The sequence below is a fragment of the Herbaspirillum sp. alder98 genome (assembly GCF_020179755.1).
Taxonomy (GTDB): domain Bacteria; phylum Pseudomonadota; class Gammaproteobacteria; order Burkholderiales; family Burkholderiaceae_D; genus Herbaspirillum.
The window spans coordinates 1-460166 of sequence record NZ_JAIUCY010000001.1 but is presented as its reverse complement, the minus strand read 5'-3'; the positions used below and the strand labels follow the sequence as shown (position 1 = coordinate 460166).

At 61.4% G+C, this 460166-nt stretch carries 425 protein-coding genes, 15 tRNA genes, 1 other RNA gene and 1 riboswitch (1 of these 442 running past the window's edge); of the genes, 281 read left to right on the top strand and 160 right to left on the bottom strand.

Annotated features, from left to right (window positions below; translation table 11 throughout):
• Positions 1-296: the 5' portion of a methionine--tRNA ligase gene (metG, locus tag LBW87_RS02205; protein WP_225199785.1), read on the bottom strand. It extends 1774 nt beyond the left edge of the window; the window shows 296 of its 2070 coding nt (coding positions 1-296); its start codon is at positions 294-296; the stop codon falls past the left edge of the window.
• A 139-nt stretch (positions 297-435) separates the two neighbouring features.
• Here metG and apbC point away from each other — a divergent pair, with 139 nt between their 5' ends.
• The 9 genes from apbC to LBW87_RS02160 all read left to right on the top strand — a co-directional run bounded on the left by apbC (position 436) and on the right by LBW87_RS02160 (position 5632).
• On the top strand, positions 436-1524 hold the full coding sequence (gene apbC / locus LBW87_RS02200; RefSeq protein WP_225199784.1) for an iron-sulfur cluster carrier protein ApbC: 1089 nt from the start codon (positions 436-438) through the stop codon (positions 1522-1524).
• Between the two features lie 64 nt (positions 1525-1588).
• On the top strand, positions 1589-2014 hold the full coding sequence (locus LBW87_RS02195) for a DUF4399 domain-containing protein (RefSeq protein WP_225199783.1): 426 nt from the start codon (positions 1589-1591) through the stop codon (positions 2012-2014).
• A gap of 149 nt (positions 2015-2163) precedes the next feature.
• Entirely contained in the window at positions 2164-3579 is a 1416-nt protein-coding gene (gene gltX, locus LBW87_RS02190) for a glutamate--tRNA ligase (protein ID WP_225199782.1), read from the top strand.
• A gap of 72 nt (positions 3580-3651) precedes the next feature.
• A tRNA-Ala gene (locus LBW87_RS02185) sits at positions 3652-3727 on the top strand.
• Positions 3728-3798: 71 nt separating this feature from the next.
• Positions 3799-3874, top strand: a tRNA-Glu gene (locus LBW87_RS02180).
• A 66-nt stretch (positions 3875-3940) separates the two neighbouring features.
• Positions 3941-4016, top strand: a tRNA-Glu gene (locus LBW87_RS02175).
• 41 nt (positions 4017-4057) lie between these two features.
• Positions 4058-4133: transfer RNA gene (locus LBW87_RS02170), tRNA-Ala, on the top strand.
• 45 nt (positions 4134-4178) lie between these two features.
• A tRNA-Glu gene (locus tag LBW87_RS02165) sits at positions 4179-4254 on the top strand.
• 586 nt (positions 4255-4840) lie between these two features.
• A complete protein-coding gene (locus LBW87_RS02160) occupies positions 4841-5632 on the top strand; it encodes an enoyl-CoA hydratase-related protein (RefSeq protein ID WP_225199781.1) in 792 nt (263 codons plus the stop codon).
• A gap of 18 nt (positions 5633-5650) precedes the next feature.
• Here the strand turns inward: LBW87_RS02160 and LBW87_RS02155 are convergent, their stop codons facing one another.
• The 3 genes from LBW87_RS02155 to LBW87_RS02145 form a co-directional block, all read right to left on the bottom strand.
• Complete coding sequence (locus LBW87_RS02155; RefSeq protein WP_413927602.1) at positions 5651-6013, bottom strand: hypothetical protein; 363 nt, start codon at positions 6011-6013, stop codon at positions 5651-5653.
• Positions 6013-6600 carry an RNA polymerase sigma factor gene (locus tag LBW87_RS02150; RefSeq protein WP_413927601.1) on the bottom strand — a complete coding sequence of 196 codons (588 nt, stop codon included), beginning with the start codon at positions 6598-6600 and terminating at the stop codon, positions 6013-6015. The genes LBW87_RS02155 and LBW87_RS02150 overlap by 1 nt, the downstream gene beginning before the upstream one ends.
• A 121-nt stretch (positions 6601-6721) precedes the next feature.
• Entirely contained in the window at positions 6722-7582 is an 861-nt protein-coding gene (locus tag LBW87_RS02145; RefSeq protein WP_225199779.1) for an alpha/beta fold hydrolase, read from the bottom strand.
• Positions 7583-7800: 218 nt separating this feature from the next.
• On the opposite strand from LBW87_RS02145, the gene LBW87_RS02140 reads away from it, so the two are divergent.
• Positions 7801-8400, top strand: a complete 600-nt coding sequence (locus tag LBW87_RS02140) for a CGNR zinc finger domain-containing protein (protein ID WP_225199778.1) — start codon at positions 7801-7803, stop codon at positions 8398-8400.
• On the opposite strand, the gene LBW87_RS02135 is transcribed toward LBW87_RS02140, so the two are convergent.
• Positions 8392-9309 carry a LysR family transcriptional regulator gene (locus tag LBW87_RS02135; RefSeq protein ID WP_225199777.1) on the bottom strand — a complete coding sequence of 306 codons (918 nt, stop codon included), beginning with the start codon at positions 9307-9309 and terminating at the stop codon, positions 8392-8394. The genes LBW87_RS02140 and LBW87_RS02135 overlap by 9 nt on opposite strands.
• Positions 9310-9466: 157 nt before the next feature.
• Here LBW87_RS02135 and LBW87_RS02130 point away from each other — a divergent pair, with 157 nt between their 5' ends.
• From LBW87_RS02130 to mmsB, 3 genes are all read left to right on the top strand, one after another.
• Entirely contained in the window at positions 9467-10693 is a 1227-nt protein-coding gene (locus LBW87_RS02130; RefSeq protein WP_225199776.1) for an ABC transporter substrate-binding protein, read from the top strand.
• 67 nt (positions 10694-10760) lie between these two features.
• On the top strand, positions 10761-12269 hold the full coding sequence (locus LBW87_RS02125) for a CoA-acylating methylmalonate-semialdehyde dehydrogenase (protein ID WP_225199775.1): 1509 nt from the start codon (positions 10761-10763) through the stop codon (positions 12267-12269).
• Positions 12179-13177: a 3-hydroxyisobutyrate dehydrogenase gene (gene mmsB, locus LBW87_RS02120; RefSeq protein ID WP_413927613.1), complete on the top strand. Its 999-nt coding sequence runs from the start codon at positions 12179-12181 to the stop codon at positions 13175-13177. Before LBW87_RS02125 ends, mmsB begins: the two co-directional genes overlap by 91 nt.
• Before the next feature lie 188 nt (positions 13178-13365).
• Here the strand turns inward: mmsB and denD are convergent, their stop codons facing one another.
• Positions 13366-14340, bottom strand: coding sequence for a D-erythronate dehydrogenase (gene denD, locus LBW87_RS02115; RefSeq protein ID WP_225199774.1), 975 nt, complete (start codon positions 14338-14340; stop codon positions 13366-13368).
• A gap of 160 nt (positions 14341-14500) precedes the next feature.
• On the opposite strand from denD, the gene LBW87_RS02110 reads away from it, so the two are divergent.
• Positions 14501-15316: a FadR/GntR family transcriptional regulator gene (locus LBW87_RS02110; protein ID WP_225199773.1), complete on the top strand. Its 816-nt coding sequence runs from the start codon at positions 14501-14503 to the stop codon at positions 15314-15316.
• 72 nt (positions 15317-15388) lie between these two features.
• Here the strand turns inward: LBW87_RS02110 and LBW87_RS02105 are convergent, their stop codons facing one another.
• Positions 15389-15964 carry an elongation factor P gene (locus tag LBW87_RS02105; protein WP_008112841.1) on the bottom strand — a complete coding sequence of 192 codons (576 nt, stop codon included), beginning with the start codon at positions 15962-15964 and terminating at the stop codon, positions 15389-15391.
• A 136-nt stretch (positions 15965-16100) separates the two neighbouring features.
• Complete coding sequence (gene earP, locus LBW87_RS02100) at positions 16101-17279, bottom strand: elongation factor P maturation arginine rhamnosyltransferase EarP (RefSeq protein ID WP_225199772.1); 1179 nt, start codon at positions 17277-17279, stop codon at positions 16101-16103.
• A gap of 483 nt (positions 17280-17762) precedes the next feature.
• Here earP and LBW87_RS02095 point away from each other — a divergent pair, with 483 nt between their 5' ends.
• Positions 17763-18191 carry an organic hydroperoxide resistance protein gene (locus tag LBW87_RS02095; RefSeq protein ID WP_225199771.1) on the top strand — a complete coding sequence of 143 codons (429 nt, stop codon included), beginning with the start codon at positions 17763-17765 and terminating at the stop codon, positions 18189-18191.
• A 103-nt stretch (positions 18192-18294) separates the two neighbouring features.
• Here the strand turns inward: LBW87_RS02095 and LBW87_RS02090 are convergent, their stop codons facing one another.
• Positions 18295-19359, bottom strand: a complete 1065-nt coding sequence (locus tag LBW87_RS02090) for an SMP-30/gluconolactonase/LRE family protein (protein WP_225199770.1) — start codon at positions 19357-19359, stop codon at positions 18295-18297.
• A gap of 296 nt (positions 19360-19655) precedes the next feature.
• Here LBW87_RS02090 and LBW87_RS02085 point away from each other — a divergent pair, with 296 nt between their 5' ends.
• On the top strand, positions 19656-20810 hold the full coding sequence (locus LBW87_RS02085) for an AI-2E family transporter (protein ID WP_225199769.1): 1155 nt from the start codon (positions 19656-19658) through the stop codon (positions 20808-20810).
• Positions 20811-20826: 16 nt separating this feature from the next.
• On the opposite strand, the gene LBW87_RS02080 is transcribed toward LBW87_RS02085, so the two are convergent.
• Positions 20827-22254 carry a heavy metal sensor histidine kinase gene (locus LBW87_RS02080; RefSeq protein ID WP_225199768.1) on the bottom strand — a complete coding sequence of 476 codons (1428 nt, stop codon included), beginning with the start codon at positions 22252-22254 and terminating at the stop codon, positions 20827-20829.
• Positions 22251-22922, bottom strand: coding sequence for a heavy metal response regulator transcription factor (locus tag LBW87_RS02075; RefSeq protein WP_225199767.1), 672 nt, complete (start codon positions 22920-22922; stop codon positions 22251-22253). The genes LBW87_RS02080 and LBW87_RS02075 overlap by 4 nt, the downstream gene beginning before the upstream one ends.
• Before the next feature lie 188 nt (positions 22923-23110).
• Here LBW87_RS02075 and msrP point away from each other — a divergent pair, with 188 nt between their 5' ends.
• Genes msrP through LBW87_RS02060 form a run of 3 tightly spaced genes read left to right on the top strand, consistent with a single transcriptional unit; the run spans position 23111 to position 26510 of the window.
• Positions 23111-24085, top strand: a complete 975-nt coding sequence (gene msrP, locus LBW87_RS02070; protein WP_225199766.1) for a protein-methionine-sulfoxide reductase catalytic subunit MsrP — start codon at positions 23111-23113, stop codon at positions 24083-24085.
• 12 nt (positions 24086-24097) lie between these two features.
• Positions 24098-24733, top strand: a complete 636-nt coding sequence (locus tag LBW87_RS02065; RefSeq protein WP_225199765.1) for a sulfite oxidase heme-binding subunit YedZ — start codon at positions 24098-24100, stop codon at positions 24731-24733.
• A gap of 34 nt (positions 24734-24767) precedes the next feature.
• Positions 24768-26510 carry a tetratricopeptide repeat protein gene (locus tag LBW87_RS02060; protein ID WP_225199764.1) on the top strand — a complete coding sequence of 581 codons (1743 nt, stop codon included), beginning with the start codon at positions 24768-24770 and terminating at the stop codon, positions 26508-26510.
• Here the strand turns inward: LBW87_RS02060 and LBW87_RS02055 are convergent.
• Complete coding sequence (locus LBW87_RS02055) at positions 26497-26964, bottom strand: GDP-mannose mannosyl hydrolase (RefSeq protein WP_225199763.1); 468 nt, start codon at positions 26962-26964, stop codon at positions 26497-26499. The genes LBW87_RS02060 and LBW87_RS02055 overlap by 14 nt on opposite strands.
• Positions 26965-27111: 147 nt before the next feature.
• On the opposite strand from LBW87_RS02055, the gene LBW87_RS02050 reads away from it, so the two are divergent.
• On the top strand, positions 27112-27315 hold the full coding sequence (locus LBW87_RS02050; RefSeq protein WP_225199762.1) for a hypothetical protein: 204 nt from the start codon (positions 27112-27114) through the stop codon (positions 27313-27315).
• A gap of 125 nt (positions 27316-27440) precedes the next feature.
• A complete protein-coding gene (locus LBW87_RS02045; protein ID WP_225199761.1) occupies positions 27441-28133 on the top strand; it encodes a Crp/Fnr family transcriptional regulator in 693 nt (230 codons plus the stop codon).
• A 62-nt stretch (positions 28134-28195) separates the two neighbouring features.
• On the opposite strand, the gene LBW87_RS02040 is transcribed toward LBW87_RS02045, so the two are convergent.
• A complete protein-coding gene (locus LBW87_RS02040) occupies positions 28196-29851 on the bottom strand; it encodes an AMP-binding protein (protein ID WP_225199760.1) in 1656 nt (551 codons plus the stop codon).
• Positions 29852-30127: 276 nt separating this feature from the next.
• Here LBW87_RS02040 and LBW87_RS02035 point away from each other — a divergent pair, with 276 nt between their 5' ends.
• From LBW87_RS02035 to LBW87_RS02025, 3 genes are all read left to right on the top strand, one after another.
• Complete coding sequence (locus LBW87_RS02035; protein ID WP_225199759.1) at positions 30128-30850, top strand: nitroreductase; 723 nt, start codon at positions 30128-30130, stop codon at positions 30848-30850.
• A gap of 26 nt (positions 30851-30876) precedes the next feature.
• Positions 30877-32226: an MFS transporter gene (locus tag LBW87_RS02030; protein ID WP_225199758.1), complete on the top strand. Its 1350-nt coding sequence runs from the start codon at positions 30877-30879 to the stop codon at positions 32224-32226.
• A gap of 183 nt (positions 32227-32409) precedes the next feature.
• Complete coding sequence (locus LBW87_RS02025) at positions 32410-33153, top strand: SDR family NAD(P)-dependent oxidoreductase (RefSeq protein ID WP_225199757.1); 744 nt, start codon at positions 32410-32412, stop codon at positions 33151-33153.
• Positions 33154-33189: 36 nt separating this feature from the next.
• Here the strand turns inward: LBW87_RS02025 and LBW87_RS02020 are convergent, their stop codons facing one another.
• Entirely contained in the window at positions 33190-34197 is a 1008-nt protein-coding gene (locus tag LBW87_RS02020) for an AraC family transcriptional regulator (RefSeq protein ID WP_225199756.1), read from the bottom strand.
• A gap of 174 nt (positions 34198-34371) precedes the next feature.
• Between LBW87_RS02020 and LBW87_RS02015 the strand changes: the two genes are divergently transcribed.
• The 5 genes from LBW87_RS02015 (at position 34372) to LBW87_RS01990 (ending at position 39188) form a co-directional block, all read left to right on the top strand.
• Positions 34372-35136 (top strand): SDR family NAD(P)-dependent oxidoreductase, encoded by a 765-nt coding sequence (locus LBW87_RS02015; RefSeq protein ID WP_225200327.1) that lies wholly within the window; start codon positions 34372-34374, stop codon positions 35134-35136.
• Positions 35137-35181: 45 nt separating this feature from the next.
• On the top strand, positions 35182-36375 hold the full coding sequence (locus LBW87_RS02010; RefSeq protein WP_225199755.1) for an acetyl-CoA C-acyltransferase: 1194 nt from the start codon (positions 35182-35184) through the stop codon (positions 36373-36375).
• Entirely contained in the window at positions 36372-37160 is a 789-nt protein-coding gene (locus LBW87_RS02005) for an enoyl-CoA hydratase-related protein (RefSeq protein WP_225199754.1), read from the top strand. The genes LBW87_RS02010 and LBW87_RS02005 overlap by 4 nt, the downstream gene beginning before the upstream one ends.
• A 466-nt stretch (positions 37161-37626) precedes the next feature.
• Positions 37627-38694, top strand: a complete 1068-nt coding sequence (locus tag LBW87_RS01995; RefSeq protein ID WP_225199753.1) for an acyltransferase family protein — start codon at positions 37627-37629, stop codon at positions 38692-38694.
• Between the two features lie 86 nt (positions 38695-38780).
• The gene (locus LBW87_RS01990; protein ID WP_225199752.1) at positions 38781-39188 is read left to right on the top strand and encodes a hypothetical protein; all 408 of its coding nucleotides are present in this window, start codon (positions 38781-38783) and stop codon (positions 39186-39188) included.
• A 1-nt stretch (position 39189) separates the two neighbouring features.
• Here the strand turns inward: LBW87_RS01990 and LBW87_RS01985 are convergent, their stop codons facing one another.
• Positions 39190-40506, bottom strand: a complete 1317-nt coding sequence (locus tag LBW87_RS01985; RefSeq protein WP_225199751.1) for a hypothetical protein — start codon at positions 40504-40506, stop codon at positions 39190-39192.
• Between the two features lie 632 nt (positions 40507-41138).
• Here LBW87_RS01985 and LBW87_RS01980 point away from each other — a divergent pair.
• A complete protein-coding gene (locus LBW87_RS01980; RefSeq protein ID WP_225199750.1) occupies positions 41139-42974 on the top strand; it encodes an ATP-dependent nuclease in 1836 nt (611 codons plus the stop codon).
• A 143-nt stretch (positions 42975-43117) separates the two neighbouring features.
• Here LBW87_RS01980 and LBW87_RS01975 read toward each other — a convergent pair whose 3' ends face one another.
• Positions 43118-43885: a hypothetical protein gene (locus LBW87_RS01975; protein WP_225199749.1), complete on the bottom strand. Its 768-nt coding sequence runs from the start codon at positions 43883-43885 to the stop codon at positions 43118-43120.
• A gap of 131 nt (positions 43886-44016) precedes the next feature.
• Here LBW87_RS01975 and LBW87_RS01970 point away from each other — a divergent pair, with 131 nt between their 5' ends.
• The 3 genes from LBW87_RS01970 to LBW87_RS01960 all read left to right on the top strand — a co-directional run bounded on the left by LBW87_RS01970 (position 44017) and on the right by LBW87_RS01960 (position 47178).
• Positions 44017-44322 (top strand): hypothetical protein, encoded by a 306-nt coding sequence (locus LBW87_RS01970; protein WP_225199748.1) that lies wholly within the window; start codon positions 44017-44019, stop codon positions 44320-44322.
• A 226-nt stretch (positions 44323-44548) separates the two neighbouring features.
• Positions 44549-44941 (top strand): hypothetical protein, encoded by a 393-nt coding sequence (locus tag LBW87_RS01965; RefSeq protein WP_225199747.1) that lies wholly within the window; start codon positions 44549-44551, stop codon positions 44939-44941.
• Positions 44938-47178 carry a DotA/TraY family protein gene (locus LBW87_RS01960; RefSeq protein WP_225199746.1) on the top strand — a complete coding sequence of 747 codons (2241 nt, stop codon included), beginning with the start codon at positions 44938-44940 and terminating at the stop codon, positions 47176-47178. Before LBW87_RS01965 ends, LBW87_RS01960 begins: the two co-directional genes overlap by 4 nt.
• Positions 47179-47199: 21 nt before the next feature.
• Here LBW87_RS01960 and LBW87_RS01955 read toward each other — a convergent pair whose 3' ends face one another.
• Positions 47200-47553, bottom strand: coding sequence for a hypothetical protein (locus tag LBW87_RS01955; protein WP_225199745.1), 354 nt, complete (start codon positions 47551-47553; stop codon positions 47200-47202).
• A 266-nt stretch (positions 47554-47819) separates the two neighbouring features.
• On the opposite strand from LBW87_RS01955, the gene LBW87_RS01950 reads away from it, so the two are divergent.
• Complete coding sequence (locus tag LBW87_RS01950) at positions 47820-48890, top strand: hypothetical protein (RefSeq protein WP_225199744.1); 1071 nt, start codon at positions 47820-47822, stop codon at positions 48888-48890.
• A 592-nt stretch (positions 48891-49482) separates the two neighbouring features.
• Positions 49483-49809, top strand: a complete 327-nt coding sequence (locus LBW87_RS01945) for a hypothetical protein (RefSeq protein ID WP_225199743.1) — start codon at positions 49483-49485, stop codon at positions 49807-49809.
• 123 nt (positions 49810-49932) lie between these two features.
• Here LBW87_RS01945 and LBW87_RS01940 read toward each other — a convergent pair whose 3' ends face one another.
• From LBW87_RS01940 to LBW87_RS01905, 8 genes are all read right to left on the bottom strand, one after another.
• Positions 49933-52062 (bottom strand): S8 family peptidase, encoded by a 2130-nt coding sequence (locus LBW87_RS01940; RefSeq protein ID WP_225199742.1) that lies wholly within the window; start codon positions 52060-52062, stop codon positions 49933-49935.
• Between the two features lie 214 nt (positions 52063-52276).
• The gene (locus LBW87_RS01935; protein ID WP_225199741.1) at positions 52277-53248 is read right to left on the bottom strand and encodes an AAA family ATPase; all 972 of its coding nucleotides are present in this window, start codon (positions 53246-53248) and stop codon (positions 52277-52279) included.
• A gap of 150 nt (positions 53249-53398) precedes the next feature.
• On the bottom strand, positions 53399-54163 hold the full coding sequence (locus tag LBW87_RS01930; RefSeq protein WP_225199740.1) for a hypothetical protein: 765 nt from the start codon (positions 54161-54163) through the stop codon (positions 53399-53401).
• A gap of 19 nt (positions 54164-54182) precedes the next feature.
• Complete coding sequence (locus tag LBW87_RS01925; RefSeq protein WP_225199739.1) at positions 54183-54659, bottom strand: 3'-5' exoribonuclease; 477 nt, start codon at positions 54657-54659, stop codon at positions 54183-54185.
• A gap of 925 nt (positions 54660-55584) precedes the next feature.
• Positions 55585-55854 (bottom strand): hypothetical protein, encoded by a 270-nt coding sequence (locus LBW87_RS01920; protein WP_225199738.1) that lies wholly within the window; start codon positions 55852-55854, stop codon positions 55585-55587.
• A gap of 42 nt (positions 55855-55896) precedes the next feature.
• The gene (locus tag LBW87_RS01915; RefSeq protein ID WP_225199737.1) at positions 55897-56922 is read right to left on the bottom strand and encodes a site-specific integrase; all 1026 of its coding nucleotides are present in this window, start codon (positions 56920-56922) and stop codon (positions 55897-55899) included.
• 160 nt (positions 56923-57082) lie between these two features.
• A tRNA-Lys gene (locus LBW87_RS01910) sits at positions 57083-57158 on the bottom strand.
• Positions 57159-57598: 440 nt separating this feature from the next.
• The gene (locus LBW87_RS01905; protein ID WP_225199736.1) at positions 57599-57865 is read right to left on the bottom strand and encodes a hypothetical protein; all 267 of its coding nucleotides are present in this window, start codon (positions 57863-57865) and stop codon (positions 57599-57601) included.
• A gap of 303 nt (positions 57866-58168) precedes the next feature.
• On the opposite strand from LBW87_RS01905, the gene LBW87_RS01900 reads away from it, so the two are divergent.
• A complete protein-coding gene (locus tag LBW87_RS01900; protein ID WP_225199735.1) occupies positions 58169-58477 on the top strand; it encodes a hypothetical protein in 309 nt (102 codons plus the stop codon).
• A gap of 26 nt (positions 58478-58503) precedes the next feature.
• Here LBW87_RS01900 and LBW87_RS01895 read toward each other — a convergent pair whose 3' ends face one another.
• The 5 genes from LBW87_RS01895 to LBW87_RS01875 form a co-directional block, all read right to left on the bottom strand.
• Entirely contained in the window at positions 58504-58773 is a 270-nt protein-coding gene (locus LBW87_RS01895; protein ID WP_225199734.1) for a hypothetical protein, read from the bottom strand.
• A 287-nt stretch (positions 58774-59060) separates the two neighbouring features.
• Positions 59061-59395: a transfer-messenger RNA gene (gene ssrA / locus LBW87_RS01890) on the bottom strand.
• Between the two features lie 147 nt (positions 59396-59542).
• On the bottom strand, positions 59543-59902 hold the full coding sequence (locus LBW87_RS01885; protein WP_225199733.1) for a hypothetical protein: 360 nt from the start codon (positions 59900-59902) through the stop codon (positions 59543-59545).
• A 107-nt stretch (positions 59903-60009) separates the two neighbouring features.
• On the bottom strand, positions 60010-60342 hold the full coding sequence (locus LBW87_RS01880; RefSeq protein WP_225199732.1) for a hypothetical protein: 333 nt from the start codon (positions 60340-60342) through the stop codon (positions 60010-60012).
• 193 nt (positions 60343-60535) lie between these two features.
• Positions 60536-62059 carry a sensor domain-containing diguanylate cyclase gene (locus tag LBW87_RS01875; RefSeq protein WP_320442706.1) on the bottom strand — a complete coding sequence of 508 codons (1524 nt, stop codon included), beginning with the start codon at positions 62057-62059 and terminating at the stop codon, positions 60536-60538.
• A 421-nt stretch (positions 62060-62480) separates the two neighbouring features.
• Here LBW87_RS01875 and LBW87_RS01870 point away from each other — a divergent pair, with 421 nt between their 5' ends.
• Complete coding sequence (locus tag LBW87_RS01870; protein WP_225199730.1) at positions 62481-64718, top strand: SLC26A/SulP transporter family protein; 2238 nt, start codon at positions 62481-62483, stop codon at positions 64716-64718.
• Between the two features lie 15 nt (positions 64719-64733).
• On the opposite strand, the gene LBW87_RS01865 is transcribed toward LBW87_RS01870, so the two are convergent.
• Positions 64734-65552 carry a spermidine synthase gene (locus LBW87_RS01865; protein WP_225199729.1) on the bottom strand — a complete coding sequence of 273 codons (819 nt, stop codon included), beginning with the start codon at positions 65550-65552 and terminating at the stop codon, positions 64734-64736.
• 161 nt (positions 65553-65713) lie between these two features.
• On the opposite strand from LBW87_RS01865, the gene LBW87_RS01860 reads away from it, so the two are divergent.
• The 5 genes from LBW87_RS01860 to LBW87_RS01840 all read left to right on the top strand — a co-directional run bounded on the left by LBW87_RS01860 (position 65714) and on the right by LBW87_RS01840 (position 68397).
• Positions 65714-66526, top strand: a complete 813-nt coding sequence (locus tag LBW87_RS01860) for a MetQ/NlpA family ABC transporter substrate-binding protein (RefSeq protein WP_225199728.1) — start codon at positions 65714-65716, stop codon at positions 66524-66526.
• 200 nt (positions 66527-66726) lie between these two features.
• Entirely contained in the window at positions 66727-66867 is a 141-nt protein-coding gene (locus tag LBW87_RS01855) for a hypothetical protein (protein WP_008112802.1), read from the top strand.
• Between the two features lie 113 nt (positions 66868-66980).
• Complete coding sequence (locus LBW87_RS01850) at positions 66981-67676, top strand: mobilization protein (protein ID WP_225199727.1); 696 nt, start codon at positions 66981-66983, stop codon at positions 67674-67676.
• Between the two features lie 165 nt (positions 67677-67841).
• Positions 67842-68099, top strand: coding sequence for a type II toxin-antitoxin system Phd/YefM family antitoxin (locus LBW87_RS01845; protein ID WP_225199726.1), 258 nt, complete (start codon positions 67842-67844; stop codon positions 68097-68099).
• A 31-nt stretch (positions 68100-68130) separates the two neighbouring features.
• Complete coding sequence (locus LBW87_RS01840) at positions 68131-68397, top strand: Txe/YoeB family addiction module toxin (RefSeq protein ID WP_225199725.1); 267 nt, start codon at positions 68131-68133, stop codon at positions 68395-68397.
• A 13-nt stretch (positions 68398-68410) separates the two neighbouring features.
• On the opposite strand, the gene LBW87_RS01835 is transcribed toward LBW87_RS01840, so the two are convergent.
• Positions 68411-68971: a cysteine hydrolase family protein gene (locus LBW87_RS01835; protein ID WP_225199724.1), complete on the bottom strand. Its 561-nt coding sequence runs from the start codon at positions 68969-68971 to the stop codon at positions 68411-68413.
• A 107-nt stretch (positions 68972-69078) separates the two neighbouring features.
• Positions 69079-70473, bottom strand: coding sequence for a PLP-dependent aminotransferase family protein (locus tag LBW87_RS01830; RefSeq protein ID WP_225199723.1), 1395 nt, complete (start codon positions 70471-70473; stop codon positions 69079-69081).
• A 115-nt stretch (positions 70474-70588) separates the two neighbouring features.
• On the opposite strand from LBW87_RS01830, the gene LBW87_RS01825 reads away from it, so the two are divergent.
• From LBW87_RS01825 to LBW87_RS01795, 7 genes are all read left to right on the top strand, one after another.
• Positions 70589-71875 carry a hydroxymethylglutaryl-CoA reductase, degradative gene (locus LBW87_RS01825; protein ID WP_225199722.1) on the top strand — a complete coding sequence of 429 codons (1287 nt, stop codon included), beginning with the start codon at positions 70589-70591 and terminating at the stop codon, positions 71873-71875.
• On the top strand, positions 71872-72789 hold the full coding sequence (locus LBW87_RS01820; RefSeq protein WP_225199721.1) for a hydroxymethylglutaryl-CoA lyase: 918 nt from the start codon (positions 71872-71874) through the stop codon (positions 72787-72789). Before LBW87_RS01825 ends, LBW87_RS01820 begins: the two co-directional genes overlap by 4 nt.
• A 20-nt stretch (positions 72790-72809) precedes the next feature.
• Positions 72810-74042 (top strand): CaiB/BaiF CoA transferase family protein, encoded by a 1233-nt coding sequence (locus LBW87_RS01815; protein ID WP_225199720.1) that lies wholly within the window; start codon positions 72810-72812, stop codon positions 74040-74042.
• A gap of 15 nt (positions 74043-74057) precedes the next feature.
• Positions 74058-74513 (top strand): MaoC family dehydratase N-terminal domain-containing protein, encoded by a 456-nt coding sequence (locus LBW87_RS01810; RefSeq protein ID WP_225199719.1) that lies wholly within the window; start codon positions 74058-74060, stop codon positions 74511-74513.
• Entirely contained in the window at positions 74510-74926 is a 417-nt protein-coding gene (locus tag LBW87_RS01805) for a hypothetical protein (protein ID WP_225199718.1), read from the top strand. Before LBW87_RS01810 ends, LBW87_RS01805 begins: the two co-directional genes overlap by 4 nt.
• 115 nt (positions 74927-75041) lie before the next feature.
• Complete coding sequence (locus LBW87_RS01800) at positions 75042-75566, top strand: hypothetical protein (RefSeq protein ID WP_225199717.1); 525 nt, start codon at positions 75042-75044, stop codon at positions 75564-75566.
• A 1-nt stretch (position 75567) separates the two neighbouring features.
• Positions 75568-76950 carry a tripartite tricarboxylate transporter permease gene (locus LBW87_RS01795; protein WP_225199716.1) on the top strand — a complete coding sequence of 461 codons (1383 nt, stop codon included), beginning with the start codon at positions 75568-75570 and terminating at the stop codon, positions 76948-76950.
• A 65-nt stretch (positions 76951-77015) separates the two neighbouring features.
• Here LBW87_RS01795 and LBW87_RS01790 read toward each other — a convergent pair whose 3' ends face one another.
• Positions 77016-77576: a DNA-deoxyinosine glycosylase gene (locus tag LBW87_RS01790; RefSeq protein ID WP_225199715.1), complete on the bottom strand. Its 561-nt coding sequence runs from the start codon at positions 77574-77576 to the stop codon at positions 77016-77018.
• A gap of 155 nt (positions 77577-77731) precedes the next feature.
• Between LBW87_RS01790 and LBW87_RS01785 the strand changes: the two genes are divergently transcribed.
• The gene (locus LBW87_RS01785) at positions 77732-78481 is read left to right on the top strand and encodes an SDR family oxidoreductase (protein WP_225199714.1); all 750 of its coding nucleotides are present in this window, start codon (positions 77732-77734) and stop codon (positions 78479-78481) included.
• 104 nt (positions 78482-78585) lie between these two features.
• A complete protein-coding gene (locus LBW87_RS01780) occupies positions 78586-79038 on the top strand; it encodes a hypothetical protein (RefSeq protein ID WP_225199713.1) in 453 nt (150 codons plus the stop codon).
• 69 nt (positions 79039-79107) lie between these two features.
• Here LBW87_RS01780 and LBW87_RS01775 read toward each other — a convergent pair whose 3' ends face one another.
• The 3 genes from LBW87_RS01775 to htpG form a co-directional block, all read right to left on the bottom strand.
• The gene (locus LBW87_RS01775) at positions 79108-79647 is read right to left on the bottom strand and encodes an FUSC family protein (RefSeq protein ID WP_225199712.1); all 540 of its coding nucleotides are present in this window, start codon (positions 79645-79647) and stop codon (positions 79108-79110) included.
• A gap of 8 nt (positions 79648-79655) precedes the next feature.
• Entirely contained in the window at positions 79656-80042 is a 387-nt protein-coding gene (locus LBW87_RS01770; protein WP_225199711.1) for a DUF1090 domain-containing protein, read from the bottom strand.
• Between the two features lie 105 nt (positions 80043-80147).
• Positions 80148-82058, bottom strand: a complete 1911-nt coding sequence (gene htpG / locus LBW87_RS01765; RefSeq protein WP_225199710.1) for a molecular chaperone HtpG — start codon at positions 82056-82058, stop codon at positions 80148-80150.
• Between the two features lie 511 nt (positions 82059-82569).
• Between htpG and LBW87_RS01760 the strand changes: the two genes are divergently transcribed.
• The 6 genes from LBW87_RS01760 to LBW87_RS01735 all read left to right on the top strand — a co-directional run bounded on the left by LBW87_RS01760 (position 82570) and on the right by LBW87_RS01735 (position 96800).
• Positions 82570-84186, top strand: coding sequence for a TolC family protein (locus tag LBW87_RS01760; RefSeq protein WP_225199709.1), 1617 nt, complete (start codon positions 82570-82572; stop codon positions 84184-84186).
• A 15-nt stretch (positions 84187-84201) separates the two neighbouring features.
• The gene (locus LBW87_RS01755) at positions 84202-84975 is read left to right on the top strand and encodes a cell envelope biogenesis protein OmpA (protein WP_225199708.1); all 774 of its coding nucleotides are present in this window, start codon (positions 84202-84204) and stop codon (positions 84973-84975) included.
• Positions 84972-86336 carry an HlyD family type I secretion periplasmic adaptor subunit gene (locus LBW87_RS01750; protein WP_225199707.1) on the top strand — a complete coding sequence of 455 codons (1365 nt, stop codon included), beginning with the start codon at positions 84972-84974 and terminating at the stop codon, positions 86334-86336. Before LBW87_RS01755 ends, LBW87_RS01750 begins: the two co-directional genes overlap by 4 nt.
• 127 nt (positions 86337-86463) lie before the next feature.
• Positions 86464-88128 carry a biopolymer transporter ExbB gene (locus LBW87_RS01745; protein ID WP_225199706.1) on the top strand — a complete coding sequence of 555 codons (1665 nt, stop codon included), beginning with the start codon at positions 86464-86466 and terminating at the stop codon, positions 88126-88128.
• 21 nt (positions 88129-88149) lie between these two features.
• The gene (locus LBW87_RS01740; RefSeq protein WP_225199705.1) at positions 88150-89859 is read left to right on the top strand and encodes a peptidase domain-containing ABC transporter; all 1710 of its coding nucleotides are present in this window, start codon (positions 88150-88152) and stop codon (positions 89857-89859) included.
• 89 nt (positions 89860-89948) lie between these two features.
• Complete coding sequence (locus tag LBW87_RS01735) at positions 89949-96800, top strand: calcium-binding protein (RefSeq protein ID WP_225199704.1); 6852 nt, start codon at positions 89949-89951, stop codon at positions 96798-96800.
• A gap of 45 nt (positions 96801-96845) precedes the next feature.
• Here the strand turns inward: LBW87_RS01735 and LBW87_RS01730 are convergent, their stop codons facing one another.
• Positions 96846-98354 carry a PLP-dependent aminotransferase family protein gene (locus tag LBW87_RS01730; RefSeq protein WP_225199703.1) on the bottom strand — a complete coding sequence of 503 codons (1509 nt, stop codon included), beginning with the start codon at positions 98352-98354 and terminating at the stop codon, positions 96846-96848.
• Between the two features lie 117 nt (positions 98355-98471).
• On the opposite strand from LBW87_RS01730, the gene LBW87_RS01725 reads away from it, so the two are divergent.
• From LBW87_RS01725 to LBW87_RS01700, 6 genes are all read left to right on the top strand, one after another.
• Entirely contained in the window at positions 98472-99533 is a 1062-nt protein-coding gene (locus LBW87_RS01725; RefSeq protein WP_225199702.1) for a threonine dehydratase, read from the top strand.
• 1 nt (position 99534) lies between these two features.
• On the top strand, positions 99535-100131 hold the full coding sequence (locus LBW87_RS01720; RefSeq protein ID WP_225199701.1) for a LysE family translocator: 597 nt from the start codon (positions 99535-99537) through the stop codon (positions 100129-100131).
• A gap of 29 nt (positions 100132-100160) precedes the next feature.
• Positions 100161-101078 (top strand): DMT family transporter, encoded by a 918-nt coding sequence (locus LBW87_RS01715; RefSeq protein ID WP_225199700.1) that lies wholly within the window; start codon positions 100161-100163, stop codon positions 101076-101078.
• Positions 101079-101251: 173 nt separating this feature from the next.
• Positions 101252-101710: a RidA family protein gene (locus tag LBW87_RS01710; protein ID WP_225199699.1), complete on the top strand. Its 459-nt coding sequence runs from the start codon at positions 101252-101254 to the stop codon at positions 101708-101710.
• 127 nt (positions 101711-101837) lie between these two features.
• Entirely contained in the window at positions 101838-103034 is a 1197-nt protein-coding gene (locus tag LBW87_RS01705; RefSeq protein ID WP_225199698.1) for a PLP-dependent aminotransferase family protein, read from the top strand.
• A gap of 10 nt (positions 103035-103044) precedes the next feature.
• Complete coding sequence (locus LBW87_RS01700; protein WP_225199697.1) at positions 103045-103374, top strand: DHCW motif cupin fold protein; 330 nt, start codon at positions 103045-103047, stop codon at positions 103372-103374.
• 87 nt (positions 103375-103461) lie between these two features.
• Here the strand turns inward: LBW87_RS01700 and LBW87_RS01695 are convergent, their stop codons facing one another.
• On the bottom strand, positions 103462-104601 hold the full coding sequence (locus LBW87_RS01695) for an MBL fold metallo-hydrolase (protein WP_413927600.1): 1140 nt from the start codon (positions 104599-104601) through the stop codon (positions 103462-103464).
• A gap of 96 nt (positions 104602-104697) precedes the next feature.
• Positions 104698-105084 carry a tautomerase family protein gene (locus LBW87_RS01690; RefSeq protein ID WP_225199696.1) on the bottom strand — a complete coding sequence of 129 codons (387 nt, stop codon included), beginning with the start codon at positions 105082-105084 and terminating at the stop codon, positions 104698-104700.
• 116 nt (positions 105085-105200) lie between these two features.
• Between LBW87_RS01690 and LBW87_RS01685 the strand changes: the two genes are divergently transcribed.
• Entirely contained in the window at positions 105201-106046 is an 846-nt protein-coding gene (locus tag LBW87_RS01685) for a LysR substrate-binding domain-containing protein (RefSeq protein ID WP_225199695.1), read from the top strand.
• 10 nt (positions 106047-106056) lie between these two features.
• On the opposite strand, the gene LBW87_RS01680 is transcribed toward LBW87_RS01685, so the two are convergent.
• Together LBW87_RS01680 and LBW87_RS01675 are read right to left on the bottom strand one after the other, a co-directional pair.
• Entirely contained in the window at positions 106057-106509 is a 453-nt protein-coding gene (locus LBW87_RS01680) for a carboxymuconolactone decarboxylase family protein (protein ID WP_225199694.1), read from the bottom strand.
• Between the two features lie 101 nt (positions 106510-106610).
• Positions 106611-108059, bottom strand: coding sequence for a PLP-dependent aminotransferase family protein (locus tag LBW87_RS01675; protein WP_225199693.1), 1449 nt, complete (start codon positions 108057-108059; stop codon positions 106611-106613).
• Positions 108060-108150: 91 nt separating this feature from the next.
• Between LBW87_RS01675 and LBW87_RS01670 the strand changes: the two genes are divergently transcribed.
• The 5 genes from LBW87_RS01670 (at position 108151) to LBW87_RS01650 (ending at position 111859) form a co-directional block, all read left to right on the top strand.
• Positions 108151-108636, top strand: a complete 486-nt coding sequence (locus LBW87_RS01670) for a GNAT family N-acetyltransferase (RefSeq protein ID WP_225199692.1) — start codon at positions 108151-108153, stop codon at positions 108634-108636.
• On the top strand, positions 108633-109232 hold the full coding sequence (locus tag LBW87_RS01665; protein ID WP_225199691.1) for an FMN-dependent NADH-azoreductase: 600 nt from the start codon (positions 108633-108635) through the stop codon (positions 109230-109232). The genes LBW87_RS01670 and LBW87_RS01665 overlap by 4 nt, the downstream gene beginning before the upstream one ends.
• Before the next feature lie 110 nt (positions 109233-109342).
• Positions 109343-109798, top strand: a complete 456-nt coding sequence (locus LBW87_RS01660) for an Hsp20 family protein (protein WP_225199690.1) — start codon at positions 109343-109345, stop codon at positions 109796-109798.
• A gap of 364 nt (positions 109799-110162) precedes the next feature.
• The gene (locus tag LBW87_RS01655) at positions 110163-111344 is read left to right on the top strand and encodes an MFS transporter (RefSeq protein ID WP_225199689.1); all 1182 of its coding nucleotides are present in this window, start codon (positions 110163-110165) and stop codon (positions 111342-111344) included.
• Between the two features lie 167 nt (positions 111345-111511).
• Positions 111512-111859: an Hpt domain-containing protein gene (locus LBW87_RS01650; RefSeq protein ID WP_225199688.1), complete on the top strand. Its 348-nt coding sequence runs from the start codon at positions 111512-111514 to the stop codon at positions 111857-111859.
• 114 nt (positions 111860-111973) lie between these two features.
• Here the strand turns inward: LBW87_RS01650 and parC are convergent, their stop codons facing one another.
• The 7 genes from parC to LBW87_RS01615 all read right to left on the bottom strand — a co-directional run bounded on the left by parC (position 111974) and on the right by LBW87_RS01615 (position 122284).
• Positions 111974-114292 carry a DNA topoisomerase IV subunit A gene (gene parC, locus LBW87_RS01645; RefSeq protein ID WP_225199687.1) on the bottom strand — a complete coding sequence of 773 codons (2319 nt, stop codon included), beginning with the start codon at positions 114290-114292 and terminating at the stop codon, positions 111974-111976.
• 34 nt (positions 114293-114326) lie between these two features.
• Positions 114327-115226, bottom strand: coding sequence for a lytic transglycosylase domain-containing protein (locus LBW87_RS01640; RefSeq protein WP_225199686.1), 900 nt, complete (start codon positions 115224-115226; stop codon positions 114327-114329).
• 1 nt (position 115227) lies between these two features.
• Entirely contained in the window at positions 115228-117228 is a 2001-nt protein-coding gene (locus tag LBW87_RS01635) for a DNA topoisomerase IV subunit B (RefSeq protein WP_225199685.1), read from the bottom strand.
• 242 nt (positions 117229-117470) lie between these two features.
• The gene (locus LBW87_RS01630) at positions 117471-118823 is read right to left on the bottom strand and encodes an amidase (RefSeq protein WP_225199684.1); all 1353 of its coding nucleotides are present in this window, start codon (positions 118821-118823) and stop codon (positions 117471-117473) included.
• 212 nt (positions 118824-119035) lie between these two features.
• Positions 119036-119713, bottom strand: a complete 678-nt coding sequence (locus tag LBW87_RS01625) for a DUF2848 domain-containing protein (protein WP_225199683.1) — start codon at positions 119711-119713, stop codon at positions 119036-119038.
• Positions 119714-119755: 42 nt separating this feature from the next.
• Entirely contained in the window at positions 119756-121057 is a 1302-nt protein-coding gene (locus LBW87_RS01620; protein WP_225199682.1) for an MFS transporter, read from the bottom strand.
• A 264-nt stretch (positions 121058-121321) separates the two neighbouring features.
• A complete protein-coding gene (locus LBW87_RS01615; protein WP_225199681.1) occupies positions 121322-122284 on the bottom strand; it encodes a LysR family transcriptional regulator in 963 nt (320 codons plus the stop codon).
• A 255-nt stretch (positions 122285-122539) separates the two neighbouring features.
• On the opposite strand from LBW87_RS01615, the gene LBW87_RS01610 reads away from it, so the two are divergent.
• From LBW87_RS01610 to LBW87_RS01575, 8 genes are all read left to right on the top strand, one after another.
• A complete protein-coding gene (locus LBW87_RS01610; RefSeq protein ID WP_225199680.1) occupies positions 122540-123520 on the top strand; it encodes a MurR/RpiR family transcriptional regulator in 981 nt (326 codons plus the stop codon).
• Positions 123517-124488 (top strand): isoaspartyl peptidase/L-asparaginase family protein, encoded by a 972-nt coding sequence (locus LBW87_RS01605; RefSeq protein WP_225199679.1) that lies wholly within the window; start codon positions 123517-123519, stop codon positions 124486-124488. Before LBW87_RS01610 ends, LBW87_RS01605 begins: the two co-directional genes overlap by 4 nt.
• A 31-nt stretch (positions 124489-124519) precedes the next feature.
• Positions 124520-126373 (top strand): dipeptide ABC transporter ATP-binding protein, encoded by a 1854-nt coding sequence (locus LBW87_RS01600; protein ID WP_225199678.1) that lies wholly within the window; start codon positions 124520-124522, stop codon positions 126371-126373.
• 55 nt (positions 126374-126428) lie between these two features.
• A complete protein-coding gene (gene gsiB, locus LBW87_RS01595; protein ID WP_225199677.1) occupies positions 126429-127997 on the top strand; it encodes a glutathione ABC transporter substrate-binding protein GsiB in 1569 nt (522 codons plus the stop codon).
• A gap of 118 nt (positions 127998-128115) precedes the next feature.
• Positions 128116-129036, top strand: coding sequence for a glutathione ABC transporter permease GsiC (gene gsiC / locus LBW87_RS01590; protein WP_225199676.1), 921 nt, complete (start codon positions 128116-128118; stop codon positions 129034-129036).
• Positions 129037-129043: 7 nt separating this feature from the next.
• Positions 129044-129976, top strand: coding sequence for a glutathione ABC transporter permease GsiD (gene gsiD, locus LBW87_RS01585; protein ID WP_225199675.1), 933 nt, complete (start codon positions 129044-129046; stop codon positions 129974-129976).
• A complete protein-coding gene (locus LBW87_RS01580; protein ID WP_225199674.1) occupies positions 129976-130965 on the top strand; it encodes a P1 family peptidase in 990 nt (329 codons plus the stop codon). The genes gsiD and LBW87_RS01580 overlap by 1 nt, the downstream gene beginning before the upstream one ends.
• Complete coding sequence (locus LBW87_RS01575) at positions 130962-131792, top strand: M55 family metallopeptidase (RefSeq protein WP_225199673.1); 831 nt, start codon at positions 130962-130964, stop codon at positions 131790-131792. Before LBW87_RS01580 ends, LBW87_RS01575 begins: the two co-directional genes overlap by 4 nt.
• An 18-nt stretch (positions 131793-131810) precedes the next feature.
• Here LBW87_RS01575 and LBW87_RS01570 read toward each other — a convergent pair whose 3' ends face one another.
• The 9 genes from LBW87_RS01570 to LBW87_RS01530 form a co-directional block, all read right to left on the bottom strand.
• The gene (locus LBW87_RS01570) at positions 131811-132710 is read right to left on the bottom strand and encodes a ketopantoate reductase family protein (protein ID WP_225199672.1); all 900 of its coding nucleotides are present in this window, start codon (positions 132708-132710) and stop codon (positions 131811-131813) included.
• A gap of 49 nt (positions 132711-132759) precedes the next feature.
• The gene (locus tag LBW87_RS01565) at positions 132760-133545 is read right to left on the bottom strand and encodes a GntR family transcriptional regulator (RefSeq protein WP_225199671.1); all 786 of its coding nucleotides are present in this window, start codon (positions 133543-133545) and stop codon (positions 132760-132762) included.
• A 13-nt stretch (positions 133546-133558) separates the two neighbouring features.
• On the bottom strand, positions 133559-135178 hold the full coding sequence (locus LBW87_RS01560; protein WP_225199670.1) for a gamma-glutamyltransferase family protein: 1620 nt from the start codon (positions 135176-135178) through the stop codon (positions 133559-133561).
• A 33-nt stretch (positions 135179-135211) separates the two neighbouring features.
• Positions 135212-136168 carry an ABC transporter ATP-binding protein gene (locus LBW87_RS01555; RefSeq protein WP_225199669.1) on the bottom strand — a complete coding sequence of 319 codons (957 nt, stop codon included), beginning with the start codon at positions 136166-136168 and terminating at the stop codon, positions 135212-135214.
• Between the two features lie 7 nt (positions 136169-136175).
• On the bottom strand, positions 136176-137135 hold the full coding sequence (locus LBW87_RS01550; protein ID WP_225199668.1) for an ABC transporter ATP-binding protein: 960 nt from the start codon (positions 137133-137135) through the stop codon (positions 136176-136178).
• 10 nt (positions 137136-137145) lie between these two features.
• Positions 137146-138024 carry an ABC transporter permease gene (locus tag LBW87_RS01545; RefSeq protein WP_225199667.1) on the bottom strand — a complete coding sequence of 293 codons (879 nt, stop codon included), beginning with the start codon at positions 138022-138024 and terminating at the stop codon, positions 137146-137148.
• Positions 138025-138040: 16 nt separating this feature from the next.
• A complete protein-coding gene (locus tag LBW87_RS01540; RefSeq protein WP_225199666.1) occupies positions 138041-138988 on the bottom strand; it encodes an ABC transporter permease in 948 nt (315 codons plus the stop codon).
• Positions 138989-139058: 70 nt separating this feature from the next.
• The gene (locus LBW87_RS01535) at positions 139059-140555 is read right to left on the bottom strand and encodes an ABC transporter substrate-binding protein (RefSeq protein ID WP_225199665.1); all 1497 of its coding nucleotides are present in this window, start codon (positions 140553-140555) and stop codon (positions 139059-139061) included.
• Positions 140556-140828: 273 nt separating this feature from the next.
• On the bottom strand, positions 140829-142928 hold the full coding sequence (locus LBW87_RS01530; protein WP_225199664.1) for a TonB-dependent receptor family protein: 2100 nt from the start codon (positions 142926-142928) through the stop codon (positions 140829-140831).
• A gap of 301 nt (positions 142929-143229) precedes the next feature.
• Between LBW87_RS01530 and LBW87_RS01525 the strand changes: the two genes are divergently transcribed.
• Both LBW87_RS01525 and LBW87_RS01520 read left to right on the top strand, forming a co-directional pair.
• On the top strand, positions 143230-143691 hold the full coding sequence (locus LBW87_RS01525) for a MarR family winged helix-turn-helix transcriptional regulator (RefSeq protein ID WP_225199663.1): 462 nt from the start codon (positions 143230-143232) through the stop codon (positions 143689-143691).
• A 213-nt stretch (positions 143692-143904) separates the two neighbouring features.
• Entirely contained in the window at positions 143905-144924 is a 1020-nt protein-coding gene (locus tag LBW87_RS01520) for an alpha/beta hydrolase (protein WP_225199662.1), read from the top strand.
• A gap of 227 nt (positions 144925-145151) precedes the next feature.
• Here LBW87_RS01520 and LBW87_RS01515 read toward each other — a convergent pair whose 3' ends face one another.
• Positions 145152-145820: an alpha/beta hydrolase gene (locus LBW87_RS01515; protein ID WP_225199661.1), complete on the bottom strand. Its 669-nt coding sequence runs from the start codon at positions 145818-145820 to the stop codon at positions 145152-145154.
• 145 nt (positions 145821-145965) lie between these two features.
• Between LBW87_RS01515 and LBW87_RS01510 the strand changes: the two genes are divergently transcribed.
• Positions 145966-146619, top strand: a complete 654-nt coding sequence (locus tag LBW87_RS01510; protein WP_225199660.1) for a hypothetical protein — start codon at positions 145966-145968, stop codon at positions 146617-146619.
• Between the two features lie 12 nt (positions 146620-146631).
• Here LBW87_RS01510 and mog read toward each other — a convergent pair whose 3' ends face one another.
• Both mog and yjgA read right to left on the bottom strand, forming a co-directional pair.
• Entirely contained in the window at positions 146632-147243 is a 612-nt protein-coding gene (mog, locus tag LBW87_RS01505; RefSeq protein WP_225199659.1) for a molybdopterin adenylyltransferase, read from the bottom strand.
• Positions 147233-147838, bottom strand: a complete 606-nt coding sequence (gene yjgA / locus LBW87_RS01500; protein WP_225199658.1) for a ribosome biogenesis factor YjgA — start codon at positions 147836-147838, stop codon at positions 147233-147235. Before yjgA ends, mog begins: the two co-directional genes overlap by 11 nt.
• Positions 147839-147917: 79 nt before the next feature.
• Between yjgA and pmbA the strand changes: the two genes are divergently transcribed.
• The 3 genes from pmbA to LBW87_RS01485 all read left to right on the top strand — a co-directional run bounded on the left by pmbA (position 147918) and on the right by LBW87_RS01485 (position 151889).
• The gene (gene pmbA, locus LBW87_RS01495) at positions 147918-149282 is read left to right on the top strand and encodes a metalloprotease PmbA (protein ID WP_225199657.1); all 1365 of its coding nucleotides are present in this window, start codon (positions 147918-147920) and stop codon (positions 149280-149282) included.
• A 187-nt stretch (positions 149283-149469) separates the two neighbouring features.
• Positions 149470-150195: a carbonic anhydrase family protein gene (locus tag LBW87_RS01490; RefSeq protein WP_225199656.1), complete on the top strand. Its 726-nt coding sequence runs from the start codon at positions 149470-149472 to the stop codon at positions 150193-150195.
• 95 nt (positions 150196-150290) lie between these two features.
• On the top strand, positions 150291-151889 hold the full coding sequence (locus LBW87_RS01485) for an MDR family MFS transporter (RefSeq protein ID WP_225199655.1): 1599 nt from the start codon (positions 150291-150293) through the stop codon (positions 151887-151889).
• Positions 151890-151896: 7 nt separating this feature from the next.
• Here the strand turns inward: LBW87_RS01485 and LBW87_RS01480 are convergent, their stop codons facing one another.
• Positions 151897-153390: a cryptochrome/photolyase family protein gene (locus LBW87_RS01480; RefSeq protein WP_225199654.1), complete on the bottom strand. Its 1494-nt coding sequence runs from the start codon at positions 153388-153390 to the stop codon at positions 151897-151899.
• Positions 153391-153687: 297 nt separating this feature from the next.
• Between LBW87_RS01480 and LBW87_RS01475 the strand changes: the two genes are divergently transcribed.
• Positions 153688-155223 (top strand): methyl-accepting chemotaxis protein, encoded by a 1536-nt coding sequence (locus LBW87_RS01475; protein ID WP_225199653.1) that lies wholly within the window; start codon positions 153688-153690, stop codon positions 155221-155223.
• Between the two features lie 90 nt (positions 155224-155313).
• Here the strand turns inward: LBW87_RS01475 and LBW87_RS01470 are convergent.
• Positions 155314-155398: transfer RNA gene (locus LBW87_RS01470), tRNA-Leu, on the bottom strand.
• A gap of 249 nt (positions 155399-155647) precedes the next feature.
• On the opposite strand from LBW87_RS01470, the gene rnr reads away from it, so the two are divergent.
• From rnr to cysE, 3 genes are all read left to right on the top strand, one after another.
• Positions 155648-158134 carry a ribonuclease R gene (gene rnr, locus LBW87_RS01465; RefSeq protein ID WP_225199652.1) on the top strand — a complete coding sequence of 829 codons (2487 nt, stop codon included), beginning with the start codon at positions 155648-155650 and terminating at the stop codon, positions 158132-158134.
• A 48-nt stretch (positions 158135-158182) separates the two neighbouring features.
• Positions 158183-158920, top strand: a complete 738-nt coding sequence (gene rlmB / locus LBW87_RS01460) for a 23S rRNA (guanosine(2251)-2'-O)-methyltransferase RlmB (protein ID WP_225199651.1) — start codon at positions 158183-158185, stop codon at positions 158918-158920.
• Positions 158921-158999: 79 nt separating this feature from the next.
• Positions 159000-159752, top strand: a complete 753-nt coding sequence (gene cysE, locus LBW87_RS01455; protein ID WP_225199650.1) for a serine O-acetyltransferase — start codon at positions 159000-159002, stop codon at positions 159750-159752.
• 396 nt (positions 159753-160148) lie between these two features.
• On the opposite strand, the gene LBW87_RS01450 is transcribed toward cysE, so the two are convergent.
• From LBW87_RS01450 to LBW87_RS01430, 5 genes are all read right to left on the bottom strand, one after another.
• Positions 160149-160928 carry a UDP-2,3-diacylglucosamine diphosphatase gene (locus tag LBW87_RS01450; RefSeq protein WP_225200325.1) on the bottom strand — a complete coding sequence of 260 codons (780 nt, stop codon included), beginning with the start codon at positions 160926-160928 and terminating at the stop codon, positions 160149-160151.
• 21 nt (positions 160929-160949) lie between these two features.
• On the bottom strand, positions 160950-161438 hold the full coding sequence (locus tag LBW87_RS01445) for a peptidylprolyl isomerase (RefSeq protein ID WP_225199649.1): 489 nt from the start codon (positions 161436-161438) through the stop codon (positions 160950-160952).
• Between the two features lie 73 nt (positions 161439-161511).
• Entirely contained in the window at positions 161512-162081 is a 570-nt protein-coding gene (locus LBW87_RS01440; RefSeq protein ID WP_320442705.1) for a peptidylprolyl isomerase, read from the bottom strand.
• Entirely contained in the window at positions 162078-163328 is a 1251-nt protein-coding gene (locus tag LBW87_RS01435) for a L,D-transpeptidase family protein (protein ID WP_225199648.1), read from the bottom strand. Before LBW87_RS01435 ends, LBW87_RS01440 begins: the two co-directional genes overlap by 4 nt.
• A complete protein-coding gene (locus LBW87_RS01430) occupies positions 163328-164833 on the bottom strand; it encodes a YybH family protein (RefSeq protein ID WP_225199647.1) in 1506 nt (501 codons plus the stop codon). The genes LBW87_RS01435 and LBW87_RS01430 overlap by 1 nt, the downstream gene beginning before the upstream one ends.
• Positions 164834-165056: 223 nt before the next feature.
• Between LBW87_RS01430 and cysS the strand changes: the two genes are divergently transcribed.
• The 4 genes from cysS (at position 165057) to tilS (ending at position 169781) form a co-directional block, all read left to right on the top strand.
• A complete protein-coding gene (gene cysS / locus LBW87_RS01425; protein WP_225199646.1) occupies positions 165057-166451 on the top strand; it encodes a cysteine--tRNA ligase in 1395 nt (464 codons plus the stop codon).
• Positions 166452-166470: 19 nt separating this feature from the next.
• A complete protein-coding gene (locus LBW87_RS01420) occupies positions 166471-167112 on the top strand; it encodes a DNA-3-methyladenine glycosylase family protein (RefSeq protein ID WP_413927612.1) in 642 nt (213 codons plus the stop codon).
• Positions 167113-167259: 147 nt separating this feature from the next.
• Positions 167260-168240, top strand: a complete 981-nt coding sequence (locus tag LBW87_RS01415) for an acetyl-CoA carboxylase carboxyltransferase subunit alpha (RefSeq protein WP_225199644.1) — start codon at positions 167260-167262, stop codon at positions 168238-168240.
• 164 nt (positions 168241-168404) lie between these two features.
• Positions 168405-169781 carry a tRNA lysidine(34) synthetase TilS gene (tilS, locus tag LBW87_RS01410; RefSeq protein ID WP_225199643.1) on the top strand — a complete coding sequence of 459 codons (1377 nt, stop codon included), beginning with the start codon at positions 168405-168407 and terminating at the stop codon, positions 169779-169781.
• Positions 169782-169873: 92 nt separating this feature from the next.
• Here tilS and LBW87_RS01405 read toward each other — a convergent pair whose 3' ends face one another.
• Both LBW87_RS01405 and LBW87_RS01400 read right to left on the bottom strand, forming a co-directional pair.
• A complete protein-coding gene (locus tag LBW87_RS01405) occupies positions 169874-170140 on the bottom strand; it encodes a hypothetical protein (protein ID WP_225199642.1) in 267 nt (88 codons plus the stop codon).
• 182 nt (positions 170141-170322) lie between these two features.
• Positions 170323-170457, bottom strand: a complete 135-nt coding sequence (locus LBW87_RS01400) for a DUF3096 domain-containing protein (protein ID WP_225199641.1) — start codon at positions 170455-170457, stop codon at positions 170323-170325.
• A gap of 131 nt (positions 170458-170588) precedes the next feature.
• Here LBW87_RS01400 and LBW87_RS01395 point away from each other — a divergent pair, with 131 nt between their 5' ends.
• A complete protein-coding gene (locus LBW87_RS01395; RefSeq protein WP_225199640.1) occupies positions 170589-171242 on the top strand; it encodes a LysE family transporter in 654 nt (217 codons plus the stop codon).
• A gap of 94 nt (positions 171243-171336) precedes the next feature.
• Here LBW87_RS01395 and LBW87_RS01390 read toward each other — a convergent pair whose 3' ends face one another.
• On the bottom strand, positions 171337-171636 hold the full coding sequence (locus LBW87_RS01390) for a PsiF family protein (protein ID WP_225199639.1): 300 nt from the start codon (positions 171634-171636) through the stop codon (positions 171337-171339).
• Between the two features lie 247 nt (positions 171637-171883).
• Between LBW87_RS01390 and LBW87_RS01385 the strand changes: the two genes are divergently transcribed.
• The 5 genes from LBW87_RS01385 to rmuC all read left to right on the top strand — a co-directional run bounded on the left by LBW87_RS01385 (position 171884) and on the right by rmuC (position 177951).
• Entirely contained in the window at positions 171884-172237 is a 354-nt protein-coding gene (locus tag LBW87_RS01385; protein WP_225199638.1) for a hypothetical protein, read from the top strand.
• A 105-nt stretch (positions 172238-172342) separates the two neighbouring features.
• On the top strand, positions 172343-173395 hold the full coding sequence (locus LBW87_RS01380; protein WP_225199637.1) for an NAD(P)-dependent alcohol dehydrogenase: 1053 nt from the start codon (positions 172343-172345) through the stop codon (positions 173393-173395).
• An 87-nt stretch (positions 173396-173482) separates the two neighbouring features.
• The gene (locus tag LBW87_RS01375) at positions 173483-175978 is read left to right on the top strand and encodes an ABC transporter permease (RefSeq protein WP_225199636.1); all 2496 of its coding nucleotides are present in this window, start codon (positions 173483-173485) and stop codon (positions 175976-175978) included.
• A gap of 53 nt (positions 175979-176031) precedes the next feature.
• Positions 176032-176433 (top strand): group II truncated hemoglobin, encoded by a 402-nt coding sequence (locus LBW87_RS01370; RefSeq protein ID WP_225199635.1) that lies wholly within the window; start codon positions 176032-176034, stop codon positions 176431-176433.
• A 42-nt stretch (positions 176434-176475) separates the two neighbouring features.
• Entirely contained in the window at positions 176476-177951 is a 1476-nt protein-coding gene (gene rmuC / locus LBW87_RS01365) for a DNA recombination protein RmuC (RefSeq protein WP_225199634.1), read from the top strand.
• A gap of 182 nt (positions 177952-178133) precedes the next feature.
• On the opposite strand, the gene glp (LBW87_RS01360) is transcribed toward rmuC, so the two are convergent.
• The 4 genes from glp (LBW87_RS01360) to LBW87_RS01345 form a co-directional block, all read right to left on the bottom strand.
• Positions 178134-179360, bottom strand: coding sequence for a gephyrin-like molybdotransferase Glp (gene glp / locus LBW87_RS01360; RefSeq protein WP_265112856.1), 1227 nt, complete (start codon positions 179358-179360; stop codon positions 178134-178136).
• 59 nt (positions 179361-179419) lie between these two features.
• Positions 179420-180049 (bottom strand): molybdenum cofactor guanylyltransferase MobA, encoded by a 630-nt coding sequence (mobA, locus tag LBW87_RS01355; protein ID WP_225199632.1) that lies wholly within the window; start codon positions 180047-180049, stop codon positions 179420-179422.
• Positions 180050-180075: 26 nt separating this feature from the next.
• Positions 180076-181185 (bottom strand): GTP 3',8-cyclase MoaA, encoded by a 1110-nt coding sequence (gene moaA / locus LBW87_RS01350; protein WP_225199631.1) that lies wholly within the window; start codon positions 181183-181185, stop codon positions 180076-180078.
• A 173-nt stretch (positions 181186-181358) separates the two neighbouring features.
• Positions 181359-184562: an Rne/Rng family ribonuclease gene (locus tag LBW87_RS01345; RefSeq protein WP_225199630.1), complete on the bottom strand. Its 3204-nt coding sequence runs from the start codon at positions 184560-184562 to the stop codon at positions 181359-181361.
• A gap of 802 nt (positions 184563-185364) precedes the next feature.
• Here LBW87_RS01345 and rluC point away from each other — a divergent pair.
• The 4 genes from rluC to LBW87_RS01325 all read left to right on the top strand — a co-directional run bounded on the left by rluC (position 185365) and on the right by LBW87_RS01325 (position 188676).
• Entirely contained in the window at positions 185365-186411 is a 1047-nt protein-coding gene (rluC, locus tag LBW87_RS01340) for a 23S rRNA pseudouridine(955/2504/2580) synthase RluC (RefSeq protein ID WP_225199629.1), read from the top strand.
• A gap of 122 nt (positions 186412-186533) precedes the next feature.
• Entirely contained in the window at positions 186534-187193 is a 660-nt protein-coding gene (locus LBW87_RS01335; RefSeq protein ID WP_225199628.1) for an HAD-IIIA family hydrolase, read from the top strand.
• A 13-nt stretch (positions 187194-187206) separates the two neighbouring features.
• The gene (locus LBW87_RS01330) at positions 187207-187581 is read left to right on the top strand and encodes a Rieske (2Fe-2S) protein (protein ID WP_225199627.1); all 375 of its coding nucleotides are present in this window, start codon (positions 187207-187209) and stop codon (positions 187579-187581) included.
• 54 nt (positions 187582-187635) lie between these two features.
• On the top strand, positions 187636-188676 hold the full coding sequence (locus tag LBW87_RS01325; RefSeq protein ID WP_225199626.1) for a S49 family peptidase: 1041 nt from the start codon (positions 187636-187638) through the stop codon (positions 188674-188676).
• A gap of 364 nt (positions 188677-189040) precedes the next feature.
• On the opposite strand, the gene LBW87_RS01320 is transcribed toward LBW87_RS01325, so the two are convergent.
• Positions 189041-189811: an SAM-dependent methyltransferase gene (locus tag LBW87_RS01320; RefSeq protein WP_225199625.1), complete on the bottom strand. Its 771-nt coding sequence runs from the start codon at positions 189809-189811 to the stop codon at positions 189041-189043.
• A gap of 214 nt (positions 189812-190025) precedes the next feature.
• Between LBW87_RS01320 and LBW87_RS01315 the strand changes: the two genes are divergently transcribed.
• From LBW87_RS01315 to LBW87_RS01300, 4 genes are all read left to right on the top strand, one after another.
• Positions 190026-191483, top strand: coding sequence for a Ppx/GppA phosphatase family protein (locus LBW87_RS01315; RefSeq protein WP_225199624.1), 1458 nt, complete (start codon positions 190026-190028; stop codon positions 191481-191483).
• A 209-nt stretch (positions 191484-191692) separates the two neighbouring features.
• On the top strand, positions 191693-192727 hold the full coding sequence (locus tag LBW87_RS01310; protein ID WP_225199623.1) for an extracellular solute-binding protein: 1035 nt from the start codon (positions 191693-191695) through the stop codon (positions 192725-192727).
• A 249-nt stretch (positions 192728-192976) separates the two neighbouring features.
• Positions 192977-193261 (top strand): helix-turn-helix domain-containing protein, encoded by a 285-nt coding sequence (locus tag LBW87_RS01305; RefSeq protein ID WP_225199622.1) that lies wholly within the window; start codon positions 192977-192979, stop codon positions 193259-193261.
• Positions 193262-194572 carry a type II toxin-antitoxin system HipA family toxin gene (locus LBW87_RS01300; RefSeq protein WP_225199621.1) on the top strand — a complete coding sequence of 437 codons (1311 nt, stop codon included), beginning with the start codon at positions 193262-193264 and terminating at the stop codon, positions 194570-194572.
• 13 nt (positions 194573-194585) lie between these two features.
• Here LBW87_RS01300 and LBW87_RS01295 read toward each other — a convergent pair whose 3' ends face one another.
• Entirely contained in the window at positions 194586-195734 is a 1149-nt protein-coding gene (locus LBW87_RS01295) for a GNAT family N-acetyltransferase (RefSeq protein ID WP_225199620.1), read from the bottom strand.
• Between the two features lie 140 nt (positions 195735-195874).
• Here LBW87_RS01295 and LBW87_RS01290 point away from each other — a divergent pair, with 140 nt between their 5' ends.
• The 5 genes from LBW87_RS01290 to LBW87_RS01270 all read left to right on the top strand — a co-directional run bounded on the left by LBW87_RS01290 (position 195875) and on the right by LBW87_RS01270 (position 202056).
• A complete protein-coding gene (locus tag LBW87_RS01290) occupies positions 195875-197947 on the top strand; it encodes an NAD(+) synthase (protein WP_225199619.1) in 2073 nt (690 codons plus the stop codon).
• Positions 197948-198026: 79 nt separating this feature from the next.
• Entirely contained in the window at positions 198027-198365 is a 339-nt protein-coding gene (locus LBW87_RS01285) for a P-II family nitrogen regulator (protein WP_225199618.1), read from the top strand.
• A 122-nt stretch (positions 198366-198487) separates the two neighbouring features.
• A complete protein-coding gene (locus LBW87_RS01280) occupies positions 198488-199726 on the top strand; it encodes an ABC transporter substrate-binding protein (protein ID WP_225199617.1) in 1239 nt (412 codons plus the stop codon).
• A gap of 363 nt (positions 199727-200089) precedes the next feature.
• Positions 200090-201610, top strand: a complete 1521-nt coding sequence (adh, locus tag LBW87_RS01275) for an aldehyde dehydrogenase (protein ID WP_225199616.1) — start codon at positions 200090-200092, stop codon at positions 201608-201610.
• A gap of 71 nt (positions 201611-201681) precedes the next feature.
• Positions 201682-202056 carry a DUF779 domain-containing protein gene (locus tag LBW87_RS01270; protein WP_225199615.1) on the top strand — a complete coding sequence of 125 codons (375 nt, stop codon included), beginning with the start codon at positions 201682-201684 and terminating at the stop codon, positions 202054-202056.
• Here the strand turns inward: LBW87_RS01270 and LBW87_RS01265 are convergent.
• Positions 202050-204014 carry a sigma-54-dependent Fis family transcriptional regulator gene (locus LBW87_RS01265; RefSeq protein ID WP_225199614.1) on the bottom strand — a complete coding sequence of 655 codons (1965 nt, stop codon included), beginning with the start codon at positions 204012-204014 and terminating at the stop codon, positions 202050-202052. The genes LBW87_RS01270 and LBW87_RS01265 overlap by 7 nt on opposite strands.
• A gap of 222 nt (positions 204015-204236) precedes the next feature.
• Between LBW87_RS01265 and LBW87_RS01260 the strand changes: the two genes are divergently transcribed.
• Positions 204237-205505: a PA0069 family radical SAM protein gene (locus LBW87_RS01260; protein WP_225199613.1), complete on the top strand. Its 1269-nt coding sequence runs from the start codon at positions 204237-204239 to the stop codon at positions 205503-205505.
• 39 nt (positions 205506-205544) lie between these two features.
• Here the strand turns inward: LBW87_RS01260 and LBW87_RS01255 are convergent, their stop codons facing one another.
• From LBW87_RS01255 to trxB, 4 genes are all read right to left on the bottom strand, one after another.
• A complete protein-coding gene (locus tag LBW87_RS01255) occupies positions 205545-206159 on the bottom strand; it encodes a DUF2846 domain-containing protein (protein ID WP_225199612.1) in 615 nt (204 codons plus the stop codon).
• Positions 206160-206438: 279 nt separating this feature from the next.
• Complete coding sequence (locus LBW87_RS01250; protein ID WP_225199611.1) at positions 206439-207098, bottom strand: Smr/MutS family protein; 660 nt, start codon at positions 207096-207098, stop codon at positions 206439-206441.
• Between the two features lie 131 nt (positions 207099-207229).
• Positions 207230-207541, bottom strand: a complete 312-nt coding sequence (locus LBW87_RS01245; protein ID WP_225199610.1) for an I78 family peptidase inhibitor — start codon at positions 207539-207541, stop codon at positions 207230-207232.
• 116 nt (positions 207542-207657) lie between these two features.
• On the bottom strand, positions 207658-208611 hold the full coding sequence (gene trxB / locus LBW87_RS01240) for a thioredoxin-disulfide reductase (protein ID WP_225199609.1): 954 nt from the start codon (positions 208609-208611) through the stop codon (positions 207658-207660).
• Positions 208612-208979: 368 nt separating this feature from the next.
• Between trxB and LBW87_RS01235 the strand changes: the two genes are divergently transcribed.
• Positions 208980-211319 (top strand): DNA translocase FtsK, encoded by a 2340-nt coding sequence (locus LBW87_RS01235; protein ID WP_225199608.1) that lies wholly within the window; start codon positions 208980-208982, stop codon positions 211317-211319.
• A gap of 122 nt (positions 211320-211441) precedes the next feature.
• Positions 211442-212077, top strand: a complete 636-nt coding sequence (lolA, locus tag LBW87_RS01230) for an outer membrane lipoprotein chaperone LolA (protein WP_225200323.1) — start codon at positions 211442-211444, stop codon at positions 212075-212077.
• Positions 212078-212138: 61 nt separating this feature from the next.
• Here lolA and fdxA read toward each other — a convergent pair whose 3' ends face one another.
• A complete protein-coding gene (gene fdxA, locus LBW87_RS01225) occupies positions 212139-212483 on the bottom strand; it encodes a ferredoxin FdxA (RefSeq protein WP_225199607.1) in 345 nt (114 codons plus the stop codon).
• Between the two features lie 144 nt (positions 212484-212627).
• On the opposite strand from fdxA, the gene LBW87_RS01220 reads away from it, so the two are divergent.
• Positions 212628-213941, top strand: coding sequence for a replication-associated recombination protein A (locus LBW87_RS01220; protein ID WP_225199606.1), 1314 nt, complete (start codon positions 212628-212630; stop codon positions 213939-213941).
• A gap of 48 nt (positions 213942-213989) precedes the next feature.
• On the opposite strand, the gene LBW87_RS01215 is transcribed toward LBW87_RS01220, so the two are convergent.
• Positions 213990-214610 (bottom strand): anaphase-promoting protein, encoded by a 621-nt coding sequence (locus LBW87_RS01215; RefSeq protein WP_225199605.1) that lies wholly within the window; start codon positions 214608-214610, stop codon positions 213990-213992.
• 131 nt (positions 214611-214741) lie between these two features.
• Between LBW87_RS01215 and serS the strand changes: the two genes are divergently transcribed.
• Positions 214742-216043, top strand: coding sequence for a serine--tRNA ligase (serS, locus tag LBW87_RS01210; RefSeq protein WP_225199604.1), 1302 nt, complete (start codon positions 214742-214744; stop codon positions 216041-216043).
• Between the two features lie 81 nt (positions 216044-216124).
• On the opposite strand, the gene LBW87_RS01205 is transcribed toward serS, so the two are convergent.
• Positions 216125-218005, bottom strand: coding sequence for a GGDEF domain-containing protein (locus tag LBW87_RS01205; protein WP_225199603.1), 1881 nt, complete (start codon positions 218003-218005; stop codon positions 216125-216127).
• A 227-nt stretch (positions 218006-218232) separates the two neighbouring features.
• On the opposite strand from LBW87_RS01205, the gene LBW87_RS01200 reads away from it, so the two are divergent.
• From LBW87_RS01200 to LBW87_RS01180, 5 genes are all read left to right on the top strand, one after another.
• Positions 218233-218322 (top strand) — tRNA-Ser (locus tag LBW87_RS01200).
• Positions 218323-218549: 227 nt separating this feature from the next.
• Positions 218550-220277 carry a diguanylate cyclase gene (locus LBW87_RS01195; RefSeq protein ID WP_225199602.1) on the top strand — a complete coding sequence of 576 codons (1728 nt, stop codon included), beginning with the start codon at positions 218550-218552 and terminating at the stop codon, positions 220275-220277.
• 137 nt (positions 220278-220414) lie between these two features.
• A complete protein-coding gene (locus LBW87_RS01190; RefSeq protein WP_225199601.1) occupies positions 220415-221308 on the top strand; it encodes a phytanoyl-CoA dioxygenase family protein in 894 nt (297 codons plus the stop codon).
• 72 nt (positions 221309-221380) lie between these two features.
• Complete coding sequence (locus tag LBW87_RS01185) at positions 221381-222259, top strand: sugar phosphate isomerase/epimerase family protein (protein WP_225199600.1); 879 nt, start codon at positions 221381-221383, stop codon at positions 222257-222259.
• Between the two features lie 96 nt (positions 222260-222355).
• Positions 222356-223747 (top strand): MFS transporter, encoded by a 1392-nt coding sequence (locus LBW87_RS01180; protein WP_225199599.1) that lies wholly within the window; start codon positions 222356-222358, stop codon positions 223745-223747.
• A gap of 20 nt (positions 223748-223767) precedes the next feature.
• Here LBW87_RS01180 and LBW87_RS01175 read toward each other — a convergent pair whose 3' ends face one another.
• Both LBW87_RS01175 and LBW87_RS01170 read right to left on the bottom strand, forming a co-directional pair.
• Positions 223768-224802 carry a LacI family DNA-binding transcriptional regulator gene (locus tag LBW87_RS01175; protein WP_225199598.1) on the bottom strand — a complete coding sequence of 345 codons (1035 nt, stop codon included), beginning with the start codon at positions 224800-224802 and terminating at the stop codon, positions 223768-223770.
• 71 nt (positions 224803-224873) lie between these two features.
• The gene (locus tag LBW87_RS01170) at positions 224874-225296 is read right to left on the bottom strand and encodes a MarR family winged helix-turn-helix transcriptional regulator (protein WP_225199597.1); all 423 of its coding nucleotides are present in this window, start codon (positions 225294-225296) and stop codon (positions 224874-224876) included.
• A gap of 190 nt (positions 225297-225486) precedes the next feature.
• Here LBW87_RS01170 and LBW87_RS01165 point away from each other — a divergent pair, with 190 nt between their 5' ends.
• From LBW87_RS01165 to LBW87_RS01160, 3 genes are all read left to right on the top strand, one after another.
• Entirely contained in the window at positions 225487-226677 is a 1191-nt protein-coding gene (locus tag LBW87_RS01165; protein WP_225199596.1) for an HPP family protein, read from the top strand.
• 67 nt (positions 226678-226744) lie between these two features.
• Positions 226745-226879 carry a hypothetical protein gene (locus LBW87_RS23830; protein WP_265112832.1) on the top strand — a complete coding sequence of 45 codons (135 nt, stop codon included), beginning with the start codon at positions 226745-226747 and terminating at the stop codon, positions 226877-226879.
• A gap of 279 nt (positions 226880-227158) precedes the next feature.
• A complete protein-coding gene (locus LBW87_RS01160; RefSeq protein WP_225199595.1) occupies positions 227159-227374 on the top strand; it encodes a DUF1289 domain-containing protein in 216 nt (71 codons plus the stop codon).
• Position 227375: 1 nt separating this feature from the next.
• On the opposite strand, the gene LBW87_RS01155 is transcribed toward LBW87_RS01160, so the two are convergent.
• On the bottom strand, positions 227376-228008 hold the full coding sequence (locus LBW87_RS01155) for a Maf family nucleotide pyrophosphatase (RefSeq protein ID WP_225199594.1): 633 nt from the start codon (positions 228006-228008) through the stop codon (positions 227376-227378).
• 162 nt (positions 228009-228170) lie between these two features.
• Between LBW87_RS01155 and LBW87_RS01150 the strand changes: the two genes are divergently transcribed.
• Both LBW87_RS01150 and rpmF read left to right on the top strand, forming a co-directional pair.
• Positions 228171-228668 carry a YceD family protein gene (locus tag LBW87_RS01150; protein WP_225199593.1) on the top strand — a complete coding sequence of 166 codons (498 nt, stop codon included), beginning with the start codon at positions 228171-228173 and terminating at the stop codon, positions 228666-228668.
• Positions 228669-228769: 101 nt separating this feature from the next.
• Complete coding sequence (gene rpmF, locus LBW87_RS01145; protein WP_006463510.1) at positions 228770-228952, top strand: 50S ribosomal protein L32; 183 nt, start codon at positions 228770-228772, stop codon at positions 228950-228952.
• A gap of 2 nt (positions 228953-228954) precedes the next feature.
• Here rpmF and LBW87_RS01140 read toward each other — a convergent pair whose 3' ends face one another.
• Positions 228955-229230: a hypothetical protein gene (locus tag LBW87_RS01140; protein WP_225200345.1), complete on the bottom strand. Its 276-nt coding sequence runs from the start codon at positions 229228-229230 to the stop codon at positions 228955-228957.
• On the opposite strand from LBW87_RS01140, the gene plsX reads away from it, so the two are divergent.
• The 29 genes from plsX to LBW87_RS00995 all read left to right on the top strand — a co-directional run bounded on the left by plsX (position 229189) and on the right by LBW87_RS00995 (position 254219).
• A complete protein-coding gene (gene plsX / locus LBW87_RS01135; RefSeq protein WP_225199592.1) occupies positions 229189-230277 on the top strand; it encodes a phosphate acyltransferase PlsX in 1089 nt (362 codons plus the stop codon). The two genes, LBW87_RS01140 and plsX, sit on opposite strands and share 42 nt — an antisense overlap.
• 15 nt (positions 230278-230292) lie before the next feature.
• On the top strand, positions 230293-231279 hold the full coding sequence (locus LBW87_RS01130) for a beta-ketoacyl-ACP synthase III (protein WP_225199591.1): 987 nt from the start codon (positions 230293-230295) through the stop codon (positions 231277-231279).
• 64 nt (positions 231280-231343) lie between these two features.
• Positions 231344-232276 (top strand): ACP S-malonyltransferase, encoded by a 933-nt coding sequence (gene fabD, locus LBW87_RS01125; RefSeq protein WP_225199590.1) that lies wholly within the window; start codon positions 231344-231346, stop codon positions 232274-232276.
• The gene (fabG, locus tag LBW87_RS01120) at positions 232273-233028 is read left to right on the top strand and encodes a 3-oxoacyl-ACP reductase FabG (RefSeq protein WP_225199589.1); all 756 of its coding nucleotides are present in this window, start codon (positions 232273-232275) and stop codon (positions 233026-233028) included. Before fabD ends, fabG begins: the two co-directional genes overlap by 4 nt.
• A 154-nt stretch (positions 233029-233182) precedes the next feature.
• Entirely contained in the window at positions 233183-233422 is a 240-nt protein-coding gene (acpP, locus tag LBW87_RS01115) for an acyl carrier protein (protein WP_008114284.1), read from the top strand.
• A 34-nt stretch (positions 233423-233456) separates the two neighbouring features.
• Entirely contained in the window at positions 233457-234716 is a 1260-nt protein-coding gene (gene fabF, locus LBW87_RS01110; protein WP_225199588.1) for a beta-ketoacyl-ACP synthase II, read from the top strand.
• 53 nt (positions 234717-234769) lie between these two features.
• Positions 234770-235270: a protein YgfX gene (locus tag LBW87_RS01105; protein WP_225199587.1), complete on the top strand. Its 501-nt coding sequence runs from the start codon at positions 234770-234772 to the stop codon at positions 235268-235270.
• 86 nt (positions 235271-235356) lie between these two features.
• Positions 235357-235959, top strand: a complete 603-nt coding sequence (gene rpoE, locus LBW87_RS01100; protein ID WP_225199586.1) for an RNA polymerase sigma factor RpoE — start codon at positions 235357-235359, stop codon at positions 235957-235959.
• Between the two features lie 65 nt (positions 235960-236024).
• Positions 236025-236690, top strand: coding sequence for a sigma-E factor negative regulatory protein (locus tag LBW87_RS01095; protein ID WP_225199585.1), 666 nt, complete (start codon positions 236025-236027; stop codon positions 236688-236690).
• A gap of 406 nt (positions 236691-237096) precedes the next feature.
• Positions 237097-238593: a DegQ family serine endoprotease gene (locus LBW87_RS01090; RefSeq protein ID WP_225199584.1), complete on the top strand. Its 1497-nt coding sequence runs from the start codon at positions 237097-237099 to the stop codon at positions 238591-238593.
• Positions 238594-238662: 69 nt separating this feature from the next.
• The gene (locus LBW87_RS01085; RefSeq protein ID WP_225199583.1) at positions 238663-238950 is read left to right on the top strand and encodes a glutaredoxin family protein; all 288 of its coding nucleotides are present in this window, start codon (positions 238663-238665) and stop codon (positions 238948-238950) included.
• A 206-nt stretch (positions 238951-239156) separates the two neighbouring features.
• Entirely contained in the window at positions 239157-240950 is a 1794-nt protein-coding gene (gene lepA, locus LBW87_RS01080) for a translation elongation factor 4 (protein WP_225199582.1), read from the top strand.
• Position 240951: 1 nt separating this feature from the next.
• The gene (gene lepB, locus LBW87_RS01075; RefSeq protein ID WP_225199581.1) at positions 240952-241866 is read left to right on the top strand and encodes a signal peptidase I; all 915 of its coding nucleotides are present in this window, start codon (positions 240952-240954) and stop codon (positions 241864-241866) included.
• Positions 241867-242013: 147 nt separating this feature from the next.
• On the top strand, positions 242014-243138 hold the full coding sequence (rnc, locus tag LBW87_RS01070; protein ID WP_225199580.1) for a ribonuclease III: 1125 nt from the start codon (positions 242014-242016) through the stop codon (positions 243136-243138).
• Complete coding sequence (gene era, locus LBW87_RS01065) at positions 243135-244061, top strand: GTPase Era (RefSeq protein ID WP_225199579.1); 927 nt, start codon at positions 243135-243137, stop codon at positions 244059-244061. Before rnc ends, era begins: the two co-directional genes overlap by 4 nt.
• Positions 244062-244106: 45 nt before the next feature.
• Positions 244107-244958 (top strand): DNA repair protein RecO, encoded by an 852-nt coding sequence (recO, locus tag LBW87_RS01060; protein WP_225199578.1) that lies wholly within the window; start codon positions 244107-244109, stop codon positions 244956-244958.
• Between the two features lie 76 nt (positions 244959-245034).
• The gene (pdxJ, locus tag LBW87_RS01055) at positions 245035-245820 is read left to right on the top strand and encodes a pyridoxine 5'-phosphate synthase (protein WP_225199577.1); all 786 of its coding nucleotides are present in this window, start codon (positions 245035-245037) and stop codon (positions 245818-245820) included.
• A complete protein-coding gene (gene acpS, locus LBW87_RS01050) occupies positions 245817-246209 on the top strand; it encodes a holo-ACP synthase (protein WP_225199576.1) in 393 nt (130 codons plus the stop codon). The genes pdxJ and acpS overlap by 4 nt, the downstream gene beginning before the upstream one ends.
• Positions 246206-247222, top strand: a complete 1017-nt coding sequence (gene nagZ / locus LBW87_RS01045; RefSeq protein ID WP_225199575.1) for a beta-N-acetylhexosaminidase — start codon at positions 246206-246208, stop codon at positions 247220-247222. Before acpS ends, nagZ begins: the two co-directional genes overlap by 4 nt.
• Positions 247223-247247: 25 nt before the next feature.
• Positions 247248-249113: an excinuclease ABC subunit UvrC gene (gene uvrC, locus LBW87_RS01040; RefSeq protein WP_225199574.1), complete on the top strand. Its 1866-nt coding sequence runs from the start codon at positions 247248-247250 to the stop codon at positions 249111-249113.
• A 130-nt stretch (positions 249114-249243) separates the two neighbouring features.
• A complete protein-coding gene (pgsA, locus tag LBW87_RS01035) occupies positions 249244-249828 on the top strand; it encodes a CDP-diacylglycerol--glycerol-3-phosphate 3-phosphatidyltransferase (protein WP_225199573.1) in 585 nt (194 codons plus the stop codon).
• 47 nt (positions 249829-249875) lie between these two features.
• A tRNA-Gly gene (locus LBW87_RS01030) sits at positions 249876-249951 on the top strand.
• 152 nt (positions 249952-250103) lie between these two features.
• Positions 250104-250177: transfer RNA gene (locus LBW87_RS01025), tRNA-Cys, on the top strand.
• 14 nt (positions 250178-250191) lie between these two features.
• Positions 250192-250267: transfer RNA gene (locus LBW87_RS01020), tRNA-Gly, on the top strand.
• A gap of 51 nt (positions 250268-250318) precedes the next feature.
• Positions 250319-250394 (top strand) — tRNA-Gly (locus tag LBW87_RS01015).
• 232 nt (positions 250395-250626) lie between these two features.
• Positions 250627-251610, top strand: a complete 984-nt coding sequence (locus tag LBW87_RS01010) for a chemotaxis protein (RefSeq protein ID WP_225200322.1) — start codon at positions 250627-250629, stop codon at positions 251608-251610.
• A 108-nt stretch (positions 251611-251718) separates the two neighbouring features.
• The gene (gene cobT / locus LBW87_RS01005) at positions 251719-252753 is read left to right on the top strand and encodes a nicotinate-nucleotide--dimethylbenzimidazole phosphoribosyltransferase (protein ID WP_225199572.1); all 1035 of its coding nucleotides are present in this window, start codon (positions 251719-251721) and stop codon (positions 252751-252753) included.
• Positions 252746-253573, top strand: coding sequence for an adenosylcobinamide-GDP ribazoletransferase (locus LBW87_RS01000; protein WP_225199571.1), 828 nt, complete (start codon positions 252746-252748; stop codon positions 253571-253573). Before cobT ends, LBW87_RS01000 begins: the two co-directional genes overlap by 8 nt.
• Positions 253574-253577: 4 nt before the next feature.
• Positions 253578-254219 carry a histidine phosphatase family protein gene (locus tag LBW87_RS00995; protein ID WP_225199570.1) on the top strand — a complete coding sequence of 214 codons (642 nt, stop codon included), beginning with the start codon at positions 253578-253580 and terminating at the stop codon, positions 254217-254219.
• On the opposite strand, the gene LBW87_RS00990 is transcribed toward LBW87_RS00995, so the two are convergent.
• A complete protein-coding gene (locus LBW87_RS00990) occupies positions 254216-254875 on the bottom strand; it encodes a response regulator transcription factor (protein ID WP_225199569.1) in 660 nt (219 codons plus the stop codon). The two genes, LBW87_RS00995 and LBW87_RS00990, sit on opposite strands and share 4 nt — an antisense overlap.
• Positions 254868-256256 carry a cache domain-containing protein gene (locus LBW87_RS00985; RefSeq protein WP_225199568.1) on the bottom strand — a complete coding sequence of 463 codons (1389 nt, stop codon included), beginning with the start codon at positions 256254-256256 and terminating at the stop codon, positions 254868-254870. Before LBW87_RS00985 ends, LBW87_RS00990 begins: the two co-directional genes overlap by 8 nt.
• Before the next feature lie 428 nt (positions 256257-256684).
• On the opposite strand from LBW87_RS00985, the gene LBW87_RS00980 reads away from it, so the two are divergent.
• The 8 genes from LBW87_RS00980 (at position 256685) to LBW87_RS00945 (ending at position 263405) form a co-directional block, all read left to right on the top strand.
• Positions 256685-257068 carry a response regulator gene (locus LBW87_RS00980; protein WP_225199567.1) on the top strand — a complete coding sequence of 128 codons (384 nt, stop codon included), beginning with the start codon at positions 256685-256687 and terminating at the stop codon, positions 257066-257068.
• A complete protein-coding gene (locus tag LBW87_RS00975) occupies positions 257065-257682 on the top strand; it encodes a chemotaxis protein CheX (protein WP_225199566.1) in 618 nt (205 codons plus the stop codon). Before LBW87_RS00980 ends, LBW87_RS00975 begins: the two co-directional genes overlap by 4 nt.
• Complete coding sequence (locus tag LBW87_RS00970; protein WP_225199565.1) at positions 257679-258647, top strand: sensor domain-containing diguanylate cyclase; 969 nt, start codon at positions 257679-257681, stop codon at positions 258645-258647. Before LBW87_RS00975 ends, LBW87_RS00970 begins: the two co-directional genes overlap by 4 nt.
• A gap of 245 nt (positions 258648-258892) precedes the next feature.
• Positions 258893-259285 carry a hypothetical protein gene (locus LBW87_RS00965; protein WP_225199564.1) on the top strand — a complete coding sequence of 131 codons (393 nt, stop codon included), beginning with the start codon at positions 258893-258895 and terminating at the stop codon, positions 259283-259285.
• A 139-nt stretch (positions 259286-259424) separates the two neighbouring features.
• On the top strand, positions 259425-260300 hold the full coding sequence (gene htpX / locus LBW87_RS00960) for a protease HtpX (RefSeq protein WP_225199563.1): 876 nt from the start codon (positions 259425-259427) through the stop codon (positions 260298-260300).
• A gap of 127 nt (positions 260301-260427) precedes the next feature.
• Positions 260428-262077, top strand: coding sequence for a YbaL family putative K(+) efflux transporter (gene ybaL, locus LBW87_RS00955; RefSeq protein ID WP_225199562.1), 1650 nt, complete (start codon positions 260428-260430; stop codon positions 262075-262077).
• Positions 262078-262159: 82 nt separating this feature from the next.
• Positions 262160-262322, top strand: a riboswitch (FMN riboswitch).
• 80 nt (positions 262323-262402) lie between these two features.
• The gene (locus LBW87_RS00950; protein ID WP_225199561.1) at positions 262403-262918 is read left to right on the top strand and encodes a 6,7-dimethyl-8-ribityllumazine synthase; all 516 of its coding nucleotides are present in this window, start codon (positions 262403-262405) and stop codon (positions 262916-262918) included.
• 166 nt (positions 262919-263084) lie between these two features.
• Positions 263085-263405, top strand: a complete 321-nt coding sequence (locus LBW87_RS00945) for a hypothetical protein (protein WP_225199560.1) — start codon at positions 263085-263087, stop codon at positions 263403-263405.
• Between the two features lie 92 nt (positions 263406-263497).
• On the opposite strand, the gene LBW87_RS00940 is transcribed toward LBW87_RS00945, so the two are convergent.
• Positions 263498-264061, bottom strand: a complete 564-nt coding sequence (locus tag LBW87_RS00940) for a DUF2242 domain-containing protein (protein WP_225199559.1) — start codon at positions 264059-264061, stop codon at positions 263498-263500.
• A gap of 159 nt (positions 264062-264220) precedes the next feature.
• On the opposite strand from LBW87_RS00940, the gene LBW87_RS00935 reads away from it, so the two are divergent.
• From LBW87_RS00935 to LBW87_RS00880, 12 genes are all read left to right on the top strand, one after another.
• On the top strand, positions 264221-265273 hold the full coding sequence (locus LBW87_RS00935; protein WP_225199558.1) for an NAD(P)H-dependent flavin oxidoreductase: 1053 nt from the start codon (positions 264221-264223) through the stop codon (positions 265271-265273).
• 196 nt (positions 265274-265469) lie between these two features.
• Positions 265470-265691: a hypothetical protein gene (locus LBW87_RS00930; RefSeq protein WP_040501777.1), complete on the top strand. Its 222-nt coding sequence runs from the start codon at positions 265470-265472 to the stop codon at positions 265689-265691.
• 120 nt (positions 265692-265811) lie between these two features.
• On the top strand, positions 265812-267080 hold the full coding sequence (locus tag LBW87_RS00925; RefSeq protein WP_225199557.1) for a SpoIIE family protein phosphatase: 1269 nt from the start codon (positions 265812-265814) through the stop codon (positions 267078-267080).
• The gene (locus LBW87_RS00920) at positions 267077-267637 is read left to right on the top strand and encodes a SiaB family protein kinase (RefSeq protein WP_225199556.1); all 561 of its coding nucleotides are present in this window, start codon (positions 267077-267079) and stop codon (positions 267635-267637) included. The genes LBW87_RS00925 and LBW87_RS00920 overlap by 4 nt, the downstream gene beginning before the upstream one ends.
• 47 nt (positions 267638-267684) lie before the next feature.
• Positions 267685-268074, top strand: a complete 390-nt coding sequence (locus tag LBW87_RS00915; RefSeq protein WP_225199555.1) for a DUF1987 domain-containing protein — start codon at positions 267685-267687, stop codon at positions 268072-268074.
• Positions 268074-268784, top strand: a complete 711-nt coding sequence (locus LBW87_RS00910) for a GGDEF domain-containing protein (RefSeq protein ID WP_225199554.1) — start codon at positions 268074-268076, stop codon at positions 268782-268784. Before LBW87_RS00915 ends, LBW87_RS00910 begins: the two co-directional genes overlap by 1 nt.
• A 113-nt stretch (positions 268785-268897) precedes the next feature.
• Positions 268898-268990 (top strand) — tRNA-Leu (locus LBW87_RS00905).
• A 160-nt stretch (positions 268991-269150) separates the two neighbouring features.
• Positions 269151-270017: an alpha/beta fold hydrolase gene (locus LBW87_RS00900; RefSeq protein WP_225199553.1), complete on the top strand. Its 867-nt coding sequence runs from the start codon at positions 269151-269153 to the stop codon at positions 270015-270017.
• Between the two features lie 61 nt (positions 270018-270078).
• Positions 270079-270429 carry a RidA family protein gene (locus tag LBW87_RS00895; protein WP_225199552.1) on the top strand — a complete coding sequence of 117 codons (351 nt, stop codon included), beginning with the start codon at positions 270079-270081 and terminating at the stop codon, positions 270427-270429.
• A gap of 4 nt (positions 270430-270433) precedes the next feature.
• Positions 270434-272686, top strand: a complete 2253-nt coding sequence (locus LBW87_RS00890; protein WP_225199551.1) for a RelA/SpoT family protein — start codon at positions 270434-270436, stop codon at positions 272684-272686.
• A 76-nt stretch (positions 272687-272762) separates the two neighbouring features.
• A tRNA-Val gene (locus LBW87_RS00885) sits at positions 272763-272839 on the top strand.
• Positions 272840-273115: 276 nt separating this feature from the next.
• Entirely contained in the window at positions 273116-273529 is a 414-nt protein-coding gene (locus tag LBW87_RS00880) for a response regulator (protein WP_225199550.1), read from the top strand.
• 90 nt (positions 273530-273619) lie between these two features.
• On the opposite strand, the gene LBW87_RS00875 is transcribed toward LBW87_RS00880, so the two are convergent.
• Positions 273620-273811 carry a hypothetical protein gene (locus LBW87_RS00875; protein ID WP_225199549.1) on the bottom strand — a complete coding sequence of 64 codons (192 nt, stop codon included), beginning with the start codon at positions 273809-273811 and terminating at the stop codon, positions 273620-273622.
• 392 nt (positions 273812-274203) lie between these two features.
• Here LBW87_RS00875 and thrS point away from each other — a divergent pair, with 392 nt between their 5' ends.
• The 10 genes from thrS to LBW87_RS00825 all read left to right on the top strand — a co-directional run bounded on the left by thrS (position 274204) and on the right by LBW87_RS00825 (position 284084).
• Positions 274204-276111: a threonine--tRNA ligase gene (thrS, locus tag LBW87_RS00870; protein ID WP_225199548.1), complete on the top strand. Its 1908-nt coding sequence runs from the start codon at positions 274204-274206 to the stop codon at positions 276109-276111.
• Between the two features lie 71 nt (positions 276112-276182).
• Positions 276183-276704 carry a translation initiation factor IF-3 gene (infC, locus tag LBW87_RS00865; RefSeq protein ID WP_225200321.1) on the top strand — a complete coding sequence of 174 codons (522 nt, stop codon included), beginning with the start codon at positions 276183-276185 and terminating at the stop codon, positions 276702-276704.
• A 249-nt stretch (positions 276705-276953) separates the two neighbouring features.
• The gene (gene rpmI / locus LBW87_RS00860) at positions 276954-277151 is read left to right on the top strand and encodes a 50S ribosomal protein L35 (protein WP_008113577.1); all 198 of its coding nucleotides are present in this window, start codon (positions 276954-276956) and stop codon (positions 277149-277151) included.
• Positions 277152-277178: 27 nt separating this feature from the next.
• Positions 277179-277541 carry a 50S ribosomal protein L20 gene (gene rplT / locus LBW87_RS00855; RefSeq protein WP_008113576.1) on the top strand — a complete coding sequence of 121 codons (363 nt, stop codon included), beginning with the start codon at positions 277179-277181 and terminating at the stop codon, positions 277539-277541.
• Between the two features lie 190 nt (positions 277542-277731).
• Positions 277732-278748 carry a phenylalanine--tRNA ligase subunit alpha gene (pheS, locus tag LBW87_RS00850; RefSeq protein WP_225199547.1) on the top strand — a complete coding sequence of 339 codons (1017 nt, stop codon included), beginning with the start codon at positions 277732-277734 and terminating at the stop codon, positions 278746-278748.
• Positions 278749-278813: 65 nt separating this feature from the next.
• Positions 278814-281240, top strand: coding sequence for a phenylalanine--tRNA ligase subunit beta (gene pheT, locus LBW87_RS00845; RefSeq protein ID WP_225199546.1), 2427 nt, complete (start codon positions 278814-278816; stop codon positions 281238-281240).
• 53 nt (positions 281241-281293) lie between these two features.
• Positions 281294-281707: an integration host factor subunit alpha gene (locus LBW87_RS00840; protein ID WP_081496423.1), complete on the top strand. Its 414-nt coding sequence runs from the start codon at positions 281294-281296 to the stop codon at positions 281705-281707.
• A 3-nt stretch (positions 281708-281710) separates the two neighbouring features.
• Positions 281711-282112, top strand: coding sequence for a MerR family transcriptional regulator (locus LBW87_RS00835; RefSeq protein WP_225199545.1), 402 nt, complete (start codon positions 281711-281713; stop codon positions 282110-282112).
• Between the two features lie 102 nt (positions 282113-282214).
• A complete protein-coding gene (locus tag LBW87_RS00830) occupies positions 282215-282736 on the top strand; it encodes a GNAT family N-acetyltransferase (RefSeq protein WP_225199544.1) in 522 nt (173 codons plus the stop codon).
• A gap of 289 nt (positions 282737-283025) precedes the next feature.
• Complete coding sequence (locus LBW87_RS00825) at positions 283026-284084, top strand: choice-of-anchor A family protein (RefSeq protein WP_225199543.1); 1059 nt, start codon at positions 283026-283028, stop codon at positions 284082-284084.
• Between the two features lie 57 nt (positions 284085-284141).
• On the opposite strand, the gene LBW87_RS00820 is transcribed toward LBW87_RS00825, so the two are convergent.
• Positions 284142-284822, bottom strand: coding sequence for a phosphatase PAP2 family protein (locus tag LBW87_RS00820; RefSeq protein WP_225199542.1), 681 nt, complete (start codon positions 284820-284822; stop codon positions 284142-284144).
• 161 nt (positions 284823-284983) lie between these two features.
• Here LBW87_RS00820 and epsL point away from each other — a divergent pair, with 161 nt between their 5' ends.
• The 28 genes from epsL (at position 284984) to LBW87_RS00680 (ending at position 319916) form a co-directional block, all read left to right on the top strand.
• Positions 284984-286237, top strand: a complete 1254-nt coding sequence (epsL, locus tag LBW87_RS00815; protein ID WP_225199541.1) for an XrtB/PEP-CTERM-associated polysaccharide biosynthesis outer membrane protein EpsL — start codon at positions 284984-284986, stop codon at positions 286235-286237.
• Between the two features lie 8 nt (positions 286238-286245).
• Positions 286246-287658 (top strand): undecaprenyl-phosphate glucose phosphotransferase, encoded by a 1413-nt coding sequence (locus LBW87_RS00810; RefSeq protein WP_225199540.1) that lies wholly within the window; start codon positions 286246-286248, stop codon positions 287656-287658.
• Positions 287659-287794: 136 nt separating this feature from the next.
• Entirely contained in the window at positions 287795-288700 is a 906-nt protein-coding gene (locus LBW87_RS00805) for an EpsD family peptidyl-prolyl cis-trans isomerase (RefSeq protein ID WP_225199539.1), read from the top strand.
• A 110-nt stretch (positions 288701-288810) separates the two neighbouring features.
• Positions 288811-289563, top strand: a complete 753-nt coding sequence (gene epsE, locus LBW87_RS00800) for a polysaccharide export protein EpsE (protein WP_320442704.1) — start codon at positions 288811-288813, stop codon at positions 289561-289563.
• A 60-nt stretch (positions 289564-289623) separates the two neighbouring features.
• Complete coding sequence (gene epsF, locus LBW87_RS00795) at positions 289624-291033, top strand: chain length determinant protein EpsF (protein WP_225199537.1); 1410 nt, start codon at positions 289624-289626, stop codon at positions 291031-291033.
• A gap of 48 nt (positions 291034-291081) precedes the next feature.
• A complete protein-coding gene (gene epsG, locus LBW87_RS00790) occupies positions 291082-291966 on the top strand; it encodes a chain length determinant protein tyrosine kinase EpsG (RefSeq protein ID WP_225199536.1) in 885 nt (294 codons plus the stop codon).
• A gap of 182 nt (positions 291967-292148) precedes the next feature.
• Entirely contained in the window at positions 292149-293852 is a 1704-nt protein-coding gene (gene xrtB / locus LBW87_RS00785) for an exosortase B (RefSeq protein ID WP_320442703.1), read from the top strand.
• Entirely contained in the window at positions 293849-295030 is a 1182-nt protein-coding gene (locus LBW87_RS00780; protein ID WP_225199534.1) for a glycosyltransferase, read from the top strand. Before xrtB ends, LBW87_RS00780 begins: the two co-directional genes overlap by 4 nt.
• A 13-nt stretch (positions 295031-295043) precedes the next feature.
• On the top strand, positions 295044-296225 hold the full coding sequence (locus LBW87_RS00775) for a glycosyltransferase (protein ID WP_225199533.1): 1182 nt from the start codon (positions 295044-295046) through the stop codon (positions 296223-296225).
• 10 nt (positions 296226-296235) lie between these two features.
• A complete protein-coding gene (locus LBW87_RS00770) occupies positions 296236-298167 on the top strand; it encodes an acyltransferase family protein (protein WP_225199532.1) in 1932 nt (643 codons plus the stop codon).
• A 49-nt stretch (positions 298168-298216) separates the two neighbouring features.
• Entirely contained in the window at positions 298217-299134 is a 918-nt protein-coding gene (locus LBW87_RS00765; protein ID WP_225199531.1) for a DUF6492 family protein, read from the top strand.
• Positions 299131-299802: an acyltransferase gene (locus tag LBW87_RS00760; RefSeq protein ID WP_225199530.1), complete on the top strand. Its 672-nt coding sequence runs from the start codon at positions 299131-299133 to the stop codon at positions 299800-299802. The genes LBW87_RS00765 and LBW87_RS00760 overlap by 4 nt, the downstream gene beginning before the upstream one ends.
• A gap of 2 nt (positions 299803-299804) precedes the next feature.
• A complete protein-coding gene (locus LBW87_RS00755) occupies positions 299805-301829 on the top strand; it encodes an acyltransferase family protein (protein WP_225200320.1) in 2025 nt (674 codons plus the stop codon).
• Entirely contained in the window at positions 301826-302980 is a 1155-nt protein-coding gene (locus tag LBW87_RS00750; protein WP_225199529.1) for an acyltransferase family protein, read from the top strand. Before LBW87_RS00755 ends, LBW87_RS00750 begins: the two co-directional genes overlap by 4 nt.
• Positions 302981-303035: 55 nt before the next feature.
• Complete coding sequence (locus LBW87_RS00745) at positions 303036-304115, top strand: acyltransferase family protein (RefSeq protein WP_225199528.1); 1080 nt, start codon at positions 303036-303038, stop codon at positions 304113-304115.
• Positions 304116-304148: 33 nt separating this feature from the next.
• Positions 304149-305165 (top strand): family 16 glycosylhydrolase, encoded by a 1017-nt coding sequence (locus tag LBW87_RS00740; protein ID WP_225199527.1) that lies wholly within the window; start codon positions 304149-304151, stop codon positions 305163-305165.
• A 14-nt stretch (positions 305166-305179) separates the two neighbouring features.
• Positions 305180-306466: an O-antigen ligase family protein gene (locus LBW87_RS00735; RefSeq protein WP_225199526.1), complete on the top strand. Its 1287-nt coding sequence runs from the start codon at positions 305180-305182 to the stop codon at positions 306464-306466.
• Positions 306467-306482: 16 nt separating this feature from the next.
• Positions 306483-307448: a glycosyltransferase family 2 protein gene (locus LBW87_RS00730; protein WP_225199525.1), complete on the top strand. Its 966-nt coding sequence runs from the start codon at positions 306483-306485 to the stop codon at positions 307446-307448.
• On the top strand, positions 307445-308407 hold the full coding sequence (locus tag LBW87_RS00725) for a glycosyltransferase family 2 protein (RefSeq protein WP_225199524.1): 963 nt from the start codon (positions 307445-307447) through the stop codon (positions 308405-308407). The genes LBW87_RS00730 and LBW87_RS00725 overlap by 4 nt, the downstream gene beginning before the upstream one ends.
• 45 nt (positions 308408-308452) lie before the next feature.
• Positions 308453-309736 (top strand): lipopolysaccharide biosynthesis protein, encoded by a 1284-nt coding sequence (locus LBW87_RS00720; RefSeq protein WP_225199523.1) that lies wholly within the window; start codon positions 308453-308455, stop codon positions 309734-309736.
• A 79-nt stretch (positions 309737-309815) separates the two neighbouring features.
• Positions 309816-311138, top strand: a complete 1323-nt coding sequence (locus LBW87_RS00715) for a UDP-glucose dehydrogenase family protein (RefSeq protein ID WP_225199522.1) — start codon at positions 309816-309818, stop codon at positions 311136-311138.
• Positions 311139-311220: 82 nt separating this feature from the next.
• On the top strand, positions 311221-312342 hold the full coding sequence (locus LBW87_RS00710) for a sugar phosphate nucleotidyltransferase (RefSeq protein WP_225200319.1): 1122 nt from the start codon (positions 311221-311223) through the stop codon (positions 312340-312342).
• A 21-nt stretch (positions 312343-312363) separates the two neighbouring features.
• Positions 312364-313782 (top strand): mannose-1-phosphate guanylyltransferase/mannose-6-phosphate isomerase, encoded by a 1419-nt coding sequence (locus LBW87_RS00705; RefSeq protein WP_225199521.1) that lies wholly within the window; start codon positions 312364-312366, stop codon positions 313780-313782.
• A 564-nt stretch (positions 313783-314346) separates the two neighbouring features.
• Complete coding sequence (locus LBW87_RS00700) at positions 314347-315372, top strand: glycosyltransferase family 2 protein (protein ID WP_225199520.1); 1026 nt, start codon at positions 314347-314349, stop codon at positions 315370-315372.
• Positions 315369-317189: a hypothetical protein gene (locus LBW87_RS00695; RefSeq protein WP_225199519.1), complete on the top strand. Its 1821-nt coding sequence runs from the start codon at positions 315369-315371 to the stop codon at positions 317187-317189. Before LBW87_RS00700 ends, LBW87_RS00695 begins: the two co-directional genes overlap by 4 nt.
• Before the next feature lie 21 nt (positions 317190-317210).
• Entirely contained in the window at positions 317211-317591 is a 381-nt protein-coding gene (locus LBW87_RS00690; RefSeq protein WP_225199518.1) for a GtrA family protein, read from the top strand.
• Between the two features lie 222 nt (positions 317592-317813).
• Positions 317814-318767 (top strand): acyltransferase family protein, encoded by a 954-nt coding sequence (locus LBW87_RS00685; RefSeq protein WP_225199517.1) that lies wholly within the window; start codon positions 317814-317816, stop codon positions 318765-318767.
• 147 nt (positions 318768-318914) lie between these two features.
• Positions 318915-319916, top strand: coding sequence for an LLM class flavin-dependent oxidoreductase (locus tag LBW87_RS00680; RefSeq protein WP_225199516.1), 1002 nt, complete (start codon positions 318915-318917; stop codon positions 319914-319916).
• Here the strand turns inward: LBW87_RS00680 and LBW87_RS00675 are convergent.
• Positions 319880-321898, bottom strand: a complete 2019-nt coding sequence (locus LBW87_RS00675; RefSeq protein ID WP_225199515.1) for an acyltransferase family protein — start codon at positions 321896-321898, stop codon at positions 319880-319882. The two genes, LBW87_RS00680 and LBW87_RS00675, sit on opposite strands and share 37 nt — an antisense overlap.
• Positions 321899-322360: 462 nt before the next feature.
• Positions 322361-323509: a glycerate kinase gene (locus LBW87_RS00670; RefSeq protein ID WP_225199514.1), complete on the bottom strand. Its 1149-nt coding sequence runs from the start codon at positions 323507-323509 to the stop codon at positions 322361-322363.
• A 226-nt stretch (positions 323510-323735) separates the two neighbouring features.
• On the opposite strand from LBW87_RS00670, the gene LBW87_RS00665 reads away from it, so the two are divergent.
• The 5 genes from LBW87_RS00665 to LBW87_RS00645 all read left to right on the top strand — a co-directional run bounded on the left by LBW87_RS00665 (position 323736) and on the right by LBW87_RS00645 (position 328160).
• Positions 323736-323987: a hypothetical protein gene (locus LBW87_RS00665; RefSeq protein ID WP_225199513.1), complete on the top strand. Its 252-nt coding sequence runs from the start codon at positions 323736-323738 to the stop codon at positions 323985-323987.
• A 218-nt stretch (positions 323988-324205) separates the two neighbouring features.
• Complete coding sequence (locus LBW87_RS00660) at positions 324206-324985, top strand: hypothetical protein (RefSeq protein WP_225199512.1); 780 nt, start codon at positions 324206-324208, stop codon at positions 324983-324985.
• 191 nt (positions 324986-325176) lie between these two features.
• Positions 325177-325446: a hypothetical protein gene (locus LBW87_RS00655; RefSeq protein WP_225199511.1), complete on the top strand. Its 270-nt coding sequence runs from the start codon at positions 325177-325179 to the stop codon at positions 325444-325446.
• 297 nt (positions 325447-325743) lie between these two features.
• Positions 325744-327879 carry a leukocidin family pore-forming toxin gene (locus tag LBW87_RS00650; protein ID WP_225199510.1) on the top strand — a complete coding sequence of 712 codons (2136 nt, stop codon included), beginning with the start codon at positions 325744-325746 and terminating at the stop codon, positions 327877-327879.
• Positions 327880-328083: 204 nt separating this feature from the next.
• Positions 328084-328160: transfer RNA gene (locus LBW87_RS00645), tRNA-Pro, on the top strand.
• A 398-nt stretch (positions 328161-328558) separates the two neighbouring features.
• On the opposite strand, the gene LBW87_RS00640 is transcribed toward LBW87_RS00645, so the two are convergent.
• The gene (locus tag LBW87_RS00640) at positions 328559-328702 is read right to left on the bottom strand and encodes a hypothetical protein (RefSeq protein WP_225199509.1); all 144 of its coding nucleotides are present in this window, start codon (positions 328700-328702) and stop codon (positions 328559-328561) included.
• Between the two features lie 274 nt (positions 328703-328976).
• Complete coding sequence (locus LBW87_RS00635) at positions 328977-329525, bottom strand: thermonuclease family protein (protein ID WP_225199508.1); 549 nt, start codon at positions 329523-329525, stop codon at positions 328977-328979.
• A gap of 503 nt (positions 329526-330028) precedes the next feature.
• Here LBW87_RS00635 and LBW87_RS00630 point away from each other — a divergent pair.
• Positions 330029-330256: a hypothetical protein gene (locus LBW87_RS00630; protein WP_225199507.1), complete on the top strand. Its 228-nt coding sequence runs from the start codon at positions 330029-330031 to the stop codon at positions 330254-330256.
• A 96-nt stretch (positions 330257-330352) separates the two neighbouring features.
• Here the strand turns inward: LBW87_RS00630 and LBW87_RS00625 are convergent, their stop codons facing one another.
• Complete coding sequence (locus LBW87_RS00625) at positions 330353-330640, bottom strand: hypothetical protein (RefSeq protein ID WP_225199506.1); 288 nt, start codon at positions 330638-330640, stop codon at positions 330353-330355.
• A gap of 219 nt (positions 330641-330859) precedes the next feature.
• On the opposite strand from LBW87_RS00625, the gene LBW87_RS00620 reads away from it, so the two are divergent.
• From LBW87_RS00620 to LBW87_RS00570, 11 genes are all read left to right on the top strand, one after another.
• Complete coding sequence (locus LBW87_RS00620; protein ID WP_225200318.1) at positions 330860-332530, top strand: methyl-accepting chemotaxis protein; 1671 nt, start codon at positions 330860-330862, stop codon at positions 332528-332530.
• A 208-nt stretch (positions 332531-332738) separates the two neighbouring features.
• Positions 332739-333608 (top strand): CheR family methyltransferase, encoded by an 870-nt coding sequence (locus tag LBW87_RS00615; RefSeq protein WP_225199505.1) that lies wholly within the window; start codon positions 332739-332741, stop codon positions 333606-333608.
• The gene (cheD, locus tag LBW87_RS00610; protein ID WP_225199504.1) at positions 333605-334213 is read left to right on the top strand and encodes a chemoreceptor glutamine deamidase CheD; all 609 of its coding nucleotides are present in this window, start codon (positions 333605-333607) and stop codon (positions 334211-334213) included. Before LBW87_RS00615 ends, cheD begins: the two co-directional genes overlap by 4 nt.
• 59 nt (positions 334214-334272) lie before the next feature.
• Complete coding sequence (locus LBW87_RS00605) at positions 334273-335349, top strand: protein-glutamate methylesterase/protein-glutamine glutaminase (RefSeq protein WP_225199503.1); 1077 nt, start codon at positions 334273-334275, stop codon at positions 335347-335349.
• Between the two features lie 182 nt (positions 335350-335531).
• On the top strand, positions 335532-335921 hold the full coding sequence (gene cheY, locus LBW87_RS00600; protein ID WP_225199502.1) for a chemotaxis response regulator CheY: 390 nt from the start codon (positions 335532-335534) through the stop codon (positions 335919-335921).
• Positions 335922-335934: 13 nt separating this feature from the next.
• A complete protein-coding gene (cheZ, locus tag LBW87_RS00595; protein ID WP_225199501.1) occupies positions 335935-336579 on the top strand; it encodes a protein phosphatase CheZ in 645 nt (214 codons plus the stop codon).
• Positions 336580-336905: 326 nt separating this feature from the next.
• The gene (gene flhB, locus LBW87_RS00590) at positions 336906-338078 is read left to right on the top strand and encodes a flagellar biosynthesis protein FlhB (RefSeq protein ID WP_225199500.1); all 1173 of its coding nucleotides are present in this window, start codon (positions 336906-336908) and stop codon (positions 338076-338078) included.
• Between the two features lie 2 nt (positions 338079-338080).
• The gene (gene flhA, locus LBW87_RS00585) at positions 338081-340210 is read left to right on the top strand and encodes a flagellar biosynthesis protein FlhA (RefSeq protein ID WP_225199499.1); all 2130 of its coding nucleotides are present in this window, start codon (positions 338081-338083) and stop codon (positions 340208-340210) included.
• Complete coding sequence (gene flhF / locus LBW87_RS00580) at positions 340207-341691, top strand: flagellar biosynthesis protein FlhF (RefSeq protein WP_225199498.1); 1485 nt, start codon at positions 340207-340209, stop codon at positions 341689-341691. Before flhA ends, flhF begins: the two co-directional genes overlap by 4 nt.
• A 34-nt stretch (positions 341692-341725) precedes the next feature.
• Complete coding sequence (locus LBW87_RS00575) at positions 341726-342526, top strand: MinD/ParA family protein (RefSeq protein ID WP_225200317.1); 801 nt, start codon at positions 341726-341728, stop codon at positions 342524-342526.
• A 5-nt stretch (positions 342527-342531) separates the two neighbouring features.
• On the top strand, positions 342532-343266 hold the full coding sequence (locus LBW87_RS00570) for an RNA polymerase sigma factor FliA (protein WP_225199497.1): 735 nt from the start codon (positions 342532-342534) through the stop codon (positions 343264-343266).
• 203 nt (positions 343267-343469) lie between these two features.
• Here the strand turns inward: LBW87_RS00570 and LBW87_RS00565 are convergent, their stop codons facing one another.
• The 3 genes from LBW87_RS00565 to flgA all read right to left on the bottom strand — a co-directional run bounded on the left by LBW87_RS00565 (position 343470) and on the right by flgA (position 345149).
• Positions 343470-343931 (bottom strand): flagella synthesis protein FlgN, encoded by a 462-nt coding sequence (locus tag LBW87_RS00565; RefSeq protein ID WP_225199496.1) that lies wholly within the window; start codon positions 343929-343931, stop codon positions 343470-343472.
• A 26-nt stretch (positions 343932-343957) separates the two neighbouring features.
• A complete protein-coding gene (gene flgM / locus LBW87_RS00560) occupies positions 343958-344272 on the bottom strand; it encodes a flagellar biosynthesis anti-sigma factor FlgM (protein ID WP_225199495.1) in 315 nt (104 codons plus the stop codon).
• A 142-nt stretch (positions 344273-344414) separates the two neighbouring features.
• Positions 344415-345149 (bottom strand): flagellar basal body P-ring formation chaperone FlgA, encoded by a 735-nt coding sequence (flgA, locus tag LBW87_RS00555; RefSeq protein ID WP_225199494.1) that lies wholly within the window; start codon positions 345147-345149, stop codon positions 344415-344417.
• A gap of 212 nt (positions 345150-345361) precedes the next feature.
• On the opposite strand from flgA, the gene flgB reads away from it, so the two are divergent.
• From flgB to flgL, 11 genes are all read left to right on the top strand, one after another.
• Complete coding sequence (gene flgB, locus LBW87_RS00550; protein WP_225199493.1) at positions 345362-345787, top strand: flagellar basal body rod protein FlgB; 426 nt, start codon at positions 345362-345364, stop codon at positions 345785-345787.
• Between the two features lie 4 nt (positions 345788-345791).
• Complete coding sequence (flgC, locus tag LBW87_RS00545) at positions 345792-346196, top strand: flagellar basal body rod protein FlgC (RefSeq protein WP_225199492.1); 405 nt, start codon at positions 345792-345794, stop codon at positions 346194-346196.
• 11 nt (positions 346197-346207) lie between these two features.
• Entirely contained in the window at positions 346208-346930 is a 723-nt protein-coding gene (locus LBW87_RS00540; RefSeq protein WP_225199491.1) for a flagellar hook assembly protein FlgD, read from the top strand.
• A 39-nt stretch (positions 346931-346969) separates the two neighbouring features.
• On the top strand, positions 346970-348250 hold the full coding sequence (gene flgE, locus LBW87_RS00535; RefSeq protein WP_225199490.1) for a flagellar hook protein FlgE: 1281 nt from the start codon (positions 346970-346972) through the stop codon (positions 348248-348250).
• A gap of 107 nt (positions 348251-348357) precedes the next feature.
• Positions 348358-349095, top strand: coding sequence for a flagellar basal-body rod protein FlgF (gene flgF, locus LBW87_RS00530; protein WP_225199489.1), 738 nt, complete (start codon positions 348358-348360; stop codon positions 349093-349095).
• A gap of 42 nt (positions 349096-349137) precedes the next feature.
• Positions 349138-349920, top strand: coding sequence for a flagellar basal-body rod protein FlgG (flgG, locus tag LBW87_RS00525; protein WP_008113304.1), 783 nt, complete (start codon positions 349138-349140; stop codon positions 349918-349920).
• 59 nt (positions 349921-349979) lie between these two features.
• Positions 349980-350639: a flagellar basal body L-ring protein FlgH gene (locus LBW87_RS00520; protein WP_225199488.1), complete on the top strand. Its 660-nt coding sequence runs from the start codon at positions 349980-349982 to the stop codon at positions 350637-350639.
• Between the two features lie 41 nt (positions 350640-350680).
• The gene (locus LBW87_RS00515) at positions 350681-351802 is read left to right on the top strand and encodes a flagellar basal body P-ring protein FlgI (protein WP_225199487.1); all 1122 of its coding nucleotides are present in this window, start codon (positions 350681-350683) and stop codon (positions 351800-351802) included.
• Positions 351803-351839: 37 nt separating this feature from the next.
• On the top strand, positions 351840-352811 hold the full coding sequence (gene flgJ / locus LBW87_RS00510; protein WP_225199486.1) for a flagellar assembly peptidoglycan hydrolase FlgJ: 972 nt from the start codon (positions 351840-351842) through the stop codon (positions 352809-352811).
• A gap of 149 nt (positions 352812-352960) precedes the next feature.
• A complete protein-coding gene (flgK, locus tag LBW87_RS00505) occupies positions 352961-355264 on the top strand; it encodes a flagellar hook-associated protein FlgK (protein ID WP_225199485.1) in 2304 nt (767 codons plus the stop codon).
• Positions 355265-355294: 30 nt separating this feature from the next.
• Positions 355295-356428 (top strand): flagellar hook-associated protein FlgL, encoded by a 1134-nt coding sequence (gene flgL / locus LBW87_RS00500; protein ID WP_225199484.1) that lies wholly within the window; start codon positions 355295-355297, stop codon positions 356426-356428.
• Between the two features lie 67 nt (positions 356429-356495).
• Here flgL and LBW87_RS00495 read toward each other — a convergent pair whose 3' ends face one another.
• The 16 genes from LBW87_RS00495 to fliF all read right to left on the bottom strand — a co-directional run bounded on the left by LBW87_RS00495 (position 356496) and on the right by fliF (position 372712).
• Complete coding sequence (locus tag LBW87_RS00495; RefSeq protein WP_225199483.1) at positions 356496-357941, bottom strand: efflux transporter outer membrane subunit; 1446 nt, start codon at positions 357939-357941, stop codon at positions 356496-356498.
• A gap of 14 nt (positions 357942-357955) precedes the next feature.
• Positions 357956-359953 (bottom strand): MacB family efflux pump subunit, encoded by a 1998-nt coding sequence (locus LBW87_RS00490; protein WP_225199482.1) that lies wholly within the window; start codon positions 359951-359953, stop codon positions 357956-357958.
• A 9-nt stretch (positions 359954-359962) separates the two neighbouring features.
• Positions 359963-361171, bottom strand: a complete 1209-nt coding sequence (locus LBW87_RS00485; protein WP_225199481.1) for an efflux RND transporter periplasmic adaptor subunit — start codon at positions 361169-361171, stop codon at positions 359963-359965.
• A gap of 111 nt (positions 361172-361282) precedes the next feature.
• The gene (fliR, locus tag LBW87_RS00480) at positions 361283-362086 is read right to left on the bottom strand and encodes a flagellar biosynthetic protein FliR (protein WP_225199480.1); all 804 of its coding nucleotides are present in this window, start codon (positions 362084-362086) and stop codon (positions 361283-361285) included.
• A gap of 54 nt (positions 362087-362140) precedes the next feature.
• Positions 362141-362410, bottom strand: a complete 270-nt coding sequence (fliQ, locus tag LBW87_RS00475) for a flagellar biosynthesis protein FliQ (RefSeq protein WP_225199479.1) — start codon at positions 362408-362410, stop codon at positions 362141-362143.
• Positions 362411-362421: 11 nt separating this feature from the next.
• Positions 362422-363228 carry a flagellar type III secretion system pore protein FliP gene (gene fliP, locus LBW87_RS00470; protein ID WP_225200316.1) on the bottom strand — a complete coding sequence of 269 codons (807 nt, stop codon included), beginning with the start codon at positions 363226-363228 and terminating at the stop codon, positions 362422-362424.
• Positions 363212-363775 (bottom strand): flagellar biosynthetic protein FliO, encoded by a 564-nt coding sequence (gene fliO, locus LBW87_RS00465; protein ID WP_225199478.1) that lies wholly within the window; start codon positions 363773-363775, stop codon positions 363212-363214. The genes fliP and fliO overlap by 17 nt, the downstream gene beginning before the upstream one ends.
• Positions 363776-363794: 19 nt before the next feature.
• On the bottom strand, positions 363795-364250 hold the full coding sequence (gene fliN, locus LBW87_RS00460; RefSeq protein ID WP_225199477.1) for a flagellar motor switch protein FliN: 456 nt from the start codon (positions 364248-364250) through the stop codon (positions 363795-363797).
• Between the two features lie 2 nt (positions 364251-364252).
• Positions 364253-365257 carry a flagellar motor switch protein FliM gene (fliM, locus tag LBW87_RS00455; RefSeq protein WP_225199476.1) on the bottom strand — a complete coding sequence of 335 codons (1005 nt, stop codon included), beginning with the start codon at positions 365255-365257 and terminating at the stop codon, positions 364253-364255.
• Positions 365258-365279: 22 nt separating this feature from the next.
• Positions 365280-365795, bottom strand: coding sequence for a flagellar basal body-associated protein FliL (gene fliL / locus LBW87_RS00450; RefSeq protein ID WP_225199475.1), 516 nt, complete (start codon positions 365793-365795; stop codon positions 365280-365282).
• Between the two features lie 151 nt (positions 365796-365946).
• Positions 365947-367200, bottom strand: a complete 1254-nt coding sequence (locus LBW87_RS00445; protein WP_225199474.1) for a flagellar hook-length control protein FliK — start codon at positions 367198-367200, stop codon at positions 365947-365949.
• 66 nt (positions 367201-367266) lie between these two features.
• Positions 367267-367707: a flagellar export protein FliJ gene (gene fliJ / locus LBW87_RS00440; protein WP_225199473.1), complete on the bottom strand. Its 441-nt coding sequence runs from the start codon at positions 367705-367707 to the stop codon at positions 367267-367269.
• A 36-nt stretch (positions 367708-367743) separates the two neighbouring features.
• Entirely contained in the window at positions 367744-369150 is a 1407-nt protein-coding gene (gene fliI, locus LBW87_RS00435) for a flagellar protein export ATPase FliI (protein ID WP_320442702.1), read from the bottom strand.
• Positions 369151-369201: 51 nt separating this feature from the next.
• Positions 369202-369903: a flagellar assembly protein FliH gene (gene fliH, locus LBW87_RS00430; protein ID WP_225199472.1), complete on the bottom strand. Its 702-nt coding sequence runs from the start codon at positions 369901-369903 to the stop codon at positions 369202-369204.
• 66 nt (positions 369904-369969) lie between these two features.
• Positions 369970-370965, bottom strand: a complete 996-nt coding sequence (gene fliG / locus LBW87_RS00425) for a flagellar motor switch protein FliG (RefSeq protein WP_008113336.1) — start codon at positions 370963-370965, stop codon at positions 369970-369972.
• Positions 370958-372712, bottom strand: a complete 1755-nt coding sequence (fliF, locus tag LBW87_RS00420) for a flagellar basal-body MS-ring/collar protein FliF (protein ID WP_225199471.1) — start codon at positions 372710-372712, stop codon at positions 370958-370960. Before fliF ends, fliG begins: the two co-directional genes overlap by 8 nt.
• Before the next feature lie 256 nt (positions 372713-372968).
• On the opposite strand from fliF, the gene fliE reads away from it, so the two are divergent.
• Entirely contained in the window at positions 372969-373328 is a 360-nt protein-coding gene (gene fliE, locus LBW87_RS00415) for a flagellar hook-basal body complex protein FliE (RefSeq protein ID WP_225199470.1), read from the top strand.
• A 220-nt stretch (positions 373329-373548) separates the two neighbouring features.
• Here the strand turns inward: fliE and LBW87_RS00410 are convergent, their stop codons facing one another.
• From LBW87_RS00410 to lexA, 10 genes are all read right to left on the bottom strand, one after another.
• Complete coding sequence (locus LBW87_RS00410; RefSeq protein WP_225199469.1) at positions 373549-374304, bottom strand: flagellar brake protein; 756 nt, start codon at positions 374302-374304, stop codon at positions 373549-373551.
• A 21-nt stretch (positions 374305-374325) separates the two neighbouring features.
• The gene (locus tag LBW87_RS00405; protein WP_225199468.1) at positions 374326-374670 is read right to left on the bottom strand and encodes an EscU/YscU/HrcU family type III secretion system export apparatus switch protein; all 345 of its coding nucleotides are present in this window, start codon (positions 374668-374670) and stop codon (positions 374326-374328) included.
• Complete coding sequence (locus LBW87_RS00400) at positions 374657-375829, bottom strand: flagellar hook-length control protein FliK (protein WP_225200314.1); 1173 nt, start codon at positions 375827-375829, stop codon at positions 374657-374659. The genes LBW87_RS00405 and LBW87_RS00400 overlap by 14 nt, the downstream gene beginning before the upstream one ends.
• 2 nt (positions 375830-375831) lie before the next feature.
• Complete coding sequence (locus LBW87_RS00395; protein ID WP_225199467.1) at positions 375832-376161, bottom strand: flagellar protein FliT; 330 nt, start codon at positions 376159-376161, stop codon at positions 375832-375834.
• Positions 376162-376163: 2 nt separating this feature from the next.
• Positions 376164-376619 carry a flagellar export chaperone FliS gene (fliS, locus tag LBW87_RS00390; RefSeq protein ID WP_225199466.1) on the bottom strand — a complete coding sequence of 152 codons (456 nt, stop codon included), beginning with the start codon at positions 376617-376619 and terminating at the stop codon, positions 376164-376166.
• A gap of 37 nt (positions 376620-376656) precedes the next feature.
• Positions 376657-378693, bottom strand: coding sequence for a flagellar filament capping protein FliD (fliD, locus tag LBW87_RS00385; RefSeq protein WP_225199465.1), 2037 nt, complete (start codon positions 378691-378693; stop codon positions 376657-376659).
• 248 nt (positions 378694-378941) lie between these two features.
• Positions 378942-379313 (bottom strand): flagellar protein FlaG, encoded by a 372-nt coding sequence (locus LBW87_RS00380; RefSeq protein WP_225199464.1) that lies wholly within the window; start codon positions 379311-379313, stop codon positions 378942-378944.
• Positions 379314-379392: 79 nt separating this feature from the next.
• Entirely contained in the window at positions 379393-380484 is a 1092-nt protein-coding gene (locus LBW87_RS00375) for a flagellin (RefSeq protein WP_225199463.1), read from the bottom strand.
• Between the two features lie 362 nt (positions 380485-380846).
• Complete coding sequence (locus LBW87_RS00370; RefSeq protein ID WP_225199462.1) at positions 380847-382820, bottom strand: tetratricopeptide repeat protein; 1974 nt, start codon at positions 382818-382820, stop codon at positions 380847-380849.
• Positions 382821-383010: 190 nt separating this feature from the next.
• Positions 383011-383664 (bottom strand): transcriptional repressor LexA, encoded by a 654-nt coding sequence (gene lexA, locus LBW87_RS00365; RefSeq protein ID WP_225199461.1) that lies wholly within the window; start codon positions 383662-383664, stop codon positions 383011-383013.
• A gap of 294 nt (positions 383665-383958) precedes the next feature.
• Between lexA and rpsF the strand changes: the two genes are divergently transcribed.
• The 9 genes from rpsF to LBW87_RS00320 all read left to right on the top strand — a co-directional run bounded on the left by rpsF (position 383959) and on the right by LBW87_RS00320 (position 389753).
• Positions 383959-384324: a 30S ribosomal protein S6 gene (rpsF, locus tag LBW87_RS00360; protein WP_008113362.1), complete on the top strand. Its 366-nt coding sequence runs from the start codon at positions 383959-383961 to the stop codon at positions 384322-384324.
• Between the two features lie 39 nt (positions 384325-384363).
• On the top strand, positions 384364-384657 hold the full coding sequence (gene priB / locus LBW87_RS00355) for a primosomal replication protein N (RefSeq protein ID WP_225199460.1): 294 nt from the start codon (positions 384364-384366) through the stop codon (positions 384655-384657).
• 42 nt (positions 384658-384699) lie between these two features.
• Positions 384700-384984 carry a 30S ribosomal protein S18 gene (gene rpsR / locus LBW87_RS00350; protein ID WP_008113365.1) on the top strand — a complete coding sequence of 95 codons (285 nt, stop codon included), beginning with the start codon at positions 384700-384702 and terminating at the stop codon, positions 384982-384984.
• Positions 384985-385008: 24 nt separating this feature from the next.
• A complete protein-coding gene (rplI, locus tag LBW87_RS00345; RefSeq protein WP_225199459.1) occupies positions 385009-385461 on the top strand; it encodes a 50S ribosomal protein L9 in 453 nt (150 codons plus the stop codon).
• Between the two features lie 205 nt (positions 385462-385666).
• Positions 385667-387112 carry a replicative DNA helicase gene (locus LBW87_RS00340; protein ID WP_225199458.1) on the top strand — a complete coding sequence of 482 codons (1446 nt, stop codon included), beginning with the start codon at positions 385667-385669 and terminating at the stop codon, positions 387110-387112.
• Between the two features lie 138 nt (positions 387113-387250).
• On the top strand, positions 387251-387877 hold the full coding sequence (locus tag LBW87_RS00335; protein ID WP_225199457.1) for a DUF47 domain-containing protein: 627 nt from the start codon (positions 387251-387253) through the stop codon (positions 387875-387877).
• An 87-nt stretch (positions 387878-387964) separates the two neighbouring features.
• Complete coding sequence (locus LBW87_RS00330) at positions 387965-388972, top strand: inorganic phosphate transporter (RefSeq protein ID WP_225199456.1); 1008 nt, start codon at positions 387965-387967, stop codon at positions 388970-388972.
• A 113-nt stretch (positions 388973-389085) separates the two neighbouring features.
• Positions 389086-389382, top strand: a complete 297-nt coding sequence (locus LBW87_RS00325) for a DUF6516 family protein (protein ID WP_225199455.1) — start codon at positions 389086-389088, stop codon at positions 389380-389382.
• The gene (locus LBW87_RS00320; protein WP_225199454.1) at positions 389379-389753 is read left to right on the top strand and encodes a helix-turn-helix domain-containing protein; all 375 of its coding nucleotides are present in this window, start codon (positions 389379-389381) and stop codon (positions 389751-389753) included. The genes LBW87_RS00325 and LBW87_RS00320 overlap by 4 nt, the downstream gene beginning before the upstream one ends.
• A gap of 81 nt (positions 389754-389834) precedes the next feature.
• Here LBW87_RS00320 and LBW87_RS00315 read toward each other — a convergent pair whose 3' ends face one another.
• From LBW87_RS00315 to LBW87_RS00270, 10 genes are all read right to left on the bottom strand, one after another.
• A complete protein-coding gene (locus LBW87_RS00315; RefSeq protein WP_225199453.1) occupies positions 389835-391526 on the bottom strand; it encodes a PhoH family protein in 1692 nt (563 codons plus the stop codon).
• Positions 391527-391834: 308 nt separating this feature from the next.
• Positions 391835-392311, bottom strand: coding sequence for a peroxiredoxin (locus tag LBW87_RS00310; RefSeq protein WP_225199452.1), 477 nt, complete (start codon positions 392309-392311; stop codon positions 391835-391837).
• A 43-nt stretch (positions 392312-392354) separates the two neighbouring features.
• A complete protein-coding gene (locus LBW87_RS00305; protein ID WP_225199451.1) occupies positions 392355-393296 on the bottom strand; it encodes a xylanase in 942 nt (313 codons plus the stop codon).
• A gap of 116 nt (positions 393297-393412) precedes the next feature.
• A complete protein-coding gene (locus LBW87_RS00300; protein ID WP_225199450.1) occupies positions 393413-394468 on the bottom strand; it encodes a bifunctional UDP-4-keto-pentose/UDP-xylose synthase in 1056 nt (351 codons plus the stop codon).
• Between the two features lie 36 nt (positions 394469-394504).
• Positions 394505-395422: a formyltransferase gene (locus tag LBW87_RS00295; protein WP_225199449.1), complete on the bottom strand. Its 918-nt coding sequence runs from the start codon at positions 395420-395422 to the stop codon at positions 394505-394507.
• Positions 395419-396375, bottom strand: coding sequence for a glycosyltransferase (locus LBW87_RS00290; protein ID WP_225199448.1), 957 nt, complete (start codon positions 396373-396375; stop codon positions 395419-395421). Before LBW87_RS00290 ends, LBW87_RS00295 begins: the two co-directional genes overlap by 4 nt.
• A 121-nt stretch (positions 396376-396496) precedes the next feature.
• Positions 396497-397618 carry a DegT/DnrJ/EryC1/StrS family aminotransferase gene (locus LBW87_RS00285; RefSeq protein ID WP_225199447.1) on the bottom strand — a complete coding sequence of 374 codons (1122 nt, stop codon included), beginning with the start codon at positions 397616-397618 and terminating at the stop codon, positions 396497-396499.
• Positions 397619-397731: 113 nt separating this feature from the next.
• The gene (locus LBW87_RS00280) at positions 397732-398103 is read right to left on the bottom strand and encodes a DMT family transporter (RefSeq protein WP_225199446.1); all 372 of its coding nucleotides are present in this window, start codon (positions 398101-398103) and stop codon (positions 397732-397734) included.
• Positions 398100-399824 (bottom strand): glycosyltransferase family 39 protein, encoded by a 1725-nt coding sequence (locus tag LBW87_RS00275; RefSeq protein WP_225199445.1) that lies wholly within the window; start codon positions 399822-399824, stop codon positions 398100-398102. Before LBW87_RS00275 ends, LBW87_RS00280 begins: the two co-directional genes overlap by 4 nt.
• A 56-nt stretch (positions 399825-399880) precedes the next feature.
• Complete coding sequence (locus LBW87_RS00270; RefSeq protein ID WP_225199444.1) at positions 399881-400261, bottom strand: Mth938-like domain-containing protein; 381 nt, start codon at positions 400259-400261, stop codon at positions 399881-399883.
• A 373-nt stretch (positions 400262-400634) separates the two neighbouring features.
• Between LBW87_RS00270 and LBW87_RS00265 the strand changes: the two genes are divergently transcribed.
• A complete protein-coding gene (locus LBW87_RS00265) occupies positions 400635-401864 on the top strand; it encodes a pyridoxal phosphate-dependent aminotransferase (RefSeq protein ID WP_225200313.1) in 1230 nt (409 codons plus the stop codon).
• 80 nt (positions 401865-401944) lie between these two features.
• Entirely contained in the window at positions 401945-403255 is a 1311-nt protein-coding gene (locus LBW87_RS00260; protein ID WP_225199443.1) for a homoserine dehydrogenase, read from the top strand.
• A gap of 96 nt (positions 403256-403351) precedes the next feature.
• On the opposite strand, the gene LBW87_RS00255 is transcribed toward LBW87_RS00260, so the two are convergent.
• The gene (locus tag LBW87_RS00255; RefSeq protein ID WP_225199442.1) at positions 403352-403789 is read right to left on the bottom strand and encodes a surface-adhesin E family protein; all 438 of its coding nucleotides are present in this window, start codon (positions 403787-403789) and stop codon (positions 403352-403354) included.
• 237 nt (positions 403790-404026) lie between these two features.
• Between LBW87_RS00255 and thrC the strand changes: the two genes are divergently transcribed.
• The 6 genes from thrC to LBW87_RS00225 all read left to right on the top strand — a co-directional run bounded on the left by thrC (position 404027) and on the right by LBW87_RS00225 (position 410729).
• On the top strand, positions 404027-405487 hold the full coding sequence (thrC, locus tag LBW87_RS00250) for a threonine synthase (protein ID WP_225200312.1): 1461 nt from the start codon (positions 404027-404029) through the stop codon (positions 405485-405487).
• Positions 405488-405640: 153 nt separating this feature from the next.
• A complete protein-coding gene (gene glp, locus LBW87_RS00245) occupies positions 405641-406903 on the top strand; it encodes a gephyrin-like molybdotransferase Glp (RefSeq protein WP_225199441.1) in 1263 nt (420 codons plus the stop codon).
• A 45-nt stretch (positions 406904-406948) separates the two neighbouring features.
• A complete protein-coding gene (moaD, locus tag LBW87_RS00240; protein WP_225199440.1) occupies positions 406949-407206 on the top strand; it encodes a molybdopterin converting factor subunit 1 in 258 nt (85 codons plus the stop codon).
• A gap of 212 nt (positions 407207-407418) precedes the next feature.
• Positions 407419-408789 carry a gluconate:H+ symporter gene (locus LBW87_RS00235; protein ID WP_225199439.1) on the top strand — a complete coding sequence of 457 codons (1371 nt, stop codon included), beginning with the start codon at positions 407419-407421 and terminating at the stop codon, positions 408787-408789.
• 88 nt (positions 408790-408877) lie between these two features.
• Entirely contained in the window at positions 408878-409348 is a 471-nt protein-coding gene (moaE, locus tag LBW87_RS00230) for a molybdopterin synthase catalytic subunit MoaE (RefSeq protein WP_225199438.1), read from the top strand.
• Positions 409349-409382: 34 nt separating this feature from the next.
• A complete protein-coding gene (locus LBW87_RS00225; protein WP_225199437.1) occupies positions 409383-410729 on the top strand; it encodes an Nramp family divalent metal transporter in 1347 nt (448 codons plus the stop codon).
• Between the two features lie 25 nt (positions 410730-410754).
• Here LBW87_RS00225 and LBW87_RS00220 read toward each other — a convergent pair whose 3' ends face one another.
• The 5 genes from LBW87_RS00220 to LBW87_RS00200 form a co-directional block, all read right to left on the bottom strand.
• On the bottom strand, positions 410755-411393 hold the full coding sequence (locus LBW87_RS00220) for a DUF1120 domain-containing protein (protein WP_225199436.1): 639 nt from the start codon (positions 411391-411393) through the stop codon (positions 410755-410757).
• Positions 411394-411570: 177 nt separating this feature from the next.
• Positions 411571-412551, bottom strand: coding sequence for an HlyD family secretion protein (locus tag LBW87_RS00215; RefSeq protein ID WP_225199435.1), 981 nt, complete (start codon positions 412549-412551; stop codon positions 411571-411573).
• A 71-nt stretch (positions 412552-412622) separates the two neighbouring features.
• On the bottom strand, positions 412623-412823 hold the full coding sequence (locus LBW87_RS00210) for a DUF1656 domain-containing protein (protein ID WP_225199434.1): 201 nt from the start codon (positions 412821-412823) through the stop codon (positions 412623-412625).
• The gene (locus LBW87_RS00205) at positions 412813-415026 is read right to left on the bottom strand and encodes an FUSC family protein (RefSeq protein WP_225199433.1); all 2214 of its coding nucleotides are present in this window, start codon (positions 415024-415026) and stop codon (positions 412813-412815) included. The genes LBW87_RS00210 and LBW87_RS00205 overlap by 11 nt, the downstream gene beginning before the upstream one ends.
• Positions 415023-416498, bottom strand: a complete 1476-nt coding sequence (locus tag LBW87_RS00200) for an efflux transporter outer membrane subunit (protein WP_225199432.1) — start codon at positions 416496-416498, stop codon at positions 415023-415025. Before LBW87_RS00200 ends, LBW87_RS00205 begins: the two co-directional genes overlap by 4 nt.
• 220 nt (positions 416499-416718) lie before the next feature.
• Here LBW87_RS00200 and LBW87_RS00195 point away from each other — a divergent pair, with 220 nt between their 5' ends.
• The 3 genes from LBW87_RS00195 (at position 416719) to LBW87_RS00185 (ending at position 422515) form a co-directional block, all read left to right on the top strand.
• The gene (locus LBW87_RS00195; RefSeq protein WP_225199431.1) at positions 416719-417699 is read left to right on the top strand and encodes a LysR family transcriptional regulator; all 981 of its coding nucleotides are present in this window, start codon (positions 416719-416721) and stop codon (positions 417697-417699) included.
• A gap of 112 nt (positions 417700-417811) precedes the next feature.
• Complete coding sequence (gene clpB / locus LBW87_RS00190; protein ID WP_225199430.1) at positions 417812-420403, top strand: ATP-dependent chaperone ClpB; 2592 nt, start codon at positions 417812-417814, stop codon at positions 420401-420403.
• A gap of 429 nt (positions 420404-420832) precedes the next feature.
• Positions 420833-422515, top strand: a complete 1683-nt coding sequence (locus LBW87_RS00185) for a sensor domain-containing diguanylate cyclase (protein WP_225200311.1) — start codon at positions 420833-420835, stop codon at positions 422513-422515.
• A gap of 25 nt (positions 422516-422540) precedes the next feature.
• On the opposite strand, the gene LBW87_RS00180 is transcribed toward LBW87_RS00185, so the two are convergent.
• From LBW87_RS00180 to LBW87_RS00165, 4 genes are all read right to left on the bottom strand, one after another.
• Complete coding sequence (locus LBW87_RS00180; protein WP_225199429.1) at positions 422541-422870, bottom strand: helix-turn-helix domain-containing protein; 330 nt, start codon at positions 422868-422870, stop codon at positions 422541-422543.
• Complete coding sequence (locus tag LBW87_RS00175) at positions 422854-423108, bottom strand: type II toxin-antitoxin system RelE family toxin (RefSeq protein WP_225199428.1); 255 nt, start codon at positions 423106-423108, stop codon at positions 422854-422856. Before LBW87_RS00175 ends, LBW87_RS00180 begins: the two co-directional genes overlap by 17 nt.
• A 110-nt stretch (positions 423109-423218) precedes the next feature.
• The gene (locus tag LBW87_RS00170; RefSeq protein WP_225199427.1) at positions 423219-425435 is read right to left on the bottom strand and encodes an FUSC family membrane protein; all 2217 of its coding nucleotides are present in this window, start codon (positions 425433-425435) and stop codon (positions 423219-423221) included.
• Between the two features lie 140 nt (positions 425436-425575).
• Positions 425576-426106: a PaaI family thioesterase gene (locus LBW87_RS00165; RefSeq protein ID WP_225199426.1), complete on the bottom strand. Its 531-nt coding sequence runs from the start codon at positions 426104-426106 to the stop codon at positions 425576-425578.
• A 319-nt stretch (positions 426107-426425) separates the two neighbouring features.
• Between LBW87_RS00165 and aceA the strand changes: the two genes are divergently transcribed.
• Positions 426426-427730, top strand: a complete 1305-nt coding sequence (gene aceA / locus LBW87_RS00160) for an isocitrate lyase (protein WP_225199425.1) — start codon at positions 426426-426428, stop codon at positions 427728-427730.
• Between the two features lie 123 nt (positions 427731-427853).
• Here the strand turns inward: aceA and LBW87_RS00155 are convergent, their stop codons facing one another.
• From LBW87_RS00155 to modA, 3 genes are read right to left on the bottom strand one after another with little or no spacing between them, the layout of a single operon-like run.
• The gene (locus tag LBW87_RS00155; protein WP_225199424.1) at positions 427854-428525 is read right to left on the bottom strand and encodes an ATP-binding cassette domain-containing protein; all 672 of its coding nucleotides are present in this window, start codon (positions 428523-428525) and stop codon (positions 427854-427856) included.
• Between the two features lie 6 nt (positions 428526-428531).
• Positions 428532-429206, bottom strand: a complete 675-nt coding sequence (gene modB / locus LBW87_RS00150) for a molybdate ABC transporter permease subunit (protein WP_225199423.1) — start codon at positions 429204-429206, stop codon at positions 428532-428534.
• Between the two features lie 10 nt (positions 429207-429216).
• Complete coding sequence (gene modA, locus LBW87_RS00145) at positions 429217-429975, bottom strand: molybdate ABC transporter substrate-binding protein (RefSeq protein WP_225199422.1); 759 nt, start codon at positions 429973-429975, stop codon at positions 429217-429219.
• A 180-nt stretch (positions 429976-430155) separates the two neighbouring features.
• On the opposite strand from modA, the gene LBW87_RS00140 reads away from it, so the two are divergent.
• The 4 genes from LBW87_RS00140 to LBW87_RS00125 all read left to right on the top strand — a co-directional run bounded on the left by LBW87_RS00140 (position 430156) and on the right by LBW87_RS00125 (position 434824).
• Entirely contained in the window at positions 430156-430545 is a 390-nt protein-coding gene (locus LBW87_RS00140) for a winged helix-turn-helix domain-containing protein (protein ID WP_225199421.1), read from the top strand.
• Positions 430538-432274 carry a ClcB-like voltage-gated chloride channel protein gene (locus LBW87_RS00135; RefSeq protein ID WP_225199420.1) on the top strand — a complete coding sequence of 579 codons (1737 nt, stop codon included), beginning with the start codon at positions 430538-430540 and terminating at the stop codon, positions 432272-432274. Before LBW87_RS00140 ends, LBW87_RS00135 begins: the two co-directional genes overlap by 8 nt.
• 167 nt (positions 432275-432441) lie before the next feature.
• Entirely contained in the window at positions 432442-433329 is an 888-nt protein-coding gene (locus LBW87_RS00130) for a 23S rRNA (adenine(2030)-N(6))-methyltransferase RlmJ (protein WP_225199419.1), read from the top strand.
• A 154-nt stretch (positions 433330-433483) separates the two neighbouring features.
• Entirely contained in the window at positions 433484-434824 is a 1341-nt protein-coding gene (locus LBW87_RS00125; protein ID WP_225199418.1) for an EAL and HDOD domain-containing protein, read from the top strand.
• Between the two features lie 56 nt (positions 434825-434880).
• On the opposite strand, the gene LBW87_RS00120 is transcribed toward LBW87_RS00125, so the two are convergent.
• Both LBW87_RS00120 and LBW87_RS00115 read right to left on the bottom strand, forming a co-directional pair.
• Positions 434881-435498, bottom strand: coding sequence for a hypothetical protein (locus LBW87_RS00120; protein ID WP_225199417.1), 618 nt, complete (start codon positions 435496-435498; stop codon positions 434881-434883).
• Entirely contained in the window at positions 435495-436391 is an 897-nt protein-coding gene (locus LBW87_RS00115; protein ID WP_225199416.1) for a methylglyoxal synthase, read from the bottom strand. The genes LBW87_RS00120 and LBW87_RS00115 overlap by 4 nt, the downstream gene beginning before the upstream one ends.
• A 203-nt stretch (positions 436392-436594) precedes the next feature.
• Between LBW87_RS00115 and greB the strand changes: the two genes are divergently transcribed.
• Both greB and LBW87_RS00105 read left to right on the top strand, forming a co-directional pair.
• A complete protein-coding gene (gene greB / locus LBW87_RS00110) occupies positions 436595-437149 on the top strand; it encodes a transcription elongation factor GreB (RefSeq protein ID WP_225199415.1) in 555 nt (184 codons plus the stop codon).
• Positions 437150-437254: 105 nt separating this feature from the next.
• Entirely contained in the window at positions 437255-438595 is a 1341-nt protein-coding gene (locus tag LBW87_RS00105; protein ID WP_225199414.1) for a DUF3422 family protein, read from the top strand.
• Between the two features lie 75 nt (positions 438596-438670).
• Here LBW87_RS00105 and LBW87_RS00100 read toward each other — a convergent pair whose 3' ends face one another.
• On the bottom strand, positions 438671-439279 hold the full coding sequence (locus LBW87_RS00100) for an FMN-dependent NADH-azoreductase (protein WP_225199413.1): 609 nt from the start codon (positions 439277-439279) through the stop codon (positions 438671-438673).
• Positions 439280-439430: 151 nt separating this feature from the next.
• On the opposite strand from LBW87_RS00100, the gene LBW87_RS00095 reads away from it, so the two are divergent.
• Entirely contained in the window at positions 439431-440438 is a 1008-nt protein-coding gene (locus tag LBW87_RS00095; RefSeq protein WP_225199412.1) for a LysR family transcriptional regulator, read from the top strand.
• Between the two features lie 42 nt (positions 440439-440480).
• On the opposite strand, the gene LBW87_RS00090 is transcribed toward LBW87_RS00095, so the two are convergent.
• From LBW87_RS00090 to LBW87_RS00075, 4 genes are all read right to left on the bottom strand, one after another.
• Entirely contained in the window at positions 440481-442754 is a 2274-nt protein-coding gene (locus tag LBW87_RS00090) for a RelA/SpoT family protein (RefSeq protein WP_225199411.1), read from the bottom strand.
• 35 nt (positions 442755-442789) lie between these two features.
• The gene (gene rpoZ, locus LBW87_RS00085; protein ID WP_008112385.1) at positions 442790-442993 is read right to left on the bottom strand and encodes a DNA-directed RNA polymerase subunit omega; all 204 of its coding nucleotides are present in this window, start codon (positions 442991-442993) and stop codon (positions 442790-442792) included.
• Positions 442994-443073: 80 nt separating this feature from the next.
• Positions 443074-443715 carry a guanylate kinase gene (gene gmk / locus LBW87_RS00080; protein ID WP_225199410.1) on the bottom strand — a complete coding sequence of 214 codons (642 nt, stop codon included), beginning with the start codon at positions 443713-443715 and terminating at the stop codon, positions 443074-443076.
• A gap of 52 nt (positions 443716-443767) precedes the next feature.
• Positions 443768-444682 (bottom strand): YicC/YloC family endoribonuclease, encoded by a 915-nt coding sequence (locus LBW87_RS00075; RefSeq protein ID WP_225200310.1) that lies wholly within the window; start codon positions 444680-444682, stop codon positions 443768-443770.
• Between the two features lie 263 nt (positions 444683-444945).
• On the opposite strand from LBW87_RS00075, the gene rph reads away from it, so the two are divergent.
• The 12 genes from rph to LBW87_RS00015 all read left to right on the top strand — a co-directional run bounded on the left by rph (position 444946) and on the right by LBW87_RS00015 (position 459347).
• The gene (gene rph, locus LBW87_RS00070) at positions 444946-445674 is read left to right on the top strand and encodes a ribonuclease PH (protein WP_225199409.1); all 729 of its coding nucleotides are present in this window, start codon (positions 444946-444948) and stop codon (positions 445672-445674) included.
• A gap of 44 nt (positions 445675-445718) precedes the next feature.
• Positions 445719-446309, top strand: coding sequence for an RdgB/HAM1 family non-canonical purine NTP pyrophosphatase (gene rdgB, locus LBW87_RS00065; protein ID WP_225199408.1), 591 nt, complete (start codon positions 445719-445721; stop codon positions 446307-446309).
• The gene (gene hemW, locus LBW87_RS00060) at positions 446306-447550 is read left to right on the top strand and encodes a radical SAM family heme chaperone HemW (RefSeq protein ID WP_225199407.1); all 1245 of its coding nucleotides are present in this window, start codon (positions 446306-446308) and stop codon (positions 447548-447550) included. The genes rdgB and hemW overlap by 4 nt, the downstream gene beginning before the upstream one ends.
• Before the next feature lie 142 nt (positions 447551-447692).
• Complete coding sequence (locus tag LBW87_RS00055) at positions 447693-448892, top strand: EAL and HDOD domain-containing protein (protein WP_225199406.1); 1200 nt, start codon at positions 447693-447695, stop codon at positions 448890-448892.
• 5 nt (positions 448893-448897) lie between these two features.
• Entirely contained in the window at positions 448898-450967 is a 2070-nt protein-coding gene (locus LBW87_RS00050; protein WP_225199405.1) for a putative bifunctional diguanylate cyclase/phosphodiesterase, read from the top strand.
• Positions 450968-451321: 354 nt separating this feature from the next.
• Positions 451322-452224, top strand: a complete 903-nt coding sequence (locus LBW87_RS00045) for a helix-turn-helix domain-containing protein (protein ID WP_225199404.1) — start codon at positions 451322-451324, stop codon at positions 452222-452224.
• A gap of 170 nt (positions 452225-452394) precedes the next feature.
• Positions 452395-453396: a substrate-binding domain-containing protein gene (locus LBW87_RS00040; RefSeq protein WP_225199403.1), complete on the top strand. Its 1002-nt coding sequence runs from the start codon at positions 452395-452397 to the stop codon at positions 453394-453396.
• Between the two features lie 309 nt (positions 453397-453705).
• On the top strand, positions 453706-454800 hold the full coding sequence (locus LBW87_RS00035) for a substrate-binding domain-containing protein (protein WP_225199402.1): 1095 nt from the start codon (positions 453706-453708) through the stop codon (positions 454798-454800).
• Positions 454801-454870: 70 nt separating this feature from the next.
• Positions 454871-455704, top strand: coding sequence for an ATP-binding cassette domain-containing protein (locus LBW87_RS00030; RefSeq protein WP_225199401.1), 834 nt, complete (start codon positions 454871-454873; stop codon positions 455702-455704).
• The gene (locus tag LBW87_RS00025; RefSeq protein ID WP_225199400.1) at positions 455701-456957 is read left to right on the top strand and encodes a sugar ABC transporter permease; all 1257 of its coding nucleotides are present in this window, start codon (positions 455701-455703) and stop codon (positions 456955-456957) included. The genes LBW87_RS00030 and LBW87_RS00025 overlap by 4 nt, the downstream gene beginning before the upstream one ends.
• Positions 456958-456996: 39 nt before the next feature.
• A complete protein-coding gene (locus LBW87_RS00020; RefSeq protein WP_225199399.1) occupies positions 456997-457725 on the top strand; it encodes an SDR family oxidoreductase in 729 nt (242 codons plus the stop codon).
• A 20-nt stretch (positions 457726-457745) separates the two neighbouring features.
• Entirely contained in the window at positions 457746-459347 is a 1602-nt protein-coding gene (locus LBW87_RS00015) for an FGGY-family carbohydrate kinase (RefSeq protein ID WP_225199398.1), read from the top strand.
• An 80-nt stretch (positions 459348-459427) separates the two neighbouring features.
• Here LBW87_RS00015 and LBW87_RS00010 read toward each other — a convergent pair whose 3' ends face one another.
• A complete protein-coding gene (locus tag LBW87_RS00010) occupies positions 459428-459526 on the bottom strand; it encodes an integrase core domain-containing protein (RefSeq protein ID WP_320442710.1) in 99 nt (32 codons plus the stop codon).
• Between the two features lie 406 nt (positions 459527-459932).
• Positions 459933-460166 (bottom strand): hypothetical protein (locus tag LBW87_RS00005; RefSeq protein WP_225199397.1); only part of this gene is annotated, 234 nt, incomplete at its 5' end.

Here is a 460166-nt window from a genome sequence, read left to right as displayed (position 1 = left end):
GTCGAGCTCCAGTTGTCGAAGGCGATGTTGAAGCCATCGAGATACTGCTTGCGACCGGCCGCGATGTTGGCCACGAACTGCTGCGGCGTGACGTTGGCCTTTTCGGCCGCGATCATGATCGGCGCACCGTGCGCATCGTCAGCTCCCACGAAGTGCACCTCATTGCCCTGCATTCGCTGGAAACGGACCCAGATGTCGGCCTGGATGTACTCCATGATGTGGCCGATGTGGAAAGCGCCGTTGGCGTAGGGCAGTGCGGTAGTGACGAAGAGTTGGCGAGGGGCTGGGGTGCTCATTGGCGTTGCGGACGATGCGACGTGGTGGAAAGAAGAGGCATTCTATCAGCGACCACCGCATCGGCGCAGTAGTTGTCGTTTTGATCACAACGGGCTCGGCCTGATTGGTTTAGACTGGCGCCCTTGGCGAGGAGAAATAATGAGCATTACCGTAGAGCAAATCAAGGCAGCGCTGGCGCTGGTGATCGATCCCAATACCGGGCGCGACCTGGTGAGTGGACGCGAAGCCCGCAATATCCGGGTCGAAGGCGCGCGCGTGCTGCTGGATGTGGAACTGGGTTATCCGGCCAAAAGCCAGATCGAGCCGATCCGCCAACTGGTCAGCGAGGCCCTGGCCAAGTTGCCCGGCGTCGAGGCGGTCGAGGCCAACGTCACCTTCAAGATCGTCGCCCATGCGGTGCAGCGCGGCGTCAAGCTCAAGAGCAACGTGCGCAACATCATCGCGGTGGCCTCCGGCAAGGGCGGCGTGGGCAAGTCGACCACCGCCGTCAACCTGGCCCTGGCGCTGGCGGCCGAAGGCGCCAGCGTGGGCATTCTCGATGCCGATATCTATGGGCCTTCGCAGCCGATGATGATGGGCATCAAGGGCCAGCCCGAGACCCGCGACGGCAAGACCATGGAGCCGATGGAAAACCACGGCCTGCAGGTGTCGTCGATCGGTTTCATGATCGATCCCGACGAGCCGATGGTATGGCGCGGCCCCATCGTGACCCAGGCGCTGCAGCAGTTGCTGGACCAGACCAACTGGCGCGACCTCGATTACCTGATCGTCGATATGCCGCCCGGCACCGGCGACGTGCAGTTGACGCTGTCGCAGAAGGTACCCGTGACGGGCGCAGTCATCGTCACGACGCCGCAGGATATCGCCTTGCTGGATGCACGCAAGGGCTTGCGCATGTTCGAGAAGGTGGGCATTCCGATCCTGGGCATCGTCGAAAACATGAGCATGCATGTCTGCTCCAATTGCGGTCATGCAGAGCCGATCTTCGGCGTGGGCGGGGGCGAAAAGATGTGCGCCGATTTCGGCGTCGACTTCCTGGGCGCCTTGCCGCTGACCATGGAAATTCGCCAGCAGACCGATTCCGGCACACCCACCGTGGTGGCCGACCCGAACGGTCGGGTGGCAGAAATCTACAAGAACATTGCGCGCAGCGTCGCCATCAAAGTGGCCGAGAAGGCCCGCGACATGACCAGCAAGTTCCCCAGCATCGTGATCCAGAACGATTGAACGCGGTGTCGGGCATGGGAGGGAAACCCTGCTTCATCCATTTCAATCCAGAAGGAGATACCCAATGATGTCCCACTGCCAATGGCGCCCGTTCAATCATGTGTTTGCGGCTTCGCTGCTCATGGCCGCTCTGTTGTCGCCGGCCGCGCAGGCCGCCGACAAATCGGTGTCCATCCTTGAACCCAAGGATGGCGCCACCGTGTCCAGTCCGTTCAAGGTGAAGTTCGGCGTGAGCGGCATGACCGTGCATCCGGCCAACGAAATCATCGCCGGCACCGGCCATCATCACCTGTTGATCAATCAGGGGCCGATCAAGGAGGGCGCGTCCATCCCCATGGACGATACCCATCTGCACTATGGCAAGGGGCAGACCGAGGCCGACGTGACGCTGCCGCCCGGTCGCTACAAGCTGACCGCCCAGTTCGCCAATGGCGTGCACCAGTCCTATGGACCGGCCATGGCCAAGACCATCAACGTCACGGTGAAGTAGGCGTGAGCAGGTTCTGATGCAGCGGGGCGGCCGGGCCGGCATGGCGTGGCCGCCCTCAAAGGCTGTAAAATACCGGCTTTCCGCTTGACGACCTTTTACCGTTCGACGGCTTTGGCGTGCCAAGGCCGTTTTGGTTTTTACTACCGATCATGACCGCCACCACTTCTGCTGCAACTCCAGTGCGCACCCGTTTCGCGCCCAGTCCCACCGGCTATCTGCACCTGGGAGGCGCGCGCACCGCGTTGTTCTCGTGGGCCTATGCCCGTCGCTTCGGCGGCACCTTCATCCTGCGCATTGAAGACACCGACCTGGAGCGTTCCACGCCGGAAGCGGTGCAGGCCATCATCGAAGGCATGCAATGGCTGGGCCTGGCGCACGACGAAGGCCCGTTCTACCAGATGAAGCGCATGGAGCGTTACCGCGAAGTGGTGGGGCAGATGCTGCAGGCCGGTACGGCCTATCACTGTTATTGCTCGCCCGAAGAAGTCGAGGCAATGCGCGAGCGCCAGCGCGCCGCCGGTGACAAGCCGCGCTACGACGGCACCTGGCGTCCGGAAGCCGGCAAGACGCTGCCGGCGATTCCCGCCGACCGCAAGCCGGTGGTGCGCTTCAAGAATCCAATCGATGGCGACGTCACCTGGAATGACGTGGTCAAGGGGCCGATCACCATCTCCAACCGCGAGCTGGACGACCTGGTGATCGCCCGCCCGGACGGCACCCCCACCTATAACTTCTGTGTGGTGGTGGACGACTGGGACATGAAGATCACCCACGTCATCCGTGGCGACGACCACGTCAACAATACCCCGCGCCAGATCAACATCCTGCGCGCCCTGGGCGGCACGCTGCCTGAATACGGCCATGTGCCGATGATTCTCGGCGCCGATGGCGAGAAGCTGTCCAAGCGCCATGGCGCGGTCAGCGTGATGGACTATCCGGCCCAGGGTTACCTGCCGGAAGCCATGCTCAATTACCTGGCGCGCCTGGGCTGGAGCCACGGCGACGACGAAGTGTTCTCGATGGAACAGTTCTGCGCCTGGTTCGACCTCGACCATCTGACCAAGGCGCCGGCGCAGTTCAACCCCGAAAAGTTGAACTGGCTCAACAACCACTACATCAAGCTGGCCGACAATGCCCGCCTGGCCGGGCTGGTGCGCCCGTTGCTGGAAAAGGACGGCGCGGTGTTCGACGGCGCGCCTGACCTGGCGGGCGTGATCGGTTTGCTCAAGGACCGCGCCAACACCCTCAACGAGATTGCTGCTGCCGCGTTGATGTTCTATCGCCAGCCGGCGCCCGAGGCGGCGCTGGTCGAGCAGCACATCACCGACGCCATCAAGCCGGCGCTGGCCGAATTTGCGCAGCGTTGCGCCACGGTCGACTGGACCAAGGAAGCGCTGGCGCCGATGATCAAGGAAGTGCTGGCCGCCCACAAGCTGAAGATGCCCCAATTGGCCATGCCGTTGCGCCTGATCGTGGCGGGTCAATTGCAGACCCCGGCCATTGACGCCGTGCTGCAATTGTTCGGACGTGAGGTGGTGGTCGTGCGTTTGCAGGCTTACCTCTAAAAACCGTCTGGTTTTTTCAAAAATCTGTTGTCTTTTGAAAATAGGTATTGCATAATCTCGCTTCTTCGCAACGGGGGTATAGCTCAGCTGGGAGAGCGCTTGCATGGCATGCAAGAGGTCAGCGGTTCGATCCCGCTTACCTCCACCAGCGACCCGCAGTAGTTTGGCGGTGATTCTTCGAGTAAGACTTGAAGATAGAAGTAGTAAGCAGTACCGTATGTCCCCTTCGTCTAGAGGCCTAGGACATCACCCTTTCACGGTGAGTACGGGGGTTCGAATCCCCCAGGGGACGCCAGGATTTTGAGATGGCGTTACGACCCAGCAGGTAACGCAGTATCGATGAGTTTCAAGAAGTACGAATGTCCCCTTCGTCTAGAGGCCTAGGACATCACCCTTTCACGGTGAGTACGGGGGTTCGAATCCCCCAGGGGACGCCAGGTTTGAAAAAGCCCGCTGTTTGCGGGCTTTTTATATCGCCGGGGGTATAGCTCAGCTGGGAGAGCGCTTGCATGGCATGCAAGAGGTCAGCGGTTCGATCCCGCTTACCTCCACCAGCGACCCACACGAATGGTGTGGGAGATTGTAGAAGTACCGTATTTGTCCCCTTCGTCTAGAGGCCTAGGACATCACCCTTTCACGGTGAGTACGGGGGTTCGAATCCCCCAGGGGACGCCAAAAAATAAATAGCCCGCTTTGCGGGCTATTTGCTTTTTGACGTCGCCTAGCGATGTGCAAGTGCACATCGCGGGGGGGATTCGAAGGGTTTCGCTTGCAAGCGAAACCGCGGCCTGCCGGAGGTAGGCGAGTCCCTCGCTCGCGTAGCGAGCGTTAGCTGGCTGTCAATTACGCACCGAGGAAACTACAAGCCAGGATAGCCCGCGATAAGCGGGCTATTTGCTTTTTGAGCTCCCCCGACGCATCCCCAGCCACTGGGCCCTGACTTTCGTCAGGGCGACGGAGGTAAAGTGATAGGTCACCCGGACGAAGGTAAGGTGATAAGTTACCTGTCGTGTCGGCGAAGGCCGGTACCCAGCGGCGTCTTTCACTTCATTGACTAAATACCGGCAAGACATCGGCATTGAAGGCAGTTCTCCGTAAAACTTAAGCCACTGGCCCCTGACCTTCGTCAGGGCGACGGCGGTGAAGTCAGGGGCGACGCCCGACAACACGGGAAACAGGCATCCAGTAATACGCGAAAAATTACGCTATCCTGCTCGACAAGCAGCGCACCCAAGAGGCGCCCACGACACCAGGAGATCCAATGACCGAGGCGGCACAGCTAGACATCGACAACCGTGGCGTGGCCACCATTCTTCTCAATCGTCCCGATGTGCACAATGCCTTCGATGACCAGTTGATCACACACCTGATCGGCTTGATTGCCCAGGCCGCAGCCGATCCACGTACCCGCCTGCTGGTGCTGGGCTCGACCGGCAAGTCGTTCTCGGCCGGCGCCGACCTGAACTGGATGCGCCGCATGGCCGACGCCGCGCGGGAAGACAACCTCAACGATGCGCGGCAACTGGCGCAATTGATGGCGAACCTGAATGATTTTCCGGCGCCGACCGTGGCGCGGGTGCAGGGTGCGGCCATGGGCGGAGGGGTCGGGTTGGTGGCCTGTTGCGACATCGTCATCGCTGCCGAGCCGGCTTTCTTTGCGCTCTCCGAAGTCAAGCTGGGCCTGGCGCCCGCCGTCATCAGTCCCTACGTGATTGCCAAGATCGGCGTATCGCAGGCGCGTCGTTATTTTGTCTCGGGCGAACGCTTTTCGGCCCTCCGCGCCACCGCCATCGGCCTGGTGCACGAAGTGGTGCTGGCGGCCGAACTCGATGCCCGCACCGAGCAACTGATCGCAACGCTGCTGGCCAATGGCCCCCAAGCCATGCGCGCGGCCAAGCAACTGGTGCAGACGGCCAATCCATTGCAGATCGAGCCAGCGCTCACCGACTACACGGTAGCGGTGATCGCCGATCTGCGTGCTTCGGAAGAAGGCCGTGAAGGCCTGCGGGCATTTCTTGAAAAAAGCGCCCCGGCCTGGACGGCAGAGGGCTGAGTGCCAAGGTGTCGTGAATCAGTTCCGATCGCGCTGGCGGCCGAAACCGCACATCCGCCCACCCAGGCGTTCGCGCTCTTCCGGCGTCATGGCCTGCCAGCGTGCGCGCATGCGCCGTTTCTTGTCATGCCAGTGGCGATTGCCGCGAAACCCGCCGAACAGGATCCGGCATAGCACCAGCAGCCCCAGCGCACGCCAGAAACCGATCTCGGTGGCAGCCGGGAAGATCGGCGGCACCACCCAGTTCCATAACAGCATCACGGCTGCGCCCAGCGCCAATACGCACACCGCCACGCAGGCCAGCTTGAGCAGCCAGCCCATCCTGAAGCAACGCCGGCCTCGGCCCCGTTGCCCGTCATCGATCTGATCCAGTTGTTCCATTACATCTCCAATTCGTCATAGACCGCCTGCAGGCGACGTCGCAGGTGCAGGACGGCATAGCGCTTGCGCGCCAGTAATGTGTTTTGCGCCACGCCGCTGTCGGCCACCATCTGCTTGAAGCTGATGCCGTCCAGTTCGTGCGCCACGAACACCTCGCGTTGTGCTTCCGGCAATTCGTCCAGCGCTTCCTGCAAGGCCTGCAGCAGTCGCGACCGCGCATAGGCTGCCTCGGGGCCGCCATCGGCTGCCGGCAAGGCCAGGTCGAGGCGGAAACTGTCGTCGGCGCCATCGACATCATCGATATCGGCCGGGTCGACCAGTTGCTGCTCTTTCTTCTTGCGGAAGCGGTCGATGATGCGGTTGCGCGCCACCCGGAACAGCCAGGCCCCGACCTGCTCGATCGGTTCCGGCAAGCGATAGGCCTGGACGAACTCCAGCATCACATCCTGCAGGATGTCCTCGGCCTCGCCGGCGTCGGCCACGCGACGGCGGATGAAGCCACCCAGCCGGCTGCGCTCGCGCAACACGGTGGCGGTGATTTCGTTTTCCTTGTCGCTCATTGCAAGGTGGGTGGATGTCGACTGCATGCCCTGAAGACGGGGCATCTTCAGCGATATTGTGGAGGCCGAAAAAAATCCCGGCGCCACCGCGATTCTAGCGGTTGGCCGGGATGGCAGGGGGATCAGGCGGTGGACTTAGGCGGCCGACTCAGGCGCCCAGCACCTCGATGATGCGCCGCCCGATATGCTGCGCATGGGTCGCCAGCGCAAAGTGCCCGGTATCGAGCATCTCGACCACCGCATCGGCATTGTCGCGACGATAGGCCTGGGCTCCCGGCGGCAGGAAGAACGGATCATTCTTGCCCCAGATCACCAGGGTCGGCAGGCGACGTTGGCGGAAGAACGCCTGGAAATCAGGGTAGCGCTCAAGGTTGGTCCGGTAGTCATAGAACAGGTCGAGCTGGATGTCGCGGTTGCCCGGGCGCGCCATCAGCGCGATATCCTGCGTCCAGCCATCCGGCGCCACCAGCGACGCATCGGCCACGCCGTGCTCATACTGCCAGCGGATGCTGGCCTCCGAGAGCACCGCATCGGCGACCACGGCCCGATGTTGCGGCGACGGGTCGGCCCAGTAATCGCGGATCGGCGCCCAGCCGTCGCCCAGTCCCTCGAGATACGCGTTGCCGTTCTGCGAGACCAGTCCGGTCACGCGCTCCGGATGCGCCACCGCCAGGCGCAGCCCGGTCGGCGCACCGTAGTCGAAGAAATACAGGGCGTAGCGGGTCAGGCCAATGACGTCGACGAAGGCGCCCAGCGTTGCGGCCAGCGCGTCGAAGGTGTAGACGTACTGGCGCTCGGCCGGCACTTCGGTAAAGCCGAAGCCAGGCAGGTCCGGTGCGATCACGCGGAAGTGCTGCGCCAGCGGCGGAATCAGTTCGCGAAACTGGTACGACGCCGTGGGAAAACCATGCAGCAGCAGGATCACCGGAGCGTCGGCGCGGCCAGCCTCGCGATAAAACACGCGCACGCCATCGGCGTTGACAAAGCGGTGGTGGACAGGTTGGCTCATGCTCTTCTCCTTGTAACTGTTAAAAATTAATTTAAGGGGTTTCAATGTGAAGCATCGTCGCCGATGTTTTAAAACCTGTCAAATATTTTTTAATGGTTACATTAATCATTGCATGCATGTAACTATGAAGATTGATCCGCTTTTTTTCCTTTTTTTGATAACTTGAATAAATGATTTTTATAAGTTACATTGTTTGATCATTTATTCTCGCCACGATCATGACGACCGACGTTCCCACCACCGCTGCAGGCGCCCACCTGCTGGCAGACCACCCGGCACTGGATATGCTCAATACGGGCGGCCTGGCGTATGACGGCCAGCGCGTCGAGCGCTGGCGCGACGATGCCGATGTGCTGGAATGGCTGGGCAAGTCCGGCATGCTGAGCGAAGGGGCGGGCGGCGTGGCACGCGGGGAGCTGGTGGATGCGGCACGCGCGCTGCGTGAAACCGTGCGCACGCTGGTACAGGCGCGTAAGCAAGGGCAGTGGGCCGACCCCGAGCTGCTCAATCGTTTCTTGCGCGATGGCCTGACCTACGACCGGCTGGCGTGGCCCGACGACGGCGCGCCGGAAATCCGGCAAGAGAGCCTGGCGCAGGGCGCTGCGCGCGTGCTGCAACCGCTGGCCGCGGCCGCCGCAGCGCTGCTGGCGGGCGGCGACTTCAACCTGGTCAGGCGCTGCGAGCATCCCGAATGCGTCTACTGGTTCTATGACCGCACCAAGTCGCATCGGCGTCGCTGGTGCAGCATGGCGTTATGTGGCAATCGCTTCAAGGTGGCGCGTCACCGGCAGCGTGCGGTGGGCCAGCCTTCAGCGTAACGACTGCATCGCCGGCGCCTGCCCCATCAGGAAATCCCGGTTCAGTTCGATGCATTCGCGCAGGTAACTCCATAGCGCCGAGACCCGCGCCACGTGACGCTGTTCACTGGCCGCCACCAGCCAGAAGGTGCGGGTGATGCTGATCTGCGATGGCAGCACCGGCACCAGCTTGTCCGACTGTTGCGCCAGGAAACACGGCAGGATCGCCAGCGCATGGCCGCTGCAGGCAGCGGTGTACTGCGCCACCACGCTGGTGCTGCGAAAGGCGCGAAACGCGTCCGGCGCCACCGTGTCCTTGTAGCGCAGCTCTTCGCTGAAGACCAGGTCATCGATATAGCCGATGAAGTTGTGCCGTGACAGGTCGCTGACTTCGTTGATCGGCGGGTGCTGTTCCAGGTACTCGCGGGTGGCGTAGAGCTTGAGCACATAGTCCGAGAGCTTGGTGACGACATAATTGCCCGACAGCGGCCGTTCGATCGATACGCTGATGTCGGCTTCGTGCTTGGACAGGTTCACGAAGCGCGGCATCGGCAGCATGTCGACCGTGATGTGCGGATTGCGGGCGCAGAAGTGCGCAATGTGCGGTGCCAGCACGAAAGTGCCGAAACCCTCGGTCGCGCCCAGTCGCACCTGTCCCGACAACTTGCTGTTCTGGCCCCCCAGCTGTTCGGCGGCGGCATAGACGGTGCTCTCTATCTTCTCGGCGTATTCCACCAGGCGGTAACCCTCGGCGGTGAGTTTGTAGCCATGATTGTTGCGATCGAACAGCTGGCTGCCCACCTGCTGCTCGAAGCGCTTCATGCGGCGTGACACCGTCGAGTGATCGATGCCCAGCTTGCGGGCCGCATCGACCAGGCCCTGGCTGCGCGTGAGTTCCAGAAAAATCCTGAGGTTATCCCAGTCCTGCATCGTGTCTCCCAGAGGGCGCGTTTTGCATTAATGCAAAGCGGTTTTGAATTTGTAGTTATTGTGCCGATATTAACGCAAATGCAGAATGGTGCACGACCCGTCGTCGACGTAACGCCGGGCGTGCAGACAACAACGACAATATCCAGGAGACAGCAACATGCGTAAAACCGTATCCGGCCATGCCCTCATGGCCGCTGCAGCAGCTTGCACGTTCGCTTTTGGCGCCAGCCCGGCCCAGGCCCAGAACAACGACACCGTCAAGATCGGCATCCTGACCGACATGTCCGGACCGTATTCGGCCATGGGTGGCCAGGGTTCGGTGGTGGCCGCCAGGATGGCGGTGGAAGATTGCCTCAAGGCCGAATGTCGCGGCATGAAGATCGAAGTGCTGTCGGCCGACAACCAGAACAAGCCTGATGTGGGCGTCACCCGCGCCCGCGAGTGGCTTGATCGTGACCGCGTGGAAGCCATTGCCGACCTGACCAATTCATCGGTGGCGCTGGCGGTGCAGAAGCTGATCAAGGAAAAGGGCGGCGTGGCCATGTACAGCGGCCCGGCCACCGGCGCCTTGACCACCAGCGAATGCGCCAGCAACGGTTTCCACTGGATGTTCGACACCTATTCGCAAGCCGCCGGTGCGGCCGCGGCGCTGACCAAGCTGGGCAACAAGTCGTGGTACTTCGTGACCGTCGATTATGCCTTCGGTCATTCGCTCGAGAAAGATGCCTCCGATGTCGTCAAGGCCAACGGCGGCAACGTGGTCGGTTCGGTGCGTCATCCCCTCAATGCGTCCGACTTCTCGTCCTTCCTGCTGCAGGCGCAGGCCTCCAAGGCGCAGGTGATCGGGCTGGCCAACGGCGGCACCGATGTGGTCAATGCCATCAAGCAGGCCCGTTCGTTTGCCGTCGGCGGCAAGGATCAGCGCCTGGTTGCGCTGCTGGTGTTCCTGTCGGACGTGCATGCACTGGGGCTGGATGCGGCCCAGGGCCTGGTCTACACCGACGGTTTCTATTGGGACTATGACGAACAGACGCGCGCCTTTTCCAAGCGCTTCGAAACCCAGTTCAAGAACAACAAACCGACCATGGTGCAGGCCGGCGTCTATTCGAGCGTCTATCACTTCCTGAAGGCGCGCGCCGCCGCCGGCACGGCCGACTCGAAGGTGGTGTCGCAGAAGATGCGCGAGATCCCGATCAATGACGTGGTCATGCGCAATGCCTCGATCCGCCCCGATGGCCGGGTGATCCATGACATGTACCTGTACCAGGTCAAGACGCCGGCCGAATCCAAGGGTGCATGGGATTACCTCAAGCTGCTGTCGGTGATTCCCGCCCAGCAGGCCTTCCGTCCGATGGATGCTGCCTGTCCATTGACCAAGCAATAAGTTTTTGCCTGGGACGGTCGATGTTCTCCGGGCTGCCCAGGCCTTCTTTCTTTTACAGGAACCCGCAATGAGCCAAGCCCAGATCCCCAACGTGCCTCTCTTCCTCAACGGCGAGAAGGTGCAGTCCACCTCCACCGAATGGCGCGACGTCAAGAACCCGGCCACGCAGGAAGTGGTGGCGCGCGTGCCGTTCGCCACCAAGGCCGAGGTCGACCGTGCCGTGGCCAACGCCCGCGACACCTTCAAGACCTGGCGCAACACCTCGCTGGCGCAGCGCATGCGCATCATGCTCAAGTTCCAGCAACTGCTGCGCGATAACATCGGGCCGCTGGCCGAGCTGATCACCCGCGAGCACGGCAAGACCCTGCCCGACGCCGAGGGCGAAGTGATGCGCGGGCTGGAAGTGGTGGAGCACGCCTGCTCGATCACATCGCTGCAACTGGGCGAACTGGCCGAGAACGTGGCCGGTGGCGTCGATGTCTATACGCTGTACCAGCCGCTGGGCGTGGGCGCCGGCATTACCGCCTTCAATTTCCCGGTGATGCTGCCTTGCTTCATGTTTCCCATCGCCGTGGCCTGCGGCAATACCTTCGTGCTCAAGCCGTCCGAACAAGACCCGAGTTCGTCGCTGTTCCTGGTCGAGCTGGCCAACCAGGCCGGCCTGCCGCCCGGCGTATTGAATGTGGTCCACGGCGGCCCGGAAGTGGCCAACATGATCTGCGACCATCCCGACATCAAGGCCATCTCGTTCATCGGCTCGACCCATGTCGGCACCCACATCTACCGCCGCGCCAGCGAAGCCGGCAAGCGCGCGCAATGCATGATGGGCGCCAAGAACCATTGCATCGTGCTGCCCGACGCGCCCAAGGACCAGGCCATCAACAACCTGCTGGGCGCCGCCTTCGGCGCTGCCGGCCAGCGCTGCATGGCCAATTCGGTGGTGCTGCTGGTGGGGCAGACCCGAGAATGGATCGGCGAGATCGTGGAGCGCTCCAAGGCCATGAAGGTCGGCCCGGGCAGCGACCGCAGCGCCGATGTCGGCCCGCTGGTATCGGCCGCCGCCAAGGAACGGGTCGAGCGCCTGATCGGGGTGGGGGTGGAGCAGGGCGCCAAACTGCTGCTGGATGGCCGCAACTGCAAGGTGGCCGGGCACGAGAACGGCAACTTCGTCGGTCCCACCGTATTCGCCGGCGTCAAGCCCGAGATGGACATCTACACGCAGGAAATCTTCGGCCCCGCCATGTGCATCGTCGAAGTCGACACGCTGGACGATGCGATTGCCTTCATCAATGCCAATCCCAACGGCAACGGCACGTCCATCTTCACCAGCTCGGGTTATTCGGCGCGCAAGTTCCAGAACGAGATCGATGTCGGACAGGTCGGCATCAACGTGCCGATCCCGGTGCCGGTGGCCTACTTCAGCTTCACCGGTTCGCGCGCATCCAAGCTGGGCGACCTGGGGCCCAACGGCAAGCAGGCGGTGCAATTCTGGACCCAGACCAAGACCGTCACGGCGCGCTGGTACGCGCCCGACGAACAGGCCGGGCAAGTCAACACCACCATCACCCTGAAGTAAGAAAGGAGTCCCTCATGAGCGCCAACATCGTATTCATCGGACTGGGCAACATGGGCTTGCCGATGGCGCAGAACCTGGTCAAGGCCGGTTATTCGGTCAGCGGCCATGACCTGGTCAAGGCCAGCGTCGACAAGCTGGTGCAGGCCGGCGGCAAGACCGGGGCGGACTCGATGGCGGCGGTGGCCGAGGCCGATGTGGTCATCACCATGCTACCGGCTAGCCGCCATGTCGAATCGCTCTACCTGGGCGACCAGGGCGTACTGGCGTCGGCTAAAAAAGGTGCGCTGCTGATCGACTGCTCGACCATTGCGCCGGAGGCCGCGCGCAAGGTGGCGGCAGCGGCGGCGGCCAAGGGTTTTGCCATGCTCGACGCGCCGGTCTCGGGCGGCACCAATGGCGCCGCCGCCGGCACGCTGACCTTCATGGTGGGCGGTCCGGCGCAGGCCTTCGAGGCGGCGCAGCCTTATCTGCAGAAGATGGGAAAAGCGATCTACCACGCCGGCGAGAGCGGCAGCGGCCAGACCGTCAAGGTCTGCAACAACATGCTGCTTGGCATCCTGATGATCGGCACATCCGAGGCGATCCGCCTGGGCGTGGCCAATGGCATGGACCCGTCGGTACTGTCGGAAATCATGTCCAAGAGTTCGGGGCGGAACTGGACGCTGGAGGTCTACAACCCTTGTCCGGGCGTGATGGCGACAGCCCCTGCGGCCAAGGATTACGCCGGTGGCTTCGGGGTCGACCTGATGCTCAAGGATCTGGGCCTGGCGGTAGAAAGCGCGCTGGCCACCAGTAGCGCAATCCCGCTGGGGGCAGCGGCGCGCAACCTGTACGACATCCACAGCAAGAATGGGGCGGGGGGGCTGGATTTTTCCAGCATCTACAACTTGCTGGGGAAGGTGAAATAAGGGCGATGCAGCAATGCTTCGTCGTGACGGCCAATGCCGGTACCCAGCGACTTGGATTGCATATCGATGTCTGCGGAAAGTCGCTGGGTCCTGACTTTCGTCAGGACGACGGAGCTTGATTTATAAGTCGATTGTCGTCCCGGCGAAGGCCGGGACCCAGCGACTTTAGCCACAGGCTCGATGCCTGCTTACTTCTTCACTTCATCTTCGATATGCGCGCGCACGATGTCGGCAAAGCTGGCGTCGGCGGTGAAGCCCAGCGCCTTGGCGCGTTTGGCTTCGAAGGCGCCTGGCCACGAGTTGACGATGCGCTTGATGGCTTCGTCTTCTTTCCACTCGATCAGCTTGACCACTTCAGGGCCGGCAACCTGCTCCAGCGCTGCCACCATGTCGCCCACCGTTACGCACAGGCCATCGATGGACAGGAAGCGGGCCAGGCCCAGATCGGCGCCATTGATTTCGTGACCGTGGATCAGGTTGGCGATGGCCTGGCGCGGCGACATCAGCCACATGCGGGTATCGCGACCGACCGGGCATACCGAAGGCTGGCCGTTGAGCGGTTCGCGGATGATGCCCGAGGCAAAGCTGGAAGCCGCCTTGTTAGGCGCGCCGGGACGCACCGAGATGGTCGGCATGCGCAGTGCGCGGCCGTCGATGAAACCCTTGCGGCTATAGTCGTTGACCAGCAGTTCGCCCATCACCTTCTGCGCGCCGTAGGAGCTTTGCGGCATCAACAGCGTGTTGTCCGGCACCACGGCCGGCAATTCGCCGCCGAACACCGCCACCGAGCTGGTGAAGACCACGCGCGGCTTGCTGCCGACGGCGCGGGCGCGTTCCAGGATCACGCGGGTGGCGTCGAAGTTGATCTTCATGCCCAGCTCGAAGTCGGCTTCGGCGTGACCGCTGACGATCGCCGCCAGGTGGAAGATCGACTGCGTGTCGGCCGTGATGACGCGCTCGATGACGGCGGCGTCGGCGATGTCGCCGGTGACGGCTTCGATGCGCGGGTCATTGAAGCCCTGGGCTGGCACCACGTCGAGCAGGGTGATGCGGGTGATCTCTTGCTGCTGGCCGTTGCTGCCGGTCAGCTTGCCACGCTGCAGCAATTGGCGAGCCAGTCGGCTGCCCAGGAAACCGGCGCCGCCGGTGATGACGATATGCATGTGTTCTCCTCGGATTCTGTTAAGACTGCGGGTTGCTTCAATTACATTGCGGCAGAAATTATAACAGAAAGTTGTCATACAACTTTTGCTGATCATCAGGTGCAGGTAGGTGTTTCTGCAGATCGAAAAGGGCTGCCGGAAGCGGTATCATGGCGACCTCATGAAGCCTACCGAATCCACGCCCGCCCTTGCTGCCAGCCGTGCCGCGCGCGGCAAGGGCACACTTGCCGATCACGTCACCAGCATGCTGGCCGAGCAGATCCGTTCGGGCGAGTTCGCACCCGATGCGCGGTTGCCATCCGAGATGGAATTGACCGAGCGTTTCGCGGTCAGCCGCACGGTGATCCGCGAAGCAATTTCGCGGCTGAAGTCCGAAGGCTTGGTCGGCTCGCGTCGTGGCAGTGGCACCGTGGTGCTGGGCGCCAACCAGGCCACGCCGTTCCGGCTCGACATGCAGGTGGGCGATGTGCGCGATTCGATCCAGGCGGTGTTGCGGGTCATCGAGTTGCGGCGCGGCGTCGAAGGCGAGATGGCGGCGCTGGCGGCGCAGCGCCGCACCCGCGCGCAAAGCCACGCCATCCAGCAAGCGTTGAAGGCGATCGATGCGGCCGCCGATGAGGGGCGCGATGGCGTACAGGAAGACTTTGCCTTTCACGCTGCCATTTCCAATGCCGCCCACAATCCGCTGTACACATCGCTGGTGCAGTTCCTGAGCCAGTTCCTGCACGCGGCCATTCGCGTGGCGCGCATCAATGAGGCGCGCCGCGCCGACTTCCAGCAGCAGGTGCGCAGCGAGCACGCGGCCATCGCGCAAGCCATTGCCGACGGCGACGCCGCAGCGGCGCGGGCGGCGGCATTGCAGCACATGGAGAATTCGGCGCACCGGATCCAGGCCGCCGACAGCGAATTCTGGGCCAGCGAAGGCGGCAAGGCGGCACGCCATCTGGCGCAGGTCAAGGCGGGAACGGAAGAGTAGTTCGCGATGATTCAGGGCATAAAAAAACGCTGCTCGAGGCAGCGTTTTTTATTGATCGGCAACTAACAGAAATTAGTTACGAACGACCTTCTTGTACTCGTTGGTACGGGTGTCGATTTCGATCACGTCGTCCTGGCTCACGAACAACGGCACCATGACCACGATCTGGTTGGCTTCGATGGCGTTTTCGATCTTGGCTTCCTTGAGCACGTTACCGGAGGTGTTGCCCTTGACGGCAGGTTCCGAGTAAGTGATCAGGCGTTCGATGGTGGTCGGCATTTCGACCGAGATGGCCTTGCCGTCATAGAACACGGCTTCGCATTCCATGCCATCCTTCAGGTAGTTGATCGCTTCGCCCATGTTTTCGCCTTCGATCTCGTACTGGTTGTACTCTTGATCCATGAAGACGAACAGCGGGTCGGCGAAGTACGAGTAGGTGACCGGCTTCTTGTCCAGCACCACCACGTCGAACTTGTCGTCGCCGCGGAAAACGCTTTCCATCGGGGTGTTGGTCAGCAGGTTCTTCATCTTCCACTTGTAGGTGAAGCCAGTACGGGAAGAGCCGTTGATGTCGGAACGCAGGACGATCATGGGCTTGCTGTCGACCATGATGATGTTGCCGACGCGGATTTCTTTTGCAAATTTCATAGCGGATAGTCGTGAAAAGGTAGGTTTCTTCAAACTGTCCGTAGCCTGATGGCAAAGAGCACCGCAAGCCCACGTACGTTGAATTCCAAACTGCATAAAAGTTAGCCCGCTATTCTAACCTATTTTCGGCACTGTTTTAGTCGAGCCTGCGGGCGAAGCTGAGCAAATTGGTCATGAAGTCGCCATTTGCCAACAGCGTATCGATCCACTGCCGAGCACCGGCGGTCAGCCCCGGCAAGTCCTGTTGTAACGCTGTCCAGCTTGTCGTCCAGTCAATTTCTCCCGGGTAAGCGCCATTCCAGGCGCGTGCCAGATCGATCAGCTCTGCGGTGGCCGGCTGGTAGATCTTGAGGAAGGCATTGAGCTTGACGTGGTGCAGGTTCTTGTCCTGCTGATAGATGTTCCAGATGAACGGTTTGCCGGCCCATTGACCGCGCACCCACGAGTCTTCGCCGCGCACGAAGTTGAGGTCGCAGCTCCATAACAGCTTGTCATAGTCGGGCTGCGGCACGAACGGCAAGACCCGTAGCGTCAGCGCGCCGCGGGTGGCGCTTGCGCCGGCTTGCGCGGCGGTGCCGAGAAACTGTTCGACGGCGGCGGGGGCGACGCCTTCGGGCACCAGGCAGGTCACCGGCAGCGCACTGTCTTGCCAGGCGGAAAACAATGCGGGCAGGGGCGCGTAGTCGTAGCAGAACAGCGAAACCTTGCAGCCTTGCATTTCCTGTTCGGTCACACCCAGGCTGGCCAGGAAAGCGCGGTCTTCACCCTGCTGCAGGAAAGCCTGGCGCCGCGCCAGGAGATCGGCCTCGACGCTGAGGCCACCGGTCTTCCGGTTGAAGCCGGGAAAGAAGAAATACTTGGTCAGCTTCAGTGAGCGGTGGGGCGAGGGCAGGGTGTGACAGCCTTCGACCCATTCTTCAGCCGACAAACCTTCGAGGTTGAACCACAAGGGCCGCACAGCGCGTTGCGCCATCGCTTCCACATACCGTGGCGGGATCTCGCAGCCAAAGAACTCGATGACGATATCGGCCACGTCGGCCGCGCTGAAGTCGCCATCCTGATCTTGCGCGCGCCAATGCCTGACCGTGACTGCCTGGACCTGCTGCAGCCCGGCGCCGATGTCGACCTCGGGGCAGAGACGCCGGAAACTGATCAGGTCATCGACCCACAGACGCACCGCAAGACCGTGTTCGTGTGTCAGCTGACGCGCCAGGCGCCAGCAGATGCCGATGTCGCCATAGTTGTCGACCACCTTGCAGAACAGGTCGAGAGTACGCAGCGGGTGGCCGGCGGCAGTGCGGATTTCACTAAACATGGCGGTGCCGACGCGGCGCATCGGTGCAAAAGAAGGACGGGGAAGTGCGCATCATACCGAAGTTGTCCCGGTGCCGGAAAAGCGGGTTGAAGCGGGTTGATCAGGGATTGAAGAACATCGTCAACTTATTTCAATTTAAATAGCTTGCAATTTAATATTGCACGATCTATTATGCATTCCATGGACAGCGTGGAACCCAGGCAGAAAAGAGCAGGGGCGGCGCCGAAACTGATTGCAGTAAGAAATATCGTCAAGATTTGATGGCTTTGATTAAATAGTTCGCTATTCTGTCGTTTGAGATTGAACCTGTCGGCACCGGCGGGTGCAGATCCCGGAACGAAGATGATTTACAGTAGTTCCGAAATAGCGGCAAACGTCTTGATGGTGCAAATTGCAGTACCTGCAAGTGCTTGATTTTTAATGAATGGTTGTCATGACCGACTCGGCCTGCGGGCCTTTAATCTGAAACCGAAAGGAAACATCATGAAAAAGCTCGAAAAAGCCCTGTACCAAGCCACCGCAACCGCTACCGGCGGCCGTGAAGGTTCCGCCAAGTCGTCCGACGGCGTGCTCGACATCAAGCTGTCGACCCCGAAGGAACTGGGCGGCGCAGGCGGCTCCGGCACCAACCCCGAGCAACTGTTCGCAGCCGGCTATTCGGCCTGCTTCCTGGGCGCATTGAAGTTCGTGGCGGGTCAGGACAAGGTTGCCCTGCCGGCAGATGCCAGCATCACCGGCACCGTGGGCATCGGCCAGATCCCGGCCGGTTTCGGCATCGAAGCCGAACTGAAGATTTCGCTGCCAGGCCTGGACCGCGCAGTGGCCCAGACGCTGGTCGACAAGGCGCACCAGGTTTGCCCTTACTCGAACGCCACCCGTGGCAACATCGATGTCACGCTGACACTGGTATAAGTCAGTGGCGGTGGTGCAAGATGTAACGCGCAACCCGCAACCGGCAGGCCAAAAAAAACCCGCGAACGAAAGTTCGCGGGTTTTTTCATTGCGGCAAGAATACTTAGGCCGCCCCACGCGCCTCGACATACAGCGAATACAGCGAGTGGCTGCTGGCCATGAACAGGCGATTCTTCTTGGCGCCGCCAAACACCAGGTTGGGGCAACGCTCCGGCAGGTGGATGTGGGCGATGGCCTTGCCCTGGGGATTGAACACACGCACGCCGTCGAGCTCGGCGGCGTTGGCTTCGAGCGAGCCGTTGCTGCCCCAGCCGCACCACAGGTTGCCGTCGGTATCGAGCTTGAAGCCATCGATGCCGCCGGGGCCGTTGGCATCGACTGCCAGGCGACGCTGGCCCAGGCGGGTGCCGTTGTCGGTCAGTTCATAGGCCCAGATCACGCGGTTGGGCGTAGCGCGCGACTCGTTGATGTAGAGCAGTTTTTCGTCCGGCGAGAACGCCAGGCCGTTGGGGCCGGCCAGGGCATCGGTGATCAGGCTCAGCTTGCCGCTCTGGCCGTCAATGCGATACACCGAATGCGGCAGCTCCGACACCTGCTTGTCGCCTTCCCATTCGCCGCCGATGCCGAATGGCGGATCGGTGAACCAGATCGAACCATCCGACTTGACGATGATGTCGTTGGGCGAGTTGAAGCGCTTGCCGTTGTAGCGGTCGGCCAGCACCGTGATGCTGCCATCGTATTCGGTGCGGGTCACGCGGCGGGTCAGGTGTTCGCATGACAGCAGGCGGCCCTGGCGGTCGCGCGCCAGGCCATTGCTGAAGTTGGAGGGCTGGCGAAACACCGAGGTCTGGCCGGTGGTTTCGTCCCAGCGCATGATGCGGTTGTTAGGGATGTCCGAAAACAGCAGGAAACGACCATCGCCGAACCAGACCGGACCTTCGACCCAGCGGAAGCCGCTGGCCAGTTGCTCGACGCCGGCGCTGAACAGGCGATATTTCAGGAAGCTCTTGTCCAGCACCTCGATGCTGGGATCCGGATAACGCTGGCTGGGCTTGAAATCGAAGCTCTGCGCCGTGGCGTTGATCGCCGCGCCGGCCATTGCCAGGCCACCCAGCAGGGCGGTGCGACGGCTGGTATTGATGGAGTTGGTCTTGTTCTCTGTCGACATCGTGGTTTCCAGTTGAGGGTGAAACGGAAGGTCATGTGTTAGGACATCGTATAACAGTAAGTAGCTTCCTGGCAACATTGGCGGCGACGCTCACTGGCATCGTTTTTTGTTAGATAAGTGTTTCTCGTGCTTTCCTACAAAGGCAGGGGAGGTCGGCTGATGTGGCATTGCCCGGGTTTCCAATAAGCTTGTTGTCAAGCTCAGCCGTGCCGCGCGGATGCAAGTCCGATCCGTCGCCACTACAACGATCGAGGTCAGGGGACCATCGCGCGCTGGGCGTCATCCAAAGGTTTTATATGCTGGGTTTCGATTTGCGTATCGCCAGAATCGTCTGGACCGTGGCGCTCGTGGCATTGCTGTTCTTCATCACCTATACGGTGTCGTCGACCTTGCTGGTGCTGGTGTTCGCGGTGTTCTTCAGCTATCTGGTGTATCCACTGGTGGAGCAGATGGAGCGGGTACGCCCGCGCCGGGTGCCGCGTACCGTCTCGATCGCCGTGGTGTTTGCGCTGGTGCTGGCGATCGTCGCGGCAGTTGCCGCCGTGTTCGGTTCGCGCATCCAGGAAGAGGCGCTGCACCTCAGTGAACAATTGCCTTCGCTGTTGCGATCCAACGATGTGGTCGCGCGCATCCCGCTGCCGGGGTTTGCCGAGCCGGTGCGCGAGCGCATCCTTGGCTTCCTGCGTGACCAGCTCGCCAGCGGCACCGACCAGGCCATGCCGCTGGCCAAGCAGTTCGGCGTCGGCATCATGCATGCGGCCAGCAACCTGATCTATCTGGTGCTGGTGCCGATCATCAGTTTCCTGCTGATCAAGGACGCGCCGGCCATTCGCGACGAGATGCTGTCCTGGATGAATGGCGGCAACCGTCGCCTGTGGAATAACATCATCAAGGATCTCGACGTGCTGCTGTCACGCTATGTGCGGGCCTTGCTGTTCCTGTCGATCGCCACCCTGGTGGCTTACAGCGTCGCCTTTTCGCTCATGGGCGTGCCTTATGCGATGCTGCTGGCGGGCCTGGCGGCGGTGCTTGAATTCATTCCTTTCGCCGGGCCGCTGGCGGCTAGCGCTGCGGCGTTGTTGGTGGCCGGGTTCAGCGGCTATCCGCATCTGCTGTGGCTGGTGGGCTTCATCGTCGCGTATCGCCTGTTCCAGGATTACGTGCTCAATCCTTATCTGATGAGCGAGGGCGTCGAGGTCAGTCCGCTGATGGTGATCCTGGGCCTGCTGGCCGGGGACCAGTTGGGCGGCGTGGCCGGGATCTTCCTGTCGGTGCCGGTCATGGCGGCATTGAAGATCATCTTTACGCGCGCGTCGGCGGCAAGAAAAGCCCGGCGCGCGGCAGAAGAACGCGAGGCGCAAGCCGCCGCCGATGCCCTAGAAAAAGCGGCCCTGGCCGCGCCACCGGCCGCACCGCCGACGGTGGTGCAGGTGCATATCGAGAAGCAATGACGGGTGGTGAGAGATGCTAGCGTGACGCCGGGAACCGCAGCGTAAATCGTATCCATCCCGGTTGCGGGCATTCGACCGTGGCCGCGCCGCGATGCAAGCCCATGATCGCCTTGACGATCGCCAGGCCCAGGCCGTTCGATTCGGTCAGCGCGCTGCGCGAGCGGTCGCCCCGGTAGAAGCGGTCGAACATGCGCGCCATGCTGTGCGGCAGGGCATCGGCGCTGCGGTTTTCGACCATGATGCTGCTGCCCTCGGCATCGACGTGGGTGCTGATGCGAATGGCGCCGCCCGCTTCGCCATGGCGTATCGCATTGACCACCAGATTGCCGACCGCGCGGCGCCACATATCAAGATTGGCGTGACAGGCGCCCGGCGCATCCAGCACCAGTTGCATGCCACGTTCATCGGCCAGGCCTTCGAAATAATCGACGATGCGGCGCAGTTCGGTGTCCAGTTCGAAGTCGCTGCAATCGACGGCCAGCGTGGCATGGTCGGCCTGGGCCAGGAACAGGATGTTCTCGATGATGCGTGACAGGCGTTGCAGTTCTTCGACGTTCGACTCCAGCAACTGCTCATATTCTTCAGTCGAGCGCCGCTGGCCCAGCGCCACCTGGCTCTGGCCCATGAGCACATTGACCGGGGTGCGAATCTCGTGGGCCAGGTCGCCCGAGAACTGCGACAGGTGCGCATAGCCGGCTTCCAGTCGATCGAGCATGGCGTTGAACGAAAGCGCGACGCGCCGCAGTTCTTCGGGCATGCCGTCCTGTTCCAGGCGGGTGCTCAGGTGGTCCGGCGTGATGCGCGCTGCGCGCCGGCTCATCTCTTGCAGCGGGCGCAAGCCATGGTGCAGCAGCAGCCAACCCAATAGCGCCGTCAGCAGCACCGCAGCGGCGGCTGCGCCGACGATGCGCCAGCGGTACGAGCGCATCATGCGCGCCTCTTCCACCATCACATAACCGGCCACGATCTCGACCGTGTTGTGGCCATCGCGCTCGTTGCCGACTTCGGCCAGGGCGGCCGTCCAGCGCACCCGCACGCCATCGGCGCGCACGCTGGTGAATAAATCATCGGCCGACAGGGGCGTACCGACCGGCACCGCTTCCATCTCGGGTGGCACCAGGCGATCGGGGTTGCTCTGGATGAACGGCGCCTCGCCCTGGCGACGGAAGATGCGCACGTCCTGCTCGTTGCCCATCATGCTCTCGAACAGCGCCGGGCGTTGCTCCATCTGCTCGACATTGACCAGGTCGCGCATGAGCGTGCGGAAGTGTTCGACGCGTCCCGTCAGCGCCTGGTTGGCGCGCAGCTCCAGCGACTCGCGCGCGGTGCCGTACAGGTACCAGCCCAGCGCCGTGACCACCGCCGCCGTGATCAGCGCAAACAGCAGCGCCACCCGCAGCGTCAGCGGCAGATGGCGCACCGAGAGGCGCTCGCTAGTGCTCATGCCTGTTCCGAAAACATGTAGCCGACGCTGCGCACGGTATGAATCAGCTTCTGCTCGAAAGGGGCGTCCAGCTTGGCGCGCAGGCGCTTGATGGCGACATCGACCACGTTGGTGTCGCTATCGAAATTCATGTCCCACACCTGGGATGCGATCACGCTGCGCGACAAGGCTTCGCCGCGACGCTTGATCAACAGGTGCAGCAGCATGAATTCCTTGTTGGTCAGGGCAATGTTGATGCCCTGGCGGGTGACCTTGTGGCGCACGTGATCCAGTTGCAGGTCGGCGATCTGGTAGACCTCGGTCTCGCGCTGCACGCCGCGCCGCAAAAGGGTGCGGATGCGCAAGACCAGTTCGGTGAACGAAAACGGCTTGACCAGGTAATCGTCGGCTCCCAGTTGCAGGCCGCGAATACGGTCGTCGACATGGTCGCGCGCGGTCAGGAACAGCACCGGCAAGTCATGCCTGGCGCGCAATGCGCTCATCACCTGCCAGCCGTCGAGCCCGGGCAGCATCACGTCCAGCACCACCAGGTCGTAATCGTTTTCCAGCGCCATGTGCAGGCCATCGGTGCCGTTGCGCGCCAGGTCGACCGCATAGCCGGATTCGCGCAGGCCTTTTTTAAGGTAGTCGCCGGTCTTGGGGTCGTCTTCGATTACGAGAATGGCCATGCGTATTTTGCCGGGATGAGAGAGAATCGAGCGTTGCAGTGATGATCGCCGGATTCTAGCAACCACGCGGACTTTCTTCATGACAAAATTGTCATCAAAATGCCATCCGGATGTCACCGCGTCGTCTTTAGCATGAACCCTGTCAGTAAGGCCATTGCCTTGCGCCAACCCCATTTGATGGAGCCACCATGCTGATCAAGATCCGTCCCGACCAGATCGAGATTCCGACCGCCTCCGAAATCACCCCGCGCGAAGTCTACCTGGCGCGCCGCAGTTTCATGGGCCGGGTGGCCGCCGGCGCGGCGCTGGCCAGCCTGGGCGGTTTTGGCGCGGTGGCATCGGCCTTCGCCCAGCAGGGCCGCAAGTTGCCGTCCAAACTAAACAATGCCTATGCGGTGATGGACAAGCAGACCGCCTACAAGGACGCCACGACCTATAACAATTATTACGAGTTCGGCACCGACAAGGCTGACCCCGCCAAGAACGCCGGGACTCTCAAGACCAGCCCATGGACGGTGTCGATCGAAGGCGAAGTCAAGAAACCGTTCACGCTCGACCTCGACGCCCTGATGAAGCTGGCGCCGCTGGAGGAGCGGGTCTATCGGCTGCGCTGCGTGGAGGGCTGGTCGATGGTGATCCCGTGGATCGGCTATTCGCTGTCGGCGCTGATCAAGAAAGCCGAGCCCACCGGCAACGCCAAGTATGTCGAATTCGTTACCCTGGCCGACAGCAAGCAAATGCCGGGGCTCAGCGACCCTATCCTCAAGTGGCCTTATCGCGAAGGCCTGCGCATGGACGAAGCCAATCATCCCCTGGCGTTGCTGACGTTCGGCATGTACGGCGAAGTGCTGCCCAACCAGAACGGGGCGCCGGTGCGCATCGTGTTGCCGTGGAAGTACGGTTTCAAGTCGGCCAAGTCGATTGTGGCCATCCGTTTTCTCAAGGAAGAACCCAAGACCGCCTGGAACCTGTACGCGCCCCAGGAGTACGGCTTCTATTCCAACGTCAACCCCAATGTCGACCACCCGCGCTGGTCGCAGGCCACAGAACGCCGCATCGGCGAAGACGGTTTCTTCGCGCCCAAGCGCAAGACCCTGATGTTCAACGGGTATAACGACGTGGCCGGGCTCTATACGGGCATGGACCTGCGCAAGTTCTACTGACAGGAACGCACCATGCCGTTAGCGCTTGCCCCCGCCGCTGTCCGCAACCTTCGCCCGCGCGCCGTCACGGTAGTCTGGTGGTTACTGCTGTTGCTGGCCGCCACGCCGCTGTTGCGGCTGCTGGTGCTGGGTTTCACCGGTGGGCTGGGCGCCAATCCGCTGGAGGCCATCACCCATGGCACCGGCGACTGGACCCTTTATCTGCTGTGCATCACGCTGGCGGTGACGCCATTGCGCAAGCTTACCGGCATCAACTGGCTGGTGCGCATGCGGCGCATGCTGGGGTTGATGGCATTCCTGTACATGGCGCTGCACTTCACCGCCTTCGTCTGGTTCGATCATTTCTTTGACCTGGCCGCGATCTGGACCGATATCGTCAAGCGCCCCTTCATCACGGTGGGCGTGATCGCCCTGGTACTGACGATCCCCCTGGCCATCACCAGCACCAACGGCATGGTGCGACGCCTGGGCGGCAAGCGCTGGGCCTTGTTGCACCGCCTGATCTACCTGATCGTGCCGCTGGGCGTATTGCATTACTGGTGGGATAAATCGGGCAAGAACCTGATTGCACAGCCCTTGCTGTTTGCCGTCATCGTCGGCGTGCTGCTGGCGCTGCGCCTGCTGTGGCGTCGCCGGGCTGCGGGATGAGACAATAGGGCGGTTCGCATCAGCTCGCACCGCCATGAATCCCACCGAATCACTTAGACAAGCCCACCAGTTATTCCAGCAAGAACAATACCGCCAGGCCGAAGAGGTCCTGCTGGCGTTGTTGCAGGACGTGCCGGACCAGGTCCAGGCGCTGCACCTGCTGGGCAGCGTCGCGGCCGCCCAATTGCGCTTCGACGAAGCGGCGCTGGTGTTGCAGCGTGCGTTGCGCGGACTCGCACCCGATGCCGCAGAAGGCATCGCCGTGCGTTACAAGCTGGGGCGTGCATTCTTCGAACTGGGGCGTCATGAAGATGCCTTCCTGCTGTTTCGCGCGTTGCTCGAATCGGGCCAGCAGCGTCCGGAAATCTTCCTCGCCGCGGCCGCCGCCCTGCAAGCGCTGGCACCGTCCGGGCGCAACGATCGGCAAGCGCTGCAGTTGATCGAAGACGCTTTGCAACTGCAACCCGATGCGGCCGATGCCTGGCATCGCAAGGCCATGCTCGAAGAGCGTGCCAAGCAGTTCGACGACGCCCGTCGCAGCATGACGCAGGCGCTGCGCCTGAACCGCCAGAGCGCCGTTTACTGGCTCGACGCCGGGCTGATCGAACATGCGGCCGGGGTCTATGAAGACGCGCTGCGTTATTTCGATGAAGCGTTGATCGTCGACCCCGAACTGGCCGATGCCCACGTCAGTCGCGGCACCAGCCTGGCCCGCCTGCGTCAATACGATGAAGCCATCGACAGCTATCGGCGCGCGCTGCGCTTTGCGCCCGGTGATGCCGATGCCAAGGTCAACCTGGCGCTCTCGTTGCTAGTGCTGGGGCAATGGCAAGAAGCACTGCCGCTGTATGAATGGCGCTGGGAAGGGCGCGCCGCCGACCCCTATCGTCACGCCGATATCCCCGCCTGGAACGGCGCCACGTCGCTGCTCGGCCGTTCTATCCTGCTATGGGCAGAGCAGGGGCACGGCGACACGATCCAGTTCTGTCGTTACGTGCAGCAAATGGTCGACGCCGGTGCGCAGGTCGTGCTGGAAGTCCCCGACAGCCTCAATATGTTGATGCGCAGCTTGCCGGTGGCAGAGGCGATTACCATCATCAGCAGCGGTGACGCGGTGCCGGCGGTGGACATGCAGTTACCGCTGATGAGCTTGCCGCTGGTGTGCAATACGCAGATCGATGCGATTCCTGCGGCGCCTTCTTACTTGCAGGCGGATGCGACACGGCGCGCCGCATGGCAAGCCCGCATCGACGGGATGGCGCCGCGCGAAGCAGGGCGTTTGCGGGTAGGCATCGTGTGTTCGGGCAACGCGGGCAACACCAATGATCGTCGACGCTCGATAGAATTGCAGCGTTTCGAGACCCTGGCGCAGGCCCGTCAGGACGTCGACTTTTTTGTCATCCAGCCCGACCTGCGTCGTGCCGATCATGAATGGCTGCAGGGGCGGTCGCGCTGGCACTGGGCAGGCGAGGGGATTGCCGATTTTGCCGACACCGCTGCCGTGCTCGGCTGCATGGACTTATTGATGTCGGTCGACACGGCAGCCGCGCACCTTGGCGGCGCACTGGGCATGCCGGTCTGGATTGCCCTGCCGTTTGCGCCGGACTGGCGCTGGTTGCTGAACCGCTTCGACTCGCCCTGGTATCCGAGCGCGCGCTTGTTCAGGCAGCCACAGGCGGGGCAGTGGGATGACACCATGCTGGCGTTGCGGGCGGCGTTGGCCGTCTGGAATCCTGGCGCGGTCAATGCAGTGCCGTCATCCTTCAAAGCCGATTAGGCGCATCCTCTTCAAAATAGAGCCGGGTGTTGTGGTGCACCTGAGGGTCATTCATCAATGCCTCTAGCGGCCACCAGCGCAGTTCCGCATGCTGGGCATCGGGCTGGATCGAGTAGCCTGGCGGCAGCGTGCAGGCACATCCCAGCGCCACGTAGTGGGTGCCCAGGTCGTCGCGGCCAAGCGCATTGTCGGCATAGATATGGTCATACGCGCCCAATAACTCCCAGGCTTGCAGCGCCACCCCGAGTTCGGCTTGTGCGATGCGTTGCACAGCGGTCTTCAGTTTCTCGTCTTTTCGGATGCGTCCACCGGGCACAAACCACGTTCCCTGTGCTGGACGGTTGCGACGCAACCCCAATAACACTTCGTCATGTTCATTGCGGATGATCAGGTCTACCGATACCAGCGGTGTGGCACTGATGACCAGGGCGAAGTCGTCGTCGTCGAGATGCATGGGTTGTCCTGGAAACAAGAAAGGTGATTTTTATAACATTAGCTTAGTTCAAGTTAAACATTCTGCGATGTTTTGTGATTTTATTTGCCTTATGGAAATCTTGGAGTATATTTCCATAAGGAAAATAAAATAATGATGGAGACAGACATGCGCACATACTTGTTATGGACCCTCTGCGCGATGGTCCTCTGTGGTTGCAGCAGATCACCGGCAGAGCAACTGGCCTACCAGCACGCTGAAGAGCAATCTCAAATCAACCGCGAGAATTTCGAACGTTATCGCCAGGCCATGGCGGATGACGACGACAGGACGGCGGCGCCTGTGGTGCTGACTTCCCGCCGTCAAAATTAACGGTGCGTGAATCGATGCCAGGCAGGGAACGTGGTTCTACTGCGATGCAGCACATGCAATGAACTCGCGACGTAGTGTCTTGATGCATACTCTCTCGTATCGAGTGAACATGAATCAGTCCCCCTATGCCGTTGTCTGCGGAACTTACAGCTTTCCTGGAAAAATCGCGTTGGCCATCAACCCTCACGGAAAGCCAGCTGGAGCGCTTGCGGCACGATATCTATGAGCGCTCCTTTCCGAGTGGCTCCATCATCTTTGCCAGGGGAACGCCGGCCGAACACTGGTTTGGAGTGGTTGACGGGATGATCAAGGTCGACACCGTTTCCCCTGATGGAAGGTCCACAACGTTTGCCGGGGTGCCCGCTGGCGCCTGGTTTGGTGAAGGCGCTGTATTGAAGAATACACCGCGTCCTTATTCCATCGTGGCCATTCGAGACAGCAAGCTGGCGTTCGTGCCGCGGACAACGTTCGAATGGCTGCTGCAACAAAGTACCTCGTTTAGTCGTTTCGTCATCGACCAGTTGAATTGGCGATGTGGCTATTACGTCGCCCTGATCGAGAATCGGCGACTGCGGGAAGCGCCAGCGCGGGTCGCATTCTGCTTGTCCGAATTATTCAATCCCCAGCTTTACCCATCCACGGAATCGACGTTGCAGTTGTCCCAGGAGGAGATTGGCCGTCTCTCGGGTTTGTCACGCCAGAATACCAACCGTGCGCTGCGCGAATTGGCCGATGCAAAGATGCTCGCCGTGGAATACGGCTCGGTCGTCATTCTTGATCTTCAGCGACTTCAGGAGTTCGCACGGCAGGACGAATAGTTAGGGGCGCCTGATATTGGCACCCAGACGAAACAACGGCGCCGATGAGGCGCCGTTTCCGTTCAAGCCTTGGCCAACTCGGTGATGGCAGATTTGCTTCCCGCCTGCTCTCTCAGTTTGAATTTCTGGATCTTACCTGTCCCGGTCCTGGGCAGCGTGCAAAAGACCACGCGCTTCGGGCATTTGTATCGCGCCAGGCGTTCGCGGCAGAACGTGATGATTTCTTCCTCGCTCGGCGGCGCAATGCCGTCCTTGAGTTCGATGAAGGCGCAAGGCGTTTCGCCCCATTTCACATCTGGCTGGGATACGACGGCGGCAATCAGGACGGCGGGGTGACGATGCAGGATGTCCTCTACCTCCACCGAGGAAATGTTTTCTCCCCCCGAAATGATCACATCCTTGGCCCGATCCGTAATCTGAACATAGCCATCGGGGTGCACCACCGCGACATCTCCGGTGTGAAACCAGCCCCCCGAGAAGGCGCTCCTGGTTGCCTCCTCGTTCTTCAGATAACCCTTCATGATGATGTTGCCCCTGAGAAGCAACTCCCCTTGCGTGCGGCCGTCGAAGGGAACCGGATCAAGCGTGTCCGGATTGGCCACCAGCAAGGATTCCAGCCCCGCCGAGCGGTTTCCTTGTCGCGCCATCAGCCGGGATTGCTCGTCCTTGTCCAGCGTTGACCATTGCGGGTTGATATAACAACTCACCGGTGTTCCGGAGGCTTCTGTAATTCCATAGACGTGCTCTACCTCGAAGCCCAGCGCCAGCACTGCCTTGAGAACGGTTGCCGGTGGCGGAGAGCCGGCTGTGCGGATGCGAACGGTGCGAGGCAGCGGACGCTTGTCGGTCTCAGGCGCGCTGGCGATCGAGGCCAGGATGATCGGCGCTGCGCAAAAGTGATCCACGCCATGATCTGCAATCGCGTCGAAGATACTCCTGGCGGTGACCTTGCGCATGCAAACATGGGTGCCGCCCGCAGCCGTGATGGCCCAGGTAAAGCACCAGCCGTTGGCATGGAACATCGGCAGCGTCCACAAATAGGTTGGATGGCGCGGCATGCCCCAGTCGGTCAGCTGCAGCATGCTCATCAGATAGGTGCCGCGATGACTGGGCACCACACCCTTGGGATCAGAAGTGGTCCCGGATGTGTAGTTCAGCGCAATGGCGTCCCATTCGTCAACCGGCCACACCCCCGGAAAACCGGGATCTCCTTCTGCAAGTAACGCTTCATAGTCGAGCGCGCCGATCGGGTTTCCCGGTGGCGCCTCCAGGTCATTGATATCGACGATCAGCGGCTTGATGGGAACCCCTTCGACAGCCTGTGCAACGAGATCCGAAAACTCGCGATCCACCAGCAGGACCTTGCACTCTCCATGCATCAGGGTGAATCGAACGCCGTCCGGGTCCAGCCTGCAGTTGATGCTGTTCAGTACCGCGCCGCTGAGCGGTACGCCGAAATGCGCCTCCAGCATGGCGGGCGTATTGGGCGCCAGGATGGAGACGGTGTCGCCCGGCAGGACGCCACGCCGGACCAGGGCGCTGGCCAGGCGACGGCAGCGCAGGCGTGTCTCGTGCCAGGTCTGTATGAATTGGCCATGTATCACGGCGACCCGGTCCGGATATTGTTCTGCGCTACGGTCGAGAAAGTGAAGTGGCGTCAATGGCACATGATTGGCTGGCGACCGGGGAAGCCCGTTCGCATAGATGGAGTTTTGCATCTCACGTCTCCTGAATTATTTAGATTTATTGGATGCGACGATCTCTCGCGCTCCGTCCAGAGGCAAGCGCCGCTTTCCTGGAGTCCTAATGTAGGTCCGGAGCATGTCTGCAGACTGTCCTGAACAAGACATTGCTTCCGCATTTGGATCTCTGGTTTTCAAATGTCTTGAATCCGACAATGTCTCAAACAGGACAGCACGTATCCGTCATCGCCACTAATCTCCGTTACTGCGCCGACGCCCATCGGCGAACTGAAAAAAGACAAGGAGATGACGATGGAGCGAGAAGGGCCGCCCCCGATGAATGACGAATCTTTGCGTGAAGCCATTGAATGGGCCATCGCAACACGGCGCAGTATTCGCGCCTTCCTTCCCACTGAGGTTTCAAGAGCAACGATTGAAGAGATTCTGGATGTGGCGCGATTCGCCGCCACTGGCGTGAACCTTCAACCCTGGAATGTGCATGTGGTAACCGGGGCTGCGAGGACACGGCTGTGTGCTGCGATTCATGCGGTGGACGATACCCCTCGACTGGCTGCGCAACACAGCGATGAATGGGAGTACTACCCGACCCAGTGGATCTCGCCCTACATCGACAGACGACGCGAGGTGGGCTGGAATCTATACGGATTGCTTGGTATCGAGAAGGGCGATAAAGAGCGCATGCACACCCAGCATGGCCGTAACTATTCGTTCTTCGATGCCCCGGTGGGACTGTTCTTCACGGTCAATCGGGTGATGCAGCAGGGCAGCCTGCTGGACATCGGGATGTTCATGCAGAACGTCATGATCGTTGCGCGCGCACATGGGCTTGATACCTGTCCCCAGGCCGCGTTCATGAAATACCACAAGATCATCCGGGCCGAACTCGATGTCCCTTCCGAAGAGATGTTCGTGGTCGGCATGAGCCTGGGCTATGCGGATAACGAAAGAATTGAAAACACCTTGATCACGAGACGGGAGGGCGTCGCTTCATTCACGAAGTTCCATGGCAAGTAATACCTACAAAAAACAAGGAGGATGACATGCAACAAATCGACGTTATTAAACTGGCCAATGGAGCCAGGTTCAACGGTTTTCACCGGCTGGTGCTGTTCTGGGGAGTGTTGATTCTTATCCTGGATGGTTATGACCTGGCCGTCGTCGGCGCCGCCCTGCCATCGATCATGAAGGAGATGGGGGTTGATGCATCCAAGGCCGGCTTCATGGCCAGCTCGGCGTTGTTCGGCATGATGTTCGGCGCCATGTTCTTCGGCACCCTGGCAGACAAGATCGGGCGGCCCCTCATGCTGGCCATCGGCGTGGCCACGTTCAGCGTCTTCACGGCAGCTGCCGGGCTTGCGCATGATCCTGTCACCTTCAGCGTACTGCGCTTCCTGGCGGGCCTGGGCATTGGCGGCGTGCTTCCGGTCGTGACCGCCCAGATGGGAGAATTTTCGCCGGTGAAGGTCCGCGCGCGCCTGGTCACCATCGTCTTCGCCGGGTATTCGGTCGGGGGCGTACTTGTTGCCCTGACGGGAAAGCAACTCATCGAAGCGTACGGCTGGCAGTCGGTCTTCTTCGTGGCGGGGTTGCCGGTGCTGCTGGTGCCGTTCATCCTCAAGACCATGCCGGAATCGATGGCGACACTGCACCGCAAGGGCCGCCAGGACAAGCTCGCGCAAATCGTGCGCAAGATCGATCCCGATCTCCCATTGTCCGGCAGTGAAGAATTTATCCTGCCTCCCTCCGAGCGCGTAGAGAATGCGCCTGTGAAGATGCTCTTCGCCAATGGCCGGGGTTTCAGCACCCTCATGATCTGGGTCGCCTATTTCACCGGACTGTTCATGGTGTATTCCCTCAGCTCATGGTTGACCAAGCTCATGGCAATGGCTGGCTACAGCCTGGGTTCCGCACTCAACTTCGTTCTGGTATTCAACTTTGGCGCGATGGTGGGGGCGGTCGGTGGTGGCTGGCTCGGCGATAAATTCAATATCAAGCATGTACTGGTGGTGTTCTATATCGTGGGCGCAGTGTCGCTGACCATGATGGGTTATACCAAAGAGACATGGTTGCTGTTCGTGGTGGTCTTCATCGTCGGCGCGTCCACCTTGGGCACCCAGCTGCTGGCCTATGCCTACGCGGGGGAGTTCTATCCGGTAGCCATTCGCTCCACCGGGGTCGGTTTTGCCTCCGGCGTTGGCCGCCTCGGTGCGATTATTGCGCCGGTGCTGATCGGTGCCCTGATGGGCTTGCAGCTTCCTCTTGAGCAGAACTTCTTTGGCATTGCGTTCGCCGGTCTGATCGGAGCGGTTGCGGTGATGCTCATCAACCACAAGCTGTCAGGCGATCGCTCCGTCGCAAGGTCGGCGCCGAAGGCCCAGGCGGTTTCATAAGGGCATCGTCCGGCTTGCTCGAATGGGTAGTTTGTCCGTGGTCTATCTCCTGCAGCGTATGCAGCATCAAGGCAGCCTCGTGCTGCCTGGCGAGATAGCCCGGGTGCGGGCCGGACTGAAACTGGACTGGGGTCGTGCCCAAATGTTATTTTGTCGGGATCATCGATCCAACTCTCCGTTCCCATGACTTCAGCGCTTCCCGTAGCACTCGTGACCGGATCCACATCCGGAATTGGCCTGGCGATTGCGCGCCGGCTCGCCCGGCAAGGCTATGCAGTTGTCGTGCATTCCCGCTCCTCGCGGGAAACCGGTGAGCGGATCGCTGGCGAGTTGCCCGGTGCGCACTATGTTCAGGAAGACCTGTCGACGGAACAGGGCCGCCAGCGCCTGATCGCCGGCGTGCTTGATCACTATGGACGGCTTGATGTACTGGTCAACAATGCCGGGATCAGCCGGGTCATCCCGCACGGAGAGCTCCTTGCCGCCACATCGGCTATCTGGCATGAACTCAATGAAGTCAACCTGGTTGCCCCATTTCATCTGGTCGCCCTGGCCGAACAAGCCTTGCGTGCATCGGCAAGGGCGGGGCATCCAGCGTGTGTGATCAATATCAGCTCCCACGCCGGGGTGCGTCCCAAGGGGGCTTCGATTCCTTATGCCGCGTCAAAGGCGGCATTGAACCATGTCACGAAACTGCTCGCCCTTTCGCTGGCGCCCGAGATTCGCGTCAATGCGATCGCGCCAGGCCTGGTCGACACGCCGCTGACGGCCGACTGGGTTCAGGCGCAGGAACTGTGGCGCAATCGTTCGCCAATGAAACGGGCAGCGACACCAGAAGATATCGCCGACCTGGTCGTCTTGCTGCTGGAAAGTAAATATCTTACTGGCGAGATCATGGTGGCAGACGGCGGACTGAACCTGACATAGGCGATCACGCACGTCGCCTACAGCGACGTATAAATCCTATCCGTTGCGGATTTTCCCGCGCAGCAAATCCTTCCTGAACGACCCGGGGCTGGCGCCGGTCCATTTGCGGAACGCCCGGTGGAAAGCGCTCGGTTCGGCGAAGCCAAGCTGATTTGCAATGCTCGCCACACTCATTTCATCGTGCCCCAGCAGCGACTGCGCCAGCCCGCTGCGCAGCTCATCCTTGAGCGACGCATAGCTTTGTCCTTCCTCACGCAAGCGTCTTCTCAGGGTCGCTGGCGAGAGCGCCATCTGCGCCGCCAGCTGGTCAAAGTCGGGCCAGTCGCAGGGAGCGATTTGCTTTAGTCGCGACCTGAGCCTTGTGACCCAGCCGGTGTCATGGCGGTAACGCACCAGCAGGTTGGCGGGCGTCTCTTTCAGGAAGTCTCTTAGCGCGAGTTCCGTGCGGATCACGGGCAAGGCGAGGTAGTCGGCATCAAACGTGAGGAGGCATTGCGGTTGATTGAAATGAACCGGCACCCCAAAGAATTGTGCATAGTCCGCCCGGTTCTCAGGCATGGAGCAGGCGAAGTCTATCCGCTGCAGGGGAATCCGGCGTCCGACCAGCCAGCAGGCCAGCCCCAGCACCAACAGCAGAAAGGTGCGATAGGCAAACGCAGGGTAAGAGGAGCGATTCTTGATCAGCACGATATGAGCCCGGCCGTCGCTGACATGCAGCTCTCCATAGGGTTCGTCGAGGACCACCCGGAGAAACCGCAGGGTGCGCTGCAAGGCCCGCTCAAGCGTGCGGGCATGCATGACCGCATGACAGAGCAAGGTAAAGCTGCCGCGCCGCATCGGCCGGGCAGATAACCCGAAAAATTCGTCGTCGGTGCAATTGGCGATCTCCAGCCACAATTTTCCATATTGCGCTGCACTGATCGCATCCTTCGAATGTTCGTCCACCCCTGCGGCTTTCAGAATCGGGTCAACCGCGTACCCGTGCCGGACCAGTCCGCCCAGGGCGTCTTCAACAAATGCGTACGGGATGCTCTGGATATCCATGAACTTAGTCGAAGTGGCAAAAGCGCTCAGAAATATGGCCTGGAATTGTCATTGATTGCAATGTTTCACATGTTTAGTATCCATATCAACTACACGGCAAAGTGTAATCGACAATCCCGTAACGATGGACATCAAGCGATGGTGTCAATGTACGCAGCAACTCGAGGAGCAGAGATGGGAATCAAACACGGGGTCTATGTTGTCACTGGCGCTGCGTCGGGCCTGGGTCATGCGGTTGCCCGCATGTTGATCGGCGCGGGGGCCAAGGTGGTGCTGGCCGATGTCAATCCTGACGCAGGCGCGAAGGCAGAGGCCGCCCTGGGCGCCAACGCAAGGTTCGTCCAGACCGATGTCACCAGCGAATCGAGCGCCGTGGAAGCATTTGCGGCAGCCAGCGCACTCGGAAGGGTAGTTGGCCTCATCAATTGCGCCGGCGTCGCGCCAGGTGAAAAAATTCTTGGCAAGGACGGCCCTCATCGCCTGGACAGCTTTGTGCGGGCGTTGAACATCAACCTGGTCGGCACCTTCAACATGGTGCGGCTGGCAGCCGAACACATCGCCAGATCGGAGCCGGATGAGCACGGCGAGCGTGGGGTCATCATCAACACAGCATCGATTGCCGCCTTTGATGGCCAGGTCGGACAGGCCGCCTATGCGGCGTCCAAGGGCGGCGTGGTGGCGATGACCTTGCCGCTCGCCCGTGAGCTTTCGCGTCACGGCATTCGCGTCATGACGATTGCGCCGGGCATCATCGAAACGCCGATGATGCTCGCGATGCCGTCCGAGGTCCTTGCCTCGTTGGGCAAGAGCGTCCCTTTCCCGCCGCGCCTCGGAAAACCCGAGGAGTTTTCATCGCTAGTCGAGCACATCCTGCAGAACCACTATCTCAATGGGGAAGTGATTCGTATGGATGGCGCATTGCGCATGAACGCAAAATAAAACTTCACCAATGCGGTCCAGGCTCACTGGCCGGAAAGAACTCCTATGTCTACTGATTCCGTCGTGATCGTCTCCGCTGCCCGTACGCCGATGGGCAGCTTCCAGGGCGCATTCGCCGATATCGCCGCGCCGCAACTTGGCGCCTTCGCGATCCAGGCCGCAGTGAGCCGTTCGGGCATTCCGGCCGGGCGTGTCGAGCAGGTCTTCATGGGGTGCGTGCTGCAGGCCGGGCTCGGCCAGGCACCCGCTCGTCAGGCCGCCTTGCGGGCGGGACTGCCCGTGTCGGCGACATGCACCACGATCCACAAGGTATGCGGCTCAGCCATGATGTCGGTCATGCTGGCCCATGACAGCATTCTTGCGGGTTCGGCCAGCGTCATCGTCGCCGGTGGCATGGAGTCGATGAGCAACGCCCCGTACTTGCTGCCGAAGGCACGACGCGGCTATCGCCTCGGTCACGACAGGCTGGTCGATCATATGTTCTTCGATGGTCTCGAGGATTCCTACTCCGATGAGAATCGAGGTCGGCTGATGGGTACCTTTGCCGAGGATTGCGCAGCTTCCTTCAATTTCAGCCGTGAAGAGCAGGACGCCTATGCCATCCGTTCAACGATTCGCGCCAAGGCGGCCAGTCTCGATGGCAGCTTTTCCTGGGAGATCGTACCGGTCACCGTATCCGGCAGGAAAGGGGAGATTGTCGTGGAACAGGATGAAGGCCCATTTGCGGTCAACCTCGATCGCATTCCGACCTTGAAGCCGGCATTCAGGAAAGACGGTACCGTTACTGCCGCCAATTCATCATCCATTTCGGACGGTGCCGCAGCGCTGGTGCTGATGAGGGAGTCAGAGGCAAGAAAGATGGGGCTGCACCCGGTGGCTCGGATTCTGGGGCATGTCACGCATGCCGGCGAGCCCGAGAAATTTCCTGTTGCACCGATAGGCGCCGTACAGAAGTTATTCGCCAGGACCGGCTTGAATGTCGACACGACCGACCTGTTCGAGATCAATGAGGCATTCGCGACCGTACCCATGGCGCTCAGCAGGGAACTGGGCGTGGACCCCGACAAGATCAACATCCATGGTGGTGCGTGCGCACTTGGCCACCCCATTGGGGCATCCGGTGCGCGCATCATCGTGACCTTGCTCGGCGCGTTGAAGAAGACCGGCAAGAAAACCGGCATCGCCAGCTTGTGCCTGGGCGGCGGTGAGGCGACCGCCATCGCCGTGGAAATGTTATGAATTCAGCACAGCCATACAAGACGGTCCTGTTGGACGTCGTGGGGCGGGTCGGCGTGCTCACCCTGAATCGACCGGAACAACTCAATGCGATCAATGATGAACTGGCTGACGACCTGAAGGCCGGCCTGCAGTTTCTGGAAGTGTCGGACGTCGTCGGATGTATCGTGATTACCGGATCGTCGAAAGCCTTTGCGGCGGGCGCCGATCTCACTGCGCTGGCACCGATGACGCATGCACAAGCTTATAGAGACGGACTGATCAGTCGCAACTGGGAGTGCATTGCGCAATGTCGCAAGCCTGTCATCGCCGCTGTTTCCGGCTTTGCATTGGGTGGCGGTTGTGAATTGGCAATGATGTGCGACATGATCTTCGCGGCCGATACGGCCAGGTTTTCCCAACCGGAGGTCAAGCTGGGCTTGCTGCCGGGCGCCGGCGGCACCCAGCGGCTTCCGCGTTCCGTAGGCAAGGCCAAAGCGATGGACATGTGCTTGTCGGGTCGGATGATCGGGGCAGAAGAAGCAGAGAGAATGGGGCTGGTCGCAAGAATATTTCCGGCCGCCGACTTGTTGAGGGAAACCATGGTCGCGGCTGCGGAAATCGGTTCGTTCTCGATTCCCGTGCTGATGATGATCAAGGAATCGGTCAATCGCGCATTCGAGACTGGATTGAGCGAAGGGGTTCTCTTTGAACGAAGGGCTTTTCATTCGGTATTCGGCTTCAATGATGCGCACGAAGGCATCGATGCCTTCCTGAGCAAAAGAAAACCGTCCTTCAGCGATAGCTGATCATCAGGGAAACCCGAGGCAATCACTGTCCAGAGCTGTTAATAGGTCGGGCCGTTCTGTATTCCTCTATTCGAATGATGGACCACCGGCGCATTTCCACGCTGACCGCGCAAGGCCATGTTCAGTGCTTGGCTGACCTCTTCTGTCTGCAAACTACCGTACACGTGGTACCCAACGATCTTGCGCGACCAGATATTCGTGCGCAAACTCAAATACACTAATTTCCCTCTTGTCGGTAGTTAAGTGGTGCCAGCTACCTGGACCTGCATCGGCCTCGTCGACACGACTTGTTCCGGTGTTTCTTTACAGTCGGCGGCGGGCACATGACCAACAGCGAAAATTTGCCGAAAAGAGAAGCTGTTTGGGCGGCAGGAGTATGCAGCCTGTACTACCGATAGATCTCGGGAGTCTATAATTCAGCCATAGTAAAAAATGGGCAGCCGCCCAAAAGAATACCGGGAAATTCATGTCACTTCAGAAGCGCGTAAACGAGCTCGATCTACTCAGGTTTCTTGCTGCCGTAGCAGTAATGTTCTTTCATTTTGCGTTTAGGGGGCACGCTGCTGACGGCTACACCCAGATGGACTATCTGGCTCTTAAGCCAGTGGCGAAGTACGGCTATTTAGGCGTCTATTTTTTCTTCATGATCAGCGGGTTTGTGATCTTCATGACCGCCTCTAACAATTCTGTTCGAGGCTTCTTTATTTCTCGTTTTACCCGCCTGTATCCGGCGTTTTGGATATGCTGTTCGGTAACGTTTCTAACTTCTTTAGTAATCGGTGGTGCCAGATTTCCCGTTTCATTGTGGCAATACATCGTCAATATGATCACATTGGGATCCTCATCATCGGTTCCGCAAATAGATGGTGTGTATTGGTCGTTATGGATTGAAATCAGATTTTATTTTCTTGTTCTTCTGTTCATGGCCTTGCGGCTGATCCGATACGAGCAGACATTTCTTTGGGTTTGGGCAGTGGGCACCTGGATTTTGGAACACCATCCAATAAGGGCGCTCAACGATTTATTCGTAGTCGAATATGCTTGGTATTTCATCGCCGGTGCAGCCATGTACCAATTGTGGAGTAAAGGGCCAGCATGGCATCGATTTGCGCTCATTCTTCTTTCATTCGTTCTGTCGACGCTTAAGGCTATGGAATTTGTGCAATCCATGGCTAGCTATTACAAAACCGATTTCAGCTCGATAAGCGTGGCTATATGCATGGCCGTGTTCTTTTTGATCATGCTTCTGATCTCACTACGGAAAACGATGAATTTAGGTCGCCAGCACTGGGCCACTCTCGGGGCGATAAGCTACCCGCTATACCTGATCCACCAGTATTTTGGTTACATGATCGCTAACCGTTTTTTGCTGTACTGGGACTCTGTTACGGTCTTCTGGCTGACTGTTGGAATTTCATTGCTGCTGGCATGGCAGATACACGTCTGGCTAGAAAAGCCATTGTCGCGTGCGTTGAAAGCGTTGCTGGAGTTTTTTCCTAAGTCGCGCCGTATAAAGAGTGAAATGTCTTCATAGGCGCAAGGTGGCGAGCATCTCCATCAACTTCAAACGGTAAGGGATGAGGTTCTGCTTTCGATTCAATTGATGAGAAGCACAATGCAGTGTTCCTGCTGCTGTCACGATGGGATAGCTGGCTCAATGCCAGAGATGCAGTGATTGCGCGCATATATCTGCAGAACTATTCGGCAGATTTCATTAAGGCATCGGCGGAAAAAGACTATCGGGGGCTATCCTCAAATATGGGGATAGTCACCAAAATTGGATATTGCGGAGAAAATAATAAATTGAATAACGAAAAAGGCCTCCAATCGCTTGGAGGCCTTTTGTATTCTGGTGGGGCGTCACAGATTCGAACTGTGGACCTACGGATTAAGAGCCAGATCAAGCACGCTTATCATCACACAGAATTACTGGTGGTTACAACGTTTTTTATCACTAGTGATTACTTATGTGTACTGAAAATGACGCAGTCGTTCCGGCAAAATTCCGGCACCCTGGGTGTCAGTTGAATCAGGAAGTGGTGTCCTCTTTCTTTACTTCTCGCACCTCCGCATTGGTCGCGCTAGTGCAGCCTTTCCCTCCCAACATTCCGGGATCTGGCTTATTTGCCTTTCGTGCTTCTTTTACGAGTTCTGCTGTCGCGGTAGCAGGATCAAATGGCTTGGTGCACAGAAGCTTAATTCCTCCAAAACCATATCTTACGTAGGCGTCCACAAAAGTTAGCTCCGCTGGCCTTTGCGGATCTAAAGACACGCTTTTTTCACTTGAAGTTTGTAGTGTGAAGCCCGCTGTCTTCAGAGAGGAGGAAAGAGATGGTTCGCGAACCTGAAATGTCCGTAATTCGTTGCTGTAAATTCCAGCAAAGCCTAAAACCTTGGATGATACTGGCGCAAAAAAGGCTGCTGCCATCAGAATCACATATGACATCCCGAAACCTGTAATCACAGCTCCCTTTGTCGCGCTTTTCCTATCAGTTGTGGTGGTCCGAAAATTCAAATACACGAATCCGGGCAGCAAACTAACAATGGAAATTATGATACAAATGACAATGACGCCTAGAGATTCCCAGCGCTCAATATCAGGAATTTTCCTCGCGACTTCAAAGCCAATTAGCAAAGGAAAGCTGGTCGCTATCATCGGCAGCATGGCACCGGCCACCCACACCAAATTTGCCATATGCAACCCAATCTTCTTCGGATCTTTTTTCAGCTCTTTGTACTTAAGAAGGCTGCGAATGAAAAAGACACTCACGGGAACTGATAGTGCGATCAACAAGATGATGCCTAGCCCTTTGTCGTAAAACATAGAAACGACGAACGCGACGATCCAACCGAGCATTGACCATCGAAAGCTTGATGCGATTTCTTGTGAGACAACCTTTTTTGCGTCGTGAAGTGAAACGATTCCTATCAGAGCTAGGGATGGGATCGCGAATTGTAGAAGAATTGCAAAAGCGAGGAGTAGTGCAGCGAGGAACAGAAAGGCTAATCCGGCTACTGTCATTGCTGAGTCTAAGAAAAGACCTTCCCAATGAATGGAACGCAGATAGACCCATATGAGAAGTCCTGGCGGAAGAAGCGCTATGGGAGCTAATTTCCAAGCGACATCCATTGTGTCTTTTACGATAGCGAGATATTCGCGATAGAGCGCTTTAAAGTTTGGAGCAGTCGGCTTTTCCTTTTCTTTGCTTGGAGAGCCTTCCAGATAGATCAATTCTGAATGAAGTTTTAACTCCGGTGCCTTTTGATTTTTCGTTCTCTTTAGCCAACCATGAAAAGTTTGCAGAATGCCAGATTTACCTTTTGTATGAGCTTTTTTTGAAGACATGTTTTCTCGATTTTCTCTAGTAAACGTTTGCGTGGAATGCTGTATAAATATACATATAAAGTTTCCATGCTAAAAGTTTCTTGTGATATTTCCCCCCAAAGCAATATGCTTTGCGAAGAGATTGCTTCGACACAAATATCCGCCGAGAGCGCGAGTGGAGTGGACATCTCCAAAATTAGGCTAACGCCTAGAGCGAAATAAATCAGGGACTTAGAGGGCGTGAGCTTAATAAAAAAATCGGTCAAAATCGCCACAGTTGCGCTGATTTTTGTACTGAACTGCGAATTGTGTCGGATAGCCCGATTTTTTCGGCTATTCGGCGCATGGTTCCCTGTATTGCCCTACGTTGCGTATAGCGAGATGTGAGGTGCATCCCCACGTGGTTCTTTTATGTTCGCCGGCACCATCGTTCACGGTTCAACCGTTCTTACGTCTTTCTTCTTTTCGACGTTCTTTGCCGTTGTAAGGAGCATTTTCATCACACTGGGATTGGCTTGGACCAGTCTCGCATCCTCTCGACTAGGCAAGATTGCTTGAAAATTGTGAACTGGTAGTACATCCAAGCCGATAAAATAGATTTTTCTCCTTGGGGGGAGGAAATACATTCAGCTGCCAGATGCGGTCATCGCTGAATGTTTCGAATAGACGAAGAAAAAAGCGAACGTGGGGATTTAATGAGACTTGATAATTTCACGGTAGACAATTTCCGTAGTATTACCAGCGCAAAAATACCAACAGCGGACTTTACCGTATTGATTGGACAGAACAATGAAGGCAAATCAAATCTGATGTCGGCATTGGTCGCGGCGATGGGTCTAATCAAGTCACATGCTTCTGGAGCTAGTTCGAAGGATTCCGATTTTCAGGACGTCGCGGAGGTAGACGTGAGCGACACGGAGCCTGGGAGTCACTACAGTTGGCGCCGAGATTTTCCGTTGCACCTACAGAAAAAATATTCACTCGAGATTGGAAAACTGGGTAGTTCAAAGGCCGCGAAGATTGCACCCAAATATGTCACTCAGTTCAGGCTTACACTGGAATTGTCAGCCGTGGAGGTCCAAGAGTTTCGTAAAGTAATCGGAATTAACCTCAATGGTAAGTTGCCCATTTCTATTACCATCGGCAAAGACAATGAACCGGAATTCAAGGTGGTGAAGCCGGGAAAAGGGGCAGTTGGATTTGAGAAGAAAAGCAAGGAAATCGCGAAATTTATCGGACGTCTTATCGTTATTAACTATATTCCGACAATCCGAACTGAGGATGAATCATCAGACATTATCCAGCGCATGATTTCTCGTGAAATCGCAAAATTGGAAAATGACGAGGACTATCAGAATTCGCTTGAGCTAGTTTTTAGCAAGCACGAAGAAGTGTTAAATAAGCTTTCTGAGAATTTGACTCAAGCAATCGGACAATTTCTACCTCAAGTAAAAAAAGTAGAAGTAATCGCGAGACGCAATAGTCAAGTGCGAGCGATTCGCAATGTGCCAAACATCATGATTGACGATGGGGTTCGGACAAATATTCGGAACAAGGGTGATGGCATCAAAAGTCTGGTGGCGCTTAGCCTTTTCCAAAGTGTAGATGAAAAAACAGGAGCTTTTACGTTGTTAGCCATTGAGGAACCTGAGTCTCACCTCCATCCAGGCGCCATACATAGCTTGCGAGCCGTATTGCAAAAAATCAGTTCCGAGAAACAAATCGTAATTACGACACATTGTCCGTCGCTGGTGAACCGCGATAGTGTCAGTAGCAACATTATCGTTGAGAAGAACCAGGCCAAACAGGCGAAGAGAATTTCCGATATCAGGAATGTTTTGGGGGTAGTCCCGGCTGATAATCTAGTGAATGCATCATTGGCGCTGTTGGTTGAAGGTGAGGATGATAGGATTGTTCTCGATGCGTATTTCAAGAATTACCAGCCTGAGATTCATGAAGCCATTGGTGATGGGCGTTTGGTCGTCGCGCATATCGGGGGGGCCAGTAAACTTCCGTACTCAGCATCAATATATGAAAACGCCATATGTAGCATACATGTGTTCTTGGACGACGACAAAGAGGGTAATGCCGCTGCCGAATTAGCGCGTGAGAAGGGGCTAATCAAGGATAGCCAATACAATCTCTGCCGAATTCCAGGCAGAACGGTTTCTGAATTTGAAGACTTGTTGCCTCTTGAATCTTATAGCGAAGTAGTTCTTCTCGAGAGTGGCATTGACCTTGCCAATCAACCCGAATTTACACGAAAGAATGGGGCGAAGGTCTGGTCTGACAGAGTGGCGGAGTGTTATAAAGCCGCTGGAAAGAATTGGGGACCAAACATAGAAGCGGCGCTAAAACTTAAGGTTGCCCATGCTGCAGCGATTAAACTCGAAGAAAAGAGAGTGGATTTCCACGAATATCTTTCAAAGCCACTCGAAGTGCTTTCCGCTGCATTAAAAAATCGTTTGAAGATTGCAGCAAAAAAGTAGTGTTTGGTGACTCTCTGGGGGGTTTTATTACCCCAGTGATCGCATGCTTCAGCCGGAATGAGAATTCGCATCCAAGACCCTAATCGCAGAAAGTAGAAGATCGGAACGGTCGCCGGCTTGCAGTGTGAAAGCGATGTGGCTGTTTAATTTAAAATTTTTCCGCTTGCAAACGACATCTCTGCACCTTTCTTTAAATGATGGAAAACTAGTTCAAGGTCTCGCAAATTCAGATTTCGGAGCCTTCCCATAATGTCTTCATTAAGCCCGGAAAGTACCTGGTCAAATATGGCCTTGCTTGAGCCGGCAAAAATCCTGGTTCCGGTCAAAACGATCAGGTCATCGGCCTTTCTATTCTCTTTCCAGGCTAAGACCATCCCTTCCAAAAAGTCTTCAATGGGCGTGTGTGCATCAAGGCCTTGGCAAGCTCGAGTCCAAGGTTCTTGAAGTAGGCCCGTATCCCAAAGGCAGCCCCATTGCCAACGATATAGATCTATTGTTCTTATTCCACCTATGGCGCGCCCGAATTTCAAGCGCCTGTAAGTCGGCCAGTCGTCTTCATAACCCAGCTGCAAGAAGCGATCATCTCGATCGCGTAGATTCATCTCGCGATCAGGCGCTTCGATTGCCACGTTCTGTAGATCGTGCTCATTGACTTTTGAGTTGTCGTAGATAAGGACCACATGCGCCGGTCGCTTCAAAAGACGCGCGACTAGATTTTCCAGATTTTGTATTTCATCAGCTTGCGGAGCTCTTTTTTTCGTTCGGTATCGCAAACAAAGTCCCGCAGAGAAACCAAATTGCTCATCTAACGCTTCGTAACTCAGCCCTGAGATTTCATGCGCTTCCTCGATCAGCATCGCCGCAAATTGTCGCAACGCTAAGCTCAGCCGCCGGGGCTTGTACTTTTTCATCGTCTGCTTTTTCATGAGTTAAAAAACTGGCCATGTTCATCTGCGCGTATTGATCTTAACTTTCTCCTTTGATGATCTCAAGCGATTACAGGGCGTCACCAGTAATTAATTTTGAATAGCAAGGAGAAATTATGAGTAGGGTCGAGCAGGATTTTCGCATTACCTTCGCACGAATGGCGGATCACGCCATTGTGTCAAAGCGGGAGTTTGCCGAGCTCCTAGCCACCACAGTCGGCGCACTGACGCAAATGAAATATAGAGGGCAACTCCCACACATCGCCTTCCCTGGGAAGAAGCGTGATTGCTGGTACGCCAAGGATATTCGCCAGTGGTTCGAAGGGCTTACTGCCGCTCGTGAACAGAGAACACTCAGTGACCTGGTCGAGACCTCGACGATCTCCAAGCGGATCGGTCGTCCTCGAAAAACTACAACCTGATTCTCTGTCATTTTCTGATGAAATTTAAAAAAGCTATCCTCGGATTCACCGCATGCTTATTCCTCGCAGTAGAGGTCAGCCCGGCAAACGCGCAAGTTCCTGGGAAAAAAAACGTATCCCAAGCACAGTTGGAGTGCGAGAAGGCTGCACGAGAGGCGCCCTCATGCCTTCCAAATAACGTGTGTGCCGAACAAAAATTGAAAGAAACAGAACGCTGGTGCATTCAATGGATTCGCGAAAACACACCGCCGCCCCTTCCTGCACCTCTAAACAGAACCGCTATGGGGATGAGCACGAAATGATGCGTTTTTATCGCCTTCTTTGTCTGGATATTCGCAGTGCTTGGAACAGCCATAGGTTTGAAACCATAACCTTCAAGCTGTGGGCGTATTTTTGGTTATTAACCGGTATTGTTGCGCCGTTTGGCCAGCATCGATGGTGTCTCAAGAGAGTCTTCGACGAATGGGGGCCCGGCTGGGCGTTATTCCCTTTGTGTGCAGCAATAGCTCTTTTTTCCTATTATCAATTCGGTAATAAGTGGGCGATCTTCCCTTACTGGATTTTTTGGATCATTGATGCACTTTTTATCCCTTCCCTGACGCTTCGGGGTGAAAAATGAAACGTCTCCTCACAGCATTCGCAATCTGCATGCTGGCTAGTTCCGCCCTGGCGGGCCCAGAGAGCGGAACAATCGCTCAATTCACGCCTCCTCCTGGTGATACTTCGGTCGATTTTCTTCGAGAGGTGTTCGGCGATATCGTCGGCCTCATCTCATCCGGAGGCAAGGCCTCAGCCGCGCCGACTGATACGGTGCTCGGCTCCATGATGGCGATCTTCAACACAGCCGTGCTATTTGTCGGCATGCTTTTCGTCGGGTACACGACCGTCAAGGGCACGGTCGACTCAGCGCACGACGGCGAGCTGCTCGGCCGGAAGATGTCATCGATCTGGATCCCTTTGCGCACCGTGGGTGGTACGGCGCTGCTTCTGCCGCTTAGTTCAGGTTTTTCGTTGATCCAGATCGGCATCCTATGGCTCGCCCTGCAGGGCGTAGGCATCGCTGACAAGATGTGGAATGCCGCGATTGAGCAAATGAGCCGGGACAATATGATCTCCCGCCCCATGATTCCGGACTCCAGGCCTCTGGCAGCGAACATACTGCGATTCGAGGTCTGTGCCGCAGCGATGAATAAGCAATACAGCGAGTCCGGCCGTTCAACACGGATTGAGCCTGCAACGTCTCAGCAGGTCATGATGAATTCTGGCGAGCTGCTTAACTACGACGTGTTCGACCTGGCCCCGCCGGTATCCATGTACACGACGGCTAAGAACTTCTCCACTGCGACATACAGCGTCACCAAATACACCTGGAACGCTAACGATAACAGCTACATCAACAAGAACGTGTGCGGTGGTGTCTCCTGGAAGCAATCTTACGAGGCCTCGGAGGGCAACAGCAACACCAAGGTCCTGAAGGAGCCAATTCTGGCTGCGCACGCCGCGGCGCTTCAGTCGATGATCAAGGAGCTGCAACCCGTCGCCAATCAAATCGTCACCGGCGATAAGCCCACCGCTGGCGCGATCGATACCGCCGCCAACAACTACGAAAACGCCCTGCGCACGGCGGCCAAGAATGCGGTCAACCAGACGAACGATCGGGCGCGATCCGACTTTCTGGCCGCGGCCAAAGACGGCGGCTGGATCTACGCCGGCACCTGGTACAACCACATCGTGAAGATGAACGATGTGATGCAATCCACCCTGAACGGTCTTCCGACATCGGACCCAATCGCGATCAACGACAAGGAAACACAGGAGGTGCTCCAGACGTACAAGGACGCAATGGCGGTCGCCGACGAATACGCCAAGCATCGTTCCGACAGCGTGCGCCAGGTCTACTACACCGAAACCGACGTGCGGCTGCCGCAGGCCGGCGAAGGTGCCTGGGAGTATGTGCGCAAGCTGCTGTCCGCACCCTTCATGGGTGGCATCAATCAGATGACCCAGGAGATTGCCGGCTCCAACCTGAATCACATGAGCCAGATGAAGTCTTTCGGAGATACGATCGTAGGTATTGGAGAGGGATGTCTTGCGGCCATGGCAAGCGCTGCTGGCGTCGCGAGTTCGGTGATTGCGAAGGGAACCGTCGGACTGGCCTTCGATGTAGGAGCCGTACTGCAACTTCTTTCCGGGGTAGTGACCACCTTGGTTATTGCTTTATTTTTCTTTGGCGTGGTTCTTGCAACTTACGTGCCAATGATCCCATTCATTACGTGGATGACTTCCGTCGTCAACTGGTTTGTTCTTGTACTAGAGTCGGTGATCGCAGGTCCACTATTCGCAGTAGCTCACGTGCATCCTGAGGGCCATGATGCTGTGGGGAGGGCCGGCCCGGGCTGGATGATGATCTTGTCGCTCGTCATGCGTCCAACGCTCATGGTGTTTGGTTTGATTGGTGCAATGTTGTTAACCCAGCCGGTTACAGGCTTGATTAACGGAGCCTTCATGACAGTTGTCGCAGGTATTCAAGCCGATTCGACGACGGGTATTGTTTCTTTCTTAGCGTTCATTGGCATCTATGCCACATTGATGACAACGGTTGTGCATGTGGTGTTCTCCCTCATCCACTTCATCCCAGACAACATCATGCGCTGGTTAGGCCATGCCGCTGGTGGTATTCCAAATGCTGAGCGCGCCGGTGACGAAAGTCATCAGATCCTGGCTGGCGGTATCAAGGAAGCAAAACAAGGCGTGGCGGGCGGACTAGGACGCTTAGGAGGAGGGATCGTTGATGAAAGCCGACCAGATATGACGGCCGGCAAGACTCCCTCTAACAAGGATCTTTTTGGGCTATGAATCGGAGAGATCTGGACGGGTTCAGCGTTTTTTTCCGATCAGTTCTCCCTTGGAGATATCGAACTGATACCCCTTCGTCGCAAGAGTATCCGCGATGTGTCTGCGGCGCATTTGCTCGCGGAGGTTTCCATCAAGGAGGGGCGACGATGGATCCTTGGCGCTCAATGCAGCAAGGGCCGCCTCCAATACAACGACGGTTGCTTCTCGTGCTACCTCGCGAAACATTTGGGCCTCTTCTGCGATTTTTAATTTTTCTTCAAGATTCCTTGCATGACTTTTCCATGAGGCTGCGTTGGATTCGGCACGCTCTATGCGTCCTCGCTGAACGCCCATAGCGTATGCAAAGCTAGGATCTGAAAAATTATTTGCGCTCATTGCACGTTCTCCAAATTGTCACTGACAACGATAGCAGGCCGGTTCGCAATATTCAATGCCGACTTCCGAGATCGAAAACGTTACTTCGAGCCCATGCTCCTTCTTCTTGAACGCGTCAATGTGACTCTGCTCGCCGACATTAATTGTCGATGGTCGTGCGAGGGAAACCGAGCGCCGACGGCGACAATTAATGTGGCCGTTCGCTCGCTTGCGAGTCGCGTTAGCGACAGAACGGCCTTTGTCACCCCAATATAACGCCTACCCAAATGACCAATTCTTTGATCTCAAAAAATGAAGCATTCGATATCGTTCGGCAAGCTCGTGAGTGGCTAAAAAAGAACTCTGTCAGCGAGGATACATCGAAGCCCACAACAAAGTTCTACGCCGCCGAGATGACCCGGCTGATATCCAAATCTCCGGATAAGAATGCGGAACAGCTGTGGGCCGCGATATGCGATACGACAAAGAAAAACACGTTCTACTTGCGCGTAGCTGCTGCCAAGTGGGCAACGTCTGCTCTGATAGAGCGAGTGCTAAGTGCTCAAGACCAATATCAACGTGATAGCACAATAGCCCAAGAAACTTGGCTTGCGAAAGTAATGGAAATGAAGTCGATATTGGCAACAGCGACTCAACTACGCGTGATGATCTCGTCCTCTAACGGGCAATGTCCCATTAAATCTCCAGCTCCAAGATCTAGTAAACGCCGTGAACTGTCTTCTCTCCCAGATAGCTGGCGCGAAGAGATGGCTGAGCGCCTTGCCCGAACGCCGCATCATCTGGGCTTTTTGATTATGGCGATTACAGGTTGCCGCCCTAAAGAACTCGAAGCAGGCATTAAATTGTTCGTCTCTGAACATAGCATTCGAATATATATCGAGGGGGCCAAGGTGAAGAGGCTACAGGGGCAGCCTTGGAGAGAACTGGAATATCGTACAGACGGAGAGATGCATCCACTAGTATCGTCTTTGTACAAAGCTCTATGGGCGGACCAAGCCGGAGAAAGAGAAGTTGAAATCCAGTGCGGGAGAGCAGCTTTGACCTCGGCGATCCGTCGAGCCGGAAAAAAATTCGATAGAAAAAATGGCAGAGATATCACTCCATACTGCCTCCGTCACCAATTTGCCTCTGATCTCAAAGGCCAATTAGGTGACGATGATCTAATTTCCGTTGCGCTAGGGCAGTCAGCAAGCATGACGCGTAAGTTTTATGGGAGAGCTCGTTCCTCAAGTCGAACTCCTCTTGGTCCCACCAATATTCATGCTGCGCGGCCGGTTCGAGCAACGCGGGCCGCTTTGCCGGAGATTCATCAAGGACGATCCAAAGCTCCGAGTTAGCTTGGCCATCAATAGTATTGGTCTATTTCAGAGTCACATTGGCGCGGGCTATCTGCACCTTCTAAGCTAAGCCATGGAGAAAGCGGAGTCACATTGACGCTTTGTTCTACTGCCCGCTCTCAACCAGAGTCACATTGACTTCTATTTTTTGCAGAACAACTTCAATGCACATTCTGCTGCTCAAAATTTGAGAAAATCAGAGTCACATTGACGCTTGAATTTTAATGGGCGGTCTGGCGGGCTAAATTCACTATTTGTTCTTCTCAAACAGTCTATGGAGATCACTAAGTAATGTCCGAAGGCAGATCCGGATCTGGCCGGTATGTGACGTGATGAAGAAATACCCCAAAGATCATGCGTTTTTTGGATACATAGGTATTTGGATAACCTAGCATTGGGGCGTGATCAGATCAGGCACACCAATTTCGCCGGTTCAGTGTTGTGACGCATCCTTTTCCTATCTGACCAAGTCCTGGAGGTTGTTACTTGTACCGCTATTTCTCTAGGACGCTAAAATGTACCCAGTGTTGTCCTAAAAAATAATTCTACGAAAATCTACTGCGCCATTAGCGCTAATCAGGGAGGATGGAAGATGAAATATTCATATCAAGCGGAAAAATTCTTCGTCGCGCGAAGCGCACTCATGCTGCCGCACACAAGAGGCGAGGCAGAGAGCGTTGCGGAGGCATTTCATGAGTGCTCGTTGGGAATGCACCGTTTCTCGGAAGATGGACTAGACGAGAATGCACGTACGTGGCTGGCAAAGCTTAGTGAGTTCATGGATACATCCAGTGTCAATGACACTTCCGGCCGAGGCGCATGGGTGGTAAAAGCCGAAAAATTCTCGACCGATGACCTTATTCAGATATCTACCCTAATTGATGAACTGGCCACTTGGTTTGATCACGCTGAACGTTAATTAGAAAAACGCCTCCAGACAACATCAAGGGCCTTGATGATCTGGAAGGTAGATTGAAAAGGCCGGGCATGATGCCCGGCCTGCAGAGAGATACTTGATATGGGTGTTCGATCAGCCACTTTACTAAAGAATGGCCCGCGCTCTTACCCGTTGATAAAGCTGCACTTCAGCTTGATGTTCAATTTCGACAACGAGGGCAAATCTTTGCAACACTACTGATTCTGCAGCCCACCCTCCTTCGCAGCGTACAACCAAATAGTAACTATCTCCATAGGTGCCGATGTCACGCTTAAAAGTAGCACATGCAGTTTGCACAGTAGATTTTTCACGGGACTGAGGCCCAGGAAGCAAAGTGCAATTAAATTTCTTCGGGATTTCGGGTACTTCTCCTTCGTCTTGAGGCCGCCTACGATAGTGCTCAAATACTTCCTCGGACGTACATCCCCGAAGAAGGCGAAAGTTCATTCCTATACCAGTATAGTCGACGCGAGAATGGCGCACCGGAGGATCGAATGCCAACGTCACACGTATACTTCGGGTGCCATTTTCTGTTTGAAAAGGCTCCGGAATAGGAACGTGATACACGGCAAAATGGTCCACTTGCAAATCACCTTCGGCATACAGTACAACCCGAGCATCGTCTGAATAGGCCGCGCGCTCAAGATCAATTTGTCCATGGCCACATACCGAACGTATTTCGTCTTCCGTAAATCCTTGAAGTTTCAATTTTGCAGGATCTGGGACTGAGGCAGATCCGACAAGCAATGCTCGAACAAGATTCGCCGAAGCGGTCGGCAATACTCGAAGAAGCTGACTAGCCTTGAAAGCCACCAATGGAGCAGAATAAGAAGTCCCTGAACCGCTAGTGAAAAGCCGGTCAAGAGGAAGGTGATGTAAGGTCAACACCCCCGCACTTGGAAGATTCTCACCCCTGCGCAAGCCCGTTAGCGGATCGTAGACAAGCGTTCCGCCGATATCAACTACATCTGGCTTCGTCGATCCCTCGACGCCTGGCCCTATCCGAGTGAATGGAGATGGTTCTAGTTCGGATGTAATCGGGCGAACCCCAACGTTTGCACCGAGCACATCATCAATACCATGACCTTGTGCGATGGATCCAACAGTCAAAACATTAAGAGCGCCGGCTGGCTCATAAAATCGATTGGCTGGTTCAAGCAGATAGCCTGGATATTCTGTCACTGCCTGTTCGATTCGATTGCCCCCTCGGGGGCTACGGTTTCCTGCAGAGACGACAATTAGTACATCAAGATCCCTCGCGAGCTCATCCAGCGTTGCCGCCCAAACTCCGACCTTTCCCCCAGTGTACTGACTCTTTATATCCGCAAGAGCAATGACAAAAATGCGACAACCATGGTCGCGATTTAGCGCGGTAATGGCCTCTTTCATCTGAGAAGCTACAAGCTTTCGCTCGGGAAAATTTCCTGTACGGTCAACAACCTTAGCTGAGCATAGCCGAGCTCCGCGCATTAATTGTCCACTAGCGAGCTGCGCACCTAGATCACCGAATACCGCAATACCTGAAACTCGTGTCCCATGCCCAAAATCATCAGCCTCACCCAGCTCCGGAGGTACTCCAATGGCTCCAACAATCAAGTCTTGAATCAACGGATGGTTGTTTATGCCGCTATCCAAGATTCCGATCACCGGCATGCCATCATCGATTGCATTTACCGGGGGGAGATCTTGTATTTCAAGGTTGAAAGCTTCACCCGTGACGATATCCGGTTCAGGCGGAAGATCAATGGAGGATACCTCTTCGACACGCAGAAGTAGTCGGATTACTGCGCCACTAGCACGGAGACGCAGTAAAGTAATTGATGGGCCAATGTATTGATCAAATACTTCACCTTCCATCGCTTCTATGTAGCTAGTAATTTCCTCTATTTTTCTTTCACGAAGTTCGCGCCGACCTAAATCCCAGATTTCCAAATCAAGCACCAGCATGGCGTCGTTCTGGAAATCTTCAATCTCACGATAGCCGTCCTCTCGCAACCTCACGCCAATTCGGTCGCGCGGCTCGACATTTCCGATCTCTTCAATTGTGGAAATAAAGTTCTGGTAAGCCGGGTTTCTTTGTCCCACCGGTATGTCACCGGCATAAGCTTCGAGGCGTCGGCGAAACTCCGCCATGTCGTCGGATGACGAGAATAAGACCAAGGTACGGTCTTCATCAGAGGATACGACTGTCAGACCAAGATGTTCCCAGTCTGACTCAAGCAATGCTCCCGTCATCCGAACACGAAGAATCAGAGAGGGATTTATGAATTGAGGAGTTCTGCGCTGTCGCTGAGTCGCAATAGACTCATCTAACTCAGCCGATAATCGCGCCGTATGTGTTCCCCGATTTCGTGGAGTAGAAACTCCGAATCCCGGCTTCTTTCTTCTTTCTAGTTGTTCTGGTAACCGTACAAGTTGAAGATGGTCATATCGCGCCATGCATTTGGTCTTATGTAATGTTATTCAACCGCTCCCGCCCTGATCGGCGCCTTGCCTCGTCCGAAAGAGCCCCCAAGAAATCTCTCGCCGTTACTTCTTTTCTTCTATCAATCACCGAAGCCTTGATCGCCTGGATGCAGATCCGCTCAACTTCTGCATATGAATAGCCGCTCAGCTTTTTCGAATAATCAGAGGGTTCGAAATTACGTTGAACATTCCGAAACTTCATCTCTAGATATTTCTTGATCATTCGCTCATCCGGCTTATCAAACCAGATGACTTCATCAAAACGACGCCAGATTGCCGCGTCGAGTGATTTATCTAGATTCGTGGCTGCAATTAAAAATCCCTTTGGCTGCAAACGATCAATAAAGAGCAACAAACTATTTACTACACGACGTAACTCATTATGCTCCGAAGAATCATCACGCGATCGTGCTAAAGCATCAAATTCATCAAGAAAAAGTACGCAAGGCTGTTTTCTCGCGAACTCAAATATCTTACGCACATTTGATGCAGTTTCCCCCAGATACGAGGATATTAGTGCATCTAATTTGACGACAAACAATGGCAGTCCCAATTCAGATGCGAAAATCTCCGCACACAGGGTTTTTCCACAACCAGGAGGACCACAAAACAAAACTTTTGAACGGACTGGAAGACCCTTCTTCCTGATTTCTTCAGACCGCCTGAATTCCTTCATTAATCCGAGAAAGACCCGAATATTGGCAGGAGTCAGTGCAATGTCGTTATGCGTATGAACCGGCTCAACCCGCTCAACAAAATTATTCGCTGCATCAGGAAAAGGAAGTAACGGGGCTAAGCTACGAGGCTTAGTTTCCTTCGCCGGCGTTGTTTCAAGTGTTTTTCGAAGGGATCGCGCTAGCACACGGTTATTCTTTTGCTCTTCTTCCAGAATAATCTGCTCCGCGACCGCTCGGAACTCATCCTCGCGACCGTAGCTTGCCAGCAGTTTCTTCATTAGCTCGCCACGGGCCATAGTTTTCTACCTCTTTAAATATTCAAATAATTTCTTTTTGGAAGCATCTGTTTTTATGCTTTTGCGCTTATAAACAGCATTTCAGTGGTTATTATCCCACTTTGCAAAGCGTCTCAGAACAGCTGCCTGCGATCAAATTTCTTTTTTCACTTCAGCCTCTTCCATCGGGGTATCACCCAAATTCTGAGGATCTGAACTTCGCGAAAAACGCACAATGAAGCCGTGCCTTTGAACGTTTTGCAATAATTGCAATTGTCTTCGCCAGCCCTTTTCACAATTCCACGAGTTCTCCCCGTAAAGGCCAAAATAGATTAATGCTGATAGGCAATTTATTGGTTTTGAAGCAATTTTTTCAATCTGACTATTTTGCACCGTCTGTAGGGCTACCATATCCAACCGTTGCGACTGAGATTTTCTTAAAAGTAATGTTTCATTTGGCGTCGATACCGATACTCCAAGCGCATTCATTTCATCGGATTTGATCAGCAAGCTTTTGTAGCAATCTTTTATCTCGCGCGCGTTGGAATATGTCACTGAACACACCAAGTGCAATCCGAACGTATTCGATAGATACCACGGAAAAACCAATACCAAACCGTTCTCATACACATATCCCAGTGTTGTAATAAGCAGAAATACCGCCATCCACAGCAGCAACATCAATAAATGAGCGAGCTCCCCAGGATGAAGCCAAAATGTCGTCCCCACATAAACTCCCGTGAGCGCAGCCAAAAATCTCAGCACTACTCGATATCGATAAAGCAGAAAAAAAACATTCCAGGAGAAATTGGGAAATAAACGGCAACGCCACTTGAGCAAATAAGCTAAAAACAAAGGGGCAGCAAATACAAAGCAAACCGGCACTTTTATATAGCGATACGGAATTTGATAACTCATTTATTGCTGACTTTCTGAATTAATCCGCGAGCGTGCTGCGCTCGCAAAACGCATACCGGTTGGCTTTAGCATCATGAAGCGCATGATGCTCGGGCAAGCTATTCTTTTTATAGAAAGAATAACGAAGCAATTCGTTGATATTGCGCGCGATCGATCGCGGACAGCACCAATCTGGGATTCGGTAGTCCATCGCATCATTAAACAAGTCCCAGTCGGTCTGGTAATCAAAACAAATTGCGACTGTCGCGCCATCGTTCCGAATGAGATTAAGCCAGCTGAGAATCCTGTGTCTAAGCTCCTCAAAAGGACATTGTGCATTCTCTATTGAACCAAGCAAGGGGATAACTGCTTCGCGAACGAACACGCTGCAAGCAGCGTCTGGGTAAGGCACCTCCACGTAAAACTCTTCCCCAGTTTCTGCCACCATGCCAAGGCTAATGAGGTGACAGTCGAGGAAGTCCGTGAATTCCGTATCGATAAAGATTTTTCGGGTCATGTGAATTAATGGCGCTACTACTGTTTTCTCAGAGCGTTGAGACCAGAATTGCGGAACAGCCTTAGTCTTTGTCTAGAGACGAAAATGAAATGCCCACCAAACCTACAGAAAGCCCCGTTGCGGCGATTTTTTGGTTTGACGGTGCCAGTTAAAAAAAGGCTCCAGCGGTCGATTTGGATGTTTTTTCGAATTTGCAGGAAATCTCCGTTTTACAAAAAACAAACTTGCCTAACGTTCAGCATATTGCAGCGGCGATTTGAGTCCGATCACGGCCACGGGCCGGGACGACCAAAGGGAGCCGAATGGTCGGATGCCCGAAGGGCACCGCTGCGCATCATGGCATGCCGGCGGCGTTGACCGACGCGGGCGAGCCACGTAAGAACAGTGGCGCATCTTTTTCAACGTTTAATCGGCCTGTTGTTGTTTGTTTTTATAAAACATACAAACAATACTGTTTACGTGCTTGCAATACCTTGAATTTAAAAGGGAAAAAGGCTTCACGGTGAAAGTTTATGGGCAAGGTGAAAGTTTATGGGGCATGATTGCGACCCATAAGTTTTCACCTTTCGCCCCATAGGCTTTCACCTTTCGCCCCATAGGCTTTCACCTTTCGCCCCATAGGCTTTCACCTTTCACCCCATAGGCTTTCACCTTTCACCCCATAGGCTTTCACTTTTCACCCCATAGGCTTTCACTTTTCGCCTATTGGCTATTCACTTCTGCCGAATTCCATTTTATCTGGTCGACATTACAGCCGATATGCAAGCGTCCCATATGCGCACCATGCTTTCGGCGGGCTACGAGCACGTCGCTTTGCGCCGTGCTCTACCGCCGAACTTCGCCAAAAGCAGGCGAAGCTCGCTCCATGGTGCTTTGTCGCGGAGTTAAAGCATAGCCGTATTGGTTCGGCAGGGTGAAACGAGCATTAGCATGCATCAGTCATATTCGAAACGAAGCGATCGAATGCCGTCGCGGCTAAGGGATGGGGAAGTTGCACGGCCAGTCGGCGCTGGGCTGCAATTACTGAGTGCAGCGTTGCTGGGGTGCTCCAGGCCTTGGCGGCACGATCAAGTAGCGGATGAAGGCAAGCCACTAGGCAGTCGAGGGCAGCAGTATCTGCGTCAAGTTCTTCGGACATTTCGCATAAAAGATCTTCAACAACCAGCGTTCCGACGATGAAATGATTATTTGGCATGTTGCTTCTCCCGAGTCATTGTGGGTGGGCTCTGTTGGATGATTAACCAAGGCGGTCCAGAAGCGACTCCGGACGTAAATGCGTGTACCTAGCAAGCATTTGTAGAGTCTTGTGACCTGAGATGCTTGCCGCTTCCAATGGATTAAGGCCTCTCTCGAAAAGCCGAGACACTGCTTCATGGCGGAGGTCATGCCAGCGCAGATCGGAGATTCCAAGCTTTTTCAATGATCGCTTCCAGAGGCAGATGACGGCATTCACTGACGTGGCAAGAACATCTCCAGCTGGTGCGCTTCCCTGATGTTCAACTTGATAAACGTCTTTAAGGGAGTTGAGAACCGCTACCGCGCGGGTAGACAGTGGCAGGGTCGCCGGCACACCCTTGTTGCCGCTGACACGTTCGGTTTTGGGGATGTGGACGAGCCTCTCCTCCAAGCGTATCCATTCCCACTGAAGCTTGAAGAGCGTGCCTTGGCGCAGACTTGTCTCTATGGCAAGGGTGAAGGCTGCAGCAGCAAACGCATTTGAGCTGGTTTGTAGCTGCGCCAGAATCTTTTCATATTCGCCAGGCGCGAGCCTTCGTTCGCGCGCTTTGCTGCCGCCAGGCTTCCGGATGTTCTTCAAGGGATTCGAAAGTCCCTCCATTCGCCATTCTTTCCGGGCGATCTCGAAGAGGTGGCTCACCAACTGGAGCTCAAGGCGAATGGTATTTTCGGCGCGACCAAGTGCTCGCCTCTGATCTCGATACTGGGCAAAGTCTGCTCCTCGCAGGCCCGCCAAGGTCTTGTATGCCAAATCGGTCTCAAGCCATCGGTCGATACGCTTGTCTTCCTGGTATTGATGGCGTTTGGTCGGCACGACTTCTTTGCGATAGCGCTCAAGAGCCTCACGTAACGTGGTTCTTTCGGCTTCCGTCTTGTCGACGAAAGAGCCTGCGTCCATTGCCGCTTCTATGCGCCGTGCTTCCTGCTGGGCTTTTTTGAGGCTGTCAAAGGTGTGATAGACGGGTTTATGTCCGCGCCGCCGAATTTCGACGCGCCAGAACTCCCCGCGCTGCTGTATGTATGCCATTTCCGGATCCCAAGTACGTTTATCGAACGCTTGGTCTGGATTTTCCGTTTCCGGCAGAATTCCGGCAAAGGCCAGTTTTTGAATCTAGTAACGAGACCACTAGACGAAAAAAAAGCACCGCGATTACTCGCAAGTGCTTGATTTCCTTACTACTGAATTCTGGTGGGGCGTCACAGATTCGAACTGTGGACCTACGGATTAAGAGTCCGCTGCTCTACCAACTGAGCTAACGCCCCGTGCTGTACGTGCTGCTGTACTGCAAGAGAGGTCGCATTATAGGTAGCGTTTAGCATCTGTGCAAGCCCTTTTTTGCACTTTCTTCATGTTTCGGTTCTGAAACAGCAATCAATGCCGATTGTGAAGTAAAAATTCCCTTGGATTGAGAAAATTCGCCAATTAATGTGGCGATATAGATCAGTCAGCTTTTATCACTGCGGTACTGGCCACGCTGATAAGCGACGGGCGTCTGGAGAATTTATTGATTTGGTTGCTGAGCGCAAGGTGACGCGGTCGAGATAGCCGCAGCAGCATTGATCCCGCCTGGTCCTGGTGCGAGGCTTGGTTGTGACGTTGCTGGAAAACCTGGAGAGTTGTGCTGCTTGATGCATCCCGGGACTTGTACCGGAACACTTGAGGAAGAGTGGGAAGAAACAGCTAAACGGTTATTAAGATGAAATCAGAAAATAACGATCATCCCCGAATCTCCTTTCTGGATCAGCGGGCTTGAGTGCACAAACGAGGCGGCAGAGAAATCAGCACCGTTGGTGCAGTGGCTGGTGACCGAAAACAGGTTGTCGTGGTCCTGGGTCAGTTTGCACGTGGTCGTGACGATGGCTGAGACGGTGAGCGCTTTCGAGGATGTCGCGGCGTCTGCCGGGGTGATCCAGCCAACTGCTACCAGGGACAGGCAGACTGACATCGTGACGGTGTTGAAAGTTTTCATGGCGCACCATAAGGAAATTCCTGAGTGAAACTTTATTTCCTTGGGCCAATGTTGTGCATCAGAATTTGCCTGATTGTGTACTTTGCAGTTTTCAGTTAGTTAGCAGCGCATGCTAAGTCGTGTCAAGCTCTTCGGCAGTTAGTCCACGCCATATTCTTTCCGTAAAGATAAATCCTTGACCTTCCAATCCTCACTGGACTACTGTGACAGTGAGTGTTTGTTACGCTGGGGGATTAAGTCCGGCTAAAAATAAATAGCGGCGCGAGCGAATGCCGCTTCCTAACTGAAAAGGGGGCCATGCTCATGAAGAGAAATACGCTTGCCTTGGCAATGCTTCTTTTATTTGCGGTCGATGCACGTGCCGCCTCCATTCACCTGGAAGACGATATCGCCTGCGATAGCAGGGAGGTGCAGCAAACGCGCGTGCGCCTGACCCGCATCATCATGACCACCGATAACGAGCAAGCCAAGGATCAGGCCACCCGGGAAATCATTGAGGTAACAAAAGAACGTTGTGTGCCGCTTACCGGTATCTTCGTGATTCAGAACCGGGTCCAGGGCTTGCTGAAGGTCAGTACGAAGGAAGGGGTAGACCTGTGGCTGGTCGAATGAAGGTCGAGCTGCAGCCCTGACGCTTTCTACGGAAGCTGTCCATGTGAATGCTTGAATTCGTCCCAGCTGATGCCGCCCAGCGTGAAAGCGCTCACAAATGCTTCACATCGGTTGATGCCATAGGCTATCGCCACCGCCTCTGTGCGGTAGAAGTTAGTCGCAATGGACTGCGAAAAAATCATGTCGGCGCCGCGCATGACCTTCACGCCATCCAGGGACCAACCACTAGGCTGTTGCGTGTACTGCACCTGATAGGAAAAGCTGCCATCGCTTCCGCTCGTGTCGTAGACAGGCATTGGGGGCCTTATTTTCGCTGGGGGATGTTCGCAGAGTGCGCATGCGCTTGCATGCACAGTAGCGCACTTTTCTCGGTGCGCCGGTGCGGTATCGCACGTAACAGGGTTAAACGATCCGGAACCGGTCGTTCAAAGGACTTTAGTCGACAGGAAATCGAGGATAACGGCTCGGCATGGGCACGAACCATACAGGTCGCCAGTCAAATGCCCCCAGTCTACAGGTTGCACCCTCTACGGTTGTCGATGATGAAGGCGCCCGAAACCTTCGCCTATGCTCGACATTTCTCTCGCTGCTAACGATAGAGACGTCCGGCCTTTCTGTTCCCAAGCCTTCTTGCGAAGGGGCCGGATACTCGGCTTAGCGACGATTAGGTGCCGTAAGCAACGAATTGCGGTTCATTTGCAATTATCGATTTGCGCTATTTACGTCGGTCGCCTGACGTGATGTGTCTCCGGATACTTGTCGCCCTGTCGAAACCGGATCACCCCCGTCAGATGGAGGAAGGCAGTAGAACGATCCTTCCTCCATTTGGTGGAGGTGGGGGGAATCGAACCCCCGTCCAAAACGATTTTCGCCTTCAAGTTCGCGGCCATGCCGCATACACCAATGCTTCATATATGTCCGGCCCGGCGAAGTAGTTCCATCCTGGGCTGCATCGCAGTAAACGAACGGGGTACACGGGCAGTCCCCGGTGTGTCTCGCCATGAAAAACACCCCCAGACCCGGAACGTTCCAGGTTGGGGGTGCGGTCTGCATTGATGCGGTTGATCAGGTCTTGTCGGATGCCGTTGCTGCCTCTTCCGCTGCTTCACCTTTACCTTCAGGTTCAGCCAAGTTCTTCATTTCGGGCTTCAGGCGTGCTGATTGCTCCTTGCCCATGTCGAACAATGCGCCCATGACGTCCTTGGTTTGCTTCGGCGCCGCGCCGAGCGCGCCGCGCAGGAATTCCGCTTTGATGCGCTCGCGTCGAACCTGTTCTTCCGTCGCTGGTGCTACAGGTGTCGTCGATTTCAGAATGGACTTGCCCGGTTCTGTTTTGGGCGCTTCTTTTTTCGCTTGTGGCTCTTCAATAACGATGTCATTGAAGTGAATATGGGCTCCGCCACTGGAGCCGACATTGGCTGGCATATGTTGCTCCTCATTTTTAATCAATCATCTAGCCGTATGGATCACGACTAAAAATGAGTGGCCGGGCAGAGGAGCCAGTTCCAGCCCTGTTCAAGACAGCCTTGCCATCAATATGTCACCGTGACGTCTGCGCCACCCATTGAGCCGGTCCCACCGGTCGTGCCTGTTTCGCGCCCTTTGTCCGCGCCGTCTTTCTTCGCTGGCGGTGCTGCAGGACTAAACATGACCGTGGGACGGGTGTCGTCGCTGCAGGAATTGTCTGTGTCGAGCTTGCCGTTGGCCAAGTTGATCACCTTGATATTGCAGCGGGTCATCACGATGGCGCTCACGGCAAGACGCGCCGATGTGGCCGCCGACGACAGCTTGGGAAGGCTCAGACCGGCAAGGATCGATGACAGGATGAAGATCTTGGAGGTCACTATTTTTATGATGAGCCGCATTGAATGTTCCTTTTTTGCAATTTTTATCAGTATGAGCACATCAATGGCTCGGAGAAATCAGGGTTTTCCTGATTAATCGGTAACTAGAAAATAGTTACCTACTTAAATAAACTAATGGTTACGTTTTGGGTTTTCTGCGTGTTTGATCGGGGGAGATGCGAGAGCGCCCGGGCAATGGCCGGACGCATGTTGTTCAGTCCGCTTCCTCTGCCAGGCAGAGTCCCTCCAGTCCGTCGGAGGTCGGGAAGACCCTGAACGAGATCCGGTCTCGTCCCTGGTGCTTGGCCACGTAGAGCGCCTCATCGGCCACTTCGATCAGGTCTCGCGATCCAATCGTCAGTCCAGCGGGAGCGGTCAGCGAGGCCACGCCCACGCTGGCCGTGACGATGCCACCGACGCCGTGTGCATGGGTAATGCGCTCCTTGCGCAGGCGGGCCATCATCGTCTGCGCGATGGACAGCGCACAGCTGCTGTCACAGTCCGGCAGGATCACGGCAAACTCTTCGCCGCCGTAGCGGGCCACGACGTCGTGCTTGCGCTGCGCTGCATGTCCCAGCACTGAGGCTACCCTGAGCAGGCAGACGTCGCCGGCGGCATGGCCATAGGTGTCGTTGAACATCTTGAAGTTATCGACGTCGATCATGATCAGCGACAGGGTTCCGCCGGAGCGGTTAATCCGCGACAGCTCCGACTGCAAGGCCTGGTCGAAGTAGCGCCGGTTGAAGACGGCGGTCAGGCCGTCTTTCTGGGCCTGTTCTTCAAGCGCCTTGTATAAGTGTTCAAGTTCCTTGCGGGCGTCGACCGCATCGCGCTCGGCCGTCTCGCGCCGACGAACCTGGGCCACCATCCGGGCGCCGCCATACCAGAGAATGAGCAGCAGCAGCGCCACGCCAAAAGCGCGCGCCCAGGCATGACGCCGCCAGTCCGCCAGCACTTCGTTCTTGGACATCGCCACGATGACAAACAGGGGATGGTCCGCCAGGTGCTGGAAACTCTGGATGCGCAGTACGCCGTCCTGCGCCGAGCGGATCTCGACATCGCCGGAAGTCTGGTGCCGGATGTGGTTCTGGAACAGCGGCGAATCGTCGAGGCTCTTGCCGATGGTGTCCGTCATCAGCGGGCGCCGGTGCAGGATGGTGCCGTTGAGGTTGCCCAGCATGATGGCGCCTTCACGTCCGATGTCGAAGCGTTCGTAGAAACGCTGCAGGAAGGCCAGATCGATGGTGCCCAGCACGACGCCGCCGAAGGAGCCGTCGATCTTGTCGATGCGTCTGCTGATGGTCAGTATCCACTGGCCGTTGGATTTGCTTCTGATCGGCTTGCCGATGTAAGGCTTTTCCGAGCGATGGTCGCGGTGGTAGATGAAGTAGTCGCGGTCGGCATTGTTGAACCTGGTTTCCATCGCCGGCTGCGAGTTGACTATCCAGTTTCCCTTTTCGTCATAGACGAACAGGCCTGCCAGTTGGGGCAGGCTGCGCACGCGCATCACCATCATGTCGTGGGTGCGCTCCAGTCCGCGTCCCGAGTGTCCGTCGTGCTCCAGCCGCTCCAGCAGGCCCAGCAGGACGATGTCGACTTCATTGAAGGTCTGGTCGGCATGCTGGGCCAGCGCCATCGCCACATTCGAGTTGGCGCGGGTCGATTCGCTCAGTTCGATATCGCGCTCGCGCATGGCAGACCAGGTCACGAGCAGGACGATGACGATGCATACGCTCACGACGAAGATCTTCGCCGCGTTCGAAGCACAGTTTTTGTAAAGTCCAAACATCGGATCGACCTTATTAGAGATATCGCCTGTGATGCATTCTTCTCCTATAAGTAAAGGCTAGATATCAGGAATAACCTTGCTTTTATCCCAAACCGCTCAGGCTTTGTCTGTGCTGCTCGTCCGGTGTGCCGGCTGTGTTCCCGGGGCTCGGGAATGAAAGAGGATCGCGGGCGCTCGAAAATGCCGCCCGATGTCACCAATCTGTCAGCGTTTCTGCCCGGAAACCCTTGCTGCTGGCGGATTTCAGTCGATCAAAGAAATCCGGCGAAAGCAGCACGACGGTGCAGATTGCGGCTAACATTGCGGCAGTGCGATGTTGGCAATAAGTAAAGATCGCCTGAGTCATCCATCGAATAAAAAAGAAGAACACATGCGTGCGACAGAAACAAAGACCGCCGAAGCCGGTGCGTCATCAGGGGAAATCCATCAGGCGCGCGGGGCGCCCGCTGCCGCACGTCGCGGTGCGGGATGGTGGCGGCACCTGCCGGCGGCATTGGTGCTGGCATTGATCTCATTGAGTTACGCCGCAAGTTATGGCGCGATGATCTTCGGTAGCGGTGGGCCGGAGTTGCTGGTGGCGGGCTTGCCCATTCTGTTCGTGACCACCTGCGTGGCCATGCTGATGCAGGCCTGCTCCAGCACCGTGCCCTTCGTGGTGGCTGGGCCCGATTCGAATTCGGTGGGCATCCTGGCGTTGATGGTGGGAGGGATCTGGAGCGCCATGGAAGGCGCCAGCACCCAGGCTGCCGTGGTGACGGCGCTGGCTGCGGTGGCCGTCAGCACGCTGATGGTCGGCGCCCTGATGCTGGGCCTGGGGGCGGCGCGCCGCGGCAACCTGGTGCAGTTCGTGCCCTTCCCGGTGCTGGGAGGTTTTCTTGCGGGGTCTGGCTATCTGTTATGGACCGGCGCCTTTTCGATGCTGACCGGCCATGCATTTAGTCTCGATAGCGAATTGACGGCGTCGCTGGGGCACCTGCATTGGGTGACCGTGTTGCCAGCGGCGTTGGTGGCCGTGGTCATGCTCGGCCTGCCGGGCCGCAAGTTCAGGCATCCGCTGGCGATGCCGGGCGCGCTGGCGGCGGCGACTGCGCTGTTCTACGCCAGCCTGGCGGGGGCTGGCATGTCGCTGGAGCAGGCGCGCGAGCTGGGCTGGCTGTTCAGACCGCTGCATCTGGCGGGATTGCAGGTGCCGGCGACCTGGGCCTGGGGCGAGATCGACTGGCAGTTATTGTTGTCGCACTACAGCGAGTTCCTGGCCACGGCGGCCGTGATGACGCTCACCATCTTGCTTAACGCGACCAGCATCGGCCTGGCGACGCGGCGCGAGATCGACTTCAACCAGGAGCTGCGCAGTGCCGGGGTGGCCAATATCGTCGCCAGCGCGCTGGGCGGCGTATCGTGCTGCCATTCGCTGTCGCGCAGCTTGCTCAACTTTCGTTTCGGCTCGCGTACCCGTGCCCCGGCCATCATGGCCGCGCTGATCTGCCTGGCTTGCATGCTGTTTTTCCTGCCCTTGGTGTCGTACCTGCCGCGTCCGGTGCTGGCCGGACTGCTGATCGGACTCGGGGGCGGCCTGCTCGATGAATGGCTGATCAAGGCGCGCCATCGCCTGGGGCGGGGCGATTATTCGCTGATCTGGTTGATCCTGGCCGTGATTGCCTTCGATGGCTTCGTCACCGGCGTGGCGCTGGGCATCGTGGTGGCTTGCGTGCTGTTCGTGGTGGAGTACGGGCGCGTGTCCTGCGTGAAGATGGAATTCACCGGCGCCGCGCTGCACTCCAAGCGCGAGCGCACCATGGAAGCCGGCGCCCGGCTCAAGAACGAAGGCGACAAGTTGTTCGGCGTATCGCTGCAGGGGTTCCTGTTCTTCGGCAGCGCCAACCAGATGGTCAATCGGGTGCGCTTTCAATTGCTGCGTCAGCGCAGTTTCGTGGTGGTCGATTTCAGGCATGTGCAGGGCATGGACGCATCGACCTCGCAAAGCTTCGCCAAGCTGGCTCAGTTGTGCGAGCAGCATCAGGTAGAACTGCTGCTGTCGGGGATGGCCGAACATGTCGTCGCGCCGATCAGGCGCGCGTTTCTCGATCGCAGTCCGCCGCGCGAATTCATCGACCTCGATGCTGCGCTGGAATGGGTCGAGGAGCGCCTGCTGGGGCAGGTCGACGGCATCCGCACCGGTGAAGAATTGCTGGTGAGCCTGCAGGAGCATTTCGGCCAATACGAATTGCAGGTGTTGCTGGCGCATACCGAAAAGATCGATCTCGATGCTGGCATCATGCTGTTCGCCAAGGGCGAGATCGGCGACTGCATGTATTTCATCGAAGAAGGGCAGGTCAGCGTGTCGCTGCAGTCAGGCAGCGGTCGGGTACGACTGCGAACCTTCTCGACCGCCACGATCGTGGGGGAGATGGCGCTCTACAGTGGCCAGAAGCGCACTGCCGACGTGGTCACCGACCTGCCCACGCGCGCCTACAAGTTATCGATGGCGCGGCTGCGCCAACTCGAACATGAACAACCAGCGGCGGCGCTGCAACTGCATCATTACGTGGTGCGCATCATGGCCAGTCGCCTGGCGGCCACCAACGAGGCCTACCGGCTGACGCAATAACTAACAGGTCCGGGCTTACAGGGCGCTCTTGATGCCGTTGACCCAGGACTTGGCCGGCAGGCCGGTGGTGGCCTCGATCAGTGCCGCGCGCGCATACAGCGTCGGAAAATCGAACTGCTGGCGCTCCTTGAAGGCAATCGCCACCACATTGCCATCGTGCACTTCGGGCAGCGAGATCACGGTATCGAAGGCAAATTCCATCGCCCGCAGGTTCTTGGCGTAGCTGGGATGGTCGCCGAACAGGTTGACCGTCATCACGCCACCGGGCGCCAGGCTGGCATGGCAAGCCTGGTAGAACTCGGGGGTGTCGAGCACCGGGCCGCGTGCGGTGGCGTCGTACAGGTCGACCTGCAGCGCATCGATGATGCCGTGCCCGGCGGCGTGCAATACAAAATCCATGGCATCGCTTTCGATCAGCATCAGGCGATCATCGGCGGGCGGCAGCTTGAACATGCTGTGGCAGATGGCGATCACGGCCGGGTTCAGTTCGACCGCGGTGACCTGCGCCTGCTCGAACTGCCGATACGAGAACTTGGTCAGCGCCCCGGTGCCCAGGCCGAATTGCACGATGTGGCGCGGGGCCTGGTTGAACAGCATCCAGGCCATCATTTGCTGGGCGTATTCGAGTTCGATCCAGTCGGGCTTGCGAATGCGCATGGCGCCCTGTACCCATTCGGTGCCGAAGTGCAGGTAGCGCACGCCATCGAGTTCGGACAGCGTCACCGGTGCAAACTTGGGCTTGCGCGGTTTGACGGCGTCTGCTTCGAGGCGGCGACGATTGGGGCCGGCCTTGGTATTGGCCTGGGCTTCGATGGATTTTCTGCGAATCAGCATGGTGTCGGACAAAATGGGGCGAGCAGGGCGCGCGGGTGCGCAATGATACCGTGCAGCTGCGGGCGACTGTGCATTTAGCGCATAAGCACATGACGATTCATTACTTCTATGGCGCTCGGGCGTCGTGTGACCATGCTGTCCTTACTCATCTCAGGACTATCATGCAATTCGCATCTATCGCCAAACTGGCCACCGCGCTGACGCTGGCACTGAGCCTGGCGCCGCAAGGCGCGCTGGCGCAAGAAAAGAACAAGATCAAGGTCGGCATCTCGGTGGGCAGCGCCGAAGCCATCTTCGAAGTCGTCAAGAAAGTCGCCGCTCGTGACGGCCTGGATATCCAGACCATCGTCTTCAGCGATTACTTGCAGCCCAACGCCGCACTGGCCGCCGGCGACCTCGACGCCAATGCCTTCCAGCACCAGCCTTACCTGGACAGCCAGATCAAGACCCGCGGCTACAAGATCGTACCGGTCGGTCTGACCATCACGGCGCCGCTGGGTATCTATTCTAAGAAGTATCGTTCGATCGACCAGTTGCCCAATGGCGCTTCGATCGGCATCCAGAACGACCCCTCCAACGGCAACCGTGCCCTGCTGCTGTTGCAGAAAGCGGGCCTGATCAAGCTCAAGGCAGGCGCTGGCGAAAATGGCGTCAACGCCACCCCGCTGGACGTGATCGACAATCCGAAGAAGCTCAAGCTGGTCGAGCTGGACGCGGCCCAGTTGCCACGTTCGCTGGATGACCTGGCGGCCGCCTCGATCAATAACGACTATGCCTTCAAGGCCGGCCTGTCGTTGCAGAAGGACACCATCGCCGTGGAAGATCCACGCGGCCGTTATGCCAACATCATCGCCACCCGTACCGAAGACAAGGACAAGCCCTGGGCCAGGAAGCTGGTGCAGGCCTATCATTCGGACGAAGTGCGCAAGTTCATCGAGAGCGAGTACAAGAACTCGCTGGTGCCGGCGTTCTGATTTTTGGCAAGGAACGACGCTGGGTCCTGACTTTCGTCAGGACGACGGAGGCGGGGCGGTTTAGTGCTTTCGGCGCCGTCGTCCCTGCGCAGGCAGGGACCCAGCGTCTTTTCGTTATTCTCGGCCGCGCAAGCGCGCTGACATCGAACACCCCTCAATTCCCGTTCCCGGTAAGGCCCAGTCGTTATAAACTGCGGTCCATGCTCAAAACACTCATTTTCTGCCTCAAGCTGGCGATCGTATTCGGCGGCATCGTCCTGTTCGGGCGGGCGATCCAGTACCTGATCTTCAACGGCGGATTCTCGGGTGAGTTCTACGACTACCTCTTCATGCGCAAGTAATAACAGCGGTTGCCAAGACCATCGCCTATCCAGCGATGTTATTCTCGGCGCACGCTTCAATTCGTGCTTCACATCGCAGTTCAACCCGTAGTCGAACCTGAGGATCCACGGCAATGAGTCACATCCACTTCATCGGTGGCGAAAAAGGCGGCGTCGGCAAATCGCTGGTCGCCCGTGTGTTGGCCCAGTATTTTGTCGACCGCAATATCCCCTTCAGCGGTTTCGATACCGACAAGTCGCATGGCGCGTTGCTGCGCTTCTATGGTGATTTTTCGGCGCCGCTGACGCTCGACCAGCACGACAGCCTGGACCCGCTCATCGAGCGCGCGCTCGAAGATCCGCAGCGTCGCATCCTGGTCGACCTGGCGGCACAGACCCAGCACTCGCTGGCCGCATGGATCGAGGATTCGGGCGTGCTCGATTTCGCGGCGGAACAGGGCATCACCCTGACCTGGTGGCATGTGATGGATACCGGCCGCGATTCGGTGGACTTGCTGCGCAAGTGGCTCGACCAGTTTGGCGGGCGTCTCAAGCTGGTGCTGGTGTTGAATGAAGTGCGCAGCGACCGCTTCGATATCCTGGACGCCTCGGGCGAGCGCGAACGGGCCGAAACGCTGGGCGCGACGGTGATTTCGCTGCGCCGCCTGCCCGACGCCACCATGCTCAAGATCGACCAGCAAAGCGCCAGCTTCTGGGCCGCACTCAATCATCCGGATCGCGCCACGGCAGGCCTGGGTCTGCTGGAGCGCTCGCGCGTGAAGGTGTGGCTGAATCGGGCCTATGCCGAAATCGACAAGCTGGCGTTGTAAGGCGGGCGCCAGGCTGTCGATAGAACGATGCCGTCCGGCTCGGGCTGGACGGCATTTTCGTTTCTGCTTGGTAAATTCATCCCAAAAGGTAGTACGGCAATACATGTACTCTATTCTGTACATGTTCTAGGATTAAGTCTGTTTGTGGATTTCTTGGAGAAACCGATGCGCACCGTCCACTTTACCGACGCTCGCAGCAATTTGAAGACGGTGATTGATCGCGTCGTTGAGGATGCGGATGTCACGCTGATTACGCGTCGTGATGCGCCGAATGCGGTGGTGATGTCACAAGACTACTTCGACAGTTTGATGGAAACAGTATATTTACTACGTTCGCCAGCGAATGTTGCTCATCTCGAGCGCTCGATTGCCCAGCTTCGCGATGGGAGTATCACCGAACGCGCCATCGAAGAAGATCAATGAGCGCCCGGCGCGTGTTCATCGAAGAAGATCAATGAGCGCCCGGCGCGTGTTGTTCACCGCTGAAGCTTGGGATGACTATCAATACTGGCAGACACAAGACCGAAAAACACTCAAGCGTATAAATCAGTTGATCCGTGAGACTCAGCGGACCTCCTTCGAAGGTGTCGGCAAGCCGGAGCCTCTCAAGGCAAATCTTTCCGGCTTCTGCTCGCGTCGAATTGACGAGGTGAATCGGTTGGTCTATGAAGCGCCAGAAGGGCAGATCAACATCGTCTCCTGTCGCTACCACTATCAGTAATTTCCCTGCGTATTTATTCCAGCATTGCAGTCACATCCGCCGTGGCGAGGATCGACGCATAGTCCATCGCCAGGTTGGCCAGCGAGAGGGCATGCACATCTTCAGCGGGCCAACTGTGTCCACGGGCATCCTGCAGATCGAACGTGTAGGTCGCATCGGACAGCACGATCGTGTCCAGGCCAAGATTGCCGCTGCTGCGGGCGGTGCTTTCCACCGAGTTATTCGTGATCGCACCGGCTATCACCACCTGCTCGATCGAACGAGTCCTTAGCCAGCGTTCCAGGCCGGTGGCAATAAAAGCATCTGGAACATTCTTTTCGACGACGTGTTCTTCGCTCGCTGGCACGAACAAAGATTGAAATTCGACACCGCTTTGCCCGGGCCAGAACACGGATTTCGGCGACTTGGATATATGGCGGACATGCACGATGGGCCGCTTCTGCGCACGCCATGTAGACAGAAGCTGATGGAGCCTGGATTCGGCCTCGGGGTTATTTCGTGGTCCAAATCGAGGATCGTTCAGCCCTTGCTGCATGTCGATGATCAGAAGCGCTGCATTCTTGTTGATGTTCATGGTGAGTTTGAGCGGAAAAGATAACAGCACACTATGTGGTCAATGATGCGGCCAATCAATACTTATGGATCGCTTGCGGTGGCAGTGCCAGCGGCTTCACCAGACAACTAGCCCGCCTGGCTCGATGCGCTCAGGTCGCGCACGCTGCGCTCGAATGCCGGGTCGGCCAGATAGGCCACGTTGAGCCGGGTCCAGGGTCTCGGGGCGAGCCGGTCGACGAAGAAGATCGCGCCGGGCGCCAGCACCACGCCATGCTTGAGGCAATGCTGGGTCAGCAGGTTGGCATCGGCAATGGGAGGGAACCGCGCCCAGAGATACAGGCTCTGCTGCGGGCGGCAGAATACCTCTGCCCCCAGCCGGTCAAGAATCTCCAGGCCGCGACGCGTGGCGTTGCGCACGCGTTCCTGCAGGCGCATGGTGTGCAGCTTGAATTCGTCGTCCTTGAGGATGGCGTCGTAGACCCGTTCGGAATATTCCGAGCCGGTGGTGTGCACCAGCATCTTGATGTCGGCCAGTTCTTCGATGCGGCCCTGGTTGCCGGCGATGAACCCCACGCGCAGCGCAGCCGAAATCGATTTGGAAAAACTGCCGATGTAGAGCGTGTTGCGCAACCCGTCCAGCGCCGACAGGCGCACCGTCGATGCCGGCTTGAAGTCGGCCATGGCGTCGTCCTCCACCACCAGCAACCTGTATTTCTCGGCGATGCGCAGCAATTGATGAGCCTTGGCCGGAGAAATGTCGGAGCCGGTCGGGTTGTGGGCCGAGGTCTGCACGAAGAACAGCTTGGGGCGATGCAGCCTGACCAGGTTTTCGAGCGCCTCGAGGTCGGGGCCATCGGCCATGCGCGGCACGCCCAGCATGCGCGCGCCATGCATCTGCAACTTGCCGAACAACGGATAGTAGCCAGGGTCGTCCACCAGCACCGGTTCGCCATGATTGAGATAGCGCCGGATGATGATGTCCATCGCATGGTTGGCGCCGAAGGTGGTGACCACTTCGCGGGGCGCGCAATGAATCGCGTGGTCGGACAGGCGCAGCGCCACCCGCTGGCGCAAGCCGATATTGCCCAGGCGCGAACCATATCGATACAGCGTCAACCCGGAAGTGCGCACCACCTGCCGATGATATTTGTCCAGCCGCATGTCGGCCAGCCAATCCACCGGCGGGAAGCCTTCGCCCAAGTGCGAATGCCCGGGGTCGCGCACGAACTGCTGGCGCATCATCCAGATGCGGTCCAGCGCGCGGTTGTAGGGCTGCAGGTCATCGTCATCGGTGGCCGCCGGGCTATTGGCGCGCACGAAGAATCCCTTGCCGTGGCGTGACTCGACCAGGCCTTGCGAGGCCAGCATTTCATAGGCGGTGATGACCGTGTTCTTCGACACGCCATGCTGTGCCATGTACCTGCGCAGCGAGGGCAGGCGGTCGCCGGTCTTGAGGATGCCATCGGCAATCTGGCGCGAAATCTCGCTGGCAATCTGCTGCGTCAAGGTGTCTCGGGCCATGTTTTTTCCGTGGGTACAGATTTCAGGTGTCCGCTCTAACTGTACCTTTTTGATGCAGACAGTGCGGGGTAGTATGCATTCAGCCAACACATACATCAACTACGGAGACAAAAGAATGGCTCTCGATTCGCGCCTGTCGAATTTTCGCAACCTCACGCCCGCGCAACGCGTCGACCATCTGCAGGACCTGCTGCAACTCTCGTCCGAAGACGTGACCCTGCTCAAGAATGCCGGCGGCCTGTCGCTGGAACGTGCCGACGGCATGATCGAAAACGTGGTCGGCAAGTTCGAACTGCCCTACGGCATCGCCACCAATTTCCAGGTCAATGGCCGCGATGTGCTGGTGCCGCTGGTGGTGGAAGAACCTTCGGTGGTGGCCGCTGCGTCCTACATGGCCAGGCTGGCGCGTGCCGGCGGTGGTTTCCTGACCTCCAGCAGCGCGCCGCTGATGCGCGCGCAGGTGCAGATCGTCGGCCTGAGCGACCCGCATGGCGCCCGTCATAGCCTGCTGCGCAACAAGGACGAGATCATCGCCCTGGCCAATACCAAGGACGCGTTGCTGATCAAGCTGGGCGGTGGTTGCCGTGACATCGAGATCCACACCTTCGAGTCGAGCCCGATCGGCCCGATGGTGGTGGCGCACCTGATCGTGGATGTGCGCGATGCGATGGGCGCCAACACCGTCAACACCATGGCCGAAGCGGTCGCGCCGCTCATCGAGAAGGTCACCGGCGGCAAGGTGCGCCTGCGCATCCTGTCGAACCTGGCCGACTTGCGCCTGGCGCGCGCCCAGGCGCGCTTCGCGCCGGAAGTATTCGATACCGCCGAGCTGAAGGGCGCCGATGTCATCGACGGCATCATCGAAGCCTATACCTTCGCGGCCATCGATCCCTATCGTGCCGCCACCCACAACAAGGGGATCATGAACGGCATCGACCCGCTGGTGGTGGCCACCGGCAATGACTGGCGCGCCATCGAGGCGGGTGCGCATACCTATGCCTGCCGCAACGGTCACTACGGTTCGCTGACGACCTGGGAAAAAGATAACAACGGCCATCTGGTCGGCACCATCGAAATGCCGATGGCACTGGGCCTGGTGGGGGGCGCCACCAAGACGCACCCGATGGCGCAGCTGTCGTTGCGCATCCTGGCCGTCAAGAGCGCGCAGGAACTGGCCGAGATCGCCGTGGCGGTCGGCCTGGCGCAGAACCTGGGCGCCTTGCGCGCGCTGTCGACCGAGGGCATCCAGCGCGGGCACATGGCGCTGCATGCGCGCAATATCGCCTTGCTGGCCGGCGCTGCCGGCGACGAGATCGATTGGGTCGTCAAGCAGATGGTGCAGGAGAAAGACGTGCGCACCGACCGCGCCACCGCGCTGCTCAACGAACGGCGCGCCAAGTGAGCAGTACGCCTGCGGTGCAACTGGTCGAGGTTGGCCCGCGCGATGGTCTGCAGAACGAAAAACGGATGCTCACGCCCGAGGTGCGCCTCGAGCTGATCGGCAAACTGGTGGCCGCCGGTCTCACGGCGATCGAGGTCGGTTCCTTCGTTTCGCCCAAGTGGGTGCCGCAAATGGCGGGCAGCGACCAGGTCGTGCGCCAGGCCAGCGGCATCGACGGCCTGCGCGCCAGTGCGCTGGTGCCCAACCTCAAGGGAATGGAAGCGGCGCTGGCGGCTGGCTGCAAGGAGATCGCGGTCTTTGCTGCGGCCTCCGAAACCTTCTCGCAGAAGAACATCAATTGCAGCATCGCCGACAGCATCGAACGCTTCCGGCCGGTGATGGCGCTGGCGCAGGCCAATGGCGTGGCGGTGCGCGGTTATGTGTCTTGCGTGATGGGTTGTCCGTATGAGGGGCCGATCGCGCCGCCGGCAGTGGCTGGCGTGACGGCGCAGTTGCTGGCGCTGGGCTGTTATGAAATCAGCCTGGGCGACACCATCGGCGCCGGCACGCCGCACAACACCCGCGAGCTGGTGCGGGCCTGTGCCGAGGTGGCGCCGCTGTCCGCGCTGGCGGGACATTTTCACGATACCTGGGGCATGGCGGTGGCCAATGTCCAGGCGGCATTCGACGCCGGCATTCGGACGTTCGATGCATCCGTGTCGGGGCTGGGCGGCTGTCCTTATTCGCCCGGCGCGACCGGCAACGTCGCCACCGAAGACCTGGTGTATCTCTTTGACGGGCAGGGCGTGCGTACCGGCGTAGACCTGGACGCACTGATCGCTGCCGGCGCGTTCATCGACGCCTGGCTCGAGCGACCCAGCGCATCACGCGTGGCGCGTGCGCGCAAGGCGACGCTGGCGGCAGCACATTCATAAAAACGGAGACAAGACATTCTATGGTTGCACAACAACTCGAAAGCATCGTTCGCGCCCACGGCAGCTTGAGCGGCGTGGTCGTGCTCGACCTCACGCGCGTCGTCGCCGGGCCTTATTGCGCGATGATCCTGGCCGATCTGGGCGCGACCGTGATCAAGATCGAACATCCTCGCGATGCCGACCTGACGCGCGAATTCCCGCCATTCCGGCAACTGGGCGATAAGCACGTCAGCGGCTTCTTTGCGCAGTACAACCGCAACAAGCTGGCCGTCAATCTCGATCTCAAGAGCGAAGAAGGCAAGCAGGTCTTCCTGGAAATGGTCGCCAAGGCGCACATCGTCATGGAGAATTTCCGGCCCGGCACCATGGACAAGCTGGGTCTGGATTACCAGACCCTCAAGGCGGCCAATCCGGCCATCGTCTTTGCTGCCGTCAGCGGCTTCGGCCAGTCCGGCCCGAATCGCACCCGGCCCGCCTATGACAGCACCGCCCAGGCCACCGGCGGCCTGTGGTCAATGAACGGGTTGGCGGAAGAGCCGATGCGCGTGGGCACGGTGCTGGGCGACCTGTCGGCCGGGCTGTTTGCCGCGGTCGGCGCGCTGGCGGCGCTGCGCCAGGCCGAGCGCACCGGGCAGGGGCAGATGGTGGACGTGTCGCAACAGGATGCGATTGTCTCGCTGACCGAAAACGCAGTCGTCACTTATACCGAGACCGGCAAGGTGACCACGCCCAGCGGTAACGGCCACCCCTTCGTCAAGCCGTACGGGCGTTATCGGTGCAAGGATGGCTACGTCTTTTTTGGCGCCTACACCGACAAATTCTGGATGGAAGCCTGCAAGACCTTCGGCGACGAGGAAATGGCGGCCGACCCGGAAGTGGCGACCATGGCCCAGCGTTTCGAGCAGGGCGTGTATGAACGCAAGGTCGATCCGGCGGTGCGCCGCTGGTGCGGCAAGTACACCAAGGCCGAACTGGAGGCGATGGTGGGCGACCGCTTTCCGCTGTCGCCGATCAAGGGCATCGACGAAGTGGTCGCCGATCCGCATCTCAGACAGCGCGACATGCTGGTCTCGGTGCAGTACGAAGAGGCCAGTTTTTCGGTCTTCGGCAATCCCGTGAAGCTGTCCGGCGGTACCTTCGAGCGGGGCGCCAGCGCGCCGTCGGCGGGGCAGCACAACGAGGGCGTCTACAGCGGCTGGCTGGGCATGGACCACACGCGTTACGCCGAGCTGCAGCGGCTTGGCGTGATCTGAGGCGGAGCACAGACCATGGGACTGCTTACCGAGGCCATCACCGGCAGCATAGGCGCGAGCCTGCCGCCTTATACCTTCGAGATCACACGCAACGACATTCGCAAGTATGCGGTGGCGACCAATCAGCAGGAGGAGCGTTTTCGTCGCGGCGACGAGGCGCCGTTGCTGTTCCTGTTCAGCGCCATCATGCCCATCACGCCGCTCGACCGCCTGCTGGCCGATGGCCATATGCCGGACAGCCCGCTGATCCCGGAGCTGCCGCTCAAGCGCATCATGGCCGGCGGCAGCCAGTACGAGGTGTTCGGCACCCTGCGCTGCGGGGACGTGCTGACCGTGCGGCAGACGCTGGTGGACATCTATGAAAAGAACGGCGCCAATGGTGCGTTGATCTTTCTCGTTTTCGAAAACCGCTTCGAGGATGCCCAGGGAAATCCTGTGGTCATCGAGCGGCTGACCAGGATCGCGCGATGAGCCAGTTTTCAATGAAGACGGCCGCCATCGGCCAGGCGCTGCCGACCCGTTCGTACCAGGCGGGCACGGTGCAATTGTTTCTCTATAACGCGGCGATTTGGAATGCCCACCGGATTCATTACGACCTGCCGTATGCGCAGGGCGTCGAACAGCACCCGGCATTGCTGGTCGACGGTCCGTTGCAGGGCGACTGGCTGATGCAGCTGGTCTATGAACTGATGGATGCAGCCGACGAGTTGCAAGGCTTCAGTTATCAGAACCGGCAATCGGCCTACGTCGATGAGGTGCTGACCCTGAGCGGGCAGGTGGCCGCCGTCGACGGCGAGCGCGTCACGCTGACGCTGTCGCTGGCCAACACCCGGGGCCAGATCACGACCATGGGCCAGGCCACGGTCCGGCGCGCGACGCACTGATCAAATCGTTTCAGGTTCGGTTCCTGCCCGCTCGCGCCGGCAGGGGGGCGCCGTGCACCCCGCAGAAAGCCACGTATTTGCAGTACCCACTAAAACAGCAATGGAGGACGACACCGTGCAATCATCTCAATCTTCTCTCACTTCGTCTGTGCCCGGGGCGGTAGATGCCTCCGGTTCCGGCGGCGGCTATAACCTGTTCGAGGTCTGGGGCGACACCGTCGACGCTCGTCACCTGGGCCTGTCGATCGGCATCGGCGCGGCCATCAGCCTCGGGTTGTATGCGCTGGCCGAATTCTCGCTGCGACGTCTCATGGACAACGCCCAGATGGCGCATGCCTACGCCATGCTGGGTGGCATCGTCGGCTGCCTGCTCGGCGGCATCGTCAGTGCCTTGTTGTTCAAGCCCAAGAGGGTGGTCCAGGAAGAGGTCGCGGACGAAGCCTTCCGTGCCACTGTGCTGGCTGACCTCACCAAGCAGTATGGCGACCTGGGCCGGCTGGAAGACGTGGCGCCGGAAGTATTGGCCGAGATGAAGGAACTGGGCCTTTACGATATGTTCTTGCAAGCCCAGCAGCAGTTGCCGGAGCAGGCCAGCGCGCCGGCGGGGCTGCGTCCTGTCCTCGCCGGCAACGGAGGCTGACATGGATCCATTGATGTTCGATATCGTCTCGGCGCTGGGTTTCTCGCTGATGGGGGCCGTGCTGTTTTCGGCCATCGGCCTGGTCTCTGGCACCGACGAGACCACCACCCTGGCGCCCTTGACCATGCTGGTGGTGCTGTTGGGGGCGCCGCCCGCATCGGTGCTGGCGTTCTTCATCGCCGGTGCGGTAGCCAAGCACATGACCCACGCCGTGCCGACTGCGTTGTTAGGCATTCCTGGCGACACGTCTGCGGTGGCCTTGATCGGCGACGCCAACGTGCTGCGACGACTGGGCGTGCCGCACATCGCGTTGCGCAAGATGTTGTCGGGCGGCGCCATTGCGGCGCTTATCGCGGTGCCGGTCTCGATCGCCTTTGCGGTGGTGCTGGCGCCGTTTGGCGAGATGATCAAGCAGTTTGCGCCCTGGGTATTCCTGAGTGCGGCGCTGCTGATCGCTTATTTTTCGGCGGGTCGCTGGGCCGCAATGCTGGCGCTGGTGCCGTTCGTGCTGCTGATCGTCGCGCTGCAGACTCTGACCGCGAAGTATGGCACCAAGCTATCGGTCAGTTACTTTCTGGGAATCGCCGTCGCCCCGTTGATCGCGTCACTGTTCTCGCTGCTGTCGCCGCAGGCGCGTGAAGGCATGCGACGCCAGGAGTTCAAGGTGTTTTCGCTGGCGCCGGACGTGAAGGCGTGGAAAGGGTATTTTCCCAATCCCTTCAAGGTGATGAGTCGCCGCCAGGCTGGCGTGACGGCTGCGGCTGCGGCGGTATCAAGCGCGACCTTCGTCTTCAGTCCGGTGGCCATGGCGGTAGTGGTGGGCGAACTGATCGGCGGGCGCATCAAGCAGGCCTACGAGCGTGTGACCACTGTCATTACTGCGCGCAACGGCATCTCGGAATCGACCTACATCGCCGAGACGCTGATTCCGCTGATCGCCTTCGGACTGCCCTTGAGCCCGGTGGCAGCGGGCCCGGCCGGACCGTTATTCAATGCGCCGCCGCGTTTTTCGGTCGACACCGCGACGGGGCAGGTCAACAACCTGCACAACATGCTCTCGATCCCCGAGTTCTTCTGGTTCACGCTGATGGCGGTGGTGATTGCGCTGGTGATCGCCTATCCGTTCGCGATGAACTATGCGCACAATGCTGCCTCGTTCGTGGCGCGCAAGGTCAGCCATGAAGCCGTGATCGCCACCTTCATCGGGCTGGTGCTGGTGATCGGCCTGTGGGAGGGCGGCATCCTGGGACTGATGGTGATCCTGTCGATCGGAATGCTGGGTGGTTTTCTGGAGCGGCTGGTCGGGTTCAACATCGGCGTGCAGTTCATGGGCTACTACACGGCGGTGCTGTCAGTGCCGGCGCTGATTGCAGCGTTCAAATGAAGGGCGATCCCGCTTCGTGCGCGGAGCGGGATCGCGTTCTGGCGTGGTTTGACCTGAAAACCTTGTCAGGCGTTTAGCGCCTGCCATGACGTCAGTTTCTGGTCATACGACAGCGATGCATGGGCCGGGCTGCTGGAGGGCAAACTTATAATCCGGTATTCTCCGGCGCGTTCTCCCAGCGCCTTCAACCCGATCTTGGCGGCAGTCCCGCCATTGAAGGCAATCGTCTTCAGGGCCGGCAAGGTGTCGATCAGCGTCAGCAGGTCATTCTGTGTATGGTCACGGATCTCGCTGTCGAGACTGCCCGTGCGCCTGGCATTGGCGATGACGTCCCATAATCCGATCTGGTGCGCCAATACGGTAGACAACCGGGTTTCGTAATCCATTGCGACCAGGTCAACACCAATCACCTCACCCACCAGCCGCCAGAAGTTATTACGCGGATGCCCATAATACTGACTGGCCGCCAGCGAGGCCGCCCCAGGCAAGCTGCCCAGTATCAACACCCTTGTATCACTGGCCACCACCGGCGCAAAGCTGGCCAGCACCGGATCGCTGGCGGTGAAGTTAACCGGTTGCCTGCGGGACCGGGAAGATACGGAAGAACTGGGTTTGCGAGCAGCCATCTGGATTGGGCGGGAATTCGGTTCGGATGAAATTAATTACACGTAGCGCACCCGGCAACACATCAGGCGACAATACGCCACGATGTTAGCGCACCCGCGCCGATAGCGTCATTACCCAATACTTAATCTTCAATCCCCAACCATCGGAGAAAGACATGGCAGACAAGGTTATCCTGGTAACAGGCGGCAGTCGCGGCATCGGCGCGGCCACGGCAAGACTGGCGGCGCAGCGTGGCTATGCGGTGGCGGTCAACTATGTATCCAATCGTGCAGCCGCCGATGCGGTAGTGGCCGATATCGTGCAGGGCGGCGGGCGCGCCATCGCCGTGGCGGGGGATGTGTCGAAGGAAGACGATATCGTCCAGCTGTTTGCTACCGTCGACCGTGAGTTGGGCCCGCTGACGGCGCTGGTCAACAATGCCGGCATCCTCGAACACCAGTCGCGGTTGGACGAGATGACCACCGAACGCATCAATCGGGTCCTGATCGCCAACATCACCGGTAGTTTGCTGTGCGCCCGTGAAGCCGTGCGTCGCATGTCGACCCGGCACGGCGGTCGTGGCGGCGCCATCGTCAACCTGTCTTCCATGGCGGCCAAGCTGGGCGGGCCGGGCGAATATGTCGATTACGCCGCCTCCAAGGGCGCCATCGATGCCTTCACCATCGGCCTGGCCAAGGAAGTCGCGGCCGAGGGCATTCGCGTCAATGCAGTGCGCCCGGGACTGATCTACACCGATATCCACGCCAGCGGCGGCGAGGCAGGGCGGGTCGACCGCCTCAAGGATGCAGTGCCGATGAAGCGCGGCGGCACCGCCGAGGAAGTGGCCAATGCGATCCTGTGGCTGGTGTCGGACGAGTCATCCTATGCCACCGGTACCTTCATCGATGTCTCCGGCGGTCGGTAACATGTTGTGACGGTGCCAACCGCTGATGTGCCATGCTTTGGTTTAAGATGACGTTTGTTGTTTGGATTCGGCCGGCATGGCCACATTTCAGTTGGAGTATTGGTATGAAAAAATTCATTGCAGTAGTGGCCCTCGGGTTGATGGCCACAGGTTGCGCCGTCACCCCCAATTCGGCCAGCGTCTATAACACCCGCCAGGCACAGGGAGAGCAAACGGTGCGCATGGCGGTGGTCGAATCGATTCGTCACGTCACCATCGACAAGGGCGCCAGCGGCGTCGGCACGCTGGCAGGTGGCGCGCTCGGTGGCATTGCCGCGGGTTCCGCCATCGGCGGCGGTAACGGCGCACTGGCCGCTGGCATCGTCGGCGCGCTGGCAGGTGGCGTCGTCGGTAACCAGGTCGAGTCGCGCGTGGCTAACCGGCCCGGCCTCGAAATCACCGTGCGCCTGGAAAACGGCGAACTGCGCGCCATTACCCAGGATGCCGATGAAGCCTTCCAGGTCGGCGAACGGGTGCGCCTGCTGTCCAATGGACGCACCACACGCGTGACGCACTAAATCGTCGTCTGCTCAATAAAAAACCCGCATTCTCGGAATGCGGGTTTTTTTATGGGCAGGCCGATCGGATCAGGCCGATGTGCCGCTAGTGGGCGGCGTCTCGGCGACTTCTTTCTTGCGGCGATTGATCAGCCAGATATACACCACCGTCTGCAATAGCGCCACCGTGCTGCCGATGATGACTTCACCCACCCGCATCAGCGCCAGGTGCAGTTCTTCACCCAGCCCGTGGCCGGTGAAAGCGGCCGATAGCAGGATCACCACCGTGGCCGGCCCCAGGCGCCAATTACTGGGATAGTTCTGCAACAGCATGGCCACGATGACGGCCGCCGTCAGCGCCACCAGCATGGCCAGGAAGGTGGGGCCGAAGATCACCAGCGCAAGGCACGAAACGATGCAGCCCGAGATGGTGTTGATCAGCCGCGCCCGGAAGTTTGCCTTGGCCATCGTCATGTCCGGCTCGGTGACGATGATCAGCGAGATCATCGCCCAGTAAGGCTCGGCAACGCCCGCCGCGCGCAACCCGTACCAGAGGATCAGGCAGCCCGACAGGATCTTGACCAGATAGGCCAAGGCATTCTTGCGGGGATTGATGAAGTTGAGTTCCATTCAATCCATTACTTGGAGAGCTGGTCCTGCGCTTGTTTCAGCTCGGCCTCGGCGTCCTGCAGTTTCTTTTCCTGCTTGGCGACCTTGTCGGATTTACCCTTGGCCTGCGCTTTTTCCAGGTCGATGCGACGCTTGGCGACTTGCTGTTCCTTCTTCTTGACGTCGGCTTCGCGCTCGCGACGCAGGCCTTCATCGGTGCAGTTGGCGTTCAACTGCTTCTGGGCGATCTTGAGCTTGGCTTCCTGGGCGTGGTTGCCGTGCTTCTGGGCCTGCTCCAGCTGGTTCTGTACATCGGCCTTCTTGGCCGCGCAGCCGGTCAGGGCCTGTGCCGATGCGCCGGTACTGGCCGCAGCGCAGACTAACAATGTCAGTGACAGCGTAACAATCTTGTTCATCCCGTTCTCCTTTTGTGATCCAGCAAGAATCGTCACTTTACCCCATCGCAAATGAAATCGGCGACCCGCAGGCCGCCGATTTCGTTACACGGGCGTATCCGTCATTTACCTGGATGCCATGCCCAGCAGCATGTCGTTCATGCGCTTGACGAAGCTGGCCGGGTCGGTCAGTGCGCCACCTTCAGCCAGCAGGGCCTGGTCGAACAGCAGGTGCGACCAGTCGTCGAACTTGGCTTCTTCGTACTTCAGGCGTTGCACCAGCGGATGGTCGGGATTGATTTCCAGGATCGGCTTGGACTCCGGCGCATCTTGCCCGGCCGCCTTGAGCATGCGCACCAGGTTGCCCGACAGTTCGTTGTCGTCGGCCACCAGGCAGGCAGGGGAGTCGGTCAGGCGTGAGCTGACGCGCACTTCCTTGGCCTTGTCGCCCAGGGCGGTCTGCATCTTGCCGACCAGGTCCTTGTACTCGTTTTGGGTTTCCTCGTGCTGCTTCTTTTCGGCTTCATTCTCGAGCGAACCCAGGTCCAGCCCGCCCTTGGCCACCGAAGCCAGTTCGCGGCCGTCGAATTCGGTCAGGAAGGACAGCATCCATTCGTCGACGCGGTCGGTCAGCAACAGGACCTCGACACCCTTCTTGCGGAAGATTTCCAGGTGCGGGCTGTTCTTGGCCGCCAGGTAGTTTTCGGCGGTGACGTAGTAGATCTTGTTCTGGCCTTCCTTCAGGCGGCCGACGTAATCGGCCAGCGAGGTGACCTGGGCGTCGCTGTCGTTATGGGTCGAGGCAAAGCGCAGCAGCTTGGCGATGCGTTCTTTGTTAGGCGCATCTTCGCCGATGCCTTCCTTGAGCACCTGGCCGAACTCGGTCCAGAAGCCGGCGTACTTGTCCTTTTCGGCCTGCTCTTCGCTGTTGGCCAATTCTTCCAGCAGGCCCAGCACGCGCTTGGTCGAGCCTTCGCGGATGGCGCGCACGTCGCGCGATTCCTGCAGGATTTCACGCGACACGTTCAGCGGCAGGTCGGCCGAATCGATCACGCCCTTGACGAAGCGCAGGTACACCGGCAGCAACTGCTCGGCGTCGTCCATGATGAACACGCGCTTGACGTAGAGCTTGATGCCGCCGCGCTTGTTGCGATCCCACAGGTCGAACGGGGCGCGGGTCGGCACATACAGCAACTGGGTGTACTCGCTGCGGCCTTCGACCCGGTTGTGGGTGAATGCCAGCGGCGCGCCGAAGTCGTGCGAGATGTGCTTGTAGAACTCTTCGTATTGCTCGGGGCTGATGTCGGACTTGCTGCGGGTCCACAGGGCGCTGGCCTGGTTGACGGTTTCCAGTTCGTCCTTCTTGACGGTCTCTTTCTTTTCTTCGTCCCATTCTTCGGCCTGCATGCGGATCGGCAGCGCGATGTGGTCCGAATACTTGCGGATGACCGACTTGATCTGCCAGTCCGACAGGAACTCGTCTTCACCCTCGCGCAGGTGCAGGATGATGTCGGTGCCGCGCTTGGGCTTGTCGATCGCCTCGACCGAGAAGTCGCCGGCGCCGGTCGATTCCCAGCGCACGCCCTGGTCGGCGGCGGTGCCGGCGCGACGGCTTTCGACCGTGATGCGATCGGCCACGATGAAACCCGAATAGAAGCCCACGCCGAACTGGCCGATCAGGGCTGCATCCTTCTGCTGGTCGCCCGACAGGCGCGAAAAGAATTCCTTGGTGCCCGACTTGGCGATGGTGCCCAGGTGCGAGATCGCCTCGTCACGGTTCATGCCGATGCCGTTGTCGGAAATGGTGATGGTGCGGGCGGTCTTGTCGACGCTGACGGTAATGGCCAGCTCAGGGTCGTCTTCGAACAGGGCGCCGTTGTTGATCGCTTCGAAGCGCAACTTGTCGGCGGCGTCGGAGGCGTTCGAGATCAGCTCACGCAGGAAGATTTCCTTGTTGGAATACAGCGAGTGGATCATCAGCTGCAGCAACTGCGTGACTTCGGCCTGGAAGCCCATGGTCTGTTTGTCGGATGCCATGTTTATTTCCTTAAAAGCAAGAGTGGGAAGGAGTCAGTGCGCGGCAATCGGGCATGCCAGCAGGCGGCATGCGATCGCGACCTGCTGGATATAGGGAGGTCTTGGCAGATTTCAACTGTCAGGGTGATGCTTTTCGTACACGTTCTAGAAGTTTATTAAATTCCTGATAGCCGCCTGGCAACAAAATAAAGATAATTGGCGCGCGATGATCTGAATCAACATCCGTCAAGCTTATTGAAATCAAAGGGTTTTTTAGTCTTTTGTGTCATTTTCGTGAAATGCGCGGGTGCTAAAATAGTTTTTGTCAGAATACAAATATTTACGGCCTTATAATCTCCAGTTGTCGATAAATAACAAAAATAAGATTGTTATTTCAATAACAATTATCTGAGGTTAGGGTAAAGGCCTGTGAATACAGGCAGTTGATGATGACAACCGGCATCAGGGGCCGGTTCTTTCTTATTCTTTGATTGGGGCAGGGAAGGCTGGTTGGTGCCAGTCTGACGCGTTGATGATAGTTCTCAAAAGCAAACGTATCTTATTGGGCGTTTCGCTCGGCCTTGGGGCGTCGAGCGCCGCCATCGCCGCCGAAGTCGCCACACCCGAGGCGCCATTGTCGCCGCCGGTCCAGGTCGAACGACTCGAAGCACCGCCGCAGATCCGCCTTGGCGTGGATCCTGCCGGACCGGCCGCCGCCGATGTCAGGCTGCCGGCGCTGTTGCCGATGGATGCCAAGTCCGGGCCCAGTCCGGATGACGAGATCCTGGTGCTGCTGCGCCAGGCCGATCCCGAATTCAAGACCAGCACCATCACGCTGCCGCAGATCGCCATCGCCGCCGAGGGCGAGCCGGTGCCGAACCTGACCTTGCAACAGGTGCTGGATCTGGCCCTCAATAACAGCTACAGCTACGCCGCCACTTCGGCGCAGGCCGACCAGGCCGGTTATGCCGCCAAGGTCGCCGCCGGCCAGATGGGCCCGACCCTCGATGTGCGGGCACAGAAAGGGCAGGAGTATTCGTCGCCGTCGTCGGTGATCGATCCCAATACCGGCCTGATCCAGCGCGCTTCCGACCACAAGCGCTGGGATGTCACCGTGATCGGCCGCCAGCCCTTGTTTGCGCCAGGTTCCTATTTTGATTTCCAGAAGTCGCGCGCCTTGTCGCAGGCCGCCGATCTGCGTCGCGACGATGCCCGCGAGACGCTCTACTACACCGCCATCAAATCGTATTACGACCTGATGCGCGCCTATGCCGCGTTGTCGTTTGCGCGCAGCTATTCGCAACGCATGAACACGCTGCTTGACTATATGCGCAAGCGGGTCGAGGGCGGTGGCGCCAGCCGTATCGATTTCGAGCGGGTGCGTGGCCGCTCGCTGACCGCCCAGGCGGCAGTGGCCGAATCCGAGGGTGCGCTGGAGGCCGCGATGGTGTCGCTGAACCAGATCACCGGTCGCAAGATCGAGCAGGTCGAGGTGCCGGACCACATGCTGCCGAGCGTGCCCGACACCTCCAAGCTGGCGCTGCAGGATATCTACGAAACCAACCCCGGCGTGCGCGCCGCGCGGCGTGACGTGGCGGCCGCCGACGAAGAACTCAAGGCGGCGCGGGCCAAGTTCTCGCCCACCTTTGCGCTGGAATGGACCCAGCAGAAGACCCGCGGCGCCGGCGGCGCGCTCGACACCACCACCGGCGGCTTGCAGCTGTCGACCGACCGCCGCCTGATGCTGGTGATGTCGATGAACTTGCTCAATGGCGGTTCCGACATGTATTACCAGAAGCAGATCGGCGCCAAGTACGTCGAGAAGAGCAATACCGCCCTGGATGTCGAACGCAAGCTGCGCGAGCAGATCGAGATCAACTACCGCACCCTGGGCGCGGTGCGCAAGCGCATGGAGATCTCGCGCCAGGCCTACCAGACCAATGCCAATGTGGCCGATGTGTTCCTGGAACAGTTGTCGACCGGCAGCAAGCAGTTGCTGGATGTGCTCGACGCCTACCAGCAGGCGTATCAGGCGCGCATGGATTTTGCAACGCTGCTGTTCCAGCAGGCAGACATCAGCTATCAGATCCTGCGCAACACCGGCCGCGCTTCGGCGCCTGGCGCAGTGCCTGCGCAGGCAGTGAAATAGGAATTCGGGGGATTCATGGAGGGCGGAAAAGAGCAGAATTTCTGGCCAGGCTTCGTGGACGCGCTGTCCAACGTGGTGCTGGTCATGATTTTCGTGGTGGTGGTGTTTGTCGTCACCTTGTTTTATTACTCGCAGAAGCTGGCCCAGATGAAGGTCAGCAAGCTGGTGCAGCAAAGCCAGAGCCAGACCGTGCAGGGCACCGAGCGCAAGAAGAGCGAACGTATCGAAACGCCCGAGGCCAAGGATACGCGTGTTTCTGAAACCCGCGCCGAGCGCGACAGTGCGCAAGAGATCGAGTCGCTCAAGCGCGAAGTGGCGGTGCTCAAGGCCAAGCTGGCGGCGCCGCCATTGCAGTCCGACGCCGGCAGCCTGCGCAGCAGCGCCGCGCCGTCCAGCCCCAATGCGATCCAGGTCAAGACCGATCCGACCAAGGAAGAAATCGCTCCCGGCGTGCGCACCGATGCCACTGACAAAGGGGTGATCCTGAACTTCAATGCCGACTCGACCCAGTTGTCGGAAGAGGGCACCCGCGCGCTCGACAAGAGCCTGGGCGACTGGGTGCGCCGGGTCAAGGCCAAGCAGGGCAAGATCGTGGTGACCGGCGTGATCAGTTCGGGCGGCTATAGCGACAGCCGTCGCCGCGCCTACTATCGCACCGTGGCAGTGCGCAATTACCTCATCGATGCGGGCGTCGACAAGGAACTCGTGGTCAGTCGCGTGGCGACGGCAGAAAACAGCGAGACCGAAGTGTCGCGGGTGCTGGTGCAGTACCTGGCGGGGGCAAAATGATCGGCTCCTTCAAGCCGCGTGCCGACCTCGGGATTGCCTCCCGCGGCCGTGGCTTGATGCGCCGCCTGGCGCCGCGACTGGATCACCGGCTGGGGCAACTGGGTGCCATGCCGCGCCCGCGCCTGGCGGTGCTGGCGTGCGTGGCGTTGTTGGTTTTATTGGTGGTGTGGTCGGTCTTTGCGCCGATCGACATGGTGGTGCGCGGTAGCGGCCGTATCGTCGCCTCCGAGCATAACCAGGTGATCCAGCATCTGGAGGGCGGCATCGTCTCGGCCATCCTGGTGCGCGAAGGCGCGGCCGTCAAGAAGGGCCAGACGCTGATTTCGATTGCCGACGTGCGGGCCAATGCCGATCTCGGCGAGGGCCGCGTGAAGATTCTCGGATTGCGCGCCAAGAGCGCGCGACTGGCCGCCGAAGCGGCCGGCAGCAACGCGTTGCAGATGCCGGCCGAATTGTCGCGCGACGATCCGGCGGTGCAGAGCGAGCAGGCGTCCTTCTCGGCGCGCGCGGCCAAGTTGTCGCAGGAACTGTCGGTGCTGCGCGAGCAATCGGCGCAACGCCAGGCCGAACTGGGCGAAGCGGTCAGCCGCCAGAAAAGCCTGGCCAGCGAACTCGACCTGGCGCAGCGCCAGTACAAGCTGATCCACGGCATGCTCGAACGCAATGCCGCTTCCCAGCTGGAAGATATCCAGTCGGCTGCCCGCGTGCAGGACGCGCAGAGCAAGCTGGCCGCCACCAACGCCATGATCCCGCGCCTGAACGCGGCCATCGCCGAATCGCAGGCCAAGATGGGCGAGGCTTCGTCGCGCTTCCGCTCCGAGGCGCGCTCTGAACTGACCACCGCCGAGACCGAACTGGCGCGGCTGCAGGAAGAAATAAAGTCGCGCAATGACCGCGTCTCGCGCTCGGAGGTGAGGGCGCCCATGGATGGCGTGGTCAACCGGGTCCTGATCAATACCGTGGGCGGCGTGGTGCGACCGGGCGACCCGATCATCGAAATGACGCCGAGCGACGACAAGCTGGTGATCGAGGCCCGGATCTCGCCCACCGATCGCGCCCAGCTGATGACCGGCGCGCCGGCCCGGGTGAAGGTATCAGCCTATGACTACGGCGTGTATGGCGCCATGGATGGCACCGTCACCGAAGTCAGCGCCGACACCGTGCCCGAAGAGCGTGGCGAGCGTTACTATCGCGTCAAGATCGAGGTCAAGCGCAATGCCGAGCAACTGCAGCAGCCGCTGGCGCTGATGCCGGGCATGACGGCGACCGCCGACATGATCGTGGGCCGCCGCACCGTGTGGCAATACCTGGTGTCGCCGCTGTCGCGCTTTTCGCAGTCTGCGCTGAGGGAGCCGCGATGAGTTGCGCGCGCCCGACCCCGACTGTTTCCCGATTTGTATTAGTCGATGCCCGGCATGAGCGGGCGTCGATTTTCCATTCCTGTTCTTATCGCTCTAACTGCATTCATTTGCCCGGAACCCCGCACGTATGAAAAACCTACGCCAATTCTATGCACTTGCCGCCATCCCGACGCTGATGTTGCTGTTGGGAGGCTTCCTGTTCCGGGACTTTGTCCTGCATGCGATCCATATCAATCCCTTCCTGAACCTGTTCATCATCGGCGTGGCCGTGTTCGGCGTGGGGCTGATCATGTACAACCTGTGGCGCCTGAATTGGGAACACGACAAGCTGATGCAGTTCTACGAGCGCACCAAGGCCGGCGAGTCGATGGAGGACCTGGTCAATGCGCCCGAGTTCGCCGGTACCGAGATCGGCCAGGTGCTGGTCAGCGTGGCCAGCACCAAGGGCCGCCTGACTTCGCGGATCGAACAGGAAACCATCGAGAGCTCGCTGCACGACCTGCGCGCGCACCTCGAAGCCAAGACCGAGTTCCCGCAGTTCCTGACCGGCTTCATGATCGCGCTGGGCCTGCTGGGCACCTTCATCGGCCTGCTCGAGACGCTGGTGGGCACCGCCGCGCTGATCGATGGTTTCGGCAAGGCGACCCAGGGCGGCGACATGGATGCCTCCTTCATGCACCTGGTGGCCGACCTGCAGAAGCCGCTGGCCTCGATGGGTACCGCATTCTCGGCCTCGATGTTCGGCCTGATCGGTTCGCTGGCCCTGGGCCTGACGCTGACGCCATTGCGCGGCGCCGGCAAGAAACTGGTGGTGCGCGCCCGCGAATGCATCAGCGACATGGTGCAGCACGTGGTGCACGACATGTCGGGCCCGGCCGCGACCCAGCGCCAGGGTGTCTCCGAGACTTTCCTGGCCGAGTTCCTGCAGGACTTGATGGTGCTGCAACGCGAATCGATCATGGCCTCGCGCAACAGTTCGGAAGCGTCGCTGCAGGCCGGCATCAAGCTGGAAGGGCTGAACGATCGCCTCAACAATATCGTCCAGTTGTTCACCGACAGCATGGAAGAGTCGCGCAGCCTGCGCCAGCTGGTGGCCTTTGGCCCGCGCATGCACGAAGTGGGGCAGCAGACGCTGGAAGAAATCCGCAACGTGGGCCAGATCATCAACCAGAAGGTGACCTCGGCGCGCGACCTGTCGGACAGCCTGTCGCTGCTCGAAGAGCGCCTGTCGGTCAATGCCGATATCGCCAACCGCACCTTCGAAGTGCTGCCGCAGATCGTCTCCACGATCCAGGCCGGCCAGACGGCGTTGTCGTCGGCGATGACGGCGCTGCAGTCGCAGCAGAGCGAAATCTCGAACATGAACGAACAGAGCGCGCAGAACATCGCGCAGTTGCCAGCCTTGCTGAACCAGATCTCGATTCGCCTGGCCGACGAGATGGGCGCCATCCAGCACCAGGCCGATATCCACTCGTCGGTGGCTTCGCGCCTGGGCGAACTGGGCAACACCATCGGCGAGAACACCAGCAACATGGCCCGCGATGCGCTGTCGGCACGCCAGTTGCAGATCGACCTGGCCAAGCACATGGCGATGCAGAACGACCGCATCAAGGGCCTGGGCGCGATCCCGCAGTCGCTGACCTCGATCACCGAGGCGCTGATGCGCCAGAACATCAACTGGCAGACCGTGATCGACGAAATGCGCTCGGGCCGCCAGACCATGATCAAGGACTTGCGCCTGGAGCTGCGCGAGGCGATTCGCGAGATGAGCGCCAATCGTCCGCAAGCCTGACCGCATTGATCCGAGCCCCCCATGAACGAAAGCGATCAGGTCCACGTCAATGTAACGCCGCCATCCGCGGCGGCGGGCCTGCGCGCGGACCCGACTTACCTGTCGTTGCTGCGCGCCTATGGCGGGCGCTTCGTCGAGATCATCGTGGCCGGCATCGTGGTCAACCTGCTTGGCTTGCTGCTGCCGCTGTATTCGCGGCTGATCTATGACAAGGTGATCGGCAATCATATTCCCGAGACCCTGTGGGCGCTGACGCTGGGCATGCTGCTGTTCGTGGCGCTGGAACTGATGCTGCGCATCATCCGCGTGTACTACACCGAGCAACTGGCCGGGCGCCTCGATGTCGAGTTCGACGAAGTCTCGGCGCGACGCCTGCTGACGTCGCGCGTGAGTGCGCCGGTGGGCGTGGTGCTGGCGCGCTATCGCGACCTCTCCGGCGCGCGCGACCTGCTGTCGTCGAATTACATGCTGTTGCTGGTGGACTTGCCTTTCCTGCTGCTGTACCTGGTGGCCATCGGCCTGGTCGGTTCGCACCTGGTGTGGGTGATGCTGGTGGGCGGGGCATTGCTGGTGGGCGCGCAGTTGCTGTTCAAGGTGCCGTCCAACGACTACGCGATTGCCGCCATGAAGGCAGGCATCGGCAAGACCGACAAGATGGCCAGCCTGGTCTATGGCATGGACACGCTCAAGACCTCGCTGCTGCAGCAGCGCCTGATCAAGGCTTTCCTGGCCGACGCCGGCGACAACGCCGTGGCCCAGGCCAAGAGCCGTTTCTGGACCAACACCGGTTATGCCGTGGCGACCGTGGGCTATACCGCCATGTCGGTGGCCACGCTGGTGGTCGGGGTCTACCTGGTCGAAGCCAACGCGCTGACCGTGGGCGCGCTGATCGCCACCTCGCTGCTGATCAGCCGTTCGACGTCGGTGTTGTCGTCGCTGTCGACTTTCCTCGGCCGCATCGAGATGTTTCGCCGCGCCCGCGCCGAATTCGATGCGCTGTTCGACGACAGCGCCAGCAGCGGCGGCGCCGACGTGCTGCGCCAGGAAATGCGCGGCCTGATCCAGGTCGGCAACCTGACCCTGCACCTGGACAAGAATGAACGCGCGACGCTGCAGCAGGTGTCGCTGACCATCCAGCCCGGCGAGAAGGTCGGCATCGTGGGTCGCTCGGGTTCGGGCAAGTCGACCCTGCTCAAGGTGCTGGCCGGCCTGCAGCACGTGGAGCAGGGCCATGCGCTGATCGACGGCGTGGCCGTGACCGCCTACGCCCCCGAGGTGCGCATGCAGAACCTGGGCTTCAAGCCGCAGGAGCCGTTCGTCTTCGACGGCACGCTGGCGGCCAACATCTTCGTCGGCGAGCGGGTGCTGGGCAGTCTCTACGAGGCGGCGCTGGGGGTGTCGGGGCTGGACGAACTGATCGCCCGTGGCGAGCTGCGCCTGGACCAGATGCTCAAGGCGCCCGGCAACCTGTCGGGCGGCCAGCGGCAGATGGTGGCGCTGGCGCGCACGGTGGCGGCCAATCCGCGCATCCTGCTGCTGGATGAACCGACCACCGGCATCGACCAGACCACCGAAGCCCGCATCATCGAACGCCTGATTGCCTTTTCGGCCGGGCGCACGCTGGTGGTGGCGACCCATAGTCCGGCGTTGCTGCGCCATGTGGACCGCATCATCGTCATCGATGGCGGGCGCATTGCAGCCGATGGACCGCGCGACAAGATGTTGCAGTAAACAGATAGTATGGCGGCTGGAATTGCCGCACGGCAAAATAACGTTGACGTAACGATAACTCACCACTGACCTTCGAATAGCGAGGCACCATGGCAACCGCACCTTCACCACAAGCCAATCAAGGGGAAAAGATCACCGGCCCGGTACGGGTGGTGATGCCTGACCAGGGCGGCTCCTTCCAGCTCAACGCGCCCAGGGGCGCGGTGCAGAAGGTGCAGGTGGTCGACGTCGATCTGGTGCTGCACATGGCCGACGGCACCAAGGTGGTGCTGGCCGGTGGCGCCATGGAAGCGATGGACGACAAGTCGAAGGTCAAGTTCAGCGACTCCAGCGCCGACACCGGACGCCTGCTCGATACCGTGGGCAAGATCCCGCTGGCGCCCAACGACCAGTCGAAGGTGCTCAATTCGGACCCGGTGGCAGCGCAGGATCGCACCGCCACGACCGACCAGTACGGTCCGGGCCAGGCAGCAGCCGGTGATCGCAATGCGGCACCGGTGTCGAACGACCCGATCAGCCAGCTGGCCAAGGTCATCGCCGACAATTCGCACTCGGTCACCAACGGCGCGCAGATAGCATCGGTGCCGACCCAGCCGACTGCCGGTGACGCTTCCACCGCCGCCGCGCAGGCCGCTATCACTGCCAGCCAGAACGCACCGGAGTCATCCACCCCGACCCGGCCGGTCGAGGTGCAGTTGCCGCCGGAGCGTCCGGCCACCACTCCGTCGACGGTGGTGACCGGCCCGGGTTCGCCGACTTTGTCGGTGAACCTGGTCAACCTGACGACCGTCACGCAGGTCGGCGATGTGCTGTATGGCAGCGGCGGCACGCCGCAGTCGGCCAGCGACGGCTCCAACGCGGTGCAGTTTGCGCGGCAGGTGATCAACGCCGGCAACGACGTCCATACCATCTATGCGTCTGGCAACAATAACAATAGCTTCATCAAGGTGTTCAACGTCAAGATGGGCGGCGACGTCACGGTCCTGACGCTGACCGTCATGGGCGTGCCGAGCGACGTGACGCTGCTCAACGGCACCAACATGGGCGGCGGCACCTATCAGATCACGGTCACGCCCGGCCAGACCGAATTCAACCTGCAGTTCAAGTACGACACGCAACTGGCCAATTCCAGCAACCCGGTGCATTCGCAGTTCGACCTGTCGTTCGTCACCACGCTGGCCACTTCCAGCGGCGTGCTGACCCTGGCCGATACCCGCCACGTGGCGATCAAGGACGCGACCTCGTCGGCCGACCTGACCTATCTCGACCCGGCCACCGGCGACAACGTGCTGATCTTCCCGGCGCAAGGGGTGCCGCACGAAGTGCATGCCGGCAACAACAGCGGCGTCACCATCTACGGCAGCAACGCCAACGACCTGCTCTATGGCGGCACCGGCAACGACATCATCTACGGCGGCGCCGGCAGCAGCAGCTTCTTCCAGGGCGGGGCAGGCGCCGACCAGCTGATCGGCAGCGCCACCGGCAACAATACGGCCAGCTATGCAGGGTCGGCCCAGGGCGTGACGATCGACCTCAATACCGGTGTGGGCACCGGGGGCGACGCCCAGGGCGACCAACTGACCAACATCCAGAACCTGATCGGCAGCGCCAACAACGATACCTTCGTGGCCAGCAGCCAGGCCAACAAGTTCGATGGCGGCACCGGTGGTTCCGACACGGTCTCGTATGCGCATTCGGCCAGTGGCGTCACGGTTGACCTGGTCAATAACGTGGGCAGCGGCGGCGATGCCGCCGGCGACACCTACGTCAGCATCGAAAACGTCATCGGCAGCACCAGCAACGACACCTTCATCGCCAGCCTGGCGGCCAACAGCTTCACCGGCAACGGCGGCACCGACACGGTGTCGTATGCGCTGTCGACGGCGGGCGTGACGGTCAACCTGAAGACCAACCTGGGCAGCGGCGGTTTTGCCGCTGGCGACACCTACAACGGCATCCAGAACTTCGTCGGCAGCGCCTACGACGATACCTTCGTGGGCAACGCCGCAGTCAACAGCTTCGATGGCGGCAGTGGTGGCAACGACACGGTCAGCTACGCCGGCTCGACGGCGGCGGTGACGGTGAACCTGGTGACCGGTCGAGGTTCCAACGGCGATGCGGCGGGCGATACGTATATCCGTATCCAGAACGTCATCGGTGGTGACGGCAACGATACCTTCGTGGTCGGCCTGGACAGCAAGAACTTCAACGGCGGCGGCGGCACGCTCAATACGGTCGACTACAGCGGTTCGTCCTCGGCCATCACGGCCAACATGCTGACCAATACGGTCACCCGCACGTTCGAGCCGGTCAACGCGCTGACCAACATCCAGAAGATCGTCGGCAGTTCGTATTCGGACACCTTCATCGGCGGCACCGGCACCGATATCTTCGACGGCGGCCTGGCCGGTTCGGACACGGTCGATTACTCGGCCGGCGCGGCGGTCACGGTCGACCTGTTCAACGGCACCGGCGCCGGCGGCAATGCGCAGGGCGACACCCTGGTGCACATCCAGAACGTGATCGGCAGCACGGCGGGCGGCAATACTTTTTATGCCAGCGCCGATGCCAACAGCTTCAACGGCAACAGCACCACCGGCAACACGGTCAATTATTCGCACGCCACCGGCGCGGTGATCGTCGACCTGACCAACACCCGCGACAACACGCTGGCGCAGAACTTCGCCACCGGCGACACCTTCACCAACATCCAGAACGTGGTCGGCAGCGTCTATGACGACCTGATCGTGGCCACCAGCCAGGTCAACCGCATCGATGGCGGCCTGGGCAACAACACGGTCAGCTACGAGCGCGCATCGGCGGCGGTCAAGGTCGACCTGGCGACCAACCAGGGCAGCCTGGGCGACGCGGCAGGCGACACTTACCTCAACATCCAGAACGCCATCGGCGGCGCCGGCGACGATATCCTGGTGGGCAATGCCAGCATCAACAAGTTCGACGGCGGCCTGGGCAGCAATACGGTCAGCTACGAACATGCCACCGCCAGCGTCAAGGTGAACCTGGCCACAGGCCAGGGCATTTCGGGCGACGCCGCAGGCGACACCTACGCCAATATCCAGAACGCCACCGGCGGCCTGGCCGACGACATCATCGTGGCCAGCAGCGCAATCAACGCCATCGATGGCGGGGGCGGCACCGGCAACACGGTCAGCTACGAGAACTCGAGCGCCGACGTCAAGGTCGACCTGTTCCTCGGCCAGGGTTTCAATAACGACGCAGCCGGCGACACTTACACCAATATCCAGAACGCGCAGGGCGGCAGCGGCAACGACACCTTCGTGGGCAATGGCGTGGCCAACAGCTTTGAAGGCGGCACCGGCAGCAACACCATCAGCTACGAGCATTCCAATGCTGCGGTAAAAATCAACCTGGCCACCGGCACCGGCAGCCTGGGCGATGCTGCCGGCGATCGTTATTACAATATCCAGAACGCCATAGGCGGGCTGGGCAACGACACCATCGTGGCCAGCGCGGCCACCAATGCCATCGATGGCAATGGCGGCGTCAACACCGTCAGCTACGAAAATTCGTCCGCGGCGGTGAAGGTCAACCTGGCTACCGGCCAGGGTTTGCTGGGCGATGCGTTGAACGACACCTATGTGCGTATCCAGAACGTCACCGGCGGCGCCGGCAATGACATCCTGGTCGGCAACGCCGATGTGAACGTGATCGACGGCGGCCTGGGCAACAACACGGTCAGCTACGAAAGCTCGACCGCGGCCGTGACCATCGACCTCAAGCAGGCGCAGGGCCTGGCCGGGGACGCTGCCGGCGACACCTATTTGAATATCCAGAACGCCACCGGCGGCGCCGGCGACGACCTCATCGTCGGCAGCAGCGTGGTCAACGTGATCAAGGGCGGCGGCGGCGTCAATACGGTCAGCTACGCCACGTCGGCGGCCGGCGTGAAGGTTGACCTGGTCAACAACATCGGCACCGGCGGCGACGCCGACCTGGACACCTACGAGAACATCCAGAAGGTCATCGGCAGCGCCCTGGACGACACCTTCGTCGGCAACAGCCAGCTCAATGAATTCTGGGGCGGCGCCGGCACCAACACCGTCAGCTACGAAGCCTCGAACGGCGCGGTGACGATCGACCTCGGGCAGCAGATCGGAACCGCCGGTGATGCCGCAGCCGACATCTATCACGACATCCAGAACGCCACCGGCGGCGGCGGCAACGACATCATCATTGCCAGTTCGGTGATCAACCGTATCGACGGCGGCGGCGGCAACAATACCGTCAGCTATGAAAATTCGACAGCGGCCGTCAAGGTCAACCTGTTCAGTAACCAGGGCACGCTGGGCGATGCAGCGGGCGACACCTATCTCAATATCCAGAACGCCATCGGCGGCAGCGGCGACGATATCTTCGTCGGCAATGGCGTGGTCAACCGGTTTGACGGACGTGGCGGGAGCAACACGATCAGCTACGAGAGCTCGGGTTCGGTCACGGTCGATCTCAGCACCGGCAACGGCACGGCAGGTGACGCCAATGGCGACGTCTACACCAACATCCAGAACTTCCTGGGCGGCACGTCCGACGACACCATCATCTCTGGTAGCGCGGCCAACGTCATCAATGGCGGCGGCACTTCGCTGCATAACCGCGTCAGTTATGAAGCATCGACCTCCGCGGTCATCGTTAACTTGAATTTCACAGATGGTACCGGGACTTCCGGTGGCTATGCTGCCGGCGACAAGCTCTCCAATATCCAGGACCTGACCGGCAGCAGCTTCGATGACATATTCGTGGCCAGCGCTGCGGCCAACCGCTTCGATGGTGGGACCAGCACCGCCGGTTCGCATAACCGCGTCAGCTACGCGGCCTCCAATGCGGCCGTCACGGTCGACCTGAACTACACCGACGGCTTCAACACCTCTGGCGGCTATGCGGACGGCGACACGCTGGTCAATATCCAGGACCTCACCGGCAGTGCCTACAATGACTTGTTCATTGCCAATAGCGCCAGTAACAACTTTGACGGCGGCGCCGGTTCCAACACCGTCAGTTATGCGGCGTCGACCGGGGCGGTGACCGTGAACTTGTCGCCCACGGTGGGTACCGGCGCCAGTGGTTATGCCGCCGGCGACACTTTCACCAATATCCAGAACGTGATCGGCAGCGCTTATGCTGACACGCTGATCGGTTACGCAACGGTGGGCGTCAGTTCGTTGCTGACCGGCGGCGCCGGAGGCGATACGCTGGTCGGTGTTGCCGCCAATCGCGCCTACACCACCGCCAGCTACGCCGGTTCTTCGGCGGGGGTGACGATCAACCTGAATTATGCGGATGGCACCGGCACCTCAGGCGGCGATGCTGCCGGCGATCGCCTGTCCTTCATCGATAACCTGATCGGCAGCAGCTTCAACGATACCTTCGTGGCCAACGCCCAGGGCAACAGCTTCGATGGTGGCGCCGGCATCGATACGGTCAGCTACGCCGCCTCCACCAGTGCGGTGACGGTGGACCTGTCGGTCACCGACGGCAGCGGCACCTCCGGTGGCTATGCGGCGGGCGACCGTTTCGTCAATATCGAGAACCTGATCGGCAGCGGCTTCGACGACTTCCTCAAGGGCGCGGCGGGCGGTAATTCGGTGATCACCGGTGGCGCCGGCGCCGACACCATCACCGGCGTGGGCACCGGCAACTATGCCAGCTATGCGGGTTCGGGCGCGGGCGTGAACATCGACCTGCGCACTGGTGTGGGCACCGGCGGCGATGCCCAGGGCGACCAGCTCATCAACATCTACAACGTGATCGGCAGCAGTTACAACGACACCTTCATCGCCAGCTCGCAGGCCAATGTGTTCGTCGGCGGTGGTGGCGTCGATACGGTCAGCTATATCGGTTCCAACGCTGGCGTGACCGTCGACCTGAGCAACACCACCGGCGCCAACACCAGCGGCGGCTATGCCAACGGCGATTCGTTCAACGGCATCAGCAATATCATCGGCAGCAGCTCCAATGACACCTTCTATGCCAGTTCGGTAGCCAACTTCTTCGACGGCGGCGGGGGTATCAACACGGTGAACTATGCCCGTTCGAACGCCGGCGTGACGGTGGACCTGTTCCACAACACCGGCGCCAACGGCTATGCCGCTGGCGACACCTATCTGAATATCCAGAACGCGGTGGGCTCAAGCAGCAATGACCTGTTCGTGGCCAATGGCGTGGCCAACGTCTTTACCGGCAACGGCGGCAGCGACACGGTCAGCTACCAGTATTCGAGCAGCGGCAGCATCGTCGCCAACCTGACCACGGGCACAGGCAGCGGCGCGGGGGACTCCAACGGTGACTCCTACTTCGGGATCTCGAACCTGATCGGCAGCGGCGACACCACCACCAGCAATACCCTGACCGGCAACGGCGGCAGCAATACCCTGACCGTGCTGGGCAACAACACCTCCAATACGCTTAACGGCGGCGGGGCAGTGACCGATACGTCGCAGACCGACGTCTTCAATGCCCAGTACGGTGGTAGCAATACGCTGGTCGGCGGCACCGGCACCAACATCTTCAACGTCAGCGCCGGCGGCACTACTGGCATCACCAACAAGGCCACGCACACCAGCAACCTGGTCAGCGCCAATGGCAGTTCGGGTATCTCGACGCTGCACTTCGAAGACCTGGGCTCGACGCTGAACCTGAGCACCTTCTCCAACAAGGTGTCGGGCATCACCACGCTGGACGTGTCGACCAGCACCAACACCAACATGCTGGTGTCGTATAGCGACATCCAGAAGATGGGCGTGAACAACATCCTGACGATCAAGATGACGGCCAGCGAAAGTATCCAGATCGACAGTTCGGTGACACAGTACTACCTGATCTTCGGTAACGGCGACTACGCGTTCTACAACGACGCCAATCACACCACCGAGATCGCACGCATCCACGTGCAACTGACGGCGTGATGCGGCAGTAATGTCGCAGTAACGCGCGCGGGCGCCGCGGGCCGGCTACCCGCGCCGCGCCATTTCCTGTTCCAGGAAACGCCAGATGCCCGGGTCGCCCATCGACGCCACGTTGATGCGCATGCGGGTCGACGGCAGCTGGGCCGGCGAGAACAAGGCGCCCGGCGCCAGCAGGAAGCCCTGTTCCATGGCGCGTTCGGCCAGCACGTTGGTGTCGCAACCGGCGTCGACCCACAGGAACATGCCGCACGAGGGCGGCTCGCCGACATCGATGCCGATGCGTTCGAGCTGGCGCACCACCTTGTCGCGCACCCCGTCGAGCCGTCCCCGCAGGCGTTCCGCATGCTTGCGGTAATGCCCTTCGGACAGCACCTTGTAAGCCACCCGTTCACCGATCTCGCCGGTGGTGAGCGTAGCCAGCATCTTGCGGTCGGCCAGCTGGCGCGCCAGTTCGGTCGAGGTGGCGATGAAGCCCACGCGCAGGTTGGCCGACAGCGTCTTCGACAATCCCCCCAGGTAGATCACCCGCTGCAACTGGTCCAGCGAAGCGATGCGGGTAGCAGCCTGCACTGCCGGGCCGGGGTGCATGTCGCAATAGATGTCGTCCTCGACGATGGTGAAGTCGTATTCCTCGGCCACGCGCAGGATCTGGAACGCCTTGGCCGCCGACAGCGAGGTCGAGGTCGGGTTGTGCAGCACCGAATTGATCACGTACAGCTTGGGCCGGTGCAGCGCCGCCAGCTCGGCCAGCGAGGCAATGTCGGGGCCGTCGGCGCCGCGCGGGATGCCGATCACGCGCGCCCCCAGCGCGGCGAACGAGCCGAACATCAGGAACCACGCCGGATCGTCCACGAAGATCACATCGCCCGGACGCAGGAAGTGGCGCGCCACCGTATCGATGCCTTGCGTCACGCCGCTGGTCAGCACGATCTGCTCGGGACCGGCCGCGATCTCGTGTTCGGCCAGCTTCAGTTGCAACTGCTGGCGCAGCGGCAGGAAACCTTGCGGCGTGCCATAGCCCAGCAGCAGCGACGGGTTTTCGCGGCTGACGGCGCGCAACGCATTGGCGATCAGTTCGCCATCGAGCCAGTCGGGCGGCAGCAGGCCGCCGCCCGGCATCTTGTGGGGCGGCAGCTGGCGAAACATGTTGCGCACCAGCCAGACCACGTCAACATCGTCGGGTGCCGCCACGGGCGCTTGCTGGGTGCTGCCGAAGCCGGCGCCGATGGAGCCGCCGGCGCGATCCTTCACGTAGAAGCCGGAACCGCGCCGCGATTCGAGAAAGCCTTGCGCCACCAGCCGGTCATAGGCCTCCACGACCGTAAAACGCGATACCTCATGGGTGTCGGCGAACTGCCGGATGGACGGCATGCGCGCGCCGGTACGCAAGAGCTTGTCGTCGATGCGCGCGCGGATGCTACGCACGATCTGTTGCACCAGCGACTCGCCGCCCTCGCGTGACAGCGTCGGCCAGGCCGACGCCGGGCCAGCGGGCAGGGCAGGCGGCGGGATATCTGCAATGGCGGAGCGGGTGCGCTTGACTGTATTGGTCATTTTGCCGTGACAATAAGTAAGGTTATTTGGCTAAGTGTATCGGTGCTGTACTGGTATTGTCGATTACGATGGCTGACATTGCAAGACCAGAAGCACCACACCGCCAGGAGACACTTCATGACCATCGCCATACCCACCGAATCGATCGCTTCCGCTGCCGCTGCCGTGCATGCCGCCCGCGACCTGCTGCCCGGCCTGGCCGAGATCGAGCGTGCCGCCCAGGTGGTGTATCGCGGCATGGCGCCGACGTCGCAGCTGTCGTGGCCGTTGTTGAACCGTGCGCTGGGCGCCGAGGTCTGGGTCAAGCACGAGAATCACGCGCCGACCGGCGCCTTCAAGGTGCGCGGTGGCATGGTGTACATGCAGCGATTGGCACGCGAACAGCCGCAGCTGCGGGGCGTGATTGCCGCCACCCGTGGCAACCATGGGCAGTCGGTCGGACTGGCGGCGGCGCATGCCGGGTTGCCCGCGACCATCGTGGTCCCGCAGGGCAACAGCCGCGAAAAGAACGCTGCCATGCGTGCGCTGGGCGTGGAGCTGATCGAGCATGGCGCCGAGTTCCAGGAAAGCCGTGAACACGCGGCCCGGCTGGCGCACGAACGGCAATTGCACATGGTGCCTTCCTATCATCGCGACCTGGTCGCCGGCGTGGCGACATACTGGATGGAGTTGCTGCGCGCGCAACCCGATCTCGACGTCCTGCTGGTGCCGATCGGGCAGGGCTCGGGCATGTGCGGCGCGGTTGCCGCCCGCAATGCGCTGGGCTTGAAGACCCGCATCATCGGCGTGGTGTCGGCCCATGCATTGGCCTACAAGCTGTCGTTCGAGGCCGGTCGCAGTATCGAGTCGCCGGTGTCGACCAACATCGCTGATGGCGTCGCCTGCCGGGTGCCCGACCAGGCCTCGCTGCAAGTGATGCTGGCCGAAGTCGACGAAGTCGTGGCGGTCACCGATGACGAAGTGATGGATGCCATCAAGCTGCATTTCATCACCAGCCACAATGTGGCCGAAGGGGCCGGCGCTTGCGCCCTGGCCGCTGCCTTGCAGTTGCGTGGGCGGCTGCAGGGAAAGAAGCTGGGCGTGACGCTGTCGGGCGGCAATATCGATCATGACGTGTTTGCCCGGGTGCTGGCGCGGCGCTGCGAAGTGGCCGATGCGCTGCTGCAATCGGGGAGCTGACATGGAGGCGCTGTTGCCGCTGGCCTCGTTTGCCCTGGTCTCGTCGATCACGCCGGGGCCCAACAACATCATGCTGACCTCATCCGGCATCTGGTTCGGATTTCGCCGCTCGTTGCCGCACATGCTGGGTGTGACCGCCGGTTTTGGCCTGCTGGCGGCGCTATGCGCAATCGGTATGGGCAGCCTGCTGCTGGCTGTGCCGGGCATGGCGCTGGTACTCAAGGCGCTGGGCTCGGCCTATCTGCTTTGGCTGGCCTGGCAACTGTGTCGCATGCGGATAGGGGGCGCTGCTGCGGCCGGGGCCCGTCCGATGTCGTTCTGGGGCGCGGCCGCATTCCAGTTCGCCAATCCCAAGGCATGGGTGATGGGCATCACCGGCGCGGCGGCCTTCATGCCGATGCTGCATAACCTGCCCGTGGCGCTGGCGATCCTGCTCTACTGCCTGGTGTTCTGCGCGATCAACCTGCCGTGCGTGTCGCTGTGGGCGGGTGCCGGTGCGCTATTGCGTCGCTACCTGGAGCGGCCGTTATGGGCCAGCCTGTTTGCGGTCTGCATGGTGACGGCCACCTTGTATTCGGCGCTGGCGATCTGGATCTGAATAGAATAATCAAACGGAGAATAACCATCATGCAGGGCCAGGGAAAAACGGCGGGCATCGCACCCGTCATCGGCAAGAAGAGTAACGAAACACGAGGCATGTGGCTGGGCCTGGCAGGGGTGGCGATCTTCAGCCTCACGCTGCCGGCCACGCGGATCGCCGTGGCAGAAATGGATGCGATATTTTTTGCGCTGGCGCGCGCGGTGGTCGCCGCCGCCTGTGCCATTGCGTTGCTGGCTTACACCCGGGCGCCGCTGCCCACGGCGCAACAGTTTCGCAGCCTGGTCATCACGGCGCTGGGTGTAGTGATCGGCTTTCCGCTGTTTTCTTCGCTGGCCATGCAGCACGTGCCGGCCTCGCATGGGGCGGTGGTGCTGGGCGTGCTGCCGCTGGCGACCGCCTTGCTGGGCGCATTGCGCTTCGGCGAACGACCCTCGGCCGGATTCTGGCTGGCGGCGCTGGTGGGCAGCGGCATGGTGGTGGCGTTTGCCCTGCGCCAGGGCGGCGGCAGCTTTCATGCGGCCGACCTGGCGCTGTTCGCTGCGGTGGCCGCAGGCGCCATGGGCTATGCCGAAGGTGGCCGGCTGTCGCAGAGCATGGGCGGGCCGCAGGTGATCTGCTGGGCGCTGGTCATCTCGTTGCCGGTGACCTTGCCGATATCGGGCGCCATGGCCTGGCAGCATGGCTTGTCGGCCGGGCCGGCGGCGTGGGTTGCGTTCGGCTATGTATCGTTGTTCTCGATGTTCATCGGCTTCTTCTTCTGGTATCGCGGCCTGGCGCTGGGCGGCATTGCGCGGGTGGGGCAGGTGCAATTGCTGCAACCCTTCCTGACCTTGCTGGGCGCGGCGCTGGTGGTGGGCGAGCCGATGGATGCGAGCAACCTGCTGTTTGCCCTGGCGGTGATTGCGGTGGTGGCGGTCGGACGTCGCATGGCGGTTCGCCGCTGAGGGTTTGACCGGCCTCGCAGGCGGCATTGCGAGCCGTGGCGCAAATCGCCGCCGGGCGTGATTGTCGGGCCAAAGTCCAGGATATTTGAGATAATCGAAGACCTTTTTTTCAACTGCCGTGCACTTCCCGGGCAACCCCCGTGGCTGGTGCGACGCAAAAACAGGAGTACCGCATGTCCGTATATGAAAAGCTGAAAGCGCTCAACATCGAACTGCCAGCCGTGGCAACCCCGGCGGCCGCCTATGTGATGTACGCACAGACCGGCAATACCGTGTTCCTCTCGGGCCATCTGGCCAAGCAGGATGGCAAGGTATGGGTCGGCCAGCTGGGACGCGACATCGGCACCGACGATGCGAAGCAGGCCGCGCGTGCAGTGGCGATCGATCTGATCGCCACCCTGCAGGCAGCCTGTGGCGGCGACCTGACCCGGGTCAAGCGCATTGTGAAACTGATGAGCCTGGTCAATTCGACCGGCGAATTCACCGAGCACCACCTGGTGACCAATGGCGCCTCCGAGCTGATCGGCGAGATCTTCGGCGAAGCGGGCAAGCATGCCCGTTCCGCCTTCGGCGTGGCGCAGTTGCCCATGGGCGCCTGTGTCGAGATCGAGATGATTGCCGAGATCGCCTGATCGTCTTCTGTGATTGGCGCGCCATCACCGGTGGCCCCCTGGCAAGACCGCGCGACCGCAGCCGCGACTGGGATCGAGATCGATCTCGCCGGCTGTCCGGTCGCCTCAGATAATTCGTAGAACCGATATGAAACTCGAAAACCCCGCACCACTGCAGTGGCAGTTCTCCCATCGCGCCGAGCAGATGCAAAGCTCCGCGATCCGCGAAATCCTGAAGGTGACGATGCGTCCTGACATCACCTCGTTCGCCGGTGGCCTGCCATCGCCCCAGACCTTCCCGGTCGAGCACATGAAGGCCGCCTTCGACCGCGTGCTGACGCAGCAGGGCAAGGTCGCCCTGCAATACGGCCCGACCGACGGCTATCTGCCGCTGCGCGAGTGGATCGCCAATTCGTTGTCGACCGATGGCGCCCGGATCCTGCCGGAGCAGGTGCTGATGGTGTCGGGTTCGCAGCAAGGCCTGGATTTGCTGGGCAAGGTGTTGATCGACGAGGGCAGCCGTGTGCTGGTCGAGACGCCGAGCTACCTGGGTGCATTGCAGGCTTTCTCGTTGTACGGCGCCAAGTTCGAATCGGTGCCCAGCGATGAAAACGGCTTGCTGCCAGACGCGATCGAGCCGATCGCCGCCGGCGCGCGCATGCTGTACTCGCTGCCCAATTTCCAGAACCCGACCGGCCGCACGATTCCGACCGAGCGTCGCATCCAGCTGGTCGAGACCTGTGCTCGCCTGGGCCTGCCGCTGATCGAGGATGATCCGTACGGCGCGCTGAGCTATCGCAATGCGCCGTTGCCCAAGATGCTGACGATGAACCCGTCCGGCGTGATCTACATGGGCTCGTTCTCGAAGGTGCTGACCCCGGGCATTCGCCTGGGTTACGTGGTGGCGCCGCGTCCGTTGATTCTCAAGATGGAACAGGCCAAGCAAGCGACCGACCTGCACACGGCCCAACTGACGCAGATGGTGGTGTATGAAGCGATCAAGGACGGTTTCCTCGACCAGCACGTACCGACCATCCGCAAGCTCTATGGCGACCAGTGCGAAGCGATGCTGGGCGCGCTGCAAGAGTTCTTCCCGGCCGGTTGCAGCTGGAGCAAGCCTGAAGGCGGCATGTTCGTCTGGGTCACGCTGCCGTCGCACATCGACAGCAGCACGCTGTTGAACGAAGCGGTCGAGCAGGAGAAGGTGGCCTTCGTGCCGGGCGCGCCGTTCTTCGCCAACGTGGCCGAAAAGAACACCATGCGCCTGTCCTTCGTCACGGTGTCGCCGGAGCAGATCCGCGCCGGCGTGCAGCGCCTGGGCAAGCTGATCGCATCCAAACTGTAAACGGACGAAAATGAAAATCGAGAACCTGCCTTTCGGCACCACTGACTGGAGCACCGTAGCCGCCACCGAGCATCCTGGCGACACCGGGCATGCGACATGGCGCACCGTCAAGTTCGGCGAGATGCGTGTGCGCATGGTCGAGTACACGCCGGGTTATCTGGCCGACCACTGGTGCGTCAAGGGACACATCCTGCTGTGCCTGGAAGGCGAACTGCATACCGAACTGGAAGATGGTCGTACCTTCGTCCTCAAGCCGGGCATGAGCTACCAGGTGGCCGATAACGCCGAGCCGCACCGGTCGTCGACTGCAATCGGGGCGAAGCTGTTTATCGTCGACTGAGTAGTTGGTCACTGGTTGGTGTAATGCACAAGGCCCGCATCTTTGGATGCGGGCCTTGTTGTTTGTGCGCGCAGCAGGGGAGATTGCTCAGCGCCCGGCCCCCGCATCATCCAGCCGCACCGTCTCCCCATGCTTCAAGGTGACGAACTCGTCCGCCGGCAATCCAGCCTCCTTCACTGCCTCGGCCAATAAGCCGGGTGGTTCGTCCAGCGGCTCGTCGGCTAATTCGAACGTGCCCCAGTGCATGCCGATGGAGCGCTTGGCGCGGACGTCCTGGTGGATCTGCACCGCCTGTTTCGGGTCGACGTGCTGGTTTTGCATGAACCAGCGCGGGGCGTAGGCGCCGATCGGCAGCAAGGCCAGGTCGAAGCGTTCGAAGCGCTCGCCGATGTCGCGGAAATCCTTGGAGTAACCGGTGTCGCCGGCGAAGTACACCGAGAACGGTTCCTGGCCCGCCGGTACTGCCTGGCCGCGCGCCTGCGCGTGCACGTCGCGAAATACCCAACCGCCCCAGAGCGATTCGGAGCGGTCGAACAGGCCGCGCGCCGACCAGTGGGTGGCGGGGACGAAATAGATGTCGAGATCGTCCTGGGCGATGCGGTCCCACCAGTCCAGCTCGCGCACGTTGGTGATGCCGAGATCATTCATCCAGTCGAGTACGCCCAGCGGCACCAGGAACAGCGGCGGTCCACCCGCCTGCCGGTTCAGTTGCTCGACGCTGGCCCGGTCAAGATGGTCGTAATGGTTATGCGAGATCACCACCAGGTCGATATGCGGCAATTCGGCAATGGTGGCCGGCAGCGGCACCTTGCGACGCGGACCGATGAACGAGAAGGGCGACGCCCGCTCCGAAAACATGGGATCGGTCAGCACGTTCTTGCCGCCGATCTGCAGCAGGAAGGTGGCGTGGCCGATCCAGGTCACGCTGGGCTGGCGATGATTGGCGTTCAGCCAGGCCAGGTCGGGACGCACCACAGGAAACTTGTAATCGTTGGCGGGCGGCTTCGGGTTGCCCTCGACCAGGCGCTCCCATTGCCACTTCCAGAATGAGCCGCGTGCAGATTGCGGGTAGTTGTTTTGAAAACCCGTTTCGGTGCGATTGGACTTGTTAGGCTCGTAATACTTGCTGGAGGAAGAACATCCCGCCAGCATGGCTGCCAGCGCCACGACGCCCACCAACAGGGGGCGCGTGCGCGATGGCCGGAGGGAGTGGCGCAAGGGGGGCATGGACAGGGCGCAGTTGCGCGATCAATGGCGATGGCCGCCATCGTAGCAGGTAAGCCCGGTTGCCGATGCGCCGAACTGATCCGTGATTGCGGCCGGCTAGGCGCTCACGTATTGCGCCAGGCCATGCCCGAACGACCAATTGCCTTTGTCGCCTTCGACCAGGCTGATCATCACATCTTGCGGACGTACCCCGGGGTCGCGCCCCAGTTTGTCGACGATGCTGGCAAACAGGGCATTCTTCTGCGCCTGGTTGCGGGTGTTGCTGATGGTCAACTGGATCAGCACGAAGCCGTCGGAGCGTTCTATATCCATGTAGCTGCGGCTGAACACCAGTTCGTCGGCATCGTGTTCGGTCAGCACCATGAAACGGTCTTCGTCCGGCACGTTGAAGTTCTCGCGCAGGGCCTGGTAGATGCCTTCGACAATGGCGGCACGGTAGGGGCGGCTCTGCCCGCGCAGCAGGGATATCCGGACCAGTGGCATGACGTTCTCCTTTTCTGTTAGCAATGTGATGCATGCTAAGCTGCCACTATCATTAGAAAAATAACTTGATAAGTATTTCAATGATTTATTTATCGAATCATTGAATGGAGCGTTTCATGGAAAAACCACTCGATCTCGACGCCGTACAGGCCTTCGTGCTGGCGGCCGACATGCAAAGCTTCACGCGCGCGGCCGAAGCGCTGGAGAGCACCCAGTCGGCGGTCAGCCTCAAGATCAAGAAGCTCGAGCAGCGCCTGGCGCGGCGGCTGCTGGAACGAACGCCACGGCGCGTGCAGCTATCGAGCGACGGCGTGCAGTTTCTGCCGGTGGCGCGCGAGTTGCTGGCGGTCCATGAACGGGCGCTTGGGCAGTTGCAATCCGAGCGCGTGCGGTTTTCGGTGGGCATCAGCGATCACGTGGCCGGCAACGGCTTCGCGGCGGTGCTGGCGCGTGTGAACCGGCATGATCCGGGCGTGGTGATCGAGGTGCGCATCGCTCCTTCGCGCGAGATCATGCAGCAGTACCAGCGCGGCGAGCTCGATGCCGCCATCGTGCGACGCGAGCCGCATGACGAAGAAGGGCAACTGGTGATGCAGGAAAGGATCGGCTGGTTTGCATCGCCCACCTGGCAGCACCTGCCCGGTGAGCCATTGCGCCTGGCCACGTTCTCGACCACTTGCCGGATCCGCGACCTGACCCTGCAGCGGCTGGACGAGGCGGGGATCGCCTGGGCCGAGGTGTTCATCGGCGGCGGCATTCATGCGGTGGGCGCGGCCGTCTCGGCGGGACTGGCGGTGTCTGCCCTGCTGGTGCGCACGGCGCCGGCCGATGCGATCGAGGTCGGGCCGCAGCTGGGGTTGCCGAATATGCCGCTGGCCCAGGTGGTGCTGCATTCGCGTCTGACCCAGGGGCGCACCCGTGACATGTTGCGGGTGTTGGTGGCGACCATCAAGGCCGGCTAGCGGCCCGGGGTTATCCCTTGGCGGCAGCGGGCGTCAGCCGACCGGTGATGCCCAGCCGGTTCAGGCCGTTCATCAATGCAATGGCGATGGTCAGGTCGGCGTATTCGCGTTCGGTGAAATGGCGGGTGACCGCTTCGTAATCGGCATCGGCAGCGCCGCCCTGGTCGATGCGGGTGACCACTTCGGCCCAGGCCAGCGCGGCCTGCTCACGCGGGGAAAAGAGCGAGCCGGCTTCATGCCATACCGGCACCAGCATCAACTTGTCGATCGTCATGCCGCCCTTGAGCAGGTCGCGCGCATGCTTGTCGATGCAATAGGCGCAACCGTTGATTTGCGACACGCGCAAATAGACTAATTCGATCATGGCCGCGGGCAGGCTGCAGTCCCCCATATAGGAATTGACGGCCAGCAAGCCCTTATACGGTTCGGTGGCGTGTTGGTAGAGGTCGATGCGTGCGCTCATGATGATTTTCCGGGTGGTTAAGAGCGATCATCATGCCGTGTCTTGGTCTAGTCGATAAGCGCCAAGAACTGCCATTTGGAATGGTCCATGATTGCCCTACCTTACAGCAGGTCGAGGATGCGTCGCCCGAGCCGTTGCGCCTCTTCATGCGAAGTGATGTTGGTAAAGCCCAGCATCAGCATGGCCGGCAGGTCGGGGCGTTTTTCCAGCGTGCATTCGGACAAGGCCCGGCTGAACATGCCGGCGTCCCGCATCCGTTGCGCCAGCAGCCGGTCCGAACGACGTCCCTTGAGTCGCATCAGCAGGTGCATGCCGCCCGGTGTGGTTTGCAATTGCACGGCCCGGCCCAGCACGTCGCCAAGTCCGGCTGCGGCCAGGTCGCGGCGTTCGGCATAGAGCCGGCGCATGCGCTGGATGTGACGCGCGAAGTGTCCTTCGGCCATGAAGGCGGCCACCGTCTTTTGAATCGACACCGGGCAGCCGCCAGAAAAACAGCGTGCCGTCTCTTCGAAGCGGGCCACCTCCGACGACGGCACCACCAGGTAAGCCAACCGGATGGCCGGAAACAGGACCTTGCTGAAGGTGCCCGCGTACAGCACGCGGTCATCGCGATCCAGGCTTTTGAGCGAGGGCAATGGCCGGCTGTCGTAGCGGTATTCACCATCGTAGTCATCCTCGATGACCCAGGACCGATGGCGCACCGCCCAGTCGAGCAAGGCAATGCGTCGCTGCAGCGACAGCGTCACGCACAGCGGGCTCTGGTGGGCCGGCGTCACCAACGCGGCACGCGCCTGCGGCGCCAGCCGAATACCGTGCTCGACCTGCAGTCCCTGGGCATCGACCGGTACCCCCACCAACTGCATGCCGGCGCTGCGCAGCAGGGCGGCCGACGGCGGATAGCCCGGATCCTCCATCCAGACCTTGTCGCCCGGATGGAGCAGGGCGCGTGTGATCAGGTCCAGGCCATCCCGGTAGCCGGCGGTGACGAAGACCTGTTCGGGAGCGCAGGAGATGCCGCGCGACAGGTGCAGGTAGCGCGCGATCTCGACGCGCAACGGCGCCAGTCCTGCCGGCGGCGGATAGAGCATGTCGATGCTCCGGGTCGCTCGCGCCTCGCGCGCGCTGAGGCGTGCCCATATCTTGCGCGGGAAGGCGTCCAGCGCCGGCACCCCCATCTGGAACGGGCGCGGCATGGCTGCCGACGGGCCGCTGTCGGCATGCGTCTCCACCTCGTGCAGCGGTCGTGGGGCAGGCTGCACCGATGTCGATGCGGCTGCGGCGTGATGGCGTACCCCGGGGGCGACGATGGTGCCAGCCTGCCCACGGGCTTCGATATAACCTTCGGCCGTCAGCAGCGAGTAGGCGCTTTCTATCGTGCCACGCGCCAGGCCCAGCTCGGCGGCCAGGGCGCGCGCCGAGGGAATGCGGTCGCCAGGCTTGAGCAGGCCATCGGCCATTGCGCGCCGCAATCGGGTATAGATCTGGCGGTAGAACGGCGTATCGGCGGCAGGTTGCAGCTGGAGGATGGCGTCGGGGAGCGTGGTTTTCATGGCCTAGTCAGAATGTTATTTCTTGGCTCTTCAGATTATGCCATCACATCACTACGATGCTTCATCCGCACTTCGCATTAAAAAGGAAACCATGCAAAACCGTCTGCTGGAACTGACCCGAAAAGAATGGCAAATCAGCGACCCTGCGCTGCGCCATGCCGATAGCGAGACCGACCGTCGCGCCTGTTATGTCGTCATGCGCGAACTGCGCCCGCACCTCGATAGCGAAGCCGAATTCATCGAGCGCACCACACGCGCCGCCGACGAAAGCTATCGCATCCTGGCCGCCTGGGAAGAGGGCAAGGTGGTGGCGCTGGCCGGCTACCGCTTCCAGGAGAACCTGGTCTACGGACGCTTCCTGTACGTCGACGACCTGGTCACGGCCGGGCATGCGCGCTCGCAGCGCTGGGGTGAACGGCTGCTGGATGCCCTCAACGCGGTGGCTGGCGAAGCCGGCTGCGCGCGCCTGGTGCTCGACACCGGCATGGCCAATGCGCTGGCGCAACGTTTCTATTTTCGCCAGGGCTTGCTGACCAGTTCGATGCGCTTCGGCCGTGCCATCGGAGGCGCCGCATGAAGATACTGCACGTCTCGGTCAGCCCCAGGGGCGAAGATTCAAATGCATGGTGGCTCTCGCAGCAGATCATCGGGCGCTTGCACGGCAGCGTGACCGTGCGCGACCTGCATGCCAGTCCGGTGCCACACATCGATGCCGATTATGCCGACGCGCTCGGCTCGCCCGTCGAGCCTGGCCACGCGGCAGCGGCGCGCGGTTCGCTGGCGCTGTCGGAGCAACTCATCAGTGAAGTCGAGGCTGCCGATTGCCTGGTGATCGGCACCCCGATGCATAACTACACGGTGCCGTCCTCGCTCAAGGCGTGGATCGATCATGTGGTGCGGGTGCGGCGCACGTTTGCCATCACGCCCGATGGCAAGGTCGGCCTGCTGCGCGACCGGCCGGTCTACGTGGCGATTGTCTCCGGCGGCGGTTTCAGCGGGCCGCAGGCGCAGCAGCCTGATTTTCTGACGCCGTATCTGAAGGTGGCGCTGGCGACCATCGGCTTGCACGACCTGCGCTTTTTCACGATGGAAAGACTGGCCGCCGGACCGCAGGTCATCGCGGCCGAACGCGAACGGGTGGCAACGGCCTTGATGCAGCCGGATTTTTTTTAAGAAAAATCCCTTGAAAAGAAAAACGGGCGTCCATAGATCGGTACCAGCAGATGCTCGATGTTGAGGTCTGCGACAAAAACATCGCTTACTTTTAAAAGGATATTTTTATCATGCGTACTTTCGATTTGTCCCCTCTGTACCGTACTGCCATCGGCTTTGATCGCCTGGCCCAGATGTTCGACAACGCCCAGCGCAACGATCAGCCGAGCTACCCGCCCTATAACATTGCACTGGTGGCCGAAGACAAATATCGCATCACGATGGCCGTTGCCGGCTTTTCCCGCAGCGAGATCGAGATCGAGACCGAGAACGAAACCCTGAAGGTGGTTGGCCGCAAGCAGAAGGAAGACCAGCAAGTCAACTTCCTGCACCGAGGCATCGCCGCCCGCGATTTCGAGCAGCGCTTCCAGCTGGCCAACCATATCAAGGTAACCGGCGCCAGCCTCGAAAACGGCCTGCTCAATATCGAGCTGGTGCGCGAAGTGCCTGAAGCGCTGAAGCCACGCAAGATCGACATCGGTGCCGGCGACAGCAATGTCCAGCGCCTGGAAAAGGTCGCCGCCTGATCCGGTTCAGTCAGCTTGAAGTGAGTTAGTCCAACGCCCGCCTATGCGGGCGTTGTTATTTTTTGCGGCGCCAGCAGGCTTTTTAAATTTCGGTATAATCGCCGCAAATATTCCCGGCGACCTGCCGGAAATACGTAAGCGTTCACGTCAACCAACGCGTCTATCCCGGCAAATTTCCCGCGCATTCTCGTCGCAGGGTTTGCCACGACGCCATGGTGATTCACTTGAAACGACTTTCCCTTCGGGCATGCCTGCCCCTGCAGTTCGCCGCCCTTGCGGCCGCTCATTCCTCCGTTACAACCCGCGTAGTTCGACAGCCGTCGTTGCCGACGATATCGTCATTTCTTTCCCTGCGAGGCTGATCATGTCGACTTCAATCGCTTCAGTCGTACCCGACACTTCCTCGCGCCAGTTGCTGCCGCTGGTGGCCATCGTGTTCTCCGGTTTTCTCGCCATCGGCATTGCATTGCCAGCGTTGCCGCTGCATGTGCATGGCAGCCTGGGCCTGAGCGCCATGGTGGTGGGCTGGGTCATTGGCATCCAGTCCTTCGCCACCATCGTGACCCGTAAATTCGCTGGTTCCTATTGCGATCGCCACGGTCCCCGGCAGTCGGTCTCGATCGGCTTGCCATTGGCATCGATGGCCGGGCTGCTCTACCTGGCCTCGACCCTGATCGGCAACAGTCATGCCAGCCTGGCGCTGCTGATACTCGGGCGGCTGCTGATGGGGCCGGCCGAGAGCCTGTTCCTGACCGGCACCATGACCTGGGCCATCGGCCGCGTGGGTGTGGCCAGGACCGGCAAGGTGATGGCCTGGCAGGGCATTGCCATGTTCGCGGCGCTGGGCCTGGGTGGCCCGCTCGGGGTGGCGCTCCAGCAGACCTACGGATTTGCCGGCATTGCCTGCGGCACCATTGCGCTGCCCTTGCTGGCACTGGTGGTGGCGCGCATGTTGCCGGCGCTGGAAGTGGTGCGCGCGGCGGCGCAGGGCCTGTCGTTTGCCGGCGCGCTGGCGTTGATCTGGCGCTTCGGGTTGGCGCTGGCGTTTGCGGCGATGCCGTTCGCCATCCTCACCAGTTTCGTGGTGCTGTTGTATGGCGAACACGGTTGGGCCGGCGCCGGTTTTGCCATCCTGGGTTTTTCATCGGGCTACATCGGCGTGCGTCTGTTCTTTGCCCATCTGCCGGACCGACTGGGCGGCGCCCGGGTCGGAGCGGTATCGGTTGCCATCGAACTGTGCGCGCAATTGCTGCTGTGGCTGGCCAGCGATCCGTGGACGGCATTGGCAGGCGCGGTACTGACCGGGATCGGTTTTTCATTGGTGTTTCCGGCCATGGGCGTGCAGGCGATGGCGCGCGTGCCGGCCCATTCGCGCGGCCTGGCGGTGGCTTGCTTCATGGCATTCATCGATGTGGCGTCGGGGTTGACCGGGCCGATCGTGGGCGTGGTGATCGGCTGGTACGGCTACTCGGCAGCCTTCCTGGCCGGCGCGTTGGCGTGCGTGGCTGCACTGTTGGTGATGTGGTCGGGCCGGCGCGGTAGATAAAAAAGCCGGGGCTGACGTAACTTTCAGTTGACGCGCGTCAGTCGCGTGATTAATTTGTAAGTACAGGCAGCATGCTGCTCTTGTCGCGCGCCAATAAATTAACAAGAAAACAATGGCTAAAATATATTGCCCTGCGTATATTGCGCCTGGGTTACAGGGAGAAACGCGTGAACGACATTCAATACCAGCATATCAATCCAGAGCCTTTGCTGGATGCAGTAGGGGGCGACGTCGAAACTTGCCAGCACATGTTCAAGACCTTTGCGCAAAGTGCGCCGCCAACCTATGCGCGGCTCGAACAGGCGATGGCCGACGCCAATCATGACGCGGTGCGGCGCGAGGCGCACAGCCTCAAGAGCTCGACTGCGCTGGTGGGCGCCGAAGCCTTGACGGCACTCCTCAAGCGCATCGAGCAGCAGCCCGATGCCAGCGCGCAGCGGGCTGAACTGGCCGAGCGTTTCAGCGCTGTGCTGGATGAAGTGCAGCATTACATCGATGGGCCAACGCCGGCTTGAGCGTCTGACAGCGTCCAGCGATCAGGCGGACCAACAAAAAAAATGGCTTCCGATGTTGCATCGGAAGCCATTTTCATTTTCAGTCGTCACCGGCCTGGCCGGTGATGTCCCGCCTTATTTTTCGCGGCTCAGATCGCTCGGCTTGAGCTTCGACTCCAGCGCCCGGCCCTTGCGGGCGCGCTTGCCGAAGTGGGGCGCCAGCGCCGCACCGGAGAGCGAGACGTCTTGCGCCTTGCCACCGCGACCGATGCCCGAGACGGTAACGCCTTTCTGGCTGATGGCAAGCGCCGCCAGCAGCTTCTCGTTGTTCTCGAGTTCGATCAGGTTCACGCCGCGACCGCCCGAAGACAGCGTCTTCAGTTCGTCCAGGCCAAACACCAGCAGGCGACCATTGCCCGACAGGCAGGCCACGGCGCCGGCGTCGGCTGCGACCGGGCGCGGGGCCAGCGGCAGCGCGCCTTCGTCGAGGGTGAAGAAGCTCTTGCCGCCCTTGACCCGGCCGAACATGTCGGAGGCCTTGGCCACGAAGCCGGCACCGGCGTCGGACGCCAGCAGCAGCACGGTGTCGGCCGGGCCGGCATGGTAGTGCAGCAGGTTGCTGCCGCTGGCCAGCTCCACCAGCGTGGTGACCGGCACGCCATCGCCACGGGCGTTGGGCAGCGCCGCCACGGCGATGGTATAGACCCGGCCGTTGGAGCCGAACGCCAGCAGGTTGTCCACGGTGCGGCATTCGAAGGCCGCATACAGGCCGTCGCCGGCCTTGAAGGTGAATTGCGCGGCGTCGTGGCCATGACCGGTGCGGGCGCGCACCCAGCCCTTTTGCGACACGATCACGGTCACCGGCTCGTCCACCAGCTTTTGTTCGAAGACGGCCTTTTCGGCTTCTTCGATGATGGTGCGGCGGGCGTCGCCGAACTGGCGGGCGTCGCCTTCGATTTCCTTGATGACCAGTTTCTTCATCGACGCCGGATTGTCCAGCAGGTCTTGCAGCGCCGTCTTTTCGCTGCGCAGTTCGGCCAGCTCTTGCGAGATCTTGATCGCTTCCAGCCGGGCCAGCTGGCGCAGGCGGATGTCGAGGATGTCGTCGGCTTGCCGCTCCGACAGTAGGAAGGCTTCGATCAGCGCCGGCTTGGGTTCGTCCGACTCGCGGATGATGCGGATCACCTTGTCGATGTTGAGCAGCACCGCCTCGCGACCTTCGAGAATGTGGATGCGGTCATCCACCTTCTGCATGCGGTATTGCGTGCGTCGGGTCACGGTATTGAAGCGGAACGCCACCCATTCGCTCAGGATATCGGACAGGCTCTTCTGGCGCGGGCGGCCATCGCCGCCGATCATCACCAGGTTCAGCGAGGCGCCGGTCTCCAGCGAGGTCTGCGCCAGCAGCGTATGCATGAACTCGGTCTGGTCCTGGTTCTTGGATTTCGGCTCCAGCACCAGGCGCACCGGCGCCTCGCGGCCCGATTCGTCGCGCACGGCGTCGAGCAGGCCGAGGATGGTGGCTTTCTGCGCCTGCTGTTCGGGGGTGAGCGTCTTCTTGCCCAGCTTGACCTTGGGATTGGTCAGTTCCTCGATTTCTTCCAGCACCTTCTGGCTCGACACGCCCGGCGGCAATTCGGTCACCACCGCCTGCCACTGGCCGCGCGCCAGTTCTTCGATCTTCCAGCGGGCGCGCACCTTGAGGCTGCCGCGACCGCTCTGGTACATCTCGGCGATCTGCGCCGCGGGGGTGATGATCTGGCCGCCACCCGGAAAGTCGGGGCCCGGGATCAGCTCCATCAATTCGCCATGCGTGATCTTGGGATTACGGATCATCGCCACGGCAGCCTTGGCCACTTCGGTCAGGTTGTGCGAAGGGATTTCGGTGGCCAGGCCGACGGCGATGCCCGAGGCGCCGTTGAGCAGCACGAACGGCAGGCGCGCCGGCAACTGGCGTGGTTCCTGGGTCGAGCCGTCGTAGTTGGGCTGGAAATCGACCGTGCCCATGTCGATCTCGTCGAGCAGCAGCTTGCTGATCGGCGTCAGGCGCGCTTCGGTATAACGCATGGCCGCGGCGCCGTCGCCGTCGCGCGAACCGAAGTTGCCGTGGCCGTCGATCAGCGGGTAGCGCAGCGAGAAGTCCTGCGCCATGCGCACCAGCGCGTCATACACCGACTGGTCGCCGTGCGGGTGCAGCTTGCCCAGCACGTCGCCCACCACTGCAGCAGACTTGCGTGGCTTGGCGGCGGCGTTGAGCGACAGTTCGTTCATCGCATACAGGATGCGGCGCTGCACCGGTTTCTGGCCGTCGGTGACGTCCGGCAGGGCGCGTCCCTTGACCACCGAGATGGCGTAGTCGAGATAGGCGCGCTCGGCGAAGGTCGACAGGGTCAGCGCATCGCCTTCGGGCGGCGGGGGAGGCGTCTGGTCAAACAGGTTGGCTTGATCGGTCATGGAGCTGGTCTGGTGGTGTTCGGTTTGGACTTGGTTAATCGTTGATGCCCGGCGCGCGCGGGGGCAGTGTCACCTGCAGGCGCGCCTGCCCGCCAGCGCGGGCGCCGGCAGTGGCGTTGCCTTGCGCACCGCCGGCCGCGCTTGCTGCGCCGGCGGGGAGGTACAGTTCATAGAAGCGCGACACCAGGCGTACATAGCCCTGGGTCTCGGGATAGGGCGGGATCTTGTTGCCGTACTTCTGCACCGCGCCTTCACCCGCGTTGTAGGAGGCGATGGCCAATTCCACATGCTGCGGGAACATCGCCATCAGATCGCGCAAATAGCGCGCGGCCAGGCGGATGTTGATCTTCGGGTCGGTCAGCTTCTGGTGCAATGTCTTGCGGCGGTCGCCTTGCAGCCCATAGCGCTCGGCGGTATCGGGCATGATCTGCATCAGGCCCACGGCGCCCTTGCTGGAGACGGCAGTGGCATTGAAGCCGGATTCGGTGGTCATCACGGCCTTGAGCAGGGCGGCGTCGAGGCCAAATTCGCTGGCCGCTTCGTTGACCAGGCTGTCGTACTTGCGCGCATCGCGATGTGCCAGCATGGTGCGCACAAAAGGCGGATCGGCCGGCATCACCGCGTCCTTGCTGTCCGAGTGATTCAGCAGCGAGGCGCTGCTGGCCATGACCTTGTTGGGATCGTCCACGGCCTGGGCATAGAAGTGGGAAGCCCCATTGGCGTCGGTATAGCGGTACACGATGGTATTGGGTTTGCCCTTGCCGCCGCCATCGCGGCTCCGATCGACGGCTTCCACGCGCATGTGCTGGACACCGTCGGCATCGGTGTAGCGGACCACTTGCTGCGACTGCACCGGCGCGGCACACAGCAGCAACGCCGCGCCCGGCAGGCAGAGAGCGAAGATGCGGGTGGGCACGGACGCGGCGCGCGGCATGTCAGATGTCTGCTTCGGCTTCGTTGCCGTGTTCCTCGATCCAGGCGCGGCGCGCGGCGGCTTCGCCCTTGCCCATCAGCATGGTGAAGCGCAGTTCGGCACTCTCCGGGCCGGGTTCGCCAAAGCCGATCGGCAGCAGGCGACGGGTATCCGGATTCATCGTGGTTTCCCACAACTGCTCGGCGTTCATCTCGCCCAGGCCCTTGAAGCGCGAGATGCTCCAGGCGCCTTCCTTGAGGCCGTCCTTGCGCAGCTTGTCTTCGATCGCCTCGAGTTCGCCGTCGTCCAGTGCGTACAGCTTTTGCACCGGCTTCTTGCCGCGTGCCGGCGCATCGACCCGATACAGCGGCGGGCGCGCCACGCAGATGTTGCCGTTCTCGATCAGCCTGGGGAAGTGACGGAAGAACAGCGTCAGCAGCAACACCTGGATGTGCGAGCCGTCCACGTCCGCATCCGACAGGATGCAGATCTTGCCGTAGCGCAGGCCGGACAGGTCCGGCGTGTCGTTCTTGCCGTGCGGGTCGACCCCGATGGCCACTGCGATGTCGTGGATTTCGTTGTTGGCAAACAGCCGGTCGCGTTCGGTTTCCCAGGCATTGAGGACCTTGCCGCGCAGCGGCAGGATGGCCTGGAATTCCTTGTCGCGGCCCATCTTGGCCGAGCCGCCGGCGGAGTCGCCCTCGACCAGGAACAGTTCGTTGCGCGAGATATCGGTCGATTCGCAATCGGTCAGCTTGCCGGGCAGCACCGCCACCCCGGACGACTTGCGCTTCTCGACCTTCTGCGCCGAGCGCAGGCGGCTTTGCGCCTGCTTGATGACCAGTTCGGCCAGCTTCTTGCCGTACTCGACGTGCTGGTTCAGCCACAACTCAAGGGCCGGGCGCGAATAGCCCGACACCAGCCGCACCGCGTCGCGGGAGTTGAGGCGTTCCTTGATCTGGCCCTGGAATTGCGGGTCGAGCACCTTGGCCGACAGCACGAACGACACCCGTGCAAACACGTCTTCGGCCAGCAGCTTGACGCCCTTGGGCAGCAGCGAGTGCATCTCGGCGAAGCTCTTAACGGCGCCGAACAGGCCTTCGCGCAGGCCCGATTCGTGGGTGCCGCCGTTGGAAGTCGGAATCAGGTTCACATACGATTCGCGCACCACCGCGCCGTCTTCGGTCCAGGCCACCACCCAGGCCGCACCTTCGCCTTCGGCAAAGCCCTCGGCGTCGCGGCCGGCATATTGCTCGCCCTCGAACAGCGGGATCAGCGGTTCGCCATTGCTCGATTGCGCCAGTTGCTCGAGCAGGTAGCCGCGCAGGCCCTGGTCGTATTGCCAGGTCTGGACGTCGCCGCTCTTGGCATTGGTGAAGGTGACCTTCACGCCCGGCAGCAGCACCGCCTTGGAGCGCAGCAGCCGTTGCAGTTCGCCCAGCGGGATCACCGGCGAATCGAAATACTTGGGGTCCGGCCAGACCGTGACCCGGGTGCCGGACTTCTTGTCGTCGCGTCCGGCCGGGCGCGACTTGAGCTTCTCGATCACGTCGCCGCCCGAGAACACCAGCGTGTGCACGCCGTTGCCCTGGTCGTCGCGACGCCAGACCGTAATTTCCAGGCGTGTGGCCAGCGCATTGGTGACCGACACGCCCACCCCGTGCAGGCCGCCCGAGAACGCATAGGCGCCGCCCGAACCCTTGTCGAACTTGCCGCCGGCGTGCAGGCGGGTAAACACGATTTCGAGCGTGGGCACCTTTTCTTCCGGGTGCAGGCCGACCGGGATGCCGCGGCCATCGTCCTCGACGCTGATGCTGCCGTCGACATTGAGGGTCACCGCGATACTCTTGCCGTAGCCGCCCAGCGCTTCATCGGAGGCGTTGTCGATCACCTCCTGGACGATGTGCAACGGGTTCTCGGTGCGGGTGTACATGCCCGGGCGCTGCTTGACCGGCTCCAGGCCCTTGAGGACGCGGATCGATGATTCACTGTAGTCGGACGGGGATGTTTTCTTGGTTGCCATGCGGGTGAGTAAGTGGTCGCCCCCGGCTGAGCCGGTGTCGGTATGGAAGGTGAAAGGTCAACATTGGCGCGCTTTCATGCGGGCTTGAAGCCCTTATGCTGCACTGCCAACTGCGCATTCTAATGAAAAATCGTCGACGCAGGCGGCGGTCGTTGCGAAAGCTTGTCGTTTTGACATCGGCGCACGGCCGAAGAAGAATGCGGGCGGCGCTGATGGCCGCCCGCGGAGAGGGGTGGTCAGTGTCAGCCGCGCAACAACGCTTCGACCGCCAGTGCAATCGACAGCAGGCGGCGGTCGTGACCGGCCGGCGCTGCCAGCGACAGGCCGACCGGGGCATTGCCGGCGGCGTGGCAGGGCAGCGAGACCGCGCAGCCGTCCAGGAAGTTGATCAGCGTGGCGTTGCGCAGCATCAGGCCGTTGGCGCCGTAGTAGGCCTCGTCGCTGGCCTGCAGGTCGGCGATCTTGGGCGCCACGATGGGCACGGTCGGCATCACCAGGGCGTCGAAGCCGTCCAGTTGCGCTTCGGTATTGGCGATCCAGCGGGTGCGGGCGTGGATCACGTCGAGCAGGTCGGCCGCGCCCATGTCACGGCCGCGCAGGATGCGCGACACCACGCGCTGGTCGTAGCCGTCGTGGTTTTCGGCAATCAGCTGGCGATGCCAGGCATAGGCTTCGGCGGCCGTGAAGCCGCCCTTGGCGTTGATGGCCGCCAGTTCGCCGAAGGCCGGCACGGCCTGCTCGACGATCACGGCGCCGGCCGCCGACAGCGCCGACAGCGTCTTGCGGTAGGCCGCGGCGACGGTGTCGTCGATGCCGTCCAGCACCACGTTGGTCGGCGCCAGCAGGCGCAGCCCGCGCAAGGGATGCGCCAGCGGCGCGCGATAGGGTTCGGCCGCCAGCACCGCGTCGACCATGGCGCAGCATTCGACGGATGCCGCCAGCGGGCCGATCGAATCGAGATAGACCGACAGCGGCAACACGCCCTGCATCGACACGCGGCGGGCGGTGGGCTTGAAACCGGTCAGGCCGTTCAAGGCCGAGGGGATGCGCACCGAGCCGCCGGTGTCCGAGCCGACGGCGGCAAAGGCCATGCCGTCGGTCACCGAGATGGCCGCGCCGGAGGAAGAGCCGCCCGGAATGCGGCCGCCGTCGACATCGCGCTGCCAGGCGTTGCGTGGCGTGCCGTAATGCGGGTTGATGCCCAGGCCCGAATAGGCGAACTCGGTCATGTTGGTCTTGCCCATGACGATCGCGCCGGCGTTGATCAGGTGCTGCACCGCCACCGCGTTGGCTTGCGCCACCGGCTTGCCGCGCAACACGACCGAGCCGGCCAGGGTGGTTTCGCCGGCCACATCGAACAGGTCCTTGACCGAGACCGGGATGCCGTCGAGCGGCGAGCGGCGCACGCCGGCCGCGCGCAGGGTGTCGGCGGCGCGCGCGGCGGCGCGGGCCTGGTCGGCATAGACGCTGGTAAATACCCGCGCGCCTTCGCCGTTGGCGTCGCTGATCTTCGCCAGGGCTTGTTCGGTCAGGTCGGTGGACGTGGTGCGGCCGCTATCGAGGTCGGCGGCAATTTGGGAGAGTCGGGGGTACATGGGGAGTCCGGTCGGTCGATGAGAAGGGGGAGTATCGCATCATAATCCGTCGTCCACCGTGAGCGGATCAGGACAACGGAATTCAACAACACCGTCGTCCCGGCGCAGGCCGGGACCCAGTGACTTTGGTGGTGCCGTGCAGGCTCTTGCAAGACGCTGGGTCCTGGCTTTCGCCAGGACGACGGGAAACAAAGACGGGTGAGTCGAGAAGCTTAAGCCATCTCCGCCAGCGACTCCGTCACATAGGCATGACGCAGCGAGCGGTTACGACGCGGATCGAACAATTCCATCGTAAATGATGCCGCCGCGCGGATGCCGCCGATGGCGCCCACGGTGCCGCAGGTCATGCCGCAGCCTTCAGGCAGCGTGGCGCTGCCTTCGGTGAAGCGGGCGATCAGGTCGCCGGGCGTGCGCAGGGATGCCAGCGGGCCTTCCTGGTACAGCACGGTGCTGCCGTTTTCCTCGATCCAGGAGCGGATCACCAGCTCGTCCCAGTACTCGACGACATCCGACAGCTTCCAGGCGCCGGTGGCCACCGGCTTGATGCAGGCCTGCTTGGAAAACGCCACGCTGTGCGCTTCGAGCTTGCGGTCGGTGTGGTCCGAGGCGATGCTCACATACAGCTCGCCGCCGGCGTTGAAGACGAAGGTCTCGACTTCGCCCGACGATTCGGCGCCCAGCACCTGCACGTCTTTTTGCTGGCTCAACTGGTTGGCCGCCACGCGGTAGAACAGCGGCACCGCGCTCGGGCGCGAAATGCCCAGCGCTTCGAGTTCTTCGATATGGTGCTCGATGGCAGCCATGTCACGGCCGGCCCAGCCAGCGATGACCAGGTTGTTGATGTCGGCGTCCAGGACGCCATTGTCGGGCAGGGAAAAAGTCAGCTTCATGATGCGTACCTCTAAGTAAATTGAACGTGCTTGTTGCCGGTGTTACTGCTGCTTCTTGACGAACACCACCACCAGGAAGCTGGCCAGGAATTCGAGCGCAGCCACGAAATACAGTCCCGACGACAGCGAACCGGTGCTGGTCTTCAGGGCGCCGATCATGTAGGGCGCAACGAAGCCGGCCAGGTTGCCGATCGAGTTGATCAGGGCGATGCCGCCGGCCGCAGCAGTGCCCGCCAGGAACGCCGCCGGAATCGACCAGAACACCGGGAATGCCGCCAGGATGCCGATGGCGGCGACCGTCAGCGAGATCAGGGCGATGGTGGCGTTGCCCAAGGTCAGGCCGGTGGCGACCAGGCCGACGGAGGCGATCAGGGTGGCCACGGCGCTGTGCATGCGGCGCTCGCCGGTCTTGTCCGAATGGATGCCGTTCCACACCATCGCCAGGGTGCCGGCGATGAACGGAATGGCCGAGATCAGGCCGATCTGCAGCGTGCCCTTGATGCCGATTTCCTTGATGATGGATGGCGCCCAGAAGGCGATGGTGGCATTGCCGCTGACCACGCAGAAATAGACGGCGGCGCAGATCCAGACGCGGTAGTTGCTACAGGCATCCTTGAACGAGAGGTGCTTGCCGGCGCCGGTGTTTTCGGCGACCAGGGCTTGCGTGACCGCTTGCTGTTCGGCCGCTGTCAGCCAGGGCGCATTGACCGGCTTTTCGGGCAGGTACTTCAGCACCAGCAGGCCCGCCACCAGCGAAGGAATGCCTTCGAGGATGAACAGCCATTGCCAGTTGGCCAGGTGGCCGACGCCTTCCATGCCGCTCATGATGAGGCCGGCAATCGGGCCGCCCACCGCGCCGGCGATGGCAAACGAGGTCATGAACAGACCGTTCACGCGAGCCCGGCGCTGGGCCGGGAACCAGTAGGTCAGGTACAGCACCACGCCGGGGAAGAAGCCGGCTTCGAACACGCCCAGCAGGAAGCGCAGGACATAGAACGAGGTCGGGGTGGTGACATAGGCCATCGCCATCGAGGTCAGGCCCCACAGGATGGTGATGCGGGCCAGCGTCTTGCGAGCGCCGATCTTTTCCAGCAGCAGGTTGCTGGGCACTTCGAACAGGAAGTAGCCGATGAAGAAGATGCCGGCGCCCAGGCCGTAGATGGCTTCCGAGAATTGCAGGTCCTGCAGCATCGACAGCTTGGCGAAGCCGACGTTGACCCGGTCGATCCAGGCCAGCACGAACAGGAACACCAGGAATGGAATCAGGCGCCAGGCGATCTTGCGATAGGTCGCGTCCATCGCTACCGGTTGCCCGGCCGCGCTGGCGGTTGTGGAATAAGTCATGTACTACCTCCCTTGAATTTGAATGTCGACGAACCGGTGGTTCGCCCCGTGTCTGGCAAGCTCAGCTGTTTTTTTGTTGTCGCCGCAAGTGGGGCGCTTAAAGCAAGTGGGTCGCTTAAATTCAGTATGGGGAGCGCAGGCGAGCGCTGTCCAACAAGAAAATGTGAACGGAAACGATTGAAAAATCTTATGAGCAAAAATGGGCCGCCGCATGCCCCTGGATGGTGCTTTGCAGCATGCGCGGCGCGGCGCCCGTGAGCGCGCTCAGGCTGGCGCCGGGTCGCCCGAAACAGCCTTTCCTGCGGCCAGCGGCGAGGGCAGGCGAGCGATCTCGTGGCCCCAATTGAGTGCAAAGTCGGAGGCCGTTTCTTGTGCGATGCGGGCCACGGTCTCGGTCAGCGGATTCTCATGGTCTGAGCGGAAGCAGGCGATCATCGCCAGCGCCGGAAACTCGGTGTCGACCCGCAGCAGGTGCAAGGTCTCTTCATTGAGTTCGCGCTGGATAATGGCCGGCGGCACCGCCGCAATGCCGAAGCCGTCGGTGGCCAGCCGGATCATGGTGGCCACCGAGGCAATGCAATTGATATGCAGGTCGCTGCCGCTGCTGGAGAACATGCGCTCGATGACGGCGTGCGGGCCCGAGTTGCGGGCAAAGCTGACCACCGGAAAGGCGGCCAGGTCCGACAGGCTCAGGGTTTCGCTGCCGATGTCGAGCTTGGGGCTGCACACCCAGCGCATGGGAAATTCGCACAGCGCGATATTGCTCACCAGCGGCCCGATCACCGGCTCGGCCTGCAGCACCAGGTCGAGGTTGCCCTTGCTGAATTGCTCGTGCAGGTGAATGGTGGTGTCGCTGGCGATCTCGATCTGCAGGCGCGGGAACGCCTTGTGCAAGCGCCCCAGGAAGTCCGGAAACCAGCTGTGCACGATCGACTCGATCACGCCGATGCGGATCACGCCGGCATAGACCTCGCGGTCCGACATGTCTTCCTTCATCTCGCGCATCAGCTTGACCATGCGCTCGGCATACACCAGCGCCTTGCTGCCATCGGCGGTCAGCGCCACCTCGCGCGCGCTGCGGTCGAACAGGCGCACGCCGAAGTCCTGTTCGAGCGAAGCGATGCGACTCGACACCGCCGCCTGCGTGGTGTGCAAGCGCTCAGCGGTCAGGCGGAAATTGCGCAGCCTGGCCAGCCAGACGAAGGTTTCTAGGAAGCGGATATTCATGACGGGGGGCGGGTGTGCGAAGAGGCGTATTTTAGCTGCTGCCGGCAATCGGAGGGTCCGGCGGGGCAGGTCTTTTTTGGTGCGTTGCAGTAAGAAAGACGTCGTCAAGCGCGCATTTGCAGTGCATTTGTCGTCTGATCGCGCAAGCTCATGGTGCGATATATCGATATTTGGTTTTTGAAAGTATTTTTTCTTTACTGCATGCAAAAATGAAAATATATTTACATTTTTCGCATTTTTGAAACCACCCGGCCCATGGCACAGCAGTCGACCAATATCACGTTGCAGGGAGCAGGAGCGGTAGCGCAAGCCGTCGGCAAGCTATACCCGCAACTGTCGAAGTCGCACCGCAAGGCGGCCGACTATGTGCTGGGTCATCCGTTTCGCGCCGCCACCATGACCATCGACGAGTTGTCGGAGGCGGCCGGTATCTCGGTGGCCACTGCCAACCGTTTCGCCCATGCGCTCGGCTTCGATGGCTATGCCTCGTTTCGTGCCGCGCTGGTGGCCGATTTCGCCACCACGCTGGCGCCAGTCGAGAAGCTGCGGCACGAAGTGCAGCGCCCGGCCAGCAGCGCCGAGATCATGGCCGCCGCCTTCGATAACGACATCCAGAACATCGAGGCCACCCGGCGCCTGCTGGCGCCGCAGGACTGCGAACGCGCGGTCGACATGATCCTGGCGGCCGAACGTATCTTCATCACCGGCTTCGGCGCCTCGGCCTATCTGGCCGGGTTGATGGCGCATGCGCTGGAGCCTTATGTGCGCACGGTGACGTCGGTGGCGCTGGCGGGCGGGCCGTCGCAGGCCGGGCGTCAGTTCTTCAAGCTCGACGGTCGCGACCTGGTGATCCCGATGGTGTTTCCGCGTTATGCGGCCGACACCGTGTGGCTGACGCAGCGCGCGGTCGAAAAAGGCGCGAAAATCCTGGCGATCACCGATACCCCCGGCTCGCCGCTGGTGCCGCTGGCCGATGTCACGATCTACGCCCATACCGAGCGTACGCTGTCGCCCACCTCGGACGCGGCTGCGCTGATGCTGATCCAGGCCCTGTGCGACGCCGTGGCGCATCGCGCACGGCATTCGGTGCAGGCCGCCTCGCAGATGGCCGAGTTCGTGCTGCCGTGGCTGTACCTGCCGCAACAGCAGCAGCGCGCCGGCATCGCGGCAGTCGGCCGACTCAACAAGAAGGGCAGCGCCAGCGCTGTCCCAAGTCAAGGAAAGAGCAAAGCATGAACACACCGGTTATCGCCATCCATGGCGGCGCAGGCACGATCACCCGCAGTTCGTTGTCGGCTGAAGACGAAGCGCGTTACCACCAGGCCCTGGCCGACATCGTCAGCGCCGGCCAGGCCGTGCTCAATGGCGGCGGTTCGGCGCTCGACGCCGTCACCGAGGCGGTGCGGCTGCTGGAGGATTGCCCGCTGTTCAATGCGGGCCATGGCGCGGTGTACACCAGCGAGGGACGTCATGAGCTCGACGCCAGCGTGATGGACGGGATCGACCTGTCGGCCGGCGCGGTGGCATGTGTCACCAATGTCCGCAATCCGATCCTGGCTGCGCGCGCCGTGATGCATCACAGCGAGCACGTGTTGCTGGTGGGGCAGGGCGCCGAGGCCTTCGCGCAGCAGCAGGGCGTGGCCACGGTCAGCCCCGATTACTTCCACACCGACGCCCGGCATGAGCAATGGCAGCGCGTGCGCGGCCAGGCCGGCACCGTGCTGGACCATGACGCGGCGTCGTTCGCCTTCGCCCAGCAGCAGGAAAAAGCCCCGATCGACCCCGACAACAAGTTCGGTACCGTCGGCGCCGTGGCGCTGGACCGTTTCGGCAACCTGGCGGCGGCCACCTCGACCGGCGGCATCACCAACAAGCAGCCGGGCCGGGTCGGCGATTCGCCACTGATCGGCGCCGGTTGCTATGCGTCCAACTCGACCGCCGCGATCTCGGCCACCGGCACCGGTGAAGCCTTCATGCGCACCAACGCGGCCTACGACATCGCGGCCCGCATGGCCTATGCCGGCGACACCCTGGAGCAAGCCGCCCATAAGGTAGTGTTCAAGTTGCTGCCGGTGGTGGGCGGACGCGGCGGCCTGATTGCGCTCGACGCCCAGGGCAACCTGACGCTGCCGTTCAATACCGAAGGCATGTATCGTGCATACGCACGCGGCGATGCGGCGCCCGTGACAGCTATTTACGCTTGACCCGGGCATGACCCGGCTGGAGAAACATCAGATGCAATCATCCCAACGCGTGCTGGACGTCAGCAACTTGAGCGTCCGTTTTGCCACCTCTGAACGGACGGTGGATGCGGTGCGCGACCTTTCATTCCACGTTGACCGGGGCGAGACCCTGGCCATCGTCGGCGAGTCCGGTTCGGGCAAGTCGGTGTCGTCGCTGGCGATCATGCGCCTGATCGAACACGGCGGCGGCAAGATCATCAACGGCAGCATGCAGTTCAGCCGCCGCGATGGCCGTTCGCTGGACCTGGTAAAAGCCGACAACGCCACCATGCGCGGCATTCGCGGCGCCGAGATCGCCATGATCTTCCAGGAGCCGATGACCTCGCTCAACCCGGTCTTCACCGTCGGCGAGCAGATTGCCGAGTCGATCCGCCTGCACCAGCGCAAGAGCCGCAGCGAGGCCCATGCCGAGGCGCTGCGCATGCTGGAGATGGTGCGCATTCCCGAAGCCCGGCGCGTGCTGGGGCGCCATCCGCACCAGTTGTCGGGCGGCATGCGCCAGCGCGTGATGATCGCCATGGCGCTGTCTTGCAAGCCCAAGCTGCTGATTGCCGATGAGCCGACGACCGCGCTGGACGTGACCATCCAGGCGCAGATCCTGCAATTGATCCGTTCGCTGCAGGAAGAAATGCAGATGGGCGTGATCTTCATCACCCACGACATGGGCGTGGTGGCCGAAGTGGCCGATCGCGTGGTGGTCATGTGTCGCGGCGAGCAGGTGGAGGAAAAGCCGGTCGAGGCCATCTTCGCCGCCCCCGAACACCCGTACACCCAGGCCTTGCTGGCCGCGGTGCCGCGCCTGGGATCGATGCGCGGCACCGACCGCCCACGGCGGTTCGGCATCGCCGTCGAGGACGAAGTCCAGCCCGAGGCCATCGCCACCGAATTGCAGGGACAGGAAGCGATTGCGCAGCAGCGCGAACCGATCCTGAAGGTGCGCGAACTGACCACCCATTTCGACGTCAAGAGCGGCATCTTCGGCCGCGTCAAGCAGCGCGTGCATGCCGTCGAGAAAGTGAGTTTCGACCTGTTTGCCGGCGAGACGCTGGCCATCGTCGGCGAATCCGGCTGCGGCAAGTCGACCACTGGCCGCTCGTTGCTGCGCCTGGTCGATATCGCCGGCGGCCAGGTCGAGTTCGGCGGACGCGACCTGGCGCAATTGCCGCGCAGCGACCTGCGGCAATTGCGGCGCGACATCCAGTTCATCTTCCAGGACCCGTTCGCTTCGCTCGACCCGCGCATGACGGTCGGTTATTCGATCATGGAGCCGCTGCTGGTGCACGGCATGGCCGAGGGCGCGCAGGCGCGGGTCGATGCCTTGCTGACCCGGGTCGGCCTCACGCCCGAGCATGGCCAGCGTTATCCGCACGAGTTTTCCGGCGGCCAGCGCCAGCGCATCTGTATCGCCCGCGCCCTGGCGCTGAACCCGAAGATCGTCATCGCCGACGAATCGGTGTCGGCGCTGGACGTGTCGATCCAGGCCCAGATCGTCAACCTGATGCTCGACCTGCAGGCCGAGCTGGGCATTTCGTTCATCTTCATCTCGCACGACATGGCGGTGGTGGAACGGATCAGCCATCGGGTGGCCGTGATGTACCTGGGCCAGATCGTCGAGATCGGGCCGCGCCGCGCGATCTTCGAAAATCCGCAGCACCCTTATACTCGCAAGTTGATGGCGGCGGTGCCGATTGCCGATCCGACCAAGCGTCGCACCGATCGCAAGTTGCTGACCGATGAAATCCCGAGCCCGATCCGTGCCATCGGCGATCCACCGAAAGTGGCGCCGCTGAAGGAAGTAGGACCCGGCCACTTCGTGGCCACCCATAGCATTTCCGGTGTTTATTGATGTTCTTGTACTTGCAGTCTTAACCACGCAGTCCATTCGATCAGGAGAGACATAAATGTCTACAGCACAATACAAGGGAAGCTCCGTCGCCAAATTGCTGGCAGTTGGTACCCTCGGCGCCGTCTTGCAGTTCGCCGCAGCCCACGCCTTTGCCGCCAAGACCGCAACCGTGGCAGTGGCCTCGACCTTCACCACGATGGACCCATACGACGCCAATGACACATTGTCGCTGTCGGTGGCCAAGTCGTTCTACCAGGGCCTGTTCGGTTTCGACAAGGACATGAAGCTGATCAATGTGCTGGCCGAAGGCTACCTGGTCAGCAAGGATGGCCTCGAATACACCATTCGCCTCAAGCAAGGCGTGAAGTTCCATGATGGCACCGACTTCAAGGCCGACGCCGTCAAGGGCGTGTTCGACCGCGTCACCAATCCCGACAACAAGTTGAAGCGCTACAACCTGTTCAACCGTGTCGCCAAGACCGAAGTGCTGAACGACTACACCGTCAAGATCGTGCTGAAGGAACCGTTCTCGGCCTTCATCAACGTGCTGGCCCACCCGTCGGCCGTGATCATCTCGCCGGCCGCGCTGAAGCAATACGGCAACAAGGACATCGCGTTCCACCCGGTCGGCACCGGCCCCTTCAAGTTCGTCGAATGGAAACAGACCGATTACCTGAAGGTCGCCAAGTTCGACGGTTACTGGAAGAAGGGCTACCCCAAGGTCGACGAGATCCTGTGGAAGCCGGTGGTCGACAACAATTCGCGCTCGGCCATGCTGCAGACCGGCGAAGCCCAGTTCACCTACCCGCTGCCGTACGAACAGGCCGACCTCCTGAAGGCCAAGAGCAACCTGGACGTGGTGGCAGGTCCATCGATCATCCAGCGCTACATGTCGATGAACGTCAAGCAGAAGCCGTTCGACAATCCTAAGGTGCGTGAGGCGATCAACTACGCCATCAACAAGCAGGCGCTGGCCAAGGTGGCGTTCAATGGCTACGCCGTGCCGATGGAAGGCGTGCTGCCGCAAGGCGTGGACTATTCCTACAAGAGCGGCGCCTGGCCGTATGACGTGAAGAAGGCCAAGGCGTTGCTGGCCGAAGCCGGCTACCCGAACGGTTTCGAGACCGAACTGTGGTCGGCCTACACCCATACCACCGCCATGAAGGTGATCCAGTTCCTGCAGCAGCAGCTGGCGCAGGTCGGGATCAAGACCAAGATCGCGGCGCTGGAAGCGGGTCAACGCGTGGAGCGCGTCGAAAGCGCCCAGAACCCTGAGACTGCACCGGTGCGCCTGTACTACGTCGGCTGGTCGTCCTCGACCGGCGAAGCCGACTGGGGCCTGCGTCCGCTGCTGGCATCCGAATCGTTCCCGCCGCGCCTGTTCAACACCGCTTACTACAAGAACGACAAGGTAGATACCGCCATCGCCAAGGCACTGACGGTGAGCGACCGCAAGGAAAAGGAAGCGCTGTACAAGGAAGCCCAGCAGGAAATCTGGAAGGATGCGCCATGGGCCTTCCTGGTGACCGAAAAGCTGCTGTATGCGCGCGCCAAGAACCTCAAGGGCATCTACATCATGCCTGACCAGGCTTATGAATTCGAGAACATCGAATTCACCAAGTAATACGGCCACGCGATAGAAGCTAGAAGTATCCGGATTGCAGCCAGGCTGCAATCCGGTGTTTTTTGCATTACCCAAGGTTTCGTTCCACCAGCAACGGGCGGTTTATTTCGAGAGCTCCATGTTTTCCTATGTCATCAAACGCCTCCTGGGCCTGATTCCCACCCTGTTACTGGTGGCAGTGCTGGTATTTTTGTTCGTGCACATGTTGCCGGGCGACCCGGCACGGCTGGCGGCCGGCCCCGAGGCCGACGAAGTCACGGTCGCGCTGGTGCGCGCCGACCTCGGCCTGGACAAGCCCTTGCCGCAGCAATTCATCAATTTCTTCGTCAATGCCGCGCAGGGTGACTTCGGTCATTCGATCCGCACCAAGCGCCCGGTGGCCACCGAGATCGCCGAGCGCTTCTGGCCGACGCTGTGGCTGACCATCGCCGCCATGGCGTGGGCGGTGCTGTTCGGGCTGGTGATCGGCATTTCGTCGGCGGTGTGGCGCAACAAGTGGCCGGACCGCTTGGGCATGACGCTGGCGGTCTCGGGCATCTCGTTTCCGGCGTTTTCGCTGGGCATCCTGCTGATGCAGATCTTCTCGGTACAGCTGGGCTGGCTGCCTACCGTCGGCGCCGACACCTGGCGTCACTACATCCTCCCTTCGCTGACCCTGGGCGCGGCGGTGGCGGCGGTCATGGCGCGCTTCACGCGCTCGTCCTTCATCGAGATCCTGCAGGAAGACTTCGTGCGCACCGCGCGCGCCAAGGGCCTGTCGGAGCGCGTCGTGGTGATCAAGCACTGCCTGCGCAATGCGCTCATTCCGGTGGTCACGATGATGGGCCTGCAGTTCGGCTTCCTGCTGGGCGGCTCGATCCTGGTCGAGGTGGTGTTCAACTGGCCGGGCATGGGGCGCCTGCTGGTGGATGCGGTCGAGATGCGCGATTACCCGGTGATCCAGGCCGAGATCCTGCTGTTCTCGCTGGAGTTCATTTTCATCAACCTGGTGGTCGACGTGCTGTATGCCGTGATCAATCCCAGTATCCGTTTCAAGTGAGTTGATCATGTCGCTGTCCAATACCCCCTTGCCCGAATCCGGCTTGCCATTGCCGCCACCGCAACCCGTGGTGGCTGCCTCGGGCCAGCAGGTCCGTACGCCATGGCGCGAGTTCTGGCGCAAATTCAAGAAGCAGCACCTGGCGGTGTACGCCGGGTGTTTCGTGCTGTTGCTGGTGGTGCTGGCCATCGTGGCGCCTTGGATCGTGCCGTTCGATCCCGAGGGCTTCTTCGACTACGACGCCCTGAGCACGCCCCCCAGCTGGACCCACTGGTTCGGCGTCGATGCGCTGGGACGCGACATCTTCAGCCGCATCCTGGTCGGCACCGGCATCTCGCTGGCGTCGGGGTTCCTGTCGGTGGCCATCGGTGCGGTGATCGGCACCGTGCTGGGTTTGCTGGCCGGTTACTACGAAGGCTGGTGGGACCGCATCACCATGCGCATCTGCGACGTACTGTTCGCTTTCCCCGGCATCCTGCTGGCCATCGGCATCGTCGCCATCCTGGGTGGCGGCATGATCAACGTGATCATCTCGGTCTCGGTGTTCAGCATTCCGGCCTTTGCGCGCCTGGTGCGCGGCAATACGCTGCAACTGAAGAACCTGACCTACATCGAGGCCACCCGCAGCATCGGTGCGTCCGACATGACGATCATGTGGCGCCATATCTTTCCCGGCACCATCTCGTCCATCGTGGTGTACTTCACCATGCGCATCGGCACCTCCATCATCACCGCCGCCGGCCTGTCGTTCCTGGGCCTGGGCGCGCAGTCGCCGACCCCCGAATGGGGCCTGATGCTCAACGAGGCCCGGGCCGACATGATGACCGCGCCGCACATCGCGATCTTCCCCAGCATCGCCATCTTCCTGACGGTGCTGGCGTTCAATCTGCTGGGTGACGGCTTGCGCGACGCGCTCGATCCCAAGATCGACCAGCGCTGATGAACCGGCCACACATCGGCCGCCTGCCCGCCGGGCCACGCAACAGCATCGCCGACGTGGCCGGCGTCAGCGTCGGTCATTGCACGCTCGCCGATGGTCCGGTACAGACCGGGGTGACGGTCATTACGCCGCATGCCGGCAATCCCTTCACGCACAAGTTGCCGGCTGCGGTGGCGGTCATCAACGGCTTCGGCAAGAGCGCCGGCCTGGTGCAGATCGAAGAGCTGGGCACGCTGGAGTCGCCCATTGCCCTGACCAACACGTTTGCAGTAGGCACCGTGCTGACGGCGCAGGTGCGGCATGCCATTGCGCGCAATCCCGAATGCGGGCGCAGCCAGCCCACCGTCAATGCGGTGGTGATGGAATGCAATGACGGCTATCTCAACGACTTGCATGCGTTCGCCGTGCAGGAAACCCATTTCGAGCAGGCGTTCGCTGCCTGCAGCGCCGATGTTGCGCAGGGCTCAGTGGGGGCAGGGCGCGGCATGTCGAGCTTCGAGTTGAAGGGCGGCATCGGCAGCGCCTCGCGCATCGCCGACGAGCGCTACACGGTCGGCACACTGGTGTTGTCGAACTTCGGCAAGCTGCCCGACCTGGTGCTCGATGGTCGCCCGCTGGGTCGCGAGCTGGCAGCACGCGGAGCCTGCGATGAGGCGCCGGAGCAGGGTTCGATCATCATCATCATCGCCACCGATGCGCCACTCGATGCGCGCCAGTTGAAGCGGTTGGCGGTACGTTCCGGCGCTGGCCTGGCGCGCACCGGGTCGGTCTACGGCCACGGCAGCGGCGACATCGCCCTGGCGTTCTCGACGGCACAGCCGGGCGCGCTGCTGGCCGATCATTTGCTGGACCCGCTGTTTCATGCGGTCGCCGACAGTGTCGAACAGGCCATCGTCAATGCCTTGTTCGCCGCCGACAGTGTCACCGGGCGCGACGGCCATCAGCGGGTCGCGCTGCGCGACTTATTACACGAAGACTCAATGACATGAATATCCTGGTTTCGGTCGACATCGAAGGTGTGGCTGGCGTTTTTCATCCCGAGCAGACCCGGGCCGGCAACGTCGAATATGAACGTGCCCGGCGCTGGATGACCGAAGAGGCCAATGCCGTCATCCGCGGCGCGCTGGCCGCCGGCGCCGGTGCCATCAAGGTCAACGATTCGCATGGCGGGTTTCGCAACCTGCTGCCCGACTTGCTGCACCCGCAGGCGCGCATGGTGCTGGGCAAGCCGCGCGTGCTGGGCATGATGGGCGGCGTCGATCACGATGTCGACGCGGTCATGCTGGTCGGTTATCACTCGCGCGCGCAAGGGCGCGGCGTGCTGGCGCATACCACCAACAGCTTTGCGTTTGCGCGGGTCTGGCTGGGCGGGCAGGAGCTGGGCGAGGCCGGGCTGTATGGCGCGCTGGCCGCCGAGCATGGCGTGCCGGTGATCTTCGGCAGCGGCGACGATGCCTTCATCGAAGAAAACCAGCCGCTATATCCGCACGCGATCTTCGCCGAGACCAAGAAGGCCTACGGCGCCAACAGCGGCGACAGCCTGTCGCCCGCAGCCGCCTGCGCCCTGCTCGAAGAGCGCGCGCAGCAGGCGGTGGCGAAGTTGCTGGCGGCGCCGGCATCGATGCCTTTATTCAGTCTGCCGGGACCGTTGCGTTGCCGGCTGCAGACGCAGACGGTGGCCCAGGCCGACCTGTTCAGCCAGTTGCCGATACTGGAGCGCATCGACAACGTGACGGTCGAATTCGACGCGCCCGGCGCCGAGTATGCGGTGCGGGTGTTGAACAGCCTGTCGGCGATGTCGGCGATGCTGCGCTGAATCGTCAAGCGTCAATCATCAGGTTGACGCCTGCTTGCTCTCGATCAGCTTGACCAGGGTCTGCATCGCCAGGTTGACTGGCGTGGCCACCCCCAGCGCCTGGCCGCGACGCACGATGAAACCGTTCAGGTGATCGATCTCGCTCAGCTTGCCGCGCGCAAGGTCCTGGGCGGTGGATGAATACTGGTTGGGCATGCTGGCGGCGATCATGCGCACGCCGGCATCGATGTCGCCCGGCAGCGCGACCTGGTCGGCGTCGGCCACGGCACGGCATTCGGCCACCAGTTGCGCAATCACTTCGGCCACGCCCGCGCTCTGGACAATCCTTCCGTAGGGCAGCTGGGTGATGGCCGACAGCGCGTTATAGGCGCAGTTCAGTATCAGCTTGAACCACAAGGCGCCGCGCACATTGTCGGATATCTCGGTGGGCACGCCAGCCGCAATCAGGGCTTCGGCGGCCTGCTGGCTGCGGGCGGCCGGTTCGATCACCAGTTCACCGCGACCGTGATGCCTGACATGTCCCGGCCCGGCCATCTCGGTGGCCACGTAGACCACCGCCGCCGACACCGGCTGCGGAATCACCTGGCGCAGGCGGTCGGCATTGTCGGTGCCATTCTGCAGCGTCAGCACCAGCGTGTCGGGCGCCAGGTGCGGCAGCAGTTGCGCGCCGGCGCTTTCGGTGTCGGTCGACTTGACGCAGAACAGCACCAGGTCGGCGCCGGCGACGATGGCCGGATCGGTGCTGGCAGCGACGGCGAGGGTCTGGTCGAAGCTTTGCGCCTGCAATCGCAGGCCGCGCTCGGTGAAGGCGGCCACGTGTTGCGGGCGGCCGACCAGCACCACTTCATGGCCGGCGCGCGCCAGCATGCCACCGTAGAAACATCCCACCGCGCCGGCGCCCATCACTGCGACTTTCATGGCTGCTTTCCTTTGAGAATCGAAAGCAAAGAGCCTAGCACAGCGCGCCTCAGAACGAGCGTCGCACCCGTACCGCCACATATGGCGGCGGCTTGTTGCTCGACAGCGCGCGTGCGCTGTGCAGCCGGTGCAGCGTGATCTGGTTGACCTCGGCGTGGCTGCCTTCGATGTGCTCATCCATCAGGTGTATCGCCCGTTCGCTGTCGCCGCTGGCGATGCAGTCGAGAATGGCGGCGTGTTCGTCATAGGTCGAATGCAGGCAGTCGCCGTACAGGAAATCGAGCCGCCGCACGATGCGGATACGGTCGGTCAGGCGGTCGAAGGTGGCCGTCATCTCTTGATTGCCGGCTGCCCGCACCAGGGTCTGGTGAAATACTTCATCCTGCAATGCCGCCTTGGGGCCGTCCAGTTCGCGCAGCGCCAGCGGTACGCACCACACCAGACGCAAGGCGTCGACCAGCGCCAGTTCGGCGGTCTCATGCCGTGCGCACAGGCGACGCACGGCATGGGTCTCGATCAGCTTGCGCAGTTCGTACAGGTCGGAAAATCGCTTGAAGTCGATCGGCACCACCTCCCAGCCGCCGCGCACATAGCCTTGCATCAGGCCATCGCCCTGCAGGCGCTGCAAGGCCTGCCGCACGGGCGTGCGCGAGACGCCGAAGAAGGCGGCGATCTCGGTTTCGGTGATCTGGTCGCCAGGCAACAGGCGCAGGTCGAAGATGTCTTCGCGCAGGCGCGCATAGACGTACTCCGGCAGCGAAACGTTGCGCGGATCTGCGCGGTGTTCACCGTCCTCGCGGACGGTGTCTTCAAGCCGGGTGGCGACACTTTTCACTGGGCGACTTTCGTTACCAGGCTGCCACGCAGCCGTCGGTGCGCGGCTCGGTGCCGCCGCACAGCACGCCGGCATCGTTGCGCCAGATGATCTGGCCGCGACCGAAACCGAGCTGGTTGCCTGACCACGACACTTCATGGCCCAGGCCCGCCAGGCCACGGAACAGGTGCTCGGCGGTGCTGTGCTCGATCGATACCTTGTTGCCCTTTTCCCATTCCCAGCGCGGGGCGTCCAGCGACGCCTGCGGGTTGAGCCCGAAGTCGACCGTGTTCATCACCATCTGCACATGGCCTTGTGGCTGCATGAAGCCACCCATCACGCCGAACGGACCTACGGCCTGGTTATCCTTGGTCATGAAGCCGGGGATGATGGTGTGGTACGGGCGCTTGCCGCCGGCCAGTTCATTCGGATGGCCTTCGTCCAGCGTGAAATTGTTGCCCCGGTTGTGCAGCGAGATGCCGGTGCCCGGCACCACCAGGCCCGAACCGAAGCCCATGTAGTTGCTCTGGATGAACGACACCATGTTGCCGTCGGCGTCGGCGGTGCAGAGATAAACGGTGCCGCCGCGCGACGGGTCGCCGGCCACCGGCAGGGTGGCGCGCTGGCCGATCAGCTTGCGGCGCTCGTCGGCGTAGGCGTCCGACAGCAACTGCTCGACGGTGACCTTCATATGGGCCGGCTCGGCGATGTGCGCCAGGCCGTCGGCATAGGCCAGCTTGATGGCTTCGATCTGGCGATGGTAGGTCTGCAGCGTGTCGCGTTCGCTGAAGTCGTATTCCTTGAGCAGGTTCAGGGCCATCAGGGCCACCATGCCATGGCCATTGGGCGGGATTTCCCAGACGTCGTAGCCGCGATAGTTCACGCCGATCGGGTTGACCCATTCCGGCTGGTACTCGGCCATGTCGGCCAGGCTCATGTGACCGCCGGCGGCGCGGATGAAGGCCACCGTCTTCTCGGCCAGCGCGCCACGATAGAAGCTCTCTGCATTGTCGGCGGCAATCGCCTGCAAGGTGGCGGCGTGCCCGGGCGAACGCCACAGGTCACCGGCGTTGGGCACGCGACCGTCGATGCCGAAGGTGTCGAACCACGACTGGAAGTGCGGTTCCTTGAATTCGCGCTTGAAGTTGTTCCATGCGGCCTGCCAGGCGTGCGCCACCACCGGCGAGATCGGAAAACCCTCTTCGGCCAGCGCGATGGCGCCGGCCATCGATTGCGCCAGCGGCAAGCGGCCGAAACGGTTGGCCATGGCGGCCCAGGCGCTCGGCGTGCCAGGCACGGTGACCGGCAGGGCGCCGTACTTGGGGACTTCCTTGTGGCCGTCGGCGCGCAACTGCGCGGCCGACATCGCCAGTGGCGCCGGACCGCTGGCGTTGAGACCGTGCAGCTTGCCCTGGTGCCAGACCAGCGCGAAGGCGTCGCCGCCGATGCCGTTGGCGGTGGGCTCGACCACGCTCAGTGCCGCCGCCGCAGCGATGGCCGCATCGATGGCGTTGCCGCCAGCCTGCAGCACTTGCAGGCCGGCTTGCGCGGCCAGCGGTTGCGACGTGGCGACCATGCCGCGCTTGGCATACACGGCGCTGCGGCGTGACATATAGGGGTAATGGTTGCTGCTGAAGTCGGGGAAGGCGGGCATGTTGGTCTCTGTTGTGTGATTTAGGCGACTATTCTAGCGGTACAGGTGACACGCCACAGTGTGGCCGGGCGCGACCTGGACGGCGGCGGGGGCGACGGTCTTGCAGGTGTCCATGCAGGACGGACAGCGCGGATGAAAATGGCAGCCGCCCGGAGGCGCCGCCGGATTGGGAATGCTGCCCTGCAGGACGATGCGCTGGCGCGGTGCATCCGGGTGTTCACGCGGGATCGCCGACAGCAGCGCCTGGGTATAGGGATGGCGCGGCGCGGCGTAGATCGCATCGCGCGGACCCAGCTCGACCATGCGGCCCAGGTACATCACGCCGATCTGGTCGCTGACGTGACGGATCACGGCCAGGTCGTGCGAGACGAACAGATAGGTCAGCCCCAGGTCTTGCTGCAATTGCTTGAGCAGGTTGAGGATCTGCGCCTGGATCGACACATCCAGGGCCGACACCGCCTCGTCGGCCACCACCAGCTTGGGACGCGTGATGATGGCGCGCGCAATGCCCACGCGCTGGCGCTGGCCGCCCGAGAATTCGTGCGGATGGCGCGACGCGTAAGAGGGGTTCAGCCCCACCATGTCGAGCGCTTCGGCCACCTTGCGGCGGCGCGTGGCGCGGTCGTGCAGGCGGTGCACCACCAGCGGTTCTTCCAGCACCTCGCCCACCGTCATGCGTGGATTGAGCGAGGCGTACGGGTCCTGGAACACCATCTGCATGTGGCGGCGCATGGCGCGCAGCGGGCCGGCCGAGAGGGCGGTCAGGTCCTGGTCCATGAAGCGCACGCTGCCGGCGCTGGGTTCGATCAGGCGCAGCACGCTGCGTCCGGTGGTCGACTTGCCGCAACCGGATTCGCCGACCAGGCCCAGGGTCTGGCCTTGTTCGATGGCAAACGAGACGTCGTCCACGGCCTTGACCGTGGCGCCGCCGGCGACGTGCGAGGCGAAATGTTTTTTCAGGCCGCTGACCTGCAACAGGGGAGTCGTCATCGGGAGCTCAATGTGGATACCAGCAACGGGCGCTGTGTTGGTCGGCAATGGCCTCGAGCGGCGGCATCTCGTTGCGGCAGAGATCCTGCGCCTTCGGGCAACGGGCGGCAAAGCGGCAGCCGGCGCCGATCGAGCCGGGCGGCGGCACGCTGCCGGGGATTGCCGTCAGCGGCGCGCCGGGCACCGCGTCCAGCGCCGGCCTGGCACGCATCAGGGCGTGGGTATAGGGGTGGGCCGGGCGGTCGAACAGGTCGCGCACATTGCTTTGTTCGACCACCTGTCCGGCGTACATCACCACCACGCGCTCGCACATCTCGGCCACCACCCCGAGGTCGTGCGTGATCATCAGGATCGAGGTGTGCTGTTCGCGCTTGAGGTCGCGCATCAGGTCCAGGATCTGGGCCTGGATGGTCACGTCCAGCGCGGTCGTGGGTTCGTCGCAGATCAATACCTGCGGGCGGCACAGCAAGGCCATGGCGATCATCACGCGCTGGCGCATGCCGCCCGACAGGCTGTGCGGGAACTCATGCACCAGTTGCGCCGCACGCGACAACCCGACCCGTTCCAGCATGGCCAGCACGCGGGCATCGATCTCGCCGCGCGGCAGGTCGCTGTGGATGCGCAGCATTTCGGCCAGTTGCTGGCCGATGCGCTGCAACGGGTTCAGCGAGGTCATCGGCTCCTGGAAGATCATGGCGATGTCGCGTCCGCGCACGCCGCGCAGGTCGTTGTCGCTGGCCGTGAGCAGGTCGCGCCCGTCGAAGCGGATCGCGCCCGACAGACGCGCCCGGCTGGCCATCGGAAACAGCCGCAGGATGGACAGGGCGGTGACGCTCTTGCCGCAACCGGATTCGCCCAGCAGGCCGACGGTCTGGTCGCGTCCAAGCGAGAACGAGACTCCATCCACCGGCGCGATGCTGCGTCCGTGGCTGTTGAACTCGACCTTGAGATTTTCAATTTCCAGCATCTGTTTTCCTTCAGCGGGCCAGGCGCGGGTCGAACACTTCGCGAATGCCGTCGCCCAGCAGGTTGAAGCCCAGCACCACCAGGAAGATCGCCACGCCGGGCCACATGGCCAGGGTCGGATTGGTATTGAGGTAGCCCTGGGCGATATGCAGCATCGAGCCCCAGCTCGGGTCTTCCGGGCGCGCGCCCAGGCCGAGGTAGGACAGCCCGGCTTCGGCGATGATCGCCGTGCCCATCGCAAAGGTGGCCTGGATCACCAGCGGCGCCAACGCATTGGGCAACACGTAGCGCCACATGATGCGCAGGTTGCCGGCGCCGATGGCGCGCGCTGCCATCACGTAGTCGAGATTGCGGATCGTCATCGCCTGGCCGCGCGCCAGGCGCACGAAGGACGCGGTAAAGCCGATCCCCACCGCCACCATGGCGTTATAGAAACCGCCACCGAGGGCGGCGGCCAATGCCAGCGCCAGGATCAGCGACGGGAACGCCTGCAGCGCATCGACCACGCGCATCACCACGGCGTCGACCGCGCCGCGATAGAAGCCGCTGATGATGCCGATCGGCACCCCCAGCGAGAACGCCAGGCCGACCGAGATCAGCGCCGCCTGCAGCGAGATGCGCGAGCCGAACAGCATGCGGGTGTAGATGTCGCGACCGAGGTCGTCGGTGCCGAGCCAGTGCGCCGCGCTGGGGCCGGCCAGGATGTTGCCGTAGTCCTGGTCGAACACCGGGTCGTAATGCGCCAGCAGCGGCGCGGCCAGCGCCAGCAGCACCAGCAGCGCGATGATGGCCGCGCCAATGGTGGCCAGGCGGTTGGCGACGAAGCGGCGCAGCGTGCGATAACGCGGCGCCGGCGGCAGTTGCGGGAGAGAAGAAGTCGTCTGCGTCATGTTGGAGGCTCCAGGTTCAGCGCGCGATGCGTGGATCGATCACGCTGTAGAGCAGGTCGACGCACAGGTTGACCATGACCACCATCACGGTGGCGGCCAGCACGCCCGCCTGGACCGTGACGTAGTCGCGGCTGAAGATGGCGTCGACGATCATCTTGCCCATGCCGGGAATGCCGAAGATGCTCTCGGTAATGACCAGCCCACCCAGCATGCCCGAGACCATCAGGCCGCTGGCGGTGACTACCGGGATCATGGCGTTGCGCAGCGCATGGCCCAGCACCACCTGCCAGTCGCGCAAGCCCTTCGAGAAGGCGGTGCGGATATAGTCTTCGTTGAGCACTTCGAGCAGGCTGCTGCGCACCATGCGCATCAGGATCGCGGCCTCGCGCAGGCCGGTGACCACCATCGGCATCGCCATCGCGATCAGGTTGCCGCGCCAGTCCTCGGTAAAGGGCACGAAGCCGGAGGCCGGCAGCCAGCCCAGCTTGACCGAGAACAGGATGATGAACATCATGCCCAGCCAGAAGTGCGGCACGCTCATGCCGAACAGCGCAATCAGGGTGCCTACCGCATTGGCCATGCCACGCGGGCGCGCCGCCGACAGGATGCCGGCCGGCACCGCGATGATCAGGGCCACCACGAAGGCGCCTGCGGCCAGTTCGATGGTCACCGGCAGGCGCTGCCACAGCGCTTCGGCCACCGGCGCGTTATCGATGAAGGAGCGACCCAGGTCGCCGTGCAGCACGGCCCACAGCCAGTGTCCGTATTGCACCGGCAGCGGCAGGTCGAGGCCGAGTTTTTCGCGCATGGCGGCGGCCGCTTCGGGCGTGGCTTCCATGCCGAGGATGGCGGCCACCGGGTCGCCCGGCAGCACCGCCAGCAACGAGAACACCACCATGCTCACCAGCAGCAGGGTAGGGATGGACAGCAACAAGCGCTGTACCAGTTTGGGTAATTTGGGCATGGCTGGCAAAAGACTGAGGCTGGCCGCGGCGCATCGCAGTCGATGCGCCGCAGGAAGCTATTGGCAATGCTTACTTGGACACGGTGGCGGTGCGGATCACGCCGTCCGGCACATACTGGAAGCCCTTGACCGCGTTGGACATGCCGAACACCACGTTGTCGTGCACCAGGTAGACGTAGGGCACTTCCTTGACCAGCAACTCCATGGCCTGGTCGTAGAAGCCGCGGCGCTTGGCCTGGTCGCCTTCGAGGCGGGCCTTCTGCAGCAGGTCGTCGACTTCCTTGGAGCCGAAGTGCGAGTAGTTCAGCGAGCCATTGGTGGTGACGAAGTCATAGATGTTCTGGTCGGGATCGGGACGACCGCTCCAGCCCACGTAGAGGCCTTCGAAGTTGCCCGCCTTGCCGGCCTCGATCTGGGTCGCCAGTTCGGTCTTCTCCAGCGTCACGGTGATGCCGGCGGCGCGCAGCATGCCCTGGATCATCTGGCCCGCTTGCAGTTCGTCGGAGGTGGTCGGCAGCGTCAGCTTGAAGGCGAATCCGCCTTCCTTGCCGGCGGCTTTCAATAACTCCTTGGCGCGCGCCACGTCGACCTTGGGCGGCACATCGGCGGCGCCATTGGCGAACTGCGCCTTGGAGAATGGCGAGTGGCCCGGGGCGACGGCGTTGTTATAGACCACCTTGGCGATGGCGTTGCGATCGATCAGGATGTCGACCGCTTCACGCACTTCCTTCTTGTCGAACGGCGGCTTGCCGGCGTTCATGTAGAAACCGCGAAAGCCCAGCGACGGCTTGTTCAGGACGGTGTACTTGGCGCCGGCCGGGACGTTGCCGATTTCCTTGTACGGAAAGCGGTTGCTGATGTCGACCTGACCGCTGCGCAGGTTGTTGAAGGCGACGTTGACGTCCGGCATGATCTTGTAGACCACGCCATCGACCTTGGGCAACCCGGCTTGCCAGTAGTGCGGGTTCTTTTCGAGCGTGATGGTGGCGCCCTTGAGGCGGCCCTTGTAGATGAAGGGACCGGTGCCGACCGGGTTGTTGACGTAATCGTCGCCGAACTTCTTGACCGCAGCCGGCGACGAGATCATGCCGGCGCGGTCGGTCAGCACCGACATGAACGGCGCAAATGGCGTCGACAGTTCGAGCTTGACGGTGTGTTCGTCCACGACCGTGATCTTGCTGATGTACTTGAGTTCGTTGCGGCGCAGGGAAGTCTTTTCCTGTCCGCGCAGCAGGTTGAATTCGACCGCCTTGGCATCGAACGCGGTGCCGTCCTGGAACTTCACGCCACGGCGCAGATAGAGGGTGTAGGTCTTCTGGTCATCCGAGACGGTCCAGCGCTCGGCCAGCATCGGCACGATCTTGCCTTCGCCATCCAGGTCCACCAGCTTGTCGAAGATGCTCTGGTAGACGATGCGCTCGTTGAGCATCGACGACTGGGTCGGGTCGAGCTTGCCGGGGTCGGCATCGAGCGAGATGTTGAGCGTGGCGGCGGCGGCAGAACCAGCCAGGCCCGCCAGCAACAGGGCCAGCGTGACAGGCAGCAAGCAAGGGCGGCGTTTTTGCATTCGATTTTCCTTTGGCGTTCGGGAGGAAGGGTGCGGCATCGGCGACAAAGCCAAGCTCGGATACGTCAATGTATACATCAACGAAGACAAGCATTTTCTGTGCCAATCGGGAAAGGCCGGATGCTTATCGTCCAGTTGGAAAATCGGGACAGGGCGCACCGCAGCGGTGATGGCGCGGTGTCAGGATGGTGCGCAGGGGAGGCGGCAGGGCAGCATCCTCCCTGGTGCGGGACGATGCTGCCTGGGGACTAACTCATTAACTCAATAACTTATTCAGAACGAATAACGACCTTGCACGTACAGGGTACGTGGCGCGCCGACCAGGCGGCCGAAATTGCCGTCGGTGGTGCGGGTGTAATAGCGGCGGTCGGTCAGGTTGTTGACGCCGGCGAAGACGTCGAAGCCCTTGGCGCCAGGTACTTTCCAGTCCACCTGGGCGTTCCAGATGCGATAGCCAGGGATCTGGCCGTTGGAGCCGTCGGCGAGTTCGGTGACCGTATTGGACGTATCCGAGAACTGGCGACTCTGGTGCGTGGTGGACAGGTTGAAGCCCCAGGGACCGTGCTCATAACGGGTGCCCATGGTATCGGTGATACGTGAATAGAACGGCAAGTCCTTGCCCGCAGTCGCCCCCGATTCCTGCAATGCGCGGGTATAGGCGTAGTTGGCAAACAGGCTCCATCCGCCCAGCAGGCTTGCCTTGTCGAAGCTGTAGTCGAGCGCCAGTTCGATACCGTTATGTTCGGTCTTGCCGATATTGCGAAATACCGCCGGCGTGGTGTTGGGTATGGACTCGATCTGGTTGTCGAAGCGGATATTGAATACCGTGGCTTCCATCGCCAGGTTGCTGCCCTTCCAGCGCGCGCCGATTTCGGTGGTCTTGGCTAGCTCGGGGGCCAGCGGGTTGGCGGCGCTGGTGGTGCTGAGCTGGGTGTTTTGAACGACGCCGAAGGACGTGTTGTAGTTGCTGAACAGCGTCAGTTCGTCGTTGAGCAGATAGGCCACGTTGATCGAGGGCAGTGGCTTGTTGTTGGTCGCTTCGAAAACTGAAGTGGAACCGACCAGGCTACGGGTGGTGCGGATGCTTTCAAAGCGCAGGCCCGGTGTGATGCGCCATTTGCCGAGGGCGATCTTGTCATCGATATAGACGGCGTTGGCATCGGTCTTGTTGTTATTGGCAGTGGTGGCGCCGAACAGGCCCGTGGCGATGTTCTGGTCGGTCTGGAAGTCGGTGCCGCGCTCGCGCAGGTAGCGATAGCCGACCGTCACGTCATGCGTGGTGCCGCCCAGCGCAAAGCGTTGGGTGTAACGCGGTTCGATGCCGAACGTCTCATAGTTGCGCGGCTGGTTACGCATGACCAGACCACCGGGCTGGACCAGCGAGCTGGCGCGTGAACTCTGGTTGAAGTAAGTTCTGATCTCGAACTCCTGGGTGTCCGAGATGGTGTTCAGGTAACCCAGGTCGAAGCCCTTGCGGTCGCCCTTCCAGAAGTCGCGCAGGCGCGTGTTCTGGAACGGGTTGGCGTTGTATTGCGCCACCGTCAGGCCGCCCGGGGTATGCGACAGCACGTCGTAGTAACTGACCTTGCCGTTGATCTCGGCGCCACCGCCCAGGTCGTAGCGCAGCTTCAGCGCCAGGTCGTTGAAGCGTTCGTTGCTGTTGGCGCGCCAGCCAGAGCCTTCCTGGCCGGAATACAGCAGCGCCACGCCCAGGCCATTGTCGGCCTGGCTGCCGATGAAGGCGCTGTATTGCTTGTTGGATCCCCCTTCGCCATAACTGTTGTAGCGCAGGGTGGCGTCACCGCTTGCGCCCGGCGTGGCGGGAATCGAGCGGCTCTTGAAATTGATGATGCCGCCCACGTTCTGGGGGCCGAAGCGCACCGCGCCGCCGCCGCGGATCACATCCACCGATTCGATGTTATTGAGATTGACGGGCGCAAATGATAACTGCGGCTGGCCGTAGGGGGCCGATGCCAGCGGGATGCCGTCGAGCAGGATGGTGGAGCGTGGCGAGTAGCGCCCGGTCAGGCCGCGCACGCCGATGTTGAGCGCAATGGCGCTGCCGGCGGTGCCCGAGTTGTCGCTCGATTGCACGCCCGGGATGCGACGCATCAGGTCGCCGATGTTGATGGCGCCAGTGCTTTCGATGGTGTCCTTCTTGACCACCGTGCGGGCGCCGGGGAAGGTCTTGACGCTGGTTTCCAGGCCGGTGCCCAGCCAGTCGCCGCTGACGTGGATGGTTTCCAGGCCGGCGGCGTCGGCATCGCTTGCTTGCTGGGCCGCGGCCAGCGGCGGCATGGCCAGCAGCGCCAGCGAAATGGCAGCGGCGCAGCGTGTGCGCCGGGCACGGAATGGATGTGTGGATGTGGTCATGTGAGCGATCCCTGAGAGTGGAGGCCCGGGTGGCGGGCCGATAAAAAGCGAGCCTTATCTTTTGTAAGTTTTCGCAAGGATGAGAATGTTATCGATTCTTATTATCGATTGCAAAGAAATATCCCTAGATATATGGACATTTTCAGCTGGTGAGAGGGGGCCGAGCGATCGCTACAACACAGTTTCTTGGCGTAAATTAAATGTGAGTCGATGCAAGGTTGCAACAGTGTGCAGACGATTTTTTAAAATCTTTTAATTAGATAGCTTGCTATTTAATTTTGAGCGGAATAAACTGCGCTGCATGAACTCGAAAACAGACAAGCGCAAGACGGCCCCGCAACTGGATGCCCAGTTGTGCTTTGCCCTGTATTCGACTTCGCTGTCGATGAGTAAGCTCTATCGCAAGTTGCTGCGCAAGATGGGCATTACTTATTCGCAGTACCTGGTGCTGATGGTGCTGTGGGAGCAAGACCAGCTGACCGTATCCGACATCGGTGAACGCCTGGTGCTGGATTCGGCCACGCTCACGCCGTTGTTGAAGCGAATGGAAGCACAGGGCCTGGTCAGTCGCCAGCGTGCCGCCAGCGACGAGCGTCAGGTGATCATCTCGCTTACGCCCGAAGGCGATGCGCTGCGCGAGCAGGCCGTCGAGTTGCCCCGCGAAGTGTTGCGGGCGACCGAATCGAGCGTGGCCGAGCTGACCGCCATGAAGGAAGAGTTGATGGTGCTGCGGGCACGCTTGCAAAAGAATGCAGGGGATTGAGCAGGTTGTCGGCCTGCGTCCCACGCCACGGATGCAATGAACGCGTCCGTTTTTTTTAAGCAATATAAGTAGTTAGCTATTTAATCGTGTTTTATATTTGATGTGCATGGCGTTGTTATCCCTAAAGACAATAGCGCCAACAATGTAGTTTGCTATTTAATAGTGTTTTAAAAATCTTTATTTGAAGTCAACCACCCCTCAAGGAAGAAGATCATGAAAGCAATCAAGAAACTCGCCGCTGTCGCCGCTATCGGCATGGTGTTCGGCAATGCCTACGCTGCCGGCGATGCGGGTGTCGAACCGACGACCCAGGCATTTTTGCAGGCGCTGGAAGCGGGCGGCGGCAAGCCGCTGGAGCAACTGTCGCCGACCGATGCGCGCGCCGTGCTGAGTGGCGCCCAGTCTGGCGTGAAGCTGCAGTTGCCCAAGGCTGACGTGTCGGAAAAGACCATCACCGCCGACGGCCAGCAGATCAAGTTGACCATCGTGCGCCCGGCTGGCGTCACCAAGACCTTGCCGGCGTTCATGTTCTTCCACGGCGGTGGCTGGGTGCTGGGCGATTTTCCGACCCACGAGCGCCTGGTGCGCGACCTGGTGGCCAATTCCGGCGCGGTGGCGGTGTTCGTCAACTACACCCCTTCACCTGAAGCCGGTTACGGCGTAGCGATCAACCAGGCCTATGCCGCCACCAAGTGGGTCGCCGAGAACGGCAAGCAGATCAAGGTCGATGGTCGTCGCCTGGCGGTCGCCGGCAACAGCGTCGGCGGCAACATGGCGGCGGTGGTGGCGCTGATGGCCAAGGACAAGGGCGGCCCGGCATTGCGCTCGGAAGTGCTGCTGTGGCCGGTGACCGATGCCAACTTCGAGACCGGTTCGTACAACCAGTTCGCTGACGGCTACTTCCTGACCAAGAACATGATGAAGTGGTTCTGGGACAGCTACACCACCGATGCTGCCAAGCGCCGCGAGATCACCGCTTCGCCACTGCAGGCGACGCCAGCGCAGTTGAAGGGTTTGCCGCCGACGCTGATCCAGACCGCCGAGAAGGATGTGCTGCGTGACGAAGGCGAAGAGTACGGCCGCAAGCTGGCGGCAGCCGGCGTGGCAGTCACTACCGTGCGTTACGACGGCATGATTCACGACTTCGGTCTGTTGAATGTGCTGGCGAAGGTGCCGGCCGTGGAGACTGCGATGCGCCAGGCGGGCGAAGAGCTGAAGTTCCGCCTGAAGTAATTGTGTTCACCGCCGTGGTCCTGACGAAAGTCGGGATCTAGCGTCTTTAAGCTGACGCATGAGGCATGACCAACGCCACTGGGTTCCTGCCTGCGCAGGAACGACGAACCACACCCCCCGTCGTCCTGACGAAAGTCAGGACCCAGCGTCGTTAAACGCAAGTAGATACACCACGAAAGCCACTGGGTCCCGGCATGCGCCGGGACGACGGGTATACCTTCAAGCCCTCATCCCAGCACTTTCTTCAACCATCCGCCGATGTCCTCGACCTCTTCGCCGCACACCGAGTGCTGCATCGGATAGTCGTGCCACTCGACCTGATAGCCCAACGCCGCCAATGCTTCGAACGATTGCTGCGCGCGCGCCAGCACCACCACCGGATCGAGCGTGCCATGGGCCATGAAGATGGGGGTGTCCTGGTTCGCCGCATGGCGTTCGTCAGCCAGCTTTGCCGCCAGCGGCAGATAGCCCGACAGGCACATCAAGCCACCCAGTTTCTCGGCATGGCGCAGCCCGGTCTGCAGCGTCATCGCACAACCCTGCGAAAACCCGGCCAGGATGATGCGCTCAGCCGGCACCCCGCGCGCCTTTTCGGCCGCGATCAATTCTTCGACCAGCGCCTGCGAGTGACGCAGGCCAGGCTCGTCTTCGCGGCGCACCAGGTCGGGACCGAAGATGTCGTACCAGGCACGCATCACGTAGCCGCCGTTGACGGTCACCGGCATGGTTTGCGCGGTGGGGAAGATGAAGCGGATGGCTGGACAGCCGGTCAGGTCGAGCTCGCGCACGATCGGCACGAAGTCCGAACCGTCGGCGCCCAGGCCGTGCATCCAGATGACGCTGGCGGTCGGGTTGGGGGCGGTGTCGATCTGGATGGTCTCGAGCTGGGTGGCCATGATGTGGTCCTGGTGTCCTGTTGGGTGAAAAGCGTTCCGCGATTTGTGCGCAGCACGGGGCGCGGGCACAATACGGTGTTGCTGAAAAGCGCACATCATACGATGAACGCCGCAGAAAATCTGCGCGTCGCCCAGGAGAACACCGATGCAACTGTCCAAATCGATCTGTGCCGCACTGGCCCTGGCCGCCTTGCTGCCGCTGGCGGCCGGCGCCGAGGGACTGGAAGGCGCCATCTTCCAGCCGACCGGCGAAAACCTGATGGTCTCGCCACCCGCCGGCTGGCGCCTGGCCTACATGAATGGCGAGCCGGCAGGCGACTATGTGGTCGAGTTCATGCCGGCCAACGAAGCGCATGATTCCTGGCGCGAGGGTTACATGAGCGTGCAACGGCGCAGTTTTCCCGAGGCGGGATTGCTGGCCAATATCCAGGCCCGCAACCTGACGGTGGCGCAGGTGGCCATTACCGAATTGATGCAGGGCGTGCAGCGGGCCTGTCCCGGTCGTTTCATCGCCATGCGCCAGAAAGACAGCGTGACCAACGGCGTGCCGACTTCGGTGTCGGGCGGGTTCTGTGATCGCGCGGGAAGTATCGCGCCCTATGGCGAGGGCGCCGTGGTGGCGGTCTATCAGGGCACCGAACGCATGTTCGTGGTGCAGTTCGGCTGGCGCCCTGCGACGCCCAACGAACTCAAGGAATTCAGCTATCGCGTCACACCGGCCAAGCTGCAGCAATATCTGGATTTGCTCAATTCGGCTACGCTGTGCGGCGGCCGCGACCAGGCGGTTTGCCCCAAATAGGGCAACGCGGGGCTACTTGCCTGTGGGACGAATCGCGGACTTGGGGCGGAACGCCTTGCACACCGCATCCACCGTGTCTATATAAGGACCACCGATGAGGTCGATGCAATAGGGTACGGCGGCGAAGATGCCGGGCACCTTCTGCTGGCCGTCCTGATCCTTGAGGCCTTCGAGGGTTTCCTTGATCGATTTGGGCTGGCCCGGAAGATTCATGATCAGCGCCGCATGGTCGGCCGTCTCGCGGATCACCGCCACCTGGCGCGACAGGATCGCGGTCGGCACGAATTGCAGGCTGATCTGGCGCATCTGTTCGCCAAAGCCCGGCATTTCCTTGGTGGCCACGGCCAGTGTGGCTTCGGGTGTGACATCGCGCCGTGAGGGGCCGGTGCCACCGGTGGTCAGCACCAGGTCGCAGCCGACTTCATCCACCAGTTCGATCAGGGTCTGCTCGATCAGCGCCTGCTCGTCGGCGATCAGGCGGGTGTGCATCTTCCATGGGCTCGACAGCGCCGCGCCGAACCATTCCTGCAGGGCCGGAATGCCGCGGTCTTCGTAGACGCCGCCCGAGGCCCGGTCCGAGATCGAGACCAGGCCGATCAGCAACGCACGCTGCTCAACGCTCATCGTCCTGGTCTTCGTCGTCGTCCAGCTGTTCTTCTTCGCCGGCCTTGCGCGCCGCGCCGGCCTGCAACTGCTTGAGGATCTGGAAGATCTCGCGATAGGCCTTGGGCGGCTTGTTCTCGGCCTGCTCCTTGCGGGCATTGCGAATCAGCGTGCGCATGTGCTGCAGGTCGACTTCGGGATACTGGCTGCGCAGGGCGGTCAGGGCGTCGTCATCGGCCAGCAGCTTTTCGCGCTTGCGTTCCAGCGCATGCATGGCAGCGGTCTCGGACTTGGAGGCGCCGCGCCAGCTGTCGATGGTCTTCTGGATGATGGCGATCTCTTCGGGATCGAGCGTGCGCATCTTCTTGCCCACGTACTGCATCTGGCGGCGACGGCCTTCGTGGGCCTTGATGTTCTGGCATTCGAGGATGGCGTCGCGCACGTCCTCGGGCATCGGGACGCGCTTGACGCGGTCGCGTGGTTCGGCGACCAGCGCCTCGCCCAGTTTCTGGAGTTCGTCGCTTTCGCGTTTGAGCTGGGACTTGGAGGGGCGGTCGTATTCCTGTTCGAATTCGGACGACTGGAATCCGACTGCGCCGCGGTTCGCATTAGGCATAGTATGGCTTTTGAAAATAATATTACTGAACGGCTGCTATGATACTCGTTTTACCCCGTATTTCAGAGAAAACAGGCTCATGAGCGACAGCGTATTTACCCATAGTCAAGACCAGTTGAAGCAATTGGCGCAGGATGTGCTGCGCTATGCCCGCGAGAAAGGCGCCTCGGACGCGGCAGTCGATATCAGCGAAGGCGGCGGCTTGTCGGTAGCAGTGCGCAAGGGCAAGATCGAAACCATCGAGCAAAACAAGGACAAGGGCATCGGCGTGACCGTGTTCCTGGGCGAGGGCCGCCAGGTGCGGCGCGGCAATGCCAGCACCTCGGACTTCTCGCAGCAGGCGCTGCGCGAGACGGTGGAGGCGGCCTACAATATTGCCCGGTTCACCGCCATCGACGATTGCGCCGGCCTGCCCGACGCCGACATGCTCGAAATGAAGCCGCGCGACCTCAAGCTTTTCTCGGCCTGGGATATTTCTGCCGAGCAAGCTGTTGTCATCGCGCAGCGTTGCGAAGAAGCCGCACTGGCCACCGATTCCCGTATCACCAACAGCGAAGGCGCCAGCGTCTACGCCCAGCATTCGCACTTCGTGGCCGCCAACTCGCGCGGTTTCGTGGGCGGTTATCCGTTTTCGCGTCACACCATCTCGGTGGCGCCGATTGCCGGTCGCGGCAGCAACATGCAGCGCGACGACTGGTATTCGTCCAAGCGTGATCCGGCGCTGCTGGCCGAGCCCGAAGCGATTGGCCGCTACGCCGCCGAGCGCGCACTGGCGCGCCTGAACGCGCGCAAGCTGACCACCCGCAAGTGCGCGGTGCTGTTCGAGGCGCCGCTGGCGGCCGGCCTGCTGGGCGCATTCGTGCAGGCCGTCTCGGGTGGCGCGCTGTACCGCAAGTCGACTTTCCTGCTCGACGCGCTGGGCACGCAGGTGTTTCCCGAGCACATCCAGATCAAGGAAGACCCGCACGTCGTGGGTGCGGTCGGCTCGGCCCCGTTCGACGAAGAGGGCGTGCGTACCGTCAAGCGGCAAGTGGTCAAGGATGGCGTGGTGCAGGGTTACTTCCTGTCGACCTATTCGGCGCGCAAGCTGGGCATGCAGACCACCGGCAACTCGGGCGGCTCGCACAACCTGGCGCTGACCTCGGAGCTGACCACCAAGGCCGACACCTTCAAGGGCATGCTCAAGAAGATGGGCACCGGCCTGCTGGTGACCGAGCTGATGGGGCAGGGCGTGAACTACGTCACCGGCGATTATTCGCGCGGCGCGTCCGGCTACTGGGTCGAGAATGGCGTGATCCAGTATCCGGTCGAAGAGATCACCATCGCCGGCAACATGAAGGACATGCTGCGCCAGATCGTGGCCATCGGTAACGACACCCTGGTGCGCGGCACCAAGGAAACCGGCTCGATCCTGCTCGAAAGCATGACCGTCGCAGGGGATTGAGTTTTTCTCACTTGATGAGAGAAACTTGATCCTTCGTCATATACCTAGACGTCAAGCGAGAAAGAAATGAGATCTCGGTGAGCCTTGCATTCATGGCTCGTGATTTTTCTTGTAATGCTGTTTTTTTGCAGTGTGCAGGCGAGTTTTTCTTGCGTTAATTCGTTTCCCTTAGTCTCAGGAAATCGAAATGAAGCGACGCATAGGTAAGGCTGCAGGCACCTTTTTATTGGCTGGTACATGCTCGTTGGCGATGGCTGCCGACAAGCTCGACTATGATGTTCAGGAGCACTGGCAACCTGAAGTGGGCGAAATGCAGTCGCCCATTGCCATCGATTCGAAATCGGCCATCAATGGTCGCGATGCTGACGCTGATGTCCGTCTGCAACTGCACTATCGCGAAACTGCCGCGCAGCTGGTCAATACCGGGCATGGAATGCGGGTCAATTTCGCGGCGGGTCAGTGGGTGCTCATTCGCGGGCGCCGTTTTGAGCTGCTGCAAATGCACTTTCATGCGCCGGGCGAACATACCGTTGACGATTTTCGCTCTCCCGTCGAGGCTCACCTTGTGCATCGCGCCAGTAATGGGCGCTTGGCGGTAGTGGCTGTTCAGTACCGCAGCGGTACGTCCAACGGTGCAGTGTCAACGCTGCTGGAAACGTATGCCAGAGCAGGCGCCGGCGAGTCATTGACGGTCAATGTGGCCGACTTGCTGAGCTCGTCGGAAGACTACTATCACTATCTGGGTTCGCTGACGACGCCGCCACTGTCGCAGAATGTCGAGTGGTATGTGCTGGCGCGCCCGCTGCTGGTGTCGCCGCAACAAATCACTGCACTGCAAGGCATTCACAGCGGCAACAGCCGCAAGACACAACCACTTCATGGGCGCGCAGTACTGCGAGTGATGCCGCGCTAGCGCGTCGGACCCGGTGCCGCTCGGTGAGCAATCGAAGGGGGTAAAATGTGGCGTCGGCCCACGTGGTCTCCTCCTTCGATTGTTGTCCAACCAACATGGCCCTCCATACCGAAGCCGCCCACTCGAGCGGCCAAGTCCTGCCTTTCCGAGAATCCCTGCTGGCCACCCTCGGCATCTGCTTCGTCATCATGCTGGTGGCGCTGGACCAGACCATCGTCGGCACCGCATTGCCCACCATCGTGGCCGAGCTCAAGGGCTTCGACCTGTATGCCTGGGTCGCCACTTCATACCTGCTGACCTCGGTGATCACGGTGCCGATCTTCGGTCGCCTGGGGGATTATTTCGGACGCAAGCCGTTCGTGATCGCTTCCATCATCGTCTTCGTCGGCGCCTCGGCGCTGTGCGGCATGGCCGACAGCATGCTGTTCCTGGTGCTGGCGCGTGGGTTGCAGGGCATTGGTGGCGGCATGCTGGTCGGCACCTGTTTTGCTTCCGTCGCCGACCTCTTCCCCGATCCCCGGGTGCGCTTGCGCTGGCAGATCATCCTCTCGGCCGCGTTCGGCATCGCCACTGCCGTCGGGCCGACGCTGGGCGGTTTCCTGACCGAAGGCCTGGGCTGGCGCTGGGTGTTCTACTGCAACCTGCCCATCGGCGTGGTCTCGTTGTATTTCGTCTGGCGCTTCGTGCCGCATATCCGTCACATGCAACACCAGGGCAAGATGCGGCTGGACTGGCCCGGGGCGCTGTTGATCTCGCTGTCGCTGGGCAGCCTGCAACTGCTGGTGGAGATGTTGCCCAAGCGTGGCCTGAGCATGGGGATGGCGGCACTGCTGGCCTGTAGCATCATCGCCTTCGTCGCGCTGTGGAAGTGGGAGCGTCGCGCCGCGCAGCCGATCCTGCCGTTCGAGATGTTTCGTGATCCGGCGCTGGCCAGCCTGTTCGTGCTGTCGGTGCTGGCCGGATTCGCCATGTTCTCGCTGTTGATGTACGCGCCGTTGCTGTTCCAGGGCGGCTTCGGCATGTCGCCCCGCGAGGCCGGGTTGCTGATCACGCCGCTGGTGGCCTGTATCACCGTGGCCAGCATTGTCAATGGCCGCATCATCACCCGCATTCCCAATCCCAACATGATGATGACGGTCGGCTTCGTGCTGGTGGCCTTGTCCTGTATGGGCGTGGTGCTGTGTGATCGCGGCACCGGCCGCGGTTTCATGCTGGCCACCATGCTGGCAGGTGGCTTCGGGCTGGGGCTGGTGTTGCCCAACCTGACCGTGTTCGCGCAACAGGCGGCCAGCCGTGAACACCTGGGCATCGCCACGGCGCTGTTGCAATCGCTGCGCATGATCGGCGGCATGCTGGGCACCGCCGTGACCGGCACGCTGGTAGGGCAGATGTATGGCAACGGCGTGCAGAAGGCGCTCGAGAGCGACCATGCGGCGCAATGGCTCAAGGACTTCAGCGACCCCGAGGTGCTGGTCAATCACGATATCCAGTCGGTGCTGCTGGGGCAATTGATGCAGGCCGGCCACAACGGCTCGGCACTGCTCGACGCCGCGCGCGATGCCTTGGTGGGCGCCATCCACATGGGCATCGCCATTGCGGTGGTGGCGTCGCTGGCCGGCTTGTGGATGGTACGCCGGGTGCCGCAGATCAAGTTCGCCGACCAGGCCAAGGTCGAGCCGGTGATGAGCGAGTAGGTTTGGCCTATTCGCCTGCGTCCGACTTCTTCACCACCGCATAACGTGCCAGCGTAATCGCGCGCGCCTCGGCGTGATCGACGATCGGGCGTGGATAATCCACGCCCAGCGTCAGGCCGGCCTGGCGCAGCTCGTCGGGCGTGGCGCTCCAGGGGGCGTGGATGCGCTTGGCCGACAGCTTGCCCAACTGCGGCAGGTAGCGCCGGATGAACTTGCCGTCGGCATCGAATTTTTCTGACTGCGTGACCGGATTGAAGATGCGGAAGTACGGCTGCGCATCGCAGCCCGAGGACGACGCCCATTGCCAGCCGCCGTTGTTGGCCGACAGGTCATAGTCGTTGAGGTGGGTGGCGAAGTAGCGTTCGCCCCAGCGCCAGTCGATGCCGAGGTCCTTGGTCAGGAAGCTGGCCACCACCATGCGCAGCCGGTTGTGCATGTAGCCGCTCTGGTTGATCTGCAGCATCGCCGCATCGACCAGCGGATAGCCGGTGCGTCCCTCGCACCAGGCCGCGAACAAGGCATCGGCATGGTCGCCGCGCTCCCACGCAATGGCATCGTAGTCAGGCTTGAAGGCTTGTTGCACCACGCGCGGATGCTGGTGCAGGATCATGAAATAGAAATCACGCCAGGTCAGTTCCGAGAGCCAGGTCGCCGCGCCGGCAGCGCCCCGTCCGGCGTGCATCGCCTGCAATGCGGCATTGGCCAGCGTGCGGATCGAGATGGTGCCGAAGCGCAGGTGCACCGACAGGTATGACGGTCCCTTGACCGCCGGGAAGTCGCGTGCCGTGCCATAGGCGCCGATGCGGTCCAGAAAATCTTCCAGTAGCGCGTCGGCGCCGCTCATGCCGGTCGGGATCTTCAGTTCGCCCAGGTTGCTGGGCGCGAAACCCAACTGCTTGATCGACGGTATCGGCTGCTCGAGCGCGGCCGGCGGCGGCGCCAGCGCGCGCGCGTACTTGGCCACCGGGTAAGGCTTCAGGAAGAAACTGCCATCGGCCTCGGCCAGCCTCGCCATCCAGGCATTCTTGTAGGGCGTGAAGACTGAGAAGGGCTTGTCGGCGCGGGTCAGGATCTCGTCTTTCTCGAAGATCACCTGATCCTTGCTGCTGAAGAACAGGATGCCATCGCCGCTCAAGCTGTCAGCGACTGCCTGGTCGCGCTCGACCGCCTGCGGTTCGTAGTCGGTATTGGCAAACACGGCCTGCACGTCCAGTTGCCGGGCGAGCTGTGGAATTGCGCTCGCGGCGCTGGCATGCAGCACGATGAGGCCGCCACCGGCGGCGCGCAGGGCAGCGTCGAGTTCGGTGATCGATTGCAGGATGAAGTCGAGACGGCGGTCCTGATGCACACCGTCGGCCACGAGCGCATCAAGAATGTCAGTGTCGAATACGAACCCGCAAAATACCTGCCGGCTTTGCGATAGCGCGTAATAGAGCGCGGCGTGGTCGGTGTCGCGCAGGTCGCGGCGGAACCATACGAGGGAGCGATCGAATCTGGACATGGAGGCGTTTGGTGAGGCAAAGCGGGGATGATAGACGACGGGGGCGAGGCAGGCCAGCGCCACTTGCTTGTCGGGAAGACATCTAATAGATGTCTTTTGTTATTTAAATACTCATTAATAATATTTGTTAGATAGATCGCCTGGTTGCAGCATCGTTTTTTTTCGCGTTAAACGTTGCCATGCCTCAAGTGGCGGGAGTTGCCGGCCGTTAAAATGAAATGTTCCCGGGGAGGGGACGTGCGGTTCAGGCGGCGCGGCGCCATCCGGCTGCGCCTTTTGGGGTGTCAGGGGAATCAGATGAAGAACATGAAAATAGGGACACGGCTGGCGCTGGGCTTTGCCGCCATTCTGGTATTGATGGGCATCATTACCTCGATCGGAGTCTGGCGATTGCAGTCGGTCGGCAAGCTTAACGACAGCATGGTCAACGATGCGCTGGTCAAGGAGCGCCTGGTCAACGAATTCTATAAGTCGATCGAGCTCAATGTCGGCCGTATCGTGGCGGCGGCCAAGAATGCCGACCCGGTGCAGCAGAAGTATTACAAGGATCAGATCGTCGCTACCATCGGCAAGAATAACGAATACGTCAAGCAGATGGAGGCGTTGATCACGGATGACGCCGGGCGCGCGGCATTGGGTGAGATCAACGAACGCCGCAAGGCGGTGATCGCCACCAATACTGCCGTGTTCAAGGAAAAGGACGCCGGCCGTGAAGACGAAGCCCGCAAGCTGGTCGATGAGCAGCTGTTGCCGCAGAGCCAGGTCTACCTGGCCGCCATCGACAAGCTGGCGCATCTGCAGGAAGAGCGCATCAAGAGCCTGACGGCCGAGATCAATGCCGTCTTTCGCAGCGCCGGCAGCATGATGATCACGCTGGGCCTGCTGGCGCTGGCGGCCGGCATTGCGCTGGCCTGGAGCATCACCCGCTCGATCATCGGCCCGCTGCGGGCGGCCGTGGGGGTGGCGACCCGGGTGGCCGGCGGGCAACTGGACAGCCGCATCGTGGTCGCCTCGCGCGATGAGACCGGGCAACTGATGCAGGCCTTGCGCGAAATGAATGACAACCTGGTGCGCATCGTCGGCCAGGTGCGCCAGGGCACCGACACCATCGCGGCGGCCTCCACCGAGATTGCCGACGGCAACCTGGACCTGTCCAACCGCACCGAGCAGCAGGCCAGTTCGCTTGAAGAGACGGCCTCGGCGATGGAGGAACTGACCTCGACCGTGAAGCAGAATGCCGACAATGCGTTGCAAGCCAATCAATTGGCGGTGTCGGCCTCGGAAGTGGCGGTCAATGGCGGTAGCGTGGTGTCGCAGGTGGTCTCGACCATGGGTTCGATCAATGAGTCGTCGCGCAAGATCGTCGACATCATCGGCGTGATCGATGGCATCGCCTTCCAGACCAACATCCTGGCGCTCAATGCTGCGGTTGAGGCGGCGCGTGCCGGCGAGCAGGGACGGGGGTTTGCCGTGGTGGCCTCGGAAGTGCGCTCGCTGGCCCAGCGGTCGGCCGCCGCCGCCAAGGAGATCAAGTCACTGATCGACGACTCGGTGACCAAGGTCGATGCCGGCAGCCGGCTGGTGGAGCAGGCTGGCGTCACGATGGATGAGGTGGTGGCCAGCGTGCGGCGCGTCACCGATATCGTGGGCGAGATCAGTTCGGCCAGCCAGGAGCAGAGCGACGGCATCGAGCAGGTCAATCAGGCCATCACGCTGATGGACGAAGCCACCCAGCAGAATGCGGCGCTGGTAGAGCAGGCCGCCGCCGCAGCCCGCGCGATGCAGGACCAGGCGGCCACGCTGTCGCAGACTGTTAGTGTGTTCAGGATATAGCGTTAGCCGAGCAAAGCGCGCAGGCGCTTTGCTCGTGGTCCCCAAAACGCAAAAGGCCGATCAGCTTTCGCTAATCGACCTTTTATGTTTTGGTGCCCACGGAGGGACTCGAACCCCCACACCTCGCGGCACATGGACCTGAACCATGCGCGTCTACCAATTCCGCCACGTGGGCAATACACCTGCTATCTCGCAGCAGCAATGCCGCGAAAGAACGAGATTATATATCCTGGAAAAAACGTGTCAAGGGTGTTGAACACTAAATTTCATAATATTTGTGGCGCCGGGGTGCCACGGCGGGCCAGGACCGAAGCAGGGCGGTTAGGTAATTGTCGCCAACTCCGTTACACTAAGCAATGTTCAACCGACCGCCGCGAGCCCTTTTCAGCCGGTCTCATCAACAACAATTGAGCAAACGACACTTTTGAGCCAATTTCCCTATTCCATTCCGAGCCGCGAGGAAATCCTCGGCATTCTGCGTACTTCCAGCACGGCGCAAGGCGCCAGCACCCTGGCCGCAGCACTTGGCGTGAAGCCCGACGAGATGGACGGCCTGACGCGCCGCCTCAATGCCATGGAACGCGACGGCCAGATCAAGCTCGACCGCGCCGGCAACTACAACCTTAGCAACTCGCCCAATTTCGTCGAGGGCCGGGTATCGGCGCACCGCGACGGTTTTGGTTTCCTGTTGCCGGATGACGGCAGCGCCGACCTGTTCCTGTCCGAAAAAGAGATGCAGAAGGTCATGCACGGCGACCGCGTGCAAGCGCGCATCACCGGCACCGACCGTCGCGGCCGTCCCGAAGGGACCATCGTGGAAGTGGTGGAACGCGCCAACAGCCACGTCATCGGTCGCCTGCTCAACGAGAACGGCGTGTGGGTGGTGGCGCCCGAAGACAAGCGCATCGGTCATGACGTGCTGCTGGCCGGGCCGCCGGGCAAGGCCAAGGCCGGGCAGGTGGTCAGCGTCGAACTGACCGAGCACCCGTCGCGTTATACGCAACCGGTGGGCAAGATCACCGAGATCCTGGGCGACATCGACGACCCCGGCATGGAAATCGAGATCGCCGTGCGCAAGTACGGCGTGCCGCACGAGTTCTCCGAGGCGGCCAAGAAGCAATCGGCCAAGATTCCCGGCGAAGTCCGCGCCGTCGACCTCAAGGATCGGGTCGACCTGCGCGACGTGCCGCTGGTCACCATCGATGGCGAAGACGCGCGCGACTTCGACGACGCGGTCTACTGCGAACCGGTCAAGATCGGCCGTAGCAACGGCTACCGCCTGATCGTCGCGATTGCCGACGTCAGCCACTATGTCAAGCCCAACGACGCTCTCGATGTGGACGCGCTGGAACGCAGCACATCGGTCTATTTCCCGCGGCGCGTGATTCCGATGCTGCCCGAGAAGTTATCCAACGGCTTGTGTTCGCTGAACCCGGATGTCGATCGCCTGACCCTGGTGTGCGACGCCGTGATCACCGCCAAGGGCGAGATCAAGGCCTACCAGTTCTACCCGGCCGTGATCCATTCGGCGGCACGCCTGACCTATACCGAAGTGGCGGCGGTGCTGTCCAACACCAAGGGCCCGGAGGCGGCGCGCCGCATTGGCCTGATCCCGCACCTGACGCACCTCTACGAAGTGTTCCAGGCCCTGCTGACGGCACGCCAGGCGCGCGGCGCCATCGATTTCGAGACCACCGAGACCTATATCGTCTGCAACGCCGCCGGCAAGATCGAGAAGATCCTGCCGCGCACCCGCAACGATGCCCACCGCCTGATCGAAGAATGCATGCTGGCCGCCAACGTGTGCGCCGCCGATCTGCTGCAGCGTCACGAACATCCGGGCCTGTATCGGGTACACGCCGGTCCGACCAAGGAAAAGCTCACCACGCTGCGCAACTTCCTCAAGCAGACCGGCCTGAGCCTGGGCGGTGGCGACAAGCCGACGGCTTCCGACTATGCCGAGCTGATGCCCAAGATCAAGGCCCGTCCGGACGCGGTGCTGCTGCAGACCATGCTGCTGCGCTCGATGCAGCAGGCGGTCTACAGCCCCGACAACATCGGTCACTTCGGTCTCTCGTACGAATCGTATGCGCACTTCACCAGCCCGATCCGCCGTTATCCAGACCTGCTGACCCATCGCGCCATCAAGGCCGTATTGCTGGGCAAGCGCTACGAGCCCAAGGGCATCGACAGCAGTGTGCTCAACACCTCGATCTCGCCGGCTGCGCGCAAGATGCAACAGCAGCAGCACGCCGCCGACAAGGCCGCCGGCAAGAAGCCGCGCACCGAAGCTGCGCAAGGCATCTGGGAAGCGCTGGGGCTGCACTGTTCAGCCAACGAGCGGCGCGCCGACGAAGCCTCGCGTGACGTCGAAGCCTGGCTCAAGTGCTATTTCATCCGCGACAAGCTGGGTGAAGAATTCACCGGCACCATCTCGGGCGTGACCACCTTCGGCATCTTCGTGCAGCTCGATGCGCTGTACATCGAAGGCCTGGTGCACGTCACCGAGCTCGGCGCCGATTACTTCCAGTACGACGAAGCCCGCCACGAGCTGCGCGGCGAGCGCACCGGCATTCGCTACCAGCTGACCGACCGGGTGACGGTGCAGGTCAGCCGGGTCGACCTTGATGCGCGCAAGATCGACCTGGCGCTGGTGACCGAACCGGGCATCCGCACGCAGATCAAGAACGAAGCCAAGCGCGCCGAAAGCGCTGCGCGTGGCAAGGCCGGCGCGGCTGGCAAGGCGGCCCCGGCTGCCGACAAGCGTGCGCCAGCGCCAAAGGCAGGCAAGGCTGCCAAGGCCGGCGCCGGTGGCAAGGCGAAGGCGGCGCCCCATGCGCGTGCCGGCGAAGCAGATCGCAAGCGTGCGGCGACCAAGGGTGCCCCCCGCGGCGCGCGCAAGAAGCGTTGAGCAAGACATTTAAAGAAGTACGACTAAGTAAAGAAGAAACCAGGTTCCATGAAAAGTAAAATGATTTTCGGCTTCCATGCCGTCACGTCCCGTATCCGCCACGAAGCCTCGTCGGTCGATGAGATCTATGTGGACGCCGACCGCCGCGACCGCCGCATGCTCGATCTGCTGCATGCCGCCAAGGAAGCCAACGTGCGCATCGTCCAGGCCGACGACGACCGTCTGGCCGCGATGGTGGGCACCCGCCGCCATCAGGGTGTGGTGGCCAAGGCGTCTGCCGTGTCGCTGGCGCTCAACCTGGATGAGCTGCTGGATGGCATCGAAGGTCCGCCGCTGTTGCTGATCCTCGATGGCATCACCGATCCGCACAACCTGGGCGCCTGCCTGCGTGTGGCCGATGGCGCCGGCGCCCATGCGGTGATCGCGCCCAAGGATCGTGCGGTGGGATTGAACGCGACTGCGATGAAGGTTTCCAGCGGCGCGTCCGACTCGGTTCCGTACATTACCGTCACCAACCTGGCGCGCACCATGCGTGACCTGAAGGACCGTGGCGTGTGGCTCATCGGTACCACCGACGACGCCGAGCAGGGTCTCTATCAGGGCGATTTCACCGGTCCTACGGCGCTGGTGATGGGTTCTGAAGGCGAGGGCATGCGCCGTCTCACGCGTGAGACCTGCGACGTGCTGATCAACATTCCGATGTTCGGTTCGGTGGCCAGCCTGAACGTGTCGGTGGCGTCCGGCGTGTGTCTGTACGAAGCGCGACGCCAGCGCCTGCCGAAATAGTCCACGACGTTATCTGCAATGCGATCGCCGGACTTGATGTCCGGCGATTTTTTTTGTTAGTCCGCCCCAGGAAGCCACCATGTTCAGTCGACTTCGAGAAGACATCGCCAGCATTCGCGAGCGCGATCCAGCTGCCCGTAACACCTGGGAAGTGGTGAGCTGTTACCCGGGGTTGCATGCCGTGGTGATGCACCGCTGGGCCAACGCCTGCTGGCAAGCCGGCCTGAAATGGCTGGCGCGCTTCATCTCGCATCTGACGCGCGGCCTGACCGGCATCGAAATCCATCCTGGCGCCACCATCGGGCGTCGGGTATTCATCGACCATGGCTTCGGGGTGGTGATCGGCGAGACTGCGGTGATCGGCGACGATTGCACCATCTACCAGGGCGTGACGCTGGGCGGCACATCGCTGGCCAAGGGCGCCAAACGGCACCCGACACTGGGGCGCGGCGTGATCGTCGGCGCCGGCGCCAAGGTGCTGGGTGGATTCGTGGTCGGCGATGGCGCCAAGGTGGGTTCCAATGCGGTGGTGACGCGGGCGCTGCCGCCGGGCGCCACGGCCGTCGGCAACCCGGCGCGCGTGATACAGCGCAACGAGACCCCTGGGGCGCCTGAACCGGCTGCAGCCCGGCTGTTTGCCGCCTATGGCGTGGTGGCCAATGGCGACGACCCGCTATCGAAGGCGCTGCACGGATTGATCAATCAGGTGGCGGCGCAGGAGCGCCAGATCGAGGCCATGCTGGGGGCGATGAAAGGTGCCGGCATCGGATGCCAGCACCTGGAAGAGATGCGCAGGTTCGATGCTGATCAGTTGAACCGGCTGGTGGATTGAAGGCTTTGCTGACTAGCTCACCGCCGTCGTCCTGACGAAAGTCAGGACCCAGCGTCTCTCAATGTTCGAGTGGCGCTACTGAAGCCACTGGGTCCCGGCCTTCGCCGGGACGACGGCGATGTTATAAATTGTCCTTCGTCATCCTGATGAAAGTCAGGACCCAGCGTCTTTCGATTTCCGGGCGGCGCTATTGAAGCCACTTGGTCCCGGCCTTCGCCGGGACGACGGTGATGTTGTAAATTGATCTTCGTCGTCCTGACGAAGGTCAGGACCCAGCGTCTTTCGATTTCCGGGTGACGTTACTAAAGCCACTAGGTCCCGGCTTTCGCCAGGACGACGGCGATGTTATAAATTGTCCTTCGTCGTCCTGATGAAAGTCAGGACCCAGCGTCTTGTTCACCCGATTTCCACGCCTGCAGCATCGAAACGGTGCAGCACGCCGTCGTCGGTCAAGCTGATCCATCCGCCGCGCGGTGTTTCCACGTCGTATTCCCAGTCAGGCAAGACATAACGCAAGCGATCGCCTTCAAGCCGGTGCAGGGCAGGGCGATGCGTGTGGCCGTGGATCAACGTGCTCACGCCGGTCTGCTTGAAGAGCGCATCGATGGCGTCGGCATTGACGTCCATGATCTCCATCGACTTGTCCTGGTTCGACTGCTGGCTGTTCTTGCGCATGCCTTCGATGATGGCCTTGCGCTGCGCCAGCGGCATCGCCAGGAACTGCTGCTGGTAAGCCGGTTGCCGCACCTGCGCGCGAAAGGCCATGTAGGCCACGTCATCGGTGCATTGGGCGTCGCCATGGGCCAGCGCAATGCTGCGGCCAGCCAGCGTGATCACGTGCGGGTCGGGTAGCAGGCTCAGCCCGGCGGCGGCGGCGAAGGCCTCGCCCACCAGGAAGTCGCGATTGCCAGCAATCCAGAACAGCGCCACGCCTTGTGCCTGCACGGCCTTGAGGGCATCGGCGATCTGCTGGTTGTAGGGCGTGACGAGATCGTCGTCGCCGGCCCAGTATTCGAAGATGTCCCCCAGCAGATATAGCTGCCCGGTCTGGAGCGCATGCGTCTGCAGGAAGTCCAGGAAGGCTGCCGTAGTGCGGGGTAGCGACGCCTGCAAATGCAGGTCGGAAACAAAAAGCGCAACCGTCGGTTGCGCTTTTTGTGAGGACACTGAGGTCATCATCGGGAGCTCTTCAGTGGCTTAGACCACTTCAGCCTTCTCGATGATCACGTCTTCCACCGGCACGTCGGCGAACATGCCCGAACGGGTGGTCTTGACGCCCTTGATCTTGTCGATCACGTCGGTGCCTTCGCTGACCTTGCCGAACACGCAGTAACCCCAGCCGTCCTGGCCAGGATAGTCGAGGAAGCTGTTGTTCTTGACGTTGACGAAGAACTGGGCCGACGCCGAGTGCGGCGCCGCAGTGCGCGCCATGGCCAGGGTGTACGGCTCGTTCTTGAGGCCGTTCTTGGCTTCGTTCTCGATGGTGTCGCGGGTCTCTTTTTGCTTCATGCCTGGCTCGAAACCGCCGCCCTGGATCATGAAGCCATCGATGACGCGATGGAAGATGGTGCCGTTGTAATGACCAGCATTCACATAGGCCAGGAAGTTCTCAACGGTCTTCGGCGCTTTTTCGGCATCCAGTTCGATGCGGATGTTGCCGTGATTGGTGGTGAGCAGAACTGCCATGTTGAATCCTTTGCTTGATGATAAATAAAAAAACAGGCGGCCCGCAGGGGCCGGCCTAATACATTCCAGACGCTTACTTGACCTGTGTTGCCGATTCGATCACGACCGGTGTCACGGGCACGTCGCCAGGCCCGGTCTGCACCTGCTTGATCTTGTCGACCACCTCGGCGCCTTGCACCACCTTGCCAAATACGGCGTAACCCCAGCCGTCGCGGCTCGGGTAGTCGAGCGCGCTGTTATTGGCCACATTGATGAAGAACTGGGCAGTCGCCGAATGCGGAGCGGAAGTACGCGCCATGGCGATAGTATAAACCTCGTTCTTCAAACCGTTTTTGGCTTCGTTCTGGATCGGCGCGGCAGTCTCTTTCTCGCGCATGTTCTTGTCGTAGCCACCGCCCTGGATCATGAAGCCGTTGATGACCCGGTGAAACAGGGTGCCGGTGTACTGGCCCTTCTTGACGTACTTGAGGAAGTTCTCGGACGAGATCGGTGCCTTCTCGGGGTTGAGCTCGACCACGATGTCGCCGACATTGGTCTTGATCAGGACGCGCGGGGCATCGGCGGCAAATGCCGACGACAGCATCGAGGACGACAGCGACAGGGCGACTACGGCAGCTACCAAGTTACGGCGGGAGATGATCATGCGTTACCTTCGTAAATAATTTTCCATTGCGATCCTTCGCGCACCCAGTACTGGCGCTTGCGAACCGCATTCTTGCTCTTGCCCACGGCGCTTTCCTGGGTAAAAGTGCCGACGATCATGTCATCCGGACCCGGATAACGGAACAGGCTGACATCGCGCAGTTTGACACTGGTGAAGCGGGCCCCGTTCAGACTCTTTTGCTGGCGCGCAAACCAGGTCGGCAGGCTCTCGCCCAATGGCGAGCGGAAGTCGCGCGAATAATAGGACAGCATCTTGTCGTTATCCGCGCCTTCCAGCGACTGTTGCCATTGATCCAGCATGCTGGAGGCTTCCTCGCGCTGGCGGTTCCATTCGCCCTTGTCGACAAACTGCACGTGCTGGCTGATCACCACCACCGTCTTGCCGACCTCGGCGGTGGCATACACGTTCTGCAGGTCAGGATTGGCCAGCACCACGCAACCGTCGGAGGACAGTGGCGGGCGACTGAAGTTGTCGGACGGCGTGCCATGCAGCCAGATGCCGTAGCCGCTGCGACCGTTGCGCTTGTCCCATTCGTTGGGGTACGACAGCGGCAGCGCGCCGGTGCCATAGAAGTCCGGCAGCTTGGGGCCGGGAATGCGGTTGTTGACGTAGTACACGCCGATCGGCGTGCGCTGGTCGCCTTCCTTGGACTTGTTGGCGCCGAAGCGGCCCTGCGAGATGTAATAGTCGGTCTGGTACTTGAGCTCGCCGGCCTGGTTTTCATAGACGTACATGCGCGAGCGCGAAGTATCGACCACGAACACGTTCTTCTGATCCTCGCCGACCTGCAGCACCGCCTTGGGGATCAGCATCGGGTCCGGCTTTTCCTGCAGCGAGCGCAGCCGTACGGTGGCTTCTTCGCGCAGTTCCTTGAGTTTTTCCTGCGGGGCGTCGGGCATGGCGCCGAAGGCGCGCACCGGGCGCGCATGCATCATCAGCAAGTCGCCCTGCACCAGATGGCCCAGCCGGAAAGTCGGGTAGGCGGCCACCAGCGCATCGGCCTTGGACTGGGCGTCGCGCAGGCGGTTGGCGCCCAGATCCTTATAGATCTCGATGAGCAGCGCCTCGGGATCGGTCTTGCCGGTCGCCACGCTGACCGCGTTCTGCTGCGGCGGGATCGACGACGAGGAGGCAATGCTGCCGCTGGTGGGCAGGCCCGCCAGGCACAGCATCAACAGGCATCCCAGCGCGCGCGCCGAACGCCGCTGCAAAGCATCAGCAACCATTATCCCCCCGACCGTTCCTGTTTGATGAGCCACCGGTTGCCTTGTTTGACAAACACCAGTGTCTTGCGGCTGTCCACCGTCAGCCGGTTGGAATTATATATCTGCCGGTAACGCACCACTGCGGTATTGCCCTTGATGGTGATCTGGGCGTTGCTCACCTTGACGGTGATGTGGCCCTTGTCCTCGATGCGGGCGCGACGCTCCTCGGCCCATTCCTTGCGGCTGGCGCCCTTGGGCGTCTCGAAGTCGCTGGCATAGTGGCCCAGGTAACCGCGCACGTCCTTGTCGCTCCATGCGCGGGCCCAGCTGTTGAGCGCGGCCAGCACGATGGCCTTGTCCTGCTCGGCGCCGGCGTCGGCCTTCGCCTTCTCGGCCTTGGCCTTTTCTGCTGCGGCCTTGGCCTGCGCTGCCTTGTCGGCGGCGGCCAGTTTCTCGGCCTGCTGCGCCTTTTCGCGTTCGGCGCGCTCGGTCTTTTCCTTCTCGAGGCGGTCGGCCTTGTCCTTGGCCAGGCGCTCGGCTTTTTCCTTGTCCTTCAGTTCCTTCTGTTCTTTCTGTTCCTTCAGCTCTTTCTGTTTCTGCTCGGCGGCGGCGCGCTCGGCGGCCAGTTTGTCGGCACGCTGCTTGTCGGCGGCGGCGCGGTCAGCCGCGGCACGGTCGGCAATCGCCTTTTCGGCGGCGGCGTGTTCGGCGCTGGCCTTGTCGGCTGCAGCGCGATCGGCATTGGCGCGGTCGGCCGCGGCCTTGGAGATGGCGGTTTTCTCAGCGGCGGCGCGGTCGGCGGCGGCTTGCTGGGTGGCCTTTTCGGCGGCCAGCGCCCGGCTGCGTTCCTGCTGTTCGGCGGCGGCGGCGTCGGCGCGCGCCTTGGCCTGCGCCTGGGCGTCCCGGTTCGACTGGCTGGTGGCGCCGGCGGCGCTGGCCAGGCGTGGCACGGTGCCGCCTGTGGTGTTGCCGTTGAGCGAACGCAGCAGCGTCAGCTTTGGTTGCGGCACCTTGTTGGCGGGATCGATCTGCAGCGCCTTGTCATAGGCCTGGCTGGCCAGGCGGGCGTAGACGTCGCCCAGGTTCTCGAGGGCGGTGGCGTAGGTCGGGTTGGTCCGCATGGCCATGTCCAGCGCCGCGCGGGCACGGTCGTACTGGCCATCGGCGGCGTACAGCACGGCCAGGTTGTTGTACGGCTCGGGCAGATCCGGGAAGTCTTCGGTGAGCTTGACGAAGATGGCGATGGCCTCGGCAGAACGGTTTTGTTCTGCTAAGATCAGTCCTTTCGTGAAACGCAGTTGCGCATCGCGGGGGTGCTTGGCCAGGTTGGCGTCGGTGCGCGTGAGCGCCTCGGCGTATTGGCCCGAGCGCAGCAACTTGTTGATGTCCGACATTTCGCTGGCCGGCGCGGCCACCGTAAAGAGTGCGGCCATCAGCCCCGACAGCAAGGCCGTCCTGGGGGCGGCCTTATTGATCAAACCGCGCAAACCATGAGTGGATGGCTGTTCTTTTGATTCTTGGGGCATGGTTTATCAATGCTATACTCGACGAAAGTTGGCATTTTATATCAAACGGGCACTGCAAAAAGAGGTTTGGCTATCGTGATGCGTTCATGTTGCAGACGTTGCTAGAACAATGACCGGGAGGCCCCATGGCCTTCCTCAAAGCACTCTCCAAGCCTCTGATCATCGCGCGGGGCAAGATCGCAGTACTGCCATCCGGCGCGGCCGAACCAAGAATTACCATCCCATGAGCGAGCTCAAAATCTACAACACGCTGGCGCGTGATAAGCAGACCTTTTCCCCTATCGAACCAGGCAAGGTGCGCTTGTACGTGTGCGGCATGACCGTCTATGACTTCTGTCATCTCGGCCACGCCCGCGTGATGGTGGTGTTCGATATGGTGCAGCGCTGGCTGCGCAGCGTCGGTTACGACGTCACCTATGTGCGCAACATCACCGATATCGACGACAAGATCATCAAGCGCGCGCTCGAGAATGGCGAATCGATCAAGCAGCTGACCGAGCGCTTCATCGTCGCCATGAACGAGGACGCCGACGCCCTGGGGGTGCAGCGCCCCGACCACGAGCCACGCGCCACGCAGTACGTGCCGCAGATGCTGGAATTGATCCGCAAGCTGGAGGCCAACGGCCTGGCCTATCTGGCCGAGGACGGTGACGTCAACTATGCCGTGCGCGAGTTTCCCGGCTATGGCCGGCTGTCGGGCAAGTCGCTCGACGACCTGCGCGCAGGCGAACGGGTCGACGTCAACACCGGCAAGCGCGATCCGCTCGACTTCGTCTTGTGGAAGGCGGCCAAGGCGAGCGAGCCGGACGAGGCCAAGTGGGACTCGACATGGGGCTGTGGCCGTCCGGGCTGGCACATCGAGTGCTCGGCCATGGCCGGCGACCTGCTGGGTGAACATTTTGACATCCATGGCGGCGGCCAGGACCTGCAGTTTCCGCATCACGAAAACGAAATCGCCCAGTCCGAAGGCGCGCATGGTCACGCCTTCGTCAATTACTGGATGCACAACGGTTTCGTACGGGTCGACAATGAAAAGATGTCGAAGTCGCTGGGTAACTTCTTCACCATCCGTGACGTGTTGCAACAGTACGATCCGGAAGTGGTGCGTTTCTTCATCCTGCGGGCACACTATCGCAGTCCGCTCAACTATTCGGACGCGCACCTGGACGACGCCCGCCAGGCACTGACGCGTCTTTATACCGCGCTCAAGGAAGTCGCGCCGGCGGCGGCCGTCGACGCCGTCAACGCCGACGATGCAGCCCGGCGCTTCGCCGACGCCATGAACGACGACTTCAACACGCCCCTGGCGCTGTCGGTGCTGTTCGAGCTGGCCAATGAAGTCAACCGCACCCGCAGTGCGCAGGCTTCGCTGCAGTTGCGCCAGCTGGCGGCGCAGTTGGGCTTGCTGCAACGCGACCCGGAAGATTTTCTCAAGGGGGGCGTGGCGGCCGTGGGCGGTATCGACCAGGCGGCCATCGAGGCATTGATTGCCGCACGCGGCGCGGCCAAGGCGGCACGCAACTTCGCCGAGGCCGACCGGATCCGTGGCGAGCTGACGGCGGCGGGTGTGGTCCTTGAAGACAAACCGGGCGGGCTGACCGAATGGCGGAGAGCTTGAGTTGAATACGATCGACAAGATGAGTGCGCCCGATCCATCGCTGATCGTGCCCGCCTATTGGGAAGAGGCCAAGGCCGAACTGATGAAGCGCGACCGCATCATGCGCAAGCTGATTCCGCAGTTCGGCGACCTGCAACTGACCGTGCGCGGCGACGCCTTCACCACGCTGGCGCGCTCGGTGATCGGGCAGCAGATCTCGACCAAGGCGGCCAATGCCGTCTGGCAACGTTTTCTGGAGACATGTCCGCGCTGCCAGCCGGGGCAGGTGATCCGGGTCGGGCTCGACGGCCTGGCCGATTGCGGACTGTCCAAGCGCAAGGCCGAATACATCCTCGACCTGGCCAACCATTTCAAGGCCAAGACCGTGCATCCGGACAAATGGGCCGAGATGGAGGACGAGGACGTCATCGCCGAGATGATCCAGATCCGCGGCATCGGCCGCTGGACAGCCGAGATGTTTTTGATATTTAATCTGCTGCGCCCGAATGTGCTGCCGCTGGATGACCCGGGATTGCTCAAGGGCATCAGCGATAGTTATTTTTCGGGCGAGCCCGTGTCGCGCAGCGACGCGCGCGAAGTCGCCGCGAACTGGGAACCGTGGCGCACCGTTGCCACCTGGTACCTGTGGCGCAGCCTCGACCCGAGGCCTTCCAGTACCTGAGATGGGGGACGAGGGTGGGTACGCCAGTGCCGTGTGCGCTGGTGTATACTCCGCTCCTCGCAAGATTGCAGGCAACCCGATGCCAAGGCTGCGTAGCGCACAAACCAATGCCTCAGCCGCCATCGGACTTGTTGAAAAAGGAACACAATGAGTAAATCGACAACCACTTTTCTGGGCTTCGAGCAGGCCATCGCCGAGCTTGACGCCAAGATCGAAGAGTTGCGTTTTGTGCAGGACGACTCGGCAGTCGACATCTCGGAAGAGATCGAACGCCTGGTCAAGAAAAGCCAGCAACTGACCAAGGACATCTACGCCAAGCTCACGCCATGGCAGGTGTCGCAGATTGCCCGCCATCCGCAGCGTCCCTACACCATGGACTACGTGCGTGAGATCTTTACCGATTTTCACGAGCTGCATGGCGACCGTACCTTCTCGGACGACCAGTCCATCGTCGGCGGTCTGGCCCGTTTCAACGGTCAGGCCTGCATGGTGATCGGTCACCAGAAGGGGCGCGACACCAAGGAACGCGCAATGCGCAACTTCGGCATGCCCAAGCCGGAAGGCTATCGCAAGGCGATGCGCCTGATGAAGGTGGCCGAGAAATTCAATTTGCCTATCTTTACCTTCGTCGACACCCCGGGCGCTTTCCCCGGCATCGACGCTGAAGAGCGTGGCCAGTCCGAGGCGATCGGTCACAACCTGTACGTGATGGCCGAACTGAAGGTGCCGCTGATTGCCACCATCATCGGCGAAGGCGGTTCGGGCGGGGCGCTGGCCATCGCCGTGGGCGACTCGGTGCTGATGCTGCAATATGCGACCTATTCGGTGATCTCGCCGGAAGGTTGCGCATCGATCCTGTGGAAGACCGCCGACCGCGCCGCCGATGCCGCCGAAGCGCTGGGCCTGACGGCGCATCGACTCAAGGCCATCGGCCTGATCGACAAGATCGTCAACGAGCCGCTGGGTGGCGCGCACCGCGACCCGAAGCAGATGGCCGGCTTGCTCAAGCGCGCGCTGTCCGACACCTTGCGCCAGTTCCAGGGCGTCAAGACCAAGGAATTGCTGGCGGCGCGTCACGAAAAGCTGATGTCCTATGGCAAGTTCAAGGAATTGAATTCGACCGAATGATGGGCCGCCGCAGCCCCTGCTGCGACATCTCCCGTCCAGGCAAACGCCAGCGATTGTATTCGCTGGCGTTTTGTCGTTTCTGGGCCGCTCTGCCTGCTGTTCACATTCACAGACCGTTAGCGTTATTCACCATGGCCGATACCACTCCCTCGATTGTTCCGGTAATGCATGCTCTCCAGGCCAGCCTGGTTGCTCCCCCCAAGACGCTGGCGCTGGCCTACAGCGGCGGACTCGATTCGTCGGTGCTGCTCGATGCCGCCGCCGTTATGGCCGCCCGCGACGGCTTCAGGCTGATCGCCCTGCATGTCCATCACGGGCTCAGTACGGACGCCGACGGCTGGCTGGCGCATTGCCGTGAGCGTTGCGCCGCGCTAGGCGTCAGCTTCGACGCCGAGTGCGTGCAGCTGGACCAGGGCAGCGGGCAGGGTATCGAAGAGGTGGCGCGCGTGGCGCGTTATGCCGCATTGGGGCGCTTGTGTCGCCAGCATGGGGCGCAGCTGCTGCTGACGGCGCATCACCAGGATGACCAGGCCGAGACGGTCTTGCTGCAACTGCTGCGCGGCAGTGGCCTTGCGGGGATGTCGGCGATGCCTTCGGGGCAGACCGCGCCGGCGTTGCTGGGCGACGCCGATACGGTGATCGTGCGCCCGCTGCTGGGGGTGACCCGCAAGCAGATCGAGGCCTATGCGAGCGCGCGCCAGCTGGCCCACGTCGAAGACGAATCCAACGCCAATGTCCGTTATGCCCGCAACGCGCTGCGGCATCGTCTGATGCCGGTGCTGGAGCAGGATTTCGCCGGCTACCAGCAGCGCCTGGCGCGCACGGCGGTGCATGCCCAGAACGCGCAGCAGTTGCTGCAGGAGATTGCCGAACTGGATCTGGTGCAATGCCGTCATGAGGATCACTTGCTGATGCCGGCCCTGCGGCGCCTGAGCGAGCAGCGTTTTTTCAATTTGATGCGTCACTGGTTCGGCTTGCGCGGCATGCGCATGCCGTCGCTGGCGTGGATGGAACAGATGCGTACGCAACTGCTCACCGCGCGTGAAGAGTCGCAGCTGTGCGTGTCGCATCCCGATGGTGAAGTGCATCGATATCGCGAGCGGGTCTACCTGGCGCCGCGCCGCGTGCTGCCCGACCCCGACGAAGAAGAGCCGGTCGTGCTGCCGTTGCCGTGGCAGGGCGAAGCCAGCCTGCCGGTGCCGCATTGTTATGGCGTGCTGCATGTCGAGGTGATCGACGCCGACGATAGCGTCACGCCCGGGCTGGACGCCGAGTGGTTGCGCGCGCAGCCGCTGGAGGTGCGGGGGCGCAGTGGCGGCGAGCGACTCCGGCTGGCCATGAATCGCCCGGCGCGCAGCCTGAAGCAGCAATACCAGGCGGCTGATGTGCCGGCCTGGGAACGGCCATTCCTGCCGCTGCTGTTTTCCGGGCGCAACCTGTTATTTGCCGCCGGCGTCGGCATGGATTGCACCCATCTGGTCACGCTCGGGCCGCGTGTGCGGCTGCGCTGGCAGGCTGGGACCGCAACTGGCCAGGCATGAAAAATGCCGCATCATCGGTTGGACGGATGATGCGGCATCTCCAAGTCATCCCTGACATGGGCGGAGCCAGGCTCCGCGAAGGCACTGCTGTGTTACTTGGCGGCGGTGCTGTCGGCCGGCTTGTCGGTGCCTTGCATCTTGGCCTTGGCTTTCTTGGCGGTGCGCTTGGTGGCGTTCTTGGCTTGCTTGGCCTTGGCCTTGGTGGTTGCTTCTGCCTTGGTGGCGGCGCCCGGGCCAGGCTGCGTGCCCTGGGCCGAAGCGGGTGCACCGGCGCCGGCGGTAGCTGTGCCGGTCTGGGCGAATACTGGCAGGGTCAGTGCCGACAGAAGGGAAGCGACGATGATGGCTTTGGTTTTCATGGCAATGTCCTTGTTAAGTAAATGAAGTCAGGCTCGGCGCCGGAGGCTGGTTGCTTCCATTTCGTTGCGCCTTGCTTCCTATAACGAAATGCCGTCGCCGGGGACGACATCGAATTGTTTCAATCCATCGCGAAGTTGTAAGCAATCGTTGCCATCCTGATCACTAACTATTTATGATGGGATTAACCGAACAGGCCCACCAGGCCGATGACGATCAAATACAAGGCCACGATGTAGTTGAGCAGGCGCGGCACGGCCAGAATCAATATGCCGGCGATCAGGGCGGCCAGGGGGCCAAAGGCGAGATGGACGTTCATGGGGGTTCTCCTCGTTGTTAGGTGCCAGTCAGACGTCGGGGCGGGCGCTAAGTTCTACTGCGGGTGCCGGCACGGAATGTGAGACAAGTCTTTATAATGTCGAGCTTTCCCCACCGCAATTGAGATCAAGCATGGCCTATCAAACCTGGTTCGCATTCTTCGTCGCCGCCTGCGTCATCGCCATCTCGCCCGGATCGGGCGCGGTGTTGTCGATGAGTCATGGACTTAATTACGGCGTGCGCCGCACCGGCGCCACCATCCTTGGCCTGGAGATCGCATTGGTGATGGTGCTGCTGATTGCCGGCGCCGGCGTCGGCTCGTTGCTGGTGGCATCCGAAACCGCGTTCAATACCATCAAGGTGCTGGGCGCCGCCTACCTGATCTATCTGGGTTTTTCGCAATGGCGCGCGCCGGTGCCGCAAGACGGCGAAGTGCTGGACGCCGCCAATGCCAGCGCCCGCAGCGCGCGTGGCCAGCACTGGTGGCAGCGTTGTATCACCGGTTTCCTGACCAATGCCACCAACCCCAAGGGCATCGTGTTCATGGTGGCGGTGCTGCCCCAGTTCATCGATCACGACCGGCCGCTGTGGCTGCAGTTGCTGGTGCTGGCCGTGACCATGGTGACGGTCGACCTGATCGTGATGCACGGTTATGCCTATGCCGCCAGCCGCCTGCAGCGGTTCTTTCGCAACCAGAAGGCGATCAAGGCGCAGAACCGCTTCTTCGGCGGCGTATTGATGCTGGTGGGCGCGGGCCTGTTCTTCTTCAAGCGCGGCGCGCATTGAGACTGGCCTGACCGGCACGGCAAAAAGCCCCGGTGCGTTCAGGCGACCGGGGCTTTTGATCTAGGGGCTTGCCGCTTGCCCGTGCTGGCTTGGCTTACTTGTCTTTCTTGAGGCAGGTCGACATGAAGGCTTTGCGCTCATCGCCTTTTTTGTCGCCGGCTTCCTTGTTGCAGGTGGTCATCTTGTTCTGCTGGGCGTTCTTCGGTGCGGCAGCGGGCTTGCTGGACAGGCAATCCTTCATGAAGGCCTTGCGTTCGTCGCCTTTCTTTTCGCCTGCGTCCTTGTTACAGGTGGTCATCTTGCTCTGCTGCGCAGTCTGCGCCATGGCGGGCGTGCTCATCAACAGGGGCGCTGCCAGCGCGAGGGAAGAAATGGCGATCATCAGCTTTTTCATTATGCACTCCGGGTCGGTGGATTCGAAGAGATAGCCGGCCCGCAAGGGCGTCTATCGGCCAGCATTACAGCATGAAAATGTGACGCCGGTCTCGTCTAAATTGTTATTGCAAACCGGAAACTAATGCATGGCGGGCGGTTGAATCAGGATCGGCCCCGCCGGCAGGATAGAATCGTGTTTTCGCTGTCTTAGAGAAACGCGACCTGCGTTTTTGCGGGGATGCATCAAGTTCTAAAGGAGCAGGGTTATGGGATTGAGCTGGATGTCTGCCATCAAACTGATACCGTGGGGCGATGTGGTCCAGGCCACGCCTGGCATCGTACGTGGCGCACGCGACTTGTGGTCGCGCACCCGCGGCGCCAAGGAAGCGGTCGCCGCCCAACCGGCGCCGGTCAATGCCAGCGATGACCTGGCGCAACTGAGCACGCGTATCGCCCGGCTCGAAACCGAACAACTGGAAGCCAGCCAGCTGATCAATACCCTGGCCGAGCAAAACGCCCAACTGGTCGCCACGCTCGATGCGCAACGCAGGCGCACCCGCGCATTGCTGGCTTTCTGCGTGCTGCTGGCATTGGGCCTGGCGGCCACCTGGCTGCGATAAGCAAGCTGGCCGGCAACGCAGTTGAGCTCGCCGTATTAAGATAGTTAGTTGCGCAGCGCTGTCGCGCTGCGCGTTCCGCCGTCTCTCTCTTTGAAAGGATCTGCCATGTCGCAAGCACATGCCTACGCAGCCCAGGATGCAAACTCCCCATTGGCCCCCTTTAACTTCGAACGTCGCGAGGTCGGCCCGCATGATGTCCAGATCGATATCCTGTACTGCGGGGTGTGCCATTCCGATTTGCATATGGCGCGTAACGAATGGGGCGGCACCGTCTTTCCGGTGGTGCCCGGGCACGAGATCGTCGGCCGCATCAGCAAGGTGGGCGAGCATGTCAGCGCGTTCAAGGTAGGCCAGATCGCCGGCGTGGGCTGTATGGTCGATTCGTGCCAGCACTGTTCCAGCTGCGACGAGGGCCTCGAGCAGTATTGCGAAAACGGCTTCACCGGCACCTACAGCGCCGAGGACAAGGTCAGCGGCGGCTATACCTATGGCGGCTATGCCAGCAACATCGTGGTCAGCGAAAAATTCGTGCTGCGCATTTCGGACAAGCTCGATCCGGCTGGCGCCGCGCCGTTGCTGTGCGCAGGCATCACCACCTGGTCGCCGCTGCGCCACTGGAAGGTGGGACCGGGCCAGAAGGTCGGCATCGTCGGCCTGGGTGGCCTGGGGCACATGGGGGTCAAGCTGGCGCACGCGATGGGCGCGCATGTGGTGTTGTTTACGACTTCGCCCGACAAGCGCGAAGATGCATTGCGCCTGGGCGCGCACGAAGTGGTGGTGTCGCGCGACGCCGACCAGATGGCGGCCCACGCAAACAGCTTCGACTTCATCCTCAATACCGTCGCCGCGCAGCATGACCTGGATGCGTTCATGGTGCTGCTCAAGCGCGAAGGCACGATGACGCTGGTGGGCTTGCCGGAGCATCCGCATCCGTCGCCATCGGTGGCCAATCTGATCTTCAAGCGCCGCCACCTGGCTGGTTCGCTCATCGGCGGCATCGCCGAAACGCAGGAAATGCTCGACTTCTGCGCCGAGCACAATATCCATTCGGATATCGAGATGATCAAGATCCAGGACATCAACCAAGCCTACGAGCGCATGCTCAAGAGCGATGTCAAGTATCGCTTCGTGATCGACATGGCGTCGCTGGCCGCCTGATGTCGCCGCCCGCCCCACGGCAGCGATCGGAACCGATCGGCGCCGTGGGTCCTGGACTATTATTTTTATTCAAAGACTGACCCACGCATGTTTCAACACGCACTGCGCATGACCCAACGCGACTGGCGCACCGGCGAGCTGCGCTTCCTGTTGCTGGCCCTGATCGTCGCAGTGGCGGCCTTGTCTTCGGTCAGTTTCTTCGTCGATCGGATGCGCGCCGGCATGACACGCGACGCCCACCAGTTGCTGGGCGCCGACCTGCTGGTCGCGGCCGACCAGACCTTGCCGCCGCAATGGGCCTCGCAAGCGCAGGCGCGCGGGTTGGCGCAGGCGCAGACGGTGGTCTTCCCCAGCATGGCGCAGACCGGCGAGGGCGATGCCGCGCGCTCGGTGCTGACGTCGATCAAGGCCGTCACCGAGGGCTATCCCTTGCGCGGCAAGGTCAAGCTGGAAGGCGCCGGCGGTGAACGTAATGCCGATGGCATTCCGCGTGCCGGCACGGTGTGGGTCGATCCGCAGGTGCTGTCCGCCCTCGATGTGAAGCTGGGCGACATGCTCAAACTGGGCGACCGCGACTTCCGGATTGCCGAAGTGATCGCGGTCGAGCCGGATCGCGGCAGCGCCTTCGTCAATTTTGCGCCGCGCGTGATGCTGTCCGATGGCGACCTGGCCGCGACCAACCTGGTGCAGCCCGGCTCACGGGTGACTTACCGCCTGTTGCTGGCGGGTGCGCCCGATAGCGTCAAGGCTTTCCAGCAGCAGCTGGAACAGCAGATCGAAAGCCAGCACCTGCGCGCCGTGCGCATCGAGTCGCTGGAGAGCGGCCGGCCCGAAATGCGCGCCACGCTGGATCGCGCCGAGCAGTTCCTGTCGCTGGTGGGCTTGCTGTCGGCCATGCTGGCCGCGCTGGCCGTGGCGATGGCGGCACGCCGTTTCATGATGCGTCACCTCGACGCCTGCGCCATGCTGCGCTGCTTCGGCATGACCCAGAACCAGGTCACGGCGCTGTACCTGATCGAGTTCGTGGTGGTGGGGCTGGTGGCCAGCCTGATCGGCATGGGGCTGGGCTATGCGGCCCACTTCGCGCTGCTGCAATGGCTGGGCAGCTTCATGCCGACCGCGTTGCCAGCGGCCAGTTGGCAGCCTGCGGTGCAGGGTGTCGTCACCGGTTTGCTGTTGCTGGTGGGGTTTGCGTTGCCGCCTATCCTGCAACTGCGCAACGTGCCGCACAATCGCGTGATCCGGCGCGAGCAGGGCGCGCCCAAGGCGGCGTCGCTGGTCACGTATGGATTGGGTACGCTGGTGTTTTCGGGTCTGTTGCTGTGGCAGGCCGGCGACCTGAAGCTGGGTCTGCTGACGGTAGCCGGGTTCCTGGGTGGGTTTGGCGTGTTTGCGCTGGTGGCCTGGCTGTGCCTGCGGGCCTTGCGCGGCATGCGCGGACTGTTCGACAGCCAGAGCTGGCGCTTTGCCATCGATGGCCTGCAGCGCCGCCCGGCCGCCGCCGTGATGCAGGTGGTGGCGCTGGGGCTGGGCTTGATGGCCTTGCTGTTGCTGACGGTGATTCGCGGTGACCTGGTGGGCGCCTGGCGCCAGTCGACCCCGGCGGATGCGCCCAATCGCTTCGTGGTCAACATCCAGCCCGACCAGCGCCAGGCCGTGAGCCAGGCGTTGCAGCAGGGCGGTGTCGCCGCGCCCGAGCTGTACCCGATGATTCGCGGCCGGCTGGTGCAAGTCAACGGACGCCAGATTAGCGCCGCCGATTACCAGGAAGACCGGGCCAAGCGCCTGGTCGACCGCGAATTCAATCTGTCGACCATGCAGCAGATCCCGCCCGGCAATGGCATCGTCAGTGGTCGCTGGTTCGACGACAGCAAGCCGGAAGCCTCGGTCGAGCGCGGCCTGGCGCAGACGCTGGGCATCAAGCTGGGCGATCGCCTGCAGTTCGATATCGCCGGGCAACTGGTGGAGGCGCCGGTGACCAGCCTGCGCAAGCTCGAATGGGGTTCGCTGCGGGTCAATTTCTTCGTCATCATCAATCCGCAGGCGATGCGCGATACGCCGCAAAGCTGGATCACCGCCTTTCACCTGACGCCGGCGCAAGAAAACCTGGGCAACGTACTCACGCGCGACTTCCCCAATCTGACCGTGGTCGATATCGGCAGCGTGCTGCGCCAGATCCAGGCGGTGGTGGGGCAGGTGATCTCGGCGGTCGAGTTCCTGTTCCTCTTCACGCTCAGTTCCGGGGTGCTGGTGCTGTACGCGGCGCTGGCCGGATCGCAGGATGAGCGGGTGCGCGAGGCCGGCCTGTTGCGCGCCCTGGGCGCGACCCGGCGCGAGCTTTCCCGGGCGCAACGCATCGAGGTCTTGCTGGTGGGTTCGGTGGCCGGTTTGCTGGCCGCCAGTGGCGCCGCCGCCATCGGCTGGGCGCTGGCGCACTACGTGTTCAACTTCGACTGGACGCTGAGTCCGCTGGTGTGGTTGGCCGGCATGCTGATCGGCGCGGCGTGTTCGGCCATCGGCGGCTGGGCCGGGCTGCGCCAGGTGCTGGGGCGTCCGCCGTTGCAGACGCTGCGCGAAGGCTGAGGTCGCGATTCGGATCAAACGGGGCGCTCGCTGCTGCGCTATCATGACGGCCTATGCAAATCGAAGACCCCAATGCCCCGACCACGTTCGAGTTGATCGGCGGCGCCGACAAGTTGCGCGAGATGGTCGATCGCTTCTACGACCTGATGGACCTGGAGCCGGAATTTGCCGGCATCCGGGCGCTGCACCCGGCATCGCTGGATGGCTCCCGCGAGCAGACCTATATGTTCCTGTCGGGCTGGACCGGCGGCCCCAACCTGTATATCGAGCGTCACGGCCATCCACGCCTGCGGGCGCGGCACCTGCCGTTTGCGATCGGTATTTCCGAGCGCGACCAGTGGTTGCGTTGCATGACCTGGGCCATGCAGGATGTGGGTTTGCCGGACGAGCTGATGAAGCGCCTGCTGCAGGCGCTGTACCAGACCGCCGACTGGATGCGTAACAAGGCCGAATAGGCCGCGAGGCTGAGCAAGCCCCGATCTCTTTCACTCTAATCTATGTCATCGACCGAATTGATCCTGGCCGGCCTGATCGCCATTGGCATCGTGCTGCAAATCCTGTTGTTGCTGCGTTCCGGACGGCGCGACGATAGCGGCGCCGAGGCCGCACTGGCGCAACTCAAGCTCGACCTGCAACGGCACCAGCAAGATAGCGCCGAACGTCTCGAGCGCGAGTTGCGCCACCAGGTGCAGTCCAGCGCCCAGGGCACGCGCCAGGAGCTGGGCAGCAGTTTTGCGCAGTTGCAGCAGACCCTGGCGACCCAGATGTCGTCGGTGGCGACGCTGCAGAATAACCAGATCGACGGCTTTGCCCAGCAACTGGTCAAGCTCAACGAGACCAACGCCCAGCAACTCGACGGCATGCGCCAGTCGATCACGCTGCAGGCGCAGGTCAGCCGTGAAGAGCAGGGCCTGTCGCTCAAGCGTTTCGGCGACACGCTCAACCAGCAATTGTCGTCATTGACCGAATCCAATGCGCAGCGCATGGGTGAGATCCGCACCACGCTTGAAGCCCGCATCAAGGACCTGCAGACCGACAATGCGCAAAAGCTCGAAGAGATGCGCAAGACCGTCGACGAGAAGCTGCATGCCACGCTGGAGCAGCGCCTGGGCGAATCGTTCCGCCTGGTCTCGGACCGGCTGGACAAGGTGCACCAGGGCCTGGGCGAGATGCAGCAGCTGGCCACCGGCGTGGGCGACCTGAAACGCGTGCTGACCAACGTCAAGACCCGTGGCACCTGGGGCGAAGTACAACTCGAGATGCTGCTGGAACAGATGCTCACGCCCGACCAGTACGCCAAGAACGTCGAGACCGTGCCGTCCAGCGGCGAACGGGTCGAGTTCGCGATCAAGCTGCCCGGCGCCAGCGACGATGGCCGTCCGGTCTGGATGCCGATCGATGCCAAGTTCCCCAAGGAACAGTACGAACGCCTGGTCGAGGCGGCCGACCGCGCCGACGCCGACGGCGTGGCCAGTGCCGGCCGCGAGCTGGAGCGCGCGGTGCGTGGCGAAGCCAAGACCATCGCCGAGAAATACCTGTCGCCGCCGTTGACGACCGACTTCGCCATCCTGTTCCTGCCCACCGAAGGCCTGTATGCGGAAGTGATGCGGCGTCCCGGCCTGTCGGACGATCTGCAACGCACGCTGCGGGTGAGCATCGCCGGGCCGTCGACGCTGGCGGCCTTGCTCAACAGCCTGCAGATGGGATTCCGGACCCTGGCGCTGGAGAAGCGCTCCTCGGAAGTGTGGCAGGTGCTGGGGGCGGTCAAGACCGAGTTCACCAAGTTTGGCGACGTCCTGTCGGCGACCAAGACCGCACTGGAGCGCGCCGCCCGCAATATCGACCAGGCCGAGGTCCGCACCCGCCAGATGACGCGCAAGCTGAAGTCGGTGGAGGCCTTGCCGAGCGAAACTGCGCAGCAGTTGCTGGGCACCACAGAGCTGGACCTGGGCGGGACCGACGAAGAGGTCTGATTTTTATTGAAGTGCGGCGGACGAGGGCGCTTGAGTTATCACTAATCCGTCGTGCCGGCGAAGGCCGGTACCCAGTGACGTTGGTGGCGTATCGACGGTTGCTATAAGACGCTGGGTCCTGACTTTCGTCAGGACGACGGCGATCGACCTGTCTTGCCGGCGAAGGCCGGCACCCGGCGTCTTTACACCAGCCCGTCGAACACCACGACCGACACCAGCTCGCCGGCGGCGACGTCGCCCCGTTCGTGTTCCAGCTCGATGATGCAGTTGGCGTCCGACATCGAGCGCAGGATGCCGGACCCCTGGGTGCCTGTCAGCCGCACATTCCACACCCCTTGCTGGTCCGGCGCCAGGATGCCGCGCTGGTACTCGCTGCGGCCCGGCTTCTTGCGGATGGCGGTGGTGGTGCTTACCCGTAGTCGCGGCAGCGGGCTGGCCTCGGCGCCTGCCAGGCGCAGCAGGGCGTCGCGCACGAAACAGTAGAAGCTGACCGTCACCGCCACCGGGTTACCCGGCAATCCGAACAGATAGGCGTCACGCCCGTGCGAGGCAATGCGGCCGAAGGCCAGCGGGCGTCCGGGACGCATGCCGATCTTCCAGAACAGCATCTCGCCCAGGCTGGCCATGATCTGCTTGGTATAGTCGGCCGCGCCCACCGACACGCCGCCCGAGGTGATGACCGCATCGGCCTGCTCGCAGGCGGTGCGGAAGGCCGCTTCCAGCGCGGCCGGGTCGTCGCCCACCACGCCCAGGTCGAGCACGTCGCAGCCGAGGCGGGTCAGCATGCCGTGCAGGGTGTAGCGGTTGGAGTCGTAGACGCAACCCGGCTCCAGCGTTTCGCCCACCGAGCGCAACTCGTCGCCGGTCGAAAAGAACGCCACGCGCAGGCGGCGCTGCACCGTGACCTCGGCTTTCCCGAGGGACGCCAACAAACCGATATCGGCCGGCCGCAGCAACTTGCCGCGCGCCAGCGCCACGCTATCTTGCGCCAGGTCTTCGCCGCGCAGGCGACGATTGTCGCCGGCTCGCACGCGTCCGGCCGGGATGGTCACGCCCTGGGCGTCGCCATCGATGGTCAGTTCCTGCGGGATGACGGTGTCGCACTCATCGGGCATCGGCGCGCCGGTCATGATGCGCACGCATTGGCCGGGTGCGACGGTGCCGGCAAAGCGCTGTCCGGCATGCACCGCGCCCACCACTGACAGGCGCACCTGGCGGCCGTCGGCGATATCTGCGCCGCGCAAGGCGTAGCCGTCCATGGCCGAGTTGTCGTGGGCCGGCACGTCGATGTGCGACACGATGTCATGCGCCAGCACCCGGCCCAGCGCGCTGCGGATGGGTAACTGCTCGGCGGCGCTGATGGGCACGATGAAGTCGCCGATGACACGCTGGGCTTGCGCCACCGTCATGGCATTGGGGTCGTAGCCGCTGATGCAGCTGATGATGTCGTTCAGCGAATGGGGGGAGCTCACCGTGATGTTTCCTGTTCGAGTTGTTGCAGTTGCTGCCCGGTGTTGATGTTACGAAAGGCATTCGGGTCGGGGAAGTCGACTTCCACCCGTTTGAGCGAGTCGAACCAGAGCGCCATCCTGCGCTCGCCGGCGGCCAGGAATTGGTCCAGCGAAGCGCTGACCGACGCATCCAGCAGAGCGCAGACCGGATGCCGCTGGCGCTCTTCGCCGCGCCCGGTCACCGCATAGGCAGCCTGGGCGCCTGCGGCGGTCATGGCGCTGGCCAGGCGCTGCACCAGGTCATCGGGGATCAATGGCGCGTCGCAAGGGGTGGTCGCCAGAAACGGCGTGGTGCAATGGCGCAGGCCGCTTTGCAGGCCCGCCAGCGGGCCTTGGAAGCCATCATCGAGATCAGGCCAGAGCGGGTAGCCCAAGGCCGCATAGCGTGCGTGCGAGCGGTTGATATTGAGCGCCAGCGGGCCGACCTGGGGCGCCAGGCGGGCAATCACGTGCTGCACCAGTGGCTTGCCGTGCAATGGCTGCAAGCCCTTGTCGAGGCCACCCATGCGACTGCCGCGACCACCGGCCAGCACCAGGCCGGTGATTTTTTCGGGAGCGATGGCGACCACCGGAGTGCAGTCAGGCATGAAGTCGGAAGAGGACAGCGGCGTCCTCAACCACCGATATAAGACATTTCGACCTTGCGCAGTGGCCGTGCGGGCTGTTCGCTGCGCAGTTCCGAATAACGGTCGCCCCGACCACGCCACAGGCGGGCGATGGCGCCGGCGAGCAGGGCATCGTCGTCGCTGCCGCGCACGATGGCGCGCAGGTCGTGGCCTTCGCTGCCGAACAGGCAGGTATAGACCTGGCCTTCGGTCGATAGCCGGGCGCGCGAGCAGTCCTGGCAAAACGCCTGGGTGACGCTGGAAATGACGCCGATCTCGCCGCCGCCGTCGACATAGCGCCAGCGCTCGGCGGTTTCGCCCGTGTAGTTCGGATCCACCTCCACCAGCGGCAGCTCGGCGGCGATGCGCTGCACCACCTCGCGCGAAGGCAGGACCTCGTCCATGCGCCAGCCGTTGGAGCTGCCGACATCCATGTATTCGATGAAGCGCAGGATGACCGGGGTGCCCTTGAAGTGGCGCGCCATCGGCAGGATCTGGTCGTCGTTGACGCCTTTCTTGACCACCATGTTGACCTTCACCGGCCCCAGGCCGGCGGCCATGGCCGCATCGATGCCGTCGAGCACCCGGGCCACCGGGAAGTCGACATCGTTCATCAGGCGAAAGCCGGCGTCGTCGAGCGAGTCGAGCGACACCGTCACGCGCTTGAGTCCGGCGTCCTTGAGGGCCTGCGCCTTCTGCCGCAGCAGCGTGCCATTGGTGGTCAGGGTCAGGTCGATTTCACGACCGTCGGGGGTGCGCAGGGCCGCCAGCATCCCGACCAGGCGCTCGATGTGCTTGCGCAGCAGCGGTTCGCCACCGGTGAGGCGGATCTTGTGCACACCGTGGGCCACGAACTGACGCGCCACGCGGGTGATTTCTTCGAAGCTGAGCAGGGACGAATGCGGCAGGAAGTTGTATTGCTGGTCGAACACATCCTTGGGCATGCAGTACACGCAGCGGAAATTACAGCGGTCGGTGACCGAAATGCGCAGGTCGTGCAGCGGCCGTCCCAGGGCATCGCCCAGCAAGCCAGTCGGCTGTTCGCGCTGCAAGTCACCTTGCAGGCCGAAGGCCGGGGCTTGCCGCAGGTCAACGATGGGGATGACGCGTGTGTTCATAGGGCTGGCGAAGAGGATTGCAGAACGATAGCACGGCTGGCATATCGGCGTGAGGCCTCAATCGACCGCGCGCACTGTATTGCGTCACGCCGTGCCTAACTGTTACGCCCGGGGCGTGGCCAGAATGCAAGAAAGGGAGCCGAGGCTCCCTTTCTTGTTGCGTCACCAATCGATCAGTTACGCGTTTCGACTTGCACCAGCGGGTCGTTGGATTGCGGCGGCAGCGGCTTGCGCTCGCGTGGCACGCGCACTGCCGGGGCGATGTTCGCCGCAGCTTCCTGCGCCGCCCGCAGCTTGGCGGGATCGGTCGAGGCTTGCGTCAGGCCAGCCTGCGACAGCATCTGGTTGACGGCGTCGCGTTGTGCGCCATTGTCCTGGCTGACACTGCGCGTCGCCGGTGCCGGTGTAGCCACTGCGGCGGGCGCCGTAGGTGCTACCTCGAACTCTGGCGCTGCCGGTGTGGCCACGGGAGCCGGCGCCGGTGCGGCGTCGAGCAGACTGATCTGTTGCGGGGCCGATGGGCTGGCAGCAACAGGTTCGGCCGGCACGGCCACTTCGATCGGTGCTTCCGAGGCGGCCGGCGCCACTGGCGCTGCCTGCACTGGCTCGAAAGCCGGGGCCGGGGCGAAGCTGGCATCGATCGACTGGGCCGCAGGCTCGATCGGTTCGGCATTGGCAAACACGGCCTGGGTCGCTTCGGCAGCAGCCGCCGCGACGGCCTCGACCGAGTTGACGCCGGTTTCGACGCTGGCAGCGGTTTCGGTGCGTTCGACAGGTGTCACCGGTTCGGCCACGGCAGGCGCCGAGAAGCTGGCCTGGGCCACTGCGGCCTGGCTGACTTCGGTGTTGCTGGCCTGTGTTGCCTGGGCGCTCACGGAGTCGTCGGCTGCTTCGCTGTCGCCGGCTTCGGTGTTGTCTTCGATGAAGTTGCCGTTTTCGTCACGTTCGCGACGATTGCGGTTGCGGCCACCACGACGACGACGACGACGCGGTTCGGTGGCGCCATCGGCGCCTTCGACTGCTTCGCCGGCAACGCCGGACTCGACTTGCGCGCCGTCGACCTGGACTGCATCGGTGCGGGTGGTCTGCACCACATCAGCGCCGGTCACGGTCACGGCCACGCCTGCACCGGCTACTACGGTGCCGGCTGCCAATGCGGCTTCCAGCGGCAGGCCGTCTTCAGCGCGGGCTTCCTTGCGCTCGCCACGCGGTGCGCGTGGTTCACGCGGTGGACGCGGTTCGCGACCTTCGCGGGGTTCACGACCCTCGCGGCCTTCACGTGGTTCACGGACTTCACGTGGCTCGCGTGGTTCACGCGGTTCGTTGCGACGGCCTTCCTTGGCTTCCTGGCCTTCACGTGGTTCGCGACCTTCGCGTGGCTCACGACCCTCACGCGGTTCGCGTGGCGGACGCGGTGCGCGTGGCGGACGTGCCTCGATGGCTGCGCCCGGTGCGGCTTCGGTCGGATTCTTCAGCTCAGGTGTTGCCTGGGCGCCATCGCGATTGCGACCACCGCGTTCACTGCGCTCGCCGCTGCGGTCGTTGCGGTCGCGGCCATTGCGGCTACGGCCATTGCGGTCGCGGCCATTACGGTCGCCGTCACGCTTGGCCGGGCTCTTGGCTTCGACCACCACCGGGGCCGGCGCCACGACGACAGGTTTCTTGCGGAAGAAACTGAAGATCTTGCCCAGCAGGCCCGATTCGGGCGCCAGGGTAGGCGGTTGCACGGCGGCCACCGGTTCTGGAACCTTGCGTTCGACGATCGGCGCTGGCTGGTCGGGGGTGATGCCCTTGACCACGGCTTCCTGGCGCGGCTTGACGTCGTCCTTCTGGCGCTTGCTGTAGCCGATGTCGGTGTCGGCCTGTTCGGCCATGGCGTAGCTGGCCTGGGCATCGTCGAGGCGCGGATCGTCGTGCTTGATCCGTTCCATCTTGTAATGCGGGGTTTCCAGGTGCTTGTTGGGGATCATGATGACGGTGACGCGATGACGCGTCTCGATCTTCAGGATTTCGCCACGCTTCTCGTTGAGCAGGAAGCCAGCCACATCGACCGGCGCCTGAACATGGATGGCGGCGGAGTTTTCCTTCATCGCCTCTTCCTGGATGATGCGCAGCACCTGCAGGGCGGACGATTCGGTATCACGGATATGGCCGGTGCCGTTGCAGCGCGGGCAAGTCACGTGGCTGCCTTCGGACAGCGACGGACGCAGGCGCTGGCGCGACAGTTCCATCAGGCCGAAGCGCGAGATCTTGCCCATCTGGACGCGGGCACGGTCGTGGTGCAGGGCATCCTTGAGACGGGTCTCGACTTCACGCTGGTTCTTCGAGTTCTCCATGTCGATGAAGTCGATCACGATCAGGCCACCCAGGTCGCGCAGGCGCAACTGGCGGGCCACTTCTTCGGCCGCTTCCAGGTTGGTGTTGAACGCGGTGGTCTCGATGTCGCTGCCACGGGTGGCGCGCGCCGAGTTGACGTCGACCGAGACCAGGGCTTCGGTGTGATCGATCACGATGGCGCCACCGGAAGGCAGCGGCACGGTACGCGAGTACGCGGTTTCGATCTGGTGTTCGATCTGGAAGCGGGAGAACAGCGGCACGTCGTCGCGGTAGCGCTTGACGCGATGGACCATGTCCGGCATCACGTGGGCCATGAACTGCTGGGCCTGGTCGTGGATGTCGTCGGTGTCGATCAGGATTTCGCCGATGTCGGGCTGGAAGTAGTCGCGAATGGCGCGGATGACCAGCGACGATTCTTGATAGATCAGGAACGCGCCCGAGCCTACCTTGCCGGCGCCTTCGATGGCGCGCCACAGTTGCATCAGGTAGTTCAGGTCCCACTGCAGTTCGTCGACATTGCGACCGATGCCTGCGGTGCGGGCGATGACCGACATGCCGCCTGGCAGGTCGAGCTTGTCCATGGTTTCGCGCAGTTCCTGGCGATCTTCGCCTTCGACCCGGCGCGACACGCCGCCGCCACGCGGGTTGTTGGGCATCAGCACCAGGTAACGGCCGGCCAGCGAGATGAACGAGGTCAGGGCGGCGCCCTTGTTGCCGCGTTCTTCCTTTTCGACCTGGACGATGATTTCCTGGCCTTCGCGCAGCGCTTCCTTGATGGTGGCGTTGCGGACGTCGACGCCTTCCTTGAAGTAGGTGCGGGCCACTTCCTTGAAGGGCAGGAAGCCGTGACGTTCTTCGCCGTAGTTGACGAAGCAGGCTTCCAGCGAGGGTTCGATGCGGGTGATGACACCCTTGTAGATGTTGGACTTGCGCTGCTCGCGTCCAGTGGTTTCGATGTCGATGTCGATCAGCTTCTGGCCGTCGACAATCGCTACGCGCAGCTCTTCCTGCTGCGTAGCATTGAACAACATACGTTTCATGTTTTCACTCCGGGATCCGAGGATCCTTCAAATGGGCCGTGCGTGAGAGCGGCGCCAAAGTACATGGGATGTACGCGAAGAACGAAGTGATTGGGGGAGGGAATTGCCTTAATGTGTGGAGTGCCGCTTAGTGGGCACTCAAGCACAACGGGGCGCGGATGCAAAGGACCGGAAAGCCGGGCAGCGCCGTATCCGCGCCGGGCGTTCCGCAATCTGCGGTCACGCGCTTTGCTGCGGACGGTAAGCTGGTCTGTGGAGCCAAACTAAACATAGCGACTGGATGGCGACGGCGATCGGGTTCAATGCATCACCGGCAAGCTTCGCGACAAACTGCTGCCGGACCTTTGCCCGGATCGGACGATGGGCGCAGGCCTCAGGCGGACCGGTTGGTCTGCGTTGTGGCGTGCGCTCCCTTTCGTCAACGGGCTGTGCTACGGTCCGGTGGCTGGTTCGCCGGATGCGAGTCTTGCCGACTTTTATCCTGATGATCCAAACAATTCTGTTCCACTTCCAAGTGCGTTATCCGATTGCAACACCGGTGCAAACTGGACTCGCGCAGGGAAGGTGCGTACTCGTTCGAGGCCTTGCAATCGGTCGAGCGGCTTGTGTTTCAGCCTTGCAGCTGTGGTCACCTGGCGCAGTGCCGTGTCGGGCATCTGCGGTGCCGCACGTCGTCTTTTCGGGGCCCCCTTCGTCAATTTTGCATTTAGCGAGGCTGACGAAGACTCCTCTTGTGTAGAATGATCTTTTTAATTCTACTGACGTGGTTTTTTGACCAGCGTCGATCGATTATATATTCAAAATGAAGGACTTAGCGAGATTTTCTAGGGGGGCTTCTCAAACCGCCGAACCGACGGCGGCTCCCCGGAGCGCAACAGGCTCGCAGGGCGTCCCTCAAGTGCAATTGCTGACCATTTCCGAAGACGAAGCGGGTCAGCGCATCGACAATTTCCTGCTGCGCATTTGCAAGGGCGTGCCCAAGAGCCATATCTACCGGGTGCTGCGTTCGGGCGAGGTGCGCGTCAACAAGGGCCGCATCGACCAGACTTACCGACTGGTCGATGGCGACGTGGTGCGGGTGCCGCCAATACGAGTGGCCGAGCGCCAGGAGTCCGTGGTGCCGGGGGCCGAGTTTCGCATTCTGTTAGAAGACAGTCACATGCTGGTCATCGACAAGCCGGCCGGGATCGCCGTGCATGGCGGGTCGGGCGTGAGCTACGGCGTCATCGAGCAATTGCGGGCGGCGCGTCCGCAGGCCAAGTTCCTGGAGCTGGTGCATCGGCTGGACCGTGACACCTCGGGCGTGTTGCTGATCGCCAAGAAACGTTCGGCCCTGAACCACCTGCACGACCAGATGCGCGACGGCACCACCGACAAGCGCTACCTGACGCTGGTGCAGGGCGACTGGAAGAATGCCCGGCAACACATCAAGTTGCCGCTGTTCAAGTACAGCACTGCCGACGGCGAGCGGCGGGTGAGGGTGCAGGAAGACGGCCAGACCGCGCACACCATTTTTTCGCTGCTGCGCCGCTACGGCGAGTTCGCATTGCTCCAGGCCGAACTCAAGACCGGGCGCACGCACCAGATCCGGGTGCACCTGTCGGCCAGCGGATTTCCCATCGTGGGCGATGACAAGTACGGCGATTTCGGCTTGAACAAGGCGCTGCAGAAGGCGGACGGCAAGCGCATCGGCTTCAAGCGCATGTTCCTGCACGCCCGCCAGATCAGTTTCACGCATCCGGACAGCGGCGAGATCGTCACCCTCAAGGCGGCCTTGCCACCCGAGTGCGACAAGTTCCTGCGCAGCCTGGCGGCCGATGACGACGGCGAGCCCTTTGTTGCAGATTGAGCCGGGCCGGCGGCATGGCGCGGAGTATGGTAGTTTCTGCCAGGAATTAACAGTTGAGCATGTCCGCATGACAATGGTCGACGCCGATCATCGACAGGCGGGCCTGCCGAAAGCGAAAAAACATGCCTAGAAAGCAATTTGACCTGATCGTCTTCGACTGGGACGGCACGCTCATGGACAGCACCTCGACCATCGTGCGCTGCATCCAGGCGGCCGCCCGCGATCTGGGGCTGCCGATCCCCGATAAAAGTGCCGCGTCGTATGTGATCGGCCTGGGGTTGCAGGACGCGATGCAGGCCGCCATTCCCGATGTCGACCCCAAGTACTACCCCCGCATCGTGGAGCGTTATCGTCATCATTACCTGGGGCAGGACAAGGATCTGACGCTGTTCGAGGGCGTGCCCGAGATGCTGGCCGACCTGTCGCAGCAGGGTTACTTCCTGGCGGTGGCCACCGGCAAGAGCCGGGTCGGGCTCAATCGCGCCATGAACAGCACGGGCCTGTTGTCGCGCTTCGACGCCACGCGCTGCGCCGACGAGACGTTTTCCAAGCCGCATCCGGCGATGCTGCAGGAATTGACCCGCGAGCTGGGGCAGGACATGGGCCGCACGCTGATGATCGGCGACACTACCCACGACCTGCAGATGGCCATCAATGCTGGCGCCCGCGGCGTTGCGGTAGAATTCGGCGCGCATCCGGTGGCGCAACTGGCTGAACTCGATCCGCTGTTCTCGGCCCGATCGATCCGCGAGCTGCACCAGTGGCTCAACGAGAACGCCTGAGCGGCGCACCTTCATGAGCCTCCAGACCGAAATCGAGATCTGTCCCTCGGCCGACATCGTCGATGGCGGCCGCGGCAAGCGCTTTGCGGTGCAGGTGCGGGGCGACGACGCGACCGGCTTCGTGATCCGCCACGGCGGCCAGGTGTTTGCCTATCTCAATCGTTGCGCTCACGTGCCGGTCGAACTGGACTGGTTCGAAGGTGAATTCTTCGAGTCCAGCGGTACTTATCTCATGTGCGCAACACATGGCGCCGTTTATACGCCGTCGACCGGAAAATGCGAGGGCGGCCCTTGTACTGGCGCGCAGTTGCGTAAGATCATGGCGCTGGAGCACGACGGTGTTATTTATTGGTGCCCGGACGATCTGGTCAAGGCGGTCGTGGCGTGAAGCCCGACGAAATCCGCAACAGGCGCTGACGGCGACTTTGCATAAAGTGAGCATATGAGCAACAACAACGACATCGATAACCCGCAGACGCCACCATCCCCGGCGGCCCCGACACCCGAACCCGCCCCTGCGGCCAAGGCGGTACGCGACGACAAGAAGCACATCGGCTGGGAGCGCGACGTGCTCGAAAAGCTGGCGCTGTTTGCCGTCAAGGAGCAACGCGCCCGCCGGCGCTGGAGCATTTTCTTTCGCATCGCGCTGCTGGTGGTGATCGTATTCGGGGTGTGGATGGCCTTCACCTATGGCAAGACCGAGAGCGAACCGCTGGGCACCCATACGGCCCTGGTCGAGATCAAGGGCACCATCGAGTCCGAGGGCCAGGGTTCGGCCGGCGTCGTGATCCCGGCGCTGGACAAGGCGTTCGCCGCCACCGATTCGGTGGGCGTGATCCTCAAGATCAACAGCCCCGGCGGCAGCCCGGTGCAGGCCGGCATGATCAACGACGAGATCACCCGCCTGCGCAAGACCTATCCCAACAAGCCGATTCACGTGGTGGTGGAAGAGGTCTGCGCCTCGGGCGGTTATTACATTGCTGCCGCGGCTGATCGTATCTATGTCAACAAGGCCAGCCTGATCGGTTCGGTGGGGGTGCTGATGGACGGTTTCGGTTTCACCGGCCTGATGGAAAAGCTGGGCGTGGAGCGACGCCTGCTGACCGCCGGCGACAACAAGAGCTTCCTCGATCCGTTCAGCGCGCAGAGCCCCAAGCAGCGCGAGTATGCGCAATCGATGCTGGAAGAGATCCACCAGCAGTTCATCGAAGTGGTGCGCCAGGGGCGCGGTACGCGCCTCAAGGAAACCGCGGACACCTTTTCTGGCCTGGTCTGGACCGGCTCCAAGGCGGTCGAGCTGGGTCTGGCCGATGGCTACGGCACCGTCGACAGCGTGGCGCGTGACGTGATCAAGGCCGCCGACGTGGTCGACTACACCCAGACCGAGAACCTGTCGGATCGCGTGTTGAAGAAGTTCGGCGTGGCCTTTGGCGCCGGCGTGGCCAAGACCATGATGTCGTCGGCGTTGCCTGAATTACGCTGATCTGGTTGTCTGAGGGCATAGACAAGGCCGGCTGGGGTTGCAGCCGGCCTTTTTACATCGACGTCGCAGTTGCCGCCGTCGTCCCGGCGCAGGCCGGGACCCAGTGACTTATGCGGCAGACCGACGAGCGCTGAAAGACGCTGGGTCCTGACTTTCGTCAGGACGACGGAGGTGGGGTTATAAGCATCTCGTCGTGCCTGCGCAGGCAGATAGACTTATAGCCTTACCTTCGTCGTCCCGGCGCAGGCCGGGACCCAGTGACTTATGCGGCAGATCGACGAGCGCTGAAAGACGCTGGGTCCTGACTTTCGTCAGGACGACGGCGGCGATCCCGTTGTGCCGGCGAACGCCGGTACCCAGTGACTTAATCAGCCAGCAGCAAGAACACCGTCGGTTTCTTGTGGAAGTCCGGCGCCTTGCCGCTGGCCAGCGCTGCTTTCCATTGGGTCGCGGTCTGGGTGCGGATGGCTTCGTCCGGCAGGCTCAGGTCGGTTGCCACGCAGATCAGCGTGCCGGCCGCGCAACTATTGGCCAGCGCCTCCAGCATGGCCGCGTTGCGGTACGGCGTTTCAATCAGCAACTGGGTCTGTTTCTCGCTGCGCGAACGCTCTTCCAGCTGGCGAATGCGCTTGGTGCGGGCCGCCGCATCGGTGGGCAAATAACCATTGAAGGCGAAACTCTGGCCATTGAGACCGCTGGCCATCACCGCCAGCAGCAGCGACGAAGGGCCCACCAAGGGCCGCACCCGGATGCCGTGCTGGTGCGCCAGGCGGACCAGGTTGGCGCCGGGGTCGGCCACGGCCGGCACCCCCGCTTCCGAAATCAGACCGCCGTCGCGCCCTTGCAGCAGCGGCGCCAGCAAGGCGGGCAGGGCGGCGGCATCGGTGTTGACGTTGAGCTCGGCAATGGCGATTTCCTGGATCGGCCGCGCCAGCGGCGCGCGCGTACCCAGTAGTTTCAGGAACGCGCGCGTCGATTTGGCGTTTTCAGCCACGAAATAATCCAGCCGCGCCGCAATCGATTGCGCCTCGCGGGGGATGATGAAATCCAGCGGATGATGGGCGTCGTCCGCGCCATCGGCACCAGGCTCGACAGTGCCGAGCGTGTTGGGAACCAGATAAAGAATGCCCGACATCGAAGAATGTTTAGTAAATTGTTTAAAATAATATCGTGATGCGCTGAAATGCCTGCAGGCCGCCATTCTACAGGCCCCGCGGAGCAATGCGGGCAATCGCTGGTCGCCTTTGGGCCAGGGTGTCATCAATCTGTCATGCAAGGCGACTATCTTGATTGTCTTGATTGTTTTTATGGCGCGGCCAGCGGTGTCGCCCGAACCCGGAAGGAATTGAATGTTTGCTGCGGTTGATCTTGGCTCCAACAGTTTTCGCTTGCACATCGGCAAATACGAAAACGATGGCATTCGCGTGATCAAGAGCGCGCGCGATCCGATTCGTCTGGCTGCCGGCATCGACAAAAGCGGCAACCTGACGCCGCAGGCCTGCCAGAGCGCGATCGATTCGCTGACCCGGTTTCGTGCCGTGCTGCGCGACTATGCGCTCGATTCGGTTCGGGTGGTGGCCACCAATACCTTGCGGATTGCCCGCAACGCCGGCGACTTGCTGCCCGAGCTGGAGCGCGCCATCGGCTATCCGGTGGAAATCATTTCCGGCGAGGAGGAAGGGCGCCTGATCTACATGGGCGTGGCCGGAGTGCTGGCCGATGCCGGCGAACAGCGCATGGTGATCGACATCGGCGGTGGCTCCACCGAGGTGGTGCGCGGCTGTGGCAGCGATATCGCCCATGTCGAGTCATTCGGCATCGGCACCGTCAACCAGAGCCTGGCGTTCTTTTCGGACGGCGCCATTACCGCCGCCGCCTTCGAGCGCGCTATCCTGTCGGCGCGGTCGCATGTCGAGGATGCGGTGCACCTGTTCGGCTTCGACGCCAGCGTTAACGTTTATGGTTCTTCGGGCACCATGCGCGCCATCGCCGACACCATCGCGCGCAATCGCATGGGCGATGGCCGGGTGACGCTGCCCAGCCTGGCCGTGCTGATGCAGCACCTGATCGATTTCGGTCATGTCAGCCAGATCGAACTGGACGGCATGAAGCCCGACCGCGCCGGCGTCATCATGGGTGGCCTGGCGGTGCTGATCGGGTTCATGCAGCAATTCGGCATCGAGCGCATCACCCCGGTCGAGGCCGGCCTGCGCATGGGCGTGATGTGGGACCTGCAACTGCGCGCCACCCAGGCCGACCGGCGTGAGCGCTCGGTGGACGAATTCATGCGGCGCTTTCATGTCGACGCCGTGCGTGCGCGCGGCGTGGCCGATACCGCGCGGGGCTTCTTCCAGCTGCTCAAGCCTGCCAGCGAGTCGTATGCGCGTTATCTGTACTGGAGCGCGCAATTGCACGAGACCGGCCTGATCGTCTCGCCCACCGGCTATCACAAGCATTCGGCCTACATGGTCGCCAATGCCGACATGCCCGGCTTCACCACCCGCGAGCAGCGCCTGATGAGCACACTGATCCTGGGCCAGAAGGGCAACCTCAAGAAGATCAGCGAGATGCTGGGCGACGTCGATTTCGCCAAGGCCTTGCTGGCGTTGCGGCTGGCGGTGATGTTTCGCCATTCGCACATCACGCTCGATCTCGATAAGGTAAAGGTCAAGCTCAAGAGCAAGATCGATATCGAGATCCGGCGCGACTACATCACCGACCATCCCAGCATTTCGTTCTGGTTCCAGAAGGAGCAGGAGTGGTGGGCCGGGATCGGCGTCGACTTCGGGGTGAAGGTCACCAGCTGAGTGATCGGCCGGCACAGGAAGAATTTTTAAATAGTAATGCTTCTTGTTTATGATATAGTCGCCTGCGTTTTGCGAGGGTGCCCGGCAGTGACCCTCGCAACGAATTCATACCTACAACAAGGCACAATCAGGTGCCACCATCGCGATCCGCGCCAAAAATGAAGCCTGCCATGGCAGGCATTCGATCAATTTTTGGAAAAGGATGGTCCATGTTCCCTCGTCAACTCGTGGTCGGCGCTTTGCTGGCCGGTACCGCATTGTCTGCTGTCGCCCAGGAAAAGGTGCTCAACCTCTATTCGGCGCGGCATTACCAGACTGACGAAGCCCTGTATGCCGAATTCACCAAGACCACCGGCATCAAGATCAACCGCATCGATGGCGATGACGCCGGCATTCTGGCCCGTCTCAAGAGCGAAGGCGCGGCCAGCCCGGCCGATGTGATCCTGCTGGTGGATGCGGCGCGCCTGTGGAAGGCCCAAAGCGAAGGGCTGTTCCAGCCGGTCAAGTCGAAGCTGCTCGATGAGCGCATTCCCGCCAACCTGCACAGCAAGGAAAGCAGCGAGGGCACGCAGTGGTTCGGTTTTTCGACACGCGCGCGCGTGATCGTCTACAACAAGTCCAGCGTCAAGCCGGAAGATGTCGACACCTATGAGTCGCTGGCCGATGCCAAGAACAAGGGGAAGGTCTGCACCCGCAGCGGCGCCCACCCCTACAACGTGTCGCTGTTCGGCGCACTGCTCGAACATGACGGCGCGGCCAAGACCGAGGAAGTCCTGAAGGGCATCGTGGCCAACCAGGCACGCCAGCCGGTCGGTGGCGATACCGATCAGATCAAGGCGGTGGGTTCGGGCGAATGCGGCGTGGCGATTTCCAATTCGTACTACGTGGCGCGGCTGCTGCGCTCGACCAAGCCCGAAGACGTGGCCCTGATGGAGAAGGTCGGCATCGTCTGGCCTAACCAGAAGAGCTATGGCGCCCACGTCAACATCGCCGGCGCCGGCGTGGCCAAGCATGCCCCGCATAAGACGGAAGCGGTTCAATTCCTCGAATACCTGGCCGGCGACAATGCCCAGCGCTATTTTGCCGAGGGCAACAACGAGTGGCCTGCCGTCAAGAGCGTCAAGACCGACAATCCTGCCTTGCAGAAGATGGGTTCGTTCAAGGCTGAAGTGATCAACGTGGGCGCAGTCGGCGCCAATCAGCAGAAGGTGCTTCAAATGCTGGACCGCGTCGGCTACAAGTGACGCAAGTGCAGTTCCCGGGCGCCTGAAGTCATAGGCTTCCTGCCGACAGCCGGTATCGTCCCGCGATACCGGCTGTTTCTTTTTTGTTCATGCCGCTGCGGGGGCCATAGTCGCGTACTATTTAGGTATGTAATAAATATTATGTTATAAGATAAATTATGTTTAAAAATTACGTTAAGATATAAATATGTTGCGTCTATATTTATTGTTTAGCGTAATATTTGAAGTTGATTTATCGAAAGGCATAAATTGACCATTTTCGAGCAACTACAACTGCGTCGCCGCCAGCTTGGCCGCACCCTGCAGAGCCTCTCCAGCCTGACCGCCATGAGCGTGCCGCAGGTCAGCAATGCGCTCAATGGCCGTGTCGATTCGCGGCTCAGCACCCTGGAAGCGCTGGCCGATGCGATGGATGCCAGCCTGGTGGTGGTGCCCAAGCACCTGATGCCGGAACTGACGCGTCTGCTGTCCGGTAAAACCATCGGCCCCGACGATGTCGCGTCGACGGTCGACCGCTTCCTGGGGGAGCATTGAATGAACAGCGGGCTGACGCCGCGTTATCTGGAGGTGCGATTGCACGGCCGGCATGTAGGCTGGCTGTGCGAGGCAGGCCGGAGCACGCGCTTCGTCGCCACCGAACAGTACCTGGCAGATAGCCAGCGCGCCACGCTGTCGCTGTCGATGACCGTGCCGGGCGCCGAGCGCGTGACCCAGGAAACCCTCAACAACCACTTTGATCCGGCGCTCTATCGCGAACGCGGCGAGCTGCCGCCATTCTTTGCCGGACTGATGCCGGAAGGAGCGCTACGCCGCCGCCTGGCGGCCACCCGCAAGAGTGATCGCGACATGGACGACTTCGGTGTCCTGGCCGCGGCCGGCGAGGATCTGCCGGGCGCGGTGACCGTCGTGCCGGCCAATCTCGACCATCTCACTGCGGCCGCGCGCGCCTATGGCGTCACCGGCGGCGCCGACAACCTGGAAATCGGTGTGCCGGAACAGGCCGCCGAAGGCGCTGCCTCCCTGTCTGGCGTGCAGGACAAGCTGGCGCTGTCGAACGCGCGCGATGGAAAACGCTACAGCATGCCGGTCAAGGGACGGCTGTCGGATCTCATTGCCAAGCTGCCTGCCCCCGGTGACGACACGCAGGTGATGAACGAATACACGTGCATGACCCTGGCCGGACTGGCTGGCGTGAATGTCGCCCAGTGTCGTCCTGCGCCCATGAGCGCAATGAACGACCACCCGGACCTGGTGACGGCGCTGGGGCCGACTACCCGTTTCCTGGCCGTGGACCGGTTCGATCGCGGCCCCGGCAGCGCGGTGCACATGGAAGACGCTTGCCAGTTGCTGACGCTGATGCCGGCGCAGAAGTATGCGGGCGCGCCGCAATTCGTCAAGTTGATCCGGGTGCTGGACCGTCTCAGCACCCGCGGCATCGAAGACATCCGGCAATTCTTCATCCGCCAGACCGTCAATGCGCTGATCGGCAATTCCGATGCCCACCTGAAGAACTTCAGCGTGCTGTATCACAATGGCATTCGCCCCGAGCTGTCGCCGGCCTACGATATCGTGTGCGTGGCGGCGCTGCCGGGTTTTCGCGGCTACGGCGCCAACGTTGCCATCGACAGCCGGCAGCGGCAGGAAACCCTGGACACCTACGCCGTCATTGCCCGCCAGGCCGGCATATCGCCACGCATCGCCAGGGCGGCCGTGCTGCAGACCGTGGCGCGGGCGCACGAGCTCTGGCCCCGGGCGCTGCAAGACATGGAGGTGCCGCCGGCCGTGCGCGACGAGATCGAGGCGCGCCTGAAGACGCTGCCCCTGGCGCGCGTGGGCCGGCGCTGAGCGCGCAGCGGTATCAGGGCTGGGCCGGCGGGTCCCGAAACGGATTGCGCTCGTTCAATTCGCTCATGTAGTCCTCGATGCCGCCGCCTTCGCGCTGCAGGAAATGCTCCACCGCGTCGTAGAAGCCCGGATGCGCCAGCCAGTGTGCCGACCAGGTCTTTTGCGGCAGGAAACCGCGCGCCATCTTGTGTTCGCCCTGGGCGCCGCCTTCGAACCAGGTGATCTTTTCGGCGATGCAGAACTCCAGCGGCTGGTAGTAGGCGGTCTCGAAGTGCAGGCACGGCACGTGTTCCAACGCGCCCCAATAGCGCCCGTAGAGAGTGTCGGCGTCGTACACGGTGAGCGAGGCGGCGATCGGCTGGCCGTCGCGTTCGGCCAGGGTCAGCAGCAGGTTGTGCGGCATGGTGGCGCCGATGCGCAGGAAGAAATCGAGGTTCAGATAGGGCGTGGAGTAGTGCGCCGCATAGGTATGGCGATAGCAGCGATGAAAGAATCGCCATTGCGCCTCGCCGATCTCGGCGCCGCGCAGCGAACGCAGCTGCACGCCCTGTTCGGCCACCCGGCGGCGTTCGGCCAGGATGTTCTTGCGCTTCTTGCGCTCCAGCGTGGCGGTGAACTGGTCGAAACTGTCATAACCTTCGTTGCGCCAATGGAACTGCACCCCCGAACGCAGCAGGAACCCGGCGTCGGCCAGCGCTTGCGCCTGTTCCGGGGGCGGGTACAGCACATGGGTCGATGAATGCTGGCCGTCCTCCTGCAATGTCTGCAGGGCCTGCAGCAGCGCCGAGCGTGCCGCGTCGTCGCGCGCCAGCAAGCGGCTGCCGCGCACCGGCGTGAACGGAATCGCCGACAGCAGTTTGGGGTAATACGCGACGCCATGGCGCTGGTAGGCTTCGGCCCAGGCCCAGTCGAACACGTATTCGCCATAGGAATGGCTTTTCAGGTAGAGCGGCAGGGCAGCCACCAGTTGCTGGTCTTGCCACAGGCTGAGGTAGTGCGGCTGCCATCCGGTCTCGGCGCTGGCCGATCCGCTCTCGTGGAGCGCGTGCAGGAAAGCATAGGAGAGAAAAGGCGTGGCCTCTTGCTGCTGTCCGACCAGGGCATCCCATTGCGGCTGGCCAATCTCGGCCAGAGAAGAAACGATTCGCGTGCGATAATCCATTGCCTGCATTCGGGTTATGTTGGGTCAGCGGGCCGCAGAGTCCGACCGATCAGGCATTCTACGCAAAATGAAAAAAAGGCGTTGCGCTGCATCATGGTTCACGCAGCCCCCGCGCCAGCGTCAGACAATCAGGAATAAGCATGCCAAGTGAATTCTTCAACCTGTACAGCCACGGTTTCGCCCGTGTCGCCGTCGCGGTACCGCAATGCAAGGTGGCCGATCCGGCCTTCAATGCGGCGCGTACCATCGAACTGGCGCGCCAGGCAGTCGCCCAGGGGGCGGTACTGGTTTCCTTTCCCGAGCTGGGTCTGCCAGCCTACAGCTGCGAAGATCTGTTCCAGCAAAAGGCGCTGCTGGATGCTTCGCTGCAAGCCTTGCAGACCGTGGTGGATGCTTCGGTCGACCTGCCGGCGGTATTGATCGTGGGCCTGCCCTTGAAGGTCGACCACCAACTGTTCAATTGCGCCGCCGTGGTGGCCAATGGCCGGGTCCAGGGCGTGGTGCCCAAGACCTACCTGCCCAACTACAGCGAATTCTACGAGGCGCGCCAGTTCAGCCCGGCCGATTGCGTCATCAGCAGTCATGTTCGCCTGGGCGGCCAGGAGGTGCCATTCGGCAGCCTGCTGTTCGATATCGCCAATATTGCCGACTTCCGTTTCCACGTCGAGATCTGCGAGGACGTGTGGGTGCCGATTCCGCCGTCGTCCTTTGCTGCGCTGGCCGGCGCCACCGTGCTGGTCAATCTGTCGGCCTCCAATGTGGTGGTGGGCAAATCGGGCTATCGGCAGCAACTGGTCTCGCAGCAGTCGGCGCGCTGCATGGCCGCCTACCTGTATTCGTCGGCGGGCAATGGCGAATCGACCACCGACCTGGCGTGGGATGGCCAGGCACTGATCTGCGAGAACGGCGAACTGCTGGCCCAGTCGGAACGCTTCGGCGACGGCGGCCATGTGATCTACGCCGATGTCGACATCGAGCGGCTGTCGCGTGAGCGCTTTCACCAGACCAGCTTTGGCCAATCGGTGCGGCGTCATGCCGACGAGGTGCGCCGTTTCGATATCGTCGCCATCGACTTGCCGGGGTTCGGGCAGACCGTACAGCGCGCCCGGACGCTGCCACTGAAACGCCCGGTGGCGCGCTTTCCGTATGTGCCGGCCAGCGCCGCACTGCGCGAAGAACGCTGCGCCGAGGTCTATCACATCCAGGTGCAGGCGCTGGTGCAGCGGCTGTCATCGAGTGCCATACAGAAGGTCGTCATCGGCGTCTCCGGCGGGCTCGATTCGACCCATGCGCTGCTGGTATGCGCCAAGGCGATGGACAAGCTGGGCCTGCCGCGCGCCAATATCCTTGCCTACACCATGCCCGGCTTCGCCACCAGCAGCCGCACGCTGGACCAGGCCCACAAGCTGATGGAGCAGGTCGGCTGCACGGCGCAGGAAATTGATATCCGCCCCAGTTGCGAACTGATGCTCAAGGACCTGGGGCACCCCTATGCGCGGGGCGAAGCGGTGTACGACATCACCTTCGAGAACGTCCAGGCCGGCGAGCGCACCAATCACCTGTTCCGCCTGGCCAATCACCACCATGCCATCGTCATCGGCACCGGCGATCTGTCAGAGCTGGCGCTGGGCTGGTGCACCTATGGCGTGGGCGACCACATGTCGCACTACAACGTCAATGCCAGCGTACCCAAGACGCTCATCACGCATTTGGTGCGCTGGGTGGCCGAATCGTCGTCGCTGGCCCTGAAGGACCCGGCCGTGCTGATGCAGGTGCTCGACACCGAGATCAGCCCCGAGCTGGTGCCGGGCGCCTCGGCCAGCGATCCTGGCCAGCGTACCCAGGACTTCATCGGGCCGTACGAATTACAGGACTTCAACCTGTACTACATCCTGCGCTATGGTTTCACGCCGGCCAAGGTGGCTTTCCTGGCGCATTCGGCCTGGCGCGACAGCACGCAAGGGCATTGGCCGGAGGGCTTGCACGGCGCCCACAATGAATATACGTTGGCGCAGATCAAGAAGAACCTCGGCATCTTTGTCTATCGTTTCTTCAAGACCAGTCAATTCAAGCGCTCCTGCGTGCCCAATGCTCCCAAGGTGGGTAGCGGCGGTTCGCTGTCGCCACGGGGTGACTGGCGTGCGCCATCCGATTCCGAGGCCACCGTCTGGCTGGAGAATCTGAATGCCATTCCCGAGGGCGAAAACCAGTGAGGGATGCAGGTGGATTTGTTATTGTTTTTTTTAGTAAACAATTGATTTTTTGCGACTTAGCTGAAGAGAGGAAAATGCCATGAAACAAGTGACCGCTATCATCAAACCGTTCAAGCTGGATGAGGTCAGAGAGTCGCTCGCGGAAGTCGGCGTGACCGGCCTGACGGTCACCGAGGTCAAAGGCTTCGGTCGCCAGAAAGGTCATACCGAGCTGTATCGCGGCGCTGAATACGTGGTCGATTTTCTGCCCAAGGTAAAGATCGAAGTCGTGGTCGACGAGAAGGTGGTCGAGCAAGCCGTGGATGCCATCATCAAGGCGGCGCGCACCGGCAAGATCGGTGACGGCAAGATCTTCGTGCAGGAGGTCGAACAGGTCATTCGGATCCGCACCGGCGAAACAGGCGCCGACGCCGTCTGACCCGAACCGGCCGCAGGCCGGTTTTTTTATTGCCTGTCGCCGCATGCGACGCTGCCTTCGTCCAGCATCAATAAAAGTGGCCCTCGACTTCCCGGTGGTCATGACAAAGGAGGGACATGGCAATGCGGTCGATAACGAAGGGCGAATTGCGCCCAGGTTTTGCCGGCAGGCTGGTGCGCGGTTCCAGTCTCTTCCGGCGCTTCAGCGTCACCGCCAGGCGGTGTCTCCCGACGATGTTGCCCTGCCTGTTGCTATCGACGGCGGCATTCTGGGCGCCTGTGGCCCGGGCCGAGACGGGCGTTTTTCCTGATCGCATCGTGCTGGGCCGGTCGGCCGGCCTGTCGGGCCCGCTGGCTGGCGCGGCACAGGCTTGCGCGCAAGGTGCACGGGCCTATTTCGATACCGTCAACGCCCATGGCGGGGTGCATGGCCGCAAGATAGAAATGCTGGTGCACGACGATGGTTACGATGCGCAGGTCGCGGTGGCCAACACCCGGCGCCTGATTCACGACGACAAGGTGTTTGCCTTGTTCGGCCACGTGGGCTGGCCGGGCGTGGCGGCGGCGCTGCCGGTGGTGACCGGCGCGCGCATGCCGTTTCTTTTTCCGTGCAGCGGCGCGCCCAGCCTGTATGACGCCTTCAATCGTCATGTCTTCACCTTGCGCGCCAGTTACGCGCGCGAATATCGCTACCTGTTGCGCATGTTCAGCCGCATGGGCGTCAAGCGGCTGGCGCTGATCTACCAGAACAATGTCTTCGGCAAGCGGCTCTTCGACGAAGTCAACAAGGAAGCCGAGGCGCGCAGCCTGTCGGTGTTTCCCGGCGCCATCGATGCCGGCAGCAATTTTCCATCGCTGCTCAGGCGCACCCTGGCCCAGGGGCCGGACGCGGTGCTGCTGGTCAATGCCGATCCGCTGCTCAATGTGGCGGTGGTGCGGGGGCTGCAAGAGGCCGGCTACCACGGCCGTTATTTCGGCGCCTCGATTACCGGGCAACGTACCTTCATCGAGCAACTGGGGGCCTTCTCGCGCGGGGTGGTGATTGCGCAGATCGTGCCGTCGCCGTGGCAGGTCTCGATTCCGCTGGTGGCCGACTATCGCAAGCTGATGGTGGCGCAGGGCGTGAGCGAATTCTCGTTCGGCAGCATGGAAGGGTTCATCGGCGCGCGCCTCGTGGTCGAGGCCATGCGTCGCGCCGGGCGGCACCTGACGCGGGAAAGGCTGATCGAGGCGCTGGAAAGCATCAACGAGCGCAATTTCGAACATCGCGGCTTTCCGGTCAATTTCTCTGCGACCAATCACCAGGGCGCCGATTTCGTCGATACGGCGATGATTTCCAGCGCGACCCTGTTCCTCAATTAGGGCCTGTTCACATTAAATCTGCGAGTGCGAGAGGTCGGCAAGCGTTGTCTGTCTAGGCGTAGCGACGCGCCGTAGTGGTGCTACGGCAAGGAGCTGCAACAACGGCAGGCGACGCTTGCCGGCACGCCGCCTGGGGGCAACGCATCTCGCAGATTTAATGTGAACAGGCCCTAGACATCTGCCCGCGACAGGACTGTCACAGCCTGCCACGGTGTCCCGATCTGACACACCGTGCCCGCGCATCGATGACACACATCAGGGCGAGCAGCCGCGCTGCAGCCTGATTGTGCGCTGGCACGCGATTTGCCCCTTGTGATGCAACCCCCACCGCCGTCACGACGGCCTATAACACAAGGAGACGACATGAACCTGGCAGACATCAGCAAACTTGGCGTGCGTGACCCGTTCAAGCAGCGCTACGACAATTTCATCGGCGGCAAATTCGTGCCGCCGGTCAAGGGCGAGTATTTCGAGAACATCAGCCCGGTCATCGGTCGCGCCTTTTGCGAAGTGGCCCGCTCCAGCGCCGAAGACATCGAGCTGGCGCTGGACGCGGCGCACGCCGCCAAGCGCAGCTGGGGCAAGACTTCGCCGGCCGAACGCGCCAATGTGCTGTTGAAGATCGCCGAGCGCATGGAAGCCAATCTCGAACTGCTGGCCACCGCCGAGACGCTCGATAACGGCAAGCCCATCCGCGAGACGATGGCCGCCGACATTCCGCTGGCGATCGACCATTTTCGTTATTTTGCCGCCGCCATCCGCACCCAGGAAGGTGGTATCTCCGAGATCGACAGCGACACCTACGCCTATCACTTCCATGAACCACTCGGTGTAGTGGGCCAGATCATTCCGTGGAACTTCCCGATCCTGATGGCGGTGTGGAAGCTGGCGCCGGCGCTGGCCGCCGGTAACTGCGTGGTGCTCAAGCCGGCCGAACAGACGCCGGCCTCGATCATGGTGCTGCTGGAACTGATCCACGATCTGCTGCCGGCCGGCGTGCTCAACGTGGTGCAGGGGTTTGGCCTGGAAGCCGGCAAGCCGCTGGCCTCCAACAAGCGCATTGCCAAGATCGCCTTTACCGGCGAGACCACCACCGGCCGCCTGATCATGCAATATGCCTCGCAGAACCTGATCCCGGTGACGCTGGAGCTGGGCGGCAAGTCGCCCAACATCTTCTTTGCCGACGTGATGGAACGCGACGACGAATTCTTCGACAAGGCGCTCGAGGGTTTCGCCATGTTTGCGCTGAACCAGGGCGAGGTGTGCACCTGCCCCTCGCGCGTGCTGGTGCAGGAGTCGATCTACGAGCGCTTCATCGAGCGCGCCTTGAAGCGGGTGGCCGCGATCAAGCAGGGCAATCCCCTCGACAAGAGCACCATGATCGGCGCCCAGGCCTCGCAGGAACAGCTTGAAAAGATCCTGTCCTATATCGACATCGGCAAGCAGGAGGGCGCCAAGATCCTGGCCGGCGGCGCGCGCCAGGAATTGGGCGGCGACCTGGGCGCCGGTTACTACGTCCAGCCGACCGTGTTCGAAGGCAATAACAAGATGCGCGTGTTCCAGGAAGAGATCTTCGGCCCGGTGGTGTCGGTGACCACCTTCAAGGACGAAGAAGAAGCGCTGGCCATTGCCAACGACACGCTGTATGGCCTGGGCGCAGGATTGTGGACGCGCGACGGCACGCGCGCCTTCCGCCTGGGACGCGAGATCCAGGCCGGACGGGTCTGGACCAACTGCTATCACCTGTACCCGGCGCATGCCGCGTTCGGCGGCTACAAGCAGTCGGGCATCGGGCGCGAGAATCACAAGATGATGCTCGATCACTACCAGCAAACCAAGAACCTGCTGGTCAGCTATAGCCCGAAGGCACTCGGGTTCTTCTGACGCGGCACGACGCCGGCGCGCATGCGGCCGGCGTCGTTGCTGCTGTTCGACGCAACCATGGAGAGAATGCCATGCCCGCACTGCAACGCGTCATCGCCACCGACGCCACCCGGGAGTTATTGCAAAGCCTCAGGCAACGTCACGGCGAACTGCTGTTCTTTCAATCCGGCGGCTGCTGCGATGGCAGTGCGCCAATGTGTTATCCGGTCGGTGACTTCATCGTGGGCGATGCCGATGTGTTGCTGGGGGAGCTCGATGGCGTGCCGTTCTATATCGGCGCCGACCAGTTTGAATACTGGAAGCATACCCAGCTCATCATCGACGTGGTCAACGGCAACGGCGGCATGTTCTCGCTCGAGAACGGCAGCGGAAAACGTTTCCTGACACGATCACGGCTGTTCAGCGATGAGGAGTTTGAGGCACTGCCGGCGCTGGCCCGTCACTGATCCGCTGGCGCACTTGTCGCGTGCGCCTTGAGCCGGCGATAGAGCGTGTTGCGCGAGATGCCCAGCGCCCGGGCTGCCGCGCTGACATTGCCCGGATGCGCCTGCAGGGCGCGCTCGATGGTCTCCCATTCATTGTCCTGCAAGCTGAGCGGGGCGCTCTGGCGCCCGGATGGCGGCGAGGCACGGGGCGCTTCGCTGGCCATCCATTCTGGCGGCAGGTGTTGCAGCCCGATGCGGGATTCGCCGGCCGCCATCGCCAGCGCCGTGCGCATGACATTGGTCATCTGGCGCAGGTTGCCGGGCCAGGCATGCGACAGCAGTCGTTGCAGCACCTCCTCGCTCAACTGTGGCATGACACTGCCGTCATCGACGGCGGCGTGTTCGGCCGCGAGGATGATATCGATCAGCTGACGCAAGTCGTCCCGCTCGCGCAAGGCCGGCAGGCTCACCTGCAGGCCATTGATCCGGTAATACAGGTCTTCGCGGAAAGCATGCTGGCGCGCCATGTCGGCCAATGGCTGGTTGGTGGCGCATACCAGCGTGAACGCCACCTGCACCAGGCGCTCGCTGCCCAGCGGCGTGACGGCGCGTTCCTGCAACACGCGTAGCAGGCGACCCTGTAAGGCCAGCGGCATGTCGCCGATCTCGTCGAGAAACAGGGTGCCGCCATTGGCCTGTGCGATCTTGCCCACGGCGCCCTTGCGCCGCGCGCCGGTGAAGGCGCCGTCCTCGTAGCCAAACAGTTCTGCCTCGATCAGGTGTTCCGGGATCGCCGCACAATTGACGGCGACGAAGGGCGCACCACCGGTGCTGCGCGACTGCACCTGTTCATGAATCGCGCGCGCCAGCCATTCCTTGCCGGTCCCGGTTTCACCGGTGATCAGGATCGGGATGTCGCGCCCGATCACCCGCTGCACGCGCGTGAGGACCGCGTGCATGCGGGCGTCGCCGGTGTCCAGTGCCTGCAGACCGGTACGTGTCGGGCGTGTCGCGGTCGTTGTTGGGCGCGCAGCGGCGTCCCGGGTGCGTTGAAAGTCAGACGTTTGCAACTGCATCTCGGCACGCGCATGAACGCTGATGCCGTTATGCAGACGCAACGTGAGCCTGGCAGGCGTGGCGCGACGATAATATTCGAACAGCATCGACAGCGGCGCACCGAAGAGCGAGCTGAACGTATGCGATGCCAATGCCGCCGGCGACAGGCCCAACTGGAACTGTGCGCTGCGGTTGGCCGCCAGAAAACGACCGCCCGGCGAAAAGCTGACCATGCCTTCGACCAGCGTGCCGACGAATTCGGCGCGGCTGTGGAAGTGCAGCGTGATGCAATCGGCAAAGCTGCCGGCCAATAACTGGTTCTCGATCATCTGCGCCGACATGCGCACCAGCGCCAGCGTGTGCTGATGAAAACTGCCGCATTCGCCCGAGACATCCAGCACTCCCGTTACCTGCCCGCGATGATCGAAAATGGGGGCCGCCGAGCAGGTCAGGAAGCGGTTGGCATCCAGGTAATGTTGCTGGGCGTGGACGGTGGTGGGTTGCTGCTCGAACAGCGCAGTGCCGATCGCATTGGTGCCACGCGATTGTTCCGACCAGCAACCGCCGGCCCCCAGCGCCACGCGATCGGCCTTGGCCAGGAAGTCGCTGTCGCCCAGGCTGTGCAGGATGGTGCCGTTGGCGTCCGACAGGATCACCATGCTGTGGGTATTGCGGATCTGGTCGTACAGCGTTTCCATCACCGGCTGGGCGTGGCCCGACAAGGCGCGGTTGGCTTCCAGCGTCAGCGCCAGATCGGCGCGCGACAGCAGGTCGAGGTCGGGATGCTGGGCACGGGTAATGCCGTGGGCGCAACTGCGTTGATGTGCGCGCTCGATGATCTGCACCTCGAGCGGCCGCGTGTCGGACGCCGGTCGCAGTTGCGGCGCACCGCCGGCGCCGGGCCTGCCTGCCTGGGTCTGCATGGTTGTCTCCTTTAGAACCTGTGTCGGTCCTGTCCCCGATATTGATTTTCTTGTGGATCGGGAAGCGGGGGAGGTCAAGCATAACCGATTGCGCAGCGATTGCACGGCACGCACCGCTGGCACTTGCTATTGCGACAACAGTAAATTGAAACAGCGTTTGCGGCAGCTTCCGGGTCCGGGCAGAATACTGTTTATTCATACAGTATTCATCGAGTTGACCAAGTGTCCAGGTTCCCCAAGTTTCCCGAAGGCATTGCCGCGCCATTCCCTGCTGCAGCACCGCCCCCGCAGGACGTCGACGATCCTACGCTGACGCCGGAGCAATTCGTGCACCGGCCGCAGGTCGCGCAAAAGGGGCGGGGCGCGGTCACCAACCTGCGCGGGCGTTACGACAGCGTGAGCCGGGAGTCTTTCGACGATGGCTGGCAGGCGCCGGAGATGGGCGTAGAGCATGAAGGCGCCGATCGTGACGACGCGCATGACGACGACCAACTGCCGCCCCTGAAGACCATCGTCACCGAAGAAACGGCGAGGTCCATCATCAGCCGCAATACGTCGCCGGACTTGCCGTTCAGCCTGTCGATCAATCCCTATCGGGGTTGCGAGCACGGTTGCATCTACTGTTTCGCGCGACCGTCGCATAGTTACCTGGGCCTGTCGCCGGGTCTTGATTTCGAGAGCCGTCTGTTCGCCAAGGTCAACGCCCCCGAGCTGCTGTTGCGCGAGCTGGCGCGTCCGTCCTATGTGCCTGACACCATCACGGTCGGCATCAACACCGATGCCTATCAACCCTGCGAACGGCAGCTGGGCATTACGCGGCGGGTCTTGCAGGTCTTGCATGACTGCGGCAATCCGGTGGCGCTGATCACCAAGTCGTCGCTGATCGAGCGCGACATCGACCTGCTGTCGGCCATGGCGGCGCGACGCCAGGCGATTGCGGCGGTCACCATCACCACCCTCGACCCTGCCATCGCCCGCACCCTGGAGCCGCGCGCGGCCAGCCCGGCGCGGCGCTTGCGCACCATCCGCACCCTGGCTGAGGCCGGCATACCGGTCAGCGTTTCGATTGCGCCGGTCATTCCGTTCGTCACCGAACCCGATCTTGAACGGTTGATGGAGGCAGCGGTAGAGGCCGGCGCAGGGCAGGCCGGTTATATCGTGTTACGACTGCCGTGGGAGGTCAGCCCCTTGTTCAGGCAATGGTTGCAGGCGCATTTTCCCGATCGGGCGCAGCGCGTGATGAATCGCATCCAGGATATGCGTGGTGGCAAGGACTACGATGCCGATTTTGCCACCCGCATGCGCGGCACCGGCGTGTGGGCGGACCTATTGCAACAGCGCTTCGACAAGGCCAGCCGGCGCCTGGGGCTGTCGCATCGCAACCGCGCATTTGCCACGCTCGACACCAGCGGCTTTCAGCGGCCCGTGATTGAACCAGCCGGACGTCGTAGCGGCGCTGGCGCTGGCGCTGGGCAGATGGATCTGTTTTGAAGGGCGGGGGCGCGCTGCTGACGGCATCCCCGCCGCTGATTATTGCGCTGGCAGGGCCTCGGCCGGTGGTGCTGCGGGCACGGCGACCGGTGCAGTAACGGGTGCAGTAACAGGTGCCCCAGCAGGTGTCACGGCGGGCGGCATTGCTGGTGTCGGTGCTGGCGCTGGCGCTGCCGCCGGCATGGGCGCCTGTTTGGGCTGGGCCTTGATCGAGGTGCCGGTATAACTGAGCTTGCTCAATTCCGGTTCGGCGATGGATTGATCCATCAGGCTGAACGCGATGCTGCCCGGCATGATGCCAAACAGCGCGATGGTCACTTCGGTGCGGACATATTTCACTTCACCGGGGTAGAGGTCGAAGGTCAGGGCCGAGCTGACCGAGGTCGCGCTGGATGCCATGTAGGGGCCGGCAGGGCGATCAACGAAGAAGAAACCGCGTGGGCGCGAGCGGCCCACGACCTGGTTGTTGAGCTTGATTTCGGGTTGCACCGGCGAGCCGATGAAGGCCGACGAGCGCAGGAAGTAGATGCGGCCAAACCCGGGCTTGATGGCCGGTATCGCGTAATCGATGTCGGCATGTTTCGGGCCGGAGGCGCAACCGGCCAGCACGGCTACCAGCATCACCAGGGCCAGCCACGGGCGTATCGTTTTCATCACTGCTTTTCTTTCTTGTCGTCAGCTTGATTGGATGGTGCGTCGGCCTGCATGGCATGCACGCGGCGATCCCCCTCGCGCATCCGATCATCGGCATCGACATACGCCCCATCCCCCCTCTGTCCGCCCTCGGCCCCCACTTGGCCAGGCTAACGGTCAGGGTGTGAATATTAGCAAATAAAGGTAAGGGGTCGTCGTCGCGGTTGACAAATTAGTTTCGTAAGCGCAAAGAAACGACAAGCTGTCATGCCAGAGTGGCAAGGCACGGCAATTGGCGCGTCAGTTGCCGGGCCGCTCGCTCGACTTGAGCAACACCACCAGCGCGCCGGCGCCGCCATCGGCGGCGCGCGCCTGGCAAAAGGCCATCACTTCATCCTTCTGCATCAGCCAGTTGCGCACCTTGTGCTTCAACACCGGTTCCTTGTTGACCGAGCCCAGACCCTTGCCGTGGATCACCCGCACGCAACGCAGGCCGCGCCGGCGCACGCTGCGCAGGAACTCGCCCAGCGCTTCGCGCGCCTGGTCGCGCCGGTAGCCGTGCAGGTCGAGCTGGGCCTGGATCACCCAGTTGCCGCGGCGCAGCTTGCTGAGTACATCCGGGCCCACGCCAGGGCGGGCGAAGCTGAGCGCTTCGTCGCTGTCCATCAGGGTGTCGACGGTGAATTCATCCGAGATCGATTCGAGCAGGGCGGCCTGCTCGTCGGCGATATGCTGACGGGGAATGGGGAGCGGCGGCTGCGGTTGATGCAGCGCCTTGTTGACGGTGTTTTCGGGCAGCGGCGCCACGCGGCCGATACTGTGACGAAACAGATTGGCTTCCTGCTCGGCCAGCGCCGCCTGGCGCAGGCGCTCGGCCTCGGCCTTGATGCGCGCCTGCTCCTGAACCTGCAACTCCTTGCGCAATGACTGGAGTGCAGAAAAATCTTTCATGTTTGCCATGGCTTGCCCTGATTGCGTCGATTCCCCGAACGACTAAATGTAGCAGAACAGTGGCTTGTTGCGCACGATGAGAGACGCCGGGCGCCTGCTTTCGCCCGCGTGACGGAAGGTATCGGGCCAGGGGCAGTGCGTCAACCGCAGGCCAGCTTGATGATGACCTTGCCCGGATCGACATGGATGTTGAGCCGTTTCGGATCGAAATCCATGGTCGCCACGTCGTCAGGGCGCAGCACGCGTGATGAAGTGGCGCCGGCTGCCTGGGTGGCCTGGCGTTCGATATAACCGCTGATGTTCTGGCCGATGAACTGGTCGGCACCTGCGGCATCGCATGCGGCGCCGGCCTCGGCCGGCCTGGGGTCTTGCGCATTGGTGCAGGCCGACAGCAACGCGGCCAACGCCATGGGTGTCAGTAAGGGGAGGGCGGTGCGCAGTGTGGGGAACACGGTGAATCCTTTATTGGTTTTATGACAAAAAGGCCGGCAGACCAAGTATCGTCTGCCGGCCTTTTGATGATTCAACCTGCCGCGAGTTCACCGCCAGGCGCGGTCGTGGCACAGGTTTATTCCAGGCCTTCGAGGTAGCGCTGGGCATCCAGCGCGGCCATGCAGCCGGTGCCGGCGCTGGTGATGGCCTGGCGGTAGATGTGATCCTGCACGTCGCCGGCGGCGAACACGCCATCGATGCTGGTGGCGGTGGCGAAGCCTTCGTTGCCGGCGCGGGTCTTCAGGTAGCCGTTCTGCATGTCCAGCTGGCCGTCGAAGATGGTGGTGTTGGGCTTGTGGCCGATCGCCACGAACAGGCCGTGCACTGCAATGTCGGTGACCGCGCCGCCCTGGGTCGACTTGATCTTGATGCCGGTCACGCCGCTTTCGTCACCCACCACTTCGTCCAGCGTGTGGTGCCACTTGATGTCGATCTTGCCTTCGGTGACCTTGTGCAGCAGGCGGTCGATCAGGATCGGCTCGGCGCGGAACTTGTCGCGGCGATGGATGATGGTGACCTTGCTGGCGATGTTGGACAGGTACAGCGCTTCTTCGACGGCCGTATTACCGCCGCCGACGACGGCCACTTCGCGACCGCGATAGAAGAAGCCGTCGCAGGTGGCACAGGCCGACACGCCACGCCCCATGAAGGCCTGTTCCGACGGCAGGCCCAGGTATTGGGCCGAAGCGCCGGTGGCGATGATGAGGGCATCGGCGGTGTATTCGCCGGCGTCGCCGATGAGGCGGAACGGACGCTCCGACAGCTTGGTGGTGTGGATGTGATCGAAGATGATCTCGGTCTTGAAGCGCTCGGCGTGCTGCAACAGGCGCTGCATCAGTTCGGGACCTTGCACGCCCAGCGGATCGCCGGGCCAGTTCTCGACATCGGTGGTGGTCATCAACTGGCCGCCTTGCTCGACGCCGGTGATCATTACCGGATTCAGGTTGGCGCGCGCGGCATACACCGCAGCGCTGTAGCCGGCGGGGCCGGAGCCGAGAATCAGGACCTTGGCGTGTTTGGGCGTGCTCATAAATAACTCTTTGTCGTGGGTGAGGGGATGCTTCACAGCAGGTGAAGCCGGGCTCAGGTTTTTCAATGCGTGCAGCGCGGCAAGTGATTTCAGCGATGCCGCAGCGACATTATTACTGCGCTGCAAAACGGTTAGGATTATAGTCCAAGCCCTGGATGCAGCCGATGGAATTACGCTATCCGCGCCATAGACGAAGCCATAAGGAAACTTGCAAGAACGATAATGCCGGGGTGGTGTCAAGAGCCCAGCCCGGCGCAAAAGCGCGAAGTGCAATGCAATGCCGTTACAATGGCGGCTTGTCTCTCGCCCATCTTTTTCGCCCATCCAACTTACCGGCGCGATGGGCATACAGTTTTTTTCCCGGATTTATGTCGAAGACGAGTCAAGCCCACATCCGCAATACCAAAACACCGCCAGCACCGATGCCCAACCGGCTGGTGCGGCTGATCTCGGAAGCCCGCTGGCTGGCGCTGACTGCGCTGCTGCTTTATCTCGTCCTGATCCTGCTGACCTATTCCAAGACCGATCCGGGCTGGTCGGTGGCCAGTTCGGTGCCGCGCGTGGCCAACTGGGGCGGCCGCATCGGCGCCTGGCTGGCGGACCTGATGCTGTATATCTTCGGCATGTCGGCCTGGTGGTGGTGCGTGCTGCTGGGGCGCTCGGTGATGAATGGCTACCGCCATCTGTCGAATCGTTTCCTGATGCAGGCCGAACCGGAGCCGCCTTACCAGCAGGAGCCGATCATCCGTGCCGTCGGTTTCGTTTTCATGATGACCGGCAGTCTCGGTATCGAATTCACCCGCATGCACCGGCTGGCGGACAAGCTGCCGCATTCCTCCGGCGGCGTGCTGGGCGAGATGATCGGCACCGCCGTGCAACCCTCGCTGGGCTTCACCGGCGCCACCTTGTTGCTGTTGCTGCTGTTCGGACTGGGCGTGAGCCTGTTCTTCCACGTGTCGTGGCTGTCGGCGGTCGAGCGCATCGGCGGCGCGATCGAAGACGGGCTGCTGTGGCTGCGTAATTCCTATTCGGCACGGGCCGATCGCAAGGCTGGCCAGGAAGCGGCGGTCAAGCGTGAAGAAGTGGTGGTGCAGGAGCGCGCCAAGATCGTCGAGGCCGCGCCGATCCGCATCGAGCCGCAGATCGTCGAAGTGCAGAAGTCCGACCGGGTGCAGAAGGAACGCCAGACCAGCCTGTTCGAGGACAGCAATAACGACCTGCCGCCGCTGTCGCTGCTGGATGAGGCGCCGCCGGCCCAGCAGACGGTGTCGGTCGAGACGCTGGAATTCACCAGTCGCCTGATCGAGAAGAAGCTGTCCGACTTCGGGGTCGAGGTGAAGGTGGTGGCGGCGTACCCCGGCCCGGTGATCACCCGTTATGAAATCGAACCGGCCACCGGCGTCAAGGGCAGCCAGATTGTTAACCTGGCGCGCGACCTGGCGCGTTCGTTGTCGCTGACCTCGATTCGCGTGGTCGAAGTGATCCAGGGCAAGAATTTCATGGGCCTGGAGTTGCCCAATCCCAAGCGCCAGATCGTGCGCCTGACCGAGATCCTCGGCTCCAAGGTCTACAACGACAGCCATTCCAGCCTGACCGTGGCGCTGGGCAAGGACATCGCCGGCAATCCGGTGGTGGCCGACCTGGCCAAGATGCCGCACTTGCTGGTGGCCGGCACTACCGGTTCGGGCAAGTCGGTGGGGATCAACGCCACCATCCTGTCGTTGTTGTACAAGTCGACGCCGCGCCAGGTGCGCCTGATCCTGATCGACCCCAAGATGCTCGAATTGTCGATCTACGAAGGCATTCCGCATCTGCTGGCGCCGGTGGTGACCGACATGCGCCACGCCGGCCATGCCCTGAACTGGGCAGTCGAGGAGATGGAGCGTCGCTACAAGAAGATGTCCAAGCTGGGCGTGCGCAACCTGGCCGGCTACAACCAGAAGATCATCGATGCCGACAAGCGCGGCGAGAAGATTCCCAATCCATTCAGCCTGACGCCAGACGCGCCGGAGCCGCTGGAGCAGCTCGAGACCATCGTCATCATCATCGACGAACTGGCCGACCTGATGATGGTGGTCGGCAAGAAGGTCGAAGAGTTGATCGCCCGTATCGCACAAAAGGCGCGGGCCGCCGGCATTCACCTGATCCTGGCCACCCAGCGTCCTTCGGTGGACGTGATCACCGGCCTGATCAAGGCCAACGTGCCGACCCGTATCGCATTCCAGGTGTCGTCCAAGATCGATTCGCGCACCATCCTCGACCAGATGGGCGCCGAAGCGCTGCTGGGCATGGGCGACATGCTCTATAACGCGCCCGGCACCTCGTTGCCGGTGCGGGTGCATGGCGCCTTCGTGTCGGATGACGAAGTGCACCGCGTGGTCGAGCACCTCAAGGCCCAGGGGGAACCGAATTACGTCGAGGGCATCCTAGAAGGCGGCGTCCTCGAGGATGCCGACGCCGGTGGCGCTGCCGCCGGCGGTGCAGGTGGCGGCACCGAAAGCGACCCGATGTATGACCAGGCGGTCGCGGTGGTGCTCAAGCACCGTCGGGCATCGATCTCGCTGGTGCAGCGCCATCTGCGCATCGGCTACAACCGTGCCGCGCGCCTGCTGGAGCAAATGGAACAGAGTGGCCTGGTGTCGACCATGCAATCGAACGGCAACCGGGAAATCCTGGTGCCGGCCGGTGCTGGCGGCGAGGTTGAGTAACACGGCAGGTGCTGGCATCACAAGAAGGGAATAACAACATGCATGATTTCAGGAAGCACCATCGGCCACTGCAGCAGCCGCGCACGCGCGCGGCGGCCAGCCCGGTCAACCGTCGTCGGCTGATGCTGGCGGCCACCCTGGCAGTGGCCGGGGCGATCGTGATCAATGCGCTGGCGCCATCGCGTGCCGAGGCCGCCGCGCTGGACCAGTTCAAGCAATTCGTGGCCAGCACGCAGTCGGCCAAGGGCGAATTCACCCAGCGCCAGGTGCGCACCGAGAATGGCGTGGCCAAGGTGGTCAACACCTCCAGCGGCAGTTTCGTGTTCTCGCGCCCGGGCAAGTTCATCTGGACCTACCAGAAGCCTTACGAGCAACTGATCCAGGCCGATGGCGAAAAGCTGTTCATCTACGACAAGGACCTGAACCAGGTCACCACCAAGAAGCTGGGCAATGCGCTGGGATCGTCGCCGGCGGCGATCCTGTTCGGCAGCAACGATCTCGAAAAGAATTTCACCCTGAAGGAGGGCGGCACCAAGGAAGGCCTGGAATGGCTGGAGGCAGTGCCGAAGAGTCGCGACACCACCTTCGAGCGGATCGGTATCGGCTTGAAGAACGGTACGCCCATGGCCATGGAGTTGCACGACTCGTTCGGGCAGGTGTCGCTGCTGACGTTTGGCAGCTTCGAGAAGAACCCGCCATTGAAGGTGAACAGTTTCAGCTTTACCGTGCCCAAGGGCGCGGACGTGTTCAATAACTAAGACTAAGCACGCTCGCGCGCAGAAAAAAGCCCCGCCAGTTCAACTGGCAGGGCTTTTTGCATTATTGGTCCGGCTCATTCATCTGCAGCAGATGAAGCTTGTCCGGCACGTCCTTCCACTGCGCGTGTCCGTCCATGGGCGCCTTGGCCTGGGTGATCGGTTTCCAGCCGGGATGCTGCGCCAGCCTGGCGTTGAGGTCTTCGAAATGCGCCATGGCGGCGGGCAGGTCGGTGGCATTGTAGATGGCGCCGACCGGGCATTCGGGCACGCACATCGAGCAGTCGATGCAACCATCGGGGTTGATCGCCAGGAAGTTAGGCCCCTCGACGAAGCAGTCCATGGGGCAGACGCTGACACAATCGGTGTACTTGCACTGGATACAGGAATCGGTAACGACGAAGGGCATGTTGGCTCTCGAAATGACGAGCCGGTATTCTAACCGTTTGCACCATGGCGCACCGGGCGTGGCGCGCTGCGTTAGACTAACGCCTTTGGCGTGGCGTCACGTGCCTGTGGCAGCGCCTGCATTGCTATCGAAACGAAATAATCCATGGTTGATCTGTTCGCACAAGAGCCTGTTGCACCACTGGCTGAAGCCCTTCGCCCCAAGACCCTGGACGAGGTGGTCGGACAGTCGCACCTGCTGTCGGAGGGCAAGCCGCTGCGCCTGGCCTTCCAGTCGGGCAAGCCCCATTCGATGATCTTCTGGGGCCCGCCGGGGGTGGGCAAGACCACATTGGCGCGGCTCACCGCCAGCGCCTTCAAGTGCGAATTCATTGCGCTGTCGGCGGTGTTTTCCGGGGTCAAGGACATCCGCGCGGCGATGGAACAGGCCGAGCAGAACCTGGCGCTGGGCAAGCACACCATCCTGTTCGTCGACGAAATCCACCGCTTCAACAAGTCCCAGCAGGACGCGCTGTTGCCGTATGCCGAAAGCGGCCTGGTCACCTTCATCGGCGCCACCACCGAAAACCCTTCCTTCGAGGTGAACTCGGCGTTGCTGTCGCGCGCCCAGGTCTATGTGCTCAAGTCGCTCACCGACGACGAGTTGAAGCTGTTGCTCAAGCGGGCGCAAGAGAACACGCAAGGGACGCTGGGCGACCTGGTGTTCGACGAGCTGGCCACCGACACCATCATCGGCTATGCCGACGGCGACGCCAGACGGTTCCTGAACCTGCTGGAGCAGACCGGCACTGCAGCCAAGACCTCCGGCATCAGCCTGATCACGGCCGAATTCCTGCAGAACGCGCTGACCCTGAATTCACGCCGCTTCGACAAGGGCGGCGATAACTTCTACGACCAGATATCGGCCTTGCACAAGTCGGTGCGCGGGTCGCATCCCGATGCCGCGCTGTACTGGCTCACGCGCATGCTGGACGGCGGCGCCGACGCCCGCTACCTGGCGCGCCGGATCGTGCGCATGGCATGGGAAGACATCGGCCTGGCCGATCCCCGGGCCATGCAGATCGCCAACGATGCGGCCCTGACCTATGAACGGCTGGGCAGCCCGGAAGGGGAGCTGGCGCTGGGGCAGGCGGTGATCTACCTGGCGGTGGCGGCCAAGAGCAACGCCGGCTACAACGCCTATAACCAGGCGCGAGCCTTCGTGAAGCTGGACAAGAGCCGTGAGGTGCCGGTGCATCTGCGCAATGCGCCGACCAAGCTGATGAAGGAGCTGGGCTATGGTCATGAGTATCGCTATGCCCATGACGAGCCCAATGCCTATGCGGCCGGCGAGACTTATTTTCCCGATGATCTCAGCGAGCCGGGCTGGTATCAGCCGGTGCCGAGAGGGCTGGAGATCAAGATCGGCGAGAAGCTCGCCATGCTCAAGAAGTGGGATGAAGAGGCCGGGGAAGATTGATCCTCTTCACCCGGTCAAGCCTGCAACTGAATCTCGGAACCTGTTTTATCAGGTCGCCGGCTTGCGGCTCCAGATATGGAAGCTCCCCTCCAGCGCCGACATCGCCGCGATGATGGTCTGGTAGGTCTGGTCGTCGCTGAATCCGGGCAGGCGTTGCTTGAACGCATCCATCAGGGCGTCCAGCCCCTCGGCGTCGTTCGGCACCAGCACCCCCTTGATGTCGTCGCCTACGCGCCCGGCGATGATCCATTGCGGTTCAGGCAGGTCGCCTTCGCTGATGCGGATGGTGATGTCGCTCAGCTCGCTCCAGGCGATGCCTTCGCGCCTGGTGCCGCGCACCGTGGTGCGGATTTCCTGGTCGTCGAATTCGACATTGATCTTGCGCGCCGCCTGGGCCGCCAGCTTGGCCGGGCTCAGCCCGGCGGCGCCCGGCGCCTCGACCTTCCAGCTGCTCTTGCGCGCGCGCGGCGGCACGAAGTGGTTCTTGATCTGTTGACCGAAGGCAAATGCGGCGCCGAACGACAGGCCCGCGGCCAGGCCGTAGAACAGGCTGGCTTCGTTGCGCATGTAGTGATTGCCGGCCCACAGGGCCAGAGCGACGGCGGCGGCCAGGCCGAACAGGGAGAACGGCAGGGAAATCTTGCGGGGAGCAGGTTTGAGTTCGGACATGGCGCTTTTCGGGCATAAATCGGGATGGCGCATGGTAACTGGTTGCGGCCCGCTGCGCCATCCTGCCAGGGGCGCTCCAGGCTTGGTACAATCGCGCTTTCGTGCATCAATTCACTTGCTTATTTGTTCCCATGATCGACATTCAACTCCTCCGTAAAGACATCGACAGCGTGGCAGCGCGCCTGGCGGCCCGCAAATTCCAGCTCGACGTGGCCGGTTTCAATGCGCTGGAATCCGAGCGCAAGCAGATCCAGACCCGTACCGAAGAACTGCAGGGCAAGCGCAACAGCCTGTCCAAGCAGATCGGCATGATGAAAGGTAAGGGTGAGGACGCCTCGGCGCTGATGGCCGAAGTCAACGGCATCGCTGACGAGCTCAAGAGCTCGGCGACCCGCCTGGAACAGGTGCAGGAGCAACTGAATGCCTTCCTGCAGGCGGTGCCGAACCTGCCGCACGAATCGGTGCCGGTCGGCAGCGACGAAAGCGGCAACGTCGAATTGCGCAAGGTCGGCACGCCCCGCAGTTTCGACTTTGCGGTGAAGGACCATGTCGATGTCGGCGCGCCGCTGGGCCTCGATTTCGATACCGCCACCAAACTCACCGGCTCGCGCTTCGCCGTGCTCAAGGGCGGCATCGCCCGCCTGCACCGCGCGCTGGCGCAGTTCATGCTCAACACCCATACGCTGGAGCATGGCTACACCGAGTGCTACACGCCTTACATCGTCAATGCCGATTCGCTGCGCGGCACCGGCCAGTTGCCCAAGTTCGAGGCCGATCTGTTCGCGGCCAAGAAGGGCGGCCAGGAAGGCGAGGCCGAGAACGCCGCGCTGTACCTGATCCCCACGGCTGAAGTGCCGCTGACCAACTTCGTGCGCGACGAGATCGTGGCCGGCGATACGCTGCCCCTGAAGTTCACCGCGCACTCTCCCTGCTTCCGCTCGGAAGCGGGTTCCTACGGTCGCGATACCCGCGGCATGATTCGCCAGCACCAGTTCGACAAGGTCGAGATGGTGCAGATCGTGCACCCGGAACAATCGTATGCGGCGCTCGACGACATGCTGGGCCACGCCGAGAATATCCTCAAGAAGCTGGGCCTGCCTTACCGCGTGATCACGCTCTGCACCGGCGACATGGGCTTTGGTGCGGCCAAGACCTTCGATATCGAAGTCTGGCTGCCGGCCCAGGATACCTATCGCGAAATCTCGTCGGTGTCGAACTGCGAGGCGTTCCAGGCGCGCCGCATGCAAGCCCGTTTCCGCAATGCCCAGGGCAAGCCGGAACTGCTGCATACCCTCAATGGCTCGGGCCTGGCCGTGGGCCGTACCCTGGTGGCGGTGCTGGAGAACTACCAGCAGGCCGATGGCAGCGTCGATATTCCAGAAGTGCTGCAACCCTACATGGGCGGCGTGACCAGGCTGGTCCCCGGCGCCTGATCTGCAGCGCGCATGACAAAACGGCCGGTCCCGGAAGGGACCGGCCGTTTTGCATTGTGGCCTGCCGTTCAGGTCTCTTTTTTAGGCCTCCTTGATGGCCCAGGAGAACGTGGTCGGAATGCGGCGCTCGATGAACAGGCTGTTGCCGACGATTTTCTTGGCCTGCTTCTTGGCGCGGGTGGCGGCCGAGGCGATCTGGTGCGGCGACGAATACTGCGATGGCTCGATCTTGACCGCGCCCAGCGACACCCCCACCAGCGGATGCAGCACCCGGTTGCCCTGGCGGTCTTCCGAGTGATAGCCGCCGCGCAGGCGGTCCTCGTCGTAATAGCAGGCGGCCGACTCGACGGCGAAGTTGTCGAGCAGGGTGCGGCAGCGTTTTTCCCAGTCTTCGCTCTGGAACATGATCAGGAAGTCATCGCCGCCGATATGGCCGATGAAGTCGAGATCGGGGTCGCACGCCTGTTGCAGTACGCGTCCGGTGAGCTGGATCATGTCGTCGCCCTTGCGATAGCCGTAGACGTCGTTGAAGGGCTTGAAATGGTCGAGGTCGCAATAGCAGATGCAGAATTCGACGCCGCTCTGCAGCAGGTATTCGATATGGTCGTTGATCGGCACGTTGCCCGGCAGCTGGGTCAGCGGATTGGCATGGCGCGCCGCATCCATCTGCATCTGCGTGATCTCGCGCAGCAGGTCGTGGCCGGTGCCCAGGCCGACATACTGGCCGCGATCGGTGATGATGAAGCCATTCGACAGGTGATGCGACTCGGCGTGCACCAGCAGGTTGGACAGGTCCTGCAGGCTGGTGTCTTGCTCGGTGATGATCGGGCTCGGGTCCATGAAGAAGGCGCACGACTTCTTGCCGTACAACTCGCGCCCGTACAGGCGGGCAAAGCGCTCGACCATGCTGTAGCGGTTGATCAGGCCGATCGGCAAGCCATTGCTGACCACCGGCAGCGCCTGCAGCTCGGGGTCGTTGACGAACATGCTGTAGACCTGGTCGTTGCTCACCTCGGGGCTGACGTAGCGGGTTTCGCGCAGCAGCTTGAAGACGGTGGCGCGGCCCTTGCCCGGGCCGTACTTCTGCGCCGCCAGCGGCACCTTGTCGCGGCGCAGGGTCTTGGTGACGTCGTCCGAGATGGCGGTGGGCGGGTCGGCCAGCGGGCGGCCGATGTGGTAGCCCTGGCCGCAGGCGATGCCGAGATCGCGGATGGTGAGCAGCTCGGCCTGCGATTCGATGCCCTCGGCGATCACGATGGAGCCCGATTTCTCGGCGATTTCCTGGATCGAGCGCACGAACTGCAGTTTCATGGGGTCGTGGTTGATGCCCTGCACGAAGTGCATGTCGATCTTGACGTATTCGGGCTGCAGCTCGGACCACAGGCGCAGGCTGGAAAACCCCTCGCCGAGATCGTCGATGGCGATCTGGAACCCCATGTCGCGGTAATGCATCGCGGCGTTGCGCAACAACGCATAGTCGTAGGTCGGCTCGTTCTCGGTCAGTTCGATGATGATGCGCTGCGGGTTGATGCCCAGGCGCTCCAGGTAACGCAGCGTCTCGCCCTGGATCGCCTCGGGTTGCATCAGCGCGCCAGGGGTGACGTTGAGGAACAGATTGCCCGGCAACCCCGACTGGGCGAAACGCGCCAGCACGATGTGGCGGCACAGGTATTCCATCTGTACCGACAGGTTGTGCGCGCGCGCCACCTTGAACAGGGCCAGCGGCGAATGCAGCGCGGTATTGGAGGGCCCCCGGATCAGGCCTTCATAGCCCAGGATCTCGCCGTTGCGCATGCGCACGATGGGCTGGAACAGGGCCGACAACTTGCGCTGGGCGATGATCTCGTGGAGCAGGGCCAGCATCGGGTCGTCGGTGTCAGGCGGCAGTTCGCCGTGGGAACGGGCGAATAGCTCGGCAGACAGACCATCGAGCGGGAATTGAGCGTTGGAAAGAGGGGCCATTGTGGCGGTGTCCCGGTGGACAGAACTTAGTAAACGGACAAAACGAATGAAATGGAAATTGTTTGCGGATGCTAGAAGCGATTTATGACAAGACGATGATATGAGGGGTGTTTATCTTTTTTTGCTGTGTCAGCTAAGTTTTTTTAAAAGACGTATTCCATTCTGAAAAACCTTCTGCTATAGTTGCGTGCTTCGCTGTTCCACACAGAGAAGACGACCGTAGTACTGGAGAGGTGGCAGAGTGGTCGAATGTACCTGACTCGAAATCAGGCGTACGTTAAATCGTACCGTGGGTTCGAATCCCACCCTCTCCGCCAGTATTCAAGGCTTCCAGCCTAAAAAAAATCCCGCCTGGTGCGGGATTTTTTTTTGGCCGCATTTCGGACTCCTGGGGAAGGTCCGGCTCCCGCGATACGGGAACCAATGCGCGCCCGACTTGCGACTTGTCGCTTATTTTCATCCATGCTGACGAAACCCTGCCGCCGATCGTGCGGCCTTGTTATATTTCTAAATTAAAGAAAGATTTCGACTCGGGTCTCACTACATGTCCTTGAACCGACTGTTCCGGCTGATCTCCAGTGCGTTGCTGATGCTGTTCCTTGCGCTGGCGGTATCGCTGGTCTGGATCCAATGGGGCTTGTACCAGCGCGGCGCCTACAGCGTGCCGGCATTGCAGAACTTTCGCCTGGGCCTGATCGCCATGGAGAAAGTGTCCAGCGAGCGCGGCCCGTCCAATGCCTACATGGGTGCTCGTCCGCACGAGCGCCATGGCTTCTACCAGACCTTGCAGGCCGCGCGCGTTGCCAGCGACGCGGCGCTGACCAATCTGCGCCTGGCGATGGAGAAGGATCCGCGCCTCGAAGGCTCGGCCACCGCGGGTAATATCCAGACCGTGCAGCAGGCGCTGAGCGCTTCGCGCATGGCGGTCGATCGCCTGGGGGCGCAGGCCGAGGATGAGCGCAACCAGATGTATGTGCTGTCGGCGGTCAAGAGCACCATCGACATGATGCCGCTGCTGGTGCGGGTGGTGGCCGAGCTGGCCAGCGTCGCCGACCAGGCCGATCCGGAACTGCGCGACGGCCTGGCCGCGGTGCGCGCCACGGCCAGCTTGCGTGAATACGCGGGGCAGGTCGGCTCATCGTTCATCGCGCCGCTCATCGCCCACCGCATGCTGGATGCCGAAGAGGTGGTCGAGATCGGCCGCATGTACGGCCGCATCGAATTGCTGCGCTCGCTGCTGTCGGCGCAATTGCGCACCTATTCGACCGAGCCGGCGTTCAAGCGCGGGCTCGATGAGCTTGATCGCCAGTATTTCGAAAACGGTTTCCAGTTCCTGGATTACCTGCTGCAGGTAGGGCTGAAGTCGGGTGAGTACGGACTCACGCCGGCCGAGCTGACGCAGCGCTACGTGCCACGCATGCAAAGCATCCTCGATCTGCGCGACCTGGTGCTCGATGACATGCTGGTGCAGGCCGAGCAGCGCAACCAGCGGGCGCGCAATTTTCTGATCGCGGTGATCGTGCTGACGGTGGTGGCCTGTCTGTTCTTCCAGTTGCTGATGGTGCTGATACGTCGCCGCGTGGTGCAGCCGCTGGTCAATGCGACCGAACTGGTGGTGGGCCTGGCCGAAGGGCGTCTCGAACGCGCGATTCCGGCCACTCGCTACAACGATGAAATCGGCGGCATGCTGGGGGCGTTGACGGTGCTCAAGGAGCGCATTCTCGAACGTAACAGCCTGGCGCGCGAGCGCGAGGCGCTGATCACGCAGTTGCAGGCTTCGTCCAATACGGATTTCCTGACGGGCGTGCTGAATCGGCGTGCCTTCTTCTCGCATGGGCAGCAGCAGATGGCGGTGGCGCAGCGTTACGGGCGCGATCTGTCGGTGATCCTATTCGATATCGATCATTTCAAGCGCATCAACGACACCCATGGTCACCTGGCGGGGGACGCGGTGTTGCGCGGCGCGGCGCAGACGGCGTTGCAGTTGCTGCGCAAGGTCGATGTGCTGGCGCGCTACGGCGGCGAGGAATTCATCATCCTGCTGCCCGAATCCGACCTGCAGCAGGCGGTGCTGGTGGCGCAGAAACTGCGCCTGGCGCTGCGCCAGCAGGTGTTTGACATCGACGGCGGTGAGCGGGTGAGCATCAGCGCCAGCTTCGGTGTGGCCGCGCTGATGGAGGGGCGCAGCCTGGAACAACTGGTCAAGCTGGCCGACAACGCGCTTTACCTGGCCAAGCAGACCGGGCGCGACCGGGTCGAGTCCAGCAGCTAGGCTTTCATCTTTTGTCCGGACCGGTGTTGACGCCGGTTTTTTTGCGGCCTATTATGTTCGCGCGAACATTGATTTTACGGGGTGTCGCCAAGGCATCCGAAACAGGGCCATCGAGCACCAGGACAAAGGAGACAATCATGATCACGCAGCAACAGGTTTCGCAGTATCGGGAAGAGGGCTGGCTGGTGGTGCCGGACCTGCTCAATGACATCCTGCGGCAGCGGATGAAGGAGGCGCTGGCGCAGTGGATAGAGCAGTCGCGCGCGGTCACCGATCACACCGAGGTGTTCGATCTGGAGCGCGGCCATAGCGCCGCCGAGCCGCGCCTGCGGCGTATCAAGCAGCCGCACGTCAATCACCCCGTCTTCGAGGAATTCATCCGCTCGCAGCCGGTGCTGGCGGTACTCGAAGCCCTGCTGGGGCCAGGTTTGCGGCTGCAGAGCTCCAAGCTCAACCTGAAGTCGCCGCGCTTCGGCTCACCCGTCGAGTGGCATCAGGACTGGGCCTTCTATCCGGCCACCAACGACGACATCCTGGCCGTCGGCGTGATGCTGGACGACACGTCGCTGGAAAACGGCGCGATGCTGGTGGTGCCCGGTTCCCATAAGGGGCCGACCTACGATCATCACGACGCCGATGGCCGCTTCTGCGGCGCACTCGATCCGAATGCGCCGGGTCTGGGTCTGGAACGGGCGGTACCGATCGTCGGCCGCGCCGGTGCGGTGTCGTTTCATCACGTGCGGGCGATCCACGGCTCGGCCCAGAATCGCTCGACCATGTCGCGCAATTTCCTGCTCTACGAGGTCTGTGCGGCTGACGCCTTTCCGTTGCTGGGCGTGCCTGACTTCGACGCCTTCAACGCCCGCCTGCTGCAGGGCGAGCCGACCATCGTGCCGCGTTTTCGGGATGCGCCGGTGCGCATGCCGTTGCCGCCGGCACTCAACCAGGGGTCGATCTACGAGAACCAGTCGGCCAGCGGCAAGCGCTTCTTCGAGCAGGTCGAGGTGCCGCGCCAGGCCGCCAGCACCTGAAGAATCGCCGCTAGCACACGCCCGCTACCTCGCGTAGCGGGTCACCCGCACTCTTTGCAACAGGTCATCCCCATGCAAACGTTTCGCGTGTATCAATCGCTGTGGGCCATGGAGTGCCGTCGTCCGGACGGCCACGAATGGTCGCTCGAGCAGAAGCTGGCCATGATCCGCGACGCCGGTTTCGATGGCGCCGGCGTGCGCTTTGCCGATTTCCAGTATGCCCGTACCGTGACCGATTTCCTGCGCGAGAACGGCATGACCTGGCAGGCCCAGTGTTATCCGCGCACGGTCGACGAGCTCAAGCCGATCATCGAACATGTGCAGGCATTGGGCGCCGACCATATCAATCTGCAGGCTGACGTGCGGCCCTATACGCTGGCCGAATGCATTCCCTATGTCGAAGGCTGGAGCCGCCTGGCGGCAGACGCCGGAATTGCCTTGCATATTGAAACCCATCGCGATCGCATGACCACCGACCTGCTGTTCACGCTGCAGCTGCTGGATCGTTTTCCGGCGCTGCGCCTGACCGCGGACTTGTCGCACTATGTGGTGGGACGCGAGTTCGCCTGGCCCATCTCGGCCGAAAACCATGCCTTGATCAAGCGCATCCTCGACCAGTCCTGGGGCTTTCATGGCCGCGTGGCGAGCCGTGAGCAGATCCAGTTGCAACTGGGTTTTGCCCAGCACCGGCCATGGGTCGAATTGTTCATGCAGTGGTGGCGCGAGGGATTTGAGGGCTGGCGTCGGCGCGCTCCCGATGACGAGGTGCTGACCTTCCTGTGCGAACTGGGTCCGCCCGAATATGCCATGACCGGCGCCGACGGCTACGAGCTGTCGGATCGCTGGAACGAAGCCCAAGCGCTCATGCGCATGGCGCGTGGGCTATGGAATACGACAGAGTTGGACATCGAAGCAGGTCTCGACAAGGAGCAAGCCCCAGGCAATATCTGATTGCAGCAAGACGAGGACGGCGCCGGACCGATAAATAAAACAGCCGGCCGCCACGCCAGTGACGCCAGCCGCCCGTCCCATAAAAGGAGAGAGACAATGAACACAATCGCAAGCTCCCGGACCCATCCGGGCAATGCCGGCCGCGCGCAGTTTGGCGCTCAACCCGATGCCGCCAGTGCGGTCCAGGAGGATGCGCCCAGCGCGCTGGAAATCCGACAGCGGCGCATGGCGCTGCGCTCGTCGGTGATCGGCACCGCGCTCGAATGGTACGACTTCTTCCTCTACGGCACGGCGGCGGCGATCGTCTTCAATGTGCTGTTCTTTACCAAGCTCGATCCGATGATGGGCACGCTGGCCGCGTTCGGCTCGTATGCGCTGGGGTTCGTGGTGCGTCCGCTGGGCGGCATCGTATTCGGTCACATCGGCGACCGCATCGGGCGCAAGAATGTGCTGGTGGTGACGCTGTTGATGATGGGGCTGTCGACCACCGCGATCGGTTTTCTGCCGACCTACGCCAGCATCGGCATTGCTGCTCCCATCCTGCTGACGCTGTTGCGGCTGGTGCAGGGTTTTGCGGCCGGCGCCGAATTCGGCGGGGCGGTCACCATGTCGGCCGAATATGCGCCGGTCAACAAGCGCGGGTACTACGCCAGCTGGCCCGGCGTGGGCGTGGCGCTGGGCGTGGTGTTGTCGGCGGGCGCCTTTGCGCTGGTGCGCATGCTGCCCGAAGATGACTTCATGCGCTATGGCTGGCGGATTCCTTTCCTGCTGAGTTCGATCGGCCTGGCCGTGGGGATCTATATTCGCCTGTTCGTGCAGGAGTCGCCCACGTTCGAAAAGATGAAGCAGCGCAAGACGGTCGAGAAGTCGCCGGTCAAGGCGGTCTGGCGCGAGCAGAAGCGCAGCCTGCTGATTGCCATCGGCGCGCGTTTTTCGGAAAACACGGCCGGCTATATCTTCCAGGTGTGGGCGCTGTCCTATCTCACCAGTCAATTGAAGGTGCCCACCAGCGTCGGGCTGATGGCGGTGCTGATCGGCGCCGGCATTGGCGCCTTGCTCAATCCGGTGTGGGGCGCATTGTCGGATCGGGTGGGGCGGCGGCCGGTGTATATCTTCGGCATCCTGGTGATGATCTTCGGCGCATTGCCGTTCTTCTGGATGCTCGAGACCCGGCAGACGCCGATGATCATCGGCGCGTTCGTGATGATGATCGTGTTCGGCCTGTATCCGATGTTCTCGGTGCAGGCGGCGTTCTTTGCCGAACTGTTCCCGCCGCGCATGCGCATGAGCGGCATCTGTACGGCCCGCGAGCTGTCGTCGGTCATCACCGGCGGCATGGCGCCGGTGATCGCTACCGGACTATTGGCGTATTACGGTGGCAGCTATTATCCGATCGTGGCCTACATCGTGTTCATGGGCACGGTCGCGCTGGTGGCGCTGATCATGGCGCCGGAGACGCGTGGCATCGTCTACGACGAGGACCAGTGAGCGGCTGTCGGTGAGCAGCCTTATGCGCTCTCGCGCTCGATGATGCTGTAGCCGAGGTCGCAGATGGGCTGCTCCACGCCTTCGCCATTGAGGCGCGCCACCAGCATGCGGGCCGCAGTGGCGCCGATCTGGTGGCCGCTGATCTGGACCGTGGTCAGCGCCGGCATTACCTCGGGGGCGATTTCGAGATTGGCGAAACCGGCCAGGGCGAGGCGCCCGGGCACGTCGACGCCACGCCGCAGGCATTCCATGGTGGCGCCAGCGGCGATGACGTCATTGCTGAAGAAGGCGGCGTCGACCTGGGGATGATCGCGCAACAGGCGGCCCACTACTTCACGCCCGGCATGCAGGAACGAGCCCAGCGCGATCTTGATGTGGACCGGTTCGGCTGCCTGGCGCGCCAGCAGGGCGTCGCGCAGCCCGGAAAAACGGGCCAGCCCGCGCGGGTCTTCGCCACCGACGAACGCCATCTGGCGATAGCCCTTCTGGTACAGGTAATCGCCCATTGCGCGCCCGGCGTCGTGGTTGTTGAAGCCGACCAGCATATCGATGGGGCGTTGCGTCAGGTCCCAGGTTTCGACCACCGGGATGCCCGCTGCCTTGAGGCGTTGGCGGGTACGGGCCGAGTGTTGCACGCCGGTCAGCACCAGGCCGTCGACGCGGCGGCCGATGAAGGCTTCCACCAGCGCCGTCTCGGCGTCTTCCGAATAATTGGTCTGGCCCAGCAGCAGCTGGTAGCGTTCGCCGCTGAGGTGTTCCGACAGCCCGCGCACGGTTTCGGCGAAGATCGAATGGCTGATGGTGGGCACGATGGCGGCGATGATGCGGGTGCGGCGCGATGCCAGGCCACCGGCCAGCAAGTTGGGAATGTAGCCCATGCTGGCGATGAAGGTCTCGACCTTGGCGCGGGTCGCTGGCGAGACCTTCTCCGGCGTATTGATCACGCGCGAGACGGTAATGTGCGACACGCCGGCGGCACGGGCGACGTCTTCCTTGGTGATGGCGCGCACCGGCACGGTGCCGGGAGACGTCTCGGGAGCGGTTTTTCTTTTCATTTAGCGGGGAGGGCTGGCCTGGTCAGCAAGCATAACAGCAAGTGCGACGGCCACGATTAACTAGTTAGTCGCTAGTCGCGGTCGTTGAAGGCCGAGATGTGCGAGACCTGGAATACCCCCGACAAGGATTGCAGCTCGTTGCGGTGCAGTTGCGCCAGGCGATGCAGATATTGCTCGCCCAGTTCGGTCAGCCGCACCTGCACCAGGCGCTTGTCGCGGTCGTCGGGCGCGCGCGTGACCAGGCCGGCCTTGACGCAACGCGTGACCAGCGCCACCACGCCGTGATGCTGGGCCTGCAAGCGCTCGGCCAGTTCGCTGATGCTGGCCCACTCGCGCCCGGGAAAGCCCTTGATGTGCAGCAACAGCAGGTATTGCAGGGGAGTCAGGCCTTCGCTCTGGGCCGCATCTTCCGAGAAGCGCAGAAAACGGCGCAACTGATAACGAAAATCGGAGAGCGCTTCGAAGTCTTCCTTTTGCAATCGGGAGCCTTTCATCGGGATGCTCCGATATCACTTTGGCAAGCCGTGTTCAGGCTGAATCCCGCTGAGGGTAGAGCAAATCCGGACATATGTATCATCTTGTGATGTAATTGCGACTGGTCCGCGTCGGGAAGGGCGCGGCGTTATCTATTTGATTAACTAAATGATCAGGTCAATCGGTCGCGACAGATCGAAAGAGCAGGACATGTCCGATTCTATCTTGCAGTGGTTCAAAAGTTTCATTCCCGCCCCCGGCAATGTCGATCGCTTCGAGCGCATGCGCTCCTGCGCCGGCAGCCTGTTCGGAATTTTGTTAGTCGGTCTGGCCAGTTACGCGCTGCTGCCGCGTGCAGTCGGCACGATCTGGCTGATCGCTCCCATGGGCGCCTCTGCGGTGCTGCTGTTTGCGGTGCCATCGAGCCCGCTGGCGCAGCCCTGGTCGATCATCGGCGGCAATCTCAGTGCGGCGCTGATCGGCGTGACCTGTGCCAGGCTGTTGCACGAACCGGCGCTGGCGGCGGCATTGGCCATTGCGCTGGCGATCGGCGCGATGTTCTTGCTGCGCTGCCTGCATCCGCCCAGCGGCGCGGTGGCGTTGACGGCGGTGCTGGGTGGCCCGGCTGTGCATGACATGGGATATGCGTTCGTGTTGTCGCCGGTCGGACTCAATTCGGTCCTGTTGCTGGCCACGGCGCTGTTCTTCAACAACGCCAGCGGCCGTCGCTATCCGCACGCGCAGCAAAGCGAGGCGCGCCATGCGCACCAGACCCGCGACGAGCCGCCGATGACGCGGCTGGGTTTTTCGCATGCAGACCTGGACGAGGTGCTCAAGCGTTACAACCAGGTGATCGATATCGGTCGCGATGACCTCGAAGAGATTTTCATGCAGACCGAGATGCGGGCGTACCACCGTCGCTTCGGCCAGACTAATTGTGAGGCGGTGATGTCGCGCGACATCGTGGCGGTCGAGTTTGCCACGGGTCTGGATGAGGCCTGGACGCTGTTGCGGCAACACCGCTTGCGCGCCTTGCCGGTGCTGGATCGGGCGCGTCATGTGATCGGCATCGTCAGTCGCAGCGATTTTCTGTTGCATGCCGAAGCCGAGTCGCACGGCGGCTGGAGCGAGAAGCTGCGCGGCCTGTTGCGGCGCGTGCCGTTTTCGCATTCGGACAAGCCGGAAGTGGTGGGGCAGATCATGCAGCGCCCGGTGGTTACGGCCCGTGTCGATACCCCCATCCTGGCGCTGGTGGCACGCATGGCCGATGGCTTGCATCAGATCCCGATTGTCGATGCCGATGACAAGCTGGTCGGCATGCTGACCCAATCCGACATGATTGCCGCGCTGTACGAGAAGAATCTGGCGGCGACGCGTTCCGACTTGCGCAGCGTGGCTTGACAGCATGGGCGGGCGGGGAGATTCTGGCGCAAGCCTGAAAAGGCGCTTGCCATGAAAGGAGCCTGCCATGAAAGCACTGCTGTTGCCGCTGTCGCTGCTGGTTGCAGTACTGGCGTTGAGCGCTTGTGATCGCAAGGGCGGCACGCCGCCCAAGCCGGTGACGTCGTCGTTGTCGGTAACCATGTCGACCGGACATGGCTGATTGCTGTTGAGTTATCTTTTTTGTGAATATCTGCTATTGCCACAATAAAGCAGACTGGCGTGGGGGCGATCGCTATAGTTGCACCTGTCTCCTCCAATCTCCTCCTTAAGAAATTGGATTGAAGCCCGCAGCCAACAGGTTCGCGGGCTTTTTTTTGTCTTGCGTCTGGGGTGGTGATGCAGCAAGGCAGCAGCATCGTCTTGCATCTTGTAAGATGTCGGGCCAGGCTCGCCAATGTGCCGTGGCCTCATGGTCTTTCCGCTTTAGTCAGAATCCTTCATGTCCCAGTCTCCCGCGTCTCCTCCCACGACTCCATTGCCGGAGCGACCCGATACACCTTGTGTGGCAGTCTGCTCGACCACCTTCGATGACATCTGCCGCGGCTGCGGCCGCAGTGTCGACGAAGTGGCGCAATGGGTATTCATGGCGCCGGAAGAAAAAGAGGTGGTGTGGCTGCGCATCCTGGCGCAGGGTTACCCGCGTCGCAATTATTGATTCATTGGCTGGGCTGGCCGAAGAATCCGACGCCTGCGCGGCGCAGCATGTCGGTCAATGCGATCAGCGGCAAGCCGGTCAGGGCGGTCGGGTCTTCGCTGCGGATGCTTTGCAGGATGGCAATGCCCAAGCCTTCGTTCTTGGCGCTGCCGGCGCAATCGTAGGGCTGTTCGATCCTGAGATAGGCATCCAGCTCGGCGTCCGGCAGGTCGCGAAACTGCACCACGGTTTGTACATTGCGGATTTGCGCGGCGTCGGCCGCATCCGGGCGACGTCCATCCCACAGGCACAGGGCGGTATGAAAGATCACTTCGCGACCGCGCATGGTCTGCAGTTGCTGCAAGGCATTGGCGTGGTTGCCGGGCTTGCCGATTTGCAGGCCATCCAGCGTGGCCACCTGGTCGGAGCCGATCACCAGCGCCGCGCCGGCGCGACTGGCCACCGCCGCCGCTTTCTCGCGCGCCAGGCGCTGCGCGGTGACGTCGGGCGTTTCACCGGCCAGCGGGCTTTCGTCGATGTCCGGCACCATGGTCTCGAACGGCAGGCCGAGGCGACTCAGCAATTCGCGGCGATAGGCTGAGCTCGATCCCAGGATCAGGCGCGGCAGGGCAGGGAAGATGGCTTGCTGGAGCATGGTGGAGGCAGAAGAAATGTGGTTGGAATGGCAAGCAGGAGGTGGCGAATGCACCGGGTAGCCACAGTCGGACGTTGAAAATCGCAGGGACTGCGCTAACGCTTTGACTGGTAAGGAATTTTTCTGTTATTATCGCAGGTTTTCCGGATTCCAGCTTTGATTATGAATGCACTGGTGATTGACGCGTTCGAGTTCTGCCGCCACAAGCAGCAGGCCCAAGGCCAGGTTCCGGTTGCTGAATTAGGTCGTCTGGCGCAAGAGACGGTTGACCGTTCCGGTGCGATTTCGTGGGCATTGTCCGGCGATATCGACAAGCTGGGACATGCTCAACTTAGTCTGGCAGTGTCGGGAGTTGTTCATCTGACCTGTCAGCGTTGCCTGACGGCATTGCCCTTCGAGATTGATTCGAAGTCGCTGCTGGTATTGGCAAAAGATGAGGCGCAGGCCGATGCGATCGAGCAACTGCTCGACGATGACCAGATCGATGTCATCGTTGGGTCAGCCGCTTTCGACGCAGCCAACCTGGTCGAGGATGAGGCGTTGCTGGCATTGCCGGTGGCGCCCAAGCATGATGTTTGTCCCGACAGTGGTGTGGTGGCCGAGGCCAAGGGTACTGAGCGGGCTTCCCCGTTTGCGGTACTGAAGAAATTGAAGCAGTAATGTTTCGGGGATGTCCGGCTGGTGCCGGGCAGCACATGTCGATTGCAGAAAAACTGGTTTCGATGTGTTAAAATTTTCAATCTTAAGGTTTAGGAGTAATCATGGCCGTTCAACAGAACAAAAAGACCCCGTCCAAGCGTGGTATGCACCGCGCACACGACTTTCTGACTGCACCTCCGCTGGCTGTCGAGCCGACAACTGGTGAGACTCACCTGCGTCACCACATCAGCCCGAACGGTTTCTACCGTGGTCGCAAGGTGCTGAAGACCAAGAACGACGAGTAATCTCATTCATTGAGCTTGCTGTTTTTCAAGAAAAGCGGCGCAATGAGCTTCTGTACAAGGAGGTTCATTTTGCGCCGCTTTTTTACGCCCGCCACAATCTGCCGATCATCGCGGTTGCGCCCTTTGTCGGTGCTCCGGTGGCCGGTGCGACATGTGCCAGCCATTTGCGCGGCGTCATGTTGAACGGTGCCAGAACTGCCCCATAATGTGGGCTGGCAAGGCTCTGAATCAAATAAATGACCATCAAAATATCCATCGACTGCATGGGCGGAGATCACGGCCCGTCAGTCACGCTGCCGGCCGCTGCCTCCTTCCTTCGGCAGGAACCCGACGCCGAGCTGATCCTGGTGGGCGCTGAAGCGGTATTGCAGCCGCTGCTCAAGAAGTATCGCCTGGCCGATGAGCCACGGGTGCGCATCCAGCATGCCTCCGAGGTGGTCACCATGGAAGATCCGATCGAAGTGGCACTGCGCCGCAAGAAGGATTCGTCGATGCGCGTGGCCATTACGCTGGTCAAGCAGGGTGATGCCCAGGCTGCCGTATCGGCCGGTAACACCGGCGCGCTCATGGCCGTGTCGCGCTACGTGCTCAAGACCCTGCCGGGCGTGGACCGTCCGGCCATCTGCACCATCCTCCCGAACCAGAAGGACGGTCCGACCTACATGCTCGACCTGGGCGCCAATGTCGACTGCGAACCACAGCATTTGCAACAATTTGCATTGATGGGCTCGGCGCTGGTGTCGGTGATGGAAGGCAAGCCGCGACCCACGGTCGGGTTGCTCAATATCGGCGAGGAAGACATCAAGGGCAACGAAGTGGTCAAGGAGACCGCCGCGCTGCTGCGGGCCGACCACGCCAAGGGCGTCCTCAACTTCTACGGCAATGTCGAGGGCAACGATATCTTCGAAGGCACGACCGACCTGGTGGTGTGCGATGGCTTTGTCGGCAACGTCACATTGAAGGCTTCCGAAGGCCTGGGGCGCTTCGTCAAGATCGTACTGACGACGGAATTCAAGAAGGGCATCATCAACAAGCTGGGCGCGCTCATCGCCTATGGTGCGATCAAGGCGCTGTCGCGTCGCCTCAATCCTTCCCGGTACAATGGCGCCAGCCTGCTGGGCCTCAAGGGCCTGGTGTTCAAGAGTCATGGCGGCGCCGATGTCTATGCTTTCGAATGGGCCATCCGCCGCGCCTACGATGCGGCCAAATACGATGTGCTCTCGCGCATTGCCGCCAGCATGGCAGAATTGATGACCCAGGAGCCGGCAGAGGTCGTGACCGCTGATGCAGTTGCAGCCCCGGCGCCGTTGCAATCATCGAACTAACAGAACAGAGACGCAATGACCATCTATAGCAAAATCGTCGGCACCGGCAGCTATCTGCCGGCAAAACGCGTGACCAATCATGAGTTGGCGGCGCAACTGGCGGAGCAGGGCGTAGAGACATCGGATGAGTGGATCGTTACCCGCAGCGGTATTTCGGCGCGCCACTACGCGGCCGCCGACCAGCGCTCGAGCGACCTGGCCCTGGTAGCTTCGCAGCGCGCCCTGGAAGCGGCCGGATTGCAGGCCGATGAGATCGACCTGATCATCCTGGCCACGTCCACGCCGGACCACCTGGGTGGTTTCCCGAGCACCGCCTGCGTGCTGCAGAACAAACTGGGCATCAAGAACGGTGCGCCAGCGATGGATGTGCAGGCGGTCTGCAGCGGCTTCGTCTATGCCATGTCGGTGGCCGACAGCTTCATCAAGTCGGGCGCCCACAAGAACGTGCTGGTGGTGGGCGCTGAAGTATTTTCGCGCATCCTCGATTTCAAGGACCGCACTACCTGCGTGCTGTTCGGTGACGGCGCCGGCGCCGTGGTGATGAGCGCCTCCGCCGAGCCGGGCGTACTGGCCACCAAGTTGCATGCCGATGGCAGCCACGGACATATCCTGTGCGTGCCGGGCAACGTCGACGGCGGCGCCATCGCTGGCAGCGCCTATCTCTACATGGATGGCCCGGCCGTCTTCAAGCTGGCCGTTTCGGTGCTCGACAAGGTGGCGCGCGAAGCGCTCGACGCCGCCGGCGTGGCCGCCAGCGAAGTCGACTGGCTGATTCCACACCAGGCCAATATCCGCATCATGCAGGGGACCGCCAAGAAGCTGGGCCTGCCGCTCGATCGCATGGTGGTGACGGTCGACGAGCACGGCAATACGTCGGCGGCATCGATCCCGCTGGCGCTCGACCAGGCCGTGCGCGACGGTCGCGTCAAGCCGGGGCAGACGGTGATGATGGAAGGCGTGGGTGGCGGTTTCACCTGGGGCGCCGTGCTGGCCAGAATGTAATGCAGGGGCGCGCCGGCATGGCTGGCGCGCAGCCATTTTCATCCAACTTCAATTCAGATCAAGCATGACAAAATTTGCCTTTGTTTTTCCGGGTCAGGGTTCGCAGGCCATCGGGATGCTCAACGGTTTTGCCGACAATGAAGTCGTGCGCCAGACCGTGGCCGAGGCGTCCGATGCGCTGCAATTCGACCTCGCCGGCCTGATCGCCGAAGGTCCGAAGGAGTCGCTGGACCTGACCACCAACACCCAGCCGGTCATGCTGACGGCCGCCGTGGCGTTCTATCGTGCCTGGCTGGCTGCCGGGGGTGCGATCCCGGCGCTGGTGGCTGGTCATAGCCTGGGCGAATATTCGGCGCTGGTCGCCGCCGGCGTGATCTCGTTCAAGGATGCCGTGCCGCTGGTGCGTTTTCGTGCCCAGGCCATGCAAGAGGCGGTGCCGGTGGGGCAGGGCGGCATGGCCGCCATCCTCGGCCTGTCCGACGACGATGTGCGCGCAGCCTGTGCCGAGGCGGCACAGGGCGAGGTGGTCGAGGCGGTCAACTACAATGCGCCCGCGCAAGTGGTGATTGCCGGTCACAAGGCCGCCGTCGAGCGCGCCTGCGAAGCCGCCAAGGCGCGCGGCGCCAAGCGCGCCCTGGCGTTGCCGGTGTCGGCGCCGTTCCATTCGTCGTTGCTCAAGCCAGCATCGGATCGCCTGCAGGACTACCTGGCCGGGATCAGCTTCGCCGCGCCGCAGATTCCGGTCATCAATAACGTCGACGTCGCGCTGGTGAGCGATCCGGCAGCCATCAAGGATGCCCTGGTGCGCCAGGCGGCCAGTCCCGTGCGCTGGGTCGAGACGATCCAGAAATTCGGCGCCGAAGGCATCACCCACGTCATCGAATGCGGCCCGGGCAAGGTGTTGACCGGCCTGGCCAAGCGCATCAACGGCGAACTCGTGGGCGAGGCCATCGTCGACCAGCCATCCCTGGATAAAGTATTGGAGTTGCTCAAATGAGTGCACAGAATCTGCAAGGACAAATCGCGCTGGTCACCGGCGCATCGCGCGGCATCGGTCGCGCCATCGCCGTCGAACTGGCGCGCCAGGGTGCCAAGGTGGTCGGCACCGCCACCAGCGAAGCGGGTGCGGCGGCGATTTCCGAATACCTGGCGGCAGTCGCGCCCGAGGCCGGTCGCGGCCTGGTGCTCAATGTCAACGACGTGGCTTCCTGCAGCGCCATCGTGGAACAGGTGCAGAAGGAATTTGGCGGCCTGTCGATCCTGGTCAACAACGCCGGCATCACGCAGGACCAGCTGGCCATGCGCATGAAGGACGAGGAGTGGGACAGCGTCATCGCCACCAACCTGTCGGCGGTGGGTCGCCTCTCGCGTGCAGTGCTGCGCGGGATGATGAAGGCCAAGTATGGTCGCATCATCAGCATCACCTCGGTGGTGGGCGCGGCGGGCAACCCCGGCCAGATGAACTATGCGGCGGCCAAGGCCGGCGTGGCAGGCATGAGCCGTGCGCTGGCCCGCGAGATCGGCAGCCGCAATATCACCGTCAATTGCGTGGCCCCGGGTTTTATCGACACAGATATGACGAAGGCCCTGAACGAACAGCAGTCCGCCGCGATCCTGCAGCAGATCCCGCTGGGGCGCCTGGGCGCGGCCGAAGAAGTGGCGGCGGCGGTGGCCTTCCTGGCATCGACCCAGGCCGGTTACATCACTGGCAACGAACTGCATGTCAACGGCGGTATGTACATGGGCTAAGGCCCTGGTATTAAGGCGTTTTTGGCGCTTTTTGATCGAAGTTAAACTTGACTTGGCACAATCTTGCCAAGAATAGTTAAAAGTAAATTTTCCCCGCGCAAACCTGCTAAAATGCGCGCACTTTTGTAACCTATCTATCCCCTGGAGGAACAATATGTCCGATATCGAACAACGCGTTAAGAAGATCGTCGCTGAACAACTGGGCGTCGCCGAAGCCGACATCAAGAACGAATCGTCGTTCGTTGACGACCTGGGCGCTGACTCCCTGGATACCGTCGAGCTGGTCATGGCACTGGAAGACGAATTCGAAATGGAAATCCCTGACGAACAGGCAGAAAAGATCACCACCGTGCAACAGGCGATCGATTACGCCACGTCGCACGTCAAGGCCTGAAGCCGGCTTTGAATCTAAGTTTCAGGAGAATTGCTTGAGCCGCACTCGTGAACGTCGTGTAGTCATCACCGGTCTGGGGTGCATTTCGCCTGTCGGCAACAATATTGCCGATACGTGGAGTGCCATCAAGGAAGGCAAGTCCGGTATCGCCACCATCACCAAGTTCGACGCTACGCCATTCACCACGCATTTCGCTGGTGAGGTCAAGGGCTTCAATATCGAGGATTACATCCCCGCCAAGGAAGCCCGTCACATGGATACCTTCATCCACTACGGGATGGCAGCGGGTATCCAGGCCCTCAAGGATAGCGGGTTGACCGACGACCAGAAGTTGCTGGTCGGCGAAGAGGATGCCGAACGTATCGGCGTGATGATCGGATCCGGTATCGGCGGCCTGCCGCTGATCGAAGAGACCCATGCAGAACTGACCAATCGCGGCCCGCGCCGCATCAGTCCGTTCTTCATCCCGGCCTCGATCATCAACATGATCTCCGGCAACCTGTCGATCAAGTTTGGCCTGAAGGGGCCCAACCTGGCCATCGTGACCGCCTGCACCACCGGTCTGCACTGCATCGGTGCTTCCGCGCGCATGATCATGTACGGCGATGCCGACGTGATGGTCGCCGGTGGCGCCGAGTCCAGCGTATCGCCGCTGGGTATTGGCGGTTTCGCCTCGGCGCGTGCGCTGTCGACCCGCAATGACGACCCCGCCACCGCATCCCGTCCCTGGGACAAGGATCGTGACGGTTTCGTGCTGGGCGAGGGCGCTGGCGTGATGGTGCTCGAAGAGTACGAGCATGCCAAGGCACGTGGCGCCAAGATCTACGCAGAGTTGCTCGGTTTCGGCATGAGCGGCGATGCGTATCACATGACCGCGCCCAGCCAGGATGGTCCACGTCGTTGCGTGCTCAATGCACTGCGCGATGCGGGCGTCAACGGCGATGAGGTCCAGTACCTCAATGCCCATGGCACATCGACTCCGCTGGGTGACAAGAACGAAACCGAGGCGATCAAGGCCGCGTTTGGCAAGCATGCCTACAAGCTGGTGGTCAATTCGACCAAATCGATGACCGGTCACCTTCTGGGTGGCGCAGGTGGTCTCGAGACCGTCTTGTCGGTGCTCGCCGTTCATCATCAGGTGTCGCCGCCGACGATGAACATCTTCAATCAGGATCCGGACTGCGATCTTGATTATTGTGCAAATCAGGCGCGCGACATGAAGATCGATGTTGCCGTGAAGAACTCTTTCGGGTTCGGCGGCACCAACGGTACCCTGGTCATCGGCAGGATTTGATGCGGTGCCCGGCTTCTGCAAGGAAGCCGGGTTTGTCGTTTTGATTGCCTCTTATGTCGATAGCAGTTTCCGCGGATATCAAGCCCTCCCGCCTGCTGTTTGTAATCATGGCTGGCGCCTGCTTGTGCGTTGCCCTTGTCGGTAGCCTCGCCTGTCTCCTGGTGCCGGTGCATCTCTCCTTTGCCATCCGCAGCCTGCTCGGGCTGGCTTGCCTGTTGGCAGCCGCCATTGCCCTGTTTCAGGTGCTGCGTTCACGCAAGACCATCTGGTTGCATATTTCGGCCACTGGCCAGATCCGGGTGGTGGAACATCTTGTCAGGGGCAATGCGCGCGCCAAGCCGCAGGTGGTAAAGGCAGGGCTGGCAAAGTTGCTGGCCGGCACCACAATCTGGCCGGGGATGTTGTTTTTGCGGTTGCGCCTGGATAACGGCAAGACCCGAACCATTCCGATTCTCGCTGATTCGGTCTCGGCAGATACATTTCGTGCACTCTCCGTCGCATGTCGCTGGCTGATCAGTCACAATACGGCGAAGACCCGCATGTTGGAAAAATAAGAGTACATGGCTTGAAAATTGCAAGGCCGCAATCATCTGGCTAGGGCAATCACCATAGAACAACAAGGCCATACAAGGAACCCGGTTTGACGACAGAACGCGAAATAGACCAGCAGCTCGTGGAGCGTGTCCAGCGCGGTGACAAGAAGGCGTTCGAGATTTTGGTGATCAAATATCAACGCAAGTTGATGCGACTGGTGTCGCGCCTGGTGCGCGACCAGGCCGAAGCCGAGGACGTGGTTCAGGAAGCCTTCATTAAGGCATACCGTGCATTGCCGCAATTTCGCGGCGATTCGGCCTTTTATACCTGGCTTTATCGCATTGGTATCAATACTGCAAAGAACTATCTCGTCACCTTGGGGCGACGTGCTCCAACTTCTACCGAAGCAGATGCCGAAGAGGCGGAAACTTTTGAGGACGGAGACCACCTAAGGGACATCAACACTCCAGAGTCGATGTTGGCCACCAAGCAGATTGCTCAAACGGTCAACGTGGCGATGGAAGCATTGCCAGAAGAATTACGTACTGCCATCACGTTGCGCGAGATCGAGGGGTTGAGCTACGACGAGATTGCGGATGCGATGAATTGTCCGATCGGCACCGTGCGCAGTCGCATTTTCCGTGCACGGGAAGCAATTGCCGAGAAGTTGCGTCCGTTGCTGGATACCGCAGCGGACAAGCGCTGGTGATGTGTTGTCAGAAATAAAACAAAAATCGGGATATGGAACCAAAGTTTTTTGCCGGGTGACTGTTTATGGATACCAAAGTAATGACCAGCGAACGGATTTCAGCGCTTGCCGATGGCGAGCTGAGTTCTGACGAATTAACCATTGCGCTTGCTGCGCTGCGCGCCTCGGATGACGAGCGCGATAACTGGGAGCTCTATCACCGGATCGGTGAAGTCCTGCGTTCGGACGACATGGATGTGTCGCTCAGCCCCGGCTTCAACGCCAGGATGAGCGCGCTGCTTGACGCTGAACCGACCATCGTGGCGCCGCAGGCGGCGCTCGAGGCAGCAGTGCCTGCGGTGCAGGCGAAGCCGGCCAATGGCGACCATCGTGCGGCGCCCTCGCGTCTGAGCAGGTTCTTCCTGCCCAGTGCGGCTGCTGCAGCCGCCGCAGTGGCGGCAGTGTTTGTCGCCATGCCGCAGCAGGCCGTCATCAGTGCCGATTCGGGCAAGGCTGCAGCGCAGGTAGCGGCGGTGAGCGTGCCATCGGCTATCTCGACGGTGGCCAGCAATGCGGGTGGCAATGTGGCGCCGCCAACCGCGGCGCAGGCGAGTGCATTGGCGCAGCAGGGCGAAGTCAAGCGCGATCCGCGCATCGACGAGTACCTGTTTTCGCACCAGCGTTTCTCGCAGCCACTGAATTCGGCGCAGTACGCGCGCTCGGCAGCCTTCTCTGTTGACGCCAACAAGTAAGATGCCGAGAACGGGGCGATTGAGACAATCGGTCTGCCCTGTCAATTCATCCGCACCGTTCGCCTTTGCAGGCGACGGTGTGGTGCTTCTAGCGCCAGCAGAAGTTTTCGCCCGACCTGGTTCCAGTGTCGCGGTGCTTTCCCGCTTGAAACACCTTTGTTGCCATTTTTCATTGTCACGTCCTGCGGCGTGCGTTGACGCGCTTGCGTCGCGTATGGTCATGGCCTGCATTACTATCGTTGAAATGCTGCTTATGCGATGGCAAGGTTTCCATTTGATAATACGGGGCGACGCTGCCGTAGCATCCTGTACGCCAGAGGCCGGGTAATGCGTGGGTTGGTATATTGCCTGGCCGGGTTTCCCATCCGATTGAGTTGAAAACCAAGTAGAAGAAGAGAAAGATCCCATGATTCGACTGAACAAGACCATTCTGACCAGTACCTTGCTGGCAGCATCCGTATTTGCCGGAATGCCGGCAGCGCACGCGGCACCGGCCGCCGCGCCGGCTGTTGCGGCGCCAGGCGTGGCTGCCTTGCCCGATTTTGCCGACATCGTCGATCGTACCGGCCCAGGCGTGGTCAACATTCGCACCACCGAGCGCGTGCGCGGCAATGCGCAGGCGCAGGGTGGAACCGACGATCCCGAGATGCAGGAGTTCTTTCGTCGCTTTTTCGGTATTCCCATCCCGCGCCAGCAGCAGCCCGGCACGCCTCGTGGCGGCAATGGCAGCGGCAAGCAGGGGCAGCAGGAAGAAGTCCCGCGCGGCGTGGGGTCGGGTTTCATCATCTCGGCCGATGGTTTCATCCTGACCAATGCCCACGTGGTCGAAGGCGCCAGCGAGGTCTATGTCACGCTGACCGACAAGCGTGAATTCAAGGCCAGGATCGTTGGCTCCGATACCCGCACCGACGTGGCCGTATTGAAGATCGATGGCAGCAACCTGCCGCGCCTGACCATGGGCGACTCCGACAAGATCCGGGCCGGCGAATGGGTGCTTGCGATCGGTTCTCCCTTTGGCCTGGAAAACACCGTGACGGCCGGCATCGTGTCGGCCAAGGCACGCGATACCGGTGACTACCTGCCGCTGATCCAGACCGACGTCGCCGTCAATCCGGGTAATTCCGGCGGTCCGCTGATCAATCTGAAGGGCGAAGTCATCGGCATCAATTCGCAGATCTACAGTCGCTCCGGCGGTTTCATGGGCATCTCGTTTGCCGTGCCCATCGATGAAGCGCTGCGCGTGGCCGACCAGCTCAAGGCCAGCGGGCGCGTGACCCGTGGCCGTATCGGCGTGCAGATCGGCGAAGTCACCAAGGACGTCGCCGAGTCGCTCGGTCTGGCCCGCGCCCAGGGCGCGCTGGTGCAGCGGGTGGAGCAGGGTGGTCCGGCCGAGAAGGGCGGGATCGAAGCCGGCGACATCATTCTCAAGTTCAATGGCACCGCCATCGAGCGTCCGAGCGACCTGCCGCGCATGGTCGGCGCCACCAAGCCTGGCGCCAAGGCCACGGTCAGCGTCTGGCGCAAGGGTAGTGCGCGCGACGTGTCGCTGACGGTGGTCGAGCTCGAGGCCGACAAGCCGGCCAAGGCGGCGGAAGAGAAGAAAGCCAAGCCGGACAACGCGCCCAACGCCCTCGGCCTGATCGTCAGCGATCTGTCTGATGCCCAGAAGAAGGAGCTCAAGACCGACAGCGGCGTGCTGGTCGAATCTGCCACCGGCTCGGCAGCAGCGGCCGGGATTCGTCCGGGCGACGTGGTGCAGCGCCTCAACGAGGTCGATATCGCCGATGCCAAGCAATTCAACCAGTTGGTGTCCAAGCTGGACAGCAAGAAGCGCGCGGCGGTGTTGGTGCGCCGTGGCGATTCGTCGCAATTCGTGCCCTTGCGTCCGAACGGCGGCAATTAAGCTCCGGGTGTCAGGCTAGCGAGGCCGCATGCCAGGCGCATGCGGCCTTTTTCATCTGGAGAGGGCCGTATGCAGCAACCCCGTTTTGTCATCTATTCGCGTAGCTATTGCCATCTTTGCGATGACATGAAGGAGGCCTTGCTGGCCACCTTCGGCTTGGCCGCCGACCAGGTCGAGATGATCGATGTCGATGCCGATGCCACGCTCGAGGCGCAATACGACGAACTTGTGCCGGTCTTGATGGGGCGTGGTGCCGATGGCGGCCTGACCCGGTTATGTCATTATTTTCTCGATCCCGCAGCAGTGCAGGACTTCGTCCAGTCGAGCGCTCACGATGCGGGAGCCGGTTCGCGTTAGCGCAAGTGATGGCGAGTGCGACAATATTTCCTTTGTGAAATATTTATGCGGTGCTATTGCACGCGGTGCAGCATCGCCCATGGGTAAAATCGGATTCTGCCCCGAATTCCGGTAGAATGCGGGGTCGAACAAGCTGTTGCAAAGGCGCTCGGCCGGGACTGCTCCCGCTCCTGGGCGCCTTTTTTCATCGTTTCCCCCGTCTGTTAATGAACAATATCCGTAATTTCTCGATCATCGCTCACATCGATCACGGCAAGTCCACGCTGGCCGATCGCATCATTCAGCTCTGCGGCGGCCTGTCCAACCGCGAAATGGAAGCGCAAGTGCTGGATTCGATGGACATCGAGCGTGAGCGCGGCATCACCATCAAGGCCCAGACTGCCGCCCTGTCCTATAAGGCGCGCGATGGCCAGGTCTACAACCTCAACCTGATCGATACCCCGGGCCACGTCGACTTCAGCTATGAAGTCAGCCGCTCGCTGTCGGCGTGCGAAGGCGCGCTGCTGGTGGTGGATGCCTCGCAGGGTGTCGAGGCGCAAACGGTCGCCAACTGCTACACCGCGCTGGAACTGGGTGTCGAGGTGGTACCGGTGCTCAACAAGATCGACCTGCCGTCGGCCGATCCCGATAACGCCAAGAGCGAAATCGAGGAAGTCATCGGCATCGATGCTTCCGACGCCACCCCCTGTTCGGCCAAGACCGGCCTGGGCGTGGAAGATGTGCTCGAAGCCATCGTCGCCAAGGTGCCTGCGCCCAAGGGTGATGTCGACGCGCCGCTGCAGGCGCTGATCATCGACTCCTGGTTCGATAATTACGTCGGTGTGGTCATGCTGGTGCGTATCGTCAACGGCACCTTGCGCCCCAAGGACAAGATCCTGTTCATGGCCACCGGCGCGCAGCACCTGACCGAAAGCATCGGCGTGTTCACGCCCAAGTCGCAGTCCCGCGAGAGCTTGACGGCAGGGCAGGTAGGCTTTGTCATTGCCGGCATCAAGGAACTCAAGTCGGCCAAGGTGGGTGACACCGTGACCCTGGTGGGCAAGCCGGCAGCGGCGCCGCTGCCAGGCTTCAAGGAAGTCCAGCCGCAGGTGTTTGCCGGTCTCTTCCCGGTGGAAGCCAACCAGTATGACGCGCTGCGTGACTCGCTCGAAAAGCTCAAGCTCAACGATGCCGCACTGATGTACGAACCCGAAGTATCGCAGGCGCTGGGCTTCGGCTTCCGCTGTGGCTTCCTGGGCCTGCTGCACATGGAAATCGTGCAGGAGCGCCTGGAGCGCGAGTTCGACATGGACCTCATCACCACGGCGCCGACCGTGGTCTACGAGGTGCAGATGCGTGACGGCACGATGCTGATGGTGGATAACCCGTCGAAGATGCCCGAGGTGTCCAAGATCGAGGAAATCCGCGAGCCGATCGTCACGGTCAATCTCTACATGCCGCAAGAGTACGTGGGCTCGGTCATTACGCTGTGTACCCAGAAGCGTGGCGTCCAGATGAACATGAGCTACCACGGCCGGCAGGTGCAGTTGACCTACGAAATGCCGATGGCCGAGATCGTGCTGGACTTCTTCGATCGCCTCAAGTCGACTTCGCGCGGCTATGCGTCGATGGACTACGAGTTCAAGGAATACCGGGCCGCTGACGTGGTCAAGGTCGACATGCTGATCAACAGCGAGAAGGTCGATGCGCTGGCCATCATCGTGCACCGTGCTGCGGCCCAGTTCCGCGGTCGCGCCGTGGCGGCCAAGATGCGTGAGCTGATCCCGCGCCAGATGTTCGACGTGGCGATCCAGGCCGCCATCGGCGCCACCATCATCTCGCGCGAAAACGTCAAGGCATTGCGCAAGAACGTGCTGGCCAAGTGCTACGGCGGCGACATCAGCCGCAAGCGCAAGCTGCTCGAAAAGCAGAAGGCGGGCAAGAAGCGTATGAAGCAGGTCGGCTCGGTGGAAATCCCGCAAGAGGCTTTCCTGGCAATCTTACAAGTGGAAGATAAATAACATGCAGGCACTGTTGGGCAACTTCGCATTGATTCTGTTTGTATTGATGGTGGTGACCGGTATCGTCTGGTTCGCCGATGTGTTCTTCCTGGCCAAGCAGCGCCGCGCCCGCGCCGACGCGGCGCTGGCCGAGTACGATGCACGCGCGGCGCGGCTGTCGGCCGATGGCGTCAAGGCCGATGCGGCCACTGCCGGCGGTCGTGCCGATCTGCAGGCCCGGCTGCTCAAGCAACCGGCCTGGATCGAATACTCGGGCAGCTTCTTCCCGGTGATCGCCCTGGTGTTCTGCCTGCGCTCGTTCCTGTACGAGCCGTTCAAGATCCCGTCGGCATCGATGGTGCCGACGCTGCTGGTGGGCGACCTGATCCTGGTGAACAAATTCACCTACGGCATCCGCCTGCCCATCATCAACAAGAAGATCATCGACATGAACGACCCGCAGCGCGGCGACGTGATGGTGTTCAAGTATCCGAAGGACCTGACGGTCGACTACATCAAGCGGGTGGTAGGTGTTCCCGGTGATAAAATAGTCTATAAAAACAAGCGCTTAACGGTGAATGGTGAAGAAATTTCTTATAAACCGTTGCCGGATTATCTGGATGAGGAAAATCTGGCGTACTATAAGCAATGGCAGGAAAACCTGACCGGCGTGGAGCACAAGATCCTTACCGATGATCGTGCGCCCAACTTCGTGCCCAATCCCGATGCGTTCCCGCATCACGAGCTGTGCACCTACAACGCCGATGGTTTTGCCTGCACCGTGCCGCCAGGCGAGTATTTCATGATGGGCGATAACCGCGACAACAGCCTGGACAGTCGCTATTGGGGCTTCGTCCCGGACCAGAACATCGTCGGCCGAGCTTTCTTCGTCTGGATGAATCTGGGTAACCTGAAGCGGATCGGCGCTTTCAAGTAACAGGCCGCATCCCTGATCGAGCAGTTTCCATCGAGCATTCTTTTGCAGTGGAGGCAAACGCCTGAAGGGACGTCTGAACTGGCCGGAGCGCAGTCGAACCGCGGCAACGCGGGCTGCGACGAACCGGCCCGAATGACGGATGAACAAATGGATCCTCAACTCTTGCAACATCGGCTAGGCCACAACTTCAAGGATGCTTCATTGTTGCAGCAGGCCTTGACGCATCGTAGCCATAGTGCCTTGCATAATGAGCGGCTGGAGTTTCTCGGCGATTCGATCTTGAACTGTGTCGTGGCGTCACTGCTGTTCGACCGGTACGACAAGATCGACGAAGGCGACCTGTCCCGCCTGCGCGCCAATCTGGTCAAGCAGCAATCCCTCTACGAAATCGCCCAACGGCTGGAGCTGTCGCAGTTTCTGCGGCTGGGCGAGGGTGAGCTCAAGTCGGGCGGTTTCCGCCGTCCCTCGATCCTGGCCGATACGCTCGAAGCGCTGTTCGGCGCGATCTTCCTCGATTCCGGTTTCGAAGCGGCACGCGATGTGATTCGCGCGCTTTACCTGCCGGTGCTGGATCACGTCGATCCGCGCACCCTGGGCAAGGATGCCAAGACGCTGCTGCAGGAATTTTTGCAGGGCAAGAAAATACCGCTGCCGCAATACAACGTGATTGCCACCCACGGCGCTGCCCATAACCAGGAATTCGAGATCGAATGCCTGGTGCCCAAGCTCGACATCCAGGTGTTCGGCACCGGCGGCAGTCGGCGTGCGGGCGAACAGGCCGCCGCCAAGCTGGCGCTCGAGGCGGTCCAGCTGGCGCTGGTCAAGAGCCCGGCCACTACCCGCAAGCCGCGTGCGCGCACTGCGCAATTGAAGCTGGCCGGCATTGCCACCATCCAGCCGGATGCGCCGGTCGAGCCGGGTGATGCCACCGCTCGCGGCAATCGCCCCGAGGCGGTCGAGCGCGCTGCAGCGCGCATGCCCAAGAATGACCTGGTGGACAAGGCCGAGCGCGCAGAAAAAGCAGAAAAAGCCGAGAAGGCGGACAAGGTAGAGAAACTGGAAAAAGCTGAGAAAACGGCTGAAAAAACCGTTGAGAAAACGGTAGAGAAAGCGGTTGAAAAAACCGACAAGCACGACAAGACCGAGGGCGACAAACCTGCCAAGCACGCCAAGGAAGCCCGTCCATCGGCCAAGCAGGAAGGCCGTCACGATGCCGTGACGGCAGAACCCATCTCGGCAGCCCCGGCTGCCACGCAATCGAAGACAGCATGACAGATTCCCCCATGACCGGCACTGAGCCGGCACCGGCGCCGGACGATTATCGTTGCGGCTATATTGCCATCATCGGCCGCCCCAACGTGGGCAAGTCGACCTTGATGAACGCCCTGGTGGGCGCCAAGGTCAGCATCACCTCGCGCAAGGCGCAGACCACGCGCCACCGCATTACCGGTATCCAGACGCTCGACAATACCCAGTTCGTCTATATCGACACCCCGGGTTTCCAGACGCGTCACAGCAACGCCCTCAACAAGACCCTGAACCGCACCGTCACCAGTACCCTGACGGCTGCCGACGTGATCCTGTTCGTGATCGAGGCCGGTACCTTCGGCCCGGCCGATCAACTTGTGCTTGATCTGGTGCCGCCGTCGGTGCCGTGCATCCTGGTGCTCAACAAGTCCGATCGCAGCAAGGACAAGGCCGCGTTGATGCCGTTTGCCCAGGAAGTGGCGTCGCGTCGCGACTTCACGGCCGTGGTGCCGGTGTCGGCCAAGCAGCGGTTCCAGCTGGACCGGTTGCAGGAAGAAATCCGCCGTCACCTGCCCAACAATCCGCCGATGTTCGACGAAGACGACATCACCGACCGCAGCGAGAAGTTTCTCGCCTCCGAGATCGTGCGTGAGAAGGTGTTCCGCTACGTGGGTGAAGAGTTGCCCTATACCAGCACCGTCGTGCTCGAAAAATTCGAGCAGGAAGGCAACCTGCGCCGCATCTTCGCCGCCATCCTGGTCGAGCGCGACAACCACAAGGCCATGGTGATCGGCCAGAAGGGCGCGCGCCTGAAAGAAATCTCGACCCAGGCACGGCTCGACATGGAGCGTTTGTTCGGCGGTCCGGTCTATCTCGAGATCTGGGTCAAGGTCAAATCGGGCTGGGCCGACAACGAAGCCGGCCTGCGCGCCTACGGCTACGAATAAAGCGGTGCGCCGCCGGCATTGCAGTTCAACGCATTCAGGACATCCATGACTACCGTGCTCTCCGAATCCCAACTGGTCGCCCCGGTGCAGGCAGAACAGGAAGTCGTTGCCCGTCCGGCCGCACCCGCCCGCAAGCCCCGCGCCACCGGCAGCCCCGCACGCGGGCGCAGCAGTCCCCTCGAAAAAGAGCACAAGGTACAGGCCCAGCCTGGCTTTGTGCTGCACAGCTATCCCTATAAAGAAACCAGCCTGATCATCGATGTGCTGACGCGCGATCATGGCCGGGTCGCGCTGGTGGCCAAGGGCGCCAAGCGTCCGCACTCCAAGTTGCGCGGCGCATTGCAGACCTTCCAGCCGCTCTCGCTGTCGTGGAGCGGCAAGTCCGAAATGCGCACGCTGACCGAAGCCGAGTGGGTCGGCGGCTTGTTGCCGCTCGAGAAATCGGCGCTGCTGTGCGGTTTCTACCTCAATGAATTGCTGGTCAAGCTGCTGGCGCGCGAAGATGCGCATCCGGCCCTGTTCGATCACTACGTGGCCACGCTCAACAAGCTGGCGCACGGCGAGAATGCGCCCATCGTGTTGCGCCAGTTCGAACGCGCCTTGCTGCGCCAGACCGGTGTCGCCGGCAACTGGAGTCACTGCACCGTGAGCAACCGTCCGGTGCAGCCCGAAGGCGCCTATGTGGTCGATCCGGAGCAGGGCACACGCCCCGAACGCTTGGCCGACCGGGCGCCGAAGGTGTCGGGCAAGACGTTGCTGGACATGGAGCGCGAAGACTACAGCGACCCGACCACGCAGTTGCAGAGCAAATTCCTGATGCGCTACCTGCTGGCGCATCACCTGGGCAATGCCCAGCTCAACACGCGCCAGATCCTGATCGACCTGATGCAGTTGTGAACCCGCTTTCGATGTGGCGCCGCGGTCCTCGACGGGTCGCGCAGCGCCGGCACTCCACCAACCGATCCAAGACACCATGAGTTACCTGCAGCCTGCTGGCCCGACCATCGAATTGGGCATCAATATCGACCACGTCGCCACCTTGCGCAATGCGCGCGGCACGGCCTATCCGGACCCGATCAGGGCCGCACTCGAGGCCGAGCAGGCCGGGGCCGATGCGATCACCCTGCACCTGCGCGAAGACCGGCGCCACATTCGCGATGCCGACGTGCGGGCGATTCGTCCACTGCTGACTACACGCATGAACCTGGAGGCCGCAGTCACCAGCGAAATGCTCGACTTCGCCTGTGTCATCGCGCCGCAGGATGTCTGCCTGGTGCCTGAAAAACGCACCGAGATCACCACCGAAGGCGGGCTCGACGTGGTCGGCCATTTCACCCAGGTGCAGGCAGCGGTGCGGCAATTGCAGCAGCAGGGCATTCGCGTGTCGCTCTTCATCGATGCCGACGCCGAGCAGATCCGCGCCGCCGCCGAAGTGGGCGCGCCGGTGATCGAGTTGCACACCGGTCGCTATGCCGACGCCCATGACGCGCGCGAGCAGGCGGTCGAACTCGAGCGCATCCGCGCCAGCGTGCTGGAAGGCGTGCGCCAGGGGCTCAAGGTCAATGCCGGGCACGGCCTGCACTACACCAACGTCCAGGCCATTGCCGCCATCGAAGACATCGCCGAACTCAATATCGGTCACGCCATCGTGGCGCAGTCGGTGTTTGCCGGCTGGCGCAATGCGGTGGCCGACATGAAGGCGATCATGGTCAAGGCCCGCATCGAGGCCATCGGCCAGTCGGCCGGGACCCGCAAATGATTTACGGCATCGGCACCGACATCCTCCAGATCTCGCGCGTGCAGGCTGCGCTGCAGCGTCATGGCGACCGCTTCGCCGAGCGCATCCTGGGCCCGGAAGAACTGCAGAAGTACCTGCGTCGCAAGGCCAAGGTCGAGGCCCGTGGCGTACGCTTCCTGGCGACCCGCTTCGCCGCCAAGGAAGCCTTCTCCAAGGCGATCGGCATGGGCATGCGCATGCCCATGACCTGGCGCGCCATGCAGGTGCTCAACGCGCCCAGCGGCAAGCCGGTGGCGCAGTGCAGCGGCGCCCTGCAGGAATGGATGACGCAACAGGGGCTCACGGCCCAGGTCACGCTCACCGACGAGGCCGAATACGCGGTGGCCTTCGTCATCGTGGAGAAAGCATGAGTCAGCTCGGCCCCGTGATGCTGGATGTGGTCGGCACCCGTCTTGACCCGTCCGACCTGGCGCGCATCCGCCACCCGCTGACCGGCGGCGTCATCCTGTTCGCTCGTAATTACCACGATCGCGACCAACTGGTGGCGTTGACCTCGGCCATTCGTGCCGCCCGTCCCGATCTGATCATCGCGGTCGACCATGAAGGTGGTCGGGTGCAGCGATTCCGTACCGATGGTTTCACGCGCCTGCCGGCCATGGGGCGCCTGGGCACGTTGTGGGACGCCGATGTATTGCAGGCCACCCGCATGGCGACCGCCACCGGCTATGTGCTGGCGGCCGAGTTGCGCGCCTGTGGCATTGACCTGTCATTCACGCCGGTGCTCGATCTCGACTACGGCGAATCGACCGTGATCGGCGACCGCGCCTTTCACCGCGATCCACGTGTGGTCACCTTGCTGGCCAAGAGCCTCAACCACGGCCTGGCGCTGGCGGGCATGGCCAATTGCGGCAAGCATTTTCCCGGTCACGGTTTCGTCGCCGCCGATTCGCACGTGGCGATTCCGGTCGACGAGCGCGAGCTGGACCAGATCCTGGGCGAAGATGCCACCCCCTACGACTGGCTCGGCATGAGCCTGGCCGCGGTGATGCCGGCCCACGTGATCTACCCCAAGGTCGATGCGCAGCCTGCCGGGTTCTCGCGCAAGTGGCTGGGCATGCTGCGCCAGCGCTTTGCGTTCCAGGGCGTCATCTTCAGCGATGACCTCAGCATGCACGGCGCCAGCGTCGCCGGTGGTGCGCTGGACGCGGCGCAGGCCGCGCTCGAGGCCGGTTGCGACGTGGCGTTGATCTGCAATTCGCCGGACAAGGCCGACCAGATCCTGGCCGGACTGAAGCCGGGCATCGATGCCGCCTCGTCCGCGCGCCTGGCCGCCCTCAAACCGGCCGCTCCCGCACCCGACTGGGAGACGCTGCAGCGCGAGCCACGTTACCTGGCCGCGCGCGAACTGGTGCTGTCGCTGTAGCCTTTCCTGCCCGTTAGCCGCCGCCATGTCCGACTCCATCGAAACCCGGTTGCCCGACCCGCGCGAGCGCGTGCTGGAGACGGTTGCCAAACTGCCGCATCTGCCGGGCGTGTACCGCTATTTCGATGGCGAAGACAACGTGCTCTATGTGGGCAAGGCGCGCGACCTGAAGAAGCGGGTATCGAGTTACTTCCAGAAGACGCTGACCAGCCCGCGCATCGCCATGATGGTCGAGCGCATCGCCCGTCTTGAAACCACGGTCACCCGCAGCGAAGCCGAAGCGCTGCTGCTCGAAAACAACCTGATCAAGACGCTGCGCCCGCGCTTCAATATCCTGTTTCGCGACGACAAGTCGTATCCGTACCTGAAGATCACCGGCCATGCCTATCCACGCATGGCCTACTATCGCGGCGCGGTCGACAAGCGCAGCCAGTATTTCGGACCATTCCCCAACGCCAGCGCGGTGAAGGAATCGATCCAGATCCTGCAGAAGGTATTTTTGCTGCGCACCTGCGAAGACACCGTATTCGCCAACCGTACCCGGCCGTGCCTGCTGCACCAGATCCATCGCTGCAGCGGGCCGTGCGTGAAGCTGATCGATACCGACAGCTACGCCATCGACGTCGAGAATGCCTCCAAATTCCTGCGTGGACGCCAGAACGAAGTGATGCAGGCGCTGGAGCAGAAGATGCACGCCTTTGCCGCCGATCTCAAGTTCGAGCAGGCCGCCGCCGTGCGCGACCAGATGGGTTCGCTCTCCAGCGTGCTGCACCAGCAGAGCATGGAAACGGTGAGCGACGCCGATATCGACGTCATCGCCGTGGTGGTGCAGGGCGGCCGCGCCTGCGTCAACCTGGCGATGGTGCGCGGTGGCCGGCACCTGGGTGACCGCGCGTATTTCCCGACCCATGTGGATGACGCCCTGGCCACTAGCGAAGAGAGCATCGAGGTCGAGGTGCTCAAGGCCTTCCTGGCGCAGCACTACATCGACAAGTTCATCCCGTCGGCGCTTATCGTCGGCACCGAGTTCGACGATCCGGCGCTGATGGTCGCGCTCATGGAGCAGTGCGGGCATCGCATTGCGCTGACCTTCCAGCCCCAGGGCCAGCGTCGCCAATGGCTGGAGATGGCAGGCAAGGGCGCCGAGCTGTCGCTGGCGCGCCTGCTGGCCGAGCAGGGTTCGCAACAGTCGCGCACCCGCGCACTGGCCGATGTGCTTGAGCTTGAGAGCGAAGATCTCGACAACCTGCGCGCCGAGTGTTTCGACATCAGCCACACCCAGGGCGAAGCGACCCAGGCATCGTGCGTGGTGTTTCATCATCACGCCATGCAGAACGGCGAATATCGCCGCTACAACATCAACGACATCACGCCTGGCGACGATTATGCCGCGATGCGCCAGGTCCTGATGCGCCGCTACGAAAAGGTGGCCAATGGCGACGGCGTGATGCCCGACATCGTGCTCATCGACGGCGGCCGCGGGCAGGTTGAGATGGCGCGCCAGGTGCTGACCGAACTGGGCCTGGATATCGGCCTCATCGTCGGCGTGGCCAAGGGCGAGGGGCGCAAGGTCGGGCTGGAGACATTGATCTTTGCCGACGGCCGCGCCCCGCGCGAACTGGGCAAGGAGTCGGCGGCGCTGATGCTGATCGCCCAGATTCGCGACGAGGCGCACCGCTTCGCCATTACCGGCATGCGCGCCAAGCGGGCGCGCGCGCGCCAGAGTTCGCGCCTGGAAGAAATCGAAGGCATCGGCGCCAAGCGCCGCCAGCGTTTGCTGGTGCGCTTTGGTGGCCTGCGCGGCGTGGTCGACGCCAGCATCGACGATCTGGCCTCGGTCGACGGCATCTCGCGTCAACTGGCCGAAGAGATCTACCGCCAGCTGCATTGAAGCGGGGCCGCAGCGCGGCTTTGGTGCAGTTCTCTAACACCAGGCATACGCGGCCACGCTGCGGGTTGGCGACTCTGCTACTATTCGTTAAATTTTTTTTTGTGTACGCCGCACCCTCGATCAAAGACGTATGCCTTTCAATATTCCCATTCTGCTGACCTGGTTGCGGGTTGCCCTGATTCCCCTGGTGGTCGGCGTGTTCTATCTGCCCGAACTGGGACTGTCGCGTTACGAACAGGGTATCGCCTCTACCGTGATCTTCGTGGTCGCTGCGCTGACCGACTGGTTCGACGGCTTTCTGGCGCGCCGCTGGAACCAGACTTCGGCCTTCGGCGCCTTCCTTGATCCGGTCGCCGACAAGCTGATGGTGACCGGCGCCTTGCTGGTGCTGGTGCACCTGGGGCGCGTGCATCCGGTGATCGCGTTCATCATCATCGGCCGCGAGATTGCCATCTCGGCGTTGCGCGAATGGATGGCGCAACTGGGCGCATCGAAGTCGGTGGCCGTCAGTTCGCTGGGCAAGATCAAGACCACCGCGCAGATGATCGCCATTCCCATGCTGCTGTACTACGACTGGTTGTTCGGCGTGATCGACACCCGCCTGTGGGGCGCCGTGCTGTTGTTCATTGCTGCGGTGCTGACGGTATGGTCGATGCTTTATTACCTGCGTCGCGCGATGCCGCTGATCCGAAAAGTGCAGGAAAATAGCAAATAATGTTGACAATTTCCAACGGGGGCCTATAATGGCGCTCTGTTGTTGATGCGGGAGTAGCTCAGTTGGTAGAGCGATACCTTGCCAAGGTATAGGTCGAGAGTTCGAGCCTCTTCTCCCGCTCCAGGTTACTTGGAAAAAAGGAAGCCTTATAAAGCTTCCTTTTTTTATTGTAGAAGGTGCGCGCACTTCAACGATGTAGTCCAGCGATGCTGGGTCCGGATCGAAAAAAGATGTTTGCAAACGATACGTGTTTTAGGTAGTATGCGTGTCCCCAAGGCGGGGTAGCAAAGTGGTTATGCAGCGGCCTGCAAAGCCGTCTACGCCGGTTCGATCCCGACCCCCGCCTCCAAAATAATACTCCATGCGGGAGTAGCTCAGTTGGTAGAGCGATACCTTGCCAAGGTATAGGTCGAGAGTTCGAGCCTCTTCTCCCGCTCCAGTTTTGAAATGAAGTGCCTGGCCGTACTTCATTAGTTTTACCCAGCTTTATGCGGGAGTAGCTCAGTTGGTAGAGCGATACCTTGCCAAGGTATAGGTCGAGAGTTCGAGCCTCTTCTCCCGCTCCATAAAGAAAAAAAGGAAGCCTTCGGGCTTCCTTTTTTCATTTCTGCATCCTTTCAGCCGTTTTGCCCGCCTTTGCCCGTCGCCATTCAGTGTGGCAGGGAAACATTGTGCACGAGGCCAGATATCAACAGCCTTGTCCACTAATGAAATTCCTGATTGCCGCCACTACCTTTCCCGTCTACATTGTTGAGTGCCTTTATTGCAACAGGCTAATCCATTTAAGTCGGGGGAATGATGGACACTTTTCAGCAGGAAATCGATGAGCGCACCAATCTAACTGCAAACAATAAATTCGAGTTGCTGCTGTTTCGGTTGGGTACCGATCCACATGGCGAGCGTTCTGAATTGTTTGGCATTAACGTTTTCAAGATTCGCGAAATTGTACCGATGTTGACCATCAACAAGCCGGCCGGCACGCAGTCGCCGATGCTGGGCGTGGTCAATATCCGCGACCAGATCATTTCGGTGATCGACCTGCCGGCGGTGGTCGGATGCGTGCCCAAGACGGGCTTGAACATCCTGCTGGTGACCGAGTATGCGCGCAGCACCCAGGCCTTCGCGGTGGAGTCGGTCGAAGAGATCGTGCGACTGGAATGGAGCAATGTGCTGTCGGCCGAATCCAGTGCCGGCGGCAACTTCGTCACCAGCATCGCGAGGCTGGATGACGACAAGGACAATACGCGGCTGGCGCAGGTGCTGGACGTGGAGCAGATCCTGCACGAAATCATGCCGAAGGACCGCAACTTCAAGGTCGACAGCCTGGATGACCTTATCCAGCGCGCCGTGAAGCCGGGCGCGGTGGTCATTGCCGCCGACGACTCGAAGGTCGCGCGCAACCTGATCGAAAAGGGTTTGCAGGAGTTGAGGATCAATTTCGAGATGTACAAGACCGGCAAGGAGGCATGGGAGCGGGTGCAGTTCCTGTCCCAGCAGGCGCGTGCCGCGCGCGTGCCCATCACCGACAAGATCTCGTTCGTGCTGACCGATCTCGAGATGCCGGAAATGGATGGCTTCACCTTCACCCGCAATATCAAGAACGAGGATTTCCTGAAGAATATCCCGGTCATCATCCACTCGTCCCTGACCGGATCGGCCAACGAAGACCACGTCAAAAAGGTGGGGGCGGATGCCTATGTGGCCAAGTTCGACATCACGGAAATGGGCCAGACCATCGGCGAGATCCTGCGCACCATCATCGCCAGAACCGAGCGCGCCTGATCACAGCTTGTTCCATGTTTTGCCGAGAGCCTCGTTCGAGGCTCTTTTTACGTCCGATAACTTATACTGTGCGCTGTTGCGACCAAGTCGTGCCCAGCCCGGTATTCCATGCAGATTCCAACCATCACCTCCACCCGCAACGATGCACTCGCTGTGCGGCTGGATCTTCTCATCGACGACAAGACCAAGCCGCGCGGCAGTCTCGGCGTGCTCGAGGCCCTGGCGCGCCAGCTCGGCCTGATCCAGGCGAGTGAGCAGCCTGCGGTGCGGCAGCCGGCCATCGTGGTGTGCGCCGGTGACCATGGCGTGACCGCAGAAGGCATCTCGGCCTATCCGCAAAGCGTGACCTGGCAGATGGTCGAGAACTTCCTGGCCGGTGGCGCGGCGATCAACGTCTTTGCGCGCCAGCACGATTGCGCCTTGCGTATCGTCGACGCCGGCGTAAACCATGACTTCGGCCAGCGCCCTGGCCTGGTCGATCGCAAGGTCGCGTCCGGCACCCGCAATTTCTGTCATGAGCCGGCCATGAGCCGCGCCCAATGCGAACAGGCCATGCAGCACGGCATGGCGCTGGTGGAGTCGCTCGACGGCAATGTGCTGGGCTTCGGCGAAATGGGGATTGGCAATACGACTGCTGCGGCCGCATTGATGGCCGTCTTCACCGGCATCGACGTGGGCGATTGCGTCGGCGCCGGCACCGGACTGGATGCCCAAGGCATCGAGCACAAGCGGCTGACGATCGAGCGCGCCATCGCGCTTCATCGCGACGCCACCGATCCGCTGGCCCGCCTGGCCGCCTTCGGCGGCTTCGAGATCGCTTTCATCGTCGGCGCCATGCTACGTGCCGCAGAGCAGCGTCGGGTGCTGGTCATCGATGGTTTCATCGTCACGTCGGCCTTGCTGGTGGCGAGCGCCTTGCAGCCGGCGCTGCTCGACTACTGCGTCTTTTCGCACTGTTCCGACGAGGCTGGACACCGCCGCATGCTCGATCATCTTGGCGCGCGCGCGTTGATGCAGCTCGACCTGCGCCTGGGCGAGGGCACCGGCAGCGCATTGGCCTTGCCGCTGTTGCGTTCGGCGACCGCTTTCCTGGCCGAGATGGCGACCTTCTCATCGGCCAGCGTGAGCCAGCGTCATGACTGATCGTCCCGATCCGGCAGCCACGCCCGGGCGGAGCGGTATCCTGCATCAGGTGCGCTTGTTCTTCATTGCACTGCAATTCTTCACCCGGCTGCCGATACCACGGGCAGTCGGGTTTCATCCCGACTGGCTGCAGCAATCGACCCGCTATTTTCCGGCGGTGGGCTGGATCGTGGCGTGGGCGACGGCATTGGTCTACGTGCTGGCGGTGCAGTTCTGGCCACAGGCGGTGGCGGTGGTGCTGTCGACGGCGGCCGGCATCTGGCTCACCGGCGCTTTTCACGAGGATGGTTTCGCCGATGTCTGCGATGGCCTGGGCGGTGGCGCCACCCGCGAACGCGCACTCGAGATCATGCGTGATTCGCGCCTGGGCGCCTATGGCGTGATCGGCATCGTGCTGCTGCTGGCGACCAAGATCGTCAGCCTCAATGCCATGCTGCCGTGGCAATTGCTGGCGGCGCTGGGCATGGCGCATCCGCTATCGCGCTGGTTGGCCACCTGCCTGATCTGGCGTCTGCAGTACGTGCGTCAGGAAGGGCGGGCCAAGCCGATGGCGCAGCACATGCGCACCGGTGAATTCATGCTGGCGACATGCTTTGCCGTGGTGCCGGTGGCGCTCTGCATCTTCCTGGGGCTGATGTCATGGCAGCGCATCGTGGCGGGCGTGGCATGCGCGGCGCTGGCGGCGGCCTGGCTGGCGCGCGTGTTCGTGCGACGCCTGGGCGGGTATACCGGCGACTGCCTGGGCGCGGTCCAGCAATTGAGTGAAGCCGCTTTTTACCTGGGGGCACTGGCATCCGCGCCCGGGTTCATGGAAAACTGAATAAATGAATCTCCACCTGGTGCGCCATCCGGCGCCAATCCTCGACAAGAGTTACTGTTACGGCCGCAGCGACATCGCCGTGGCGCCGCAGACCCTGGCATTGTGCTGTGAGCGGGTCAGTCAGATGCTGCCGTCGCCGCTCCTGCTGTGGAGCAGTCCGCTGCAGCGCTGCGCCGACCTGGCGCTGGCCCTGGCGCAGAAACTGGAGGTGGCCGAGGTCACGCTCGACGCCGACCTGCAAGAGATGGACTTCGGCAGCTGGGAGCTGCGCGCCTGGGACGACATCGCCTGGGACGAGGTCGAGGCATGGAATCGCGACCTGCTGCATCACGCCCCCGGTGGCGGCGAGACGCTGCTGGCCATGGCGGCCCGGGTGTGGCGCAGCTTCGACGCCTTGCGCGCCCTGGCGGCCGACGACTGCGCGGTGATCTGCCATGGCGGTTCGATCCGCTTGCTGCGCGCTTGCGCTGCCTGGCATGCCGAGCATGAGTCCGATGCCGCGAACACCTCTGCCACGCCTGCCACACCGGACGCGCATGCACTCGAATCGATTGCCTTGCGGGCGCTGGCCGACAAGCGCGACGTGGCCTTTGGCGAAGTCATCACGCTGGCCCTGGGGCCGCGCGTTAGTGTGTTGATGCGTTAGCCGCGGCCTTCCAGGCGCTGCCATTCCACGGCGAACTTGATCAGTTCAGCCTGGCCATCGATGGCCAGCTTGCGCTTGATGTTGAGGCGATGGGTTTCTACCGTGCGCACGCTGAGGTCGAGTTCGCGGGCGATCTGCTTGTTGGATTCGCCGTTGGCAATATGCTTGAGCACCTCGCGCTCGCGCAGCGTGAGCAGATCGGGTTGGGGCAGGGGGCCGCCGAGCCGGCCGGCCAGGGCCGCACTGTAGTAGATGCCGCCACGGCGCACCGTTTCGATGGCCTGCACGATATCCTCGCTGGGCGCATCCTTGAGGACATAGCCGCGGGCGCCGGCCCGGATCGACTGGATCACATACTCGCTCTTGTCATGCATCGACAGGATCAACACCGCAATTTCAGGATACTGGCTATGCAGCGTCGCGGTCAGTTCGATGCCGTTGACGCCGCGCATGTTGATATCCATCAGCGCCAGATCGATCAGTTGGCTGGCGGCCAGTTGCAGGGCCTCCCCGGCGCTGCTGGCTTCGGCCACGATCTGCAGGCCCGGCACGGCTTCCAGGCGAGCACGCAGGCCATCGCGCACCAGCGGATGATCGTCCACCAGCATGACACGGGTGACCATGGTCGCGGCCGACGGTGTGTGCGGTTCAGGCATGCGACAGCGAATAGGACGGATGGTGCGGGATCACCGCGATCACCTTGGTGCCGGCAGCGGAAGAGTCGAGCGAAAGCTGGCCGCCCACGGCCTCGACCCGCTCCTGCATGTTGCTCAGCCCGATGCCGCGACGTGGATGCTGGCACACCTGCGCCAGGTCGAAGCCCCGGCCATCATCTTCAACCTGCAGCATCACAAAGGTTTTGGCCCCCAGCAGGCGCACCACGATGCGACTTGCCTGCGCATGCCGCGCCACGTTGGTCAGCGCCTCCTGCGCGATCCGGAACAGCACCGTGTTGGCGACGTCGGTCAGCGACGCCAGATCGCCCTCGGATTCGAACACCAGCTCCGCGCCGTCGCTCTCGCCGCTGGTGGTTCGCCATTCGCCGCACAGGTGCTCGATGGCGGCGGCCAGCCCCAGGTCATCCAGGATCGCCGGGCGCAGGGCATGCGAGATGCGCCGCACCTCGGCCAGCACATCGTTGATCTGGCTGGCGGTCTTGTGAAACGTTGCGCGCGCGGCCACCGCCTGTTCCGGCGAGCCCTTGATGCGGATCAGGGCGGCCTCGATCTGCAACTTGATCGAGACCAGCCACTGGCTGATGCCATCGTGCAGGTCGCGCGACAGGCGCGCCCGTTCTTCTTCCTGCGAACGCACCACGCGCTGCGCCAGATGGCGCAACTTGGCGTCGGCTGCGCGCTGCTCGGAAAAATTCAGCAGCAGGCCGGCCAGCGCCACCATCAATGCACTCAGTACGGCAATGGCGGCGATCAGCAGCATGGTGCGATGCAGGTGGCCCGATACCTGCTGGTCGATGTCGGCCAGCGCCAGCTCGATGTCGTCCAGGTAGAGCCCGGAGCCGACCACCCATCCCCAGCGCGGCAGGCCATCGACGTAGCCCATCTTGGGCGCCACGCTCCGGCTGGAAGGCTTTTGCCAGTTGTAGTGCACGAAGCCGCCCCCCTGGTTGGAGCGGTTGATCAAGAGTTGCACGGTGAGCGTGCCATTGCTGTCGTGCCAGTCCCACATCTCGCTGCCCACCAGTTCCGGCTGGCGCGGATGCATGATGTTGCGGCCGTTCTGATCATAGATGAAGAAGTAGCCATCGCCGCTGAACTCGAGGTCGGCCAGGATCTGCTGCGCCTCGTTCTTGATCGCCGCATCGGTGCGGCCGGTGTCGTACAGATGGCGGATCGCATGCAGGGCGAGGTCGACGTAGTGCTTGAGTTCGGCGTTCTTGCTGGCGACGTAGGCCGCCTCGATGGCAGCGCGTTGCTGCTGACCGAGTTCGGCTGCCTGCTGGCGCACCACGACCGTGATCGCGGCCAGGGCCAACGACAGCGGTGCGACGGCCAGGAAGATGATTTTGTGACGGAGCATCGGTGCTTGAATCGAGGAAGGATTTTTCATATTCGATGAAAACCCGGCCTCTTAGCAATGCCTGCTCCGACCCGCCAGTGCACCCGATGCGCGCAGGTTGTCGGCCCGTCCACCGGCAAAACCCGGGTGGGGGCTGACCGTGTGCGTAGTGCTACGTAGTCGGACTGCGTAATATTGCGCACCTTGCGCGACGCTTTGACAACTGTTACTAGCGGCTTTTTCTCGAAGTTGTATGAGACCGTTTTGACATGTTTGCGCCTGGTCGGGACTGTTCATGCATGCCTGGCGGCAATGCACATAGGGAAAAGCCTCATACGATCAATGATAATTTTTTATTACTATTTGATCGAACGCATCGGCAAGCGTCGGGGCGCTTAGTAAAATAGTGTAAAAACGACAACGTGTCGCAGGGATTCCAGGGAACGGCAATGAAGATAGCAGCAGCGGCAAGGACAGTACTGATCGTGGACGACAGCAAGGTTTCGCGCATGGTGATCAAGGCGCATATCCTGGCGGCGCATCCCGACTGGCAGGTGGTTGAGGTGGGCACCGGCGAAGACGCCATCGCCGCCGTCGCCAGCGCCGTGCCTGACTTCTGTACCATGGACATCAACATGCCCGGCATGCTCGGCACCGATGCCGCCGCTGCCATCCTGCAATCGCATCCGCAGGTGCGCATTGCGATCTTCTCGGCCAATATCCAGGAAAGCGTGCAATCGCGAGTCCAGCAAATGGGCGCGGTCTTCGTCGCCAAGCCGGTGACCGAGAAGTCCATCGCCCAGGCGCTGCATCATTTCGTGGGGGCGCCGTGACCAGACTTTCCGACATCGAGCTCGATGGGCTGACCGAGATCTTCAACGTCGGCGCGGGACGCGCCGCGCTCAGCCTGTCGGAAATCGTCGGCGACGAAGTGCGGCTGTCGGTGCCGTCGGTCGAAGTGCTGCGCACGCGTGAAATCGACGAGCGTGTGCTGGCGCTGGGCAATGCCCGCTTTGCCGCCGTCAGCCAGGTATTCGACGGTCCGTTCGACGCCGAGGCGGTGCTGCTGTTTACCGAAGCGCATGCGCTGGAGATCGTGCGCGACATGATGGGTTCGCAGATGCGCCTGGAAGACCTGGCCGAATTCGAGCAGGAGGCCATGTGCGAACTGGGCAACATCATTCTCAATGCCTGCCTGTCGGCCATGGCGGACATGCTGGGCATCACCCTCAACAGCTCGCTGCCGGACTATGTGGTGTCGTCGCCGCAAGAGATATCGATGCGGCTGTCGGCCGGCGAGAGCGACGAAACCTATGTCCTGGTGCTGCATATCGACCTGATGATCGAGAAGCACCAGACCCAGGGGCATTTGATCTTCCTGCTCAGTTCGACGTCGCTGAACCGGCTGGTGGAGCATATCCAGCGCTACCTGAGCAGCATCCTATGAGTCCCGTCATGCCAGGCCGGGTCAGCGCACAAGAGGTGTTCAACAACTTGCACCTCGGCCTGATCGCGCTCGACCGCGACTTCAACATCCTGTTGTGGAATGAGTGGATGGAGCGCCACAGCGCAGTGCCGGCCGAACTGGCCCTGCAGTCCAATTTCGTGTCGCTGTTCAACCAGCAGTTGACGCCCGGTTTCCTGCGCGCGCTCAGCAATACGGTCAGCTATGGCTTGCCGGCGATGTTGTCGAGCGCCTTGCACCGTTCGCCGCTGCCGCTGTATCCGAGTGTGGCCGCCGCCGCCGGCGAACCGCCGGCGCGGATGGTGCAATCGGTGGTGATGACGCCTCTGCGCGGCCACGATGGCAGCCGTTCCTGCCTGATCCAGGTGAGCGACGCCAGCAACTCGGTCAAGCGCGAGAAGATGCTCATGTCGCATTCCGAGGCGCTGCGCCGGCAGGTGGTCACCGATGGCTTGACCGGCGTCAACAATCGCCGTTTCTTCGACGAGAACTTTGCGCTGGTGCTGCAGCAGGCCCGGCGCAATCGCAGCCCGCTGTCGCTGTTCATGATCGACATCGACTTTTTCAAGCAATACAACGACCACTATGGTCACGGCGCCGGCGATCGTGTGCTCAAGCGCGTGGCGGAAGCCCTCAAAGGCGAGCTGACTATCCCCGGCGGGGTGTTCGCCCGCTACGGCGGTGAAGAATTCATCATGGTGGCCAATGGAATGGACGCCGCCCAGGCCAGCAGCTTTGCCGAGCGGCTGCGCGGCTGCGTGAGCGCGCTGCAAGAGCCGCATGCCAAGTCGCTGATCGATCGTCACATGACCATCAGTATCGGGGTGTGCACGCGCGGCGAAGAACTGGAAGACGACGCCGACGGTCGCAGCCTCATGGCCAGCGCCGATGCCGCGCTGTATCGCGCCAAGTTGGGTGGACGCAACAAGGTGATCGCCACCGACTGAGGCGTGCTTTTCGCGCCGGCCTGAGCAAATTCCGAGCAATTTATTGGAAACCCTTTGCCCGCGAGGCTGTCCGACCAGGCAATCAGGCTTATCAACAGACTTGTTCACATTTTTTGTGAATAACTTTCCGCATGCCAAACGGCTGTAATCCGATCAGGTGCGTATAATATCGGGCTTGCCAAACAAGCTGCGCCCGGCCTGGCCACGGTTTACGCCAATTTTTTTCGATTTCTTGCCCATCATCAATGCGACGACTGCTGCTATTGCTGTTGACCTTCCTGTTGCCGCTGCAATTGCTGGCGGCAACGGTGGGCGACGTCTCGGCGCAGCGTGTCCATGATGAGGCATTGCAGGCCTGCACCGGTTCGGCATCGTCCGCACACGCGCTGCAGGGCGTTACCAAGCAGGGGACACTTTCGCTGCAGGCATTCGCTGCCGATACGCCGGCCAGCCCGCAGCCGGGCGACGATGACGAACCCGATGCGCCCGGTGTGCAAGCCGATTGCGAAGATCACACCTTGCCCGCCGTTCTTGCCACCCCACACGTTTCCTGGCATCCCTTCCCGCATGCCTTTGCAGCACCGCTCAACTGGCCGTCGTTTGATCGCGACCAGTTGCGTCCCCCCCCGCTAGCCTGATCCGGTCGTATCGCGATTGATGCCGTCGGCCCCGTGTCGCCGGCGCAATCCTTGCGGCCAGCCCCCCCCATTGCAGTTGCCTCGTCCTGCGCCATCCCGTGTTTGGGGGCGCGCTCAAGCTATTCCACAGGAAAAACCCATGAAACGCATCGTTCTGTTCCTTTTCACCAACCTGGCGGTCATGCTGGTGCTGAGTTTCACCGCCAGCCTGCTGGGCGTGAACCGCTACCTGACCGCCAACGGTCTCAACTTCGGCATGCTGCTGGTATTTTGCGCATTGATGGGGTTTGGCGGTTCGTTCATCTCGCTGTTCATGTCCAAGACCATCGCCAAATGGTCGACCGGCGCGCGCGTGATCGAGCAGCCCCAGAACTCCACCGAGTTGTGGTTGATCAATACCGTGCATACGCTGGCCACCCGGGCCCAGTTGCCGATGCCGGAAGTCGCGGTCTATGACGGCCCGCCGAACGCCTTCGCCACCGGCGCCAGCAAGAGCAACTCGCTGGTGGCGGTATCCACCGGGCTGTTGCAGGGCATGACCAAGGAAGAAGTCGAGGCGGTGCTGGCCCACGAGGTGGCCCACATCGCCAATGGCGACATGGTCACGCTCACGCTGATCCAGGGCGTCGTCAACACCTTCGTCATGTTCATCGCCCGCGTGGTCGGCTACTTCGTCGACTCGGCGCTGCGCCGCAACAGCGAGCAGAGCGGTCCCGGCATCGGCTACATGGTGACCGTGGTGGTGTGCGAGATCGTGTTCGGCATCCTGGCCAGCGTCATCGTCATGTACTTCTCGCGCCAGCGTGAATACCGCGCCGACGCCGGCGCGGCTGCGTTGATGGGCTCCAACCTGCCGATGATCAACGCACTGCGCCGCCTGGGTGGACTGGAGCCTGATGGCCTGCCGCAGAATCTGCAGGCTTCCGGTATTTCGGGGCGCCAGTCGTGGATGGGACTGTTTTCCAGCCATCCGCCGCTGGAAACCCGTATCGCTGCGTTGCAGGCGCGCCGCTGATCGGCGCGGCCGCTCCGGGGCGCGCGTGCTAACCTTGCGGTGCCGCGCCCTGGCGCTGGTCGTGTTTTCCGGCTCCACCAGTCATTCCAATACGCCAATCATCCATCTGAAAAAGGAACACTGACTGATGCCCCATCACACTCCCCTGATCGCTACCATCGTAGGCGGCCTCGTGCTGGCCTTCATCTTCGGCACGCTGGCGCACCGGCTTAAGATGCCGCCACTGATCGGCTACCTGCTGGCCGGCATTGCCATCGGCCCGTTCACGCCGGGCTTCGTCGGCGACGCCGACCTGGCCCAGGAACTGGCCGAGATCGGCGTCATCCTGCTGATGTTCGGGGTGGGCCTGCACTTCTCGCTCAAGGACTTGCTGTCGGTCAAGACCATCGCCATTCCCGGTGCGGTGGTGCAGATCACCATCGCCACCTTGCTCGGCATGGGATTGGGATGGGCGCTGGGCTGGCCGATGGGGGAGGGCTTCCTGTTCGGCCTGGCGCTGTCGGTGGCCAGTACCGTGGTGCTGCTGACGGCCTTGCAGGAGCGGCGCCTGGTCGAAACCAAGCGTGGACGCATTGCGGTCGGCTGGCTGATCGTCGAAGACATCGCCATGGTGCTGGCGCTGGTGCTGATTCCGGCGTTGTCTGGCGTGCTGGGCGGCAAGGGTGAGGCGATGACCGGCAGCGCACTGATGGTGACGCTGGGCATCACGCTGGGCAAGGTGGTGGCGTTCGTGGCGGTGATGCTGATCGTCGGGCGGCGGGTCATTCCCTGGATTCTCGAGCGCATTGCCGATACCGGTTCGCGTGAGCTGTTTCGTCTGGCGGTGCTGGCCATTGCGCTGGGTTTCGCGCTGGGGTCGGCCTATGTGTTCGGGGTGTCGTTTGCGCTCGGTGCTTTCTTCGCCGGCATGATCCTGTCCGAGTCCGAGCTGAGCCACCGTGCCGCCGAAGAGTCGCTGCCCTTGCGCGACGCCTTCGCGGTGCTGTTCTTCGTATCGGTGGGCATGCTGTTCGACCCCTCGGTGCTGGTGCGCGAACCCTTGCTGGTGCTGGCGACGGTGTTCATCATCGTGGTCGGCAAGTCGCTCGCGGCCTACTTCATCGTTCGCCTGTTCGGCCATCCGATGTCGACGGCATTGACGATCTCGGCCAGCCTGGCGCAGATTGGCGAATTCTCGTTCATCCTGGCCACCCTGGGCTTGTCGCTCGACCTGCTGTCGCCGGTGGCGCGTGACCTGATCCTGGGCGGCGCGATCCTGTCGATCCTGATCAATCCCTTGCTGTTTTCGATGCTGGACCGCCTCAAGCCGGTGATCGAAAAGCGTGAAGGCAATGAGGCGCCGGTCGAGGCGATCCAGCAACCGGTCGAGATGAACGACCACGTGGTGCTGGTGGGCTATGGTCGCGTAGGTCGCGCCATCGGTTCGCAACTGCGCGCCCAGGGTACGCCCTTCGTGGTGATCGAAGCACAACTGGAAAGTGTGGAAGCCTTGCGTGCCGAAGGCATCACGGCGCTCTACGGCAACGCCGCCCAGGCCGGGGTGTTGACGGCCGCTGGCATCGAACGCGCGCGCTGGATGCTGGTGGCGATTCCCGATGCGTTCGAAGCGGGCCAGATGGTCGAGCGCGCCCGCGCCGCCAATGCCCAGCTGCGGGTGGCCGCGCGCGCGCATTCGGATGCCGAGGTCGAACACCTCGAAAAGCACGGCGCCAACGAAGTGATCATGGGCGAGCGGGAAATCGCGCGCGGCATGCTGGGCCTGGTGGCGGCGGCCTGAATCCGGACTGCTGTGCTGTCCTGCAGCATCGCGATGATCATGATAAAGTCCTGCCTGCCGCCTCGGGCTATCCCCGGCGCGGCAGTGTTCTCGGGGCGGGGTGTAATTCCCCACCGGCGGTAATCAGGCGCTTGATGGCCTGTAGCCCGCGAGCGTTCGTGTTACCGATGCTGTCGGTCACGAAGTCAGCAGACCCGGTGTGATCCCGGGGCCGACGGTCATAGTCCGGATGAAAGAGAACGGGATGGCTGTCGATGTGCGCTGCGTGCGCATGCGGCCGCGCATTCCCACGCCCTGTTTATTGATCAAACAGGAGTCCTGAACCATGTCGCAGTCGCACCTTTCCGCAGTCAATTCCAACCCGACCAAACGCATTGCCTTCGTCCAGGCCAGCTGGCACAAGGACATCGTCGACCAATGCCGTATCGCCTTCACCGACGAAATGGCCAAGCTCGGCTGGCCGCTCGAGAGCATCGATTTCTTCGAGCTGCCGGGCGCCTACGAGATCCCGCTGCACGCCAAGGTGCTGGCCCAGACCGGCAAGTACGCCGGCGTGGTCGCCAGCGGCCTGGTCGTCGATGGCGGCATCTATCGCCACGATTTCGTGGCCCAGGCGGTGATCACCGGCCTGATGCAGGTCCAGCTCGAGACCGGCGTGCCGGTGTTTTCGGCGGTGTTGACGCCGCATCATTTCCATTCACATGGCGAACACCACGAGTTTTTCCACGCGCATTTCCTGGTCAAGGGGCGCGAAGCGGCACACGCCTGCGCCAGCACGATCGCCAAGCTCGACGCAGTGCGCGCCGGCGACACCTCGCGCCCGGCGCTGAACGCGGCTTAAGCAGTAATGCGGGAGGCGACAAAATGCCTCCCGCGGCATCAGAACTGTCGGTCATATCTTGATGTTTGTGAACATTTGCTTACAAACATTACGGTTTCTCTCTAGCTGACACCCACCTGACAGGCCTATATTCACGACATCTTTCGTTGCTTCATAAGGAGCCATCGTGAAAAAGTCGATAACCATGATTGCAGGCATGTTCGCCATTGCCGCCGCCGGTCTGGCCAGTGTGCCGGCCATGGCGCAGGTGTCGGTCGGGGTGAACATCGGCGTGCCGGTCTACCGGGCTCCGCAACCGGTCTACGTGCAGCCGGCCCCGGTCTATGCGCCGCCGCCGGTCTATGTGCGCCCGGCGCCCGTTTATTACGGCCCGCCACCGGTGTATTACGGTCGTCCGGCGCCGGTGTACTACGAGCGAGGGCACTATCGCGGTCATCGCCATGGGCATCGTCCGCCGCCACCCGGTCCGTATTGGGGGCATCGCTGATCGGCCAGTGGCCTGACCTGGCGTGACAGCATCAATAGCAATGGCGGCCTCGGCCGCCATTGTCGTTTGCCGCCGCTGGCCGCGACTGATGTCTATTTCTTGATGGGGGCGTCGGCGTCGTCTTCGGTATCGACGATGAGATAGCGTTCCGATGCGCCGAAGAAACGGTCATAGAAATCGCCCGAGCGAATGGTTTCGCTGGTCACGCGCACCAGCGAATCGTCGCTGGAAGTGAAGGGCATCGACACCGAACCCAGCACGCCGACCCCGACGCTGGCCGATTGCCCGGTCTTTTTCAGGGCAAAGCCATCCTGCGTGGCGCTGACGAACATGGTCGAGCTCTTGCCATTGCCGTTGGACGCGCACACCACATGAAACGAGATTTCCATGTGCTTGTCGGCGCTGGGCTGGAAGCTCTTGTTGCCATCGAGCGTGTTGGCGGTGCTCTTGTTGATGATGTAGCCCTGGCCCAGCAAGGCGCGGCGCGCCGCTTCGCATACCGCTTTTTCGCTGCCCGGGAAACTGCGCGAGAACGCACTGGTGTCAGTGAATTCTTCCTGATGGTAGAACGCGGCGCGGTTGTTCGCGCAGCCGGCAAGCGTCAAGGCGGTCAGGCACAGCAGGGCAGTGGGGGTAAAAAAACGCGGGCGCGACATGCAGCATTCTCCGACGACAGATTCTGGTGGCCTGAATTGTAAGGGATTCGCCAGCGCCGGGCTGGAAAGGCTTGGTAAATATCGGTAACGCAGGGCCTCAACGAGCGTTTGCCATGCCTGCTATGCTAACGGGATCGATCCAACCGAGCCCTCGACATCATGACCACATTGCAAGCCCTGTTAGGCATAGAACATCCCTTGATCCAGGCGCCGCTGGCCGGCGTGCAAGACCATGGTTTGGCCGCTGCGGTGTCCAACGCCGGCGCGCTCGGCTCGTTGCCCTGTGCCATGCTGGCCGCGCCTGCGTTGCAGAGTGAACTGGAAAAACTGCAGGCCGCCACCGACCGGCCCTATAACGTCAATTTCTTCGCCCACACCAATCCGGTTCCCGACCCGTCTCGCGAGGCCGCCTGGCGCCAGGCGCTGGCACCTTACTACGCCCAGTTCGATATCGACCCGGCCAGCATCGGCGCCGGACCGGGACGGCAGCCTTTCAGTGCCGAGTCGGCCGAGCTGCTGGCCCGTTTCAAGCCAAAGGTGGTCAGTTTTCATTTCGGCCTGCCGGCGCCTGAAGCGATGCAACGCATTCGTGACTGGGGCGGACGCATCATTGCCTCGGCCACCACCGTGGCCGAAGCGCGCTGGCTGGCCGAGCGCAGCGTCGATGCGGTCATCGCCCAGGGCGTCGAGGCCGGTGGTCATCGGGGCATCTTCCTGAGCGACGACCTCACCACGCAGGTAGGCCTGTTTTCGTTATTGCCGCAGATCGTGCAGGCGGTATCGGTGCCGGTGATCGCCGCCGGCGGCATCGCCGACGCCAATGGCGTGGCCGCCGCGATGGCGCTCGGCGCGGCCGGGGTGCAGGTGGGAACGGCTTACATGCTGTGCCCGGAGGCCACCACCAGCGCCGTACACCGTGCAGCGCTCAAGAGCGAAGGCGCGGTGCATACAGCGCTGACCAATCTGTTTACCGGTCGCCCGGCACGCGGCATCGTCAATCGTGTCATCCGGGAGCTGGGTCCCATTAGTGCAGCGGCGCCAGCGTTCCCCTTGGCGACGGCCGCCATTGCACCGCTGCGCGCCAAGGCCGAGGCGCAGGGCAGTGGTGAATTCACTTCGCTATGGGCCGGCCAGAATGTGAGTGGTTGCCGCGAAATCGCTGCCGCCGAACTGACAGCGACTTTGCTTGAAGGGCTGTATCGACACCGCTGATTGTCAGCATTGAAAGAGTATTTATCAATGAGCGGGAATTGCCGGGCGAGCGGCATTGCGTAGTGCAAAATCGCTTGTGCAATTGCCGCGCTGTAAGTAATGTTCAAGTTTTTCAAGGTATCGTTTTCCATCAGGACGATCGTGAGCCCATGCGAGGAGCCGCAGGGTTCCAATAAATGGTTTGTTGAAGATGGCAATGGATAAAAATCAGAAAGTCGAGCTGGAGCGTATCCAGCGGGAGCTGGTCGAAGCCCATAACCGGGCAGCGTGGCAGATGGCTGCCACCATCATCAAGGCGTCGCTGGTGAAGGACGGCATGGATCAACCGCCTACTGCGGCCGAACTGGCCGACCTCAACGCCACCATCACCAACCTGCGCAGCGTCGCCGAAGACGCACTGGAACTGCTCAAGCGCTGACATGCCGCGCACCTGCGCCCTGGCGTCACACCTCTCATGGCTACGGCCGCGTCACATTGTTGTCATACGGGTTGCATACAATCCGCGACTGATCAAAATCATGACGCGGGTACGAGCACGGTGAACAGCCCTTTCAGTCTTGCCCCGACCAGGGGCTCCCACATCTACCAGCCAACTGCCGGCAACCTGGCGGTCAGTGTTCCCGTCGTCCCGTTCGACGAGAACAATGCGCGGGTGCTGGAGATATTCGGGCAGCATCGCGAGCTGGTGAGCCTGCCCGTGGTCGAGCAGGATCGTCCGATCGGATTGATCAGCCGGCATATCTTCATGTCGCAGATGTCCAAGCCGTATCACCGCGAACTGTACGAACGCAAGAGCTGCATCGCCTTCATGGACAAGGATCCGCTGATCGTCGATGTCGGCACCCCCATCGAAACGCTGGGTGCGCTGGCGGTGGCCTCCGGTGACAAGACCCTGGCCGACGGTTTCCTGATCGTGGAAGAAGGGCGTCTTGCCGGATTGGGGTCCGGCCTGGCGCTGATGCGCGAACTGGTGAGCCTGCAGGTCGAGAAGAACCGGCAGGTGATGCAGAGCATCGATTACGCCAGCGTGATCCAGCGCGCCATGCTGAGCACTTCGCGCAGCGCGATGTCGGCGGCGCTGGCCGACGCTTGCCTGGTATGGGAGCCGCGCGATGTCGTCGGCGGCGACTTCTATCATTTCGAGCAGCACGCCGATGGTTGGTTCGCCGCCGTTGCCGACTGCACCGGGCATGGCGTGCCGGGTGCCTTCCTGACCCTGATCGCCTCGTCCTGCCTGAAGCAGGCCATCGAGCAATGCGGGCCGCGCGATCCGGCGCGACTGATGGGCGAAGTCAATCGCGCCATGAAGCGGGTGCTGGGACAGCACGCCGGCGCCGACAAGCCTTCCGAATCCGACGATGGCATGGATGCCTGTTTCTTCTGGTACCAGGCCGAGACCCGCAGCCTGACCACGGCCAATGCCAAGATGTCGCTGTTCGTGCTCGAGCCCGGACAGGACAATGTACAAACGGTCGATGGCGAGCGCGTCGGCCTGGGCTATGTCGACACCACCGATGACATGACCTGGAGCAGCCGCACCATCGCATTGGCGCAGGACGCCATGATCGTGGTGTGCAGCGACGGCGTTATCGACCAGATCGGCGGCCCCAAGCACATCGCGTTCGGCAAGCAGCGCCTGCGCCAGGCGTTGCTGGCCCATCGTGCACTGCCGATGGCCGAGCTGGGGCGCGAGGTCATGGCAGCGTATTCGACTTACCAGGCGCAGCAGCGTCGTCGTGACGACGTCACGTTTTTTGGATGCCGTGTGGAGTCGACCTCCACTGGCCAAAGCGAGCAATCAAGATGAGCGGCATTGAACAGGAATGGGCCGATTTCCATAGCTACGTGGAGCGGCGCGACGTGATCTTCTATTACGTCGGTTATTTTTCTCAGAGCATCATTGCGGCCATGGCCGACGCCGTCAAGCTGCGCGTGGAGCAGACCGGCGCGGTGGCGCAGACGCGTCGCAAGCTGTTTTCGTCCTTCATCGAAATGGCCCAGAACATCGTGCATTACTCGGCCGATTCGTACCAGAAGGAAGGGCAGGGCGAGACTTCGATGCGCCACGGCGCGGTGTTCATCTCGCACACCGATGATCGTTATTACCTGCATTGCGCCAATCCGGTCAATGCCGAGATTGCCGAACGCCTGCGCGCCAAACTGGCGCATCTGCGTTCGCTGACGATGGATGAAATCAAGTCGGCCTACAAGGAAACCCTGCGCTCGGAGACGCCGGCCGACAGCAAGGGCGCCGGGTTGGGGCTGCTGACGATGGCGCGGGACGCAAGCGCGCCGCTTGATTTCGAGTTTTCGGCACCGGGCACGGATGGCAGTTCGATGTTCTATCTGCGCGCCACCATTTAAAAGAAAGGGCTTACCATGCAGGCCCGTCTAGCTTTCTGATCGAGTCTATGGATAACTTATTTATCGCCGCCAGTGCCAGTTCTCCCGAGGTCGATTTTCGCTTCGAAGAACGGATTCTCTCGCTCAAGGGTGAGTCATACCCCGAGAACGCCGCGCAGTTCTGGGGCGACATCATCTCGACCTTGCGCGCCTTCCTGGCGCAGGATGAAGTGGCGTCACCCATTACGGTCAACGTGGCATTGGCCTATTTCAACAGTTCCAGCACCAAGATGCTGTTTTCGTTGTTCGACGCGCTCAACGAAAAAGCCGAAGCCGGTACCGAAGTGATTCTCAACTGGTATCACGACGAAGAAGACGACACCATCTTCGAGTTCGGCCAGGAGTTGAAGGAAGACTTTGCCGACCTGGTGTTTCATGACCATGCGGTAACCAGCTGATGAGCGACGTCGACCTCTTCGAAGCTGAAGCTGCCGCGCTGGCGCGGGCCAGTCAGGTGCTTGACAGCCCGGCCGCTGACGTCGTGCACTATCGCGATGCGCTTGAGCAACTGGTGCAGAATTACGGTCAACTGATGCGTCAGAGCCGCCGCCTGATTTCGCGCAGCGACCGCACCGAGCGCGAACTCAATGCGCTCAATGCGCGGCTGCAGCAGTTGAGCGACGAGCTGGACTACAAGGCGCGCCACGACAATCTGACCGGCGCCCTTAATCGCGGTGCGGTGTTTGATTCGGCGCGCAGCATACTCGAAGAGTCGGCGCTGTCGTTGATCGTGCTCGACATCGATTTCTTCAAGCGCATCAACGACGAGTTTGGCCATCCCGCCGGCGACGCCGTGATTCGCGAACTGGTCCAGCGACTGCGCCAGGGCTTGCAGGGTGAAGGCTTGATCGGTCGCGTCGGTGGCGAGGAATTCTCGGTGCTGCTGGCCGACATGCCGCTGGAAGCGGCGGTGCAGGCTGCAGAAAACATCCGCCAGGTCATCATCGGCGAACCCTTCGCATGCTTGCCGATGCACCCGGTAACGGCCAGCTTCGGCGTCTCATGGAGCGCCGCAGGAGGTGACTTCGAAAGCGCCTATGCGCGCGCCGACGAAGGGCTTTATCGCGCCAAGCGGGGCGGTCGCAATCGGGTGGAGGGCAATGGCTGAGGTGTGACGGCCATGGCTGACGCCAACGCATTGCCCTCAGAAAAATTGCGTGACCCTTCTGCGCTCGCTGCTATAATGCGATCCGCTTTCGGCAGCCATGCCGGAACCCACTGGCCTGAGTGGTGAAATTGGTAGACACAGCGGACTTAAAATCCGCCGCTTACCTGGAAAGGGGCGTACCGGTTCGATTCCGGTCTCAGGCACCAGCACTAATTAAAGAAGTCAATCCACTCTCCGGCGATCGGCCTGTTGCCGCGTCGCTGCGATCTGAATCAAGGTTGCGCCACCCCCATCAATGCTGCAGTCTCGCCAAGGCTCCCTGGCAGAGTAAAATACCGTCTTCATCCACCACCAAGAGCGGCGACCATGACGGAAGCGGTAGTGAAGACGGTGCAATGCATTTCTCCCGCCGGGCTGCACAGCATGGCCTACAAGGAATGGGGCGATCCGCGCAATCCTAATGTGCTGGTGTGCGTGCACGGGGTAACCCGGGTGTCGGACGACTTCGACCGGCTGGCGCGCGAGCTCTGCGATACCTATCGGGTGGTGTGTCCGGACATCGTCGGCCGTGGCCGCTCGGGGCGCCTGTTGAACCCGCAGTTCTATACCATTCCGCAATACGTCAGCGACATGGTCACCCTGCTGGCCAGGCTCGATGCCGAACTGGTCGACTGGTTCGGTACTTCCATGGGCGGGCTGATCGGGATGGTGCTGGCGTCGATGCCCGAGAACCCGATCCACAAGCTGGTGCTCAACGATATCGGTCCGTCCATCAATGGCGCCGCGCTGGCGCGTATCGGCGACTACATCGGTCAGGACGTGCGCTTCGATACCTTCGACGAGGCGGCCCAGTACATCCGCACCATCTCGGCCAGCTTTGGTCAGCACAGCGACGAAGAGTGGCACAAGCTGGCCGCCGATGTGCTGCGCCAGAACGCGCAGGGCCAGTGGATCCGGCATTACGACCTGGCGCTGGCGCTGCCCTTCAAGCTGTCTACGCCCGAGGCGGCCAGCGCCGGCGAGCAGATGCTGTGGGCCGCTTACGATGCGTTGCGCTGTCCGACCCTGCTGGTGCGCGGCGCGCAGTCCGACCTGCTGCTGCCGGAGACCGCGCAGCAGATGACCCAGCGCGGGCCGCGCGCCACGCTGGTGGAATTGCCCGACGTCGGGCATGCGCCCACCTTCATGCACGCGCCCCAGATCGAGGTGGCGAAGAAGTTCCTGCTGGGTTGAGAAACCGTTATTTTTATTAGTGCCGATTGCTTCGGCCTCATCACGAAACAAGGGAAACATCATGTCAGTACAACGTCTGCACGTCGGCAAGCGCCTCTCCGAAGTGGCGATCCATAACGGTACGGTCTATCTGGCCGGCCAGATCGCCGAAGACACCACGCAGAACATCGAAGGCCAGACCCGTGAGGTGCTGGGGCATGTCGATCGCCTGCTGGCCGAGGCCGGCAGCGACAAGAGCCGGATCCTGTCGTGCCAGATCTATCTGTCCGACGTCAAGGACTTCGCCGGCATGAATACGGTCTGGGATAGCTGGGTGGCCGATGGCAATGCGCCGCCGCGTGCCACTGTCGAATCCAAGCTGGCCCGTCCGGAGCTGCTGGTCGAGATTATCATCGTCGCGGCCCAGAAGTAAGCCCATGGTTTCGGTAGCAGGCACCCAGGGCGAAGGCCTGGCCGCATTGACCGCCGGTCTTGGCAGCGCCGAGGCCGAGCGCCTCGAGAAGGCGCTGGCCGAGCTCGAGCCGTTGTATGCCGAGCGGCAGATTCCGTCCGGACAGAACGCGCTGCAGTTCGTGCTGTCGGTCGTGACGGTACTGACGGCACTCAATGTCGATGTCGAGACTCGCCTGGCGGGCTTGCTGTTCGAGCTCAAGATGATTCACCCCGAGTTCGACGAGCAACTCGAGGAGCGCTTCGGAAAAGAGACTGCCGACCTGGTCGGTGGCGTGCGCCAGTTGATGCGCTTTCACAGCCTGACCTTCCAGGCGCCGCAGCAAGAAGTATTGCGCGGCAAGCACGCCGCCCAGCAGGCCGCGTCGCAGGTCGAGACATTGCGCAAGATGCTGCTGGCGATGGCTTCCGACATGCGGGTGGTCCTGGTGCGCCTGGCGTCGCGGGTGGCGACGCTGCGTTACTTCGCCGAAACCAAGCAGGAGAATGACGCCAGTCGCCAATATGCGCGCGAGACCTTCGAGCTGTATGCGCCGTTGGCCAATCGCCTGGGGATCTGGCAACTGAAGTGGGAGCTGGAAGACCTGTCGTTCCGCTTCCAGGAGCCGGCCACCTACAAGCGCATCGCCAAGATGCTCGAAGAGAAACGTCTCGAGCGTGAACAGTTCGTGGCCGACGCCATCACGCGCTTGCGCTCGGAGCTGGCGGCGCTCGACATCCGGGCTGAAGTCAGCGGCCGGCCGAAGCACATCTACAGTATCTGGAACAAGATGCGCGGCAAGTCGCTCGACTTTTCCGAGCTCTATGACGTGCGCGCTTTCCGGGTGATCGTGGGCGACGTCAAGACCTGCTACACGGTGCTGGGCATCGTGCATGACATCTGGACCCCGATTCCCGAAGAGTTCGACGACTATATATCGCGTCCCAAGGCCAACGGCTACCAGTCGCTGCATACGGTGGTGATGGCCGAGGACGGTCGCGCCATCGAAGTGCAGGTGCGCACGCACGAGATGCATTATTTCGCCGAATACGGCGTGGCCGCGCACTGGCGCTACAAGGAAAGCGGCGGCTCCAATTTTGCCGCCCAGAAGTACGACGAAAAGATTGCCTGGCTGCGCCAGCTGCTGGCATGGAAGACCGAAGTCACCGACGCCGTGGTCGACGAGGGCGAGGTGCGACGCGACCTGGCCGAAAAACTCAAGGCCGCCGCGCTGGACGAGCGCATCTATGTGCTCACCCCGCAGGCGCGGGTGATCGAATTGCCCAGCGGCGCCACGCCGATCGATTTTGCGTATCACCTGCACAGCGATGTCGGTCATCGCTGCCGCGGCGCGCGGGTGGATGGCGTGATGGTGCCGCTCAATACCCCACTCAAGAATGGCCAGACGGTCGACATCATCACCGTCAAGAGCGGCCCCGGGGTAGGGCCTTCGCGCGACTGGCTCAGCCCTGGCTACGCCACCAGCAGCCGGACCCGCTCCAAGGTGCGCGCCTGGTTCAACGCCATCGAGCAGCAGGAAACCCTCTCGGTCGGCCGCGGCCTGCTTGAAAAGACCTTGCAGCGCGAGGGCAAGACCGCCGTCAATCTGGAAGAGCTGGCCCAGAAACTGGGCTTTGGCAAGGTCGACGATCTTTGCCTGTCGCTGGGCAAGGACGAATTCAGCCTGCGCCATGTCGAACAGGCGCTGCATGATGCCGAAGCCAGGAAGCCCGAGGTCGACGACGAGGCGGCGATTACCCGCAAGAGTCGCGCCTCCAGTATTGTGCAGGGGGCCAAGTCAGGCGTGCTGGTGGTGGGCACCGACGGTTTGCTGACGCAACTGGCGCGCTGCTGCAAGCCGGCGCCGCCGGATGTGATTGCCGGTTTCGTCACGCGCGGCAAGGGCGTCTCGATTCATCGCATGAATTGCAAGAACTTTGCCGAGATGAGTGCGCAGGCGCCGGAGCGGATCATTCAGACCACCTGGGGTTCGCCGGCGCGCGATACGGTCTATCCGGTCGATATTTTTGTGCTGGCCAGCGATCGACAGGGGCTGCTGCGCGATATTTCTGATATCTTCTTGCGCGACAAGATCAACGTGATTGGTGTGAGCACGCAAAGTGCAAAGGGCCATGCGCGCATGGCCTTCACCGCCGAGATCGGTTCGACCGAACAACTGCAGAAAGCATTGACGGTTATTCGTGATGTGAAGGGCGTGATCGAGGCCAAGCGGCAGTAACTTAAAAAAGTTTTAGTTTTTTGTAATTTACCCCTTGGCAAAACTGAAAAGCTCTCCTATAATCTTGTTCTTCGTTAGGCGCGTAGCTCAGCTGGTTAGAGCACTACCTTGACATGGTAGGGGTCGTTGGTTCGAGTCCAATCGTGCCTACCAATTCTTCTGTTGATGCAGTGAATTGGATAACGAAGTCAAACTGAAATGGAAGCGCATTCGCGGCTTCCATTTTTGTTTTCTGCGGTGCATTTTCTTTTCTTCTCCCGCTGGCATCGGATTAACTCCGAGCGTAGATCAAACTTTGTATGATTTTTTTTGAGTTTGGCTTTGCTGTGCTGCGGAAACATTTCCAAATTGCTTTAAACTTGCGGTAGTTCGAATCATTTTCGATATTTGCACTCGAAGCACAATCTTCCTACGGATGTTGAATTAGCTATGGCAGTGGATGATCAGTATTTTCTCGTTGTCGACGATTTTTCGACCATGCGGCGCATCGTCAGTGGTCTTCTGAAAGAGTTGGAGTACACCCGGATCGTCGAGGCCGACGATGGCTCATCGGCGCTCAAGGTGCTGGAGGCGGGTGCCTTGGGCGTCACCTTCGTGCTCACTGACTGGAATATGCCGGTCATGGATGGCCTGACCTTGCTCAAGAAGATCCGCTCCACGCCGGCGCTGGCGCATCTGCCGGTGTTGATGATCACGGCCGAGGCCAAGAAGGAAAACATCGTCGAGGCTGCGCAATCGGGGGCTGATGGTTATATCGTCAAGCCGTTCAATGCGGCCACCTTGAAGGAAAAGATCGAGAAGATCCTGGCGCGACGCGCTCAGCTCGCCAAGGCGGCTACCTAAGCAATAAGTGGTTGTTGTAATGGCTTGGCGTGAAGCGAAAACGGCATCCCGAGGGGTGCCGTTTTGCATTGCCGGGAATTGCGGGTGGGCTTAGCTGCGACCTATGCCAAACAGCGGCAGTATCTCACCGTGCGTCCAGCCTTTGATTTCATGGCCGTCCAGTAGCACGCGGTACTCGCTGTGGCGCTGGCCGTCTTCGGTCTCGACGGTGCGGCTCTGCAGTGTGTACTCGACATTGTTGATGACAGTAAGGTGTTCTATGCAGTGTTGTTCGTCCGACATGATGCGCTTCTCCGAATATCTAAATCAATCGTATCACGGGGCGGTTTGCACTCTGTCTGAAAAAAGTGGCATACCGTCGTATTTGCATTTGTAAAAGGCGAAGTTGGCAGTCGGGACATCAACTGCATGATGTTTGTTATAATTACGTCCTTTGCGCTTGTCGGTGTTGTCCGGGCAGGTGGCGAAATCATTGAATTTACTTCTATATAAGAGCGAGAAAGGCGAATCGGTTATGACACCGCGAACTAGCACTGGAAATATCTTGCGACGCTAGTCGGGTTCTTTTTCGTCCTCTGGAAAAGCGCGGCTGGCCCGCGTTTTTTTTCGTCTTCATTTTTGTATTACCCACCCAATTCAGGCAAGGCAGCGACGCTGCCGACACGGAGCACATTATGGTTTCAGTTCGTCTTCCCGATGGTTCTCAACGTCAATTCGACGGTCCCGTGACCGTGGCCCAGGTTGCGGCCAATATCGGCACCGGCCTGGCCAAGGCAGCCCTGGCCGGTCGCGTCGATGGCAAGCTGGTCGATACCTCCTATCTGATCGAGCAGGATGCCGAGCTGGCCATCGTCACCGACAAGGATGCCGATGGCCTCGACGTGATCCGTCACTCGACTGCCCACTTGCTGGCCTATGCGGTAAAGGAGTTGTTTCCCGATGCCCAGGTGACCATCGGTCCGGTGATCGAAAACGGCTTCTATTACGACTTCTCGTACAAGCGCCCCTTTACGCCCGAGGATCTGGCTGCCATCGAGAAGAAAATGGCCGAGCTGGCCAAGAAGGATGAGCCGGTTACCCGCAAGGTCCTGCCGCGCGATGAAGCCGTCAGTTATTTCAAGTCGATCGGCGAAGCCTACAAGGCCGAGATCATTGCCTCGATTCCGCAAAACGAAGATGTGTCGCTGTACAGCGAGGGTAGCTTCACCGACTTGTGCCGTGGTCCGCACGTGCCGTCCACTGGCAAGTTGAAGGTGTTCAAGCTGATGAAGCTGGCCGGCGCCTACTGGCGTGGTGATTCCAAGAATGAAATGCTGCAGCGGGTGTACGGCACGGCTTGGGTCAAGAAGGAAGACCAGGAGGCCTACCTGCACATGCTGGAAGAGGCCGAGAAGCGCGACCACCGCAAGCTGGGCCGTGCACTGGACCTGTTCCACTTCCAGGAAGAGGCGCCAGGCCTGGTGTTCTGGCACCCCAAGGGTTGGTCGATCTGGCAACAGGTCGAGCAGTACATGCGTCGTGTCTACCAGGATAGTGGTTATCAGGAAGTCAAGGCGCCGCAGATCCTGGATCGTTCGCTGTGGGAAAAGACCGGCCACTGGGATAACTATCGCGACAACATGTTTACCACTGAGTCCGAGAGTCGTGCCTATGCGCTCAAGCCCATGAATTGCCCGGGTCATATCCAGATCTACAATTCCGGCCTGCACAGCTATCGCGACCTGCCGCTGCGCTTCGGCGAGTTCGGCCAGTGCCATCGCAACGAGCCATCCGGCGCGTTGCACGGGATGATGCGCGTGCGCGGCTTTACTCAGGATGATGGGCACATCTTCTGCACCGAAGACCAGATCCAGGAAGAGGTGGCAGCCTTCAACCGTGTGGTGCGTGAGGTATACGACTGCTTCGGCTTTACCGATGTTGCCGTGAAGCTGGCGTTGCGGCCTGAAAAGCGTATTGGCGCTGAAGAAGTCTGGGACAAGGCCGAGAACGCGCTGCGTGAAGCGATTCGCGCCTCCGGCACCGAGTGGGAAGAGTTGCCGGGCGAGGGCGCTTTCTATGGTCCGAAGATCGAATATCACCTGAAGGATTCGATCGGTCGCTCCTGGCAGTGCGGCACCATGCAGGTCGATTTCTCGATGCCGGCCCGCCTGGGCGCCGAATATGTGACCGAGGACAACGGTCGCAAGGTGCCGGTCATGCTGCACCGGGCGATTGTCGGCTCGCTTGAGCGTTTCATTGCCATCCTGATCGAAAACCATGCCGGCGCCATGCCGTTGTGGTTGGCGCCGGTGCAAGTTGTCATCTTGAATATTTCCGACGCGCAAGCCGATTATGTGAAGGACGTTGCACAAACGCTGAAAAAACAAGGGTTTAGGGTAGAGACCGATTTGCGCAACGAAAAGATTACCTATAAAATACGGCAGCATTCGATTCAGAAGCCGCCATATATCCTTGTGGTGGGCGACAAAGAACGGGATGCAAACACTGTGGCCGTGCGTGCGCGGGGCAATGTCGATCTGGGCGTAATGCCGATCGACGCCTTGGTGGAGCGCCTCAAGACTGAGGTCGACACCAAAGCCTGATAGACAGAGAGCCTGGCTCTCTGTGCGCAAGGAGCACCGCTTTATTCATTGGATGTCAAAAGGAAACTGCAATAGCTACTGACAAGTCGCATCGCCTAAATCGCGAAATCACTGCACCAGAGGTGCGTTTATCGGGTGTCGAAAACGAACCTTTGGGTATCGTCAGCCTGGCTGAAGCGTTACGTCTGTCTGAAGAGGCAGAAGTGGATCTCGTCGAGATCGCGCCGACTGCCGTGCCTCCGGTCTGCCGTTTAATGGATTACGGCAAGTTCAAGTACCAGGAGCAGAAAAAGGCGCACGAAGCCAAACTCAAGCAGAAGGTCATCCAGGTCAAGGAAATCAAATTCCGTCCTGGTACCGATGATGGCGATTACAACATCAAGGTCCGCAACATGACCAAGTTCCTGGAAGAGGGCGACAAGGTCAAGATCACGCTGCGTTTCCGTGGCCGTGAAATGGCCCACCAGGAAATCGGCATGCGCGTTCTGGAGCGCTTGAAGGTCGACCTCGAGCCGTATGCGCAGGTCGAGCAGTTTCCCAAGATGGAAGGCCGCCAGATGATCATGATCATGGCGGCGAAGAAAAAGAAATAACGCGTACGTCTTGCGTGCGCGGTTTGCCGTATGGGGCGATGTCGAAAGATGTCGCCCGTGTTGCGAAAGCGATCTACAGGTAGGCCGACAAAGGATTTGCCGGCTGCCGTCAGTCACATGACGGCGGTCGGCGAAAGCAGTGGGGTTACCCCGCTGTCAAATAAGTGAGAGCAGGCATCAAAGAGCAGCGATTGTTGCTGCCACCTGCAATCATCAAAAAATGGAGCTGTCCAAAAGGACAGATTTGCTATGCCTAAGATGAAGTCGAAGAGCAGCGCGAAGAAACGTTTTCGCGTGCGCCCGGGCGGTACTGTCAAGCGCGGTCAAGCCTTCAAGCGTCACATCCTGACCAAGAAGACCACCAAGAACAAGCGTCAATTGCGCGGTGCAGTGGAAGTTCATGACACAAACATGAATTCCGTGCGCGCAATGCTGCCGTTCGCTTAACCTCACACTCATACTAAAGGAGCTACTATGCCTAGAGTCAAACGTGGGGTAACAGCACGTGCCCGTCACAAAAAAGTCCTCGCCCTTGCCAAGGGTTACCGTGGTCGTCGCAAAAACGTATACCGCATTGCCAAGCAAGCGGTCATGCGTGCAGGTCAATACGCCTACCGCGATCGCCGTAACAAGAAGCGCGTTTTCCGTGCCCTGTGGATCGCTCGTATCAACGCCGCTGCTCGTCAGCATGGCGTGACCTACAGCGTGTTCATGAACGGCCTGAAGCGTGCTTCGATCGAGCTGGACCGCAAGGTTCTGGCCGACATGGCTGTCACCGACAAGGCTGCTTTCCTGGCCATCGTCAATCAGGTGAAGGCCAACATCGCTGCGGCCTGATCGCCAGCGTGTTGATGCGGCAGCCGGCCGCTGATGCATGACGCATGAAGTACAACAGCAGCCGGCGCTGCAAAATCCTGCGGGGCAGAGGTGAAATACCGATGCCCCGTATGTTTTTGATCCACGCATTCGTGGATTTTCTTCTTTTCGACTTCGTCGTCGGATTTTCGATTGGAGCGAGATTTACCGCATGAATCCCCTAGACCAACTCGTGGTGCAGGCGCAGAGCGACTTTGCCAGCGCCACTGATGCCGCCGCCCTGGAAAACGCCAAAGCCAGGTATCTGGGCAAGACCGGCCAGATTACCGAGCAGATGAAGGGCCTGGGCAAGCTGGCGCCGGAAGAGCGCAAGACGCAAGGGGCGATCATCAATGTCGCCAAAGAGAAAATCGAAACCGCGCTCACCGCGCGTCGCGACGAACTGGCCAATGCGCAGATGCAGTCGCGCCTGAATGCCGAAGCCATCGATGTCACCTTGCCGGGCCGCGGCCGTGGCGCCGGCGGCATCCATCCCGTGATGCGTTCCTGGCAGCGCGTCGAAGAGATCTTCCATTCGATCGGATTCGATGTGGCCGACGGCCCCGAGATCGAAACCGACTGGACCAATTTCACGGCGCTCAACAGCCCCGAAAACCATCCTGCACGTTCGATGCAGGATACCTTCTACATCGAAGGCAACGACAGCGCCGGCAAGCCGCTGCTGCTGCGTACCCACACCAGCCCGATGCAGGTGCGCTATGCGCGCATGAACAAGCCGCCGATCAAGGTCATCGCGCCGGGTCGCACCTATCGTGTCGACAGCGATGCCACCCATTCGCCGATGTTCCATCAGGTCGAAGGCCTGTGGATTGCCGAAGACATCAGCTTCGCCGACCTCAAGGGCGTCTACCTCAATTTCGTCAAGGCCTTCTTCGAGACCGACGATCTGCAGGTGCGTTTCCGTCCGTCGTATTTCCCGTTTACCGAACCCTCGGCCGAGATCGACATCGCCTTCGGCAGCGGTCCCCTGAAGGGCCGCTGGCTGGAAGTCTCCGGCGCCGGCCAGGTGCACCCGACGGTGGTGCGCAACATGGGTCTCGATCCCGAGCAGTACATCGGTTTTGCATTCGGCTCCGGCCTTGAGCGCCTGACCATGCTGCGCTATGGCATCAGCGACCTGCGCCTGTTCTACGAAGGCGACCTGCGCTTCCTCAAGCAATTCAATTAAACCGATAACGAGCGGCGCCGCGCATGATCGCGGCGCGTGTTGGTGCATAGCCGAAAGTCTGAATCATGCAATTCTCTGAAAACTGGTTGCGTACGATGGTCGATCCGAACATGACGTCGGATGAACTCTCGCATTTGCTGACGATGTCCGGCCTCGAAGTGGAAGAGGTCGAGCCGGTTGCACCGCCCTTCACCAATGTGGTGGTGGGCGAAGTGCTGGAAGTGAGCAAGCATCCTGATGCCGACCGTCTTAACGTTTGCCGTGTCAACGTGCACACCGGCACCATCCTCAATATCGTCTGCGGCGCGCCCAATGTGCGTGCCGGTCTCAAGGTGCCGTGCGCGATGGTGGGCGCGGTGCTGCCGCCGGGCGCCGATGGCAAGCCGTTCGAGATCAAGGTCGGCAAGCTGCGTGGCGTCGAATCGCAGGGCATGTTGTGCTCGGCGCGTGAGCTGAAACTGTCCGAAGAGCATGGCGGCCTGCTGGAGCTGCCCGATGATGCGCCGGTCGGTCAGAATTTCCGCGACTACCTGCAACTGAACGACCTCAAGTTCACCATCAAGCTGACCCCCAACAAGGCGGACTGCCTGTCGGTGCTGGGTGTGGCGCGCGAAGTGTCGGCGCTGACCGGCGCGCCGTTGAAGGCGCCCGTGTTCCAGCCGGTATCGGTGAGCCTCGACGAAAAACTGCCGGTGCGCATTTCGGCGCCGGACCTGTGCGGTCGCTTCGCCGGTCGTGTCATTCGTGGCCTCAACGCCCACGCTGCTACACCGCAATGGATGAAGCAACGCCTGGAGCGCAGCGGTCAGCGCCCGATCTCGGCCCTGGTCGACATCTCCAACTACGTCATGCTGGAGCTGGGGCGTCCATCGCATGTCTTCGACCTCGACAAGATCCATGGCAGCCTCGACGTACGCTGGGGCCGCAAGGGCGAGTCGATCAAGCTGCTCAATGGCAACACTGTCGAAGTCGACGAATGGGTCGGCGTGATCGCCGACGACAAGGAACTCGAATCGCTGGCCGGCATCATGGGCGGCGACGCCACTGCCGTCTCGCTCGACACCACCAACATCTACCTCGAAGCCGCGTTCTGGTTTCCGCAGGCGATCCAGGGCCGTGCGCGTCGCTATAACTTTTCGACCGATGCAGCGCATCGCTTCGAGCGTGGCGTCGACTTCGCCACCGTGGTCGATCATATCGAACGCATCACCGCCTTGCTGATCGAGATCTGCGGTACGGCCCAGACCCGGATCGGTCCGATCGATGACCAGGTGGTCAACCTGCCGCAACGTGCGCCCGTGACCTTGCGCACTGCACGCGCGGCCAAGGTGATCGGCGTGGCGATCAACGACGACATGGTCGCCGATATCTTCAAGCGCCTGGGTCTGCAGTTCAGCCAGGAACCTGGCCTGTTCTCGGTGACGCCACCTTCGTATCGCTTCGATATCGAAATCGAAGAAGACCTGATCGAAGAAGTCGCACGCGTCTATGGCTTCGAGAACATCCCCGCGTTGCCGCCGGTGGCCGCCAATGCGATGCGCATCGCGCCCGAGAACACGCGTTCGCTGTTTGCGATCCGTCGCCAGCTGGCCGACCTTGATTACCAGGAAGTGATCAACTTCAGCTTTGTCGATACTGCGTGGGAAGCCGATTTCGCCGGCAATACCGATCCCATCAAGTTGCTCAACCCGATTGCCAGCCAGATGAGCGTGATGCGCTCGTCGCTGTTTGCCGGTCTGGTGGCCAACGCCCGTTACAACATCAACCGCAAGGCCGGCCGCATTCGCGTGTTCGAAGCCGGCGGCGTGTTCGCCAAGAATCCTGCTGCAGTCGACGGCGAATTGTCGGTGGCCGGTTTCGACCAGCCCAAGCGCGTCGCTGCGCTGGCATACGGCCCGGTGCTGGAAGAGCAGTGGGGCCAGGCCAGCCGCAATGTCGACTTCTTCGACCTCAAGGCCGATCTGGAAGCCCTGTTCGCACCGCGCGCACTGCGCTTTGCCCGTATCGAGCACCCGGCGCTGCATCCTGGCCGCAGCGCACAGGTGTTGCTGGGTGAGCAGGCCATCGGCGTGATTGGTGAACTGCATCCGCGCTGGCAGCAAAAGTATGACCTGCCGCTGGCGCCGGTTCTGTTCGAAGTCGATGCCGATGCCTTGCAGCAGCGCGACCTGCCTTCGTATGCCGAAATTTCGAAATTCCCGGCGGTCAGCCGCGACCTGGCGCTGGTGGTCAAGCAGCCGGTCGCAGCCCAGCAATTGCTGGACGTATTTGCTGCTGAAAAGAATGACAACGCTGCTTGCAGTATCATCCAAGCCATTGTTTTATTTGATGAATATCAAGGCAAAGGGCTTGAGGGCGACGAAAAAAGTCTTGCGTTCAGGTTCACGTTGCAAGATACTCAAAACACCCTTCAGGATGACAAGGTCGACATTGCGATGAACGCACTGGTGACAGCCGCAAGCGCAAAGCTTGGCGCCAGATTGCGTGCCTGATGAACCCGCAAGACAATAACAACAGACTGGTCGCAGGCACCGTCACTTTCGCCATGAACAACGTGAATTCGAACGAGTTTCAATCTGTGCTGGACGCCGATCTGCAGCGCGCCGTGCTTGAATCACACGCGCGCTCGCAGGCCGAGAAGAACCTGCCCACGCTGACCAAGGCTGAACTGGCCGAACTTTTGTTCGAGCAGGTCGGTCTGAACAAGCGCGAAGCGAAGGATATGGTCGAAACATTCTTCGATGAAATTCGCAATGCCCTCGAGCGTGGTGAAGCCGTCAAGCTGTCCGGCTTCGGCAACTTCCAGTTGCGTGACAAGCCACAACGCCCGGGGCGCAATCCAAAGACCGGTGAAGAAATCCCCATCACCGCGCGGCGCGTGGTTACTTTCCACGCAAGTCAAAAGCTGAAGGAAATGGTCGAGGATTCGAGCGTCAAGCCGCTTGAGATGTCAGCCTAATCTATGAACGATCGCATTAACAAACCTGCACTGGTGGTGTTGCCGCCTATCCCTGCCAAACGCTATTTCACGATTGGTGAGGTCAGCGAGCTGTGTGGCGTCAAGCCGCATGTGCTGCGCTACTGGGAGCAGGAGTTCACCCAGCTCAAGCCCGTCAAGCGACGTGGCAATCGACGCTATTACCAGCACCACGAAGTGCTGTTGATCCGTCGCATCCGCGAACTGCTGTACGAACAAGGCTTTACCATCAGCGGCGCGCGCAACAAGCTCGATGGCAGCCAGGAACCGGAACAGCCAGAAATCCAGACGCCGCCGCCCATCAGTCTTGATGAAGAAGCAATCGAAGGCGTGCGCACCGAACTGCTGGCCGTATTGCAGTTGCTCAAGCCCGGCGTGTCAACCTGACGAGTCCGGTCCGGGACGCGCTAAAACGAAGCCGCGGCAATGCCGCGGTTTTTTTACGCCGGTGTAGTCCGGTCTCAATCAATTTCAGTAGGGAGCCAGGCAATGGCCTATTTCTGGCGAGAGATGACGGCGGCGGATCTGCCGCAAGTGATGGAGATCGCGGCTTGCGTGCATGTCGGCTATTTCGAATCCGAAGCGGTGTTCGCCGAGCGGCTCGCGCTGTTCGCACCGGGTTGCCTGGTCGCGGTGGAAGAGGGCGCCGAGTCGGCGTTGCTCGGCTACAGCATCATGCATCCCGCGTGTCGTGGCTTGCCGCCGCCACTCAATAGTCTTCTTCGGGCCATCGCACCGCATGCAGATAGTCTGCATCTGCACGATGTCGCAATGCTGCCGAAGGCGCGCGGTCTCGGACTGGGTCGCGCGTTGGTTGCGCGCATGCATTTTCTGATGCGCCATTACCGTCTGGCCTATGCCACGCTGGTTGCGGTGCATGGGTCCGTCCCGTATTGGCAGGCAAGTGGATTTGCCGTGGCCGACGAATCCGCGGAAGGACCATGGGCACGACTTGCCAGCTATGGCGACGAGGCGATCTACATGATCCTGCGTAGCGAGGTAAAGACCTGATTTGTTAGTGATTCCCGTATTGCGAGAATGAGCGGTGCCAGGGGGATGATTTGATTGTTGCAATATTGACCATAGGAATCTTGTATTCCGACAATGCCTAAAAATCTAAAAAATCCGCTCTGGTAGCGGGATTGCGCTTGATGAGTTGATGTTGGCTGGTTTACAATTAATGAAATATTTACAACGTTTGATCTAAATTGATTCGAACGTCCTGATTCTTGATTTGCAGCTTGTTTCGTTAAAGAACTTAGTTTCTAAAACAAAAAGCTTACTCGCCCAAGGGGGTTGCATGTTTGGTCGCCCAACGTCGCTGCTGGCACTGGTTGCCGCAGCTGCATCGATATCTTTCGCATTTTCGGGTTCGGCCCATGCCGCCACTGGCCTGACAGGCACCGAGATCCTGCAACAGTTCAACCTGGTCACACTGGGTAACGCCAACTCCAATTCCCACGTCGATGGCCGCGTCTTTGTGGGCGGCAGCCTGAACGGCGGCGACATGGTCCAGCATGCCAGCAGCACTGCGGCATCAAGCTATGCAGGCCTGACGGTGATGGGCAATGCGACCAACGTGAAGGTCAATGGTCTGGGCGCAGTGATCAACGGCACCCTTTCCAATTCGACCGTCAATACCGGCTCTTCCTATGTCGCCGGCAGCGTCAGCGGCAGCAACCTGAATGGCCCGGCATATGTCGGCGGTGCCAAGAGCGGCAGCAACTTCAATGGCGGACAGGCGAGTACGCCAACGGCATTGATGCAGACCAACCTGGCGGCGTCGACCTCGACCAATTTCGGCACGACCCTGCAAGCGGTCTCGGACAAGCTCAAGGCCGCAGGCGCCAACAGCACCATCTCGATCAGCGGCAACAAAGCCACCTTCAATGCGGTGGGCAACTCCGCAGGCGTGGCCGTGTTCAATCTCGACAACGCCGCCAGTGCAGCGCTGTTCGCGGCAGGCGAATTTACTTTTGCCGTCAGCCACGCCACCACCATCATCATCAATTCCAGCGTGACGTCGGCCACCATTGGCGCCAACTTCCTGGGCGGCCAGGCGCAATCGCTGGGCAGCGCCATTATCTGGAATTTCTATAACGCCACCAGCATCACCACCAACGCCCAGTTCGGTGGTTCGATCCTGGCCACCAAGGCGACGCTGACCAATAACCAGAACATCGAAGGCGGTGTCTACGTCAACAGCCTGCAGCAGAACGGTGAAATTCACCTCCAGGCTTTCAGCGGCAACATCTCGGCTGTGCCCGAGCCTCAGGCCTACGCCAGCATGCTGGGCGGGTTGGCGCTGCTGGGTTTCACCGCGATGCGTCGTCGCAAGAAAGGCGAAGATCGCAGCTGATGTTCGCCTGTCAGGATGGGTATCAAGGGCGCTCGATGTGAATCGGGCGCCTTTAATTTATAGCGGTTGGGTCCTGCCGTAGACCGTGGAACGACCGGACAGGGTCATGGCGATCTGCATCAGCAGATCCTGGGTTGGCGCCGGGGTGCCGTTGGTCGCCAGCATGATCAGCATCAACAGTAATGCGACCAGGGAGCGGCCGCGCAGTGGTCTGGTGCCAGCGGCAGGTGGGCGAAATCCGCGTCTGAAAACTAGCGCGGCGATGATCCCCAGCGCGACGCCGGCGATCACTTCGGATGGCGAGTGCACCTTGATGGCCAGCCGCGAAATGGCAATGAGCAGCACCAGGCCCAGGCTTGCGGCGATCGTCAATAGCTGTTTGCGATGCGGTGCAGCATGTGAGTAGAGTAGGGCGAGCGACAGATAAAGCGTCGTGGCAGAAGCGGCGTGGCCGCTGACACCCGTAAAATTTAGTAAAAGCGGCGCGATTTGCCAGCCCATGAAGATAATCTTGGTCAGTGAGACGAATAGTATCGTCAGACCAAAACAAAGTGCCCAGCGGATTGACTGGCGCCAGAGACGATTAAAGCAAAGCCAGAGATAGATCAGGAGTGCCGCTGGCACCGTGAAGCTGCTATCTCCTAGAAAAGTAACTAGATTCCACATAATTTCCTGTTGTCCTACAAGCGGTGGCGAGCTTATCTGATTGATGTTTTCTGCAGATAAAACGACTATCACATAAATTTCTGGTTGGCAATAATCCTGCTTAGATTTTTTTGCAAAATCACAAAAAATGATGCATGATTGAGCCTAACTTTTTTCCTGTTGCGGCGCAGCAATTTGGCGGAAAACAAGCATCCTTTGTTGCAAATTTATAAAAAGAAAGGGCATTGGGTAGAATGACGTTGCAGGTAAATACCAGTTTTTCTATCCGGGTCGCATCAGGGATCATTGCGGTTCTGACAAGCTCATTGGCTTGCGCCCAGCAGAATTACACCTATGCGAATGCTCCCGTCAATGACGACGTAGTTACGCCCTACGCGCAATATTCGATTACGTATGACGACAACGTCTTGCGGCTGCGCGACGCGGCCCAGGCGCAGTCCGTAATGGGAACCGACAAGATGTCGGACTCATACAGCACCACCGTCGGTGGGCTGCGTATTAACAAGTTGCTCGGGCGTCAGCGTTTCACGATCGACGCCAGCGTTAACCGCACCAAGTTTGATAATTTTTCAGCATTCGATAACGACGGCAAGGACCTGAAGGCTAACTGGAGCTGGGTTGCTGGCCGTTTTCTGAGTGGTGGCGTGGGCTATGTGTACTCGCAAGCGCTGACACCATTTCAGAATTTCCGTGTTTTCGAGCGCAACATCCGTACCACGCAAAGCAAGTTTGCGTCGGTGGGGCTGAAGATGCATCCGGATTGGACGCTACGCGCGTTGTTTACGCAGTTGTCGCTGGGATACAGCATTCCTTCGCAGCAGGTCAATACCTTTACGCAGAACATTTCCGAGCTCGGTCTCGACTATACGCCGCGCAGTGGCAGCACGGTCGGCGTGCAAGCCCGGCACACGGTAGGCAACTATCCGTATTCGACAACGATCAATGGCGCGTTGATCAATAACTCTTTCACGCAGGACGAACTCAAGGCCAAGGTGTTGTGGTTGTACAGTGGCAAGACGCGTTTGCAGTTTCTGGGTGGCATGGTCGATCGCAAGCGCCAGAGCGGCGGAAGTACTAACTATTCCGGGTTCAATGCGCGCTTGATCGGCGACTGGTTGGCCACTGGCAAGACCTCGTTTTCGATGAATCTTTGGCGCGAGATCGGTGGTCTCAATGACGTGGACGCGAACTATGCGCTCACCAATGGCGTCAGTCTGGCCGCCACGCTGGCGTCGAGCGACAAGTTGCGCTTCGACGGCTTGATCGATTACGAAAAACGAAACTACAACGGCGCTGTCCTGATCCAAGGGCTGACCCCGTCGGGTCGCCGCGACAAGTATGAAAGAGCCACTCTGAGCGTGACCTACATGCCGATCAACTCGCTGTCGTTGGTGGCATCGATCTACCGTGAAAACCTGCAGTCCAATATCGACACTTTCGGATACGTCTCCAACGGTGTGGCATTGACAACCCGCTACGAGTTTTGAGGCCAGCAATGAAAGAAATGCATGATCATATGCCGCTGTCCAACATCAAGCCGCATTCGCTGGCGATGTTGTTCAAGCGCGTGCTCGAGCCGGCCCTGATCGTCTGTTATCTGTGGCTCATCACCAAGGTCGAGCACCTGCCATTTACGGGCGACTACTGGGTGCTGTCGATCATGACGTTCTTCGTCAGTTCGTATGTGTTCGGCGAGCTGCATGAGCGTCGCCTGCGCAAGAATGCCAAGGCCATCAAGCTGGTCAGCCCGATCTTCATCGACTGGATCCTGATCGTTGCCATCCTGGTGTTGCTGGGTTACGTATGCGAGTTCTACAGTCAGTTTTCGCTGCGCGTCATCATGCCGTGGATCATCGGTGCGCCATTTGGCCTGCTGGTGACCCAGCACATTCAGCAGCGCGTCATGAAAGACCTGCGCACCAAGGGCGATGTGCAGAAGGCCATCATCATCGGCGTCAATCCGACCGCCCTGAAGCTGGCCGAACGCCTTAACGATTATCCGACGCTGATGGTCGACCTGGTCGGCTTCTTCGACGACCGCGCGATCGGTCGCCAGCCGGCTGGCACCTACACGCCGCTGTTGGGCGGCATGCTGGAAGTGGGCGCCTATGTACGCGAGCACGGCATCAACAGCGTCTATATCAGCATGCCCATCTCGGCCCAGCCACGGGTGCTGCAAGTGATCGACGAACTGCAAGACACCACGGCCTCGATCTACTTCATTCCTGATATCTATATCTTCAACCTGATTCAGGCGCGCTTCGACTATGTCGGCGGCATGGCGGTGATGGCGATCTGCGAGACCCCGTTCCATGGCATGAACAATTTCGTCAAGCGGGTCAGCGACATCGTGCTGGCCTCGGTGATACAGCTGCTGTTGCTGCCGGTGATGCTGGTCATCGCCATCTGCGTCAAGGCTACCTCGCCAGGCCCCGTGATCTTCAAGCAGCGTCGTTACGGCCTGGATGGCGAAGAGATCGTGGTCTATAAATTCCGTTCGATGACGGTGATGGAAGACGGCGGCGCCGTGACCCAGGCCACCAAGGGCGACATGCGCCTGACCAAGATCGGTGGCTTCCTGCGCAAGAGTTCGCTCGATGAATTGCCCCAGTTCTTCAATGTGCTGCAGGGGCGCATGAGCATCGTCGGGCCGCGTCCGCATGCGATCGCCCACAACGAGCTCTATCGCAAGCAGATCAAGGGTTACATGTTGCGTCACAAGGTCAAGCCCGGCATCACCGGCTGGGCCCAGGTCAATGGCCTGCGCGGTGAAACCGAGACCCTCGACAAGATGAAGGCGCGCATCGAGTTCGATCTGGAATACCTGCGTCGCTGGTCGTTGGTGTTCGATCTGTGGATCATCTTCCAGACCGTGCGCATCGTGTTGAAACGCGATAACGCTTACTAAGTATTTGACGGCATGACGCTGGCCATGTCGGCCAATGAGAATGTTGCCTGGTGCACCTTCGCGCCCGCCTGGCTGTGTCCGGCGAGCCGGGGAGCCAGTTGAATCGAACCAAGAAAACAAGAAAATGCGAATTGAAATGCGAAAGCCCAAATTGTCTCGTGGTCTCATTTTTGCAGGCGTGTTGCTGGCGCTGGCCGGATGCGGTGAGAAATCCAAGGATTCCAGTCAGTCGCTGGTGAGGATCAATGGCAGTGAAATTACCATTCACCAACTCAATGCCGAAGTGAAGACGTCGCCGAACTTGCCGATGTCGACGCTGCTCGAAGCGTTGATCAATCGCCAGTTGCTGGTGGATGCGGCCAAGAAAGCCAAGCTCGATGAAGATCCGGCGGTGCTGGCCGAATTGCAGAAGGCGCGCGACACGGTGCTGGCGCAAGCCTACGTGGGCAGCCGTACCGGTAACGTGACGCCGCCGAGCGAGCAGGAGATCGCCCAGTTCTACAAGGACTCGCCCGACAGTTTTGGTCAGCGACGCCAGTATGAATTCAATGAATTGATCATCGAGCCGTCAGCCATGACGCCCGAGATCGAGAAGTTCATGACCGGTAAGAAAAGTATCGATGAAGTGGCTAACTTCCTCAATACCCAGCGCGTGCCTTTCCGGCGTGAAACCGTCAACCGTTTCAGCTCCGAGTTGCCGCCGGTGATGGCCACTAGCTTGCGCACCATGGAACTCGGCACCCTGTTTGTCGTCAAGGAAGCCGGGCAGACGCTGCTGGTGTCCCTGGCCGACTCCAAGTCGATTCCGCTGGGCGCAAATGCAGCCGCACCGCAGATTCGCCAGTTGCTGACGGCCCAGAAGTATACCGAGCAGGTCAACGCGCAGATTACGCCGCTGAGGTCTGCGGCCAAGATCGAATACCTGGCGCGCGGCGAAGCGATCCTGAAGGCGGCGCCCGCTGCAGCCAGCCCGGCCGCCGGCGCGGCAGGCAAGAAAGCCGATGACGGGCACATCCAGCGCGGAGTGGCCGGATTGAAGTAACAGATGCGGCAACAGGCAATCCCCCAGTCCCGATATCCAATCAATATTAAAAACGCAGTGCAATCGAGGTGGCAAAGATGAAAAAAATGATGGCTTGCTTGGCTCTGATCATGATGCTCTTCCAGGGAGGAGCGCATGCGGCGGACGTACCTTTAGGTCCTGGCGACGTGGTGCGCGTCACCATTTATGGCGACGTCAACCAACCGACCGAAACCCGGGTCACCGAAAGTGGCACCATCACCGTGCCGCTGATCGGCGAAGTGCGCGTGGTCGGCCTGTCGTCGACCGGCGCCGAACAGAAGATTGCCAACCAGTTGCGCGACAAGGGCTTCATGCGTGACCCGCAGGTCAACGTGCTGGTGACCAACATGGTCAGCCAGCAGGTGGCCGTGCTGGGGCAGGTGACCAAGCCTGGCCGCTACGTGCTCGACGGCCCCCGCACCGTGACCGACATGGTTGCCAATGCCGGAGGCGTCACGCCTGATGGCGGCGACATCGTCACCCTGGTGCGCACCGATGATGGCGTCACCACGCGCGAACAGATCAACCTCTGGGAGTTGAGTAATGGCGGTGACCAGGCCAAGAACGTCGTGCTGCAGAAGGATGACGTGCTGGTGGTGGAACGCGCCCAGAAATTCTTTATCTATGGTGAAGCTCAACGGCCTGGCATGTATCGCCTGGAACACGCCATGACCGTGCTGCAGGGTCTCTCGGCCGGTGGTGGCCTGACCACACGCGGCACCGAGCGCGGCATGAAGATCAAGCGTCGCGGCGCCGACGGCAAGTTGACCGAAATCAAGGTCGACGATGACACCTTGCTGCAACCGGACGACATCCTGTACATCCGCGAAAGCTGGTTCTGATTAGTCGCACAGGCCTGTTTTGACCGTACCGAACCAGAATATAAGATCGAGAGTCTGCTCATGAATTTTGCCCAGTTATTTCTTATCCTGCGCGCGCGCAAGGGCCTCATCCTGAAGGTGCTTGCCACCGTGGTGCTCGTCACCGTGGTATTGAGCCTGCTGATGCCCAAGACCTACAAGGCCAGCACCAGCCTGGTGATGAACTTCAAGGGCACCGATGCGCTGACCGGTCTGGCATTGCCAGCCCAGTTGACGCCGGGCTACATGCCCACGCAGGTCGATATCATCAACAGCAAGGCGGTCGCCCTGAAAGCGGTGGATGCGTTGAAACTGGCGCAAAGTGCAGACGCGCGTCGCCTGTATGAAGAGCAGACCGGCGGCGTCGGCGACTTCCGCGACTGGCTGGCGCAATTGCTGCTCAAGAAGATCGACGTGGTGCTTTCGCGTGACAGCAACGTGCTCGAGATCACCTACAAGAACAGCGACCCGCAGTTTGCCGCGGCCGTGGTCAACGCCTTCGCCACTGCCTATCAACAGGTCAGCATCGACCTGAAGGTGGCGCCGTCGCAGCAAGCGTCGAGTTACTTCGCCGCTGAAATCCAGCGTCGTCGTGAAGCCTATGACGAAGCGCAGCGCAAGATGTCGAAGTACCAGGAAGATAACGGCATCGTCAATACCGACAATCACTACGATGTCGAAAACACCCGTCTGGGCGATCTGTCGACGCAACTGGTGATGGCCCAGGCCCAGGCGATGGAGGCGACTTCCCGTCGTGCTGCCGCCAGCGGTCCTGGTGCAAGCGAGTCGCCTGACGTGGCCAACAATACGCTGATCCAGACGCTCAAGGCCAATCTGGGCGTGTCCGAATCCAAACTGGCGCAGTTGTCGCAACGCCTGGGCACCAAGCACCCTGATTACCTGTCAGCCAAGGCCGATGCCGACAACCTGCGCGCCGAGTTGAACCGCCAGATCGGCATCGCCTCCAATTCCGTGGGCAACAATGCGGCGGTATTCGTCAAGCGCGAAGCCGAATTGCGCGCCGCTGTTGCCTCGCAGAAAGCCAAGGTATTGGACCTGAACCGCAAGCGCGATCAATTGTCTGTACTGCAACGTGAACTCGACAGCGCACAGGATGCCTACAAGACGATCTCCCAGCGCGCTACCCAGGTGAACCTGGACGTGTCGGCGGTGCAGTCAGACATCGGCGTGCTGTCGGTGGCTTATCCACCACTGCAGGCATGGGCACCAAAGATTCCGCTCAACATCATCCTGTCATTGTTCGTTGGTACATTCCTGGGTGTGCTTGCAGCTCTGGTGCTGGAATTGCTGAACCGTCGCGTGCGCTCGACGGCCGACATGCAGGGCCTGGCCGGCGGCCCTGTGCTGGGTGTGATTGAAAGGGCGCAAAAGTCGACGCTGACCAAGCGTCGCTTCTGGCAGCGTCGTAAAACGGCGGCCCTGGGCGCTTGATGCGTCCCGACTCCTGCGATTGAGCCACCTCACCGGAACCAGAACAATATGACAACCGCACAATTTCAATCCGAACCCACCAGCAGTGCCGGTGGCAAGCTGCCAGGCCGTTCGATCGGCGCCATCCTGATCGACAGCGGCGCGCTGACCCCTGACAACGCCGAGCGCATCCTGCGTCTGCAAAAAGAGAAGGGCATGCGCTTCGGCGACGCCGCCATCGAGTTGCGCCTGCTGACGCAGGAAGACATCGATCAAGCCTTGTCGAGCCAGTTCGATTATCCCTATTTGCGCAAGGGCCAGAGCGCGGTCAGCGCCGAGCTGATTGCGGCCTACAACCCGTTCGATGCGCAGGTCGAGGCGCTGCGCGCACTGCGTAGCCAGCTGATGTTGCGCTGGTTCGATACCGAAGCCGATCGCAAGGTGCTGGCCGTGACCAGCCCGGGCCGTGGCGAAGGTCGCAGCTTCCTGGCCGCCAATCTGGCGGTGGTGTTTTCGCAACTCGGCGAACGTACGCTGCTGATCGACGCCGACATGCGTCATCCGCGCCAGCATGAGTTGTTCGGCCTGAAGAATTCCAGTGGCCTGTCGTCGATGCTGACCGGCCGCGGCGAAGATCCCGTCATCCGCATCCCGGCCTTGCTCGGCCTGTCGGTGTTGCCGGCCGGTCCCAAGGCACCCAACCCGCAGGAACTGCTGGGCCGCCCGGCCTTTACGCAACTGCTGGCTGAGCTGGCGCCTGCCTTCGACGTGATCCTGATCGATACCGCCGCCGGCAATGAATACGCCGACGTCCAGACCGTCGCGGTGCGCGCCGGCGCTGCCATGATCGTGGCCCGCAAGCACCTGAGCCATGTGTCGGCAGTGCGCGGCTTGAGCGAGCAGTTGTCGCAGTCCGGCGTGGCAGTGGTCGGTTCCGTTCTTAACGAGTTTTAAGCCATCCCGACGCAGCAAGCTATCGGGGGTGTCACTTGCGGCATCCCGGGCGGCTTGCGCCCTCAAGGTTTATTAGTTTACTGATTTTCCCCCGATTTTCGTTTGATGTTCGTTCGTCAGCATCGGAGTCGGATCTTCCGTTTTTCGAGAGTCATCTTATGTCCGTAACAGGTATCCAACGCGTGGAGTCACCAGCAGACCGCCTGCCCACCGGCAAGCGCGGCCTGCTGTTGCCATGGCTGGTGGTGGCGCTGGGCATCCTGTTGCTGTACGTGCCGACCGTGATCGACCTGTTCCATGGCCCCTGGGGCACCGAGCGCAATGCGCACGGCCCGATCGTGCTGGTCGTGTCGTTCGGGTTTTTCTATATCCGCATTCGGCAGTTGCTGCGGGCCGGCGAGATCGTGCGCGCGCCGCGTCCGGTGCTGGGCGCTGTGGTGCTGGCGCTGGGGCTGTTGAGTTTCGTGCTGGGCCGCTCGCAAAGCCTGCACGTGTTTGAAGTCGGTTCGCTCATTCCGGTGCTGGCTGGCGTCATCATTTTCTTCTATGGCTGGCAGACTTGCCGCCGCATGTGGTTTGCTTTCTTCTTCATGCTGTTCATGATCCCGCTGCCGTCGACGTTCGTCGATGCGGTGACCCTGCCGATGAAGATCGCCGTCTCGGCGGTCACGCAACTGGTGTTGCACGGCATCGGGTATCCGGTCGCGCGCGACGGCGTGATCCTTGTGATCGGCCAGTACCAGTTGCTGGTCGCCGACGCCTGCGCCGGACTCAATTCGCTCTTCACGCTGGAAGCGCTGGGTCTGCTGTACATGAACCTGGTGCGCCACCATTCGGTGTTGCGCAATACGGTGCTGGCGATGCTGATCATCCCGATCTCGTTCGCCTCCAACACCATTCGCGTGATCATCCTGGCCTTGATCACCTACTACCTGGGCGACGCTGCCGGCCAGGGCTTCCTGCACGGTTTCGCCGGCATGGTCCTGTTCCTGACTGCGCTGGGCTTGATCATGGCGATCGACAATACGCTGGTGTGGCTGGTCGAGCGCCGTGAACGCTCCCGCCACAAAGCGTTGTCGACCAGCGCCGCGCCGGCACCCGCCAAGGAGTCGCAAGGGCTGCTGTGGCAGCGCAATGCCGGCCTGTTCGCCATCGGCGTCAAGGGCGCGGCCGCGTTGGCCGTCACGATGGTGGTGACCCAGGGCATTTCGATGGTAGTGATGCCACAACCGGAAGTGGTCGGTCGCACGCCCGAGATCGAAACACTGATTCCACATCGCTTCGGCCAATGGATAGAAGTGCCTTCGCCGTATCTGCAGGTCGACTTGTCGGTGAGCGAGGAGGGCGGCAACAGCAGCGAGCAGCCTTACGACGCGGTGGTCATGAAGACCTATCGCAACGCCCAGGGCGAACAGGTGATGCTGGCGCTGGCCTATGCCCGCCAGCAGCGCCAGGAAGTGAAGATTCACCGCCCCGAAGTCTGCTATACGGCGCAGGGTTTCGTCGAACTCGATCATGCCCGGGCGGACTTCGCCGCTGCCCCCGGCATGACGGTTTCCGGTGACCGATTCCTGATGCAGAACAAGAACCGCATCGAGGCCGTCAGTTACTGGATCCGCATGGGCGACGCCTTCCCGCGCGGTGGCTGGGAAACCCGCATGAAGTTGTTGAAGGACGGCCTCGACGGCAAGGTGCCGGACGGCATCCTGGTGCGCGCCTCCAGCCTGATGACCGACCCTTCGCAAGTCGAGGCGGCCTACGCCTTGCAGGAAGGTTTCCTGAAGGACCTGGTGGCAGCGGTCGGGCCGCAGGCCAAGGCCTTGCTGCTCACTGGCGGCGCCGACAAGCTCAACGTGGCCATGGCCGATACCGGAGCAATCAAATGACAGCCTTGCTTTTTCTGCTGGCGGCGGTGTGCATCCTGCTGGCCATCCATCCCTTCATTACCTATCCGCTGTCGCTGCTGCTGTTGCGCGCAGCCGGCGTGCGCGATCACCACGCCGCCAACGCCACGCTGTTGCCGCTGGCCGATTCGAGCAAGTTGCGCTTCGGTATCTGCGTGTGCGCCTATAACGAAGAAAAGGTCATCGCCGACACCATCACGCGCCTGATCGCCCTGCGCCAGGCCGAGCCCGACCTCGAGATTCTGGTGCACGTCGACTTCTGCAGCGACCGCACACCCGAGATCGCGCGCCAGTTCGAATCGCAACTCGACGGCCTGCTGATTGCCGACCGTCGGCGCGGCAAGACCGAAGGCATGAACCGGCTGGTGGCGATGTCGAAGGCCGACATCCTGTGCTTCACCGACGCCAGCGTGGAAATCGATGCCCAAGCGTTCGCGCATTTTCGCCAGCACTTCGCTGATCCCGAGGTGGGAGCGGTCTGCGGCAAGCAGGTCTTCACCGATCACAATGGTTCGGTCAATGCAGCCTCCAATGCCCTGTACTGGCGCATCGAAGAAAAGATCAAGCAACTGGAAAGCGACATCGGTTCCATCATGACCCTGGACGGCTCGCTGTACGCGTTGCGCAAGCCGCTGCGTCATGCGCCGCCGGAAGACATCGTCGACGATTTCTTCATCCCGTTCATGATCATGGCCGACGGCTATCGCGTGATCCAGTCGCAACACGCGAAGTCGTCCGAGCCGTCGGTGACCAACGATGGCGAAGAGATGCGGCGCAAGATTCGTATCGCGGCCCAGGGTTTCAATGCCCACCGCACGCTGTGGCCGGTGATCTCGAAGATGAGCGCCCTGACGCTCTACATGTACCTGTCGCACAAATTCATCCGCTGGTTCGGCATCGTGTTCCTGGTGCTGGGTTGGCTGCTGCTCGAACTGGCGCTGGTGGCCTCGGGGACCGGCTGGCTGGCCCTGGCGCTGCTGGTGGTGACGGCGCTGACGCTGGTGCTGGGCCTGAAGCTGCGCATCAAGCCGTTTTCCACCGTGACCAATATCCTGATGGCCTTCGTCGGCGCCGGCCTGGGCGTGTGGCAAGGCATCACCGGCGCGCGTTACCAGGTATGGGAACCCCCCACCAGTGCGCGCAAGGCAAAAGACAAGTAAAGGCAGGCTGACAATGAAATGTTTATGGATTGCTCGTGAAACCCCGTTCCCGGCCGACAGTGGCGACCGGATCTACACCGCACAATTGTCGGAGTCGTTCGCCGGCGCCAACGGCGAACTGACCTTCATCGGCATCGCCGACCAGCACACCAAGGCGCCGCCGGCGGGCAGCCGCATTCAGTGGAAGAGCGTCGATGGCGGCCGCTACGGCACCGCGCGCTCGCTGCTGTCGACCATGCCGCTGGTGGCCGCCATGCATGCCACCGAGCGCTATCGCGCCGAGCTGCGCGCGCTCTATGCGCAACCGTGGGATGCGATCGTGTTCGACCATTACGCTTCGGGCTGGGCGCTGCGTGAATTCCAGCGCAGCAAGCTGGCGCAGTCCGGACGTCGTCCGCGCCTGGCCTACATCGCCCACAATCATGAAGAAAAGGTCTTGCGCGCAGTCGCCGCCGATTCCGATGCCGGCCTGATCAAGCGCGCCGGTTTCTGGCAGAACTACTTCAAGGTCAAGGCCATGGAGCGCCACATGGTCGACACGGTCGACGTGGTCACCGCCATCACCGCCGAAGACGCCGCCGCCTTCACTGCACAAAGCCCGGGCATCAAGACCCTGGTGCTGACGCCGGGTTACAACGGCCGGGTCAACGAAAGCCGTCGCATCGATGCCGCTGGTCCGCGTCACGTGATCATGGTGGGCTCGTTCCGCTGGGCCGCCAAGCAGGACAACCTGCGCCAGTTCCTGCGCATTGCCGACAGCATATTTGCCAACGCCGGCATCGTGTTCGATGTCGTGGGCGATATGCCGGCTTCGCTGCGCAAGGAGCTCGAACCGGGCCTGAAGGCGACCGTGCTGCACGGTTTCGTCGACGATCCGGCGCCAATCTATGACAAGGCCCGCATTGCGCTGGTGCCGGAAGCCATCGGCGGCGGTTTCAAGCTGAAGTTCCTCGACTACATCTTCCAGCGCCTGCCGGTGGCCACCTTGAGCGACGCCGTGGCAGGCCTGCCGGCCGAGTTGCGCGAGCAGATGATCCAGTCGCCCGACCACGCGGCCCTGGCGCATGCGGTGGTGGCGCGCATCGACGATGCCGCCGGGCTCGACGCCATGCAGGACACCGCCTTCGAGCGCGCGCGCAGTCTGTTCCGCTGGAGCGACCGCGGACAGGCGCTGTTGTCGGCACTGGCGGCTTGAGGCACGGATCATGAAGACCTCCCATCAGGCCTACCGCCCCGACATCGACGGCTTGCGCGCCGTGGCGATCCTGCCCGTGGTGCTGTTCCACATCGGCTTTCCGGGTTTCTTCGGCGGCTTTGTGGGCGTGGACGTCTTCTTCGTCATCTCCGGCTACCTGATCACCGGCATCATCGTGCGCGAATTGCGCGAAGGCACCTTTTCGATCGCCGACTTCTATCGACGCCGGGTGCTGCGCATCTTCCCCGCCTTGTTCGTGATGTTGCTGGTGGTGTCGGTGCTGGCGGCGCTGGTCATGCTGCCGGCCGAGTTGCTGCGCTACGGCAAGTCGGTGGTGGCGACCACGCTGTTCTCGTCCAATATCCTGTTCTATTCGGAGAGCGGTTACTTCGCGCCCGATTCGCACACCAAGGCCTTGCTGCATACCTGGTCGCTGGCGGTCGAAGAACAGTTCTACCTGTTCTGGCCGCTGATCCTGATGGCCTTGTCGACCAGTCGGCAAACGGCTATCCGCTGGGGCGCGGTGATCATCACCGTGGTCTCGTTCGTGCTGTCGGTGTGGCTGCTCAAGCATGACGCCACGGCGACCTTCTACCTGATTCCGACCCGCGCCTGGGAGCTGCTGGCCGGCGCCCTGGTCGCGATCTTCCCGAGCCTGCCGGCCAACCGCCGCTGGCTGCGTGAACTGCTGGCCGGCGGCGGCCTGCTGATGATCCTGGTGGCCATCAAGTTCTATAACGACACGGTGCCTTTCCCGGGGACGGCCGCGTTGTTGCCCTGCGTGGGCGCGGCCGCCATCATCCTGGCGGGCAGCGGTGGCAATTCGCTGGTGGGGCGCCTGCTGTCATGGCAGCCGGCCGTCTTCATCGGCAAGATTTCGTTTTCGCTCTACCTGTGGCACTGGCCGGTCATCGTGTTTACCCAAATCGGCCTGCTGCGCGAGCAGACCTGGACCGTGAAGGTGATCGAGCTGCTTGCTTCGTTCGTGCTGGGCTATCTGTCGTGGCGCTACGTCGAACGGCCCTTCCGGCATGTCAACCCGACGGTGCCCAATCGCCGGGTGCTGGGCCGCGCCGGCGTCGCCATCGCGCTGGGACTGGTGGTCGGCCTGCTGTATGTGGTGCCGCAAGGCTGGCCGCAGCGCTTCAACGAGCAGCAACTGGCGGCGGCCAAGTACGAGACTTATGACGGTGACCACGAATATCGCGGTGGTACCTGCTTCGTGGTCGGCGACAACCAGAAATTCGATGCCGCGCAGTGCCTGCAACGCAAGCAGGGCAGTCCTAATCTGCTGGTCATCGGCGACAGTCATGCCGCCCATCTGTGGCCCGGCCTGCAGGCCGACGCCGGCGCCGAAGGTATCAACGTGCTGCAGGCTACGCACACCGGTTGCCGTCCGGCGATCAACGACCTGGCGCATCCCAAGGGCGCCTGCCAGAAGTTCGTCAGCCAGATCGTGACCGAATGGCTACCCGATCATCCGGTCGACGTCGTGGTGCTGGCGGGGCGCTGGACCCGCGCCGATCTGCCCGGCTTGCCGAAGGTGATCGCCGCGGCCCGGCAGCACGCCAAGCGCGTGGTGGTGGCCGGCCCGATCCAGCAGTACGTGTCGGCATTGCCGCGTTTCCTGGTGCGTGCGTCCAGCAACCAGCAACAGGCCGCAGCCCAGGGGCTGGCGTCGGGACCATTCGCATTGGATCCGCAACTGCGTGATACCGCCACCGCCGCTGGCGCCCAGTATTTTTCGCTGATCGGTGCGTTGTGCGCTGATCGCAGCTGCAAGGTGACGGTCGACAACGGCGTGCCGTTGCAATTCGACTATGGCCATCTGACGGTCGAAGGATCGCGTTATGTCGTCGGGCTCATGATGCCGCTGCTCGACGGCCGCAAGCCGGTCGACACCGTCGCCAGTGTGCCTGTCACAAGCGCGCCGCGCCCATAAGGGCGATGCACTTTCATCGAAGAACAAGTTGACCAAAGAACCGCACCTTATGGATCACTCTCCCATCGCCATCGTTACGCCCTCGTACCGTAACGACTTCGAGTACGTCAAGGACCTCAGTCGCAGCCTGGACGAGCATTGCTCCGTGCCGTTCAAGCACATCCTGATCGTGCCCGAGTCGGACCGCAGCATGTTCTCGGTGCTGCAATCGGCGAATCGCATCGTCATGACCAAGGAGGCGGTGCTCAAGCGCCACGGCTTCTTCAAGCTGCCGCTGCCGAAGCGCCTGGTGATCCCGGGCCTGATTGACCGTCGCTTCAAGGAACAGTGGTACAAGCTGGGCGTAGGTCGCCTCAGCGGCTGGGTGATCCAGCAGTTGATCAAGCTGGCCGCCACCGAATATACCGACGCCGAGGTGATGGTCTTCGTCGACAGCGATGTGCTGCTGTTTCGCGAACTGGCGACCAAGGACCTGTATATCGATGGCGCCCTGAAGCTGACGCAAAAGCCGATTCACTCCGGCATGACCTCGCACATCGAATGGCACAAGAATGCCCTCAAGCTGGTGGGCGCCAAGGACTTCAAGGGTGACCTGTTCAACTACATCGGGCAATTGATCTGCTGGCGTCGCGACGTGCTGCAGCAGCTGCAGCAGCGCATCACCGAAGTGACCGGTGAAGACTGGATCGTGGCGCTGGCCAAGAAGCGCGACATCTCCGAATACATCCTTTACGGCGTGTTTGTCGAAGCCGTGCTGTCGGCTGAACAACATCGCCAGGTGCTGGATCCGGCCGGCCTGACCTGCTCGTACTGGACGCCGGATGCCAACTTCAGCGCCCAGGCCATGGCCGCCACCGTCAAGCCGCAACACGTGGCGCTGCACATCCAGTCGACCATCGACATGAGCCTGGCCAAGCGCAAGCAGACCCTGGACGAAGTGATCCGCCTGCAGGGAGTGGCATCGTGAAGGTCAAGCACACCAAGATCAGGCGCATCCTGGCGCTGGCCATTTCCCACCTGCCGCTGGGCGGCCTGCGCCGGCTCGGTTATCAGATGCTGCTGGGCTACCGTTTCGGTCCGGGCACGCGCATCGGCTGGCAGGTGCAGATTGCCGTCGACAGTTTCGAGACCGGCGCCAACGTGCTGATTCGTCGCGGCACCACCTTCATCGGTCCGATCACGGTCAAGCTGGGCGACAAGGTATTCGTGGGGCGTTACAACAAGATCGAATGCGGCGATGGCGCCGCCCATGAGAACGTGCGCCACATGAACTATGCGCGACGCTTCATCGTCGGCCGCGACTGCCTGATCAACGAATCCCACCTGTTCGACGTGCTGGGCGAGATCCGCATCGGCGACGGCACCTGGGTGGCCGGTTTCGCCTCGCAGTTCCTGACCCACGGCGCCGGCACGATGAATCGCGACATCATCATCGGCGACCAATCCTTCCTCGGCTCGGCGGTGCGTTTTTCGCCCGGCAGCGGCATCGGCAACCAGGTGATCGTGGCCATGGGCGCGGTCGTCACCAAGCGCATCGCCGACGAGCGCGTGATCATCGGCGGCGTGCCGGCACGGGTGATCAAGCAGCGTCCGGAGGACGACAAGCACTCGTTCAACAAGACCTGGGAGGCGTGACGATGTCAGTTGACGGCACCATCGTGCGCACACCTTCTTCGTCGATGGGCTATCGTCCCGATATCGACGGCTTGCGCGCGCTCGCCGTGTTATCGGTGGTGCTGTACCACGCCGGCGTGGGGGTGCTCAAGGGCGGCTTTGTCGGGGTCGACATCTTCTTCGTCATTTCCGGCTACCTGATCTCCAACATCATTTTCCATGAGCTGGAAGCCGGCAAGTTCTCCATCGGGCGCTTCTATGAGCGCCGCATCCGCCGTATCCAGCCAGCCTTGCTGGTGATGGTGCTGTTTACCATCGTGATGTGCGGCGTGATCTACGTGCCGATCGACTTCAAGCTGCTGGCGCAGAGCGTGGGCGCGACGGTGGTGTTTTCGTCCAACATCTATTTTTATCTCAAGAGCGGCTACTTTGATCCTTCGGCCGAGAGCAAGCCGTTGCTGCACACCTGGTCGCTGGCGGTCGAAGAGCAGTATTACCTGTTCTTCCCGATCCTGGTGCTGCTGCTGTGGCGTCATGCCCGACGCCATCTGGTGAGCGTGCTCATGGCGCTGGCGGTGGTGTCGTTCGTATTCTCGATCTGGCAGGCGAGGGCCGCCTCGAATGCAGCGTTCTATCTGCCGTTCGACCGTATCTGGGAGCTGCTGATTGGCGCCTTGCTGGCCACCGGCGTGGTTCCGCCGCTGCGCACCTCCGGTTTGCGCACGCTGGTCGGCTTCATTGGCCTGGGCGCAATGATGGCCGCGATCCTGTTGTTTTCGCCGCACGACGTCTTCCCGGGCGAGCGGGCCTTGCTGCCTTGCCTGGGCGCGGCCTTGCTGATCTATGCCGGGCAGGGCGCCGCCGCTGGCGCCAATGGCTGGCTGTCGACGCGTCCGATGGTATGGACCGGGAAGATATCGTATTCACTTTATCTGTGGCATTGGCCGATCATCGTCGCTGCGCAATACCTGCTGTTTCGCAAGCTGCAGGGGTGGGAGATCGTGCTCTACATGGTGGTGGTCTACTTCCTGGCTTGGGCCAGCTGGAAGTGGGTCGAGCAACCCTGGCGTGACGCTAAGACCTTGGGTTTCTCGCGTCGCCAGATCTTCGGTTTGACCGGGGTCGTCACGGCCGCCGGCGTCGGCTTCGCATTGGTGGTGCACCTGATGGGCGGCGTCCCCGGGCGATTCTCGCCCGAGGCGCAGGCCTATGCCGCGACCGCGCTCGACACCAATCCGGCGCGTAACGCGTGCGACAGCCCTTCACGCAAACGGCTCGATGGCGACGACGTATGCAGTCTCGGCGCGCCGGATGCGCCGCTCAGCTTCGCCCTGATCGGCGACAGTTTCGGCGATGCGGTCGCGCCGGGCGTCGACCAGGCGGCCAAGGATGCGGGGCGACGCGGGCTGGTATTGACCCACAGCGGCTGCTTCCCGTTGGCCGGCGTGCAGCAGACCGACAACATTTCCTGCAATGGGGTCATGAACGCCACGCTGGGGTTGATGGAGCGTCATCCCGAGATCAAGGATGTGATCATCGTGGCGCGCTGGACTTCGGCTTTCCTGGGCACCCGCTTCGGCCAGTTCGAGCAGAGCGGCTGGTTCCTCAAGGATGACGAAACCCGGCAACTCGGCTACGACGAAAACCGCAGCGTCTTCGAGCGCGGCATGGTGCGCACGCTGCATGCGCTGGATGGACGCAACATTACGATCTTTGCCTACATCCCCGAACAGCGCTACGACGTGCCGCGCGCCATGGCCATGCACAGCGCCTTTGGACGTCCGCAGCAGGTAGACCTGCTGCGATCGGACCATGAAAAGCGCCAGCTGGAGATGCGCGGCGCCTTCAAGAAATTGACCCAGGCGTCGCCCACGCCGTTCCGCGTGATCGATGTCGGCGCGTCATTGTGCGACGTGCAATCGTGCGGCGTGATCCGTGACGGCGTAGTGCTGTATGCCGATGACAATCACCTGTCGCGTTCGGGCGGGATTGCACTCAAGTCGCTGTGGGGCAAGGCGTTTGAGCCGGCGGCGGGAGGGGCGCGATGATGCCGTTGCAACACGCCGAGCTCAAGCCGGGTATCGCGCAACCGGAGTCCACCACCGCGCCTGCACCGAAGAAAACGGCCTTGCGTATCCATGAACTGGATGGCTTGCGCGGCCTGCTGGCCTTGATGGTGGTCTGTTATCACCTGTATGGCTCGCTTCAGAGCGTGCGTGACCTGCTGCATGACAAGCTGGTTATCCTGACCCAGGCCTGGTATGCGGTAGACGTGTTCTTCCTGATGAGCGGGTTCGTGATGATGCACGTCTACGGACGCACATTTTCAGAAGGCGCTGGCGTCAAGAGTTTCTTCAAGTTCATGTGGGCGCGCGTGGCGCGGCTCTATCCGGTGCATGTCTTCGCCATGACGGCGATGCTGTTGATCATGTTGCCAGTGCTGTATCGGGAGCCGGAGCTCTATGCCTGGCAAGGTCGCTACAGTCTGGGCGCTTATTTCGGCTCGCTGCTGATGTTGCATGGCCCGTGGATGGATTACCGATCCTGGAACTACCCGGCATGGTCGATCAGCGCCGAATGGCATGCCTACCTGTTGTTTCCGTTGATGGTGCCCCTGGTTGCTCGCATCGGCCGGGTGGGCGCGGTTCTTGCGGTGATCGCATGCACCCTGATTCCGCTGGCGCTGTACCTGCAGAATCTGCAGCCCGACCAGTATCCGACCAATGGCGTGCTGGTGTTGTTGCGCGTGTTTCCCCTGTTTCTGGCCGGCACCCTGATGTACCGGATCGGGGCCGCCAACTGGTTTTCCTCGGGTTTTGCAGCAGCGCTGCTGGTACTGGCGACGGTAGTGGCCTTGAGTCACGAACAGTGGGCGCCCTGGGCAGTGCTGCTGGCGCCGGCAATGGTGCTGTCGGCCTTGTCGCAGAACTGGTTCCAGTCCGTATTGCGCCGACCACTGTTATTGTTTTTCGGAAAAATTTCTTACAGCATGTACATGACGCACGCCCTGGTTGAAACGATGATCGTGTTGATATGCCGCGTGGCGCGGCGTTACTTTCAGCTGGATATCGCGGCGGACATCAACCTGGCGTTTCCATTGTGGGCCAGTGGCATCGTGCTGGCCGTGGTGGTCGGGTATTTCGTCTGGCGCTGGGTAGAGGAGCCGGCCCGAAAATGGGTCATGGGATTGAAAACTTGAACTGCGATACTCGGGCCAGCAACGACATGACAGATATTCAATGCAGATCGGCAACATGAAGACCACACTACCGAATTTACAGATATTGCGTTTTTTGGCTGCCGCGATGGTGTTGCTCAGCCACGTCCAGCATGAAGCCGAAAAGATGACATTCGGTGGGGCGCACTACGTGCCATGGAATGCCATTTACCTGGCCGGCGGCGTGGATATCTTCTTTGTCATCAGTGGTTTCATCATGTACGCCATTTCGAGCTCGGCTTTCGGTCGCGATGGTGCTGCAGGTAATTTTCTGGTGCGCCGGTTGATCCGGATTGCACCGCCGTACTGGTTGTTTACCCTGGCGATGTTACTGGCGACGGTCATCTTCGCAGGTCATATCACCCATTCGAAACTCTCGATGGCCAATGTCATCGCTTCATTCTTCTTCATTCCATACAACAATGCCTACGGTGGTGCGTATCCGGTGTTGATGCTGGGCTGGACGCTGAACTACGAGTTCTTTTTCTATATGGTCTTCAGCCTGGCGCTGTGCTTTCGGCGCACTATAGGCCTGGGCCTGGTATTCGGCCTGATCGGTGCCTTCGCACTGGTCGGCATGTTCGATGTCGTCAGGCAGCAGCCGTTCATGTTCTGGACCAATCCCATCATCCTGGAGTTTCTGATGGGCATCGGTTTGGCGATGGCGCGTGAGCGTGGCATGCGGCTCTCGCCATCGGTCGCGGTATTTGCCATCGTCGCCGGCTTCGGGCTGATGTTCGTGCTCAAGGCGGCCGGTATTGCCACCTCATACTGGACGATACGGTTTCTCTGGATGGGAATCCCGGCGTTGCTGATCTGTGCCGGTGCCGTGCTGGTCGAGCAGAAGCCAGAGACCACTGGTTTCAAGAAGGCATTGGTATTTTTGGGCGACTCTTCTTATGCGCTTTATCTGTCGCACCCGTTTTCACTCAACCTGGTCTCGGTAGTGTGGGGCCGCGCAGGCTGGCAGCAGCCATATGCCTACGTTGCACTGAGCTGTGTCGTTTCGCTTGCCGTCGGCGCTCTGGTGCATGTGCTGATCGAAAAACCGGTGACGAATTACCTGAATGACAAGTTGAGGGCGCGGCAAAATCCGCGAACGTTGGTAACGCACTGACGTGAATCCGAATCAATTCTTAATGAGTGTTTTATGAAATCTGGATCTAGCCAACGCGCTGTGAAAATCTCCTTGCTGTGTGGGCAATTGCTGGCGCTCGCTGCCTGGTCAATCGGATCGGCCACGGCCCAGGAGCAAGTTCAATTGCCGTTGCCTGCGGGGCCGGCGGCCGCCGAATGTGCACCGGTTACTGGCGAAGCCTCAGGGACCGTCACGCTCAAGCGTACGTTCTTCGATGACTTCGACAAGATTGATTTCAGTTCCAATAAATGGACGCCGCACTACGATGGCGGGTATGACCAGGTATCCCGCCGCTGGCTGGGTTACGACTGGGTGGTCAAGCGTACCGCGCCGGGCATTCGCGAGCAGCAGATCTACGTCGATCCCAACTATCGGGGCACGGCTGGCAAGTCGCTGAAATTGAATCCGTTCAAGATCGACAACGGCATCATGAGCATCACAGCTGAACGTGTGCCGGAAGAGCTCGAAAATTTCCTCGGTGGTTTTCAGTACATGTCTGGCTTGCTGACGACACGTCGGTCGTTCACTCAGATGTATGGCTACTTCGAGACGCGGGCGAGAGTGCCGGCGGGGCCCAATCTGGTGCCGGCATTCTGGCTGCTGGCTGATGACCGCACCTGGCCGCAGGAGCTTGACGTCATGGAAGCGCCAAGTCATGTGCGTGACACCATCATGAGCACCTTGCACTGGGAAGAACCGGTCGGCCAGAAGAACAAGACCGCCTGCCGCACCCCACTGAAGGGATACGACCAGGACTTCCATCTCTATGGCGCCTTGTGGACCCCCGAACGCATCATCTATTACATTGATCGAAAACCAGTAGGGCAGGTCGCCACCCCCGCTAAGTTCTCCAAGCCGATGTACATGCTGGTCAACCTGGCGGTAGGTGGTACATGGGTCGGCAACGCGACACCGGCGACACCCATGCCGGTGAAGTTCGACATCGACAATATCTCGGCTTTCACCATGGGTGAGCCCGAGGCGTGTGTAACTGCTTCCAATGGGGTCAAGACATGTCAAGGCAAATGAGAATGCCGGGGGTGATGAACGCGCCCGCGACGACGCCCAAAGCAAGCAAAGAGGTCGCCTGGAAGCCTTTCTGGGTAGCGTTGCTGGTGATGTCCGTGATTCTGTTTTCGGGCGCCTGGCTGTTCCAGCCGAGCACGTTCGGTGGCGTCGACACCTTGCAGACCGATAAGATTGGTGGCGTGCCGTACCAATATCTGCTGTGGTCGATGATCATCCTTGGGCTGTGCCTGCACGTGAGTCGCGCCGGCTTCGATTTCCTGGCGCGAGTGCTGATGCCGTGGATACCGTTTTTCCTCGCTGGTTTGGCGGCATCGATCTTTGGCATTACGCCATTCACCGCGCTTCGTTCGCTGGTGCTGTGGACCTTGTGCATGATCTCTGCGGCCGTCATCGTGGCCGAATTGCCGGTGGCGATCTCCCGCAAGGCGCTGTTTCGCACCGTAGCGACCATCATGCTGCTATCGGTCCTGATATCGGTGGCAGTGCCGGCGATCGGGCAACATGCCAATGGCGGCATCTGGCGCGGCGTGTTCTCCAATAAGAATGCGCTGGGATGGATTGCAACGCTGTGCATGCTGGTGTGCGCAGGGATGTGTACCCGCGAGCGTTGGAAGTTTCCGGTCTTCGTCGTCGCCTTGTCCATTCTTTGCATCCTGATGTCGGGCTCAAAAGGATCGCTGGTGGCAGCCCTGGTCACCTTGGGATACCTCGGCCTGGTGAGTTTCCTGCGCTCGCGGGTGACGGTGGCGCTGGGTGTAACGACCTTGCTGCTGAGCCTGTTGTCGATACTGATCTTCGGTTTCTTTGTATTGCCCGAAGTGCTTGCCCTGCTTGGCAAGGACCCGACCTTTACCGGTCGTACCTTCGTCTGGTCGATGTATCTCAATTCGATGATGAATACGCCGTTCCTGGGCGAGGGGCCGGGATCTTATACGTTCCTGTCCGAACTGACGTTGCCACTGGCGTTGCGCCTGAGCGATCTCGGTGCCATCGTTACACCCCATAACGCCTTTCTGGGGGCATTCGGGGATGCCGGTATTTTTGGCCTGCTCACCTTCTCCGGCGTATTGATCTACCTTGCGATGGTTGCGCCATTCCTGCGCGCTGATCGCGCCACTCTCGTGTGTGCAGGCGTCGCTTTCTTCAACATGGCGCACGGCATGGTCGAGACGCACGAAGTCTATGCCACCGGTTTTGCCTGGTTCCTGATGGTGTTCCTGCGGGGCATGGCGCTGAGACAGGAGCAGGAAGAGAATTCGGCCAATGCTGCGGCCAAGGATGTTGTGCACACAGTGGCTTGATGGTCGAAAGGTTTTCATGAACGTATTTTCAAACGACAACGGCAGGGACATTTCGGCGCTGCGCCTGGTGGTCGGCATCCCCACCTACAAGCGCCCCGAACTGCTGCGCGCGCTGCTGCAGTCGCTGTTGCCCGAACTGCAGGGGCGCGAGGTATTCGTGCTGGTGGCCGACAACGACTGCGGCGCAGATGCGCCGCGCGTGGTCGAGGAATTCGCCGCCAGTTGGCCCGCGGCCAAGTGCATCCCCGTCGCCGAACGTGGCGTGGCGCAGGTGCGCAATGCACTGGTGGCCCACGCCGGCGTCGTCAGTCCCGATTGGGACTGGCTCTTGATGATGGACGACGACGGACTGGTGACGCCAGGCTGGATCGCCAACCTGCTGGGCGCCGGCCTGCGCTACGACGGTCACCTGGTGGGTGGTCCGGTGCAAGGCGTGCTGCCGGCCGACGCCAATATCCTGGCCCGTAACAGCATCTTTGCGGCGCGCACGCGCTGGACCACGGGCCCGGTGAAAACCCTCAACACCACCCAGAACCTGGCCATCGCCCGTGCCACCACGCAGTTGATCGGCACGCCCCTGTTTCGTAACGAATACGGCGCCTCCGGCGGCGAAGACTATGACCTGTTTCGCCGCGTGGCGCAGGCACAGGGTCGCATCGTCTGGTGCGACGAAGCCATCGTGGTCGAACCGGCGCCGGTAGACCGGCTGACGGTATCGAGCTTGCTGAGCCGCTACGCCACCACCGGCGCTTACATGGTGCGCATCGACGGTTTTTACGATGGCTGGAGAACTACTGCGTGGCGCGCGTTCAAAGGACTGGCAGCATCGGTGCTGCGCACCTGCCGCGCGGCCATCATGTTGAGGCGCGACGAGTGCGCGCGCTCGACGCTGGCCATCGCGCATTACCTGGGCCGCGTGGCAGGCTTGGCCGGCGCCAAGACCACGCGATACGTTTCTACTAATGGAAAGGATGCATCATGACGAGCGCACAAGACAGGCAACCAGACTCTTCGCTCGCGATCGGCCTGTGCACCTACAAGCGTCGCCCCTCGCTGGAGCGGCTGCTCGAGCACATTGCCATCGCCGTGGCGACCCTGGGCCAACCGGCCACCGTCATCGTGGTGGACAACGATGGCAGCGATCCCGAAGTCAAGAAGTCGGTCGACAGCTTCGCGGCGCGCACCGGCATCGCAGCCAACTACATCATCGAAAGCACGCCCGGCATCTCGGCGGCGCGCAATGCCATCTTCGACGAGGCCACGCGCCTGGGCGTACGCTTCATGGCCATGATCGACGACGACGAATGGCCGGCGCCCGGCTGGCTGGTCGAGTTGCTCAAGACCCAGTCGACCGAGCGCGCAGCGGTGGTGGGCGGCCCGGTGCGTCCGGTGTTTCCGGACAATGCCGCGCATCTGCAGAAGTACGCGCGCTACTGGTCGGTGCAGCGCCAGTTCCTCGATGGCAAGCCGTTCGTGTTCTGCTCGTGCAATTTCCTGATCGACATGCAGGCCATTGCCAACGAACCGCGTCCCTTGTTCGATGAAAAATTCGGTCTCTCCGGCGGCGGCGATACGGTGTTCTTCCGCAAGTTGTTCTATCGCGGCCATCCGATGGCGTGGTCCGAAGGCGCCTGGATTCATGAAGAAGTGCCGCAATCGCGTGCCGGCTTCAAGTGGATGCGCCAGCGTCGCTATCGCGTCGGCAACCACGCCGTGCGCTGGGAAAGCATCGGCGGCAAGTCGCTGCGCTCGTTTGCCAAGACGCTTGGCATTACTGCACGGCTGCCGCTGTACCCCTTGTTCCGACGCGAACCGGAATCGGTCATGGTCGGCTGGCTGCTCGAATACGACAAGATCCGCGGACGCTGGGCATCGCACTTCGGCGATGTCTTTGTCGAATACGCGCGTCCTGAAGAACCGGGGCAGAAGCAATGCCGTTGATGCAGTCGATCCTGTTGTCCAACCGTCTGTCGCCGGTGGTGCGCCATGGCTAAGGCCGACGGTTTGCTGGCCAGGCTGGAGGCCAAGTTCCGGCTCTGGACCATCGTCTCGACCATGGTGCCGACCATGGGCGCACTGGGCCTGCAACTGGTGACCTTCGCGGTCACCGCGCGCGGACTGGGCGTGGAACAGTTCGGCCGTTACACCGCCTTGCTGGCGATCGTGGCGGTCGGGGTCGAGCTGATCGGCATGGGCGGCGCCGACTTGCTGGTGCGTGCCGTGTCGCGTGACAAGAGCAGGTTTGCCACCTACTACGGCAATATGCTGGTGACCATTGCCATCACCTTGCCCATTGCAGTGTTGGTCGGCACGCTGGTGGCCACCGGCGTCATGCGGGTCGAAGTCGATCTGCCCTTCATCGTGGTAGCGCTGTTTGCCGAGATCGGCCTGGCGCGGGTGTCGGCCTCGACCGAACTGGTGATGGTGGCGCATGGTCATACGGCGCGCGCCGGCTGGGTGCGAGTAGCAACCGTGGTGGCGCGCCTGGCGGTGGCGCTGGCGTTCTTCGTGGTGCTCAAGCGCAGTGCGCTGGACGACTGGATCCTGTTCCTGACGGTGCAGTCGGTGCTGATGATGTTGTTCTATGGCTGGCTGGGCGCGCGCATGTATGGTGCGCCGCGCATGGTCTGGCTGGGTTCGGAGATGAAGAGCGGCTTTTTGTTCTGCGTCAATCAGGGCGCGCGCTCGATGCAGAGCAACCTCGACCGCATGGTGCTGTCGCGGTTTGCCGATGCCTATTCGCTGGGCGTGTATGGGGCAGCGTCGCGCATCCTGCAGCTAGGTTTGTTTCCGATGCAGGTGATGACGCGCATCTTCTACCCCAAGTTCTTCCAGCATGGCGCCAACGGCATGGCGGCCAGCCGGCGTTATGCGTTGCGGGTGGCGCCGGCCCTGTTCGGTACCGGCATCCTGTCGGCCGCGGCGGTGGCAGGCGCTGCGCTGTTTGCGCCGCATGTGCTGGGGCATGACTTTGCCGGCAGTGTCGATGTCACCATCGGGTTGTCGCTGGCCCTGCCATTCATTGCCTTGCAGTATCCGGCTGCCGATGCCTTGACCGGCGCCGGGCGCCAAGGCTTGCGCGCGGCCATCTTCAGCCTGTCGGCAGTGGGCTTCGGCTTCGTGCTGGTGGCCGGTATCTGGTTCAAGGGCGTGCCGGGGCTGATCGGCGCGTTCGTATTCGCACATTTTTTGCTTGCAGCGATCCTGTGGGGCGCGGCCTTCCTTTGCAAGGATGCGCCGGCCAGTCAGACGGTGCAGGTCACACAATAAGACGGAGACATGCAAGAACCGCGTCAGCCGGATGGCGACGGCGGTTTTCCGTGAAGGTTTATTTGATTAGGGAAACAAAATGAAGATAACTGTCATTGGTACTGGCTACGTTGGCCTGGTCACGGGCACTTGCCTGGCGGAAATGGGTAACGACGTTCTCTGCCTCGATCTGGACGAGAACAAGATCCGCATCCTGCGCGAGGGCGGCATCCCGATCCACGAACCGGGCCTGCAGGACATGGTGCAGCGTAACGTCGCCTCCGGCCGTCTGAAGTTCAGCACCGATATCGCCGAATCGGTGGCTTTCGGTGAATTGCAGTTCATCGCCGTGGGCACGCCGCCCGACGAAGATGGCTCGGCCGACCTGAAGTACGTCGTGTCGGCGGCGCGCAATGTCGGCAAATACATGACCGACTACAAGATCGTCATCGACAAGTCGACCGTGCCGGTCGGCACCGGGGACAAGGTGCGTGCGGCGATCCTCGAAGAGCTGGCGGCGCGCAAGCTGGAAACGCCCTTCGATGTGGTGTCGAACCCTGAATTCCTGAAAGAAGGCGCCGCCGTCGAAGACTTCATGCGGCCTGACCGCATCGTCATCGGCGCCGACAGCGAACGTGCCATCACCGCCATGCGCGAGCTCTATGCGCCGTTCATCCGCAACCACGATCGCGTGATCGTCATGGACGTGCGTTCGGCCGAACTGACCAAGTACGCCGCCAATGCCATGCTGGCCACCCGTATCTCGTTCATGAACGAGCTGGCCAACCTGGCCGACGACCTGGGCGCCGACATCGAGCAGATTCGCGTGGGTATCGGTTCCGACCCCCGCATCGGTTTTCACTTCCTGTATCCGGGTTGCGGCTACGGCGGTTCGTGCTTCCCCAAGGACGTGCAGGCGCTGATTCGCACCGCTGACGAAGGCGGCCGCCGGCTCAAGGTGCTGCACGCGGTGGAAGAGGCCAACGAGGCGCAGAAGCACGTGTTGCTCGACAAGATCCGCAGCCATTTCGGCAGCGACCTGCGCGGCATGACCTTTGCGCTGTGGGGCCTGGCATTCAAGCCCAACACCGACGACATGCGCGAAGCGTCGAGCCGGGTGGTCATCGAAGGACTGTGGGACATGGGCGCCCGGGTGCGCGCCTACGACCCGGTGGCGATGGACGAGACCCGCCGCATCTACGGCAATGATGACCGCCTGTCGTACGCCACTTCGCCGCAGGACGCCCTGACCGGCGCCGAGGCGCTGGTGATCGTGACCGAATGGAAAGAATTCCGTGTGCCCAACTTCGACGCCATCAAGAGCAGCCTGAAGAATCCGGTGATCTTCGACGGTCGCAATCTCTATACGCCGTCGCAGATGCGCAAGCGCGGCATCGAGTATTTCGCGATCGGCCGCCGCTGATGATGCAGGACGCCGCATCGTCATCGGCGATGCGGTCCGTGCCAATCAATTAGAAAACAGACAGAGAGAACACATGAAAGCGATGATCCTGGCCGCCGGGAAAGGCACCCGAGTCCGTCCATTGACCTATGAACTGCCCAAGCCGATGATCCCGATCCTGGGCAAGCCGGTGCTGGAATACCTGGTCGAGCATCTGGTCAAGTTCGGCATCCATGACATCATGATCAATGTCAGTTACCTGCACCAGAAGATCGAAAACTACTTTGGCGACGGCCAGCGCTTCGGCGCGCGCATCGGTTATTCCTTTGAAGGCTACGTGGACGATGCCGGCGAAGTGCATCCGCATCCGATCGGCTCGGCCGGCGGCATGAAGAAGATCCAGGAGTTCGGCGGCTTCTTCGACGAGACCACGCTGGTCATCTGCGGCGATGCATTGATCGACCTCGACATTCGCTCGGCACTGTTCGAACATCGCCGCAAGGGCGCACTGGTCAGCGTCATCACCAAAGAGGTCGCGCTGGACCAGGTGTCGAGCTATGGCGTGGTGGTGGCCGATCCTGAAACCGGGCAGGTCTTGTCGTTCCAGGAAAAACCATCCCCTGAAGAGGCCAAGTCGACCCTGGCCAGTACCGGTATCTACATCATGGAACCCGAAGTGCTGGATATGATCCCCAGCAACACCGTGTTCGATATCGGTTCCGAGCTGTTCCCGCTGCTGGTCGAGAAGAAAGTGCCGTTCTATGCCCAGAAGCGTTTCTTCAACTGGATCGACATCGGCAACGTGATCGATTTCTGGTCGGTGCTGCAGAGTGTGCTCAGCGGCAAGGTGGCGCAGATGTATGTGCCGGGCACGCAGATCGAAGAGGGGCTGTGGGTCGGTCTCAATACCCGCATCGAATGGGAAGGAACCACCATCGAGGGCCCGGTCTATATCGGTGCCGGGACCCACGTCGAGGCGGGTAGCAAGATTGTCGGGCCGACCTGGATCGGGCATGGCAGTCATATTTGCTCGGGTTCGGAAGTGATTCGCAGCGTGCTGTTCGAGTACACTCGCACCGCGCCCGGCACCAAGGTCGAGGAATCCGTCGTCTGCGGCGACTACAGCGTCACCCGCGATGGCCAGATGAAGCACATTTCGGAATACACCGACAATCACTGGAACGATGCGCGCGATCGGCGCAAGACGGCGCGCCAGGGCGCCTAAACCATGCATAGCGAGGAAGTCATGAAAATCTATCCCGTCATTCTCTCCGGCGGGTCCGGCACCCGCCTGTGGCCGCTGTCGCGCGCCGCTTTGCCCAAGCAACTGATTTCGGTGGTGGGTGACCGCACCATGCTGCAGGACACCGTGTCCCGCGTCAGCCGTTGGCCAGAGATCATGCCGCCGTTGTTCGTCTGCGGTAACGACCACCGTTTCATGGTGGCCGAGCAGATGCGCGAGATCGGTATCAAGCCGCTGGGCATCATGCTGGAACCGGTCGGCAAGAACACCGCCCCGGCGGTTGCCGCTGCCGCCCACCTGCTGGCCCGGCACGACCCCGAAGCCGTCATGCTGGTGCTGCCGGCTGACCACGTGATCAACGATGTTGCCGCTTTCCAGGATGCCGTTTCGCGTGCCGCCAAGGCGGTGGCGGGTGGCGCCCTTGCCACCTTCGGCATCCTGCCTTCGTCGCCGGAAACCGGGTACGGTTATATTCGCCGCGGTAGCGCCGTGCCGGGCGTGGTCGATGGCTATGTGGTCGACAAGTTCGTTGAGAAGCCGGACCTGGCCACGGCCAATGCCTTTCTCGCCGAAGGCAATTATTCGTGGAACAGCGGCATGTTCCTGTTCAAGGCCTCTGACTACCTGCAGGAACTGCAGATTCATCGTCCCGATATCGCCGCGCCGGTCGAACAAGCCGTCGGCAAGGGCTACGAAGACCTTGATTTCTGCCGCCTCGACCAGGCCAGCTTCGAAGCCACGCCGTCCGAGTCGATCGACTATGCGGTGATGGAGAAGACCAAGAAGGCAGTCGTGGTGTTGGCCGACATCGGCTGGAGTGATGTCGGTTCGTGGAGCGCGCTGTGGGCGGTGCAGGAAAGCGACGTCAACGGCAACGTCACCCGTGGCGACGTGCTGCTGCAGGACGTCAGCAACACCCTGGTGCGCGCCGAGGGGCGCATGGTGGCGGCGCTGGGCGTTGAAGACCTGATCATCGTCGAAACCGACGATGCGGTGCTGGTGGCCCATAAGGACAGCGTGCAGGACGTCAAGAAGATCGTCGACACGCTGAAGTCGTCGGGCCGCACCGAGCACGTGCATCACAAGCGGGTGTACCGTCCATGGGGCAGTTATGAAAGCGTGGCCGAGGGCGAGCGCTTCCAGGTCAAGCGCATCATCGTCAAGCCGGGCGAGAAGTTGTCATTGCAGATGCACCATCACCGCGCCGAACACTGGGTGGTGGTGAGCGGCACGGCGCTGGTGACGCGCGGCGAAGAGGTCAAGCTGCTCAGCGAGAACGAATCCATCTACCTGCCCATCGGGATCACGCACCGTCTGGAAAACCCGGGCAAGTTGCCATTGCACCTTATCGAAGTGCAATCGGGAAGTTATCTTGGGGAAGATGACATCGTGCGGTTTGAGGATATTTATAAGCGGGTTTGACACGCAGAAAATCGATTTTCAAACAAGATTTTTGTTATGAAATCGGGAAGCCGTATTGAGAATGCTCAATACGGCTTTTTTGCGTCATTATGGCGCTATGTCGCGCCGTGAAAAAAGAGAGCCGCTGTGCTTGTCGTGGGTTGCTTAAGTCGGTTGCTGCATTGCTTGTGATGCTCAAGGCTCAGCGTTAAAACCCTTTTTATCGTCAGAAAACCTTGGTATGGTGCGGCACAGCAATATTTGATGAAAATAGACGCGGATCAGGTCCTGAAAGTCGTTAAAAGATGTTCGTTATTCAGGCGAAATTTGCTATCGTTCTATCCTAATAATTCTAAGAGTTCTCCAGGGTTTTTGGCGGTCAAGAAGTCGCTATCGATCGGCATCAGCTTGAGTAGTTGGTTGCACCGCAGCACTATGCGCTCTTGCTGTTTGCCGCAAAGTTCATTCGTGTCGCACCGGTTTCCCTTTCTCGATTGCGTCGTCTCGTGGCGCCCAATCAAGCTACGTGGAATAGGGAGAACCGTTCGACTAACGTCAGTCTCGATTTCAACGTCTCTCACCATCATGAATAACTATAACGACGCCACCATCATTGCCGAACTGCCTTTGCCCACGGCACAGGTAGAGCACCCCCTGATATCGCTGGTCGTCCCGTTCTATAACGAGGAAGAGACCATCGAGGTTTTCTTCGCGACGGTGATTCCGGCGCTTGAGGCGATTCCCGGGACGGATTTCGAGATCGTATGCGTGGACGATGGAAGCCGCGACGCCACGCTGGAGATGCTGGCTGCCAAGGCATTGGTCGACGGACGCATCGTTGTGGTGGAGCTGACCCGCAACTTCGGCAAGGAAGCCGCGCTGACCGCCGCCATCGAAAGTGCGCGCGGCGACGTCGTTATTCCCTTCGATGCCGACTTGCAGGATCCGCCCAATGTGATCCCCAAGTTGCTCGAGAAATGGCGCGAGGGTTACGAAGTGGTGCTGGCGCGGCGCGTCAATCGCGACTCCGATACCTCGTTGAAGAAGATGACGGCCTTGTGGTTCTATCGCGCCCATAACAAGATCGCCGACATCAAGATTCCTGAGAACGTTGGCGATTTTCGCTTGATGAGCCGCTCGGTCGTCGACGCACTGAAGTCGCTTCCCGAATCGCGACGGTTCATGAAGGGCCTGTTTGCCTGGGTCGGCTTCAAGACGACCACGGTCGACTACGTGCGCGAGCAGCGGGTGGCGGGCGAAACCAAGTTTTCCGGCTGGAAGCTATGGAATTTTGCATTGGAAGGCTTCACCAGCTTCAGCACCTTGCCGTTGCGCGTCTGGAGTTACATGGGCGGCTTGATCGCCGCGCTGGCTATCTTGCGCGGCATCTGGTTGACAGTGCGTACCCTGATCTTTGGCGTGGACGTACCCGGCTATGCCTCTCTGGCAACCGCTGTGCTGCTGCTGGGCGGGATTCAGCTGATCGGCATCGGCGTGCTGGGTGAATACATCGGCCGTATCTATTTCGAGACCAAGAACCGGCCGGTCTACCTGATCAGAAAGAAGATCCAGGCATCGCGCGTGAAGACAGTCAGCCAGGTTGTATCGTGAGTAGCGTATCAGGCGGCAATCGCCGCGGCATAGCCGCATTGCTGTTCGTGCTGGCGGTCACCTTGCTGGTGTTTTACCAGCCGCTGATTCACGGCAGCATCCGCGGTCACGATTCACGCACGCATATATCCTGGTTGTTGTCGGTGATGGATGCGGTACGCGCCGGCAGTTTCTACCCGCGCTGGCTTCCCGATCAGTTCGCCGGGCTGGGCGCGCCGGTGCTGTATTACTACCCGCCATTCACGTCGCTTTTCTTTGCGCTGGTCGATCAGCTTTCGCGGCATCAACTGCCGGTGGGCAGCGTTATCGTCAGCGCGACCTTTTTGCTTAGTCTGGCTTCTGTCGGCACTTTCTATCTATGGGCGCGGGGCTTTTCGCGTGGCGCCATTGCGCTGGCCGCAGCAGTGTTCTATGGCATCGCGCCGTATCATTTTCAAATCGACTATATGGCGCGCGGAGCGATGGGCGAGTTTGCGGCCTTCGTCTGGATCCCGCTCATCTTTGCCGGACTCCAACGCTGGTTCCGTGCTGCGAACTGGAAGTCGCTGGCGCTGGTCATTGTCGGTTGTGCGGGCCTGTTTCTCACGCATTTGCTGAGCGGCATGCTGGTCGCCATGGCGGCCGTGCCGTATGTCCTGCTACGTGCATTTGTACGCCAGGAAGGCGCCGCGCCTGTGCCCCTGGCAGTGGTGCTGCGTGCGAAGTTGCTGCCGTTGCTCATCGCCGCAGTGTTGAGCGTCGGCCTGGCTGCGTGCTACGTGGTGCCGGCCATCACCTTGCTGCCTTTCCTGAATCAGGCGGCCCTGATGTTTTCGGGCATTGATCAGACCGCCCTGCATCACGCGTTCGATCCCGACAAGCCTAAGTCATTTGCCATGATCGCCGGCGTGGCAAGCTTCTATACGCTGGCGGCGGTGACCCTGATGTGGTTGAGCTGGCGTCGTCGTCGTACGCTCGCCGATGGTGCTGCGCGCGAAGCGCTGGGCGATATAGTCTGGTGGTCTGCGGTGGTGGTGTTCTTCTTCATTTTCATGATGGGGGCACTCAATCTGCTGGTGACGCCGCCGTCGCCCTTGGGCAAGATCCAGTTCTTGTGGCGTGCGCTGGTGGTGCAGGAGTTTGCCCTCTGTACCTTGTTCGTTCTGGCGGGCAAGGTGCTGGTCGAGCAGGGCCGCAATGTGGTGCTGGCCAAGTATGTCAAGGTAGCGGCGCTGCTGCTGGTGGTCGGGTTCGCCGCAGGGAGTTCGTTCCTGAGCAAGAAGCTTTATGCCGACCCGCGCACCGAGGAGCCTGCCGGCACCGAGCATGTCCGCCTGCGCATGAGTCCGCCTGAATACTTCCCGCCCGGCGCCAAGGCCCCGGTGCCGGCCGAAGAAGTGAGTCGCTATCCGGCCGTGGTGGCGGGCACTGCTGAGATCGTGTCGTTCAAGGCCGAAAGATATCCATCGCGGTTTGAATTGAATGTGCGGGCCACTGGCCCGGCCACGATCGCCTTGCCCGCTTATGGTTTCCCCGGATGGAGCATCACCGACGATAGCCAGCATGCGTATGCGCTCACCACTGCAACCGACTACAAGCTGCTGGCTGTCGAGGTCGGTCCAGGCGCGCACGTGATCAGCGTCAAGCGTAGCGCGGTGCCGCAAGAACGTATCGGCAACTGGGTGTCGCTCATATCGTTGTTGCTGACGGCCATCTTCCTGCTGGTTGTTCGCATGCGCGCTACTCGCAATGGCGCGCTGGACCAGGGCAGTGTGGCGTCGCCGGTGGCGCCGGAAACCATTAGTGGGGGCACCGCCGTGGGCGGCGGCGCTCTTTAAGCCAATCGATCAAGGAATCCCGTGTTCATTGTCTATGCCATGGTCGGTGCTGTCGGTACGCTGGTCCAGTATGCGTTTCTGTTAGCCAGCGTGTCCTGGTTGCATGTGCTCGAACCGGTCGCGGCGACGGTCATCGGCGCCTTCCTTGGCGCTATCGTCAATTATTGCCTGAATGCCCGGTTCACTTTCAGAGACTCGGCCGGAACGCATCGGGTGCGTGTCGTCAAGTTTGCCGTCACGGCCATCTTCGGCATGTTGATGAATGGCTTGATCATGCATGTGTTCAGCCAGGTTCTCGGTCTGAACTACATGCTGGTCCAGCTGTTTGCCACGGCCGTGGTGTTAGTTCTGACTTATTCCATCAATCGGGTATGGACCTTCGGGGTGGCAGCGCATCGTTGAACTGTGACGGATGGGGTGGTGTCTATCGACTAACGCCCAGTGGCTATCGTTGACCTGCGTCAACGTTGTGGCTGATACCTGGCACTGTCGAATACTAGGGCCTGTTCACATTAAATCTGCGAGTGCGAGAGGCCGGCAAGTGTTGTCTGAACAGGCCCTAACTGTCGACACCGTCATCCTGCGCTGCAGTTTCTTTCGCCGCGCACATCCTTCTCTTATTCGATGATCAACAATATCCAGGTCCTGAGGGCGATTGCGGCGCTCAACATTGTTTTCTATCACGCCTTTGGTATCGGCGCGTCCTATGGCTATGCCACGGACGTGCTTGAGCCGGTGATGAAATGGGCGGCCAACGGGGTCGACATCTTCTTCGTCATTTCCGGCTTCGTGATGTTCTACGTCCAGCACAGCCACCCGCGTAGCCCATGGGAGTTCTTAAAGAATCGGGTCAAGCGCATCGTGCCTCTGTACTGGAGCATCACGCTCGCTTGCGTGTTGCTGGTGCTGCTGGTGCCCTCGGCCTTCAGGCAGTCCGAATTCGATCTGCAGCACGCGGTGCTCTCGCTGCTGTTCGTTTCCCGCTTCGCCGGATTTGAGTATCCGGTCCTGGTGCCGGGCTGGACGCTCGAACTCGAGATGTTGTTCTATGTCTTGCTGGCAGTGGTCATCGCAATTAATCCAAGACATGTAATTTTGAGCGTGACGGCGCTGCTGGCTGCAGGCATCGTGTTTGCCGGCATACCGCCGCTGGTGCTGGAGTTTCCACTTGGGATGCTGGCCGGCTGGTGCTATGTCAATCGCGTGGGCGCGGCTAACGGAAAGTTATTGTTTATCGTCGGCAGCGCTCTGCTGGTGGCGTCGATCCTGTTGCAAGCGGACCCCGATGTATGGCGCCTCCTGTTCTGGGGTGTTCCTTCTTTCCTGATGGTGCTCGGTGCCTGCTTTATCCCGCAAGTGAAGAAGGGGCTGTGGGTGACGTTGGGCTCGGCTTCCTATGGCATCTACCTGATCCATACGCTGACGCTGCCAGTGTTCTATAAATTCGTGCGCTGGATCGGCATTTCGGGCAGTGGTGCGGTCGATGAGGTCAATCTCGTCCTGTGCGTGTTGTTCAGCGCGCTGATGGGGGTGTGTACCTATCGTTTCTACGAGCGTCCGCTGGCAAAGCTGTTTTAATCCTTCATGCAGGGTGAAACACCATTGGCCGGGTAAGAGGCCGGTCTCCGCAGGAGGCAGTTCTTTAAGGCGAGATCGACGGCGGGGATACGCGTATCCCGGTGTCATGCTAAGGTCCATTTTTTGATTTGTTAGCGATCTCGTCTCATGAAAATCAGCGTACTCGATCAGGCTCCCGTCTCGGAAGGCGCCAGCAGCGCACAGGCGCTGCGCAACGTATTGGAACTGGCGCAACTGGCGGACCGGCTCGGCTTTCATCGCTACTGGGTGGCCGAGCATCATGGCAGCCCTTCATTGGCATGCGCCAGCCCGGAGGTGTTGATCGGCCCCATTGCCGCCACCACCCGTCGTCTCAGGGTCGGCAGCGGTGGCGTGATGTTGCCGCATTACAGTCCACTGAAAGTGGCCGAGTCGTTCGGCATGCTGGCAGGCCTGTACCCGGGTCGTATCGATCTTGGCCTGGGGCGCGCACCGGGCAGTGATTCGCTGACGGCATCGGCGCTGCAGCGTGATCGCCGCCAGCGTCCGGCTGACGACTTCTTCGAACAGCTCAACGAACTGCTGGCTTATCAGCTCGATTGCGTACCTGCAGAACACCCGTTTGCACGTCTGGCAGAGCTGCCTGGCCGCCCTGAAACGCCGCAAACCTGGCTGCTCGGCTCATCTTCCCAGAGCGGTATCTGGGCTGCCGAACTGGGGCTGCCTTACATGTTTGCCGACTTCATCCATGCCGCAGGCGCCGCTGTGTGCGACGCCTATCATCGCGATTTCATCGCATCGCCAGAGATGGGGCAGGCCCATAGCGGGGTGGCATTGCAGGTCATCTGCGCCGACACCGATGCGCAAGCGCGGGAGCTCGCCAGCAGTTATGCGATGCGCCTGTGGCACATGCATAGCGGCCGACGGCTGGACAAGGTGCCCTCGGTGCAGACCGCATTACGCTTCTTCGAGCAGCAGCAGATGACCATTGACGCGTTGCCGCCAGGGCGGCGCGCGATCATCGGCAGTCCGGCCACCGTCCGCCAGCAGATCGAAGCGGTGGCCCGGAGTTATCGTGCATCCGAAGTGATGGTGGTGAGCATCATCCACGATCACGCGGCGCGCATGCGCTCTTATGAGTTGCTGGCCGAAGTGTTTGGGTTGAAGTGAGTGACGATGGCGGTTGATGTCTGTGCTGCCTCGGTCTCAAGTATCTTCGGTACCAGCGCCGATCTGGCAATCGAATCGGATGCAATCGCCGCGAGATGCCCGTAATCGTACGTCGTCACATTGTCGATGGAGCCATTCACGATGGTCTGGCATCCTGCCGCGTTGCAGAAGTGGTCGAACAGGCTGACATATTCGGCTTGGGGCGCATTGTGGAAATCTGCCTTGAAACGGTCGTCGATTCCCTTCACCTTCATGTTCAAGCCATAAAAGGTGTGGTCCGGAACATGGCCCCAGAACCGGGTAGCAATCAAGGTCGGCAAGCCGCCTTTTTGCCAGTGGGGAGTGGGGCCGGCGAACAGGACTTTTCGTACGCCCAGCGCCTTTAACGCTTCGGCCATTTTCTGCATGTGTGCGATGTCATGGCCCTGTTCCTGCGCGATCAGGACCACTTCAGGATGATTCGCCCCGATGCTCTGCAGCGCGTGGAAGTTCGAGTGGGTGCAGTAGTTGTCGGCGCTGTCGGCCATGACCAGCATGGGCCTGCATCCGGATGAAGCGATCTGAAGGATCTGCCATGACTGCGGCAGGTTTTTCTTCAGGCCGCTATAGAACTGCTGCGCATGGCTGTCACCCCACAGGAAGATGGCGTGGCTTTTCTGAGCGTCCCGGGTGTGGCAGCTGCTGGAAATCTGTTTCGGCATCTGGGTACTGTTGCCCGACCATTGTTTGGGCACGTCGTAGTAATCGCATTCGATTCTGAAATTGTTAAACCAGTCACTGGTCTTGTAATACGACCATGTCGGATAACGCAGATCAAACTTATCGAGATAGGCCACGGCTGTCGGGTCCATGCGCATCACGAAACCCTTCGAGACATGGCCGGCCAATCCCACCGCCAGGAACAGGCTCGAGGCGAGCGCCGCAAACGAAAAGATCTGTTTGCGCGTGACGGTGGATTTACTGCGAAATGGCGCCTCCACATATTTCCAGGTGAAATACCCAAGAACGAATGCGATCACCGCGAGCGCGCAGAGCTGCCACGCGGTCAGCCCGTTGGCGCTGTCGTAGCGCGCAAAGGCAAACAGCGGTTGATGCCAGAGATAGGCGCTATAGCTGATCAATCCGATCAGGACAGTGGGCCGGTTGCCAAGGATGTAGCGGCCGGTGATGGTTTGCTGCGTGGCCAGAAGGATGATGAGCGCGGCACCCACCGTTGGAACGAGAGCGTAAAAACTGGGGAAGGGCGTATTTTTGTCGAACGCAAAGATGGAATAGACAATGGCCGCCAACCCGACCAGGCTACCGATCTCGGGCACCATTCCTGTGGGTGTCACATAGTTTTTTCGCGACACGTGCATGGCGCACAGGGTGCCGATCAATAACTCCCAGGCGCGCGTGGGTAGCAGGAAGAAATTGGCACCTGCCGCAACCGGCGCCATCTTGTGGGCGGCCCAAAGACTGGCCAGCAGGATGACGGTGAGAATCAGCGGCGTGGCACGGCGGGCGTAACGCCAGCACAGCCAGAGAATCAGCGGAAAGAAGATGTAGAACTGTTCTTCGACCGACAGGCTCCACGTGTGCAGCAGCGGCTTGAGGTCGGAGTCTGAGTCGAAATATCCAGCCGAGCGCCAGAAGAAGATATTGGATGCGAACAGCATCACGGCCACTACATTCTGCGCGAAGCCCTTCATGTCGGGCGGAGATAGCAGAAACCAGGCGAAAGGAAGGCAGGCGAGCATCACCAGCAACAATGCCGGCATGATGCGGCGGGCACGACGCTCATAGAACGAGACGATAGAAAAGGTCCCGGTGTCGAGTTCCTTGATCAGGATGAGCGAAATGAGAAAGCCGCTGATGACAAAGAAGATGTCGACGCCTGTGTAACCGCCGGAAAATGCATCGAACCCCGCATGAAACAGCACGACCGCAACCACTGCAACGGCCCGCAGGCCATCGATTTCTCTTCGGTAATGTATTTTCATTTTTGTTAATTGGAATAATTAATCACGCGCACAGGGTTTGCCAGCGCAACGGACGTGCGTGGATCGGGGGGCGCTGTAAAGGCTTTACTAGCGCAGAGAAAGTGCGTGAAACGAGATCAGCAGATGATGCGCAATCGAAAGGCGACTGCAGGGCGGACAGTTATTGCAATGCAGCAAGGTTGCTTGAAGTAATGTTGCGAATTGCCATTAATCCGGTCGTTCGGCAGGTAATTATTTATTATTAGTAAATGCCGATGACGCGTTTGCTGATTCTAGCACCGCAAATGCCGCGCTGCGTCATAAAACATGAGGCTTCTGGCGATTCGAGCGAGATCGTGATGGGGCGTAACGGGTGTAATTTCCTTTAGGGAAATCATTCATGCACCGTGGCAACGCGCAAAGCCGTTACGTTGAAAAAACGCCCTCGGGAGAGGACGTGTTCCAAGTTGAATAAATCTCGCCTCAGCGGGTATGCCACAACCGCGCAATCTGCTCGGCACTGGCTTGCAATAACTGTGGCGCATCGGCAATGGCGTCTTCCAGCCGGGTAGGGCCGAAGACAATCGAAAAGCAGCCGGCGAAGCTGCCCTGCAAGCGATCCAGCGACTTGCGATCGATGCCGCCTGACAGCAGCGTGGTTTCCACTCCGGCGCGACGCGCGCGCTGGCTGGCGATGAAGGGTGCTTTCCCGTGCAGTGTCTGGGCATCGCTGCGGCCTTCGCCGGTAATCATCCAGTGCGCGCCCGCGAGCGCATCGTCCAGGCCAATATGGTCGGCCACGGTTTCTGCGCCGGACTGGAAATGCCCACCCAGCATCAGCAAAGCATAACCAAGGCCGCCGGCGGCACCTGCGCCCGGCAGGTCTTTCGCATGGCGTCCCAACGCACGCTCCAATACCTCGGCGAAATGACCGAGCGCCGCATCGAGCGTTGCCACCTGCTCCGGCAACACGCCTTTCTGTGGCCCGAATACGGCGGTGGCTCCATGTTCGCCGCAAAGCGGATTGTCGACGTCCGACATCGCCACGAGTTTGACCTTTGCCACCCGCGCGTCAATGGCCGACGCATCAACGCTGGCGACGCGGTGCAATTGCGACGGCAGCGGCGGCACCTCGCAACCTTCGGCGTCGAGCAACCGAGCGCCCAGCGCAACCAGCAGGCCGGCGCCGCCATCGTTGGTGCTGCTGCCGCCCAGCGCCACCAGCACCTGGCTGACGTCGTGTTCCAGCACGGCCAGCAGTGCATCGCCAATACCCAGCGTGCTGCGCTGGTCGACCGTCACTGCCGTGCCATCGGTATCGGTCAGGCCGACGATCGAGGCCGACTCGATCACTGCGCTGCCATTGTCGAGCAGACCGACCGGCGCTTGCATAGGTTGGCCGGCCGCATTGCGGCAACGCACGTCCAGTCGCTGGCCGCCCGCATGCAGCAAGGCATCGAGCGTGCCTTCACCGCCATCGGCAATGGGTTTCAGACGTATCTCGGCATTCGGGATGGCGGCTTGGATGCCGGCGCCGATGGCACTGGCAACCTGTTCGGCGCTCAGCGACCCCTTGAATGAGTCCGGTGCGATGACGACGACGGGGCGGGGCAGGGTGCGGGAGGATGTCATGGGCAATTAATTGGTGGGGCGGTGCTGCCGCCCGATAAAGGTCTCGACGTTGTTGTAATGACTGACCGGCTAGGCGGCGCTGCATGATTATATAAGCCCTGCCAGGAACCATGCCGCGTAACAAATGGTAAGCCTGATGGTGTGTTTTAGGCATGTGCGCCATAGTCGACAGATTGTCGGCTCGTGCGTCGGTGCCAAATCGACCTCGGGCCTGAGGAGCATGATCATGATCCGTAAATTCTCGCGCATCCTGCTGGTGCTGGTACCGGCCTTGGCGCTGGCTGGCTGCGTGGCTGTTCCCTATGATTCTTATTATGGTGGCGCGCCGGTGGCTTATCCGACTTACCCTGCCTATCCCGCTTATGGTGCCTATGGCGCCTATCCGGCGCAACCGGTGTATGTGGCACCTTACTCGTCGTCGTTCTACTTCGGTTACGGCGGCGGCTGGGGTGGGCATCGCGGTCATTGGCGACGCTGATTTACTCAGTTTGGCCGATGGGCAGGGGCCTGGTTCGCCATATCGGGGCGCAAGACGTTAGAATGTTGTGTTGGACATAAACGATGAGGCCTGCAGGCCTCATTTCCATTTCACCTCGAGACCTCTGGCCGGACGCTCCGGCATTGCTGCCGCAAGGTATGAGTTTTTTCAGTTCGTTGATCCAATCCGATTCGGTTTCACGCGCGCGCCGCAGGACGGTGCTCGGCTTGGCACTGTCGGTATTGGTGCACGTGATCCTGTTTTCGGTGTTGCGCGCCAAGCTCGATGTGCCGCCGAAGCTGGAAACGCCGGGCAAGCCGGATGCCCCGTTGCAAGTTACCTTCATCAAGCCGCCAGCGCCACGTCCCGAGCCGCCGCGCGCCGAGCCCAAGCCAGCGGTGCAGCCGAAGAAAGCGGTGACCAAGCCTGCGCCAAAGCGCGCTGCCCCGCCACGTCAGACTGCACGTGCGGCGGCGCCTCCGCAGGCGCCCCCGACGCCCAATTCGATCACCGCGCCGGTCGCCGAGGCCGCGCCGGAGATGGACTTCAGTTCGATGATGAATCGCAACCGTGAGCGCCGCCAGGCGGCGGAGGATGTCGCCGCCAAAGAGAACGCCGCCGCTCGGGCCGCAGAGAACCCCTCGGCCAATGACATCGCGCGCGCCAATATCGCCTTCCAGGAGCGTCGTGGTCGCGGCACCAATGGCGTGTTCGAGATCATCAGCAAAGGCCCGCGTGTGGCTCAGTATTCGTTTAGGGGCTGGACCGATGACCAGCGCCGCAGCCAGCGGCAAACCATCGAGGTCGACGCCGGACCCGGCGGCAATGTCGAGCTGGCCATTGTCGACAGCATGATCGCCCTGATCCGTAAATATTATTCGGGCGACTTCAGTTGGGACTCGCAACGACTGGGCAGGGTAGTGACCTTGTCGGCGCGCCTGACCGATACCCAGGGATTGCAGGCTTTCCTGATGAAGGAATTTTTCAGCGCTCGCTGAGGGACCGGGTTTCATTAGAAAACGGCACGTTGTAGCGATGGCAAGCTTTGGCGTGGATGACGCCAAATTTCCAACGATTCCTTTACTGCTCGTCAACCATTAGCGGTTTTTTGCTGCTGATGAGCGAAATCATTGCGTTAGCGCAATGGGCTTCGTGATAGGATTTATTTTATTTCCAGAAGGAAATCAAAATGGAACTCGAACTGACAGGTGAAGAACTGCGCTGGATGTATAGCGTGTTCAAGGGCGAATTCCGCATCGTGCCGCGGCCAGTGGTCAAGAGCGTCATTTCCAAGGGGCTTGGCATCCCCAATCTTGGTGGTGCATTCAATCTCACGCGTGCCGGCAAAGAAGTATTCCGGCGCACTCCCCAAGGCTTTGCAGAAGCAGTCAACGCAGATGACGAGATGCATATCATCCGTTCCAAAGGGCAGCACCGCAGCAATTGGCGGCTCGGTTGACCTTCTGCTTCCTCCGCAAAAAAATATCTTAATATTTTTCAAATAACGTTTTTCACACGTAATGCGCAATCACGTGCTGCTGGTTTATCGGCGGCAGCGTAGCCGCGTCGGGATGATCACATCTCGTGGATTATCTTTGCCCGACACCGCCAGGTTTGAATGAAAAAATTGCAAAAATAACAACCTTTCCGTAAAAAATGCTGTAAAACAATATTGTTTCTAAAAGAATAATATTGTTGCCAGGGAGGGAAAGGGATCAACACGATCTCCTGCGATTTCATTCAACTGGAGTTTGTAATGAAAAATGTCTTCCTTTCAGCGATCGCTGGCGCCTGTCTCGGGACAATGCTTTACGCGCCCCAAGCAATTGCTAAATCGACACCGATACCGGTGGACGTCAATTCCAACATTCAAAGTTCTGCACTGATTCAGGCGTACGACCAAGGCGACGTGCTGGTTTTCGACTTGTCCAGCGATCTCGCGAAGAAAGCTGCGCTGATGGGTGAGCTGGGCGGAATTGCCGTCACCGACGCCATGCGCGTTTATCTGAAAAAAACCAGGATGGGGCCGGCGTACCTGATTGTTCGCGACAATGTTTCTGCGGGGAAGCTGACGGATGCTCTCGATAAATTCAATGTGACCGACCAGCGCGACCAGCCTTCATTCGTAAAGACGAAGCTAGCGGCGGGGAAGGACCGGAAGGTCGCTGAGAAAAATCCGTCTGTGCCGCTTACCGGCGCCACGGCCACCGTGACCCTGCTCAGGGAAAACATGGCTTGCGCCCTGCCGAAGCACACGCCAGACCCAAAGACCGACTGGGAAAAAGCCCGTATCGATCCTAATTACATGGTTGATTTCGTGTACAAGCAAGAGGACTATTGCGCCGCTGGCGCCAGTGTCGAAATCAACTACAAGATCGACATGACCGGCTCCAAGGCAATCCACAAAACCGATGCCAGCGGGCGCATGATTCGCACGGAAAACGCGAAGTACGTCATTGTTACCGTATCGCCTGCCGAAGGCGGCGGTACGGGTTGGCATCTGAGTGACGAGTTGCGTCAGGAAGCAACGTTCGCCACGCAGATAAGCCCGGCTTTTCCGGGGAAGGCGCGCGGGGATTTTGTCGGGCCTTTTGCCAACAAGTATCGATTCTGGATCAGCCAGGGCAGTGCTTCGCCTGCAGTGAGACTGATTGAAACTTATCCGCATAACGGCAACGCCTCCACCAACATCGGAGAAACCCGCGGCATCACGGCGGGCATCACCGGTACCGTCGGTGCCTCCGCCCTCATCAGTGGCAATGTCGGCGCCAGCATCAATACGGCGAGCCCGCCTGTGGCCACCCTCAGCGGCAATCTCGGCGGCGAGTTTGAAGTGTCGGGGCAACTGCAGGGTAACGTGCTGCAAAACAATGTGCGCAACGTCTCGTTCAGCACCAGTGAATACACGGTCGAAAACAAGAGTTCCTCGAGCGCCGCCAGGTGGACGTGGAATGCGCGAATTGAAGGAGATCGTGTCTGCGACTACCTGCGCAAGAAGGATCTCAATACCTGCTTTGGCACATTGCCCCTGCTGGACGACAGCTGGATCATCGACAAGAATAAATTCTCGGCGATGAGCTACGCCAATTTCACGCCGTCGTTCCAGGCAATCTTCAAGGCTGACAAGGGCACCGTCGGGACCAGCACGTTCACGGTAGGCACCAGCGTGGAAACCGGCACCTTGCTTGGACGCGCGTTACCGGTGTTTTCCTTGCCGACGCTGATTGCGGGTGTATTGCCGAAGCCGACTACGCTGCCGACGTTGCCGACGCTGGAGGGTTTGCCACCGCTGATTCCGCCTGAGGCTCTGGTGTTGCCTATTCCTAATATTCTCAAGTTCACCGCCGAGGTAAAAACCGGCACCATGCCGGTGGTGGAACAGAGTTTCACCGTTGACTGGAGCTCACCTTATTTTTATCCGGAGCAGAACATACGCCTGCAGGCTGGTGGGGTGGACCCCTTTTACCGTGACAACTCCATGTGCCTGACGGCCAATGCCGGGACGGGCTCGGTTACCCTGGAGCGATGCATAGACGGTAGTCGTACCCAGGTGTGGGGTTATGACGCAGAAGAGAAGCAATTCAAGTCGAGGGCAAAGAAGGATACCTGCCTGGCCGCGCCCAACGAAGCGCCAAAGGGAAAAAAGGATTCAACACTGGAAATCGTTGCCTGTAGCAGTGCAAGCACCCAGAAATGGGTGTTGAATGCAGATGGCTTCCTGGTGACCGCAGTTGGCCAACCGCGCAGTATTCAATATTATCCCGAGTTCACCGGTAACAATGGCTGGCATAGCCCGCACACCGGCAAGAATGATGTTTACACCAGGACGGAAAACCTGGGGCAATCGGCCCATCAAATGCCGACGATGATGGCTTTCCCGGCACGCTTGTAGCAAACCGACAAGGCGCGACACCGCTCAAGCGGCGTCGCGCTTTTTTGCATTCAGCCAGTTTCATTGCTTCGGCAGGTCGGCAGCAGTATCGCGGCAACTGTCGACTTGGTCGACCAGCTGTTCGCCGAGGTGAAAAATTATTTAATGTTTTTCAGAAACAGTTGAGCGCAAGGCAATTCATGCTGTTATAATTGCGCGCTCAGTCGGGGCGTAGCGCAGCCTGGTAGCGTACTTGCATGGGGTGCAAGGGGTCGAGTGTTCGAATCACTCCGTCCCGACCATTAGAATCAAGCCTTGCGGCGAAAGCCCTAAGGAAAAAAGCACCGAATCGGAATTTCCGGTTCGGTGCTTTTTTATTTGCGCTTGAAACTTATTCTGATGGTGCCGCGTATGACGGGTCGTCTTGTTCAACGAAAGTGCGAACTACGATTGTCCGAGACGTAAGATGAATTGACCCTTTGCTTTTCTGCCGAGCCGAAGTAGACGCTGCACAAGAGAGCAAGCTGGCGGCTTGTCAGGGCGGGGCGGGCATGTGGTCGTCTCGATCCGGTCGATAAGTCGATGGGTCAGATGACCCTGACAAACATGCCGGCGACGATGGTGGGGATTTCGCAGTGAGCCAGTTGAAACGCAAGTTGGAAGATGGTATCCATTTGATTCTCCAGGTTAAGTTTTCTTGTTATGCGATGCCGGCAAGGGCGCTCATCACCTGCATGAACCATCCGTCGTCACCGGTGCGAAAAGGTCCGTAGTTTTTTGCATGCGCGCCAGCGGAGGACAGCAGGGTAACGGCAGTGATGAAGCAGAAGCAATAGAGTCGCATGGTTGGCTCCCTGGGTTGAAGGTTGAAATGCATCTGGTATGGATGCATCTTGAGCGCCTGCCGTTACGATTGCATTTCAATGCTGGACGCCAATGTTTCAACTGAAACAGTTGGCAAGTAAAAAACGCCTATGTCAGCTTTTTTGCTGGACGGGGGATACTTATGAATCAACCGCTGTCGCCCTGACGAAAGCCAGGGGCCAGTGTCTTTTTCACCTATCAAGACAATTATTCAACGCTATAGGTTTGCTCCCCAGACCTGGACGCGATCCGGCTCAGCAGCCATAGCGTTTCTTCCCATTGATCAACTGGTATCGCCCGCCTTGTGGGCCGACATGGCATGTTGCATCCTGCGTACTCTTGCCCCTATGCCTGAAGTCCCATGGCGCCTGTGCGTGTGGATCGCTCCATAGCCCGGCCTTCGCGCCTCGTGCTGCCTGTTCAAGCGGCGGTAGTGCTGCATCCTTGTTGTAGTTCGGATAGACCCAGGCCATTCCTTTTTGCACCTGGCTACGATTTGCCTCGATGCCACCGCAGCGGACCACTGCAACTGTGCGGCCATATCTATCCTGGTTCTGGACATCGAACTGGGCATCCTTGCCCCAGCAAATATCTGACAGCGACTGTTTTGATCGTTGGCCGAAAGTTTGCGCCTTCTCGGGTGCATCGATGTTGGCCAGGCGGATCTTGACGGGCTTCTTGCCGACCAGCACGGTCATGGTGTCGCCATCTGCGATGCCGATCACTTTGTGTGCTTCAGCAAGTGGGGTTAATAACGCGGTAATGGGCAAGAGCAGGGATGCTACCGAGAAGATGTTACGCATGACTTTGCTTGCCTTCCAACTTGGACGGCATTCTTACTGCACAAATCTCTTTCATTTTTCTTGCTCTGTTTCTTTTTTTGGGGGAGGGGGGGGCTTCGAAGCTCGACGCCGAAAATCGGGTGCGGACTATAACAGAACGGCGAATTTTTTCGCACTGTGTTCGGTAGCGCATGGCGCGCCGGAAGGATGCGAATTATATTGAATTCAAGGTGGCAGTTTCGGGCCCGGGACTCCGCCTTCAATCCGCTCCCCACGGGTTGTGGCCTCTGACCTTATCCCCCCCCCTTTGGTCAGGGGCGCTTTCGTTTGAGTGACGATTTATCAACATCGTTTCGGTGAGAGCCACCCATGTCCGAGACGCATTTGTTGAGTCATCCCGTTACACATTCAAACAAATTCAAGTCGACACCTAGCCGGCCTCAGCCGTTATCTGCTCACCACTAATGAAGTGGCAAGCACTGACGAAAAAAACCATCCGCCAAACAAAAAGCTGGAGAGTCGACATGAAATCCTTATTGTTTTTACCTGCGGCTGCAGTCATGGTCGCAGCACTGAGTGGGTGTGTAGTCACGCCACCCTCGGTTCGTCCCGCCTACGTCGCACCGCCAGGCGTGGTCTACGTGCAGCCTACCTATGTCTCGCCCGGCCCGGGTTACGTCTGGGCCTATCATTCTCATTATGGTTGGGGCTGGCACCATCCGGAATATGGCTGGCATCGCGGCTGGCGTTGATAAAAAGACAGCGGCTGCGGGCCGCTGTCTTTTATTGCAATATCACTTCGGTACGTCGGTGGCGTTCTTCAAGGATGCGCGCAATCCCGCGCGGCGTCAGTGGTCGAACTTGTCCTTGAGCAGGGTCTCGATGGTGGCGATGCGGGTCTCCACCGTGTCGAGCAAGGCCTGCGGCATGCCGCCGCCTTCTCCCAGTTGCGCTGCCAACGAACGGGCAATGCCGATGACGCCATCGGTAAACTGCTTGCCGTCGCGCGACATCACGGCCGTTGCCGTAAACAAGGTCGAAAACAGTATCTGGTCCGCCGTGTTGTTCTCGATGAACTTGTTCAGCAGGTTGTTATGGCTTTGCTTGAGGGCGTCGAATTCTTCCTGGGTGGGCATGGCGGCTCCGGTGGTTCTTGAAAAGCCGGCAAGATAACACGATCAGTCCGTTGAACGAACTGCCAGGCCCCGCTTTATCGGTCATTGTTATAAGTTACGCGTAAGCTAGCGGCTCTAACATCAGGACAATGCGGGGCAGTGCGCCTGCATGCCAATGCACGATAACGCCCGCCAGGAAGCGGGTGCAAACAAGCGGGATATCCGCAGGGAGACATGAACATGGCAGGGTTCGAGACAGCGGCGCCAGGTATTGGCGCGCGGGATGGGGTCAGACGTGCGTTGCCGTGGCTGGCGGCGTTGCTGGCAGGCGGCGCGCTGGCGTTCGGCATCGAGGCGGCCGACACCGCGCACCGGCTGGCAGCGCCCTGGGTCGGCGTGACGGCAGTGCTGGTGGCGCTGTCGTGCCTGGCGTTATTGCGGCGCCGTGATGGCGGCGGGCAGGCGCCCTTCATCGACAAGGTGGGCAACGAGATCGATCACATCATGATCGGCGCAGCCGAGACCTCGTTCTTCGTCGATTCGATCAAGAGCAAGATCCATACTGACGTCGATGCCGCCAATGGCATCGCCGCCAGCGCCGCCCAGAACGCCGCGACCACCGCGCAAATCGCCAGCAACGCAGAACGCGCCTCGGCCATTGCCGCTGAAGTGCGTAGCGAAAGCGTCAGTGGCCGTACCGAGGTGGACCATGGCTTGCGACAGATCGTGCAGGCGCGCAGCGATGCGCAGGCGGCCTCGGGCATGATGGCGCAGCTTCAGGAAAAATCCCGGCGGATTCACGGCATCACCGAGGTGATCAGCGAGATTGCGGCGCGCACCAATCTGCTGGCGCTCAATGCCGCCATTGAGGCAGCACGCGCGGGCGAGCAGGGGCGGGGGTTTGCGGTGGTGGCCGGTGAAGTGCGGCAGCTGGCGCAACGCACCAAGGAAGCCACCGATGATATCGGCGTGATGGTGCGTGCCATCACCGAAGAGGCCGAGCGCGCCGCCAGCGGCATGAATGCCCTGAGCGGGCGGGTGCTGGAGGCGGCGCAGAACGTCGAGCGGGTACATGGACTATTGAATAACATTGAACGCTCGGCCGGCCAGTCGCAGGAGCAGATCGAAGAAATCGCCGTGGCCTCGCGCGAGAACGTGCAGACCACGCAGTACATCGCCGATTCGATTACTTCCATTCGCGATGGCATGCTGCAGACGGATATCGCGCTGCCGCGCGTGGCAGCGTCGGCAATGGCGTTGTCGGAGCGCGCCGAGGTGGTGTTCGAGGCGATTGCCGAGGGCCAGGCGCATACCGCGCATGATGCGGTGCGCGAGGTGGCGTTGCAGGCGGCGCGTGATATCGGGCGCTTGTTCGAAAAGTCGATCGCCGCAGGACAGATCTCGCAGACCGATCTGTTCGATCGCAGCTATAAGCCGATTGCCCATACCTCGCCACAAAAACATACGACACGCTTCGATAACTTTACCGACCAGGTGCTGCCACCGCTGCAGGAGGCGATCCTGGAGCGCATGCCGCAACTGGCGTATGCGGGGGCGGTCGACAATAACGGTTATTTCCCCACCCACAATCGCAAGTTCTCGCAGCCGCTGACAGGCGACTATGCCGTCGACCTGGTAAACAACCGCACCAAGCGCATCTTCAGCGACCGTACCGGCAAACGCTGCGGTGCCAATACCAAACCTTTCCTGTTGCAAACTTATAAACGCGATACCGGCGAAGTCATGCACGATCTGTCAGTGCCGATTCACGTCAATGGCCGCCACTGGGGCGGTTTTCGTATAGGTTACCGTTCGATGCACGCCGAGCCGGCAGCGGCCGCGCCCGTGGTGCAAAGCCAGCCGGCGGCGGTCGTGCCGGGGCGGGCGCCGGCCCGGGTTTCGCGTTCCTGAGCCAGGTCCGGCGCCTACAGGCATCAAAACGCTGCATTGACCTTGCGCAATAGGAGGGTAAAACCGCTTCATTTCAAAGGCTGATTCGCTTGACCCCATCGGGCCGCTGATAGATTATTAGACAAGGGGGAGCCCGTTCGCACCAGCGGCGGGTTGTTAGCCATATGCGGACGTATCACCGATGCGCTCAGCCAGAGAAGGAAATACAGTGAAGCCTACTGTGCAAAGCAAGGGCGAGTCCGGCAAGGAATTCGATTTCACCTCACGTGACTTCGAGCGAGTCAGGGGACTCATCTACGAAAAGGCCGGCATTGCGCTGGCCGACAGCAAGCAGGAAATGGTCTACAGCCGTCTCGCACGCCGCCTGCGTGCGACCGGCATCAATTCATTTCAGCAATATCTCGACACGCTGGAACGTACCCAGGATTCGGAAGAGTGGGAGGCATTCACCAATGCACTCACGACCAACCTGACGTCGTTTTTCCGTGAGTCGCATCATTTCCCGATCCTGGCCGACTTTCTCAAGACGCTTAAGGAGCCGGCCACCATCTGGTGCTCGGCCGCCTCCACCGGCGAGGAACCCTATACCATCGCCATGACCGTGTGCGAGGCCTACGGCTCGTTGACGCCGCCGGTGCAGATCGTGGCCACCGATATCGATACCAATGTGCTGGCCACCGGCGCCAACGGCGTGTATCCGATGGACCGGATCGAAAAGCTTTCGCCCGAACGCACCAAGAAGTTCTTCCTGCGCGGCAAGGGCAGTCATGAGGGGTTCGTGCGGGTGCGCCCGGAGCTGCGCAAGCTGATCACTTTCAAGCAGTTGAACCTGCTGGCCGACGGCTGGCCGATCAGCGGGCAGTTCGACGTGATCTTCTGCCGCAACGTGATGATCTATTTCGACAAGCCGACCCAGAGCAAGATCCTGTCGCGCTTCGTGCCATTGATGAAGCCGCATGCGCTGCTGTTTGCGGGGCATTCCGAGAATTTCCTGTATGTCTCTGAGGCACTCAAACTCAAGGGCAAGACGGTCTATGAGCTCAACGCAGCGCAGCGCGGTGCGAGGGCCAAGCCATGAGCCAACAGGCCCCGGAACAGTTCGCCACCAATCTCTATTACGATCGCACGTTTGACTGCGATGCGGCCAAGATCCTGCCGGGCGAGTATTTTTTCACGCACAAGGACATGATGATCGTCACCGTCCTCGGCTCGTGCGTGTCGGCCTGTATCCGTGACCGGGTCTCGGGCATCGGTGGCATGAACCATTTCATGCTGCCCGATGGCGGCGGCGACGACGGCAGCCCGGTGTCGGCCTCGGCGCGCTATGGCACTTATGCGATGGAAATCCTGATCAATGATGTGCTCAAGGCCGGCGCCCGGCGCGACAACCTGGAAGCCAAGGTGTTTGGCGGCGGTAACGTGTTGCGCGGGTTCTCCGCGATCAACGTCGGCGAGCGCAACGCAGAATTCGTGCGCAAGTATCTCAAGGCCGAGAGCATCAAGGTAGTGGCCGAAGACCTTAATGATATCTATCCGCGCAAGGTTTATTATTTTCCGCGTACCGGCAAGGTGCTGGTCAAGAAACTGAAGCAATTGCATAACAATACATTGGTGGATCGCGAAAAAGCCTACGCCACCAAGCTGGTCACCAAACCGGTCGGCGGTGAGGTCGATCTGTTCTGAGCAAGTCTGGGCCGGCAGAAGGGCGGCGTGGCATGGCAAGCAATATTGAAAGCATGAACATGAAAATAAAAGTACTCATTGTTGACGATTCGGCACTGATCCGCAGTGTCATGCGAGAAATCATCGGTAGCCAACCCGATATGGAAGTGGTGGGCGTAGCGCCCGACCCGATCATCGCGCGCGAGCTGATCAAGCAGACCAATCCCGACGTCCTGACGCTGGATGTCGAAATGCCGCGCATGGACGGCCTGGATTTTCTTGAAAAGCTGATGCGGCTGCGGCCGATGCCGGTGGTGATGGTGTCGTCGCTGACCGAGCGCGGCTCCGAGATCACGCTGCGCGCCCTGGAGCTGGGCGCCATCGATTTCGTGACCAAGCCCAAGATTTCGATCCAGAGCGGCATGCAGGAATACGCCGACATGATCGCCGACAAGATTCGCGCTGCTTCCAAGGCGCGTGTGCGCGCCCGCGCGCCGCGCCAGGCCGAGGCTGCCGCCGGCGGCAGCGAGGTATTGCCGCAGATTCGCAATCCGCTGACCAGTAGTGAAAAGTTGATCATCATTGGCGCTTCCACCGGCGGCACCGAAGCCATCAAGGAATTTCTGATCCGCATGCCTTCCGATTGCCCGGGCATCCTGATTACGCAGCACATGCCCGAGGGATTTACCCGCTCCTTCGCCCAGCGCCTCAACAACCTGTGCAAGATTTCGGTGGTCGAGTCGGCAGGCAACGAGCGGGTACTGCCTGGTCACGCTTATATTGCGCCCGGACATTCGCACCTGAAGCTGGTGCGTAGCGGCGCCAACTACATGACCCAGCTTGACCAGGGGCCGCCGGTCAACCGCCACCGGCCTTCGGTCGATGTGCTGTTCCAGTCGGCTGCCGTGTGCGCCGGCAAGAACGCGGTGGGCGTGATCCTGACCGGGATGGGCAAGGACGGTGCGCAGGGGATGCTCGAGATGCGCACCGCCGGGGCTTATAACTTTGCCCAGGATGAGGCTTCCAGCGTGGTGTTCGGCATGCCGCGCGAAGCCATTGCCGTGGGTGCGGCGCATGAAGTATTGCCGTTGCTGTCGATGCCGGCGCGGGTGCTGGCGTGGCTGGCGGAACACGGAAGCCGTGCGTTGCGGGTCTAATAAAAGCAGGGGCAGGGTAATAGCGCTGCCATTTTCGCAAAGGCTGCACTACAATGCCGGGGCGCGAGAGGCTGATGTTGCCGGTCGCGGCCCGCGCAACCAGACAACGAAAGTTAGCGGTTCAAGTTTAGAGCGCAGCTTGCCGTTAACCAATAGATCATTTGAACAGATGGAGTGCCAGAATGTCCGATCCTAATACCAAATTCCTCGTCGTTGATGACTTTTCGACCATGCGCCGGATCGTGCGCAACCTGCTCAAGGAATTGGGTTTCACCAACGTCGACGAGGCCGAGGATGGCGTCCAGGCGCTGCAGAAGCTGCGCTCCGACCAGTTCGACTTCGTCGTCTCGGATTGGAATATGCCTAACATGGACGGCCTGACCATGTTGCAGGAAATCCGCAAGGATCCGGCCCTGTCCAAGCTGCCGGTGCTGATGGTGACCGCCGAAGCCAAGAAGGAAAACATCGTGGCCGCGGCCCAGGCTGGCGCCAATGGCTATGTGGTCAAGCCATTTACTGCCGCTACGCTGGACGAAAAGCTGAAAAAGATCTTCGAAAAGATGGGCGGCTGACGTGAGTGGCGTCGTGGATGTCGCACAAGGCCAGGCGCATGGCGCCGCCCCGGTAGTCGGGGGCGACGAGGTGCTGGTTCGTATCGGTCACATGACGCGTAACCTGCACGACAGCTTGCGTGGCCTCGGTTTTGACCGGCTGCTTGAAAAGGCGGCCAGTGACATGCCGGACGCCCGCGACCGCCTTGAGTACGTGGCGCACATGACCGAACAGGCGGCGCAGCGCGTGCTGACGGCCACCGAATTGGCCAGCCCCCTGCAGGATCGCATCGGTGATGGCGCCCTTGAACTCAAGTCGCAATGGGATGCCGTGGGCAATGCGGCGTTCTCGGAGGGCGACTACCGGGCATTGGCGGCCAAGACCTCGGCCTTCCTGGGGCAGGCGAACCAGGATAGCGTTGTCACCAAGCAGCAATTGCTCGATATCATGATGGCGCAGGATTTCCAGGATCTGACCGGGCAGGTGATCAAGCGTGTCACCGAACTGGCGCATGAGCTCGAGTCGCAATTGGTGCAATTGCTGGTCGATTATTCGCCCACCGAAGTCAAGCGTGAAGACACGGGTTTGCTCAACGGGCCGCAGATCGATCCGACCGGCAAGGATGTGATCGCCAATCAGGGGCAGGTCGACGATCTGCTGGAGAGCCTGGGTTTCTAACAGGAAAGCGGACACCCGGTGATGCTTCACCGGGTGCTTGCCTGATGAATCAATAACAATAAATGTCGTCGGCAAGCGGCAAGAAATATTTCTTTTAAGCAACATCTGCTGTGGGTTCCTGCTTGTCCCTCGGCGCATAGATGTCAATTCGATACGTCTCGTTTCGACAAAGGCAGACCATTGCGGTTTTGCCTAGTCCGAAATGCGGGACCTTTCCACTCTTATTCCCATGATGAGGGCCGCACCGGCTCGCGAATAATCCTGCCTATCGTTCTCGAAATCCGTCTATTAACCGGGAACGTGGTTTTGGCAGGGGGAATGCGGCAATGGCCGAAGACAGCGACATGGAGCGGACCGAACCCGCCACGGGTAAACGCCTTGAGCGTGCCCGTGAGCAGGGTGATGTGCCGCGCTCGCGCGAAATGGCGACCTGCGTGCTGTTGCTGGTGGGGGGCTTTGCCGTGTACGCGTTCACCGGGCCGCTGGTGACCAGCCTGAATCGCCTGCTGGCCTCGACCTTCAGCTTTGAGCGGGCTGCCGCGTTCGATCCTGCGGTCCTGTTTGAAATGCTGTCTGGACACCTGAAGGAAATCGTCATTGCAGCGATCCCGGTGTTTTTCATCATGACCCTGGCGGCCGTGGCGTCGCCCCTCATTCTTGGCGGCTGGCTGTTCAATGGCCAGTCGCTCATGCCCAAGTTCAGCAAGCTCAACCCGATCAACGGCATCACCAACATGGTGTCGATCAATTCGCTGGTCGAACTGCTCAAGGCGGTACTGAAAACCATCCTGGTGGGGACGGTCGCCTGGATGGCGATCATGTCGCAGATGGATGCAATGATGAACCTGAGCGTTGAGTCGCTGCCGATGGGCACCCGGCATTCGGTGCAGCTGCTGTGGACCAGTTTCATCACCATGGTGTCGGCATTGATCTTCATCGCCGTGCTCGATGTGCCTTACCAGATCTGGAACTACGGTCGTAAGTTGCGCATGACGCGCGAAGAGGTCAAGCAGGAGCACAAGGAGTCCGATGGCGATCCGCACATCAAGGCCAAGATCCGCTCCATGCAGCGCGCCATGGCGCGCCGCCGGATGATGGCGGAAGTGCCGACTGCCGACGTGGTGGTGACCAACCCGACGCACTATGCGGTGGCGCTGAAGTACACCGAGGGCAAGATGGGGGCGCCACGCGTAGTGGCCAAGGGGGCCGACGACGTCGCCGCCAAGATCCGCGAGCTGGCTCGCGAAAACAAGGTGCCGTTGCTGGAGGCCCCGCCGCTGGCACGTGCATTGCATACCCATACCGAAATCGGTGACGAGATTCCGGAGGCGCTGTACACGGCAGTGGCCGAAGTGCTGGCCTACGTGTTCCAGTTGCGCACCTTTGGTCGCTACGGCGGCGATCGTCCCGAACAACCGACCGAACTGGCGGTGCCTACCGAGCTCGATCCGCTCACGGCCACCAAATCCCGCGCCGCACAGCGTAGAACAAAGCATTGACGATGGCAAAACTCGACACCATGAAAGTACCGGCCTGGTTGCCGGTGAAGCACTCCAAGGCGCTGGCGGCGCCAGTCATTATCGTCATGATGCTGGCGATGATGATCCTGCCGCTGCCGGCGTTCCTGCTCGACGTGCTGTTCAGCTTCAACATTTCGCTGTCGGTGATCGTGCTGATGACGGCGCTGTACACCGTCAAGCCGCTGGACTTCATCGCTTTCCCGGCGGTGCTGCTGGTCAGTACCATGTTGCGGCTGTCGCTCAACGTGGCCTCTACCCGGATCGTGCTGACCGAGGGCCATACCGGGCCCGACGCCGCCGGCAAGGTGATCGAGGCCTTCGGTCACTTCCTGATCGGCGGCAATTACACGGTCGGTATCGTGGTGTTCGTGATTCTGACCATCATCAACTTCATGGTGGTGACCAAGGGTGCCGGGCGGATTGCCGAAGTGGGTGCGCGCTTTACCCTGGACGCGATGCCCGGCAAGCAGATGGCGATCGATGCCGACCTCAACGCCGGGATGATCGGCGAACCGGAAGCCCGTGCCCGCCGCAAGGAAGTGGCGCAGGAGTCCGAGTTCTACGGCGCCATGGACGGTGCCAGCAAGTATGTGCGCGGTGACGCCATCGCCGGCATCATCGTGACGGTGGTCAACATCGTCGGCGGCCTGATCGTCGGTATGGTGCAGCACGACATGCCGTTCGACGCCGCCATCAAGAACTACACCCTGCTGGCCATCGGTGACGGCCTGGTGGCGCAGATTCCTTCGCTGATCATTTCGACCGCCGCCGGTGTGGTGGTGTCGCGGGTGGCCAACGACCAGGACGTCGGCGGCCAGCTGATCAATCAGTTATTCGCCAAGCCCGAAGTGCTGTACATCACCGCCGTCATCATCGGCGGCATGGGCATGATCCCGGGCATGCCGCACTTCGCTTTCCTGCTGCTGGCGGCAGCCATGGCAGGCGGTGCCTACATGGCCAACAAGCGTCGCGAGCAGGCCAAGGTCGATGCGCAGCAGCCGGGCGGGGTCGCGGGGGGCGTTGCCAGCGGCGGTGCGGCGGCCAATGCAGCGCCGGCGCAGGAAGCGGAGGAAGCCAGCTGGTCGGACGTGATGCCGGTCGATACGCTCGGGCTGGAAGTGGGCTATCGGCTCATTCCGCTGGTGGACAAGGCGCAGGGCGGCGAATTGCTCAAGCGCATCAAGGGCATTCGCAAGAAATTCGCACAGGAAGTCGGCTTCCTGTCGCCGCCGATCCACATCCGCGACAACCTGGAATTGAAACCCTCCGCATATCGCATTACCCTCAAGGGTGTCGATATCGGCAAGGGTGAATCGCTCGCTGGCCAGTTCCTGGCGATCAACCCGGGGATGGTAACCGGCCCGTTGCCCGGCATGATGACCAGCGATCCAGCGTTCGGATTGCCGGCGGTCTGGATCGATAGCTCCATGCGCGAGCAGGCCTCGACCATGGGGTATACGGTGGTCGATGCCGGCACCGTGGTGGCGACCCACCTGAACCATTTGATCACCACCCACGCGGCCGAGCTGCTGGGCCGCCAGGAAGTGCAGAGCTTGCTGGATCACCTGGCCAAGGAAGCGCCCAAGCTGGTCGAGGACCTGGTGCCGAAGATGCTGCCGCTGGGCACCTTGCAGAAGGTATTGCAGAACCTGCTCGCCGAAGGCGTGCACATTCGCGATATGCGCACTATCATCGAAGCGCTGGCCGAACATGCAGCGCGGGTGCAAGAGCCTAACGAATTGACGGCGATCGTGCGCATTGCCCTGGGCCGTGCGATCATTCAGCAGATTTTCCCCGGCGAGAACGAGCTGCCGGTCATGGCGCTCGACGCCAAGCTGGAGCGATTGTTGTTGCAGGCAATGCAAGCCGGCGGCGACAGCGGCGGGATCGAGCCAGGCCTGGCCGATGCGCTGGTCGGTCAGACCGAGCAGGCGGCGCAACGACAGGAGCAGATGGGCCTGGCGCCGGTATTGTTAGTCCCGGCGCCGTTGCGTACGCTGCTGGCGCGGTTCCTGCGTCGGGCCATGCCGCAGTTGAGGGTGCTGTCGCATGCAGAAGTACCGGATTCGAAAACGATTAAAGTTACCAGCCTAGTTGGAGGGCAAGCATGAACGTGAAGAAATTTATCGCCAATTCGTCCCGTGAGGCGTGGCGCCAGGTACGTGAAGCGCTGGGACCCGATGCGGTCATCCTCTCCAATCGCAATATCCCCGACGGCGTCGAGATCCTGGCGATGGCCAACGAGGATATGACGACGCTGGTCGCGCCTACCGCGGGTCGCGAGGCTGCCGGTCGCCCGCAACCGGCCTCGCTGCAACAGCAATCCGGTCAGCCGCAAGCGCAGGCGCCCAGTCCCCGTCGCCCGGCGTTGCTGTCGTCGCCGCTGGCGCAGCAGCCATCGCGCCAGATGCGCTCCGAGGCCGCGCCGCTGCTGGACCAGACGCAAACCAGCCGTCGTCCTGCCGCACGCCCCGAAGAGCCGGAAGTCGCGGTCGACGCCCGCGTCTGGCGCAGCCGCAGCGCTGCGCGTCCGGCCCAGGCCGGCGCCGATGAGGCGAGCGATGCAGGTGACGATCGCCCGCGCTCGGCATTGCCCGAATTCGAAGGCAAGGACTATGACGAGATTCTGTCTGACGTGATGAGCGAAATCCGCTCCATGCGCGGCGTGCTGGAGACGCAACTGGCCGAAATCTCCTGGGGCGGCACGCAAAAGCGCGAGCCGATCAAGGCGCAAGTGATGAAAGAGATGCTGGCGGCCGGCTTTTCGGCCAGCCTGTCGCGCCTGATCACCGAAAACCTGCCGGCCAACTCGAAGTCGCAGGACATCATGTTCTGGGTCAAGTCGGTGTTGGCGCGCAACCTGAACACGCTGGCTAACGAAAGCGAACTGTTAGAGAACGGCGGCGTGTTCGCGCTGGTCGGCCCCACCGGTGTGGGCAAGACCACCACCACCGCCAAGCTGGCGGCACGCTGCGTGATGCGCCACGGTTCGGGCAAGCTGGCGCTGATCACCACCGATGGCTACCGTATCGGCGGCTACGAGCAGTTGCGCATCTACGGCAAGATCCTGGGTGTGATGGTGCATTCGGTCAAGGACGAAACCGACCTGCGCATTGCGCTGGAAGAATTGAAGGGCAAGCACACCGTGCTGATCGATACCGCTGGTGTCGGCCAGCGCGACCAGATGGTGGCCGAGCAGGATGCCATGCTGGCCGGCGCCGGCGTCGACATCAAGCGCCTGCTGTGCCTCAACGCGACTGCCACCGGCGGCACCCTCAATGAAGTGGTGCATGCCTATTCGAGCTCGGGCCTGGCCGGTTGCATCGTCACCAAGCTCGATGAAGCCGCTACCATCGGCAACGTGCTCGATGTGGTGATTCGCCATAAGCTCAACCTGCACTATGTGGCCAACGGCCAGCGCGTGCCCGAAGATCTTCACGTGGCCAACAAGCTGTACCTGGCTGATCGTGCCTTCAAGCAAAAGCGCGAGACGGCGCCGTTCGAATTCCAGGAGGGTGAGTTGCCTGGAGTGGTAGGGCCCACAGCCATGTCGATGAACGACAAAGGCTTGCGCGAGGTGATCCTTGGCTAGTTACGACATCGATCAGGCGGCTGGGCTGCGACGGATGCTCGAGCGTCCGGTGCCCCGGCTGTTCACCTTTTTCTCGGTCCTGGGGGAAGAGGAAAAGAGCGCCATGCTCATCAACCTGGCGGCCGCGCTGGCACAGGGAAACACTAATGTTCTGCTCATCGATGGCGGGGTTGCTTCGTCGGGTCTGCTGACGCGCATCGGCTTGCGTCACGATGTGGCGACGCTGCAGGAAGTGGCGCGCAAGGAACGCGGCATGCATGAAGCTGTGCGGTTGTTGCCTGAAGGTTTTTCGATGGCGCGCATTGCGCGTCGTACGGTGCCCGGCAGTAACAGTGCGCAAGCTGGACGGCTGGCCGAAATCTTTGACAGCCTGATTGAACAAGCCGAAATTACGCTGGTCAACGGAGTATTGGCGGACGATCAGTCGATGCCTGTGCCGACGATGGAAATGGGGGAAATCGTGATCCAGGTTTCCACCACGGCAAGTTCGATCAAGGCGGCTTATGTGCTGCTCAAGAGCTTGTCGGACAAGATCGGTCGCCGTCCTTTCAGTCTTATCGTCAACGATGCCACCGAAGCCGAAGCGCAGACTGTCTACGCCAATATGGCGCAGGCGGCCAGCCGTTACCTGGCGGCACAGTTGAAGTTTTTGGGTTCGGTACCTGCCGACGATCATATCCGTCGTGCATGCGGGCAAGGGAGGGCGGTCATGGATGTGTTTCCGTTCGCGGGCGCGACGATTGCCTTCCATCGATTGGCCAAGCGCTTTGCCATGCCGCAAGAGGTCAAGAGCACTTATGGCATGGCAACCGATGGTGCAAGTCTTGGAGTGTGACGTGCATGTATAACGTCAAGGGAAAACCAGGCAAGAACCAGATGCTTGAGCTGCATGCGCCGTTGGTGAAAAAACTGGCGCATCAGATGAAAGCCAAGTTGCCCCCCAGCGTCGAGGTGGATGATCTGATCCAGGCCGGCATGATGGGGCTGCTTGATGCTGTCAATCGTTATGAAGAAACGCATGGCGCGCAGTTCGAGACCTATGCCGTGCAGCGTATCCGCGGTGCGATGCTAGACGAGTTGCGCAGCAGCGACTGGTTGCCGCGCAGCATCCGCCAGAATGCCCGCAAGGTGGAAGAGGCCATGCAGGCGCTGTTGCAACAGCTGGGCCGTCCTCCACAAGAAACCGAGGTGGCGCAGCACATGAAGCTGAGCCTGGTCGAGTACCAGGCGTTGCTGGGTGATTGTGGTGGTCACCAACTGATCTATTACGAAGATTTTCACGACGACGAAGGCGGTCACGAGCATTTCCTGGATCGCCATCAAACCTCCGACTCGGACGACCCGCTGCAGAACTTGATCAATGGCGGTTTTCGCGAAGCCGTGGTGGAGTCGATCAAGGCCTTGCCCGAGCGCGAGCAGATCCTGATGGGCCTGTACTACGAGCAGGAAATGAATCTCAAGGAAATCGGCGCGGTGATGGGCGTGTCCGAGTCGCGGGTATGCCAGCTGCATGCGCAGGCAGTTTCGCGGATGCGGACTTATCTGCGCGAGCATGCATGGACAGGCGTGACCTGAATCTGGATGCGGTGAGAGACGCTGGGCCCTGACTTTTGTCAGGGCGACGGAGATCGAGTGATCAATCAGAGTATCCCGTCGTGCCGGCGAATGCCGGTACCCAGCGGCTGTGGCTGCTGTCAGAGAAAGCGTTCACGCGGGACCATCCAGCAACAAAAAAGCCCGGCATCGCCGGGCTTTGTCATTGGTGCAACACGCGAGCATCAAACCACGCCAAGACGGCGGCCGCTCGATTTGTTGTTGCTCTGGCCATCCGGGCCATAGAAGTTGCCTGCGCTGGACTTGCCCTGCAAGATCGTCAGCGCGCTCTGGTTTGTAGCCAGCTTCTTGCCGATCAGTACGCCGTTGACACGATTGAGTTCCTTGGCGTCTTGCGCCAGGTCGAACAAGGCGGCCCAGACTTCGCGGTCGGCGTCGGTGCCGTGTTCGGTCATCCACTGTTGCATGCCGGTTTCATCTTCGGCGTAACCGATGGCGGCCAGCATCTGGTGGCGGTGACCGGCCAGTGTGGTCATTTCAGCAACAATCGTGGCTTTTTCACCAATCAGGTCGGTCATGCCTTCAGCCGCCGTTGCCGCGAGCAATTCCTGCTCCTGGCGCAGCTTGGCAACCAGGCGCATCAATGCGGCCTGTTCTTGCGGGAGGCTGTGGGCGGGCGTAGTCATGATTACCTTATCCGGGGCTTGAGCAATCAGGCGCGACGTGCGCCGATCAAGGTCTTGACGGTATCGATCAGGCCACTGGCGACCTTTTCGGGATCGACCTGGAAGGTGCCGTTGGCGATTGCTGCCTTGATCTCGGCGACCTTTTTCGCATCGAAGCTGCCGCTGCCGTTATTCACTTTCGTTTCCAGGGATTGATAAGTGGCCGACAGGCGCACGTTGTCCGAAGTCGCGGCAGTAGAAGCGGCGCTGGTACCAGTGGTAGCTACGTTCTGGTTGGCTGGCCGATTGGTGGCCTGATCGCTGCGTGCGGCGGTCGATTTGAGGGCGTCATTAACGTTCACGGCAGTATTCCTTTTAGGGTGGGGGGCAATGCACCCGGCTGTCGCTTACTTTATCGGCGATAACACAGCAAACTTTAACACCTTGAAGGACTTTTTGAGGGTGAACCCGCAATTTTCTTCATTTAGGCCAAGTTTCCTTCTGTTAATAGTTGATTTCCAGAATGCCTCCGGCCCTGGCGATGCCGCTGACGACCTGGCCTGCGGCCGTGCGGGCTTGCGCCATCTGTCCTTCGGTGGCGTTGGTCAGCGCCCGCGCCTCGGTCGAAATCTGGAAGCCCGGCCCGGTGGACACCACGCGCACCGACTGTCCTTGCTGGACCACCCGCTGGCTGCGGATCAGGTCGGAGCGCAGCGGGGTGCCGGCGCGCACCGCCGAGACCGAGATGCGGCCGATGGCCTGGGTTTCGTCGGTCATGATGCCGTTGGGCAAGGTCGACAGGTCGCCGCGCACGCGGGTCAGGTCGCCGGCGGTAATGGTGTGGCCCTGGCTGAGCGGCACTGCCGCCACCAGGTAATCCGAAATGACCTGGACGTTGGCGCGCAGATATATTGTCCATGGCGACGGCGCCACGCATTTGATGCCCAGGGTGGTCTTGCCCCACAGGCGGGCGCCGTTCGGCATGAAGGCCTGCGGCTCCAGGCAGGCAGCCAGGTTCAGGCGGGTATCGACCGGGTCGACCACCACCGTGACGCTGCCCGGAAGCGAGGCGGTCTGCTCTTTCAGGAACTGCTGGGCCTGCTGTTGCAGGACGGTCAGATCCTGTCGGGCAGGCGCCGATGCATCGGTCTGGGCGTGCGCGCAGGTGGCGCTCAGCAACAGCGATGCAAGGCAAAGGCGGGGGAGGTTGCGCAGGAAAGCGCTTGATAAATATTTCATTTATTGCAACAGCCAGGGAGCAGGCTTTGGCGAATCTTGCAGGCAATGTTACGTCTCGCGCGCGAGGTCAAAAGCAGGAACAAGGGACGCTTTTCAAGGCTTATCGCTCCTTAGAGTTCGGGGCGCAAACGTATGATCAAGCCTACGTAATTCCATCATCGGCACAGCCTGCTCGAACTTGAGCAGTGGCCGGTATCTCGGGGAGGGTCTCGATGGTTTCCAAACTGGACGATTATTTTCGCTTCAATGAGATGGCACTGAACCTGCGGGCCCAGCGCCAGCAGGTGTTGGCGTCCAACATTGCCAATGCCGATACGCCGAACTACAAGGCGCGCGACATCAACTTTGCCGATACGCTGAAAAATGCCATGGACAACAAGTCCACCGGCTTGCCGCCGCTGACGCTGGCGCGCACGGCGGCTTCGCACGTGGCCGGCACGGCCGCAGGCGGCGAGAGCGGCATCGGTGGCTCGCCGTTGCTGTACCGTACCCCGGCGCAGGGCAGTGTCGACGGCAATACCGTCGATCTCGATGTCGAGCGCAATGAATTCGTCGACAACGGCGTGCGCTATGAAGCCGCGGTCGGGTCGGTCAACGGCCAGATCAAGAACATGATCGCCGCCATCCAACAAGGTTAATGCCATGTCCCTTTCCAATATTTTCAATGTTGCCGGTTCGGCCATGAGCGCGCAGTCGCAGCGCCTCAACGCCACCGCCAGCAATATCGCCAACGCCGACAGCGCGACCGGCCCCGACGGCACGCCCTACAAGGCCAAGCAAGTGGTGTTCCAGTCGGTGCCGATCGGTGGCATCAAGGATAGCGGCGTGTCGGTGGCGGCGGTGGTCGAAGACCAGGCCCCGCCCAAGCTGGTGTATGACCCCAAGCACCCGATGGCCGATGCCAATGGTTATGTGGCCATGCCCAATGTCAATCCGGTGGAAGAGATGGTCAACATGATCTCTGCCTCCCGTTCGTACCAGACCAATGTGGAAACCATGAATACGGCCAAGTCCATGTTGCTCAAGACCCTCACCATCGGCCAATAGGAACTTAGCCCATGACTACCGTATCCTCCGACCTGCTCAACACCATGAACGGTGCCACCAGCACCAGCTCTACCAGCAGCAGCTCCAGCCTCACTGACAACAGCCCGGACGCGATCCAGAACCGTTTTCTGACCCTGCTCATCGCGCAGATGAAGAACCAGGATCCGAACAATCCGATGGACAACTCGCAGATGACGTCCCAGATGGCGCAGATGTCGACGGTCACCGGCATCAGCCAACTCAACAGTACGCTGTCGACGCTGATGGGCAACCTGACTTCTTCGCAGGCGTTGCAATCGGCCAACATGATCGGCCACAGCGTGCTGGCAGCGGGCAATACCGCGCAATTGACGTCCGACACCACGAAGGATGCGGACGGCAAGGAAACCACCTCGCAAAAGGCCGTGTTCGGCGTGCAGCTCGACTCCGCCGCGTCGAACGTGACCGTGACCGTCAAGGATTCCACTGGCGCTGTCGTGCGCACCATGGATCTGGGCAGCCAGACAGCAGGCACCTTGCCCGTGATCTGGGATGGCACCAACGATGTCGGCAGCAAGGCCGCCGACGGCGCCTATACCTTCACCGTGACGGCTGCCAATAACGGCGTCGCCGTCGGCGCCACCGGATTGGCCTTCGGTACCGTTGCCAGCGTCAGCACCGGCACCGACGGCGTCAAGCTCAATGTCTCCAACATTGGCACCATCAAGCCGACCGACGTCGTGCAAATCCTTTAATCGTTATTACCGACACTTACCAGGTAAGAGGAGCATCAAATGAGTTTTCAACAAGGTCTGAGTGGTCTGAACGGCGCAGCGAAAAGCCTCGACGTCATCGGTAATAACGTGGCCAACGCCAGCACCGTGGGCTTCAAGCAGGCCCAGGCGCAGTTTGCCGACATGTATGCCAATTCGATGAACCGTTCGGGCAACTCGCCCGTCGGTATCGGCGTGACCGTGGCCAACGTGGCCCAGGCGTTCACCCAGGGTAATGTCACCAGCACCAACAATCCGCTGGACATCGCCATCAACGGCGACGGCTTCTTCCGCCTGGCGGGCAGCCTGACCGATGCGTCGCCTGTCTATGGCCGTAACGGCCAGTTCGAGCTGAACAAGGATGGCTACATCGTCAATCCCAGCATGAACGGCGCCTACCTGACCGGTTATCCGGCAGGCGTGAGCGGCGGCGATCCGGTGCGTCTGAAGATCGATACCTCATCGATCCCGGCTACGCCGACCACCAAGGTGACGACCAAGGTCAACCTGGATTCGCGCCAGGATCCGCCGACCGTCACCCCGTTCGATCCGGCGAACGCCAATTCGTACAACAACTCGACCGGTGTCACGGTCTATGACAGCCTGGGCAATCCCTACAGCGTCCAGACCTACTACGTAAAGAGCGCCCCTACCGGTACGCCGCCGACGACCACCTGGAATATCTACGCCACGATCGACGGCAAGCTGGTCGCCAACGCTGCGACACCGACAGTGGCAACCTCGGTCGGCACCATGACCTACGATTCGACCGGTGCGATGACGGCCTCCACCGGTATGTCCCTGCCGGTCAACAACGTTGCGCCCGCTAATGTCTACACCAAGCTGGGCGGCACCTTCCCCGGTGCGATCACATTGAACTACGCGGGTTCGACCCAGACCGGTTCGGCCTTCATCAACGTGGCGCAAAGCCAGGACGGCATGATGCCCGGCTCGCTGTCGAGCTTCTCGATTGCCAAGGACGGCACCATCGTCGGCGCCTACAGCAACCAGCAGACCAAGAACCTGGGTCAGGTGATCCTGGTGAACTTCGCCAACCCCAACGGCCTGCAACCGCTCGGCAACAACCTCTACACGGCAACCGCCGATGCCGGCGCGCCGCTGATCGGCACGCCGACCACCGGCACCTTTGGCACCTTGCAAGCCCGTGCGGTGGAAGACTCCAACGTCGACCTGACTGCCGAACTGGTGAACATGATCGTGGCCCAGCGTGTGTACCAGGCCAACTCGCAGACCATCAAGGTACAGGATACGGTTCTGCAGACGCTGGTCAGCCTGCGTTGATGTAATGCCCGTCGCGCGCCTTTGGGCGCGCATGCTTGTCGGTCGCGGGCGACGCCTGCGACCGGATTTAACCAGCAGCGCTTTACCGATGCTGCACGAGGAATTCCATGGATCGTCTGGTCTATACCGCGATGTCCGGCGCCAAGCACACGCTTGAGCAGCAGGCCACTGCCAGTAACAACCTGGCCAATGCCACCACGACGGGTTTCCGGACCCAGCTCAATACGTTCCGATCGGCGCCGGTCGTCGGCCCCGGCCTGGCGACGCGCGCCTTCGTGGTCGACTCGACCGCCGGCAACGATTTCAGCCAGGGGCCGCTGCAGGATACCGGTCGTTCGCTGGACGTGGCAGTGCAGGGGCGTGGCTGGCTGGCCGTGCAGACCGCCGACGGCGGCGAAGCGTATACCCGCAATGGCGCGCTGAAGATCAACCAGAACGGCGTGCTGCAGACCCAGTCCGGGCAGCCGGTGCTGGGCGATGGCGGCCCCATCACGATCCCGCCCGATACCACGGTGGCGATTGCTGCCGACGGCACGGTGTCGTCCATTCCATTGACCGGCGTGCCCAACGCGGTCAACGTGCTGGGCCGCATCAAGCTGGTCAACCCGGACGACAAGAACCTCAAGCGCGGTGACGATGGCATGTTTCGCACCATCACCGGCGCTGCCCAGCCGGACGCCAATGTGCGCCTGGCCAGCGGTGCGCTGGAAGGCAGCAACGTGAACGTGGTCGAGGCCATGGTCAACATGATCAACCTGTCGCGCCAGTTCGAAATGAACATGAAAGTCATCCAGACCGCCGAAAGCGATGCGACCAAGGCGACGCAACTGCTGTCCCTGAGCTGATCGTCGTCGAACTGACCTCACCGCTTATTACCGGAGAAACAAATGATTCGTTCCCTGTGGATTTCCAAGACCGGCCTGGATGCGCAACAGACGCAACTGGACGTGATTTCGAACAACCTGGCCAACGTCAGCACCAACGGCTTCAAGCGTTCGCGCGCCGTGTTCGAAGATCTGCTGTACCAGACCGTTCGCCAGCCTGGCGCCCAGTCGTCGCAACAGACGCAATTGCCTTCGGGTCTGCAGATCGGTACCGGCGTGCGTCCGGTCGCCACCGAGCGTATTTTCACCCAAGGCAACGTCAACCAGACCAACAATGACAAGGATCTGGCGATTCAGGGCGAGGGCTTCTTCCAGATCCTGCTGCCGGACGGCACCACTGCCTACACCCGGGATGGCGCCTTCCAGACCGACAGCCAGGGCCAGTTGGTGACGTCCAGCGGCTACACGCTGCAGCCGCCGATCACCATCCCGCTCAACACCACCAAGATGAGCGTGGGCCGTGACGGTACCGTGTCGATCATGCAGGCCGGTTCCACCGCTACCACGCAGATCGGCCAGATCCAGGTCGCCACTTTCATCAACAACGCCGGCCTGCAAAGCCGCGGCGAGAATCTCTATGTCGAGACCGCCGCCTCCGGCGCGCCCAACCCCAATGCGCCTGGCACCAACGGCGCTGGCGCCTTGTGGCAGGGTTATGTCGAAACCTCCAACGTCAACGTGGTCGAGGAACTGGTCAACATGATCCAGACCCAGCGCGCCTATGAAATCAACAGCAAGGCCATCACCACGTCCGACCAGATGCTGGCCAAGCTGTCGCAGCTGTAACGTTGTTGTCTGAGGGTGTTGAATTGGTCGTCAGTAGATTGAAAAGAGATGAGGCAGATATGATTCGCTTGCTGAAACTTGCCGCCATCGCAGGTGTGCTGGTCATGTCCGGTTGCACGACAGTGCCCGATTCCATCGTAGAGGGGCCGAAGTCGGCGCGTCCGCAACCGGCTTCGTATCCGCCGCCGACGACCGGCGCGATCTTCCAGTCGGCGGCCTACCGCCCATTGCTGGAAGACCGTCGCGCGCGCCTGGTGGGCGACACCCTGACCATCGTGATCAACGAACGCACCAGCGCCGGCAAGACCGCTGGCAGTTCGGCCAGCAAGACCGGCACGGTGACCACGACTGCGCCGACCATTTTCGGTCGCACCCTGACCGACCTGGCCGCCAATGGCAGCTCGTCCAACAAGTTTGAAGACAAGGGTGCCATCAGCTCGAGCAACACCTTTACCGGCAACATCGGCGTGACGGTGACCGAGGTGCTGCCCAATGGCAACCTGATCGTCAGTGGCGAGAAGCAGGTCGCGCTCGACAAGGGCGTCGAGTATGTGCGCTTCTCGGGCACCGTCAGTCCTGACAATATCCAGACCGGCAACACCGTGTCGTCAACCCTGGTGTCTGATGCCCGGGTCGAATATCGCACCAATACCCGCGTCGACATGGCCGAGTTCATGTCGTCGCTGTCGCGCTTCTTCTTCAGTGTGTCTCCATTCTGATGAGGGATGCTGCAACAATGTCTAACGGAGGTATTCCTGCCATGAAACAGATTCGCAAACAGCTGGTGCTGCTGGCAAGCGCCGTGCTGTGCATGGCGGTGGTGCTGCCGGCCCAGGCCGAACGTCTCAAGGACCTGGCCAGCATCCAGGGCGTGCGTCAGAACCAGCTGGTCGGCTACGGTCTCGTGGTCGGCCTCGATGGTAGTGGTGACCAGACCACGCAGACGCCGTTTACGGTGCAGAGCGTGGTGAGCATGCTGCAACAGCTGGGCGTGAATCTGCCCTCCGGCACCAGTTCCAACATGCAGCTCAAGAACGTGGCCGCGGCGATGGTGACGGCCACGCTGCCGGCATTTGCCCAGCCCGGCCAGATGCTCGATGTCACCGTGTCGTCGATCGGTAACGCCAAGAGCATTCGCGGCGGCACCTTGCTGATGGCGCCGCTCAAGGGCGCCGATGGCCAGATCTACGCCATCGCCCAGGGTAACGTGGTGGTCGGCGGCGCCGGCGCGTCGGCCGGTGGCAGCAGCACCACCGTTAACCATTTGTCGGCCGGCCGCATCTCGGGCGGGGCCACCGTCGAACGTTCGGTGCCGAGCGCACTGGGCGGCGGCGACCAGATCGTGCTGGAGTTGAACGACAACGACTTCTCGACCGCCAGCCGGGTGGTCGAGGCGCTCAACAAGCGCTTCGGTTCCGATACCGCGATGGCGCAGGACGGTCGCGTCATTCGCGTGCGCGCGCCCTTGTCGAGCAGTGACCGGGTGTCCTTCCTGGGCGCGCTTGAGAACGTCGATGTGATTCCCGGCAAGCTGTCGGCCAAGGTCATCCTCAATGCCCGTACCGGTTCGGTGGTGATGAACCAGAGCGTCATGCTCGAGACCTGCGCCGTGTCGCACGGCAACCTGTCGGTGGTGATCCAGGCCGACAATGCGGTGAGCCAGCCCAATGCCCTGGCAGGCGGCAACACGGCAGCGGTGCAGAACGCCCAGATCTCGATCAACAAGGAGCCGGGCAAGGTGATGCTGCTCAAGGGCGGCGCTTCGCTGGCTGAGGTGGTGCGCGCGCTCAACGCCATCGGCGCCTCGCCGCAGGACTTGCTGGCCATTTTGCAGGCGATGAAGGCAGCTGGCTCGTTGCGTGCCGAGCTTGAAGTGATTTAATCCGGCGCCTAAGCTGACCAGACCTCGAAGGTAATTCATGCTCAACAAGATCGATCCCTCGAATCCGACGCAAGGCCTGGCGGTCGACGCCAATGGACTCAATGGCCTGCGCGAAGCTGCCAAGCTGAACTCGCCCGAAGCGATCAAGGGCGCGGCCAAGCAGTTCGAGGCCTTGTTCCTGAACATGATGATGAAGAGCATGCGCGATGCGACGCCCCAGAACGGGCCGTTCGACAACGAGCAGACCAAGATGTTTACGTCGATGCTGGACCAGCAGATGAGCCAGAACCTGGCGCAGCGCGGCATCGGCCTGGCCGATGTCCTGACGCGTCAGCTGTCGGCGTCGTTGCCCAAGAAGTTGCCCGATGCGCAAGAGCTCGAATTGCAACAACAGCAACTCGACGATGGCTTGCCGATGGGCATTCCGCTGGTCAAGGACATGAGCGAGGCTGATCGGGCCCGCTTCGTGCAGAGCTTCGCCGCGCAGCAGGCGTCGCAGCCGACCGACCAGGATGCGCAGGGTCGCAACAAGCGTCGTTCCGGCAACAAGCCGGCGCACGTCGAGGCGTTCCAGAACCGCTTGCAGGCCGACGCCGAGATCGCCAGTCGCATGACCGGCATCCCGGCCAAGTTCATGCTGGCCCAGGCGGCGCTGGAGACCGGTTGGGGCAAGAAAGAGATCACTACCCGGGATGGTCGCTCGGCGCACAACCTGTTCGGCATCAAGGCCACCGGCAACTGGACTGGCAAGGTGGTCGAGGCGACCACCATCGAATATATCAACGGCAAGCCGCAGAAGCGGGTCGAGAAGTTCCGCGCGTACGATTCGTATGCCGATGCCTTCAAGGATTATGCTAACTTGCTGCGCAGCAATCCTCGCTACGAAAAAGTGCTGGCCAGCGCCCAGGATGCGCATGGCTTCGCCTATGGCCTGCAGCGCGCCGGCTATGCCACCGATCCGCATTACGCCGAGAAGCTCTCGCGCATCATCCGCCAGTCGCTGGCGTAATCATCGGGTGCTGCCGGGCAATCAGTCAGAAATCCGTCAGATTGCCTAAAGTTTCCTGCAGGACTGCCGTTGATCTGGATATTCCGTAGAACTCATTTCATTGATTGACATGAGATGCGTTCCTAAATGAGCCTTTGAGAAGACCCAGCATGGCAACCAATATCTTCAATATCGGACAAAGTGCGTTGCAGGCCGCCATGGCGGCGCAGGCGACCACCAGCCACAATATCTCCAACGCAACGACCGCCGGCTACAATCGCCAGGTGGTGGTGCAGAGCACGGCCGGTGGCATCAACTACGGCTATGGCTTTGTGGGGCAGGGCACGCAAGTGGCCGAGATCAAGCGCGTCTATAACGATTTCCTGGCCAAGCAGCAACTGGCCTCGCAGACCACGGCCAGCTCGCTCGATTCCTACTATTCGCAGATCTCGCAGCTCAACAACCTGGTGGCCGATACCGACGCCGGGCTGTCGCCGGCGCTGCAGGACTTCTTCAAGACCATCCAGAACCTGGCCGCGACGCCCAACACCGATGCGTCGCGTCAGGGGGTACTGTCGGGCGCATCGACCCTGGTGGCCCGCTTCCAGAGCCTGAACGACCAGATGCAGCAGAGTCGTACCAGCGTCAACCAGCAGATCACGTCGACCGTCGACACCATCAATTCGTATTCGACCCAGCTCGATGAGCTCAACAAGGCCATCGTCAAGGCCCAGGGCAACAGCGGCGGCGCCGCCGCCAACGACTTGCTGGACCAGCGCGACCAGGTGATCGCCAACATCAACAAGTACGTCAAGGTCAGCACCGTGCCGCAGGACGACGGTTCGATGAGCGTCTTCATCGGCACCGGCCAGCCACTGGTGGTGGGCGGCAATGTGACCAAGCTGGTGGCGACGCCATCGGCGGACGACGTGTCGCGCCTGGAGGTGGGTTTCCGGATATCCGGAACCCAGGTCTCGTCGATTCCGGACAAGGCCTTCTATGACGGCGGCAGCCTCGGCGGCTTGCTGAAATACCGTACCGAAACGCTCGATGTGACCCAGAACAGCCTGGGGCGCATCGCGACCATCCTGGGTTCTGCAATGAACGACCAGCAGAAGCTGGGCCTGGACCAGAATGGCGTGCCGGGTACCAACTTCTTCAACATCGGCCAGCCGACCGTGAGCGGCAAGAGCACCAATAGTGCCACTGCCTCGATCACGACGACGATCACCAACGCCAGCGCGTTGACCACCAGCGACTATACGCTGGGCTACAATGGCACGGCCTACACCATCACTCGCCTGTCGGACAACACCAAGACGGTGGTCGACCCGACCGCGACGCCGGCGACCAATTTCCCGGTGACCGTCGATGGCGTGACCTATTCGGCGCCGACGATGGCGGCCGGCGACAGCTTCAAGATCAAGCCGACGGTCAATGGCGCAGCGCAGTTGACACTGGCGCTCAACAATACCCAGCAGATCGCTGCTGCCGCACCGATCGTCACTTCGGGTAATGCCACCAACAACGTCAACCTGACCACCACCGGTAACACCGGCAGCGGTGTCGTCTCCAACCAGTCGTTGAATGCATCGACCTTCAAGCAGGGTTCGTCGGTCAGTTTCGCCATGGGTGCGGGCAACGTGATGACGCCGACCTGGTCGGGCATCACGCCGGCGCCGTCGGTCGACGTGACTACGACTGCGGGTGTGACCACTACCTATGCTGCGGGCGCATCGTTCCCGTATTCGGCGGGCGCTACCATCAGCTCCGGTGGCTTGAGCTTTGTCCTGGGCGGCACGCCGGCCGTGGGCGACAGCTTCAACTTCGCGCCGGTGGCCGGCAACAAGGGCACGGCCAGCATCAGTGCCGGTTCGGTCGATGCCAGCTATGTGGCCAGCCCGCTGGCGGCCGGCACCAAGCTTGGCTTCACCTTCAATTCTGCCGCGACGCCACCTGGTTTTACACCTTCGCCGTCGCCGACCGCCGGTCCGGTGAGCATCAAGCACCAGGATGGCACGACCACCAACGTGGCCGCCGGTGCGACCAGCATTCCTTACGTGGCGGGTGACACCTACACGATCCAGGGCGTTACCTTCAAGATTTCCGGCCAGCCAGCCAACGGCGACCAGTTCGCCGTGTCGCCCAATACCGACGCCAAGACCGACAACCGCAATGCGCAGTTGCTGGCTGGTTTGCAGACCGCCAACACGATCGGCAGCACCAGCTTCCAGGGTTCGTATTCGCAACTGGTGGGCACGATCGGCAACAAGACCAACGAGATCAATGTGACCAACTCCGCCGAGAAGGCGCGGTTGCAGGCGATCCAGCTGGAACAGCAGTCCGAATCCGGGGTCAACCAGGACGAGGAGCTGGCCAACATGCTCAAGAACCAGCAGGCTTACCAGGCCGCGGCCAAGATCATCCAGGCAGCCAGCGACATGCTTAACGTGCTGTTCACGTTGGGTAATTAATCGGATACAGAGAATTAGAGGACGACTGACATGCGTATCAGCACCCAGATGATGTACCAGATCAGCAATGGTGACTTGACGAAGATGCAAGGCGACATCATCAAGTTGAACCAGCAAGTCACCGCGCAACAGCGCGTGCTGGTGCCGTCGGACGACCCGGTTGCGGCTGCCCGCGCGCTCGACGTCAACCAGAGCCAGCAAATCAACAAACAGTACGAGACCAATCGTAAGAACGCGGACAGCTCGCTGGCGCAGGTCTCCAGCACGCTGACCAGCACCACCCAGTTGCTGACCGCGCTCAAGTCGAATGTCATCAAGGCCGGCAACGCCGCTTTCAGCAATGCCGAGCGCGCCAACCTGGCCACTGAACTGAAGGGTAACTTCCAGGAATTGCTGGGTTACGCCAATACCACCGATGGCAACGGCAATTACCTGTTCGCCGGCTACAAGAGCACGACCCAGCCGTTCACGCTGGATGGCAATGGCAACGTCAACTACAACGGCGACCAGGGAGCGATGTCGTTGCAGGTCGATTCGACGCGCCAAATGGAAATCAGCGCCTCGGGTCAGGCGATCTTCCAGGGCGGCGGCCAGGACATGTTCCAGACCCTGAACAACATCATCAGCCTGATGTCGATTCCGGTGACGGAAGCCGCCAACCAGGCCGACGAGGTTGCGGCCAATACGTATGCTGTTCCTGCCGGATCCTCCAACTTTCCGATTAAGGACTACAAGGACAAGCAGGCCGCGCTGGATGCGACCGATCCTAACGATCCTACCTATGCCACGAAGTTCTCGGACGCTGCTGCCGCCAAGCTCAAGTCGGACGCGGCCGACGCGGCGCGTACGCCGGTGCAGGGCAGCCAGGCATCGCTGACACGCAACCTGCAGAAGTTCAATACGCAGATCGATACGATGATCAATAACGTCGGCTCGGTCAGCGCCTCGGTCGGTGCACGCCAGAACGAGCTCGATACCCTGGATGCATCCGGCAAGGTCAAGAACGAGAACTACACCAGCACCATCAATGATCTGCTGGGTCGCAATACCGAGGACGTCACTGAACTGATCAGTCAGTACTCGTTGTCCACGCAATACCTGCAGGCGGCGCAGAAGGTGTTTGTCACCACCAGCAGCCTGAGCTTGCTGAACTACCTGAAGTAAGAACCTGATCGGCGCCTGTTGGCGCCGGGTCGACAAAAAGGCGAACCTCGGTTCGCCTTTTTGCATTTCAGGAGTTGGCCGCCTGCGGCACTTTCGCCAGGCCCGCATCGGGCGTGACCTGGGCGTCACCGCCCAGCGCCTGATACAGCGTCATCTGGTTCTTCAGGCGGTTCAGGCGCGCCTCGGCCAGGGAGTTCTCGGCGGTGCGACGTTTCTCCTGCGCGTCCAGCCAGACCCGCAAGGTGGCCGAGCCGGAACGGTAGCGCAGCTCGTAGAGCCGTTCCGCACCTTGCGCTGCCGCCAGGTTCTGCTGCAGCAGCGCTTCCTGCGCGGCGTACTGGCGGCGTGCCGACAAGGCGTTCTCGACATCGCCGAAGGCGGCATACAAGGTTTGCCTGAACGTGGTCACGGCGCTTTCGTAGTCGGCCTGCGAGATCTTCACGTTGAGCTGCATCTGGTTCCATTGCAGGAACGGCAGGGTCAGCTGGGCGCCAAGCGTGGCGACCGGATTCTGCATCAACCGCACCAGCGCATCGCTGCTGGTGCCCAGCGCGCCGGTGAGGGTCAGCTTGGGGTAGTAACTGGTGCGCGTGGCATCGACCGTGGCCAGGCTTTCGCGCAGCCGCATCTCGGCCGCCCGCAGGTCGGGACGACGTCCCAGCAGATCGGCCGGCAGGCCGGCGGCCAGGTCCGGCAAGGCCTGTTGCGGCAGGCGTGCGGGCAGCGCGGTGGTGGCGCCGGGCGGGCTGTCGAACAGGATCGCCAGCGCATTGTCGTTCTCGACCTGCTGCTGGATCAGTTGCGTCAGGGTCGACTGCTGGGTCGTCAGGTTCTGCTCCGCTTCCAGGATCTCCAGCGTCGAGACGGAACCCGCGCGGTACTGGGTGCGTATCAGCTCCAGGGTCTTCTGGGCATAGGCGATGCTCTCGTTGGCCAGTGCGATCCGGCCATTGAGATAGGCGCCAGTCCAGTACAGGTTGGCGGTGGTGCCGACCAACGTCAGCGCGGTGCTTTGGCGGTCCTGTTCGGTGGCCAGCGCCTCCCAGCGCTTGACGTCGTAATTGGCGCCGAGGCGACCCCACAGATCGGCCTCATAGGACAGCGTGACGTTGCCGGTGGAGGTGCGATAGCTGTTGCGGGCGCCATCGAGCCGGCGGTTGCCGGTGGTGGCGCCGGTGGCCGACAGCGCCGGGATGCGGGCGTCGTCCGCCAGCCCGGCGTCGAGCTGAGCGCGGCGCACCTTGATGGCGGCCACTGCCAGGTTATTGTTGGTGCGCAGGGCACGTTCGATCAGGCCATTGAGTTCGGGGTCGCCAAACTGCTTCCACCATTGGTCGGAGGTGACTTCGGCGCCAGCGGTGCGCTGGTTCCAGGCGGCCGGCGTCTTGGTTTGCACCGGTTCGAAGGAGGTGCGCTGGCTGGCGCAGCCGCCCAGCATGAGGGCGATGGCAAGCGCCAGCGTAGTGCTCGGGAAACGGCGCGGCAACGCCGCGCGGAAGGATGTGGTGGACATGGGATGCGACAGGTTCATTCGCGCGCTAGGGCGTCGACAGGGTTCAGGCGGGCCGCATTGCGCGCTGGCAGGAAGCCGAAGATTACACCGATCAGCGTGGAACAGGCAAAGGCGCTGATGATGGAGGCCGATGAATAGATCATGGTGATCTTGTCGGTGATCTGGGCGAACGCGACGCCCAGCGACAGCGCCAGCAATACCCCCAGCAGGCCGCCGGCCAGGCACACCAGCACGGCCTCGATCAGGAATTGCTGCATGATGTCGCCCTGGCGCGCTCCGACCGCCATGCGCACGCCGATCTCGCGGGTGCGCTCGGTGACCGACACCAGCATGATGTTCATGACCCCGATGCCGCCCACCACCAGCGAGATCACCGCAATCATCGACACCAGCAAGGTCATGGTGGCGGTGGCTTTTTCGATGGTCTGGCGGATGCTGTCGGTATTGAAGATATAGAAGTCGCGCGTCTTGTGGCGCAGCATCAGCAGCTTGACGATGCCCTGTTCGGCGGCTGCGCTGGAGACCTTGTCGGCCACCCGCACTGTAATGCCCTGCAGGTAGTTGTGACCCATGATGCGGCTCATGGCGGTGGTGTAGGGCACCCAGACGTTGAGCGAATCGTTGTTGCCGAAGCCGCTTTCACGCTTCTTGGTCACGCCCACGATGCGGCAGGGCACGCTGCCCAGGAAGATCACTTCGCCCAGCGGGCTGGCGGTGCCCGGAAACAGCTTGGCGCGCGTATTGGCGTCGATCACGGCTTCCTGCACATGGCGTTGCACGCTGTCGGTGCTGAAGCCTTGTCCGATGTCCATCTTGAGGCCGCGCACCCGGAAATACTGGTCGCCGACCCCGGCGATGGTGGCGGTCACGGCGATGTTGCCGTAGCGCGCCGACGACGACGTCGATACGCTGGGCGTGACGCTGTCGACGAAGTTCTGCTCGGCCAGCGCCAGCGCATCGGCCGGCGTCAGCGTGCGTATCGCGGCGGCCTTCATGTCGCCGAAGCCGGCGCCGGGGAAGATGTCGATGGTGTTGGTGCCCATCGAATTGATGTCTTCCAGGATGCGCTCGCGCGAGCCGCTGCCCAGTGCCACCACCGACACCACCGAGGCGATGCCGATGATGATGCCCAGCATGGTCAGGAAGCTGCGCAGACGGTGTGCATTCATCGCCAGCAGCGACATGCGCAACGCTTCGTTGAAGCGGTCCAGCGCGGCGCGCCAGGGTCGGGCCTGGCGCTGCGGTGTGGTGGCGCGCGTGGTGGCCGTGTGGTGGTCTGGCGCCAGGCTGGCGGGCGGCTCGTTGCGGCGGTCGGCGATGACCACGCCGTCGCGCAATTCGATGATGCGCTGGGCATGGCTGGCCACCTGCATGTCGTGGGTCACGATGATGATGGTGTGACCCTCGGCATGCAGTTCCTTGAGGATGTTGAGCACTTCCTCGCCGCTGTGGGTGTCGAGCGCGCCGGTGGGTTCGTCGGCCAGGATGACGTCGCCGCCATTCATCAATGCGCGTGCAATCGAGACGCGTTGCTGCTGGCCGCCCGACAACTGCCCCGGCCGATGATGCATGCGCTCGGCCAGGCCCAGGCGGGTCAGCAACTGGTGCGCGCGCTGGCGGCGCGCGGCCGGTTCCTTGCCGGCATAGACGGCGGGCATCTCGACGTTGCCGGTGGCGTCCAGGTCGGACAGCAGATGGTAGCGCTGGAAGATGAAGCCGAAGTGTTCGCGGCGCAATTGCGCCAGTTCGTCGGCGCTCAGTTCGCTGGTGGTGCGCCCGGCCACGCGATAACTGCCCAGCGTGGGCTGGTCGAGGCAGCCGAGAATGTTCATCAGCGTCGACTTGCCCGAACCGGAGGCGCCGACGATGGCGACCAGTTCACCGGCATGGATGTCGAGGTTGATGTCCTTGAGGACGGTGATCGATTCTTCGCCCGCCGGAAAGTCGCGCTGCAGTCCGCGCAATTCCAGCAGCGCCCCGGTGGGCGTGGATGCAATGTGGGTAGCTGTCATGGCGCGGCCTTACATCGGCGGCGGGCCACGGTGCTGGCTGCTGTCGGTGACAGTGGGCGCGCCATCACCAGTGACTACCTTTTCGCCGGCCTGCAGGCCCTCGACGATCTGCACCCGGGCATTGGTGTTGATGCCGATCTTGACGCGACGCGATGCCACGGCGCCCTGGGCGTCGATGACGCGCACCGTGTAGCTGCCGTCGGCGGCGCGCTCGCCCAATGCGGTGGAGGGTATGACGACGGCGTCACGGGCCTCGGCCAGCACGATGTTGACCTGGGTCGTCATCGAGATGCGCAGCTTGCCGTCGGGGTTGGGCAGGTCGAGCAGGCCGTTGTAGTAGATCGCGGTGGACGTCGCGCTGGTGGTGCTGGCCGAGGAGGTGGTAGAGCTGGTGTCGTCCTGCAGGATCGAATCGGGCGCCGGCTCGATCGAGCGCAGGGTGGTCTGGTAGCGGTGATCGAGGTCGCCCAGGATGGTGAAGTACACCTGCTGGCCCGGCTTGACCTTGACCACGTCGGCTTCGGAGATCTGCGCCTTGATCGTCACGGTGTCCATGCGCGCCACCTTGATGATGGTAGGCGTGGCCTGGTTGGCGTTCACCGTCTGTCCCTCTTGCGCCACGATGGCGACCACCTGGCCGTCGATGGGCGAGCTGATCTTGGTGTAACCGAGGGTGACCCGGGCCGAATCGACCGAGATCCGGCCACCGGCGATCTGTGCCTCGAGCGACTGGATGTCGGCGCGTGTGGCGTCCAGCGTGGCTTGCGCGGTTTCGAATGTCTCGCGTGAGCTGGCGTCGCCGGCCAGCATCTGCTGCTGGCGCGCAAATGCCAGTTGCGCCTGCTTTAGCGTGGCTTGCTTGGAACGCAGCTGGGCACGCAGGTTTTCCAATGCATACTCCGCCGAACGCAACGAGTTGACCTGGGTCAGCGAATCGATCTCGGCCACCAGTTGTCCCTTCTTGACGGTGTCGCCCAGCTTCACCTTGAGCGACTTGATCTGGCCCGACGCCTGGGCGCCGACGCTGACCTGCTGGTAGGCCTTGACGGTGCCGCTGGCCAGGACCGTATCCTGGATGTCGGCGCGGCTGGCCACGGCGCTCAGGTAGACCGGCGGCGGCGGAGGAGAGAGCAACTTGTAGGCGATGAACCCGGCGATGGCGATGACGACAATGGCTGAGACGAGGACTTTCGGCTTGCGAAACTGGCTGATATTCATGTGAATCAGTGTGGTAGAGCGATGGTTAAGCCGCAAGTGTGCCCCCGGCACCGCTGGCGGATCGTCAAGAATAGTAAATTAAGCGTATCCCCGCTGTAAATGCAGAACACATCATGGCCGCGGTGGCACGCCGACGGGGGGAACGCTGCCCAGCATCCGGACCATTTCGATACCTTCAGTCATGAAGTGCTGCATCGGTATCAGCATGTAGGGCAAGGAAATGCCAATGAGGATGAAGCCGGCCATCATGGTGATCGAGAAGCCGATCCCGAACAGGTTCAGTTGTGGCGCCGAGCGGGTCAGGATGCCCAGCGCCAGGTTGGTGATGAGCAGCGCGATGACCAGCGGCAATGACATCTGCAGCCCCATGCTGAAGATGCGGGCGCCCCACAGCGTGAGCTGGTGAAGACCTTCGGTGGTCATCGGGTTGGCCGATATCGGCAGCGTGTGAAAACTCTCGGCCAGCACCGCCAGCAAGACCAGGTGGCCATTGATGCTGAGGAAGACCATGGTCGCCAGCAGATTGAAGAACTGACTGACGACCGAGGTGCGGCCCTGTGTCTGGGGATCGAAGAAGGCGGCGAAGGACAAGCCCATGGTGGAGCTGGTGAATTCGCCCGCGGCCTCGACTGCGGCAAACACGATGCGTATGGCCATGCCCATCGACAGGCCGATGATCAGTTGTTGCAGCAGGATCAGCAAGCCCGTGAGCGAACTGGGATCGAGTCCTGCCGGCAGCGGCACGTCGGGCGCGATGAGCACACCGATCGCGCAGCCCAGCAACACCTTGACCAGCATCGGTACGCTGGCGCTGCCGAAGGGCGGAGCGGTCGCCAGCACGCCCAGGATGCGGGTGGTCGGCCAGATGAACATGGCGATCCACAGCTGCAGTTGCTGGCTGGTGAAGTTGAGCATCGAGGGAAGGGGCGGGCGCTGGTCGCTGGCCGGATGTTGCCGGCCAGCCGACGCTTACTGCACCATCGCCGGAATGCCGGAAAACATCAGGCGCATGTAATCGACCATGAGGGTCAGCATCCAGGGGCCGGCCAGGATCAGGGCAAGAAACACCCCGACCAGTTTGGGAATGAACGACAGGGTCTGTTCGTTGATCTGGGTAGCGGCCTGGAAGATGCTGACCACCAGGCCGATCAGCAATGCCGTCACCAGCATCGGCGCGGCCATCATCAAGGTAACTTCCATGGCCTGGCGGCCCATCGTCATGACGCTTTCGGGTGTCATTCGGTCTGCTCCTAATAAAAGCTCTGGGCCAGCGAGCCGATCAGCAACTGCCAGCCATCCACCAGTACGAACAGCATCAGCTTGAACGGCAACGAGACGATGGCCGGCGACATCATCATCATGCCCATCGCCATCAGGATACTGGCCACCACCATGTCGATGATCAGGAACGGGATGAAGATGGCGAAGCCGATCTGGAACGCAGTCTTGAGTTCGCTGGTGACGAAGGCCGGCACCAGGATGCGCAGGGAGACGTCTTCCGGACCTTGCAGGTCAGGCGTGCGCGACAACTTCACGTAGAGCGCCAGGTCGGCCTGGCGGGTCTGCTTGAGCATGAATTCCTTGAGCGGCGCGGCCCCCTTGTCGAGCGCCTCCATCATCTGGATCTTGTTCTCGGAAAACGGCTGGTAGGCCTCGGTATAGATGCGGTCGAACACCGGTCCCATCACGAAGAACGTCAGGAACAGCGCCAGGCCCAGCATTACCTGCGAGGGTGGCGTGGACTGGGTGCCCAGTGCCTGGCGCAACAGCGACAGGACAATGATGATGCGGGTGAAACAGGTCATCATCAACATCGCCGCCGGAATGAACGACAACGACGTCAACATCAGCATCGTCTGGATCGGCAGCGTATAGCTGGTGCCGCCGCCGGGGGCCGGCGTGCTGGTGAGGGCCGGGATGCCGCCCTGTTGCGCCGATGCCGCCAGCGGCAGGCACAGCAACAGCAGAATCAGGATGCGTGGGGAACCCAGGGCGGCTAACGCCCTGCGCCAGCCCGGCAACTCGCTGCCGTGCCGCAAATTATTGTGTGCTGCCATCATTGCCTGTGCGGGGGCCGGAAGAGGCGCCGCCGTTTCGTTTATCCATCGTGTGCTTGAGCCAGTTGGCGAAGGCCGGGCCGGCCGGCGGCGTCATCTGGGCCGCCACATGCTCCTGGCGCGGCATGGTCGTGAGTGCATTGACGCGGCCAGGAGCCACGCCCACCACGATCCACTGGTCGCCCACCTCGATCACCATCACCCGCTCGCGAGTGCCGACGCTGACGCCGCCGATCACCCGTGCGGCACTGGTGCCCGAGAGCGCTCGCGTGAGGCCGACGCGCTTGAGCAACCAGGCCACGGCCGCCATGACAGCCAATACCGCGATCAGTCCCAGCAGCATGGTGACTACGCTGCCGCCGGTCGACGGCAAGCTTGCGCTGGCGGTGCTGGCCGGCGCTGCGGCAGTGGTGGAAGGGGCGTTGTTGAGGGTTGCTTGCGCGTAGGCTTGATCGATCAGCAGCAGGCAACTGCTTGCCGCTGCCAGCGATCTTGTGACGCTCCGGCCGAGGCCGGAGGTGCAGGGGAGGGCAAAAAGACGCTTCATCTAATAGCAGCTGCTCCGCTCAGCGGTTGAGCTTGCGAATGCGTTCGGCGGGCGTGATGATATCGGTCAGGCGGATACCGAACTTGTCGTTGACCACCACCACTTCGCCCTGGGCGATCAGGCAGCCGTTGACCAGCACATCCATTGGCTCACCGGCCATGCCGTCCAGTTCCACCACCGAGCCCTGTGCCAGTTGCAGCAGGTTCTTGATGGCGATCTTGGTGCGCCCCAGCTCAACCGTCAGTTGCACCGGGATATCGAGGATGAAGTCGATATCGTTGGGGGTGTTGGTCTGGATGTCGGCCGAGCTCAGGTCCTTGAACACGGTGGCCGTGGCGACGGTGGCATTGATGCCGGTCTCGTCCTCCATCTGGCCTTTTTTCAACGACTCTTCGGCACTGGTTTGCTCGGCCATGGCCGCGCCCCACGGATCATCCTCCGCCGCGCCTTGACCTGCAACATTCTCATCAGCCATTACTACTCTCCTTGAAAGCTTTCCGGTGGTTCATTCTGGGTGATGGTCAGCAGCTTTTCGACACGCAGGGCGTATTGGCCATTGAGCTGGCCGTAGCTGCATTCCATCACGGGCACGCCATCGACCTGTGCATTGACGGTCGGGGTGCTCTGCAGCGGGATCACATCGCCCACCTGCATATTGAGCAGGTCCGTGAAGTTGACGCGGGCGGTGCCAAAATTGACGATCAGTTCGACCTCGGCGGTCTGGATCTGCTGTTTCATCAGTCGGATCCAGCGCTTGTCCACCTCGAGCGCTTCACCCTGCATGCTGCTGGTGAGGCGGTCGCGCACCGGCTCGATCATCGAGTAGGGCGTGCAGATGTGGATTTCACCGCTGACCGGTCCGAGTTCGATGGTGAAGGTGGTCGACACCACCACTTCGTTGGGCGTGGCGATGTTGGCGAACTGGGTGTTCATTTCCGATCGAATGAACTCGAATTCGATGGGATAGATCGGTTCCCACGACTTGGCGTAGGTCTCGAAAGTGATTTCCAGCACCCGCATGATGATGCGCTGCTCGGTCGGCGTGAATTCACGACCTTCGATACGGGTATGGAAACGGCCATCGCCGCCGAACATGTTGTCGACCAGCATGAACACGAACTGCGGGTCGAACACCACCAGCCCGATACCGCGGAAGGGCTTGATGTGGACCAGGTTCAGGTTGGTCGGCACCACCAGGTTGCGGATGAATTCGCTGTACTTGGATACCTTGACCGGACCGACCGAAATCTCGGCAGTCCGGTGAATGAAGTTGAACAGGCCGATGCGGAACAGACGAGCGAAACGCTCGTTGATGATTTCCAGCGTCGGCATGCGTCCGCGGACGATGCGCTCTTGCGTCGCAAGATTATAGGTACGTACCGTACCAGGCGCTTCTTCGACGACCTTTTCTTCGTCTTCGTCGCCCGTGACACCCTTCAGAAGGGCATCGACTTCTTCCTGTGATAGAAAGTGCTCGGCCATGGTCTGTGACTTGATTCCCTTGTTACTGCTGCTGGATCACGAACGACGTATAGAACACGTCATTGATGACAGGACCCTTGCCATTGCCGGAGAAGGGCTCGCCCAGCTGGTCGACGATTTCGTCGGTCAGCCGGCGCTTGCCTTCGCTGGTCAGCAGCTCGGAGGCCTTCTTGCTGGACAACACCATCAGCAGGCGGCTACGCACCTGCGGCATGAACAGCTTGAGCGATTCTGCCGTCGGCGCGTTCGGTACCTGCAGGGTCATTGCCACCTGCAGGTACTGGTCGCCCGTTTCCTGCTGCAGGTTGACCACGAACGGTTCGATGACCACGAAGGTCGGGGCCTTGGCCTCGACCTTTTCCTCGGCATGATCGTCGCCGCCTTTTTTCTTGCCGCCCATCATGAAGAAGGCTGCGGCGCCACCAATGACCAGCACCAGAACGGCGCCGATGATGATGAACAACATCTTCTTGCTCGACTTGGCTGGAGCTGCTTCTGCTTCGGCTCCCTTGGCGGGGGCTTTTCCTTTCGTGGCCATCTACTTCTTCCTTTCAGTTCGTCAGCGCGTAGTGCTTATTGCTTTGATGTGATGCTTATCGGCAAAGAATTCTTGTTGTTGAGTCCGGCGCGGACGATAAATCGAATCCCCGGTATTGCGGCATGGCCCGAAGCCTTATCTGGCGAGCCGATCAGGCAAACGTGTCGACCAGGCCCAGGCCGCCGCTGGCGGTGATCGGCGTGGTCACGGCGACCACTTCACCCTCACCGTCGTCACCGAACGAACGGCCCGACGATGATCGATTGGCTTGCTGGCCTTGCCCCTGATTCTGGTTGGGCGTGCCGGTATTGACGGTGGCCTGGCCAAGCTGGATGCCGGCCTGTTCCATCATTTCACGCAGGCGCGGCATGGCCTGCTCAAGCGCTTGCTTGACCTCCGGCTGGGCCGTGGTGAAGGTGGCGTCGGCGTGCGAATTGTTGACGCTCAGCACGACCTGCAGCGGGCCCAGGTCAGGCGGGTTCAGCGTCAGAGTGGCGTTCTGGATGCCGCCGCTGACCATCCAGGTGACCTTCTGGCCGACGGCCTGGTCCCAGCCAGCACTGCCCACATTGGGCAGGATCTTGTCGATATGTGCGCCAAACGCTGCCTGTGACTGCGTGGCGGCCAATGTCTGTTGCATGGCGGGCAGAACGACCGGCGTGGCGGCGACCGGCGCGGCTTCCTGGCGCAGGTTGATGGCTTCGGTTGCAGTCTTGGCGCCCTGGGCACGCGCGGCGAGGGCGGCCAGGTCATCCGTGGGGGCAGCTGTCTTGGCATCGGCACCCAGCTCGGCTGGCGATTTGTCGCCCGGCTTGGCTGCGCGCGCGGCGTCCAGCTGGTTCTGCTGCGCCAGGTCGGGCGTGGCTTCCTTCTTGCTGCCGTTGGCGGCAACGCTGTCTTGCAATGCGGCGAAATCGGTTTTCTTGCCGCGACCTTCGGCCACCGGCTGATCTTCACCCTGCAGCGACAGCTTGGGGCCGCCGCGCTTGGCCTGCGCCAGCAGATCGGCCTCGGTGCTTTCGCCTTTCTCGTCGCTCACCGGCTTGACCGCGTTCTGTTCGAGATTGGCCACCAGCGCCAGCAACTGGGCAGATGCCGCGGTGTCGGTGTCGTCGTCCTGATCGTGGTCGTCATCTTTCTTGGCGCTGTCGGCGTCTGCCTTCTTGGTGGTCGAGGAAGCCGCACCCTGTTGCTGGGCAGCCGGTGCGGCAGGCTGTGCAGCTTCTTTCTCGGGCGCCTTCGGCTGGTCTTGCGGACGGCTCTCGGAATTGCGGCTGTTGACCTGGCTGTTGAGCACTTGCTTGAAAGGCGCCTCGGCACTGAAGCTGTCAGCCTGGTTGGCCGTGCGTGCTCCGGTGGCTTGCGAACCGGAGGCGACATTCAACAGCGGCAGGGAAGTATTCATGATGGGCGTCGGTCCAGTGGTGCGGCTCGTTGTTCGTCGGTCGTAATCGTCGGTGCTGCCAAATGCTTATCGCTTGTAGAAAAACATGCGGGCAGCATGTTCATCCATTGCCTTCTGGTCGCGCTTGTTTTCTTTCTTCAGTTCCTTGTCGCGGGCGCGCGTGGCCAGCGTGTTGTACGACATGCGCTTGCGCTCGCATGCCTGCCACGCCAGGCGCGCTTCGGCGACCCGTTGCTGGCTGCTGCGTACCACGTTTTCCTGGCCTTCGATGGCAACGTCGATCTTCTCGAGGAAGAGCTGGAAATTGCGATAGCTCAACGCCGTCAGTCCGGTCGTCAAGGTGTCCTGGAAACGTGCGGCGTAGTCGTCGCGATACTGTTGCAATATGGCAAGCTTCTGCTGCGCTTCTTCGCTGACGCGAACAGCCCGGCCGAGGCGTTTGGTCGCTTCGTCGGTCTCTTTGGTCGCCAGGTCGATCAGCGTGTCGAGTGCAGAGGGGGTAGCCATGGTATTACGATTATATTTTTGGGCGAAGGTGCTCAATCACCCGAATAGAGCGGTAAGTTGCCTCAAGCTCTCTGATACATCCGCCTGCTCGTGGATGCCTTGCTGCAAGAACGCTTCGATTCTTGGCAATAGTGCAATGGCTTCGTCCAGCACCGGGTCGGAACCGGCGGCATAAGCGCCGACGCTGATGAGGTCGCGGTTACGTTGATAGCGTGAGTACAACTGCTTCAGATGCCGTGCCCGGCGCTGATGTTCCGGGCTGGTGATGCTGTGCATGGCGCGGCTGATCGATTGCTCGATATCGATCGCGGGATAGTGTCCGGCTTCGGCCAGCTGGCGGTTCAGCACGATGTGACCATCGAGGATGGCGCGCGCGGCGTCGGCGATCGGATCCTGCTGGTCGTCGCCTTCGGTCAGCACGGTGTAGAAAGCGGTGATCGAGCCGCCGCCCTCGTCGCCGTTGCCGGCCCGTTCGACCAGTGCCGGCAGCTTGGCAAATACCGATGGCGGGTAGCCCTTGGTGGCCGGAGGTTCGCCGATGGCCAGCGCGATTTCGCGTTGCGCCATGGCGTAACGGGTCAGCGAATCCATGATCAGCAGCACATCCTTGCCCTGGTCGCGGAAATGCTCGGCAATGGCGGTGCAATAGGCTGCGCCCTGCAAGCGCATCAGCGGCGGCGTATCGGCCGGCGCGGCCACCACCACCGAACGGGCACGGCCCTCGGGACCGAGGATTTCCTCGATGAATTCCTTGACCTCGCGGCCCCGTTCGCCGATCAGGCCGACCACGATCACGTCGGCCGAGGTGTAGCGGGCCATCATGCCGAGCAGCACGCTCTTGCCCACGCCGGAGCCGGCGAACAGGCCCATGCGCTGGCCGCGGCCGACGGTCAGCATGCTGTTGATGGCGCGCACGCCGGTGTCGAGGATGTCGCGGATCGGGGCGCGTCCGAGCGGGTTGGCGGCGCGCACCGACAGCGGCGCCGAGCGTTCGGTGTGCACGGCCCCGTAGTTGTCGAGCGGCCGACCGGCGCCGTCCAGTACGCGACCGAGTAATTCGTCGCCCACCGGCAGGCGACGGCTGTGCTCGTCGCTGCGTTGCGGGGTGAAGGCAATCGGGCCGGTGCGCGGTGGCGGCTTGAGCGGCTCGACCGCAAATACGCGGGTGCCGGGAACGATGCCTTCGACATCGCTTTGTGGCATCAGGAAGAGGCGATCATCCTGGAACCCGACGACTTCTGCCTCGATCATGGTGCCATTGGGCAGCGGCACATTGCAGGGACTGCCCACCGGCAACTTCAGGCCCACCGCTTCCATCACCAGCCCGGCCACGCGCGTGATGCGCCCGGCGGTCTGGGTCGCTTCGCTCATCTCGACCAGACTGCGGCAGTTGTGCAGGTAGGCGCGCCACAGGCTGCTGTGGGAGGGCATCGGTGAATTCATGCGACGCTCCCGAAAGAAACAGCGGGCAGGGCGTTGGGCGCGGTCATGGCGTCAGTCCAGCCAGTCGAGCTTGCGCGACAGCGACTCGGCCAGGCGCTTCCAGCGCGTTTCGGCGGTGGCGTCGACGTGGTTGGTGCGGGTGGCGATGCGGCAGCCGCCGCGTGCAATCTGCGGGTCTTCCTCAATCTTCCAGCCGTGCTTGGTGAGCTCTTCGTTCATGTGCTCGCGCACCAGGGCGGCATCGTCGGGGTGCAGCGTGACGGTGGCTGGCAGTTGCAATACCGGTAACGACTGGATGGCTTCGCTGACGGTGGGCAGGATCAGCTCGGGATTGACCTTGAGCGCGGTCTTGAGCATGGCCTTGGCCAGGTCCAGTGCCAGGTCGAGCAATTCGGGCGCCATGGTCTCGCTGCACTGGGCCACTTCGGTGCCGAAGTTGCTGGCGATCTGGCGCAGGTGAGCGATGGTCTCGTTGACTTCCTTCTGGCCTTGCTGCAGACCCGCCATGTAGCCTTCGGCGCGCCCGGCTTCCAGTCCGTGCTGGCGGCCTTCGGCAAAGCCTTCCTGGCGGGCTGCTTCGCGTATGGCGTCCAGCTGTTCGGCGGTCAGTTGCGGCGGTGGCGGGGGTTCTTCGAGATCGTCCTCCTCCACCAGCTCGGGCTGAGGCGGCTCCGGCTCGGGTTCGTTGAAAGACGCCAGCTCCCAGCGCTGGTAGGGCGTCATTTCTTCCTTCGGAATGATCTTCGCACGCATTACATTAACTCCAGCTCTAACAGGCGGGCGAACACGGTGCGATGGTCGCCGCCATGACTTGCGTCATCAGACGAAGGCATCCTCGCCCTTGGCGCCCAGCACGATCTGGCCTTCGTCGGCCAGACGGCGCACGATCTGCAGGATCGCCTTTTGTTGCGCGTCGACTTCGGACAGACGCACCGGACCCTTGGATTCCAGGTCTTCCTTCATCATCTCGGCCGCACGTTGCGACATGTTGGCGAAGATCTTGTCGCGCAGACCTTGCGATGCACCCTTGAGCGCAACGATGAGCGACTCGGACTGGACTTCGCGCAGCAGCAACTGGATGCCGCGGCCATCGATGTCGATGACGTTTTCGAAGACGAACATCTCGTCCATGATCTTCTGCGCCATGTCTTCGTCGTAGGAGCGCAGGTTGTTCATCACCGAGGTCTCGTTCTCGCCCGACATGAAGTTGAGGATCTCGGCCGCGGTACGGATACCACCCATTTGCTGCTTCTTCAGGCTTTCGTTGCCGGTCAGCAGCTTGGTCAGCACGTCGTTGAGCTCGCGCAGCGCGGCCGGTTGGACGCCGTCCAGGGTGGCAATACGAAGGATCACGTCGTTGCGCAGACGTTCCGTGAAATTGTTCATGATGCCGCAGGCGTGGTCGCGCTCGAGGTGCACCAGGATGGTGGCGATGATCTGCGGGTGTTCGTTGCGGATGAGTTCGGCCACCGATTGCGCATCCATCCACTTGAGGCTTTCGATGCCGCTGGCATCGCGCCCGCCGAGGATGCGGTTGAGCAGCGAGGTGGCCTTGTCGTCGCCCAGCGCCTTGGTCAGCACGCTGCGGATGTACTCGTCCGAATCCAGGCCCAGCGAAGAGGCCTGGCCGGTTTCGGCCACGAAGTCTTCAAGCACGGCATTGATGTCCTCGAAGCTGATGTTCTTGAGGGCGGACATGGCCGCGCCGAGCTTCTGGACTTCGCGAGGCCCGAGATACTTCATGACCTCGGCGGCTTCGTCTTCGCCCAGCGCCAGCATCAGGATGGCACCTTTCTGAACGCCGTCGTTACTCATTGTTCACCCATGTCTTAATGATGCTTGCCACCAGTTTCGGATCGTTCTTGGCCCACTGCTTGGCGGTTTCGAGATTGGCCTTGTACTGCGCGCGCTCGTCGATGGCGGGCTCGCCGGACAGGTTGACGATGGCGTCCGGATCGTCCGGATCGAACCCGGCAGCAGCTGCTGCTGCGGCGGCCTGGGCTTCGGCCTCGGCTTTTTCCTTGGCCAGGCGTTCGCGTTCTTCGCGGCCCGACAGCTTCCAGATGATCGGGCGCAACACACCGAAGTAGAGGTACAGCAGCACCGCTCCCAGCAGCACGTACTTGCCGATTTCCTTGGCCAGTTCGATCATGCCCGGTTGCTTCCAGAGCGGGACTTCCGGTTCCAGGTCGGTATTGAACTGGGTGTTGACCACGTTGAGCGAGTCGCCGCGATCCTTGTTGAAGCCCATCGCTTCGCGTACCAGGTCACTGATCTGGTTGCGCTCGGCTTCGGTCAGCGGACGCATCACGATCTTGCCGGTGTTGTCCAGCGTGCGCTTGTAGTTGACCACCACCGCGACCGTCAGGCGACGCACGCCACCGATCGGTTGCTGGGTGTAGCGTACCGTCTTGTCGACTTCGTAGTTGACGGTCTCGTCCTTGCGCGAATTGCCTTGCGAAGTGGCCGTCGGCGCTGCTCCAGGTGCCGCACCGGCCTGGCCGGTGGCATTGGCGGCCGCCGGGTTGACGATCGGCGCGGTCGCCGGGGCAGGGGGCTGATTGCTCAGCGCGCCCGGGATGCCGGAGGTGCCGGAAGACGAGTTGGAGGCTTCGCTGCTCTGCTTGCTGCGCACCGCCGCCGTGTCTTGCGTCTGGTTCGGCTTGTAGGCTTCGGAAGCCTGCTCGGTGCGGGAGAAGTCGATATCGGCGGTGGCTTCGGCACGCACGTTGCCGGTGCCCACGATCGGGGCGATGATCGATTCGACGCGCTTGACGATGTCCTGCTGCATGTCCTGGACATACTTCAGCTGGGTCGGATCGAGGGTGTTGGTCTGGGTTTGCTTGGTGGTGTCGGAGAGCAGGTTGCCGTTCTGGTCGACGATGGTGACTGCCTTCGGCGAGAGTTCAGGCACGCTGCTGGCTACCAGGTGAACGATCGCGCTGACTTGCTGGCCATCGAGGAAGCGGCCGGGGTAGAGGCTCAGCACGATCGAAGCAGTCGGTTTTTGCTGGTCGCGCACGAACACCGATGCCTTGGGCAACGCCAGGTGCACGCGGGCCGATTGCACGGACGAGAGGGATTGCACCGAACGCGCCAGTTCGCCTTCGAGGGCACGCTGGAAGTTGACCTGCTCAAGGAACTGCGAGACGCCCAGCTTCTGGTTTTCCATCACCTCGAAGCCGACATTGCCACCCTTGGGCAAGCCTTGCGAGGCCAGTTTCAGGCGTGCGTCATGCACCATGTTTTCAGGCACCAGGATGGCCGAGCCGCCGTCCGAATACTTGTAGGGCACGTTCATGGTCTGCAACGAGGCCACGATGGCGCCGCCGTCGCGGTCGTTGAAGTTGGAGAACAGCACCCGGTATTCGATCTTCTGGCTCCACATCCAGATGCCGATCATCAGCGCCACGGTGGCGGCGGCTGCGATGATGAGCAGGATGCGCTTGCCTTGCGGCGAGCGGGCGTAGCCCATCACGCCTGGCTGAGGCGAGCCCTGGCCTGATCCGTCGTCCGGATTATTGGTGTCGCTGGTCATCGTACCGTCGGCTGCTACCGCCATGATTTGTCCTTTGGCGCGCCCTCGGTTGCCGGCTTGATAATGACTTTGTCCACTGCTTACCTGCCCTCGAATAGGTTTTTTGCTCAGTGTGGATTGTCCTTGCGGCGAGGGAATTTGATCGCCCGAACAGAACTGAAAATTACCCGCTTATTGTTGCGAGATGTAAATGCAATCATGCTAAGGTGCTGATCTATAAGGAATTACTGCGTGTGGGCGCGTTGCAAGCGCGCCGAAAGCTGATCAAGGAGCGAGCAAAATGGCCGTACAAAGTGTGATCGACACCAGCCGCATCGAGGCGATGGTGGCCCAGTTGAAGGCGGCTGCAGCCAAGGCGCAGGGCGTGAGCGAAGTCGCTCGCCCGGGTGCATTGCAGGTCGAGAAGGCGGCGCCCCGGGTCGACTTCTCCGACGTGCTCAAGGGCGCGATTGACCAGGTCAATACGTCGCAGCAGAGCGCTTCGAAGATGTCGCAGGCGTTCGCGCTGGGCGATGACAACGTCAATCTGTCGGATGTGATGATTGCGGGCCAGAAGGCCAGCATCTCGTTCCAGACCAGCATCCAGGTGCGCAACAAGCTGGTGTCCGCCTATCGCGACATGATGACCATGCAGGTGTGATTTTCTGCGGTGCTACCTATCCGGTTCAGCAAGGCGCCTGCGGGCGCCTTTTTTGTTATTTTGTTATTTTTGTTGGCGTGATAGATGCTTGTTTGTCATTACTTTATTTCCTGTATGGAAATAAAGCGGCTCGGTCGCAGTGCCGGTTGTGCGGCGCAAAATCGGCGAACGTAAAAAAAGCCTGCAGTGCAGGCTTTTTTATCGATGGCCGGATACGGCATCACATCATGCCGGAAGCCTTGGCATTCTGTTCGCGTTCGAGCTTGGTGATGAAACGCTGGATGGCTGCCAGTACAGCACGCGGGATGTCGATGAATTCGCAGCCGTAGCGATTGACCGTCTTGCCGGTGGTCAGCTTGAATTCCTTGCAATCACGGATCTGCAGCTTGACCGACACCAGCGTGTTATCCGTCAGTTCGAGCTGGCAATCTTCGTAGATCACGCCGATGGTGGTCGGCAATACCTTCTTCTCGTCGGTGATGCCTACGCCGCCGGCACTGATGTTGTTGAGCATCGTGACAATGGTGACGAAGGATCCATCTGCCTGGGTCACGCGGAAAGTGCAGCGCAGCGGCTTGGCGATGGGGGTGGCGATGCGGAAGTACTCGCGGCGTTGCAGGCGAACCAGGCTGGCCGGGATGGCAATCTTCAGGGCCGGGCGGTTCTGGTGCTCGCAAGCAGTCGCCTGGTCGGAATTGAAGGTGATGCGGATGTTGTTGTACAGCGCTTCGAAACCGATGGTCTTGCTGGCCACGATATGATCGTTCAGCGTCGCGCTGGGCGCGGCATCGATGATCAGGGAATCGTCGTCGTCGTCGATCTCGAGAATCGACGTGATGACGGATTCCGAGCCGCCTTTGATGAACAGGCTCAGCAACTGGTTTTTCTCCAGCATGCTAGTCAGCAGGGAAAGGATTTCCCTCCGTGAATGAACCCGGTAAGGGCTGTCGTCGTCGATCTCGTCGTTGTTAGCCATCTGTGCGTCTGTACGTCGAATTCAGCGAATGGAATCGCTTTCCCCCGAAGGATTATTTGAGTAATTTGGTCCCGTATCATACAGCACCGGATCAATTAATTGCATATTTTCAATACGATAAAGCCATGCGAGCAATTCTGCGACAGTCCGGTATAGCGCGGGGGGGATTTGCTGGTCGAGTTCGACCTGCATCAGCAGCGATACCAGCTCCTTCGATTCGTGGACGAAGACGCCGCTTTCGCGAGCCCGGGCGATGATTGCCTCGGCCACCAGGCCGCTCCCCTTGGCCACCACGGTCGGCGCTGCCCGGCTGGCGTTATAGGCCAGGGCAACCGCGTTCTGCAGGGGAATATTAGGCTTCTCCATCTTGCTTGACAATCAACGAGTCCAGTGAGGTGCCGGCCGCCGCCATGGCGCTGGCAAAGAGTTGGCCGTTGCTGCGCAGGGCAGCGGTGGCGGCGGGATTGTCGGCCTTTACCTGGACGTGGATCTGCTGGCCGATCAGGCGGATCGACGCCGATACCTGGCCCAGTTGCGCAAAATTGAAGCGCACCACGCTATGCCAGGTGGGGGCCTGTGAAGATTCCGGATCGAGCGGCTTCTGGTTGTCGTCCTGCCCCTGGTTGATTTCCCATTCCATCTGCTGGCCCGGCCAGACCTCGCCGTGCCACACCACGCGTTGTTGTTCCAGGGCGTTGAGCTGCAGGTTGACGATCTGGCCCAGCTGACTTGGCGCCGGGTCGTTCTGGTTCAGCAGGTTGACATTGCCATTGGCCTGGCGCGCCACCTGGGACTGTGGTTCTTTTAATAACTCTTCGGCCGGGCGCTTGCCTTCGGCCCAGGCCGAGACATGCGACTCATAGAACACGCCGCTGTAGGTGATGGCGTCTTGCAGGGCGCCCGCCATCTGGCCGGCCGGTGCGCCTGCCTGGCCCAGCGGGGTTGATGACGTCACGTGCTTGGCGACATTGCCCTGTTGCGATGCCAGCAACAGGCTGTCGATCAGCTTGCCGGCATTGCTCAGTGTGGTGGTGCTGCTGGAGGGGGTATTGGCCTGGCCCTGGCGCTTGCCGTCAGCGCCCAGCTCATCCGGCACCTCGACATTCTCGGCGACGCCGCCGGCACCGTCGCGCTGTACCTGCTGCAGAATCTTGAGGTCTTTCTGCATGGCGCGCCCGGCAGTGCTGAGCGCGACTGCCGCGCTTTCGTCATCCTGCTGCAGGCTGCCCTCCTTGAGGGCGAAAGTAGGGCGGGGGTCCTTGCCGACCAGGGTCAGGATCAGCGAATCGCCGGTGCGGGCGTTGGCCGGCAATACCATGCGTGCGGCGGTGTTGGCGATCTTGACCAGGAAAGTGCCATCATTGAAGGCGGAGACCACGCGACCGGCCATCTGCTGGCCGATGGCGATTTGCGACAGTCGGCTGACCGCTTCTTGCCGGGTATCGGCAACCGAGATGATGGCCGTGGCCGCATCGACCGAATTGACTGGCGTCACGGCGTTGGCGATGTCGACCCGCGGCAGCATGCTCAACCGCCCATGCCGTAGGTATTAAGCAGTTTCTGTTCGGTTTGGTTGCTCTGGATCAGAGCCGAGAGCCGGCGCAGGCCGGGTTCCGTGAGGTTGCGGATGTCGCGGTCGTCCTCCAGCACCTTGCGGATGATCTCGACCTTGCGATTGCGGTGCTGCTCGGACAACTGCACGTGATCCTCGAGATTGCGCAGGGTCGCGATGTAAGTACCAGACTGCTCTTCGAGCGAGGCCAGCAGCTCCCAGTCATTGGCGCGCGCGGCAGCCAACATCTGATCGGTCAATTGGGCGACCGACTCATAGAGGGAGATGACTTCGTCACTGGTCATGGTCATGCCTTGGCAAAGCTTTGCCGGGCGTCAAACGCTGGCTGAGCTGGCTGCGCGCTAGCGCCGACTTGCGGTTCGATCTGTTGCCATGCATCCCGGATGCCGTCGAGCAGGCCATGGATCTCGGTCAGGATCTCGGGATTGTTGCTGACGTTGGCTTCGAACAGGCGGCGGCTCATGTATTCGTACAAGGCGTCCAGGTTGAGCGCCATGTCGCCACCGACATCCTTGTTGAGGCTGGCGCGCAGGCCGTTGTCGATGATCAGGATGGCCTTGGTGATGGACTCACCCTTTTGCTTGATATTGCCCTCGGCCATGTATTTCTTGCCCATGGACATGGCCATCAGCGCACCGTCGAACAGCATCGTGATGAGTTTGTGCGGACTGGCCGCGAACACCCCGGTCTCAACGCCAACCTTGGCATACGCATTGGCCCCGCGATTAATACTTCCGAACATGACGTTCTCCTATGCGCGCTGTTTCACCTGCAACAAATCAGGCGCTGGTGCTGCTGGACAAGCTAGCCAGTTGCTGGGTCAGATAACTCTGGGTAGCCTGCATGCTGGCCAACGTGACGTTAAGCCTGTTGAACTGATTGGTGTAACTATCTTTCAAGGTTGACAGTCGCGCTTGCACTGCCGTCTGCCGGTCAGTGTTGATCTTCAGGCTGGCCTGGAGGCCATTTGTCTTGGTTGCAATGATGCCACCATCGCCCAGGATGCTATCCATGAGCGTAGTGAGCTTGGTAACAATACCATTAGTCGACGAAAAGAGGTTGTCAATCCCGGCAAAATTGGCAGATGAGGCAGTTGTCAGTTTGGTATTGTCGAGCGCCAGCGTGCCGTCCTTCTGGAAGCTGATCCCGATGTCGCCCAGCGAACTGATGCCGTTGCCGCCGGTGACGGTGCCAAAGAGCGTGCTGCGCAATTGCGTCATGATGTTCTGCACCGACGACTCGCTGGCCAGCGGTGAAGCGCTGGTCGATTCGCCCAGGGTAGTCGACGGCGTCTGCTTGGTCAGGCTGGCAATCGACTTGGCCAAAGTGTTATAGGCCGTCACGAAACTGGTGGCCGTGGTGGTGATGCCAGTGGTGTCGTTGGCGACGTTGAGCGTGAACTTGTCGTCCGCAGTGGTGACTTTGGCCAGATTGAAGGTCACGCCGGAAACGGCATTCTCGACTTTGTTGCTGGCGCTGGTGACGGTCACGCCGTCAATCGTCATCTTGGCGTCCTGGGCTTTCATCAACTGGCCCATGGTGCCACCGGTCAGGGACGAGTAGTCGTTGGTGCCGGTCAGCGACACCGCACTGGTGCCGCTCGGTGTCAGCACCAGGTGATCGTTGGAACCGTCGTTGCTGATGCTGGCGGTGACGCCGGCGTTGGCCCCGTTGATCGCCTGCATGACGTCATTGAGATCGATCGCGCCGCTGCCATTGGCATCGGTAGGATTGATGGCCACCGTGCTGTCGCCGACCTTCAGGTTCAGCGTGCCGCTGGCAAAAGTCGCGCCCGGTGTGACATTGGGCGAGGTGTATTTGCCGCTCGGGTCGAAGCTGAATGCGGCGAAGTCGCTGGTGCCGGTGATGCGGATGGTGTTGGTCGCGCCGCTGTCCTTGGCCGAGACCACCAGGTGATCGTTGGTGCCGTCACTGACGATCGTGGCGGTGACACCGGCCTCGCTGGAATTGATCGCATCGCGAACGCCAGCCAGGGTATTAGAGGCGGGCTTGATGATGGTGGTCGAGCCGGTGCCGGTCTTGATCGCCAGCAGCCCGTTTTCGAACTTGGCACCGGGGGCAATCCCGGCCGAGCTGACCTTTTGCGCCTGCGCCAGCTGCGTCACGCCGATGGTATAGCTGCCGGAGGCGGCCTTGGCGGCATCACGTGGCGCCTGGATCTGGGTCACGGTACTGGGGGTGCTGCTGTTCGGATCGTACGCCATATCCGACAACGAATTGTTGGCCGTGATCTTGATGGTATTGGCGGTGCCGCCAGTATTCGATTCGAATACCAGGTGATCGCCGGTGCCGTCCGTGACGATCGAGGCGGTGACACCGGACTTGGAGGCATTGATGGCATCGCGCACGCCAGACAGCGTGGCATTGGCCTGGAGCGTGACGAATGTAGGCTGGTCGGTGCCGACCTTGATGGCGATCGAGTCACCGGCGTTGAAGGTGGTGCCTGCGGCAAAGCCCTTGGACTGCAGCTTCTGGGCCAATACCTTGGTCGATGTGTCGGTGTTGATATCGGCCGTCAGTGGATCCGTGGTCAGGCCGGTGCCGGTGCCGGCATTGCTGAGCGTGGCTTTTTGCGCACTGAAGCTGGCCGAGGTCATGGCCTTGATGGCGCTCTGATAGGTCGACAGCGAGGCTTTGAGGGTGCCGTAGGCCGAGATCAGCGTGTTGTAGCTGGTCGCCTGGTCCGTCAGTGGCGTCAGTTGGGTGTTGGCTTCTGCCTGCACCAGCTTGCTGACCAAGGTGGCGACGTCAAGCGGGCCTGCGGAAGTGGAAATCGTACCAGCGGAAGTCGCCATTGTTTTGCTCCTGAATCCATGCGTTTCGCACAGCTTTGCAGGCGAGCCGCGGGCAAGAGGGGCAAAATGGCGCTCTCAGGGTCGGCGTCGATGCTTGATGACGCTGTGCGGGAAATTTAAATCCGTTATGAAATGGAGTACCGGAGGCTCTCATGTGCTGTGGCAAGGCCGTTGCACATAATATTATTCACAGTACTACAGTTCATACCAGACTTCAGTCAGTGACAGAGTTCTGATAAACCCCGATGTCAGGCTTTGTCGTTCAGCAGCAGCCCGCGCATCTTGGCGATCGACTTCGATATCGCAATGGCTTCTACAGTGGGAATCTGCAGCAGGACCTTGTCGGTGTCGGTGTCGATAACTTTAATCACCGTCTCTCCAGTGTCCTTGTCTTGCGAAAAGTTCAGAGAAGTGGCGTTGTTAGCGGCGAATTCGTTGAGTTTGGCAACAGCCGTATCAACTTCTTTCTCGCTTGGTTTTTGATTTGTGGCAACAGGTGTCGCTGTTGCAGCAACGGCAACCGTTGATGCGACTGGAGCACTTTGAGATACCGGTGCTTGTGATGCGTATGCAGTGCCGGAGTCCCCTGTGACCGTGTTGTTGAGTGGGGTGATCGACATGATGTTACTCCCTTCCTTAATTGGAACGTGCGGAGAATAATAATCTATTCCCCGCACGTCATCTAATCAGCGGAGCGGATTAGCCTTGCAGCAGCGACAGGACCGACTGCGGCGCCGCGTTGGCTTTCGACAACATCGCGGTACCAGCCTGTTGCAGAATCTGCGCACGGGTCAGGTTTGCAGTTTCGGCAGCGTAGTCGGCATCCATGATACGGCTGCGCGACGAAGTGATGTTCTCACTCGACACTTGCAAGTTGCTGATAACTGCGGTGAAGCGGTTCTGCACAGCACCGAACTCTGCACGCTTGGACGAGATCGAGCTGATCGCCTTGTCCAGGTTCTTGATCGCCTTTTGCGCATCGCTCTGAGCGGATGGGGCAGCAACTGCCTTGTCCAGCGACAGCTTGGCGCTGTCAACAGTCGATTGCAGGGTCACTGCCGACGATGCCAGTGCTTCGGCAGTCAGAGTCGAGCCGGTAGCGAACAGGTTGTCCAGGGCAGCCTTGGCCGAGGTGTAGGTTGCTTGTGCAGTGCTCACACCCGAGGTGTCGCCCAGACCGATCAGGCCCTTGGCGCTGGTGCCGATCACGTCGGCGATGGTGCCGTCGTTGGACAAGTCAGCCAGCGAGATGGTGATCTGGTCGTTGAGCTTGTTGTCGGTGACGTTTGCACCAACTTGGAACGACAGGCTCAGCGAAGCCGAAGCAGCGCCCGAAGTCGAGCCAGTACCGGCGCTAGCGCCCGAACCAACACCGGTGAACAGGTTTTGGCCGTTGAACTGGGTGCCGTTCAGGACGCGGAAGACTTCATCCGACAGTTGCTTGTATTCGTCGTTGAGGGTCTTGCGATCTTGTGCGCTGTTGGAGCCGTTCGAAGCCTGAACAGCCAGTTCACGCATACGTTGCAGGTTGTCGGTAACAGTCGACAGTGCGCCTTCAGCGGTTTGCGCCAGCGAGATACCGTCGTTGGCGTTACGTTGTGCAACGGCCAGGCCCTTGACCTGAGCGTTCATACGGTCGGCGATTGCCAGGCCGGCGGCGTCGTCCTTCGCGCTGTTGACGCGCAGGCCAGACGACAGACGCTGGATCGAGGTGTTCAGCGACGATTGCGAGGTGTTCAGATTGCGTTGGGTGTTGAGCGACGCAATGTTGGTATTAATGACTGATGCCATGTTAATTCTCCTAAGATTTGAGACCGATGATACGAGTTTCAGTGCTTAACTTTGGTCTTCTACCCATGAGCCTCAGGCGTTTCAACCTCTGTTACTTGCTTTATCGGGTGGCCTTGGAAAAAGTTTAGGGTTTTACGCAAAAAATCTTTTTCAACGCCTTCCGAACCAAAACTGCGTGCTTTAAATAACCAAGCAAACCTTTTTCGGCGCGGTTTTTAAAAACTTTAGGCATTTTTTAGCGTGCACTAAGGAAATTAGTTTCGTTATGGCATCAGGGGTAGATTCGGATCACGGCTGTCTCGCAATGACAAACGGCCGCCCGATGTTTTCATCGGGCGGCCGTGCAGGGGTAACGCGCAGGTTCAGGCGTTGTCGATCTTGCCATCCCGCAATGCAGTCAGCTCGATGGCCATCTTTTGGATGACCGGCTTCCAGTCGTGCGCGACCGGTTGACGGAACAGGCGCATGTTCGGATACCAGGGGGAGTCCTCGCGGTCCATCAGCCAGCGCCAATCCGGAATATGCGCCAGCAGGGTCCATGTGCGTCCTCCCAGCGCGCCGGCGAGGTGGACGACAGACGTATCGACGCTGATGACCAGGTCGAGGTTGGCGATGGCCGCGGCGGTGTCGGCAAAGTCGCCGAACTCTTCGCCCATGTTGATGACGGGCGTGCCCGGGGGCAATGTTGCGAGATCCTGGGTGGGCTTTCCTTTTTGCAGCGAAATGAAGTCGATGCCCGGCAGAGCGAACAGGGGTTGCAATTCTGTTAATGGAATCGAGCGCCGCTTGTCGTTGGCGTGTTCAGGGTTGCCGCCCCAGACAAAGCCCACTTTCAGGCGGCGGCCATCTGGCGCCAGCTCGGCTAATCGGGATTGCCATTTTTTCAGGTCGCCTGGGGCAGCTGACAGATAAGAGGGATAGCTTGGAATGTCGTCGACGGTGTCGCTTCCGAGCGCATGCGGCAAGCTCATCAGCACGTAGGCGCAATCGCAGCTGGGCAGCGGGTCGGTCTCGCGCACCAGCGTGATGTCCTTGGAGAAGCTCTGGAACAGCCGGTACAACGGGTTCTTGACGTGCAGGGCGATGCGGGCGCCGCGCTCCTGCAGCAATCGGGCATAGCGCACGAACTGGATGCTGTCGCCAAAACCCTGCTCGTGCATCAGCAGGATATATTTACCTGCCAGTGATGACTTGCCATCCCACTTCGGGATGATCTCGAACAGCTTGTGAATCATTCGATACACATGCGTGCGTTCGCGCACGATCAGGCGACTTTCATGATTTTCCCAGCCCTGCTGCATGCGGCCATGCAAAAGTTGCCCAAGTGCAAGATTGTGGCGGGCAGTCGCATAGGTCGGCTGGATCTCCAGCGCCTTCTCGAAATAGTCCAATGCTTCCAGGGACTTGCCGTCTTCATGCATGACGGCGCCGATATTGTTATAAGTAAGAGCGTGGCGAGGATCGATCTCGAGCGCCTTCTTGAATAACACCATGGCTTCCTCGGTGCGCTGCTGGTTTTCCGCGATGCTGACGGCCAGCTTGGCGTAACTGTTAGGGTCCTTGGGCGCGATCTCGATGATGCGTTGATAATGTTCGTTGGCCTGCTCGACCTGCTTCAGCTTGAGATAGGTGTCGGCGATCTTGCTGTGTGTGTACACATCCTTCGGATCCAGCAGGATCGAGGTCTTGAGCGACTCCAGCGCTTCCTTGTAGAGTTCCATCGCGTGGAATGTCTCGCCCAGGGCAGTATGTGCCGGGGCGAAGCTGATCTGCAGTTCCAGCGACTTCAGGATGACGGCCACCGCTTCATTGAAGCGTTTGGCGTCGGTCAGGGCGCGGCCCAGGTGGGACAGGGGGCCGGGCGCCTCCGGTTCGCGCCGCGCGGCATCCTCGAAATAGGCGATCGAGGCATCCGGATCGTTTTTCTCGTGCAGGGCGTTGGCCAGCCCGACCCGCGCTTCGCGCGAATCGCGATCGATGGAAATGGCTTCTTCGTACAGCTTGATCGATTCGTCGATGCGGTCTTGCTTGAGGACGATGGTGCCCAGGGTGGTGATGTACTCCGCGTTGCCGGGATCGAGCTCGACGGCGCGACGCAGGAAGCGTTCTGCCAACGGGTATTCCAGTTCATGCATGGCAATCAGGCCCCGCGCATTGTGGGCAAATACAAGGTTGGGCGCGCGCTTGAGTACGGCGTCGCACAAGGCCTTGGCCTGGTCGATCTTTCTGTCATCCAGCAAGTCCAGGCTGGCGCGTACATCCAGCAGGTCTTGCAGATTGCGGGTGGGGGCCGCTGGCTTGGTGGTTTTTGCGTTGCTCTTCTTGCGCGTCGACATCGATGATTCCCTTGCTTTTATTTAGTATGCCGCCTCCCCTGAGGGCCGGGTGCGTGTCAATAACGGCACATGATATGTGCCAACGCCGGTGAATGAAAGTACGAACAGAATGCAAAAAATCCCCGTTTCACGCGAACGTGCGTCGGGGATTCAGGAAACTGGCAGGCAGGCCGCCGTCTACGGGAAAAACTTACCAGCTGCGCAGCAAGCCCACGGCCAGGCCTTCCAGCGCGAAGTCGTCGGCGCCAGGGGCGACAATGATCGGTTCGAAGTCGGGATTCTCGGGCAGCAGGGCGATGCTCGACCCCGTCTTCTGGTAGCGCTTGACGGTCACGTCGTCGCCCAGGCGAGCTACCACGATCTGGCCGTTGCGGGCCTGGTCGGCCTTTTTTACTGCCAGGATGTCGCCGTCGAGAATGCCCGCGTCGCGCATCGACATGCCGCGCACCTTCAGCAGGTAGTCGGGGCGCGAGGCGAACAGGGCAGGGTCGACATGGTAATTCTTCTCGATGTGCTCCTGGGCCAGGATGGGCGAGCCGGCGGCCACGCGTCCCACCAGTGGCAGCGTCAGTTGCATCAGTGCCGGATGCGGCAGCGCCATCTGGCTGCCGAGGTTGATGCCGGCGGTGCTGCTTTCGCGCAGCCGGATGCCGCGCGATGTGCCGGGTGAAATCTCGATGGCGCCCTTGCGGGCCAGTGCCTGCAGGTGTTCCTCGGCGGCATTGGCCGAGCGGAACCCGAGCTCTGCTGCGATCTCGGCGCGCGTCGGTGGGAAGCCGGTGTTTTCGATGGCGTTCTTGATCAGGTTGAGAATCTGTTCCTGGCGCGCGGTGAGCTTGAGCATGTTGGAGGCCTTTTTCTTTAAAAAGGCTGTTTGTATGAACAGTCTGTATTTTTATACAGTTACATTCTTTGTGTCAACGGCAACATGTTGTCGTCAGGCGGCGGCAGGGTGTCTTATATAGATAATGTTTGGCCGGATCCGGTCGCGGGACACCGCTTGTCGCCGCCCAGCCTCGCCAAACGTGTCGATACATTGCGGCGGTGTCATATTTCGAGTATAGTTGCCGGCTTTCCTCTTCCCACACCCGTCTTGACGCCGGGGTGGGCGTCTGTCAATAGTCCACAAGGAGTCTACATGCGTCATTATGAAATCGTATTTATCGTCCACCCGGACCAAAGCGAGCAAGTTCCGGCGATGATCGAGCGCTACAAGGGCATCGTCACCACTCGCGGCGGCAAGGTGCACCGTGTCGAAGATTGGGGCCGTCGTCAACTGGCCTATCAGATCCAGAAACTGGCCAAGGCACACTACGTCTGCCTGAACATCGAAGTCGACAGCGAAACGCTGGCCGAAATCGAAACCGGCTTCAAGTTCAACGATGCAGTCCTGCGTCACCTGACCGTCAAGACCAAGAAGGCCGAAACCGGTCCTTCCCCGATCCTGAAGGCAGTGCAGAAGGAAGACGCGGCCAAGACCCGCACTGAAGCACCGGCAGCCTAATTGCCGATTGCGATAGAAAGCACCAGCGCCACCAGCGCAGTGAACCAGCTTCAAGTAGTCGCCTTATTGGCCGAACGCGATGTATTGCGTTACACACCGGCCGGTATCCCGATTGTGACTGCCAGGTTGCAGCACCAGTCGGAACAGGTGGAAGCAGGCATCAAGCGCCAGGTAGAGTTCGACATTGCGGCCATGGCCGCCGGGGAAATCTCCGGTCGACTCAATCGGGCAGCGCTGGGGGGCACGTTCCGGTTCACCGGTTTTCTGGCCCGCAGGAATCGCAACAGCAAGAGCGTCGTGTTTCACATCGTTGATTTTGATCTGGTCGGTTGATCCGATAGATCTCACCCAATTTACAGATACAGGAGCCTCATCATGGCATTCGGTAAAAAGTTCGATAAAAGCAAACTGAAGCAAAAGCGCCAACAGCAAAACCCGCTGTTCAAGCGCAAGAAATTCTGCCGTTTCACCGCCGCTGGCGTTGAACAGGTCGATTACAAGGACGTCGAGACCCTGAAGGACTTCGTCCAGGAAAACGGCAAGATCATGCCGGCACGTCTGACCGGTACCAAGGCTCACTACCAACGTCAGGTCGACACCGCGATCAAGCGCGCACGTTACCTGGCCCTGGTGCCTTACACCGATCTGCACAACGCGTAATCGGCCGAGAAATAGGAGAAAAACATGCAAGTCATTCTGTTGGAAAAGATTGGTAATCTCGGTGGTCTGGGCGATGTGGTCCGCGTCAAGGACGGTTTCGCACGTAACTTCCTGATCCCGCAACGCAAGGCACGTCGTGCTACGCAAACCGCGATCGCTGAATTCGAAGCCAAGCGTGCAGACCTGGAGAAGGCCGCCGCTGAAAAGCTGGCAGCTGCTCAGGCTCAAGGCGAGAAGCTGGCTGGTTCGACCATCGAAATCGGCCAAAAGGCTGGCGTTGATGGCCGTCTGTTCGGTTCCGTCACCAACTTCGACATCGCTCAAGCACTGGCCAAGAAGGGCTTCGTGGTCGAGAAGTCGCTGGTTCGCCTGCCTAACGGTCCGTTGAAGATCGTTGGCGAGCACGCCGTGGCCGTCGCCCTGCACACCGACGTGGTGGTGGATGTCACCATCGCCGTGAAGGGCGAGCAAGCGTAATCAAACGCTCGCTGCAATTCAATTTGCAACAAGAAAGCCGGGTTCGCCTGGCTTTTTTGTTGCCATTTTCTAACTAAATCGCCCCGTCAGATGCACGCTGTCATGTGTGGATCGCTGGTCGTGCAGGGCAATCCGGCTGCCGGTGTCAACTGCCCGGCCTGACAGCCATCCGGCTGGCAACGGCCATCTCCGAGAGCAGGTTATAATGCGCGCCATGAAAGAATCATCCCGCGCTTCGAAAGACTCATTCCCGCCGTTTCGCGGTTCGTCCGATCCTGAGGTCGATTCACTGCGGGTGCCCCCGCATTCGATCGAGTCAGAGCAGTCGGTGCTGGGTGGACTGTTACTCGATAACGCTGCCTGGGATCGGATCGCCGACTTCGTCAGTCCCGAAGACTTCTATCGTTATGATCACCGGATCATCTTCGAGCACATCGTCAAGCTGATCAATGCGACCAAGCCGGCTGACGTCATCACCGTATTCGAAGCACTGTCCAACAGTGGCAAGGCCGAGGAAGTCGGCGGCCTGGTCTACCTGAATGCCCTGGCGCAGAACACGCCCTCCGCTGCCAACATCCGTCGTTACGCCGAGATCGTGCGCGACCGCGGTATCCTGCGCAAGCTCATCACGGTGGCCGACGAGATCTCCGGCAATGCGTTCAATCCGCAGGGCAAGGACGTCAAGCAGATGCTCGACGAGGCCGAGTCGAAGATCTTTGCGATCGCCGAAGAGGGCTCGCGCGGCACCCAGGGTTTCATGGAAATCCAGCCGCTGCTGACGCAGGTGGTCGAGCGCATCGACGAACTTTACAACCGCGACAATACCAGCGACATCACGGGCGTGCCGACCGGTTTCATCGATCTCGACAAGATGACTTCCGGCCTGCAGCCGGGCGACCTGATCATCGTCGCCGGCCGTCCCTCGATGGGTAAGACTGCGTTCTCGATCAACATCGGCGAAACGGTGGCCATCGAGAGTGGCCTGCCGGTCGCTGTGTTCTCGATGGAAATGGGCGGTACCCAGCTGGCCATGCGTATGCTGGGCTCGGTGGGGCGGCTCGACCAGCACCGCCTGCGCACCGGTCGCCTGCTTGACGAGGACTGGCCACGCCTGACGCATGCGATCCAGAAGATGAACGATGCGCAGTTCTACATCGACGAGACGCCCGCCCTGAGCCCGATCGAATTGCGGGCGCGTTCGCGCCGCCTGGCACGGCAATGCGGCAAGCTGGGCCTGATCATCATCGATTACCTGCAGCTGATGTCGGGTAACGGCGGTAGTTCTTCCGAGAACCGCGCTTCCGAAATTTCGGAAATCTCGCGGAGCCTCAAGGGCCTGGCCAAGGAACTCAATTGTCCGGTCATCGCGCTGTCGCAGCTCAACCGTGCCCTTGAACAACGTCCCAACAAGCGTCCCGTGATGTCCGACTTGCGCGAATCCGGCGCGATCGAGCAGGATGCTGACGTTATTTTGTTCATTTATCGCGACGAGGTTTACAATCCGGACTCGCCCGACAAGGGAACCGCCGAGATCATCATCGGCAAGCAGCGAAATGGTCCCATCGGCAGCATCCGGCTCTCGTTTTTGGGGCAATACACCAAGTACGACAACTATATCGGCAATCTGGCCAACCCATACGGCGGCGATTGACGGAGGAAGTCCTGTGCTGCGCGGCTGCCATGGGCGGCGCGCGGTGCGGGAAGATATACGCCGGTGGTGGCAATCGGATCGCCACCGGTATAAACAGCGCCCACAGGCGGGCGCGACATATTGATGAGAGAGTGAAACATGTTTGGACGACTGATGCCGACCGAAGGCAAATTCTTTGACCTGTTCAATGAGCATGCCGAGTTGGCGGTCAAGTGCGCAAAAGAGATGGTGGCACTGATGACCAATTTCGATGATCTCGAAATCCGCGTGCATGCCATCGAGACGGTCGAAAAGCAGGCCGACAAGGTGACCCACACCACTATCGAGCTGTTGCACAAGACCTTCATCACGCCGCTCGACCGTGACGATATCCACCAGCTGATCACCCGCATGGACGATATCCTCGATCTGCTCGAGGACGCGGCCCAGACCATTTCGCTCTACGACATCAAGGCCATCACGCCCGAAGCCAAGCGCCTGGCGGAGCTGTGCCTGACCTGTGCCGAGAAGGTGCAGGCGGCCGTCGGCCTGCTGCACAACATGGACAACTCGCGTCAGATCCTGGCGATCTGCCAGGAGATCGATCGCCTCGAGTCTGACGCCGACCACGTCATGCGCGCAGCCATGTCCAAGCTGTTCCGTGACGAGCCCGATGTGCGCACGCTGATCAAGCTCAAGGCCATCTATGAAATCCTGGAAACCGTGACCGACCGCTGCGAGGACGTGGCTAACATCATCGAAGGCATCATCGTCGAGAACGCCTGATGTTGATGTCGCCGGCGGCCCTCAGCGGGCCACCGGCTGCATGATGAACGGCCTGTCGGCCGCCCCCCAGTAAACACGGTTTCCCCCATGCATACAGTTCAAATCAGCCTACATATCCTGGCGCTCCTGATCGTCCTGGCGCTGCTGTTCGATTTCATGAACGGTTTTCATGACGCCGCCAACGCCATCGCCACGGTAGTCTCGACTGGCGTGCTGCGCCCGCAGACTGCGGTTGCCATGGCTGCCTTCTTCAACCTGGCGGCGGTGTTCGTGTTCCACCAGCTGCATGTCGCGGCATCGGTCGGCAAAGGCACCATCGATCCCAACGTGGTGGATCATTACGTCATCTTCGGCGCGCTGGTCGGCGCCATCTTCTGGAACCTGGTGACCTGGTACTACGGCATTCCGTCGTCTTCCTCGCATGCGCTCATCGGTGGCCTGGTCGGCGCCGCAGTGGCCAAGGCCGGCACCGGCGCGCTGATCTCGGCGGGCTTGCTCAAGACGATCCTGTTCATCGTCCTGTCGCCGTTGCTGGGCCTGATCTTCGGGTCATTGATGATGTTGATGGTGTCGTGGATATTCTTCCGTTCCACGCCGCGCAAGATCGATGGCTGGTTCCGCCGCCTGCAACTGCTGTCGGCTTCGATGTACAGCCTGGGGCACGGCGGCAATGATGCGCAAAAGACCATTGGCGTGATCTGGATGCTGCTGATCGCGGCCGGCCATTCGAGCGGCGACGCGCCGCCGATGTGGGTGATCATTTCGTGCTATTGCGCCATCAGCCTGGGCACCTTGTTCGGCGGCTGGCGCATCGTCAAGACCATGGGTCAGAAGATCACCAAGTTGAAGCCGGTCGGCGGTTTCTGCGCCGAAACGGGCGGGGCCATCACCTTGTTCATCGCCACCGCATTCGGTATCCCGGTCTCGACCACGCATACCATCACCGGCGCCATCGTCGGCGTGGGCGCGTCGCAGAAGATGTCGGCGGTGCGTTGGGGCGTGGCCAGCAACATCGTCTGGGCCTGGGTCTTCACCATTCCGGCGTCGGCCTTCGTGGCTGCCATCGCCTGGTGGCTGGGGACAAAGATCCTGTAACGTCTGCTTTGCCTGACGAAAATGGCCTCCAGTCTGGAGGCCATTTTTTTGGGGATTTCGGACGGTAGGCGTGCAATCGCATCATCCCATATACAGCCGTGATAATATAAGTCATGGCTGATAAGAAGATTGCAGATGATTACCATCGGATTGCCCACCGTCGGGGAAACGGGGCCTTGCGGCGCGAGGTCTGGGTTGACCAGCAGTGCCAAGTCACCCGATACAACCTGGCCTATATCAATCATGCGCTCTACGCGGGAGACAACGGCCGTGTGGTTGGGTATGACAATGCCCACGGCCATCACCATCGACATTATTTTGGGCAGGTGGAACCAGTCAATTTCATCAGTTTCGAGGATATCGAACACCAATTCCAGCAGGATTGGATCGCATTGAGGGAGACAAAATGAGCAAGCTTGCTATCGTTACCGGCACCGAAGAAGACTTTTTTGCCCGTGGCAAAAAACTGGCCCGCGCCGCAGACCGTCGGCAGAAGATACCTGAGCAGAAAATCATCAGCTTCGAAGATCCGTCCGACGTCGCAAGGCTGGTCACGGTGGCAAAGCTGGCACTATTTCGTGCGGTAAGAGAGCAACCGGGATCGATCACCGACATCGCAGCACGGTTACATCGTGATCGCAGCGCGGTAAAGCGCGATCTCGATGATCTTGAGAAGTACGGTCTCGTGACGATCGCAGATACGGTATTGCCCGGCCATGGGCGGATGAAAGAAGTACGCGCCACCGCTTCCAGTTTCACGTTACAGGCCGAGTTTGCCTGACCTGGCCAATTGAATTGACTAAAAAAAATGACCACCGCAAGGTGGTCATTTTCGTTGTACATCCAACACTAGAACTAATCGTTACAGCACATCGCTCGCATGATCGGCCAGGCGTGAGCGTTCGCCGCGCGCCAGGGTCACGTGTCCGCTATGCGACCAGCCCTTGAAGCGGTCGACCACGTAGGTCAGGCCGCTGGAGCCTTCGGTCAGGTAGGGGGTGTCGATCTGCGCGATGTTGCCCAGACAGATGATCTTGGTGCCGGGGCCGGCACGTGTGACCAGTGTCTTCATTTGCTTGGGCGTGAGGTTCTGGGCTTCGTCGATGATCAGGAACTTGTTGACGAAGGTGCGACCGCGCATGAAGTTGAGCGACTTGATCTTGATCCGCGAACGGATCAGGTCCTGGGTCGCGGCACGGCCCCATTCTCCGGCGTCGCCGTCGGACTTGTTGAGCACTTCGAGGTTGTCGTCGAAGGCGCCCATCCACGGCCCCATCTTCTCTTCTTCGGTGCCCGGCAGGAAGCCGATGTCTTCACCCACCGGCACCGTCACGCGGGTGACGATGATCTCGTTGTAGAGCTTGGTCTCGAGCACCTGCGCCAGACCCGCCGCCAGCGCCAGCAACGTCTTGCCGGTACCGGCCTGGCCCAGCAGCGTGACGAAGTCGCACTCGGGGTTCATCAGCAGGTTCAGGGCGAAGTTCTGTTCGCGATTGCGCGCGGTGATGCCCCAGACGCTGTTCTTGGCGTGACCGAAGTCGCGCAGTGTCTGCAGCACGGCGGTCTTGCCGTTGATCTGCGACACCTGGCCGTAGAACGAAGGCTCGCCGTTGCGCGGCTCGATGAAGACGAACTGGTTCACCAGCAACGACGGCACATAGGGGCCGGTGACGCGGTAATAGGTGTAGCCGGTGCCATGCTTGTTTTCCTGCCATGACTCCATGCCCTTGCCGTGCTTGTTCCAGAAGTCATCCGGCAACTGCTGGATGCCCGAGTACAGCAGGTCGGTGTCTTCCAGGACATGGTCGTTGAAGTAGTCTTCGGCCGGCAAACCGATGGCGCGCGCCTTGAGGCGCATGTTGATGTCCTTCGACACCAGCACCACCGGGCGCTCCGGATACTGCTGGTCGAGCGCACGCACCACGCCCAGGATCTGGTTGTCGGCCTTGCCCTGGGGCAGGCCGTCGGGCAGGGCGGCATTGGTCAGCTTGGTCTGGAAGAACAGGCGGCCCTTGGCGTCCTTGTTGCCCAGCTTGGCCAGCGGAATGCCGAGGTCGATCGCATCCTCGGCGATGTCGCTGACCAGCGCATCCAGCGAACGCGAGATCTGGCGCGCGTTGCGGGCGACCTCCGACATGCCTTTCTTGTGGTTGTCGAGTTCCTCGAGCGTCACCATCGGCAGGTAGATGTCGTGTTCTTCGAAGCGGAACAGCGAGGTCGGGTCGTGCATCAGCACGTTGGTGTCGAGCACGAACAGCTTGGACATGCCCATCTTGTCGGCGGTGCGGCTGGTGGTCGACTTGGAACGGCTTTCGACCGGCTTGGCGCCGCTCTTGGGCTTCTCGGTGGCGGCGCTCTTGGTGGTGCTGCGGGCGCGCGGCGCTTCCTTGGCAACCGGCTCGGCGGCCTTGGCGACGATAGCCTTGACAGGGGCGGGCGCAGCGGTTTCTACGAGTGCGATGTTCGGTTTGACAGGTTTATTGCTCTCGGCCTTGGGATAGTCTTCGATGGACAATAACGCAGCTGGTTTGCTCGGCATTTTTGGCAGGGGCATCAGAACCTCGGTAATGAATGAAGAAAACACCGCTTTGTCAGAGCGAACAGGTTTGGCAAGACTGCTAACAGCAGGGGGGACGGCGAACGATAAAGGGGGGAGGCCAGCTGAAAAGAAAAAAAGCCGCTGTGGCAGGCCTGAGGCCTAAACCAGGAACGGCTTCCATGTGACGCTTTTCTATTTGAATTCAAAGGCTTGTTTCGAGTGACCGTTATTCGTCAAGCACGGCGGGATTGTTTGCCAGACAACCCCGTCGCGGCCCTTGATCGCTGTTTGCCCGCTGTTTGGCGCGGCGGGCAAGTACTGTCTCAGGCAATGGTTTTGATGAAGGCCAGCACGTCATCCACGTGGGCTGGAACCTTGACTCCACGCCATTCTTTCACCACTTTGCCGGTGCCGTCAATCACAAACGTGCTGCGCTCGACGCCGCGCACTTGTTTGCCATACATGTTTTTCATCTTCATGACATCGAACATGTTGCACAGCGTTTCGTCAGGATCCGAAATCAGTTCGAAGGGCATGCCGAGCTTGCCCTTGAAGCTCTCGTGCGACTTCACGCTGTCGCGGCTGATGCCGAAGACATCGGTGTTGTGCTGCTGGAACTCGGGGTGCAGGTCGCGGAACTGCATGCCCTCGGTGGTACAGCCAGGGGTGTTGTCCTTCGGATAGAAATACAGCACCAGGTTGCGGCCCCGGTAGTCGGCCAGATTGAAGGTCTTGCCGCTGGTCATGGCAGCCGAAAACTCGGGCACCGTCTTGTTGTGCAGTGATGGTCGATCAGTCAAGGTGCACCTTGTAGGTTGTTTGTTGTCAGTGGTAGGGCCGTGCTCAGCTGGCCTGGACGATCATCTCGCCGGAGCGTCCCGGCAATTCGCCCCAGGCGATTGGCAGGATCGGCAGGACATCGTCCTTGACGCTGTCGTGGTACTGGCCCATCGAGCACAGCTCGTAGCCTTGGGCGCGCCAGCCGCTGAGCAATTGTTCGAAGATGGGGGCAAGCTTCTGCCCTTCAAGCTCGGCGTGCAGCGTGAAGACGTGGTCGCGTGGCTCTCGGGTCAGACCGAGCAGCAACTGGGCCGCGTTGCCGGCATCGATCAACTTGCCGCCGATGGTGCGACCGAGGATCTCGTCGAGCGTGGGCAGGGTGGTCGGCAGTTGTACGCAATCGAGCGCCCGGCCATTGAAGGACAGGCGGTGCGGCCCGGCATCGGGATCGGCAATGCGACCGTCTTCGCGCAGATGGACCCGGCCGTCGGACGAATAGGCGATGCCGAATTCGTCGAGTTGCACGAAGGCATGCTGGTTCATCTGCCAGCCGGCGGCGCCATGGGTGCGCGGGGCACTGCCGAAGATGTCGTGGTAGCGGCCGTAGGCCAGTTGCATGGTCTCTTGCGTCCAGGCGGCGTCGGCGGTGCGCACGTCGTCCTGCCATACCCGGTGGTCCCAGGTATGGATGCCGCATTCGAAGCCGGCGGCAGCGGCCTGGCGCATGTACTCGGCGCAGGTCTTGCCGATGTCCGGCGCCGGCAGCAGCGTGCCGTACATCAGGGTCTTGAGGCCATAGTGCTCGACCACCGAGGTGCGCGATACCTTGCTGAAGAAGCCGGGACGGAAGATCTGCTTGAGGGCCCAGCCGGTATGGTCGTAGCCGAGCGAGAAGAGAAAGGTGGCGCCGGCATCGTGGCGACGCAGCTGGTTGATCAAATTGGGAACGCCCACGCGGGTGCCGCGATAGGTGTCGGCGTCGATCTTGAGAGTAAGTTTTGGCATGTGGGGGTGAGACTAGCACTGTGCGCGACTGGCGACAATATATAGCGCTGGCGCAACCGCAAAAACAAACCGCGCCATGCGGCGCGGTCTGTCATCAAGCCTTGCGAGGTGGCTTGTTAGTCCATCAGCGCGCGTGCTTCGGCGACCTGGCTGCGATAGGCGTCGAAGATGTTGCGCAGGGTGTCGGGCATGGTGGTGACCGGTTTCCAGTTCAACTCTTCACAGGTGTTGGTGATCTTGGGCACGCGGTTCTGCACGTCCTGGTAACCCTTGCCGTAGTAGGCGGCAGACGTGGTTTCGATCAGTTGCACCTGCTTGGCCGTGTCGGCGTATTCCGGATACTCGGCGGCCAGGGTCAGCATCATGTGCGCCAGTTCGCGAATCGAGAAGTTATTGACCGGGTTGCCGATGTTATAGATCTTGCCGGTGGCGATGCCGCCTTCGTTGGCGATGATCTTCATCAGCGCATCGATACCGTCGTCGATGTAGGTGAAGGCGCGCTTTTGCTGGCCGCCGTCGACCAGCGAGATGTTTTCGCCGCGCACGATGTGACCGAAGAACTGGGTCACCACGCGCGAGCTGCCTTCCTTGGGGGTATGGATCGAATCCAGGCCGGCGCCGATCCAGTTGAACGGACGGAACAGGGTGAAGTTCAGGCCGGCTTCCATGCCATAACCCCAGATCACGCGATCCATCAGTTGCTTGGCGCAGGAATAGATCCAGCGTGGCTTGTTGATCGGGCCGCAGATCAGTTCGGACTCTTCGGAATCGAATTCCTCGTCGTGGCACATGCCATAGACTTCCGAGGTCGACGGAAACACCAGGTGCTTCTTGTACTTGGCCGCCGAACGCACGATCGGCAGGTTGGCTTCGAAGTCCAGTTCGAACACGCGCAGCGGCGCATTGACGTAGGTGGACGGCGTGGCGATGGCCACCAGCGGCAGGATCACGTCACACTTCTTGACGTGGTATTCGACCCATTCCTGGTTGATCGTGATGTCGCCTTCGAAGAAGTGCATGCGCGACTTGTAGGCCTCGTTGTCGAGAATGTCGGTGATGCGGTCGGTCATCATGTCCATGCCATAGACGTGCCAATCCGTGGTTTCCAGGATGCGCTTGGACAGGTGATGGCCGATGAAGCCGTTGACGCCGAGAATGAGGACTTTTTTCATGATGTTAGCTAGTTGATTGGCCGGGATTGAAGTTAATCAGGAGGCCATGTATTTCAGGTAATTGTTGAGCGATGCATCCTGGTCGTTGATCTGGATGCCCAGGATCTGAAGGAAGTTGCCGTCGCCGCAGCGGGCGTAAAGCTTGCCTCCTTCAAAGAACTTGTCCTGCATGCCATGCGCTTTCTGCAAGGCGGGGTGGGCGGCCGGCGCGACCAGGCGGGTACGCGTGACCGTGATTTTATCACCTGCGATTTCTTCGAAAGCGCCAGGGTAGGGGGGCGCTACTGCGCGCACCAGATTGTGTACTTCGCGGCCGGTGCGACGCCAGTCGATGCGGCCATCCTCGGGTTTGCGTCCGCCGAAGTAACTGCCGGCGGCCAGGTCATTGGGCAGGCGTGGCGTGCGCCCTGACAGCATCGCCGGCAGCACTGACCACAGGGTCTGTTCAGCCGCCACCACCACCTTGGCAAACACTTCGTGGGCGGTGTCGTCGGGCAGGATCGGCACCGAAGTCTGGCCCACGATGGCGCCGGCATCAGGCTTGACCGTCATCTCGTGCAGCGTGGCGCCGGTTTCGGTCTCGCCATGCAGCACGGCCCAGTTGATTGGCACCCGGCCACGATACTTGGGCAGCAGCGAGCCATGCATGTTGAAGGCGCCATGCTTGGGGGTGCTCAGGATTTCCTGCGGCAGCATGTGACGATAATAGAAACTGAAGATGAAGTCGGGTTGCACCGCCTGCACCTGGGCCAGCAGTTGCGGCGACTTCGGGTCGCTCGGGGTGATGCAGGTGATCCCGGCTTCGCGGCACAACTGCGCGACCGACCCGAACCAGATGTTCTCGCCCGGGCTATCTTCATGCGACACCACCAAAGACACCCGCACGCCGCGTGCCAGCAATACCTTCAGGCAGCGCAGGCCCACATCGTGATAGGCGAAGACGACGGCGTTCATGTGCCCTGCCTGTCGTCGTCGGTGGAGTGCTCCAGGATCGCCTGGACCACATAGCGCGGTCGCGCCCGCACCTGCATGTAGATGCGGCCGATGTATTCACCCAGCAAGCCGATCGAGAACAGGATCACGCCCATCAGGAAGAAGGTGATCGCAAACAGCGTGAAGACGCCGCCCACTTCCGCGCCCAGCATCAGGCGGCGCAGCACGATCAGCACGAACAGCGCCGCCGAGGCGAACGACAGGCCGATTCCCAGCAGCGAGAAGAACTGCAGCGGCACCAGCGAGAAGCCGGTGACCAGGTCGAAGTTGAGGCGGATCAGGCTGTAGAGCGAATACTTGGATTCGCCGGCCGAGCGTTCTTCGTGCTCCACCACGATCTCGGTCGGATTGCGCGAGAAGGTATAGGCCAGCGCCGGCACGAAGGTATTGACCTCGCTGCAGCGGTTGACCAGGTCGATCACGTTGCGGCCATAGGCGCGCAGCATGTTGCCCTGGTCGGTCATCTTGATGCGGGTGATCTTTTCGCGCAGGCGGTTCATGGCCTTGGACGCATAGGTGCGCCAGGCCGAGTCCTGCCGCTCGCGGCGGATCGAGCCCACATAGTCGTAGCCTTCGCGCATCTTGGCCACCAGGTTGCCGATCTCTTCGGGCGGATTCTGCAGGTCGGCGTCAAGCGTGACCACGACCTCGCCGCGGCTGGCCTCGAAACCGGCCATGATGGCCATGTGCTGGCCGTAGTTGCCGTTGAACAGCACCACCCGGGTGACATCGGTGCGGATGCGGTACTGCTCGGCCAGGATGCCGGCGGAGCGGTCGCGGCTGCCGTCATTGACGAAGATCACTTCATAGCTGTAGCCCAGGGCGTCGAGCGCCGGATAGAGGCGTTCGAACAGCTTGGCGAGGCCGGATTCCTCGTTATAAACCGGGATGACGACGGACAGTTCTGGTTTCATCAAAGCGTAATACTGAAAATATGCCAAAGGCCCGACGCCGCGAAAAGTGCTGGCGCGGTAGCGGGCCCGGGTTATGGTGTGTCGTTAGACGCGCCGATTCATGCCGAATATATCGCCAAAATCAACGCAGCACGGATTTTACCGTTTCCACCGACCGTTCAACGTCGTCTTTACTCATCACATTGAACATCGGCAACGACACGATGCGCTGGCCGACGCGTTCGGCGATGGGGAACATGCCTTCGCCAAAGCCGCGGTCGCGGTACAGCTTGAGCAGGTGGATCGCCGGATAGTGGTAGCCGATGCCGACTTGCTTTTCCATCATCTTTTCCATGAAGGCGGCGCGGGTAATGCGTTCTGGCAACACCAGCTGGAACATGTGCCAGTTGGAGTTTTCGAAGTCGGCCACTGGCAGTTGGGCGCCGGTCTGGGCTTCGAAGTCGGCGCCAAAGCAGTTGAAGTAGTGGCGCGCCAGTTCCTTGCGGTGGGCGGTGATGGCGTCGACGTGGGCAAACTGGCCCAGGCCGATGGCGGCGGCGACGTCGGTCATGTTGAACTTGCCGCCCAGCACATCGACTTCGAGGCCGTCGAAGCCGCTGCGGGTCACGCCCTGCAGGCGGTATTTTTCGGCCAGGCGCGCTTCGTCGGCGTTGTTGAGCACCAGGAAGCCGCCTTCGCTGGAGGTGATGTTCTTGTTGGCCTGCAGGCTGAACGAGACGAAGTCGCCGAAGGAACCGATGCGCTTGCCGTTCCAGGTCGAGCCGAGTGCCTGGGCCGCGTCTTCGATCACCCGCAGCTTGTGCTTGGCAGCGATGGCGTACAGGCGATCCATGTCGACCGGCAGGCCGGACAGGTAGACCGGGATGATGGCGCGGGTAGCCGGGGTGATAGCGGCTTCCAGGCGATCCAGATCGATGTTGCGGGTGATCGGGTCGATGTCGGCAAACACCGGAGTGGCGCCGGTTTCAATGATCACGTTGGCCGTGGCTACCCATGAGATCGGGGTCGTGATGACTTCGTCGCCCGGGCCGATGCCGGCGATGCGCAGTGCGATCTCCATGGTGCAGGTGCCGGAGTTGAAGGTGCGCACGATGCGCCCGCCCAGATAGTCCGACAAGGTCTTTTCGAAGGCTTGCACCTTGGGCCCGCTGGTGATCCAGCCGGAGCGCAGCACGTCGGCCACGGCCGCAATGGTGGACTCGTCGATGGTGGGTTTGGCGAAAGGCAGGAAGGGCAGGCTCATGGGTCTTGATGTCCAGTTTGGCGGGTGTTCGAATTCTTTGGTTTTGCCATGGTGCAATGTGGCGACCAGGCAATACGCGCTGCCAGCGGTGTGCGGCAGCGCGCTATTGTAAATCAGCTTCTGGTCAGCAAGACAACGCCGACAATGATCACGCCGATGGCCAGCAGGCGCTGGGCCGTGACCACTTCACCCAGGAAGTACCAGGCGCCCACGGCATTGATGATATAGCCCAGCGACAGCAGCGGATAGGCGATGGTGACGTCGACCCGCGACAGGCCGATGATCCAGACCACCACCGAAATCACATAGCACGCCAGGCCGCCGATGATGGGCAGTTGCGTGGCCAGCTTCAAGCCGGTCGCGAACCAGTTTTCGGCCGTCAGATGAATCGCGCCGACGGCATTGGTGCCGGCCTTGAGCAGCAGCTGGGCCACGGCATTGAGGCAGATGCCGACAAAGATGAAGCCGAAGGTGGGCAGGTTCATTGCGCCGCCTTGTTGGTCTGACCGGCAGCCGGCGCGGCCGGGTCGTTGGCCACGATCACGCGCCGCGGGTCTTGTCCGATCAGGCGCATCGGCAACTGGCGTTGCTGCAATTGCTGGTAGACGGTCGGGTCGACGATGGCGATGTCCTTCTTGCCGCTAGCATGATCGGCCACCCACTGTGCGACGAAGGCATCGACCGTCGGCAGCCACAGTTGCGGCTCCTGCTTCAGGCCGAACGACAACTCGTCGGCATGCTGCACCATGATCATCGTGCGTTGCAGGTAGAACGGCAATGCCTGCTCGTAACGGCCGACCACGTAGATCGGTGTTTCCGGCTTGAGCTCGGCCTGCAGCGCAGGGACGTGATCGACGCCGGCCGAATAGCGGCCCTGCGGATCGTGGCCCAGTAGCAACAATTGGCCGGCGACGAAAGCGGTGGCGGCCAGCGCCGTGATGGCGGCATCCTTGTGCTGGCGCGCCAGGCGGATGGCGGTTACGCCGCCGACGAAGAACAGCAACGCAGCCGCGTACAGGTAAGGCACATGCGCCTCGACCAGCGGACGGGCGAAGTCGCTCTTGGCCATCAGCGGCACGCGCGGGATGAAGGCCAGCGCCACGGCGCTGGGCACCGCCACCAGCGAGCCGGCCCAGGCCAGCGCCTTGTGGTCGGCGCGTTCCAGGTAGCTGGCGATCAGCAGGGCCAGCGCCGGGAAGATCGGCAGGATGTAGGAAGGCAGCTTCGAACCGGAGATGCTGAAGAACACGAAGATGAACACCGACCAGACCAGCAGCATCTTGCGCGGCTGGAAGCGGCCGCCGTTGATGCTGTGGTAGCCGCCGTTGTCACGCTGGTCGCGCACGCCTTGCCACAAGCCCTGGAAAAACACGCCCAGCCACGGCACGATGCCCAGCAGCAGGATGGGGATGAAGTAATACCAGGGGCCGGGGCGGCTGTGGATCTTGCTGGTGAAGCGCTGGAAGTGTTCGTGGATGAAGAAGAACTCCGGGAATTCGGGGTTCTTCAGCGACACCGCCACGAACCATGGCGTGGTGATGACGAAGAACAGCAGCAGGCCCTTGATCAGGTGCAGCCGCTTCCAGATCGCCCAGTCACGCGCAAAAAAGGTATACAGCACCAGCACCGCGCCCGGCAGGACGATGCCGATCAATCCCTTGGACAGCACGGCCAGCGCCATGCCGGCCCAGCACAGCAGCATCCAGTTGCGCTGGCTCTCGCGGGAGGCGTCGTTGCGCTGGCCCAGCAGCAGGGCGCACAGCGTGATGGTCATCATCCCGGCCAGCCCCATGTCGAGCGTGTTGATGTGGCCCATGCCGGCCCAGAAGAAGCTCGAACCCAGCACCAGGGCGGCGTAGAAGCCGACCCGGCCATTCATCACGCGGGTGCCGGTGTAGGCCGCCAGGCCGATGCCCAGCAGGCCGCACAGGCCGGTCCAGAGCCGCGCCTGCCACTCACCCAGGCCGAACAGCTCGAAGGTGACGGCGTTCATCCAGGTTTGCAGCGGTGGCTTTTCGAAGTACTTGATGCCGTTGAGGCGGGTGGTGATCCAGTCCTGGGTGGCGACCATCTCACGCGCCATTTCGGCATAGCGGCCTTCATCCGAGGGCACCAGCGTGCGGGCGCCCAGCATGTAGAACCAGACCAGCAGGAACAGGATGAGCAGCGTCCAGACGAACGCCTTCGATTTGTACAGGTCGCGCATTACGGCAGTTTCCTTGTGCGTGTTCTTGGGTTTCTTGTCGCGTCAGTCCGCGGCCATCATGGCTGGCCTGGCAGAATCAGCGCCAGCGCCACCTTGCGGCCTTCGGCCATCAGAATGTTATAGGTGCGGCAGGCGGCCTGGTTGTCCATGCATTCCACGCCGATGCGGCGCGCGGTGAGCGCAGCGATCAGTTTGGGATGGATGAAGCGCTGGCGCTCGCCGGTGCCCAGAATCACTACGTCGGGCCGGGTAGCGTCGATCTGCTCGAAGTCGGCCGCGCTCAAGGCGTCGAAGTCGCGTACCGGCCAGGCCGCCGGCTCGCTTTCGGGCAGCACCAGCAGGCTATGAGTGAAACGGATCGCATTGAGTTCGATACCGTCTGCATCGTAGGCGGTGACAGTCTGGTACTGCTTGGTTTCAGTCGAATGAAGCTTCATCGCAGGCAGGGGGCTGGCGCACAGCCGGAGCATCGTTGGTCGGCGGGGGCCGCGATGTCATTCCGACATGCATTGCAGCGAACAGGTCGTAAAGTGCAGCATTGTAGCCGTTTCCTTTCTGGGAAGCGCCTATTTGATTGATAAAATGGACAGCTTTGGGCAAAATGTCCGGCTCCCATAGCCGAGTGACGGGCCGCGATTTAGCGTTTCGTCATCGCTATCGAGACCCATAATAATTGTGCCTGGTGGACTGTGACATCGGGATCGGGCGTGCCTGCGCGGCGGGCGCTACCGATTTCTGCCTTGCAGTTCATGACAGACCCATGCGGGGCGCCGCCCGGCGCGCCGCGTGCAAACGAGTAGAGGAATGGCTGTGCGACCGATTCAGAAATCCAGAAAACTGGCAGATGTTTGTTACGACATTCGTGGTCCCGTGCTGGAGAAGGCGCGGCAGATGGAAGAAGAAGGCCACAAGATCATCAAGCTCAATATCGGCAACCTGGCCGCGTTCGGCTTCGATGCGCCCGACGAGATCGTGCAGGACATGATCCGCAACATGGGCAATGCCTCCGGCTATACCGATTCGAAGGGGTTGTTCGCGCCGCGCAAGTCGGTCATGCACTACACCCAGCAGAAGAACATCGAAGGCGTCACGATCGACGACATCTATCTCGGCAACGGCGCCTCCGAGCTGATCGTCATGAGCGTCAATGCCTTGCTCAACACCGGCGACGAAGTGCTGGTGCCTTCCCCCGACTACCCGTTGTGGACCGCCGCGGTGAGCCTGTCGGGCGGCACCCCGGTGCATTACGTGTGCGACGAGCAGGCCGGTTGGCAGCCTGACATCGATGATATCCGCAAGAAGATCACGCCCAACACCAAGGCGATCGTGGTCATCAACCCCAACAACCCGACCGGCGCCCTGTATTCGGTCGACGTGCTCAAGGAAATCATCGAGCTGGCGCGTCGTCACCAGTTGATCGTGCTGGCCGACGAGATCTACGACAAGGTGCTGTACGACGGCAATACTCACACCTCGCTGGCCTCGCTGGCCGACGACGTGCTGTTCATCACCTTCAACGGCTTGTCCAAGAACTACCGTTCGTGCGGTTATCGCGCCGGCTGGATGGTGGTCTCGGGCGAGAAGAAGCATGCCCGCGACTACATCGAAGGCCTCAACATGCTGGCGTCGATGCGCCTGTGCGCCAACGCGCCGGGCCAGTTCGCGATCCAGACCGCGCTGGGCGGATACCAGAGCATCAATGACCTGGTCGCGCCCAATGGCCGCCTGACCAAGCAGCGCGACCTGGCCCACAAGCTGCTCACCGAGATTCCCGGCGTGACCTGCGTCAAGCCGAAGTCGGCGCTGTACATGTTCCCGCGCCTCGACCCCGAGATCTATCCGATCAAGGACGACCAGCAATTCGCCTATGAACTGCTGGCTGAGGAAAAGGTACTGATCGTGCAGGGCACCGGTTTCAATTGCCCTACGCCGGACCATTTCCGGGTAGTGTTCCTGCCCAATACGGATGACCTGACCGAGTCGATGGGGCGGATTGCCCATTTCCTCGAGGCTTATCGCCGGCGCCACGGCACCGCCTGATCCGGCTCTGGTAGCATCGCTTGCTGACACCGTTCCCGGACATCGCCCGGGGGCGGCATTTTTTTCCACTCGAAGACAATATGAAATCCATCAAAGTAGGTTTGCTCGGCATCGGCACCGTGGGTTCCGGTACTTTCAATGTTCTCAAACGCAACCAGGAAGAGATTGCGCGCCGCGCCGGCCGCGCCATTGAAATTACCCTGGTGGCCGATCTGGACACGGCACGCGCCACCGAGCTGACCAACGGCGAGATCAAGGTCGTCAACGACGCCAACCTGGTGGTCAACGATCCCGAGATCGATATCGTCATCGAGCTCATCGGCGGCTACGGCATCGCCAAGGAACTGGTCCTCAAGGCGATCGCCAACGGCAAGCATGTGGTCACCGCCAACAAGGCGCTGATCGCCACCCATGGCAACGAGATCTTCAAGGCCGCGCAGGAAAAAGGCGTGATGGTGGCCTTCGAGGCGGCCGTGGCCGGCGGCATCCCGATCATCAAGGCGCTGCGTGAAGGCTTGACCGCCAACCGCATCCAGTGGATCGCCGGCATCATCAATGGCACCACCAACTTCATCCTGTCCGAAATGCGCGACAAGGGGCTGGACTTCGACGTGGTGTTGAAAGAAGCGCAACGCCTGGGTTACGCCGAAGCCGATCCGACCTTCGACATCGAAGGCGTCGATGCGGCCCACAAGCTGACCATCATGGCCTCGATCGCCTTCGGTATCCCGGTGCAGTTCGATCGCGCCCACGTCGAAGGCATCACCAAGCTGCAGGCCAGCGACATCACCTATGCCGAACAACTGGGCTATCGCATCAAGCTGCTGGGCATCACCCGCCAGACTGCGGCCGGCATCGAACTGCGGGTGCACCCGACGCTGATCCCGAGCAGCCGTCTGATTGCGAACGTCGAAGGCGCGATGAATGCGGTGATGGTGCGCGGCGACGCGGTGGGCGAGACGCTGTACTACGGCAAGGGCGCCGGTTCCGAGCCGACCGCCTCGGCGGTGATTGCCGACCTGGTCGATATCACCCGCCTGGCCACGGCCGATCCGGGCCACCGCGTGCCTTACCTGGCGTTCCAGCCGAATGCCATGGCCGACACGCCGGTGCTGCCGATCGGCGAAGTCACCACCAGCTACTACCTGCGCATGCACGTGGCCGACAAGCCGGGCGTGCTGGCCGATGTGACCCGTATCCTGGCCGACTCGTCGATCTCGATCGATGCGATGCTGCAGAAGGAGCCGGGCGAAGGCGAGCAACAGACCGACATCATCATGCTGACCCACCAGACCCAGGAAAAGAACATCGAGGCCGCCATCGCCAAGATCGAAGCCCTGGCCACGGTAGTCGGGCAGGTCACCAAGATCCGTCTGGAAGAGCTGAACTAGGCTGGAGCAGGCCGTAATGGCCTGCGACCACGAAAAAAAACGGAGCGTAAAGCTCCGTTTTTCGTTGGTGTGGCGGGAGACCCGCGCAGCTCCCGCTTATTTCTTCAGCTCGAAGCCGCACACTGCCTGCAGCATCGCTTCGCCCACCGACAATGGCTTGGGCTTGGAAAAATCCATGCCCTTGAGGGCGTCGGAGTGGTCGCGCTTGTCGCCACGGCCATCGTTGTCGGCGAAGATGATCTCGCGCACCAGCTTGATGCTGCCGGCCTTGCAGTTGTACTGGTGCAGGTCCTTGTACGACTTGAGCGTCGGGAATCCGGCATCGCCCTTGTTCTCGCGCGCTTCCTTGAAATTCCACATCGACCAGGCTTCACGGATACCGCCGCTCTCGACGATGGAATCGGTGTCCATCAGCAGTTCGGACGTGTCCGAACCGCCCAGCGACTGCCAGTTCTCGGCGTGGGCAGGAGCGGCCGCCAGCAGGGCGCCAAACAGGCCGGCGCTGGCCAGCAGAGTCTTGATCTTTTGGGTCATGCTGTCTTCTTCCTTGTTGAGTTCGATATCTTGCCGACGCAATTGCCCGGCGGATACTGCCGATGCGGGCTTTGCTCGAAGTGCCGCAGCATAGCCCGAGGTGGGCGGGCTTTCAAGGGCGGTAACGTTTTATTTCACCTGGGCCACCTCCCGGCGCCAAATGTGAGTATTGCGACAAGGGGCGTTATAATGGCCGCCCCTGTCGTATCTCCACGCATCCTGCTGCCATCAAACGTCATGCAATACGTCTCCACTCGCGGTCACTCAGCAACACCTTCCTTTTCCGAAATCCTGCTCGGTGGCCTGGCCCCGGACGGCGGCCTGTACCTGCCGCAGCAGTATCCGCAGGTGAGCGGCGCCGAGCTGGATCAGTGGCGCACGCTGTCCTATGCCGACCTGGCGTTCCAGGTATTGCGCAAGTTCGCCACCGATATCCCCGAGTCCGACCTCAAGGCGCTGGCGCACAAGACCTACGGCGCCGACGTCTATTGCAATGCGCGCGCCGGCGACGACGCTGGCCAGATCACGCCGTTGCGCACGCTGGAACAGAAGGATGGCAGCAAGCTGGTCCTGCAGGCGCTGTCGAACGGCCCGACCCTGGCCTTCAAGGACATGGCGATGCAGCTGCTGGGCAACCTGTTCGAATATGCGCTGGCAAAGAAGGGCGCCGAACTCAATATCGTCGGCGCCACCTCGGGCGACACCGGCAGCGCGGCCGAGTACGCGATGCGCGGCAAAAAGGGCATCCGCGTGTTCATGCTGTCGCCGCACAAGAAGATGAGCGCGTTCCAGACCGCGCAGATGTTCAGCCTGCAAGATCCCAATATCTTCAATATCGCGGTCGAAGGCGTGTTCGACGACTGCCAGGATATCGTCAAGGCGATTTCCAACGACCTCGACTACAAGGCCGCCAAGAAAGTCGGCACCGTCAACTCGATCAACTGGGCGCGTGTCGTCGCCCAGGTGGTGTATTACTTCCGCGGTTACCTGGCTGCCACCGACAGCAATGAGCAGAAGGTTTCCTTTACGGTGCCGTCGGGTAACTTCGGCAATATCTGCGCCGGCCACATCGCCCGCATGATGGGTCTGCCGATCGATAAGCTGGTGGTCGCCACCAACGAGAACGACGTGCTCGACGAGTTCTTCCGCACCGGCGTCTATCGGGTGCGCAAGTCGGCCGAGACCTATCACACCAGCAGCCCCAGCATGGACATCAGCAAGGCCTCCAACTTCGAGCGCTTCGTGTACGACCTGCTGGGTCGCGACAGCGCGCGCGTGAAGGCCTTGTTCGGCAAGGTCGAGAGCGCCGGCGGCTTCGACCTGACCGGCCAGCCCGGCAGCGACGGCGACGAGTTTGCCAGCGTGATCAAGTACGGTTTTGCCTCGGGGCGCTCGACCCACGACGATCGCCTGGCGACCATCCGCTTTGCCCAGGAAAACTACGGCATCACGGTCGACACCCATACCGCCGACGGCATCAAGGTGGCGCGCGAGAACCTGACCCCGGGCGTGACCATGATCGTGCTGGAGACCGCCTTGCCGGCCAAGTTCAACGAGACCATTCGCGAAGCGCTGGGGCGTGACGCCGACCGTCCCGCCGGGTTCGAGAACATCGAGTCGCTGGCGCAGCGTTTCGAAGTCATGCCGGCCGATGCCGAGCGTATCAAGGCCTACGTGGCCGAGCACACCGGACTCTGATCGACCGCACTTGGATCAACGCCGCAGGGGTGAATGCCCCGGCGGCGTTTTTTCATGGCGGCAGCGGTGGCAGCATCGAGTCGGTACAATGCCGGTTTGCCGGTCATCGCATTGCCAGCTTCCTGCAAAACACTAACAGTCGACAGGGTCATCATGCAGTCCAATTCCCCTCCACAGCAACCCGCCCGGGCGCCTCTGCAAAGCGTGTCGCAGGCGCTCGATACCTTGCTGGCCGCAGCCCAGCCGGTAGCCGGCCACGAGACGATCGCCACGCTGGACGCCATCGGCCGGGTCCTCGCCACGCCGGTGCAAGCCCACATCGATGTGCCGGGCATGGACAATTCGCAGATGGACGGCTACGCCGTGCGGGCCGCCGACTGTGCCGGCGGCCAGGCGCGGCTGCGGGTGTCGCAGCGTATCCCGGCCGGCCATGTGGGGCAGGCGCTGGAGCCGGGCACGGCCGCGCGCATCTTCACCGGCGCCATGATGCCCACCGGCGCCGACGCGGTCGTCATGCAGGAAGCCTGCGAGGCCGACGGCGACTACGTCGTCGTCAACCATGTGCCGAAGGTCGGCGAATGGGTGCGCACCATCGGCGAAGACATTCGCCAGGGCAGCGTCATCCTGCCCGCCGGCACCTTGCTGCGGCCGCAGGAACTGGGCCTGGCGGCATCGGTGGGGCAGGCCGGGCTTGAGGTGCACCGGCGCCTGCGGGTGGCGGTGTTTTTCACCGGCGACGAGCTGACCATGCCGGGCCAACCGCTCAAGCCGGGCGCCATCTATAACTCCAATCGTTTCTTGCTGCGCGGCTTGCTGCACAAGCTGGGGTGTGACGTCAGCGATTACGGCATCGTGCCCGACAGCCTCGACGCTACCCGCGAGACCTTGCGCCAGGCCGCGCAGGAGCATGACCTGATCATCACCAGCGGCGGTGTGTCGGTGGGTGAAGAAGACCATGTGCGACCGGCGGTCGAGGCGCAGGGCCGCATCAACATGTGGCAGATCGCCATGAAGCCGGGCAAGCCGCTGGCCTTCGGTGAAGTCAACCGCGCCACCGATGCCGAGGGCCGCGCCTTCTTCATCGGCTTGCCGGGCAACCCGGTGTCGTCCTTCGTCACCTTCCTGATCTTCGTGCGGCCCTTCGTGCTGCGCCTGCAAGGCCAGTCGCCGGCGACGGTGCTGCCGCGCGCGGTCGCCATGCGGGCCGATTTCGACTGGCCGCGTGCCGACCGTCGCCAGGAGTTCCTGCGGGTGCGCCGCAATGCCGCCGGCGGCCTCGACCTGTTTGCCAGCCAGGGCTCGAACGTGCTGACCTCCACCGTCTGGGGGGATGGATTGGTCGACAATGCGCCGGGGCAGGTGATCGCCGCGGGTGACATGGTGCAGTTTCTGTCGTTCGATCATTTGCTCAACTAGGCGCGCCGCGGGCATCCCCGCGGCGCCATTGAAGGAACACCCAGCATGAAAATAGAATTACGTTTTTTCGCCAGCGTGCGCGAAGCCTTGCAGACCTCGCAGGAAATCGTCGACCTGCCGGCCAGCGTTGTCACCGTCGGTGATGTGCGCGCTTTCCTGATGGGGCGCGGCGGCATCTGGGCCGAAGTCCTGGCGCCCGAAAAAAACCTGCGCATGGCCTACGACCACGACATGACCGAGGCCTCGACCCTGATCGCCGAGGGCGGCGAGGTGGCGTTCTTTCCCCCGGTGACGGGTGGCTGAGCCAGCAGGATTGACTGAATTGCGGCATCATTAGCGCCGCAATGGCGCCACCCGAAAGGGGCCGCCGGCAAGCTCCCGGGCAGTCATAACGGGGCCACGATCCGTTTCTTTGGGAGGAGACCGGGCATGTCGCCAACATGTCCGACCAAGAGGGGATGCAAAAGACATCGTTCAACGATGCGCATTCATCCACACCTAAAGAAGGAACACGCGTGATATCGACTCAACTGGCCGCCTGGGCGGCCCAGGATACCCAGCTCCTGCTGGTCACCCTGATGGCGCTGGTCGCCATCGTGGTGCTGATCAGCTTCTTGTCCATTGCCCCTTTCCTGGCGATCCTGATCGGCACCTTCGTGGCCGGTATCGGCGCCGGCCTGCCGCTGGAAGAAATCGCCAAGGCATTCAGCAAGGGCGCCGGCAGCATCCTCGGCGAAGCCGGCATCATCATTGCCCTGGGCGCCATGCTGGGCTCTTTGATGGCCGACTCGGGCGCGGCCGACAAGATCGTCACCACCTTGCTGCGCTATGCCCGTGGCCGCGCCATCCCCTGGATGATGGCGGTGGTGGCGCTGGTGGTCGGCTTGCCGCTGTTCTTCGAGGTCGGCCTGGTGATGATGGCGCCGATCATCTTCGTCATGGCGCGCCGCTCCAACATGCCGATCATGCGGGTGGCGATTCCGGCGCTGGCCGGCATGACCACGCTGCACGCGTTGCTGCCGCCGCATCCGGGCCCGCTGATTGCCGTGGGCGCATTGCATGCCGATCTCGGCACCACCATGCTGCTGGGTTTCATCGTGGCGATCCCGGCGGTGATCATCGCCGGCCCGCTGTACGGCAATTTCCTGGCACCCCGCCTGAACGTGGCCGAGCCCGACCAGATCGGCAAGCTGTTCGAGGCGCGTGACGAGCAGAGCCAGCCTGGTTTCCTGGCGGCATTGGTCACCATCCTGTTGCCGGTGGTGTTGATGCTGGGCCGCACCGTGGCCCGGATCTGGGTCACGCCCAAGACCGAGCTCTACGAGATGCTCAACTTCTTCGGCGAGCCGATCATCGCGCTGACCGTCACGGTCCTGTTTGCCGTGGTGGTGCTGGGCTGGTCGCAAGGCGCCAGCCGCTACAACGTCGGCGCCACGCTGCGTCGCGCATTGCCGCCGATCGCCGGCCTGCTGCTGACCATCGGCGCCGGTGGCGGCCTGAAGCAGGCGCTGCTGACCGCTGGCATCAGCGACACCATCACCAAGATCGCCGCCGGCACCCATGTGCCGCTGATCCTGCTGGCGTGGATCATCGCCGTGGCGCTGCGCCAGGCCACCGGTTCGGCCACCGTTGCCACCACCGCCACCGCCGGTATCGTCGCGCCCCTGGTGGCCGGCCTGTCGGCGACCCACAATTCGCTGATGGCGCTGGCCATCGGCGCCGGCTCGGTGTTCTTCTGCCACGTCAACGATGCCGGCTTCTGGATGGTCAAGGAATACTTCGGCCTGAACCTGAAGCAGACGCTGGCGACCTGGTCGGTGATCCAGACGCTGGTCTCGGTCATCGGCCTGGGCATGACGCTGCTGCTGTGGGGGCTGCTGGTCTGATCGGGCCCGCTGCCGTGGCCCTGGCGCAATGCCGGGGTGCGGCGGCGCTGGTAGAATCGTGTGCTCGTCCAACGTCCTGCCCCTCATCATGCCTGTCCGCGTCCAGACCGCCGATTTCGATCTTTCCACCGAGGTGGCGCAATTGCGCCTGGCCAACCCCAAGGTAGGGGCGGTGGTGACGTTCGTGGGAACCGTACGCGACCTCAACGAGGGCGCTGCCGTATCGGCCATGGAGCTGGAGCACTATCCCGAGATGACCGAGCGCGCCTTGCAGCAGATCGTCGACGACGCCCGCGCCCGCTGGCCCATCTTCGACGCCCTGGTGATTCACCGGGTGGGGCCGATGCGGCCGCAAGAGCAGATCGTGCTGGTGGCGGTGACCTCGCCGCATCGGGGCGAGGCCTTTGCCGCTTGCGAATTCATCATGGACTATCTCAAGACACAGGCGCCGTTCTGGAAGAAAGAACAGACGCCCGACGGTGCGCGCTGGGTCGATGCCCGCGAGAGCGACGACGCTGCCCTCGACAAATGGGCGCGCGCCGTGCCCAAGCCGCAATGACGGCCCGCCATTCAAGCTAACCGGGGAATTCCTCTTGTCATTCAGATTCAGATTGCCGCGGTTTCCAGGCTTGCCCAATACCGCGACGGCGCCGTTCTGCCCGTCCGAAGTGGCGGGATCGGTCGAGGTGCCGCCGAGCGCATCGGTATGGCAGAAACTGCGCCTCTACGTCGGGCCGGGCCTGCTGGTGTCGATCGGCTACATGGACCCGGGCAACTGGGCCACGTCGATCCAGGCGGGCTCGCAGTTCGGTTATCAATTGCTGTTCGTGGTGCTGTTGTCGAGCCTGGCGGCGATCGTGCTGCAATGCCTGTGCGCACGGCTGGGCATCGCCACCGGACGCGACCTGGCGGTGCATTCGCGCGAGCAGTATTCCCCCCTGGTGGGGCGCGGCATGTGGGTCCTGGCCGAGCTGTCCATCATCGCCTGCGACCTGGCCGAGGTGCTGGGTTGCGCATTGGCGTTTCACCTGTTGCTGGGGGTCTCGTTGCCGACCGGCGTGTTGCTGACCGCGTTCGACACCTTGCTGGTGCTGGGGCTCAAGGGGCGCGGCTTTCGCCAGGTCGAAGCCATCATCCTGGCATTGGTCATTACCATTGCCGTGTGCCTGCTGGGACAACTGGCGTTCGTGAAGGCCGACTGGCACGCGGTGGCGCTGGGCTTCGTGCCGTCGCTGCAAGCCATTTCCAGTCGTGAGCCGCTGTACCTGGCCATCGGCATCGTGGGCGCCACGGTGATGCCGCACAACCTGTACCTGCATTCGTCGATCGTGCAGACCCGGGTGATCCGGCGTGATGCGGCATCGGTGCGCGATGCGGTGCGTTATACCCGCATCGATACCATCGTCTCGCTGGCCATCGCGATGGTGATCAATGCCGCCATCCTGATCCTGGCGGCGTCGGCGTTCCATCGCAGCGGCAATACCCAGGTCACCGAACTGGACCAGGCCTTCCATCTGCTCGATCCCCTTACCGGCTCGGCCGCCGCCGCCATCCTGTTCGGCGTCGGGCTGCTGGCGGCCGGGCAGAGCTCGACCTTCACCGGCACCATCGCCGGCCAGGTGATCATGGAGGGTTTCCTGAGGATCAAGATTCCCTGCTGGCAGCGCCGTGTCATCACGCGCGCGCTGGCGCTGGTGCCGGCGCTGGTGGGGGTGATGACGCTGGGGCCGCATTCGGTCGGCAAGCTGCTGGTGCTGAGCCAGGTGGTATTGAGCCTGCAACTGCCGTTTGCGATGTTTCCGCTGATTCGCCTGACCAGCCGCCGCGACCTGATGGGCGAGCTGGTCAACCGCTGGTGGGTGGCGGCCACCGCCTGGATGTTGTTTGTCGTCATCTCGGCCGCCAACGTGTGGCTGGTATGGCAGGTCTTCATCGATTGACCGGGGCTTGCAGCGGGGCGCTCGCCTAGAGGTAATTGAGCTCGAAGCTGGCCAGGCCGTCGAGCGCAATCTCGTCCTGCGTCGGCAGGTCCCTGGCCGGCGCCACCGCTGGCGCCAGGATGATGACGCCGGTCAGCGTCGAAAATGGCGTCGGCAGGTAACCGCTTTGATGCATGGTCCACGAGTGCCGCCGGTTGGGCATCAGGAATGAATTCGACCAGCCCCAGTCGGTCTGGTTTTCGGCCATGACCATGCGCATCGGTTTCTGGTCTGCCGTTGCCTCTTCGTCGAACGAGAGCGTATAAGCCCCCACATTCCTGGCGTCGACCGTGCCCAGCCCGAACAGAAACGGCAGCGGCTTCAGCGATGCGTTGGCCGCAGCAGTGCCGGCGCGATGGTCCTTCAGGTCGAGCGATACACGCGCCGGCGCATCGCAGATAATGCTGAAGTTGATTTTTTCATCGGGCAGCAGGGTGCGTTTTTGCTGATTCAGCAGGCGCTTCGAGATGACCCCTACATCGACCGTGCCGCCGTTGGCAAAGATCAATTCGCAGGCGGCCGGCTTGATCATGCCCTGCACCTTGAGTTCGACGCTGGGACTGGCGCCGGCGCCGGGCAGCCACGACAGCGACAGGCAAATCAGTGTAAGAAAACGTTTATTCATGGCGGCGCTCCGTGTCAGGTTGAAGGACGCCATTATTGTTTTCGATTGAAAAATCAGTGCTGCAATATGTCTTGTATAAGCTGAAATTCGATGAAGTTCAATGAAGCCCGATGAGCGCGGGTGCCGAAAATGAAAATGGCGACCCGCAGGTCGCCATCGAAAGAAGGGGCGTGAGACTTATCGGGTGGCGCTCGGGGCCACTTTTTTCTGGCCGCTGCCCGGTTGCAGCACCACCGTGCAGGTCAGGCCGGACGCCAGCAGCACCGATGGCGGCACTTCGTCGAGATGGATGCGTACCGGAATGCGCTGTGCCAGGCGGACCCAGTTGAAGGTCGGGTTGACGTCGGCGATCAATTCACGGCTTTGCGGATTGTCGCGGTCATAGATGCCGCGCGCGATGCTGTCGACGTGGCCGCTCAGGGTGGCGCCATTGATCAGCTGGATGCTTGCGCGGTCGCCGATGGCCAGCAACGGCAGCTTGGTTTCTTCGAAGTAGGCATAGACCCAGAACGAGTTGCTGTCGATGATGGCGATCTTGGCCGCGCCAGCGGTGGCGTAGTCGCCGCTGCGCACGTTCAGGTTGGTGATGTAGCCGTCCACCGGGGCGATGACCTTGGTGCGTTCCAGGTTCAGTCGGGCGGTATCGCGCTGCGCCACGGCCGCCTGGTACTGGGCCTGGGCCGATTTCAACTGCGCCTGCGCCGCCTGCATCTGGGCATCGGCCGAAGTGACCTGGCTGCCGGCGTCTTCACGCGCTTCGCGCGAGACCACCAGGGCATCCATGTCGGCACGCCGGCGGGCCTGGGCGCGGCGCATGTTCAGATCGGAGCGACGGGCGTCGACATCGGCCCGGCGCACGTCGAGTTCGGCACTGCGGGCGGCGACGGCGGCATCGGCCTGTTGCAGCGCCAGCTGGTAGCGCGCCGGATCGATTTCCATCAGCAGGTCGCCTTTCTTGACCTGCTGGTTGTCGCGCACCGGCAGGGCCACCACCTGGCCCGAGACGTCCGGTGCGATGTTGACCACATCGGCGCGTACCCGGCCGTCACGGGTCCAGGGCGACACCATGTAGTGCTGCCACAGGCTCCAGGCCAGGAAAATGGCCAGCAGGAAAATCAGCAGGGTAATGCTGACGCGAAGTATCGATTTGACCGACATGATGGTAACTCCGTAGTGTTTCTTGATCTTGGTGTGTTGCTTGTTATTGATAGGCGCGAAAGGCGTGGCCGCTAGGCATAGACATACAGTCCCAGCAATGCAGCCAGGCAGACGAACAGGCTTACCCGGAACAGCGCCGGATGCCACACCAGGCTGTAGAGCCCGATGCGCACCAGCAGGCGGTCGGCCACCAGCGCCAGGGCGCCTGCCACCAGCACCAGCAGCAGCAGGGTCGGGATGTAGGCGTCGAAGAATGAAATCTCACGTGGCATGGCGGGCTCCGGATGGCGTTGGATTGCTGCTGTCGCCGGCGGCGTGCATCGGTTGCAGCGGCGATTGCGGGTCGAGCAGGGCGGTGCGGATGAAATGCAGGTAACTCAAGGTGCGTTGCAGGCGATGCCGCTCGGTGCGTTCCCGATAGTGCGGTCCGATCGCTTGCTGGATCTGGCCGATGGCATGATCGTTGGCGGCCAGGGCCGCCGCCAGCGTGGCCGGGGTGGGACGGGCGAACAGCGCCGGGATGGTCTCGCGCAGCCCGTCCAGCGCTGCGTAGGCGGCAGGCGGCAGCAGGTCGGGCTGTTCACGGCGGATGCCATTGAGTTCGGTGCGCAGCTCGATGATGGCGTGGCCGATCTCGAGCGTGGCAAAGGTCCAGCCGAAGGCGCTCTGGCGCAGCGCCGGGCGGCTGCTGGTGAGGATGGTGATCTGGTGCATCAGGTCGCGGGTGCCGCTCTCGAACTTCAGCGCCAGGTGCGCCAGCTTGCCGAAGCAGGCATCCACCACCTGCTTGCGCAACTGGCGCTCCAGCACCCGCACGGTCCAGTCGGTGGTAGGCGGCAGCAGCAGCATGAAGGCGATGGCGGTAACGATCAGCGACACCAGCAGGGCAATCGATTCGTTGATATAACCGGCGGCGTTGAAGTGGGCGAAGTTGTCCGGCACCGCCAGGAACGGAAAGAAGATGCAGATGCCGAGGCCATAGCCGGCCCACTTGGGTTTGGTCGTCAGCAGCACCGCCAGCATCAGCACCGGGCTCAGCATCGCCGCCAGCATCCAGTAGCCGTCGATGCGCGGCAGCAGGTGGAAGGTGTAGATATAGCCGGCGATGGCGGCGAACACCACGCCGATGGCCACCGTGCGGGTCGCCTTGGCCGGGTCCGGCGCGGCCGAGGTGATGGCGCAGAAGGCCGCCGCATTGAGGGCGGCGACGTCGCCGCTGGGCCAGCCGCTCAGGATCCAGAAAGCCGACAGCAACAGCAGGGTGACGGCCGCGCGGGCGCCGGCGATGAGCGCGGTGGTCATGCTGGTCTTGGCGGTGTAGGCATGGTCCCACTGTTCGCGTTCGTGCTGGCGCTGGTTCAGCGAGGCGTAGGTCAGGGTATAGGCGTGCAGGTCGTCGATGACCCGATACAGCAGTTCGGAGGCGGTATCGAAGTCGAGCATGACGCTGTCGCTGTCGGCTGGCAGCGCATCGCGGGTGGCGCGCACCCGGCGTGGCAGCTCGCGCTTGTATTCTTCGAGCTTGAGGCCGGCATCGGCGGCATCGACCGCGCTCATGACGGGTTCGCCACTGCTGCGGGTGAGCAGCGGTTGCACTTCGCGGAAATAGGGCGAGAGCGCATCGATGACGATTTTCGCGCCTGGCGCCGGGTTGGCGTGCAACCGGTTCAACAACTGGTGCAGCGCATGCACCCGCGTCGACAGCGCCATGAATTCGCTGTTCATGCGACTCAGGCGGCCACTGCGCAGGCGAATTTCGGGATCCTCGAAGATGGCCGAGCTGCGCAGCGCTTCCAGGCCGATGATGTCACCCACGAAGCGGGCATTGGTGGCTTCCAGCTGCTTGCGGTCGGTGTTGCCGCCCAGCGTGGCGCCGATCAGGTCGACGAAGGCGGTGAAGCGGCCACGGATCACGCGCACCAGGCCGGGCGCGCTGGCCTGGGGAAACACCAGCGCGCTGACCAGCCCGGCGCACACGATGCCGACCGTGATCTCGGTGACGCGGGTGATCACCGAATCGAAGGTGGTGCCGGGGTTGAGCGCGGCCGGCAAGCCGATCAGCGCGACCGTATACCCTGACAGCACGAAACCGTACGAGCGGAAGTTGCGATTGTGCGCCGAGCCCACCGTGCACAGGCCGATCCATAGCGCCGAGGCGATCAGGAACAGTTCGGGGGTCTGCGCAAACAGGCCCACGAACACCACCACCGCGGCCGACCCGATCAGGGTGCCGATCACGCGGTAGAAGCTCTTGGCCAGGATCATGCCGCTCTGCGGCTGCATCACGATGAACACCGTGATCAACGCCGAACGTGGCGATTGCAGGTCGAGTCCGTAGCCGATGCCCAGCGCCAGCAGGCCGGCAAAGACCATCTTGAAGACGTAGATCCAGGTCGGGCGCTCGTTGTGCCACCAGTCGGCGCCAGCCTCGCGCAGCTGCACGCTCAACGCCGGGGTGTCGGCCGGGCGGTTCATGGCGCGTCGGTTCCGGTCGCTGCACCGGCTGCGGGCCCTGACTCAAGCCCGCCCCCGAGTGCCGCCGTCAACGTCGCGTAGGCGGCCAGGCGCTGCGCCTGCAATTGTTGCGCGATCTGTTGCTGGCGCAGCCATTGGGTCTGCGCATGCAACACGTTGAGGTAATCGGTCAGGCCGCGTTGGTAAGCGCGGGTCGAGATGTCCACGCTCTTTTGCGCGGCGGCGATCGACTCGCTGGCCTGGCGCTGTTGCCGTTGCACCGATTGCAGGGTCACGACCTGGTCAGAAATACCCTTGAGCGCCTGCGCCAGCAACTGGTTGTAATGCTCGACTTCGAGGTCGTAGCCTGCCGTGGTCGCGGCCAGCTGACCACGCAGGCGGCCGCCTTCGAAGATCGGCAGCGAGATGGCCGGGCCGTAACTGGTCTGGACATTGGGCGCGCTGAGGAATGAAAACAGGCCGCCGCCGGCGGCGGCCGGGCCGATCCCTGCCATCAGGTTGATATTGGGATAGAACGCCGCCTTGGCCACGGCGATGCCACGGCCGGCGGCCTGCACCCGCCAGCGCGCAGCGCTGATGTCGGGGCGACGGCCCACCAGTTCGGCCGGCAGCGCGCTGGGCAGGCCGATCGGCGCATCCAGCACCAGTTGCGGGCGAGTGATGCCGTCGCCGGCGCCCGGCCCTTCGCCCAGCAGCGCGGCGAGCTGGTTGCGGATCAGCGCGATATTTTCATGCAAGGCCTCGATCTGGCGCCGGGTCTCCGGCAACGATCCTTCGGCCTGGGTGATCTCGAGCTGGGTGCCGATGCCGCCGTTGAAGCGGCGATGCGCCAGGTCGACGATCTTCTGCTCTTCCCTGAGCATGGCCTCGGTGTTGTCGAGCAGGCCATATTGCAGCGCCAGCTGGACATAGGTGCGCACCACATTGCTTTCCAGTTCGAGCTGGGCGGCGCGGCCATCGGCGGCCACGGCCCGCAGTTCGTCCTCGGCGCGCAGCGTGGTGTTCTTGTTGCGATCCCACAGGTCGACGTTGTACGACAGGCTCAGGGTGGCGGTGTTGTTCCAGGTCAGCTTGTCGCGAAAGGCGGCGCCGTAGTAGACGTTGTCCGACCAGTCCTTGCGGCCGATGGACGCGTCCAGCTGGGCCGATGGCAGCTCGCCGGCGTGGGCCGACACCGCCATGCCCTGGGCCTGACGCACGCGCGCCGCAGCGATGGCCATGCTGGGGTTGCTGGCCACGGCGCGGCTCACCAGGGAATCGAGCTGGGCATCGCGATAAGCCTGCCACCAGGCGCGCTGCGGCCAGCCGGCTTCGGCGCCGGCCTGGCTGATCGCCTGGCCGACATCGAAGGTGGCGCTGGAGCGCACTTGCGCCTCAGGCTTGATGCCGCCCTGATCGGCGCAGCCGGCGATTGTCAGCGACAGCGCAATGACACACAGAGCGGGCAGAGAATGGAGAGAAGGGCGGATCATCGTATTACCTAAAATTATGCAAATATCAGATGGTCTCTATTGTATTTTGTAATTATCATTCGAAAAATTGGCCTATTCGCAATGGTTTATATCTTGAATTGCAATAATCATTGTCCGTTTTTCAGACACAATGCTGACATCCGCCAACGCGTCAAACGCGAGCCATCGTACCTCTTCAGCACGCGTGCTCGCAATTGGCAGGACACCGCATAGGAACACAATGGATACCCTGCAAAACATGCGCGTCTTCGTGCGCGTGGTCGATGCTGGCAGTTTTACCCTGGCTGCCCAGCAGATGGAACTGACCACGGCGCACGTATCGCGCGCCGTGGCCGATCTCGAGCGCCATCTGCGCACCCGCCTGTTGAACCGCACCACGCGTCGCCTGGCGCTGACCGAAGCCGGCGAGCGCTACCTGCTGCGTTGCCAGCAGATCATGTCGTACGTCGAAGAAGCGGAAGCCGAAGCGAGCGCGGCCTACGTCAAGCCCTCTGGTCGCCTGCGCATTCACGCCATGACCAGTTTCGGCCAGCGCTACGTGATTCCCGCCATTTCGAACTACCGCAAGCGTTATCCCGATGTCACCATCGAGTTGACCCTGGCGCAGCGCATTCCCGACATGCTCGAAGAAGGCTATGACGTGTCGCTGGTGCTGGCGCGCGAGTTGCCCGATTCGGGCTTGATCTTTCGCCAGCTGGGCGTGACCTACAGCATGCTGTGCGCGTCACCGGCCTATCTCGATAAATACGGCGCGCCGCAAAAACCGGCCGATCTGCTCAATCATGCCTGCCTGCAACTGGTCAGCCCCGTGTCGCCGCTGGACGAATGGGTGATCGAAGGCGTCGACGGCACCAGCACCATCGGCGTCAAGAGTCATTTCCAGGTCAATGTGGCCGAGGCGATGCTGGTGGCCATTCGCGAGGGCATGGGCATCGGCGTGCTGCCCATCTATTCGGCAGTGGATCCGTTGCGCGCCGGCACCATCGCGCGCGTGCTGCCGCAGCATCGCATGCAGCAGATGGGCGTGTACGCGCTGTATCCGTCGCGCCAGTATCTCGACGCCAAGATCAGCACCTGGGTCGACTGGATGCATGAAAGCGTGGACAAGGCGCTGCAGGAAGACCACCTGGCGCTGGAACGCATCGGCTCCCTGCGCGAAGAGCTGGCGGGCGTCGCTACCGCGCAGGACGGCATGTCCTGAGGCAGATGGCCGATCTGGCAAGGGTGGCAAAACCTGATCTGGGTCAATCGTCCTTGCTTGAAATTCAAATCGCCGGCCCAATTTTCTATTCATTGAAAAATCGGAGCCCATCATGCGTCTCGACAAACTGACTACCAAATTGCAGGAAGCACTGGCCGACGCCCAATCGCAGGCGGTCGGCCGTGACAATCAATATATCGATCCGGTCCACCTCATCATTGCCCTGCTGAATCAGGACGGCGGCGGCGCGCGCTCGTTGCTGCAGCGCGCCGGGGTCAACGTGAACGGCCTGGCGACTGCCTTGCAGGCGGCCGCGCAGCGCCTGCCGCAGGTTTCCGGCAACGGCGGCGAAGTGCAGGTGGGGCGCGAGCTGGTGGCGTTGCTGAACCTGGCCGACAAGGAAGCACAAAAACATGGCGACCAGTTCGTGGCCAGCGAGATGGTGCTGCTCGGCCTGGCCGATGACAAGTCCGACGCTGGCCGCGCCGCACGCGAGAACGGCCTCAGCCGCAAGTCGCTGGAAGCGGCCATCACTGCCGTGCGCGGCGGGGCATCGGTGTCGTCCCAGCAGGACGAGGGACAACGCGAAGCCCTCAAGAAATACACGCTGGACCTGACCGAGCGCGCCCGCGCCGGCAAGCTCGATCCGGTGATCGGCCGCGACGATGAAATCCGGCGTGCGATCCAGGTGCTGCAACGGCGCAGCAAGAACAACCCGGTGCTGATCGGCGAGCCCGGCGTGGGCAAGACCGCCATCGTCGAAGGCCTGGCCCAGCGCATCGTCAACGGCGAAGTGCCCGACAGCCTCAAGTCCAAGCGAGTGCTGTCGCTGGACATGGCAGCCTTGCTGGCCGGCGCCAAGTATCGCGGCGAGTTCGAAGAGCGTCTCAAGTCGGTCCTCAAGGAAATCGCCCAGGACGAAGGCCAGACCATCGTCTTCATCGACGAATTGCACACCATGGTCGGGGCCGGCAAGGGCGAAGGCGCAATGGATGCCGGCAACATGTTGAAGCCGGCACTGGCGCGGGGCGAGCTGCACTGCGTGGGCGCGACCACGCTGGACGAATATCGCCAGTACATCGAGAAGGATGCGGCGCTGGAACGGCGCTTCCAGAAGATCCTGGTCGATGAACCGAGCGTGGAGGCGACCATCGCCATCCTGCGCGGGCTGCAGGAAAAATACGAGGTGCACCATGGTGTCGACATCACCGACCCCGCCATCGTGGCGGCGGCCGAGTTGTCGCATCGCTACATCACCGATCGTTTCCTGCCGGACAAGGCCATCGACCTGATCGATGAGGCCGCCGCCAAGATCAAGATCGAGATCGACTCCAAGCCGGAAGTGATGGACAAGCTGGACCGACGCCTGATCCAGTTGAAGATCGAGCGCGAGGCGGTCAAGCGCGAGAAGGACGAGGCATCGCAGAAACGGCTGCAACTGATCGAGGAAGAGATCACCCGGCTCGAGCGCGAGTATGCCGACCTGGAAGAAATCTGGAAGGCCGAGAAGTCGACCGCGCAAGGCGGCCAGCAACTGCGCGAAGAGATTGAAAAAGTGCGCCTGCAGATGGAAGAGGCGACCCGCAAGAGCGACTGGCAGAAAGTGTCCGAACTGAAGTACGGCAAGCTGGCCGAGCTCGAAGCCGCGCTTGAAGTGCAGAACAAGAAGGACGAGGCTGGCGTGGCCGCCGAGAAGCCACGTCTGGTGCGGACCCAGGTGGGCGCCGAAGAGATCGCCGAGATCGTGGCTCGCGCCACCGGCATCCCGGTTTCGCGCATGATGCAGGGTGAGCGCGAGAAGTTGCTGCACATGGAAGACGTGCTGCACGAGCGCGTGGTCGGCCAGGATGAAGCCATCGTCGCCGTCTCGGACGCCATCCGCCGTTCGCGTGCAGGCCTGGGCGACCCCAGCAAGCCGTATGGTTCGTTCATGTTCCTGGGCCCCACCGGCGTGGGCAAGACCGAGCTGTGCAAGACCCTGGCGTCGTACCTGTTCGATACCGAAGACGCGATCATTCGCATCGACATGAGTGAATTCATGGAGAAGCACTCGGTGGCGCGCCTGATCGGGGCGCCCCCGGGTTACGTCGGCTATGAAGAGGGTGGTCACCTGACCGAGGCGGTACGGCGCAAGCCTTATAGCGTGATCCTGCTCGATGAAATCGAAAAGGCCCATCCGGACGTGTTCAATGTGTTGCTGCAGGTGCTCGACGATGGCCGCATGACAGATGGCCAGGGCCGTACCGTCGACTTCAAGAATACGGTGATCGTGATGACCTCCAATCTCGGGTCGCACAAGATCCAGTCGATGGAAGGCAGCGATCCGGCGCTGGTCAAGCTGGCGGTGATGGCCGAGGTGCGGACCCACTTCCGGCCGGAGTTCATCAACCGGGTCGATGAACTGGTGGTGTTCCATGCGCTGGACGCGAAGAACATCGGCGCCATCGCCAAGATCCAGTTGCGCATCCTCGAGCAACGCCTGGCCAAGCTGGAGATCGGTTTGCAGATCAGCGATGCCGGCCTGCAGAAGATCGCCGAAGCCGGTTTCGATCCGGTGTATGGCGCGCGGCCGCTGAAGCGTGCGATCCAGCAGGAGATCGAGAACCCGTTGTCGAAGGCGATCCTGGCCGGCAAGTTCGGGCCCAAGGACGTGGTCCATGTGGGCGTCGAGAACGGCCAGTTGAGTTTTACGCACCAGGTTTGATTGTTTAGACGCAGTGAGTCATAACGGCGGCCACCCCGAGCAGGGCGTGGCCGCCGTTTTCTTTAGGTTTTGTTGTCTTTTTCATAATTCCCTGCGGCAATCTGTTACTGCCGCGCAGCAGATCATCCCGTTGGCTGAAAAAAACTTGTCCGATAATGCGACGACTGTGATATTTACTAAGCAGTAGCCAAGCAGTCCGATCGTCTGTGTGTTGTCCCGATAGGCAGGATTGCGGTGGTTTTCGCATAAAATGCCTGCTTGGCAAAAACAGATCACCGGCGCAAGAGCTTCATGCCACGCCGTACTGCTTATCAAGATGCACGTCGGCCGGGGAAACATGGGGAAATTCGTTAGCAGCGTGGGAAACAGGGGGCGATTCTGAAACGATCGTCCCTGCAGCGGCTTTTCATCTTGCCGTTCGTGTTCCTGATGGTATGCCTGGCGCTGACGATAGGATGGTTCCTCTATCGCGCCGGCGACGATGCCACCGAGGTCCTGGCCCGCAACGCGCTCATGGAAATCATGGGGCGCGTAAATCAGGCCATCGACCGCCAGACATTGTCGGCGCGTGAAAGCCTCAATGTGGTGGCGCCGCCGCCTGTGCCCTCGCTCGATCCTGCCTTGCCTCCTGCCGTGCTGCCGTTCGCCAAGGACCGCCAGCGCCTGGAAGAACGGCTATGGCTGGCCAATGCCTTGTTCGACGATCCCAGCTATGTCTACTTCGGTGGCGTCGACGGCAGTTTCCTGGGGATCAAGCAGGAAAGCCCGAGCGTGTTCATGTACAGCGTGCGTGAGCCGGGCGGAAAAAATTATGTCTACTACCTGCGTGGACCGGGCACCGAGATGAAACTCGCCGCCGAGCAGGAGTACGAACCCCGCAAGCGTCCGTGGTACCTGCAGGCGGTCGAGCGCGGTCGCGAGACCTGGTCATCGGTCTATACCGATTTCCGGCTCAAGTTCCTGGGCATCAACCTGTCCAAGCCGGTGTACGACGTCGACGGCACTTTCCTGGGCGTCGCCAATAGCAGCATCGGCCTGCGCCACCTGACCGTGTTCCTGCAGAACCTGCCGCTGGGGCCCAATGGCGTGGCCTTCGTGTCCGAACTCAAGGGCGAGATGATTGCCTCGTCGATCAGCGAGCCGCTGCACGAGGTCAAGGGCGAGTCGGGCGAATTCGTGCGTTTGCTGGCGTCGCAGAGTCGATCGCGGCTGGTGCAGGAAGCCTATGACCAGGTGCGCCTCTATCTGGCGTCGAACCAGGTCCAGCCGGGGCAACTGGTGCTGCTGGGCGCGCAATGCGACGGCCGCAAGGTCGAAGTGGCGTTTCGCCTGCATCATGATGCGGCCGGCCTGGACTGGTTGTCGATCAGCGCCGCGCCGCGCTCGGACTTTCTCGGGTCGGTCACCGGCGGCGTCTACCAGACCTTGCTGCTGGGACTGGTGGCGGTGTGCCTGACGTTCGTGATCGGTTTCATGCTGCTGCGTTGGGTCTTGCGCGATATCCGCAAGCTCACCCTGGCCGCCCGCAGCATCGGCGATGGCGGGCCTTTCCCGGCGCTCAATATCAAGCGCAATGACGAAATCGGCCAGTTGGCGCAGAGCTTCCAGGAGATGGAGCACAACCTGCGCACCGATCGCCTGACCAGCGTGCTCAACCGCGATTCGCTGATTGCCCAGATCGATTTTCGCCGGCGCAATGCGACCGAAGCCGTTCCGCTGCAGTTTGCCTTGCTGTTCATCGACCTCGACCGCTTCAAGGCCGTCAACGATGAACATGGTCACGACGAGGGCGACCGGGTGCTGGTGACGATTGCGGCCAGGCTCAAGAAGGGCTTGCGCCACGATGACGCCGTGGCGCGCTTCGGCGGGGATGAGTTCGTTATCTACCTGCATGGCCTGTCCGACATGGCCGCTGCACGCAGCATCGCCGACAAGTTGCGGCATTCGGTCAACCGTCCCATCGATGGCCGCGACGGTCATCAATACCTGGTCGATGCATCGGTGGGCGTGGCGCTCTATCCGGAAGATGGTCTGGATGTCGAGACCTTGCTGCGCGTGGCCGACTCACGCATGTTCGACCAGAAGCGCCTGCATCGGATGCTGTCCGTCTGAGGGAAGATGGCGCGCAGGCGTGGCGTCAGAAATCGAGTTGCGCCAGGCTCAGCCCCAGGGCGCGCGCAATTCTTGCCAGTGTTGCCGGCCGCAGCCTGGCGCTGTTTTCCTGCTTGGCATAGGCGGGTTGCGAGATGCCGAGACGTTGCGCGACATCGCCCTGCGTCAAGCGCAGATGCTCGCGCCAGGCCTTGATGGGCGTGGCGCCGTGTACGACGCTCGCCTCGATGACTTCATGCGGGATCAGTTCTTCGCTGTTGCAATAACGTTGAATGAATTCGTCATACGGCACGACCACGAAAAGCGGGTTGCCGTCGGGGCCAGCGATGGTCTGGAATTTAGTAAGTGCGTTCATCGCGTTTTTTTACCTCCTGAATATCCACGATCCTGACATTGCCGCACCAGTCGAAAAGCACTCGGTAGCCGCCGATGCGTAAGCGGTATTCGAATGCATGTCCGGATAAGGCCTTGACGTTTGCGCAATCGGGCATCTGGCTTAGCGCGCTCACTGCGTCGACGACATTGCGCTGAATCTGCCGGTCAAGTTTTCTGAGCTGTCGGGCTGCTTTTGAGGTCCATCGGATCGCATTCATGCATCCGAATATAGCTAGAGTATAGCTTTATAGCTTTTTGGGCTATCAATCGTAAGGCATTTTTCGAAGTTGTTGCCTGTTCGTCAATCCGTCGCCTGGACGCCGCCGCCTTATTTCTGCCGCAGTATCTTGTCGATGGTGGTGGTCTGCGCGACGATCTCGCGCAGGTCCTGGTTGAGCAGGCTGGTGCGCCGCTGCAGGTTGGCCCAGCCGGACCAGGCGCTGGCCTCGGGCGGCACCGGCTGCGGCGGCAGCGGCCCGACCAGTTCGGTGGCTTCGCCGCCGATGGCGGGCTGCTCGGGCGTCGCCGCGGCAGTGCCGGCGGCGCGTTTCTTCGGGCGCGCCGCCAGGATGCGCTGGGCTTCATCCAGGTGCTGGCTGGCTTCGCGGTAGGTGCTTTCGATGAGCCCGATGACCGGTCCCTCCGGAATGTTTTCCACGTGCCGCCGCATCATCAGCCGCAGCGCCGCGATGTGCGCCGCCACCAGGTAGTTCTGCACGATGAAGCGATTCAGTTCACGCACCGCGCGCTGCTTGGTGACCGGTTCGTCCATCATCCGCACCAGCGCCGACACCAGCGCCGACAGGTTGTCCATGAAGCCCTTGCGGCATACCCGGTAGAAGAAATCGTCCTTCACCCGTCCCTCCAGCATGTCACGGCTGGCATTGAGATAGCGCTGGCTCGACTTGAGCACGTTGTGCAGCAGCTTGGGCAGGTCGCGATATTCCCAGGCCGGCAGCACGTAGCTGAAGATGGTGGCGATCACCACCCCGATGATGGTGTCGATCAGGCGCTCGCTGATGACGCCCTGGTGATCGGCCGGCAGCAGCAGGTTCAGCAGCAGCAGGATCTGCACCGAGGCGGCAATCGCGGTATAGCGGTACTTGACGTAGGTGAAGGCGGGCGCGGCCACGCTGGCGGCGAACAGCACCGCCATCAGGCCCATCGGATTGTGGACGAAGCGCAGGATCAGGGCCGTGATCAGGCAGCCGATGACGGTGCCGATCAGGCGGTCGGCCATGCGCTGCTTGGTGGCGCTGAAGTTGGGTTTGAGGATGATGACGATGGTCAGCACGATCCAGTAGCCGTGCGCCATGTAGGGCAGCAGGCTGGCGATCCACAGGCCCGTGGTCACCGCCAGCGCCACGCGGATGGCGAAGCGGAAGATCGGCGACTGCCAGCGCAGGTTGACCAGCAGCATGTTGAACTTGAACTTCTGCTGGGTCAGGAATGGCGTCATGTCGGACCCCGGCAGGATCGGCAGCGGATCGACCGGGTTCTGGGTGGCCAGGTGCAACTGGCCGATCAGTTCGATGATGTCGCCGATCTTGTTATAGGTCACGCGCAGGATGGTGAGCGCCTCGTCGGGCACCTTGCCGGATTGCTGCATCTGGTGCATCTCGAACTGGATCGCACGCAGCTCGGCCTTGTAGTTGACGGTCGGCGTCGAGGCTTTCTTGCGGGTGATGGCATAGGCGATCGACTCGATGTCTTCGGCGGTCTTGTTGGCCAGGTCGCGCAGGAAGATCATTACGTCGCCATCGCCGAAGTGATTGCGCAGGTAGGCATAGTCGGCGTGGGTCGACAGCACCTGCTCATAGAGCTCCAGCATCGACAGGTGAACCTGCACCAGCAGGCCGTCCTGCTTGGTATGCAGGTCGCGCAGGATCAGGTCGCGTGAGGCCTGCTGTTTGTCGGCCACCACGATCTGCTGGCGCACCAGTTGATTGAACTGGGCCGCAAGGTCGCGTCGCACGTCATAGAAGTCGGCCTTGATGCGCAGGTAGCGGGCCAGTTCGAACAGGGCTTCGGCCAGCACCTGTTGCTTGATGCGGCGGCGCAGGAACCACGACACCACCATCGAATACGCCAGGTAGCCCAGGCCGCCGCACAGAAACAGGCCGCTGTGCAGGAAGGCGGCCGCGAACGGCACCTGGTTTTCCATCGACAGCGTCATTACCATCAGCGCGGCAAACTGCAGCGGCATGGTCTTCTTGCCGTAGACCACCATCATGCTGGCAAAAAAACTAACCAATACCATCATCGCGCTGACCAGCCATGGCACCGGGGCGCACAGGCTGATGACCAGCATCACCAGCGTACACAGCAGCACGCCGGCCAGCATTTCGTTGAATTTGTGCCGCAGCGGGCTGGGCAGGTCCATCAGGCTGGTGCACAAGGCGCCCAGGAAAACCGTCATCGTGGTCTGCATGTCGGCCACGTTGTAGACCAGCATGGTCAGGCCGACCACCCCGATTGCGATCCGTACTCCAGTATAGAAATAGTGACTGAAGAGGAAGGTACGGATGTCCAGGGCGTAATGCATGAATGGAATCGAGGTCGTGATGACCGGCAATAAGTTAGACGCTCATTTTGTGCCTTCTTGCTCCATTAAACAACTGACATGCAGGATGTCATGCAAAACAAATCCTGTGAACGAAAGTCGACCGCTTCGGTCGCCCGGGCTCAGGGCAGGGCGAACACCAGGCAGGTCGTGGTGGCGTGGGCGTACAGGCGGCCATCGACGTCGACGATGCGGCCTTCGGCAATGCCGACCTGCTTGCCCACCTGGATCACCCGGCCCTCTGCGCGCACCGGGCCGCTCTTGTCGGTCAGTGCGCGCACCAGGTTGACCTTCAGTTCGAGCGTGGTGTAGCCCATCCCCTTGGGCAGCATCGAGTGCACCGCACAACCCACCGCCGAATCCAGCAGGGTGCAGAAATAGCCGCCATGGACGCTGCCCAGCGGGTTGTAATGGCGCTTGTCGGGCGTGCCCTGAAAAACGATGCGGCCCGGTTCGCCCTCGACGGGAACGAAGTCCAGCGTCTCGCCGATGGGAACCGACGGCAGCAGGCCGTCCCAGATGCGCTGCAGGAACTCCATGCCGCTGCCAGCCTTGAGATCGTCCAGGGTCGATACCCCCGCCGGCGCCAGGCGCGCCCGGACTTCCTGCTCTTGCTGGCGCCACAGCGCCAGCGTGTCTTCTCTCGAACTCATCAGGTCTCCTTTGTTACTTTTATTATGCAAGATGCTGCAGGAAGTGCGCAACCATGCCGCCATTTCACGATGAGAATTTTTCATTTCGTAATGTGAAAAGGGCGCGTGCACAGCACCAAACTTATATTTCATTGCCAGAAATTTCGTTCCGCATCGCAAAAAATAAGTTTTAAGTATTTGATTTATTTAGAAATAAAAAATTACCTATATCTTATATAAGACATTGTTGCTGCGCACACGTCGGCCTAACATGAAGTCATGGCAGCACAGGTTTTAACCGGTTTTCAAACCACTCAACATGACCATCAAGGAGATCACCATGAGCACACGTGAACAGCAGATCCAGGCACTCGAAAAGGATTGGGCAGAAAATCCGCGCTGGAAGGGCATCAAGCGCAACTACACCGCCGCCGACGTGGTGCGCCTGCGCGGCTCGGTGCAGGTCGAGCATTCGCTGGCCAAGCGCGGCGCCGACAAGTTGTGGACGCTGGTCAACAACGAGCCCTTCGTCAATGCGCTGGGCGCGCTGACCGGCAACCAGGCCATGCAGCAGGTCAAGGCGGGCCTGAAGGCGATCTACCTGTCGGGCTGGCAAGTGGCGGGGGATGCCAACCTGGCCGGCGAGATGTATCCCGACCAGTCGCTGTACCCGGCCAATTCGGTGCCGATGGTGGTCAAGCGCATCAATAACACTTTTGCGCGGGCCGACCAGATCCAGTGGTCCGAAGGCAAGGATGACATCGATTTCTTCGCGCCCATCGTGGCCGATGCCGAAGCCGGTTTCGGTGGCGTGCTGAACGCCTTCGAGCTGATGAAGTCGATGATCGAGGCGGGCGCTGCCGGGGTGCACTTCGAGGACCAACTGGCGTCGGTCAAGAAGTGCGGCCACATGGGTGGCAAGGTGCTGGTGCCGACCCGCGAAGCCGTCGAAAAGCTTAATGCCGCACGACTGGCAGCCGATGTGATGGGGACCCGGACCCTGGTCATCGCCCGTACCGATGCCGAAGCGGCTGACTTGTTGACCTCCGACGTGGACGACAATGATCGCGCTTTCGTCACCGGCGAGCGCACCGTCGAAGGCTTCTACAAGACCTGCCCGGGTATCGATCAGGCGGTCTCGCGTGGCCTGGCCTATGCCGAATACGCCGACATGGTCTGGTGCGAGACCGGCAAGCCCGACCTGGCCTTCGCCAAGACCTTCGCCGAAGCCATCCACGCCAAATTCCCCGGCAAGCTGCTGGCGTATAACTGTTCGCCATCGTTCAACTGGAAGAAGAACCTGGACGACACCACCATCGCCAGGTTCCAGCGCGAACTGGGCGCCATGGGCTACAAGTTCCAGTTCATCACGCTGGCCGGCTTCCATGCGCTGAATTATTCGATGTTCAACCTGGCGCATGGTTATGCGCGGCGCCAGATGTCGGCCTTCGTCGAATTGCAGGAATCCGAATTCGCCGCCGCCGAAAAGGGCTTTACCGCCGTCAAGCACCAGCGCGAAGTCGGCACCGGCTACTTCGATGCGGTCACGCAGGCGATCCAGCAAGGCCAGTCGTCGACTACCGCCTTGCATGGTTCGACCGAGGACGAGCAGTTCTTCGACGAAAAGCAGCGCAAGGTTGCCTGACCGATGTGACGTAATGTGATGTGTTGTGATGAGCCGGTGCGCGTTGGTGCGCACCGAAAGGGGAAATCCCCCGAGGCTTGAAGACCGTACCTCAAAAGGGTGCGGTCTTTTTTTTGTCAGGGTCTAGGGAAGGCTGTTGATACGCCCGTCGCGCACTTCGAACACGGCCTCGCCGAGGGCCTCGACATCGGCCGGATCGTGGGTGATCAGCAGCATCGGCACATCGAGTCGCTGCTGCAGCTCGGACAGTTCACGGCGCATCCTTTCGCGCAGTGACAGGTCGAGCGCCGAGAAGGGTTCGTCCAGCAGCAGCATGTCCGGGTTCGACACCAGCGCCCGCGCCAGTGCCACGCGCTGGCGCTGGCCGCCCGAGATCTGTGCCGGATAGCTGCCGACGATGGCCTCCAGTTCGAACGCCGCAATCCACTGCTGCACCGCCTGATGGGTGGCCGGCCGGCGCAGGTTGAAGCAGCCGCGCGCCAGGCCGAAGGCAATGTTCTGGGCCACCGTCAGGTGCGGGAACAAGGCGTAGTCCTGGAACAGATAGGCCACATTGCGCTGCTGCGTGGGCAGGTTGATCCGCTGCGCGCTGTCGAACAGCACGCGACCGTCGAGCCTGATGTGGCCGGCGTCGGGCGTCATCAATCCGGCGACCGCCTTCAAGGTCAGGCTCTTGCCCGATCCCGAGGGGCCATACAGCACCACCCGACGGCTGTCGGCGGCGAAGGCGACGTCGAGCTCGAACGTGCGCTCACCTGCATGCAGGGTTTTCTTGATCTGGAGTTCGATGGTCATGGCACTTCAGCGCACGATCAACTGCGAGCGATCCGGCACTAGGCGGCCGGCCAGCATCAGCACCGCCACGCACGTGATCGAGGTGATGATCACCAGCATGGTGGCCGCGCCGTCGTCGCCGGCCTGCACTGCTTCATAGATGGCCACCGACAGCGTCTGGGTCCGGCCGGGCAGGTTGCCGGCCACCATCAGCGTGGCGCCGAACTCGCCCAGCGCGCGGGCAAAGGCCAGCAGGACGCCGGCGGCAATGCCGCGCGTGGCCAGCGGCAGGCTGACCCGGAAGAACACGCCGGCTTCCGACACGCCCAGCACGCGGGCGGCATTTTCGAGTTGGTGGTCGACGTTTTCAAAAGCGGCGCGGGCCGCCTTCAGCACCAGCGGAAAAGCGACGATGGTCGATGCCACAACCGCGCCTTGCCAGGTGAAGACTAACTGTATTCCCCAGCTTTCGAGCCAGGCGCCGAGGGCGCCGCGACGGCCGAATACCACCAGCAGGTAATAACCCAGCACGGTCGGCGGCAAGACCAGCGGCAGCGTCAACACCGAATCGACCAGGTCGCGCCAGGGCGAGCGCCAGCGCGACAGGCCATAGGCGGCCGCTACCCCCAGCACTGCATTGAGCAGGGTCGCCAGGCCGGCGACCTTGAGCGAGAGCAGCAGCGGCGTCCAGACCGGGTGCATGGTGCTGCGGTCAGGGCTTGAGGAAGCCGTAGCGCGCCAGCACGGCCTGGCCGGCGGGCGACAGCACATGGCTGACGAACTTCGCGGCCAATTCCTTCTGCTGGCTGCCGGCAGTCAGGGCGATGGGGTAGGTGGCGGGGGCGTCGGACGGGATGCGTACGGCGACCTTGACCTTGTCGGGCATGACCGCCGCGTCGGTGGCAAACACGAAGCCGGCGTCGACTTCGCCGCGCGCCACGTAGTCGAGGCTGGTGCGCACGTTTTCTGCCATCACGCTCTTGGCCGAGACCTGCGCCCACAGGCCGGCCTGTTCCAGCGCGGTCTTGGTATAGCGGCCGAACGGCACCGAGGCCGGGTTGCCCAGCGCGATACGACGATAGTCGGGTTTGGTGAGGTCGGCCAGCGCGCCCGGTTGCAGCTTGCTGTCGTGCGGCACGATCAGGACGATCTGGTTGGCGGCAAAATTCTTGCGGCTGGCCGGATCGACCGCCTTTTCGGCCACGGCCTTGTCCATCGCGGTCTGGTCGGCCGAGGCAAAGACATCGGCCGGCGCGCCGCGCACGATCTGTTGCATCAGGATGTCGGAGGCGCCGAAATTGGTGATCACTTTCACGCCCGGGTTCTGCTGCTCGAAGGACTGGGACAGTTCCTTGAAGGCATTGGTCAGGCTGGCGGCGGCAGAGACCACCAGGTCGGTGGCCTGGGCGGCGCCGGCTGACACCAGCAAGGCGGCGCCGAGGAGGGTTTTCAGGCGGGTAGACATGCGCATTGATTTTCCTGGGTTGGGCAAGGGAAGGGAGCGTCAGCGCGCCCCGCGAAAGCATCGGAATATACGCAAGGATATAACGAGCGTCAATCTGGCGCCGGCTGTACTGTGGCCGGCGTGCGCCAGGTGTGTCGCCTGCGGGCGGCGGCCCTTGTACAATCACGCGCATATTAGCCAACCACCATGCCACCCGACCAAGTGACTTCTTCTTCCAAGACCATCAGGGTCCGCCTTATGCAGGGTGACGCCATCGCCTTCGGTCCCGGCAAGGCAGACCTGCTGCAAGCCATCGAGCGCTGCGGATCGATCTCGGGTGCTGCGCGCGAAATGGCCATGTCGTATCGCCGCGCGTGGCTGCTGGTCGAAGAAATGAACAGCTGCTTTTCGCATCCGCTGGTCAGCACCGCCACCGGTGGCGCGCGCGGCGGCGGCGCAGTCGTGACCGAATTCGGGAGCGCGGTGCTGGCACGCTATCGGCGCATGCAGAAGAAGGCGGAGAACAGCATCGCGGCCGATCTGGCCCAGTTGCGGGCGTTGATGAATCCGATCGAAGGGAACCCCGACGATGCGTGATTCGTGGGTCAGGTATCGGCTGCGGGTGCTCAATGCCTGCCGCGTCTCGGAAAACCATTCGATGTTGCTGTGGGGCGCGCTGGCCGGCTTTGTCGGCGCGCTGGCGACGGTCGGCTTTCGCGAAGCCATCAGCTTGCTGCAGGCGCTGTTGACCGGACACAGCGGCAGCTTCGTCGAGATCGCCAAGGGCCTGCCGTGGTATCTGCGGGTAGCGCTGCCGGCCGGCGGCGGCATCGCCGCCGGACTGTTCCTGATCTGGGCCCGGCGCATGCCGGCCGGGCCCGGCGGCGACTATATGGAAGCGGTGTCGATCGGCGACGGCGTCATTCCGGTGCGCCATACCTTGCTGCGCAGCGCTTCGTCACTGGCCACGATCGCCTCCGGTGGCTCGATCGGTCGCGAAGGGCCGATGGTGCAACTGGCCGCGCTGTGCGCCTCGCTGGTGGGCAAGTTCTCGCATTTCCCCAGTTCGCGCTTGCGCCTGCTGGTGGCCTGCGGCGCCGCAGCCGGCATCACTTCGGCCTACAACGCACCCATCGCGGGCGCCTTCTTCATCACCGAGATCGTGCTCGGCTCGCTGGTCATGGAAAGCTTCGGGCCGGTGGTGGTGGCGTCGGTGGTGGCCAACATCACCATGCGTGAATTGCCGGGCTACCACCCGGCCTACGAGATGCCGTTCTTCCCCGAGATTGCCGGCCTCGAGGTAGTGCTGTTCGTGATCCTGGGCGTGCTGGCCGGGTTGCTGGCGCCGCAGTTCCTGCGGGTGCTCGAATTCGGCAAGACCGTGTTTGGCCGCTGGCGCATGCCGTTGCCGGTGCGCCTCGGTGTGGGCGGCTTGCTGGTCGGGCTGATCTCGATCAAGGTGCCCGAGGTCTGGGGTAACGGCTACGACCTGGTCAATTCGCTGCTGCACACCGACTGGTTATGGCACACGGTGCTGATGGTGCTGGTGATCAAGGTGCTCGCCACCGCCATCACGGTTGGTTCCGGCGCGGTGGGCGGCATTTTCACGCCGGTGCTGTTCGTGGGCGCTGCGGTCGGTTTCCTGTTCGGCGATGGCGCCCAGGCCTGGCTGCCGATGCATGTGTCGCAGCCGTTCGCCTATGCCATGGTGGGCATGGGCGCGTTCCTGGCGGCGGCATCGAATGCGCCCCTGATGGCGATCCTGATGATCTTCGAGATGACGCTGAGTTACCAGGTGGTGCTGCCGTTGATGCTGTCATGCGTGGTGGCCTATGTGGTGGCGCGCGGATTGGACGGGCGCTCGATGTACGACATCACCCTCAAGCGCCATCGCGACGCCGAGGAGCGCCTGCGCCTGCGCGGCACGCACATGAGCGAACTGATCCGGCCGGCCGAGACGGTGTTGCGCGACGACGCCAGCCTGGAAGAAGTCAGTGCGGTGTTCCTCAAGTATCCGGTCAAGTATGCCTATGTGATCGACGACGGCGGACGCTACCAGGGCGTGGTGGCGCTGCAGGACATCACCTCTTGGCTGCTTGACCACAAGGAGACGGCAGGACGCACGGCGCGCGACTTCCTGCGGCCGCATTTCCTGCACGAGGTGACGCCCGAGATGTCGCTCGGCGAGGCATTGCAATTGTTTCTCGATCATCAGGGCGAGCGCCTGCCGGTGATCGCCAGCGTCGACGATCCGCGACTGCTGGGCGTGGTCTACAAGACATCACTGCTGGATGCTTATTTCCGCCTCGACCGGGCTGGTGGCTGATGCTTCTTTGTAACAAATGCGGGAGGCGTGACCCTATTGGTATCGTATCCTTGCTAGAATGCCAAACGTTTTGCGGTTAACCACTTGCTATTGCAGTGCTTGCGCTAACGTGCGCCAGTCAAGTTCGCTGTGCGCCTTCCCACCTTTATTCTGAAGAGCAGATTTCCATGCTGAGTTACCGCCACGCCTTCCATGCCGGCAATCACGCCGACGTCCTGAAGCATATGGTGGTGATTCAATTGATGCGCTACCTGGGTCAGAAAGACCCCGCCTACATGGTGATCGATACCCACGCCGGCGCCGGTGTGTATGCGCTCGATGGCGATTACGCCAGCAAGAACGCCGAATACGAAACCGGTATCGCGCCGTTGTGGAATCTGCGCGACATGCCCGAGGCGGTCAAGGAATACGTCGACCTGGTGCGCTCGCTCAACCCCAGCGGCAAGTTGCGTTACTACCCGGGTTCGCCCTATTGCGCCGAGAAGATCATGCGCGACCAGGATCGTCTGCGCCTGTTCGAACTGCACCCGTCCGAAGTCAAGATCCTCGAAGAAAATTTCCGCAAGCTCGACGCCCATGCGCAAGCCCAGGGCCAGCGTCCGAGTGCGCGCGGCAAGCGGGTGCTGGTGTATCGCGCCGACGGTTTCGCCGGGCTCAAGGCCTTGCTGCCGCCGCCTTCGCGACGCGGCCTGGTGCTGATCGACCCGCCCTATGAAGACAAGCGCGATTACGGTCGCGTGGTCGAGGTGCTGAAAGATGCGCTGGTGCGTTTTCCTACCGGCGTATATGCGGTCTGGTATCCGGTCCTGCAGCGCAACGAATCGCGCCAGCTGGCCGAGCGCCTGAAACGCCTGGGCGCCAAGAGCTGGCTCAATGTCACGCTGGCCATTCATGGCCCGGCGCCGGATGGTTTCGGGCTGCACAACAGCGGCATGTTCATCCTCAACCCGCCGTGGACGCTCGAGCCGATGCTGCGCGAGGTCATGCCCTGGCTGGTGCAAACGCTGGGCACCGACGACAGCGCCGAATTCGTGCTGGAGGCGGGCGAGGCATGACGCAAAGTAACCGTGTTAATGCGGTGACTTTGTGTGATTTTTTTACAGCACGGCCGTTCTTAAATGCGAATACCGGTGCCGATACGGCATACAATACTTCGTTGCCGAGAATAAATAACTATCGCCATGCCCTGGGGTTTTAACGACATCGCTCATGACTGACCAGCCACAACCATCTTCCTCCGGGCAGCATGCGCTGGACTTCTACCTCGCACGGCAACCCATCCTCAATCGTGAACAAGAGCTGATCGGCTACGAACTGCTGTTTCGCAGCGCCGCCTTCGGCCCGGCCAATGTCAAGGATGACGTTACCGCCACCGCTGCGGTGATCGCGCATGCCTCGGAACTCGGCCTGGCCAACGTCATCGGCAACCTGCAGGGTTTCATCAACGTCGACGCGGCGGTGCTGCTGAGCGACTTCGTTTATTTTCTACCGGCCGACAAGGTGGTGCTCGAGATCCTCGAGACGGTCAGGGTCACGCCTGAACTGGTGGCGCGCGTGCGCGAGCTGGTCAAGGCGGGCTATGTGTTTGCGCTCGACGATGTGGTGGCCGAATCGGAAGAGATCGAGCAACTGCTGCCGATGATCAAGATCATCAAGATCGACGTGATGGAAGTCGATCCCAGCAAGTTGCTCAAGCTGTCGGTGCACTTCAAGCGCGCGCAAAAGGAATTGCTGGCCGAGAAGGTCGAGACGGTGGAGCAGTTCCGCGAATGCATCACCTTCGGTTTCGATTATTTCCAGGGCTATTATTTTGCCAAGCCGATGATCCTTCAGGGCAAGAAGCTGGAAGCCTCGAAAGTGGTCATCATGCACTTGCTCACGCTGCTGGTGCGCAATGTCGACAATGGCGAGATCGTGCGCTACATCAAGCGCGACGTGGCCCTGTCGCTGACGCTGCTGCGGCTGGTCAATACGCCCGTCTACGGTTTCCAGAAGTTCATCGATTCGCTGGGCCAGGCGCTGATCGTGCTGGGACGGCGCCAGCTCAAGCGCTGGCTGCAGATTCTGTTATTCGCCAATACCGACACCGAACGCAGCAATGCGCTGTCGCCCCTGATGATCCTGGCGGCGACGCGCGGCAAGATGCTGGAGCTGATCGCGGCCAAGATTCGTCCGGGCCGGCGCAAGATGTCGGAGATGGCGTTCACGGTCGGCATCATGTCGCTGGTCGATGCACTGTTCGGCATGAGCATGGAAACCGTGCTGCGCCAGATCACCGTCAGCACCGAGATCCGCGAAGCGCTGCTGCGCCGCACCGGGTTCTATGGCACCGTGCTCAAGCTGGTCGAATGCACCGAGCAGGTCGAGCAGAATCAGGAAGAGATGCAGCGCCTGCTGGAAGAGCTGCAGTTGTCGGCCGACGATTTTTTCGAGGCCGAGAAGTTTGCCTTCGAATGGGGTAACAGCATTTCATCCAATAGCCTGGGGCATTCGGTGGCGGTCTCGATGGCGCCCCCCGATGCCGGGCTCGACGACGACGACGACGATTGAGTCGCGTCCTGCGCAGGGAATAGGGAAGGGGCCGCCGGCATTGCCGCGGCCCTTTTTTAATGCGATCCGAACTTGCGCAGATGTTTTTTCATGCGGGCGGCGAGGCGGCGCAGCAAGCGGGGTGGACGGGTGTCGCCAGTCGATGGCGTTCCGAACAGTTGACCCCGCCAGCGACGCACGGCCAGCGCCAGTCGCTGCGCGGCACGCCATCCGGAAGAGGCGTGCAACTGCGCGATCATCCGGTCCTTGAATGCGAGCAGCTTGTCATGCCAGCGACTAAACCACGCCAGCGCCAGCAGGCTGCGACGGGTCAGTGCATAGACCCGCGCCACTAGCGCCGTGCCCATCAGCTTGGCGCTGACGATGATCAACAGCCCCAGCCCCGGATGACCATGCGCAATCGACAGCAAGGCCAGCAGCTTGACCGGCAACAGCAATAAGGTCGGCGCCAGGAATACCGCCAGCGCGGCGTAGGGCGGCAGCTGCTGCACCTTCTGCTGCAACCGCACCAGCCAGCCCCAGGCGGGAATGCGGGCCAGCGCGGCCTGGGTCACTTCCCACAGCCATTCTTCGAGCATCAGCAGCAATGCCACTAGATAGATCAGCGGCGCGGCCAGGCGCCGGCGCAGCCGTGCGCGCCGGTGGCCATCGGCGGGCGACGGAGGTGTCGTCACCGGCCTGATCCGGCACGCGCGGCGATCAGCGACAGCCAGCGGTCGCCCCATTTGACGTCGCTCATGCACGAAGCGTAGTCGGTCACGGTGCGGGCGGCGCGTTCGAGCAGCTGGATATCGGCTTCGTGCTGGCGCGCCACGTGTGGATCTTCCAGGAACAGCACGCGTCGGCACTGGCGTTCCAGGATCAGTTCGGCGATCTGGGCGTCGCCCCCCAGCGGGCCCGACAGGAAAGGCCTGACCCAGTTGCGGCCGGCCTCGCCCTTGATCTTGGCCGCCAGTTCGTTGAGCAGGCCGCCGGTGGTGCCGGTGGCGCAGCGAAACGCAAAGCGGTCCAGCAGGTCGAAGTGCTTCTCGGCCAGCGCCAGCATGCGCTGCTTCATCGAATCGTGGGCGATCAGGGCGATGCTCTCCTGCTTCAGGTCGAAGCGATGGTCGAGCGCCGAGTCGGGCGCGGCGCCGGTGTCGAGCGACTCCAGCTCGAACCATTCCTGGGCGCCGGCCAGGGTCGACAGGAAAGGCTTGCCGTGGATCACGCACTGGCGCTTCAGCGCCACCGCCTCGGGAAAGGCCGAGGAGGGGTCGACCGGATCGATCAGGTAGATCACCGCATCGAGCGTGCGCTCGGGATCGGGGTCGACCGTACGCGAGACCAGCTTCATCAGGCCGCCCTGGCGTCCATACGGAAAGCGCACCAGGTGCCGATAGCCGGGCAGCAGCTGCATCTGCTCGATGGCGTCGAGGGTGCGCCCGACCACGATCAGTTCGGGCTGCAAGGCTTCGATGCGGTGGCGCGAGCCGGTCAGCAACTGGACCAGCGCCGAGTCGGGGGCATCCTGATGGGCACGGTTGGCGATGAGGCCGATGCGATAGCGGGGGGCGAGTGAGGACATGGTGTTGGTGAGTGGCGGCAAGGTGGCAAGATGTGTCTCGCGATTATCGCCGAGGCGCGCACAAATCGCGAGTGCCGCATCGCAGGTATTGCCGCGCGCGCAGTACAGCCGCACCGTGTTTGCAGGGTTCAACTGTATCTTCGGCGCGGGCCACATGCGGCTACAATGGTACGCATCTGAAAAACGAATTCCCGAGCTCCTGGATGAATAAGGCCTTTGTAAAAGAATCCGATGGCGGCGACGACGATGACGAGATCGCGTTGCCGGCCATTCCTGCTGGCGCTAAGAACTACATGACGCCGGCCGGCCATCAACGCATCAAGGACGAGCTGTTGCAACTGATCGACGTCGATCGCCCGGAAACGGTGCGCATCGTGTCCTGGGCGGCGTCCAATGGCGACCGTTCCGAAAACGGCGACTATCTGTACGGCAAGAAGCGCCTGCGCGAGATCGACCGCCGCATCCGCTTCCTGACCAAGCGCCTGGACCTGGCCGAGGTGGTCGACCCGACCATCCATCATGGCAGCGACCAGGTGTTCTTCGGCGCCACCATCACCTATGAGAACCAGCGCGGTGACGAACATACGGTCACCATCGTCGGCATCGACGAGCTTGATCCGCTGCGAGGCAAGATCAGCTGGATCTCGCCCGTGGCGCGGGCGCTGACCAAGTCCCGCGAGGGCGACGAGGTGGTCCTGCAGACGCCTTCCGGCGTCGAGCAGTTGACGATTCTTGAAGTGAGCTATCCCGCTCCCTAAGTTTTTTGCATCGCCTTCCAGCGCGCCGTTGGCATGACTTTCGCATGCCAGGTCGCCGGGCGCTTGCGCTTTCCAATCCAACTTTCAACATCACGGGGAAACTTGATGTCCATTGTGTTTGCCAGCCTGAATCATCCGCAACGCGTCGTCCTGGCGGCCGAGGTGCATTCACGTCCTTTCCTGCAACTGAACCGCTCCGAGACGCTGACCCACCTGGCCGTCTTCGGGCCTCAGGACGGCAACGGCAATCAGCACGCCAAGGCCGAGCATGCGCGGCTTGACGCGCTGTGCGCGCATTTCGGGGTGGTCGCGCCGGGCGCCGAGGCCAAGCATTTCTTCCATGATTTCGGGCGCTTTCGCCTGAAGTGGGAGTGCCATACCGAATTCGCCACCTACACCTTCGCCCAGGCCCACGACGAGCCGCTGGATACCGCCGAGGCTTTTGCGCGCGCGCCGTTGTCACATGTGCCGCAGCAATGGCTGCTGTCGCTGCAGGGCAAGCTGATGGTGGCCGCGCATGTGGTGGTGGAGCCTGGCGCCGATGATCCGGCCGTCACGTCGCGCCAGATGCAACGCATCTTCGAAGGCAAGATGATCAGCTCCAGCAAGGTATTGCAGGGCGGCGAGATCTGGACCGACTTCCAGATCCAGTCGGACGGCTTCTCGCGCTTCGTGGTGCGCGATATCGACTTGCGCGAACTGCAGGGCGGACGCCTGGCCCAGCGCATCCTCGAAATCGAGACCTATCGCATGATGGCCTTGCTGGGGTTGCCGCCGGCGCAGCATTCGGGCCCGTTGCTGAACCAGATCGAAGGCGACCTGGCGGCGCTGACGGCAGCCATGGTGCAGTCCGAACAATCGCAGGGCGGCACCCCCGAGGAACATGCCGAGGATGAGCGCGTGCTGCGCAAGATCACCGGGCTGGCGGCGCGCATCGAAAAGCTCTCGCTGGAAAACAGTTATCGTTTTTCGGCCTCGCAGGCTTACTTCAGCCTGGTGCAGGCGCGCATCGAGGAGTTGCGCGAGGCGCGCATCGAAGGGGTGCCGACGATCGGCGAATTCATGGAGCGCCGGCTGGCGCCGGCCCTGCACACCTGCCAGGCCATCGCGCGCCGGCAGGAAGCGCTGGCCGAGCGGATCGCGCATACCAACGATTTGCTGCGCACCCGGATCGGCATCGTGCAGGAAGAGCAGAATCGTCAGATCCTGCAGTCGATGAACAGCCGCGCGGCCCAGCAGCTCAAGCTGCAGCAAGCGGTCGAAGGCCTGTCGGTGGCGGCTATCTCGTATTACGTGATCGGCCTGTTCGGCTATGCCGGCAAGGCCGCCAAGGCAGCGGGCCTGCCGATCAATCCTGACCTGGCCACCGGCCTGGTGGTACCGCTGGTGGCGGCGTGCGTATGGCTGGGGTTGCGCCGCATGCACCGCAGCCTGGATCATCATTGAGCCACGCTTGATCCCATGAAAAACGGAGCGCACCGATGATCGGGCGCTCCGTTTTTTTGCGTGACGACGCGTGGTTTATACCACGGCGCTGATCTGCTGCCGGGCGCCGGCCACGGCGTTCTTGACGGCTTCTTCGCCCATCGCAACGCCTTCGGCGACCACCAGTTCGACATCGGTGATGCCGATGAAGGCCAGTGCGCTCTTGATGTACTTGCCCTGGAAATCCAGCGCTTCCATCGGGCCTTGCGAATACATGCCGCCGCGCGACAGGATGATGACGGCTTTCTTGCCGGTGGCCAGGCCCACTGGGCCGGTCTCGGTGTAGCGGAAGGTGCGACCGGCCCGGAACACGTGGTCGATCCAGGCCTTCAGGGTCGACGGCGGCGCGAAGTTGTACATCGGCACGCCGATGACCAGGGTGTCGGCAGCCAGCAGCTCATCGACCAGCTGGTCGGATTGCTTGATCAGTTCAGCCTGCTCGGGGCTGCGCCCTTCGGGCGGCGTGAAGTAGGCGCCCAGCAGCGCTTCGGTGATGTGCGGCAGCGGGTCGCTGGCCAGGTCGCGATGGATGACCTTGGCGCCGGCATTCTTGGCTTGCCATTGTTCGACGAAGGCTGCGGTCAATTGACGCGAGATGGAGCCGCTGGTGCGGGCGCTGGAGTCGATGTGGAGCAGGGTGCTCATGGTGTTTCCTTTTTTCGGTGACGTCATTGCTGGCATGCAATGTCTGGTGCGCCGCAGCGCCGGGTTAATGGAACAGAGATTAATCAGTTTCCATTCATGGCGGTAGATGCGAGAATCGCATTTCACTCATCCATATTTGGTGGTAATTATCATGGTCGATCTCAACGACATCTCGCTCTTCGTTCAGGTCGTGCGGTGCGGCAGCTTCGCCGGCGCCGGGCGGCGCCTGGGCATGCCGCCCAATACCATCAGCCGGCGCCTGCAAACGCTGGAGGCGGCATTGGGGGTGCGGCTGCTGCAGCGCTCCACGCGCCAGCTCAACATGACGGCGGCCGGTCGCGAATTCTTCGAGCGTTGTGCGCCGGGGCTGGAAGATATCGAGCATGCCAGCACCAGCCTGAGCGAAAGCACTGGCGAGCCTGCCGGCAGCCTGCGGGTGGCCGCTCCGGTGGATTTCTTCGACAACTTCTCGATCGAGTGGATGCATGAATTCATGCAACGCTATCCAAAGGTGCAACTGGAATTCGTCCTCAACGATGGACGCGCCGACCTGATCGCCGAAGGGATCGACCTGGCCTTTCGCGGCGGGGTGCTGCCCGACTCGAGCCTGGTGGCCAGGAAACTGGTGGACAGCCATCGTGGCCTGGTGGCCAGCCCGCGCTATCTCGAGCGCTTCGGCACGCCGCATACGTTGGGCGAGTTGATCGGGCACCGCTGCCTGGCGGCCTCGCAGGCGTCGCATCACACCACGTGGAAGCTGGAAGGACCGCACGGCATGGAGACCGTACGGGTGATGCCCCCGCTGTGCATCAACACGGCGCAGGGACAGCTACGGGCGGCACGCGCCGGCCTTGGTATTGCCTTGCTGCCCACCATGCTGGCCTCCGAAGACTTGCGCCTGGGCCGGCTGGTGCAGATCCTGCCGGACTATCAGCGCGATGCGATGGCCCTGTACGCGGTGTATGTGCATCGACGGCAGTTGCCGGCAGGCGTGACGGCGTTGATCGATTTCTTCATCGATAAACTGCAGCGGGGCATCGCCGACAAGGGCGGTGAAGCCTGCGAGCAGCACCTGGCCGTGGAGCAGAAGGTCGGGGCCGACACCGCGGGCAGCGCAGGCAAGGCGGTAGGGATAGAGATGGCGCCATCGGCGCGGTGAGATGATGCGACCGAAGCGAGACCGGTGAGCCGGTCCGCCCGGTCAGCCCCGTTCGCGCAAGATGCGGGCGACGCTGTCGATCTTGCGGATGCCGCGCATGGTGCGGGCCAGGTGGACCCGATCTTCGACCTGGATGGTGAAGCGCAGGTATTTCATCGAGGCGCCGCCATCGTCGTCCATGCCGACCGAGACGATGTTGGCGTCGGCCTCGCCGATTTCGGCGGCGATGCGTGCCAGCGTGCCACGGTGATTGTGGATCAGGATGGTGATGCGGCAGTCGAAGCGACGATTCAGGTCGTGGCCCCAGACCAGTTCGATCCAGCGGTCCGGTTCCTTCTCGTGCAGCCGCTTGGCGGTCTCGCACTCCTGGGTATGCACGATCAGGGTCTGGTCGGCCCGCAGGTAACCGGTCAGGCGGTCGCCCGGGATCGGCATGCAACAGGACGACAACTGGGCCGATGCGCCTTCGCTGCCGGTGATCACCACCGGGTCAGGCTTGTTGGGCAGCATGTGGCCTTCGGGATCGAGCTGCGGCACGCTCACGCCGGCATCGAGCATGCCCATGATGTGGCGCGCCACCAGCGGCGCCATGCGGGTGCCGATGCCGATCTCGGCATACAGGTCGTCCATGGTCTTGGCGCTGGATTCGTTGAGCAGGCGGTCGACGATGGCGCCCGGCAGGTCGGCGTCGATGCCCAGCGTCTGCAGGGCGTTGCCCAGCAGGCGCCGTCCGACCGTCTGCGATTCGATCCGATTGGCGGTGCGCAGCCGGTGGCGAATCGCCGAGCGCGCCTTGCCGGTACGCACATAGCCCAGCCAGTTGGGGCTGGGGCGCGAAGTGGGCGAGGTGATGATCTCGACGATGTCGCCGTTGTGCAGTTCGGCGCGCAGCGGTGCGGGTTCGTGGTTGACGATGGCCGAGGTGGTCTGGTCGCCGATGTCGGTGTGGATGCTGTAGGCGAAGTCGAGCGCGGTGGCGCCACGCGGCAGGGCGATGATCTTCGACTTGGGCGTGAACACGTAGACCGAATCGGGGAACAGGTCGACCTTGACGTGCTCCAGGAACTCGGCCGAGTCGCCGGTCTGTTTCTGGATGTCAAGCAGCGACTGCAGCCAGGCATGGGTGCGTTGCTGCAGGTCGGTCAGGCTGCCTTCGTCGTCCTTGTACAGCCAGTGCGCGGCTACGCCCGATTCGGCCACGCGATGCATTTCGCGGGTGCGGATCTGGAATTCGACCGGCGTGCCGTAGGGGCCGATCAGCGTGGTGTGCAGCGACTGGTAGCCATTGAGCTTGGGGATCGCGATGTAATCCTTGAACTTGCCCGGCATGGGCTTGAACAGGGAGTGCAGCGTGCCCAGCGCGACGTAGCAGTTGGCAAAGCTGTCGACCACCACCCGGAAACCGTAGACATCCAGCACCTGCGAGAACGTCAGGTGCTTATTGCGCATCTTGCGGTAGATGCCGTAGAGGGTCTTTTCGCGACCATCGACCTGGGCCGGGATGCCGGCCGCGATCAGGGTGCTGGTGACCGACTCCATGATCTTTGTGACCACTTCGCGGCGATTGCCGCGCGCGGCCTTGACCGCCTTGTGCAAGGTCCGGTGGCGCAGCGGGTACAGGTGCGAGAACGACAGCTCCTGCAATTCGCGATAGATGTTGTTCAGGCCCAGCCGGTGCGCGATGGGAACGTAGACTTCCATCGTCTCGCGCGAGATGCGGCGCTTCTTGTCGGGCGGCATCGAGCCCATCGTGCGCATGTTGTGCAGACGGTCGGCCAGCTTGACCAGGATCACCCGCACGTCGCGGGCCATGGCCAGCAGCATCTTGCGGAAATTCTCGGCCTGCGCCTCGACCTGGCTCTGGAACTCGATCTTGTCCAGCTTGGACAGGCCGTCCACCAGCGACGCCACGGGGGCGCCGAAGCGTTCGATCAACTCTTCCTTCTTCACCCCCTGGTCTTCCATCACGTCGTGCAGGAACGCCGCCATCATCGCTTGCGCATCGAGCTTCCACTCGGCGCAGATCTCGGCCACCGCCAGCGGATGCGAAATATACGGCTCGCCCGACTTGCGCATTTGCCCCAGATGCATCTCGTCGGCAAAGCGATAGGCTTCCTTGACCTTCTTCAATTCGGAAGGCGTCAGGTACTCTTCGAGTTTCGGGGTCAGGTGTGCAAACGTGGCGACACCGCTATGCACGGCGGGCGCGGAGGAATCCGAAGGATTTTGCGGGCGACCGGAAGCGGCAGCTCGGCGAGAGGGAGGCGGGGAGGGGGGTGAGGCTGATAACGGGGAATCTGTTGGAGTCAGGCTCATGCGAAACCGTTATCAGCTTTTTCGACGTGCAGGGATCAGGCCGGAACCTTCTTGAGCATCTCGACGCCGACCTTGCCAGCGGCGATTTCGCGCAGGGCGGTCACGGTTGGCTTGTCCTTGGCGTCCACTTTCGGGGTATGGCCTTGCAGCAACTGACGGGCGCGATAAGTGGCCGACAGGGTCAGCTGAAAGCGATTCGGGATTTGCTTGAGGCAATCTTCGATGGTAATGCGGGCCATAACAACTCCTGGTGAGGTCGTGCGTGTTTCGGGATGTCGGGGGCAGTGCCGGCCGTATCGTCCTGCCGGGTGAGACCGGGTCAGCTGGCGGCGTGGATGCCAAGCTGGGTGAACAGATACGCATTGCGTGCCGCCTGTTGCGGAAAGCGGCAGCGGGCTGCTTTGACAATTGCCGTCAGCTCAGACAAAGCGACAGCAAACTCTTGGTTGATAATAACATATTCGAACTCCGGCGAGTGCGCGATTTCGCCCCCGGCGGCCAGGATCCGGCGGGTGATGACGTGGGGTTCGTCCTGTCCGCGCTTTTTCAGGCGTTCTTCCAGCGCCGCAATCGATGGCGGCAGGATGAAGATGCCGACCGCGTTGGAAAACTGCTTCTTCACCTGCTGCGCGCCCTGCCAGTCGATCTCTAGCAGCACATCGGTGCCGTTGGTGATCTGGTCGGCGATCATCAGGCGCGAGGTGCCGTAGTAATTGCCGTGCACCTCGGCCCATTCGAGGAACTCGCCCTCGGCCTGGCGCTGCAGGAAATCCTCGACGCTGGTGAAATAATAATGACGGCCGTGTTCCTCGCCCGGGCGCGGCGCGCGGGTGGTGTAGGAAATCGACAGCTTGATGTCCGGCTCCTGCTGCAGCAGGGCGTTGACCAGCGTCGACTTGCCGGCGCCGGAGGGGGCAACCACGATGAACAGGCTGCCGGAAGTAGGGTTTTTAGCAGGCATTGGGTACTCGCTGTATTGATTTTTTCGTTGAAAAAGACGGGGCGCCGAGGGCTTATTCCAGGTTCTGCACCTGTTCGCGCATCTGGTCGATCAGCAGTTTCAGTTCCATCGATGCATCGGCCAGTTCTTTCATGGCGGCTTTCGAGCCGACCGTGTTGGCTTCGCGATTGAGCTCCTGCATCATGAAATCCAGGCGCTTGCCGACTTGCCCGCCCTTGTTCAGGATGTGGCGGGTTTCGGCCAGGTGCGCGGCCAGGCGCGACAGCTCTTCGGCGATATCGATGCGGATGCCATAGAGGGTGACTTCCTGGCGAATTCTTTCCAGCGATTCCTCGCGGCTCAGCAACGGCGCGCTCGCGCCCTGCGCCTGCAGCGCCAGGCCCAGCGCGTCACGCATGCGCTCGGTGGCCTTTTGCTGGAACTGTTCGACCAGTTGCGGCACCAGTGGCGTAATGCGGGCCACGATCGCTTCCATTGCGTCGACCCGCGCCAGGATCACCGCCTGCAGCGCGGCGCCTTCGCGGGCGCGGCTGTCGACGAAGGCTTCCAGCGTCTGCTTCATGGTGGCCTGGATGTCGGCCTGCAGCGTGTCCTGGCTGATCTCGGCTTCTTCCAGCACGCCCGGCCAGCGCAGCAATTCGTTGACCGACAGCGGCGCGGCGTCGGGAAACTGCGCGCGCAGCTGGTCTTGCAGCGTCGACAGCGCGCCCACCAGGCCGGCATTGAGGGCCTGGGTGTTGCTGGTGGCTACCTTGCGGCCAAAGCTCAACCGGCATTCGACCTTGCCGCGCACCAGGCGGCTCATGATGGCCTCGCGCAGCAGCGGCTCGACGGCGCGCAAGTCGTCGTTGATGCGGAATTGCAGATCGAGGAAGCGCGAATTGACGCTCTTCATCTCGACCGTCACCGTGCCGGCAGGGGTATCGAGGGTGGTGACGGCATAGCCGGTCATGCTGTAAATGGTCAAGTTCTGGGCTCCGGTGGTCTGGTTGCCGATGCGGCCATCAAGGGCATCGGCGGGCTGGCGGGTTCGGGGAGTGGCAGATGTCATGCAATGTCATGGTGCGGCTGCATCCATTACAATGCCGGTTTTCGCAACACGGTCGCGACATCGCTTCTTCGCGGATCCCGCATTTTAAAGAAGATTGGCGGCCGTGCGCCATCAAAACATCGAAATTGCCGGTTTGACAGTAGCGCCGGCATCCCGGACCACCCGTACAAGGACCCAGCATGACAACTTTCCAACGCCCCAGCGGCCGCGCCGTCTCGCAATTGCGCGAGGTGCGCCTGACCCGCCACTACACCAAGCACGCCGAAGGGTCGGTGCTGGTCGAGTTCGGCGACACCCGCGTGCTGTGCACCGCCAGTATCGAAGACAAGGTGCCAGGCTTCCTGAAAGGGCGTGGACAGGGTTGGCTGACCGCCGAATACGGCATGCTGCCGCGCTCGACCCATACCCGTATGGATCGTGAAGCGGCCAAGGGCAAGCAATCGGGCCGGACCCAGGAAATCCAGCGCCTGATCGGTCGTGCCCTGCGCGCCGCGTTTGACCTGGAAGCCTTCGGCGAACGCACGCTGCACCTGGACTGCGACGTGCTGCAGGCCGATGGCGGCACCCGCACCGCCGCCATCACCGGCGCCATGGTGGCCGCCTATGATGCTTTCTCGGTGCTCAAGTCGCGTGGTGCGCTGGAAGCGATTCCCCTCAAGCATTTCGTCGGCGCCATCTCGGTCGGCGTCTACCAGGGCGTGCCGGTGCTGGATCTGGACTATCTTGAAGACTCCGACTGCGACACCGACATGAACGTGGTCATGACCGATGCCGGCCACTTCATCGAAGTGCAGGGCACTGCCGAAGGCGCGGCCTTCGACCGGGTGGCCCTGAACAATCTGCTGGACCTGGCCCAGCAGGGCATCGCCACCCTCAACACACTGCAAAAGCAGGCGCTGGGCCTGTAAGGCCTGGCTGCATTCGCTGATTCATTGAACAGATACATCGCACCATGGATACCAAGCAAAAGATCGTGATGGCCTCGAACAATGCCGGCAAGCTCAAGGAGTTTGCCAGCCTGCTGGGCGACATCGGTTTCGATGTGCGCCCGCAGGGCGAATTCGATGTGCCGGAGGCCGAAGAACCGTTCGGCACATTCGTCGAAAATGCCCTGACCAAGGCGCGCCATGCCGCGCGCCTGACCGGGCTGCCGGCGCTGGCCGATGATTCCGGGGTCTGCGTCAATGCCCTGGGCGGCGCGCCCGGCGTGTTCTCGGCGCGCTTCGCCGGCGAGCCCAAGTCGGATGCCGCCAACAACGCCAAGCTCATCGCCGACCTGGCCACCCAGGCCGACAAATCGGCCTATTACTATTGCGTGCTGGTCTATGTGCGCCATGCCGACGATCCGCAGCCGGTGATCGCCGATGGCACCTGGAAAGGGGAGATCATCGATGTCCCGCGCGGCGCGGGTGGTTTTGGCTACGATCCGTACTTCCTGTTGCCGCAGTTGGGCAAGACCGCGGCAGAACTGTCGTCGTCCGAAAAGAACGCCGTCTCGCACCGGGGCCAGGCGCTGCGCGCGCTGGTAGAGAAACTCAAGTGATTCCGATCAAGCCCATCTCCAATGGGGCGCCGGCCGCGCCCATCGGCACCGGCCCGGCGCAGGCGGCGCTGAGTTTTCTCAAGCCTGGCGCGTTGCAGCTGACGGCCCTGCCGCCGCTGTCGCTGTATGTGCATTTTCCGTGGTGCGTGCGCAAGTGCCCGTATTGCGACTTCAACTCGCACGAGGTCAAGGACGGCTTCCCCGAGCAGGCCTATCTGGATGCGCTGCGCACCGACCTCGAACTGGCGCTGCCATTGATCTGGGGGCGCCGCATCCAGACCATCTTCATCGGAGGCGGCACGCCCAGCCTGCTGTCGGCGGCCGGTCTCGACCGCCTGATGTCGGATGTGCGCACCTTGCTGCCGTTCGACGGCGATATCGAGATCACGATGGAAGCCAATCCCGGCACCTTCGAGGCCGACAAGTTTCGCGCCTACCGGGCCAGCGGCATCAATCGGCTGTCGATCGGCATCCAGAGCTTCAACCCCGGGCACCTGCAGGCGCTGGGGCGGATCCATGATGGCGAGCAGGCATTGAAGGCGGTCGAGATCGCGCAGGCCAACTTCGACAATTTCAATCTCGACCTGATGTATGCCTTGCCGCAGCAGACGCTGGCCCAGGCCCGTGCCGACATCGAGACCGCGATCGCCTTTGCGCCGCCGCACCTGTCGCTGTACCACCTGACGCTGGAACCCAATACGCTGTTTGCCAAGTATCCGCCGGCCGTGCCGGACGACGACGCCAGTGCCGACATGCAGGACATGATCGCGCAACTGACCGCCGCCGCCGGCTACGGCAACTATGAGGTGTCGGCCTACGCGCAGCCCGGGCGGCGTGCACGCCATAACCTCAATTACTGGCAGTTCGGCGATTACCTGGGCATTGGCGCCGGCGCGCATTCGAAGTTGTCATTCCCGCATCGCATCGTGCGCCAGATGCGCTATAAACATCCTCAGACCTATCTGGCGCAGACCGCAGCCGGCGCCCCGATCCAGGAAGAAGCCGAAATCGAACGCGATGCGCTCGGGTTCGAATTCATGCTCAACAGCTTGCGCCTGGTGGAGGGCTTCTCGCCCAACCTGTTCGCCGAGCGCACCGGAATGGGGCTCAATCGCATCGAGCAGCAACTCGACCTGGCCGAGCAGAAGGGGATGTTGTATCGCGATCACGCCGTCATCCGGCCGACCCCGTTGGGCCGTCGTTTTCTTAACGATTTGCAAGAAATCTTCCTGTCGGATTAAAGCTTGCTTGCAAGGCTATTTTTATCAGGTATATTAAGAAAAATTTTTATTTGATTGATAATTCTTTTGGGAAACTTTGAAGTTTTTCGAGAGATAACTCCGCGCCTCGGATAATAAGAAAACGGGCGCCAACGATGAGAATATGGCTGTCCAGGATAAAAGCGTTCCTTTTCCTCTCGTGTTTCTACAGCCGGTTGCCGACGTACACCACGTCTGGACTGCGCTGTCCCTGCACATCTCTCCGAATGATGAGGATGGCGGCGAGATCCTATCCAGGCTGTTCAATGAATTCAAGCTGGGCGAGGCCCTGGGTGAGCTGGCCTGCCTGATTCCGGTCCGCGACCCGGCCGGTTTTTCGCTGAAACTCGATGGTCCGCTGCCGAAGGGCCGGATCCTGCTGCGGGTGCCGGTCGAGCATTGCACCGACCCGGCGCGCTTTGACGCCCTCGACTGGCTCAATACCAGCAATTTCGGCATCGTCGCCGACGGCTTGCCGGCGCCAGACGCCAGCGTTCCCTCGTTCGTCGAGTCGATGGCGCTCGACGCCAGCGTAGGCAGCCTGCCGGAGGCCGGACACTGGTTGCAGCATATGCGCGGGCCGCACCTGGTCGAAAACATCGGCGACGCGATCCAGTTCGACATCTGCCGCACCGAAGGTTTTCGCTGGTTCGCGGGGGACTATCCGCTGCATCCCGACAGTCGCCTGTCGCAGAAGAATTCGATCTCGCGCGCGCGCCTGTTGAAGCTGCTCGAACTGGTGGCGCGCGATGCCGACGCCAACGAGCTCGAATCGCTGCTCAAGCAGGATCCCGCCTTGTCGTATCAGCTGTTCAAGCTGGTCAGCTCGGCTGCCTTCGGTTTTTCTGCGCACATCACCAATTTCAGCCAGGCCATCAATCTGCTGGGCCGGCGCCAGTTGCAGCGCTGGCTGCAACTGCTGCTGTATGCGCGCTTCCCCGGCGACGAGTCGGCCAATCCATTGCTGCCGCGCGCGGCGGCGCGGGCGGCAATGATGGAAGCGATGGCGCAGCGGGTGGAGTGCACCGCCAGCGAACTGGACCGCGCCTTCATCGTGGGCATGTTCTCGCTGCTCGATGTGCTGCTGGGGATGCCGCTGAACGACATCATCGGGCCGCTCAAGCTGCCGGCCGATATCGTCGATGCGTTGACGACCCGCACCGGGGTGCTGGGCAAGTTGCTGGATGTGGTGGAACGCTCCGAATACAGTCGCATCCCGCTGCGCCACGTCGACCTGGAAGCCGCCGGCCTTGACGCCAGGACCTATTGCGAATGCCTCATCGAGGCGTTCGGCTGGGCCACCCGCGTCAGTACCGAGGCGTGAAGACCATGATCTCGTCCGTCGGCACCGATGACCTGGCGTGTTGCTCCGCCTTGCTGGACGCGCTGCAGAACCTGCACGGCGTGGCCTTGCATGCGGCGCTCGGCGGGATCGCCTCGGGATTCCTGAAGCGGCCTGGCGGGCGTTATCTGAACGGCGTCAGCACCGACGTGCCGGGCCTGCAACACGACGTGGCGCACGAGGGCCATAGTTTCGGCTGTTACCATTTTCCCGACGCCGAGGTCGCCTACACCGACGCCGAGCGCACCCGGCTGGGCATGCTGGCGGGATTCACCGCTCGCTTGCTGCAGGCGCAGGCCGAGGCCGACAAGCGCACGCGCTCGCTCGACCAGATCGAAGCCAAGCTAGAGCAGCAGGCGCAGATCCTCAACCAGATGCACGAGTCGGTCATCACCATGGACCCGGCCGGTTTCATCACCAGCTGGAACCGGGGCGCCGAGCAATTGTTCGGTTATACCGCGCTGGAAGCGATCGGCCGCAATGTGCTGTTTCTGTACGAGAACGAAGACGAAGAAGATTCGCTGGCCGACATGTTCCTGGAGCAGGGCGGGCGCGAGATGGAAGTGCGGCGCCGCAAGAAGTCGGGCGAGATCTTCTGGGCCAGCCTGTCGTTATCGGTCATGCGCGACCAGCATGCGCATCCGATCGGCCTGATCGGCTATCTCAACGACATCACCGAGCGCAAGAGCGCCGAAAAACTGATTCACCACCTGGCCTACTACGATGCGCTGACCGGCCTGCCCAACCGCACGCTGCTCACCCGCACCGTCGACCAGGCGCTGCAGGAAGGACGCCAGGGCGCCACTCACGGCTGCGTGATGTTCATCGACTTGAACCGGTTCAAGCCCATCAACGACACACTGGGACACGTGGCCGGCGACATGCTGCTGGTCGAGGTGGCGATTCGCCTGCGCCGCGCATTGCGCGAAGAAGACCTGGTGGCACGCCTGGGGGCTGACGAATTTGCGGTGGCCCTGTTCGACATCGACAAGGATTACCACCCCGGTTTCGTGGCGCAGAAGCTGTTGGCGCTGTTCGACGAACCGTTCTTCATCGATGGCCACGAGTTGCGGGTGGGCGCCAGCATCGGCATCAGCATGGTGCCGGAAGACGCCAGCGACACCGAGACCTTGCTGCGCCTGGCCGACATCGCCATGTATCGCGCCAAGCAGGGCGGGGAGAACAACGAAGGCGGCTACGCTTACTACAGCGAAGAGATGAACCGCAACACGCTTGATCTGCTGCGCATCGAGACCGGGTTGCTGCACGCCTTCGAATATAACGAATTGCTGCTGTACTACCAGCCCAAGGTCGACATGCAAACCGGCGCCATCACCGGTGCCGAGGCGCTGGTGCGCTGGCAGCATCCCGAGCGCGGCCTGCTGCTGCCGGGCGAATTCATCCCGATTGCCGAAGAGACCGGCCTCATCGTGCAGCTCAGTGACTGGGTGCTGGACGCCGTGTGCCACCAGGCGCGGGCGTGGAAAGCGGCCGGGCTGGCGCCGATCCGCATCGCCCTCAACGTGACCGCCCGCGAATTCACCCGTTCGCTGCCGGACCGGGTGCGTGCGGCGCTGTCGCGTCACCAGTTGACCGGCGAATGGCTGGAGCTGGAGATTACCGAAAGCATGCTCATGCACGGCACCGACCGGGTGATCTCGATCATGGAAAAGGTGTGCCAGCTGGGCGTGACGATTTCGCTTGACGATTTTGGCACCGGCTATTCCAGCCTGTCGTACCTGAAGCGCTTTCCGATCAATACGCTCAAGATCGACCGCTCCTTCACCATGGGCATTCCGGAAGACTTCAACGATTGCGCCATCGCCAGCGCCATCATCGGCATCGCCAAGCAGCTGCGCCACAAGGTGATTGCCGAAGGTGTCGAGACCGAGAAGCAATTCAACTTCCTCAAGCAGGCAGGCTGCAACGAACTGCAAGGCTTCATCTTTTCGCGCCCGGTGCCGGCGCCCGACTTTCACGACATGCTGCTCGCCGGCAAGCGGCTGCATATCGCCAGCGAGGCGTTGTCGTTGCCATTGGGTGGCGACGCGGCCTGACGGCTGGCGTAGTCACCATCGCCCACCAGCATCGACGACGCCGTTGCGAGGCGTCGTCACAGATATCATGACCACATCGGAATATCCGCGACCCGCGCATGCGGTGGGTCGGGGTGTGCGAATTCGTCGATACGCTCATGCGACATTTTTCGGGTAGTTGAGCATATGTGTGGATTGCGACCTGTTTTTCACACGCCACCGGCGTCAAAACAGCAAAAAGGTATCAGTTTATGGTGTGAAAAGTAGTGGTGGAAGAGTCGGTCTGAAATCTAGTATTGGCGCGGGGGCGCTCAATATCATGGAGACAACTGCGCGCATTCGGTCACCACCGGAGGCCGTGGCCGAGGGGGGCACATGAAACCGGATCTCGAAGTCGTTCACATAGGAAGCACCCAGTCGTTCAAGGCCTGGGAACATGGCTATCCCTATCCAACCGTACGCTGGCATTTTCATCCTGAATGCGAATTGCATCATGTGGTGGCCACGACCGGGCGTTGTTTCGTCGGTGACTTCGTCGGCGATTTCGGGCCCGGGCAACTGGTGTTGACCGGTCCCAATCTGCCGCATAACTGGGTCAGTGATATGGCGCCGGGGGCACAGGCGCCACTGCGCAGCAGGGTATTGCAATTCGACGAGCGATTCATCCATGACATGGTCGCGTTGTTGCCGGAGCTCTCGATCTTCCTGCCGACGCTGGCGCTGAGCCGGCGCGGCATTCTGTTTTCGACGGCGACGGCGGCCAGGGTCGGCCCGATGATCGAGGAACTGGTGGGCGCCAGCGAGATTCGCCGCATCGAAATATTCCTGTCCATCCTCGGCACCCTGAGTCGTGATCGCGACCATCGCGCCATGACCAGCAGCGCATATCATCCAGACCCTTCGGGATTCATGGCGACCGGTATCAACGAGTCGCTCGACTACATCCGCAATCACCTCACCGAGTCGTTTGGCGAACGGGAACTGGCAAAGATCTCGCGCCTGAGCACCAGCGCGTTCTCGCGTAGCTTCAGGCGGCATACCGGCATGGCGCTCAACGCCTACGTCAACCGGCTTCGCATCAACCTCGCGATCCAGCTGCTGATGAGTGAAGCGAGGCTGTCGATTACCGACATCTGTTTCGCCTCGGGTTTCAAGAACCTCTCCAATTTCAATCGGCAGTTCCTGCGACAAAAGGGTATTCCACCTTCGCGTTTCAGGGCGTTGCTGGCGGAGAACGCAGGTTTTACCGACGCCGCAGAAGTCGTGGCGGCAGCGTGAAAAGGACATCAAGTCCGTGCCGCGCCGGGCGCCAAAAAAAACAATTGCAACCTATGCATGACCAACAGGAGACCAGCATGACCAGATGTTCAGCGTCCATCGTTTCTGCGCCGGGAAACCCCGGCCGCGTGTCAGTGGCCCATTGGCTCGTGGCAGGTCTTGGTCTCGCAATGAGCGCAGCGGTGTTCGCCGCCGCCGGCGATACGGTGGCCTTTCTGATGCCCGACCAGGGCTCTACCCGGTACGAGCAAAATGACTTGCCCGGTTTCAAAGCCGAGATGAGCCGGCTATGCGCCCAATGCAAGGTGCTTTACCAGAACGCCAACGGCGACGTTGCGCTACAGCAGCGGCAGTTCAACGCGGTGATCGCGCAAGGCGCCAAGGTGATCGTGCTGGATCCGGTGGATTCGATTTCTGCCGCGCCGCTGGTCAGGCTGGCGCAGGGCAAGGGGGTCAAGGTGATTGCCTATGACCGGCCGATTCCCGCCACGCCAGCCGACTACTTCGTGTCGTTCGACAATGAAGGCATCGGCCGCGCCATCGCCGAATCGCTGGTCCAGCACCTCAGGCAGGGCAAGATCCCGACCGACAGCGGTGGCCTGCTCGAGGTGCATGGCTCGCCCGGTGACGCCGCCGCCGAGTTGATCCGGCAGGGCATCAAAGCGGGCCTGAAGGATAGCGGCTACAAGACGCTGGCCGAGATCGAGACCCCTGACTGGTCGCCGCCGAAGGCACAGCAATGGGCCAGCGGCCAGATCACGCGGTTGCGTCTGCAGATCATCGGCGTGGTGGCTGCCAACGACAGCACGGCCGCAGCCGTGATCGCCGCCTTCAAGGGGGCGGGCGTGAAGCCGGTGCCGCCGGTCACCGGCAATGACGCCACCTTGGCCGCACTGCAGCGGATCATCTCCGGCGAACAGTTCAACACGGTGGCCAAGCCCGGCGAGATCGTCGCCGCTGCCGCCGCGCGGGTCGCCGTCGGCTTCCTGTCGGGGCAGCCACAGAAGGGCGGGACCATGCTGTTCGACACACCGTCGCTACTGTTCAAGCCGGTGGTGGTGACGGCCAGGAACATGAAGGCCGAGATCATCGACAAGAGGATCGTGAGCGTCAGTCAATTGTGTGCGGGCAGTTATGCAGAAGACTGCAAGAGGCTCGGCATTTCCAATTGATGCATCTTTATTCCAGGGGGCAGCCAGCTGGCCCTTGCGCATCTGGCGTATGGCATTCCATTTTTTGCATTTTCTAATCTTGCGAGGGCAAAAAAGTATCTGTTTCGGGCAGGAAAAGTAGTGGCTAAAGCGCCGGTGGTAAATCAGTATCGGCCTTAGCGCGCAGGTCACTTGAGACCGTCGAGACAACCCCGCAGACCCAATCTCTCCAGCGCTGGACGATCACGCATCAAGGACCTCATGTCCTGGAGAACCCTCGGCCGACGAAAAAACGATTGCGCCGACTTCATAAAAAAACAGGAGACAAGCATGACAAGAGTTTCATCTGCCCGTGTATTTGCGCTGGCAAACCACGGCCGCCTGCTGGTCGCCAGTGTGCTTCTGGTCGGCCTTGCCCTGGTGGCGAGCCGGCCGGTATCTGCCGCCCCCGACGGGATGGTGGCATTTCTGATGCCTGACCAGGCCTCTACCCGTTACGAGCAACACGACTTTCCCGGCTTCAAGGCCGAAATGAGCCGGCTGTGCGCCTCCTGCAAGGTGATCTACCAGAACGCCAACGGCGACGTTGCGCAACAGCAGCGGCAATTCAATGCGGCCATTTCGCAAGGCGCCAAGGTGATTGTGCTCGACCCGGTGGATTCGACTGCCGCTGCGTCGCTGGTCAAGATGGCGCAGGGCAAGGGGGTCAGGGTGATTGCCTATGACCGGCCGATTCCCTCCACGCCTGCCGATTATTACGTGTCGTTCGACAATGAAGGTCTCGGTCGCGCCATCGCCGATTCGCTGGTGCTGCACTTGAAGCAGAACCAGGTGCCGACCGACACGGGTGGTTTGCTGGCAGTCAATGGCTCGCCCACCGACGCCGCCGCCGGATTGATCAAGAAGGGCATACAAGCAGGCTTGCAGGAAAGCGGCTACCGGACGCTGGCCGATTTCGATACGCCCGAATGGGCGCCGCCGAAGGCACAGCAGTGGGTCAGTGGACAGATCACCCGGTTCCGTTCGCAGATCATCGGCGTGGTAGCGGCAAACGACGGCACCGGTGGTGCCGCGATTGCAGCCTTCAAGGCAGCCGGTGTCAATCCCTTGCCTCCGATTACCGGCAACGACGGCACGCTGGCTGCATTGCAGCTGATCGTTTCCGGCGACCAGTTCAACACGATTTCCAAGCCGAGCGAGATCGTCGCTGCGGCCGCCGCGCGGGTTGCCGTGAACTTCCTGTCGGGCCAGCCGCAGGAGCCCGGCACCACACTCTACGGCACGCCTTCCCAGTTGTTCCTGCCGGTGGTGATAACGGCGACCAACTTGAAGGCTGAGATGGTCGACAAGAAGATCGTGAGCGCCCGGCAATTGTGCGTCGGACGTTATGCAGAGGGCTGCAAGAAGCTCGGTATTTCCGAGTGATGGGAGCAGTGATCCTCGCCGAGACCACATGGCCCGGCGCGGCCCCGACAACATCCGAGGTGGCCAATTGATGACTGATTCACGCGAGACCGTGCGCAAGAGCGCTACGCCGGTGCTGAGCCTGCATAAGATTTCCAAACGTTTCGGCGCGGTCTCTGCGCTGACCGACATCGATATGGAGGTCCATGCCGGGGAGGTGGTGGCGCTGGTGGGCGACAACGGCGCCGGCAAGTCGACCCTGGTCAAGGTGCTGGCGGGGGTTCACCAGCCGACCAGCGGCAGCATCACCTTCGGCGGCAAGCAGGTCAAGCTGGATAGTCCCAATGCGGCGCTCGACCTGGGCATCGCGACGGTATTCCAGGACCTGGCCCTGTGCGAAAACCTGGACGTGGTGGCCAACATCTACCTGGGGCGGGAGCTGTCTCCCTTCGCTTTGGACGAGGTGGCCATGGAACTCAAGACCTGGACCCTATTGAACGAACTGGCCGCCCGCATCCCGAATGTGCGCGATGTGGTGGCGTCGCTCTCGGGCGGGCAGCGGCAGACGGTCGCCATTGCCCGTTCGCTGTTGCTGGCGCCCAAGCTGGTGGTGCTCGACGAGCCTACGGCGGCACTGGGCGTGGCGCAGACGGCAGAAGTGTTGAACCTGATCGAACGGGTGCGCGAACGCGGTTATGCCGTGATCATCATTAGTCACAACATGGAAGACGTGCGGGCCGTCGCTGATCGCATCGTGGTGCTGCGGCTAGGCCGCAACAATGGCGTGTTCTATCCGGATTCATCCAATCAGGAGCTGGTGGCCGCGATCACCGGCGCTACCGAAAATGCCGTCTCGCGCCGCGCTACCCGACACCAGGCAAAAAATGAGACGCAACCAACGACGCCAGGGACGACCGCATCATGAGCATTCAAGAAGAGCCTTCGTCGCCGCCTGCGCAGCTTGATCGCAGCGATGTCCGCGTCAGTCATGCCGACGGCATGGCGGCGAGCTTGTCGGCTTTCGCGGCGCGGGTACGCGCCGGCGACCTGGGCGCGTTGCCGGTGGTGGTCGGGCTGGTGATCATCTGGAGCGTATTCGGTTTTCTCAATCCGGTCTTCTTCTCGGCCGACAACCTGACCAACCTGTTATTCGACAGCTCCACCACCGGTGTCATCGCCCTGGGGATCGTATGCGTATTGATGCTCGGCCAGATCGATCTGTCAGTCGGCTCCATCAGCGGCTTTTCATCGGCGCTGTTCGGTACGCTGTGGGTCAACCAGGGCTGGCCCGTGCTGGGCGCCATTGCCGTGGCGTTGCTCATGGGCGCGCTCATCGGCGTGGTCTATACCATCTTGTTCAATCGCATCGGCATGCCCAGTTTCGTCGCCACGCTGGCAGGCTTGCTGGCGATCCTGGGATTGCAGCTCTATGTGCTCGGGCCCAGCGGATCGATCAATCTGCCTTACGATTCGATGCTGGTCGACTTCGGGCAAACGATGGTCATTTCATCGCCCTGGTCGTACTTGCTGGCGCTGCTGCCGGGGATCGTGATGATGCTGACCGGCCTGCGCACCCGCGCACGGCGTCAGGCGGTCAACCTGTCTGCGCCGTCGGTGGCCGCACTGGCGCTGCGCGCCGTGGCCGTCACGCTGCTGCTGGAGGCAGTGGTGGCCTACCTGGGGCAGTCGCGCGGTGTGCCGTTGATGTTCGGCCTGTTTGTCGCCTTGGCGGTGGTGATGGATTATGCGTTCAAGCGCACCCGCTGGGGGCGATCGATGCATGCCGTCGGCGGCAACCGGGAGGCGGCGCGCCGGGCCGGCATCAACGTCGACATGATCTTTGCCAGCGCATTCATGCTGTGTGCCGCACTGGCTGCCTTGGGCGGGGTGCTGGCTGCAGCGCGACTTGCCGCGGCCAGCCAGCAGGCCGGTAGCGGCGACGTCAATCTCAACGCAATTGCCGCCGCAGTGATCGGCGGCACCAGTCTGTTCGGTGGTCGCGGCAGCGCCTATGCAGCGGTGCTCGGCATCATCGTGATCCAGTCGATTGCCAGCGGCCTGACGCTGCTCAATCTATCGTCCTCGCTGCGCTTCATGATTACCGGCGGCGTGCTTGCGATCGCCGTCATTGTGGATTCGCTGGCGCGGCGTTCGCGCATGTCGAACGGTCGTGCCTGAGCACGACCGTCAACCCAAGCCAACCTGGAGAATCACAGCATGACTCAATCCCTCAAGGGGCGGATCGCGGCCATCACCGGAGCCGCGTCCGGCATCGGCCTCGAATGTGCGCGTGCGCTGGTCGCAGCCGACGCCAAGGTGGTTCTTATCGACCGTGATGGCGACAAGCTGGAGCAGGCGCGCCGTGAACTCGGGAGCCATGCGTTCGCACTGCAGGTCGATCTGCTCAAGCCGCACGAGAATTCGTCCATGCTGCCCAGGATACTGGCGCTGACGGGTGGTCTTCACATATTCCACGCCAACGCCGGCGCCTATGTCGGTGGCGATGTGGCAGAGGGCAGCCCTGACGAATGGGACCGCGTGCTCAACCTGAATGTCAATGCGGCGTTCCGTTCGGTGCATGCGGTACTACCGCATCTGGTTGCGCAGAAATCGGGCGACATCATTTTTACCAGTTCCATTGCCGGTATCGTCCCGGTGGTGTGGGAGCCGGTTTATACGGCATCCAAGTTTGCGGTGCAGGCGTTCGTGCATACCCTCCGGCGCCAGCTTTCCCGGCACGGGGTGCGGGTGGGCGCGGTGGCGCCTGGGCCGGTGGTGACAGCGCTGCTTGACGACTGGCCCAAGGCCAAGATGGATGATGCGCTGGCGTCGGGCAGCCTGATGCAGCCCAGGGAGGTAGCCGATTGCGTCATGTTCATGCTGACCCGACCGGCCAACGTGACCATTCGCGATATCGTGGTACTGCCTAACAATGTCGACCTGTGAAATACACCGCGACTTCAAGCATGCAACATAGCGCCACCATCGGCGTGGATGTCGGCACCGGCAGCGCGCGCGCAGGGGTATTCGATCTGCAGGGGCATCTGCTCGCCAGCGCCAAGAATGACATCAGGCTGTTCCATCAGCCGGGTTCCATCGTGGAGCAGTCCAGCAACGAAATATGGGCGGCTGTCTGCGCCTCGGTGCAGCAAGCGCTGGCCGGCTCGGGGATGACGCCAGAACAGGTGATCGGTATCGGCTTTGACGCGACCTGTTCACTGGTGGTGCTGGGCGAAGGCGGAGAGCCGCTGTCGGTGGCGGCAGACGGAGATCCCGAGCACAACATCATGGTCTGGATGGACCATCGCGCCATTGTCCAGGCCGACCGCATCAATGCGATCGGTCACGAGGTGCTGAACTATGTGGGCGGGCGTATTTCGCCCGAGATGGAAACACCCAAGCTGTTGTGGCTGCGTGAGAACAAGCCCGACGTGTTCGATCGTGCCTGGCAGTTCATGGACTTGACTGATTTCCTGACCTGGCGCGCCAGCGGCGATCTGGCCAGATCCATCTGCACCGTCACGTGCAAGTGGACCTATCTGGCGCATGAGCGCCGCTGGGACGAAAGTTATTTTCACGCCATCGGTCTTGGTGTGCTGGCCGACGAAGCCTTTGCCAGGATTGGCCAGCGCATCGTCGCGCCGGGCACCGCGCTGGGCCAGGGGCTCACGCCGCAAGCGGCGCTGCAGCTGGGCTTGTGCGCCGGCACGCCGGTGGCCGCCGGCGTCATTGATGCGCATGCCGGCGGGATCGGCACGGTGGGTGTCGATGGCGATCCCTTCACGTCGCTGGCTTATGTCTTCGGCACCTCGTCCTGCACCATGAGCAGCACGCGCGAACCGGTGTTCGTGCCGGGCGTGTGGGGGCCGTATTTTTCGGCGATGGTGCCGGATGCCTGGCTCATCGAAGGAGGGCAATCGGTGGCTGGCGCGGCCATCGACCATTTGTTGTCGATGCACCCGTTCGCCAGCGTAGCCCAGCGGCAGGCGCGCGAAAAGGGGCGCTCCTTGCTGGCCACGCTGGCCGAGCGGATCCAGCAGCAGGAAGCGTCCCTGTCTGATGCCGTGTTGCTGGCCAAGGGCTTGCATGTGGTGCCGGAGTTTCTTGGCAATCGCGCGCCGCTGGCCGACCCGCATGCGCGCGCCGTGATCGTGGGTCTGGGCATGGAACGCGACATGACGAGCTTGCTGGCGCTGTACGTTGCGGGCATGTGCGGCATTGCGTATGGGCTGCGCCAGATCATTGATGCGCAAGCGGTAGCCGGCGCGCCGATCGAACGCATCATGATCAGTGGCGGTGCGGGACGGCCTGACCTGGTGCGCCAGTTGCTGGCCGACGCCACCGGCAAGCCGGTGCTGGTCAACGAGACGGACGAGCCGGTGTTGCTGGGCGCGGCGATACTGGGCAGCGTGGCCGCCGGCATCTATGGCGACGTCGCCGCGGCAATGGCCGGCATGTCGCGCGTGAGCAGGCGCGTGGAGCCTTGCGGCGGGGTGATTGCAACGTTGCATGATGCGCGGTTTGCTGCGTTCGGGCGGTTGCAGGGGATGGCGCGGGAGTTGCGGTGAGAGAATCTTGCTTTGTCGGCGGGAGATGTATAAATAAAAATGCTTGTTACTGTATTGGCTCGGCCAAACCTGGCCACACATCATGCGGCTAATACATATGCTTGCGTCGGAGTCTTCAACCCAAGAGCCTGGTGTGGACGCAGGTTGTTATAAAAGCCAATCCACTTATTGCAAGGAATTCCGGGGTCAATTCATCGTTATCAGTTAGATATTTATTCGTCACTGAATCAGCTCTGCTTCATGGCTTCCTCATTTGTCAGGAAGCCATTTTTTTAAGCCTTTAGTGTTGCAAGCTAATGATTTCATTTTCAAAAAAATAAGTTTCCTATTTATGTCGTCTTATTTTTTAGTTTGCAGGCATTAACAGGCGCAATAAAAAATCCTCCAGCGGGAAAGGCTGGTTACATTTATTTACAGTTGAGATAGAATTTCCATTGGGCACAATTCTCATTGATTGAGATTTTTTGTGCGGTGACTGCCGTTCTTTGAGCCCAGATCATGCCGAGGCGAATTCAGCCGCTGAGACGTTAGGCAAGCGGCTCATTGCGATCCACATTTTTTTTCGATCAAGATAGTTGACCATGCTCAGCTGCCTTTTTTGTGTGCAATTTTAAGAACATGAGAATCTCTTTGGGACAATTTGTCTTCCTGTTGATAGTTGGGTTGGTTTTTCAAGTTTTCCCGCCCATCGCTGATGCGCAAGCCGTGAACGGGAAATACCTCACCGAAAAAGAAGTGAGGGAAAAATATCGCACTTGCGAAGATGGTTGGTATAGCGGCCCTCAGCCAGGAAAAGCGCGCTTCACCAGAGATCCTTGG

Bases quoted from the DNA above. Each gene is read 5' to 3' on its own strand.
- apbC (WP_225199784.1), top strand. From the start codon at position 436: ATGAGCATTACCGTAGAGCAAATCAAGGCAGCGCTGGCGCTGGTGATC.
- LBW87_RS02195 (WP_225199783.1), top strand. From the start codon at position 1,589: ATGATGTCCCACTGCCAATGGCGCCCGTTCAATCATGTGTTTGCGGCT.
- gltX (WP_225199782.1), top strand. From the start codon at position 2,164: ATGACCGCCACCACTTCTGCTGCAACTCCAGTGCGCACCCGTTTCGCG.
- LBW87_RS02160 (WP_225199781.1), top strand. From the start codon at position 4,841: ATGACCGAGGCGGCACAGCTAGACATCGACAACCGTGGCGTGGCCACC.
- LBW87_RS02155 (WP_413927602.1), bottom strand. From the start codon at position 6,013: ATGGAACAACTGGATCAGATCGATGACGGGCAACGGGGCCGAGGCCGG.
- LBW87_RS02150 (WP_413927601.1), bottom strand. From the start codon at position 6,600: ATGCAGTCGACATCCACCCACCTTGCAATGAGCGACAAGGAAAACGAA.
- LBW87_RS02145 (WP_225199779.1), bottom strand. From the start codon at position 7,582: ATGAGCCAACCTGTCCACCACCGCTTTGTCAACGCCGATGGCGTGCGC.
- LBW87_RS02140 (WP_225199778.1), top strand. From the start codon at position 7,801: ATGACGACCGACGTTCCCACCACCGCTGCAGGCGCCCACCTGCTGGCA.
- LBW87_RS02135 (WP_225199777.1), bottom strand. From the start codon at position 9,309: ATGCAGGACTGGGATAACCTCAGGATTTTTCTGGAACTCACGCGCAGC.
- LBW87_RS02130 (WP_225199776.1), top strand. From the start codon at position 9,467: ATGCGTAAAACCGTATCCGGCCATGCCCTCATGGCCGCTGCAGCAGCT.
- LBW87_RS02125 (WP_225199775.1), top strand. From the start codon at position 10,761: ATGAGCCAAGCCCAGATCCCCAACGTGCCTCTCTTCCTCAACGGCGAG.
- denD (WP_225199774.1), bottom strand. From the start codon at position 14,340: ATGCATATCGTCATCACCGGCGGCGCCGGTTTCCTGGGCAGCCGACTG.
- LBW87_RS02110 (WP_225199773.1), top strand. From the start codon at position 14,501: ATGAAGCCTACCGAATCCACGCCCGCCCTTGCTGCCAGCCGTGCCGCG.
- LBW87_RS02105 (WP_008112841.1), bottom strand. From the start codon at position 15,964: ATGAAATTTGCAAAAGAAATCCGCGTCGGCAACATCATCATGGTCGAC.
- earP (WP_225199772.1), bottom strand. From the start codon at position 17,279: ATGTTTAGTGAAATCCGCACTGCCGCCGGCCACCCGCTGCGTACTCTC.
- LBW87_RS02095 (WP_225199771.1), top strand. From the start codon at position 17,763: ATGAAAAAGCTCGAAAAAGCCCTGTACCAAGCCACCGCAACCGCTACC.
- LBW87_RS02090 (WP_225199770.1), bottom strand. From the start codon at position 19,359: ATGTCGACAGAGAACAAGACCAACTCCATCAATACCAGCCGTCGCACC.
- LBW87_RS02085 (WP_225199769.1), top strand. From the start codon at position 19,656: ATGCTGGGTTTCGATTTGCGTATCGCCAGAATCGTCTGGACCGTGGCG.
- LBW87_RS02080 (WP_225199768.1), bottom strand. From the start codon at position 22,254: ATGAGCACTAGCGAGCGCCTCTCGGTGCGCCATCTGCCGCTGACGCTG.
- LBW87_RS02075 (WP_225199767.1), bottom strand. From the start codon at position 22,922: ATGGCCATTCTCGTAATCGAAGACGACCCCAAGACCGGCGACTACCTT.
- msrP (WP_225199766.1), top strand. From the start codon at position 23,111: ATGCTGATCAAGATCCGTCCCGACCAGATCGAGATTCCGACCGCCTCC.
- LBW87_RS02065 (WP_225199765.1), top strand. From the start codon at position 24,098: ATGCCGTTAGCGCTTGCCCCCGCCGCTGTCCGCAACCTTCGCCCGCGC.
- LBW87_RS02060 (WP_225199764.1), top strand. From the start codon at position 24,768: ATGAATCCCACCGAATCACTTAGACAAGCCCACCAGTTATTCCAGCAA.
- LBW87_RS02055 (WP_225199763.1), bottom strand. From the start codon at position 26,964: ATGCATCTCGACGACGACGACTTCGCCCTGGTCATCAGTGCCACACCG.
- LBW87_RS02050 (WP_225199762.1), top strand. From the start codon at position 27,112: ATGCGCACATACTTGTTATGGACCCTCTGCGCGATGGTCCTCTGTGGT.
- LBW87_RS02045 (WP_225199761.1), top strand. From the start codon at position 27,441: ATGCCGTTGTCTGCGGAACTTACAGCTTTCCTGGAAAAATCGCGTTGG.
- LBW87_RS02040 (WP_225199760.1), bottom strand. From the start codon at position 29,851: ATGCAAAACTCCATCTATGCGAACGGGCTTCCCCGGTCGCCAGCCAAT.
- LBW87_RS02035 (WP_225199759.1), top strand. From the start codon at position 30,128: ATGGAGCGAGAAGGGCCGCCCCCGATGAATGACGAATCTTTGCGTGAA.
- LBW87_RS02030 (WP_225199758.1), top strand. From the start codon at position 30,877: ATGCAACAAATCGACGTTATTAAACTGGCCAATGGAGCCAGGTTCAAC.
- LBW87_RS02025 (WP_225199757.1), top strand. From the start codon at position 32,410: ATGACTTCAGCGCTTCCCGTAGCACTCGTGACCGGATCCACATCCGGA.
- LBW87_RS02020 (WP_225199756.1), bottom strand. From the start codon at position 34,197: ATGGATATCCAGAGCATCCCGTACGCATTTGTTGAAGACGCCCTGGGC.
- LBW87_RS02015 (WP_225200327.1), top strand. From the start codon at position 34,372: ATGGGAATCAAACACGGGGTCTATGTTGTCACTGGCGCTGCGTCGGGC.
- LBW87_RS02010 (WP_225199755.1), top strand. From the start codon at position 35,182: ATGTCTACTGATTCCGTCGTGATCGTCTCCGCTGCCCGTACGCCGATG.
- LBW87_RS02005 (WP_225199754.1), top strand. From the start codon at position 36,372: ATGAATTCAGCACAGCCATACAAGACGGTCCTGTTGGACGTCGTGGGG.
- LBW87_RS01995 (WP_225199753.1), top strand. From the start codon at position 37,627: ATGTCACTTCAGAAGCGCGTAAACGAGCTCGATCTACTCAGGTTTCTT.
- LBW87_RS01985 (WP_225199751.1), bottom strand. From the start codon at position 40,506: ATGTCTTCAAAAAAAGCTCATACAAAAGGTAAATCTGGCATTCTGCAA.
- LBW87_RS01980 (WP_225199750.1), top strand. From the start codon at position 41,139: ATGTTTCGAATAGACGAAGAAAAAAGCGAACGTGGGGATTTAATGAGA.
- LBW87_RS01975 (WP_225199749.1), bottom strand. From the start codon at position 43,885: ATGAAAAAGTACAAGCCCCGGCGGCTGAGCTTAGCGTTGCGACAATTT.
- LBW87_RS01970 (WP_225199748.1), top strand. From the start codon at position 44,017: ATGAGTAGGGTCGAGCAGGATTTTCGCATTACCTTCGCACGAATGGCG.
- LBW87_RS01965 (WP_225199747.1), top strand. From the start codon at position 44,549: ATGGATTCGCGAAAACACACCGCCGCCCCTTCCTGCACCTCTAAACAG.
- LBW87_RS01960 (WP_225199746.1), top strand. From the start codon at position 44,938: ATGAAACGTCTCCTCACAGCATTCGCAATCTGCATGCTGGCTAGTTCC.
- LBW87_RS01955 (WP_225199745.1), bottom strand. From the start codon at position 47,553: ATGAGCGCAAATAATTTTTCAGATCCTAGCTTTGCATACGCTATGGGC.
- LBW87_RS01950 (WP_225199744.1), top strand. From the start codon at position 47,820: ATGACCAATTCTTTGATCTCAAAAAATGAAGCATTCGATATCGTTCGG.
- LBW87_RS01945 (WP_225199743.1), top strand. From the start codon at position 49,483: ATGAAATATTCATATCAAGCGGAAAAATTCTTCGTCGCGCGAAGCGCA.
- LBW87_RS01940 (WP_225199742.1), bottom strand. From the start codon at position 52,062: ATGACGGGAGCATTGCTTGAGTCAGACTGGGAACATCTTGGTCTGACA.
- LBW87_RS01935 (WP_225199741.1), bottom strand. From the start codon at position 53,248: ATGAAGAAACTGCTGGCAAGCTACGGTCGCGAGGATGAGTTCCGAGCG.
- LBW87_RS01930 (WP_225199740.1), bottom strand. From the start codon at position 54,163: ATGAGTTATCAAATTCCGTATCGCTATATAAAAGTGCCGGTTTGCTTT.
- LBW87_RS01925 (WP_225199739.1), bottom strand. From the start codon at position 54,659: ATGACCCGAAAAATCTTTATCGATACGGAATTCACGGACTTCCTCGAC.
- LBW87_RS01920 (WP_225199738.1), bottom strand. From the start codon at position 55,854: ATGCCAAATAATCATTTCATCGTCGGAACGCTGGTTGTTGAAGATCTT.
- LBW87_RS01915 (WP_225199737.1), bottom strand. From the start codon at position 56,922: ATGGCATACATACAGCAGCGCGGGGAGTTCTGGCGCGTCGAAATTCGG.
- LBW87_RS01905 (WP_225199736.1), bottom strand. From the start codon at position 57,865: ATGAAAACTTTCAACACCGTCACGATGTCAGTCTGCCTGTCCCTGGTA.
- LBW87_RS01900 (WP_225199735.1), top strand. From the start codon at position 58,169: ATGAAGAGAAATACGCTTGCCTTGGCAATGCTTCTTTTATTTGCGGTC.
- LBW87_RS01895 (WP_225199734.1), bottom strand. From the start codon at position 58,773: ATGCCTGTCTACGACACGAGCGGAAGCGATGGCAGCTTTTCCTATCAG.
- LBW87_RS01885 (WP_225199733.1), bottom strand. From the start codon at position 59,902: ATGCCAGCCAATGTCGGCTCCAGTGGCGGAGCCCATATTCACTTCAAT.
- LBW87_RS01880 (WP_225199732.1), bottom strand. From the start codon at position 60,342: ATGCGGCTCATCATAAAAATAGTGACCTCCAAGATCTTCATCCTGTCA.
- LBW87_RS01870 (WP_225199730.1), top strand. From the start codon at position 62,481: ATGCGTGCGACAGAAACAAAGACCGCCGAAGCCGGTGCGTCATCAGGG.
- LBW87_RS01865 (WP_225199729.1), bottom strand. From the start codon at position 65,552: ATGCTGATTCGCAGAAAATCCATCGAAGCCCAGGCCAATACCAAGGCC.
- LBW87_RS01860 (WP_225199728.1), top strand. From the start codon at position 65,714: ATGCAATTCGCATCTATCGCCAAACTGGCCACCGCGCTGACGCTGGCA.
- LBW87_RS01855 (WP_008112802.1), top strand. From the start codon at position 66,727: ATGCTCAAAACACTCATTTTCTGCCTCAAGCTGGCGATCGTATTCGGC.
- LBW87_RS01850 (WP_225199727.1), top strand. From the start codon at position 66,981: ATGAGTCACATCCACTTCATCGGTGGCGAAAAAGGCGGCGTCGGCAAA.
- LBW87_RS01845 (WP_225199726.1), top strand. From the start codon at position 67,842: ATGCGCACCGTCCACTTTACCGACGCTCGCAGCAATTTGAAGACGGTG.
- LBW87_RS01840 (WP_225199725.1), top strand. From the start codon at position 68,131: ATGAGCGCCCGGCGCGTGTTGTTCACCGCTGAAGCTTGGGATGACTAT.
- LBW87_RS01835 (WP_225199724.1), bottom strand. From the start codon at position 68,971: ATGAACATCAACAAGAATGCAGCGCTTCTGATCATCGACATGCAGCAA.
- LBW87_RS01830 (WP_225199723.1), bottom strand. From the start codon at position 70,473: ATGGCCCGAGACACCTTGACGCAGCAGATTGCCAGCGAGATTTCGCGC.
- LBW87_RS01825 (WP_225199722.1), top strand. From the start codon at position 70,589: ATGGCTCTCGATTCGCGCCTGTCGAATTTTCGCAACCTCACGCCCGCG.
- LBW87_RS01815 (WP_225199720.1), top strand. From the start codon at position 72,810: ATGGTTGCACAACAACTCGAAAGCATCGTTCGCGCCCACGGCAGCTTG.
- LBW87_RS01810 (WP_225199719.1), top strand. From the start codon at position 74,058: ATGGGACTGCTTACCGAGGCCATCACCGGCAGCATAGGCGCGAGCCTG.
- LBW87_RS01805 (WP_225199718.1), top strand. From the start codon at position 74,510: ATGAGCCAGTTTTCAATGAAGACGGCCGCCATCGGCCAGGCGCTGCCG.
- LBW87_RS01795 (WP_225199716.1), top strand. From the start codon at position 75,568: ATGGATCCATTGATGTTCGATATCGTCTCGGCGCTGGGTTTCTCGCTG.
- LBW87_RS01790 (WP_225199715.1), bottom strand. From the start codon at position 77,576: ATGGCTGCTCGCAAACCCAGTTCTTCCGTATCTTCCCGGTCCCGCAGG.
- LBW87_RS01785 (WP_225199714.1), top strand. From the start codon at position 77,732: ATGGCAGACAAGGTTATCCTGGTAACAGGCGGCAGTCGCGGCATCGGC.
- LBW87_RS01780 (WP_225199713.1), top strand. From the start codon at position 78,586: ATGAAAAAATTCATTGCAGTAGTGGCCCTCGGGTTGATGGCCACAGGT.
- LBW87_RS01775 (WP_225199712.1), bottom strand. From the start codon at position 79,647: ATGGAACTCAACTTCATCAATCCCCGCAAGAATGCCTTGGCCTATCTG.
- LBW87_RS01770 (WP_225199711.1), bottom strand. From the start codon at position 80,042: ATGAACAAGATTGTTACGCTGTCACTGACATTGTTAGTCTGCGCTGCG.
- htpG (WP_225199710.1), bottom strand. From the start codon at position 82,058: ATGGCATCCGACAAACAGACCATGGGCTTCCAGGCCGAAGTCACGCAG.
- LBW87_RS01760 (WP_225199709.1), top strand. From the start codon at position 82,570: ATGATAGTTCTCAAAAGCAAACGTATCTTATTGGGCGTTTCGCTCGGC.
- LBW87_RS01755 (WP_225199708.1), top strand. From the start codon at position 84,202: ATGGAGGGCGGAAAAGAGCAGAATTTCTGGCCAGGCTTCGTGGACGCG.
- LBW87_RS01750 (WP_225199707.1), top strand. From the start codon at position 84,972: ATGATCGGCTCCTTCAAGCCGCGTGCCGACCTCGGGATTGCCTCCCGC.
- LBW87_RS01745 (WP_225199706.1), top strand. From the start codon at position 86,464: ATGAAAAACCTACGCCAATTCTATGCACTTGCCGCCATCCCGACGCTG.
- LBW87_RS01740 (WP_225199705.1), top strand. From the start codon at position 88,150: ATGAACGAAAGCGATCAGGTCCACGTCAATGTAACGCCGCCATCCGCG.
- LBW87_RS01735 (WP_225199704.1), top strand. From the start codon at position 89,949: ATGGCAACCGCACCTTCACCACAAGCCAATCAAGGGGAAAAGATCACC.
- LBW87_RS01730 (WP_225199703.1), bottom strand. From the start codon at position 98,354: ATGACCAATACAGTCAAGCGCACCCGCTCCGCCATTGCAGATATCCCG.
- LBW87_RS01725 (WP_225199702.1), top strand. From the start codon at position 98,472: ATGACCATCGCCATACCCACCGAATCGATCGCTTCCGCTGCCGCTGCC.
- LBW87_RS01720 (WP_225199701.1), top strand. From the start codon at position 99,535: ATGGAGGCGCTGTTGCCGCTGGCCTCGTTTGCCCTGGTCTCGTCGATC.
- LBW87_RS01715 (WP_225199700.1), top strand. From the start codon at position 100,161: ATGCAGGGCCAGGGAAAAACGGCGGGCATCGCACCCGTCATCGGCAAG.
- LBW87_RS01710 (WP_225199699.1), top strand. From the start codon at position 101,252: ATGTCCGTATATGAAAAGCTGAAAGCGCTCAACATCGAACTGCCAGCC.
- LBW87_RS01705 (WP_225199698.1), top strand. From the start codon at position 101,838: ATGAAACTCGAAAACCCCGCACCACTGCAGTGGCAGTTCTCCCATCGC.
- LBW87_RS01700 (WP_225199697.1), top strand. From the start codon at position 103,045: ATGAAAATCGAGAACCTGCCTTTCGGCACCACTGACTGGAGCACCGTA.
- LBW87_RS01695 (WP_413927600.1), bottom strand. From the start codon at position 104,601: ATGCCCCCCTTGCGCCACTCCCTCCGGCCATCGCGCACGCGCCCCCTG.
- LBW87_RS01690 (WP_225199696.1), bottom strand. From the start codon at position 105,084: ATGCCACTGGTCCGGATATCCCTGCTGCGCGGGCAGAGCCGCCCCTAC.
- LBW87_RS01685 (WP_225199695.1), top strand. From the start codon at position 105,201: ATGGAAAAACCACTCGATCTCGACGCCGTACAGGCCTTCGTGCTGGCG.
- LBW87_RS01680 (WP_225199694.1), bottom strand. From the start codon at position 106,509: ATGAGCGCACGCATCGACCTCTACCAACACGCCACCGAACCGTATAAG.
- LBW87_RS01675 (WP_225199693.1), bottom strand. From the start codon at position 108,059: ATGAAAACCACGCTCCCCGACGCCATCCTCCAGCTGCAACCTGCCGCC.
- LBW87_RS01670 (WP_225199692.1), top strand. From the start codon at position 108,151: ATGCAAAACCGTCTGCTGGAACTGACCCGAAAAGAATGGCAAATCAGC.
- LBW87_RS01665 (WP_225199691.1), top strand. From the start codon at position 108,633: ATGAAGATACTGCACGTCTCGGTCAGCCCCAGGGGCGAAGATTCAAAT.
- LBW87_RS01660 (WP_225199690.1), top strand. From the start codon at position 109,343: ATGCGTACTTTCGATTTGTCCCCTCTGTACCGTACTGCCATCGGCTTT.
- LBW87_RS01655 (WP_225199689.1), top strand. From the start codon at position 110,163: ATGTCGACTTCAATCGCTTCAGTCGTACCCGACACTTCCTCGCGCCAG.
- parC (WP_225199687.1), bottom strand. From the start codon at position 114,292: ATGACCGATCAAGCCAACCTGTTTGACCAGACGCCTCCCCCGCCGCCC.
- LBW87_RS01640 (WP_225199686.1), bottom strand. From the start codon at position 115,226: ATGCCGCGCGCCGCGTCCGTGCCCACCCGCATCTTCGCTCTCTGCCTG.
- LBW87_RS01635 (WP_225199685.1), bottom strand. From the start codon at position 117,228: ATGGCAACCAAGAAAACATCCCCGTCCGACTACAGTGAATCATCGATC.
- LBW87_RS01630 (WP_225199684.1), bottom strand. From the start codon at position 118,823: ATGTACCCCCGACTCTCCCAAATTGCCGCCGACCTCGATAGCGGCCGC.
- LBW87_RS01625 (WP_225199683.1), bottom strand. From the start codon at position 119,713: ATGAAGCTGACTTTTTCCCTGCCCGACAATGGCGTCCTGGACGCCGAC.
- LBW87_RS01620 (WP_225199682.1), bottom strand. From the start codon at position 121,057: ATGACTTATTCCACAACCGCCAGCGCGGCCGGGCAACCGGTAGCGATG.
- LBW87_RS01615 (WP_225199681.1), bottom strand. From the start codon at position 122,284: ATGAATATCCGCTTCCTAGAAACCTTCGTCTGGCTGGCCAGGCTGCGC.
- LBW87_RS01610 (WP_225199680.1), top strand. From the start codon at position 122,540: ATGGCACAGCAGTCGACCAATATCACGTTGCAGGGAGCAGGAGCGGTA.
- LBW87_RS01605 (WP_225199679.1), top strand. From the start codon at position 123,517: ATGAACACACCGGTTATCGCCATCCATGGCGGCGCAGGCACGATCACC.
- LBW87_RS01600 (WP_225199678.1), top strand. From the start codon at position 124,520: ATGCAATCATCCCAACGCGTGCTGGACGTCAGCAACTTGAGCGTCCGT.
- gsiB (WP_225199677.1), top strand. From the start codon at position 126,429: ATGTCTACAGCACAATACAAGGGAAGCTCCGTCGCCAAATTGCTGGCA.
- gsiC (WP_225199676.1), top strand. From the start codon at position 128,116: ATGTTTTCCTATGTCATCAAACGCCTCCTGGGCCTGATTCCCACCCTG.
- gsiD (WP_225199675.1), top strand. From the start codon at position 129,044: ATGTCGCTGTCCAATACCCCCTTGCCCGAATCCGGCTTGCCATTGCCG.
- LBW87_RS01580 (WP_225199674.1), top strand. From the start codon at position 129,976: ATGAACCGGCCACACATCGGCCGCCTGCCCGCCGGGCCACGCAACAGC.
- LBW87_RS01575 (WP_225199673.1), top strand. From the start codon at position 130,962: ATGAATATCCTGGTTTCGGTCGACATCGAAGGTGTGGCTGGCGTTTTT.
- LBW87_RS01570 (WP_225199672.1), bottom strand. From the start codon at position 132,710: ATGAAAGTCGCAGTGATGGGCGCCGGCGCGGTGGGATGTTTCTACGGT.
- LBW87_RS01560 (WP_225199670.1), bottom strand. From the start codon at position 135,178: ATGCCCGCCTTCCCCGACTTCAGCAGCAACCATTACCCCTATATGTCA.
- LBW87_RS01555 (WP_225199669.1), bottom strand. From the start codon at position 136,168: ATGACGACTCCCCTGTTGCAGGTCAGCGGCCTGAAAAAACATTTCGCC.
- LBW87_RS01550 (WP_225199668.1), bottom strand. From the start codon at position 137,135: ATGCTGGAAATTGAAAATCTCAAGGTCGAGTTCAACAGCCACGGACGC.
- LBW87_RS01545 (WP_225199667.1), bottom strand. From the start codon at position 138,024: ATGACGCAGACGACTTCTTCTCTCCCGCAACTGCCGCCGGCGCCGCGT.
- LBW87_RS01540 (WP_225199666.1), bottom strand. From the start codon at position 138,988: ATGCCCAAATTACCCAAACTGGTACAGCGCTTGTTGCTGTCCATCCCT.
- LBW87_RS01535 (WP_225199665.1), bottom strand. From the start codon at position 140,555: ATGCAAAAACGCCGCCCTTGCTTGCTGCCTGTCACGCTGGCCCTGTTG.
- LBW87_RS01530 (WP_225199664.1), bottom strand. From the start codon at position 142,928: ATGACCACATCCACACATCCATTCCGTGCCCGGCGCACACGCTGCGCC.
- LBW87_RS01525 (WP_225199663.1), top strand. From the start codon at position 143,230: ATGAACTCGAAAACAGACAAGCGCAAGACGGCCCCGCAACTGGATGCC.
- LBW87_RS01520 (WP_225199662.1), top strand. From the start codon at position 143,905: ATGAAAGCAATCAAGAAACTCGCCGCTGTCGCCGCTATCGGCATGGTG.
- LBW87_RS01515 (WP_225199661.1), bottom strand. From the start codon at position 145,820: ATGGCCACCCAGCTCGAGACCATCCAGATCGACACCGCCCCCAACCCG.
- LBW87_RS01510 (WP_225199660.1), top strand. From the start codon at position 145,966: ATGCAACTGTCCAAATCGATCTGTGCCGCACTGGCCCTGGCCGCCTTG.
- mog (WP_225199659.1), bottom strand. From the start codon at position 147,243: ATGAGCGTTGAGCAGCGTGCGTTGCTGATCGGCCTGGTCTCGATCTCG.
- yjgA (WP_225199658.1), bottom strand. From the start codon at position 147,838: ATGCCTAATGCGAACCGCGGCGCAGTCGGATTCCAGTCGTCCGAATTC.
- pmbA (WP_225199657.1), top strand. From the start codon at position 147,918: ATGAGCGACAGCGTATTTACCCATAGTCAAGACCAGTTGAAGCAATTG.
- LBW87_RS01490 (WP_225199656.1), top strand. From the start codon at position 149,470: ATGAAGCGACGCATAGGTAAGGCTGCAGGCACCTTTTTATTGGCTGGT.
- LBW87_RS01485 (WP_225199655.1), top strand. From the start codon at position 150,291: ATGGCCCTCCATACCGAAGCCGCCCACTCGAGCGGCCAAGTCCTGCCT.
- LBW87_RS01480 (WP_225199654.1), bottom strand. From the start codon at position 153,390: ATGTCCAGATTCGATCGCTCCCTCGTATGGTTCCGCCGCGACCTGCGC.
- LBW87_RS01475 (WP_225199653.1), top strand. From the start codon at position 153,688: ATGAAGAACATGAAAATAGGGACACGGCTGGCGCTGGGCTTTGCCGCC.
- rlmB (WP_225199651.1), top strand. From the start codon at position 158,183: ATGAAAAGTAAAATGATTTTCGGCTTCCATGCCGTCACGTCCCGTATC.
- cysE (WP_225199650.1), top strand. From the start codon at position 159,000: ATGTTCAGTCGACTTCGAGAAGACATCGCCAGCATTCGCGAGCGCGAT.
- LBW87_RS01450 (WP_225200325.1), bottom strand. From the start codon at position 160,928: ATGACCTCAGTGTCCTCACAAAAAGCGCAACCGACGGTTGCGCTTTTT.
- LBW87_RS01445 (WP_225199649.1), bottom strand. From the start codon at position 161,438: ATGGCAGTTCTGCTCACCACCAATCACGGCAACATCCGCATCGAACTG.
- LBW87_RS01440 (WP_320442705.1), bottom strand. From the start codon at position 162,081: ATGATCATCTCCCGCCGTAACTTGGTAGCTGCCGTAGTCGCCCTGTCG.
- LBW87_RS01435 (WP_225199648.1), bottom strand. From the start codon at position 163,328: ATGGTTGCTGATGCTTTGCAGCGGCGTTCGGCGCGCGCGCTGGGATGC.
- LBW87_RS01430 (WP_225199647.1), bottom strand. From the start codon at position 164,833: ATGCCCCAAGAATCAAAAGAACAGCCATCCACTCATGGTTTGCGCGGT.
- cysS (WP_225199646.1), top strand. From the start codon at position 165,057: ATGAGCGAGCTCAAAATCTACAACACGCTGGCGCGTGATAAGCAGACC.
- LBW87_RS01420 (WP_413927612.1), top strand. From the start codon at position 166,471: ATGAGTGCGCCCGATCCATCGCTGATCGTGCCCGCCTATTGGGAAGAG.
- LBW87_RS01415 (WP_225199644.1), top strand. From the start codon at position 167,260: ATGAGTAAATCGACAACCACTTTTCTGGGCTTCGAGCAGGCCATCGCC.
- tilS (WP_225199643.1), top strand. From the start codon at position 168,405: ATGCATGCTCTCCAGGCCAGCCTGGTTGCTCCCCCCAAGACGCTGGCG.
- LBW87_RS01405 (WP_225199642.1), bottom strand. From the start codon at position 170,140: ATGAAAACCAAAGCCATCATCGTCGCTTCCCTTCTGTCGGCACTGACC.
- LBW87_RS01400 (WP_225199641.1), bottom strand. From the start codon at position 170,457: ATGAACGTCCATCTCGCCTTTGGCCCCCTGGCCGCCCTGATCGCCGGC.
- LBW87_RS01395 (WP_225199640.1), top strand. From the start codon at position 170,589: ATGGCCTATCAAACCTGGTTCGCATTCTTCGTCGCCGCCTGCGTCATC.
- LBW87_RS01390 (WP_225199639.1), bottom strand. From the start codon at position 171,636: ATGAAAAAGCTGATGATCGCCATTTCTTCCCTCGCGCTGGCAGCGCCC.
- LBW87_RS01385 (WP_225199638.1), top strand. From the start codon at position 171,884: ATGGGATTGAGCTGGATGTCTGCCATCAAACTGATACCGTGGGGCGAT.
- LBW87_RS01380 (WP_225199637.1), top strand. From the start codon at position 172,343: ATGTCGCAAGCACATGCCTACGCAGCCCAGGATGCAAACTCCCCATTG.
- LBW87_RS01375 (WP_225199636.1), top strand. From the start codon at position 173,483: ATGTTTCAACACGCACTGCGCATGACCCAACGCGACTGGCGCACCGGC.
- LBW87_RS01370 (WP_225199635.1), top strand. From the start codon at position 176,032: ATGCAAATCGAAGACCCCAATGCCCCGACCACGTTCGAGTTGATCGGC.
- rmuC (WP_225199634.1), top strand. From the start codon at position 176,476: ATGTCATCGACCGAATTGATCCTGGCCGGCCTGATCGCCATTGGCATC.
- glp (WP_265112856.1), bottom strand. From the start codon at position 179,360: ATGACGGTGGCGCAAGCCCAGCGTGTCATCGGCGACTTCATCGTGCCC.
- mobA (WP_225199632.1), bottom strand. From the start codon at position 180,049: ATGCCTGACTGCACTCCGGTGGTCGCCATCGCTCCCGAAAAAATCACC.
- moaA (WP_225199631.1), bottom strand. From the start codon at position 181,185: ATGAACACACGCGTCATCCCCATCGTTGACCTGCGGCAAGCCCCGGCC.
- LBW87_RS01345 (WP_225199630.1), bottom strand. From the start codon at position 184,562: ATGAAACGTATGTTGTTCAATGCTACGCAGCAGGAAGAGCTGCGCGTA.
- rluC (WP_225199629.1), top strand. From the start codon at position 185,365: ATGAAGGACTTAGCGAGATTTTCTAGGGGGGCTTCTCAAACCGCCGAA.
- LBW87_RS01335 (WP_225199628.1), top strand. From the start codon at position 186,534: ATGCCTAGAAAGCAATTTGACCTGATCGTCTTCGACTGGGACGGCACG.
- LBW87_RS01330 (WP_225199627.1), top strand. From the start codon at position 187,207: ATGAGCCTCCAGACCGAAATCGAGATCTGTCCCTCGGCCGACATCGTC.
- LBW87_RS01325 (WP_225199626.1), top strand. From the start codon at position 187,636: ATGAGCAACAACAACGACATCGATAACCCGCAGACGCCACCATCCCCG.
- LBW87_RS01320 (WP_225199625.1), bottom strand. From the start codon at position 189,811: ATGTCGGGCATTCTTTATCTGGTTCCCAACACGCTCGGCACTGTCGAG.
- LBW87_RS01315 (WP_225199624.1), top strand. From the start codon at position 190,026: ATGTTTGCTGCGGTTGATCTTGGCTCCAACAGTTTTCGCTTGCACATC.
- LBW87_RS01310 (WP_225199623.1), top strand. From the start codon at position 191,693: ATGTTCCCTCGTCAACTCGTGGTCGGCGCTTTGCTGGCCGGTACCGCA.
- LBW87_RS01300 (WP_225199621.1), top strand. From the start codon at position 193,262: ATGAACAGCGGGCTGACGCCGCGTTATCTGGAGGTGCGATTGCACGGC.
- LBW87_RS01295 (WP_225199620.1), bottom strand. From the start codon at position 195,734: ATGGATTATCGCACGCGAATCGTTTCTTCTCTGGCCGAGATTGGCCAG.
- LBW87_RS01290 (WP_225199619.1), top strand. From the start codon at position 195,875: ATGCCAAGTGAATTCTTCAACCTGTACAGCCACGGTTTCGCCCGTGTC.
- LBW87_RS01285 (WP_225199618.1), top strand. From the start codon at position 198,027: ATGAAACAAGTGACCGCTATCATCAAACCGTTCAAGCTGGATGAGGTC.
- LBW87_RS01280 (WP_225199617.1), top strand. From the start codon at position 198,488: ATGCGGTCGATAACGAAGGGCGAATTGCGCCCAGGTTTTGCCGGCAGG.
- adh (WP_225199616.1), top strand. From the start codon at position 200,090: ATGAACCTGGCAGACATCAGCAAACTTGGCGTGCGTGACCCGTTCAAG.
- LBW87_RS01270 (WP_225199615.1), top strand. From the start codon at position 201,682: ATGCCCGCACTGCAACGCGTCATCGCCACCGACGCCACCCGGGAGTTA.
- LBW87_RS01265 (WP_225199614.1), bottom strand. From the start codon at position 204,014: ATGCAGACCCAGGCAGGCAGGCCCGGCGCCGGCGGTGCGCCGCAACTG.
- LBW87_RS01255 (WP_225199612.1), bottom strand. From the start codon at position 206,159: ATGAAAACGATACGCCCGTGGCTGGCCCTGGTGATGCTGGTAGCCGTG.
- LBW87_RS01250 (WP_225199611.1), bottom strand. From the start codon at position 207,098: ATGGCAAACATGAAAGATTTTTCTGCACTCCAGTCATTGCGCAAGGAG.
- trxB (WP_225199609.1), bottom strand. From the start codon at position 208,611: ATGAGCACGCCCAAACACGCCAAGGTCCTGATTCTCGGCTCCGGCCCC.
- LBW87_RS01235 (WP_225199608.1), top strand. From the start codon at position 208,980: ATGTCGAAGACGAGTCAAGCCCACATCCGCAATACCAAAACACCGCCA.
- lolA (WP_225200323.1), top strand. From the start codon at position 211,442: ATGCTGGCGGCCACCCTGGCAGTGGCCGGGGCGATCGTGATCAATGCG.
- fdxA (WP_225199607.1), bottom strand. From the start codon at position 212,483: ATGCCCTTCGTCGTTACCGATTCCTGTATCCAGTGCAAGTACACCGAT.
- LBW87_RS01220 (WP_225199606.1), top strand. From the start codon at position 212,628: ATGGTTGATCTGTTCGCACAAGAGCCTGTTGCACCACTGGCTGAAGCC.
- LBW87_RS01215 (WP_225199605.1), bottom strand. From the start codon at position 214,610: ATGTCCGAACTCAAACCTGCTCCCCGCAAGATTTCCCTGCCGTTCTCC.
- serS (WP_225199604.1), top strand. From the start codon at position 214,742: ATGATCGACATTCAACTCCTCCGTAAAGACATCGACAGCGTGGCAGCG.
- LBW87_RS01205 (WP_225199603.1), bottom strand. From the start codon at position 218,005: ATGGCCCCTCTTTCCAACGCTCAATTCCCGCTCGATGGTCTGTCTGCC.
- LBW87_RS01195 (WP_225199602.1), top strand. From the start codon at position 218,550: ATGTCCTTGAACCGACTGTTCCGGCTGATCTCCAGTGCGTTGCTGATG.
- LBW87_RS01190 (WP_225199601.1), top strand. From the start codon at position 220,415: ATGATCACGCAGCAACAGGTTTCGCAGTATCGGGAAGAGGGCTGGCTG.
- LBW87_RS01185 (WP_225199600.1), top strand. From the start codon at position 221,381: ATGCAAACGTTTCGCGTGTATCAATCGCTGTGGGCCATGGAGTGCCGT.
- LBW87_RS01180 (WP_225199599.1), top strand. From the start codon at position 222,356: ATGAACACAATCGCAAGCTCCCGGACCCATCCGGGCAATGCCGGCCGC.
- LBW87_RS01175 (WP_225199598.1), bottom strand. From the start codon at position 224,802: ATGAAAAGAAAAACCGCTCCCGAGACGTCTCCCGGCACCGTGCCGGTG.
- LBW87_RS01170 (WP_225199597.1), bottom strand. From the start codon at position 225,296: ATGAAAGGCTCCCGATTGCAAAAGGAAGACTTCGAAGCGCTCTCCGAT.
- LBW87_RS01165 (WP_225199596.1), top strand. From the start codon at position 225,487: ATGTCCGATTCTATCTTGCAGTGGTTCAAAAGTTTCATTCCCGCCCCC.
- LBW87_RS23830 (WP_265112832.1), top strand. From the start codon at position 226,745: ATGAAAGCACTGCTGTTGCCGCTGTCGCTGCTGGTTGCAGTACTGGCG.
- LBW87_RS01160 (WP_225199595.1), top strand. From the start codon at position 227,159: ATGTCCCAGTCTCCCGCGTCTCCTCCCACGACTCCATTGCCGGAGCGA.
- LBW87_RS01155 (WP_225199594.1), bottom strand. From the start codon at position 228,008: ATGCTCCAGCAAGCCATCTTCCCTGCCCTGCCGCGCCTGATCCTGGGA.
- LBW87_RS01150 (WP_225199593.1), top strand. From the start codon at position 228,171: ATGAATGCACTGGTGATTGACGCGTTCGAGTTCTGCCGCCACAAGCAG.
- rpmF (WP_006463510.1), top strand. From the start codon at position 228,770: ATGGCCGTTCAACAGAACAAAAAGACCCCGTCCAAGCGTGGTATGCAC.
- plsX (WP_225199592.1), top strand. From the start codon at position 229,189: ATGACCATCAAAATATCCATCGACTGCATGGGCGGAGATCACGGCCCG.
- LBW87_RS01130 (WP_225199591.1), top strand. From the start codon at position 230,293: ATGACCATCTATAGCAAAATCGTCGGCACCGGCAGCTATCTGCCGGCA.
- fabD (WP_225199590.1), top strand. From the start codon at position 231,344: ATGACAAAATTTGCCTTTGTTTTTCCGGGTCAGGGTTCGCAGGCCATC.
- fabG (WP_225199589.1), top strand. From the start codon at position 232,273: ATGAGTGCACAGAATCTGCAAGGACAAATCGCGCTGGTCACCGGCGCA.
- acpP (WP_008114284.1), top strand. From the start codon at position 233,183: ATGTCCGATATCGAACAACGCGTTAAGAAGATCGTCGCTGAACAACTG.
- LBW87_RS01105 (WP_225199587.1), top strand. From the start codon at position 234,770: ATGTCGATAGCAGTTTCCGCGGATATCAAGCCCTCCCGCCTGCTGTTT.
- LBW87_RS01095 (WP_225199585.1), top strand. From the start codon at position 236,025: ATGGATACCAAAGTAATGACCAGCGAACGGATTTCAGCGCTTGCCGAT.
- LBW87_RS01090 (WP_225199584.1), top strand. From the start codon at position 237,097: ATGATTCGACTGAACAAGACCATTCTGACCAGTACCTTGCTGGCAGCA.
- LBW87_RS01085 (WP_225199583.1), top strand. From the start codon at position 238,663: ATGCAGCAACCCCGTTTTGTCATCTATTCGCGTAGCTATTGCCATCTT.
- lepA (WP_225199582.1), top strand. From the start codon at position 239,157: ATGAACAATATCCGTAATTTCTCGATCATCGCTCACATCGATCACGGC.
- lepB (WP_225199581.1), top strand. From the start codon at position 240,952: ATGCAGGCACTGTTGGGCAACTTCGCATTGATTCTGTTTGTATTGATG.
- rnc (WP_225199580.1), top strand. From the start codon at position 242,014: ATGGATCCTCAACTCTTGCAACATCGGCTAGGCCACAACTTCAAGGAT.
- era (WP_225199579.1), top strand. From the start codon at position 243,135: ATGACAGATTCCCCCATGACCGGCACTGAGCCGGCACCGGCGCCGGAC.
- recO (WP_225199578.1), top strand. From the start codon at position 244,107: ATGACTACCGTGCTCTCCGAATCCCAACTGGTCGCCCCGGTGCAGGCA.
- pdxJ (WP_225199577.1), top strand. From the start codon at position 245,035: ATGAGTTACCTGCAGCCTGCTGGCCCGACCATCGAATTGGGCATCAAT.
- acpS (WP_225199576.1), top strand. From the start codon at position 245,817: ATGATTTACGGCATCGGCACCGACATCCTCCAGATCTCGCGCGTGCAG.
- nagZ (WP_225199575.1), top strand. From the start codon at position 246,206: ATGAGTCAGCTCGGCCCCGTGATGCTGGATGTGGTCGGCACCCGTCTT.
- uvrC (WP_225199574.1), top strand. From the start codon at position 247,248: ATGTCCGACTCCATCGAAACCCGGTTGCCCGACCCGCGCGAGCGCGTG.
- pgsA (WP_225199573.1), top strand. From the start codon at position 249,244: ATGCCTTTCAATATTCCCATTCTGCTGACCTGGTTGCGGGTTGCCCTG.
- LBW87_RS01010 (WP_225200322.1), top strand. From the start codon at position 250,627: ATGGACACTTTTCAGCAGGAAATCGATGAGCGCACCAATCTAACTGCA.
- cobT (WP_225199572.1), top strand. From the start codon at position 251,719: ATGCAGATTCCAACCATCACCTCCACCCGCAACGATGCACTCGCTGTG.
- LBW87_RS01000 (WP_225199571.1), top strand. From the start codon at position 252,746: ATGACTGATCGTCCCGATCCGGCAGCCACGCCCGGGCGGAGCGGTATC.
- LBW87_RS00995 (WP_225199570.1), top strand. From the start codon at position 253,578: ATGAATCTCCACCTGGTGCGCCATCCGGCGCCAATCCTCGACAAGAGT.
- LBW87_RS00990 (WP_225199569.1), bottom strand. From the start codon at position 254,875: ATGCCTGAACCGCACACACCGTCGGCCGCGACCATGGTCACCCGTGTC.
- LBW87_RS00985 (WP_225199568.1), bottom strand. From the start codon at position 256,256: ATGCTCCGTCACAAAATCATCTTCCTGGCCGTCGCACCGCTGTCGTTG.
- LBW87_RS00980 (WP_225199567.1), top strand. From the start codon at position 256,685: ATGAAGATAGCAGCAGCGGCAAGGACAGTACTGATCGTGGACGACAGC.
- LBW87_RS00970 (WP_225199565.1), top strand. From the start codon at position 257,679: ATGAGTCCCGTCATGCCAGGCCGGGTCAGCGCACAAGAGGTGTTCAAC.
- LBW87_RS00965 (WP_225199564.1), top strand. From the start codon at position 258,893: ATGCGACGACTGCTGCTATTGCTGTTGACCTTCCTGTTGCCGCTGCAA.
- htpX (WP_225199563.1), top strand. From the start codon at position 259,425: ATGAAACGCATCGTTCTGTTCCTTTTCACCAACCTGGCGGTCATGCTG.
- ybaL (WP_225199562.1), top strand. From the start codon at position 260,428: ATGCCCCATCACACTCCCCTGATCGCTACCATCGTAGGCGGCCTCGTG.
- LBW87_RS00950 (WP_225199561.1), top strand. From the start codon at position 262,403: ATGTCGCAGTCGCACCTTTCCGCAGTCAATTCCAACCCGACCAAACGC.
- LBW87_RS00940 (WP_225199559.1), bottom strand. From the start codon at position 264,061: ATGTCGCGCCCGCGTTTTTTTACCCCCACTGCCCTGCTGTGCCTGACC.
- LBW87_RS00935 (WP_225199558.1), top strand. From the start codon at position 264,221: ATGACCACATTGCAAGCCCTGTTAGGCATAGAACATCCCTTGATCCAG.
- LBW87_RS00930 (WP_040501777.1), top strand. From the start codon at position 265,470: ATGGATAAAAATCAGAAAGTCGAGCTGGAGCGTATCCAGCGGGAGCTG.
- LBW87_RS00920 (WP_225199556.1), top strand. From the start codon at position 267,077: ATGAGCGGCATTGAACAGGAATGGGCCGATTTCCATAGCTACGTGGAG.
- LBW87_RS00915 (WP_225199555.1), top strand. From the start codon at position 267,685: ATGGATAACTTATTTATCGCCGCCAGTGCCAGTTCTCCCGAGGTCGAT.
- LBW87_RS00910 (WP_225199554.1), top strand. From the start codon at position 268,074: ATGAGCGACGTCGACCTCTTCGAAGCTGAAGCTGCCGCGCTGGCGCGG.
- LBW87_RS00900 (WP_225199553.1), top strand. From the start codon at position 269,151: ATGACGGAAGCGGTAGTGAAGACGGTGCAATGCATTTCTCCCGCCGGG.
- LBW87_RS00895 (WP_225199552.1), top strand. From the start codon at position 270,079: ATGTCAGTACAACGTCTGCACGTCGGCAAGCGCCTCTCCGAAGTGGCG.
- LBW87_RS00890 (WP_225199551.1), top strand. From the start codon at position 270,434: ATGGTTTCGGTAGCAGGCACCCAGGGCGAAGGCCTGGCCGCATTGACC.
- LBW87_RS00880 (WP_225199550.1), top strand. From the start codon at position 273,116: ATGGCAGTGGATGATCAGTATTTTCTCGTTGTCGACGATTTTTCGACC.
- LBW87_RS00875 (WP_225199549.1), bottom strand. From the start codon at position 273,811: ATGTCGGACGAACAACACTGCATAGAACACCTTACTGTCATCAACAAT.
- thrS (WP_225199548.1), top strand. From the start codon at position 274,204: ATGGTTTCAGTTCGTCTTCCCGATGGTTCTCAACGTCAATTCGACGGT.
- rpmI (WP_008113577.1), top strand. From the start codon at position 276,954: ATGCCTAAGATGAAGTCGAAGAGCAGCGCGAAGAAACGTTTTCGCGTG.
- rplT (WP_008113576.1), top strand. From the start codon at position 277,179: ATGCCTAGAGTCAAACGTGGGGTAACAGCACGTGCCCGTCACAAAAAA.
- pheS (WP_225199547.1), top strand. From the start codon at position 277,732: ATGAATCCCCTAGACCAACTCGTGGTGCAGGCGCAGAGCGACTTTGCC.
- pheT (WP_225199546.1), top strand. From the start codon at position 278,814: ATGCAATTCTCTGAAAACTGGTTGCGTACGATGGTCGATCCGAACATG.
- LBW87_RS00840 (WP_081496423.1), top strand. From the start codon at position 281,294: ATGAACAACGTGAATTCGAACGAGTTTCAATCTGTGCTGGACGCCGAT.
- LBW87_RS00835 (WP_225199545.1), top strand. From the start codon at position 281,711: ATGAACGATCGCATTAACAAACCTGCACTGGTGGTGTTGCCGCCTATC.
- LBW87_RS00830 (WP_225199544.1), top strand. From the start codon at position 282,215: ATGGCCTATTTCTGGCGAGAGATGACGGCGGCGGATCTGCCGCAAGTG.
- LBW87_RS00825 (WP_225199543.1), top strand. From the start codon at position 283,026: ATGTTTGGTCGCCCAACGTCGCTGCTGGCACTGGTTGCCGCAGCTGCA.
- epsL (WP_225199541.1), top strand. From the start codon at position 284,984: ATGACGTTGCAGGTAAATACCAGTTTTTCTATCCGGGTCGCATCAGGG.
- LBW87_RS00810 (WP_225199540.1), top strand. From the start codon at position 286,246: ATGAAAGAAATGCATGATCATATGCCGCTGTCCAACATCAAGCCGCAT.
- LBW87_RS00805 (WP_225199539.1), top strand. From the start codon at position 287,795: ATGCGAAAGCCCAAATTGTCTCGTGGTCTCATTTTTGCAGGCGTGTTG.
- epsE (WP_320442704.1), top strand. From the start codon at position 288,811: ATGATGCTCTTCCAGGGAGGAGCGCATGCGGCGGACGTACCTTTAGGT.
- epsF (WP_225199537.1), top strand. From the start codon at position 289,624: ATGAATTTTGCCCAGTTATTTCTTATCCTGCGCGCGCGCAAGGGCCTC.
- epsG (WP_225199536.1), top strand. From the start codon at position 291,082: ATGACAACCGCACAATTTCAATCCGAACCCACCAGCAGTGCCGGTGGC.
- LBW87_RS00780 (WP_225199534.1), top strand. From the start codon at position 293,849: ATGACAGCCTTGCTTTTTCTGCTGGCGGCGGTGTGCATCCTGCTGGCC.
- LBW87_RS00775 (WP_225199533.1), top strand. From the start codon at position 295,044: ATGAAATGTTTATGGATTGCTCGTGAAACCCCGTTCCCGGCCGACAGT.
- LBW87_RS00770 (WP_225199532.1), top strand. From the start codon at position 296,236: ATGAAGACCTCCCATCAGGCCTACCGCCCCGACATCGACGGCTTGCGC.
- LBW87_RS00765 (WP_225199531.1), top strand. From the start codon at position 298,217: ATGGATCACTCTCCCATCGCCATCGTTACGCCCTCGTACCGTAACGAC.
- LBW87_RS00755 (WP_225200320.1), top strand. From the start codon at position 299,805: ATGTCAGTTGACGGCACCATCGTGCGCACACCTTCTTCGTCGATGGGC.
- LBW87_RS00750 (WP_225199529.1), top strand. From the start codon at position 301,826: ATGATGCCGTTGCAACACGCCGAGCTCAAGCCGGGTATCGCGCAACCG.
- LBW87_RS00745 (WP_225199528.1), top strand. From the start codon at position 303,036: ATGAAGACCACACTACCGAATTTACAGATATTGCGTTTTTTGGCTGCC.
- LBW87_RS00740 (WP_225199527.1), top strand. From the start codon at position 304,149: ATGAAATCTGGATCTAGCCAACGCGCTGTGAAAATCTCCTTGCTGTGT.
- LBW87_RS00735 (WP_225199526.1), top strand. From the start codon at position 305,180: ATGAACGCGCCCGCGACGACGCCCAAAGCAAGCAAAGAGGTCGCCTGG.
- LBW87_RS00730 (WP_225199525.1), top strand. From the start codon at position 306,483: ATGAACGTATTTTCAAACGACAACGGCAGGGACATTTCGGCGCTGCGC.
- LBW87_RS00725 (WP_225199524.1), top strand. From the start codon at position 307,445: ATGACGAGCGCACAAGACAGGCAACCAGACTCTTCGCTCGCGATCGGC.
- LBW87_RS00720 (WP_225199523.1), top strand. From the start codon at position 308,453: ATGGCTAAGGCCGACGGTTTGCTGGCCAGGCTGGAGGCCAAGTTCCGG.
- LBW87_RS00715 (WP_225199522.1), top strand. From the start codon at position 309,816: ATGAAGATAACTGTCATTGGTACTGGCTACGTTGGCCTGGTCACGGGC.
- LBW87_RS00710 (WP_225200319.1), top strand. From the start codon at position 311,221: ATGATCCTGGCCGCCGGGAAAGGCACCCGAGTCCGTCCATTGACCTAT.
- LBW87_RS00705 (WP_225199521.1), top strand. From the start codon at position 312,364: ATGAAAATCTATCCCGTCATTCTCTCCGGCGGGTCCGGCACCCGCCTG.
- LBW87_RS00700 (WP_225199520.1), top strand. From the start codon at position 314,347: ATGAATAACTATAACGACGCCACCATCATTGCCGAACTGCCTTTGCCC.
- LBW87_RS00685 (WP_225199517.1), top strand. From the start codon at position 317,814: ATGATCAACAATATCCAGGTCCTGAGGGCGATTGCGGCGCTCAACATT.
- LBW87_RS00680 (WP_225199516.1), top strand. From the start codon at position 318,915: ATGAAAATCAGCGTACTCGATCAGGCTCCCGTCTCGGAAGGCGCCAGC.
- LBW87_RS00675 (WP_225199515.1), bottom strand. From the start codon at position 321,898: ATGAAAATACATTACCGAAGAGAAATCGATGGCCTGCGGGCCGTTGCA.
- LBW87_RS00670 (WP_225199514.1), bottom strand. From the start codon at position 323,509: ATGACATCCTCCCGCACCCTGCCCCGCCCCGTCGTCGTCATCGCACCG.
- LBW87_RS00665 (WP_225199513.1), top strand. From the start codon at position 323,736: ATGATCCGTAAATTCTCGCGCATCCTGCTGGTGCTGGTACCGGCCTTG.
- LBW87_RS00655 (WP_225199511.1), top strand. From the start codon at position 325,177: ATGGAACTCGAACTGACAGGTGAAGAACTGCGCTGGATGTATAGCGTG.
- LBW87_RS00650 (WP_225199510.1), top strand. From the start codon at position 325,744: ATGAAAAATGTCTTCCTTTCAGCGATCGCTGGCGCCTGTCTCGGGACA.
- LBW87_RS00640 (WP_225199509.1), bottom strand. From the start codon at position 328,702: ATGCGACTCTATTGCTTCTGCTTCATCACTGCCGTTACCCTGCTGTCC.
- LBW87_RS00635 (WP_225199508.1), bottom strand. From the start codon at position 329,525: ATGCGTAACATCTTCTCGGTAGCATCCCTGCTCTTGCCCATTACCGCG.
- LBW87_RS00630 (WP_225199507.1), top strand. From the start codon at position 330,029: ATGAAATCCTTATTGTTTTTACCTGCGGCTGCAGTCATGGTCGCAGCA.
- LBW87_RS00625 (WP_225199506.1), bottom strand. From the start codon at position 330,640: ATGCCCACCCAGGAAGAATTCGACGCCCTCAAGCAAAGCCATAACAAC.
- LBW87_RS00620 (WP_225200318.1), top strand. From the start codon at position 330,860: ATGGCAGGGTTCGAGACAGCGGCGCCAGGTATTGGCGCGCGGGATGGG.
- cheD (WP_225199504.1), top strand. From the start codon at position 333,605: ATGAGCCAACAGGCCCCGGAACAGTTCGCCACCAATCTCTATTACGAT.
- LBW87_RS00605 (WP_225199503.1), top strand. From the start codon at position 334,273: ATGAAAATAAAAGTACTCATTGTTGACGATTCGGCACTGATCCGCAGT.
- cheY (WP_225199502.1), top strand. From the start codon at position 335,532: ATGTCCGATCCTAATACCAAATTCCTCGTCGTTGATGACTTTTCGACC.
- flhB (WP_225199500.1), top strand. From the start codon at position 336,906: ATGGCCGAAGACAGCGACATGGAGCGGACCGAACCCGCCACGGGTAAA.
- flhA (WP_225199499.1), top strand. From the start codon at position 338,081: ATGGCAAAACTCGACACCATGAAAGTACCGGCCTGGTTGCCGGTGAAG.
- flhF (WP_225199498.1), top strand. From the start codon at position 340,207: ATGAACGTGAAGAAATTTATCGCCAATTCGTCCCGTGAGGCGTGGCGC.
- LBW87_RS00575 (WP_225200317.1), top strand. From the start codon at position 341,726: ATGCTCGAGCGTCCGGTGCCCCGGCTGTTCACCTTTTTCTCGGTCCTG.
- LBW87_RS00570 (WP_225199497.1), top strand. From the start codon at position 342,532: ATGTATAACGTCAAGGGAAAACCAGGCAAGAACCAGATGCTTGAGCTG.
- LBW87_RS00565 (WP_225199496.1), bottom strand. From the start codon at position 343,931: ATGACTACGCCCGCCCACAGCCTCCCGCAAGAACAGGCCGCATTGATG.
- flgA (WP_225199494.1), bottom strand. From the start codon at position 345,149: ATGAAATATTTATCAAGCGCTTTCCTGCGCAACCTCCCCCGCCTTTGC.
- flgB (WP_225199493.1), top strand. From the start codon at position 345,362: ATGGTTTCCAAACTGGACGATTATTTTCGCTTCAATGAGATGGCACTG.
- flgC (WP_225199492.1), top strand. From the start codon at position 345,792: ATGTCCCTTTCCAATATTTTCAATGTTGCCGGTTCGGCCATGAGCGCG.
- LBW87_RS00540 (WP_225199491.1), top strand. From the start codon at position 346,208: ATGACTACCGTATCCTCCGACCTGCTCAACACCATGAACGGTGCCACC.
- flgE (WP_225199490.1), top strand. From the start codon at position 346,970: ATGAGTTTTCAACAAGGTCTGAGTGGTCTGAACGGCGCAGCGAAAAGC.
- flgF (WP_225199489.1), top strand. From the start codon at position 348,358: ATGGATCGTCTGGTCTATACCGCGATGTCCGGCGCCAAGCACACGCTT.
- flgG (WP_008113304.1), top strand. From the start codon at position 349,138: ATGATTCGTTCCCTGTGGATTTCCAAGACCGGCCTGGATGCGCAACAG.
- LBW87_RS00520 (WP_225199488.1), top strand. From the start codon at position 349,980: ATGATTCGCTTGCTGAAACTTGCCGCCATCGCAGGTGTGCTGGTCATG.
- LBW87_RS00515 (WP_225199487.1), top strand. From the start codon at position 350,681: ATGAAACAGATTCGCAAACAGCTGGTGCTGCTGGCAAGCGCCGTGCTG.
- flgJ (WP_225199486.1), top strand. From the start codon at position 351,840: ATGCTCAACAAGATCGATCCCTCGAATCCGACGCAAGGCCTGGCGGTC.
- flgK (WP_225199485.1), top strand. From the start codon at position 352,961: ATGGCAACCAATATCTTCAATATCGGACAAAGTGCGTTGCAGGCCGCC.
- flgL (WP_225199484.1), top strand. From the start codon at position 355,295: ATGCGTATCAGCACCCAGATGATGTACCAGATCAGCAATGGTGACTTG.
- LBW87_RS00495 (WP_225199483.1), bottom strand. From the start codon at position 357,941: ATGTCCACCACATCCTTCCGCGCGGCGTTGCCGCGCCGTTTCCCGAGC.
- LBW87_RS00490 (WP_225199482.1), bottom strand. From the start codon at position 359,953: ATGACAGCTACCCACATTGCATCCACGCCCACCGGGGCGCTGCTGGAA.
- LBW87_RS00485 (WP_225199481.1), bottom strand. From the start codon at position 361,171: ATGAATATCAGCCAGTTTCGCAAGCCGAAAGTCCTCGTCTCAGCCATT.
- fliR (WP_225199480.1), bottom strand. From the start codon at position 362,086: ATGCTCAACTTCACCAGCCAGCAACTGCAGCTGTGGATCGCCATGTTC.
- fliQ (WP_225199479.1), bottom strand. From the start codon at position 362,410: ATGACACCCGAAAGCGTCATGACGATGGGCCGCCAGGCCATGGAAGTT.
- fliP (WP_225200316.1), bottom strand. From the start codon at position 363,228: ATGGCAGCACACAATAATTTGCGGCACGGCAGCGAGTTGCCGGGCTGG.
- fliO (WP_225199478.1), bottom strand. From the start codon at position 363,775: ATGAAGCGTCTTTTTGCCCTCCCCTGCACCTCCGGCCTCGGCCGGAGC.
- fliN (WP_225199477.1), bottom strand. From the start codon at position 364,250: ATGGCTGATGAGAATGTTGCAGGTCAAGGCGCGGCGGAGGATGATCCG.
- fliM (WP_225199476.1), bottom strand. From the start codon at position 365,257: ATGGCCGAGCACTTTCTATCACAGGAAGAAGTCGATGCCCTTCTGAAG.
- fliL (WP_225199475.1), bottom strand. From the start codon at position 365,795: ATGGCCACGAAAGGAAAAGCCCCCGCCAAGGGAGCCGAAGCAGAAGCA.
- LBW87_RS00445 (WP_225199474.1), bottom strand. From the start codon at position 367,200: ATGAATACTTCCCTGCCGCTGTTGAATGTCGCCTCCGGTTCGCAAGCC.
- fliJ (WP_225199473.1), bottom strand. From the start codon at position 367,707: ATGGCTACCCCCTCTGCACTCGACACGCTGATCGACCTGGCGACCAAA.
- fliI (WP_320442702.1), bottom strand. From the start codon at position 369,150: ATGAATTCACCGATGCCCTCCCACAGCAGCCTGTGGCGCGCCTACCTG.
- fliH (WP_225199472.1), bottom strand. From the start codon at position 369,903: ATGCGTGCGAAGATCATTCCGAAGGAAGAAATGACGCCCTACCAGCGC.
- fliG (WP_008113336.1), bottom strand. From the start codon at position 370,965: ATGAGTAACGACGGCGTTCAGAAAGGTGCCATCCTGATGCTGGCGCTG.
- fliF (WP_225199471.1), bottom strand. From the start codon at position 372,712: ATGGCGGTAGCAGCCGACGGTACGATGACCAGCGACACCAATAATCCG.
- fliE (WP_225199470.1), top strand. From the start codon at position 372,969: ATGGCCGTACAAAGTGTGATCGACACCAGCCGCATCGAGGCGATGGTG.
- LBW87_RS00410 (WP_225199469.1), bottom strand. From the start codon at position 374,304: ATGGCTAACAACGACGAGATCGACGACGACAGCCCTTACCGGGTTCAT.
- LBW87_RS00405 (WP_225199468.1), bottom strand. From the start codon at position 374,670: ATGGAGAAGCCTAATATTCCCCTGCAGAACGCGGTTGCCCTGGCCTAT.
- LBW87_RS00400 (WP_225200314.1), bottom strand. From the start codon at position 375,829: ATGCTGCCGCGGGTCGACATCGCCAACGCCGTGACGCCAGTCAATTCG.
- LBW87_RS00395 (WP_225199467.1), bottom strand. From the start codon at position 376,161: ATGACCAGTGACGAAGTCATCTCCCTCTATGAGTCGGTCGCCCAATTG.
- fliS (WP_225199466.1), bottom strand. From the start codon at position 376,619: ATGTTCGGAAGTATTAATCGCGGGGCCAATGCGTATGCCAAGGTTGGC.
- fliD (WP_225199465.1), bottom strand. From the start codon at position 378,693: ATGGCGACTTCCGCTGGTACGATTTCCACTTCCGCAGGCCCGCTTGAC.
- LBW87_RS00380 (WP_225199464.1), bottom strand. From the start codon at position 379,313: ATGTCGATCACCCCACTCAACAACACGGTCACAGGGGACTCCGGCACT.
- LBW87_RS00375 (WP_225199463.1), bottom strand. From the start codon at position 380,484: ATGGCATCAGTCATTAATACCAACATTGCGTCGCTCAACACCCAACGC.
- LBW87_RS00370 (WP_225199462.1), bottom strand. From the start codon at position 382,820: ATGTCGACGCGCAAGAAGAGCAACGCAAAAACCACCAAGCCAGCGGCC.
- lexA (WP_225199461.1), bottom strand. From the start codon at position 383,664: ATGCTCAAGCTCACCGCGCGCCAGGAACAGATTCTCAACCTGATCAAG.
- rpsF (WP_008113362.1), top strand. From the start codon at position 383,959: ATGCGTCATTATGAAATCGTATTTATCGTCCACCCGGACCAAAGCGAG.
- rpsR (WP_008113365.1), top strand. From the start codon at position 384,700: ATGGCATTCGGTAAAAAGTTCGATAAAAGCAAACTGAAGCAAAAGCGC.
- rplI (WP_225199459.1), top strand. From the start codon at position 385,009: ATGCAAGTCATTCTGTTGGAAAAGATTGGTAATCTCGGTGGTCTGGGC.
- LBW87_RS00340 (WP_225199458.1), top strand. From the start codon at position 385,667: ATGCGCGCCATGAAAGAATCATCCCGCGCTTCGAAAGACTCATTCCCG.
- LBW87_RS00335 (WP_225199457.1), top strand. From the start codon at position 387,251: ATGTTTGGACGACTGATGCCGACCGAAGGCAAATTCTTTGACCTGTTC.
- LBW87_RS00330 (WP_225199456.1), top strand. From the start codon at position 387,965: ATGCATACAGTTCAAATCAGCCTACATATCCTGGCGCTCCTGATCGTC.
- LBW87_RS00325 (WP_225199455.1), top strand. From the start codon at position 389,086: ATGGCTGATAAGAAGATTGCAGATGATTACCATCGGATTGCCCACCGT.
- LBW87_RS00320 (WP_225199454.1), top strand. From the start codon at position 389,379: ATGAGCAAGCTTGCTATCGTTACCGGCACCGAAGAAGACTTTTTTGCC.
- LBW87_RS00315 (WP_225199453.1), bottom strand. From the start codon at position 391,526: ATGCCCCTGCCAAAAATGCCGAGCAAACCAGCTGCGTTATTGTCCATC.
- LBW87_RS00305 (WP_225199451.1), bottom strand. From the start codon at position 393,296: ATGCCAAAACTTACTCTCAAGATCGACGCCGACACCTATCGCGGCACC.
- LBW87_RS00300 (WP_225199450.1), bottom strand. From the start codon at position 394,468: ATGAAAAAAGTCCTCATTCTCGGCGTCAACGGCTTCATCGGCCATCAC.
- LBW87_RS00295 (WP_225199449.1), bottom strand. From the start codon at position 395,422: ATGAACGCCGTCGTCTTCGCCTATCACGATGTGGGCCTGCGCTGCCTG.
- LBW87_RS00290 (WP_225199448.1), bottom strand. From the start codon at position 396,375: ATGAAACCAGAACTGTCCGTCGTCATCCCGGTTTATAACGAGGAATCC.
- LBW87_RS00285 (WP_225199447.1), bottom strand. From the start codon at position 397,618: ATGAGCCTGCCCTTCCTGCCTTTCGCCAAACCCACCATCGACGAGTCC.
- LBW87_RS00280 (WP_225199446.1), bottom strand. From the start codon at position 398,103: ATGAACCTGCCCACCTTCGGCTTCATCTTTGTCGGCATCTGCCTCAAT.
- LBW87_RS00275 (WP_225199445.1), bottom strand. From the start codon at position 399,824: ATGCGCGACCTGTACAAATCGAAGGCGTTCGTCTGGACGCTGCTCATC.
- LBW87_RS00270 (WP_225199444.1), bottom strand. From the start codon at position 400,261: ATGAAGCTTCATTCGACTGAAACCAAGCAGTACCAGACTGTCACCGCC.
- LBW87_RS00260 (WP_225199443.1), top strand. From the start codon at position 401,945: ATGAAATCCATCAAAGTAGGTTTGCTCGGCATCGGCACCGTGGGTTCC.
- LBW87_RS00255 (WP_225199442.1), bottom strand. From the start codon at position 403,789: ATGACCCAAAAGATCAAGACTCTGCTGGCCAGCGCCGGCCTGTTTGGC.
- thrC (WP_225200312.1), top strand. From the start codon at position 404,027: ATGCAATACGTCTCCACTCGCGGTCACTCAGCAACACCTTCCTTTTCC.
- glp (WP_225199441.1), top strand. From the start codon at position 405,641: ATGCAGTCCAATTCCCCTCCACAGCAACCCGCCCGGGCGCCTCTGCAA.
- moaD (WP_225199440.1), top strand. From the start codon at position 406,949: ATGAAAATAGAATTACGTTTTTTCGCCAGCGTGCGCGAAGCCTTGCAG.
- moaE (WP_225199438.1), top strand. From the start codon at position 408,878: ATGCCTGTCCGCGTCCAGACCGCCGATTTCGATCTTTCCACCGAGGTG.
- LBW87_RS00220 (WP_225199436.1), bottom strand. From the start codon at position 411,393: ATGAATAAACGTTTTCTTACACTGATTTGCCTGTCGCTGTCGTGGCTG.
- LBW87_RS00215 (WP_225199435.1), bottom strand. From the start codon at position 412,551: ATGTCGGTCAAATCGATACTTCGCGTCAGCATTACCCTGCTGATTTTC.
- LBW87_RS00210 (WP_225199434.1), bottom strand. From the start codon at position 412,823: ATGCCACGTGAGATTTCATTCTTCGACGCCTACATCCCGACCCTGCTG.
- LBW87_RS00205 (WP_225199433.1), bottom strand. From the start codon at position 415,026: ATGAACCGCCCGGCCGACACCCCGGCGTTGAGCGTGCAGCTGCGCGAG.
- LBW87_RS00200 (WP_225199432.1), bottom strand. From the start codon at position 416,498: ATGATCCGCCCTTCTCTCCATTCTCTGCCCGCTCTGTGTGTCATTGCG.
- LBW87_RS00195 (WP_225199431.1), top strand. From the start codon at position 416,719: ATGGATACCCTGCAAAACATGCGCGTCTTCGTGCGCGTGGTCGATGCT.
- clpB (WP_225199430.1), top strand. From the start codon at position 417,812: ATGCGTCTCGACAAACTGACTACCAAATTGCAGGAAGCACTGGCCGAC.
- LBW87_RS00185 (WP_225200311.1), top strand. From the start codon at position 420,833: ATGGTATGCCTGGCGCTGACGATAGGATGGTTCCTCTATCGCGCCGGC.
- LBW87_RS00180 (WP_225199429.1), bottom strand. From the start codon at position 422,870: ATGAACGCACTTACTAAATTCCAGACCATCGCTGGCCCCGACGGCAAC.
- LBW87_RS00175 (WP_225199428.1), bottom strand. From the start codon at position 423,108: ATGAATGCGATCCGATGGACCTCAAAAGCAGCCCGACAGCTCAGAAAA.
- LBW87_RS00170 (WP_225199427.1), bottom strand. From the start codon at position 425,435: ATGCATTACGCCCTGGACATCCGTACCTTCCTCTTCAGTCACTATTTC.
- LBW87_RS00165 (WP_225199426.1), bottom strand. From the start codon at position 426,106: ATGAGTTCGAGAGAAGACACGCTGGCGCTGTGGCGCCAGCAAGAGCAG.
- aceA (WP_225199425.1), top strand. From the start codon at position 426,426: ATGAGCACACGTGAACAGCAGATCCAGGCACTCGAAAAGGATTGGGCA.
- LBW87_RS00155 (WP_225199424.1), bottom strand. From the start codon at position 428,525: ATGACCATCGAACTCCAGATCAAGAAAACCCTGCATGCAGGTGAGCGC.
- modB (WP_225199423.1), bottom strand. From the start codon at position 429,206: ATGCACCCGGTCTGGACGCCGCTGCTGCTCTCGCTCAAGGTCGCCGGC.
- modA (WP_225199422.1), bottom strand. From the start codon at position 429,975: ATGCGCATGTCTACCCGCCTGAAAACCCTCCTCGGCGCCGCCTTGCTG.
- LBW87_RS00140 (WP_225199421.1), top strand. From the start codon at position 430,156: ATGCCACCCGACCAAGTGACTTCTTCTTCCAAGACCATCAGGGTCCGC.
- LBW87_RS00135 (WP_225199420.1), top strand. From the start codon at position 430,538: ATGCGTGATTCGTGGGTCAGGTATCGGCTGCGGGTGCTCAATGCCTGC.
- LBW87_RS00130 (WP_225199419.1), top strand. From the start codon at position 432,442: ATGCTGAGTTACCGCCACGCCTTCCATGCCGGCAATCACGCCGACGTC.
- LBW87_RS00125 (WP_225199418.1), top strand. From the start codon at position 433,484: ATGACTGACCAGCCACAACCATCTTCCTCCGGGCAGCATGCGCTGGAC.
- LBW87_RS00115 (WP_225199416.1), bottom strand. From the start codon at position 436,391: ATGTCCTCACTCGCCCCCCGCTATCGCATCGGCCTCATCGCCAACCGT.
- greB (WP_225199415.1), top strand. From the start codon at position 436,595: ATGAATAAGGCCTTTGTAAAAGAATCCGATGGCGGCGACGACGATGAC.
- LBW87_RS00105 (WP_225199414.1), top strand. From the start codon at position 437,255: ATGTCCATTGTGTTTGCCAGCCTGAATCATCCGCAACGCGTCGTCCTG.
- LBW87_RS00100 (WP_225199413.1), bottom strand. From the start codon at position 439,279: ATGAGCACCCTGCTCCACATCGACTCCAGCGCCCGCACCAGCGGCTCC.
- LBW87_RS00095 (WP_225199412.1), top strand. From the start codon at position 439,431: ATGGTCGATCTCAACGACATCTCGCTCTTCGTTCAGGTCGTGCGGTGC.
- LBW87_RS00090 (WP_225199411.1), bottom strand. From the start codon at position 442,754: ATGAGCCTGACTCCAACAGATTCCCCGTTATCAGCCTCACCCCCCTCC.
- rpoZ (WP_008112385.1), bottom strand. From the start codon at position 442,993: ATGGCCCGCATTACCATCGAAGATTGCCTCAAGCAAATCCCGAATCGC.
- gmk (WP_225199410.1), bottom strand. From the start codon at position 443,715: ATGCCTGCTAAAAACCCTACTTCCGGCAGCCTGTTCATCGTGGTTGCC.
- rph (WP_225199409.1), top strand. From the start codon at position 444,946: ATGACAACTTTCCAACGCCCCAGCGGCCGCGCCGTCTCGCAATTGCGC.
- rdgB (WP_225199408.1), top strand. From the start codon at position 445,719: ATGGATACCAAGCAAAAGATCGTGATGGCCTCGAACAATGCCGGCAAG.
- LBW87_RS00055 (WP_225199406.1), top strand. From the start codon at position 447,693: ATGGCTGTCCAGGATAAAAGCGTTCCTTTTCCTCTCGTGTTTCTACAG.
- LBW87_RS00050 (WP_225199405.1), top strand. From the start codon at position 448,898: ATGATCTCGTCCGTCGGCACCGATGACCTGGCGTGTTGCTCCGCCTTG.
- LBW87_RS00045 (WP_225199404.1), top strand. From the start codon at position 451,322: ATGAAACCGGATCTCGAAGTCGTTCACATAGGAAGCACCCAGTCGTTC.
- LBW87_RS00040 (WP_225199403.1), top strand. From the start codon at position 452,395: ATGAGCGCAGCGGTGTTCGCCGCCGCCGGCGATACGGTGGCCTTTCTG.
- LBW87_RS00035 (WP_225199402.1), top strand. From the start codon at position 453,706: ATGACAAGAGTTTCATCTGCCCGTGTATTTGCGCTGGCAAACCACGGC.
- LBW87_RS00030 (WP_225199401.1), top strand. From the start codon at position 454,871: ATGACTGATTCACGCGAGACCGTGCGCAAGAGCGCTACGCCGGTGCTG.
- LBW87_RS00025 (WP_225199400.1), top strand. From the start codon at position 455,701: ATGAGCATTCAAGAAGAGCCTTCGTCGCCGCCTGCGCAGCTTGATCGC.
- LBW87_RS00020 (WP_225199399.1), top strand. From the start codon at position 456,997: ATGACTCAATCCCTCAAGGGGCGGATCGCGGCCATCACCGGAGCCGCG.
- LBW87_RS00015 (WP_225199398.1), top strand. From the start codon at position 457,746: ATGCAACATAGCGCCACCATCGGCGTGGATGTCGGCACCGGCAGCGCG.